This is a genomic window from Rhodobacter sp. Har01 (assembly GCF_020564565.1).
Lineage (GTDB): Bacteria > Pseudomonadota > Alphaproteobacteria > Rhodobacterales > Rhodobacteraceae > Pseudogemmobacter.
The window spans coordinates 55643-501316 of the sequence record NZ_JAJCTD010000001.1 but is presented as its reverse complement, the minus strand read 5'-3'; the positions used below and the strand labels follow the sequence as shown (position 1 = coordinate 501316).

The window sequence follows — 445674 nt, the reverse complement described above, 5'->3', positions numbered from 1 at the left end:
AGGCCAGGATCAGCAGCGCGGATTCGTGCTTGCGCAGCGACAGGCGCGCCGCCGGGAACAGATAGCCCAGCCGCAGATCGGGGAACAGCGACAGGATCTCGCTGCGCTGCGCGTCCTCCATCCCGGCCAGGGTCATCTCGCCCGGCTGATAGCTTTCCGTCCAGGCGCCATTGGCGCGAATGATCTCGTGCCGGTCGAACAGCAGGTGGACGTAGGTCACCGCCTGCGGCGGCAGCGCCTCGACCCCCGGCAGACCGACCAGGTGCTTTGCGGCCACCAGAACCTCATGCTGGCCGAACAGCAGTTCCGAGCGCGAGCCGGACACCAGCATGCGGTGCTGCGGCGACACCACCAGGTCGCGCTCGGGCAGGTCCGGCCCCAGCGCGCCGCGGCTGATGCGGATCGGCGCGAACTCGGGCCGCGCGGTCACTTCGGCCCGGCTCAGCCGGCGCTGGCCGATCCAGCGCACCTCTTGATAGCCGCTGTCGCAGGTCAGCACCCGGTCGCCCTCGGTCAGGTCCTCGACCGCCACTTCGCCGCGGTCGGTCGCGATCAGCGCGCCAGGGGTAAAGCAGGGGATCACCTGCTCGATGTCCGAGAAGGTCAGGCTCCCGATCACGTCGCCGTTGTTGTCAAGGAAGTCGACCGTGCCGTCCTCGGGGTTGAGGCTGTCGCGATTGATCGTGGTGAAGGCCTTGCCCCAGGCGGTCAGGTCCAGCACATCGTTGTCGGCACCCAGGCTGTCCCCAAAGACCTGGTCGCCGATGCCGCCAAAGATGGTGTCCTGGTCGGCCCCGCCGATGAACACATCCGCGCCGTCGCCGCCGATCAGGACGTCGCGCCCCGCCCCGCCAAGAAGCGTGTCGTCGCCAAGGCCGCCCTCGAGGCTGTCATTGCCATCGCCACCGTCCAGGCTGTCGGCGCCGTCGCCGCCCAGAAGCGTGTCGTCGCCCAGATCGCCGAAGAGCTGGTCGTTCTCGGTGCCGCCGTCCAGGCTGTCGTTGCCCGTCCCGCCGCGCAGCGTGTCGATGCCCGCGTCGCCGAACAGCTGGTCGCCCTCGGTGCCGCCCTCAAGGCTGTCGGCCCCGTCGCCGCCGCGCAGCGTGTCGATGCCCGCATCGCCGAACAGCTGGTCGCCCTCGGTGCCACCCTCAAGGCTGTCGGCCCCGCCGCCGCCGCGCAGCGTGTCGATGCCCGCATCGCCGAACAGCTGGTCGTTCTCGGTGCCACCCTCAAGGCTGTCGGCCCCGTCGCCGCCGCGCAGCGTGTCCGCGCCGGCATCGCCGAACAGCTGGTCGTTGTCGGTGCCGCCGTCCAGGCTGTCGTTGCCGTCGCCGCCGCGCAGCGTATCAAGGCCCGCCTCGCCGAAAAGGGTGTCGCTGCCGGTGCCGGTGGTCGCCAGGTTGGTGAAGCCACCGGTCAGGCTGTCGTTGCCGGTGCCGCCATAGGCGATGTCGTTGCCCGCGCCGGCATAGACCGTGTCATTGCCCGCCCCGGCACGCACGTGGTCGTCGTTGCCGGAACTCCCGGTCAGGCCGGCATCGTTGTTGTCGATCCGGTCGGTGCCGTTCAGTTCCGGCTCGACATAGGCGTTGTCGATCAGGTCGCTGCCAGCCGTGCCATCGACATAGCCGTTGTCGAAACCGTTGATTTCGCGCGACCGCGTGAAGGTTCCGGCCAGGTTGGTGTCCCAGCTTCCCAGCGTGATCGACCGGATCGGCTTGGCTTCGAGCTGCGGGATGTCACCGGCCGCCAGTTCGGGCGCCAGAAACAGTGCGCCGTTGGTCGCCTGCACGATGATCGCAGAGAAGGTGGCCGTGGTGCCGTCGACATAGGTGACGGTCGTGTTGTTGTAGCCCGCCACGGCGTCGTGGTTGTAGGTCTGGGTGCCGGCGCCGATGTCGGTGGTGAACTGATCGGTCTGCGAGAAGTCGTTGTTGTTGAAGTTCGCCGAGCCCAGCATCGTGGCCTGGGTGATGCGGCCGAACAGCGGGTCGGCCACGCTGCCAAAGGTCAAGCCATTCAGCGCGTTGGCGTTGTCGAGGTTGTTGTTGCCCTCGTTGACGTCGATGAAGGTCGCCGACGTGCCGAGGTATAACCAGTTGAACGTCGTAGAGGCGACCATGACCTAAAATCCCTCAGACCCGGGAACGTGACAGCGGGGCGACGTGCCAGAGCTCATACGCCCACTGCAAGCGCAGCGGCCATGGTGGCTTCCCCCGTGCACATTCTGGTTCATTCAGGCTCACTAGTCCAATTTTATGATAGTTAAACTAGTTCCTCCACAGGGCGGAATCACGGCAGAAACCAGATGACTTCCGGGTACGAATCAGTGTTTGCAGGCGGAAACCCGCCTGACATGCACGGCAAGGTTGTCGGGAAATGGTTCACGTTGCGTAAAATCCGGGCATTCGGCCCAGACGGACGGCCGTCGGAGACCGTGGTGCCGGTCCGCTGGCAGGCCCTTGCGGCGGGGTGATTCTCGTCATCCAGGCCGCAGGTTTCCCACCGGCCCGGATCGGCCGCCTTTCTAACCCTGGATCCGCTGCGCCTCTCGGCGCGTCAGGACGCGCCGCGCGGCGGTCCAGCTTCCGGCACCAGCGGCCGTGCGCAGGCCCGGAAACAGCTCATAGATCTCGTTGCGCTGCGCGTTGCACAAGCCGTTCAGCGCATCGTCCATCGGCTGGAAGCTTTCGGTCCAGGCGCCGTTCGACAGCACCACCTCGTGCCGGTCGCACAGGAAATGCACATAGGCGATGCCGATCGACGCAACCCCATGGATGCCCGCGCGGTTCACCAGATGCTTGGCCGCCACCAGCACCTCGGGCTCGTCAAAGTGCAACGGGGTGCTGTCGCCGGCGACCAGCACGCGGTGGTTGGGCGACAGCAGCATGTCGCGTTCGGGCAGGCCGTGGCCCAGGGCATGGGCCTTGATCCGGATCGGCTGCAGATGCGGGTGCAGGCGCAGCTCGGTCCCCGGCACCTCGGTCTGGCCGACCCAGCGGATTTCCTGGATGCCGTTGTCGCGGGTGACCACCTTGTCACCGACGCGCAGCGTTTCCACCGGCATTTCACCGCGCGGTGTGGCGATCAGCACGCCCGGCGTGAAGCAGGGCGAGTGCCGGCGCAATGACCGGCCGTCCTGTGCCTCGGCCTCCTGTCCCGGGGCCGCGGCGCCGTCGTCGCAATGGTCCTGTTCAAATGCCGACATCTCTCAACCTTCTGCCAGAGCAACGGCAGCCAGATGCCTGCCGCCCGCCATGGCCCTTTCCGTTCCGGCCAGCCTCAACGACGGAACACCGCCGTCAGCGACCGACCGGCATCCCACCATCCCGCCAGCCCCGCACGCGCGGAACCGGCTGTCCGGCCTTTCAGCTTTCAACACCCAGACAGCACCACCGACCCACAGACCAAACGCCTGCGCACCCAGCCCCCAAGGTCCAAACTACTCCTCCGGCCCGGCCCCGTGAAGCCGAAAAACGTAAACCGGAATGCAATCCCCGATTGCCGCGGGCCGATCACATCGGGCCGGACAAAGCCCCCAGGGCAACACCGCTCCGGCGGGGCGTGACCGTCGATCATGCTGACGAATGCAGGCACTTGCAGCACAAATCCGCGCGGCCGGCGGCGCCCCAGCGGCGCAGTCGTCCGGGGCGCGGCCGGATCGGGGAAGCGGCCAGTGGTGCCCAAGGTCGGACTCGAACCGACATGCCTTGCGGCGACGGATTTTGAATCCGCTGCGTCTACCATTCCGCCACTCGGGCCACCTGAAACCGGGGTCTAAAGGCCCCGGCCGCAGGCGTCAATCACAGATCGGTGGCCGAGAAGGTGTCGCAATCAGCGATCAGGCCGGAATTCAGACCGAGCAGGAACCACTCGGACCGCTGTTCCGAGGTGCCATGGGTAAAGGTGTGCGGCATCGGCCGCTGGCCGGCGTTCGCCTGCAGCGTGTCATCGCCGATCTGGCGGGCGGCGTTCACCGCTTCCTCCAGGTCGCCGCGTTCCACCGTGCCCAGGGTCTGCGCCGCCTCGCGGGCCCAGATGCCCGACAGGCAGTCGGCCTGCAACTCGACCATCACCGAGATCGCGTTCGATTCCTCCTGGCCGACCTGCTGGCGCAGCGTCATCGACTTGCCCAGGATGCCCAACTCGTCCTGCACATGGTGGCCGATCTCGTGCGCCACCACATAGGCCGCGGCAAAGTCGCCATGCGCGCCCAGCTTCCTTTGCAGCGTCACGAAGAAGGCGGTGTCGAGATACACCTTCTTGTCCGCCGGGCAGTAGAACGGCCCGGTCGCCTCGGACGCGCCGCCGCAGGCCGAAGGCGTGTGGTCCTTGAACAGCACCAGCACCGCCGGGGTGTATCTGGCGTTCAGTTGTTCGGCAAAGACCTTGGTCCAGATTTCCTCGGTGTCGGCCAGGGTGACCGAGACGAACTCGCCGGCCTGCACATCGGCCTCGGTCAGTTCGACCGGCTCGCCGCTGCCGGTGCCGATCTCAAGGCCCCCCGGCCCCAGCAGCTTGGATGGGTCCACGCCCAGGAACATGGCGATCAGGAACACGATCACCGCCCCAGCCCCGCCGATGCTGGCCGTCCGCCCGCCCGACGTGCGGCGGCGGTCCTCGATGTTGTCGCTGCCGCGGCGGCCCTTCCACTCCATCGTCCGGTCTCCCTGTAACACCCCGTCACGGCGCCAGCTTAGCGGCAAGCCGGTTCGCCCGAAAGTCCCGTTCCCGGCATCGGCACACCGCGACGTGACTTCCCCCTTGCCGCGCCTGCGCCTATGGTGCGGCCCGCAACGACAGGGGACAGCAATGGGCGTGACCTGGAAACTGCCGGCCACCGTGGCGGGCCTTGGCTCGGCCGCCATGCTGGTCGGCGCGTTCGGCTTTCAGATCCTGGCCCGGATGCCGCCTTGCGAGCTGTGCCTGTGGCAGCGCTGGCCGCATGCCGCGGCCGTGGCGGTTCTGGTGCTGGCCCTGATCACCGGCTGGCGGGCGCTGGCCTGGGCGGGGGCGCTGGCGGCGCTGGCCACCGCCGGCATCGGCCTGTTCCACGCCGGGGTCGAGCAAGGCTGGTGGGACTTCGTGTCCACCTGCACACAGGGCTCGATCGGCGGGCTTTCCGGCGCCGATCTGCTGAACCCCGACGCTGCCCTGCCCGCCCCGGTGCGCTGCGACGAGATCCCCTGGTCGCTGCTGGGCATCTCGATGGCCGGCTGGAATGCCATCACCTCGGCCGGTCTGGCCGCGGTCTGGGTCTTCGCCGCGACCCGCCGCGACTGACACCGCCCGACGGGCCGCCGCCGCACCCTCAGTCGCCCTGCACCCCGGTCGCCGCCTCGTCGCCGCTCTGCGCCGCGCGTTCCGCCTCGATGGCGCGCCAGGCCTCGACGTTGCGGTTGTGCTCTTCCAGCGACTCGGCAAAGGCATGGCCGCCGGTGCCATCGGCGACGAAGAACAGGAAGCTGGTGGTATCGGGGTTCAGCGCCGCCTCGATCGACAGCCGCCCCGGGTTGGCGATCGGCGTCGGCGGCAGGCCGTCGATGACATAGGTGTTGTAGGGCGTCTCGCGCCGCAGCTCGCTTTGCCGCAAGCCGCGGCCCAGCGTGCCTTCGCCCTTGGTGATGCCGTAGATCACCGTCGGGTCGGTCTGCAGCCGCATCCCCTGCTCCAGCCGGTTGACAAAGACGCTGGCCACCCGCTTGCGCTCTTCCGCGACGGCGGTTTCCTTTTCCACGATGCTGGCCATGATCAGCGCCTCCTCCACCGTGTCATAGGGCAGATCGGCCGAGCGTTGCGGCCACAACTCGGCCAGCACCCGGGTCTGCGCCTCGGTCATCCGGGCAAGCAGATCGGCGCGGGCGCTGCCCTTCTCCACATCGTAGGACTCCGGCGCCAGCGTCCCTTCGGGCGGCACCGCATCCACCTCGCCCTCAAGGAAATCGGCCCGCTTCAGCTCTTCCACCACCTGCCAGCTGGTCACGCCCTCGGCCAGGGTGACGCGATAGCGCATGTCGGGGCTGGCGACGGCCTTGGTGTATTGCGCCGGCACCGCGTCCTGCGACGGATCGAAACTGACCACGTCCACGAACTGGTTGCTCGCCGGGTCAAGCTCGCGCAGAATCACGTCGGCGCGGGCGATGCCGATGCGGAAGTTGATCTCCTGCCCGCAGGTCGATTGCCCGCCCGCCGTGATCGCCGCCAGCACCTCGGCCATCGAAGAGCCGGGCAGGACCAGGTAGGAGCCGAACTTCAGCTCCTCGGCCTTGCCGGCAAAATCCGCCCCGATCCGGAAGATGCGCGCATCGCTGACGGCGCCGCGCTTTTCCAGGTTGCGGCTGACCGCCGCCAGCGAGGCGCCGCGCTCGACCTGCAGGCAGATCGCCTCGGCCAGCGGTCCCGGCTTGACGAATTCGTTGCGGCCCCAGGCCACCACCGCCGCCGCCGCCACCAGAAGGACGATGAACAGCGTCAGCGCGTTCGAGGCGACCGACCGCCACATGCCCCTAACGCACCTTGCCCAGCACGAGGCTGGCATTGGTGCCGCCGAAACCAAAGCTGTTCGACAGCGCCACGTCGATCTTGCGGCGGACGGCCTTGTTCGCGGCCAGATCCAGCTTCGGCGCGACCGCCGGATTGTCCAGGTTGATCGTCGGCGGCGCCACCTGGTCGCGAATGGCCAGCACGCAGAAGATCGCCTCGACCGCACCCGCCGCGCCCAGCAGATGCCCGATCGACGACTTGGTCGAAGACATCGTGGCCGTGCCCGCCGCCTCGCCCATCAGCCGCTCGACCGCGCCCAGCTCGATGGTGTCGGCCATCGTGCTGGTGCCATGGGCGTTGATATAGTCGACATCGGCCGGCTGCAGCCCGGCCCGGGCCAGCGCCGCCGCCATGCTGCGATAGCCGCCGTCGCCATCCTCGGCCGGCGCGGTGATGTGGTAGGCGTCGCCCGACAGGCCATAGCCCAGCACCTCGGCATAGATCCTGGCGCCGCGGGCCCTGGCGTGCTCATATTCCTCCAGCACCACCACGCCCGCGCCCTCGCCCATCACGAACCCGTCTCGGTCGGCGTCATAGGGCCGGCTGGCCTTTTCCGGCTCATGCCCGCGCTTGGTGGACAGCGCCTTGCAGGCGTTGAACCCGGCAATCCCGATCTCGCTGATCGGGCTTTCGGCGCCGCCCGCCACCATCACGTCGGCATCGCCCCACTGGATCAGCCGCGCCGCATCGCCGATGGCATGGGCGCCGGTCGAACAGGCCGTCACCACCGCATGGTTCGGCCCCTTGAAGCCGAAGCGGATCGAGACCTGCCCCGAGACCAGGTTGATCAGCGCGCTGGGGATGAAGAAGGGCGACACCCGCTTCGGCCCCTTTTCCTTGATCAGCACCGCGGTGTCGGCAATCGCCGACAGCCCGCCGATGCCGCTGCCGATCATCACCCCGGTGCGCTGGCGGCTGTCCTCGTCCTGCGGCTCCCATCCCGCATCGCGCACGGCCTGGGTGGCGGCGGCGATGCCGTAGAGAATGAAGTCGTCCACCTTGCGGCGGTCCTTCGGCTCCATCCAGTCATCCGGGTTGAAGGTGCCGTCGCTGCCGTCGCCGACCGGGATCTCGCAGGCGTACTGGGTGACCACATTGGCCGCGTCGAAGCGCGTGATCGGGCCGGCGCCCGACTTCCCGGCCAGCAGGCGGCTCCAGGTTTCCTCGACGCCGCAGGCCAGCGGTGTGACCATTCCCAGACCCGTGACGACAACGCGACGCATGGATTTCCCCCAGAAGGATCAAGTCCGTCGGGTGATACACGCGGCCCAAAGCCCGCGCAACCACACCCCGGCCCGGCCCCGCCCGACGGGCGGCCCGCCGCTGGGGCGGGACCGTGCCGGAAGGCCGCGCAAGGCCCCGCCCCTTGTCCGCATCCGGCACTCCTTCAGGCGGCCGGCACCGAGGCAGCGTGCCGAAAGGGCGCACGAGGAGACCCGGTTCAATTACATCCCATTCAGTCGAGACAAAGCAAAGCGGCTGTTGCGTCAGGTCACGGCGGAAGACGCAAGACACCTAGTGGCTATCGCCGAGGTCGGTGGAAGGACGGAGGGGTTCGTTTTCTTGCGTCGGTCGGCGAGTATTTTGTCGGGAGGGATGCGCTAATCGTAACAGTCAACGTCATCTATACCTCGCAAATGATGCGCGGATCGCTGCTTGGAGGGCGGGCCTCGGTCGGACTGTTCCGGGCGGTGGAGAGATGGGCGCGGGGGATCGGGGCGGTGGAGGTGTTGCTTCACGTGACCGGAGGCATCGGGACGGAGAGGGCGGACCGGGCCGTGCAGCGGCTGGGGTTCCGGGGGATCGGCGGGTCATACGTCGCGCGGCTGGGGTCGGCTGTCCACGGTGGACAAACGGGCGATGTGGCGGGAAATCAAAGGGTTGGGCGTGGGCGTTAGGGGAATGTTAGGGATTGGCGGGGGAAGGGGGGGCCGGGTTGGCAACCTCTGGGGGAGGTTGGGCTGGACAGGCCGGACCCCCGCTTGGCTTGATGGCGGGATTGGTCGGGGTATTGGGGAGGGGGTTGGAATGGGGCTTGGGATTGGCCAGGGTGAGGGTGGTGCGTCGAGCGGGCAAGGCTTCGGGGGGGCGCGATGGACGAAGGGCTACGAATGCGGTGGCCGACGGCTCACTGCCTGCCTGGCCGAAGGCTTCCATTCCACATGGTCAACACCAACATCATTGGGTTTAGATAATGCGCGCAGAAGACTGGGTCACAAGACAATTCGTCGTCCAGATCGTAGTTTCAAACCTGCCGTGGATAGCCTTGGGGCTTTTCGGGAAAGCTCTTTCTTTACCGATTGGTCGAATGGAAGTTGCCTTTATTCTCTTCCCGAAGTTGACATCCGAGTATGAGACTCTCGCTTTGATCTACTCCCCGGAGGCGGCGGAGCGATATGCTTTATCCTATGCAAACAGCTTTGTTCTGAACGCAATTTGTTTTCTAATTGGAATGGCCATTTTTATGTCCAAGCGCGTCGATTGGTATCACCTTGAGCACAAAAAGAAAGTCAAAGCCTCTATTATTTTAATCGTTGTAAGTTACCTGATTTTTTTCCAGTCAATTGTATATTTCCCGAGCCCTCACGTTGACCAAGACAGGGTGATACGTGGAGCCTATGCAGGCTTTTCCTTCTTCTTCGCAGTCTTCTTTTTGAGTTTGCAAGTATTGTCCGCTCAAATTTTACTTGGAATTCGAAAAGGCAAATCTTAGACCCACAGGAGACAGGAATGGGATCTCTTGGTGAAGAGCAGGATGGGCTCTCCGGTTTGGACGGGCTCGACAAGGTTAATACTGGCATCGAAAAATGGGGCGGTGCCATTGCGGGCGGCATTGACTACAACCTAAAGGATTACCCAAACGCTCCGAAAGTCGGCACTTTTTTGGGGCGGCGCTCTTACAAAAGGTATGGTTGGAGTTACGGTCGTACTTGAAGCAGGAGAGGTAATTGCTGCAGCGACCGATGATGATCCAACGACATCCGCATCTACACAGGTTGTTGGGGCGGCAGTTTCCGTTGGTGTAACGCCCGCCTGATCGAAAACTTCCTTCCGCCTGGGATTTTCTCATGAAGGGAACTTTCCTTTGACAGTCGATCATTTCGCACTATTGCTGTCTTTTGTTCCAGTAATTTTGCTCGTCGTATCGGACGCGCTCAACTTCAGATATAGAATGCTGACTGCATCAGCCTACTTGGCTACCCTATTTCCATCAGCGCTATACTGGTGGATTGATGGGGGTTTTGGTGGAGTCTTTCTTGCGTTTTCACTGGCGTTCTTGGTATTTCTTCACTTTGTGTTGCGACGATCATAGAGACCAAATGCAGCGAGCCGGTAGAGAGGGTGCCAACCCACCTTTTCTTGCCCCACCCAATTCGCCTCAGCGAGTCGTGGGCTACGTGATTTCACCCACCCGCTTCGACCTATTCGCCCCTTTTCCACTGCCATAAACGCCCACTCCGTCTTTGACTCGGACGGCGGCAGCCAGGCCACTGGCGCGCTGATCCGCCAATATGTCTGGAACGGCTGGGACCCCGTCGCCGTCATCGAGGGCGGGGTGGTGTCGTTCGTGAGAGCCGACCACATCGGCCGCCCGGTCTTCGCGACGAACGCGGCGGGCGTAAAGTTCTGGACCGCCACCTACACCCCCTTCGGCGACGTCCCACCAGAACTGGATGCGCGACTACGACCCGACGACCGGAAGGTACCTCCAGGCCGACCCGCATCGTGCCGCAGGCACTCGCTCGAGCGGCGTCATTGGTCAGTACTCTGGGTCCACCAGATCACGCCGAAAGGGGACGTCTTCCAGACGTTCCTTAAGACTTCGTTAAAATGCGTTCGCAACCCATTGACAGGATTGGGTCGGTGGAGTGTCCCATCATGGGACACCTCCGTTACCCCTGCCGGGCCACGATCCCCATCACCGCCGCCAGAAGCTGCGCCGCCAGCATCGCCCCCAGGCCATCCACGTCCCGGTCGGGCATGAATTCGACCAGGTCGAACCCCGCCACCCGGGCCTTTTCCGCCACTCCCCCGATCAGCTCCAGCACTTGCCAGTAGGACAGCCCCCCCGCTGTCCGCCCGATCACCGCCGGCATCACCGAAGGGTCCAGCGCATCGACGTCCAGGCAGACGATCACATGCGCACCCTCCGGGATCAGGTCCACCGCCGCCCCGACCCCGTCACGCGCCACCTGTCCGGCCGGCACGAAGGCCACCCCCCAGTCGGTGGCGTCCTGCACATCCGAAACCCGGGCCGAGCCGATGCCCCGGCTGCCCACCTGCACGATGCCCTCGATGTGGTCCATCTCCGACGCCCGCCGCATGGTAGACGACAGCCCCAGCCGCTCGCCCCCCACCTCGTCGCGCCAGTCGATGTGGGCGTCGATCTGCAAGATCCAGTAGGTCCGGTTGCGCGCCCCGAAGGCCTCGAGCATCGGGATCGGCAGCGAATCGTCGCCGCCCAGCAGGAACGGCACCCCGCCGCGGTCCAGGATGGTGGAGATCGCGCCGAAGACGCGGGCGCGGTTGCCCTCGGGGTCGGCCTCGTGCTGCGGCAGGTCGCCCGCGTCGACCGCCTCTGCCGCGCCGGGAAACACCGGCCCGCCCAGGTCAAAGTTCATGTGGCCAAGGTTCGCCGCATACACCGCCCCGGCGGCCCGAATGACCGCCGGCCCCCCGGCGCAATAGAACCCCACCGCCGGATAGGGCGTGCAGCCATCCGCCCCGATCAGCGCGATCTTCGCCGACAGCCGGGACAGGTCGCGGCAGCGCGGCAGGCCCATGAAGGTGTCCACCGCCGCCGCCCCGAACATCGCCCCCAAGGCCTTGTTGCCCGCCATCCCCGGCCCTCCTGTCCTGTGCCCGGCAGGATGGCGCCGCAGCGCCCGCTTCGGCAAGCAGCGAAACTGCGCCTTGGCAGCCCGCCGCCGGCCCCCGCGGCAGGAACCCGCCACAAGCACGCGCCAGCCCGCTCCGAACGGCTCCGAACCACCCCGAACCGCCCTATACTGCCGGGGGTTGCCCCACCCGCGAAAGGAACTGGCCATGCCCTCCGCAAAGAACACCGTCTGCCTGTGGTTCGACACCGACGCCGAAGCCGCCGCCCGCTTCTACGCCGGCCTGTTTCCTGACAGCGCCGTCACCGCCGTCTTCCACGCCCCGACCGATTACCCCTCGGGCAAGGCGGGCGACGTGCTGACGGTGGAATTCACCGTCGCCGGCATCCGCTGCCTTGGCCTGAACGGCGGCCCGGCCTTCCGGCAGACCGAGGCCTTCTCGTTCCAGATCATGACCGAGGATCAGGCCGAGACCGACCGCTACTGGAATGCCATCATCGGCACCGGCGGCACGGCCAGCGCCTGCGGCTGGTGCAAGGACCGCTGGGGGGTGTCGTGGCAGATCACCCCGCGCACCCTGACCGAAGCCCTTGCCGCCGGCGGCGCCGAGGCCCGCCGCGCCTTTGCGGCGATGATGCAGATGGGCAAGATCGACATCGCCGCCATCGACGCCGCCCGCCGTGGCTGACGACAGGGCTGACGGCACAAACGAAAAAGGCACCCCGAAAGGTGCCCCTGCCGTCCCCTGCGGGAGGAATGCGCTCAGACGGCCTTCGAGATGAAGCCGACCGCGTCGCCGAAGGTCTGGATGGTTTCGGCGGCGTCGTCCGGGATCTCGATCCCGAATTCTTCCTCGAAGGCCATGACCAGCTCGACGGTATCCAGCGAGTCCGCGCCGAGGTCGTCGATGAACGAGGCGTTCTCGACCACCTTGTCCTCGTCCACGCCCAGGTGCTCGACGACGATCTTCTTCACGCGCTCGGCGATATCGCTCATGTCTTTTCTCTACCTATCTTTCGGGGTCGCCCCCGGCTTGACTGTCCCGGCCCGGACCGGGCCACTCGTGCCCCGCGTATGCCGCGGGGGTTCCGGGCACCGCCCGGGAATCTGGCGCGCGCTATAGCAACAGCGCCCGAACATGGCAAACGCTTTCGGGGCCGGCCCCGGGGTCTGCAAAGCCGCAGCCTGTCACACCATCGCCATTCCGCCGTTCACATGCAGCGTCGCGCCGGTGACATAGCCCGCCTCGGGTGCGGCCAGATACAGCACCGCCGCGGCAATCTCGGCCGGGTTGCCCATCCGGCCCGCCGGCACCGCCGCCAGGATGCCCGCCCGCTGCGCCTCGTTCAGCTTGTCCGTCATCGCCGTCTCGATGAACCCCGGCGCCACGCAATTCACCGTGATGCCGCGGCTCGCCACCTCGGCGGCGAGGGATTTCGACATCCCCACCATCCCGGCCTTGGACGCGGCATAGTTCACCTGCCCGGCATTGCCGGTCTGACCGACAACCGAACTGATGTTCACAATCCGCCCCCAGCGCGCCTTCATCATGCCGCGGATGGCGGCCCGGCACAGCCGGAAGGTCGCGGTCAGATTGACGTCGATCACCGCCTGCCAGTCGTCATCCGACATCCGCATCGCCAAGCCGTCCCGGGTTATCCCGGCGTTGTTGACCAGCACATCGACCGACCCCATCGCCTCGGCGGCCCGCTTCACCAGGCCCTCCACCTCGGCCGGCTCCGACAGGTTGCAGGGCAGCACATGCACGCGCTCCCCCAACTCCGCCGCCAAGGCCTCCAGCGGCGCCACCCGGGTTCCCGACAGCGCCACCACCGCCCCGGCGCCATGCAGCGCCTTCGCGATCTCGGCCCCGATCCCGCCCGAGGCCCCCGTCACCAGCGCACATTTCCCGCTCAGATCGAACATGCCCGAACCTCCTGTCCTGTGAATTCCGCGCGACTCCGATCCTTCGACGAAGGATCGAGGCCCGGTGTCAGCCCTTCGCCGCCGTCACGTCTTCGGGCGTGCCCACGGCGCGCAGGACCACCTCGCCCGAGACGATGCGCTTGATCATCCCCGACAGGGCCTTGCCGGCGCCGATCTCCCAATACTCGGTGACCCCGGCCGTCTCCATCCACAACACCGATTCCCGCCAGCGCACCGAGCCGGTGACCTGCGCCACCAAGAGATCGAAGATCCGGTCCGGCTCCATCACCGCCTCGGCGCGGACGTTCACCACCACCGGCACGATCGGTTTGCCGATCACCACCGCCGACAGCGCCTCGGCCATCCGGTGCGCGGCGGGCTGCATCAGCGCGCAATGGAACGGCGCGCTCACCGGCAGCAGCAGCGCCCGCCTGGCGCCCTTGGCCTTGGCGATCTCGATCGCCCGCTCCACCGCCGCCTTGTGCCCCGACACCACCACCTGCGCGGGATCGTTGTCGTTCGCGGCCTGGCAGACCTCGCCTTGCGCCGCCTCTTCCGCCACCGCCTGCGCCGCGGCGAAGTCCAGCCCCAGCAGCGCCGCCATGGCGCCCACACCCACCGGCACCGCCTCCTGCATCGCCTCGCCCCGCAGCCGCAACAGCCGCGCGGTGTCGCTCAAGGACAGCGACCCGGCCGCGCACAGCGCGGAATACTCGCCCAGCGAATGCCCGGCCACAAAGGCCGCATGGCTGGCGACCGTAATCCCCTCGGCCTCCAGCGCCCGCAGCGCCGCGATCGAGGTCGCCATCAGCGCCGGCTGCGCGTTCTGCGTCAGCGTCAGCTCGGCGATGTCGCCGTCCCAGATCAGCCGCGACAGGCTTTCGCCCAAGGCATGATCGACCTCGTCGAACACCGCCTTCGCCGCAGGATAGGCCTCGGCCAGCGCGCGGCCCATGCCGATGGTCTGCGCCCCCTGGCCGGGGAAAACGAATGCGCGGCTCATGCTTGACCTCCCGTCAGCTCTCCGTTCAGCGCAATAGCGCCGAAGGCGTGCCCCCGCAATCCGCCACGGGCGCGCACAGGCCTTGTGCCCGGGGTGACATGGTGCCGCCGGTCAGGCCTGCTAGTCTGACCCCGACCCGCCCCCCCTGAGGACCCCATGCCCACCGCAAACACCCCCGCCAGCTACGGCAGCGTTGCCCGTGCCTTCCACTGGCTGACCGCCCTCTTGATCCTGGCCAACCTGCCCTTGGGCGTGATCGCCGCCGAGATGCCCTTCGACACCGCAGAGGCGCTGGCCCGCAAGGCGCAACTCTTCTCTGTGCACAAGACATTGGGCGTGGCGATCTTCGCCGTGGCCCTGGCCCGCATCCTCTGGGCCCTCACACAACCCCGTCCGGCGCCGCTGCACCCCGGGCGGCGGCTCGAGACCTTCCTGGCCGAAACCGTCCACTGGGCGCTCTATCTGTCGCTGGTGGTGGTGCCGCTGTCCGGCTGGGTCCACCATGCCGCCGTGGAAGGCTTTGCGCCGATCCTCTGGCCGCTGGGCCAAGGCCTGCCCTTCGTGCCCGTCTCGGACGCCGTGGCGCAGGCGGCCGAAGCGGTGCATTGGGTGTTCACGAAACTCCTGTTCGCTTCCGTCGCGCTGCACGTCCTGGGCGCCCTGAAACACGTTTTCATCGACCGAGACGGCACCCTGGCCCGGATGACCAGGGGCACGCCTTCAGCCGGCACCCCGCACCGCAGCCCGGCCCCGATGCTGGCCGCGCTGGCGCTCTTCGCCGCGGGCTTCGGCCTCGCCTGGTCGCTGTCGGCCCCGGCCCCCACCGAAACCGCGCGCCCCGCTGCCGGCGCCGGGAACTGGCAGGTCGAGACCGGAACCCTGACCTTCGCCGTGAAACAGATGGGCGCCGAGGTGCAAGGCAGCCTGCCCGTCTGGACCGCCGACATCACCTATGACCCGGCCACCGGCACCGGCACGGTCAAGGTCGCCATCGACACCACGCAGGTCACCTTGGGCGCCGTCACCGACCAGGCCAAGGGGGCTGATTTCTTCGCCACCGCCAGCCATCCCACGGCCACCTTCACGGCCGATATCTCTCCTGCCGGCACGGGCCGGCAGGCCAAAGGCACCCTCACCCTGCGCGGGGTGGAAACCCCCGTTACCCTGCCCTTCACCCTGACCCCTGACGGCGACACCGCCACCATGACCGGCACCACGACACTCGACCGCCGCGATTTCGGCATGGGCGCGGCCTACACCGATGAATCCCAGATCGGCTTTGCCGTCACCGTCCAGGTCGCCCTCACGGCCCGGAAGGCGAAGTGAGGGCCGCTCTTCGCGACCCTGCGGTCGCTCATCGCCAGGGCGCCGCACCGCGAAGAGCAAGCGACCCGAAGGGGTGCGCCGCGATGAGCGCCCCGTCAGGCCCAAGGCGCCAAGGCAAAGGGGCCGCCGGATCGCTCCGGCGGCCCCCTTTTCTTCGCTGCGGCAGGATCACTCGGCCTTCATCGCCTCGATGGAAATCTCGATCTGCACCTCGTCGCTGACGTAGGGCGCAAACATCCCCAGCCCGAAGTCCGACCGCAGGACGGTGGTCGTGGCCGAGAAGCCCGCCCACATCTTCTTCTCCATCGGATGTTCGCCCGCCTGGTTCAACACCGCGTCCAGCACGACGGGCTTGGTCACCCCGTTCAGCGTCAGATCGCCGGTGATCTTCGCCGTCTTCTCGCCGGTCACCTCGATCCCGGTCGAGGTGAAGCTGACCGCCTCGTCCTCGGCCGCATCGAAAAAGTCGGGCGACATGAAGTGGTCGAACCGCGCCTCCCAGCCGGTCAGCATGGTCTTGACCGGGAAGGCGACCTTGACCGACGACGCGGCCGGGTCGGCCTGGTCAAAGGCGATCTCGCCCGCAAAGCCCGAGAACATGCCCGTGGTGGTGGAATAGCCAAGGTGGTTGTAGGTGAAGACGATCTGGCTGTGGCTGGGGTCCAGCACATAGGCCTCGGGGGCAGCCAGGGCCGGGCTGGCCCCGATCAGGGCGGCCAGGGCAACGGGCAGGGCGGCGGGCAGAAAGCGGGTCATTCGGGGGAACTCCTTGAAAGGTCAGGCTTGACGGGCAGAACCTGACCATCCCGTCCCACCCGCACAATTCAGCACGCCTGAACAGATTCCGCGCGCAGGCGCACAGATGGCAACGTCAGTGCGCCTGCCACACGTCCGCCATAGGTCAGCCGCACGCCATGCGGACGCCGCTTTCCGCCGCCGGGGCGGCCCGGCTTGCATCCGGGGCCGATCTCTGTATAAGGCCGCATCCTTCCTGCATTCCCATGAACCGGCGATGCCTCTCGTGGACGGGCCGCAGGAAGGTTTGGCCCGTTCGTTGAAGCCGCCCCGAGACGAAGGAAGACCGCATGCCGCTTTACGAGCATGTCTTCATTGCGCGTCAGGACTTGTCCAACACGCAGGCCGAAGGCCTTGTCGAACACTTCTCCACGGTCCTTTCGGACAACGGCGGCAAGGTCGTCGAATCCGAATACTGGGGGGTCAAGACGATGGCCTACAAGATCAACAAGAACCGCAAGGGCCACTACGCCCTCCTGAAATCCGACGCCCCCGCGGCGGCGGTGCAGGAGATGGAGCGCTTGATGCGGCTGCATGACGACGTGATGCGGGTGCTGACGATCAAGGTCGAAAAGCACCCCGAAGGTCCGTCGGTCCAGATGCAGAAGCGCGATGAGCGCGAGGGCCGTGGCGACCGTGACGGCGACCGTGGTGACCGTGGCGGCTTTGGCGGCGAACGCCGCGAGCGCAGCTTCGGCGACCGCCCCGATCGTGGCGAGCGTCCGTCCTTCGGCGCGCCGCGTCGTTGATCACAGCCTGAAGAAAGGTCCATAAACCATGGCGAACAAACCGTTTTTCCGCCGCCGCAAGGTTTGCCCCTTCTCGGGCGACAATGCTCCGGCCATCGACTACAAGGACACCCGTCTGCTGCAGCGCTACATCTCCGAGCGCGGCAAGATCGTGCCCTCCCGCATCACCGCGGTCTCGGCCAAGAAGCAGCGCGAACTGGCCACGGCCATCAAGCGCGCCCGCTTCCTGGCCCTGCTGCCCTATGCCGTGAAATAAGGAGCACCTGAGATGCAAGTGATCCTTCTTCAACGCGTGGCCAAGCTTGGCCAGATGGGCGAAGTCGTCAACGTCAAGGACGGCTACGCCCGCAACTACCTGTTGCCGCAAGGCAAGGCGCTGCGCGCCAACGAGGCCAACGTCAAATCCTTCGAGGCGAAGAAAGCCCAGCTGGAACTGACCAACCTGGAAGGCCGCAAGGAAGCCGAAGCCGTCGGCGCCAAGCTGGACGGCCAGACCTTCGTGCTGATTCGCTCGGCCTCCGAGGCCGGCGCGCTCTACGGCTCGGTCACCGCCCGCGACGTCGCCGATGCGGCCACCGCCGGCGGCTTCACCGTGGCCCGCGGCCAGGTCGAGATGGACAAGCCGATCAAGGACCTGGGCATCCACCCGGTCACCGTCGTCTTGCACCCGGAAGTCTCGGTCAAGGTCAAGCTGAACGTCGCCCGCTCGCCGGAAGAGGCCGAACTGCAGGCCACCGGCAAGTCGATCCGCGATGCCGCAGCCGAAGCCGACGCCCAGGCCGATTTCGAGATCTCGGAGCTGTTCGACGACGTCGGCGGCGCCGCCTCGGACGAATGATCCGCGTCGGGTCTGCCCGACGTTGACCTGACACCAACCGCGCCCGGGCACCCCCGGGCGCGGTTTTCGTTTGCCGGAACGCCCCTAAACGACCTGCCGCCCCGTGTGATACAATCTTTACTTTTGTCGTCCAAAGTCGCATGCTCTACAAAACCTGAAGGTGTAGACCATGGCCTTCGCGCGCCACTCGATGAACGCCCAATCCGCCTACCTCGACCTTCTGCGCAGCCTGAAGGACGACAGCGTGTCCACGCTGCGCGGGTCGCCGGTAAAGGAGATCCGCAACGGTCGCGCCTATTGGTATGACCTCTACCGGGTCGGCACCTCGGTCAAACGCAGCTACATCGGCGAGGATACGGCCGAACTGCGCGACCGCCTTGACCGACACAAGGCGCTGGCGACCGCGGTCGCGGAACGCCGCCAGGCGCGCACCCGGCTGGTTCGCCTGCTGCGGGCCGAAGGCCTGCTGTCGCCCGACGGATCGGTCGGTGCGCTGTTTGCGGCGGCGGAAAGGCTGGGGGTGTTCCGGCTGGGAGGCACGCTGGTCGGCACCCAGGCCTTCCGGCTCTATGAGGGCGAGTTGGGCCTGCGCATCCCCGGCGCCGAGCTTGCCCAAACCGGAGATGTCGATCTGGCCCAATTCGAGCGTCTGTCGCTGGCGCTGGAGGATCAGATCACCGGCGACATCGGCGAAACCTTCAAGGCCCTGGCCTTCGATCCGGTGCCGGGGCTGGACCGCACCGCGGTCTGGAAATGGCGCCAGACCCGGTCGGACGTGCTGGTCGAATTCCTGACCCCGTCGTTCCGCCCCGAGGAAGACGTCCGCGATCTGCCGGCCCTGGGCGTCAAGGCGCAGTCGCTGCATTTCCTGAACTTCCTGATCGCGCAGCCGATCAAGGCGGCTGCCTTGTATCGCTCGGGCGTGCTGGTGCAGATCCCCCGCCCCGAGGCCTTTGCCATCCACAAGCTGATCGTGGCCGACCGCCGCCGCGGCGGGCCGGACCAGATCAAGTCGCGCAAGGACCGCGCGCAGGCGGCGCTGCTGGTCGAGGTGCTGGCCGAGGACCGCCCCGACGAATTGCGCGAGGCCCATGCCGACGCCCTGTCGCGCGGACCGCACTGGCGCGACCACATCGCCCGCAGCCTGGCCCGGATGCCCGAGACGGCGGCGCGGCTTGCCGCGCTCTGACCGGACGCTGTCGGCGGCAGGACAGATTGCGCGCAAGGCCCGGATAGCTTGGCCGTCATGCGCGCGCCCACAACCTCTCGCGGCATCCTGGCGCTGGTTGCCGGGATCGCCATCTTCTCGGTTCAGGACCTGATCCTGAAGACACTCTCGGGCGACTATCCGCTACATCAGGCCATGGTGCTGCGCAGCCTGACCGCCCTGCCCTTCCATGTGCTGATCGTCTGGTGGTTCGACGGGCGGCTTGGCACCATCACCACCCCCGGCTGGTGGAAGATGCTGCTGCGCGGGGCGCTGAACTTCGCCGCCTATACCGCCTACTACCTGGGTCTGGCCACCCTTCCCATGGCCAACACCGTGGCGCTGTTCTTCACCGCGCCGCTGTTCATCACGCTTTCGGCCGCGCTGATCCTGGGCGAACGGGTGGCGGCCTCGTCGGCGGTCGCCGTCGGCCTGGGCTTCGCCGGGGTGCTGCTGATCGTCAAGCCCGGCAGCTCCGGCTTCGAGCTGGCGGCCCTGCTGCCGATCCTCGGCGCACTCGGCTATGCCGTGTCGATGATCGTCGCCCGCCCGATGGGCCGCACCGAGACCGCCGCCGCCATGGCCTTCTGGGGCAACATCTGCTTTCTGATCTTTGCGCTGGCGCTGTCGGCGGTGTTCGGATCGGGCGCGCTGGCCGAAACCTCTCACCCGGCGCTGGCGTTCCTGACGCGGGGCTGGATCGTGCCGACGCCGCGCGACCTCGCGCTGATGGCCTCGTGCGGGGTGATCGCTGCGGTGGGGCTGACGCTGCTGACCCAGGCCTACAGGATTGCGCCGTCCTCAGCGGTCGCACCCTTCGAATACAGCTTCATGTTCTGGGGCGTGCTCTGGGGCTGGCTGGTCTGGGGCGACAATCCCGACGCCTGGGCCTGGGCGGGCATCGCGGTGATCGTCGGGGCCGGGCTTTACCTGATCCGTCAGCCTTCGACGGCAGCGCCAGAGCGAACGGCCGCCCGCGACGCCGCAAGCTGAGCGGCGAAGTCCGCGCGCAGCGGATCGGCTCCGGCGGGCAGCGCGGCCACCACCGAACAGGCCCAGTCGAGATAGTCCAGCTTGCGCGAAAGCGGCCAAGTGGCCGGAGGCGACACCGCCAGCGCGCGGATGTTCGACAGCTTGTCGGCGATCTTGACCAGTGCTGCTTCGGGCGACTTGCGGGGCGCGTTGAGCTGTTGCTGCCGCTTGCGCACGGGCTTGGGCAGGGCCTTGTCGTCGGTCAGTTCCGCCACGACCGCCGCCACCTCGGGGCCGAACAGGTCGGCCAGCGTCGCAGGGGCGATCCGGCAGTCCTCGACCGTGTCGTGCAGCCAGGCCGCCATCACCGCCGTCACGCTGCCGCCGGCTGCTGCAACCAGGGCCGCAACCTCTTGCAGATGCACGCTGTAGGGTTCGCCGGCGGCGCCCTTGCGGGTCTGTCCGGCATGGGCATCCTCGGCGAAGCGCCGGGCCTTCTCGATGGTCATGCGGGTCCTTTCCGTCCGACCGCAGACCGCGCCGACGCGAACAGCCGCGCGGCCGCTGAAGGACATGAGATGCTGGGGAAACGACGGACCCTGTCCGTCATTGCCAAGGTTACGCGCCGTTCCGCGCCGGTCAAGCGAAAAGGCCGCGCCCTGCCGGACGCGGCCCCGAATTTTCGTCGAAAATTCGAACTCCTAGAGTTCGTCCAGCGCCTCGACGGCCTTCTGGAGCTTCTCCTTCGAGACCTCCTTCTCGGTCACCTTGGCCTGGCCGACGATCAGATCGACGACCTTGTCCTCGAAGATCGGCGCGCGCAGCTGCTGCTGGACCTGCGGGTTCTTCTGCACGAACTCGAAATACTGGCGTTCCTGGCCCGGATACTGGCGGGCAGCGGCCAGCACGGCCTGGGTCATCTCGGCGTCGGTCACGCTGACCTCGGCCTTGCGGCCGACCTCGGCCAGCAGCAGGCCCAACCGCACCCGGCGCACCGCCAGCTGGGTGTGTTCCTCGGTCGGCTCGATCTGGCCATGGCCGTGGCCGTGCTCTTCGGGGTGCTCCTCATGCCACAACTGGTGGGCGATCTGCGCCGCCTCGGCCTCGACCAGCTTGGACGGCAGGTCGAACTTGACCATCTCGTCCAGCTTGTCGAGCAGCGCGCGCTTCATCACCGCGCGGGCGGCGCCGGTGTATTCGGCTTCCAGCCGCTGGCTGACCTGGGCCTTCAGTGCGGCCAGGTCCTCGGCGCCGAACTTCTTGGCCATCTCGTCGTCGATCTCGGCCGCCTTCGGTTCCTTCACCGCCTTCACGCTGCAGGCAAAGACCGCCTCTTTCCCGGCCAGGTGCTGGGCGCCGTAGTTGTCAGGGAACGACACCTTGACCGCAACCTCGTCGCCGACCTTGGCGCCGACCAACTGCTCTTCGAAGCCCGGGATGAACGACTTCGAGCCCAGCACCAGCGGGTAGTCCTCGGCGCTGCCGCCCTGGAACTCTTCGCCATCGACCGAGCCCTTGAAGTCGATCACGATCTGGTCGCCGTCCTTGGCCTTGGCGCCCTTCTTGCGGTCGTCATAGGCCTTCACGCTGTCGGCCAGGTTCTTGAGCGCCTCGTCCACCGCCGCGTCGTCGGCCTTCACGATCAGCTTGTCCAGCTTGATCTTGCCGGCGTCGAACTCGGGGATCTCGGGCAGCGCCTCATAGGTCAGCTCGACCACCACATCCTGGCCCTCGGCCCAGGTCTCGCCGCCGACCATCTTGACCTCGGGCTGCAGCGCCGGGCGGTCGCCGGTGGCCTCGAAATGGCCCTTCATGGCGCCGTCGATGGCATCCTGCATCGCGTCGCCCATCAGCCGCGCGCCGAACTGCTTTTTCAGGATGGCGAGGGGCACCTTGCCCTTGCGAAACCCCTTGATCTCGACCGTCGGCTGCGCCTCGACCAGCTTCTGCTGGACCTTGGCATCCAGGTCCGCCGCCGGCACGGTGATGGTGTAGCCGCGCTTCAGGCCGTCTTTCAGCGTCTCGGTGACCTGCATTCGTGTCGTCCTTTTCATCCAATCCTGGTGCGGGTGAAGGGACTTGAACCCCCACGCCTTGCGGCGCCGGAACCTAAATCCGGTGCGTCTGCCAGTTCCGCCACACCCGCAATGTGCTGCCCTTCCGGAACGCGAAAACCGCCTAGCCCCTTCCCTGGAAGGGCAGGTCCCCGCGCGGCCCGGAAAATCCGGCGCCCTTCTAACAAAGCCCCGGCGCGGATGCGAGAGGAAAAGTGCGCCGCAGTTCCGCCACAAGCCTCGCCTTGCGGCCTGAAAAGGCCCGGAAAACGGCCGCGGTCCGGCGCATTGCTGCCACGTTGCCGGATGACACCCTTGGCCAGGACCTATTCCGCAACCGGGCCATCGCCATGGGCAAACGCAGCATCTGCCAGATCGCCGACCGCGCCACCCCCCTGCGCCCCGCCGCGGGCATCGCCGCGGGCACGCCGGTGCTGACGCTGGACGGAGAACTGCCGGTGCAGTTCCTGGTGCCGGGCGACCGCGTCGTCACCCGCTCGGGTGCGCGCGTGCTGTGCGGCATCGGGGTCGCAACCTTCCGCGACGCTGACCTCTTGCGGGTCAACGCGGCTGCCCTGGGTGCCGCCTTCGACAAACCCTCGCATCATCACATCGCCTGCAGCCAGCCACTCCGGCTGCACGACTGGCGCGCTCGCGCGCTGTTCGGCCGCGAGGTAGCGGTCGTCGCCGCCGAACGGCTGGCCGACGGCGAATACATGCACCGCGAACAGGTGTCCGAAGCCTGCCTCTTCACGCTGCATTTCGAACAGCCGGAAATCATCTACGCCGGCGGCCAGGAACTGGCCTGCGCGCCGGCCCCCGCAGCCGCCTGAGCCTCAGGCCGCCCCAGCACTGGCCGCCCCAGCACTGGCCGCCCCAACACTGGCCATGGCGAAGCCCCGTCAGGGCACTTCGCCCGGCAGCAGCACCCGCTCGACCCGATAGCCGGCGTCGCGCAGCATCTCGACCATGCCCAGTTCGCCCGGCAGATGCGCGGCCCCCACCGCCAGCACCGCACCGCCGCTGTCCAGCAGCGGCCGTGCCGCCAGCACGAAGAACCCGTTGCGCTCGACCAGGATGTAGTCTTCGGTCACCCGCAGCACCCGCGCCGCCTCTGCCGGCCCCAGCACCGCGGCCAGCCAGTCGGCCGCCCAAAGGTCCAGTTCGGCCAGCCGGCCCTGCAGATACAGCGCGAAAGCGGTTGCCCGGGCGTCCGGCAGGGCACCCTCCGGGCCCAGGTAGGCCGCATAGAGGATGACCGCCGCCCGCGCCTGCGCGGCGCGCAAGGGGTCGTTCAACTGGCGGCCCAGGTCCTCGGGCTCTTGCAGGCCGGTCACCTCGATGCCGGCCAGCGCGGCCTGCTGCGCGATCAGATAGTCCTGCCCCGGCAACACGCCGGCCAGGTAATCGCCGCAAGGATCGGTCAGCAAGAGCGACAGCAGTCCCGCATCCGACATCTGCGGCAGATAGCCGGCATCCCAGCCGATGTCGGACATCCGCCGGCCGATCCAGTCCAGCACCTCTGGCGGAATCTCCGACCGGTCCTGCGGCGGCGCCCAGTCAGGCTGCCACATCCAGTCCACCGCATAGGCCTCGCGGGCATCGTCGCGGCTGTCGGGGGTCGGATCGAATTCCAGTGCCACGACCCGGGCTTCGGCCAACACCGCGCGAAAGGCCGCCGGCAGGTCCAGCAGCGCCGGGTGCGGTGTGTGGTAGGTGCCCCAAAGGTGCGACACTGCCCCCTCGGCCGAGGTGATCTTCCACAGCCGCCCCACGCCGTTCGGCACCTTGGCCGCCTCAGCCGCAAGCCGCGCCTCCAGGTCGGGGGGATAGGCCTGGGCGCGCACCTCGGCCCGCTCGACCCGGCAGGTCTCGGGCGTGAACCAGTCCTGCGCCCCCGCCGGACCGCCACACAGCGCCAGACCTGTCAGCGCCGCCCGCATCCACATCGCCATCGACACCCCCCCTGCACCCGGAAAATGCACCCCGGAAATGCACCCTGAAAACGAAAAGGCCCCGCGCCAGTCGCACGGGGCCTTGGTCATGTCATCCTGCGCGCCGAGGTCACATCCGGGACGCGACCGCCTCCCAGTTCACCAGCTTGTCCAGGAAGTTGGTCAGATAAGCCGGGCGCTTGTTGCGGAAATCGATGTAGTAGCTGTGCTCCCAGACGTCGCAGCCCAGCAGCGCGGTCTGACCAAAGCAGACCGGGTTCACCCCGTTCTCGGTCTTGGTGACCTTCAGACTGCCATCCTTGTCCTTCACCAGCCAGGCCCAGCCGCTGCCGAACTGGCCGGCGCCGGCGGCGGCAAAGTCCTCCTTGAACTTGGCCACGCTGCCAAAGGCCTCGGTCAGCGCCTTCTCCAGCGCGCCGGGCATCTTCTTGGCCTCGCCCGGCCCCATCACTTCCCAGAACAGGTTGTGGTTCCAGTGTTGGCTGGCGTTGTTGAAGATGCCGTTCTGCGCCACCGCGCCGGCCTGGTAGGTGCCGCGGATGATCTCTTCCAGCGACAGCTTTTCCCAGTCGGTGCCGGCGATCAGCTTGTTGCCGTTGTCGACATAGGCCTTGTGGTGCAGGTCGTGGTGGTATTCCAGCGTTTCCTTCGACATGCCCAGGGGGGCAAGCGCATCGTGCGCATAGGGAAGGTCGGGCAGCGTGAAGGCCATAGCTGAATCTCCTGTTCGCGTTTTCGCTTGCCCTGAATAAGGGGGCTGGGGCCGCGAAGGTCAAGCCCGGCCGCAAGGAAGACCTAGCCGTTGCGCCGTTCGCACTGGCCGCGGGCCAAGTAGCTATTGGTGTAGCCCAGCAGCTTGGCCGACAGCGTCGCGCTCAGGTCGGCCTTCATCACCGTCAGCCGGTAGTTGACGGTGACCGGCTGGTTGGTCGAGCTTTTCGACTTCCGCCGCAGGGTGAAGGTGGTGCGCTTGGCGTTGTCGGTTTCCACCTTCACCTCGTAAGGCCCGCCTTCGGGGCCCTCGATCGACGGATCGCGCGCCTGCGCGGTCGTCTCGCCCGCGGTGTGAGACAGGATCACCGTCGCGGGCAGCCAGCCCATGTGGGCGCCCGACACCTCGAACCTGCAGTCGTAGGTGGTGCCGGTCTGGGCGGCGGCCGGCAGGGCCGCGGCAAGGCCAACGACAAGACCCGCAACGGACAGGCGCAGGGCTTTGGCAGGATTGATCATTACGGCACTCTCAAGGACGGAACCCGGGCAGAGTATTTCTGCGGCAAGGCACGCCGTCAAGCCTGGGCCTCGCCAAGGCGGGCGGCGGGACAGAAGGTTAAGACTTCGTGAATTCGCGACCGCAAGTCATTGGAATCGCTCAGGCTGCAGCATGTCCCATCATGGGACACCCGCGTCAGCCCAGCTCCGACCCCGGCTGCGCCGAATGGCTCAGCAGGCCCATCACATAGCCCGCAACCGAGCGGAAGACGACCAGGGTATACCCGCCCTCGTCGGCCCAGAAGGCCCCCGCGACCTGGGCCACCCGGGTCCGCCGCAACTCGCCCGGCGCCATCCGGTCCAGGTCCGCCGGGGTCAGCTTGCGCAGGACCTGGTCGGCCTTGTCACCCTCGATGCGGAACACCGCCCGGGCGTCGCTGACGTCGGCGGCCAGGACATGCTGCCCCTTCAGCCCCGCCTCCAGCGCGGCAAGGGCAGCTGGAACCTCGCCATAGGGCAGGACCAGCAGGTATTCGTCCGGGCTCATCCAGCCGCAGCCCCGATCCCCGGCCCAGTCCATCCGCCGTGCCGCCGGCAAGCCCGTGCCCACTGCCGCCTTGACCGCCGCCGCCAGCGCCTCGATCTCGGGCCTGGCCCGCAGCGCGATCATCCCCCAGGGCCCGACCTCGCGCACCGTCGCGAACCCCTCGAACGTGGCGCCCCCCAGGGCGGAAACCGGCTCAGACATTCTGCTTCTCCCCGTCCGCATCCAGGAATACCGGGTTCACCACCCGCGCCGCCACCGTGCTGCCGTCGATCCGGTTGAACTCGACCACCTCGCCCATCCGCTGCGGCCCGTGTTTCAGCAGGCCCATCGCGATCCCCCGGCCCAGCGTCGGCGAGAAATAGGTCGAGGTGACCCGCCCCTGCACGTTCCGCTGCCCATTGGCATTGACCCCCTGGTCGATGACATAGGCCCCGTCCGGGATCACCGAGCCGTCCAGCGTCTCGAACCCGACCAGCTTCCAGCGGTCGGGGCTGGCCAGATAGGTCCGCTCCTGCCCGCGCTTGCCCAGGTAGTCGGCCTTCTTCTTCGAGATCGCCCAGTCCAGCCCCAGATCCTGCGGGATAACGGTGCCGTCGGTCTCGTCCCCGATCATGACAAAGCCCTTCTCGGCCCGCATCACATGCATCGCCTCGGTGCCATAGGGCATCATGCCGACCTCGGACCCGGCCTCGGCCAGCTTCTCCCACAACGCGAGGCCATGGCTGGCGGGAACCGCGATCTCATAGGAAAGCTCGCCCGAGAAGCTGATCCGGTAGACCCGCACCGGCAACCCGGCCAGCGTCCCCTCGACGAAGGTCATGTAGGGCAAAGCCTCCTTCGAGACATCGAGGCCACCCAGCCTTTCCATCAGCAGCCGCGCCTTGGGGCCGGCCACGGCGATCTGGGCGAATTGCTCGGTGACGTTGGCGGTATACACCTTCCAGTCCCACCATTCGCACTGCAGCCAGTCCTCCATCCAGCCGTGGATGCGGTCCGCCCCGCCCGATGTGGTGTGGCACAGCCAGGTGTCCTCGTTGAGCCGCACCACCACGCCGTCGTCGGACAGGAAGCCCTGCTCGTTGCACATCAGCCCGTAGCGGCATTTGCCCACCGGCAGGGTGCTCATCATGTTGGTGTAGAGCATGTCGAGGAACCGGCCCGCGTCCGTCCCCTTGACGATCAGCTTGCCCAGGGTCGAGGCATCCAGCAGGCCCACGTTGGCCCGGGTGTTCAGGATTTCGCGGTGCACCGCCTGCTCATGCGTCTCGCCGGGGCGCGGATAGCAATAGGGGCGGCGCCAGAGACCGACCGGTTCCAGGTAGGCGCGGTGCTGTTCGTGCCAGGCGTGCATCGGGGTGCGACGCAGCGGCTGGAAGATCTCGCCTCTCGCCTCGCCGGCCAGGGCACCGATCATGACCGGCGTGTAGGGCGGGCGGAAGGTGGTGGTGCCGACCGCCGAAATCTCTTCATTCAAAACTTCAGCAAGAATTGCCAGTCCATTGATATTGCTTAGTTTGCCCTGATCCGTCGCCATCCCGAGCGTGGTATAGCGCTTGGTGTGTTCGACCGATTCATAGCCTTCGCGTGCCGCCAGTTGCACATCGCTGACCTTGACGTCGTTCTGGAAGTCCAGCCACATCTTCGCCCGCAGGCTGGCCTTGGCAACCTGCGGCATGGTCCAGACCGGCTTGAGTGGCATTTCCTCAGGGGCCTCGGCAACGGCCAAAGCCTGGGACGTTCCGTTCAGGCCCAATAGTCTGCATGCCAATGCCGCTGCCTTGGCGGCGTCGGCCAGCACCTCTGGCGCGGTCAGCGCACCGTTGGCCGCGCCGGCGGCGACGACCAGGGCCGCGCCGTCGTGGCCAAGCGGAGGAAGAGATGCATCGGGACGGAACATGGCGCGAACCTGGTCCCAGGTCAGCTTGCCGCCGCAGTGGCTCCACAGGTGCACCACCGGGGACCAGCCGCCAGACATGGCGACCACGTCGCAGCCGATCTCTTCCAGCACCGAACCCTCGCCGACCATCAGCCCGATGGCGACGCCGGTCACCCGCTTGCCGCCCTTGACCTTGACCACGGCCTTGCCGGCTTCCACCCGAATGCCCAAGGCGCGCGCGCGCTGCGGCAGCGCACCGGTCACCTGGCTGCGGGCGTCGATCACCGCCGGCACCTCAAGCCCCGCCTCCTTCAGCGCGATGGCGGTGCGGTAGGCGTCGTCGTTGTTGGTCACCACCACCGTGCGGTCGCCGGGCAGCACCCCGAAGTTCACCAGATAGTCGCGCACTGCCGCGGCCAGCATCACCCCGGGAACATCGTTGCCGGCAAAGGCAAGCGGTCGTTCCAGCGCGCCTGTCGCCGACAGGATACGGGTGGCCCGAATGCGCCAGAGTCGCTTTTTCGGACGGCCATCCCGGGGCGTATGGTCGGCCACACGCTCTTCGGCCAGCACATAGCCGTGGTCATAGACCCCGGCCACCATGCAGCGACTGCGCAGCGCGACATTCTCCATCTTGCCAAGAGCTTCCAGTGCAGAATTCACCCATTCCGCCGCGGGCTTTCCGTCGATCGAATCGCCATCCACCGGGGCACGGCCGCCCCAGATGACGTTCTGTTCCAGCAGGATCACCCGCGCCCCGGCCGCGCCGGCGATCAGCGCCGCCTGCAGGCCCGCCACGCCGCCCCCGGCGACCAGCAGGTCGCAATGCGCATAGGCATATTCGTAGCGGTCGGCGTCGCGATCCTTGGGCGCCTTGCCCAGGCCGGCCGAGCGGCGGATGATCGGCTCGAAGACATGCTTCCAGGCCGGGCGCGGGTTCATGAAGGTCTTGTAGTAAAAGCCCGCCGGCAGAAACCGCGCGGCCAGGGCGTTCACCGCACCGATGTCGAACTCCAGGCTGGGCCAGTGGTTCTGCGAGGCCGCGACCAGCCCCGCGAACAGTTCGGTCGTGGTGGTGCGCTGGTTCGGCTCGAACCGGCCGCCCTCGCCCAGCCCGACCAGAGCATTCGGCTCTTCCGCGCCCGCTGCGACGATGCCGCGCGGACGATGGTACTTGAAGCTGCGACCGACCAGCATCTGGTCATTGGCCAGCAGCGCAGAGGCCAGCGTGTCGCCCTTGAAGCCGCGCAGACGCTTGCCGTTGAAGGTGAATTCGATTGCGGCAGTCCGGTCGATCAGCCGCCCGCCCGAAGAAAGCCGCGCGCTCATTTCCAGCCCTTCCAGTTCGGCCGCTTGGCCTTGATCTTCTTCACCAGCTCCGGTGGCGGTTCCGGGCATTGCGCCGGGTAGGTGCCAAACACCTCGAGCGTGGCGGTGCAGCGCGCAGCCAGGAACCACTTGCCGCAGCCGTAGGCATGCCGCCAGCGTTCGAAATGCACGCCCTTGGGGTTTTTTCGGGCGAACATGTAGGCCTCGAATTCCTCGGGCGCCGAGCCCGGCCCGAAGCGCTTGAGGTGCGCCTCACCGCCCGGGGTCAGTTCCGTCTCTTCGGCCTTCACGCCGCAGTAGGGGCATTCAAGCAGCAGCATTTGTGCGTTCCCGTTTCCATCCCGCGCCCGAGTTTTCGTCGAAAACTCGAACTCGAACACCACGATTTTTCGACGAAAAATCGGAGTCCCGCATCAATGCGCCACCCCGGCCGCCACCGATTCGTCGATGAACCGGCCTTCCTTGAAGCGCCACATGCTGAACTCGGCCGCCAGCGGGCCCGGTTCGCCCCTGGCCATCAGTTCGGCCATCGCCCAGCCGCTGCCCGGAATGGCCTTGAACCCGCCGGTGCCCCAGCCACAGTTGATGAAGCAGTTGCCCACCGGCGTTTTCGAGATGATGGGCGAGCGGTCTCCGGTCATGTCGACGATCCCCCCCCATTGCCGCAGCATCTTGAGGCGGCTGATCATCGGAAAGGTCTCGACCAGGGCGCGCAGGGTTTCCTCGATGTGGTGGAACGACCCGCGCTGGGTAAAGTTGTTGAACCCGTCGGTGCCGCCGCCGATCACCATCTCGCCCTTGTCGGATTGCGACATGTAGCCGTGCACGGTGTTGGCCATCACCACCACATCCATGCAGGGCTTGATCGGTTCGCTGACAAGAGCCTGCAGGGCGACCGCTTCGATCGGCAGGCGGAAGCCCGCCATGTCGGCCAGCTGGCCGGAATGGCCGGCGACGACCATGCCCAGCTTCTTGCACGCGATGTATCCCTTCGTCGTCTCGACGCCAGCGACCGCGCCGTTTTCCGACCGCACGCCCTTCACTTCACAGGTCTGGATGATGTCCATGCCCATGGCCGAGCAGGCCCGGGCATAGCCCCAGGCCACCGCGTCATGCCGGGCGGTGCCGCCGCGCGCCTGATAGAGCGCCCCCAGCACCGGATAGCGCGGGCCGTCGATGTTGATGATCGGAACCAGCTCCTTCACCCGCTGCGGGCTGATCCATTCCGTTGCCACGCCCTGCAGCAGGTTCGCATGAACCGTGCGCAGGTAGCCCCGCACCTCATGATGCGTTTGCGCCAGCATCAAGAGGCCGCGCGGGCTGAACATGACGTTGTAGTTCAGGTCCTGGCTGAGGCCCTCGTACAGCTGCAGCGCCTTGTCGTAGATCGCGGCCGAGGGGTCCTGCAGGTAGTTCGAGCGGATGATGGTGGTGTTGCGGCCGGTGTTGCCGCCGCCCAGCCAGCCCTTCTCGATCACCGCGACATTGGTGATCCCATGGTTCTTGCCCAGGTAATAGGCCGTGGCCAGGCCATGCCCGCCGGCGCCGACGATGACGACGTCGTAGGCGGCCTTCGGTTCGGGGCTTTTCCAGGCCCGTTCCCACCCGGTGTGGTGGCGTAGCGCCTCGCGGGCAATGGCAAAGACCGAATAGCGCTGCATGCAAGGGTTCTCCGCATCGAGCCTTGGGACGAGCCGTCCTGACCCGTCTTGGAACGCAGGCGCGTTATACCCCCGTCCTGAGGCGGCACAATCGGGAAAAATGCGACATCGAGGTCGACGAGTGCCAGTTGCGGCACCCGGATCGGCGCACCAATCGGGCACTGCGTGGAATGGGGCCTTTTGTCGTCGCGGCCAAAGCACTACATCGGGCGGGCGAGGCCAGAGCGGGATTGGGCGCGACGATGCAAGACTTGGAGTTCTGGGCGAGCGCGGGTGCGCTGACGCTGGGTGTGGCGATCTTGCTGCTGGTCAGCCTGTGGCGCGGCCGCACCACAGCCGCGCCGGCGGCCCTGCAGGACATCCAGGTCTATCGCGACCAGTTGACCGAGGTCGACCGCGACCTTGCCCGGGGAACGCTGGGCGAAACCGAAGCGCAGCGGCTGCGGACCGAGATCGCGCGCCGACTTCTGGCGGCCGACAAGACCTTGACCACCGACAAACCGGCCGCATCCGCCGGCTCGGGCAAGACGTCGCTGGTCGTCTCGACCGTTCTGCTGGTTGCCGCCGGCCTGGCAGCGCTGGCGGTCTATCGCCAGACCGGGACCCCCTGGTATCGCGACATGCCGCTTGAGCGTCGCCTGGCCGAACTGGATGCGAACCTTGCGTCCCGTCCGTCGCAGGCGGACTATCTTGCTTCGGCGGGCCGTCCCATCGACACCGCGGCGGCGGCGAAGATCGCGGCGGACCTGGCAGCCGAATCAGACCCTGCCGCCCTGAAGGCGGCCTCCGAGACCCATTATGCGGCCGGCGACTTCCGCGCGGCGGCCCTGGCAATGCAGCGCTACATCGAGGTCATGGGCGACCAGGCGACTTCGTATGACCACGTCAGCCTGGCCGTTGCCCTGGTGGCCGAAGCCGACGGCTACATCTCGCCCGAGACCGAGGCCGCGTTGCGCGCGGCGCTGAAGCTGGACATGGGCAACGAAGTGGCGCTGTTCCTGGTTGGTGACCTGTTCATGCAGGGCCGACGCTTCGACCGGGCCTTCGAGTTCTGGCGGCCCATCGCCGAATTCGGCAACCCGGAGGCGCCCTGGGTGATGGCCGCGCGCGAAAGGATCGAAACCGTCGCGGAACTGGCCGGCATCCGCTATCGCCTGCCGGACGGCGCTGCCGCCCAGGACCCGGCCGGTCCTGACATGGCGGCTGTGGCCGGGATGAGCCCCGAAGAGCAGCAGGCGATGGTCGAGGGCATGGTTGCCCAGCTGTCCGAGCGTCTGGCCAGCGAAGGCGGCACGGCGGCGGAATGGGCCCGGCTGATCACCTCGCTTGGCGTCCTGGGGCGCGTCGAAGAGGCCCAGGCGATCTATGACGAGGCGAAAGAGCGGTTTGCCGGTCGCACGGAGGATCTGGCCACGCTGACCGAGGCCGCCGGGGTAGCCGGCGTGACGCCGTGATCTGCGCCGACCTCGCGGCTTACGCCGCAACGCTTCCCGGCAGCGGCGCCCTGGCTGGCCTGGACCTGGGCGAAAAGACCATCGGCGTGGCGCTGTCCGATCTGCGCCGGTCGGTCGCGACGCCCGCAACGGTGATCCGCCGGGTCAAGTTCACCGCCGATGCCGAGGCGCTGCTGGCGCTGCTGGCCGCGCGCGGGGTCTGCGGCATCGTGCTGGGCCTGCCCTTGAACATGGATGGCAGCGAGGGGCCGCGCGCGCAATCGACCCGCGCCTTCGCCCGCAACCTGGAGCGGATGACCGACCGGCCGATGGCGTTCTGGGACGAGCGGCTTTCGACAGTTGCGGCCGAACGAGCGCTGTTGGAGGCGGATGCGTCGCGAAAGCGTCGCAAAGAGGTGATCGATGCGGTGGCGGCCGGCTATATCCTGCAAGGCGCGCTGGATCGTCTGGCGCGGATCGGGCAAGAGCGGGGCGGATCGTGAAGGATGACGTCTGGGCACGCGACGAAATCCAGTCGCCCTGCGTGAAGCTCTGCGTCGTGCATCCCGAAGCACGGCTCTGCGTCGGCTGCTACCGCACGATCGAGGAAATCTCGGTCTGGTCGCGGCTGTCGCACGAGGCGCGCGCCGCTTTGATGGCCGAACTGCCCGGCCGCGCCGACCGCCTGCAGAAACGCCGCGGTGGCCGCAACGGACGGCTGGACCGGTCCGACGGATGATCTGATGGCGCGCCCGCGGGCGGGCGCAGGCCTTCTGCCGCGTCGTCGCCTTGCAGGCTCCTCCTCAGGCGGGGGCTCCGCCCCCGTCTTCGCGTGCCGCGAAGACCCCCCCGGGGTATTTGCGCCAAGATGAAGTCCATGCCGTTGCATCCTGGCTTGAATGCCCCCCGCGCGGAGCGCATCGCCCGGCAGGTTGGTGCGCCCGGGTCAGGGCCGCGCGAGCCAGTCCTGAACCGATGGCAGGCAAGGCCGGAAGTAGGCGATGATGCGACCGGGTGCAGGGGCCGTGGCGTCCGGCTCCCAGGGTGCAACGCCATGGATCGTCAGGCGGTGCAGCAGGATCGCCTCGCCCGGAAGGGCCGGCAGCTCGACTCGCCGGCAGCGACGGAACACCTCGGCGCGCGCGGCCTTGTAGGCGTCGGTCAGGTCGACACCGCCCCACAGGTCCGGGTCGTGCCCGGCCAGGGTTGCCTGCAAGGCAGCGCGCAAGATTGCAGGGCTGCCCTCCCAGACCACCAGGGGCGAGGCCGCTGCCCCGCATTCGTTCAGCGGCAGCCCCAGTACCCAGGCATGCGGTTCCTTGATCTGCCGCTGGCGGTCGGGACCTGTGGGCAGCGGGCCGTCAAGATGCGCCGCATCGCGACGCAGGCGAAAGCCGAAGGCGGCCTCGTCCTCGCCCGCCCAGGGGCGCGGATAGCCGGGCCGGACAGTGGAAAGCTGTGCCCGGTGCAGCGGAACGGGCGTCAGCGGCAGGCTGGCCCAGGGAAACGGCGCATCCCCCATACGCCCGTCCGGTCCGTTCGGCAGCGCGTCCACGCCGACGAACCAGGTTTCGCCGCATCGCCAGGGCTCGGGGCTGGCAGCGATGGCCGCTTCGGCCACTGGCAGGGCGGCCGCGGCCCAGGCGGCGATCGCGGGGTCGGGGCCGATCCGCAGCCAGCCGCTTTCAACGGTCACCAGATCACCTTGCGCAGCATGTTCAGCGCCACAAGCGTCAGGAACACCGCAAAGGCGCTTTTCAGGGGCTTGGGGTTCATCTCATGTGCCAGCCGCACACCCCAGGGCGTGGTCAACAGCGTGGTGCCGATGACCACCAGGAAGGCCGGCAGGTTCACCGCCCCCAGCGTCCAGGGCGGGGCCTGCGCGACATTCACCACCAGAAAGCCCAGCACCGCCGGCACCGCGATCAGCACGCCGAAGCCCGAGGCGGTGGCGACCGCACGGTGGATCGGCATGCCGAACAGCGTCATCAGCGGCACCCCGAAGGTGCCGCCGCCAATGCCCATCAGCGCCGAGAAGAACCCCACCGCCGACGCCAGCGCCCCGCGCAGCGGTTGCCCCGGCATCGCATCGCCAAGCCGCGCAGTGTCGCGGCCGAAGGCCATCCACAGGCCCGCCAGCCCGGCCAGCGCGCCGAACACCACTTGCAGCGCCGCCGAAGGCACCCGGGCAGCGACAAACACGCCCAGAGCAGAGGCCCCCACCAGCCAGGGCGCCCAGCTCCGCAGCACCTCCCAGTCGACCGCCCCCTTGCGGTGATGCGACGAGACAGAGCGGATCGAGGTCACCACGATGGTGGCCAGCGAGGTCGCAACGCAGACCTGCATGACCTGGCCGCCGCCATATCCCAGTGCACCAAAGGCGTAGAAGAAGGCCGGCACCAGCACGATGCCGCCCCCGACGCCCAAGAGCCCACCGATCACCCCGGCAAAACCGCCGATCACGATCAGGGCAATCAGCAGCGGGATCAGTGTCGAAAGCTCGGGCAGCGGCATTGGCCTTGGTCCTTTGGCGGCAAGCGTCTTCCCCGTCTATCCCCTTGCACAGGTCGGGCGCCAGCCGGGAAACGACGCCGATCAGGCGGCCCGCGCCGCCCCCGCCACACGGTCAAGCGCGGCGAGCAGCACCTCCGGTCCTGCCCCTTCGCGCGCGCCCTCGACCGAGAGCACCTGCCGCCAGGCCTTGGCCCCGGGCTGGCCGTGAAACAGGCCCAGCATGTGACGGGTGACCTGGTGCAGCCGCCCGCCACCGGCCAGATGTGCCTGAACATAGGGCAGCATGGCCCGAACCACCGCGTCCGGGGCGGGGGCGAAGGGGTCGCCCCACAGCGCATCGGCTCCGATCAGCACCCGGCCCGGATCGTGATAGGCGGCCCGGCCGATCATCACGCCGTCCAGGCCGCGGGCCAGCAGGTCGCGCGCCTGGTCCAGGGTGGTGACCCCGCCGTTGAGGCAGATCGTCAGCTCGGGAAACCGCGTCTTCATGCGCAGGACAAGGCCGTAGTCCAGCGGCGGAATATCGCGGTTCTGCTTCGGCGACAGGCCCTGCAGCCAGGCCTTGCGGGCGTGGATCACGAAGTGGCGTACCCCAGCTTCGGCCACCGTCTCAAGAAACCGCGGCAGCACCGCCTCGGGGTCCTGATCGTCCACCCCGATCCGGCATTTCACCGTCACCGGCACCGGGCTTTCGGCCGCCATCGCCGCCACGCATGCGGCCACCAGACCGGGGCGTTCCATCAGCACCGCCCCGAAGCAGCCCGACTGCACCCGGTCCGAGGGGCAGCCGCAGTTCAGGTTCACCTCGTCATGGCCCCAGTCCCGGGCCAGCCGCACGGCGGCCGCCAGTTCGGCCGGATCAGAGCCGCCCAGTTGCAGCGCCACCGGATGTTCCCTGGCACTGAAGTCCAGCAGGCGGGCCACCGGGCCATGAACGATGGCCGCCGAGGTCACCATCTCGGTATACAGCATCGCCCGCCGCGTCATCAGCCGGTGAAAGAACCGGCATTGGCGGTCGGTCCAGTCCATCATCGGCGCGACGGAGAGGCGGTGCGGTTGCTCTGTCGTCATTCCCTGATCCGCAAGCGGGTCCGGGCGATGACCTGTCGTCCGCGCCCGGCTGTCCCGATTCAGCGCAGTGATACCGCAGGTTCCGGATCGCCACCACCGCGAAGCCAGGCCGCCGCAGGTATGGCCGCAGGTTAACCGGACGGAGCCCTGTCCCAGGCGGGCCGGCGCTTGCCGAAGAAGGCGGCGATGCCTTCGGCGGCCTCAGGCGCCTCCCAGGCATCGGCCAGGGCCGTGATGCTGGCTTCGACAGCGGCCTCGGTGGTGCCGCCCTGGCCGAGTTGCCGGGCCAGCCGCTTGGCGGCGGCCACGGCACCGGGAGCGGTGGCAAGGTAGGGCGAGGCTTCCTCGATGGCCGCCTGGGCCAGGTCGGCCGTGGCAACGATCCGGGCGACGAGGCCCAGGTCGCGGGCCTCGGCCGCGCCGAACAGGCGGGCGGAAAAGAACACGCGGCGCGCGCGGCCCTCGCCCATTCGGGCTATGACGTAGGGCCCGATGGTGGCCGGGATCAGGCCAAGGCGGGTTTCGGTCAGGCCGAACCGGGCGTCTTCGGCGGCGACGACGGTGTCGCAGACCGCAGCCAGGCCGACGCCGCCGCCATAGGCCCCGCCCTGGACAGCGCCGATCAGCGGCTGAGGCAACTCGTTCAGGGCCTTGAGCATGTCGGCCAGTTTCCGGGCCTCGCTCATGCGGGTGGCACGGTCGGCGGCAATCTGGGCGCGCATCCAGTCAAGGTCGCCGCCGGCGCAAAACACGTCGCCAGCGCCGGACAGGATCACCGCCCGCCAGTCACGGCGCGGCGCGGCGGCAGCCGCAAAGGCGGTCAGGTCGGCGATCATCTGTGCCGAGAGGGCGTTGCGCTTGTCGGGGCGGTTGAGGGCGAGATGCACGATGCCGCTGGCGTCGGCCGTGACGGAAAGGGTCTCGTAGGTCATGACGGTCCTCTCAGTCCGCGGGCGAAGGCGGCGGCTTCGGCCAGCCGGTCGCGGTCCAGCCCGGTGTCCAGGCCCCGGGCGGCCAGGTGGGCGGCAACCGCTTCGGTCGCCACGTTGCCGGCCGCGCCGGGGGCATAGGGGCAGCCGCCCAGCCCGCCGACCGAGGCATCGAACACCCGCAGCCCGGCGTCGAGCGCCACGTCGATATTGCGCAACGCCAGGCCGCCGGTGTCATGGAAATGCCCGGCCAGCCGGTCGGCGGGCACCGCCTGGATGACCTCGGCCAGCAGGACGCGCACCCGGTCCGGCTGGCCGCGGCCCAGCGTCTCGCCCAGCGAGATTTCGTGGCACCCCAGCGCGAAAAGATCGGCGGCCACGCGGGCAACGGCAAGCGGGGCGACGGGGCCGTCGAAGGGGCAGTCGGTGACCACCGACACATAGCCGCGCAATGGCAGGCCATCGGCGGCGGCGGCCTCGGCGACAGGGCGGAACCGGTCCAGGCTTTCGGCGATGGAGGCGTTCAGGTTGGCGCGCGAGAACCCTTCCGAGGCGGCGGCGAAGATCGCCACCTCGTCGGCCCCGGCGGTTCGGGCGGCCCGATATCCCTGAAGGTTGGGCGTCAGTACGGCATAGCGCAGGCCGGCGCGGCGCGGGATGCCGGCCATGACCTCGGCCGCGTCGGCCATCTGCGGCACCCATTTCGGGCTGACGAAGCTGGTGGCCTCGATCCGGGCAAAGCCGCAATCGGCCAGCATCCGGATCAGCGCGATCTTGTCGGCGGCCGGGATCAGCCGCTTTTCGTTCTGCAACCCGTCGCGCGGGCCGACCTCGTAGATCTCGACCCGATCAGTCATTCGGCATCTCGTAGAAATCCCGGGAGTAAAGGCTGTCGCCGTCCTGCGTCAGGGCGCGGGCATAGGCCGGGCGGGCGCGCATCCGGTCCCGGTAGGCGGCGAGGGCCGGGTAGGCATCGGCGCGGACGAAGCGGAACAGGGCGTCCAGGTTGAAGCCGAAGGCACAGTCGGCGGCGGAGAATTCGGAGAGGATCGTCTCTCGGCCCGTCAGATGGGCCTCCAGCGCCTGCATGGTCAGGGCCAGGCGCTTCGTCTCCAGCCGGATGAGGGCAGGAGAACGGGCCTCGGGCGGGCGCAGGAAGATGTGCTGGATGTTCAGCGCCTGCACGATGTTGGCCTGCGTCTCGGCAAACGCCAGCCATTGCAGGAAGGCCGCGCGGTCGGCGGCCCCCGGTTGCGGGGCCAGCCGGCGCTCGCGCTCGGTCAGCAGTTGCAGGATGGCGGTGGATTCGAAGATCGTCTCGCCGTCCAGATCCAGGGCTGGAACCCGGCCGGCGGGAGACAGTGCGCGAAACTCGGGCGTGCGCAAAGAGCCGTCGGTCAGCGACCACGGGCGCACCTCATAAGGCAGGCCCAGTTCCTCGAGCAGCCACAGCACCCGGAACGACCGCGATCCGGGAACGTGGTGCAGGCGGATCATGCCTCTTCCTCCAGCCGGATCAGAGGTGCCCCGGCTTCGATCTGAGCCCCGGGGGTGCAAAGAACCTCGGCCACCACGCCGTGGCGGGCGGCGCGCAGGCAATGCTCCATCTTCATCGCCTCCAGCACGCAGAGCGCATCGCCCGCCTTGACGGCCTGACCGGGGGAAACCTCGACCGAACGGACAAGGCCCGGCATCGGGGCCAGGGTCACACCCGAAGCAGCGCCGGCAGAGGCGTCGCGGGCCAGCGGGTCGTGCAGTCGGAAGCTGGCAGCGCGGCCGGGGGCGAAGACATGAATTCCCTCGGCTTCGACCACCGTCAGGGCGAGGCCAAGGTCCCAGCCGCCGGCCGTGCGGCGGGCGGTCAGGGTCTCGCCATGGGTTTCGATCAGGGCGGTGTCGGGGGGGACAAGGGTGACGCGGCCTTCAAGGCCCTCCAACGCCACCCGATGGGTCAGCGGCACCCAAAGGGAGAAACCCGCAAGCCGGTCTTCGGGCAGGCGCGCGGCCCATAGCAGGGCAGCCGCCGCCATCGCGCGGTCGGTGGCGTCGGGCGCGCGCGGGGCGGTCAGGGCAGCCAGATCGCGCTCGATCAGGCCGGTGTCCACCTGTCCGGCGGCAAAGCCGGGATGGCGCGACAGGGCGCCCAGGAAGGCAAGGTTGGTCACCGTGCCCGCCACCTGCGTGTCGTCCAGCGCGCGGGACAGCCGGGAAAGCGCGATGTCGCGGGTGGGTCCTTGGGTGATGATCTTGGCGATCATCGGGTCATACCAGGGGCTGATGCCGTCGCCGCTGCGCACCCCGGTGTCGGCGCGGGCGCCAGGCGGGAAGGCCAGATGCGCCAGCCGGCCGGTCGCGGGCAGAAAGCCCGCCGGCACATCCTCGGCATAGAGGCGGGCCTCGAAGGCGTGGCCGTTGATCGACAGTTGGTCCTGTCGCAGCGGCAGGGGTTCGCCGGCGGCGACGCGCAGTTGCCATTCCACCAGGTCGATGCCAGTGATCGCCTCGGTGACCGGGTGTTCGACCTGCAGGCGGGTGTTCATCTCCATGAACCAGAAGCGGTCCTCGCGCAGGCCATCGCTGCCGTCGACGATGAACTCGACGGTGCCGGCGCCGCGGTAGCCGATGGCCTCGGCGGCGCGCACCGCGGCTGCGCCCATGGCGGCGCGCATCTCGGGCGTCATGCCCGGCGCGGGAGCCTCTTCGATGACCTTCTGGTGGCGGCGTTGCAGGGAACAGTCGCGCTCGAACAGGTGGACGGCGTCCTGCCCGTCACCGAAGACCTGCACCTCGATGTGGCGGGGGGCGAGGATGTATTTCTCGATCAGCACGGCGTCGTTGCCGAAGGCGCCGGCGGCCTCGGCGCGCGCGGATTTCAGGGCGGCTGCGAAGTCCTCGGGCCGGTCCACCCGCCGCATCCCCTTGCCGCCACCGCCAGCGACGGCCTTGATCAGAACCGGATAGCCGATGGCATCGGCGGCGCCGGCCAGATGCTCGGGGTCCTGGTTGCTGCCATGATAGCCGGGAACGACCGGCACACCCGCCTCGGCCATCAACCGCTTGGCAGCGTCCTTCAGGCCCATGGCGCGGATGGCGGCGGCGGAGGGGCCGATGAACACCAGCCCGGCAGCTTCGACCGCCTCGACGAAATCGGGGTTCTCGGACAGAAAGCCGTAGCCGGGGTGAATCGCCTCGGCGCCGGTCGCCAGTGCGGCGGCGATGATCGCGTCACCGCGCAGGTAGCTGTCGGCGGGCCGCGGGCCGCCGATCGGCACCGCGGCATCGGCCATCGCCACATGCCGCGCACCCGCGTCGGCGTCGGAATGGACGGCGACACAGGCAATGCCCATCCGGCGGGCCGTCGCGATGACCCGGCAGGCGATCTCGCCCCGGTTGGCGATCAGGATCTTGCGGAACATCCCCTAGCCTCCAAAATCCTCGACCATCTCGAACCGCTCGCAGATCATTTCCACGCCGGGATCGAAGGCGCCCATGCGGGCGAAGTAGCGGGCATAGCCGCGCTGCCAGTCCTGCAGATCGGCGAATTCTCGCTGCGGCGGCACGCGCGCGGCATCCATGTCGGCATAGCGCAGGCGCTCGACCGCCGTGGTGCGGGTGGCAAGTGCCGGGCGGCCCTGCCAGTCCAGCGCGATGTCGGTGCGGCCAACCTCGGGCGCGGGTTCGGCCTTCGAGAACTCGGCAAGCGCGGCGCAGGTGGCGGTTTTCCTGCCCGCCCGCATGAGGGCCAGGATCTCGGCGTTCAGTGCGGCACTGTCGCCGGGGCGGTCGGTCGCGGCGCCGGGGTGGCGGGCCAGGGCATCGTCCAGGGTCATGGCATCACATCCGGAACACGCCGAAGCGGGTTTCCCCGATGGGCGCGTTCAGGCTGGCCGACAGCGACAGCGCCAGCACCTCGCGCGTCTTCCTGGGATCGACGATGCCGTCGTCCCACAGCCGGGCACTGGCATAAAGCGGGTGCGACTGGCGGTCGAACATCTCCAGCGTCGGACGTTTGAACTCGGCCTCTTCCTCAGGGCTCCACACCCCCCCTGCCCGCTCGATCCCGTCGCGCTTGACCGTCGCCAGCACCCCGGCGGCCTGCTCTCCGCCCATCACCGAGATGCGCGAATTCGGCCAACTCCAGAGGAACCGGGGGCTGTAGGACCGCCCCGCCATGCCATAATTCCCTGCGCCGAAGGACCCACCGACCAGCATCGTGATCTTCGGCACGGCGGTGGTGGCGACCGCGGTCACCATCTTGGCGCCATGCCGGGCGATGCCCTCGTTTTCATATTTCCGGCCGACCATGAAGCCAGTGATGTTCTGCAGGAACACCAGCGGAATGCCGCGCTGACTGCACAGCTCGATGAAATGCGCGCCTTTCTGCGCGCTTTCCGAAAACAGCACGCCGTTGTTGGCCACAATCCCCACCGGCCAGCCCATCACATGGGCAAAGCCGGTCACCAAGGTCTCGCCGAACCGGGCCTTGAATTCGTCGAAGCGGCTGCCGTCCACCACGCGGGCGATCACCTCGCGGATGTCATAGGGCGTGCGCAGGTCGGCCGGCACCACGTCGAGCAGTTCGTCCGGGTCATGGGCCGGCGCTTCAGGCGACTGGCGCGGGGCGGGGTTCACCCCGCCTCCCCCCAGACTCCCCACCGCCCGCCGCGCCAGCGCCAGCGCATGCGCATCGTCCTCGGCCAGATAGTCCGCCACGCCGGACAGCCGGGTATGGACTTCGCCGCCGCCCAGATCCTCGGCGGTGACAACCTCGCCGGTCGCCGCCTTCACCAGCGGCGGACCGGCCAGGAAGATCGTCCCCTGCTCGCGCACGATGATCGAGACATCGGACATCGCCGGCACATAGGCCCCGCCGGCGGTGCAAGACCCCATGACGACGGCGATCTGGGCGATGCCCGCAGCACTCATCTGCGCCTGGTTGTAGAAGATGCGGCCGAAGTGGTCGCGGTCGGGGAAAACCTCGTCCTGGTTGGGCAGGTTGGCGCCGCCGCTGTCCACCAGATAGACGCAAGGCAGGCGGCACTCGGCCGCAATCTCCTGCGCGCGGAGGTGCTTTTTCACCGTCATCGGGTAATAGGTGCCGCCCTTCACGGTGGCGTCGTTGGCCAGCACCATGACCTCACGCCCCATCACCCGGCCGATGCCGGCAATCAGCCCCGCACAGGGTGCCGCGCCGTGATACATGCCATGCGCCGCCGTGGCGCCGATCTCAAGGAAGGCGGACCCCGGGTCCAACAGCCCCGCCACCCGCTCGCGCGGCAACAGCTTGCCGCGCGCCGCATGCCGCGCCCGCGCCTGCTCACCGCCGCCCGCCGCGGCATGCTCGGCCGCCGTGCGCACCTGATCCAGCAGCGCCAGATGCGCCGCCCGATTGACCCGGGCGGCTTCGGTTCCCGCAATGTGCCGCGATGCCAGTTTCATGCGCCCATCGCCGCCATGAGTTCGCGCCCGATCAGCATGCGCCTGATCTCGCTGGTGCCCGCGCCGATCTCCATCAGCTTGGCGTCGCGGAACAGCCGGCTGACCACCGAATCCGCCAGGAACCCCGCCCCGCCCAAAGCCTGCACCGCCTGGTGCGCCTGCACCATCGCCTGTTCGCTGGCGTAAAGCACCGCACCGGCGGCATCGGCCCGGGTGACCTGGCCGCGGTCGCAGGCGCGCGCCACCTCATAAACATAGGCCCGCGCGGTGTTCATCGCCACATACATGTCGGCGATCTTGCCTTGCATCAGCTGGAAGTTCCCCACCGGCTGACCGAACTGCTGGCGGGTGGCGACATAGGGCATCACCTCGTCCAGGCAGGCCGCCATGATGCCCAGCCCGATCCCGGCCAGCACCACGCGCTCATAGTCGAGCCCCGACATCAGCACCCGCACGCCCTTGCCCTCAAGGCCCAGCACGTTTTCGAACGGCACCTCGACGTTGTCGAACACCAGTTCGGCCGTGTTCGAGCCGCGCATCCCCAGCTTGTCGAAATGCGGGCTGGTCGAGAAGCCCTTCATCGTCCGCTCGACGATGAAGGCGGTGATGCCCTTCGCCCCCGCGTCGGGGTCGGTCTTGGCATAGACCACCAGCGTGTCGGCATCGGGGCCGTTGGTGATCCAGTACTTGTTGCCCTTCAGCACATAGAAACCGTCGCGCCGCTCGGCCCGCAACTTCATCGACACCACGTCCGACCCCGCGCCGGGCTCCGACATCGCCAGCGCGCCCACCGCCCGGCCCGCCATCAGCGGCGGCAGATACTTCTGCTTCTGCGCCTCGGTGCCGTTCAGCTTGATCTGGTTGACGCACAGGTTGGAATGCGCGCCGTAGGACAGGCTGACGCTGGCCGAGGCCCGCGCCAGTTCCTCGACCACCACGGTATGCGCCAGATAGCTCATTCCGGCGCCGCCGTATTGCTCGGGCACGGTGATGCCCAGCAGGCCCAGGTCGCCCATCTCGGCCCAAAGCTCGTTCGGAAAGACGTTGCTGCGGTCCACCTCGGCGGCCATCGGCTTCACCCGCTCCTGCGCCCATTTGTGGACCATGTCACGAAGCGCGGCGACGTCCTCGCCCAGGTCGAAGTTCAGCGTGGCGTGGAACATCTCGTCACCTCACTTGGGGGCCATGCGAAGGGCGCCGTCCAGACGGATCACCTCGCCGTTCAGCATCGGGTTTTCCAGGATATGGCGCACCAGCGCCGCATATTCCGCCGGCTCGCCCAGGCGCGAGGGGAAGGGGACCGAGGCGCCCAGGCTGTCCTGCACCTCGGGCGGCAGCCCGGCCATCATCGGGGTGCGGAAGATGCCCGGCGCCACGGTCATCACCCTTATGCCGTGCCGCGCCAGTTCCCGCGCCATCGGCAGGGTCATCGCCACCACGCCGCCCTTGGACGCCGCATAGCCCGCCTGGCCGATCTGCCCGTCATAGGCCGCGATCGAGGCGGTCATCACGATCATCCCCCGCTCGCCGCCTGCGTCGGGCGCATTGCCGGCCATCGCGGTGGCGGCAAGGCGGGCCATGTTGAAGGTGCCGATCAGGTTTACCGTGACCGCCCGCGTGAACAGGTCCAGCCGGTGCGGCCCGTCGCGGCCCACCACCCGCTCGCCCGGGGCGATCCCGGCGCAGCAGACCAGTCCGCGCAGGCTGCCCAGAGATTGCGCCAGCGCCACCGCCGCCTGCCCGTCCGCCTCCGACGCCACGTCGCAGCGCAGGAACCCTGCGCCCAAGGCCTGTGCCGCCGCCTCGCCCGCCTCGGGGTTCAGGTCGGCCAGCACCACCCGAGCGCCGGAGGCGACCAGCATCTCGGCCGTCGCAAGGCCAAGGCCCGAGGCGCCGCCGGTGACGATGAAAACGCCGTCGATCTTCATTGCCTCACCTGTTCCGGAACGCCGGCTTGCGCTTTTCGGCAAAGGCGGCCATGCCCTCGGCGCGGTCGTCGAGCGCGAAGGTCGAATGGAAGATCCTCCGTTCCACCACCAGCCCCTCGGCCAAGGTGGTCTCGAAGGCCCGGTTCACCGCGTCCTTGGCCATGGCCACCACCGGCGCCGACAGACCGGCGATCCCCTCGGCCACCCGCAGCGCCTCGGCCACCAGGGTGTCGGCCGGCACCACCCGGCTGACAAGACCGCATTGCGCCGCCTCGGTCGCATCCATCAGCCGGCCGGTCAGCACCATCTCCATGGTCTTGGACTTGCCAACGAACCGCGCCAGGCGTTGCGAGCCGCCCATGCCCGGGATGGTGCCCAGCTTGATCTCGGGCTGGCCGAACTTCGCCGTGTCGGCGGCCAGGATGAAATCGCACATCATCGCCAGTTCGCAGCCGCCGCCCAGGGCATAGCCGGCCACCGCCGCGATGATCGGCTTGCGGCGCCCCGTCAGCAGACCCCATTCCGCGAACATGTCGCTGGCCGCCACGTCCTGGAAGGTCAGCGTCAGCATCTCCTTGATGTCCGCCCCGGCGGCAAAGGCCCGGTCCGAGCCGGTCAGCACCACACAACCGATGTCCTCGTCGGCGTCCGCCTCGGCCGTCACCGCGATCAGATCGCGCGCCACCTGGGCGTTCAGCGCATTCAGCGACTCGGGCCGGTTCAGCCGCACCAGCAGCACCCGGCCATGGCGTTCGGTCAGCAGGGTTTCATGGGTCATGCCATGGCGCTCCCCTTCACCCCGGTCAGCACCTCGAAGATGGCCGAGAAGTCGCGGTTGCCCTGCCCGGCCTTGTCCATCGCCTCGTAAAGCTGTGTCGCCGCGGCGCCGAGCGGCGTGTTCGCCCCGGCGCCCGTGGCCGCGGCCTGCGAAAGCCGCAGGTCCTTGAGCATCAGCGCCGCCGCGAAGCCGGGCTTGTAGCTGTTGTTCGCGGGCGAGGTCGGCACCGGGCCGGGAACCGGGCAATAGGTTGTCAGGCTCCAGCATTGCCCCGAGGATTTCGAGGCCACATCGAACATCGCCTGCCGCGACAGGCCCAGCCGGTCGGCCAGACCGAAGGCCTCGCTGACGGCGATCATCGAAATCCCCAGGATCATGTTGTTGCAGATCTTGGCCGCCTGCCCCGCCCCCGCCTCGCCGCAATGGGTGCGGGCCTTGCCCATCGCCGCCAGCAGCGGTTCGGCTCGGGCATAGGCTTCCCCCGATCCGCCGGCCATGAAGGTCAGCGTCGCCGCCGTGGCCCCGCCGACCCCGCCGGACACCGGGCAGTCCAGCGACACCAGCCCCGCCGCCGCCGCCATCGCATGCGCCTTGTGGCAGCTGTCAATGTCCACCGTCGAGCAATCGACGATCAGCGCGCCGGCAGTCATCGCCGGAACAACCTCGACCCAGACCAGCTGCATGATCGGCCCCGAGGGCAGCATGGTGACCACCGCCTCGGCGCCCCTTGCGGCTTCGGCCGCGGTTGCGGCCAGCGTCACGCCGCCCGCCTGGGCCGCCGTGCGCGCGGCCAGCGTGGTGTCAAATCCCTGCACGCGGAACCCCGCCTTGACCAAGTTCAGGGCCATCGGAAGCCCCATGTTGCCCAGACCGATGAAACCCACGGTCATGCTCATGTCGTCCCTCCTTGCGCCGGGAACACCCGGTCTGCCGTCACCTGCAATGCCTGATCCACCCAGCCGTCCGAGACCTCGGCCAGCCTGTCCGGCGCCCATTTTGGCGCCCGGTCCTTGTCGATGATCGCCGCGCGGATGCCTTCATAGAAGTCATGCCCAACCACCAGCGCCCGTGCCGCAGCGTATTCCAGTTCCAGCGCGTTCTCCAGCCGCAGGGCCGCGCGCCCCAGCCGGTTCAGCCGCAGCGCCAGCTTCAGCGCGGTCGGCGATTTCGCCTGCAGGTCGGCCAGGGTGGCGGCGGCAAACTCGCCCGGCTCGGCCTGCAGCGCGGCGATGATCTCTTCGACGCGATCAAAGCGGAAGCAGCGGTCGATCAGGGCCTTGTGGGGTGCAAGCGAGGCCGGGCCGACAGGCTTGGCCAGGCCCAGAAGGCAGGAGGCGACGCCGGCGCGCCCCGCATCGGCCGGCAGCCCGGCCAGCGCGCGGACCAGCAGGCCCAGGTTGGCGGCCGGAAGGAAATGGTCGGCAAAGCCCAGCAGGATTGCGTCCGAAGCCCCCAGGATGCGCCCGGTCAGGCCCATCCAGGCGCCCAGTTGCCCCGGCGCCCGCGGCAAGAGCCAGGTCGCGCCCACATCGGGCACGAAACCGATGCCACATTCCGGCAGCGCGATTTTCGACCGCTCGGTCACCACCCGGAATGCCGCATGCGCCGAGATGCCGATGCCGCCGCCCATCACCAGGCCATCCATGACCGCCACGAAGGGCTTGGCGCAACGGGCGATGCGGGCATCCAGCCGGTATTCGTCGCGCCAGAAGGCCATCGACAGGCCGTCGGTGACCCGCGGCGCCTCGTAAAGGCTGCGAATGTCGCCGCCGGCGCAAAGCCCGCGGTCGCCCTCGCCGGTCAGCAGGATCGCCGCCACGTCGGGATCGGCCTCCAGCGCGGTCAGGGCGGCGTCCATCCCCCGCACCATGCCATGCGTCAACGCGTTGATCGCGGCGGGGCGGTTCAGCCGCAGCCGCGCCAGCGATCCGACCCGTTCGACGATCAGCTCTTCCATTTCAGGCCCCACCCTCAGGCCTCCGTCAGGATCGACCGAGCGATGATCAGCCGCATGATCTCGTTGGTGCCTTCCAGGATCTGATGCACCCGCAGGTCGCGGACGATCTTCTCGACGCCATAGTCGGCCAGATATCCATAGCCACCATGCATCTGCAGCGCGCGGTTGGCCACGTCGAAACCGGCATCGGTGACATGCCGCTTGGCCATGGCACAGAGCCGGGTCGCGTCGGGCGCCTTGGCATCCAGCGCCGAGGCCGCGCGCCACAGGAAGGTGCGGCAGACCTCGAGGTCGGTCGCCATTTCCGCCAGCGCGAATTGCAGCGCCTGGAAGTCAGAGAGCCTGTGCCCGAAGGCGCGGCGGTCCTGCATGTAGGCCAGGGCCTTGTCGAAGGCCGCCTGCGCGCCGCCCAGCGAGCAGGCCGCAATCGAGGTGCGGCCGCCGTCCAGCGCCTCCATCGCCAGTCGGAAGCCGGCCCCCTCCGGGCCCAGCATCGCCTCGGCCGGGACCTTCACCCGGTCCAGGCTGACGGTCCGGGTCGGCTGGGCATTCCAGCCCATCTTCCTTTCATTCGCGCCGAACGACAGGCCTTCCGCCCCCTTTTCCACCAGGAAGGCGGAAATTCCCTTCGGCCCCGGCCCGCCGGTCCGCGCCATCACGACGTAAAGGTCGGTCTCGCCGGCGCCCGAGATGAACATTTTCTGCCCGGTCAGCACGAACCCCGCGCCGTCGCGGTCGGCCCGCGTGGTCAGCGCCGCCGCATCCGAGCCGCAGCCGGGTTCGGTCAGGCAATAGCTGGCCAGCCGCTCTCCCGCGCAGAGCGCCGGCAGCAGCTGCGCCTTCTGCGCGGCGCTGCCGTGGCGGTCGATCATCGTCGCCACCATGTTGTGGATCGACAGATAGGCCGAGATCGCCGGGCAGCCCAAGGCCAGCGCCTCGTAGATCAGCACGCTTTCCAGCCGCCCCAGCCCGCTGCCGCCATGGGCTTCGTTGACCATGATCCCCCCCAGGCCCAGCGCCGCAGCCTGCCGGATCACCGGCACCGGAAAGTGCCGGTCGCGATCCCAGTCCAGCGCCCGGGGCGCGATGGCCTCCGCGGCAAAGCCGGTCGCCATTTCGCGGATCGCCGCCTGTTCGTTTGTCAACGAGAAATCCATTGCCTATCCCATCATTTCCACGGCAACCGCCGTGGCTTCGCCGCCGCCGATGCACAGGCTGGCAACCCCGCGACGCAGCCCACGCGCCCTGAGCGCAGCCAGAAGTGTCACCATGATCCGCGCGCCCGAGGCACCGATGGGGTGGCCCAACGCGCAGGCTCCGCCGTTGACGTTCACCGTCTCGGGCGGCAGGCCCAGATCGCGCATCGCCGCCATGGCGACCACGGCGAAGGCCTCGTTGATCTCGAACAGATCGACGTCCGCCGCGGTCCAGCCGGTCTTGTCGAAAAGGCTTTTCATAGCGCCGATGGGCGCGGTGGGGAACAGCCCCGGCCGGTCGGCAAAGCCGGCGTGGCCGACGATGCGGGCCAGCGGCGCAAGGCCGCGCGCCTGCGCTTCGACCTCGGTCATCAGCACCAGGGCGGCGGCGCCATCGCTGATCGAAGAGGAGTTTGCCGCGGTCACCGTGCCGCCGGGGCGGAAGGCCGGTTTCAGGTGCGGAATCTTCTCGGGGCGGGCCTGGCCGGGCTGTTCGTCCACCGTCACCACGGCGTCGCCTGCCTTGGCCTTGACCGTCACGCCCGCGATTTCCCCGGCAAAGGCGCCCGAGGCAATGGCCGCCCTGGCGCGGGCCAGCGACTGCAGCGCATAGGCATCCTGCGCCTCGCGGGTGAAGCCATAGGCCTCGGCGCAGTCCTCGGCGAAGGTGCCCATCAGGCGGCCCTTTTCGTAGGCATCCTCAAGGCCATCGAGAAACATGTGGTCCAGCACCCGGCCATGCCCCATGCGATAGCCCGCCCGCGCCCGGTCCAGGAGGTAGGGCGCATTCGACATGCTTTCCATGCCGCCCGCCAGCATCACCCGGGCCGACCCGGCCCGCAGCGCGTCATGCGCCAGCATCACCGTCTTCATCCCCGAGCCGCACATCTTGTTCACCGTGGTCGCGGGCACAGAGACCGGCACCCCCGCCGCCAGCGCTGCCTGCCGGGCCGGGGCCTGGCCCAGACCGGCGGGCAGGACGCAGCCCATCAGCACCTCGTCCAGATCGGCGCCGGCCACCCCCGCACGCTCCAGCGCGGCGCGGATCGCCACGGCGCCAAGCTCCGGTGCGGTCAGGCCGCAAAGCCCGCCCTGAAACCCGCCCATGGGCGTGCGCGCCGCCCCGACGATGACAATCGACCCCATGCCTTGCCTCATTCGTAACTGCGGCGATCCTCGATCACCTTGCCGTCATTGGGCAGCGCCCCCGGCGGCACCAGTTCCACCTGGCCGCGCATCTTCAGCGTCGCCACGATGCTGTCCTCGTAAAGCGCGGGGTTGTTCGCCCGCGTCTCGATCTGCACCGTCATCACGTCCATCTCGCCTTCGCGGCTGGCCACCACCCGGGCGCGGGCGATCTCGACATGGCGCGACACCAGCGCCTCGACCTGTTCGGGGCGGACGAACAGACCCTTGATCTTGGTGGTCTGGTCGGCGCGGCCCATCCAGCCCTTGATGCGCCGGTTGGTGCGTCCGCAGGGGCTGCTGCCCGGCAGGATGGCCGAAAGGTCGCCGGTGGCGAAGCGGATCAGCGGATAGTCGGGGTTCAGCGTGGTCACCACAACCTCGCCCACCTCGCCGTCCGGCACCGGGCGGTCCGAGCCGGGGCGGACGATTTCCACGATCACGCCCTCGTCGAGGATCAGCCCCTCCAGCGCGGGCGATTCATAGGCGACATTGCCCAGGTCGGCGGTGGCATAGGCCTGCAGGCAGGTGACCCCCCGGTCGGCGTACCATTGCCGAAGCGACGGGAACAGCGCCCCGCCCGAGACGGCAGCGCGGGTGATCGCCATCCGCTCTCCCATCTCCTGGGCCTTTTCCAGGATCACCTTCAGGTAATCGGGCGTGCCGGCATAGACGGTGGTGCCGACGTCCACTCCGGCGCGGACCTGCAACTCGGTCTGGCCGGTGCCGGCGGGCAGCACGCGCGCGCCCACCGCCCGCGCGCCGTTCTCGAAGATCATCCCGGCGGGTGTCAGATGGTAGCCAAAGCAGTTCTGCACGATGTCGGCCGTCCCGACCCCCAGCGCATGCAGGAACCGCCCCATCCGCCACCAGTCATGGCTGACGCCGCCAGGTTCGTAGATCGGCCCGGGCGACTGGAAATAGTGCACGATGTCGCCCACCGGCAGGCCGCCAAAGGGAGGCTGGGCCTTTTGCCGGGCGGACAGTTCTGCCTTGCGCAAGACCGGCAGCGTGGCGATGGCCGCAACGTCGGCCAACCGCGACAGGCCCTGGCGGGCAAGAATCGCGTTCAGCGCGGCCAACTGCGCCACCTCGCGGGCGTCTTGCGACCGGGTTTCCAGATCGTCGAAATGGGTCATCTCAAGGCCCTCCCCCTTCACGACAGCCACCGCTTGCGGCGGCGATAGCTGCGCACGTTGCGGAAGGAATTGCGGCCCTGGTCCGAAACGCCCAGGTAGAATTCCTTGACGTCGGGGTTTTCCCGAAGTTCGGCAGCGGGGCCATCCATCACCACCCGGCCGCTTTCCAGGATATAGCCGTAATGCGCATAGCGCAGGGCCACGTTGGTGTTCTGCTCGGCCAGCAGGAAGGTCACGCCTTCGGTTTCGTTCACCGCCTTCACGATCTGGAAAATCTGCTCCACCAGTTGCGGCGCAAGGCCCATCGAGGGCTCGTCCAGAAGGATGGTCTCGGGGCGCGACATCAGCGCGCGGCCGATGGCCACCATCTGCTGCTCGCCGCCCGACGTATACCCGGCCTGGCTCTTGCGCCGTTCCTTGAGCCGGGGGAAATGGCTGTAGACCATGTCAAGATCACGGGCGATCGCGGCCCGGCCATCCTTGCGGATATAGGCGCCGGTCAGCAGGTTTTCCTCGACCGTCAGGTGGCCGAAACAGTGGCGCCCCTCCATCACCTGGATCACGCCCTTCGCCACCAGATCGGCGGGCGACAGGTCCTGCACCCGCTCGCCGCGATAGGTGATGCGGCCCTTGGTGACCTCGCCGCGTTCCGAATGCAGCAGGTTGGAAATGGCTTTCAGCGTGGTCGTCTTGCCCGCGCCGTTGCCGCCCAGAAGCGCGGTGATGCCGCCCTTGGGGACCGACAGGCTGACACCTTTCAGGACGAGGATCACATGGTTGTAGATCACCTCGATGTTGTTGACCTCAAGCAGGGTCTCGGTCTTGCCGGCGTCGAGCATGGGATGCCCCAGTCAGGAAAAGTGCGGGGAACCCCGGCCCTGAACGGGCCGGGGAAGCGGTCGCGTGCGCTCAGTTGCAGCGCTCGGTGATGGCGTTTTCCGCCGCGAAGGCAGCCGAGTCGGCGGCAACCAGCGGGTCGATCACCTCGGTATCGGCGCCCAGCCAATCGGAGACGGCGTTCCACTTCTTGGTCGCCGCGTCCCATTGGAAGATCATCGCCGTGCCGGGACCGCCATGGTCGTCACAGGTGGCCTTGATCGGCTGGGCAAAGCCCGGCAGGCCCAGTTCGGCAAGCCGCGCTTCGGTCAGGTCCAGCGCCTCGAAGCCATCGCGCACCTCGGCCGGCGTCACCGCGGCATGGCCCGCGATCTCTTGCGACTTGCGGATCGCTTCCGAGATGACCATCGCCGCATACATGCCGCGGGAATACAGCACGTTGCCCGGGTTCGACCCGTCGCCTGCCGCCTTGCCGGCGTCATAGACGTACTTCTTCAGGTCGGTATAGACCGGATAGTCGGCGCCGGTGCCGTGGAAGCTGATCATCTTGTAGCCGTTGGCGGCATCGCCCGCGGGCACCACGTCGTTTTCCGAACCCGACCACCAGATGCCGTAGAAATGGTCCATCGGATACTGGATCGCCACGGCCTCCTGGATGGCCACCGCGTTCATCACGCCCCAGCCATACATGATGACATAGTCGGGCTTGTCGCGGCGGATCTGCAGCCACTGCGACTTCTGCTCCTGGCCGGGCGAATCGACGGGGATTTCCACCAGTTCGAAGCTGTGCTTAGCGGCCAGCGCCTGCAACGTGGCGATCGGCTCCTTGCCGTAGGCCGAGTTGTGGTAGATCAGCGCGATCTTCTTGCCCTCAAGGCTGTCGCCTTCCTGTTCGAGCATGTTCTTGATGATGATCGAGGCCCCGTCCCAGTAGTTGGCCGGGTAGTTGAAGACATTGGCAAAGACCTTGCCGTTGGCCGAGGAGGTGCGGCCGTAGCCCGGGGTGTACAGCGTGATGCCGTCGGCGGTGACCTTGGGGATCAGCTGATAGGTGATGCCGGTCGAGAGCGGGTTGTAGACCACCGCGCCGGTGCCCTTGGTCGCCTCGTAGCACTCGACGCCCTTTTCGGTGTTGTAGGCGGTCTCGCATTCCGGGACCTGGATCTTCTCGCCGCCGATGCCGCCATCACGCTCGTTCAGCAGGGTGAAGTAGTCGGCAAAGCCGTCGGCATAGGGGATGCCGTTGGCGGCAAAGGGGCCGGTGCGGTAGCTGAGGTTCGGCACCACGATGTCGGCCAGCGCCGGCACGGCACCCGCCATCACCAGGGCCAGGGCAGTCAGGGTCTTTCTCATCTGGGTCTCCTCCCGAGGGGTTGAACTTGAGGCGTGCCGGCTGGTCTGCCGGTCTTGTGGTTGGGCGGCCCGCCCTAGTGCGGGAAGGGCCAGAGCCGGAGCTTTTCCTTTGCCAGCTTCCACAGCTGGGCGATGCCGTGCGGCTCATAGATCAGGAAGGCCACGATCAGCCCGCCGACGATCATCAGTTCGACATGGGCCGCAAGATCGGTGGCCCAGCCCAGCTGACCGACAAGGACGTTCTTCAACAGCACCGGCAGCAGCACCAGGAAGGCTGCACCGGCAAAGCTGCCGAAGATCGAGCCAAGACCACCGATGATGATCATGAACAGCACGACAAAGGATTTCTGGATGCCGAAGGCCTCGCCCACCTCGACCGCGCCCAGGTAGACGGCGAAGAACAAGGCGCCGGCGATGCCGATGTAGAACGACGACACCGCGAAGGCCGACAGCTTGGTGGTCAGCGGGTTCACCCCGATGATCTCGGCCGCGATGTCCATGTCGCGGATCGCCATCCACTTGCGGCCGACCGAGCCACGGGTCAGGTTGCGTGCCACCCAGGCCAGCACGAACAGCAGCACCAGGCAGAACAGGTATTTCGCCCAGGCCGGGGTGTTGGCCCCGGTGACGGCGACGCCCAGGATGGTGCGCTCGGGCACGGTGATCTGGCCGGAAGCCGAGTAGTTGTAGAACCACGGCACCTTGTTGAACAGCCAGACCAGGAAGAACTGCGCGGCCAGGGTGGCAACGGCCAGGTAGAAACCCTTGATCCGCAGCGATGGCAGGCCGAACAGCACGCCGACCAAGGCCGTGACGCCCCCCGCCAGCAGGACGTGGATCAGCACCGAAACCTCGGGGAAGGCCGTCATCAGCTTGTAGCAGGCATAGGCCCCCACGGCCATGAAGCCCCCCGTCCCCAGACTGACCTGACCGCAGTAGCCGGTCAGGATGTTCAGCCCGATGGCGGCAATGGCATAGATCAGGAAGGGCACGGCCACGGCATTGGCCCAGTAGTCGTCGATCACGAAGGGGATCACCCCGAAGGCCACCGCCACCACGGCCCAGTAGCGCCAGCGGTCGAAGCGGATCGGGAAGGTCTGGCTGTCGCTGGCGTAGCTTGTCTTGAAATCGCCGGCTTCGCGGTAAAGCATCTGTCAGACCCTCTCGATGATGCGTTCGCCGAACAGGCCCTGCGGCCGGAAGACCAGGAAGACCAGCGCCAGCACATAGGCGAACCAGTTCTCGGTGGCGCCACCGACCAGCGGGCCTATGAAGAACTCGAACAGCTTTTCCCCCATGCCGATGATCAGCCCGCCGACGATGGCACCGGGGATCGAGGTGAAGCCGCCCAGCATCAAGACCGGCAGCGCCTTGAGCGCGATCAGCGACAGGCTGAACTGCACCCCGGATTTCGAGCCCCACATGATGCCCGCCACCAGCGCCACGATGCCGGCGATCGACCAGACCAGAACCCAGATGTAGTTCAGCGAAATGCCCACCGACAGCGCGGCCTGATGGTCGTCGGCCACCGCCCGCAGCGCCCGGCCCTGGCGGGAATACTGGCTGTAAAGCGTCAGCGTGACCACCAGGATGGCCGCGACAATGGCCGCGACGATGTCCAGGTTGTCGATGAAGAAGCCGTAGCCGAACGCCTCGTTGGTCACCCGTTCCAGTGTCTCGTTGATGCCCTTGGGCAGGCCGACGTCCAGTGCCTTGATGTCGGACCCCCACATCAGGTCGCCGAAGCCCTCCAGGAAATAGGCCAGCCCGATGGTGGCCATGAACAGGATGATCGGCGCCTGGCCGACCAGGTGGCGAAACACCAGCTTCTGCACCGCCCAGGCCAGGACGACCATGACGGCGGCGGTCAGCAGGACCGGGATCAGGATGCCCAGGATGCGGCCCAGCATCGCGGTGAACCCCGACGCGCCCTCGCCGGCCGCAAACAGATCTCGCAGGCCGCTGGGGAAGTGGTGGACGTCGGTGCCGAAAATGGCATTGATCAGGTGCGAGAACGGGACCTGCCCGTCCAGCAGGCCCACCAGCGTCAGCGCCGCGAACAGCGCCATCACGCCCTGGGCATAGTTGAAGATGCCGCTGGCCTTGTAGATCAGCACGAAGCCCAGCGCGACCAGCGCATACATCACCCCGGCCATCAGGCCGTTCAGCATCACTTCCAGCGCGAAGAAGACGGTGTCAGGCATGGGCGCGGCCCTCCGTGGCGTCGGTCATGGCGGCGTCAGTCATGGGGGCGTCGGTCATTGGGGCGTCAGTCATGGGCCACCCCCAGATAGGCGTCGATCACTGCCTGGTTGCCGCGCACCTCGTCCGGGGTGCCGTCGCCGATCTTCTTGCCGTAATCCATCACGACCACCCGATCGGAGAGGTCCATCACCACGCCCATGTCGTGCTCGATCAGGCAGATGGTGGTGCCGAACTCGTCGTTCACGTCCAGGATGAAGCGGCACATGTCCTCTTTCTCCTCGACGTTCATCCCGGCCATCGGCTCGTCCAGCAGCAGAAGCATCGGTTCCGCCGCCAACGCGCGGGCCAGTTCCACCCGCTTCTTCAGGCCATAGGGCAGCCGGCCCACCGGGGTTTTCCGGATCGCCTGGATTTCCAGGAAGTCGATGATCTTCTCGACCTTTTCGCGGTGCTCGGTCTCTTCCCGCTGCGCCTTGCCCCACCACAGGGACTGGGCGGCAAGCCCGGTCTTCATCAGCGTCAGCCGGCCGGTCATAATGTTGTCCAACACGCTCATGCCGTCGAACAGCGCGATGTTCTGAAAGGTGCGGGCGATGCCCTGGCGGGCCACCTGATAGGGCTTCATCTGCGGCCGCCTGGCGCCGCGGAACCAGACCTCGCCCTCTTGCGGCACGTAGAACCCGCTGATCACGTTCAGCATCGACGACTTGCCGGCGCCATTCGGCCCGATGATCGAGCGGATTTCGCCCTCGCGGATGTCGAAGGAAATGTCGGTGATCGCCTTCACCCCGCCAAAGCGCAGGGTGATGTGCTTCATCTCCATCAGCACCGGGCCGATCTTGCGGTCGTCGGCGGTGGGGATGGCTTCGACCGGGGTTTCCGCGTTCATGCCGCCGCCCTCCGCTCTGCGACCGGCACCACTTCGGCATCCGCCAAGGTCAGCGTCGCGCGGATGTGGCCCTTGCGGCCATCCTCGTAGGTGACCTCGGTTTCGGTGGCGATGGTTTTCGCCCCGCCATATAGCGCGGCCACCAGATCGGCGTATTTCTCGGCAATGATGTTGCGGCGAACCTTGCGGGTGCGGGTCAACTCGCCATCGTCGGCGTCCAGTTCCTTGTGCAGGATCAGGAAGCGGTGGACCTGGCAGGACGACAGGATCGGGTCGGCTGCCAGCGAGCGGTTCACCTCCTCGACATGGGCGCGGATCATCGCATAGACCTTCGGATGCCCGGCCAGCTCCTGATAGCTGGAATAGGCGATGGCGTTGCGTTCCGCCCAGTTGCCGACGGCGTTCAGGTCGATGTTGATGAAGGCGCAGCAGCGGTCGCGGCCGGCACCGAAGACCACGGCCTCCAGGATGTCGGGGAAGAATTTCAGCTTGTTTTCCACGTATTTCGGGGCAAACAGCGCGCCGTCGGCCATCTTGCCCACATCCTTGGCCCGGTCGATGATGCGCAGATGCCCGGTGCCCGGCTCGAAGAAGCCCGCATCGCCGGTGGCGACCCAGCCCTCGCTGTCCTTGGTGGATGCGGTGCTGTCGGCGTTCTTGTAGTATTCCACGAAGGTGCCGGGGCTGCGGTAGAACACCTCGCCGTTGTCGGCGATCTTCACCTCGACGCCCGGCGAGGGCACGCCCACGGTGTCCGACCGCACCTGCCCGTCGGGCTGCTGGGTGATGAAGACCGAGGCCTCGGTCTGGCCGTAGAGCTGCTTCAGGTTGATGCCGATCGAGCGGTAGAATTCGAAGATCTCGGGGCCGATCGCCTCGCCGGCGGTATAGGCGACGCGGATGCGGCTGAGGCCCAGGGTGTTCTTCAGCGGCCCATAGACCAGCACCTCGCCGGTGCGGTAGCTGAAGTAATCGCGCCAAGGCTGGGGATAGAGGTTCAAGAGCGGCCCGCGCGCCTTGAAGTACTTGCGGGCCTCGATCGGGTGGCGCAGGCGCACGAAGAAGCCGCGGACGGCGTTCTCCAGGATGGTCTCGACCGCAAAGCCGATGCCCATGGCAAAGCGGTAGGCCCAGCGCAGGCGGCGGCGCAGCGTGGGCTTGGACTGCTGCTTGCGATAGCGCGGCATGCCGTAGGTCTCGCCCGTGCCCTTGGCGAATTCCATGAAATGCTTGAACAGGGCGTGCTTCAGGTCGCCCGCGTCCTCCATCCGGATCATCACGCTGGTGAGCATGGATTCGAAGATGCGCGGCGGGGCGAACAGGTAGGTCGGCCCGATCTCGCGCAGGTCGGTCAGCATGGTGGCCGGGCTTTCCGGGCAGTTCACGCAGAACCCCGCGACCATGGCCTGCCCGATGGAAAAGATGAAGTCGCCCACCCAGGCCATCGGCAGATAGGCCAGCACTTCCTCGTCCTGCCCGAGGTGATCGAAGGCGACCGAGGCCTTGGCGGTTTCGATGATGTTGCGGTTCGACAGCACCACGCCCTTGGGCTTGCCGGTGGTGCCGCTGGTGTAGAGCATCACGCAGGTGCTGTCGTAGGTCAGTTCGGCGATGCGGGCGTCCAGTTCCGATTCGAACCGGAAATGCGCCGCGCGGCCTTCGGCCAGTACGTCGGCCAGCGCGTTCATGCGGCTGTGGTCGTATTTCCGCATGCCGCGCTTGTCGACATAGACCACCTGCTCGATGTGGTGGATGCGGTCCTGCACCTCGATGACCTTGTCCACCTGCTCCTGATCGCCGCAGATCACGAAACGGGCGCCGCAATGGTCCAGCACATAGGCCATCTCTTCGGCCACGGCGTCCTGATACAGCGGCACCGGCACCGCGCCGCACATCTGCGCAGCCACCATCGACCAATACATCGACGGCCGGTTGCGGCCCACGATGGCGACGAAATCCCCCCGGTTCAGCCCCAGTGCCAAAAGACCCATGGCCAGCGCGCGCACCTCCTGATGCGCCTGCTGCCAGGTCCAGCACTGCCAGATGCCGAATTCCTTTTCCCGATAGGCCGGCCGGTCCATCCGCTCTCGCGCGTTCCGCGCCAGAAGCGCTGGAATGGACACCAGGCCCTCGGCGGGCTGCGTCTCCGTCATGCGTATCCTCCCTTTCGCCCTCTCCTCAAAGGGCGCGTCCCTGCCCGGTCTTGCTGCCGGGTCGGGTCCTGCGGTTCAACCTTGCGGCGAACCTTTGCGCCACTATGTCCGGATTCCAACGAAATGTAACAGCGGCGGCTTGCCCCTTCCCCGGGCCACGCGCCGGGTGATAGCCATGGTGCCGGGGAGGCCGCGGATGCCGATTTCCGATGACGAACGCAACAGCCTGACGCGCACCGGGTTGAACCTGATCCAGCAGGCGCTGTCGATCTTCGACCGCGACCTGCGGCTGGCGGTCTGCAACCGGCGCTACCAGGAAATGTTCAGCCTGCCCGATCGCTTTGTCACCCCCGGCGCAGCGTTCGAGGAAACCATCCGCTACCTGGTCCAGCGCGGCGAATACGGCCCCGTCGCCGATGCTGAAGAAGCGGTGAAGGCGCGGGTCGAGGCGGCCCGGGCCTTCGTGCCGCACTATCTGGAACGGATGCGGCCAAGCGGCCGCTGGGTCTCGGTCGAAGGCGTGCCGCTGCCGCAGGGCGGCTGGGTCACCGTCTATACCGACATCACCGAGGTGCGCATCCAGCAGCAGATGTTGCGGGCACGGTCGGCCGAACTGTCCGAGGAACTGCTGTCCAACGCCGAGCGGCTGTCGGAAACCAACCGGGCACTGTCGGCCGCCAATTCGGCGCTGGAGATCGTCACCGCGCAATTGACCGAAATGGAGGCGCGCACCCGGCTGACCACCGAGATGATGCCGGCCCACATTGCCCACGTCGGCCGCGACCTGCGCTACACCTATACCAACCGGCGGCTCAACTCGGTCATTCCGGACCGTCCTTCGGACATCATCGGCCTGACCGGCGCCGAGGCGCTTGGCCCGCTGACCTTTGCCAAGATCGAACCCGCCCTGCGCCGAGCGCTAGCGGGCGAACCTTCGGTGTTCGAATTCACCGACGAGGACTCGGGCCGCCGCATCCGCGCCGCTTTCACGCCGGACCGGATGGGAGAGGGGCCGATCAACGGCGTCTACATCCTGTCGATGGACATCACCGAGGAAACCCAGGCCCGCAATGCGCTGCTGCAGACCCGGCGCCGCGAGCTGGCCGCGCAACTGACCTCTGGTCTCGCGCATGATTTCGCCAACCTGCTGACCATCATCCTGGGCCTGCAATCGCGGCTGGACCGGCTGGGGCTGCCCCCCGGCGCCCGCGATCTGGTGACCTCGACCCTGGCCGCCACCCGCCGCGGCGGCACGCTGCTGGACCGCATCGCCTCGATCTCGGGCCACCGGACGCTGCGCCCCGTGGCGGTGGACCTGCCGGCCTTCCTGTCCGACCTCGGGCTGCTGGCCGGGCCTGCGCTGCCCGACGGCATCCGGCTTGAGATCGACGTCCGGGACCTGGCCCGTCCCGTCCTGCTGGACGCCGACGCCTTGCAGGATTCGCTCTTGAACCTGATCCTCAATGCCAAGGACGCCATCGGCCGCGGCCCCGGCTGCATCGCCCTCAGCGCCCACCCGGTGCACGACACCTGGATCGAGTTCACCGTCACCGACACCGGAACCGGCTTTTCCCCCCAGGCACTGGAGCGGGCGACCGATCCCTTCTTCACCACCAAAGGCGGCGAAGGCTCGGGCCTTGGTCTTTCCATGGTCTATGACCAGACGACCCTCTCCGGCGGCACGCTGCGGCTGTCCAACCGCCCCGAAGGCGGTGCGCGAATTGACCTGCGCCTGCCCTACCGCCCCGCCCCCGCCCTGGCCCCGCCGCGGATGGTGCTGCTGGTGGAAGACAGCGACGACATCCGCGAGACCGTGCGCGAGATGCTGCGCGCCCTGGGCCACAGCGTCATCGAGGCCGCCAGTGCCGATGAGGCCGAAGCCTTGGCCGACCTGCCGGGCCTCGATCTGGTGCTGACCGACATCCATCTGCGCGGCCCCCGCACCGGCCTGGACCTGGCCACGGCCCTTCAGGGCAAGGGCCCGCGTCTGGCCCTGATGACCTCGCTGCCCCCCGCGGACCCCACCCGCGCCGCGGCGGCGGCGCGTTTTGCGCTCTTGCCCAAGCCCTTTGACGCGGCCACGCTGGCGCAATTCCTGCCCACGGTGCCCGGATGAGCCAAGCCCACGTCGCCATCCTGGACGACGAACCCGAGATCCGCCGGATGCTCTCGGACGCGCTGACCGAGGCCGGTTTCCGCTGCACCACCTACGCCCGCGCGACCGAGTTCGAGGCCGCGCTGAAACGCATCACTCCGGACGTCTGCCTGGTGGACCTGGGCCTGCCCGACCGCGACGGGCTGGTGCTGGTTCACCGGCTGGCACTGGAGTCCGGCGCCGCGATCATCATCATTTCCGGCCGCAGCCAGGTGCAGGACCGCGTCGTCGGGCTGGAACTGGGGGCCGACGACTACATCATCAAGCCGTTCGATCCGGCCGAGATCGTCGCCCGCGTCCGCGCCCGCCTGCGCAAGTCCCGCGCCGCCAGCGACCGCACGGCCCAGATCGCCCGCTTTGCCGGCTGGACGGCGCTGTTCGACAGCTACACGCTGGTGTCCGGGACGGGTGAGCAGATTCCGTTCTCCAATGCCGAAGGCCAGGTGCTGCGGATGTTTCTGGAAAGCCCCCGCCGGCTGATCAGCCGTGCCCAGATGCAGGAAGCCCTGGGCGGCGTGGCCGGCGACAGTTTCGACCGCGCGATGGACGTCCGCATCTCGCGGCTGCGCACCAAGCTGGGCGAAGACCCCAAGAACCCCGGCCTGATCAAGACGATCTATGGCGCCGGCTACATCTTCCTCAGCGACGTCGCCTGGGATTGACACCGGCCGGCGCCCGGCCTTTGTCCCGGCGCGACAGGCCATCGGCCCAAACGCTGCCCGCGGTCAGGCCGGAACGCTCCGCAACACTGCCGGCAGAACCGGCGGTGCGGTCACCCCGCGACGCGACCCTCCGCGGCAAGGGCCAGAGGTCGCCCGAGCGTCACCCCGCCCGTGCCAGACGGCGTTCCTCCCGGTTCCCCGGATGGGCCATCGAAGCGGCGGAGAGCCGGGCCAGGCCCATCGCATGCGACCGCCGCTCTTTCTGCACCCGCGCAACGGCCCGCGCGACCCAGGCATCGTCCTGCGCCCACAGCCGGAACGCAGCCTCCAGTCGGCCCGGATCGACCAGGACCGCCGCTGCCGCCTGCCCCGACGCGATTCGCCGCGACCCCGCCAGGGCAGCGGAACCGCCGTCCTGGCGCCGCAGGCGGTCGTCCTGCCCCGGCTGCGGCGACCTGACCTCTGCCATGGGCCAATGGCCCTCTTCGGGCTTGTCGGTCTGGGGCGGGCGCTGCCGTTTTGCCCCCTCCCGCAGCAGTCCGGCAAAGACAAGATGCTCCCAATAGCCCAGCAAGGCGTCACGCCAGGCTGACCGGTCACGGAAATGCCAGTAGAACGACCCTTTCGACACGCCCAACCGCCGCGCCGTCGCTTCGACCCGCAGCGCGGCATGGCCTTGCGAACACAGCACTGCAAGCCCGGCTTCGATCCAGTCTTCGCGCCCCAACTGGTGAATGATCCGCATGACGCCGCCTTTGCTGCTGCCGGTTCGATGCCGTGCAGTCTTGCGGCGCGAGTTGAAGGAACGGTTAACGCCGGTCCGGTCGATACCGTCGTCGCCTCCCTACGGCCGTATGGACCGGTCGCAGGCCGGGTCCGTACGGCAAGGACCGGTCTGGTGCCGCGGCCCGGCGGCGCGCTGGACCACCGCCGCCAGGCTTTGCAGGCGGCATTCGTTCTGGGGCGGCAAGGCCCTGGCAGGTCCGGTCGCCGACCCGGCCTTCGGTCTGCCGCATCGGCCGCCCCCGCCGCCCGGTTGCATCCTGCGGCGGCGGCTGCAGCCGGGCGCTTGTAGGGGCATCGCCTGTCGTCTAATCAGGGGCGCAAGCCGCGGGGGAAAGATGCGCATCCTGATCACCAACGACGACGGCATCAACGCGCCCGGACTTGAAGTCCTGACCGAGATCGCCACCCTTCTTGCCGGCCCCGCGGGCGAGGTCTGGACCGTCGCCCCCGCCTTCGAGCAATCGGGCGTCGGCCATTGCATCAGCTACACCCACCCGATGATGATCGCCAAGCTTGGCCCGCGCCGCTTTGCTGCCGAAGGCAGCCCGGCCGATTGCGTGCTGGCGGCGATCTATGACGTGCTGCAGGGCGCCCGGCCCGATCTGGTTCTGTCCGGCGTCAACCGCGGCAACAACGCGGCCGAGAACGTGCTCTACTCGGGCACCGTCGGCGGCGCGATGGAGGCGGCCCTGCAGGGCATTCCCGCGATCGCCCTGTCGCAGTTCATGGGGCCGGAAACCGACGGCCTGGCCGACCCCTTCGAAGCCGCCCGCAGCCATGGGGCCGGCGTGATCCGCGCGCTTCTGGACCGCGGCCTGTGGACCGGCGACGACTACCGCACCTTCTACAACGTCAACTTCCCGCCGGTCCCGGCCGCCGCCGTCAAGGGCACCAGGGTCGCCCCCCAGGGCTTCCGCCGCGACACCTCGTTCGGGGTCGAACCCCACATCTCGCCCTCGGGCCGCAAGTTCCTGTGGATCAAGGGCGGCCCGCAGCATACCCCCACCCTGCCCGGCAGCGATGCCGCGGTGAACCTCGAAGGCTTCATCTCCGTCACGCCGATGCGCGCCGACCTGACCGCGCACGACCTGCTGGCCGAGTTGCAGGCGCGGCTGGCATGACCGGCGCGGGCGGGGACGAAGACGCCCACCTGGCCGAGCGCAAGATGCGGTTCCTGTTCGCGCTGCGCTCGCATGGCGTGACCGACCCCCGCGTGCTGACCGCGATGGAAAAGGTGGACCGCGGCCGCTTTGTCCGCGGCATCTTCGCCGAGCGCGCCTATGAGGACATGCCGCTGCCCATCGCCTGCGGCCAGACCATCAGCCAGCCCTCGGTGGTGGGGCTGATGACCCAGGCGTTGAATGTCGGCCCGCGCGATACCGTGCTCGAGGTCGGCACCGGGTCGGGCTACCAGGCGGCGGTGCTGGCGCAACTGGCGCGGCGGGTCTATACGGTGGACCGCTGGCGGCGGCTGGTGCGCGAGGCCTCGACGCTGTTTCGCGACCTCGGCCTGGTCAACGTCACCTGCATGACGGCCGACGGCTCGTTCGGCCTGCCCGACCAGGCGCCGTTCGACCGCATCCTGGTGACCGCCGCCGCCGAAGACCCACCCGGCCCGCTGCTGCAGCAGCTGAAACCGGGCGGGATCATGGTCTTGCCGGTGGGTCAGTCCGATGCCGTGCAGCACCTGATCAAGGTCACCCGCGGCGACCGCGGCTACGACTATGAAGAACTTCGCCCAGTGCGCTTCGTCCCTCTGGTCGAAGGCCTTGGAAACGAGTAATCTTTCGGCCCAAGAGCCGGGGCCAACCCGGACGATGTGGCAAGAGGCGGCACAGCATGACAGTTACGACCCGCAGTCCCGGACGGCCCCGCAGCGCGGCGCCGCGGCTTTTGCTTGCCGGCAGCGCACTGGCTCTGCTGGCGGCCTGTTCGGATGCCCCGATGGGCGATTTCGACTGGGACCTGCGGGCGGGACCGGGCAACACCTCGGCCGAAGCCCGGCAGGCCACGGCGTCCAGGCCGGTGCCGGATGCCAATGGCGTGCTGTCCTACCCGGGCTACCAACTGGCCGAGGCGCGGCGCGGCGACACCGTCGCCGCCCTGGCCTCGCGGTTGGGCATCACGCCGGCCGAACTGGCCCGCGCCAATGCCCTGCAACCGAACGATCCCTTGCGGGCGGGCGAGTTGCTGCTGTTGCCGTCGCGCGTGTCGGCCGCCCCGCAGCCGCTGGCGCCCACCGCCGGGGCCGGCAGCCGGCCGGTCGACATCACCTCGATCGCCACCACCGCTCTGGACGAGGTCGGGCCCAGCCCCGCCGCCGCAGCCCCGGGCGGCGGCCAGGAACCGCTGCGCCACAAGGTCGCCCGCGGCGAAACCGCCTTCACCATCGCGCGCGCCTACAACGTGTCGGCCAAGGCGCTGGCAGACTGGAACGGGCTTGGCCCCGACATGGCGGTGCGCGAAGGCCAGACGCTGATCATCCCGGTTGCCACCGCCGCCGCGCCAGAGCTTGAGCCGGTGCCCGTGCCGCCCGGCGCCGGCACCCCGACGCCGTTGCCGCCTTCGGCCTCGACCCCCTTGCCGGATGAAGAGACCACGCCCGCCGCCACAAAGCCCAAGGAGACACCGCCCTCACCCGATCTTGGCGAGGACCGCACCGCGGCCTCGGCGTCGAAACTCGCCATGCCGGTCGCGGGAAAGATCATTCGCGGCTACGACAAGAAGCGGAACCAGGGCATCGACATCTCGGCCCCGGCCGGAACCGCCGTCAAGTCGGCCGACAGCGGCACCGTCGCTGCCATCACCAAGGACACCGAGCAGGTGCAGATCGTGGTGATCCGCCACGCCGACAACCTGCTGACGGTCTATGCCGGGGTCGATGCGCTGAAGGTCAAGAAGGGCGACAAGGTCAGCCGCGGCCAGGCCATCGGCGTGGTGCGGGCGGCCGATCCGGCCTTCCTGCACTTCGAGGTGCGCAAGGGCGTGGACAGCCTGGACCCGATGAGCTTCCTGCAGTAGCGGCTTCGCGCGAAGCCTTAGAAACGCCAGGCAACCTCTTGGAAAGATACAGGATCAGCCGGTGATGCGGCTGACCATGATCTTGTCGATCCGCAACCCGTCCATGTCCAGCACCTCGAAGCGGTAGCCCTCGGCCTGGAACACCTCGCCCAAGCTGGGCATGTGGCCCAGTTGATGCAGCACCATGCCGGCGACGGTGTCGTAGGCCCCCGCCAGGCCGCGCGACAGGCCCATGCGGTCGCAGAATTCGTCCGCCGGCATCCAGCCGGCCACCAGCAGGCTGCCATCGGCGCGGGTCGCCACCGCCGGTTCGTCCGCGTCGGACGAGGCTTCGGCGCCGGTGATCGCCTCCAACAGGTCGGAGGTGGTGATCAGCCCCTCGAAATGGCCGTATTCGTCATACACCAGCGCCAGCTGGTGGTCCGACCTCTGCAGCACCTCGACCACGTCCAGCGCCTCCATCCGGTCCGACACCACCGGCACTTCGCGCACCAGCGCCTTGAGGTCCACCGCCTCGCGCCGCGACACCGCCTGGAAGACATCGGCCAAGAGAACGATCCCCACCACATCGCCCGAGGCATCGGCGACCGGCATCCGCGGCCGGGCGATCTTGCGGATGGCCGCCACCGCCTCCGACGACGAGGCATCCAGCGACAGCATCTCGACATCCTGCCGCGGCGTCATCAGCGCGCTGGCGGTGCGGTCCGACAGGCGCATCACGCCGGCCATCATTTCGCGTTCCTCGGCCTCAAGCACGCCGCCCTCATGCGCCTCGGTCAGCAGCACATGCACCTCTTCCTCGGTCACCCGGTTGGCACTTTCGCCGCGCTGGCCCAACAGCCACAGCACCGCCCGGCCTGACCGTTCCAGAAACCACACCACCGGGCTGGACACCACCGACAGCACCTGCATCGCCGGGGCCATGCGGATGGCCACCGCCTCGGGGTTGCGCAGCGCCAGCTGCTTGGGGACCAGTTCGCCCACGATCAGCGAGAAATAGGTGATCACCACGACGACGAAGCCGACGCCCAGCCGGGCGGCCCATTCGGCGTCCATCCCCTGCGCCTCCAGCCAACCCGAAAAGCGCAGCCCCAGCGTCGCGCCTGACAAGGCACCGGACAGCACGCCGACGGCGGTGATGCCGATCTGCACGGTGGACAGGAACTTGCCCGGGTTTTCCCCCAGCGCCAGCGCCATGGCCGCGCCGCGGCTGCGCTCGGCCTGCGGCTTCAGCCGGCCGGGCCGGGCCGAGACGATGGCCAGTTCCGACATGGCCAGCACGCCGTTCAGGACGATGAGGCCCAGAATGACTAGGATTTCGGTGATCATGGTCGCAGGCAGATACGGCCTCGCCCCCCTTCGCGCAAGGGCACAGCTGCAATCAGGACGAAACTGCCACACCTTCGCGGGCGGCAAGGTCGCAGAAGAACTGCCAGGCCACCCGGCCCGACCGCGCGCCGCGCGTCGCTTGCCATTCCACCGCTTCCGCGTGCAGCCGGTCTTCCGGCACGGCCACCCCATGCGCCGCGCAATAGCCGCGGATCATTTCCAGATAGTCGTCCTGGCTGCAGGGATGGAACCCCAGCCACAGCCCGAAGCGATCCGACAGCGAGACCTTTTCCTCGACCGCCTCGCTGGGGTTGATCGCGGTCGAGCGTTCGTTCTCGATCATGTCGCGCGGCATCAGGTGGCGGCGGTTGCTGGTCGCATAGAACAGCACGTTCTCTGGCCGCCCCTCGATGCCGCCGTCCAGCACCGCCTTCAGGCTCTTGTAGTGCTGGTCGTCGTGGGAAAACGACAGGTCATCGCAGAACAGCACGAACCGGCACGGCGCCGCCCGCAGGTGCGCCAGCAGCCGGTGCACCGATGGCAAGTCCTCGCGCGACAATTCGACGATCTTCAGGTCATGCCCCTCGGCCCGCACGGCCGCATGCACCGCCTTGACCAGAGACGATTTCCCCATCCCGCGCGCGCCCCACAGCAGCGCGTTGTTCGCCGGCAACCCGGCCGCAAAGTGGCGGGTGTTCTGCAACAGCGTATCGCGCGACCGGTCCACCCCCACCAAAAGCCCCAGGTCCACCCGGGAAACCCGCACCACCGGCTCCAGCCGGTCGGGGGCGGTGTGCCAGACAAAGGCCTCGGCGGCGGCGAAATCGGGGGCCGGCATCGGCGCCGGCGCCAGCCGCTCCAAGGCGGCGGCAATGCGCGGCAGGTCGTCGGTCATGCCTTGCCTTCGTCCTCGGGCTCTTCGTCCTGCCACAGGCCCTCGGCCCGCAGTTCCGCCTCGCGCCGCTTCTCGATCCGGCTGATCAGGAAGATCGACACTTCGTACAGCGGGTAGACGGCGAAGAACAGGATCAGCTGGCTCATCACGTCGGGCGGGGTGACCAGGGCGGCCACGATCAGGATGATGACGATGGCATAGCGCCGCATCCCCTTCAGGCCCTTCGAGGTGACCAGCCCCGCCTTGCCCATCAGCGTCAACAGCACCGGCAACTGGAAGCACAGGCCAAAGGCGATGATCAGCTTGAGGCTGATGCTCAGCGTCTCGTTCACCTTGCCCTGAAAGACGATGTCGATGCCGGTGTCCGCCGTGGGCTGGGCAATCTCGGTCACCGGCGCGTCGGTCAGGCCGGGAATCATCGCGGTCAGCAGCGAATAGGAATCGGCAAAGCCCAGGAAGAACGACATCGCGATGGGCGTGACAACGTAATGCGCAAAGCCCGCGCCCACCAGGAACAGCACCGGCGAGGCGATCAGGAACGGCAGGAACGCCTGCTTTTCGGTGCGGTACAGCCCCGGCGCCACAAACCGCCACAGCTGATAGGCAATCACCGGAAAGCTGACCGCCAGGCCCGCCACGACCGAGATCTGCACCAGGGTAAAGAAATACTCTTGCGGCGCGGTGTACTGCATCACCGGGTTCGGGTCGCCCAGACCGCGCATGGCGCGCTCGATCGGGCCCAGCAGGAAATCCAGCAGCGGCTCGGCCACCACGAAACAGCCGATCATCGCCACCAGAAAGGCGGTGACCGACCAGATCAGCCGGTTGCGCAACTCGGCCAGATGCTCGACCAGCGGGGCCGAGCTGTCGTCGATATCGTCCTTCGCGCTCATGCCTTGGCTCCGGTGTCGGCGGCAGGCTTGCGCACCCGCCCGCCGCGTTTCGGCGCGGCTGCGGTCGGCGCGGGCGCCGCCTCAGCCGGGGGTGCGGCCTTCGCGGCCCGGATCGCGGCGGTCTTCTCGGAGGCAGCGGCTTTCCTGGCGGCCACCTTTTCCGCCAGCGCGGCGGTTTCCGGGCCGACAGCAGTGGCGGCGGCGGCGGGCGCCGCGGGTGCCGGGGTCGGAGGCATCGGCGGCGGGGTCAGGTCGCGCTTGGGCAGCGGGGTCGTCGGCTTGGCGGCGTTCTTCAGCGGGTCCCACTTCTCGAACTTGTCGGCCGCGGATTTCACCGCATCCAGGCCCATTGCCTTGGGATTGGCGACCTTCTTCAGGTCATCCGCCACGTCCTGGACGCCCGATTCCTTGGCCGCCTGTTCCATCGCGCGGCTGAATTCGCGCCCCATGGCGCGCAGCTTGGCCGTTATGCGGCCCAGCTCGCGGAACATGCCCGGCAGGTCTTTCGGCCCGATGACGATCAGCGCCACGATGCCGACGACCAGCAACTCGGACCAGCCGATATCCATTGCATTCCCTCCAGGATCAGGTCAGCCGCGGGGTGCCGCTCAGACCTTGTCCTTCTCGGGGGTCACGTCCTTGGCGGTTTCGGCCTTGGCCGCGTCGATCTCGGCGGTGCCGTCGTTGACGCCCTTCTTGAAGGCGGTGATGCCTTTGCCGACCTCGCCCATCAGCGACGAAACCTTGCCCCGGCCGAAAAGCACCAGGACGATGACCGCAATCAGCAGCAGGCCCGGCAAACCGATGTTGTTAAGCATGGAGACCTCCATTCCCGGCCCCGGTGGCGGGGCGCATGACTTGACTGTTCCCGTCATACGGCCAGGCTTTGCCCGGTTCCAAGGCCCATCTGGCTTGCGCGCCCACCTCAACTGACAGTATTTTGTCAGTAGCTCTGAGGAGACCATGGCCCGCGACGCCCGCCTTTATGACCTGGTGCAGATCCTGCGCGACGGGCGGCTGCACACCGCGGCCGAACTGGCCGAGGCCTGCGGCGTGTCGGTCCGCACGATCTGGCGCGACATGGCGATGATGGCGGCGACCGGCCTGCCGGTGACGGGCGAGCGGGGGCTCGGCTATATCCTGCGCTCGCCCCTGATGCTGCCGCCCACCATGTTCACCGCCGACGAGATCGACGCGCTGGCCACCGGCCTGCGCCATGTCGAGGCGACCGACCCCAGCCGCGCCCGCGCCGCCCGGGCGCTGCTTTACAAGATCGCCACCATCCTGCCGCAGGCCGGCATCGACCCGCCGGGCGAAGGCTGAAGGCCGCGGGCGGACGCCTAGGCCCGCCCTGCCTCGCGCTGCCGCGCCGTCCGGCCGCCGCGCCTTCCGGTGGCCGAGGGCGCGTCCAGCCCCTGCAACAGGGTGGCCGTCATCGGATGGTCGGCCGCATCCGGCCCGTATTCCGCGATCAGGCAGCGCAGCGCATCGGTGACCGAGCGGTCCTGCGGCAGGCTCAGCGCCCAGTCGACAAAGATCGACCGGCATTCGCCCAGGGTGATGCCTTCGATCCGGTAGCTCTCCCGCACCAGGCCCTTCGGGTCCGCCTCTTCCAGTCGCACCGCGCGTCTCCCCATCCCTGCCTATCCTTCAAACTGGCGCGCAATCGCGGCCCCGGCAAGGGCGACCGACGCGGCCAGCCGCTCGGCCAGCGCGGCGACCGTCGCCTCGCCGGTTTCGTGCAACAGGAAGGCCCGCCCGCCCTCGCCCAGCGCCTGCATGTCCAGCGGCGCCTCGGTCAACAGCTTGCCCGCGGCATGCAGCCGCCACAACAGCCGATAGGACGACAGCAGGGCGTCCTGGTCGGCGGGCGCGACGCCGCCCGCTGGCGTGGCGATCTGGCGTTCAAGCTGACGCGCCGGGCTGCCGGCCAGCAGCGCGGCCATCTGCGCGCAAAGCTCGATGTCCATGATCCGCCCGGGACCGTTCTTGGCGTCCCAGGCCCCCAGCGCAGGCTTTGCCGCCTGCACCCGCGCCCGCATCTCGGCCACGTCGGCGCGCACCCTGGCCGCGTCCCTGCCCTTGGCCGCGATGATCTCTCGCCGCAGGGCTTCGACGTCGTCGGCAAGCGTGGCCTCTCCCGCCATCACCCGGGCGCGGGTCAGCGCCAGATGCTCCCAGGTCCAGGCTTCGGTCAGCTGGTAGTCGCGCCAGCTGGCCAGCGAGGTCGCCACCGCGCCGGCCCGGCCACTGGGGCGCAGCCGCACGTCCACCTCGTAAAGCCGCCCCGCCGCGGTCTGCGCCGACAATGCGGTGACCATGGCCTGCGTCAGCCGGGCGTAATAGGTCCGCACCGGCAGCGGGCGGCGGCCGTCCGACTGCTCGACCCCCTCGGCGTCATAGATCAGGATCAGGTCCAGGTCCGACCCGGCATTCAGCCGCGCCGCGCCCAGCGACCCCAGGCCCAGCAGCACCGCGCCGCGCCCCGGCAGCGCGCCGTGCCGGACCTCGAACTCGGCCACCACCTCGGGCCAAAGGCCCAAGGTCACCGCCTCGGCCAGATCGGCATAAAGCTTGGCCGCCTCGAAGGCGTCGATCAGCCCGCGCAGGTGGTGGACGCCGACGCGGAAGTGCCACTCCTTGGCCCAGTTGCGCGCCGCATCCAGCTTGCGCTCATAATCCCCCGCCTCGGCCAACCGCCTGGCCAGGTCCGGCACCAGCCCCGCCACCCCCGGCCAGGGCGCCCAGAAGCTGCCGCCGATCACCGCATCCAGCACGCCGGCATTGCGCGACAGATACAGCGCCAGCCCCGGCGCCGTGGCCGCAATGTCGATGATCAGGTCCACCAACGACGGGTTGGCCTCGAACAGCGAGAACATCTGCACGCCCGAGGGCAGCCCGCGCAGGAACCCGTCCAGCGCCACCAGCGCCTCGTCCGGGTGCGCCGCCCGCATCAGCCGTTTCAGCAACTGCGGCCGCAGCCGGCGAAAGATCGCCTGCGCCCGGTCCGACCGCAGGCAGGGATAGTGCTGCCAGCCCGCGACGATGGCCTGGGCGTGGTCCGACAACTCCGGCCCGTCCTCGGCCTCGGCCGGGGCAAAGAACCCCTCGGTCAGCCGGTCGGTGCGCGCCAGCCGGTCCAGCAGGCCGGCGCGGAAGCTGGCCTCGTCCTGGCCGCAGAAGGCAGCGATGCGGGCCACGCCCTCGGCTGTGGCCGGCAGCGAATGCGTCTGGGCATCGTTCACCATCTGCAGCCGGTGCTCGACCTCGCGGTGAAGGCGGTATAGCTCGGTCAGGTCCTCTGCGACCTCGGGCGGAATCCAGCCTTGCCAGGCCAGCGCCGCCAGCCCGCCAACCGTGGTCCTGTCGCGCAGGCTCGGGTCACGTCCCCCGGCGATCAGCTGCCGGGTCTGGGTAAAGAACTCGATCTCGCGGATGCCGCCCTGCCCCAGCTTGATGTTGTGGCCTTCCACCATCACCCGCCCGTGCAGCCCCCGGTGGTCGCGGATGCGCAGGCGCATGTCGTGGGCATCCTGGATCGCCGCATAGTCCAGGTGCTTGCGCCAGACGAACGGGGCAAGCGAGCGCAGAAACCGCTCGCCCGCGGCCAGATCGCCGCCGCAAGGCCGCGCCTTGATATAGGCCGCGCGCTCCCACGTCCGGCCTTCGGCTTCGTAGTAGCCATAGGCCGCCGCCATCGACAGGCAGACCGGGGTCACGCTGGCATCGGGCCGCAGCCGCAGATCGCTGCGAAAGACATACCCCTCGGCAGTGACGTCGCTGAGCAGGGCCGTCATCTTGCGGGTGACGCGGATGAAGGCGGCGCGGGCCTCGCCGGCGTCGTTGCCATAGCGGGTTTCGTCGAACAGGCAGATCAGGTCGATGTCGGACGAATAGTTCAGCTCGTGGGCGCCCATCTTGCCCATGGCCAGTGCCACCATGCCGCCGGCGGTCTCGGCATCGGCCTCGCTCTGCCCGGGCAGCTTGCCGCGACGAATCTCCTCGGCCACAAGCCGCCGCATCGACAGGTCCACCGCCAGATCGGCCAGCCGGGTCAGCGCCCCGGTCACCTGCTCCAGCGCCCAGACCCCGCCCAGGTCGCACAGCGCCGACAACAGCGCCACCCGCCGCTTGGCCTGCCGCAGCGCCGCACCCAGGCCGTCGAGCGGTACGTCGGCCACAGCCGACAGCACCGCCTCAAGCGCCGCCTCGGGCACGCCGGAAAGGGCCGCGCGCAGCCAGTCCGGGTCACGCAACGCCAGGTCGCGCAGGTAGGGCGAACAGCCCGCGGTGGCGGCGATCAGGTCGCGAACCCCGGCCGGCAGGTCGGCAAAGGCGGCGGCGGTGTCGCGGGCCGCCTCGGGATCGAAGGCGATGGGCTGGCGCGACAGGCGGGCGGCAAAGGCGTCGGTCATGGCCGGCACAATGTGGCGCGCTGCGGCCGGGGTCAATGCGGCGCCGGCGGCACGCTTCGGCCTTGCCCGGCGGGGCCGGTCCGGCCAAGCTGCCGCCGAACCCGGAGACATCCCATGTCGAAAAGCCTTGCCCGCGTCCGCGCCGCCTTGCAGGCCTCGGGCCTGGCGGCCGAACCGCTGGAGATGCCGGCCGAGACCCGCACCGCCGTTCAGGCCGCCGCCGCCGCCGGCTGCGCGCTGGACCAGATCGTCAAGTCGATCCTGTTCCAGGGCCTGCGCAGCGGCCGCCTCTATCTGTTCCTGACCGCCGGCGGCAACCGGGTGGACGAGGCCCGCGCCGCTGCGCTGACGGGTGAACCGCTGGGCCGCGCCGATGGCCAGACCGTGCGCGATGTCACCGGCTTCGCCATCGGCGGCGTCGCACCGCTGGGCCATCTCAGCCCCCTGCCCGCCTGGATCGACCCCAGGCTGCTGGACTTCCCGCAGGTCTGGGCCGCCGCCGGCACCCCGCGTCACATCTTTCCCGCAGCCCCTGGCGAGTTGGCCCGCGCCGCCGGGGCCATCCGCGCGGACTTCTGCCGTGCAATGTAAACTCTCTTCACATCCCTCTTGAACGACTCGGCGACAGGGTCCATCTTGCCTGATGTGAAAGCCATTCACATACCGCAACCGGGGAGACACCGCCGATGAACACCACTGCCACCGCCCAGCAAGGCTGGGTCCGCCGGGCCGAAACCTGGCTCGATGCCCGGGGCAAGGGGGCCTGGATTGCCGCCATGGTGGCGGGGTTCGTGGTCTTCTGGCCCGTCGGGCTTGCCCTTCTCGCCTACATGATCTGGGGAAAACGCATGTTCGCAAAGAACTGTCACGGCTACGGCCGCAACCACGACCAGTCGCGCGCCTGGGGCCGCGATTGGGGCCGCTCTGACCGGGCCGCCTTCCGTCCCTCGGGCAACGCCGCCTTTGACGCCTACAAGGCCGATACCCTGCGGCGCCTGGAAGACGAGCAGGAGGCCTTCGAGACCTTCCTGCAACGCCTGCGCGAGTCGAAGGACAAGAAGGAATTCGACAGCTTCATGGAAGACCGTGCCCGCATTGCCCGCGAAACCGGCCCCGCGGCCGAAACCGAAGCCGGCCCGGCCGAGGACACCAGCCGGCGCGGCGAATACTGATCCTTCGCGCACCCTTCTGCCCCGCCCGGGTCGCCCGGGCGGGGTTTTCGTTTGCATGATTCAGACAAAACTGTGACCTTGGCGGAAACCTCGCGGCTTGCTAGGCTCTGCCCCGACAGTCACCGGAACCGACCCGATCCGCGCCCATGCGCCACACGCTTCCCATCGCGCCCCAGTTCTATGTGACGGCGCCGCAGTCCTGCCCCTATCTCGAGGGCCGGATGGAGCGGAAGCTGTTCACTGCCTTGCAGGGCGAACATGCGCAGCGGCTGAATGACACGCTGTCCAAGCAGGGCTTCCGGCGCAGCCAGAACGTGCTGTACCGCCCGTCCTGCGCGGAATGCTCGGCCTGCCTTTCCGCCCGCATCCGGGTGGCGGATTTCGCACCCTCCCGCACCCAGAAGCGCATCCTGAAGAAAAGCGCCGATCTGCGGCGCAACGCCACCTCGCCCTGGGCCACCGAGGACCAGTTCCAACTGTTCCGCCGCTATCTGGACAGCCGCCACGCCGATGGCGGCATGGCCGACATGGACATCTTCGAATTCGCCGCGATGATCGAGGAAACCCCGATCAAGAGCCGGGTGATCGAATACACCCGTCCCTCTGGCCGCGGCGAACGCGGCCGACCGCTGGCCGCAGTCTGCCTGACGGACGTCTTCGACGACGGCCTCTCCATGGTCTACAGCTTCTACGATCCCGACCTCGCCGACAGTTCGCTGGGCACCTACGTGATCCTCGACCACATCGCCATCGCGCGCGAAGCGGGCCTGCCTTTCGTCTATCTCGGCTATTGGGTGCCCGGCAGCCGCAAGATGGGCTACAAGGCGGGCTTCTCGGCCCTTGAGATCTACAAGACCGGCCAGTGGCAACCGATCGGCGAGGTCTCGGCTCACGGCGCCGAACTGCACCCGCTGTCGGTCGATCCCATCGCCGAGCAGGTCGCCCGCATCGCGCTGCCCGAGGCGCGGTTGACCCGCGACTGACCCTGACCGGAACGCCGCAGCAAGGCGCAACCGCCGCGCCGTCCGCCCGCAGAGCCGACCGCGGCCCCGACCCGACTGCGACCTAGGGCCGCGACTGCTTCGCCCTCCCGCAAGGTCGAGATTGACGCTCCCCGATTTGGCTGACTATGTGGCACAAACCGGCCCGAAGGCGGCGGCAGTCCGCCGGGTCCGCGCGTGAACGAACGCAAGGGGGGAGCCCGATGCAACCACTTCTGGCGCTGGCGCGCCTGATCGACCGCATGACGGCCCTGGTCGGCCGGGGCGTGATGTGGCTGATCTTCATCGCCGTCCTGGTCAGCGCCGGCAATGCCATCATGCGCAAGGCGATCAACTGGTCCTCGAACTCGCTTCTCGAACTGCAATGGTATCTGTTCGGTGCCGCCTTCATGGGCGCCGCCGCCTACACGCTGCAACAGAACGAGCACATCCGCATCGACATCTTCTACGGCACCCGCACCCGCCGCACCCAGCACTGGATCGACCTGTTCGGCCACGTGTTCTTTCTGCTGCCCTTCGTGGTGCTGATGAGCTGGATGTTTGTTCCCTACGCCTACCAGGCCTGGAAGATCGGCCAGATCTCGACCAATGCCGGGGGCCTGATCATCTGGCCTGCACGCGCCCTTCTGGCGGCTGGCTTCATTCTGCTGATCGCCCAGGCGATTTCGGAAATCATCAAGAAGATCGCGGTGATGCGAGGCGTCATGGAGGACCCGCACCCGTTCGTCTCGGCGCATGAGGCGGCCGAACTGGAAGGCGCCGAGCTGGCTGCCGAAGTGGCGCGGCTGGCGGAAGCCGCCCGCCGCACCGAGGAGGCCCGCAAATGATCGAATTCATCGCCATCAGCATGGCGCCGATCATGTTCGCCTCACTGGTGATCTTTCTGCTGCTGGGCTATCCGGTCGCGTTTTCACTGGCCGCCAACGGCCTGGTGTTCTTTGCCATCGGCGTCTGGCTGGCGCCCTATTCCGAAGGCACCATCACGCTTGACTGGCCACTTCTGTTCAGCATGCCGCAGCGCATCTGGGGGGTGATGTCGAACGAGACGTTACTGGCCATTCCATTCTTCACCTTCATGGGCATCGTGCTTGAACGATCCGGCATGGCCGAAGACCTGCTCGACACCGTCGGCCAGCTGTTCGGCCCGATCCGCGGTGGCCTGGCCTATGCCGTCATCATCGTCGGCGCGCTGCTGGCGGCCACCACCGGAGTCGTGGCGGCCTCGGTGATCGCGATGGGGCTGATCTCGCTGCCGATCATGCTGCGCTACGGCTATGACCGGCGGGTGGCCTCGGGGGTGATCGCCGCATCAGGCACGCTGGCGCAGATCATCCCGCCCTCGCTGGTGCTGATCGTGCTGGCCGACCAACTGGGCAAGTCGGTCGGCGACATGTATGCCGGCGCGCTGGTGCCGGGCCTGGTGCTGACCGGGCTTTACATGGCCTACGTCTTCCTGGTGTCGATCATCCGGCCGGCCTGGATGCCTGCCCTGCCGTCCGAGGCGCGCACGCTGGGCCATGGCATCACCTCGCTGCTGGTCGCGCTGGCCGCCTGCATGGCGATCGGCTATGCGGCGCATGTGACGCTGTATCCGACCCTTGGCGCCGACGCCGACCTTTACGGCGCCGCCATCGGCATCGTCGTGATCTATGTCTATGCCCTGATTGACGGGGCGCTGGGACTGAACCTGCTGTCCCGGCTGGCCAGCCAGGTGATCCGCGTGCTGATCCCGCCGCTGGCGCTGATCTTCCTGGTGCTGGGAACCATCTTCCTTGGCATCGCCACCCCCACCGAGGGCGGTGCCATGGGCGCCATGGGTGCCATGGTCCTGGCGGCGATGAAGAACCGGCTGAACTATGGCGTGATCTCGCAGGCGCTGGCCTCGACCACGCGGCTGTCGGCCTTCGTGATCTTCATCCTGATCGGCGCGCGGGTATTCTCGCTGACCTTCTACGGCGTGAACGGCCATGTCTGGGTGGAACACCTGCTGGTCGGCCTGCCGGGCGGCCAGACCGGGTTCCTGATCATCGTCTCGATCCTGGTGTTCCTGCTGGCCTTCTTCCTGGATTTCTTCGAACTCGCGTTCATCATCGTGCCGCTGCTGGTCGCCCCGGCCGAGGCGCTGGGGATCGACCTGATCTGGTTCGGGGTGATCCTGGCGGTGAACATGCAGACCTCGTTCATGCACCCGCCGTTCGGGTTCTCGCTGTTCTACCTGCGCTCGGTGGCGCCCAAGTCGCCCTATACCGACAAGGTGACGGGCGAGCGGCTGGCCGGCGTCTCGACCGGGCAGATCTACTGGGGCGCAATTCCCTTCGTGGTGATCCAGGTGGTGATGATCGGGGTGACCATTGGCTTCCCGGGCATGGTGATGCACTACAAGGCCCCCACGGTGGACCCGACCTCGGTCGAGATCAAGATGCCCGGCCTTGTCCCGCTGGCCCCCGGCGGCAGCACCGCCCCGGCCCCCGGAACGCCCAGCCTGGGCGCACCCGGCCTTGGAGCACCCGGCCTCGGCGTGCCGAACTTCGGCACCGGCGGCGGCACGGCGCCGCCCGCCCTTGGCGCCCCCAGCTTCGGAACCGAAGGCACGGCCCCCGCGCCCGCGCCCGCGCCCGCGCCCGCACCTGCCCTGCCCGGCGCACCGGCGCTTGGCGCGCCCAGCTTCGGCACCGCCGAGCCGCCCGCCCCCGCACCCGCCCCCGAACCGGCCGCACCGGCGATCCCCGTGCCGAACCTGGGCGGCCCGCAACTGAACCCGCCGGTCGTCAATCCCTGACCGCCGGCGGGCCTGCAACGGGCCAGCGGCCGGGGTCAGCCCTCGGCCAGGGCGTGGGCGATGTCCCGGGTCTGGCGGTACAGCGCCTTCCACAGCGGATACTGCCGCCCGTAGGCCGCCACCGCCTGCGGCTCGACCGTGCGCATCACCCGGTTCCATCGTCCGATCTCGTCCGGCATGACCGCGCCCGTCGCCACCGCCGCCAGAAAGGCGTTGCCATAGCTTGCGCCCATGGTCTTCTCGCAAACCAGTTGCGGCACCCCCGCCAGGTCCGAGGTCGCCTGCATCCAGACCGCGTTGTTCGTCCCGCCACCGACGGCCAGCACGCGGGCGGGCGTCGCGCCCACTTCGCGGCAGGTGTCAAGGACATGCGCCGTGCCGGCCGCGATCCCTTCCAGCACCGCCCGATACAGGTCTCCGCGGGTGTGGGTCAGGTCCAGTCCGAAGAAACAGCCCTTTGCCTTCGGGTCATGGATCGGGGTTCGCTCGCCCGAGAAATAGGGCAGGCAGAGCAACCCCTTGGCCCCCTTGGGACTGGCCGCCGCCTCGGCCGTCAGATCGGCGAAGTCCAGCCCCGGCGCAAGGCAATCGCGGAACCAGTGGGTCAGCGTGCCGCTGGTGGCCAGCCCCGCCATCGAGGCATGCATGCCCGGAAACAGCCAGGGCGCATACCACAGCCGCGCATCGCGCACCGGCCGGTCGGTGACCTGGATGATGAAGATGGTCGAGCCATACATCAGCATCATCTCGCCGGGATGCTGCACGCCGACGCTGACCGCCTCGGCCGCCGCGTCGATGGTGCCGCAGGTGACCGGCGTGCCCTCGGCCAGCCCGGTTTCGGCCGCCGCCGCTGCGGTGACCGCCCCGGCAATGTCGGTGGACCACATCAGCCGCGGCAACCGGTCCGGGCCGATGAAATCGGCCAGTTCGGCCGTCCAGCGCAGCCGGTTGACGTCATAGAACGGCGAGAAGTTCGCCGCCGTGTAGTGGTCGATGACGTGCTCCCCGGTCAGCTTCCAGGTGATGTAGCTGGTCGAGGTCAGCACCTTCGCCGTCCGGGCGAACAGCTCGGGGTGGGTCTCTTTCAGCCACAGGATTTTCGGCCCCACCGCCTGCGAGGTCAGCGCATTGCCGCAATGCTCCAGAATGCGGTCTTCGCCGATGGCCGCATTCAGCCGGGCGATCTGGGCCGTCGCGCGGGTATCGACGCCGTAAAGCACGCCGTTCATCAACGGCTTGCCGGTCGCATCCACCGGCAGCATGCAAGGGCCGATGGCGCTGGCCGCAACGCCCCGGATGGTCGAAGGCGCCACGCCCGAGGTTGCGACCAGGTCCCTGGTGATCGCCACGAAGTCGCCCCACCAGTCCTCGTCTGCGCGATGCTCGGCCCAGCCGGGACGCGGCACCAGCATCCGGTGCGGTCTGCTGGCCTGGGCTGCGATCCGCCCGTCGCCATCGACAAGGACGCCCTTCGACTCGAAGGTCCCGATGTCGATGCCCAGGGTGTAGGTCATGGGTCGCGCCTTTCCTGACGGCCCGACGCTAGCGCGAAAGCGCAGGGCCGGAAAGGCCCGGCGCAAGCCGATCAGCCGGCATCCTTGCCGGGGTTGAACAGCTCGGGGTGGTCGCGTTCCAGCGGTTCGAGAAACCGCACAAGCTGGCTCAGGTGCAGCTTGACCGCCATCCGGGCCGCCCGCGGATCGTGCGCCTCAAGGGCCGCCAGAATTGCCTGGTGCTCGGCGAGGGTCTGTTCCATCCGCCCCGACACCGGCAGCACCAGTTGGCGCGCACGGTTCACATGCAGCCAGGCGGTCTGGCTGACCTGGGCCAGGTGGCGAAACCCGGTGAACGACAGGATCAGCTCGTGCATCTCGGCATCGGCCAGGTAGAAACCGGCGACGTCGCCCTCGGCCACCAGGGCTGCCTGCAGCCTCAGATTGCGGCGCAGCAGGCCAAGCTGGGCTTCGGTGACACTGCCCGAAACGCGCTCGATCGCCGCCAGTTCGATCGCCTCGCGCAGGAACGCGCCCTCGCGGATCTCTGCCATCGAAAAGCGGGCGACATAGCTGCCGGCCTGGGGCACCACGTCAACCAGGCCTTCCGCCGAAAGCCGCGCCACGGCATCCGCGACCGGACTGCGACTGACCCCCAGCGTCTTGCAGATTTCCGGCTTGCGCAGGGCATCGCCGGGCCTGAAGCTCAGCCGCAGAATCGCCTCGCGCAACGACTGATAGACCCGCTGCCCCAGCGAGCCGGAAAAGTTGCCCAGCGGCCGAAGCCGCTGATCGACGGGTTCCACTTGTGGCCGGCCTTCGCGTTCATGTAGCATACTAACATGTTAGGCCGAGGGGGCAGCCTGTCAAGGAATCCGGGGACGACATGGCCAAGGGCACCAGCCGCCTGCAGCCGCGCGACAAGGCAGTGATCGTGCCTGGCAACCTGCCCGCCGGACACCCGGTGCAGGGCCTCTCCCCGGGACTGCGCAGCCTGCCCCGGATGCGCTCTTGCGCCCAAGTGCCGCCCCGAATGTCCGGAGCAGTGACGTGACCCGCCCGCCCTATGCCTGGCCCGACCCGGACCGCGACTATGCCAACGGCGCCTTCATTGCCGGGGGCGAGGCCTATCCGGCCCGCTGGGCCGCAGAAGCCGCAGCCTTCCGCGCTGCCGTTGCGACCCGCGCGCGGCTGGGCCTGCCACATGGCCCGGATGATCGGCAGCGGTTCGACCTGTTCCTGCCCGAGGGTGCCCCGCAGGGCTGCGTGGTGTTTGTCCATGGCGGCTACTGGATGGCCTTCGGCCGCGAAGTCTGGTCGCATCTGGCGGCCGGGCCGCTGGCGCGGGGCTGGGCGGTGGCGCTGCCGTCTTACACGCTGGCGCCCCAGGCCCGGATTTCCGCGATCACGCTGGAAATCGCCGCGGCCTGCCGGGCGGTTGCGGCTCTGGTGCCAGGGCCACTGGTGGTGGCCGGGCATTCCGCCGGCGGGCATCTGGCCGCCCGCATGGGCTGCGCCGATATCGCCGCGCCGGTGGCGCGGGTGGTGCCGATCTCGCCACTGGCAGAGCTTGGCCCGCTGATGGCCACCCGGATGAACGCAACGCTGCGGATCGATCCGGCCGAGGCGGCCGCGGAAAGCCCGGCGCGGCTGGCCCTGCGGCCCGGAACCTCGGCCCATGTCTGGGTCGGCGCGGCCGAGCGGCCCGCCTTCCTGTGGCAGGCGCGGGTGCTGGCCGAGGAATGGGCCTGCCCCTGGACCGTCGCGCCGGACCGGCACCATTTCGACGTCATCGACGCGCTGGCCGATCCCGGCTCGGACCTGGTCGCGACCCTGATCGGGCGGTAACCCAAAGACGCCGCCCCGAAACGGCGCCGCGCGGTCCCTGCGCCTTCCGGAGCCAGGCTCACGCCAAGCTCAGGCCACACTCAGGCCAGACCGGTGACTTCCGCCATCTCTTCGGCCCGTCGCGCCTCGGCCTGCCGGGTGGCCTCGATCCGGGCCAGCCGGCGCCGGTTGATCTCGTAGGCCGCGGCCAGCAACAGCGTGAAACAGATCAGCAGGAAGGCCAGGGCATTGATCGTGGGGGTGATCCCGGATCGCACTTTCGAGAACACATAGACCGTCAGCGTATCGGCACCGCCGCGGGTAAACTGGGTGACGTTGAAGTTCTCGATCGACTGGAAGAAGGCCACCGCCGCGCCCGCCCCGATGGCCGGATACAGATGCGGCAGCAAGATGCGCCGCATCACCTGGCCGTGGCTTGCACCCAGGTCCAGCGCCGCCTCCTCCAACCCGGCATCAAAGCTTTGCAGCCGCGCCAGCACCAGAAGCATCACCATCGCGGCGATGTAGCTGACCTGGCCCAGAACGCTGAGATGCAGGCCGGGGATGAACGGGAACGGCTTGTCCACGCCGAACAGGACGCCGCCCAGCTTGGTCCACATGATCATCGTCGAGATGCCGATCACCACGCCGGGGATCAGGATCGTCGCGATCATCATGCCGTAAAGCACGGTGCGCACCCGGCCCGAGATCGAGTTGATCAGGATTGCCGCCGCCGTGCCGACGACGACCGAGATCACCGCCACCGCCGCCGCAACCCACAGCGTGTTGGCAAAGGCCAGAAGCATCCGCTCGTCGTGCCAGAGATCGACGAACCAGCGCCCGGTCCAACCCTTCCAGGGCACGATCGACGGCAGCTTGTTGTCGTTGAAGGCCGCCCCCGACATCACCACCAGCGGTGCGATCAGATAGACCAGGAACAGCAGCGCGTAGAGGTGGGAAAGGTTCAGCCGCAGCTTGTGCATCGGTCCGCCCCCTACTTCGCGATGTCGGACAGCTTGACCTTGAACACCCACAGCGCCAGGCTGACAAAGACGGTGCACAGGAAAAGCAGGATGAAGGCGTAGGCGCTGGCGGTGTTCCAGTCCAGCGCGTCCTTGAACCACTGGTCGATGGTCTGGGTGAACCATTGCGAGGTGGTCGAGCCCAGGATGGACGGCACCAGAAGCGAGCCCGCCGACAGCATGAAGACCATGACCGACCCGCTGGCGATGCCGGGCTTGGCATGCGGCAGCACGATGCGCCAGTGCGTCTTCCACCACGGCGCGCCCAGGTCCTCGGCCGCCTCGATCTGGTTGGTGTCCAGCGACTGGATCGCGTTGTAGATCGGGAACAGCATGAACAGGACGTAGGTGTAGATCAGCCCGATCACCACGCCGGTATAGCCCATGTTGGTCCAGCGGATCGGGTCCTCGATCAGGCCGATGCCCTGCAGCAGCGCGTTCAGCGGGCCCTTGAAGGCCAGGATGATCCACCAGGCAAAGGCGCGCAGCACCTCGCTGACCCAAAGCGGAATGAACAGCATCAGCAAGAGCGTCGGCAGCGTCGTCGGATTGACGATCTTGGCCATGTAATAGGCCAGCGGGTAGGCCATCGCAAAGCAGACCAGCGTGACCAGCATGGAATAGAGGATGGTCAGGAAGAAGGTGTAGACATGCACCGGAATCTCGAAGGACATGCCGAACAGGGATTTCTCGACGTTGCCGTCGAACACCTTCATGTAGTTGTCGAACGAGTAGAAATCCTTCGGCCCGCCCACTTCGACCACCGGCAGGTAGGGGCGGAAGCTCTGCTCGAACAGCGTGATGTTCGGCACGATCACCAGCATCAGCAGCCAGAACGCCACCAGAAGGCAGATCAGCAGCGTCAACCCCGGGCCATAGCGGCGCATCATGTCATGCATGGCGTCAGCTCCGCACGTCGGCGTCGGGCAGGATAGAGGCGCGCGCGGCGTCAAAGCTCATGTGCATCTTCGCGCCCATCTCCGGCACCGTCGCGGCGCCGTCGTTGCGGATCTCGGCCGTCAGCCGGGCGCCGCTGTCCGACAGCGCCAGGACCGAGATGAAGTTGCCCTCGAAGGACACCTCGGTGATGGTCACGGGGATCGAGTTCTCGGGACCCGGCGCCTTGGTCAGCGCGGTGTGCTCGGGCCGGACGTAAAGCTTGACGTTGGTCTGGCCGGCGATGTCGCCCAGCCGGGCGCGAAACGTGCCATGCGGCGTGGCAAAGCTGGCCATGCCTTGCGACGGGTTCTGAACATCGCCGGTGAAGACGTTGTTTTCCCCCACGAAAGCGGCGACGAATCCGTTCACCGGATTGTTGTAGATGTCGCGCGGGTCGGCGATCTGCTGGATACGGCCCTGGGACATGACGCCCACCCGGTCCGACATCGCCAGAGCCTCGCCCTGGTCGTGGGTGATGTAGATGAAGGTGACGCCGGTGCGCTTCTGGATCGCCCGCAGTTCCGCCCGCATGTGCTGGCGCAGCTTGAGGTCCAGCGCCGAAAGCGGCTCGTCCAGCAGCATCACCTGCGGCTCGACCGCCAGCGCGCGGGCGATGGCGACGCGCTGCTTCTGGCCGCCCGAAAGCTGGCTGACCATCTTGTCGGCGGCGCCCGGCAGGTCCACCAGCCTCAACAACTCGTCGGCCTTGGCCCGCCGGGTGGTCTTGTCCACCCCGCGCACCTCAAGCCCGAAGGTGATGTTCTCCCAGATCGGCATCAGCGGGAACAGCGCCAGGTTCTGGAAGATCAGCGCCGTCGGGCGCTGGTTCGGGCGCTGGCCGCGCACGTCCTTGCCGCCGATCCGGATCACGCCCCGCGACGGCTCGATGAAGCCCGAGACCATGCGCAGGATGGTGGTCTTGCCGCAGCCCGAAGGGCCGAGGAACGAGAAGAATTCGCCCGGGCGCACCGAGACATTCGCATGATCCACCGCGCGGAAGCTTCCGAAGTCGCAGCAGACGTTTTCCAGATCGATTCCGGCGCTCATCGCGCGTGGTCCCCCTGTCGTGTTTTCTTTGTTTGGCGCAAGGCTAAGCAGGCCGCGCCGCGCGCGCAATGGGTATCGCCGGACGGCGATGCGGGCTTGCGCCCAAAGCGACCGTCCCGCGCCGAAAACAGGCACGCCGGGCCCCAAGAAGGGCCCGGCGCGTCGTCTCGGGTCGGCGCCGGATCAGGACGCCTTGTACTTGTCGGCGTATTCGGTGCGCTTGGCGATGAATTCGGCCGACTGGTCGGGCCACCACCACAGCTTGGACAGCGCCTCGTCGTTGAAGGTGCCGTTGTAGTAGGTCGACACATCGGGGTTCATCAGTTCGGCCGCACCCTTGCCGACCGGGTTCGACGAGAAGGCCGAGGCCCATCCCGAAGCGCCTTCGGCCGTCGAGACGTATTTGACGAACTCATGCGCCTGTTCGATGTTGGCGGCGTTCTTCATCAGCACAAAGCCCTGATGCCAGGCGAAGGCGCCCTCGACCGGGGCCACATACTTGTAGCCGTCGTTGCGCAGGTTGAAGCCGGTCGAATCCCAGCACAGGCCGATGGTGGCACCATTGGCGGTGAAGCCGGCGTTGGCCTCGTTCTCGCCCGACCACCATTGCACGACGTTGCCCTTCAGCTTGGTCGCCTCGGCCAGCGCGATGTCCCACAGCTCGACCATGGCGGCCATGTCGGTGTAGCCGTCCATCCACGGCCGCGGCAGCTTGCCCTGCGCGTCCAGCCAGCGGCCCATCGCGGCCAGCGTCGAATGCGGGCGCAGCACCGCCGAGTTCGCCGGGTTGAACAGGTCGCCCAGGCTGGGCGGAGAGCTGAGCTTGGCCTCGGCTTCGTTCACCACCAGCGACTCGGTGCCCCAGTTCGACGGCACGTAAAACAGCTTGCCGTCGGCCCGGCTGCGTTCGCCGGCCGAACCGTCGGCCAGGCCCGGCAGATAGTTGTCCATCGCCAGCTTCGCCTCGTCGAAGGGCTGCAGCAGGCCGTTCGAGTTCCAGCCGCCCCAGCGGTCGATGGTCGGTTCGATGATGTCGATGCCGCCGGCTTCCAGTGCCACCTTGGCTTCGGCGAACATGGTGTCCTGGTCGGGCAGTTCCTTGAAGTTCACCTTGATGCCGGTGGCCTTCTCGAAGGCCGGGAACACCGTTTCGGTCAGCGCGGGATAGCCCGCCCAGCCGACAAAGTTGATGACGCCCGAAGAAGAGGTCGTCTGCGCCGAGATGATCGAGGGCGCGGCCAGAAGGCCCGCGCCAGCCGCCGAGGCCTTCAGGAACCGGCGGCGGTTCAGAGTGGATTTCATGGTCAAGGTCGTACTCCCTGGTTGACGTCTTTCAGTTGCGCGGCGGGTGGTCCCGCCGTCGTTGGGTCGGGTTCCGCCGGCGACCGCCTTCTTGCACCTTCCGGTAACAATCAGATTGTGGCCTGGCCTGACGGAACCCTGCGCGTCGCAGCATAGGCCAGCCGCCCCCCTGGCTGTCAACGCACCTCGCACGCCGGGCACGGCCCGCAGCCGGAATTTTGTCGGGCGGAAGGGGTTTCTCAACCCAGGCGGGCAAGTGGCCCCGGCGCCGCGCTTGCCGGCCGCCGTGCGGATGAAAAAGGGGGCCGAAGCCCCCTTTGCCGGTCGTCGATTGCAGACCCGGGATCAGTCGATCATCGGGATCAGCGCATCCAGGCTTTTCTTGGCGTCGCCGTAGAACATCCGCGTGTTGTCCTTGTAGAACAGCGGGTTCTCGATGCCGGAATAGCCGGTGCCCTGGCCGCGCTTGGAGACGAACACCTGCTTGGCCTTCCAGACCTCCAGCACCGGCATGCCGGCGATCGGGCTGTTGGGGTCTTCCTGCGCCGCCGGGTTCACGATGTCGTTCGACCCGATGACGATGGCGACGTCGGTCGAGGGGAAATCGTCGTTGATCTCGTCCATCTCCAGCACGATGTCATAGGGCACCTTCGCCTCGGCCAGAAGCACGTTCATGTGGCCCGGCAGACGGCCCGCCACCGGGTGGATGGCAAAGCGCACGGTCTTGCCGCGCGCGCGCAGCTTGCGGGTCAATTCGCTGACCGACTGCTGCGCCTGCGCCACCGCCATGCCGTAGCCCGGCACGATGATCACGCTGTCAGCGTCGTTCAGCGCCGCCGCCACGCCGTCGGCGTCGATGGCGATCTGCTCGCCGGCGATCTCCATCGCCGGGCCGGTGGTGTTGCCGAAGCCCCCGAGGATCACGCTGATGAAGCTGCGGTTCATCGCCTTGCACATGATGTAGCTCAGGATCGCCCCCGAGGAGCCCACCAGCGCGCCGGTCACGATCAGCAGGTCGTTGCCCAGGGTAAAGCCGATCGCCGCCGCGGCCCAGCCCGAGTAGCTGTTCAGCATCGACACCACCACCGGCATGTCGGCGCCGCCGATGCCCATGATCAGGTGATAGCCGATGAAGAAGGCCAGCGCCGTCATCAGGAACAGCGGGAAGATCGAGGCGGATTGCAGGTAGAACACCAGCATCAGCACCGACAGCAGCGCCGCGCCAGCGTTCAACAGGTGCCCGCCCTGCAATTGCTTGGCCTTGCCGTCGATCTTGCCGGCCAGCTTGCCGAAGGCCACCACCGAGCCGGTGAAGGTCACCGCGCCGATGAAGATGCCCAGGAACACCTCAACCCGCAGGATGTTGAACTCGACCGGCGTCTTGTGCGCCAGAACGGCGCCGAACCCGGCGAGGGCCTGCCGCGCCGCTTCGTCCATGCCCAGCACCCGGGCGGCCTCGATATGCGCGTTCAGGCCGATGAACACCGCCGCCAGGCCGACGAAGCTGTGCAGCGCCGCCACCATCTGCGGCATCTCGGTCATCTGCACCATGGTCGCGGCCTTCCAGCCGAGGAACGCGCCCCCAGCCAGCGCGGCGATCAGGAACAGGCCGCTGAAGAAGCCAAGCGACACTTCCGGCCCGAAGATCGTGGCGACAACCGCGATGCCCATGCCGACGATGCCGTACCAGACGGCCCGCTTGGCGCTTTCCTGGCCCGAAAGCCCCCCCAGCGCGAGGATGAACAGAACAGCAGCCGCGATATAGGCGCCCTGGGTCAATCCGATGCTCATGGCGCGGCCCTCACGACTTCTGGAACATGGCCAACATCCGGCGCGTGACCAGGAAGCCGCCGACGATGTTGATGGTTGCGATCAGCACCGAGACGGTGGCGAAGATCAGCACGAAGAAGTTGCCCGAGCCGATCTGCAACAGGGCCCCCAGCACGATGATGCCGGAAATCGCGTTGGTGATCGCCATCAAGGGCGTGTGCAGCGAATGCGAGACGTTCCAGATCACCTGGAAGCCCACGAAGCAGGCCAGGGCAAAGACGATGAAGTGGCTCATGAAACTGGCGGGCGCGTAAAGCCCGACCAGTGCCAGCAGCAACCCGCCGCCCGCCAGCATGCCCACCTGGGTCTGGGTCTGCTTCTTGAACGCAGCCAGTTCCTTGGCCTTGCGTTCCTCGGGGGTCAGTTCCTTGGCCTTTTCCTTGGGTTTCGCGGCGGCAATGGCCTGCACCTTGGGCGGCGGCGGCGGATAGGTGACCGCACCGTCATGCGCCACGGTGGCGCCGCGGATCACGTCATCCTCCATGTTGTGGTGGATGACGCCATCCTTCTTGGGCGTCAGGTCGGTCAGCATGTGGCGGATATTGTTGGAATAAAGGCTGCTGGCCTGGGCCGCCATCCGGCTGGGGAAGTCGGAGTAGCCGACGATGGTCACGCCATTGTCGGTGACGATCTTTTCATCCGGCACCGTCAGGTCGCAGTTGCCGCCCCGCTCGGCCGCCAGATCGACGATCACGCTGCCGCGCTTCATCGCGCGGACCATGTCCTCGGTCCACAGCTTGGGCGCCGGGCGGCCGGGGATCAGCGCCGTGGTGATGACGATGTCCATCTCGGGCGCCAGTTCGCGGAACTTGGCCAGCTGCTTTTCGCGGAATTCAGGGGACGAGGGGGCCGCATAGCCGCCCGTCGCCGCGCCGTCCTGCTTTTCCTCGAAGTCGAGGAAAACGAACTCGGCCCCCATCGATTCGATCTGCTCGGCCACTTCGGGGCGCACGTCGAAGGCATAGGTCACGGCGCCCAGGCTGACGCTGGCGCCGATCGCCGCCAGACCGGCCACGCCCGCCCCCACCACCAGCACCTTGGCCGGGGGGATCTTGCCGGCGGCCGTCACCTGCCCGGTGAAGAAGCGGCCGAAGTTGTTCGCCGCCTCGATCACCGCGCGGTAGCCGGCGAGGTTGGCCATCGACGACAGCGCATCCATCTTCTGCGCCCGGCTGATGCGGGGCACCATGTCCATGGCGACAACGGTGGCGCCGCGGTCCTTGACGGTTTCCAGCAATTCCGGGTTCTGCGCCGGCCAGAAGAAGCTGATCAGCGTCTGGCCCTTGCCCAGGGCCTTGGCCTCATCCGCATCCGGCCCGCGCACCTTGACCACCACCTCGGCGGCCTTCAGCACCGCCGCGGCATCCGCCAGCACCTCGACCCCGGCCGCGGCATAGGCCGCGTCGGTGAAGCCCGCCTTTTCGCCCGCGCCCGCCTGGATGCAGCAGCTGTGCCCCAGCTTCTGGATGGCCAGCGCCGATTCGGGCGTCATCGCCACCCGGTTCTCGCCTGCGAACACTTCCGTCAAAGCACCGATCTTCACCGCCCTCACCTCCCGTGCCGGCCGATTTCACCACCGCGTCCCTACGCGGCGCGCAACTTTCTTTCAATCCCGAATTGCGCGTGCTGCAGATGCATCATCGCCGCAGGCCGTTGCCGAAGGGCAGCCAGTTGATCCAGCGCTGCGTGCGCTGCGACCAGGCGTCGAACTCGGCCGGGAAGGCGGCCCGCAACCGCGCTTCCTCGCTCAGGATGAACCGGGTCTCGATGATCCAGACGAACGGCACCAGCAGCGGCAGCGCCCAGAGCGCCCCGAAATACACCAGCGCGCCGGCAAAGATCAGCAGATCGCCCAGATAGATCGGGTTGCGGGTGACGGCGTAAAGCCCGCTTCGCACGATCGTGGTCGGGGTCTTGTGCGGAATGACCGTGGTGCGGGCCAGGAACATCTGCCCCGACGCGAAGACCATCAGAATCGCGCCGAAGATCGCCAGCGCCAGGCCCAGAAACGACCCGACCACTCCCAGAAAACCCCAGGGCCACAGCCGCCCCAGTTGCCAGGCGACCAGCACCGCCATCGCCGTCCAGACCGGCGGATAGTCAAGTTCCTTGAGTTCGCGCATCCTGCATCCCCTTCTTGTGGCACCAGCTTCGGGGTCCTGCCGCGGAATGGCAAGCCGCCAGCATGCCGCGCCAAGGGAACTTGGACCTTGGCATTCCGCCGGCCCTGAGGCATGACCGGACCAGCAGAAAAAGGGTCCTCGCATGTCCACCGATTTCGCCGCCACCAAGCGCCAGTTCCTGTTGCCCCAAGGGGTGATCTACCTTGACGGCAACTCGCTGGGTCCGCTGCCGCGCGGGGTGGAACAGCGCCTGCAGACCACAGTCACCGCCGAATGGGGCCGGATGCTGATCCGCGGCTGGAACGCGGCCGGCTGGATGGAGATGCCGGCCCGCGTCGGCAACCGCATCGCCCGACTGGTTGGCGCGGAACCCGGCAGCGTGGTGATGGGCGACACGCTGTCGATCAAGGTCTACCAGGCGCTGGCCTCGGCGGTGGAAATGAACCCCGGCCGCCGGGTGATCCTGTCCGACACCGGCAACTTCCCGTCCGACCTGTATATGGCCGACGGGCTGGTGCGCACCCTGGGCCAGGGCTATGCCCTGCGCACCGTCGCCCCCGAGGCGGTGGAAGAGGCCATCGACGGCACCGTCGCCGTCCTGATGCTGACCGAGGTCGACTACCGCACCGGACGCCGCCACGACATGGCGCGACTGATCCGGAAGGCGCATGCGCACGGCGCGCTGGTGGTCTGGGACCTGGCGCATTCCGCTGGCGCCTTTCCGGTGCACCTGGCCCGCGACGGCGCCGACTTTGCCGTGGGCTGCAGCTACAAGTACCTGAACTCCGGCCCCGGCGGCCCGGCCTTCATCTACGTCGCGCCGCGCCATCAGGACGCCGCCCGCCCCGCGCTTTCGGGCTGGCTGGGGCATGCGGCGCCCTTCGCCTTCGACCTGGACTATCGCCCCGGCCAGGGCATCGAGCGGATGCGCGTCGGCACGCCCCCCATCCTGCAACTTGCCGCCCTCGATGCCGCGCTGGACGTCTGGGACGCCGTGGACCTGAACGACCTGCGCGCCCGCGCGCTGGCGCTGCAGGACCGCTTCATCGCCGCGGTCGAAGCCGCCTGCCCCGCCCTGACCCTGGCCACCCCCCGCGACCACGAAAGCCGCGGCAGCCAGGTCAGCTTCCGCCACCCCGAAGGCTATGCCATCATGCAGGCCCTGATCGCCGAAGGCGTGATCGGCGACTTCCGTGCCCCCGACATCCTGCGCTTCGGTGTGACGCCGCTCTACATCGACGAGGCCGACATCGACCGCGCGGCCGCGATCCTTGCAGCCATCATGGCCAAGGGCACCTGGGACCGTCCGGAATTCAAGACCCGCGCCGGCGTGACCTGAGCTGCGACGCCGGCAAGACCGACGGATTCTCACAACACCGACGGATTTTCACAATCCTGTCATCATCGGGATCGATGCGCGGTTTGACGCTGAGGCAGGCATCCTCTAGGGTCGCGGCAACCGTTTCCGGGAACCTCCGTTCCCGGGACATAAACAGATGAGCCAAGCGATGCGATTGTCCGGTGTGCCCGCCCTGCTGAAAACCCCCGTCGTGGCCATTCTGGCCGCAAGCCTTCTTGCCGCCTGCGTCGATCCGATGACCGGCCAGCCGGTTGGCAGCACCTCGAACGCGCCCGCGCTGCCCAAGGCCGACGACAACGTCTATGTCGCCAAATCGGACGGCGTCTATACGGTCCCGGCCCTGCCGGTCGAGCAGATCCCCGCCGCCTTCCGCCGCCAGGTCGTCGAATACACCAGCAACGAAGCCCCGGGGACGATCATCATCGACCCGCGGCAAAAGGTGCTTTACTACATCATGGGCCGCAACAAGGCCCTGCGCTACGGCATCGCCGTCGGCAAGGCCGGCTTCCAGTGGTCGGGCACGGCCATCGTGGCCGAAAAGAAGCACTGGCCGACCTGGACGCCGCCGAAAGAGATGATCGCCCGCAAGCCGGAACTGTCGAAGTGGGAAAACGGCCAGCCCGGCGGTCCGACCAACCCCTTGGGCGCGCGTGCCATCTACCTGACCTCGGGCGGGGTGGATTACGGCTACCGCATCCACGGCACCCCGGAATGGCAGTCGATCGGCCGGAATGCCTCGTCCGGCTGCATCCGGATGATCAACCAGGACGTGATGGACCTGTTCGAGCGGGTCAAGGGCGGCGAAAAGGTGATCGTGCTCACCGCCTCGGGCGAGATGCCGAAGGGCCTGTCGATCCCGAAACCGCCGGCGGTGTCGAAAAAGCCCGCCGCAGCGGTCGTGGCCGCCCCGGCGATGCCGACGCTGAATGTCCTGCCGCCGCCCTCGATCGTGACCGGCGCTGCGCCGGCCCCCGCTGCCCCGGTGGTGCCCGCCGCCGCTCCGGCCGCTCCGGCGGCCCCGGCTCCGGCGGCCCCGGCTCCGGCGGTCGCGCCGGCCCCGGCCTGCGCGGTGCCTCTGGTCAACGGCGCCTGCCCGTCGAACTGATCCGGCGCATCGCAACCCTGTCCTGGCAAGGGCCGCCCATCGGGCGGCCCTTGCTGCAGTCAGGCGGCTGCCGCAGCCGCCCAGGCCGCATCCTGCTCGGCCGCCCAGCGCAGCGCCGGGCGGTCGACGCAGCGGTCCACCCAGTCACGGATGCGCGCATCCTGCGGCATCGTCTCGCGGAACCAGGCATAGGCCGAATGCACCAGCAGGTCCGCCGCCGAGAACCGCTGGCCCAACAGCCAGGGCCCCCGTTCCAGCGCGGCCGAGATGCGCGCCGCGACCTCGGCCGGGCCGCGGAAGGTGGCGTCGAGGAAGGGGTGCGACAGGTCCGCGGCTTCATGGATCAGCACCGGCTCCATCACGTTGCCATACCAGAACAGCCAGCCCAGACAGGCGCCATGGGCCGGATCGCCCGGCACCGGCGCCAGTCCCCGGTCGGGAAACAGCGTGGTCAGATACAGCATCACCGCGGCAGTCTCGGTGACCAGGGTCCCGTCATGCAGCAGCGCCGGCACCTTGCCTTCGGGGTGCGGATTGCCGGGGTCGCGGTGGCCGGTGCCGTCCCGCCGCGGGATGTCGGTCAGGCGGATGTCCACCGCGTCGGTCGCGTCCATCTCGCGCAGCAGCGCCAGGACGCGGGTCGAGCGGCTGTTCGGGGCATGAAAGAAGGTCAGCATGGGCGGTCTCCTCTTGGCCTGGCCCGGTCGTTGCGATCCGGCCCTGCCCCGGTATACTGCCGGTCTCCTGTCAGAATCTGTCAGCAGCCATGGCCCGTGCCGACCGCCTGTTCCGCCTTCTCGATGTGCTGCGTCGCCTGCCGCAGCCGGTGACGGCCGCGCGCCTGGCCGCAGAAACCTCGGTCAGCCTGCGGACCCTCTATCGCGACATCGACGCGCTGCGCGCCGGAGGGGCGCGGATCGAAGGGGCGGCGGGTCTGGGCTATACCCTGGCCGAAGACCCGGCCCTGCCGCCGCAGATGTTCACACGGCTCGAGGTCGAGGCGCTGGTGATGGGCCTTGCCGAAGTGCGGCTGGCCGGCGATGCCGAGCTGGCCCGGGCAGCCGATCTGGCGCTGGCCAAGATCGTCGCCACCCTGCCCGAGCGCGTCCAGCGGCAGGCGATCCACGCCACCCACCAGGTCTATCGCGGCGAGACCCGGCCGCCGGCACCGCCACACATGGCCCTGGTGCGCCAAGCCGCCTGGGACGAGCGCGCTCTGGACATCGCCTACCGCGACCGGGACGGCAGCCTGACCCGCCGCCGGATCTGGCCCCTGGCGCTGGTCTATCTGGACAGCGCGCTGATGTGCCTGGCCTGGTGCTGCCTGCGCCAGGATTTCCGGCGGTTTCACCTGTCGGAAATGTCCGAAGTCCGGCTTGCCGAAGACAGCTTCCGCCCCCGCCGCGTGGCGCTTCTGCGCCGCTTCATCGACCAGTTGCGCGCCGGAGTCAGGCCAGCCAGCGGTCGTAGTCGCTGACCAGAAGATGGGTCGGCGGCTCGTCCTCCTCGACGTCGGCAAAGCGGCCGATAGGCTCGCGGAAGATGTTGTCGGTCAGGTCGTCGTTGACGGTCGAGACCTCGCCGATCAGCACGTCGCCGCCTTCGCCCCAGAAGGCATGCCAGTCGCCGGGCATCAGGGTGACGCTTTCTCCGGGGGCAAGGCGCAGCTTCTCGCCCGGGCCATAGGCGCGGTCGATGCCGTCGCAGCGCACCCGACCGCCGCGGTCTTCGGCAAAGCGGCCGGCGTCGTCACTGCCGTATAGCTGCACCACAAGGGTGGCGCCGCCCCGGTTGATGATGTCCTCGGCCTTCAGGATATGGGTGTGCATGGGGGAAAGCTGGTCCTGCCGGCTGATCAGCAGCTTTTCGGCATAGCACATGCCGCCACCGCGCTGCAGGTCGGCCAAGCTGCCGTTGCGCAGGGTGAACAGGAACAACCCCATCTCGTCGAACCGGCCCTGGCCGTAGTCGGTGATGTCCCAACCGCAGCGGGCCTCGATCACCCGTCGGGCGGTGTCGCGACGGGCGCGGAACTGGTCCGGAGACCAGAAGGCGAAGGGCGGCAGAACGAAGCCGTGCCGGCGGATCATCTCGTCCGCGGCTGACATGATCGCGTTGATGCGGGACCGTTTCATGCGCCGCCCTCCCTGACTGGCGCGACCATTTGACGGCATTTCCCGCCAGATGTCACCGGGCGCCGGAATTCGAAGTCGAATTCCGTCCACGATTTCCGACTTCGGAAATCGGGTCACGCCAGGCGGCGAATGGGATCTCGGTTGCAGAAGATCACATACTGACCGGCATTCTCGACGACCGCGTAGCCGCGCCGCTGCATCTCTTGAAGAAATGCTTCGCGACCGACAATGCGCTCAACATCCCGAATCTTGCGGCGAATGACCTCGCCGTTGCGCGCAGCGCGCGATCCGAAAAGCTCGGAATAGAACTGCTGTGGCGTGGCGTGCAGGGCTGAGGTCATGCCGCCAGCCTGCCGCAGCATCGTTAACGAAACGTTATGCCTATTCGGCGACCATCGCCCGCGCGCGCTGGCCTGCCGCCCAGTCGGCACAGGCCGCACCAAAGGCCTGAAACAGCGGCCGCGACACCGGGTCCTCGCCCGCGCGCCACTCGGGGTGCCACTGCACCGACAGCGTGAACCCTGGCGCGTCCCGGACATAGATCGCCTCGGGCGTGCCATCCTCGGCCACCCCGTCAACCACGATCCGCGCCCCCGCCCGGGCGATCCCCTGGCCGTGCAAGGTGTTGGTCATCACCTCATCCGCCCCCATCAGCCGGTGGAACACCCCCCCGGGCGTGAACCGCACCGGATGGCGAAGGGCGAACTGTTCCTCCAGACTGGCCTCGGGCGGCATCCGGTGGTTCATCCGCCCCGGCAACTCGCGGATTTCAGGGTGCAGACTGCCGCCCATGGCCACGTTCAGTTCCTGGAACCCGCGGCAGATGCCGAAGAACGGCTGGCCACGCTCGACGCAGGCCCGGATCAAGGGCAGCGTGATCGCATCGCGGCTGCGGTCAAAAGCGCCATGCGCGGGCGTTTCCTGCTCGCCATAGGCGCTGGGATGCACGTTCGGCCGCCCTCCGGTCAGCAGGAACCCGTCACACAGCGCCAACAGTTCCTCGACCGAGACGTAGCGCGGGTCGGATGGAATGATCAGCGGCAGGCAGCCCGCCACATCGGCCACGGCTTCCGAATTCATCGTGCCCCCGGCATGCACCGGATAGCGGTCGTTCAACGCATAAGCGTTGCCGATGATCCCGACGACTGGACGGCGGCAGGTGAGACAGGACATGCCCGCATTTCCGGAAAGCCCGATTTGGTCGAAGGATACGCCCCTTGACCGCGCCGGTGAAGAGCCAAGCCGCGCACAGCCTGTCTCTTGCCTTGCGAAAGTGCGGACGCTCACCCAACCGTGACTTTCCTTCCAGTTACCGGAGAGTGCGATCCTGTCCGGGCAGACTGGAAGGTAAACCCGGAAGGTAACCCCGATGATCCCGAAGCCCCGCCTCGCCCTTGCCGCCGCCGTCCTTGGCCTGGCCGCCCTGCCGCTTCTGGCCGAAGGCACGATGGACCACAGCGGCCACATGATGACCGGCGCCGAATCCGCCTCGACCCTGGCCTACATGGAGGCCAACATGAAGATGCACACCGGCATGGACATCGCCTTCACCGGCGACGCCGATGTCGATTTCGTGCGCGGGATGATCCCGCATCACCAGGGCGCCATCGACATGGCCCGGGTGGTGCTGGACCACGGCGCCGATCCCGAAGTGCGCAAGCTGGCCGAAGGCGTGATTGCCGCGCAAGAGGCCGAGATTGCCTGGATGACCGAATGGCTGGCAACTCACGGCAACTGAGGGTTCAGCTGCGGGCCTTCAGCCAGGCCTCGGCCACCGCGACCATCCGCGCCCGGCCCATCGGCGGCCCGTGCCCGCCGATGACCAGCCGGCAGTCCAGGCGGCGCAGCCGCTCCATCGTGGCGAAATAGTCCTCAATCGAGGCCCCGGGCAGATCGTCCAAGATCACGTCGTCATAGATCGCGTCGCCCGACAGCAACAGCCCGTCGGCCGGGTCCAGAAGCCCGATGCCGCCGGGCGAATGGCCGGGCAGATGCAGCACGGTGAAGACCCGGTCACCCAGGTCGATCCGGTCGCCCTCAGCGAGGGTCGCCGTCAGGGCGGCGGGCCGCAGGGTCCAGCCTTCCACCGAGACCGCCTCAGCCGGCCCGCCCGGCCAGGTGCGGAACTCCTCTGCGAAGGTCGGACAGCCGGGCAGGCCGGCGAAGCCCACCGCCTCGGAGGCATGGCCGCGGCGATCGGCGAATTCGTGAAAGCCGCCGATGTGGTCGACATGGGCGTGACTGGCGACCGCGATCACCGGCCCGCCCGACAGCGGCAGCGCGGGGCGCAAGGGCACCAGCCCGCAGCCGAAGTCGTACTGCAGGTCGGCGTCGCGGCCTGTCACCGAAACGAAAGCAGCGCGGAACATCGGGTCCACCGCCGGCTCTTCGCCACGCCAGACGCCGGGGGCCACCGCATTCCAGCGAAACCACATCCTGCCCCCCCATTGCGTCGCTTTCAGACTGGCATGGCCCGGCCGGCCCGCCTAGGGTCCGGCCGCATGAGCGAACCCCGCCCCCTGATCGGCATCGGCCTGATGCTTGCCGCCATGGCCATCCTGCCCTTCATCGACGTCCTGGCCAAGGTCCTTGGCCAGGCGGGACTGCCCATTGTCATCGTGGTCTGGGCGCGGGCGGTGTTCGGCTCGCTTGCCACCCTGCCCTTTGCCCTGCGCGCCGCCGGCCCGGCGGTCTTCCGCCCGCAGGCGCCGCTGCACCACCTGGGCCGCGCGCTCTTGCTGTTCGGCGCCACCTTCTGCTTTTTCGAGGCGCTGAAATACCTGCCCATCGCCGATGCGCTGGCGATCTTCTTCGTCAACCCACTGGTGGTGACGCTGCTGTCCGCGCTGGTGCTGGGCGAAAAGGTCGGACCGCGCCGCTGGGCCGCCGTCGCCACGGGCTTTCTTGGCACGCTGGTCATCATCCGCCCCGGCCTCGTCGAGGTGAACCCGGGCACGCTGCTGGCGCTGGCCGCGGGTTTCATGCTGGGCAGCTATTTCGTGATGACCCGCGCCATTGCCGGCAAGGCCGAGGCCTCGGTGCTGACCTTCCAGACCAATGCGCTTGGCGCCCTGCTGCTGACCCTCATCCTGCCGCTGGCCTGGCAGAGGCCGGATTCCGGCCAATGGCTGATGCTGGCCGCGATCGGCATCATCGCCACGGTCGGGCACCTGTTGATCACCCGCGCCTATGAACACGCCGAGGCCTCGCTGCTGGCACCGCTGGCCTTTGCCGAGATCGTCATGGCCACCGCCCTGGGATGGTGGTTCTTCGACGACTGGCCCGATGCCTGGACCTTTGCCGGGGTCGTCATCCTGATCGCTTCGGCGGTCAGCATTTCCTGGCGTGAAAGACGCGCCACGAAGCCCTATGTAGACGGGACCGGACCGGCGGCAGGACTGCCGCATCCCTGAACGGCCACGGCGCAGGACCAAGATGCAAGACCCGAAGGACCAAGACACCGCCGGCGAACCGGTCGCTCCGCCCGGACAGCCGGTGATTCCGGATGCGCTGTGGTCCACGCCCGACGGCCACGCGGCCGAAGACGCCGGCACCCCGCGCCCGCGCCCGCCGCGGCTGACCGAGATCCTGACCGCCTTGGCCGAGGAGCCGGGCCGCGAGCGGGTGGCCATCGCCGACATGCTCGAGACGATGCGCTCGCGTGCCTTCGGGGCGCTGCTGCTGATCTTCGCCTTTCCCAACATCCTGCCGTCGCCGCCGGGGCTTGCCGGCGTGCTGGGCCTGCCGCTGATCTTTCTGTCCACCCAGATGATGCTGGGCAAGTCGCCCTGGCTGCCCGACTTCATCGCCCGACGATCCATGCCGCGGGCAACCTTCGCGGGCATGGTGCAGCGGATCAACCCCTGGCTCGAGCGGGCCGAACGGTTGTTGAAAGCCCGGCTCCAGCCGCTGGCCTGGCCGGCGTCGCAGCGGCTGATCGGCGCCTTGTGCCTGGTGCTGTCCATCGCCCTGGCGCTGCCGATCCCCTTCGCGAACATGGCGCCTTCGGTGGCGATCTGCCTGATCGGGCTGGGCGTGCTGGAACGCGACGGGCTCTGGATCATCCTGGGCATGCTGGCCGCGGCAGGGGCGCTGATCTATGTCGGCGGTCTGGGCTACGCGCTGCTGAAATCGGCGATCTTCGTCATCACCGGGGCGTTCTGACCAGAACGATTTTCGAAGTCGAAAATCGTGGACGGAAATCGACTTCGATTTCCGGCGCCCTGGCGTCAGGCACGGTCCGCAACCACCTGGGCCGCCGCCTCCAGCGCGCCATCGCCATGCGCTATCCCCAAAGCTTTCAGCCCGGCCTCCATCACCGCCAGCACGCCCAGCGTCATATGCGCGTTCACATGTCCCATATGCGCCACCCGCAGCGCCCCCTCGGCCTTCGGGTCCTCGGGCGTGGCCGCGCCGAGGCCGATGCCCAGCGTCACCCCGGCGTGGCGTTCGCACCAGGCGCGCAGCCGCGCCGCATCCGGCGCACCCAGCCGGGCCGCGGTGACCGACCGCCCGCGCCACTCGGGCCGCGGGACGTTCATCGCAATCGCCGGATTGCCTGTGCCCCAGGCCTCGAAGGCCGCCCAGACCACCCGCGCCAGCGCCTCGTGCCGCGCCCAGGCCTGTGCCAGGCCTTCCTCGTGCACCAGCATCGTCAGCGCCTCGCGCAGGCCGTAAAGGTGATGCGTCGGCGCGGTGCCGTCCCAGTATTGCCAGAACTCGGCGGGCTCGGCCCGCGGCCCCCAACGCCAATAGGGCGTCGCCAGGTCGCCCTCGCCGCAGCGCAGCCGCGCCGCCTCGCTGAACCAGACGAAGGCCAGGCCCGGTGGCGTCATCAGCCCTTTCTGGCTGGCCGCCACGGTGACATCCGCGCCCCAGTCGTCCATCCGGTATTCGTCACAGGCCAGCGAGGCGATGCAATCCACCGCCAGCAGCGCCGGGTGCCCCGCGGCATCCATCGCCGCGCGCAGCGCCGGAATGTCGTTGCGCACGGTCGTCGCGGTATCGACATGTGTCGTCAGCACCGCCTTGATCCGGCCTTCCCGGTCGGCCCGCAGCGCCGTTTCCAGCCGGCCCGGGTCCGCCGGCGCCGCGCGGCCGAAGTCCAGAACCTCGACCTCGATCCCCATCTGCCGGGCATGGTTGGCCCAGGACAGCCCGAACTGGCCGGTTGCCAGCACCAGCGCCCGCTCGCCGCGCGAGAACAGGTTGGCATTCGCCGCCTCCCATCCGGCATGGCCGTTGCCGATATAGGCCGCCACATGCGCCGTGGTGCCCGCCACCGCCCGCAGGTCGGGCCACAGGCCCGCCACCATCTCGACCAGAGGCCCTTCGTAGATGTTCGGGCTGCCCCGATGCATGGCGCGCAGCACCCGCTCGGGCATGACCGAAGGGCCGGGGATCGCCAGGTAGGGGTGGCCGTGGGCAAGTGACATGCGATGGGCTCCGTCGTCGCAAAGGCCTGCCATGGCTAGCCCCCCGGTCCCCCCCCGTCAACGTCCGGTGTCAGCGTCCCCCTTTGTCAGCGCCCCCTCAACACCCCCGTCAACGCCCCCCCTTTCAAGCCCCCCAAGCCCCCTCCCTATCAAGCCCCCACATCAAGCCCCCCGCATCAATGCCCCCACATCAAAGCCACCGCATAAAAGCCCCCCTCGTAACCGCCTCCCCCCTGTCAACACCGTCCCGTCAACGCCCTCCCTGCGAAAGCCCCAGCGAACACCCACCCGCGGACGCCTGGCCGCGTGGACGCCCCATGCTTGAGCCGAGGCTCTGCATGGGCTACACCCCCCCGAACCCCAGCCGGACACCCGCCTTGGCCACACTCGACCCATCGCCGCCGCACCTCTTTCGCCGCTACTGGCGCGAATTCCTGCGGCCGCGGTCCGGGATGCTGGTGCTGGCGATGCTGGTCTCGGTCGTCGAAGGCTCGACGCTGGGGGCTTTGTCCTGGCTTCTGGAACCGCTGTTCGATCAGGTCTTCACGCAGCGGTCGGGCGGGCTTCTGCTCTGGGTGGGCCTGGGCATCCTGATGCTGTTCGCGGTCCGCGGCCTGACCTCGATCCTGGGGCGCTGGCTGTTGGCGCGGGTGAACCTGTCCACCGCGGCGGCCATGCAGTCGGCGATGCTGCGCCACCTGCTGACCCTGGACGGCGCCTTCTTCCAGCTGAACCCGCCCGGCACGCTGATCGAGCGGGTGCAGGGCGATACCGTCGCTGCCCAGGGCGGCGCCCAGGTGGTGATCACCGGTGTCGCCCGCGACCTCGTGGCGCTTGTCGGCCTGTTCGCGGTGGCACTGTCGATCGACCCGCGCTGGACGCTCGCCGCGCTGGTGGGCGCACCGCTGCTGATCCTGCCGGCCGCGGCCCTGCGGCGCTACATCCGCCGCAAGACGCTGCAGACGCGCGAACAGGCCGGCCTGCGGGCCACCCGGCTGGACGAGATCTTTCACGGCATCCAGCAGGTCAAGCTGAACCAGATGGAGGATTACCAGGCCGGCCGCTACGACCGCATCGTCGAGCGCATCGTGCGGGCCGAGGTGAAGTCGGCCACCGGCCGCGCCGCCATCCCGGCGCTGGTCGACATCGTCACCGGCATCGGCTTTTTCGCCGTGCTGATGCTGGGCGGCGCACAGGTCGTGGCCGGCGAGCGCACGACCGGCGAATTCATGTCCTTCTTCACCGCCATGGCGCTGACCTTCCAGCCGATCCGTCGGCTGTCGGACATGGCCGGCGTCTGGCAGATCGCCCGCGCCTCGCTCGAGCGGCTCTACGAGCTTTTCGACATCCGGCCGGTGACCCAGCGCCCCGACACCAGCCGCGCCAAGCCCGACCGCCTGCCCCCCGAGATCGTCTTCCAGGATGTCCGCTTCGGCTATGACGACGGCTCGCCGGTCCTGCGCGGGCTGTCGTTCCGGGCCGAGGCGGGCAAGGTCACCGCGCTGGTCGGTGCCTCCGGGGCGGGCAAGTCCACGGTGTTCCACCTGCTTGCCGGCCTGGCGGACCCGGCCGAAGGGCGCATCCTGATTGGTGGCGTGCCGGCCACCGATCTTGCGCTGGCCGACCAGCGCCGGCTGTTTGCCGCCGTCACCCAGGATTCGGCCCTGTTCGACGAGACCCTGCGCGAAAACCTGATCTTCGGCCGCCGCGGCATCGACCCGGTCCGGCTGGACCGCGCGCTGGCCGATGCCAACGCGGTCGAATTCCTGGTCCGCCTGCCGGCCGGACTGGACACTCCCGCCGGCCCGCGCGGCTCGGCGCTGTCGGGCGGGCAGCGCCAGCGCATCGCCATCGCCCGCGCGCTGCTGGCCGAGGCGCCGGTGCTGTTGCTGGACGAGGCGACCTCGGCGCTGGACGCGGCTTCGGAAACCGCGGTCACCAATGCGCTGGACCACGCCCGCGCCGGTCGCACCACCCTGGTCATCGCCCACCGCCTGGCCACCGTGCGCGACGCCGACCGGATCGTCGTGCTGGACGCCGGCCGGGTGGCCGAGGAGGGCACCCACGACGAGCTGCTGGCCCGGGGCGGCCTTTACGCCCGCCTGCACGCCCTGCAATTCCGCGACTGACCCTTTCCTTCCGCGAAGCGCAAGCCCACTATCGGGGCCAAAGGAGTGCCGCATGACCGCCGAGGAAACCCCGGGCCGGATGATCTGGCAGCTGACCGGCAAGGACGTGCTGCCCTTCCTGCAGGGCCTGGTCTCGAACGACGTCCTGCCGCTGGGTCGCGGCCCCGGCCTGGTCTGGGCCGCGCTGCTGACGCCGCAAGGCAAGTATCTGGCCGATTTCTTCCTGGCCCGCCGCGCCGAGGACCCCGAGGGGCACTACCTTCTCGACCTGCCTGCCGCCCTGGCGGAACCGACGCTCCGGCGCCTGATGCTGTATCGTCTGCGCGCCGAGGTACAGATCGCGCCGGCCCCCCTGTGCGTCACCCGCGGCCTGGCCGCTCCCCCTGCCGGGGCCTTTCCCGACCCGCGCCATCCCGCACTGGGCTGGCGCCTCTACGGCGCCCGGGCAGGTGGCCCGGTGCAGACCGACTGGGATGCGCTGCGCGTCGAACATCTGGTGCCGGAATTTCCCGCCGACCTGGTGCCCGACGACAGCTACATCCTTGAAATGGGGTTCGAACGCCTGCACGGCGTCGATTTCCGCAAGGGCTGCTATGTCGGCCAGGAAGTCACCGCCCGGATGAAGCACAAGACCGAGTTGAAGAAGGGCCTGGTGCGGCTGGCCCTGGACGGAACCGCCCTGCCCGGAACGCCGATCACGCTTGAGGACGGGCGCGAGGCCGGGCGGCTGGGCACCGTGTCCGGCAGCCGGGCGCTGGCGCATCTGCGCTTCGACCGGATCGACGCACCGCTTGTCGCCGGAACCGCGCGGCTCCGCAGGACCTGACGCGCGCAGCCCCCCGCGCCGGTGCCACCTGCAAAAACGCGGAAATCGTTTCCAAATGGTTGACAGGTGGGGCCCCAGCCCCATATGTGGCATTTCCTGCCTTCCCGTAACGACTAGATACTGTGGTGACCCGGGACTGCCATGCTTGGATTGCATGGCTGTTATTCCAAACCGGAAACCCCGAATCGTGACCAAAACGTTACAAGCGCAGGGCGCGGGGAAAAACAAGACCAAGACCGGAATTCAAGGAACCTGTGATGCTGGATTCGATCGACAGCACGGCCTTCAACTTCGAACAGGGGACGCGCACCCGCAAGCTTTTTGCGGCGGTGGTGCTTGCGGCCCTGGACGATGCGATCGCCGACGACAAGAAATATGGCAACGGACCGGAACAGATTGCCCGCTGGGCGCGCTCGCGCGACGGGCGCGAAGTCTTGTCCTGCGCCGGGATCGACCCCAACGAACGTGTCGTGAAGGGGCTGATGGATTTCGTCTCCAAGGGCGTGCGCACCTCTGTCGCGCTCAGCCGCGAGGAATCCGAGCGCCGCGCCGCGCTGGAAGCCGAGCAAGCCGAAGCGGCCTGAAGCTCAGGTCAGGCCACAAGGTCAAGGCGCGCCCGCGGGCGCGCCTTTTTCTTTTCCGGAATCGCGGAGGCGCGCATCGGGGCGGCATCGGCCTGTTTCACCCGGGGGCGCGCATTGGCCGTTTCACCCGGGGACGGGCATCGGGCCGTTTCATCCCGGGGCGGGCTGCGGCCAGTCTCACCCGGGCGCAGGCATCGGGGCCGTTTCACCCGGGGGCAGGCTGCGGCCTGTCTCACCCGGGGGCGGGCATCGGGCTATTTCGTCCGGCCAGGTCGCCTATTCGAATTCGCGAGACGCCAGCGCGCGGTTCACTTCGATCCGCACCAGCTTGCGGACATTTCGGGTGATCCGTTCCCCCAGGGTGCCCGCCAGTTCCGCGCGGATGATCTGACGCACCATGTCGCGCAGCTGATCCTCATCCACCTGCACCGGCGCAGCCGCCGAGGCCGGCTCTGCCGTGACGCCCGCAACCTCATCGTTGCGGGTGTCCGCTTCGACGGCGGCGCCAGAGGCGGCAATCGACTCGACCACACTCGCCGCGATGGCCGCTTCCACGATCTGACCGAGGCCCGCCTCGGACAGGGCGTCGGCGGCATCAGGGAACGGCTCGGCCACCGGCTCGGCCAACGGCTCGGCGACTGGTTCGGCCACCGGCTCGGCGACCATTTTGACGACCGGTTCGGGCGCGGCCAGCGCCGTCTCTGCAAGCGCGGAAGACCGCGACAGGTGATCGGGTTCGGGTTCGGGTTCGGGCGCCGGCACGGCTGCCGGCCCTGCAACCTCAGGCGCGGGCGCGGGCGCGGTCGCGGCGGCCTCGGGCATGGCGGCGGGTGCGGGCGCGACCGAATGCCGGCGATGGGCGACGAACGGAACCGGCGCTTCCGGCGCCCAATCCTCTTCCGTCTCCAGCCAGGCGACCTCGGGCATCGTCTGGGCGGTCCAGTGGCCGCGCACCGCTGCCGGCGGCGGCGACGCGGGTGCGGTTTCCAGGTCCTCGACATAGGCGGGGTCCGGCGCGCCGGGGGCCGACCATTCGGCCTCATCCGCCGCGGCAAAGACTTCGTCCCAGGCGGTTGGCTCGGCCTCGGGCGGGGCGACCACTTCGCCCGTCAGCGCGGCATCGGGCAAGCCGGACGGGGCCGACCCGGCGTCGTCCTCAGCCTCGGGGACACGCTGAGACGGGGTCAGGATCAGCTTTTCCGCAGGGTCAGGCTCCGGTCGCTTTGCCGGGCGCGCCGGGGCGGCGGCGGCGCGCGGGGTGATGCGGAAATCCTCGGACACCAGCCGACGGATAGAGGACAGCACGTCCTCGATCTCGTGCGAAGTCAGGGAACCCGCCATGTTCTGCTGCCCGTTCATGCTGCTCTGCGACTTTCCGGGCAGTTTAGTCTTAACCAGATGCCCATACAAGAAATTGGCGCAACAGCCGTTAAGAAATAGTGAATTTCGCTCCGGGCGACGCCGGAATTGCGGGCCGGGTCAGTTGCCGATCTTCTTCAGGATTTCGTCCAGCTTGCGGCCCTGGGCCGAGGTCGCCGGCGCGTTTCTCACCGCGTCGTAATAGGCCTCGGGGTCATAGGTCGGAATGCCCAGCTTCAGGTGATCGACGGTCAGCAGGCCCATGGCCGACAACACCCGGTAAACCGCCACGTAGCGGCCGGCCTCGGCCTCCAGCCGGGCGGCGCGGGCGTCCAGCAGTTCCTGCTCGGCGTCCAGCACGTCCAGTGTGGTACGGGCGCCCAGGTTGGCCTCTTCGCGGATGCCGTCAAAGGCCGATTGCGCAGCCCGGATCTGTCGGTCCGAGGCCTCGATCGAGGCGCCGAAGACCGCCAGGTTGGCCCAGGCGATGCCCAGGTTCTGCTCGATCAGGACAACGCTCTGGCGCAGCCCCGCGCGCGCGGCTTCGTGCTGCGCCAGCGCCTTGCGATACAGCGCGGACAGCTTGCCGCCGGCGTAGATCGTCTGTTTCAGCGACAGGCCCACCTGGCCGCTCAGCCGCTCTTGCGAAAAGGAATTGCCCAGGCTGACGCCAAGGCCCAGCGTCGGCTTCATCGCCGCCTCGGCCAGCTTGACGGCAAGATCGGCCACCGTGACCTGATGCTGCGCCTGGCGGATCGCGGGGTGGGTCTTCATCGCCACCGCGCGCGCCTCGTCGATCGTCTTGCCGATCTTCGGGCTGGGAGGCAGCGCGGCCAGACGGCCCGGATAGGCGCCCGTCGCGGCCTTGTAGGCCTCGCGCGCGATCATCAGATCGCCCTCCGCCGCGGCCAGCGACGACCGGGCGGCCGCCAGCCGCGCCTCGGCGATGGACACGTCGGTCCGGGTGATCTCGCCGACGTCGAACCGGTCCTGCGCGGCGCCCAGCTCCTGCGAGATCAGCCGCGTGTTCGACTGCCGCAGCGCGACGATCTCTGCGGCCAGCTTGACATCGACATAGGCCTGCACCGCGGCCAGCAGCACGTCCTGCTCGATGCCGACCAGGGCCTGCCGGGTGGCCTTGACCGACTCTTCGGCGATGTCGATCTGCAAACCGGTGCGACCGAAGTCGATCAGCATCAGCTCGGCCGAAAGCGAAATCGAGGTGTCCAGCGTGTCGGTCTTGACCCGCACCGCGCCGGAATTGTCCTGCGCGAAGCTGCGGCCCCAGTTGACCACGAAGCCGATCACCGGTCGCAAGGCCGAAACGGCGACGGCCACATCCTCGTCCGCGGCTCGCAACAGCGCCTCGTTCTGGTCCAGGAGATGCGAGTTGCGGTAGGCCGCGATCAGCGCGTCGGTCAGGGTTTCGGCCCTTGCCGGCACCGCCGCCGAGACTGCCGCCGTGACCGCCGCCGCGCCCAGGATCATCGCCTTCAGCCACATCCGCATTCCGACCGTCCTTCTGCCGTGCCGCCCCCTGAGGGACGTCTTACAAAACGAATTCCCGCCGCGCGGCAAAACCGGACAGGACCGGCGCCGTCGCATTGAAGGCATCGCGCCAGACCAGGTGGCCGTCGCGCTTGTGACCGATCCGCACGGTGCCCAGGGCGCCCTCGACGAAGACCGCCGCGATGCGGCCGCCGTCCTTGAGCTGCCCGGCCACCGCCGCAGGCAAGGCCTCGACCCCGCCCTGCAGCGTGATCACGTCATAGGGGCCGTGTTTCGCCGCGCCCTGCGCCAGCGGCGCCGTCACCACCACCGCGTTGTCCACGCCTTCCTCGGACAAAAGCCGCTGCGCCTCGGCCGCCAGCGCCTCGTCGTCTTCGACCGCGACCACCGTCTCGGCCAGCCGGGCAATGACCGCCGCCGAATAGCCCAGGCCGCAGCCCAGGTCCAAGACCAGCTCGTCAGGCTGGATGTCCAGCGCATCCAGCATCTTGGCCAGCGTCCGCGGGTCCAGCACCACGCGGCCGGGGGCGATCTCGACATTGGTGCCGGCATAGGCCGCCTCGCGCCGGTCGCCCGGCACATAGACCTCGCGCGGGACCGCAAGCATCGCCTCGATGATCGGGAACTTGGTCACATCCGACGGCCGGACCTGAGTATCCACCATCAGCACGCGCCGGTTCTCGTAATCGGTCATTCTGAACCCTTCGGTTTAGATTGTGCCTGTTGAATGTATTGCCATATCCCCGCCCGCGGGGCAACAGCGATCCTGGGCCTTTCTGACGCAGACCGCAGGGATATGCCAGCCCCCAAGGCCGTTTCACACAGAATCCCCGGCCCCCGTGCCGCAGGGACCGGGCCGCCGGTGCATCCGGTTCCGTCGCCGCGGCCGTTACACCAGCCGCGGCCGCGCCGGCATCCGCGCCACCTTGCCCTTGGTCAGAGCGCCGCGCACGGCTTCGGCAATGTCGGCCGCCGTCAGGCCCGCCCAAGCATACATCTGCGCCGGGCTGGCCTGGTCGATGAACCGGTCCGGCAGCATCAGCGTGCGCACGACGCGGCCGCGGTCCAGCCCGCCGGTCGCGGCCAGGTGATGCAGAACCTGCGCCCCGAAGCCGCCGGAAGATCCCTGCTCCAGCGTGAACAGCGCGGCGTGGTGCTCCATCAACTGCTCGATCAGCGCCTGGTCCAGCGGCTTGGCAAAGCGCGCATCGGCCACCGTGACCGAGATGCCCTCGGCCGCCAGCACCTCGGCGGCGGCCAGCGCCTCGCCAAGATGCGCGCCGAAGGACAGGATCGCCGCATCGGTGCCTTCGCGCACCACCCGCCCCTTGCCGATCTCAAGCGGCACGCCGCGGGCCGGCATCTCGACACCCGCGCCCTCGCCCCGCGGATAGCGAAAGGCGATCGGGCCGGCGTCGAACTCGACCGCGGTGGCCACCATGTGGACCAGTTCCGCCTCGTCGCCGCAGGCCATCACCACCATGTTCGGCAGGTTCGCCAGCATCGCGGTATCGAAGGCGCCGGCATGGGTGGCGCCGTCCTGGCCCACCAGCCCGGCCCGGTCGATGGCAAAGCGCACCGGCAGGTTCTGCAAGGCCACATCATGCACGATCTGGTCATAGCCGCGCTGCAGGAAACTGGAATAGATCGCGCAGAACGGCCGCATCCCGGCGGCCGCCAGCCCGGCGGCGAAGGTCACGCCGTGCTGCTCGGCGATGCCCACATCGAACACCCGGGCCGGAAACCGGCTGGCCATGATGTCCAGGCCGGTGCCGCCCGGCATGGCGGCGGTGATCGCCACGATGCGCGGGTCGCGCGCGGCCTCTTCGGTCAGGGTGTTGCCGAACACCGTGGTATAGGACGGTGCGTTCGACTTCGACTTCACCTGCGCGCCGGTGACGATGTCGAACTTGCCCACGCCATGATACTTGTCGTCGGCGCCTTCAGCCGGGGCATAGCCCTTGCCCTTGGTGGTAACGGCATGAATCAGCACCGGCCCGCGCGCCCGCGCCCGGGCGGCGCGCAGGGTGGTCAGCAACTGGCCCATGTCGTGGCCATCGACCGGGCCGACGTATTCGAAGCCGAATTCCTCGAACAGGGTGCCGCCGCCGGGCATCCCGGTCACCATCTGGCGGGCGCGGCGCGCCCCTTCGCGCACCGGCCCCGGCAGATGCGCCTCGAACCCCTCGGCCGCGGCCTTGAGCATGGCAAACGGCCCCTTGGCCGCGATGTCGTTCAGATAGCGCGACAGCGCGCCCACCGGCGGGGCGATCGACATGTCGTTGTCGTTCAGGATCACGAACATCCGGGTCTTCAGGTGGCCGGCGTGGTTCAGCGCCTCATAGGCCATGCCGGCGGTGATCGAGCCGTCGCCGATGACTGCGATGGTGTCGCCCACCGGCATTCCCAGCTCGCGGCCCACGGCAAAGCCCAGCGCTGCGCTGATCGAGGTCGAGGAATGCGCCGCGCCGAAGGGATCGTATTCCGATTCCGACCGCTTCGTGAAACCGGACAGCCCCCCCGCCTGCCGCAAGGTCAGCATGCGGTCGCGGCGGCCGGTCAGAATCTTGTGCGGATAGCACTGGTGGCCGACATCCCAGATCAGCTTGTCGCGCGGGGTGTCGAAGACGGCGTGGATCGCCACGGTCAGTTCGACCACGCCCAGCGACGATCCAAGGTGGCCTCCGGTCTGGCTGACCACCTCGACGGTCTCGCGCCGCAGTTCGTCGGCCAGGCGGGCAAGCTCGCCGTCGGTCATTGATTTCAGATCGCCGGGGCTGCCGACCCGGTCAAGGATCGGCTTCGATGATACTGCCTCGCTCATGGCTGCGTCCTCCGATGAGCCGCCCCGTCTGCGGGGCCGGAATGAAAAAAAGTGCCGTGTGGAAGGCTCCACACGGCACCAGTCCCTGTCGCCAACAGGAAGGGAACCGGGCTGTGGTTGCGCCCCGGATCCGGGCCGGCGAAATGGCCCGAACGGCGATTGCAAAGGGCGGCGTCCCGAAGGTTTGCGCCGCCCTCCGCGGATTTCGTCAGGCGACGTCGATGGTCTGGACGACCTCAAGCGCGCCGTAGGGCGAAGGTGCCAGCTTGCTTTCTGGGGGCAGAAGCGCGCCGATCACCCAGGTCACGCCCAGCCAGCAGGCCACCAGGATCACCCAGAACATGGCCACGAAGGCTCCCCGGCTCATTTGCCCAAGAACCCAAGAGCGCAGGTGGGTCACCGACTTCGGGTCGTGAGAGTAGTTGTACTCAGCCATGGCTTTGTCCTCTCACTGCACCGGCGCGTAGCCGTGCTGTTGCGCCCAGACGTACCAGTTGTCGACCACGGTGCCGCTCAGCAGGATGCCGATACCGCCGGTGATCGTCACCAGGCACGCGAACCACCACGCCCAACGGTGGATGCCTTCGAACGTGGCGTTGAAGCCCATCGTCCAGCGCCAGAACAGCGCCGCACGTTCGGCCGCAGTGCCGCGGTCCACGATCTGCTCCAACTCGCGGTCGCCGCCGAAGCGGGTCACCGCAAGGATGGTCGCCCCGTGCATGGCGAACAGCAGGGCCGACCCGTAAAGGAAGGCGATGCTCAGGCCGTGGAAGGGGTTGTAGAACAGGTTGCCGTGAACAAGGCTGAAGTTGTTGGTCCAGTCGAGGTGGGTGAAGATGCCGTAGGGCACCGCTTCCGACCAGCTGCCCATCAGGATCGGGCGGAAGAAGCCCAGCACCATCCAGAGCCACATGGCCGCAAGGAACGCCCAGGCGGTGTGCTTGCCCATTCCCAGGGCCGCAGCCCGGTTGTAGGTGCGGAACCACCAGGCCCAGACCGCAACCAGCATGAAGAACGAGGCGATCATGTACATGATGCCCTCGGCGTCCTGCGGCAGGCCAAGGCCGTATTCCGGCGCCGGCGGGTCCAGCGACAGCCAGAACAGGTCGCGCAGGAAGACCGCCGGGTTGAAGCCCGCTTCGTACCAGAACCAGGCACCGATGGTGAAGAGCCACATGGCGCCTGCGAACAGCGAAAGCGTACCCCAGCCGCCCAGATAGACCGGGCCGATCTGGGCGTTGCCGAACCAGCCAAGGATGGACCAGTTGGTCGTCCCCTTGGTTCGGCTTCCCAGGTCCACGCCCTCGGCCAGGCCCAGTTCGGGCGCGCCGCTGACTTGGACTTGAGTGAAGATGTTCTGATACTCAGCCATTGACGCCTCCCGGAATGTCGGACCACCAGGGCAGCTCAAGCCACCAGTCCCACCAGGTAACCCACTGGTCGAACCAGATGGTGCCGGTGATAATCATGCAGACGATCGAGAAGGACACGGCTGCCAGAGCCAGGAAAAGGCCCAGACGGTGGATGCCCAGCGTGCCGATCGAATAGCCGACGAGATCACGGAAGAAGGTGTCTTCGTGGTCCGCCGTCTTCATCTCCTGACCCCTTTCGGGGTTCGCCGCCGACAGGACAAGGGCGCCATGCAGCGCCAGCGCCAGGGCGGTGGTGAAGAAGAAGGTGATCCCCAACATGTGCGCCGGGTTGTAGTGGAAGTTGCCGTAGGTGTAGCCCGTGTTGGACACCCAATCGAGGTGCGTCCAGATCCCGTAGGGGAAGCCGTAGCCCCACGAACCCATCAGGATCGGCCGGAACACGACAAGCGTCGCATAGGCGATGATCGCGAAACTGAAGGCCACCGGGATGTGGAACCCGATGCCAAGCTTGCGGCAGATCTCGACCTCGCGCAGGGCCCAGCTGATGAAGGCACCCAAAGCGCAGATCGTGATCAGTTGCCAAAGTCCCCCTTGCGCCAGCGGCGCAAAGGCCAGCCCGTTCTCGATCGGCGGCGGTTCGATCGAAATCAGCTGCGGGTTCCAGACCCCCTCCATGGACGTTCCATAGAGGATCAGGAGTGTGCCAAGCGCCGCGAAAAAGAATGTCGTGACGCCGAAGAAGCCGACGTAGAAAGGGCCGACCCAGAAGTCGAACAGATTCCCGCCGACCAGCGTGCCTCCCGGCACGCGGTATTTTCGTTCGAAGCTGAGCAGTGCCATGCTTCCCTCTCCGCTTTTGCCGGATTCGGCTGCCTCCTGGCGCTGGAAGCAGTCTCTCCGAGTGAAATCCCGCGTATCGTCGCGGGCGGCAGGCCGAAAGCGCTGCCGCCCGCAACAGGGGCCGTTCCCTTACGGGGCAGCGGCCGCGGCCGGCGCGCGCTTCGCCGCCGTCGCGATGTCAAGCCAGTTGTAGTCAGGCTTGCTGAGCAGCACGAGATGGATCATCACCGCCAGCAGGAAGAGGAAGACGCCCTGCGCCACGAAGACGCGACGGGGATCGAAGATTTGCCAGATTTTGTAGAATTTGGACATTGCTAGGTTCTCCTCAGAGCCACGGACGCCAGATGTACACGGCGATATGGGCGATGACGGCGACGGTCACAAAGAGCCAGAGCCCGCTCATATACACGGAGTGCAGTTCTTGCGCCTGCTCGTCGGAAAGACCTGTGAAGCTCAGGTCGGATTTATCAGCCATTCTATCCTCCGGATGGTCAGACTGACACCGCATGCCCTGCGGCTGGGTTCACGGTTCGGCAGGATGCTTCCCCGAGTTTCCCCGCACCCCGGGTTGCCCCGGGATACGGCGAGAGATTGACCCCGGCCTTGGGCGCAATGGCCGGGGAAGGTCACGCTTCCGTCCCGGCCTCCGGGCCGGGGACAGAAGACATCCGGCTCAGGGCCGGAAGATCGCCGGGGTGATCGAACCGGCTTCGCGCCAGGCCCGGGCAAGCGGCCCGTGCACCGGCAGGCGGCGGTCGACGATCAGCCGGAACACCCAGTTCACCATCGCAATCGGAATCGCGACGACGAAGATCAGGGCGAAGTAGATGTAGAACTCGGTTTTCGGCGTGCGTTGCGCATGCTGGACGGCGGTTTCGCTGGCGGTCTGGTCACTCATGCCGGGTCCCCCTTGCTCTGTTTGTTCTTGCTGCCTTGGCCCGCGGCACCGCCGCGAAGGGCCTCGACGACTTCTAACACCACCCGCTCGGCGCCCTGGTCCAGCGCGGCCTTCTCGGCCGCATCGCGCAGGGACTTGGCCGCCGAAATGCGGGTCAAGACCGGATGCTCAGCGACGATGCGGTCAAGCGCGGCCTGGGCATCGACGTCCCAGGGCATGTCGCGGCGCAGCGTCGTGGGCGTCGCCGCAGCGCTGTCCATTTCGGAAGCGAGCGGCAGGATATGGAACAAGGCATCGAACAAGCCATTGCAAACTTCCTGCAACAGGTAGACGGCGCCAGCATATCCCATGAAGGGCGTCCCCGTCGCGCGCCGGATCGCCGCACCGGGAAAGCTGGCCGGAATGAAACTGGGCGCAGGTCCATGCCCGGCCTTCATTTCGGCAAGATACATCTTCTCGTTGATCGACCCCATCACCACCAGCGGCCGGTGCTGCTGCAACAGCGCCCGAACTTCCTGGTTGTTGGTCTTTTGCCCGGCCTTTCGGGCCACCGCGAAGGCACAGGGAAAGCCCAGATCGCCCTCAAGATAGTTCCGGATGCCGCGGGCATAGGTCTCGTTCGCCACGATGCCGAAGCTTGCCGTTGCGTAGAAGTCCTGGGTGACCGAACGCCAAAGGTCCCACAGAGGCTTCAGCGTCGAATGCTTTTCGCGGGCGATGAACGGCTCCGGGTCCAGCCCCAGCATCTCGCCCAGCTTGCGCAGGAACAGCGTGGTCGACTCAAGCCCGATCGGCGCCTGCAGGTAGGGCTTGCCCAAGACCTCGGCCAGGCCGCGGCCGAACTCGCGGTACATCACCACATTGGCGTCGGCATTCACCAGATTTCGCATCTCGGCCAGATGGGCGCCCAGCGGCATCACCATGTTGACCTCGGCGCCGATGCCTTCGACCAAGCGGCGGATCTCGTGCAGGTCGCTCGCCATGTTGAAGGTGCCGTACATCGGCCCCAGGATGTTCACCCGCGGGCGCGCGCCTTCGGGGCGGTCGGCCTCGGGGGGCATCCGGCCCTTGGTCATGCCGAATTCGGTGAAGATCCAGGTCATTGCCCGGTCGGCCGCTTGCCACTGGTCTTCGTCGATGGTGCGCGGCAGGAAGCGCTGGATGTTGGTGCCTTGCGGGGTGACGCCGCCGCCGATCATCTCGGCGATCGAGCCGGTGACCACCACCGCCGGCAGCGCCGGGTCCAGGGTCTTCCAGGCCCGCTTCATCGCGCCTTCGGTGCCTTCGCGGCCCAGCTCTTCCTCGCCCAGGCCGGTGACGACGATGGGCAGTTCATGCGGCGGCAGCGCGTCGGTGTAGTGCAGGATGCTGGTGACCGGCAGGTTCTCGCAGCCCACCGGGCCGTCGATCACCACCTGCAGGCCCTTGACGGCGCAGAACGCGTAGACCGCGCCCCAGTAGCCCCCTGCCCGATCGTGGTCCAGCACCAGCATCAGATCATCTCCTCGGACTTGGCCGCGCGGGCGGCCTTGTCGAGTTTCTTCTGATGCAGCGCGCGATAGTCCGGCCGCAGGTTCGGCGCGCCTTCCCAGATGCCGGCGGTGTCGCCGGTTCCCACGCCTTCGAAGAAGGTGCGCATCTGGTCCATCCGGGCCTTGCCCGCCATCGCGGCGGTGACAACCTGCGCCAGGCTTCCCGCCCCGGCCGGGCCCATCAGCGGGCGGGCCGAGATCAGGTTGGTGAAGTAAAGGGCCGGAACGCCCAGTTCCTTGGCCTTCTGCACCACCGGCGTGGTGCCGATGGCGAGATCGGGCTTGAACGCTTCCATCGCCGCCAGGTCGTCTTCCAGCGAGGCGCGGTATTTCACCACCACGTCGCGGGCTTCCAGCCAGGCGCGGTCGGCCGCACTCCATTCGGTCTTGCCGCAGGCGGTGCCGACGTAAGGCACATCCGCGCCGCTTTCGATCAGCAGGCGGGCCACCAGCAGCTCGCTGCCCTCATAGCCCGACAGCGTGATGCGGCCCTTGATGGGCGCCTTGGCCAGCGCGGCCTTGATGGCCGGGCCAAAGGCATTCTGCGCGGCGGCGATCTTGTCGGCGGCCACACCGTAAGCCTCGCCGATGGCAGCCAGCCAGTCCATCGTGCCGTCATGGCCCACCGGAGCGCTGCCGACGACGGCGCGGCCGGCGGCCTGGAACTCGCGGATCGAGGCGGAATAGAACGGGTGGATCGCGGCGACCACCTTGCTGTCCAGCGCGGCGTAAAGCTCGCGCCATTCGCGGCAGGGAACGGTGGGGCCGACGGCCAGACCCATCGGGGCCAGCATCGCGCCGATCATCATCGGGTCGGCCGGGAACATCTCGCCCAGCAGGGTCACGGTCGGCCGGTCGCCGCGGCCCGAGACGGGGGCCGGCACCGGGCCGGCCATGATCTCGTGGCGGGCGTATTTCAGCATCGCGCCGGCCAGCACGTCCTTGGCCTCGGCATGGGTCGGCACGCCGAACCCCGGCACGTCGATGCCGACGATGCGGACGCCGTTGATCTCGCTGGGCAGCAGCCGCAGCGGCACGCCGCTGGCGGTGGGCACGCAAAGGTTGGTCACCACGATCGCGTCATAGCGGTCGGGATCGGCCAGTTCGTGCACCGCATCGCGGATGTCCTCGAACAGCTTGCCGGTGACCAGCGTCTCGCTGGAGAACGGCACATAGCCGACCGAGCGGCGGGCGCCGTAGAAATGCGAGATGAAGCTCAGCCCGTACACGCAGCAGGCGCTGCCCGACAGCACCGTCGCCACCCGGCGCATCCGCAACCCGACGCGCAAGCTGCCAAAGGCCGGGCACATGCTTTGCGGCTTTTCGTGCGGGCCCTTCGGGTAATCCGCGGCAAACTGCTCCAGCAGTCCGGCGTTCCCTGCGGCCTTGGCGGCGGCGGCCATCTCCGCACCGGCATGGCAGCCAAGGCCGTCCCCGGACAGGGAAGCGCTTGCCTCCCCGTTCAGGTCGGGCGCATCGGCCACCAATTGGGTGCGCAGTTCGGTCACTTCCGCACTCCCCGCGATCCCAGCATCTTCAGGGCTTCTTCCAGACGGCTCAGGGCCTCGAGATCAAGCATTGTCGTACACCACTTCAAGCGAGACCTTCTGGCCCGCATACTTGCCGCGCATGTCTTCGTCGGTGGCCGGGTCCAGCACGAAGCCGGCCCCCGTGGTCTCGGCCGAGAACAGCGCCAGAAGGCCATCCTGGCTCAAGGGCTTGGGACGCAGCGGCGGTGCCACATCCACGTTGATCGCCAGTTCCTCGAACAGCGCGCCCCATTGCGTGGCATGGCTGCCGACGATCAGGTAATTCGCCGATTTCCGCCGCAGATCCTCATCCGCCGGGATGCTGGCCAGGATCGGAATGCCCACCGCCTCGGCAAAGGCGGCAGCCTCTCCGGTGCCGTCATCCTTGTTGATCACAAGGCCCGCCACGCCGACATTGCCGCCCAGCTTGCGGAAATACTCCACCGCCGAGCAGACGTTGTTGGCCACATACAGCGACTGCAGGTCGTTCGAGCCGACCACGATCACCTTCTGCGCCATGTCGCGGGCGATCGGCAGGCCGAAGCCGCCGCAGACCACGTCGCCCAGGAAGTCCAAGAGCACGTAGTCGAAATCCCAGTCGTGGAAGCCCAGCTTCTCCAGCGTCTCGAAGCCGTGGATGATACCGCGACCGCCGCAGCCGCGGCCGACTTCCGGCCCGCCCAGCTCCATCGCATAGACACCGCCGCGCTTGAAGCAGACGTCGCCGACCTTCACCTCTTCGCCCGCCAGCTTCTTCTTGGTCGAGGTCTCGATGATGGTCGGACAGGCCTTGCCGCCGAACAGCAGGCTGGTGGTATCCGACTTCGGATCGCAGCCGATCAGCAGCACCCGCTTGCCCATCTCGGCCATCATGTGGCTGAGGTTGGCCAGGGTGAACGATTTCCCGATGCCGCCCTTGCCGTAGATCGCGATGATCTGCGTCTTCTTGGTCGGCTCCGATTGCGGGATTTCCAGCGTCGGCTCTTCTGCCGCCTCGGCGCGCAGACCGGCGTCGTAGTCCTTGATGTTGGGGACGTCCAGGGTCATGCGGTGCCACTCCAGTCGAGGATCATCTTCAGGCAGGCCGGGTCGCCAAAGGCGGTCTCATAGGCCTCGGCCGCCTGGGCGGCAGGACGGGTGTGCGTGATCAGCCCCTTCAGGCTCAGCGCACCGGATTCGATCAGCGCCCGCGTGGCGACCAGATCGTCCGGCTGCCATTCGCTGGCAATCCGGAAGCGGGCTTCCTTCATGAAGGCCGGCGGAAAGGCAAAGGCCACCGGCTCGGTGTAGAACCCGACCAGCACCACCTCGCCGCCCTTGGCGATGCGCATCACCAACTGGTCCAGCATCCCCTTGGCGCCCGACGCATCATAGACCGAGCGGTAGTCGCGGCGCGGATCATCCTCGGGGGCGATGACCGAATAACCTTCGGCGCCGTCGCGGCGGGCGGGATTGATGTCCCAGACCGTCGGCGCCGGGGCGCCCGCGGCAATCGTCAGCCGCGCCAGCAGCCGGCCCAGCGTGCCATGACCCACGATCAGGTCGGGCAGCGCGGTGTTGAACCCGGCCAGCGCATGCCGCGCGGTCGCGGCCAGCGCCAGCAGCGCACCCTCGGCGCCCAGCGCCGGATCGATTCTCGAGACGCGCGACGCCTTGGTGACCAGCCGGCGGCTGGCGCCCCCGAACAGGCCCTTCACGTCGCCGGTGAAACAGTTTGCGCCGGGCACGAAGACCCGTTCGCCGATCCGGAACCCGGTGTCGGGGCCGGCCTCGACCACCTCGCCCGCCGATTCATAGCCGGGAACCAGCGGATACCCCATGCCGGGGAAGGGCGGCATGGTGCCGGTATAGAACAGCTTTTCGGTGCCGGTGGAGATTCCGGAATGAGAAACCTCGACCACCAGGTCCGCCGGCCCGGGCGTCACCAGGCCAAGGCTTTCAAGCCCCAGCTTGCGCGGTCCCTCAAGGATGACGGCAGTGGTTCTCACAACGGTTCCCTCTCTGCCCGGCTCAGCCCCGACAGAGTCGGGGGCGGGTCGGATTCTGCTTAGGTGTAAGTCTAAACTTACATTCGGCGGTGTCAAACGGAATGGACAAGTATCTTTGTCGCAGGATCAGGGCCGGCGCGCCTCGACAACCGAGGTTACGAAGGTCCTGAATCCCTTGCGGATTTTCACATCGACGAATCCGGCCGCAGAACACAGCCCGGCGATCTCTTCCGGGGCGCGGGAACGCCCCGTCTGCATGGCCAGAGTGTAAACCCCATAGTACACGTCGGTATGCCGATCTGGCGAGGCTCCACCGCCCATCGGTTCCGACACGATCAGCCGCCCGCCGGGGGGCAGCGCCGCATGGACCGACGTCAGCAGCGCGGCCACGGTGGCGTCGGCATGGTCGAACAGCACCCGGACCAGACTGATCGCATCGGCGCCCCTGGGCAGCGGGTCGTCGCGGAACGAACCGGGCAGGATGCGGACCCGGCCCGCCATGCCGGGGTCGCGGAACCGCGCTTCGGCGGCGGGCACCACGGCGGGCAGATCGAACAGCACCATCTTCAGGGCCGGATAGGCCGCGCCCACCGCCGCCAGGAAGGCGCCAGAGCCGCCGCCGACGTCCATCAGTTCGGTGATGCCCTTGAAATCCACCAGCTTCAGTGTGTCTTCCGCGACCAGACCCTGGCTGTCGGCCATCAGTTCGGAATAGCGCTCGGCCAGGCCCGGGTCCTTTGCGGCCCCCGCGCCGAAGACATAGGGCCAGAACCCGGCCAGTTCCGGCGTGGTCTCGCCGCGGAAAAAGGCCACCGGGTCGGCCAGGTCGCGATACAGGACGCCGTGGTGGCGGACCATCGCCTCAAGGCCCGGAACCGCCTGCAGCGCGGCGCCCCGGGTGGACAGATGCCAGCGCCCGGCGCGGCGGTGAATCAGCTTCAGCCCGGCGCCGGCCTTCAGCAGCACTTCGGCCCGCTCCAGCGGCAGGCCTCCCAGCCGGGCCAGCCGCGGCGCATCCGCCGGAGACTCGGCCAGGGCGCGCAACAGCCCGGTTTCAACCAGCGCGACCAGCACCTGACTGGCGACGAAGCCCTGCACGATGTCGAACAGCGCCCGGCCTTCGGCACGGGCGATCTGCCTGAGGCCAGGCACGCGCCCGGCCAGCCGATGAAACTCGGCCGACAGCCCCAGCCGGGTGCTTAGCGCCAGCGGCGCCTTCTCGCTGTGGTCCTGCGCCGCGGACAGGTCCGCGGGCCCGTCGGTCGGCACGGCGGTGCGGCTCACAGGGCGCTCACTGGGCGGCCGTCGCGTGGTGAACGGGCGTCATGCGCTCGGCATAGGCGCGCACCATGCGGGCAAGCATCGCTTCGCCCGGGCAGGCCGGGATCGACGAGATGGCGCCGGCAAGGATGTCCTTCAGATGTACGATGGCCCCCGGCACGCCCATTTCGGTAACCGCGTTGGGGCGGCCGTGGGCAACGTCCTGGCCGGCCGGCTTGCCGATGGTCTCGGGGCTGTCCAGCGCGTCCTTCAGATCGTCGGCCACCTGGAAGGCGGCACCGATTCGGTCGCCCAGCTCTTCCCAGGCGTCGGGGTCCTGGCCGCTGGCGATCGCGCCCATGCGCGTGGCCGCGATGAACAGCGCACCGGTCTTGGCGCGGTGATAGGCGGCCAGATCGACCTTGGGTTCGGATTCCCAGCCCTGCCCGGCGCAGATGCCGCCCGGCATGCCGGTGCGCTGCGCCAGTTCGGTCACCAGCCGCAGCGCGCGGTCGGGTCGGTCGCCCGCCGCGCGGGCCAGCACTTCGAAGCCCAGCGTGATCAGGCTGTCGCCCGCCAGAACCGCCAGCGGCTCGCTGTAGGCGCGGTGCAGCGTCGCTTTGCCGCGGCGGATGTCGGCGTCGTCAAAGCAGGGCAAGTCGTCGTGCACCAGGCTGCCGCAATGGATCAGTTCCAGGCTCGCCGCGGCCGCGTCGGACAGCGCCGGGCGGTCGTCGCCACAGGCCAACGCGACCGACAGGCACAGCGTCGGGCGGATCCGCGCGCCGCCAGGAGTCACAGCATATTCCAAGGCTTGCGCAAGCCGGACAGGGGCTTCGGAGCCGCCCTGCCCCAGCCTTACGGCGGCCGTCACCGCCGCCTCGATCCGCGCGGAAAGATCCATCGTGCTCACCCCTTCAGACGCATCGGCCGAATGCCGCGCAGTTTGCACGCATGGCGCTGAAGTGTAAATCAAAACTTACACAAACATGTAATTCGCTATGGACAACGCCGAGGCCTTGCCTAGACTCGCGCCCATGGAAAACACTCCTCGCGTCATCATCATCGGCGCCGGTTTCGGGGGCCTCTCCGCCGCCCTTTCCGCGCGCGCTTCGGGATGGAACGTGACCGTCGTCGAGGCGGCCGATTCCCCCGGCGGCAAAGCCCGCACCCTGCGCACCGTGGCAGGCCCGGTCGATACCGGACCCACCGTCCTGACCTTCCGCTCCGAGTTCGATTCGCTCTTCGAGCGATTCGGCGAGAAGCTCGACAACCATGTGCGGCTTGTCCCGCAATCCATCCTGGCGCGTCACTTCTGGCCTGACGGCTCGTCGCTGGACATCTTCGCCGACCCGCGGCTGACCGAGAAGGCGATCATGAAGTTCGCCGGCGAGGACGAGGCCTCGGGGTTCCGCAAGTTCTATGACCTGACCTCGGGCCTCTACAAGACCTTCCGCGCTCCGGTCATGCAGTCCTCCAGCCCCGAGATCCCCTCGGTCGCCAAGGCCGCGATGAAATCGCCCAAGCTCTGGCCCGCGCTGCTGCCCGGCCGCTCGCTGCCCTCGCTCTTGAAGGCGCATTTCAAGGACCCGCGGCTGATCCAGCTGTTCGGCCGCTATGCCACTTACGTCGGCGGCCGGCCCTCGAAGACCCCGGCCGTGATGGCGCTGATCTGGCAGGCCGAAGCGGCGGGCGTCTGGGGCATCGACGGCGGCATGTCGGCGCTGGCCAAGGCGCTGGCGACACTGGCTGTCCGCAACGGCGTGACCTTCCACTACGGCGTCAAGGCCCGCAACATCGGCCGCGCGACGGATGGCACCATGTCGGTGTCGCTGGAAGACGGCCGGGTGCTGGAAGGCAAGGCGGTGATCTTCAACGGCGACCCGGCGGCCCTGTCGCAGGGCTACCTTGGCCCGACCGCCAAGAACGCCGTCTCGCCGCAGGCCGTCGGCCCGCGCAGCCTGTCGGCCCAGGTCTGGGCCTTCGCGGCCACGCCGAAGGGCCCGTTGGCCGCCAAGCTGGGCCACCACAACCTGTTCTTCTCCAGGCGCCCCGAGGCCGAGTTCGACCCGCTGCTGTCCGGCAAGCCGCAGGACGACCCGACGCTTTACGTCTGCGCCGAAGACCGGGCGATCGGCAAGCCGCCAAGGGCGCTGGAACGGTTCGAGATCATTGTCAACGCCCCGGCAGGGCACGTCGAACCCGATGAGGCCAAGGCATGCGCGCTGAGAACCTTCCCGAAACTGGCGGCGATGGGCCTGACCTTCGATCCGCCACCGGGACCGAACATGCTGACCACGCCGACGACGCTGGAAGAGCTGTTCCCGGCGTCGCAGGGGGCAATCTACGGCCGCAGCCCGGAAGGAACGCTGGCAGCCTTCGCCAAGCCGCAGGCGCGCAGCCAGTTGCGGGGACTCTACCTCTGCGGGGGCGGGGCGCATCCGGGGGCGGGGGTGCCGATGGCAACCCGCTCCGGGAAGTTCGCGGCCGAAGCGATGGTGCGGGACCTTGGTTCTCGGTCTACGTCCAACCGGACGGCTACGCCTGGTGGTACCTCGACGGGATCTCCGACGACGGGAACCGATCGGTCTCGGTAATCGCCTTCATCGGCTCTGTGTTCTCGCCCTGGTACGCCTGGGCGGGACGCGCCTCGCCGCAGAACCACGTCTGCATCAACGTCGCCACCTATGGCCCGGACGGTCGCTTCACCATGACCGACCGCGGCCGCGCGGCGCTGCGGCAGACCCATGACCGGCTGACCGTCGGCCCCTCGTCCGTCACCTGGACCGGCACCGAACTGGTGGTCGAGGTGAACGAAATGGGCGCCCTGCCCCGGCTTGGCCCGGTGCGAGGCACCATCACACTCATCCCCGAGGCGGTGACTTCGACCGAAGTCCTGCTGACGCCAGACGGCCGCCACACCTGGCGCCCCTTTGCCCCCACCGCGCGGATCAAGGTCGACATCTCGCCCGGCCACCGCTGGGAAGGCCACGGCTATTTCGACGCCAACTTCGGCGCGGCGGCGCTGGAGGCCGATTTCAACTTCTGGACCTGGGGCCGCTTCCCGATGAAGGATCGCGCCCTGTGTTTCTACGACGCCACCCGACGCGACGGCACCACGCTGGAACTGGGGGTCGAGGTGCTGCCCGATGGCCGTGTCAACCAGATCGACCCGCCGCCGCTCACCCGGTTCAAACCCTCGGCCTGGCGGGTGCGGCGGGAAACCCGTTCGGACGACGGCCATATGCCCCGCCAGGCTGCGCCGATGCTGGATGCGCCGTTCTACTGCCGATCGCAGGTGACGACGCGACTGTTCGGCGAAGAGACGACCGGCGTGCATGAGGCGCTGGACCTGGACCGCTTCCGCTCACCCTGGATCAAGCCGATGATCGCGGTGCGGGTGCCGCGACGGTCGGGCTGGACGCACCCCGGCTGACGGCAGGGAACCGGAATTCGAAGTCGAATTCCGTGCGCGATTTCCGACTTCGGAAATCGCCTTCCCCTACCCCGCCAGCGCCTCGGCCATCGCCGCCCACAGCACCTCGACCGGCTCGATCCCGACCGACAGCCGCACGAACCCCTCGGAAACCGAATCGCCCCAGCGCGCCCGCCGCTCGCCCGAAGTATGGGTGGCGCCAAAGCTGGTGGTCTGCTCGATCAACGGGCAGCGCGCCAGAAATCCCTCCGCCGCACCTGCATCGGCCAGCTCGAAGCCGATCAGGAACCCCGACGCTGCCATCTGCGCCCGCGCAACCGCAAAGGACTCATCCCCCGGCAGACCGGGGAACCGCACCCCGCGCACCGCCGGATGCGCCGCCAGCCGCTCGGCAATCCTCTGGGCGCTGGCGCACATCCGCTCCAGCCGCAGCTCCAGAGTCTCCAGCCCCCGGTGCACCAGAAAGGCCTCGAACGGCCCCGGAATCGCCCCGGCCATCCGCCGCCAGTCGCGCACCCGCGCCATCCGCGCCGCATCCCGCCCGGCGACATGGCCGAAGAGCACGTCCGAATGCCCCGAGGGCGCCTTGGTGTCGGCCGCCACCACCAGATCGGCGCCCAGGTCCAGCGGCCTTTGCAGGAGCGGCGTCATCGTGGTGTTGTCGGCAATGACCACCGCCCCCGCGGCCCTGGCCCGCGCTGCGACCGCCGCGATGTCCACCACGTCAAGGCCCGGATTGGATGGCGTCTCCAGATAGACCACCGCAGCCCCGGCGAAATCCGAGCTGTCATAGGCCCGCGTCGGCAGGCCAATCACCTCGACCCCAAGCGGCTTCAGGAACCCCTGCGACAGCACTCGGGTGACGTAGTAGCCGTCCGAGGGGATCACCAGCCGGTCCCCGGCCCGCAGCGTGGCGAACAGCGCTGCCGCGATGGCCGCCATGCCGCTGGGAAAACCGACCGTCTCGGCGTCTTCCAGGATCGCCAGTTGCGCCTCGACCGCTTCCCAGCTGGGGTTGCCGTTGCGACCATAGACCTGCCCGCCCGCCTGCACATGCGGCAGGTGGAAGGTGGCCGATGCCGTGATCGGCGGCACCACCGGATCGCCCTGCTGCAACGCCGCCTTGCGGTGATGCAGCATCCGCGCGACGCGGGCCTCGGGCGAATCGGTCATGGCGGCACCTTTGGCAAAGCCCTTGCGGCCCGAGTCTTCCCCGCCCCGCAAACCGGCGCAACCCTTAACAGATCGTTAAGTTGGCTCGCCAACCCTTTGATTTCGCTTGCGCCGAATCCTGTCCCATCATGGGACACTCATTCCAGCCGGGCCGGAAACCCCGCCGCCCGCAGGTCGGTTCCCAGGGCATCCTCCAGCAGCTTGACGATCTGGGTCGACTGCGCCTCGCCGCCATAGACCGCCTTGCCCTTGAGGAAGGTCTGCGCCGTCATCGAAGCCAGATCCAGCGGCACCCCGAACTCGCGCCCGAAGCCCATGGCAAAGCCCAGGTCCTTCAGCGCCAGGTCCATGGTGAAGGCGATGTCATAGGACCCGTTCAGGATCAGCTGCCCCTCGGTCTCATGCACGAAACTGGTCCCCGATGAGGCCGCAATCGCCTCCCACGCCGTCTTCAGGTCCAGCCCGCCCCGCTTGGCCAGCATCAAGGCCTCGCCATCCGCGACCAGGTGGATGAAGGCCAGCATGTTGGTGATGACCTTGATCACCGCGGCACTGCCCAAGGGCCCCATGTGGAAGATCTTCTTCCCCATCGCCTCCAGCGTCGGGCGGTGCAGGTCGAACAATTCCTGCTCGCCCCCCGCCAGCACCGTGATCTCGCCCCGCGCCGCCAGATGCACGCCGCCGGTGACCGGCGCCTCCAGCATCCGTACGCCGCCCACCCGCGCCAGCCCGGCCAGCCGCAGCACGTCATCGCGGCCCAGGGTCGAGTTCTCGATCCAGGTCGCACCCGGCTTCAACCCGGTCATCAGTTCGGCCAGCACCGCCTCGGACGCTGCCGGCTTCGGCAGGCAGGTGAAGACATGGTCCACCGCCGCCGCCAACTCGCTGACCGACCGGGCCACCGCCGCCCCCATGTCGCGATGGCGGGCGGCCAGCGCAGGGTTGCGGTCATAGACCGTGACCTGGTGGCCCGCGCGGATCAGGCTGGCCGCAAGATGCCCGCCCAGGTTGCCAAGGCCGATGTAGCCATAGTTCATCGCGTTCCTCCCCTGCCGATTGCCAACCTGGAAATCGCGCCATCCCTGCGGATTTCGCCTAGGCCCCCCAGCCGACGATGCCCTTGACCTCGCAGAAGTCATGGATGCCCCAGTCGGCATACTCGCGACCGTTGCCCGACTGCTTGTAGCCGCCGAAGGGCGCAAAGGTATCCCAGGCCGGGTAGTTCAGGTTCACCGTCCCTGCCCGCAGCCGCCGCGCCAGCGGCCGTGCCTCCTCGACCGGGCCGGCGATATAGGCGGCCAGGCCATAGGGCGTGTCATTGGCCATCGCCACCGCCTCATCCAGCGAGTCATACGGAAGGATCGCCAGCACCGGCCCGAAGATTTCCTCACGCGAGACGGTCATCTCGTTGGTGACGTTGCCAAAGATCGTCGGCCGCACGAACCAGCCGCGGTTCATCCCCGCCGGACGCCCGATCCCGCCGCAGACCAGCGTCGCGCCCTCGTCGATCCCCGCCTGGATCAGCCGCTGCACCTTGTCGAACTGCAGCTTCGAGACCAGCGGCCCCATGGTGGTTGCGGTGTCGCGCGGGTCGCCCACGACCACAGCCTCGGCCGCCGCCCTGGCATGGACCAGGGCCTGATCGTGCTGGCTGCGATGCACGAACATCCGGGTTGGCGCATCGCAGCTTTGTCCGGTATTGCCGAAGCAGCCCTCGACGCCCCCCTTCACCGCCGCCAGAAGGTCGGCCGAGGCCAGGATGATGTTGGGCGACTTGCCGCCCAGTTCCTGTGCCACCCGCTTGACCGTCGGCGCCGCCGCCGCCGCGACCGCCGTCCCGGCCCGGGTCGAGCCGGTGAAGCTGACCATGTCCACCTCGGGGTGTGCCGACAGACGGGTCCCAACCTCAGGCCCGGTGCCGTTCACCAGGTTGAAAACGCCAGCCGGAACACCCGCGTCATGGCAGATTTCCGCGAAAAGAACCCCCGACAAGGGCGCGATTTCCGAAGGTTTCAGCACTACGGTGCAGCCCGCGATCAGGGCCGGAGCAACCTTGCACGCGATCTGGTTCATCGGCCAGTTCCAGGGCGTGATCAGGGCGCAGACGCCGATGCCTTCGTGCACGATGCGGGTGTCGCCGCGCATGTATTCCCAGGTCATCTGCTCGGCGGCCTTGATGGTGCTTTCGATATGCACCTGCCCGGCCCAGGCCTGCGCCTCGCGCGCCCAGGTGATCGGCGCGCCCATCTCGGTCGACATGACCTGGGCGAGTTCCTCGTACTTCGCGTTGTAGACCTCAAGGATACGCTTCACCAGGGCGATGCGGTCGGCAAGCGGCGTTACCGTCCAGGCATCAAAGGCGGCGCGGGCCGCGGCGATGGCGCGGTCGGCATCGGCCGCGTTGCCCATCGCCACTTCGCAGACGATTTCCTCGGTCGCCGGGTTCTCCACATCCATCCGGGCATCCGACAGCGGCTCGACCCAGGCCCCTCCAATATAGAATTTTGTCATGTTTTTCGGGGTCATCGGAGCCTCACTTGAAGTAGATATTGAACTTTTCACGGATGGCGCGGTCGATTTCAGCGTCCACCATGCACCCCGCCTTGGCAAGGATTTCGTTCTTGCGCGCGATGGCACGGTCCAACAGTTGCGGCTTGCCGGCCTCGACCCATTCCTTCGGGCTCATCCGGTTGCCAAGCGTGGGGTAGATGTATTCCGTCTGCATCAGCCGCAGGGTCTGGTCGCTGCCCAGATAATGCCCCGGCCCGCCCAGGCAAACCTGCTTCATCGCCTCGATGCTGGTGGAATCCTCGGTCACGTCGATGCCGCGCACCAACCGCATCACCTGGCCCAGGATATCGTCGCCCAGCACAAGGCTTTCCAGGGAAAAGCCCAGCAGCGAGGCATGCATCCCCACCGCCTCATAGCACATGTTCAGCCCCGACAGGCCGGCAAGGGTGTTGGTGATCGCCTGCTCCCAGCCCGCCTGCATGTCGGGCAGCTTGCTGTCGGAAATGCCGCTCGCCGCCCCCCCCGGCAGGTCATAGAACCGGTGCATCTGCGCACAGCCCACGGTCAGCAGCGCTTGCTCGGCCGATCCGCCCGACATGGCCCCGGTCCGCAGGTCGCTGACAAATGGCCAGGTGCCGAAGATCGCCGGAGCGCCGGGCCGGATGGCGTTGACGTAGACCACGCCCGCGAGGCATTCCGCCACCGCCTGCACGATGGCCAGCGCGATCGGCGCCGGCGCGGTGGCCCCGGCCTGCCCCGCCGACAACAGCAGCATCGGCATGCCGCGGCGGATGCAATCCTCCATCACCTTGCAGGATTCCTCGGCGAACTTCATCGGCGGCACGACAAAGCAGTTCGAGTTGCTGACGAAGGGCCGATCGCGCCAGGCCGCCTCGCCCCCCGCCACCATGTGCAGCATCTCGAAGCAATCGGCCACATGGTCGGGGTCGAAGATGCTGGTGCCGACGTGCTTGGTGGTGCCGGCAAGGCAGGCATAAAGCGTGTTGAGGTCCATCTCCTTGTTGTCCACCACATCCCGGCAGACCATGGTCCGCTGGTAGAAGTGAACGTTGTCAAGGTTCTGCACGATCCGTGCCGCGTCATGCAGGTCTTGCGCGGTGCTGTCGCGGTATTCGTTCCGCTCCAGGTCCACCACATGCACCGCCGCCCCTGCGGTGCCGAAATGCACGTTGGTCCCCGACAGCTGCAGGTCGAACTTCGGATCGCGCGCGTGCAGCGTGATGTTGCGCCCCGCCACCGCCAGCATGTCCTCGACAAGTGCGCGCGGAAACCTTATCCGCCCGTCGTCGCCCTGGATGGCCCCCGCCCCGGTCAGAATCTCCACCCCGCTTGCCGGAGCGTTGGAAAGCCCGATCTCCTCCAGTGCCTGCAGCGCCGATTGGTGAATCCGCTCCACCCCGGCCGGGTCCAGCGGCCGATACCGCCCGCCCGGCATCCCCGGCCGCACCGGCCGCACGTCGTCAGCCAGTGGCGCCGCCCGCAGCGCCACCCGCGCCGACCGCCCCCCCGACCGCCGCGCTCGTGCCGGTTCGCAAGCCTCGCCCAGATCGTTCATCTGCGGTTTCCCTTCGCTCATTGTCCGGCCCCCTGCCGCAGCAGCGCGTCGATTTCGTCTCCGGACGCCGCCGCCGCCAGCGGCGCGAACGACCCCGCCCCCAGCATCGCCACCACCGAGTCGCGGATCACCGCATGCGTGGCCCGCGCGATCTGGCTGCCGGTCGAGATGCGTCGCACCCCCATTGCCGCCAGGTCCGCAACCGTCAGCGCCTTCAGCGGCCCGGCCGCCAGCGCGTTCACCGGCCTGGTGACCGAGGCCAGCACCTGCGCCAGTTCGGCCCGCCCCGGCGGCACCGGCAGGTACAGCAGGTCCGCCCCCGCCGCCTCGAAGGCCTGCAACCGGCGGATGCCCTCGGCTAGGTCGTAAAGCCCGTTCATCACCCCGTCCGCCCGGGCGCAAAAGACGAAGGGCCGCCCCAGCGCCCGCGCCGCCGCCGCCCCGGCACGTACCCGCTCGACGGCCTGCTCGAAGCCATAGGCCGAAAACCCGTCCCGGTTCGTGGTATCCTCGATGGAACAGCCCGACAGTCCCACCTCGCCGGCCAGCCGCACCGTCGCGGCCACGTCCTCCGGCGCCTCGCCGAACCCGTCCTCGAAGTCGCCCGACACCGGCAGCGGCGTCGCCGCCAGCAGGTCGGCCGCATGGGCCAGCGCTTCGTCCCGCGTGACACCCCCGTCCGCGCGCCCCAGCGTGAAGGCATGTGCCGCGGAAGACGTCGCCAGAGCACGCGCGCCAAGTGCCGCCATCATCCGGGCCGAGCCGGCATCCCATGGGTTCGGAATGACGAAACACCCGCTTTGGTGCAAGTCGTGAAAGGCCTGGTGGCGCGCTGCCAGGGTCATGCCTTCACCCGTTCCGATTTCGGATCGTACATCGGCGCCAGGCTCGCCTCGGCCGCATGCCGCACCCCGGCCACCTCGATCTCGTAGACCGATCCCAGCACCTCGGCCTCGCTCTCGCCGGCACAGGGCACATAGCCCATCCCGATCGCCCCCCCAAGGAAATGCCCGTAGTTGCCAGAGGTCACCGGCCCAACGATGCGCCCATCCCGCACCAGGGCCTCGTTGTGGAACAACAGCGGCTCCGGGTCGGTCAGCCGGAACTGCAGCAGCCGCCGCGACAACCCCGCCTCGGCCTTCCGCAGCACCGCCTCGCGGCCCAGGAAGCCGGTCTTCTTCCGGCTGACCGTGAACCCCAGGCCCGCCTCCAGCACATGGTCCTCGTCGGTGATGTCATGGCCCCAGTGCCGGTAGGCCTTCTCGATCCGGCAGGAATCCAGCGCGTGCAGCCCGCACAGCTTCAGCCCCAGCCCCTCGCCCGCCGCCATCAGCGTCTCGAACACATGCGCCGCCTGGTCGGCCGAGGGGTAGATTTCCCAGCCCAGCTCGCCCACGTAGGTCACCCGATGCGCCCGGGCCAGCCCCATGCCGATCTCGATTTCCCGCGCCGTCCCAAAGGGATGCGCCGCGTTCGAGAATTCGTCGGGCGACACCGCCTGCATCACCTCGCGCGACTTCGGCCCCATCACGCACAGCACCGCCTCCCCGGCGGTGACATCGGTCACCACGGCGAAATCCTCGGCCAGATGCCCGCGCAGCCAGGCCAGGTTGCGCTGCAGGGTCGCCCCCGGCACCACCAGCAGATAGGCCCGCTCGCTCAGTCGCGTCACCGTCAGGTCGGCCTCGATGCCGCCGCGGCCGTTCAGCATCATGGTGTAGACGATGCGCCCCGGGGCCACGTCCATCTCGGCCGAACAGACCCGGTTGAGGAAGGCGCAGGCATCGCGCCCCTCGACCCGGATCTTGCCGAAGCTGGTCATGTCGAACAGGCCCACGCCCGTCCGCACCGCCATGTGCTCGGCCTTCTGGTTGGCAAACCAGTTCTGCCGGCCCCAGGCATAGCGATACGCCCGCTCCTGCCCCGGCTCGGCGAACCAGTTCGCCCGCTCCCAGCCCGCCACCTCGCCGAACACCGCGCCGCGCGCCTTCAGCGCCTCGTGCAGCGGCGTCCGCCGCACCCCGCGCGAGGTTTCCACCTGCCGATAGGGGTAGTGGTCGGCGTAGAGCAGGCCCAGCGTCTCGCTCACCCGCTCCTGCAGGTACTTCCGGTTCCTCTGGAACGGCTGCGCCCGGCGGATGTCCACGTCCCAGAGGTCGAACGGCGGCTCGCCCTCGGTGATCCACTCGGCCAGCGCCATCCCCGCCCCGCCGGACGAGATGATCCCGATCGAGTTGTAGCCCGCCGCCACCCAGTACCCGCCCAATTCCGGCGCCGGGCCAAGGTAATAGCGGTCGTCGGGGGTGAAACTTTCCGGGCCATTGAAGAAGGTGTGAATGCCGGTGGTCTGGAACAGCGGCATCCGGTTCATCGCCATTTCCAGAATGGGCGAGAAGTGGTCCCAGTCCTCGGGCAGCGTGTCGAACTCGAAATCCTCGCGGATGCCGCCCATGCCCCAGGGCTTGGCCTTCGGCTCGAAGGCCCCGATCATCATCTTGCCGGCGTCCGACTTGTAATAGGCGCATTCGTCCACCAGCCGCAGCACAGGCATGTCGCCCAGACCCGGCACCGGCTCGGTCACCAGGTAGAAATGCTCGGCGGCGTGCAAGGGCACCGTCACGCCGCTCGCGGCCGCCAGGTCGCGCCCCCACATGCCGCCGCAGTTCACCACCACAACGGCCTCGATCCGCCCCGGCCCGTCCGGCCCGACATAGTTCACCCCGGTCACCCGCCGCTGCCCGCCCGGCGCGGCGCCTTCCGTCACCCCGGTCACCTTGACGCCCTCGATGACCCGCGCGCCCGCCATCCGCGCGCCCTTGGCCAGCGCCATGGTGATGTTGGCCGGATCGCATTGCCCGTCATTGGGAATATGCACCCCGCCGACCACGCCGTCGGTGTTCAGCAGCGGATACAAGGCCTTCACCTCGGCCGGCGACAACCGGTTCACCTCGATGCCGAAGATCTTGGCCACCGTGGCCTGCCGCAGGATCTCCTGCATCCGGTCCTCGGTCAGCGCCACGGTCATCGAGCCGACGCGCTTCATGCCCGTCGCAACCCCGGTCTCGGCCTCCAGCCGGTAATACAACTCGGCCGAATACTTCGCCAACCGCGTCATGTTCTGGTTCGCCCGCAACTGCCCGATCAGCCCCGCCGCATGCCAGGTGGTGCCACACGTCAGCCGCTTGCGCTCCAGCAGCACCACCTCCCAGCCCGCCCGGGCCAGGTGATAGGCCACCGAACAGCCCGAGACCCCGCCCCCGATCACCACCGCCTGCGCCTTCGTCGGAATCTCAGCCATCTCTTCCGTCTTTCATCTGTCTGAAAATATCCTCGGGGGGTCCGGGGGGCAGAAAGCCCCCCGGCGGCCGGTCACGCGCGCAAGCGCTCGTTCTTCGCGTCCCACAGCGGCGCATCCGCCTGCACCACGGCAGGCACCCGCACACCGAAGATTTCCACCTCGACCGCGGTCCCGGGCACGTTGACCTCGGCCCGCAGCATCCCCAGGCCAATGCAGGCCCCCACCCGGTGCCCCCAGTCCCCGCTGGTCACCTCGCCCACCACCCGGCCGTCCTTCCAGATCGTCGACATATAGGGCGGGTCGTGCTCGCCCGCCTCGATCAGCAGCGTGCAGAACCGCTTCTCCACCCCGCGCTGCTTCTCCGCCGCCAAGGCCGCCCGCCCCCGGAACGCCGGCTTCGCCCAGTCGACAAACCGCTCAAGGCCCCCCTGCAGCACCGAGTAATCGGTGGACAGATCCCCCTTCCAGGCCCGGTAGCCCTTTTCCACCCGCAAGGCATTCAGCGCGAACATGCCGAAGGGCCGCAGCCCCAGGGGCGCCCCCGCCGCCATCACCGCATCCCAGACCGCCCCGGTATCCGCCAGCCCGCTGTGCAGTTCCCAGCCCAGCTCGCCCGCAAAGGACACCCGCGCCAGCCAGACCGGCCGCCCGGCGATCCGCCCCCACTGGTGCGACAGCCATGGCGCCGACAGGTCCGCCTCCGCTCCCGCCGCCTGCAACACCGCGCGCGCCTTTGGCCCGGTCAGGATCTGGCACGACCAGGCGGCGCTTTCATCCACCAGCCGCAGCCCCGGCGCCAGATGCGTCTCCAGCCAGGCCCGGTCATGCACTTGCGCCGTGGCGGCGGTGATCAGCAGCAGCTCCTCCGGCCCGATCCGGGCCACCGACATCTCGGTGACGATCCGGCCCTTGTCGTCGGCGAAATAGGCCAGCCCCAGCCGCCCCACCCCCGGCACCTTGCCAGTGATCTGCTCGGCCAACCACTCCGCTGCCCCCGGCCCGGTCAGCCGGAAGCGCGAGAACCCCGGCAGGTCCAGCATGCCGCAGGCATCGCGCACCGCCGCGCATTCCGCCGCCACCGCGCCGAACCACGGCCCCTCGCGGCGCCAGGTCTTCTGCGCCGCCTCCGACACATCATCCCCCGGCCGCGCATACCACAGCGCCCGCTCATAGCCGTTGTAAGGACCGAACTGCGCCCCCAGCGCCGCGGTCCGGTCATGCACCGCCGACAGCCGCTGCATCCGCCCCTCGGGCCAGGCAAACCGCGGGAACTGCACGGCATATTCGTGGCCGTAAACCTCCTTGCCCTTGGCCACGCAGTAGGCGTGATCCTCCCAGCCGGTGAACCGCCGCGGGTCGCAAGACCACATGTCCCACTCGGTCGCGCCCTCGGTCACCCATTCCGCCAGCACCTTGCCGGCGCCGCCGGCCTGACAGATGCCGAAGGTGAAGACGCAGGCCTCGAAGGCATTCGGCACCCCCGGCATCGGCCCCAGCAAGGGGTTGCCGTCCGGCGTATAGGGGATCGGGCCGTTGATCACCTTGCTGAGCTTCGCCTGCTCCAGAAGCGGCACCCGGGCCATGGCATCGTTGATGTGCCACTCCAGCCGCTCCAGATCGTCGGGGAACAGCTGGAAACTGAAATCCTCGGGCATCGGGTCGTCGGGGGTGGCCCAATGCGCCCGGCAGGGGTTCTCGTAAGGCCCCAGGTTGAAGCCATGCTTCTCCTGGCGCAGGTAATAGCTGGAATCCACATCCCGCAGCAGCGGCAGCTTGTGACCCACCTCGCGCGACCAGACCTCCAGCTCGGGAATGGTGTCGAACAGCAGATACTGATGGCTCATCACCATCATCGGCACCCGGCGGCCGAACATCGCCCCCACCTGCGCCGCGTAATACCCGCCCGCGTTCACCACGAACTCCGCCCGCACCTCGCCCTTGGGCGTCGACAGCACCCACTCGGCCCCGGTCCAGCGGGCCGAGGTCACCGGGCAGAACCGCTCGACCCGCGCCCCCAAGCCCCGCGCCCCCGTCGCCAGCGCCTGCGTCAGCTGCGCGGGGTCGATGTCGCCGTCATAGGGGTCATACAGCGCCCCGCTCAGGTCGTGGGTTTCCACGAAGGGATACTTCGACCGGATCTCGCCCGGCGCCAGCACCTCAAGGTCCATCCCCTGATAGCGCCCCATCCCGACCACCCGCTTGAACTCCAGCAAGCGCTCGGCCGTATGCCCCAGCCGGACGCTGCCGGTGACATGGTAGTTCATCGGATAGCCGACCGCCTCGCCCAACCCCCGATACAGCTCGGCCGAATAGCGCTGCATGTTCATGATCGACCAGCTCGACGAGAACGTCGGCACGTTGCCCGCCGCATGCCAGGTCGACCCGGCGGTCAATTCGTTCTTTTCCAGAAGGATGCAGTCGGTCCACCCGGCCTTGGCCAGATGATACAAGGCCGAGACCCCGACCGCGCCGCCGCCGATGATCGCCACCCGCGCGCTTGCGAATTCCGCCATCCCCGCCTCCCCTGGTTCCGGCGACAGGTTAGCGGGGAACCTCCGGTGCTTTCAATTCGCAGCTGCCCGGACTATTGATCGGATATTCCGATCAGGGAGGCGCCATGCAGATCGAGTTGATCGACACGTTTCTGGACCTGGTCGAGACCAAGAGCTTCAACCGGACGGCCGACCGGACCGGCGTCACGCAGTCCACCGTCTCGGCGCGGGTCAAGTCGCTGGAACAGATGCTGGGCGCGCGGCTGTTTCGCCGGTCGCGGGCGGGGACCGACCTTACCACCGAGGGCCTGAGGTTCGAGACCCATGCCCGGCTGCTGCGCCAGGAATGGACGGCCGCGCGCCGTGCGGTCGCGGCATCAGGCGAGGCGGCAATGACCCTTCGCCTGGGGATACAGAACGACCTGACCACCGCCTATCTGGGGCCGCTGGTGGCCGAAATCCGCCGGGTGCTGCCACAGACGGCCCTGTACGTCGAGCCGGACTATTCGACGCAGATGTGCGCCGATCTGGTCACCGGTGCGCTGGACTTCGCCGTCCTGTTCTCGCCAAAGCCGCATCCGGACCTGCACTTCCAGTCGGTCGGCGAACTGACCTATCGCCTGATCAGTTCCGACTCTGCGCGGATCGACCAGATCGCGGTTGCACGGATGATCTTCGCGCATGTCTCTCCGGCCTTCGAGCGCGCGCATCGCGAAGCCTTGCCCAACCTCTCCGAAGCACCGCTGTCGGTCGGCCAGACCGCGGCGGTGGTTTCGCTTCTGGAAGCAATGGGAGGGGCGGGCTATGTCCTGGATACCACGGCCCAGGCCATGACCCAGACCGGGCGCTTCCGGATGGTCGATGACGCGCCCGTGCTCAGCCAGCCGGTCTATGCCACCATGCACCTGAGAAACCGGACCGCCCGGCTGCACAGACGGCTGACGCGCATCCTTGTCCGCCAGCTTTCGGGTCGCACAGGGTGACCACAGGGTGAACACGGGATGATCCAGTGTAACGGCCCGCGCGAACGCCTTCGTGTGGCTGGCCCCGGTCAAAGCGGCAGGACGGTGGTGGACTTGATCTCTTCCATGCTCAGCAGCGCGGTGACGTTGTAGATGCGCACTTCCGAGATCAGAGCCTGGTAGAACTGGTCGTAGGCGCGGGCGTTCCTGACCCGCACCTTCAGGATATAGTCGATGTCACCCGCCAGCCGATGCGCCTCCAGAACCTCGGGGCGCTCTTTCAGCGCCTTCAGGAACCGGCGCTGCCAGTCGGCCTCATGCTCGCTGGTGCGGATCAGCACGAAGAAACAGGCCTCAAGCCCCAGCGCCTCGGCATCCAGGATCGCTGTTGTCCGGGTGATCACACCCTGGTCCTTCATCCGTCGGATGCGGTTCCAGACCGGGGTCTTCGATGAGCCCACCTTGCGGGCGATTTCGTCCAGGCTCTGCTCGGCGTCGGTCTGCAGTTCGGACAGGATTTTCCGGTCCAGATCGTCCAGTGGGGCGGCCATTCCTGAATTCCCTTGAACGGCGGAACAGGGGTTCCGCGCCGGGGCAGTATCGGAACAGGTGTCCTTATCTGCAAGGGCATCTGGCGGGAATCCGGGAAAATCTTCTATATTGAGCGCAGTACCAAAGGGCCCGCCATGACCAACACCCGCCTTTCCCTTCCGCCCCCCTCGCCCGTCGTCTTTGTCGGCGCCGGCCCCGGTGCGGCCGAGCATCTGACACTGGGCGCGCTCCAGGCCCTGCAAGCCGCCGAGGTGGTGATCCACGACCGGCTGGTCGGCGACGAGGTGCTGGCGCTGATTCCGGCCGGGGTCGAGCGGCTGGACGTCGGCAAGGAAGGGTTCGGCCCCTCGACCGCGCAGGCCGCGATCAATGCAGCCCTGGTGGCGCAGGCACTGGCCGGGCGGCGGGTGGTGCGGCTCAAGGGCGGCGATCCGGGCATCTTCGGCCGGCTGGACGAAGAAATCGAGGCGCTGCAAGCGGCGGGCCTGGCCTTCCGCATCCTGCCCGGCGTGACCACGGCCAGCGCCGCCGCCGCGGCCCTTGGCCAGTCGCTGACCAAGCGCGGCCGCAACGGCAGCCTGCGCATCGTCACCGGCCATGACATGGAAGGCTTTGCCGAGCAGGACTGGCGCGGTCTGGCCCGCGCGGGCGAGGTCGCAGCGGTCTACATGGGCAAGAAATCCGCCCGCTTCATCCAGGGTCGACTGATCATGCACGGCGCCTTGCCCGATACGCCCGTGACCGTGGTGGAAAGCGTCAGCCGCCCCGACCAGCGCATCCTGGCCGCGACCCTTGCCACTTTGCCCGCCACCGTGGCCCGGGCTGCCGGCCCCGCCCTTCTGCTCTACGGTCTTGCCCCGCGCGAAGCCGCCCTTTCCCTTCCGCTCTTGAACGAGGCCCGCAGATGACCCGCCGCTTTACCCCCAAGGTCGTCACCGCCAACCGCCTGCGCGAAGGCGATGTGGTCTATCTGGCCGCCGACGACCGCTGGTCGCTGCTGCACCATGAGGCCGAGTTGATCGAGGACGAGGCCCACGCGCAGATGCGCCTGCTTTTTGCTGCATCGCAGAAAAATCTTGTGGTCGGCGCCTATCTCGCCGATGCAAAGGCTGGCCCGAACGGACCCGAGCCGGTGCATTTCCGCGAGGAATTCCGCACCCGCGGGCCGTCGAACTATGACCATGGCAAGCAGGCGGACCTGGCCCATGTATGACTACAGCGACTTCGACGAGGCCTTCGTCCGCGCCCGTGTCGCGCAGTTCACCGATCAGGTGAACCGCCGGCTGGACGGCAGCCTGACCGAGGACGAATTCCGCCCACTGCGGCTGATGAACGGGCTGTACCTGCAATTGCATGCCTACATGCTGCGGGTCGCGATTCCCTACGGCACGCTGTCGCCCCGGCAACTGCGGCAGTTGGCGATGATCGCCGACACCTATGACAAGGGCTACGGCCACTTCACCACCCGGCAGAACATCCAGTTCAACTGGCCGAAGCTGCCGGATGTTCCGGCGATTCTGACCGCGCTGGCCGATGTGGGGATGCACGCCATCCAGACCAGCGGCAACTGCGTGAGGAACGTCACCGCCGACCACTTCGCCGGCGCCGCGGCAGACGAAGTCGCCGACCCCCGTCCCTATGCCGAACTCTTGCGGCAGTGGTCCACCGATCACCCGGAGTTCCAGTTCCTGCCGCGCAAGCTCAAGATCGCCATCACCGGCGCCACCGCCGACCGGGCGGTGACGGCGGCACATGACATCGGGCTGCGGATCGTGCGCAACGACGCCGGCGAGATCGGCTTCAAGGTGTTGGTCGGCGGAGGCCTGGGCCGCACGCCGATGGTCGCCATGGTGGTGCGCGACTTCCTTCCCGAAGCGGACCTGCTGCCCTATGTCGAGGCGGTGCTCAGCGTCTACAACACGCTGGGGCGGCGCGACAACAAGTACAAGGCGCGCATCAAGATCACCCTGCATGAGACGGGAAAGACTGAGATTTCCCGGATGATCGAAGAGCGTTTCGCCGAGTTGCGCCCGCTGTTCGGCGGCGCCGACCAGGCGCTGTTCCGCGACATCGACGCGGCCTTCGCGGGACCGGAGTATCTCGATGCGCCCATCACGGCTTTCGACCAGTTCTACCAGGCTGACGCGGCGTTCCGGTCCTTTGTCGACACCAACGTCGCGCCGCACCGCAACCCGCACTACGCCATCGTCACCCTCAGCCTGAAGGCCCATGGTGCGACCCCGGGCGATGCGACAAGCGACCAGATGCGCCTGATCGCCGATCTGGCCGAGAAGTTCGGCCATGGTGACATCCGCGTCAGCCACGAGCAGAACCTGATCCTGCCGCATGTCCACAAGGCGGATCTGCCCACCATCCACGCGGCCCTGATGACCGCCGGCCTGGCCACCGCCAACGTCGGGCTGGCCAGCGACATCATCGCCTGCCCGGGCATGGATTATTGCAGCCTGGCCACCGCCCGCGCGATCCCGGTCGCGCAGGAAATCGCGCTGCGCTTCCAGGCGCTGGACCTGGAACACGAAGTCGGGCCGCTGAAGATCAAGATCTCCGGCTGCATCAACGCCTGCGGGCACCACCATGTCGGCCACATCGGCATTCTGGGCCTCGACCGGGCGGGGGTGGAGAACTACCAGATCACGCTGGGTGGCGACGGCACCGAGGACATGGTGGTGGGTGACAAGACCGGCCCCGGCTTCGCCTATGACCAGGTCACCGACGCGGTCGAGCGGATCGTGCGGGCCTATCTGGACCTGCGGACCGGGCCGGGAGAGACCTTCTTGCAGGCCTTCCGCCGCGTCGGGATCGAACCCTTCAAGGTGGCGCTTTACGGTGAGGCCGAGCGCGATGCCGCGTGACCTGCATCCCGGCACGGTGGCGGACCGGGTGGCGGCACTGAATGCGCGCTACAAGCACCATTCGGCGACCGACGTGATGGAACTGGCGCTGCGCGACCACGATCTGGGCCGCGTCGCGCTGGTCAGTTCATTCGGGGCGGAATCGGTGGTTTTGCTGCACATGGTCAGCGTGATCGCGCCGGAAACGCCGGTGATCTTTGTCGACACCAGGATGCTGTTTGCCGAGACGCTGGACTACCAGCGCGCGTTGGCCGACAGCCTGACGCTGTGCGACATCCGCACCATCCGGGCGCATCCGTCCCGCGTCGGCGCGGAAGACCCCGACGGCACGCTGCACCAGTTCAACACCGATGCCTGCTGCGACCTGCGCAAGATCGAGCCCCTGGAACGCGCGCTCAGGGGCTTTGACGGCTGGATCACCGGCCGCAAGCGGTTTCAGAACAGCGACCGGGGCAGCATCGACTTCTTCGAGAATGAGGGCGATTTCCGCATCAAGGTGAACCCCCTGGCCCATTGGGGCCGTGAGGATCTTGAGGAATACATCGTCGAAAACCGCCTTCCCCGGCATCCGCTGGTGTCCAGAGGCTATCCGTCCATCGGCTGCGCGCCCTGCACCAGCCCGGTGAGGCCCGGCGAAGACCCGCGCGCCGGGCGCTGGCGGGGCAGCGCGAAAACCGAATGCGGCATCCATTTCGTCGACGGCAAGGCCGTGCGCGCCCCCAAGGAGACCGCGGCATGAGCGTGATCGTCACCGACCAGGGCTTTGCCCCTGCCCCTGCGCGCGACATCGTGCCGCTGGCGCGGCTGACGCCCGAGACGACCGCCGTCGATCTGGCCAACACCGACGATCCGGCGGCGCTGGAGGGTCATCTTGACCACCTGCGGCTGATCCGCGTGGCCTTTCCCGCCTTCAACGACGGCCGCGCCTTCACCATTGCGCGGCGGCTGCGGATGCTGGGATACACCGGCCAGCTTCTGGCGCATGGTCCGGTGATTGCTGACCAATACGCCATGTGCCGACGGGTGGGGTTCGACGGGGTGGAAATCCCCGACGAGATCGCCGCCCGTCAGCCCGAGGCGCAGTGGCGCGCCCGGGCCGACTGGCAGGCGCATGACTATCAGGCCCGGCTGAAGGCCTGATCCGCTGGACCTTGCCGCCGGAAAGTTGTAAGTACACATACGAAATTCGCCGCACCCCCGCAGGCTTTTCTGTAGTCCTGCATTCCACTAAGAGGGGGCGTTCGATGACGGAGATGGTCCAGATGAACTCGCCCGACCCTTCGCTGCGCGTGAAACCGCACCTGCCCGACGCCCAGACCGTGACCTTTGTCCGGCACTGGACCGAGCGGCTGTTCTCGTTCCGGGTGACGCGGCCGCAATCCCTGCGCTTCCGCTCGGGCGAATTCGTGATGATCGGGCTGATGGACGATGCCGGCAAACCGCTGCTGCGGGCCTATTCCATCGCCTCGCCGTCTTGGGACGAGGAACTGGAGTTCTACTCGATCAAGGTGCCGGACGGCCCGCTGACCAGCCGGCTGCAGCACATCCAGGTCGGCGACGAGATCATCCTGCGCCCGAAACCCGTGGGCACACTGGTGCTGGACGCGCTCTTGCCGGGCAACCGGCTGTGGTTCCTGGCCACCGGCACCGGGATCGCGCCCTTCGCCAGCCTGATGCGCGACCCCGAGACCTATGAGAAGTTCGACCAAGTCATCATGATGCACACCTGCCGCGAGGTGGCCGAGCTGGAATATGGCCGCCAGCTGGTGGAAAGCCTGAAGGACGATCCGCTGATTGGCGAGTTGGTCGGCGACAAGCTGCTCTATTACCCCACCACCACGCGCGAACCCTTCCATCACATGGGCCGGGTGACCGACAACCTGTCGTCCGGCAAGGTCTTCGCCGACCTTGGCTTGCCGCCGATGGATGCGGAACATGATCGAGCCATGATCTGCGGCAGCCTGGCCTTCAACATCGACGTGAAGGCGATCCTCGAGGGTTTCGGCCTGCGCGAGGGCGCGAATTCCGAGCCGATGGAATTCGTGGTGGAAAAGGCCTTCGTCGGCGACGGCATCTAGGCGGCTTTCGGGCCGCTCATCCGGCCAGGCAATAGGAAAGGCCGCAAGGGATTTCCCTTGCGGCCTTTGCCTTGGTCCCGAAGGACGCTCAGCTTACATGCCGAGCGCGGCCTTGACCTGGGCGACCGTGTCCGCCACCAGGGCCGGGTTGGCCTTGGCCGCCTCGACCGCGGTCTTGAGCGTGGTCTTGGTGGCATCGTCCAATGCCGAACCGTCGATCAGCGCGATCACGCTGTCGGCGTTGAAGTTGGCCGGGTCCAGCGCGGCGGCGGCGTCCGCAGCCATGCCTTCCATGCCTTCCATGCCTTCCATGCCGGCCATGCCTTCCATGCCCGACATGCCCTCCATGCCTTCCATGCCAGACATGCCTTCCATGCCTTCCATGCCAGACATGCCTTCCATGCCAGACATGCCTTCCATGCCTTCCATGCCTTCCATGCCAGACATGCCTTCCATGCCCGACATGCCGGCAGCAGCGTCAGCAGCGGCCTTTTCGGCAGCTTCTTGCGCCGGCTTGTAGCTGAATTGGTAATAGCCACCCGCCGCCAGCAGGACGACGATGGCGCCGATGATCACGCTCTTGTTCATGTGAGGTACTCCCGTTTCCGGCTCACTGTCCGGATGCACGCGATATGGCAGTTCGCGAGGGGATTGAAAAGTCCGGACCGCCGCATCCCGGTCGCAGCGCGAGGAATTCCGCGCAGGGCTGGGTTGAAAGGTCGCAAAAGGGCAGATAAATTCGCGCACGCAGCCATAACCGCAAAAGGAATACCGCCATAGGACGCCGTCCCCACAACGCCCCGCCGCAACGCGACACCGGTCCGCGGATCAATGACCGAATCCGTTCGCCGGAAATACGGCTTATCGGCGCCGATGGCGAGAATGTCGGCGTTGTGACTCCGGCGCGCGCCATGGTGCTGGCCGAGGAGGCCGGGCTGGATCTGGTCGAGATTTCTCCGAACGCGGAACCGCCGGTCTGCAAGATCATGGACTTCGGCAAGTTCAAGTACGAGACGCAGAAGCGCGAGGCCGAGGCGCGGAAAAAGCAGAAGATCATCGAGATCAAGGAAATCAAGTTCCGCCCGGGCACGGATGACCACGATTACGATGTCAAGATGCGCTCGGTGCTGAAGTTCCTGGACGAAGGCGACAAGGTGAAGGTCACCCTGCGCTTTCGCGGCCGCGAGATGGCGCACCAGGAGCTGGGGCTTGAGTTGCTGAACCGCGTTGCCGCGGATGTGGCCGAGAAGGGCAAGATCGAAAGCATGCCCCGGCTGGAAGGCCGCCAGATGGTGATGATGGTCGCGCCGAAGTAACCGGCCGGCAGGAGGGATTGCGCGGGGGCCGTTGCGGCCCCCGTTGTCATTCGGCGCGGGCCTCGCGCGGGCGACCGCGGGCCGGGCTTTCCTTGAGCAGCCCGCCCACACCCATGGCGGCGATGTCCTGGGCGGTGACGGCAAGGCCGCAGATCACCCGCTGCATCACCCAGTCGGCACCGTTCAGCGCGGGGCTTTTCGCGCAGCCCGGCAGGCCGATGACCGGGGTGGCGCCAAGGTGGCCCAGGAACAGCAGGTTCCCCGGATCGACCGGCATGCCGAAGCGGTCCACCGTGCCCCCCGCCTGGCGCAGCGCCTGCGGCGCCACGTCGCGCGGGTCCGAGGTGGCCGAGGCGGTGAGAATAAGGATCAGATCGCTGTCCTGTGCGGCGATGGCATTTGTCAGGGCGTCCAGCCGGTGCGGCACCCGCACGGGCGCAGCCAGTGACACGCCCAGGGCCCGCAGCCGGGTCTCGATGGCCTGTCGTCCTTTGTCCGGCGTTGGGTCCGGGCCGACGCAGGTTTCGATCAGCACCGCCCGGCCCAGCCGGGGCCGCCGCAGCCGCAAGGCGCCCTGCCCCTCAGCACAGGCCTCTTGCAGGGCGGCCCGGTCCACGCCGTAGGAAATGACCTTCACCGTCGCGACCATCTCGCCCGCCGCCACCCGCTGCCAGGGCGGCAGAGTGGCCAGCGTCAGCATCGGGTCGACCGCGTTCAGCGCGGCGACCCGGGCGGCGTCGACCTCGGCCAGACCGGCGGCTTCGGCGTGGATGTTGACGCGCCCCGTGCCGACGGCGCGCAGCGACAGCCCCGCCGCCGCCGGATCTGGCACCAGCGCCTGCGCCAGGGTCAGCGCGGCGGCATCCTCGTGCAGATCGTCCGGGCCCAGCCGGGCGACCGTGACCTCGGTCAGCCCAGCCGCGGCAAGCTGCGCCAGAGCATCGGCGTCCAGCACAAGCCCCTTGCGCAGCCGCCCCTGTTCCAAGGGCACGGAATGGGCCAGAATAGCACCCCTCGCCTGTGCCAGCGGGACCGGGCCGAACTGCATCAGCCCTGCCTCAGGGCCGCGGTGACCTGGGCCATGACGGAAACCGCGATCTCGGCCGGGGATTTGGCGCCGATGTCCAGGCCGACCGGGGCGTGGATGCGGGCGATGTCGTCTGGCGTGAAGCCTGCTGCCGCCAGCCGCTCGACCCGTTTCGCATGGGTCTTCTTCGACCCCAGGCAGCCGAGGTAGAATACCGGCGCGCGTAGCGCGATGCGGATCGCGGGGTCGTCCAGCTTGGGGTCGTGGGTCAGGGTGACAATGGCGGTGCGGGCGTCGGGCTTGAGGCTGGCCAGGGCCTCGTCGGGCCAGTCCTCAAGGATCGTCTCGCCGGGAAACCGGGCGGCGCTGCCAAAGGCGCCGCGCGGGTCGATCAGGGTGGGGGCGTAGCCGCAAAGCCGCGCGATCGACAGCAGCGGCTGCGCGATATGCACGGCGCCGACGACGATCAGCCGCAAGGGCGGGTTGTGGATGGCCAGGAAGCGGCCGTCCTCTTCGCTGCCGGACCGGTCGCTGCGGAACCGCGCATCCGCCGCGGCATCCTGGCCCGGCGCCAGCAGCTGGCGCGCCCAAGCGTCGGGCCGCACCTCATAGGCCACGGCACGCGACGCGGCGCGGGCGGCGACCAGGTCCGCCAGCAAGGCTTCGGGCAGGGCTTGCGGCGCCTCGCCCACCGGTTCCACCATCACCCGGATGGTGCCACCGCAGGCCAGGCCCACGGCAAAGGCCGTCTCGTCACTGACGCCAAAGGTCAAGAGCCGCGGGGTGCCATCCTGCAGGGCCTCCAGCGCCTCGGTCACCACAGCGCCCTCGACGCAGCCGCCCGAGACCGAACCCATGATCTCGCCCGCGCCCGAGATCGCCAGCTGGCTGCCGGCCTGCCGCGGCGCCGAACCCCAGGTGTCGACCACCGTCGCCAGCGCCGCGCCCTTGCCGGCACGGTGCCAGTCCAGCGCGATTTCGGGAATCCGGTCATGGAATGCCTCGGGCGCGGCGTCGGTCATGGGTCTGTCCTCCAGCGCCCAGAGTAGGACGGGCCGCAAGGATCACAAGTCCCTTGCGGCCCGCCCAATGGTCGACCTTCGTCCCGACCGGGAAACGGAATTCGAAGTCGAATTCCGTCCACGATTTCCGACTTCGGAAATCGTTTCCCCGGGTGGCCTCAGCGCAGCGCGGCGGTGCGCATCAGCGGCGTGATCAGCCGCACCAGCACGCGGCGGTTCGCCCGCTCATCGCTTTGGCTGGCCACCTTCAGCTCGCTTTCACCATAGCCCTGGATGACCATGTTTTCCGGCGGGATCTCGAAGTATTCGGTCAGCGCCAACGCCAGCGATTCCGCCCGGCGGTCCGACAGCAGCAGGTTCGACGCGGCCGAGCCGACGGCATCGGTGTGGCCCTCGATCAGGAACACATGGCCCGGGTTGTCTTCCAGCAACTGGCCCATCAGCCGGCCCAGGTCAGCCAGCTTGCGCGCCTCGGTGGCGTCGATGACCGCCGACCCGCTGTTGAAGGTGATCGAATCGACCTCGATCGTCGCCGCCAGCGCCCGCACCTCGGGGATGTCGCGGATCTGGCGCAGGCTGAACTTGCGGCCGATGTCCTCGGCCTCAAGGGCGGCCAGTTCGGCCTTCAGCGCGGCATCGTTGTCCGAAGTCGAGATCGTCACCCGGCCGGGCTTGGGCCGGGGCAGTTCGGAAATGATGATCGGCTCTTCGGCATAAAGGTCGTCGATCAGCACCGTCTCGATGCCCGACCGGTCATAGACCGACCGCCGCAGCACGCGGCCCGAGGCATCGCGCACCGTCACCACCTGGGTGCCGTCGGGGCGCTGCACGATGGTCCGGGTCGAGCCGTCGCGGTAGGTCTCGGTCCGCGTGGTCACGCCGGGGCGGCGCAGCACGGCGTCGTCGTCCTTGTAGACGTCATAGGTGCCATCGGGGTTCAGCACCACCACGCGGTCGCCGGTCGCCTCGACCACTTCGCGCTGGTCCTTCTTGCCTTCGTTGATGATGGCGCCCACCACCAGCGCGCCCAGGGCCAGCAGGCCCACCTTCTCAAGGTCCGACAGGCCCGACTTCTTGCCGCTGGACGCCGCCACCGGTGCGGCGGCGAATTCCTCGGACGAGGCGCGGGTGGTCAGTTCCGAAATCACCTCGGTCGCGACCGAGACCGGCTCGGTCGGCGTCGGTGCCGTGTCGGTGCCGTCGGTGGCGGCGTCCGTGCTGCCCTCGGTCGGCACGATCGGCAGCAGAGTCTCGGGGTCGATCACCGCGGCGGCCGCAGCCGCGGCGGCCGAGGCGGCAAGGCCCTCTTCCTCGGCGACACCTTCTGCGGCGGGCGGAATGGCCAGAATGTCGGCCAGGCTGTCCGAGGCCTCGGTCGTGACCTCGGGAATGTCGACCGGCCCGGTGACGGCCTCGGCAACGGGCGTCGGCAGCGGTTCGGGAACCGGCTCAAGCACCGGCTCGACCACGGCGGCATCGGCCGGCGCTTCGGCGGGCGCTTCGGTCACGGCGTCGGGCGCCGGCTCGACCACGGGCTCGGGCGTCGGTTCGACAGCAGCCTCGGGGGCGGTTTCGGGGGTGGGTTCGACGGCAACCTCGGGGGCCGGTTCCACGGTCGGCTCGACCGCGGGTTCTTCCGTGGCCGGCTCGACGGCAGGCTCCTCGACGGCGGGCGCTTCCGGCGCAGGCTCTGCCACGGGTTCGCCGGCGGGCTCGGCCGCAGGCTCTTCGGCAACCGGTTCGGCGATCGGCTCGGCGGCGGGTTCCTCGACCGCCTGGGTCGCGGCCTCGGCGGCGGCGTCCGCCTCGACCGAGGTGTCTGCGGCGGCCTGCGAATCGGCTTCGGCCTGGGCAGCCGCTGCGGCGGCGGCCTCTTCGGCGGCGCGGGCGGCGGCTTCGGCTTCGGCCTGGGCAGCGGCCTCTGCATCGGCCGCTGCGGATGCCGCTGCAGCGGCCTGGGCTTCGGCTTCGGCAATGGCGGCGGCGTCGGCGGCGGCCTTGGCGGCGGCGTCCGCCTCAGCCTGGGCAGCGGCTTCGGCTTCGGCCTGGGCGGCGGCGGCCGCCTGCGCGGCGGCTTCGGCTTGGGCGGCAGCTTCCGCAGCGGCGGCTTCAGCCGCGGCACGGGCGGCGGCTTCCGCCTCGGCAGCGGCGGCGGCCTGCGCGGCGGCTTCGGCTTCCGCAGCGGCCTGGGCCGCGGCGGCGGCCTCGGCCTGCGCCGCGGCTTCCGCCTCTGCAGCCGCCTGGGCTGCCGCGGCAGCTTCCGCCTCGGCGGTCAGTTGCGCGCGGATCGCATCCACATCACAGGCCACACCATCCGAGGGCGTGCACAGGATACTGCCGTCCGGTCCAAGGACCGAGCCGTCGTCGGCCAGGGTCTGGGCGCGGGCGGGCATGCCGGAAAGCGGGCTGAGGGCCAGCGAAAGGGCCGTCGTGCAGGTCAGAAGCTTGCGCATTCTTCATCCTCATGGGCCGGTGGGGCAGACACGGGCCGATTCCCGCGCCGAGGCCTGACCGGCAGTGTCGGACCCGAAATAAGGGCCTTGGGCTCTGTTATGCCATAACAACGGCTAAACCCAAGGCGGGTTCCCAATCGGCGTGCCGGTCTTTGCCGATTTCAGGGCGCCATCAGCCGCAACAGGCGCTGCTTCTCGCCGCTGTCGCCGGCGGTCGAGACGGCGCGACCCAGCGCCTCGAGCGAGGCGATGGAGTGGCCGGCGCGAAAGCAATCGACATGCGGCAGCATCGCGCGGATGCCGGTCGCCCTGGGTGCAAAGCCGGTCCAGCGCAACAGCGGGTTGATCCAGATGAGGCGGCGGCACGACAGGTGCAGCCGCTCGATTTCCCGCGCAAGCTGGCCGGTATCGTCGCGGTCCAGCCCGTCGGTGATGAGGAGGACAACCGCCCCCTGCCCCAGCACGCGGCGGCTCCAGTCGCGGTTGAAGGCGTGCAGGCTGCTGCCGATGCGGGTGCCGCCCGACCAGTCCTGCGCCTGGGCGCCGGCGGCTTGCAGGGCGGCGTCCACGTCACGGGCGCGCAGGTGGCGGGTGATGTTGGTCAGCCTTGTGCCGAAGGTAAAGGCATGGACACGCGCCCAGCCCTGGCCCTTGCGGTTGGCGACGGCGTGGACGAAGTGCAGCACCATGCGGCTGTAGTCGGCCATCGAGCCGGAGATGTCGCACAGCACGATCAGGTTCGGCCAGCGCTCGCGCGGCTCTTTGCGGGCAAGGGTGGCGATCTCGCCGCCGCGGCGCAGGCTGGCCCGCAAGGTGCGGCGCAGGTCGATGCGGGCGCCGGTGCTGGCGGCCTGGCTGCGGCGGGTGGGCAGCGGTTTGACCGGCAGCGACAGGGTGGCCAACATCCGTTTGGCGGCGGCGATTTCGGCGGTGGACATCTGTTCGAAGTCGAGGGTCTTCAGCCGTTCCTCGGCCGAGAAGGTGGAAGAGGCGTCGACCTCGACCGTTTCGGGGCCGTCGTCGGGCGGGCCCTCCGGCGGTTCGGGGCGGGGGGCGTCACCCAGCAGGGCCTCGGCCGCGCGCTTCTCGGCGGCTTGCGCGGCGCGGTCTTCCTGCACGCCGCGGACCTGCGGCAGCATCAGGCTCATCATGTGTTCCAGATAACGCGGGTCGCGCCAGAACAGCCGGAAGATCTGGGCGAAGACGATGCGTTCCTCGGGGCGGCTGACGAAGACCGCCTGCAGGGTGTGGAAGAAATCCTCGCGCCGGGTGAAGCCGGCGGCTTCCACCGCGCGGATCGCGTCGATCACCCGGCCGGGGCCGACGGGCAGGCCGGATTTGCGCAAGGCGCGGGCGAAATGGGCGATGTTCTCGGCCAGCTTGCCGTCTTCGGGAAGGGGAAGGTCGGGGTAAGTGGCCATGCGGCACCCCCGGGGGGCTTCACGCCCCCCGGCCCCCCCGTGGAGTATTTGCCAAAGGGCAAATCATGCAGGGGTCAGGTCGCGCCGGACCTCGTCCAGCAGGCGCTTGGCTTCCGAGCCTTGCAGTTTCTGGATGTCATCCTGGTATTTCAGGATGGCGGCGAGGGTGTCGGAGATCACCTCGGGGCTGAGCGAGATGACGTCGAGGGCGAGCAGGCATTTCGCCCAGTCGATGGTTTCGGCGACGCCGGGTTTCTTGAACAGGTCCTCGGTGCGCAGTTTCTGCACGAAGGCGACGATCTCGCGGCTGAGGGTGTCCTTCGCTTCGGGGGCGCGGGCGTGCAGGATTTGCAGCTCGCGGTCGAAGGTGGGGTAGTCGACCCAATGGTAGAGGCAGCGGCGTTTCAGCGCGTCATGCACCTCGCGTGTGCGGTTCGAGGTCAGGATGACGATGGGCGGTTCCGGGGCCTTGATGGTGCCGAGTTCGGGGATGGTGACCTGGAAGTCGGAGAGGGCTTCGAGGAGGAAGGCCTCGAACGGCTCATCGGTGCGGTCGAGTTCGTCGATCAGCAGGACCGGAGCACCGCCGGGCTGCGGGCGCATGGCTTCCAGCAGGGGGCGGGCGATCAGGTAATCTTCGGTGAAAAGCTCGGTCTTCAGCGCGTCGCGGTCGGCGCCGCCCTGCGCCTCGGCGGTGCGGATGGCGATCATCTGGGCGGCGAAGTTCCATTCCGCCACGGCCGAGGCCGCGTCGAGGCCTTCGTAGCACTGCAGCCGGATCAGCCGGCGGCCCAGGGCGGCGGCAAGGGTCTTGGCGATTTCGGTCTTGCCGACTCCGGCCTCGCCTTCCAGGAACAGCGGTTTGCCCAGTTTCAGGGCCAGGAAGACCACGGTCGCCAGCGCGAGCGAGGCGACATAGCCCTGCGTGTCGAGCAGCGCCTGGGTGGCGTCGATGGTGTCGGGCAGCCGGGTCATGCAGTTCTCCCTCAGGGGCGGATGCTGGGGCGGCGGGGCCGGGCGGTCAAGGGGCGTCGGCGGGGATGCGACCAAGGTGGGGCCCGGTCTCATCCGCCAGCCAGCGGCGGAAGCTGGCCAGCGGCTGGCGTTCGGGGCGGCTGGCGGGCCAGACCAGGTAATAGGCGCCAAGCGCGCGCACCGGGGGGCCGAAGGCGGGGATCAGGCGTCCGGCGGCCAGGTCGGCCTCGATCAGGAAGGTGGGCAGGAGGGCCAGGCCCAGGCCGTGCATGGCGGCCTGGGCAACGGTTCCGAACTGGTCGAACAGCATCGCGGGCGGGCGCTGACCGGCCACGCCATGGTGCGCCAGCCAGCGGCCCCAGTCGCCGGTGCGGCTTTCCAGTTGCAGGAGCGGCAGGGTAAGGACCTGTTCGGCGGTCGCCAAAGGGGTGGGCAGAAGGCCCGGCGACGCGACGGCGAGAAGCTCTTCGTCCATGAGTTTATGGAATGAAACACCCGGCCAATCCTGCCGACCGTAGTGGATGGCGGCGTCAAAGGCGGTGGCGGCAAAGTCGAACGGGCGCAGGCGGGTGGAGAGGTTCACCGTGACCTCGGGGTGGGCGGTGGCAAAACGGGCGAGGCGCGGCGCCAGCCAGTGCATGCCAAAAGCCGGCAGGATGGCCAGATTGAGCGCCCCGCCGGAAGGGTTGGCGCGCAACGTAAGCGAAGCATCTGCCATGATCTTCAGGGCCTTGCGAACCTCGGCCACATAGTCTTGCGCGGCCGGGGTCAACCGGAGGCGGTGTTTTTCGCGGCTGATCAGCGCCACGCCGAGTTGGCCTTCCAGCACCTGCAACTGGCGCGAGATGGCGCCTTGGGTCAACGACAACTCGGTCGCGGCGGCGGCGGCGGTGCAGTGGCGGTCCAGCGCTTCAAGGGCCAGGAGAGAGGCGACCGAGGGCAGGTAGCGGCGGGGAAGCATATGAGGTTTCCTCAATATCTTCGGACTTCGTTTCGATAGCTTTCCAGTGCCGCACATGCAAGGATTGCCGAAATCTCCATCATCGACAGGACGCCCCGCGCATGACCGCCAAGCCCAAGCTCAAGCCCAAGGACGCCCCCGACCTGGGCCAGTTCCATTGGGAAGACCCCTTCCGCCTGGACGACCAGCTGACCGAGGAAGAGCGGATGCTGCGCGACGGCGCGCGGGCCTATGCGCAGGAAAAGCTGCAGCCGCGCGTCATCGCCGCCTTCCGCGAGGAAAAGACCGACCCAGGCATCTTCCGCGAGATGGGCGAGATGGGCCTTCTGGGCGTGACGGTGCCCGAGGAATACGGCGGGCTGGGGTCATCCTACGTGGCCTATGGACTGATCGCGCGCGAGGTCGAGCGGGTCGACAGCGGCTACCGCAGCATGATGTCTGTGCAGTCGTCGTTGGTGATGTATCCGATCTATGCCTACGGCACCGAAGAGCAGCGGAAGAAGTATCTGCCCAAGCTGGCCAGCGGCGAATGGATCGGCTGTTTCGGGCTGACCGAGCCGGACGCGGGGTCTGATCCGGCCGGCATGAAGACCACGGCGAAGAAGACGGCGGGCGGCTACGTCCTGAACGGGTCCAAGATGTGGATCTCGAACGCGCCGATCGCGGATGTCTTCGTGGTCTGGGCCAAATCCGAGGCGCATGGCGGCAAGATCAAGGGCTTTGTGCTCGACAAGGGCACCAAGGGGCTGACCGCGCCGAAGGTCGGCGGCAAGATTTCCTTGCGCGCATCGATCACCGGCGAGATCGTCATGGACAATGTCGAGGTGGGCGAGGACGCGCTGCTGCCCAACGTGGAAGGGCTGAAGGGGCCGTTCGGCTGCCTGAACCGTGCCCGCTACGGCATTGCCTGGGGGGTGATGGGGGCGGCCGAGTTCTGCATGACGGCGGCGCGGAACTACGGGCTGGACCGCAAGCAGTTCGGCAAGCCGATCGCGCAGACCCAACTGTTCCAGCTGAAACTGGCCAACATGATGACCGAAATCAGCCTCGGCCTGCAGGGCTGCCTGCGGGTCGGCCGGCTGCTGGACGAGGCCAACGCGGCGCCCGAGATGATTTCCATCATCAAGCGCAACAACTGCGGCAAGGCGCTGGATATTGCCCGCTGGTCGCGCGACATGCACGGCGGCAACGGCATTCAGGAAGACTTCCAGGTGATCCGCCACATGGTCAACCTTGAGACGGTGAATACCTACGAGGGCACGCATGACGTCCATGCGCTGATCCTGGGCAGGGCGATCACCGGGTTGCAGGCGTTTTTCTGAGGCGGCTGACCGCTCCCACCTGCCGGCTTCGGACGACGGGGCGCGTCCATTCGTCGAACGGGCGCGCCCGGCTATCGTCTTGGCGGCCCGCGTGCTAATCGGGTCCCATGGACAGCACGCCCCCCACTGTGCAGCCCCGCCCCGGTCGTGCCGGGCAGCGCATCCTTGCGGTGACGACACTGCGCAACGAGGCGTCGTTCCTGCTGGAATGGCTGGCCCATCACCGCGCCTGCGGATTTACCGATTTCCTGGTGTTCTCGAACGACTGCACCGACGGCACCGATGCGATGCTGGACCGGCTGGCGGAAATGGGCTGGCTGACCCATGTGCCGAACGACGGGCCGCATGACGAAGGGCCGCAATGGGCGGCGCTCAAATCGGCCTCGCGGCACCCGCTGGTGGCGGCGGCCGACTGGATTCTGGTGCTGGACATCGACGAATTCGTCAACGTCCATGTCGGCGACCGCACCGTGCCGGCCCTGCTGGACGCGCTGCCGCAGGCGACGGCAATTCCACTGACCTGGCGGCTGTTCGGCAATGCCGGGGTGGTGGCCTGCGACGGCCGTGCGGTGACCGAAACCTTCACGCGCGCCGCACCTGCCGTGCTGCATTGGCCCTGGCGGGCAATGCTGTTCAAGACGCTGTTTCGCAATGACGGCAGCTATGGCCGGCTTGGCGTTCACCGCCCCCGCGCGCCCGACCCCGAGCGGCTGCCGCAGGCGCGCTGGTTCGACGGATCGGGCGAGGAACTGCCCGAAGCCTTCCGAACCGCGCGCATCTTTTCGGATCTGGGCCGCGACCACTATCGCCTGGTGCAGCTGAACCACTACGCGCTGGGGTCCATGGAGAGCTTCCTGGTCAAGGCCGACCGCGGCCGCGCCAACCGCGACAGTTCGGTGGCCGATGTCGGCTATTGGGTCGAGCGCAATTTCAGCGCCGCAGCGGACGATTCGATCCTGGCGCTGGACAGCCGGGCGCTTCGGGCCGACCTTCGGGCCGACGCCAGGCTGGGGCGGCTGCACCAAGCCGGTCTGGACTGGCGCCGCAACCGGTTTCGCACGCTGATGGCGCAGGAACCCTGGCGCGCGCTGTTCGGGCGGCTCTTGATGTGCCCGCCAACCCGCGTCTTGCCACCCGAGGTTGCACGGCTGGTCTGGGGGTCGGCGCCTGCGCCACCTCCCCCCGGGCGCGGCTGAAACAATCGCAACTGACTGTTTGCCGTTGCGTCCCATCGGCCGCTGTCGCAACCGATTGACCGCGCGGGCCGGAACGTGACAATGGCCGCAGTCGGTGCCGTTCGAGTTGCTGCTTGCCTTTCACCTCTGCCCTGGGGAACAGGACCGATGTCCGAACTTGCCGAACCGATGGCCCGGTCCGATCAGGACTGGATGTCTGCCATGGACCTGGTGGCAGAGGACGACGGCTATCTCGAACGGCTGGGCAAGCGGCACTGGGCCTTCTTCGCCGAACAGGGCACGACGCTTCTGGTCACCTTCGAGCGGGCCGAGGCGGTCCGCGCGCGAGACAGCCGGATGCCGGCGCAATATGACTTGGCGCGGGCGCAGCGCTGGTCGATCCTGACCGTCCTGGCCGAAGGTGAGACCTTCTGGCGCGACCCGGCGGTCTGGGGCTATTTCGACCGCTTGGTGGATGACGCCTTTTTCGACGATTTCGATCGGGTGGTGTTCTATGGCGCCGGGCCGGCAGGCTATGCCGCGGCGGCCTACATGGTGGCTGCACCGGGGGCGCGTGCGCTTCTGATCGCGCCGCGGGCGACGATGGACCCTGCCATTGCCGGCTGGGACCGCCGCCACCGCGCGGCGCGGCGCCTCGATTTCACCCGCCGCTATGGCTATGCTCCGGACATGACCGGCGGGGCTGACCGGGTCTGGCTGGTGCATGATCCGCTGCACGGCCCCGACGCCGCCCATGCCGCGCTGTTCCGCCGGCCCTGGCTGACGGTGCTGAACGCCCGGCGCACCGGCGAGGCGACCGAAGCCGTCCTGGCCGCGACCGGCGTGCTGGATCGGGCGCTTGTTGCCGCGACCGAAGGCCGTCTGACGCCAGCGGGCTTTGCCCGGCTGTGGCGCACGCGGCGGTCGAACCCGGCCTACCTGCGGGCAATCCTGACCGAAGCCGTGGCGCGCAAGCGGCCCTGGATGGAAACTCTGATCTGCCGCTCTGTCACCCGCCGGATGAACGCCCCGCGGCTGCAGGCGCGGCTGGCCGGACTGACCGGCGGCAAGGGCTGACGCGGGCGCAGACCGCCTAGAGGTCGGCGTAGCTGTCTACCAGCGCGCGCAGTTGCGCGGCCCGATCTTCCGTCAGCCCTGCCATGCAGCCATAGACCAGCAGAGGCTCGGCGCTGCCGCCGCGCATGGCAAAGCCCTCGGCCTCGCAGGCCTTGTCGCGGAAGGTGATCCAGGCGCGCTGTGCCTCGCGCAGCGCCTGCGCCCCGCCGCGCTCGGCCTCGGGCAGATCGGCGTCCCACCGCTGCAACAGCGCCAGTGCCGCCTTGTAGGCCGCATTCAACGCGGCATCGGCGCGTTGCCAGTCCTGCTCGGCGCACCAGTTCAGCTCTTGCTGGGCCATGGCATTGGCGCAGTCGATGTCCTGCGCGGCGGCGGGCAGGGCGAAAAGGGCAAGGCACAGCAGCAGCGGACGCATGGAGGACTCCTTGGGCTTGCCGCCAGTCTGGCCGGTTGCGCGACCCCGGCCAAGAGGGGAAAACCGCCCCTTTGGCGCATCGGCGGCGACACGCGGCATCTGGCCTTGCGCGTCGGAATAAGCTACCGGAACCCCATGCAAGAGATCGTGATCCGCCGCCCCGACGACTGGCACCTGCACCTGCGCGACGGCGCGGTGCTGAAGGGCGTGCTGCCTGAAACCGCGCGGCATTTCGCCCGCGCCATCGTGATGCCGAACCTGGTGCCGCCGGTGGTGACTGCGGCGCAGGCCGGCGCCTACCGTGACCGTATCCTGGCCGCCCTGCCCGAGGGCGCGACCTTCGAACCCCTGATGACGCTTTATCTGACCGAAGGCACCGAGCCGGCCGATGTGGCGGCCGCCGCGGCTTCGGGTCTGGTCAAGGCGGTGAAGCTCTATCCCGCGGGGGCAACGACGAATTCCCAGTCCGGCGTGCGCGACCTGGACCGCGTGATGCCGGTGCTGGAAACCATGGCCGAGATCGGCCTGCCGCTCTGCACCCATGGCGAGGTCACCACGCCCGAGGTTGACATCTTCGACCGCGAGGCGGTGTTCATCGACACGGTTCTCGACCCGCTGCGCCGCCGCCTGCCGTCCTTGCGCGTGGTGATGGAGCACATCACGACCGAGCAAGGCGTGGCCTATGCCGCCGAGGCCGGCGAGGGCCTGGCCGCCACGATCACCACCCACCACCTGATCCTGAACCGCAACAACATCCTCGTGGGCGGGATCAAGCCGCATTACTACTGCCTGCCGGTGGCCAAGCGCGAACATCACCGCCTGGCCCTGCGCCGCGCCGCAACCTCGGGCAACCCGCGGTATTTCCTGGGCACCGACAGCGCCCCGCATGTGGACGCCTTGAAGGAACACGCCTGCGGCTGCGCCGGTTGCTTCACCGCCACGAACACGATGGCCCTTCTGGCCCATGTCTTCGAGGAAGACGGCGCGCTGGACCGGCTGGAGGGCTTTGCCAGCCTGCATGGCCCCGCATTCTACGGGCTGCCGTTGAACGACGGAACGCTGCGCCTGGTGAAGCGCGATCAGCCCCACGCCTTTCCGGAAAAGATCTTCACCGAGGCCGGCCCGATCACCGTCTTCAACCCCGGCTTCCCCGTGCACTGGCATGTCGAGGCCTGACCCGCTGCCCATCGGCCCTGACGGGCCTCCTTGCTTGCGCCGGCGAGACGCCCGGAAAGGATGCCCATGATCTCTGCCAGCTTCCCCCCGAAACCGGAAATCGCCCGTCTGACCGCGCGGGCATTCCTGGAAATCGGCGCCGTGCATTTCAACGCGCGCGAGCCCTTTACCCTGGCCTCGGGCCTGCCCTCGCCCACCTACATCGACTGCCGCAAGCTGATCAGCTACCCGCGCATCCGTTCGATGCTGATGGATTTCCTTGCCCTGACGGTGGTCCGCGAGGCCGGCTTCGAAGCCTTCGACAACATCGCCGGCGGCGAGACCGCCGGCATCCCCTTCGCCGCGCTGGTGGCCGAGCGGCTGGCGCTGCCGATGACCTATGTACGGAAGAAGCCCAAGGGCTATGGCCGCAACGCCCGCATCGAGGGCGCGATGACCGAAGGCCAGCGGGTGCTTTTGGTCGAGGACCTGACCACCGACGGCGGCTCGAAGCTGTCGTTCGTGGATGCCATCCGCGACACCGGCGCCACCTGCGGCCACACGGCGGTTATCTTTCATTACGGGATCTTCCCGGAGACCGAAGCCCGGCTCGCCGACCACGGCGTGAAACTGATTCACCTCTGCACCTGGTGGGACATGCTGGCCGAGGCCCGCGCCAGCGGCACCTTCGACGCCGAGACCCTCGCCGGGGTGGAAGAGTTCCTGAGCGCGCCGCGCGCCTGGCAAGATGCGCGAAAAGGCGCGTGACCCAAGGTCACCCGATTCGGATTCCGGGGGGCGGCGCTGGGGGTGGAATCTGGATAACTGCCGATTCCCCGTCGCCCGTTAGCGATTGCCCAGGAACCAACCGCCAGATGTGGTAGAAGACACGGATGGCGAGTCGACGGATCGACGTGGTCCACAGGTTTGTCCACCGACATGTGCAGACTTGCCGAGCATGGCCTGAAGCGCGCATCAGACGCGCGGGATGAGGGGTTAGAGCATGAGTGAGATCGCCACGCTGCGCGCCGCAGTTCCGGCCCGCGCCGGAGAGGCCGGAACCGAGGCCCTTCCGCACAACATCGAAGCCGAACAGCAATTGCTGGGCGCGATCCTGGTCAATAACGACATCTACGACCGCATCGCCAGCCTGATCCGGTCCGAGCATTTCTTCGATCCCGTCCATGCCCGCATCTTCGAGATCGCCTCGGCGCGCATCCAGAAGAACGCGCTGGCCTCGCCGGTCACGCTCAAGGCCTTTCTCGAAGACGATTCCGGTCTCAAGGAACTGGGCGGCCCGGCCTACCTTGTTCGGATGGCCGGTGCGGCGATCAGCGCCTTCGCCGCGCGTGACTACGCGCAGATGATCTATGACCTCGCGGTGCGGCGGGAACTGATCCAGCTCGGTCGCGACATCTCGGACCGCGCCGCCAAGGTCGAAGTCGACAGCGAGCCGCGCGAGCAGATCACCGAGGCCGAGCAGCGCCTCTACAAGCTGGCCGAACAAGGCGCGACCGAGCGGGGATTCCAGAGCTTTCTCAAGGCGGTGACCGACGCAGTGAACGTTGCGAACGCAGCCTACCAGCGCGGCGGCGGGCTGGCCGGCATCTCGACCGGGCTGGTGGACCTGGACAAGAAGCTGGGGGGCCTGCACGAAAGCGACCTGATCATCCTGGCCGGGCGGCCGTCGATGGGCAAGACCTCGCTGGCCACCAACATCGCCTTCAACATCGCCCGCGCCTTTCGTCGCGGCCGCAAGCCGGACGGCAGCGAGGGCGCGGTGGACGGCGGCGTGGTCGGCTTCTTCAGCCTGGAAATGAGTGCCGAACAGCTGGCGGCGCGCATCCTGTCCGAGGCCTCGGAGGTTCCCTCCGACCAGATCCGCCGCGGCGACATGACCGAGGGCGAGTTCCGCCGCTTCGTCGATGCGGCCAAGGACCTGGAAGCCTGCCCTCTCTACATCGACGACACCCCGGCGCTGCCGATTTCCCAGCTTGCGGCCCGAGCCCGCCGGCTGAAGCGGACGCACGGACTGGACGTGCTGATCATCGACTACCTGCAATTGGTCAAGGGGTCGTCCCGCACCGGCGACAACCGGGTGCAGGAGGTAAGCGAGATCACCCAGGGGCTGAAGGCCATTGCCAAGGAACTGAACGTGCCGGTGATCGCGCTGAGCCAGCTCAGCCGCCAGGTCGAGAACCGCGAAGACAAGCGGCCGCAACTCAGCGACCTGCGGGAATCGGGGTCGATCGAACAGGATGCCGACGTGGTGATGTTCGTGTTCCGCGAGGAATACTACCGCGAGCGGGAGAAGCCGGCCGACCACGAGCTGGACAAGATGGCGGCCTGGCAGCAGATCATGGAACAGGTCCATGGCAAGGCCGAAGTGATCATCGGCAAGCAGCGCCACGGCCCCATCGGCACGGTGGAGCTGTCGTTCGAGGGCCGCTTCACCCGTTTCGGCAACCTGGCGCGGGCCTGGCAAGGCGACGGCGGGCCGGACGTGGGGTTCTGACACCCCTGCCCCCGGATCCGGGGGCCAGCACCCGGACGTCCCCGGCCTGTCGGAGTATTGGCAAAGGGCAAGCGCAAGCAGGCCCTGTGAAGCTTGCCCTTTGCCAAATACTCCCGCCGGAGGCACCCGCGACGCCGCCAAGGGCTGTGGCCCCCGGCTCTTCCGCGGCAGCGCCGCCGAGCGGGGGCTCGATGCCCCCCGAGGCGGCCCCCGGTTGCCGGTTGCGGGCTTGAGGCAGGCGCAGAGACGTTTCGAGCCTCGCCAGACCGGCAACGGCCGCACTTTCTGCACGCTGGCGCATCTGCTGGCCGAAGAGCTCAAGGCCGCGACAGGCGCCCCTGAAGACACAGGTCCGGGAACGCGCTGACCGGGCAGGCTCGCATCTCGGCCTGTGTAGCCGCAAGGCCGGCGCTGCGAGGGTTGACGCCGGACCGGGCGGCGCCGGGGGCATCCAGGGTCCGCGTGACTGCGGTGATCCCGGCCAGGAGGATGGCGCCGGGGCATGAACCGGGCTGGACAGCATCCCCCGGGGCCAGCGGACGCCCGCCGGCCCAGGAGCTCGCCCCTGCGCGGTGTTCCCGCTGAGGAAGACGTCCGCCATAGCTCCGACGGGTGGCTGTTCGTGGCGGGCGGCCCGGTCCTTCACGACCGGGCATCGTGTCCCGTAGAGTGGGTGGTTTCCGCGGCCGCGAGGCCACGGTTCACCCACCGCCCCTAACCCTTGCGGATCGGATCGGCCAGAAGGCGCAGACCGTTCAGCACCACCAGAAGGGTGCCACCCTCATGCCCGATCACCGCCAGAGGCAGCGGCAGTTCGAAGAACAGCCCGCCGGTCACCAGCACCAGCATCGCGCCCAGCGCGAAGGCCAGGTTCTGCTTGATGATCGCCGCCGCCTTGCGCGACAGCCGGTGGGCGTCGGCCAACTGGCCCATGTCCTCGGCCATCAGCGCCACGTCCGCCGCCTGCAATGCCACTTCTGAGCCCGCCGCGCCCATGGCGATGCCCACGTCGGCCCGCGCCAGCGCCGCGGCATCGTTCACACCGTCGCCGACAAAGGCCACCGCGCCCTCGGCCGACAGCTTCTCGACCAGCTTCACCTTGTCGGCCGCCATCAGGTCCGAGGCGATGTCGTCATCGGCAAACCCCAGATCGCGGCCGATCCGCAGCGCCACGGCGCGGCGGTCGCCGGTCATCATCACGATCTGCCGGACCCCCCCCTTGCGCAGCGAGGCCAGCGCCTGGGCCGAGGTCTCACGCGCCGCATCGGCCACCCGCACGGCGCCCAGCACCTGCGCGCCGCGCCCCAGCCAGACCATCGTATCCTCGCCGTGGTCCGCGGCCAGCGCCTGTGCGGCCTCGGTGGCCCCCATCCGCTGCACCAGCCGGTCGTTGCCGGCCCAGACCTCTCCCAGGGCATCGCTGCCGACGATGCCTTCCGAGGGCAGCGCCCGCACGCCCGTCACCAGCACCGGGACCAGATCGCGCGCCAGCGCGGCGCGGCGGATCGCGTCGGCGATGGGGTGTTCGGAATGCGCCTCAAGCCCCGCCAGCAGGGCGATAAAGCCGTGCTCGTCGCCATCCGCCACCTGCAGGCCCGTCACCTCGGCCCGGCCGGTGGTCAGCGTGCCGGTCTTGTCGAAGGCAAAGGACTTGACCGCCGCCAGCCGTTCCAGCGCCGCCCCGCCCTTGAACAGCACGCCGCCGCGCGCCGCCGCCGACAGGGCCGACAGAATCGCCGCCGGCACCGAGATCACCACCGCGCAGGGGCTGGCCGCGACCAGCAGCGTCGCGGCGTGATACAAGGCATGTTCCGGCTCATAATCGAACAGGCGGAAGCCGAAGTAGGCCAGGATCGCGCCGACCAGCACCGCCACGGTATAGGTCTGGCCGAACCAGTCCGAAAACCGCTCGGACGGCGCCTTGGCGGCCTGCGCTTCGGTCACCAGTCGGATCATCCGGGCGACCGTGCTGTCGTTTAGCCCGCGCGTCACCTCGATGGTCAGCACGCTGTCCAGGTTCACGCAGGCCTCGAACACCGCAGCCCCCGGGCCCTTTTTCATCGGATGCGATTCGCCGGTAACGGTGGCTTCGTCCAGCCGGCCCTCGCCATCAACCACCTTGCCATCGACCGGCACCCGCGCGCCGGGGCGCAGGACGACCCGGTCGCCGGGCACCAGGTTGGCCACCGCGACCTCGGTCACTGCACCATCCGGCCCCAGCCGCAGCGCGGTGTCGGGGCGCAGCTGCATCAGCGCCTCGACGGCATGGCGGGCGCGGCCCATGGCGCGATGCTCCAGCGTGCCGGCGATCGAGAACAGCGCCAGCAGCACCGCCCCTTCCATCGCCGCCCCCACCACCGCGGCCGCCACCGCGGCCACAACCATCAGCAGGTCGATGTCCAGCACGCCCTTGCCGAACAGCTCTTTGAGCGCGTTGGCCAGGGGCGGCAGACCGCCGGCCAGATAGGCCACGGCCAGCGCTGCCAGCACTGCCGCCGGTGGCAGCGGCATCGCGAAGGCGTCGAAGATGGCAACAGCCAATCCGGCGACCGTCAGGCCGGTCAGGATCACGTCCGCATTCGCCTCGGACCCGTGCTCTTGCGGCAATTGCGACTGGCTGTGGACGACGGTTGTGGACATGCCCTTCAGTGGCGCTGCCGGCAGCCTGACACAAGTGACATTTTCGCGCGCCCCCCCCTTTCTAAGCGAACGCTGACAGCCCTTTCCGCTTGACCGCGGGCCTTGGGCTGACAACAAAGGCCCCCATGGCCACCGCGACCCTGACCATCGACCTTGACGCCATCGCCGCAAACTGGCGCGCGCTTGACCGCTTGTCCGGGCCCGAGGTGCAGACGGCAGCCGTGGTCAAGGCAGATGCCTATGGCCTGGGCGTGGCGCGGGTTGCCCGCGCGCTGGCGCAGGCCGGGGCGCGGCGGTTCTTCGTGGCGCTGGCCGAGGAAGGCGCGGCCCTGCGTCAGGCGCTGGGGCCGGGGCCGCAGATCAACGTGCTGTCGGGCCACATGCCCGGCGACACCGAGATGATCAGCGACCTCGACCTGACGCCGATGCTGAACAGTCTCGAGCAGATCACCCGGCATCTCGAGGCCCTGCCCGGGCTGCCCTTCGGCGTGCAGCTGGACACCGGCATGAACCGGCTGGGGCTGGAGATGCCGGAATGGCAGGCGGTGGCGCCGATCCTGGTCGAAGCCGGTCCGGTGATGCTGATGAGCCATCTGGCCTGCGCCGATGAGCCGGACCACCCGCTGAACCTGCGCCAGCTGGACGCCTTTCACGAAATGACCGACGGCACCGGCATTCCGCGCAGCTTTGCCGCGACCGGAGGCATCCTGCTGGGCCCGCAATACCACTTCGACCTGACGCGCCCCGGCATCGGCCTATACGGCGGCCGGCCCTTCGATACCGCCCACCGCAGCGTCACCCTGTCCTTGCCGGTGATCCAGACTCGCGAAGTCGCCCCGGGCGAGCCGGTCGGCTATGCCTGCAGCTGGGAGGCAGAGGCCCCCGCCCTGATCGCCACCGTCGCCGCGGGCTACGCCGACGGCTTGCCGCGAACGCTGTCGAACAACGCCGTGCTCTGGGACGGAGACACCCCCTGCCCGCTGGTCGGGCGCGTCTCGATGGACCTGATCACCGTCGATGTGACTCACCTGTCCGAAATGCCAAGGTCGCTGGACATTCTGGGGCCGCACCAGACCGTTGACGATCTGGCGGACGCCGCCGGCACCATCGGCTACGAAATCCTCACCTCGCTTGGCCCCCGCTACGCCCGCCGCTACCAGGAGCGGCGCGGATGACCTTGTCGCCGCCGGGCGCCCTGGCGGCGCTGGGACGCCCGGTGCTGGCTGCGCTGGCCGCGGTGGGCCGGGTGGTGCTTTACGCGGCCCTGGCCCTGGGCCACCTGCTGCGGCCGCCGTTCTATACCCGTGAATTCCTGCATTCGGTGATGCAGATCGGCTGGAACTCGCTGCCCGTGGTCGGCATGACCGCGATCTTCACCGGCGGCGCCCTGGCGCTGCAGATCTATGCCGGCGGAAGCCGCTTCAATGCCGAGGCGGTGGTGCCCCAGATCGTCGCCATCGGCATGGCGCGGGAACTTGGCCCCGTCCTGGGCGGTCTCATGGTCGCCGCCCGGGTGGCCTCCAGCATCGCCGCCGAGATCGGCACGATGAAGGTGACCGAACAGATCGACGCCCTTGTCACCCTGTCGACCAACCCGATGAAATACCTGGTCGTTCCGCGCCTGCTGGCGGCCACCCTGACGGTGCCCGCGCTGGTCGCCACCGGAGATGCCATCGGCATCATGGGTGGCTGGCTGGTCGGCATCACGCGGCTGGACTTCAACTCGGCCACCTACCTGAAGAACACCGTCGAATTCCTCGAGTTCTGGGATATCGGCTCGGGCCTGGTCAAGGGCGCGGTGTTCGGCTTTCTGGTCGCGCTGATGGGCTGCTACCACGGCATGAACTCGGCCCGCGGCGCACAAGGCGTGGGCGCCGCCACCAAGGCCGCGGTGGTCGCGGCCTCGGTGCTGATCCTTGGCTTCAACTACGTGCTGACCGAACTGTTCTTCTCGGCATGATCGAACTCATCGGCGTCCACAAGGCTTTCGGCAGGAACCGCGTGTTGCAGGGCGTGGACCTGACGATTCCGGGCGGCCAGAGCATGGTCATCATCGGCGGCTCGGGTACCGGCAAGTCGGTGCTGCTGAAATGCATCCTGGGCCTTGTGCGGCACGACACCGGCAAGATCCTGCTGAACGGGCAAGATGTCACCAAGGCCGATCGCGACCCCTTCCTTGCCCGCTTCGGCATGCTGTTCCAGGGCGGCGCGCTGTTCGACAGCCTGCGGGTCTGGGAAAATGTCGCCTTCCGGCTGATGCACGGGGCGCTGAAGCGTCCCAAGACCGAGGCGCGCGAAATCGCCATCGAGAAGCTGCGCCGCGTCGGCCTGGCGCCCGAGGTGGCCGACCTCTACCCCGCCGAACTGTCGGGGGGCATGCAAAAGCGCGTGGGCCTGGCCCGCGCCATCGCCGCCAGCCCCGAGATCATCTTCTTCGATGAGCCGACCACCGGCCTTGACCCGATCATGGCCGGGGTGATCAACGAGTTGATCCGCGAGATCGTCACCGAGATGGGCGCCACCGCGATGACCATCACCCATGACATGACCTCGGTCCGGGCCATTGCCGACCGGGTGGCCATGCTGCACGGCGGGCTGATCCGCTGGACCGGGACGGTCGCGGAAATGGACACCACGCCAGACCCTTACGTGCAGCAATTCATCCACGGCCGGGCGGAAGGACCGATCCCTTCGGTGCGCTGATGGAGGGCGATTTCCTGATCCGACTCACCACCCCGTCGCCGGTCATGCACTGGCTGCTTGTGCTGTTGCCGGTCACGGTCGCGGTGCCGGGCCTTTTCGGCGCGGCCGAGGGCGGGGCGGGAAACCGCCGCCTGTCGCTTTGGGCCATCGGCCTGGCGCTCTGGCTGTTCGTCGCGCCTCGCTTTGCCGATCCGGTCGCCGCCGGGGTCTCGTCCCTGGCTACGGTCCTGGCCTGGGCCGGCATGGTCGGCTTTTGGGCGCGGCATGTCTGGACCTATTGGCCCAGCCCGGTCTGGGCGCATGCCGCGGTGGTTTTCCATCTGTCTGCCATCGCCATCGCGTCCGTCGTGGCCCTGGTCCGGGCGATGACCTGAACCGGCGGATCGACTGCGGAAGGGGGGCCTGCGACGATGGAAACGGCGTTTCGTATCCGGAAACAATTGCTCTGCTTCATACGAATCCTGCTCCGAAATGCACGGGACCTCGCAATAATCCTTGCCGAATCCCCGGCGCGGGTCTTGGCTGTCTGGCAAGGGTGGAGTGTTTGCATGTTGGCAGGTGGAAACGGCGGACCGCGGCGGTTTTCGGACCTTCTCCGGGCCTTCGCCGTTGCCGTGTTCGGCCTGTTCACGCTGGGGCTGCTGGTCGCGACGGGACTGGCCCTGATCGGCACCCTGCCCTGGCTGATGCTGACCCCGCAGACGGCGGCTGGCCCCGAGGCAAGTGCCGGCATGTGGCTGCAGCTTGGCCTGACGCTGATGGCGGTGGCGCTGGCCTACGGGCTTTCGGCACACCTGCGGATGGCGCGGCTGGAAACCGGCCAGCGCAGCTTTGCCGTGGCGATCGAGGACGTGATCCGGGCGCGCCGGATGCGCCCTGATGGCGAGCGCGCGGCACTTTTCGCCCATGCGCCCGGACCGGACGCCGATCCCCGGGGCGATCATCGGATCGATCCTAGAACAGTGCGGGCGCGTGTATTCCTGCAGCGTCAGCAGGCCGCGGTCGAATCGCTGGCCGAGGAACTGGATCAGGCACAGCGCACCTGCGACGACCTGCGGCAAAGGCTGGACGAGATCGAGGCAGGGGAACGGGACCTGCGCCACCGCCTGCGACTGCTTGCCGAAGGCCGCAGGGACGACGGGCTGCCGGTCGGCGAGACCGCTGACGACGGCACGGCGGACAATGTCATCCGCCTGGCCGACCGGGCGCTGACGGCACGCCATCGGGCGCCGGTCCGCCCCGAACGGCCCCTGCCCCGACGCTGACCGGCGATGGCGGCACTTGACCGCGCGGCACGGCACTGGCAGGCCGGGATCATGCGCTGGCTGAACCTCTGCCTTCTGGTCCTTTTCCCCATCGCCTGGTTCGCGCCGCTGATGCGGGCGGCCCTGCTGCCGATCTTTGGCATGGACGAGATCAGCGTGATCACCGGGCTGCAATCGCTGTGGCAAAGCGATGCGGTGCTGGCGCTGCTGGTCACCTTCCTGGCGGTCTTTGCGCCCTATGCCAAGGTGATCGGGCTGGCGCTGGTGCAGTTCGGCCTGCTGGCGCCGCGGGTGATGCCGGCGCTGCATGTGCTGGGCAAGCTGGCGATGGCCGATGTCTTTCTGGTCGCGCTGTATATCGTGCTGGCCAAGGGGTTCGGCATGGTCACGGTGGAAACCGCCTGGGGGCTGTATCTGTTCTCGGCCTGCATCCTGACCTCGCTGTTCCTGGGCTGGCGGCAGCCGCATTGAGTGGCGGCCCGGAACCGGCTAGGCAGAGGGCATGAGCAAGGCCGCGCCCACCTTCACCTGCACCGCCTGCGGCGCTGCCACCCACAAATGGGCCGGCCGCTGCGAATCCTGCGGGGCGTGGAATTCCATCGTCGAAGAGGCGCCGCTGTCCGCCGGTCCGAAAGGCGCCACCCCGCGCGGCCGTGTGGTGCCGCTTTCGGACCTTGCCACCGAAGAAGCGCCGCCGCCCCGTGCCGCCAGCGGCATCGCCGAGTTCGACCGGGTTCTGGGCGGCGGGCTGGTGCCGGCCTCAGCCATCCTGGTGGGCGGTGATCCGGGCATCGGCAAATCGACCCTGCTCTTGCAGGCCGCTGCAAGTTTCGCCCGCAACGGTCTGAAGGTCATCTACATTTCCGGCGAAGAGGCCGCCGCCCAGGTGCGCATGCGCGCGCAGCGCCTTGGCCTGACCGAGGCCCCGGTGAAGCTGGGTGCCGAGACCGCGCTGCGCGACATCCTGACCACCCTGGATACCGAGCGCCCCGGCCTGGCCATCATCGATTCGATCCAGACCTTGTGGCTGGACAGCGTCGAGGCAGCCCCCGGCAGCGTCAGCCAGGTTCGCGCCTCGGTGCACGAACTGGTGACCTTCGCCAAGCGCCGCGGCACTGCTGTCATCCTGGTCGGCCATGTCACCAAGGACGGCCAGATCGCCGGGCCGCGGGTGGTCGAGCACATGGTCGACACCGTGCTTTACTTCGAGGGCGAGCGCGGCCACCAGTTCCGCATCCTGCGCGCGGTGAAGAACCGCTTCGGCCCGGCCGATGAGATCGGGGTTTTCGAGATGACAGGCGCCGGGCTGGCCGAGGTGCTGAATCCCTCGGCGCTGTTCCTGTCGGCGCGCGACGCCCCTGCCTCCGGATCGGCGGTTTTCGCGGGCATCGAGGGCACAAGGCCGGTGCTGACCGAGATCCAGGCGCTGGTGGCGCCCTCGACGCTGGGCACGCCGCGCCGCACCGTGGTGGGCCTTGATGCCGGCCGGTTGTCGACCATCCTTGCGGTGCTGGACAGCCGCGTCGGCATTCCGTTCACCGGGTTGGACGTGTTCCTCAACGTCGCCGGCGGCCTGCGGGTCAGCGAGCCGGCCGCCGACCTGGCCGTCGCCGCCGCGCTGCTTTCCGCCCGCGAAGACGTGGCGATCCCCCCTGACATGGTGCTTTTTGGCGAAATCAGCCTGTCGGGCGCGCTGCGCCCCGTCAGCCAGACGGAAAACAGGTTGAAAGAAGCGGCGAAACTTGGTTTCACACAGGCGGCCCTGCCGGCCCGCTCCAAGCACGGGGCGGATGCCGGGATGCGGCTGCGGGAACTGGCCGATCTGACGGCCTTCACCGGGGAAATGTTCGGAGCGGGCTGACGCGACAGGCCCTAAGGGTGAACGATGGACAACTTTACCTGGGTCGACGGTGGTGCCGCGATCATCATCCTGCTCTCGGCCATCCTGGCCTATTCCCGCGGCCTAGTGCGCGAACTGATGGCCATCCTTGGCTGGGTGGGCGCGGCGATCCTCGCCTTCCTGTTTGCCCCGACCGCAACGCCGCTGGTCAAGGAAATTCCCGGCGTCGGCGGCTTCCTGGCCGACAGCTGCGAATTGTCGGTGGTCGCCGCATTCGCCGGTGTCTTCGCCATCGGCCTGATCCTTGCGGCGCTGTTCACGCCGCTGTTTTCGTCGGTCGTCCAGCGCTCGTCGCTGGGTGGCATCGACCAGGGCCTCGGCTTCCTGTTCGGCGTCCTGCGCGGCGTGCTGCTGATCGCGGTGGCCTTCATCGTCTACGACCGCGCGCTGTCGAGTGCCTCGATTCCGGTCATCGACAACTCGCGCACCGCCAAGGTCTTTGCCAACTTCCAATCGGCCATCGACGCCTCGATCCCCACCGACGCGCCGGGCTGGATCGTCGCCCGCTACAACGACCTGACCACGGTCTGCACCCCCGAAGCCGCCACCGTCCCCGCGGCCGAACCGGCCCCCGTCGCGCCCTGATCACGCCCAGGGCCTGCGCTGCGGTGCAGAGCGCGGGCCGTGGACAGCCGGTCGTGTAACGACTAGATGAAGCCCATCCCATCCCCGGATTCGGTAGGCCCCATGCGCCCGTTCCTTTCCCATCCCTTCGATGACGACAAGCTCAAGGAGGAGTGCGGGATCTACGGCGTGATCGGGCTGGCCGATGCGGCAAACTTCGTGGCCCTGGGCCTGCACGCACTGCAGCACCGCGGCCAGGAAGCCGGCGGCATCGTCAGCTACGATCCGACCGATGGCTTCAACTCGGCCCGCCGTTTCGGCTATGTCCGCGACAATTTCACCAAGCCCGACGTGATGGCCACCCTGCCGGGCGATCTGGCCATCGGCCATGTCCGCTATTCCACCGCCGGGTCGAAAGGCCATACCGCCATCCGCGACGTGCAGCCGTTCTTCGGCGAATTCGCCATCGGCGGCTGCGCCATCGCCCACAACGGCAACCTGACCAACGCCACCCAGCTGCGCCGCCAGCTGATCGAACGCGGGGCGATCTTCCAGTCGTCGTCGGACAGCGAATGCATCATCCATCTGATGGCGCGGTCGATGCAGAAGACCCTGGCCGAGCGCATCAAGGACGCGCTGCGCGCCGTGGAAGGCGCCTTCAGCGTCATCGCCATGACGCGAACCAAGCTGATCGGCGTGCGCGATCCCTTGGGCGTTCGGCCGCTGGTCATCGGCCGCCTCGCCGAAGGCTGGGTGCTGTCGTCGGAAACCTGCGCGCTGGACATCATCGGGGCGGAATACGTCCGCGATGTCGAACCCGGCGAGATGGTCGTGATCGAAGCAGGCGCCCTCACCTCGTCGCGGCCCTTCGTCCAGGCGGCGTCCCGCTTCTGCATCTTCGAGCAGGTCTATTTCTCGCGCCCCGACAGCATCATCGGCGGCCGCTCGGTCTATGAGACCCGGCGCCAGATCGGCGTGGAACTGGCGCGCGAGGCGCCGGTCGAGGCCGACCTGGTCTGCCCGGTGCCCGACAGCGGCACCCCGGCCGCCATCGGCTATGCCTTCGAGTCCGGCATTCCCTACGGCATGGGGATCATCCGCAACCAGTACATGGGCCGCACCTTCATCGAGCCGACCGAGCACATCCGCAACATGGGCGTGCGGCTCAAGCTGAACGTCAACCGCGCGCTGATCCGCGGCAAGCGGGTGATCCTGGTCGACGATTCGGTCGTCCGCGGCACCACCAGCCGCAAGATCAAGGACATGATCCTCGACGCCGGCGCCGCCGAGGTGCACTTCCGCATCGCCTCGCCCCCCACCGCCTGGCCCTGCTTCTACGGCGTCGACACGCCGGAACGCTCCAAGCTGCTGGCCGCCACCATGAGCGAGGACGAGATGCGCGACTGGATCGGCGTCGACAGCCTGAAATTCGTCTCGCTCGACGGCCTCTACCGCGCCGCCGGCGTGCCCAGCGGACGCGACCCGCGCAGCCCCCGCTTCTGCGACGCCTGCTTCTCGGGCGATTATCCCGTCGCGCCTTCGGACAAGATTGCCGAAGGCTTCCAGATGAAGGCCGCCGAATAGGCCCGCACCCCCTGGCCGCCGCGCGTGCCTCGACAGCCCGGCGGCGATCGGACAGGATGCCGATGATCCCGGCCGCGCAGGTTCCGCCCATGTCCGACGTCGTCGAAACCTACCTCGCTGCCCTGCCGGCCGACCAGCAGGCCGCCCTGCGTGGGCTGCGGGCCACTCTGGTCCGCCTGCTGCCCGGCCACCTGGAAGTCATGTCCTATGCCATGCCCGGCTTTCGCCAGCCCGGGCCGAAGGGCCGCATGGTCGCCGGTTTCGCCGCCTTCGCCCGCCACCTGGGCCTTTACCCGCATTCCGGCAACGTCATCCCGCAGATCGACTGCCGGCCCTTCAAGACCTCGAAATCCGGCATCCTGTTCACCCCGGCCCAGCCGCTGCCCGAGGCTCTGATCGAGGCCATCCTCCGCGCCCGCCAGGCCGAGATCGCGGCAAATGGGCGCTGACTCTCCTCTTGCCCCTTCATCTTGGCTGAAATACCCCGCGGGGGTCCGGGGGCGCGAAGCCCCCGGTTCCCCGGCCCAAGGACAAGACCCGCCATGACCCAGAAGATCGCCCTCGTCACCGGAGCCTCGCGCGGCCTCGGTCTTGCCTTGGCCGAACAGCTGGCCCTGCGCGGCTGGCACGTCGTCGCCGTCGCCCGCACCGTGGGCGGGCTTGAAGCGCTGGACGACAGGGTCAAGGCGGCGGCCATGCCCGGGGCCGGCGGGCTGACCCTGGCACCGATGGACGTGACCGACGACGACGCCATGCGCCATCTGTGCCGGTCCATCCACGATCGCTGGGGCGGGCTGCAACTCTGGGCGCATACCGCGATCCGGGCCGAGTCGCTGGCGCCAGCACCGTCGGTCGACATGAAGGATCTCGACACGTCGCTGGCCGTCAACCTGCGGGCCGCTGCTTTCCTGATCACCGCAGTGGACCCGCTGCTGCGGCTGGGCCAGGGCACAGCGCTGTTCTTCGATGATCCGATGCCCGGCAGCGCCTTCTCGGCCAGCTATGGCGCCTCGAAGGCGGGGCAGATGGCACTGGTCCGCGCCTGGGCGACCGAGACGCAGAAAACCGCCCCCCGCGTCGTCATCGCCACACCTGCGCCGATGCCGACCGCGTTGCGCGCCCGATTCCACCCCGGCGAGGACCGCGCCCGGCTGGCCGATCCGCGCGCCGAGGCCAGCCGCATCCTGGACCAGATCTCAGCCTGATTCCCCGGGGTTCAGTCGCACCACCGACAGGTTCAGCGCCCCGGCGGCCGAGACCCAGATCACATAGGGCACCAGCATCAGCCCCGACCAGATGTCCAACGGGAAGGCCCAGAGCGTCAGCAGCACCACCGACAGCCACAGCCCGGCCATCGGCACCAGCGCCGCCTTGATCTTGCGCAGGCCGAAGAACACCGGCGACCACAGCGTGTTGAAAGCGATCTGTGCAGCCCAGAAGGCCATCACCTGGGCATTGCCCTCGACCGCCGACAGCCGCGCCGCGGCCACCGCGCTCAGCAGGTAAAGCGTGGTCCAAGCGGTGGGGAACACCCATCGCGGCGGCGTCCAATCCGGTTTCTTCAGCCCGTCATACCATTCGCCGGGCGAGAACATCGCCCCCGTCGCCGCCGCCGCGCCACAGGCGGCGAGGTAAGTCAGAAAGATCGACAGGTCCATCGGTTCCCTCCGGACGGGTTACACCCCAACGCCTGCACGCCGCGTCTGGTTCCCGGCGGCCCGGCGGCGGCGGTCGTTTGCCTCCAGTTGTGCCAGAACCGAGATCAGCGCCTCGCTGCGGCCGCGCGCCGGCTTTGAGCGCGCGGCGGCCTCGACCAGGAAGGCCACCTCCGCCTCGGGCCGGGCATGCAGCATCGCGGGCTGCGGCATCACCGAACAAATCACCGACCGCAGCGCCGATTCCCCCAGCCACAGCGCCTTGCGCCTGCCCGAGGTATGCGCCCGCGTCCGCATGCTGTCACAGCCGTTGCGTTCCACCTGGCCGCCGATCCCATCATAGATCAGCCGTGCCGCCCAGATGCCGGGCCGGCTGGCGAAGGGCAATGCCGAAATCCCCGATTCCGACCGCCAATACAGCCGCCGCGCCTGCGCCAAGAGCCGCCGCACCACCCGCCGCAGCCCCTGCGACGCCCCCTCGGCGGCAAACAGCGCCTCGGGCGTGATGCCCTCTTCGGCCAGCCAGTCCAGCGGCAGATAGACCCGGCCGGCGCGGGCATCCTCGCCCACGTCGCGGGCGATGTTGGTCAATTGCATTGCCAGGCCCAGGTCGCAGGCCCGCGCCAGCGCGTCGGCGTCGCGCACCCGCATCAGCACGCACATCATGGCGCCCACCGCCGCCGCCACCCGCGCGGAATAGTCCATCACGCCCGAGAAGGTGTTGTAGCGCCGCCCGACCGCGTCCCAGGCCATGCCCTCAAGCAAGGCATCGGGCAGCGCGCGAGGCATCTCGTAGTCCTCGACCACCGCCGCAAAGGCCCGGTCCGCCGGTGCATCGAAGGGGCGGCCGGCATAGACCCGGTCCAGCCGGTCGCGCAGGTGCAGGACGGCGGCGGTCTTGTCGGAGCCTTCGTCCACGGCATCGTCGGACAACCGGCAGAAGGCATACAGCGCCAGCGCCGGATCGCGCACCGATTTCGGCAACAACCTTGACGCTGCGTGAAACGACAGCGACCCGGTCCGGATTGCTGCCGTGCAGGCTTCGAGATCGGCTTGTGCGATCATTCCGCGGCCATCCTTTGCTTGGCCGTCTGCGCCATCGCCTTCGGGGCATCCGGCACAAGCTGTGCCAGCACCTCGGCGGTGCCCAGCACCCCCGGCACGCCCGCGCCCGGGTGCGTGCCCGCGCCCGCCAGATACAGGCCCGGCAGTTCCTCAGACACGTTGTGCGGCCGGAACCAGGCCGATTGCAGGATGCGCGGCTCGATCGAGAAGCCCGAGCCATAGGGCGACAGATAGCGGTCGCGGAAGGTTTCCGGCGTGAAGACCACGCTTTCGGTCAGCTTCTCGCGGAAACCGGGGATCAGCCGCTGCTCCAGCACTTCGGCCACCCGGTCGCGGTAGCGGTCGGCCTCGACCGACCAGTCCACGCCCTCATGCCCCAGGTGGGGCACCGGCGACAGCGCGTAGAAGGTGTCATCGCCGCGCGGCGCGACCGAAGGGTCGGTGACGCTGGGGCGGTGGACATACAGGCTCATGTCCTTGGCCAGGTGGCCGCGCATGAAGATGTCGTGCACATGGCCCTTGTAGCGCGGGCCGACGACGACCGTATGGTGGCCGACGTCCTGCCACATCTTGGCGGTGCCCTTGGTGCCGAAATGCCAGACGAAAAGGCCCATCGACCAGCGCCGGCGCTTCAGCGCCTCGGGTGTCCAGCGCCACTTGAAGCGGTTGCGCAGAAGTCGGTCGTAAGTGTGGCCCGCATCGGCGTTCGACACCACCACAGCCGCCGGCAGCACCTCGCCGCTGGCCAGCCGCACCCCGCTGACACGGTTGTTCTCGGCCAGGATCTCGTCGACCTCCTCGCGCAGACGGACCTTGCCTCCCTGTTCCTCGATCACCTTGACCATGGCACTGGCGATGGCCTGGATGCCGCCCATCGCGTAATGAACGCCGAAGGCTTTCTCCAGATGGCTGACCAGGATGTACATCGAGGTCACATGGAACGGGTCGCCGCCGATGAACAGCGGATGGAACGACAGGGCAAAGCGCAGGTGGTCATCCTTCACCCGGCTCGCGGCATGGGCATAGACCGACTTGTCGGCGCGCAGAACGGCAAAACGGGGCAGGACCTTGATCAGCTCCCACAGCTTGTTCATCGGGCGGCGGCCCAGGTCCTCATAGCCGAAATCATAGCGTTTCTCGGCATCGTTCAGGAACTTCTCGTAGCCCCCCAAGTCGCCGGGCGAGATGCGGGCGACCTCGTCCCGCATCGCGGCCTCGCTCTGCCGCATGGTGAATGTCTCGCCGTCCTTGAAGCGGATCTCGTAGAAAGGATCCATCGGCACCAGCTTGACGTCGCGGTCGAAGCTGCGGCCGCAGACGGCCCAGAGATCGCGCAGACCTTGCGGCACGGTGACGATGGTCGGGCCCAGATCGAAGCGGTGGCCGCCCTTGCTGATCGAAGAGGCACGGCCGCCAGGCTTGTCCAACTTGTCGATGACGGTGACGCGATAGCCCTTGGCACCCAGCCGCATGGCGGCGGCAAGACCGCCCAGACCGGCGCCGACAACGATGGCGGCGACCGGGTCAGGCTTGGGAAGAGGGTTTCTGGACGGGACGAAGGCGGGGCCGGAGCGAGGGGATTGGGTCATGCGCGCCATGATAGACTGTCAATGCAGATTGACAATATGTCGCCCTGCCGCACTGACGTATGTCATTTAACCTTCCGCTCACCTGGAGTAGCTGTCACACTCATCTGACAATCTAGGAAACGCCCCGATGCCCGTTGCAAGCCTTTCCCTTTTCCGCATCAAGGGGGCGCAGAATCGCCTCTGGATGATCGGCCAGATGGCGATGGCCCGCTTTGCCCTTCGCAAGGAAGACGACCTGCAGTTCTTCAAGCTCTGCGGCTCCGGTACCGGCGAGGGGTTCACCCCGCGGCCGAACTGGGATGTCTGGGGCATCTGGGCCGTCTGGCCGGACGAGGCCACCGCCCGCGCCCGCACCGAGAAGGGCACCGTCTGGCGCCGCTGGCGCAGCCGCACGATCGAGTCGGGCGATCTCTTCCTCAGCCCGATCGCCTCGCGCGGGAGCTGGGGCCGGGTGAACCCGTTCACGCCGATGCCCGACACCGGCAAGGGCCCGATGGTCGCGCTGACCCGCGCCCAGATCAAGCTCAAGCATTTCAACTCGTTCTGGTCGCGTGAGCCCGAGATCTCGCGCCGGATCGGCGCCGATCCGAACGTGATGTTCAAGATCGGCCTCGGCGAGATGCCGCTGCTGTTCCAGTCCACCTTCTCGGTCTGGCCCGACACCACCACCATGTCCAATTTCGCCCGCGGCAACACCGTGCACGGCCAGGCCATCAAGTCGGTGCGCGACGAGAGGTGGTTCGTCGAAGAGCTTTACGCCCGCTTCCGCCTGCTGGGCGCGACCGGCAGCTGGGGCGGCAAGTCGCTTGCCAGCCTGCTGACCCCGGCGAAGCCGGGCGTTTCTCCCAAGGCCGCGGCGCTGTCGGCCGAGCGGGCCAGCGTCGGCGCCCGCGAACGCGCGAAAGCGCGCTCGCACTACTGAAATCAGGAGACCGAAGGATGCGCCAGCCCTTCCCCTTCTCGGCGATCGTCGGCCAGGATGCCATGAAGACGGCCATGGTCCTGACCGCCATCGACCCCGGCATCGGCGGCGTGCTGGTGTTCGGCGACCGCGGCACCGGCAAATCGACCGCCGTCCGCGCGCTGGCCGCCCTGCTGCCGCCGATCGAGGCGGTGGAAGGCTGCCCGGTGAACTCGGCCCGGCGCGAGCTGTGCCCAGAATGGGCGCAGATCGGATCGGACAGGATCGTCACCAAGCCGACACCGGTGGTCGACCTGCCGCTGGGGGTGACCGAAGACCGCGTGGTGGGCGCGCTGGACATCGAGCGCGCGCTGACGCGGGGCGAAAAGGCGTTCGAGCCGGGCCTCTTGGCGCGGGCCAACCGCGGCTATCTCTATATCGACGAAGTGAACCTGCTGGAGGACCACATCGTCGATCTCTTGCTGGACGTCGCCCAGTCGGGCGAGAACGTGGTGGAACGCGAGGGCCTGTCGATCCGCCACCCGGCGCGGTTCGTGCTGGTCGGCTCGGGCAACCCGGAAGAGGGCGAGCTCAGGCCGCAACTCCTCGACCGCTTCGGCCTGTCGGTCGAAGTCACTTCGCCGCGCGACATCGAAACCCGGATCGAGGTGATCAAGCGCCGCGATGCCTATGAGAACGACTACGAGACGTTCATGTCGCTCTGGCGCCCCATGGACGCGGGCTTGCGCAACCAGATCCTCGCCGCGCGCGAGGCGCTGCCCAAGCTGGAAACCCCGAACACCACCCTGCACGATTGCGCCGCGCTCTGCATCGCGCTGGGGTCCGACGGGCTGCGGGGCGAGTTAACGCTGCTGCGTGCCGGCCGGGCGCTGGCCGCCTTCGAGGCCTCGCCGGCGGTCACCCGGGCGCATCTGCGCGCCGTGGCGCCGATGGCGCTGTCGCACCGCCTGCGCCGCGATCCGCTGGACGAGGCCGGCTCGGGCGCCCGCGTGGCGCGGTCCTTGACCGAGGTCCTACCCTGATTCCGCCCCTGCAACGGGCGGAAACCGCCCTCTCCCTGCTGGCCATCGATCCGGCCGGGTTGAAGGGGCTGTGGTTGCGTGCCCGCGCGGGTGCGCTGCGCGACCGGGTGACCGAGGCCCTCCAGGCCATACCGCTGCCGTTGCGCCGATTGCACCCGACGGTGGCGGACGATGCGCTGTATGGCGGGCTTGACCTGTCGTCCACGCTGGCCGCGGGCCGTCCGGTGATGACGCGCGGCCTTCTGGCCGACCCCACCGCGCTGGTGCTGACCATGGCCGAGCGCACGCCGCCCGGTCTGGCCGCCCGGCTGGCCACCGCGCTGGACGAGCCGCGGCACTGCCTCATCGCGCTGGACGAAGCGGCTGATCCCGACGAGACCCTGCCGTCGGCGCTGGCCGACCGGCTGGGGTTCTTCGTCTCGCTGGAGGGCATCGTCTGGTCGGACACCGATCCGCTGGCGCTGGACCCGACGACGCTGGCCGAAGCCCGCGCCCGCCTGCCAGCCGTGCGCGTGACCGAGGACGCTGCCACACTGCTGACACGCGCTGCGGCACAGTTGGGCATCCAGTCGATGCGCGCGCCGCTGCTGGCGATCGCCGCCGCCCGCGCCCATGCCGCGCTGATGGGCCGCCCGGTGGTGACCGAGGACGATCTGAAGGTCGCGGCCGACCTGACCTATGCCCACCGCGCCCTGCCGATGCCCGAACAATCGCAGGACCCCGACCAGCCGCCGCCCCCACCGCCGCCCGAGGACCAGCACGACCAGGGCCCGTCCGAGAACCAGCAGGACGACACCTCGATCCCCGAGGAGATGCTGGTCGAGGCGGTGCGCGCCGCCCTGCCCGAGGGCCTGCTGGAACACCTGGCCGCCGGCCGCGCTGCGCGGGTGGCCAAGGGCGCCTCGGGCACCGGCGACGAAAAGCAGGGCAACCGGCGCGGCCGGCCGCTGCCGTCGCGGCCCGGCCGGCTGGTGCCCGGCGCGCATATCGACCTGGTGGCGACCTTGCGGGCCGCCGCCCCCTGGCAACCGCTGCGCCGGCGCGAGGCGAACCGCCCCGAAGCGGTGCTGCTGGTGCGCGGGTCGGACCTGCGGCTCAAGCGGTTCAAGGAGATGTCGGACCGCGTGTTGATCTTTGCCGTCGATGCCTCCGGCTCATCGGCCTTTGCCCGGCTGGCCGAAGCCAAGGGCGCGATCGAGTTGCTGCTGGGCCAGGCCTATGCCCGCCGCGACCATGTCGCGCTGCTGGCGTTCCGCGGGGTGACGGCCGAACTGATCCTGCCGCCCACCCGCAGCCTGGTGCAGACCAAGCGGCGGCTCTGCGCGCTGCCCGGCGGCGGCGGCACGCCCTTGGCCTCGGGGCTGACGCTGGCGATGCACACCGCCGACCACGCCCGCAAGCGCGGGCTGACGCCGACCATCGCCATCCTGACCGACGGCCGCGGCAACATTGCGCTGGACGGCACCGCCGACCGCCCCAAGGCCGAAGCCGATGCGCTGAAGGCGGCGCAGGCGATCCGGGCGACGCTGGTGCCGACGCTGATCATCGACACCGCGAACCGGCCGCAGCCATCGCTGCAACTGCTGTCAAAGGCGATGCTCGGCACCTACCTTGCGCTGCCCCGCGCCGATGCGCACCGGCTGTCGAACGTTCTCGAAGCCGCCCTCGGGGGGTAGTCGTCCGATGGAGCTTGCCCGCCTGCCCCGCGACTGGCCGTACCGCGACCGGATCCGGCGCATCGCCTGCGCGCCGAACGACTGGGCTGTGTTGGACATCGGCGAAGGCCCTGACCTGTTGCTGCTGCACGGCGCCGGCGGCTCGGCGCACAGTTACCGGGCGCTGATCCCGCTGCTTGCCGGCTATCGCGTGCTGGCCGTCGATCACCCCGGACAGGGCTGCACCCGGGCGGGCAATCGCGCGCGGCTGGGCATCGATGCCGAGGCCGAGGATCTGGCCCGGCTGATCGCCCAGGCCGGCTGGCGCCCGCAGGCCGTGATCGGGCATTCCGCCGGGGCGGCGCTGGCGCTGCGGCTGTCCGAGATCGTGCCGCTTCGGGCCGTGGTAGGGCTGAACGCGGCGCTTGGCACCTTCGAGGGCGCGGCCGGGGTGCTGTTCCCGGTCTTCGCCCGGGTGCTGGCGGCCACTCCCTTCGTGCCCGACATCGTCACCCGCCTGTGGGGCAACCCGGCCACGGTCGAGCGGTTGATCTCCTCGACCGGATCGCGGCTGGATGCCGAGGGCCTGGGGCAATACCTGCGGCTGGTGCGGGACCGGGCACATGTGGACGGGACGCTTGGCATGATGGCCGCCTGGAAACTGGAACCGCTGCTGTCGCGGCTGTCGCAGATCGCGGTGCCGACGCTGCTGATCGCGACGACCGGCGACCGCACCGTGCCGGCGCGAATCTCGCGCGCCTGTGCCGGCCGGATGCCGGCCGCGCAGTACGTCGAACTCCTGCGGCTGGGGCACCTGGCGCATGAAGAGGCCGCGCCCGAGATGGCGACTGTTCTGCTGCCCTGGCTGAAGGCAAGGCTGTCCTGAACCGCCGCCAGACGGTGCCCGACGGCAAGCCCCGGCACATCTCGGACAGCGCCCTGAAGAAGTCCGGCGTCCTTGCGGCGTCAGCCAGCCCCGACCGCGCCTGACCCGAAGATCCGGTCGATATGCTCGGTCATGTAGATCCGCATCCAGGGCGTGAACCGCTCCGGGCTGCGCTGCACCTCGGCCGCAAGGTCGTAAAGATCGATCCAGCGCACCTCGGCCACCTCGTCCGGGTTCGGCTCGACCTTCATGCCCGGCGTCGCCGCAGCCACGAAGATATCGACCACCTCATGCTCGGTCAGACCGCTGCCGACATCGGCCCGGTATTCCACCTGGTCGGCAAAGGTCGGGAAGACGCCGACGATGCCCAACTCCTCGCGCAATCGCCGCACGGCGCAGGCGGCGGGGTCTTCATCCCAGCGCGGGTGGGTGCAGCAGGTGTTGGCCCACAGAAGCGGCGTGTGATACTTGCCCGCCGCCCGGCGCTGGATCAGCACGCGGCCGCCATCCACCACGAAGACCGACACCGCCTTGTGGCGCAGGCCCTTCTGGTGAACCTCAAGCTTGCCGACCGGCACCAGCCTGCCGTCCACCCAGGCCGGGATCATCTCTTCCAGCGATGCCGCCGCGTTGGTCTTCATGTCCATTCCGGTCGAACCAGCCCCATCAGATGCGCAACATTCTTAAGCCCGATCTTCAGATGCGCCAGCGGCCGTTTCGAGACCAGCTTCTTGTTCATATAGGCCTCGAAGGTCAGCGACTGCACGTCCTTGTCGTGGCACAGGCTGACAAAGCGTTCGCGGCGCATGTCGCTCTTGTAATAGGCGTCCTGCATGGACCGCAGGGCACGGAAGACGCCCTTGTGGTCGGCCATGAATAGCTTGCGCGCCATCCCAAGGTCGGCCGCGCTGCGGCTTTTCAGGAAGGCCTGCGCCGCCTTGGCCGCCACCTCGCCGCCGACCATCGCGTAATAGATGCCCTCGCCCGACGAGGGCGCAACCACCCCGGCGGCATCGCCGGCCAGCACCACATCGCGGCCATTGTCCCAGCGGTCCAGCGGCTGCAGCGGAATCGGTGCGCCTTCCTTGCGGATCGTCTCGCAGCCCTCCAGCCCCGAGGCTTTGCGCAGTGCCGCCGTCGCGTCCTTGAGGTCAAAGTCGCTGTGCCCGGTGCCCATGCCCACCGAGGCATGCGCCCCGTGCGGAAAGACCCAGCCGTAGAAGTCGGGCGAGATGCGGCCGTCGTAGATCACGTCGCAGCGGGTGGGGTCATAGTCGATGCCGGACTTCCCTTCCGGTGCCTTGATGATCTCGTGATAGGCGATGACGTAGGGAATGGTGTCGCCGCCCGGCACGTTCTCGCGCGCGACCTGACTGCGGGCGCCATCGGCGCCGATCACCAGTTTCGCGGTGGTGCGCATCTCTTCGCCGCTGGCCTTGTCGCGCCAGACGACATGGGTGCCCGCGTCGTCACGCTCAAGGCGGACATAGGTGCCGGTCAGCCGCACCGCGCCCGATTTCGCCGCCCGTTCGCGCAGGAATTCGTCGAACCTGTCGCGGTCGACCATGCCGACGAAACCGCCGTTGATGTGCATGTCCACCTTGCGACCGGTCGGAGAGATCATTCTTGCACAGGTGATCTTCGCCACGACCTGGCTGTCGGGGATGTCGAAGTCGCGGATCATCCGGGGCGGCACCGCGCCACCGCAGGGCTTGATCCGCCCCGCGCGGTCCAGAAGCGCGACCTTCACGCCGTTGCGGGCCAGATCATTTGCCGCGGTCGAGCCGGAAGGCCCGCCCCCCACCACGAACACGTCGAAGGCTTGCGTCTGGGTCATCTCACTCTCCGGGAACGTAGTTTGGTTTGGTGCGGCGGCGCGCTTCGGGCCCCTCCACCACCGATGCGGCCACGACCGCCGAAATCACGAACAGCCCGGCCTCGGCCAGGAAGACCACGCCGAAGGCGGCGGGGTCGGACAGGACCGTGCGCATCACGTCCGCCGCGCCGGCGCCCAGCAGCCCGCCGAAACCCGCGGCGACAGCCTGCGCCGCGCCCCACAGGCCCATCCGGGTGCCCTCGCGCGCCTCGCGGCCGGCGCCGGCAAGGGCCATCATCGAACCGATGGCGGCCACCGCGAAGACGCCGTTGAAAAACCCCATCGCCACCACCGCCGGCACCAGCCCGCCCGCGCCGGCCATGCCCAGCCCGGCGATCACCGCCAGCGCCGCGGCCGAGCCGAGGCAGCCGACAATCACCCAGGTCCGCAGGCTGCCGATGCGCAGACCGGTGGAAGCGACGCCCACCGCCAGCATGCCGGCAAAGACGCCGCCGTTCTGCGCGCCCGAAAGCTGGGTCGACTGGCCGGGGTTGAAGCCGAAGACCAGGCCGGCAAAGGGCTCAAGGATCAGCTCCTGCAGGAAATAGGCGGTCATCGACAGGAAGATGAAGGCGGTGAAGGCGCGCGCGCGCGGCTCTGCCCAGATTTCCGCCAGGCCTTCGCGGAAAGGGGCGGGCTGGGGCTCGCGGTCGGCAATGACGCGGCGCTCGATGCCCCAGATCGCGGCGCTGGTCAGCAGCACGGCGCCCGCGGTGACCGCGCCGACGATCTTCAGCAGCAGCGCCGGCGAATAGGGTTGCAGCAGGGTGCCCACCGTGCCTGCGGTCGCGGCGATGCCGAAGATCATCATCAGCCAGGTGATGGTGGCGGCGGCGGCGCGGCGGCGCGGGTCGGTGGCGGTGGCCAGCAGGGCCAGCAGCGAGGTGCCCGAGGCCCCGGCGCCAAGGCCGATCAGGGCATAGGCGAAGACACTGAGGAGCAGGCCCCCGGTCTGCGACTCGGGCATGATCACCACGCCGACGGCGGCGAGGAACGCCCCCAGCGCCAATGCGACGATGCCGCCGATGACAAAGGCGGTGCGGTTGCCCTTGGTGTCAGAGCGAAAGCCCCAGGACGGCCGGGTGATCTGGATGCCATAGTGCAGCGCCACCAGCGCGCCCGGCACCAGCGCCGGCAGTGCCAGTTCCACCACCATCAACCGGTTCAGCGTCGAGGTCGTCAGCACCACCACGGCGCCGATGCACATCTGCACCAGGCCAAGGCGGAAGATCTGGACCCAGCTCAGCCGCATGCCATCAAAGCCCCCGCAGGGCAAAGGCCGAAATCATCATCCCCGAGACATACAGCACCACGCCGGTCCCGTTGTACCAGGGCGCCTTGCCCTTGGGGTCGCGGAAAAGCACCCGCATCGCGGCGAACTGCGCCAGCAGCAGCACGGTCACCGCCAGCGCGTGCCAGGGCTTGGACCAGACCAGCAGAAGCGCGATCACCAGCATCTGCGCCAGCGCCATCACCGTGCAGGCCACCTTGGCGGCGACTTCAGGCCCCAGCACCACCGGCAGAGACCGCACACCGTGCAGGCGGTCGCCCTCCAGGGCCTTGAAATCGTTCAGTGTCATGATGCCATGCGCGCCGAAGGCATAAAGGAAGGCCACCGTCACGATCTCGAACGACGGCGCGGTGCCCAGCAGCACGGCCGCCCCGGTAAACCAGGGCAGGCCCTCGTACGACAGGCCCACCAGCCCCGGCCCCCACCAGCCCGAACGTTTCAGCCGCACCGGCTCGGCCGAATAGGCCCAGGCGGCCAGCACGCCGACCACGGTGGCGCCAAAACCCCAGGGGCCCAGGAACCAGCCCACCCCCAGCGCCAGCGCCGACATCGCCAGCGCGATCCACAACCCCCAGCGGCCGGGGATGCGGCCCGAGGGGATGGGGCGGTCGGGTTCGTTCACCGCATCGACATGGCGGTCGCACCAGTCGTTGGCGGCCTGGCTCATGCCACAGACGATCGGGCCAGCCAGGATCATGCCCAGCGCCACCATGGTCCAGTTCTGCCCCAGCGGCACGCCGGAACTGACGGCGCCACAGAGATAGGCCCAGATCGGCGGGAACCAGGTCACAGGCTTGATCAGCCGCAGCATGGCGGCCGGTTCGGGCAGGCGCCGGGGCGCATAGGAAACACTGGTGTTCATGGGCCGAGTATTCAGGACGAAGCAGGGTCAGGCAAGCACAGAGTGTCAATCCATCCTGACACCGCTTGCGCAAAATGGACGCAGCCCCGGGATACCTTTGCCGGGGCCGGGGCAGCGGATCAGTCGCCGGCGGCGCGGCCGCGGCGGCTCATGCCATAGGGGTGCAGCACGAACCGGCAGACCCTGGCACCCATCGCCGCGCAATCGGCTTCCTCGACCACGACCGAGGGCCAGACCAGCCGGGCGAACAGCCGCTCGAACACCGCGACATGCCAGGTGCAGGCCGGATGGTCCGAGAAGACCGGGGCGAGGGGGTTGTTTTCCAACTCGAACACCACCGGCAGGTGGCTTGCGATACGGAACTTGCCCGAACCGGCGAAGGTCCAGGAATGCTTGGCAATGGCCTTGGCCAGAACCCAGGCCCCGATGTATCCGGGCAGCACCCGGATCAGTGCCCGGGCCGGCGCCGGGATTCGGTTTTGCAGGATGTAATCGCCGGTGGCCAGACCGGCCAGCCTGAGCAGGCCCTCTGCCCGGTCGCCGGTCACGCTGCGCACGGCCTCGTGCACGGCGCGACAGTCGGCTTCCGGCAGCATCCCCGCATCCGGCGGCGGCACCGCGACATCCGCCACCGCCATCACCCGGTCACGGATGGCGCGGCCCTCGCAATGGTCGAGGACCGCGATGGTTTGCAGAATGGCATTCGGGCCGATCCGGGCTGATCCATCCCGCGGTTCGAAAACCCGACTGCCATCCATGTCCGTCATTCCTCACACGCAAGCGCACCCTACTCGGCAGCGTCCACCATCTGCTCCTTGCCGCCGCCGCAGGCCATCGGACCCTCGGCCCTTGGCGCAACTGTGCTGTGTTCGGCGCTGCGGGCCTCGTGCGCCTCGGCGGAAAGGTCGAACTCGTCTTCGGCATCGGCCGGCATCACGAAGTTGGCGGCCGAGCGTTCGGCGGCGCGGTCCTTCATCTGGGCCTTGATCGCCGCCTGGCGTTCCTTGTGCTTGCGCGAGCGGTCGGCGGCGGCTTCCCAGTCGGCGACCTGCGCCTCGGCGATCTTGCGCGTCTCGTCGAAGTGGAAATCGACCGTGCCCTTGGTCTGCGGGCCCCAATAGCCGGCCTTGCCAAGGTCATAGAAGGTGCGCCCCACCCCGGCCTTGAGGAAGGCCTTGAGACAGCCCAGCAGATACTTGCGCCGGAACCCGGTGCCGCGCCACGGATAGTGGAACAGCGCCTTGCGCATGTAGAAGCGGCGGTAGTTCTTCATCACGCCGTCCAGCAATTCGCCGCGGGTCAGCGCCGCCGGCTTCATGATCGGCGTCACGAAGTTGTATTTCGAGAAGTCGAAGACCTCGACCTGGTCCTTGATTTCCTGGAACAAGGGCGTGAACGGCCAGGGCGTGTACATCGACCAGTTGGCCAGGTCGGGCTGCCAGTCCCAAGCCATCTGGAAGGTCTCTTCCAGCGTTTCCTTGGTCTCGTTGTCGAGGCCGACGATGAACTGCGCCTCGGTGAAGATGTCGGCCTCGCGCAGGAGGCGGATCGCCTCCTTGTTCTCGGCGACGGTGGTTTCCTTGTTGAAGAGGTCCAGCTTCAACTGCGCCGCGGCTTCGGTGCCCAGCGAGATGTGCACAAGGCCCGCCTCGCGGTAGAACTTCAAGAGGTCGCGGTCGCGGTAGATGTCGGTGACGCGGGTGTTGATGCCCCACTTGATCTTGTGGTTCAGGCCGCGGTCGATCATTTCCTGGCAGAATTCGACGAACTTCTTCTTGTTGATCGTCGGTTCCTCGTCGGCCAGGATGAAGAAGCCGACGCCGTGGTTCTCGACCAGATCCTGGATCTCGTCCACCACCGCCTTGGGATCGCGGACGCGGTAGTCGCGCCAGAACTTCCATTGCGAGCAGAACGAGCAGGTGAACGGGCAGCCGCGCGCCATGTTCGGGATCGCGACCTTCACCCCCAGCGGGATGTAGATGTACTTGTCCCACTGGATCAGCGTCCAGTCGGGCTTGATCGCGTCCAGGTCCTTGACCGTGGGCGCGGCCTGGGTGGCGACGATCTCGTCGCCGTCGATGAAGGCCAGACCCTTGATCGCCTTGCGGTCCTCGGGCCAGCGGCCGTCGCGCACGGCTTCGGCCAGCGCGGTCATGATCTCTTCGCCTTCGCCGCGAACGATCACGTCGATCCATGGCGCCTCGGTCAGCACCTGGCGGAACATGAAGGTCGCATGCACCCCGCCCAGGACGCGCACCGCGTTCGGCACCACTTCCTTGGCGATCTTCAGCGTCTCTTCGGCCTCGTAGATCGACGGCGTGATCGAGGTGACGCCGATCAGGTCGGGCTGCAGCTCCTTGAGCCGGGCGCGCAACTCGTCATGCCCGACGTGCATCGTCATCGCATCGATGAAATGGATGTCGTCGAATCCCGCCGTTTTCAGCGAGCCGGCCAGATAGGCAACCCAGGCCGGTGGCCAGTTGCCCGCGATTTCGGCTCCGCCGGAGTGATAGTTGGGATGAACGAAGACGATTCTCATCGGATGCCTCCTGAAGTGTCAACCGAAGTTGACAATATATGTGACATATTGATTTGACAGAGATCAAGCGCGACGAACTATCGCAGGGATTTCGGCCGGACTCTGCGGTTGGCCGAAAAGTACAGCAGAAGCGCGGCCTTGGCCCGCCCCTTCTGCAGTGTGCGGCTGCGACCGAAGCGCACGGAGGGCTATTCGCCGTCCTTGTTGATCAGTCCGTATTTCCGCAGCTTCACGTAAAGCGACTGCCGCGACAGGCTCAGCATGTCGGCCGCAGCGACGCGGTTGTTGCGGGTCAGCTCAAGCGCCGTCTCGATGCACATCCGCTCGATCACATCGGTGGTCTCGGCGACGATTTCCTTCAAGGTCGAGGCGCCGACCAGTTCCATCACGTTGCGGGACCCGTCCTCGCCGGTCATGCCGGTGGGCGGGCGGCGCATCGATTCCACCCGGCTGGCATCGCGGATCACCAGGGCCAGCACCGGGTTGGGGCGGTCGTTCAGCCAGCTGGCCGAGATTTCCGCTGCGATCTGGCCCGAGAAATCGGTGGCCAGGCGGGTGGAATACATCCGCAGATGCCCGGTGCGCTTGACAGTGTCCAGAAGCACCCGCAGATCAACCGAGCCGCGCACCAGATAGTCGGCCACCGAACGGCCGCGCACCGTGGCGATGTTGGCCGCGTCGATCAGGTTCAGGAAGGCCTCGTTGGCAGACCGGATGACGCCCTCGCCATCGGTGAAGACGATGCCATCCACCCCCTCGTGATACAGCCGGCCCATCGAATCGCTCAGATCGTCGGTCAACGCGGCCTTGTCGCCGACGTCCAGCTGGCACACCACGATCCGCTCGCCCGCGGCGCGGAACACGGTCGGTATCAGGATCAGCCGGCGCTGCGACCGGCGGGCCATCAACTCGATCGGCGCGGCGCGTTCCGAGACCGCCAGGCTGCTCAGCGCCTCAAGAAACTCTCCGCGACGGCGGCCCTCGAATTCCTGCGCAATGGCCGCGCCCAGCAACTCGGCGCGCGGCGCGCCCAACACCAGCGCTGCGGCCGGGTTCAGGTCCGCGATCCGGCCGGTGGACATGCTGACCATCACCACCGGGTCGCGGCTGATCTCCATCAGCACGCGATAGCGCGTGTCCATTTCGCGCTGCGATTCATAGTCCCGCTCCAGCGCCAGCTGGGCCGCGACAAGCTGCTGCTGCACTTCGGCCACCGGGCGCAGGTCGTGCCCCAGCATCAGCACCGAATCGTCGTGCGAGACGCGGTGCAGCGTGTAGCGCACCGGGTAGGGCCAGTTTTCGCGGTCGCGATGGTTCAACTCCATTGCCACCGGCTGGTGCAGGACATTGCCCACGTCCGGCAGCCGCGCCTCGTACTTGGCAAGGCTTTCCGACGCCAGCACTTCGGCCAGCGGCAGGCCCTCCCAGTCGGCCAACTGGCCGAAGGCGCGATGCATGGGGTTGACCAGAACCGACAGAATCCGGCGTTGCGGAGACACCAGCAAAGCAACGTCCGAGGCCGTGGCAAGAATATCCGTCAGCAGATCCGGCGCGATCAGCGGGATCTTTCCTGCGTTCATCAGATGGCGACCGTCCGTGGTCACATCAACTCCATCCCGCTACCCCATCCGCCTCATGTGGTCAGGGTCGGGCTTCATTCAAACACCCGACGATGCCAGCCCGGCATCGCCGTCCAGTCCAAGGGCCGCAAGCGCAGATGCGGCATCATTGGTTGCGATGTCCGCGCCCAGCCTGGCGGCCAGATCCCGCTCTCTTTCCAGGATCGCGCCGCCGATGGCGATGCGGACCCCCTCTCCCACACCTTCCCGGATCGTCTTGACCAGATTGTGGCAGACATCGAGATTGTCCTGCGACCCCAGCGACAGCATCACACCGTCGAAGCGGCGGCGCCGAACCAGGTTGCGCAGGTCGCCCACGGTCGGCCCCAGGCAGACGCAGACCGAAATCCCGCGGCGCCGCAACTGCCCGGCCAGCACGCAGGCGCCCAGTGTGTGCTGCTCGCCCTCGGGCAATACCAGAAGCACCGTCCCCGCCGCCGGCCCGCGCACCGAGTCGGCATGCCAGCGGTCGCCGATTTCACGCAGCAGCGCCTGCAGCCGCGCGGTTCCGACACTGACTTCGGTGAAGGACATGCGGTCCTGGTGCCAGGCCTCGCCCAGATGGCGCGCGACGGCCGGGATCAGATCGTCGGCAAGCATTTCCGGGGTGATCCGGGCGCGCTTCAGGTCAACCTTCAGCGAGTCGAACGACACAGGATCGCAGCTTGTCACTGCCGCCACGAAGGTGTCGAAGAATCTCCGCCTGACGTCCGCGCCCACTTCCGCTTCTTTCGCAACCAGACGCGCGACCACATCGGCCGCAAACCGTTTGACCTCGCCCACGGCAGGATCGGCGCATTGAGCCAGGCTCTTATGACGGCTCGCGTCCACGGGTGCCACTCCCAGAGATGCGACCGCGCCACGACTGAGAAGACTCCGTCAAGGCGGTAGCGGTCCCCATGCCGTCCTGCTCCGGAACATCTCCCGTCAATAGTGTTTCCGAACGCGCCGCAGTTGTCAAAGAAAATTGACAGATGCGCGCAGAAATGCCGGTCGCTCCCCGGCCCGCAGCTAAAGATATGTGCCATTTTCACTGGTTTGGGGCATTTTCGCCCGGCCGGGGCGGCGACAGCGGGAAAAAGCCGCACCCTTTGTCAATCACAGCGATGTAAGTTTTGATTGACACTCCCGACCACGGGCTTACCCTTTGCATCAAGACCAACAAAGGGGACAGCTGCTGTGGACTCGGCTCTGCCGAAAAAACCATCCCGCAAGCGCCTTTACACGGAAGAACAGCGGGCGCGCCGCGATGCCACGAGGTGGACACTCGTGCAGGGGATTCTGGCCCCCCTGCAGTTCCTTGCCTTTGGCATTTCGCTGGCGCTGGTGCTGCGATTCCTGTGGACGGGCGACGGCTACACGGCGGCGACCGTGTCGATCCTGGTCAAGACCGGGTTTCTCTATGTCATCATGGTCACCGGCGCGATCTGGGAAAAGGTCGTGTTCGGCCAGTACCTGTTCGCCCCCGCCTTCTTCTGGGAAGACGTGTTCAGCTTTGGCGTGATCGCGCTGCACACCGCCTATCTCTGGGCGCTGTTCACCGGCCAGCCGGCCAATGTGCAGATGTTCGTCGCGCTGGCGGCCTACACCACCTATGTCATCAATGCCGGCCAGTTCCTGTGGAAGCTGCGCATGGCCCGCAAGGACGCCGAGGCCGAGATCCGCAGCGGCACCTCCGGGGGGGTGCCGGCATGAGCCTCGACCTTCCCGCCAAGGGCTGCCGCGAGACGCCGGTCCTCAAGGAACGCGGCCAGCGCGAGGTGTTCTGCGGCCTGACCAGCATCGTCTGGCTGCACCGCAAGATGCAGGACGCCTTCTTCCTGGTCGTCGGCAGCCGCACCTGCGCGCACCTCCTGCAGGCCGCCGCCGGCGTGATGATCTTCGCCGAACCCCGCTTCGGCACCGCGATCCTTGAGGAAAAAGATCTCGCCGGTCTGGCCGACGCCAACACCGAGCTTGACCGCGAAGTCGCCCGCCTGCTGGAACGCCGCCCCGACATCCGGCAGCTGTTCCTGGTCGGCTCCTGCCCGTCCGAGGTGATCAAGCTGGACCTGCACCGCGCTGCGGAACGCCTGTCGGCGATCCATGCGCCGCATGTGCGGGTGCTGAACTTCACCGGCTCGGGCATCGAGACCACCTTCACGCAAGGGGAAGACGCCTGCCTTGCGGCCATGGTTCCCGCCCTGCCGGCAACCCAGGCGCGCGAGTTGCTGCTGGTCGGCGCCCTGCCGGACGTGGTCGAGGACCAGATGGTCGACCTCTTGACCAAGCTGGGAATCGGCCCGCTGCGCATCCTGCCCGCGCATCGCTTTGCCGAGACGCCGGCGGTGGGGCCGAACACCGTCTTTGCCCTGCTGCAACCCTTCCTGGGTGACACCCATGCCGCGCTGATCCGCCGCGGCGCGCGCGCCATTCCGGCGCCGTTTCCGTTCGGCGAGGAAGGCACCACCGCCTGGCTGCGCGCCATCGCCGAGGAATTCGGCGTCGACCGCGCGCATTTCGAAGCCGTCACCGCCGCCCCGCGCGCCCGCGCGCAAAAGGCGGTGGCCGTGCATGCCGAAACCCTGCGCGGCAAGTCGGTGTTCTTCTTCCCCGACAGCCAGCTGGAAATTCCGCTCGCCCGGTTCCTGGCCCGCGAATGCGGCATGCGGCCGATCGAGGTGGGCACGCCCTATCTGCACAAGGATCTGGTCGGCCCCGACCTGGACCTGCTGCCCGAAGGCCCCGTCATCAGCGAAGGCCAGGACGTCGAGTTGCAGCTTGACCGCCAGAACGCCGCCGCGCCGGACCTGACCGTGTGTGGCCTGGGCCTGGCCAACCCGCTGGAAGCCAAAGGCTTTACCACCAAGTGGGCGATCGAGCTGGTGTTCACTCCGGTGCATTTCTATGAACAGGCGGGCGATCTGGCCGGCCTGTTCAGCCGCCCCGTCCGCCGCAAGGCCATTCTCCGGGCCGGCGGGCAGATCGGGGGCGCGGCATGAAGCTGACGCTCTGGACCTATGAGGGCCCGCCGCATGTGGGCGCGATGCGCGTCGCCACCGGCATGAAGGGGCTGCACTACGTGCTGCACGCGCCGCAGGGCGACACCTACGCCGACCTTCTGTTCACCATGATCGAGCGGCGCAATCACCGCCCGCCGGTCAGCTATACCAGCTTTCAGGCCCGCGACCTGGGTGCCGATACGGCCGATCTGTTCAAGGCCACCGCGCGCGAGGCGCATGAGCGGTTCAAGCCGCAGGCGATGCTGGTGGGGTCGTCCTGCACGGCCGAACTGATCCAGGACGATCCCGGCGGCCTGGCCGAGGCGCTGGACCTGCCCTGCCCGGTCATTCCGCTGGAACTGCCGTCCTACAGCCGCAAGGAAAACTTCGGCGCGGACGAGACCTTTCATCAACTGGTGCGGGCGCTGACCAAGCCGATGCCGCGCACCGCCGAGGTGACGGCGAACCTCCTGGGCGCCACCGGCCTTGGCTTCCGGCACCGCGACGACGTGACCGAGGTGACGCGGCTTCTGGCGCTGATGGGCATCAAGGTGAACGTGGCGGCGCCGCTGGGCGCCTCGCCCGCCGACATCGCCCGCATGGGGCAGGCGCATTTCAACGTGCTGCTCTACCCCGAAACCGGCGAAGGCGCGGCGCGCTATCTGGAAAAGCACTGCGGCCAGCCCTGGACCAAGGTGGTCCCCATCGGGGTGGGCGCCACGCGCGATTTCATCCATGAAGTCGCGGGTTTGGCAGGCGTTTCTCCGAAGGTCGATGAAACCGGGCTGCGGCTGCCGTGGTGGTCGGCCAGCGTGGACAGCACCTATCTGACCGGCAAGCGCGTGTTCATCTTCGGCGATGCCACCCACGCCATCGCCGCCGCCCGCATCGCCGCCACCGAGATCGGCTTCGAGGTGGTGGGTCTGGGCTGCTTCAACCGCGAATTCGCCCGGCCGATGCGCGCCGCCGCCAAGGCCTACGGGCTAGAGGCGCTGATCACCGACGATTACCTCGAGGTCGAGCACGCCATCGCCGCCGCCGCGCCGGAGATGATCCTTGGCACCCAGATGGAACGCCACATCGGCAAGCGTCTGGGCATCCCCTGCGCCGTGATCTCCGCGCCGGTGCATGTGCAGGACTTCCCCGCCCGCTACAGCCCCCAGATGGGCTTTGAAGGCGCCAACGTCATCTTCGACAGCTGGATTCATCCGCTGGTCATGGGCCTGGAAGAACACCTTCTGACCATGTTCCGCGAGGATTTCGAGTTTCACGACGAGGCCGGCGCCAGCCATCACGGCGGCAAGGCCGATCTGCGCGAGATCAATGTGCCCCCTGCCGAAACGGTGGTATCTGCGGCGCACGTCGACACGGCGGCCCCCTCGGCCCCCGCCCAGCCCGGAGAGCCGGTCTGGACCGCGGATGCCGAGCGCGAGTTGAAGAAGATCCCCTTCTTCGTCCGCGGCAAGGCCAAGCGCAACACCGAGAAGTACGCCGCGGAACGGGGCGTGACCAATATCAGCATCGACACCCTCTATGAGGCCAAGGCCCATTATGCGCGATGAAGTCTACCCATCGCCCGGCATGACCCCGCCGCGATCCGGCGACGGGGCCTATCGCTTTGTGATCGTCACCCTTGACGCCCATGCCGCCGGCCCCGCCGTGCGCATCGCGCCGCGTCTGGCGCAGGATTTCCCCGGCATCGAGATCTCGGTCCACGCTGCGGCGGAATGGTCCGAGAACCCCGCCGCCCTGGCCGCCGCCAAGCAGGCGGTGAACGCGGCCGACCTGGTGGTGGCGAACCTGCTGTTCATCGAAGAACACATCACCGCCATCCTGCCCGAACTGCAGGCCGCCCGCGAGCGCGCCGATGCCTTTGTCGGCATCGTGGCCGATCCGTCCGTCGTCAAGCTGACCAAGCTGGGCGACCTGGACATGTCGAAGCCGGCCTCGCCGCTGATGCAGCTGCTGAAGAAGATTCGCGGCAACAAGGAACCCTCGGCCTCGTCGGGCGAAAAGCAGATGGCGATGCTGCGGCGGCTGCCGAAGATGCTGCGCTTCCTGCCCGGCAAGGCGCAGGACCTGCGGTCCTGGTTCCTGTCGATGCAATACTGGCTTGGCGGGTCCGACGACAACCTCGAAGCGATGATCCGCTACCTGGTCAGCCGCTATTCCGGCAACCGCGACTGGTCGAAGGTCAAGGCCGCGGCGCCGATCGACTATCCGGATGTCGGCCTCTACCACCCTGACCTGCCCGGCCGCATCACCACCGACGCGGGCGCCCTGCCCCGGCCGGCCGAGGTCAAGGCGACCGTCGGCCTGCTGATGCTGCGCAGCTACATCCTGGCCTCGGACACCGCGCATTATGACGGGGTGATCCGCGCCTTCGAGTCGCGCGGCATCGCCGTCCTGCCGGCCTTTGCCGGCGGTCTGGACGGGCGGCCCGCCATCGACGCCTATTTCCGCGGCAAGATCGACGCCATGGTCTCGCTGACCGGCTTTTCGCTGGTCGGCGGCCCGGCCTACAACGACAGTTCCGCCGCAGTCGAGGTGCTGAAGGCGCTGGACGTGCCCTATGTCGCTGCCCACCCGCTGGAATTCCAGACCTTGGGCCAATGGGGCACCAGTGGCGGCGGGCTTGGCCCGGTGGAAACCACCATGCTGATCGCGCTGCCGGAAATCGACGGCGCGACAAATCCCACCGTGTTTGCCGGCCGGCATGACGCCAACGGCTGCCAGGGCTGCCCGCGCGGCTGCCCCGCGCCTTGCGCCGAGGCGCTGTCCACCCGCGCCATGGCCCCTTGCACCGAACGGATTGCGGCGCTGGCCGACAAGACCCGGCGGCTGGCCCTTCTGCGCCGCAGCGAAGTGGCCAGGCGCAAGGTCGGCATCGTGCTCTACGGCTTCCCGCCGAATGCGGGGGCGGCGGGCACGGCGGCCTATCTGTCGGTGTTCGAAAGCCTGTTCAACGTGCTGCACGCGATGAAGGCCGAAGGCTACACCGTCGATCCGCCCGAGACGGTGGCCGAACTGCGTGACGCCGTGCTGGGCGGCAACGCGGCCGCCTATGGCCAGCCCGCCAACGTGGCGGCGATGATCCCGGCGGCCGAGGTTGTCTCGCGCACGCCCTGGCTGAAGGACGTGGAATCTGCCTGGGGCCCCGCCCCCGGCCGGATGCAGACCGACGGCCGCGCCGTCTTTGTGCTGGGCCGGCAGATGGGCCGCATCTTCATCGGGTTGCAGCCGGTCTTCGGCTATGAAGGCGACCCGATGCGGTTGCTGTTCGAGAAGGGCTTTGCCCCGACCCATGCCTTCACCACCTTCTACCGCTGGCTGCGCGAGGATTTCGGCGCCGATGTGCTGCTGCACTTCGGCATGCATGGCGCGCTGGAATTCATGCCCGGCAAGCAGGCCGGCGTAGGCGAGGGCTGCTGGCCCGACCGGCTGATCGGCAACCTGCCGAATGTCTATCTCTACGCCGCAAACAACCCCTCCGAGGCGACGCTGGCCAAGCGCCGGTCGAACGCGGTGATCGTCACCCACCTGACGCCGCCGCTGGCGCAGTCGGGGCTTTACAAGGGCCTGGCCGACCTGAAGGACAGCCTGTCGCGCTATCGCACGCTGGCGCCCGATGCGCCCGACCGGGACGATCTGGCCGAACTGATCCGCGAACAGGCGAAGTCGGTGGACCTCGACGCCTCGGACATGGCCACGCTCTGGGTCAAACTGCTGGAGACCGAGGGCGCGCTGATCACCGATGGCTTCCACGTCGTCGGTCGCAAGATGACCGATGTGAACCGGCAGGCGATGCTGGACCTGATGCCGGCCACCGCCGACAAGGGCCTGGCCGACCGGCTGATGCAGGAAGACCATGAAATTCCGGCCCTGCTGCGGGCCCTTTCGGGCCGCTTCATTGCGCCGGTGCCGGGGGGCGACCTGATCCGCAGCCCGGAAATCCTGCCCACGGGTCGCAACATCCATGCCTTCGACCCGTTCCGCATGCCCACCGCCTTTGCCTTGCAGGACGGCGCCAAGCAGGCGGCGCGGCTGCTGGCCGCCCACCCGCGCCTGCCGCGCACGGTGGCGCTGGTGCTCTGGGGCAGCGACAACATCAAGTCCGACGGCGGCCCGATCGCCCAGGCGCTGGCGCTGATCGGCGCCAAGCCCCGGTTCGACCATTATGGCCGCCTCGCCGGCGCCGACCTGATCCCGCTGTCGGACCTGGGCCGGCCGCGGATCGACGTGGTGATGACGCTGTCGGGCATCTTCCGCGATCTTCTGCCCCTGCAGACCCGGATGCTGGCCGAGGCCGCCTGGAAGGCCGCCACCGCGGACGAACCGGAGTCGCAGAACTTCATCCGCGCCCATTCGCTGGCCTTCGCCCGTCAGATGAATGTCGGCATGGAAACCGCCGCACTGCGGGTGTTCTCGAACGCCGAGGGCGCCTATGGCTCGAACGTCAACAACCTGGTCGGCAACTCGGCCTTCGGCGACGAGGACGAGCTGGCCGATGCCTATCAGGCCCGCAAGTCCTTTGCCTATGGCGTGAACGGCAAGCCCACTCAGAACTGCGACCTTCTGAAACAAGCCCTTTCGACCGTCGATCTGGCATACCAGAACCTTGAGTCGGTCGAACTGGGTGTGACCACGGTGGACCATTACTTCGACACGCTGGGCGGCATCGCCCGGGCGGTCAAACGCGCACGCGGCGGCGAAGAGACGCCGGTCTATATCGGCGACCAGACCCGCGGCGGCGGAACCGTCCGCACGCTCAAGGACCAGATCGCGCTGGAAACCCGCTCGCGCAGCCTGAACCCCAAGTATTTCGAGGGCCTGCTGAAGCACGGCGCCGAAGGCGTGCGGCAGATCGAGGCCCAGGTGACCAACACCTTCGGCTGGTCGGCCACCACCGGCCATGTCGAGCCTTGGGTCTATCAGCGCCTGTCGGAAACCTTCGTGCTGGACGAGGCGATGCGCCGCCGGCTGGCCAACCTGAACCCCGAAGCCTCGTCGCGGATGGCGCAGAAACTGCTTGAGGCCTCGGACCGCAACTACTGGCAGCCCGATGCCGACACGCTTGCCGCCCTGCAGAAGGCCGCGGATGAGCTGGAAGACCGCCTTGAAGGGATTGCTGCCGAATGAAACGCAAACCGAAAGGGCCCCAAGCATGAGCCCACGCGATGAAATCCCCGACCTGAACGGCCTTGATGGTGAAGGCTCGGTGCAGGTGCAACAGGACCCCAGCGTCAAGATCGAGGGCGCCAAGGTCTTTTCCGTCTATGGCAAGGGCGGCATCGGCAAGTCGACGACCTCGTCGAACCTGTCGGCCGCGTTTTCCATGCTGGGCAAGCGCGTGCTGCAGATCGGCTGCGATCCCAAGCACGACAGCACCTTCACCCTGACCGGGCGGCTGCAGGAAACCGTGATCGACATCCTCAAGTCGGTCGATTTCCACGCCGAGGAACTGCGCCCCGAGGACTTTGTCACCACCGGCTTCAACGGCGTGATGTGCGTCGAGGCGGGCGGCCCCCCGGCGGGCACCGGCTGCGGCGGCTATGTCGTGGGCCAGACGGTCAAGCTGTTGAAACAGCACCACCTGCTGGAAGACACCGACGTGGTGATCTTCGACGTGCTGGGCGACGTGGTCTGCGGCGGCTTTGCGGCCCCGCTGCAACACGCCGACCGCGCAGTGATCGTCACCGCCAACGACTTCGATTCGATCTATGCGATGAACCGCATCATCGCGGCCGTGCAGGCCAAGTCGAACAACTACAAGGTGCGGCTGGCCGGCTGCGTGGCGAACCGTTCGCGCGAGACCAACGAGGTCGACCGCTACTGCGACCGCGTCGGCTTCAAGCGGCTGGCGCACATGCCCGACGTGGACGCGATCCGCCGCAGCCGCCTGAAGAAGAAGACCCTCTTCGAGATGCCGGACGAGGAAGACATCGTCCTGGCGCGTGCCGAATACATCCGCCTGGCCGAAACGCTGTGGCGGTCCGTGAACGAACCGCCGATGCTGCCCGCCTCGCTGCCCGACCGTGAAATCTTCGAACTCCTGGGTTTTGACTGAGCGATGACCGACTACTCCACCACACGGCAAAGGGTTGAAGAATACTTCGACCGTTCCGCCACCAAGGTGTGGGAGCGGCTGACCTCGGACGCCAAGGTCAGCCGGATCCGCCAGACCGTTCGCGAAGGCCGCGACCGGATGCGCGCGATCATGCTGGCGCGACTGCCCGAAGACCTGACCGGCGCGCGGGTGCTGGATGCCGGCTGCGGCACCGGGCTGATGACGCAGGAACTGGCGGCGCGTGGCGCCGATGTGGTGGCGGTGGACATCTCGCCGCAACTGATTGCCATTGCCGAGGACCGGCTCTCCGGCGCGCATCGCCCGCAGGTGACCTTCCACGCCGGCGACATGACCGACGACCGGCTGGGCCGTTTCGACTATGTCGTGGCGATGGACAGCCTGATCTACTATCGCGCCCCCGACATCGGCCAGATCCTGACCCGCCTTGGCCGCCGCACCGGCCAGGCCATCGTCTTCACCGTCGCCCCGCGCACACCGTTCCTGATGGCGTTCTGGACGCTGGGCAAGGCCTTCCCGCGCACCGACCGCTCGCCGGTGATGATCCCGCATTCCTTCCCGACGCTGGCGCGCCACGCCGGCGACAGCCTGACACGGGTGGAGCGGGTCAGCCGCGGCTTCTACATCAGCGAATGCCTGGAGTATCGGCCATGATCCTGGGCCGGAAACAGATCCAGACGCTGGGCGCAGGTTGGATGCCCTTTGCGGATGCGGCGTCCGAAGGGCTGCCGGCCAGCCAGCTCGTGCGGCTGGGCCTGTTCCAGGTTTCCGTCGGCATGGCACAGGTTCTGATGCTGGGCACGCTGAACCGGGTGATGATCGTCGAACTCAGCATCCCGGCCATGCTGGTGGCCGCGATGATCGCCATCCCGGTGCTGGTGGCGCCGTTCCGCGCCCTTCTGGGCCACCGCTCGGACACCCACCGCTCGGCGATCGGCTGGAAGCGCATTCCCTATCTGTGGTTCGGCTCGCTGTGGCAGATGGGCGGCCTTGCGATCATGCCCTTCGCGCTGATCGTGCTGTCCGGCGACCAGACCCTCGGCCCGCTCTGGGCGGGCGAAGTCCTTGCCGCGCTGGCGTTCCTGATGACCGGCCTGGGCATGCACATGACCCAGACTGCCGGTCTGGCGCTGGCCTCGGACCGCGCGGATGATGCGACACGACCCCGCGTGGTCGCTCTGTTGTACATCATGTATCTTCTGGGCATGGGCATCTCGGCCATCATCGTCGGCTGGCTGCTGCGCGACTATGACCCGCTCACCCTGGTCAAGGTGGTGCAGGGCTGTGGTGCGGCAACCCTGGTGCTGAACGTCATCGCGCTGTGGAAGCAGGAAAAGGTCCGGCCGATGACCAAGGCCGAGCGGGCCGAGCCGCGGCCGCGCTTCGCCGACGCCTGGGCCGACCTGATGGCGGGCGGCACTGCGGGCCGGCTTCTGGCCGTGGTGGTGCTGGGCACCCTGGGCTTCAACATGCAGGACGTCCTGCTGGAACCCTATGGCGGCGAGATCCTTGGCCTTTCGGTCAGCCAGACCACGCTCTTGACCGCTGCCTGGGCGTCGGGTGCGCTGGTCGGCTTCATTCTCTCGGCACGCTCGCTGATGCGCGGGCTTGATCCGTTCCGGCTGGCCGCGCGCGGCGTGCTGATCGGCATCGCAGCCTTCTCGGCGGTGGTCTTCGCCGCCCCCACCCACAGCGCGGCGCTGTTCTACACCGGCGCCGTCGGCATCGGCTTCGGCGGCGGCCTCTTCGGCATCGCCACCCTGACCGCAGCCATGGCGCTGCACAGCCAATCCGTCAGCTCGGGCATCGCTCTTGGTGCCTGGGGCGCGGCCCAGGCCTCCGCGGCAGGCCTTGCGATCTTCATCGGCGGCACCCTGCGTGACGTCGTCTCCCACTTTGCCATGGCCGGCGGCTTTGGCACTGGCCTTGAAGACCCCTCCCTCGGCTATTCCTTCGTCTATCATGCCGAGATCGGTCTTCTCTTCATCACCCTCGCCATTCTCGGACCGCTGGTCCGGCTGGCACCCCTTCCCACCACCAAACCGGTATCCGACGCAGGCACGCTTCGCCTCGCCGAATTCCCAACCTGAAACCCGGAGGACGAAATGGTTGGCGTAAACTTCTTTGGCGACTTCGATCTGGCGGCACTGGCCATCTGGTCGTTCTGGGGCTTCTTCGCCCTTCTGGTCTACTATCTGCAGACCGAGAACATGCGCGAAGGCTACCCGCTGGAAATGGAGGACGGCACCGTCGCTCCGAACCAGGGCATGTTCCCGGTGCCCTCGCCGAAAACCTTCAAGCTGCCGAACGGCCGCGGCAACCTGACCGTGCCGTCGGAAGAGAACGAGGCTGCCCACCGCCGCACCGATCTGGCGCTGGCGCGCACCGCGGTCTCGGAGGGCTTCCCGCATGCCCCGACCGGCAATCCGCTGGTTGATGGCGTCGGCCCCGCGTCCTGGGTTCCGCGCCGGGATGAGCCGGAACTGGACGCGCACGGCCACAACAAGATCGTGCCGATGGCGCTGGCCAAGGGCTTCAACGTCACCGCCGGGCGTGACCCGCGCGGGCTGCCGGTGCAGGCCGCCGACATGGAAGTCGTGGGCCGCGTGACCGAGCTTTGGGTGGACGTGCCGGAACAGATGGTGCGCTACCTGGAAATCGAACTGAACTCGGGCAAGAAGAAGATCGTGCCGCTCACGCTGGCCCGGATCTGGGCCGACCGCGTGCGCGTCATGGGCATCGCCTCGGACAGCTTCGAGAACATCCCGGCGCTGAAATCCTCGACCGAGATCACCAAGCTGGAAGAAGACAAGGTCTCGGCCTATGTGGCCGGCGGCTGGCTCTACGACGCCGAAAAGCGCAAGGGTCCGTTCTGACGGCCTGAATACCCTGACGGACGCGGCCCAGCGCCCGGGGCCGCGCCTTTCACCCCAAGTAAACAGGAGGTCTGCATGTCAGACCACGACGACTTTGCTGTCGAGCCTATCAGGGGGTTGCCGGAACGGCCCCCGGTCGGCGAAGAAATCCTCTGGCAGGGTCACCCTGCGACCTATGCCTTGTTGCGAGACGCCTACAAACTGCACTGGATCGCCTTCTACTTCGTGATCGTGGTCTTGTGGCGCGGCACCGTGGCCTGGGGCGACGGCGGCGCCATGAAGGCGCTGGCGATCGGAATTCCCTATGCCGTGCTCGGCGTCTGCTCGCTGGGCCTGCTCTGGCTTGTGGCCTTTGCCCAGGCCCGCACGGCCGTCTACACGCTGACCACCGCCCGCGTGGTGATGCGCATCGGCGCGGCCTTGCCGGTGACCTTCAACTTCCCCTTCGCGCAGGTGACGGCCGCGCATCTGGCCCAGCGCCGCGACGGCACCGGCACCATCGCGCTGGAACTGACCAGCCAGCGGCGCATGGGCTACCTGACGCTTTGGCCGCATGTCCGGCCCGGCTACCTGCGGTCGCCGCAACCGGCGATGCGCTGCATCCCCGAGGCCGCCGCGGTGGCCAGGATGCTGGCCGAGGCGGCGGAAACCCGCATGGCGCGGCCGGTGATCTCGCGTCGCGAGGACGTCTCCGCTGCGTCGGCCACTGCCGAAGTCGCGGCGGGATAAGGGGGCACCGTCATGGAAACCAAAGCTGACTTTTCCCGTCCTGTCGTGGCCCCTGCCAAGCAGCCCGCCAAGAACAAGGAGATGATTCCCACCTTCCTGGTGCGCCTGATGTTCGGGATGGTCCTGTTCACGCTGGTGATCGTCTCCTGGGCCGTGTTCACCGGTCGCGAGCCTGTTGGCCAACCCGAAGCCGCCGCCGTGCTGCAGGAAAAATGGATCGTGCTGGAAGGCAAGGATGCCCAGCATGTCGTCGTGCGCGACGCCGATGGGACCCTGCTTCAGGACCTGCCCGACGGGGGTTTCGTCACCGTCATCCAGGCCGGGCTGAACACCGAGCGCCGCAAGCACGGCATCGACCCGCTGAAACCTGTCCGCATCGTCGAATATGCCAACCACCGGCTGGTCGCCGAAGACCCGGAAACCGGCTGGAGCGTCGAGCTCTACGCCTTCGGCATCGACAACGAGGCCGCCTTTCGCAAACTTCTGGGCATGTAGGGGGCACCGGGTCATGGGTCTGTTCACCAGGGAAATCGAACGGGTGCCCTGCACCGTCGAAGTCTCGCACCGCTTCGAAAGTCTGCACGCGCACGTCCGCTTCAACAATGGCGCGGTCGTGCATCCGGGGGACGAGGTTCTTGTCCATGGCGCGCCGGTTGTGGCCGCCTATGGTCAACTCGTCGTCGAAGACCGCATCGCCACGATCACCCGCGCCTCGACCATCGGGCGCTGGTGGACCAGGGCGACCGGAGATCTGGAATTCATGGAACTCTGCGAATTCTCCTTCTCGGATGAGGTGACGGTATGAGAGACACGTCCCACGACACATCGCACGGAGAACTGCACGCCGAGCTTTCGGGCAACTTCGACACCACTGCGATGGCGACCGAAACCACGTTGCTGAACCCGCGGTTCTATACCACCGATTTCGACGAGATGGACCGCATCGACGTGACCCCGGTCCGCAAGGACTGGGACGCGCTGATCGCGCAGATGAAGTCGGACCCGAACCGGGGCCACTTCAAGAAGACGGCCGACTGGGACCAGGTCGATTGGGACGGGATGGACCCGCACCTGCGGGCGGAATTCATCGACTTCCTGGTCAGCTCCTGCACCGCCGAATTCTCGGGCTGCGTGCTCTACAAGGAAATGAAGCGGCGCGGCAACAACCCCGACATCTGCGAGCTGTTCAGCTACATGAGCCGGGACGAGGCGCGCCACGCCGGTTTCATCAACGACGCGCTGCGCGAGGCAGGCGTGGCGGTGAACCTGGGCTTCCTGACCAAGGCCAAGAAATACACCTACTTCCGGCCGAAGTTCATCTACTACGCCACCTACCTGAGCGAAAAGATCGGCTACGCCCGCTATATCACCATCTTCCGCCACCTGGAGGCCAACCCGCAGCACCGCTTCCACCCGATCTTCAAGTGGTTCAAGGAATGGTGCAACGACGAGTTCAGCCATGGCGAGGCCTTTGCCCTGCTGATGCGCACCGATCCCAAGATCACCGAGACCTGGGCGGCGCGGATGTGGATCCGCTTCTTCCTGGTGGCCGTCTATTCCACCATGTGGGTGCGCGACCATGCCCGCAAGGACTTCCATCGCGCCCTTGGCGTCGACATCGACTGGTATGACCAGGAGGTCTACCGCAAGACCAGCGCCATCGCGCGGCAGGTCTTCCCGGTCGAGATCGACATCGACCATCCGCGCTGGATTCCCAACCTGCGGCGGATGAACGAGGCCTTCATCGCCATGGATCAAGGCCGCAAGCAAGGCGGCTTCGGCGGCTGGGTCGTCGGCAAGCTTGCCGCGATCAAGGCGGCGCGCGCCTTCGCGGCGCTCTACTTCATCCCGGTCATTCGCACCACTCCGCCGGCTTCGGTCCGGCTGGAGCCGTCGTATTGACCCGGTGTCCTGATACCGCTGTTCCGGCAGCGGGTGGTCGTGCGGGATGGGCGCGTCCCGTCGGCCAGTGCGGCCCCTCCTTCCGGGGGGGCCGCACATGACCAATCCAACGATCGTGGTCCTGACCACCATCTTCGTCTGGTGGTTCTCGACCGGCGCGATCCTGTGGCGCGTGCGCCATGCCGACCGGCTGGGCCATGAGGCCCATCTGCTTTCGGTGTTCTTTGCCCTGCCGCTGCTGATCGCCGGCTTCTACGGCCTGCATGTGTCGCTCGACGACACCTCGGTCACCGGCGCTTACGTCGCCTTCCTGTCGGCGCTGTCGGTCTGGGGCTGGTTCGAGGTGGCCTTCCTGTCGGGCGTGATCACCGGCCCGAACACCCAGCCCTGTCCGCCCTTCACCGCGATGTGGGAGCGGTTCCTGCGCGCCACCGGCACCATCCTGTGGCACGAACTGGCACTGATCCTGACGCTGGTGGCGATCAGCCTCGTCGCCTGGGGCGCCGTCAACGAATACGGGCTCTGGACCTTTGTCATCCTGTTCTTCGCCCGCATCTCGGCCAAGCTGAACCTGTTCTTCGGCGTGCCGCGCATCCATACCGAGTTCCTGCCGCGGCCGCTGTCGCATCTTGCCAGCCACTTCCGCCATGCCACGATGAACTGGGTCTTCCCGGTCTCGATCACCGCGCTCAGCTTCGCCATTGCCTGCTGGCTGGAACGCGCGATCTCGGCCGAAACCGAGGCCGGCGTGGTTGGCTACATGCTGCTGTCCACCCTGACGGCGCTGGCGCTGCTCGAGCACTGGTTCATGGTGGTGCCGCTGCCCGACCAGAAGCTGTGGCGCTGGATGCTGCCCGAGGCGGTGCCCAAGGCCCGCAAGAGCCGGTCGTCGCCCGCCACCGCGGGCAAGACAGCCGATGCCGTTCCCACCGCAAGGAACTGACCAGATGCCTGTCGGTGCCTGTCTCTCGGCCCGCCCAGGGCGACGATACCGTCCTCGGGCCGTCCCCGGGACGTGTTCGGGCCTTCGGTGGGCGCTTTCGCACAGCGCGGTCCCGACCAGGGATCGGATCAGCCCTGGAATCGGCGAAAAATGACCAATCCGCGCCATTCTGACCCCTTGCCTTTTTCCGGGCAAAGGTCATTGCTTCATTCGTCAAGAACCTGGAGGACCCCATGAGACTGACCGTTACCGCCCTTGCCCTTGGCTTCGCCTTCGCCGCCGGCCCTTCGCTGGCCCAGGATGTTGAAGCTGGCGCCAAGGTCTTCAACAAATGCCAGACATGCCACATGGTCGTGGCGCCCGATGGCACCGTGCTGGCTGGCAAGGCCGGCAAGACCGGCCCGAATCTCTATGGCATCAATGGCCGGGCAGTCGCCACCTATCCGGACTTCGCCTATGGCGACGGCATCCTGGCCGTCGGCGCCACCGGTCTGGTCTGGACCGAAGCCGATTTCATCGTCTACACCGCCGACCCGGCCAAGTTCCTGAAGGAAAAGTCGGGCGACACCAAGGCCAAGACCAAGATGACCTTCAAGCTGCCGAAGGAACAGGAAGCCAAGGACGTCTGGGCCTTCCTGACCTCGCTCGCCCCGGCCCCCGCGCCGGCCGCCGACGCCGCCGCCGCACCGTCGAACTGATCGACCGGTCTTCCGCGACGGCCTGCACCATCAATCGCCGCCCCGGGCTTGGCTCTGGGGCGGCGTTTGCATTTTCCTGCGGCACCGCACGGTAACCGCCCGTTAAGCGACTTCGGCCAGTCTCCTCGCAGCCTGTTCCCTGCCCTGGAGGAAACCGATGCGCCCCCTGACCTTCGTCGCGGCCCCCGCCGATGAGCTTGCCGATGTTCGCGCCCAGATCGCCCGCCTTCGCTCGCGCGAGGTGGCGCTTTCGGCGCAGCTTCTGCTGACGCCGCTGGCGCCGCTGCGCAGCCCCCGGCCCGGCTGGCCGATCCAGCGCCAGATGCCGGCCGAAACCCCGCACACCCGGCACTGACCGCGCCTCAGCGCCGTCCGTAGTACAGGCCGACGACATGCTCGGCCTCGGCGAAGAACAGCCAACGCGCGGCGAAGGCGCCCGCCAGGTGCACGGCCGTGGCCAGAACCGCAGCCACCGGCGCGGGCAGCGCCGCCAGAATCGCCGCCGGCAACAGGCAGGCCAGCACCACCGCAAGAACCCGCAACTTGGCGGCATGGCGGCGGCCGACAACGAAGATCATTTCCCGCGTCAGGTAGTTCGGCCCGCTGTGCGGCAGTTCAAAGACCGCGGGCGCTCCCAGCCGGTCCAACCCCGTGGCGCTGCCCAGCGTCGCACCGCGCGCCGCAAAGGCCCCGTCGCCGCGCTGGAACGCCGCAACCAGCAGCCCGGCCAGAATGGCGCACAGGCCCAGGGCCCAGGGCAGCCGCACCGTCACGATCGCGCCGCCCAGGGCCGCAAAGGCCAGAAACAGCGCCGGCGTGATCCAGTGGTTCCAGCGCGGCACCGTCCTCAACTGGGCATAGATCATGCCGGTGCACAGCACCGCCAGCGCGGCCAGCGCAGCCCCCAGGCCGCCGAGGATCCTGGGCAGGCCCCAGCCGAAGACATCCGACATCGCCGTCGGCGCCAGCACCAGCAGCGCCGCAACCGAGGCCCAGGCCTCGCGGCTCAGCCAGCTGGTGCGCCATTGGCTGAAGGCCCGCCAGGCCCGCTGCGGATTGCCCAGGTGGAAGGTCGATGCGCCAAGACCGCCCACCGCCAGCGCATAGCCCAGGCCCCAGGCGAAGGCGGCCGCCCAGCCGGCCAGCGGCAGCGCACCCAGCCCCAGCACTGCCAGCACCCCGAAGCCCAACCCCGACAGCACCGTGAACAGGATGACCGAGGGCGCAGGGTGCATCAGATCTTCCCCAGCATCCGGTCCAGCCAGCCGGCCAGGCCGGTGGCCTGCACATCGACCAGCGGCACCAGCGGCGCGACTCCGGCCGCCCCTTTCCGGCGCGGCGGCAGGTAGCGGTTGACCGGTTTCGTCTCCATCTCGGGCATCAGCGCATAGCCCTCGCGCTCGGCCACCAGCCGCGACACCGCACTGCCGGGGTCGGAGAGGTCGCCGAAATGCCGCGCACCGGTCGGGCAGGTGCGCACACAGGCGGGCAACCGGTCCTCGGGCGCCAGGTTGTCATTGTAGATCCGGTCGACGCAAAGGGTGCATTTCTTCATCACCCCTGCCGCCGCATCCATCTCGCGCGCGCCATAGGGGCAGGCCCAGGCGCACAGCCCGCAGCCGATGCAGGCGTCTTCGTTCACCAGCACGATCCCGTCTTCGGCCCGCTTGAAGCTGGCGCCGGTCGGGCAGACGGTGACGCAAGGCGCCACCTCGCAATGCAGGCAGGACCGGGGGAAGTTCACCACCACCGACGCCCCCTCGGGCGGCTGCATCTGATAGGCATGCACCCGGTTCAGGAAGACCCCCGAAGGGTCCGCCCCATAGGGGTCCTGGTCCGACAAGGGCACGCCGTAGCCCTGGTCGTTCCAGCCCTTGCAGGCGGTCACACAGGCCTGACAGCCGACGCATGTGTCCAGGTCGATGACCAGGCCCAGCTTTCTTGCGGTGGTTTCCGGCAAGGCGGTCACGCTGCCCCCCCGCGCCCGAATTTTCGTCGAAAATTCGCCCCCCGCCCCGCACCCGCGCGCGGCGGGTCGGGCAGCACCGGGAACTGCGGCTCGGCCAGGGCGCGTGGCCCCACCCGTTCGATCCGCACCTTCTGGTCGAACCAGGCCGCCTGACCTGTCACCGGATCGGAATTCGAAATCCGGTGCGCGCCCGGCAGCACCTCGGAAATCAGGTGGTTCAGCAAGAACCCCTCGACGGCCTCTGGGGCCTCCGGATCCAGCGCCCAGGCGCCGCGCCGCTTGCCGATGGCGTTCCAGGTCCAGACCGTGTGCGGATTCAGCGCCGCCATATGCGCCACTGGCACCACGATCTCGCCGGTCGGGCTGGTCACCCGGGCATAGTCGCCCTCGGCGAATCCCTGAGCTTCCCAGATCGCCGTCGGCAGATAGAGGGCGTTCTTGCCGCGGATCTGCCGCAGCCAGGCGTTCTGGCTGCCCCAGCTGTGATACATGTCCATCGGCCGCTGGGTCAGGGCGTGGACCGGGTATCCCTCGGCCTCGCCCATCGGCGGATACCACACCGGCAGCGGCGCCATCGCGACCCTCAGCCTTTCGCGCAGGTGGTCCGGCGGCTGGCGCGGCCCGTGGCCTTCGGCGGCCAATTGGAACCGCCGCAACGTCTCGGACCAGATGTTGAACAGATAGGGCTGCGGCGTATCATACAGCCCCAGGTCCACGGCCCAGTCCTGGTAGGCCGCGTTCCATGGCTTCATGTAGGCCGCCTCGGACGGCAGGTGGGCCTGATGGAAGCCGCCCGCCGCGATGTAGCGGTCCAGTTGATCCGGGTTCGGCGCCCCCCGCCCCGTCGCCGAGCCATCGGCCCCGCGGAACCCCATCAGCGGCCCCACCCCGGGCCGGCGCTGATGGTTCGCCATGTAATCGGCGTAGTCGCGGAATTTCGGGCGGCCCGCGTCATCGACCATCCCCGGCAGCCCCAGCCGGGCGCCCAGGTCCAGCAGCACCGACTGGAAGCCGCGCACGTCCCGGTCCGGCTCCACCACCGGCCAGCGGATCGAATCCCCCGCCGCGTCGGGTTCGGAAATCGGCCGGTCCAGCAGGCTGATGCAGTCGTGCCGCTCCAGATAGGTCGTGTCGGGCAGGATCAGGTCGGCATAGGCCACCGTCTCGCTGGCATAGGCGTCGGAATAGATGATGCGCGGGATGACGTAGGCGTCGCCCTCTTTCGCGGTCAGCATCTCGATGACCTGGGCGGTGTTCATCGACGAGTTCCAGGCCATGTTGGCCATGTAGAGAAACAGCGTGTCGATCCGGTAGGGGTCGCCCGCCACCGCGTTCGGGATGACCATGTGCATCAGCCCGTGCGCCGACAGCGGCGCGTCCCACGAAAACGCCTTGTCGATGCGGGCGGGGCTGCCATCCTGTCGCAGCGCCAGGTCGGCCGGGCTGCGGACATAGCCCAGGTGCGGGCCGGTCAGCGGCTTGCCGGGGGTGGCGACGAAATGCGGCGTCGGGTGGGCTTCGACCGGCTTCGGGTAGGGCGGCTTCAGCCGATAGCCGCCGGGGGCCTCGACGCTGCCCAGCAGGATTTGCAGCAGGTGCAGCGCGCGGGCGGTCTGGAAGCCGTTGGAATGCGCCGAAATCCCCCGCATGGCATGGAATGATACCGGCCGGCCCTGCATCGTCTCGTGCCGGTTGCCGCGGAAATCGGTCCAGGGCTGCGGGTGCAGAAAGGCCTTGTCAAAGGCCGCCTGCGCCAGTTCGGCGGCCAGGCCGCGGATGCGCGCGGCAGGGATGCCGCACCGTTCGGCCACGGCCTCGGGGGCGTGGTCCGGCCTGAGGTATTCTTCGGCCATCAGCTGAAAGACGGTGCGCTGGCCGTCCCACACCGCGCCAAGATCGGGTTCGGTGTCGCGCCCGTCCCAGGGTGCCGGCTGCCCGTTGCGGCGGTCGATCACGAAGGGCTGGCTTTCGGCGTTCTTCACGAACAGACCCTTCTCCGGGCCTTCGGTGCCGTTCACCAGAAAGCCCGCGTTGGTCCAGCGGGCCAGATAGTCCAGGTCCACCTTGCCCGCCTCCAGCAGGCAATGGATCAGGCTCAGGATCAAGAGTCCGTCGGTGCCCGGGGTGATGCCATACCAGTCGTCGGCCACGGCGGAGTAGCCGGTGCGCACCGGGTTGACGGAAATGACCCGCACGCCGCGTGCCTTGAGCTTGCCGATGCCGATCTTGATCGGGTTGCTGTCGTGATCCTCGGCGACGCCGAACAGCACGAACAACTCGGTCCGCGCCCAGTCGGGCTGGCCGAATTCCCAGAAGGCGCCGCCCATGGTGTAGATGCCGGCGGCGGCCATGTTCACCGAACAAAAGCCGCCGTGCGCGGCATAGTTCGGCGTGCCGAAGGCCTGCGCCCACCAGCCGGTCAGCGACTGGCTCTGGTCGCGACCGGTAAAGAAGGCCAGCCTTTCGGGGGCCGTCTCGCGCAGCGGCCTCAGCCAGGAAACCGCCGTCTCCAGCGCCTCCTCCCAGGTGATCTCCTCGAACGCGCCTGACCCGCGCGGCCCGACGCGGCGCAACGGCGCCCGCAGCCGCGACGGCGCAGTGACCTGCATGATCCCGCTGGCCCCCTTGGCACAAAGCACGCCCTTGTTGATGGGATGGTCGCGGTTGCCGTCGATATAGCTGACCCTGCCGTCCTTGAGGTGGACGTTGATCCCGCAGCGGCAGGCGCACATGTAGCAGGTGGTCTTGCGCACCTCATCCGAGACGGGCGGCGACCTCTCGATCCGCGGCTCTGCCGTCACGCCTCGCTCTCCCTCACCGCGCGCGCCTCAAGGGCAATCTGCCGTTCCTCGTCGGCCGGCACAATGCATATCATGACATGCGAATGTGTTTCATGCAGCATCCGCGCGTTGTGCCGGTTCGCCTCGGGCCGGCAGACCGCTCCGGTCCAGGACAGCCCGTCCAGGATGCGAGCGCGGATCGTGGCGTCGTTCTCGCCGATGCCGCCGGTAAAGACGATGGCATCCAGGCCCTCCATGGCGGCGATCAGACTGCCGGCGTGGCGGATGGCCCAATGGCAGAAGTGGTCCACCGCAAAGGCCGCCTCGCGGGTGCCGGCCGCCTGCAGCGCCCGCATGTCGCTGTGCCCGCCCAGGCCCAGAAGCCCGCTTTCCCGGTTCAGGATGCGCCGCGCGCCATCGATGCCGTGGCGTTCGGCCAGGTCCAGCACTGCCATCGGGTCGATGCTGCCAGAGCGGGTGCCCATGGTCAGCCCGTCGGTCGGCGACCAGCCCATGGTGGTGGCGACCGAGCGTCCGGAACGGATGGCGCAGGCCGAAACCCCATTGCCCAAATGGAACACAAGCAGCCTTTCGAACTGACTATTATCGAACATTCCTTGCATAATTCGAACTATTGCCGCGTAGGACAGGCCGTGAAAGCCATAGCGCCGCAGGCCGCGCGCCCGTTCGGCGGCCGGCAGGGAGTAGGTCACCGCCTCCGGGGCCTGGCTGGCATGGAACGCGGTATCGAAGGACGCATATTGCGGCAGGTCCGGCACCAGGGCCGACACCGCGCGGATGCCGGTCAGGTTGCCGGGGTTGTGCAGCGGCGCCAGCGGCACGCAGGCCTCGATCCCCGCCAGCACCTCGGCGGTCACCCGTTGCGGCGCGGTATAGCGCGCGCCGCCATGCACCACCCGATGCGCCGCCGCCACCAGCGACCCGGCCGACAGCCCCATCCGGCCCAGCCCCTCGGCCATCGCCGCGGCATGGTCCGCCGGCCCGCCGGTGCCGATCCGGTCGATCATCACCCTCGCGGCTTCGGCCAGGTCGGCGTCAAAGGCGACCAGCTTGACCGAGGAAGACCCGGTGTTGACCACCAGCCACATCAGAGCAGCGCCTTGCCCAGGCCCAAGGCCGCCAGCCCGGCCAGCAGCAGGATGGCAAAGCGGCGGAACTCTTGCGGGTCGGTGCCAAAGAAATGCCGCCCGCCCAGCCAGTTGCCCAACACCGTCAGCGGCAGCGCCACCGCTGCGGCCTTCAGCGTGTCCCAGCTGACCAGGCCGTAGATCCAGTAAAGCGGCGCGGAATACAGGTCCAGGATCGGGAAATAGGCAATCAGCGTGGCGCGGAACACCGCCGGCTGCATCGGCTGGGCGGCGAAGAAGGCCACCACCGGCAGGCCGGCCATGCCCGGTGCATTCGCCACGCCCGAGATCACGCCCATCGCGCCATTCACCGGCCCCCGCACCTCGGACCGCATCCGCCAGCCGGCCATCAGCACGCCGCACATCACCAGCACGTAAGCAGCGATCACCGCCCGCGCCGCGTCTTCGGAAATCGCCGTCAGCGCCCAAAGGCCCAAGGGCAGGCCGATCACGGCGCCTGCCATCAGCCAGCCCACCCGGTGCCAGTCCACCGCGTGCCCCGCCCCCTTCCAGGCCTGGGCCGACATGACCATTTCCAGCACCACCACCACGGCGACCAGGTTCAGCGGGTTGGTCACCAGACCCGAAGCCGAGATCACCAGCGCCGAATAGCCAAAGCCGGAATAGCCCCGGATGAAGGCGGCGACCAGAACCGCGACCCCCATCCACAGCGAAGCCCCCAGCCCCAGGTCGAAGGGCATCAGACGACCTGCGGCCGCATGTCCTCGGCGCGAATACCCGCCACCTCGACCGGCTTCTTCATCGCGTCGCGGCGGAAGGGCTCACCCAGTTCCTGGTTGATCAGCGCCTCGATCAGGGTGGTCTTGCCCGCCTTCTGGTCGGCCAGCGCCTGGGTCAGCGCCGCGCGCAGATCGTCCATCGTGCGGGCGACCACGCCCTGCAAGCCGCAGGCCCGGGCGATGCCGGCATAGCTGACCTCGGTGTCCAGTTCGGTGCCGACGAAGTTGTCATCGAACCACAGCGTCGAGTTGCGCTTTTCCGCCCCCCACTGGTAGTTGCGGAAGACGACCATGGTCACGGCAGGCCATTCCGGCCGGCCGATGGCGGTCAGTTCCGTCACCGCGATGCCAAAGGCGCCGTCGCCGGAAAAACCCACGACGGGCGTCTCCGGGCAGGCGATCTTGGCCCCCACGATCGAGGGCAGGCCATAGCCGCAAGGCCCGAACAGCCCCGGCGCCAGGTATTTGCGACCCGCCTCGAAGGTGGGATAGGCGTTGCCGATGGCGCAGTTGTTGCCGATGTCGGACGAGATGATCGCGTCCTTCGGCAGCGCGCTTGAAATCGCGCGCCAGGCCATCCGCGGGCTCATCCAGTCCGGCTTGGCCGCGCGGGCGCGCTGGTTCCAGGTGGTGCCGGGATCGTCCTCTTCGTGGTCCATGCTGGCCAGTTCCTGCGCCCAGCGGCTTTTCGTGGTGGCGATCAGCGCCCGGCGCGCCGCGCGCCCGTCGTCGCCCGCGTCGACCGACAGCCGCGCCAATATCCCCTCGGCCACCTTCCGGGCATCGCCCACGATGCCGACGCTGACCTTCTTGGTCAGCCCGATCCGCGACGGGTTGATGTCGACCTGAATGAGGGTGGCCTCTTTCGGCCAGTAGTCGATGCCATAGCCCGGCAGGGTGGAGAACGGGTTCAGCCTTGAGCCCAGCGCCAGCACCACGTCGGCCTTGCCGATCAGCTCCATCGCCGCCTTGCTGCCGTTATAGCCCAGCGGCCCCGCGAACAGCGGGTGGCTGCCGGGAAAGGCGTCGTTGTGCTGGTAGCCGACGCAGACCGGGGCATCCAGCCGCTCGGCCAGTTTCATGCTGGCCGGGATCGCGCCGCCCAGCACCACGCCGGCGCCGTTCAGGATGACCGGGAAGCGGGCCTTGGACAGCAACTCCGCCGCCTCCTCGACGGCATCCGCACCGCCCGCGGGGCGCTCGAATTCCACGATCCGCGGCAGCTCGATGTCGATCACCTGGGTGAACATGTCGCGCGGCAGGTTGATCTGCGCCGGCGCCCCGGCACGACGGGCGTTGATGATGACGCGGTTCAGCACTTCGGCGATGCGGCTGGGGTCGCGCACCTCTTCCTGATAGGCGACCATGTCCTTGAACAGCGCCATCTGTTCCACTTCCTGGAACCCGCCCTGCCCGATGGTCTTGTTCGCCGCCTGTGGCGTGACCAGAAGCAGCGGCGTATGATTCCAGTAGGCGGTCTTGACCGCGGTGACGAAGTTGGTGATGCCCGGCCCGTTCTGCGCGATCATCATGCACATCTTGCCGGAGGCCCGCGTATAGCCATCGGCCATCATCCCGCCCGACCCTTCATGCGCACAGTCCCAGAAGGTGATGCCGGCGCGGGGGAACAGGTCGGAAATCGGCATGAAGGCCGATCCGATGATGCCAAAGGCATGCGCGATGCCGTGCATCTGCAGCACTTTGACGAAGGCTTCTTCGGTCGTCATCTTCATGGCGCGGGTCTCCAGGGGGTCAGTCGCTCGGCGCCCATGCTACACAAGGCGCGATAGGTCCAAGTAGGGCCAGCACCGCCGCCATGGCAAGGCCAGATCGGCGCCGGATCGGCGGGTCAGCCGCCCCGCGCCAGCGCCTTCGCGATGCGGGCGATGCCGTCGGGAATGCGGGCCGGGGCGATCGAGGAATAGGCCAGCCGATAGAACCGCCGGTCTTCCCGCGCCGGGTCGAAAAAGCCGCGGCCGGGCTCGATCAGCACGCCATCCTCGCGCAGCGCACGCGCCAGGGGGTCGGTGTCCACGCCCGCGGGCGCGGCCATCCAGAAGCTGGAGCCGCCAAAGCCGCCCTGCCCCGCCACGGTCAGCCCGTGTTCGGCGATGGCATCCTCCATCACCTGCCGACGGCGGCGAAAGGCGGTGCGCATCCGGTTGATCAGCGCGTCATAGTGCCCTTCGGCCAGGAAGTAGGCCACGGTGCGCTGAATGTGCCCGGGGGGGTGCTTCAGCACCATCGACCGCAGCGCGCGGGCCTCGGCGATGAACGCCGGCGGGCCGACCAGATAGCCCAGCCGCATGCCCGGAAAGATGGATTTCGAGAAGCTGCCCGCGTAGATCACCCGCCCCGCCTTGTCGAGCGACTTGAGCGCCGGCGAGACCGGCTTGAGGAAGCTCATCTCGAATTCGTAGTCGTCCTCGACCACCACGAAATCGTTGCGGCTGGCGGCGTCCAGCAGTTGCAGCCTGCGGTCCAGCGGCATGGTGGCGTTGGTCGGGCACTGGTGGCTGGCGGTGGTGAACACCACGTCGGCCGGCGGCAGGCGGGGCGGCAGGCCGGCCTCGTCGACGTCCACGCTGGCCACGCCCGCGCCGCTGGTCTGCAGGATGCGGCGCAGGCCCGGGTAGCAGGGGTTTTCCACCACCGCCTGCCGCCCCGGCCCCAGCAGCACCGTCGCCGCCAGCCACAGCGCGTTCTGCGCGCCCAGGGTCAGCAGCACCTCGTCGCCGCGGGCGGCGATGCCCCGGCGCGGCAGGATGACCCGCAGGATCTGCTCGATCAGAAGTGGGTCGTCGCGTTCGTAGAAATCGCTGGTGAGCGAGGCAAAGTCCCGCCGGCCCAAAGCCCGCAGGGCGCAGGCGCGCCAGTTCTGGTGGTCGAACAGCGTCGGGTCGGCCTGCCCGTAGATGAAGGGATAGGGGTATTTCTCCCAGTCCTCGGGCCGGTCCACCCCGGCCATGGCACGGGTATAACGCCGCGCCGAAAGGGTGCCGTAGTCCACCTCCTCCTGCGGCCGCGAGGCGGCGGGAAACTCGGGCGCCCGGGGAGCGTTGTCGCTGACGAAGTAGCCAGACCGGCCGCGGGCGGTCAGGTAATCCGACGAGACCAGGTCGGCATAGGCCAGCGTCACGGTGATCCGGCTGACGCCCAGGTGCGAGGCCAGCCCGCGCGAGGACGGCATCTTCTGCCCGGGCCGGAAGCGCCCGGCCAGAATGCCGTCGGTCACCATGGCGCGGATGCGGCTCTGCAGGGTGCCGGCGCCGCCGCTGGCCAGGAAGAAGGCTTCGACAGGGATCGCCATTCTGGCCTCATCACGCGCTCAATCTGGATGCATGAAGCGGCCAGCACCGGCGGTTGTCAAGCAGCGCGGCATGCGCTGCAAGCCTTTTGCCTCGGCGTCGCGCGGACGCGCTCTTCTTCTGGCGATGGGGTTCAGGCGATGGGGGCATCCTGCCCCCAAACCCCCTGGGGGTATTTTTGCCAAGATGAAGCCCGTGCAGCTTCATCTTGGTTTCAAATACCCCCGCCGGAGGCCTGCGCGGCCGAGGCCGGGAGGCAGGGCGCAAGGCAAGCGTCGCGCCGGGGCCGGGCGGCCGAGCCGGTTGCGCGCCTGCGCGCAGAGGCGAGAGGAAAGGCGTGCGGCCGCGCCCTTGGGCGCGGCCGCTCCGTCAGATCACGCCGCGAAAGGTTCAGCCGAAGACCTTGGTCAGCGCCTTGTCGATGGCGCCGGTGATCTCGTCGATGTCGTCGGCGGTGGCGATCAGGGCGGGCGACAGGCAGAGCGTGTTGTTCAGCCCCGGCAGCGAGCGGTTGGTCATGCCGATGATCACGCCTTGGGCGTTGCAGTCGGCCACCACGGCGGCGACCTTCTTTTCGTCCATCGGTTCCTTGGTCTTGCGGTCGGCCACCAGTTCGGCGCCGCAGAACAGCCCCGCCCCGCGCACGTCGCCGATCACTTTGTGCTTTTCCATCAAGGCCCAAAGGTTGTCGGTGGTCCGTTTGCCCATGCGCAGCGTGTTGTCGAGCAACCCTTCGTCCTCGATGATGCGCATGTTTTCCAGCGCCGCCGCCGGGCCGCTGGTGCAGCCGCCGAAGGTCGAGATGTCGCGGAAATAGCTCAGCGGGTCGGCGGCGTCGTTCTTGAACATGTCGAAGACGGCCTCGGTCGTCACCGTGCAGGAAATCGCCGCGTAGCCCGAGGCGACGCCCTTGGCCATGGTGACGAAATCGGGCTTGATGCCGTAGTTCTGGTAGCCGAACCACAGCCCGGTCCGCCCCACGCCGCAGACGACCTCGTCGATGTGCAAGAGGATGTTGTATTTGGTGCAGATTTCCTGCACCCGCTCCCAATACCCTTTCGGCGGCACGATCACGCCGCCGCCCGCCGTCACCGGCTCCAGCACGATGGCACCCACCGAATCCGGGCCTTCGCGCAGGATCACCTCTTCGATGGCATCCGCCGCCCGTTCACCGTAGTTTTCCACGTCCCACTGCTTGCGGTATTCCAGGCAGTGCGGGACCATGACGAAACCGTCGGGATAGGGGCCGTACTGCATCGCCCGTTCGGCCTGGCCCGAGGTGGCCAGCGCGCCGATGGTGGTGCCGTGATAGTCGCGCTCGCGGTACAGGATCTTCCATTTCTTGCCGCCGTGCACCCGGTGTGACAGCTGGCGCACCATCTTGTAGACCTTCTCGTTCGCTTCCGACCCCGAGTTGGAATAATAGACCCGGCTCATCCCCGGCATCTTCGAGATCAGCTTTTCGGCGAACAGCGCGCCGGGGACGGACCCACCGACGCCGGCGAAGTAGTTCATCTTGATCAGCTGGTCGCGGACGACGTTGGCGATGCTTTCGCGGCCATAGCCCACGTTCACCGTCCAGACCGCGCCGGACACCGCGTCGATGTATTCGCGGCCCTTGGCATCCCAGACCCGCATCCCCTTGCCTTCCACGATCACGCGGGGGTCGATGGTCTCGAACTGCTTGTGGTTGATCAGATGGTGCCAGACATGGGCGCGGTCGGCCTCGACCACGCGGCTCATGTCGTTCATGCCGGAGATGCCTTGCATGGCGGTTCCCTTCCTGCCGGAATTTCCTTGATGCCCCATCATCGCGGAAAACGCGGCCCGGCATTATCGCCAGACCGCACGCCCGCCTAAGGCCAGATCACGTGCCGTAATAGTCGCGATACCAGGCCACGAAGTCCCGCATCCCGTCGCGCAGGTCGGTCTTCGGGGCATAGCCGGTCAGCCGTTTCAGCAGGCTGGCATCGGCCCAGGTGGCGGGCACGTCGCCCTTCTGCATCGGCAGGTAGGTGCGGATGGCCTTGCGGCCCAGCACCTCCTCGATCGCCGCGACGAAATCGAGAAGCTTGACCTTGTCGGAATTGCCGATGTTGACGATGCGGAACGGCGCGTCCTTCGACAGGCTGTCGCCCTCGGGGATCGCCTCGCCCGGGGCGGGCCGCACCGGCGCCGCGTCGATCAGCAGGCGAATCGCCTCGACCAGATCATCGACGCAGGTGAAGTCGCGCCACATCTCGCCGTGGTTGTAGATGTCGATGGGCCGGTCGTTCAGGATCGCGTCGACGAACTTGAAATAGGCAAGGTCGGGGCGGCCCCAGGTGCCGTAGACGGTGAAGAACCGAAACATCGTCGTCGGCAGGTTCCACAGATGGGCATAGGCGTGGCCCATCGATTCCGTCGCCTTCTTGGTGGCGGCATAGATCGTCAGCTGGCCATCGGCCTTGTCCGTCTCGCGGAACGGCATGTCCTCGTTGGCGCCGTAGATGCTGCTGGTGGACGCCATCAGCAGGTGGCCGACCGCCAGCCGCCGCGCCGCCTCCATCACGTTGAAGGTGCCCACCACATTGGCGCTGACATAGGAGCGCGGGTTTTCCAGCGAATAGCGCACGCCCGCCTGGGCCGCGAGGTGGATGATGACGTCCGGCCGGAAGGCGTCCACCGCCGCATCCAGCGCCGCCACATCCTCCAGCATTGCCTCGGTCGCGGCAAACCCCGGCGTCTGCAGCAGGATCGCGTGGCGTTTCCGCTTCAGCGCGACGTCGTAGTAGTCGGTCATCCCGTCATAGCCCGCCACCTGCCAGCCATGGGCCAGCAGGTGCCGCGCCAGGTGAAAGCCGATGAACCCCGCGGTTCCGGTGATGAAGGCCTTGCGCATTCCGGCTCCCCGCCTGTCGTCGCGGCGACCTTGGGCCGGCCTCCGGGGCACGTCAAGCCCGCGACCGATTGCGACAGGTTGAGGAAATTCGCTGCCGCCGGGCCAGCGCGGACAACGATTCCTTAAACCTCAGCGGCCTATTCCTGAAACCGGATTGCGGCGCGACACGGGCTCGGCCGGCCAGACACGAGGTTTGCCAAGGCATGACCAGCATGATCGACTTCGACCTTCCCGAGCGTGTTTCCGTGGCCGGAGACAACGCCCTTGTGCCCTTCCTGCGGCAGCATCCGGACGCGCCCTTGCGCATCCATGCCAACCGTTTGCGCCGGCTGGACACGCCGCTGGTGCAGACCCTGCTGGCCGCCGCCGCCGACCGCCGCCGCCGCGGCATCGACTTCGTCCTGACGGGCCTTTCCTCGGCGCAGGCCGACCAGCTGGCCGCGTTGGGGGTAACCACCGCCGTGCTGCCGATGGAGCTGGCCGAATGACCATCCGCGTCCTCGCCATCGACGACAGCCGGACGATCCGCAACCTCGTGCGCCGCGCGATGGAGGAGGCAGGGTTCACCGTCACCACCGCCGACGACGGCATCGACGGAGTCGAACGCTTTGCCGAGGTCGATCCCGACGTGGTGATCACCGACATCAACATGCCGCGGATGGACGGTTTCGGCGTGATCGACGCGATCCGTGGCCAAAGCCACAACCGCACCGTGCCGATCCTCGTGCTCACCACCGAATCGGCAGAAGAGCTGAAGGCCCGCGCCCGCCGGGCCGGCGCCACCGGCTGGATCGTCAAGCCGTTCGAGGACACCGCCATCGTCTCGGTCGTGCGCCGGGTAACGGGCGCAAGAGGCTGAGGGGGGGCAGGCAGATGGCAACGATGAATTCGATCCGCGATACGTTCTACGAGGAATGCGAAGAGCTGCTCGAAGCCCTGGCCGAGGGACTGTCCAGCATGGACGCCGGCGCCCAGGACAGCGAAACGCTGAACGCCGTGTTTCGCGCGGTGCATTCGATCAAGGGCGGTGCCGGGGCCTTTGCGCTGAATGCGCTGGTGGCCTTCGCCCACCGGTTCGAGACGGTGCTCGACGGCATCCGCTCGGACCGGATCGAGTTGACACCCGAGGTGATGCACACCCTGCTGCGCTCGGCCGACCATCTGGCCGACCAGGTCGAGGCGGCGCGCGAAGAGCGTGTGATCGACCCCGAGACGACCGATGGCTTCCTGGCCAACCTCAATGCCGTTCTGGGCGAGGATGCGCCCGCCAGCCCCGGTCCCGGGGACGATGACCCCTGCTTCGGTTTCGCCGCCGTCACGCTGGATTTCGGCGATCTCGGGGATGACGCCGCGCCGATCGACCTGCCGGACCTGACCGGCCTGCCCGACCTCGCGGCGCCTTCGCCTGCGACCGATGCCGCAGCCGCGACGACCGGCTACCTGATCCGCTTCCGCCCGCTGCCGGCGCTTTATGCCAACGGCCATGACCCGGCGCTGCTGTTCTCGGCGCTGGCCGATCTGGGCACGCTGGAGGTGCGGCTCGACACGTCGGCCCTGCCCGACTGGGCGGCCTTCGACCCGGCCGATGCCTATCTGTCCTGGACCATCCGGCTGGCCACCGCCGAGCCCGAGACCCTGCTGCATGAGGCCTTCGAATTCGTCGAGGGGCTCTGTGTGCTGGACATCGGCCCCGAAGCCGCCGAACCGGCAGAGCCGCACCTTCCGGCAGCCGCTGCCGGCGAAGCCGTGCCGGCCTCGGCCGGCCCGCTGCCGGCCGAGGTGCCGGTTGCAGCGCCGCCCACGCCCGCCGCGGAAGCTCTGGCCGAACCGGTTCCTTCGCCGGCCCCCGCTGCTGCGCCCCGCGCCAAGCGCGAGGCGCGGCCGGCCGACGAAGACGGCGGCAATGGCGGCCCGAAACCCACGCTGCGCGTCGATCTCGACCGGGTGGACCGGCTGATCAACGCGGTGGGCGAACTCATCATCAACCAGGCGATGATCGAGCAAAGCGTGCTCGACCTGTCGCTGAACTCGGATGCCGAGATCATCACCCATGTCGAGGACTATCGCCTGCTCGCCCGCGACCTGCAGGAAGCGGTGATGGCGATCCGCGCGCAGCCGGTGAAACCGCTGTTCCAGCGGATGAGCCGGATCGTGCGCGAGGCGGCCGAGGCCACCGGCAAGGCGGCCCGGCTGGTGACCAGCGGTGAAGGGACCGAAGTCGACAAGACGGTGATCGAACGCCTGGCCGACCCGCTGACCCACATGATCCGCAACGCGGTGGACCACGGGCTGGAACCCCAGGCCGCCCGGATCGCCGCCGGCAAGGACCCGGAGGGCACGATCCGGCTGTTGGCCGCGCACCGCTCGGGCAGCGTCATCATCACCGTCCGCGACGATGGTGCCGGGCTGAACCGGGCCAAGATCCGCGACAAGGCGGTGGCCAAGGGCCTGATCACGGCCGAAGCCGACCTGACCGACAGCGAAGTCGACAACCTGCTGTTCCTGCCCGGCTTTTCCACCGCCGACAAGGTCTCGAACCTGTCCGGGCGGGGGGTCGGGCTGGACGTGGTGAAGAATGCCGTCGCCGCGCTGGGCGGTCGGGTATCGATCGCTTCGGTTCCGGGCGAGGGCACCGAGTTCACCATCTCGCTGCCGCTGACGCTGGCGGTGATGGACGGCATGGTGATCTCGGTCGCCGGCCAGACCATGGTGATCCCGGTCGCCTCGGTGATCGAGACCATCCGCCCCGGTCCGGGCGACCTGCATGTGCTGGGCACCCAGGAAAAGGTGCTGTCGATCCGCGGCCGCTTCCTGCCGATGATCGACGTCGCCCAGTGCCTGGGCCTGCCGGCCCGCGCCACCGGCGAGGCGCCGCTGCTCTTGCTGGTGGAAACCGAAAACCAGTCGCAATGCGCCCTGGTCGTCGACGCCGTGCTGGACCAGCGCCAGGTCGTGATCAAGGGCCTTGAATCGAACTACGGCGCGATCCCCGGCGTTTCGGCCGCCACCGTTCTGGGCGACGGCCAGATCGCGCTGATCCTCGATGCCGAGGCGCTGACCTCGAACCGCGGCCTGGGCGACATGCCGCTCAGCCGCCCGGTCCCCCACCCTGCAGGAGCCAGCCATGCAAGCCTCTGAAACCAATCGCTCGGACGTCGAATTCGTCACCTTCTTTGCGGGCGGGCAAAGCTTTTCGCTCGACATCACCCATGTCCGCGAAATCCGCCGCTGGACGGCCGTGACGCCGCTGCCGCACGCCCCGAAAGAGGTGCTGGGGGTGATGAACCTGCGCGGCTCGGTGATCCCGATCTACGACCTCTCCGCGCGCTTCGGCCTTGGGCCGACGCCGGAAAACCCGCGCAATGTGGTGGTGGTCGCGATGATCGAGAACCAGACCGTCGGCCTTCTGGTCGAGGCGGTGTCGGAAATCCTCTCGGTCCAGCGGGCGCAGATCCAGGACACGCCCGACATCCGCTCCGACACCACGCGGCAAAGCATCACCGGCGTCATCCCGATCGACGAGGGCATGACCCGCGTCATCGACCTGGCCGCGGTGATCCAGGCCAAGGGGCGGCAGGCGGCATGACAGCCCTGCCCCTTCCTTCGGCACCTCCCCGAGCGGGCGGCAGCCTTCCGGCGGCAGCCGAGCGCGCGACCGGCCCCTCCCCCGGCCCTGCTCCCGGCCCCGCTCCCGGCTCCGACCTGGTGCTGCACGACCGCGATTTCGCGCGCATCGCCGAGATCGCCTATCGCGAATTCGGGCTGCACCTGCAGTCCAGCAAGAAGGAACTGGTGCAGTCGCGGCTGATGCGCCGGCTGCGGGCGATCCGCTGCCCCGACTTCAGCCTCTATTGCGACATGATCAGCGGCCCGGACGGTGCGGCCGAACGGGCGGAACTGGTGTCGGCACTGACCACCAACGTCACCCATTTCTTCCGCGAAGAACACCATTTCCGGCTGCTCGAAGAGGTCTGCCTGACGCCGGTCCTGCCGGCGCTGCGGGCCGGCCGGCGGCTGCGGATCTGGTCGGCCGGCTGCTCGGCCGGGCCAGAGCCCTATTCGATGGCGATGACCGTCCTCAACCTCCTGCCCGAGGCGCCGCGCCTTGACGTCCGCATCCTGGCCACCGACATCGACCCGGCGATCCTGACCCGCGCCCGGGCGGCCGTCTACTCCGACGACGAGGTCCGCTCGATCCCCGAACCGCTGCGCCGCGGCCATCTGGAACCGGCCGGCCCGGGCCAGCACCGGATCGCCGCGCGCACCTCCGGCCTAGTGCATTTCGCGGCCCTGAACCTGATGGCCGACTGGCCGGTGCGTGGCCCGTTCGACGCGATCTTCTGCCGCAACGTGGCAATCTACTTCGACAAGCCGACGCAAGAGCGGCTCTGGCAGCGCCTGGCAAGCCTTCTTTCCCCCGGCGGCCTGCTCTGCATCGGCCATTCCGAACGGCTGCACGGCCCGGCAGCCGACCTTCTATCCAGTGCCGGAATCACCGCCTACCGGCGCGCCGGCGACATCTTGCAGCGCAGCGAAAGGACGAAAAGATGAGTCTCAGGGAATCCCTGCGCGTCATGGTCGTGGACGACATGTCGGTCAGCCGCGCCCTGATCTCGCAATCTCTGGAAGAGATCGGGATCAAGCACTTCGCCACCGAATCCGACAGCCGCACCGCCCTGGGCAAGCTGGCGGCGAACCCGGTGCACCTGGTGATTTCCGACATGAACATGCCCGGCCTCTCCGGGCTGGACCTGCTGGGTGCGCTGCGTCAAAGCAAGACCACCCAGCGCATCGGCTTCATCCTGATCACTGGCACGCCGACGCCCGAAATCATGCAGCGCGGCCAGCAACTCGGGTTGAACAACCTGATCCGCAAGCCGTTCACCACGGCCACCGTCAAGGCCAGCATCGAACGTGTGGTGGGGCCGCTGTGATCCTCGACACCGAGACCGGGCTTTCCCCCTTGCTGTCGCGCACCGCGCAAGAGTTGCGGCGCTGTCGCGACATCGTGCTGCGGATCGAGGTCGCGGTGCATGGCCTGGTGGACGATGGCGCGATCCGCGACACCCGGCTTGGCGCCGACCTGCAGGCGATCGACCTCCTGGACCAGCGCCTGGCCGACCTGTCGGACTGGGTCGCCGCGCTGGCGCGGTCGGCCGAAGCGCTGTACCTGCCCGCGGCGGCGCTGCCCCGGCTTGACGACTTGCGCCTGGCAGATCTGCGCCATGCGCTGGCGGGGCGCGACGGGGCCGGCGCCGCCGACCCGCGGACCGAACTGTTCTGACCGGGGGGCGCGGGCGATGGCGACACCAGGCACTCCGGGTTGGCAAGGCGGGCGGGCCATTCGCCCGGCCCGCGCTGCCCCGCCGCGCCGTCCGGGCCTTGCGGCTCCGCCGCCCAAACCGGGCCTTGCGGCCCCGCCGCCCAGACCGGGCCATGCGGCTCCGCCGACCATGCCGGACCTTGCAGCGCAGCGGTCCGGACCGCCGCTTCGCTGCGAACAGAGGAAGACACCGGCATGACCCGCATCCTGCTCGCCTGTCCGGACCCTGTCCTGGCCGCCCGGCTGGCCCGCGAAGCGGCGACGCATCCCGGCATCTCCGTCGTCGGCCGCAGCAGCGACCCCTCCTCGACCTATATCCTGGCCGAACGCGAAGCGCCCGACGTGGTGCTGGTCGCGCGCGACCTGGCGGATCACCCCGATTTCGAGGGGCTTGTCTCGCTGTTCCGCGTCGTCGGCATCGCCTGGGTCGAGGTTCCGCTCCCCTCCGGCCCCCAGGTCGAAGAGACCGACCTCTGGTCTCGCGTCGCGGCGCTGCGGCCCCAGCGCCCGGCTTTCCCGGCCCGCTCTGCCGCCCCGGTTGAGGCCGGCGGCAGCCGGTTCCGGCAAGATCGGCTGATCCTGATCGGCGCCTCGACCGGGGGCATTGACGCCCTGCTGACCATCCTCTCGGCCTTTCCGGCCGACTGCCCGCCGACCGCGATCGTCCAGCACACCGGCGCGGCCTTTTCCGACAGCCTGATCCGGCTGTTTTCGCGCTGCTCGGCGGCGCGCGTCGTTGCGGCGGAAGGCGGCATCGCGATGCTCCCCGGCACCGTCGTGGTGGCCGCCGGCTGTCCCGGCCATTTGCGGCTCACCGGCGACACCCCGCCGCGAACCGAGGTCACGCCCGGTCCGGCGATCTCGGGGCACCTGCCTTCGGTCGATGCGCTGTTCGAAAGCGCCACCGGTCTTGGCCGCAAGGTGGTTGCCGCCTTGCTGACCGGCATGGGCCGCGACGGCGCGCGCGGGTTGCTGGCGCTGCGCCGGGCTGGCGCCCACACCATCGCGCAGGATGCCGAAACATCGGTCATCTACGGCATGCCGCGCGCCGCGGTCGAATCCGGGGCCGCCGCCGCGGTGCTGCCCCTGCCCAGGATCGCCGCCGACCTTCTGGCCCGCTGCAGCGAACGCGGGATCGAGGCCCTGCGCAGATGACCCCGATCCCGGCCCCGCAACAGGCAATCCAGGTCGTTCAGGGCGAGTTCATGGTTTCGGACCGGCCCGGCACCGTGCTGTCCACTGTCCTCGGCTCTTGCGTCGCGGCCTGCCTTTGGGACGCCGAGCGGGGCATCGGCGGGATGAACCACTTCCTGCTCGCCCAGGCCCAGGGCCACTCCGGGGCGGGCGACATCCGCTATGGCGTGCATGCGATGGAGGTGCTGATCAACGCGCTTCTGCGGGCCGGCGCCCGGCGTGACCGGTTGCGCGCCAAGCTGTTCGGCGGGGCGAAGATCGCCGCGAACCTGCGCGACATCGGCGCCTCGAACGCCGACTTCGCCCGCCAGTTCCTGCAGACCGAAACCATCCCCTGTCTGGCCGAAAGCCTGGGCGGCACCCAGGCCCGCCGGGTGACGTTCGAGCCGGTCACCGGCCGCGCCCGCCAGCTCCTGATCCCGAACACCGTCGTGGACGAAACGCCCCGGCAGCCGCCCGCGCCGCCGCGGCCCGTCGCACCGGATATCGTGCTGTTCTAGCCGGGTTGTTCCAGATCAGGCCGGCGCCAGACGGCAGGACAGGATGTCGGCAAGGCCGGTGTTTTCGCGCACCAGATCGGCCAGCGACACCGTCTCCAGTTCGGCAAAGAAGGCATCCAGGGCCCGGCAGAGCGCGCCCTTCAGCCGGCAGACCGCCGACAGCGGGCAGGTGTTCTGGTCGCCGTCCATGCATTCGGCGAAGGGCACTTCGCGCTCGATCAGCCGCAGGACCTGGCCGACCGGAATGTCCTCTGCCGGGCGGCCCAGCGCGATGCCGCCTCCGCGCCCGCGCAGGGTGCGCAGATAGCCCGCTGCCGCCAGCTGGCTGACCACCTGGGCCACGTGATTGGCCGACGCATTGCAGGCCCCCGCCACATCCGAGGCCCGGATCACGCCGGGATGGTTCACCGCGCATTGCATCAGCACGCGCATCGCCAGGTTCGCCCGCATGGTCAGCCGCATGTTGCCTCCTGACGCCCAGAGCCCGCTTCGGCAAGGCTTAAACCGGCATCTGCCTTGCGCCTTTGATCTGGATCAGCCGCCAGGGCCACATCGGGCATTGCGGGGGCTTTGTGGTCCGCGCCGCCACGATGCGGCTGATCCACCCCCGGCCTGGCGCCGGCGAACCGACCGCATTCACCAAAGCCAGCACCATTTGCCCTTGCATCCCGGCGCAGCCCCCCCGGCAACCCCGGCGGCTCCAGCCGGACCGGGGGGTTGCCACGGCGGGGGCGCAGACCTAGCATCCCGCCCCGCGCTCTGAACCGCCGGATGACGACATGCGGACCGTCTATCTTCACATCGGCCTTCACAAGACCGGATCGACCGCCATTCAGTCCGCCTTCAACGGGTTCGATGACGGCCGCTTCGCCTATGCCGATCTGGGGGCGGAAAACCATTCCATCCCGTTCTACACGGCGTTTTCCGGCCAGCATCAGTCCTACCACATCTGGAAGGCGGCGGGCCTGACGCCACAACAGATCGAAAACCGGAAGACCGCGGCGACAGATCGCATCCTGGCCGCCTTCGCCACCCGGCCCGAGCGCGACCTGGTCTTTTCCGGCGAAGACATCTCGATACTTCCCGAAACCGCCGTGGTCGCCATCCAGCAGGCCTTGGCGCTTCATGGCAATGCCACGAAGATCATCGTCTATGTGCGCGATCCGCTGTCTTTCCTGTCCAGCGATCTGCAGGAAACGATCAAGTCCGACATCGCCGCGGACACCCCGTCCGGGCCGCAATACCGGATGCGGATCGAGAAATTCATCCGCGCCTTCGGCCGTGAGAACGTCGTCGTCCGGGACTACCGCCGCCAGAGCCTCAAGGATGGCGACATCATCGCCGATATCGTCTCGGTGATCGGCTGCACGCCGCCGGGCGCCCCGACCCGTTCCAACGAATCCCTCTCGACCCGCGCGGTCCAGGCGATTCACCTGCTCAACACGGTCATCTCGGCCTTCGGCGAGACACGCATGATCGCCCTGGCGCGGCGGGCCTTCGTGTCGCGCATGGCGGCGGTTTTCCCGGGGCGTTTCGAAGCGCCGGCCGAGCTGATCGCCGGCCTGATCGAGCCTGCGGATGTCGACTGGCTGCACGCGACCTGCGGCATCGACTACCGCGCGCTGGTTCCGCAAGCCGCACCCAGGTTCGACCCCGAGGCGCTGGACCGGTTCCTCAGCACGCCCGACCAGACCTTCGTCTCGACGCTGCAAGACCGGCTTGCCACCGAGTTCAACGCCGCCCGTCTGCCGTCCGACCCCGGCCTGCTGGTCGCGCGCTATTTCATCTCGCTCATCGACCCGCAAACCTCGATCGGCAACCGGTTCAACCCGGAGGCCTATCTGGCGCTGAACCCGGATGTCGCCAAGGCAAAGGCAGAGCCCTACCAGCACTACCTGCAATTCGGCCTGTCCGAGGGGCGCATCTTCGAATAACCGCCGCAGCGCCAGCGGCGTTCGTGCTCCTCCACACCACCCCCATTCCGGCCCCCTTGCGGCCTCCAACCCTTTCCGCTATCCCCGATGCACCCTCGGCGGCGGGTTGGCGGAGAGGTTACGCAGCGGATTGCAAATCCGTGAAGACCGGTTCGATTCCGGTACCCGCCTCCAGATTCCCGCGACATGTTCAGCCGGGCGGCGGCTTTTCGCACCGGCACAGCCTGGCCTGCCTTCCGCACCGGGCCGAAGGCCCCGGCCGTGCCGGACGATGCGGCCGCCCCCTTGCCCGTCCCGGCCAAAATGCCGCCCCCCTTGCTGGCTTCGGGGTTGCGCTGGATCATTGCCGGGCGCGCCCCGACTTGCGACCTTGGCCGTTGCCCCGGGCCTGGCATCCGCTGCCGATGCCCGCGGTCTCTGCCTGCAAGGAGCCAAGCCAGCATGACACAAGTCGCCTACGGGGTCTGGGACGGGGTCGTCTATGACACGCGGCCGGGTTCGACCCATGCGCAAACGCCGGAATACGCGCTGCGCAACTTCGAGGATTTCGACGACGGCAACCCGATCCGCGCCTTCTTCGGCGACCGCGGTTTCTTCGTCCTGGATGACACCGTCAGCCTGGTGGACGCCCTGTATCACTACATGAAGAAGTCGGCCGCGCAGTCCTGCGGGGCCTGCACGCCCTGCCGGATGGGCACCGTCCTGGTGCGCGACGCGCTTGACAGGTTGCGCCGCGGCCTCGACCAGACCCTGGGCCTGGACGAGATCACCATCCTGGGCGAGCAGATGCGGCAGACCTCGCTGTGCAACCTCGGCCAGACCTGCGCCGTGGCTCTCTTGGGCGCGCTGGACCACTTCCGCGACCGCATCGAAGAGGAACTGGCGCCGAAAAAGCCGATCAAGGCGCAGCATGGCATGGCCCATGTCACCGCGCCCTGCATCGAGGCCTGCCCGTCCAAGGTGAACGTGCCGCGCTACATCGACTACATCCGCGATGGCAAGCCCGAGAACTCCTTGGGCGTGCTGCTGCAGCAATATCCGATGGCGGCGACCTGCGGCCGGGTCTGCGTGCGCTATTGCGAACAGGCCTGCCGGCGCAAGTTCGTGGACGAGGCGGTGGGGATCAAGACCCTCAAGCGCTATGTCGCCGACCAGCAAAGCGGCCCGAACGCGCTGAAATTCACCCGCGACATGAACCGCAAGCCGCTGGCCGAAGGCATGAAGGTGGCGGTGGTCGGGGCCGGCCCCGCGGGCATTGCCTGCGCCTACCACCTGCTCTTGAACGGCTATCACGTCGACGTCTTCGAGAAATCGAACCAGGCCGGCGGCATGGCACAGATCGGCATTCCGTCCTACCGGCTGCCGAAGGACACCCTGGCGATGGAGACCGACATCATCGTCGATCTCGGCGGGCGGTTCCTGTTCGGCCAGCAGCTTGGCCACGATTTCACCATCGAGGATCTGTTCGAGCAGGGCTACAAGGCGGTTTTCCTGGGCCTTGGCTGCCAGGAAGGCACCAAGCTGGGCGTCACCGGCGAAGACGGTGCGCGCGACGGCTATTTCCGCGGCATCGACTTCCTGCTCAAGGTGCATGACCACGTCGACGGCATCGCCCCCCTGGCGCTGCGCGGCGAGGTGGTGGTGGTCGGCGGCGGCAACGTCGCGATGGACTGCGTCCGCTCGGCGTTGCGGCTGGGCGCCAGCAAGGTGCATGTCGTCTATCGCCGGGCGCTGGGCGACATGCCGGCCGACCATGAAGAGGTCGCCGCCGCCGAGGCCGAAGGCATCCAGTTCCACACCCTGTGCAACCCGACCCGCATCCTGACCGAAAACGGCAAGGTAACCGGGGTCGAACTGGTGCGGATGGAGCAGACCGAACCCGACGAAAGCGGTCGCCGCAAGGTGCGCCCGATTGCGGGCAGCGAATTCACCCTGCCCTGCGATTCGATGATTGCGGCGATCGGCCAGCAGGTCGAAGACGGCGCGCTGGTCGAAGGCGACGGCGTCGCGCTCAACCGCTGGCAATGCGTGGCGACCGACGACACCCTCGCCACCTCGCGCCCCGGCGTCTTTGCCGGCGGCGACTGCGTGACCGGTCCCTCGACGCTGATCTATGCCATGGCCGCCGGGCAGAACGCGGCGCGAAACATCGACGACTGGGTGCAGCGCGGCTCGGTCCGGTTCTTCAAGCGGGCGCGGATGCGCAAGCTGATCTCGGACAACCGCTTCCTGGCCAATGACGTGGTGGAAACCCCGGTGCGCAACGCCTATCGCGTGCACAACCCCGAACTTGACCCCGACCTGCGCAAGCACATGTTCGAAGAGGTGGAACAGACCATCAGCGCCCAGGCTGCCTATGCCGAGGCGCAGCGCTGCATGCGCTGCTACCGAGTCTACACCGTCATCACCCGCCACCCCATCCCGGAAGGAGCGGTCTGAGCCATGTGCACGCCCGATCTCGCCAGCCTTGCCGCCCGCGACCCGGCCCAGGCCACCGTCACGCTTTCGCTCAACGGCAAGCCCTGCACCGCCTTTCCGAACGAGACCATCCTGTCCTGCGCGCGCCGGCATGATGTCTATGTCCCAACGCTGTGCGAGATGGACGACATCGACCACGCGCCCGGCACCTGCCGGGTCTGCGTGGTCGAAATCCAGCAGGCGGGCAAGGACAAGCCGCAGATCGTCACCTCCTGCAACACCCCGGTGCGCGACGGCATGGAGGTGCAGACCCGCTCGAAAAAGGCCCGCGACATGCAGCGGCTGCAGGTCGAGTTGCTGATGGCCGACCACCTGCAGGATTGCGCCACCTGCATCCGCCACGGCAATTGCGAATTGCAGGATCTGGCGCAGTTCGTCGGCCTGAAGGAGAACCGCTTCTTCGACCGCGCCCAGACCGAGGCGCGGCCGATCGACCTGACCTCGCCGGCGATGGTGCGCGACATGACGCGCTGCGTGCGCTGCCAGCGCTGCGTGGCGATCTGCCGCTACCACCAGCAGGTCGATGCGCTGGTGATGGAAGGCAGCGGGCTGAACCGCCGCGTGGCGCTGCGCCACGCCGAGGATTACCCCAACTCGCTGTGCGTCTCTTGCGGGCAATGCGTGCTGGTCTGCCCCACCGGCGCTTTGGGTGAGCTGGACGAAACCGACCGGGCGCTGGAATTCATCTGCGACCCCGATCTGGTGACCGTGGTGCAGTTCGCCCCTGCCGTCCGGGTGGCCTTCGGCGAGGAATTCGGCATGCCGGCGGGGACCAACGTCGAAGGCCACATCGTCGCCGCCTGCCGCAAGATCGGCATCGACGTGGTGCTGGACACCAACTTCGGTGCCGACGTGGTGATCATGGAAGAGGGCGCCGAGCTTCTGTCGCGGCTGGGCCAGGGCAAGCGGCCCACCTTCACCTCATGCTGCCCGGCCTGGATCAACTTCGCGGAAATCCACTACCCCGAGATCCTGCCGTTCCTGTCCTCGACCCGCTCGCCGCAGCAGGTGCTGTCGCGCGTGGCCAAGACCTACCTGCCCGAGAAGATGGGCATTTCGCCTGATCGCGTAAGGGTGATCTCGATCATGCCCTGCGTGGCCAAGAAGGACGAGGCGGTGCGGCCGCAACTGACGCAGGACGGCCGCCCCGACACCGACGTGGTGCTGACCACCCGCGAATTCGCCCGCCTGCTGCGGCGCGAAGGGATCGACCTCAAGACCCTGGAACCCTCAACCTTCGACAACCCGCACATGAGCGCGTCCTCGGGCGCCGGCGCCATCTTCGGCACCACCGGCGGGGTGATGGAGGCGGCCGTGCGCACCATCTACGCCGTGGTCAACGGGCATGAAATGGACCGGATCGAGTTGCACCAGTTGCGCGGCTTCGAAGGCATCCGCGAGGCGACGGTCGATCTGGGCGGCAAGGTCGGCACGGTCAAGGTCGCCATGGTGCACGGCCTGGGCGACACCCGCGCGCTGGTCGAGAAGGTGCTGCGCGGCGAGACCGACTACGACTTCATCGAGGTCATGGCCTGCCCCGGCGGCTGCGTCGACGGCGGCGGCTCGCTGCGGTCGAAGAAATCCTACCTGCCGCTGGCGCAGAAACGGCGCGAGACGATCTACAACGTCGACCGCGCCGCCAAGGTGCGCCAGTCGCACAACAACCCGCAGGTCCAAGCGCTGTATCGCGATTTCCTGGGCGCGCCGAACTCGGACAAGGCGCATCACCTGCTGCACACCTATTACGAAGACCGCCGGCGCGACCTGCAGCACACCGTCAAGGAAATCTGGGACGACATCACCGCCAGCACCATGCTCTACTGAGCGGACCCGCGCCCGCCCCGATCCGATCCGCCCCGATCCGTTTCGAAGGACTGCCCCATGACCCCGACCCAAGGCCCCCTCCTTGACCGGCGCAGCCTGCTTGGCGGGCTGGCCGCGGCGGCGCTCCTGCCCGGCGCGCGCCCGGCCGCCGCGGCCGAACCGCTGACGCTCTGGGGCATTCCGGCGACACCCTCGGCGGTGTTTGCCCGCGCCGCCGCCGCGCCGGGCCTGCAGGCCGTCGCCCCCGGCACCCGCTTCGCGATCTGGAAAAGCACCGACCAGATGCGTGCCGGCGTCGCCTCGGGCGATTTCCAGCTGTTCGCCAGCTCGACCTATGCCGCCGCCAACTTCTTCAACCGTGGCGCCGGGACGCGGATGGTCAATGTCGTCACCTGGGGCGTGCTTTACGTCATGGCGCGCGACGAAACCGTCACCCGGATCGAGGACCTGGCCGGCAAGACCGTGCTCTTGTCCAACAAGAACGAGGCGCCGGACCTGCTGTTCCGCATGGTCCTGCGCTGGGCCGGCCTGGACCCCGACCGCGACGTCACGCTGGAATATGTCGGCACTCCGGGCGAGGCGGTGCCGCTGTTCCTGTCGGGGCGCGCCGACATCGCGGTGCTGCACGAACCCGCCGCCACCGTCGCCCTGATCAAGGCCGCGACCGAGGGCCTGCCGCTGTTCCGGGCGCTGGACGTGACCCAGGCCTATGGCCAGCACACTGGCCGCGGCGCCCGCATCCCGCAAGTCGGCCTTGCCGTCAGCGCCGAACTCCTGGACAGCCGGCCCGAGGTGGTTGCCGCCGCCCATGCCGCCTGCATCGAGGCCGCGGCCTGGGCACTGGCCCAGCCAGAGGCCGCCGGGGCGCTGGCCGGCCCGCTGCTGGACCTGCCGGCGCCGGTCATCGCCCGCTCGCTGCCGCATGTGCATCTCGACGTGGTCTCGGCGCGGGCGGCACAGGACGACATCGAGGCCTATTTCCAGAACCTCATGCAGCTGGACCCCGGCATCGTCGGCGGCAAGCTGCCCGAGGCCGGCTTCTACTGGGGCTAGACGGGCCGGTGGCACGCAAAACCCCTCGGGTCTCGCGGGCCTATGGCCTGGTCGGCATCGCCCTGCTGCTGGCGCTGTGGCAGGCGGGGCATCGCGCCTATGGCCCTCTGGTCCTGCCCGGACTGGACGAAACGGCGGCCACCCTGCTGCGGATGATCGGCGATGGCACCGTCGGTCCGGCGCTGGCCCGGACCGCCACGAATGCCGGGCTGGGCTGGCTGGCCGGGGCGCTGGTCGGGGTCGCCGCCGGAACCCTGGCCGGCTTGCGCCTTGAGGTGCAGCGCGCCCTGCAACCGGTCGCCATCATCTTCCTGGGCATTCCGGCGATCGCCTGGGTCGTGCTGGCGCTGTTGTGGTTCGGCGGGCACTGGGCGGTGGTCTTTACCGTCGCCGTCGCCACCGGCCCGCTGGTCTATGCCGCCGCCGCCGAGGGCGCGCGCAGTCTGGACGGCGCGCTGATCCGCATGGCGCGGGTGTTTCGCGTGCCGCTGGCGGCGCGGCTGGTCAACATGCACGGGCCGCACATGCTCAGCCATCTGTTCCCCGCCCTGGCCACCGCGCTGGCGATGTCGTGGAAGGTTGCCGTCATGGCCGAGCTCTTGGCCGGCGCCGGCGGCATCGGCGACGGCCTGGCCAAGTCCCGCGCGCAGGTCGATACCGCCGCGACCATGGCCTGGGTCGTGGTCGTCGTCACCGTGCTGATCGCGGTTGATGTCGCAATCCTGCAGCCTCTGCACCGGCGCCTGATGCTCTGGCGCGACGACGGGCGGGGCAGCGCGCCATGACCCAACCGATGACCCAACCCGCGACCCAGCCCATGCTGTGCCTGCAGGGGGTGGATTTCGCCCATGACGGCGGGCCGGTGCTGACCGGGATCGACCTGCACTTGCCGGCCGGAACCGTCACCGCGCTGATGGGTCCCTCGGGCAGCGGCAAAAGCACGCTGCTGGCGCTTGCCGCCGGCCTTCTTGAACCGGATGCCGGGCGGGTGCAGCGGCGCTGCCGCAGACTTGCCGTGGTGTTCCAGGACGCAGCACTGCTGCCGTGGAAGACCGCCCTCGACAACGTCGCCTTCGCGCTGATCGCCCAGGGCCTGCCGCGCGCCCGGCGCCGCGCCTGCGCGCGCGCCATGCTGGCCACCGTCGGCCTGGCGCCGGGCGATGCCGACAAGCTGCCGCGGCAGTTGTCCGGCGGCATGCGGCAGCGGGTGGCGCTGGCCCGGGCGCTGGTGGTCGAGCCGGACCTTCTGCTTTGCGATGAACCCTTCAGCGCGCTGGACGCCCAGGTGCGCGCCGAGCTTTGGCAGGTGCTGCGCGCGGTTCACCAGCGCTCCGGCCTGACCACTCTGGTCGTCACCCATGACCGCGACGAGGCGCTGACGCTGGCCGACCGGGTGGTCGTTCTGGACAACCACCGGATCGCCTGGACCGGCTCTGTGGCCGAATTCGGTCCCACCTCCTTCGGACAGGCCGGCTGATCGCAGCCGGGTCTGGCGGGGCAAGCAGGCGGGCGGGGCAGCCTCAGCGGAGGCGGCCGGTCGCGGCCTGCGGCAACCGGCTGCCGTCCAGTCCGGCCAGTGCCGAGACCGGCACCGCCAGCACCAGTCCCAGCCCCAGCGGCAAGGCCCAGAGGCTGAGGACGCCAAAGCCCATCGCCGCCAGCAGCGCCACGCCCAGCGCGGTCTCTGCGGCGTGAAAGCGGGCCAGCTCGCGCAGCGGGATCCGGCCGTGCCCGTGCTGCGGCCAGCCGGTATCGACGCCGGCCAGCGCGCGGCCGATGATCTTCAGGTGCTGCACCATCATCACCGGGGCGACCAGGGTTGAAACCGCCGTCTCGGCCAGCACCATGCCGGCAAATCCCAGCCGGCGGCCGCGCGGCACGCCGACGCGGGCGATGTGGTCGGCAATGCCCATCAGCTTGGGGGCGAACAGCAGCGTCAGGACGGTGGCCATCAGCCAGCCGGCGCCGCTGTCGCCGCCCAGCACGAACCAGACCTCCTGGCTGCCCGCCACGGCCCAAAGCGTCAGGATGCTGGCCCAGACCACGGCGCCCAGATAGGCCATCGCGCCCGAGAACAGGTGAAACCGCGACACCGCGGTCAGCCCGGGGGTGCGGATCAGGCGCAGGTGCTGCAGGTTGCCCTGGCACCAGCGCGCATCGCGGCGGATATGGCCGACCAGCGAGCCGGGGGCGTCCTCGTGGCTGTCGGCGGCCTCGGGCAGGATGCGCACACCCCAGCCGGCACGGCGCAGCAGCGCGGCCTCGACAAAGTCGTGGCTCAGGATCACCCCGCCCAGCGGGCGCGGGCCGCTCAGATGCGGCAGGCCGGTGCAGGTGGCAAAGGCGCGGATGCGCACAATGGCGTTGTGGCCCATGAAGTTGCCGTCCGAGCCGGTCCAGGCGGCATAGCCGCGGCCCAGCGGCCCGCCATAGACCCGGCTGGCAAAGGATTGCAGGCGTTGCCAGACGGTGTCGCCCGGCGCGACCATGGCCAGCGTCTGCACCAGCGCGCAGCCCGGATCGGCGACCAGCGCGTCGGCCAGCGTCAGCACGGTGCGGCGGCCCATCTTGCTGTCGGCATCCAGGATCAGCGCGGCGTCATAGGCCGAGCCCTGGCGCATGATCCAGTCGCGGATGTTGCCCTGCTTGTAGTCGCGGTTCTTCAGCCGGTGGCGGTAGCGGATGAACAGGCCCGGGTGGGCCTCGCTCAGCGCGGCCACCGTCGCGGCCTCGGCCAGCACGGCGGCGCTGTCGCGGGTGTCCGACAGGACATGCAGCGAGAAGCGGTGGGCGTGGCCCGGCCCCTTCAGCGCGGCCAGAAGGTCGGTGGCGCGGCTGATGGTGTCACCCGGGTCCTCGCCATACATCGGCAGCAGGATGGCGATGCGCAGGCCGGGGGCGGCGGCATGGGCCTGCGGGCGCGGCCGGCGGAACAGGCCGATCGCGGCGGTGACGGTCGACAGCGCCAGCCAGTAGATCGCAAAGCCCGACAGCGCCGCCAGCGCCACATCGGTCACGGCCAGCCGGCCGTCAAAGGCCAGCACATGCGCCGTGGCCAGCCCGAAGGCCAGCGCCACCAGCGGCGGCAGGCCCAGCACGGCCACCCGCACCCGGCGCGCATGCGTCCGGCGCGGCCCGGTCGCCGGGGCGGCCGGATCGTGGAACGGCAGGTCCAGCCGCTGGTCCGGCATGGCCAGGCTTGCCGGTTGGCCGACAGGCTGGAACCCCGTCAGCGGACGAAGGATCTGAGTCATCTGCCAAACCACCTGTAAAGCCACACCTCGCCGACCCGCACGTCGTCGCGCCACAATTCGGCGCGCAACTCGGCCGGGCTGCCCTCGGGCAACAGCACCGTCGCCGCGACCCGGACGCCTCCCGTCGCCGGGTTCGGCTTCACCTGCACGCTTCTCACCTCGCCGGCGGTGGTCGTCACCCGCGCCTCCAGCGCACCGACGTCCTCGCCCAGCGCCGGATGCGGCGCGTAGTCGATGGTGAAGATGCGGCCGTCCTCGAACACCCGCTCGCCGGTCCGCGTCGCCTGGACCTGCGCCACCAGCCCGTCCACCGGGGCCTCCTCGCCCCAGTACAGCCGGTAGCCGAAGCGCTGCTCGCTGCCCGCGGGCATTGGCGCCTCGGGCTGCCAGAAGGCAACGATGTTGTCGTAGATTTCCTTGTCCGCGGGGATTTCCATCAGCGCCACGCGGCCCTTGCCCCAGTCGCCCAGCGGTTCCACCCACAGGCTGGGGCGGCGCTCGTATTTCGCTTCGAAATCCAGATATGCGCCGGGGTCGCGCGCCCGCTGCATCAGCCCGAAGCCGCGCAATCCGCTGTCGTAGAACCCGCTGATCTCGACCCGGTCCGGGTTGCGCAACGGCCGCCACAGGATTTCCCCCGCGCCATTGGCGATCTGCAGCCCGTCGCTGTCATGCACGCCTTCGCGGAAATCATCGAACCGGATGCGGTTCAGATCGTTGAACAGGAACATCGAGGTTTCCGGCGCGATCCCCACATCCTTCAGCTCGATCCGCGGAAACACCGAGGCCTCGACCTCGATCACCGTCGGCAGGCCCTTGCGGATGCGGAAGGTATAGGCGCCCGAAGCCGAAGGCCCGTCCATCAGCGCATGCACCACCGCCTCTTCGGCGCCGGGGGTTGCGGCCTCGACCCAATAGGCGCGGAACAGCGGAAACTCCTCGGGGCCTTCCGCCCCTGTGGTCCGCAACGCCAGGCCCCGCGCCGACAGGCCATAGGACTGGCCCTTGCCGATGGCGCGGAAATAGGTCGCGCCCTGGAACACCGCATATTCCTGAAACACCGTCGGCTTTTCCATCTCGCCCAAGAGGCGCAGGCCGGAAAAGCCGGTGCCGGCCGGGTCCAGCTTTGGAAAGCGGTCGGTGGTGTCGAACAGCCGCAACTCGAAGGCCACCGGCCGGGCCATGCCGCCCTCGACCGCATGCACCTCGACCGGATGGGTCTGGTAAAGGCCCGCCACGAACAGGTCGGCCACCACGGCGCCCTCGGTGCCGCGATACAGCGCATGCCGGGTGTCGAACCAGATCTCGCGGAACTGGTCATAGGTCAGGTCGCGCCATTCCTCGGCGATCTCGGGCGGCGCCACATAGTCGGCAGCCGCCAGCGCCTTGGCCCGCGCGACCAGCGCCTCGCGGTTGAACGGCACCGGATCGCCCAGCGTCACGCCAAAAACCTCGGTCGCCGGCGCGGCAGCATCGGCGCCAGGCCCAACGCCTGCCCCGACGCCTGCCCCGACCCCAGCCCCGGCCTCGCCTTCGGCCCAGGCGGCCTGCGGCAGCAGCCCCAGCGCCGCCAGCGCGGCCAGCAGCCCTCGCCTGGTCATGTCCGGCCCAGCTTTGTTCGGAACCGTCATCCCCACACCTCCGGTTTGGTCACTGGCCCGACTGACGCCGCGGCCTCTGGCCGGACCTTCGCCCGCGGCGCCGCCGTCGCCCCCGACACAGGCTTTGCCGTCGCGGCCCAGGGGCCGGACTTGATCCAGCCCACCAGCCAGGCCGTGGCATAAAGAATCGCCAGGCCAAGCAGATTGACCGCCAGCGTCGGCAGGAAGTCCCGCCCCGACAGGTCAAGCAGCGCGCCCAGCCCGCGCGCGATCACCATCGACACCGCAAAGACCGCCAGCGACTGCCGCCCGATCAGCGCCACCGCCTGCACCAGCGGCACCCGCCGCTGGCCTTGTGTCAGCCGCTGGCCCCTGGGCCCCACGGCGACCCAGGCCAGATAGGCCAGCGCCAGGAAATGCACATAGCGCAGCGCGCCCAGGTGGGTCTTGTCGTGCAGCACCAGCCAGTCGCGGCGCCACTCGCGCAGGGCTTCCGATGCGCCCAGCGTCACGTGCCAGGCGAAGGGCACCGTCAGCACCACCACCGCCAGCGCCAGCCAGACCAGGTCGCGCCGCACCGGCGGCGCCGGCACCCAGCCCGCCATCAGGGCAAAACCCGAGACAAAGACCAATTGCCAGGCGAAGGGGTTGAAGAACCATTCCCGGGTCGAGCCGTTCTCGAACCACGCTTCCGCCGGCAGGCCAAGCCCGCCCATCGTGGCATAGGCCCACAGCGCCAGGCTTGCCGCCATCGCCAGCCGCCGGTCGATCCGCGCCAGCGCCATGAAACCGGGCAGCAGCGCCAGGATCACGATATACATCGGCAGGATGTCGAAATAGTTCGGCACATAGGTCAGCGTCAGCAGGCCCAGAAGATTCGGCCCGGTCTCGTTCAGGAACGGCTTGAGGTTCAGCCCCGAGACCACGTCGCGCGGAAACAGACCGGTGGCCTGCAGGCTCAGCATCAGCGCCAGCGTCACAAGGAAGACGCCGATATGCACCCAGTAGACCTGCCAGACGCGGTAGAACACGCGCGCCGCGCCGATCGCCCAGCCGCTGCGCAGGAAGACCGGCCCGAAGGCCAGGGCCGAGGCCATGCCCGAGCAGAAGACGAAGATCTCGGCGGAATCCGAAAAGCCGAAGCGACCGGGAATCCACAAGGCAAAGGGATTGTCGGTGATATGGGCGACAAGGATGACGATCATCGCCACGCCGCGAAAGAAATCCAGTCGCAGGTCGCGCGGTTTCTTCGCCGTGTCCGTCGCCGTCGCCATCGCCGCGGGGCTTGCGCTCACGTCCGCCACCGTCATTCCTGTCTGGTGCCGGTCCCGGGCCTGCAGGGCGCTGGCCGGGACAGGCCGCCGTCACACTCGTTTGTTGAACCGCAGATACTGCAATCGCAGCATGATTCCTGGGCGCCCGGATAGCCCCGCGCGGTCAAAGCTTCAATGCGGTTTGGTCTGAAAAGAACGTGATTTGGCAGGCTTACGAGACGATTCCAGCAAGTTCCCGCCGATCTGCCCGATTTTCGACCACTTGACGCCGAAACCGCACACTGCATGCGCAGCATGTGGCGGTGGGCGAGTCGCGTGCGGCGGCGCCCGTCGGTTCCGGAACTCGCGCGACGTCCGGCCGCGATTTCCGCGCGGAAATCGTCTGTCGCCGCTGACTCCCATGCCCGGGTCTTGCCCCTGAAAACCGGCACTCTCGCGACATCCGGCCAGCTTTCGGCGACCTGTCTGCAAGCTTTCGGCGGGCTTTCGGCGGGCTTTCGGCCGCCCCGCACACAGACCCCACCCAAGGCAACCCTTAAGAAAGTCTTAAAGTCGCCTCATAACCCATTGGAATCCCTTGCGGCAAGACGTGTCCCATCATGGGACGCCTCAAGTCCAGTCCAGCACCACCTTGCCGCTGAGGCCCGACCGCATGGCCGCGAACCCGTCTTCGAACCGGGCGGCCGGGAAGCGGTGGGTGATGACCCCCCGGATCTCCAGCCCGTTCTCCAGCATGGCGATCATCTTGTACCAGGTCTCGAAGATTTCCCGCCCGTAAACCCCCTTGATGGTCAGCGCCTTGAACACGATCCGCGACCAGTCCACCGCCGTCCTGCCCGGCGGGATGCCCAGCATCGCGATCCGCCCGCCCATCACCATCGCCTCGACCATCTGGTCCAGGGCGGCGGGACTGCCCGACATCTCCATCCCCACGTCAAAGCCCTGCACCAGCCGCAGCCGCCCCATCACCTCGCGCAGGTCCTCGCGGGCGACGTTCACCGGCACCACGTCGGCCACCCGCGCCGCCAGCGCCAGCCGGTCCGGGTTCACGTCGGTGATCACCACATGCCGCGCGCCCACATGCCGCGCCACCGCCCCCGCCATGATCCCGATCGGCCCCGCGCCGGTGATCAGCACGTCCTCGCCCACCAGATCGAAGCTCAAGGCCGTATGCACCGCGTTGCCCAAGGGATCGAGGATCGCCCCCACCTCGTCGTCGATGCCCTCTGGCAGGGGCACCACATTGAACGCGGGCAGCCGCAGGAACTCGGCAAAGGCCCCCGGCTCGTTCACCCCGATGCCGCGCGTCTCCGGGTCCAGGTGAAACCGCCCCGACCGCGACTGGCGCGAGTGCGTCCCGATCAGATGCCCTTCGCCGCTGCACCGCTGCCCGACCTTGAGGTCGGTCACGTCGCGCCCCAGCGCCACGATCTCGCCGGCGAACTCATGACCCGTCACCAGCCCCACCGGCACCGTCTTCTGCGCCCAGGCGTCCCAGTTCCAGATGTGCACATCGGTGCCGCAGATGCCGGTCTTGCGAACCTTGATCAGCACGTCATCCGGCCCGATCTGCGGCACCGGCCGTTCCTCAAGCCACAGCCCTTCCTCGGCCTTCGCCTTCACCAGACAGCGCATCAGATCACCCCCAGTTCCTTTCCTGCCCCGGCAAAGGCGGCAAGCGCGAAATCCAGATCGCCCCGGGTCAGCCGGGCATTCATCTGCGTGCGGATGCGCGCCTGCCCCTTCGGCACCACCGGGAAGAAGAACCCCGCCACATGCACGCCCCGCTCGCCCAGGGCCGCCGCCATCCGCTGCGCCAGACCGGCATCGCCCAGCATCACCGGCACGATGGGATGCTCGCCCGGCGACAGCCGGAATCCCAGGCCCTCCAACCCCGCCCGCCAATGCCTCGCATTCTCGAACAGCCGCGCCCGCAGGTCGTCGGCGCCCTCGACGATGTCCAGCGCCGCCAGCCCCGCCGCCACCACCGCCGGCGGCAGGGCGTTGGAAAACAGATAGGGCCGCCCGCGCTGCCGCAGCAGATCGACCACCACGCGCGGCCCGGCGACATAGCCGCCCAAGGCGCCCCCCAGGGCCTTGCCCAGGGTGCCGGTCAGGATGTCCACCCGCACCCCGGCGCGCGACGGCGTCCCGGCGCCCCGCTCGCCCACGAAGCCAGTGGCATGGCAGTCGTCCACCAGCACCAGCGCGCCATGGGCATCCGCCAGCCGCCGGATGTCCGCCAAAGGCGCGAAATGGCCGTCCATGGAAAACACGCCATCGGTGGCCACCAGCACATGCCGCGCCCCCTCGGCCCGCGCGGCCCGCAACTGCGCCTCAAGATCGGCCATGTCGCCGTTCGCATAGCGATACCGCCGCGCCTTCGAAAGCCTTATGCCGTCGATCAGGCTGGCATGGTTCAGACTGTCCGAGACCACCGCATCCTCGGCCCCCAGCAGCGGCTCGAACACCGCCCCGTTGGCATCGAAACAGGCCGCGAAGAGGATCGCGTCCTCCATCCCCAGGAACCCCGCCAGCCGCGCCTCCAACTGCCGGTGCAGCACATGCGTGCCGCAGATGAAGCGGACCGAGGCCATGCCATAGCCCGCCTCGGCCATCGCTGCCCCCGCCGCTGCGACCAGTCGAGGATCGTCGGCCAAGCCAATGTAATTGTTGGCACAAAGGTTCAGCATCCGCCGCCCGGCCAGGGTGACCCAAGTCCCCTGCGGCCCCTCGATCGCGTGCTCGGTCTTCCACAGCCCCTCGGCCCGGATGCCCGCAAGCACCTCGCCCAGATGCCCCAGAAACGCCGCGCCCGCAGAATCCGTCATCACAGATGCCCTTCTTTTTGGCGGATCATGCCAGAACTCCGCGCGATGTCAACATGACGGATACTTATCCGTCAAAGCGGAATTCCTGCCTTCATCTTGGCCCAAATACCCTCCGGGGGTCCGGGGGTGGAAAACCCCCGGCGCCCGGCCTCAACTGCCCTGCACGATCAGAATGACGCGCGCCGCCCCGACGCCTGTCGCGGCAATCTCATGCCCGCGGTCGGCCGCATAGCGCGCCACGTCGCCCGGCCCCAGCCGCTCGACCTCATCCCCCGACTGCACTGACACCTGACCGTCGATCACCGTCAGATGCTCGCGGCAGCCCGGCGAATGCGGGTCCGAGACCAGCCGCGCGCCGGGGTCGAAGTCCAGCTCGTAAACCTCGTTCTCGCCCACCGCCTCGGCCGGCGACAGGATGCGGATGCGCACGCCGCCGCGGTCGATCACCGGGGCGGCGCCCGCCCGGGTCACCTCGATCCCGGGCCGCGGCTTGCCCTCAAGCAACCCTGCGAAGTCCACCTGCAGGGCCTGGGTCAGGTTCCACAGCGTGGCGACCGTGGGCGAGGATTCGGCCCGTTCGATCTGGCTGACCATGCTGCGCGACACGCCCGACAGCTTGGCCACCGCATCCAGGCTGAGGCCGCGCGCCTTGCGCGCCTCGCGCAGCGATTGCGCCAGCCGGTCGTGAATGTCGGAACGCGCGCTCATGCCGCCAACCTGCCCGCCCCGGCGCGCGAAATCAACCAGGGTGATCCTGCGCCCCTGCCCCCGACGCAACGCCCCGCCTTGCCCCGGCACGCCGATGCGTCGTGCCGGGGCAAGGCGGGGTCAGGTGCCGCAGAAGGTGACATAGGGGCCAAACCCCGAGGGCGCGGGCAGCATGTAGGGCTCGCGCTCGACAAACGGCTCTCGCACGGCCTGCAGCAGGGCCTCGAAGGGCGCCAGGTCGCCCGCCGTCGCGGCCTCCAGGGCCTCTTCGACCCGGTGGTTGCGCGGGATCACCGCCGGGTTTGCGGCCCGGATGCGCGCGGCCGCCCCAGGGGACAGCCGGGCCTGCCAGCGCGGCAGCCAGGCCTCCATCGCGGCGAAACTGTCGAACAAGGGGCGCAGGGCCGACAGGTCGCCCTCGGCGGCCCCGGCCAGGCGGCGGAAGGTCAGCGTCCAGTCCGCCCCCTCGATCGCGGCCAGCAGGTCATCGACCAGTGCCGCATCTTCAGCCGCCTCGCCCAACAGCCCCAGCTTGCCCCGCATCACGGCCAGCCATTCGGCCCGGTAGAGTGCCGCGATGCCACCCAGCCGGTCATTCGCCACCGCGACGGCGCGTTCGCCGTCGGGGTCGATCAGCGGCACCAGCGCCTCGGCCAGCCGGGCCAGGTTCCAGCCCAGGATCGCGGGCTGGTTCGCCCAGGCATAGCGCCCCTGCCGGTCGATCGAGGAAAACACCGTGCCCGGCGCAAAGCCTTCCATGAAGGCGCAGGGGCCATAGTCCAGCGTCTCGCCCGAGATCGCCATGTTGTCGGTGTTCATCACGCCGTGGATGAAGCCCAGGCCCATCCACTGTGCGATCAGGCGGCACTGGCGGGCGGTGACGGCATCGAACAGGGCCAGCGCGGGGGTCGCGGCGCCGGCGGCTTCGGGAAAGTGGCGGGCCAGCGCATGGGCGGTCAGGGCCGCCAGTTTCTCGGTCTCGCCGCGGGCGGCGAAGAACTGGAACGTGCCGACCCGGAGGTGGCTGGCCGCCACCCGGGCCAGCACCGCGCCGGGCTGGCGGCCCTCGCGCCAGACCGCCTCGCCGGTGGTGGCCACCGCCAGGGCGCGGGTGGTGGGCACGCCAAGGGCGGCCATGGCCTCGGACACCAGCACCTCGCGCAGCATCGGGCCCAGCACCGCCTTGCCGTCGCCGCCGCGCGAAAAGGGCGTGCGCCCCGAGCCCTTCAGTTGCAGGTCCCAGCGGCGCCCGTCAGGCCCGATCACCTCGCCCAGAAGATGCGCCCGGCCATCGCCCAAGCTGGGAGAGAAACCGCCGAACTGGTGGCCGGCATAGGCCAGGGCGATGGGCTCGGCCCCCGGCGGCACCTCGGCGCCAGAGAACCAGCCGGCGCCCTTGTCCGCCAGCAGGTCCGGGTCCAGGCCCAACCCGACCGCCAGCGGCCGGTTGAGAAAGACCAGCGCCGGCGACGGTGCGGGATCAGGGTCGAGCCGCAGAAAGGTGCCCGGCAGGTCACGGACCCAGGAATTGTCAAATCTGAGAATCATGGATCAGAGATAGGGGGTCAGGGTGCCCCGCGACAAGCGCCGCGCGCGCATTACCCGGCCGGAAGGGCCAGGTCCCGGCCAGTTCCCGGGGCGCTGTGCGGGATGGGCGCTGTGCAGGATGGTCGGGGCGACAGGATTCGAACCTGCGACCTACGGTTCCCAAAACCGTCGCGCTACCAGCCTGCGCTACGCCCCGTTCCGCGCGACCAGATAGCGCGGATCGCCGTCAAGGGGAAGCGGATTGCCGAACCGGTCGCCGCGGTTCACTTGCAAGGCCAGGCGGCCGCGTCGCCAATGGCGGGGTGCCGCAGGACGGCCCCCGGGACGATGCCCAGCCGTTCGGCCAGGCCGCCGTTGACCTCAAGCACGAACTGCACGTCCGACCCGCCGTCGATCGGCGTCAGGTCCAGCGGCACGGCGTTGCCATGCACCCGCGTCACCACGCCGGCCGCATCGGCGAAGATCATGTCCAGCGGGATCAACGTGTCCTTCATCCAGAACTGCGCCGCCCGCGGCGCTTCGTAGACGAACAGCATGCCGGCATCGGGTGAAAGCGTCTCGCGCGCCATCAGCCCCAGCGCCCGTTCGGCCGTGTCGTCGGCGACTTCGACGACAAAGCTCTGCCTGCCGCCCGGCCAGCGCAGATCGACGCGGCCCGGCGAACAGGCCGCCTCGGCCCGCAGCTCGGCGGCTGGCAGGATCGCCGCAAGACCCGCAAGCCCGCCCACCGTCGCGAGGACGGCACGCAGCGATCGGTACCTGCCCGGCCCCGCGGTCATTCCTGCCCGTCGCCTGCATCGCGCATGGCGGTTTCCCAGCTGAGAACCTGCACCGCCATCCGGCCGCGGCGGCCTTCGGCCACGCGCAGCACCACCGCTTCGCCCGAGGCCAGGTCGGCAAAGCCCGAGACCCGCAGCACCTCGACATGGATGAACACATCCTCGGGCCGCCCGAACACGTTGGCGAAGCCGAACCCCTTGGTCTTGTCGAACCACTTCACCCGGGCAGGCTCCAGCGGTAGCGCCAGCAGCTCCTCGGGAGAATGCACACCGGCATCCTCGCCAAGGGGGATGATGCCCCCCTCGGGCGGTTCGATCTTGAGAACCTCGATGGCCTGAACGCCGCGCTGGGTGGTCTGGATCCGGACCGAGATACCCGCCCCGTCGGCCACCGAACTTTGCCCGAAGTTGCGAAGCACGTTGGCGTGAAGAAGGATATCGGCGTCGGTGCTGTCAGAGACGATGAAGCCAAAGCCCTTAGCCGGATCAAACCACTTCACCCGGCCCTGCACCACCTGCACGGCCTTGTCTTCTTCAGTCATTCCTAGAGCCATCTCCCCAGAATATGCCCTGCGCCACAAATGCGGCCTAAGCGGGCTAAGGTTCAAGAGAAATCGTTACTGTCGCCACCGAACATTAACACATTCGCGCCCCGTCAGGGGCTTAGGCGATCACAGGTCCACCCTGACCTAAGGGAAGTTCGCGTAAAGCGAAAGCGGTCATGCAACCGGAAAGCGCCGTCTGCCCAGAATTCGATCTCGACCGGCCGCAGCCTGATTCCCCCCCAGAACGGCGGGCGCTTCGGAAGCGGTCCCTGGGTCAGCGTGACCTTGGCCACTTCGGCCATGAGCGCCTCTCGGGAGGACAGCGGTTCGGACTGCCGGCTCGCCCAGGCGCCCAGCCGCGACTTGAGGCTGCGGGACGCGAAATAGGCATCGGCCTGCGGCCCGTCCTCGCGTTCGGTCAGGCCGCGGACGCGGATCTGCCGGCGCAACGATTTCCAGTGCAGCACGAAGGCCGCCTTGCCAGAGCCGTCGATCTCGCGCCCCTTGGCCGAGCCATAGTTGGTGTAGAAGACGAAGGCCCCGTCCGGGACCCCGTCGATCAGCCCGAAGGACTCGATTTCCTTCAGCAGGACCATGCGCACGTTCGGCAGGCCGTCCGGATCGACGGTGGCCAGCGCGATGGCATTGGGATCGTTCGGCTCGACCGGCTCGGCCTCGGCCAGCCAGCGTTGAGCGATCACGAAGGGATCGTCGCCCGCAAAGATGCCGGTCCGGTCCGCCGTCCTGTCCATGGCCTTCTTCCTGCCCCGCCCGCTTGTTCTGTCCGCTTGCCCGCCTGCCTGAGCTGCCGGCTTGGCCTGCCCTTGCGGCAATGTTGCTTTCCGCCTACACGTCTTCGGCAACGAACCGCAAGGGTGGGCGAGGAGCGGCGGATGTCAACCGGACTGATGGCAGGGAAGCGCGGCCTTATCATGGGCCTCGCCAACGACAAGTCGATTGCCTGGGGGATTGCCCAGGCGGTGGCCGCGCAGGGCGCTGAACTGGCATTTTCCTATCAGGGCGAGGCCTTGAAGAAACGGGTCGAGCCGCTGGCCGCCGAATTGGGCAAGCCGATCCTGTTCGAATGCGACGTCGCCAGCGAGGAAAGCCTGGACGCGCTGTTCGCCGCGCTGAAGGCCGAGTGGGGGCATCTGGATTTCGTCGTCCATGCCATCGGCTTCTCCGACAAGTCCGAACTGCGCGGCCGCTACGTTGACACCACGCGGCCTAACTTCCTGATGTCGATGGATATTTCGGTCTACAGCTTCACCGCCGTCTGCCAGCGGGCCGCGGCGATCATGGGGCCCGGCGGCAGCCTTCTGACGCTGACCTACTACGGCGCCGAAAAGGTGATGCCACACTACAATGTGATGGGCCTGTGCAAGGCCGCGCTGGAGGCATCGGTGAAATACATCGCCGAAGACCTGGGCAAGGACGGCATCCGCGTCAACGCCATCTCGGCCGGGCCGATCAAGACCCTTGCCGCCAGCGGCATCGGCGATTTCCGCTACATCATGCGCTGGAACGAGTTGAACAGCCCGCTGCGCCGCAATGTCACGCAGGACGAGGTGGGCAAGGCCGCGCTGTTCCTGCTGTCCGACCTGGGGTCCGGCACCACCGGCGAGAACCTGCACGTCGATGCCGGCTATCATGTCGTCGGCATGAAGGCGATCGACGCCCCCGACATCGACCTTGTGACCGGCAGGAAAGAGAACGGCCAGTGAGCCTTGCGGCTTTCCTGGCCTTTGCCGGGCTGGTGATCTTTGCCGCAATCTCGCCCGGCCCCGCCGTGCTGATGAGCGCGCGCACCGGGCTGACCGAGGGCTTTCGCACCGGTGTCATGCTGGCGATGGGCATCGGCACCGGCGCGGTGATCTGGGCGCTGGCGGCGATGTTCGGGCTGGGCCTGGTCTTCGCCGCCGCCCCCGCGGCCCTGTGGGCGCTCAAGCTGGGTGGCGCGGCCTATCTGCTGTGGATGGCCTGGCACCTGTGGCGCGATGCCGCCACCCCCTTTGTCACCGAGGACAGCCGGCCCGTTCCCCGCTCGCCCTTCGCGGCGTTCCGGCTGGGGCTGTGGACCAACCTGGCCAACCCGAAGGCGGCGGTGATGTTCTCGTCGATCTTCCTGGGCACGCTGCAGCCGGGCACCCCGATCTGGATGCTGGCCGCCCTTCTGGCGGTGATCTTCACCGCCGAGACGCTGTGGAACAGCCTGGTTGCCCGCATCTTCTCGCTTGACCGGACGCGCGCGAGATATATCAGCCTGAAGACCGTCATCGACCGCACTTTCGGGGGCGCGCTGGCGCTTCTGGGGGTGAAGATCGCCGCCACCTGAAAGGGGAACCCATGTCCGCCGATCGCCTGCCGCATGAAAAGGGCTTTCACGTCAGTTGGGACCAGATCCATCGCGACGCGCGCGCGCTGGCCTGGCGGCTGGACGGCAAGGGGCCGGGCGAAGGCGGGGCGTGGCGCGCGGTGGTCGCCATCACCCGCGGTGGCCTGGTGCCGGCGATGATCGTCGCGCGCGAGCTGGACATCCGGGTGATCGACACCATCAGCGTGCGCTCCTACAGCCACCAGTCGCAAACCGAGGCCCGCGTCATCAAGGCGCCGCAAGCCGACCTGATGGGCGACGGCACCGGCATCCTGGTGGTCGACGACCTGGTCGACAGCGGCAAGACGCTGGAACTGGTGCGCCGGCTGTATCCGGCGGCGCAGTTCGCCACGGTCTATGCCAAGCCGCTGGGCAAGCCGCAGGTCGATACCTACGTGACCGAGGTCAGCCAGGACACCTGGATCTTCTTTCCCTGGGACATGGCGCTGCAATACGTGCAACCCTACCGCGGCGCCGATTGACACCCAAGGCAGGGGGCCTGCCGCCCCCTCTTGCGCGTGCCGCGCAATTCACCCCCGCGGGTATTTTTGCCAAGATGAAGACCTGAGACCTTTGTCTTCATCTTGGCAAAAATACCCTCCGGGGGTGCGGGGGCGGAAAGCCCCCGCCGACGGGTCCACCTGCACACCCACCGCACGCCAACCGCTCGACGGAGTCGACGATGCCCCAGCCCCCGATCACGCCGCTCAATCCCGCCTTCGCCGCCACCGAGCCACCGCCGGTGATGGAAGCCCGCCGCTGGATCGCCGGCAAGAGCTTTTCCGCCGACCGGCCGCTGATCAACGTCAGCCAGGCGGCGCCGGTGGACAGCCCGCCGCTGGCGCTGCGGCAGGCGATTGCCGAGGCCGCGCTGAACGACCCGGCCGCGCATCTGTACGGCCCGGTGCTGGGCCTGCCTGCCCTGCGGGCGGAAATCGCGACGCAATGGTCGGCCGCCTATGGTGGCACCATCCGGGCCGAACAGGTGGCCATCACCCAGGGCTGCAACCAGGCCTTCACCGCCGTCATGGCCACCCTTGCCGGGCCGGGGGATGAGGTGATCCTGCCCACCCCGTGGTATTTCAATCACAAGATGTGGCTGGACATGGCCTCGGTCTCCACGGTGCCGCTGGACAGCGGCGAGACGCTGATCCCCGACGCCAGGGCCGCCGAGGCGCTGATCACGCCCCGCACCCGCGCCATCGTGCTGGTCAGCCCCAACAACCCGGGCGGGGTGGAATATCCGGCCGAAACCCTGGCCGCCTTCCGCGACCTCGCCCGCGCCCATGGCCTGGCGCTGATCGTGGACGAGACTTATCGTGATTTCGACAGCCGGTCGGGGCGGCCGCACGAGTTGTTCGTCGACGAAGGCTGGGACCGCAGCTTCGTCCAGCTTTACAGCTTTTCCAAGGCCTACCGGCTGACCGGGCACCGGGTCGGCGCCATCGTCGCCAGCGAGGCGCGGCTGGCCGAGGTCGAGAAATTCCTCGACACCGTGGCGATCTGCCCCAGCCAGCTGGGCCAGATCGCGGCCCTTTGGGGCATGCGCAACCTGGCCCAATGGGTGGCGGGCGAGCGCGACGAGATCCTGGCCCGCCGCCGCGCGATGACGGACGGATTCCACGCCCTGCCGGGCTGGAAGCTCTTGGGCTGCGGCGCCTATTTCGCCTATGTCGAGCACCCGTTCGACATGGCCAGTGACGCGCTCTGCAAGCGGCTGGTGGAGGACTGCGCGATCCTGATGCTGCCCGGCACCATGTTCCAGCCCGAGGGCAGCGCGGTGGGCCGCCGGCAGATCCGCATCGCCTTTGCCAATGTCGACGCGGCCGGCATCGCCGAGATGTTCCGCCGGCTTGCGGCCTTCCGGCCCTGAGACCCCTGCCCGGCCATCTTGCCCCGCGTCCCCCTTCCCTCTAGACAGGCGGGCAAAGCGGATGCCACAGGCGGACCTCATGGCCAAGACCCCCGACGACGACGCAAAGAAACCCGTCAGCCGCGGCCAGAAAACCGCGGCCTGGGTGTTGACCGGTCTGCTGATCCTGGGCCTGGGCGGCTTTGGCGTCACCAACTTCGGCGGCACCACCACCTCGATCGGCAGCGTTGGCGACGTGACCCTGACCATCGACGATTACGCCCGTGCCGTGCAGCAGGAGACTGCCGCCTTCTCGGCACAGGTCGGCGCCCAGATCGGCATCGCCGAAGCGCTGTCCTTCGGGCTTGACCGCCAGGCCCTGCAGGGACTGGTCACCCGCGCCGCCCTGGACGATGCGGCCGGCAAGCTGGGGCTTTCGGTCGGCGACCAGACCGTCGCGGCGGAGGTCATGAAGATCAAGGCCTTCCAGGGCACCTCGGGGTTTGACCGCGAAGCCTACCGTCAAATCCTGCAACGTGAGGGTCTGACCGAAATCGAATATGAGAACAGCATTCGTGCCGAAACCGCCCGCACGCTGCTGCAAGGCGCCGTTTCTGGCGGCTTCGTCGCCCCGGCAGCGGTCACCGACGCCTTCTACAAATGGGTCGCCGAACGCCGCGGCTTTGCGATGATCCGGCTGAGCGAGGCCAGCCTCGCCACCCCGATCCCGGCCCCGACCGACGACGAGCTGAAAGCGCATTACGATACCAACATCGCTGAGTTCACCAAGGCCGAGGCCAAGCGCATCGCCTATGCCGCGCTGCTGCCCGAGATGATCGCCAAGGACCAGCCGGTGGACGAAGCCGCCGTGCGTCAGCTTTACGACGAGCGCATCACCGAATTCGTGGTGCCCGAACGCCGGCTGGTCGAGCGGCTGGTGTTTCCGGACCAGGCCACCGCAGACGCCGCCAAGGCCCGGGCCGAGGCCGGCACGCCATTCGACACGCTGGTCATCGAACGTGGCCTGACACTGGACGCCGTCGATCTGGGAGACGTCTCCAAGGCCGATCTCGGGGCGGCCGGCGAAGCGGTGTTCGCCGCCGCCGAAGGCAGCATAGTGGCCGCGGACAGCGATCTTGGGCCGGCGCTGTTCCGCGTCAACGGCATCCTCGCCGGCGAGGAGACCAGTTTCGAGGCGGCCAGGGAGGGCCTGTCGGAAGAGCTGCGCATGGACGCCGCGCGGCGAGCGATCTCGGACCGGATCGAGGCGATCGACGATCTTCTCGCGGGCGGCGCCTCGCTGGAGGACCTCGCCCGCGAGATGGGCATGGAGTTTTCCACCCTGGACCATGTCATCGGCCAGCAGGGTGCTGCGCCGCTGGAGGGGTATCAGGCCTTCCGCAACGCAGCCGATGCGGTGAAGCAAGGCGATTTCTCCGAGGCGGTGGTGCTGGAAGACGGCGGCGTGGTGGCAATGGAATTCGTCGAGACGGTGCCGGCGGCACCGATCCCCTTCGATGAGGCGAAAGAGAAAGTCGCCGAAAGCTGGCACACGGCGGCGTTGAAAGCCGCGCTGGCCACGCAGGCGGCGGCCTTCAAGGCCGCGGTCGAGGGCGGCGCCGACATCGGCAGCCTTGGTCTGGTGGACCGCACGCCCGAGATCGCCCGCGACGGCTTTGTCGAAGCGGCGCCGCAGAGCTTGCTGCCGGCCATCTTCACGATGGCCGAGGGTGAGGTCCGGGTGATCGAGGAGGGCGATTTCGTCGCCCTCGTCCAGCTGGAAAAGGTGATGCCCGCCGCGACCGAGGGCGACGAGGCCAAGGCCCTTCGCGCGGCTCTGGAGGCCCAGATCCAGCAGGCGATCTCGGACGACGCCTTCAACGCCTTTGCCACCGCGGTCTTGGCCGAGGCCGGCATCCGGCTGGACCAGGCCGCCATCAACGCCGTGAACGCGAGACTGCAATGACCATGCTCCCCGCCTTCGAGGCCTTCGAAAAGGGTTGGGCCGAAGGCAGGAACCAGCTGGTCTGGACCCGGCTTGCCGCCGACCTGGACACCCCGGTCAGCCTGATGCTGAAACTCGGGGACGCCCGGGCTGACACCTTCATGCTGGAATCGGTCACCGGCGGCGAGGTGCGCGGCCGCTATTCGATCGTCGGCATGAAGCCGGACCTGATCTGGCGCTGCCGCGGCGCGGTCAGCGAGATCAACCGCGAGGCCCGCTTCGACCCGGCGGCCTTCCGGCCGCTGGAGGGCGCACCGCTGGACACGCTGCGCGCGTTGATCGCGGAAAGCCGGATCGAGATGCCAGAGGGGCTGCCGGCGGTCTCGGCCGGCCTGTTCGGGTATCTCGGCTATGACATGATCCGGCTGGTGGAACACCTGCCGGACGTGAACCCCGATCCCATCGGCCTGCCCGATGCGGTGCTGATGCGGCCTTCGGTCATTGCGGTGCTGGACGGGGTCAAGGGCGACGTGACGCTGGTGGCACCTGCCTGGGCGGGATCGGGGCTTTCGGCGCGGGCGGCCTATGCCCAGGCGGCCGAGCGGGTGATGGACGCGCTGCGCGACCTCGACCGCGCGCCGGCCGGCGCGATGCGCGACCTGGGCGAGGCGGCCAAGGTCGGAAACCTGCGGTCGAACTTCAGCCATGACGGCTACAAGGCCGCGGTCGAGAAGGCCAAGGACTACATCCGCGCCGGCGACATCTTCCAGGTGGTGCCCAGCCAGCGCTGGGCGATGGATTTCGCGCTGCCGCCCTTTGCGCTGTATCGCAGCCTGCGACGCACCAACCCCTCGCCCTTCATGTTCTTCTTCAATTTCGGCGGCTTCCAGGTGGTGGGCGCCAGCCCGGAAATCCTGGTGCGGCTGCGCGACGGGCAGGTGACGATCCGCCCCATCGCCGGCACCCGCAAGCGCGGCGCAACCGAGGACGAGGATCGCGCGCTCGAGGCCGACCTGCTGGCCGACCAGAAGGAACGGGCCGAACACCTGATGCTGTTGGACCTCGGTCGCAACGACGTGGGCCGGGTCGCCAGGGTAGGCACGGTGCGGCCGACCGAGAAGTTCATCATCGAGCGCTACAGCCACGTCATGCACATCGTGTCGAACGTGGTGGGCGAGATCCGCGACGGCGAGGACGCGCTGTCGGCGCTGCTGGCGGGGCTGCCGGCGGGCACCGTGTCAGGGGCGCCCAAGGTGCGGGCGATGCAGATCATCGACGAGCTGGAGCCGGAAAAGCGTGGCGTCTATGGCGGCGGCGTGGGCTATTTCGCGGCCAATGGCGAGATGGATTTCTGCATCGCGCTGCGCACCGCGGTGCTGAAGGACGAGACGCTGTATATCCAGGCCGGGGGCGGCGTGGTCTATGACAGCGACCCGGAAGCCGAGTACCAGGAATCCGTCAACAAATCCAACGCCCTGCGCCGCGCGGCAGAAGACGCGGGACGGTTCGCGCAGCGCAGCAACGGCTGACAGCGGGAATCCGGCGGAGCGGCCGCAAGAGGCGGCCGCAAGCTTGCATCTCGCCTCTGCGCGCAAGCGCGCAACCGGCTCGGAGCCCCGGCCCCGGCGCGACGCTTGTTCTGCGGCGGCGCTTCCGGCATTGGCCGCGGATGCCTCCGGCGGGGGTATTTCAGCCAAGATGAAATCCATGCCCTTCATCTTGGCACAAATACCCCGGGGGTGCGGGGGCTGGCCCCCGCCGTCGAGGAGGAGCGGGAACCGCAACGACGAGGCAAATGACTTGCGGCGCATGCCGCGCCTTTGGATCCCCGGTGGCGGTCAGGCTTCGGCCAGGCTGTGGGCGGTGCGGATCACCCGTTCGCAGTAGGCCGCCAGTTCCTTGCGGCCGGGGAAGGCATCGACCGGAACCGGCGGGTGGTAGATCACCTCGACCCGGCCGTGCCGGGGGGCCGCAAGCGCCGCCAGCAGGTGCGGGGCAAAGCCCATGTCGCCCCACCAGCCATAGTGACGCGGGTCCTCGCCCGGCGGGGCATGGTAGATCACCGTCACCGGCTGGATGTGCATCACCCGATCCAGCCCGTGGGTGTAGAAGGCCTGGAACAGCGTCGACTTGAAGGGCAGCACTCGGATCGCATCGGTGCTGGTTCCTTCGGGAAAGAACAACAGCTGGTGGCCCGCCCGCAGACGGTCTTCGAACACCTGCTGCTGCTGCTTGGCCTCGGCCCCCTTGCGCGCGATGAACACCGTCCCGGTTGCCCGCGCCAGCCAGCCGATCGCCGGCCAGTCCGCCACCTCGGCCTTGGCGACGAAGTAGATGCGCTGGCTGGCGTTCAGGGTAAAGATGTCCAGCCAGGACGAGTGGTTGGCCACCACCGCCCCTTTCTCGTGCATCGGCTCGCCGCGCACGTCGCGACGCAGCCCGAGGATGACAAAGGCCGACCGGCAGACGAACTGGGTGATCCAGGGCGTCCAGGGCCGGGCCGGGCCGAACAGCGGCGCCTCGACCAGCCGCACCAGCAGCAGCAGCCCGAGACAGCCGAAGGTGACCAGACCCAGCACCGCACCTTTCCAGACCACCCGCAGCCAACCCGCCGGTCCGATTCGTAGCGGCGGGACCGGGGCGTTCATCCAGTCGGTGTTCACGCCGGACCCTTCTTGCGGATGTAGAAGTCGCGGTGCTTGGCCGACATCCGGCCGGTGTCCATGACCAGGCAGACATCGGTGGTGTTGAACGGAAGGTCGAGGAAGGCGCCGTCGCCGACGAAGCCGCCAAGCCGCAGGTAGGCCTTGATCAGCGCCGGCATCGCCGCCATGGCCGCCTTGCGGTCCAGCTGGTCGGCCGGCACAAGGTCCATCGCGACCCGCCCCGGTGGCCGCGCGACGACGCGCATATCGGGCGGCGCCAGATGGTGGTGGTAAAGCCAGGCCAGTTGCGGGGCAAGCGCCGCGACGTCGGTGCCGTGGAACGAGGCCACGCCGAACAGCACCTCGATGCCGCGTTCCAGCACGTATTCGGCCAGCCCGTTCCACAGGTGGAACATCCCGGTTCCGCCGCGGTGGTCGGGGTGAACGCAGGACCGGCCCAGTTCGACCAGCCGCCGGCCAGAGGCCCGCAGCGGCCCAAGATCATATTCGGCCTCGGAATAGTAGCGCCCCCCTGCCCCGACCCGATCCGACGGCAGCAGCCGGTAGGCCCCGACCACGTGGTCGCCGCTGGCCGGGTCCACCCGGCGGTCGATCAGCAAGAGATGGTCGAACAGCGGGTCGAATTCGTCGCGCTCAAGGCCCTGGTCGTGGTCCACCAGCGGCCCGTCCGCCCCCAACTCCTGCACGAAGACCCGGTAGCGCAGGCGCTGCGCCGCGCGCAGGTCTGCCGCGTCGGTTGCAAGGCGCTGAAGATAGATCGGGTCGTCGGAGAGCATTGGTGTTCCGCAGGACGGCCGCTCAGGACTTAGACAGGCCGGGGCCGCAATGCAACCGTCGCCCTGGTCTTGCCTGCAGCCGACTGGAGCCAGACTGCAGCCAGTTTGGGGGCGTTGCAGGCGTGCGCCCATCTAAGGTTGCATTCGCGAACGGAATGCCCACTATGCGTGTCCGGCGTCGAAATCAAGGCGAAGCTCCACATGCCTGCTGTCGATCACAATCTTCCCGGCATGTTCGAAATTCACCGTCACGCGCCCGCCGATGTTCGACTGAACCTGACCAAGGCCCCAATCGGGCCGGTTGGGGTGGCGCACGAACATGCCTGGCTGCAAAAGCGAGTTCATCGAATCGTTCCCTGACAGAGGCCTCCAAGACATGCAGGACAAACCCGACCTGGCCGCGCTGATCGGCTCGCGCATCTGCCATGACCTTATCAGCCCGATCGGGGCCATCGGCAACGGCGTAGAGCTTCTGATGATGGACCGCAGTGCCGCGGCCAGCCCGGAACTTGCGCTGATCGCCGAAAGCGTGGCCAATGCCAACGCCCGGATCCGGTATTTCCGCGTCGCCTTCGGGTCGGCCGCCGGCGACCAGCGCATCGCCCGGGGCGAGGTGGTGTCGATCCTGAACGACATGACCCGGGGCGGCCGGCTGACGGTGGACTGGCAAAGCCCCAGCGAGTTGTCACGGCGCGAGGTCAAGCTGGCGTTCCTGCTGCTGCAATGTCTGGAATCGGCGATGGCCTATGGCGGCAAGGTGCGGATCGAGCGCGGCGACACCGGATGGCTGATGCAGGCCGAGGCGGCGCGGCTGAAGATCGACCCGGCGCTGTGGGAGATTCTGACCGAGCGCCATCCCCCGGCCGAGATCGGCGCGGCGCAGGTGCATTTCGCCCTGGTGCCGGAAGAGCTGCACAGCCAAAGCCGCCGGCTGGTGGCCGAACTGAAGGAAACCGCCATCCGCCTCAGCTTCTAGCGCCGCCGGCAGGCGGCTGCACTCGGCGCGTCCGGACCATCTGGCCGGTCGCGCCGGGCACCTGCCCTTGCCAGGTTTCTCGCCCGATCAGACATCTCATGCAGATTCCGTCTTTACACCTGACAATTTCTGTCGGAATAAAGACCGCAAGAGCCAGCCCGGCGGTTCGTTGCGTGTCTGGGCAAGCCAGCCTGTCAAAGCGATCCCAAGGGAAAGACGGATGACATGCCGGAACGAAGCCTGCCCGCTGCGGGGCCAGGGGGCACCGCGATGACCACCCCCGCTACCCTTGGCACCGACCTGGCGCCAGCGCCGGGCACTCCGCCCTGCCACGATGCCCAGGACCTGACCCGGGGCGGCGCCACGGCGATGATCGTGCTGAACCGGCAGCACTACACCCTGCGGATCACCCGGCAGGGCAAGCTGATCCTCACCAAATGACCGGAGCGACCATGCGCCTGACCGCCCTTCTTCTGTCTTCCGCGCTGGCAAGCCCCGCGCTGGCCGCCGACCCCGCCGCCGTGCTGGACACCTATGCCGACATCGCCGAGGCCGCCTATGGCGACAGCCTGACGACCGCGCAGGCGCTGCAGGCGGCCGTCGCGGCGCTGGTCGCGGCGCCGTCGGACGCAACCCTGCAGGCCGCCCGCGCCGCCTGGGTCGCCGCCCGCGTGCCCTACCAGCAGACCGAGGTCTTCCGCTTCGGCAACCCGATCGTGGACGATTGGGAGGGCCGGGTGAACGCCTGGCCGCTGGACGAGGGCCTGATCGACTATGTCGCCGCAGGCACCGCAACCAACGAGGAAAACCCGCAGGCCGGGCTGAACGTCATCGCCCATCCGACCTTCACCCTCTCGGGCCGGCAGATCGACGCCACCGTCCTCACCCCGGCGCTGATCGCAAAGACCCTGCACGAGGCCGACGGGATCGAGGCCAATGTCGCCAGCGGCTACCATGCCATCGAGTTCCTGCTCTGGGGCCAGGATCTGAACGGCACCGGGCCGGGGGCGGGCGCGCGGCCCCATACGGATTTCCTGCAGGGCGCGGATTGCACCGGCGGCAGTTGCGACCGCCGGGCGACCTATCTGGTGGCGGCGACCGATCTGCTGGTGGCCGATCTGGACTACATGGCAGGGCAATGGGCCGAGGGCGGGGCCGCGCGGGCGGCGGTGGCGGCGGACCCCGAGGCCGGTCTGATGGCGATCCTGACCGGGATGGGCAGCCTGTCCTATGGCGAGCAGGCGGGCGAGCGGATGAAGCTGGGGCTGATGCTGAACGACCCCGAGGAAGAGCATGACTGCTTTTCCGACAACACCCACATGAGCCATTTCTATGATGGCCTGGGCATCCGCAACGTCTATCTCGGGGCTTACAACCGGGTGGACGGGTCGGTTGTCGCGGGACCGTCGCTGTCGAACCTGGTGGCTGCAAGCGACGCCGGGGTTGATGCGCAGCTCAGGACGGAACTGGATGCCTCGGTCGGGGCCTTGCAGGCCATCGTGACGGCGGCCGAGGGCGGTATGGCCTATGACCAGATGCTGGCGCCGGGCAATGCCACGGGCGAAGCGCTGATCCTGGCGGCCGTCGATGCGCTGGTGACCCAGACCAGGTCGATCGAGCGGGCCGTGACCGCGCTGGGCCTGTCGAAGCTCAAGTTCGAAGGCTCGGACAGCCTGGACAACCCCAACGCCGTCTTCCAGTGAGGCTGGTGGCATGAGGTTTCACCCGGTTCTGCCGCTGCTCTTGCTGATCGCCGGCCCGGTGCTGGCGCAGGCGCTGGACGACCCGCATCTGGCGGTGCTGCCGCGCACCAAGGCCGAGGCGGCGAAGGTGGCCGCCGTGCTGGCCGCGCCAACCGGTTTCGCCGCACCCGAGGCCTTCGAGGCAAAGTCCGCCGGGGCGGCGACGGTGCGCGACACCGGCACGGCGGATGCCTTCAGCCAGTTCTCGGCCAACATGCCGTTCGAAGACGAGATGCGCTTCAAGCTGGGCAATGCGCTGTTTCGCAAGACCTGGGTGGCGGCGCCGGCTTCGACCAAGGCCTCCGACGGGCTGGGTCCGCTGTACAACGCGCGGGCCTGCCAGGATTGCCACCTCAAGGACGGCCGGGGGCATGTGCCCGAGGGGCCGGACGACAGCCGGGTGTCGATGTTCCTGCGCCTGTCGGTGCCCGGCGGGCCTGTGCCAGATGGCATTGTCGAATGGCGGACGACCCGACCCGAGCCGACCTATGGCGGCCAGTTGCAGGACCTGGCGGCGCCGGGCCATGCGGCCGAGGGCCGGATGGAGATTTCCTACGACGAAGTGCCGGTGAGGCTGGCTGACGGAACCGTCGTTCCCTTGCGTGCGCCGTCCTATGCAGTGGGCGACCCGGCCTTCGGCGCTCTGGCGGCGGGGGCGATGCTGTCGCCGCGGGTGGCGCCGCAGATGATCGGGCTGGGGCTGCTGGAGGCGATCCCCGCGGGCGACATCCTGACGCTGGCCGACCCGGAGGATGCCAACGCCGACGGCATCTCGGGCCGGGCGCAGATCGTGCCCTCGGTGGAATTCGGCGCGCCGATGCTGGGGCGGTTCGGCTGGAAGGCCGGCGCGCCGACGGTCAAGGAACAATCGGCGGGGGCGTTCGCAGGCGACATGGGGCTATCCAGCCCGCTGCACCCCGACCCCTGGGGCGATTGCTCGACGGTGCAGGCCGGTTGCCGCGCCGCCCCGCATGGGCAAGAGGCAGGGCAGCGCGACGGGCTGGAGGTGGATGGCGAAAGCCTTGAGCTTGTCACCTTCTACAGCCGCAATCTGGGCGTGCCGGAGCGGCGCGGCGTGGACGACCCGGCAGTGCTGCGCGGCAAGGCGGTGTTCCATGATCTGGGCTGCGCCGGCTGCCATGTGCCGAAGTTCGTCACCCATCGGCTGGACGGCCAGCCCGAGCAAAGCTTCCAGCTGATCTGGCCCTACACCGACCTGCTCTTGCACGACATGGGGCCGGGGCTGGCCGATGGCCGCCCCGAAGGCCGCGCCTCGGGAACCGAATGGAAGACGCCGCCGCTCTGGGGCATCGGCTTGACGGCGCAGGTCAGCGGCCATACCCAGTTCCTGCACGACGGCCGCGCCCGCAGCCTGACCGAGGCCATCCTCTGGCATGGCGGCGAAGCCCAGGACGCGCGGGACGGCTTTGTCGGGCTCTCCGCCCAGGACCGCGCCGCGATCCTGGCTTTCCTGGAAAGTCTGTAGGCCATGCCCCGCCCCCCCGTCCTGCTTGCGCTGATGGCCGCCCTGGCCCTGGCCGCCCCGGCCCGTGCCGACTACCCCGAAGCGATCCGCGACGTGATCCTGCCCGGATACGCCGCCTTCGCCGAGGCCGCTGCCGCGCTGGACACGGCCGCCCAGGCGTCCTGCGAGGCGCAGGCGCTGGAACCGGCCTTCCACACCGCGTTCGATGCCTGGATGGCGGTGGCACCCCTGCGCATCGGCCCGGCCGAGGAAGACGGCCGCGCGCTGGCGATCCTGTTCTGGCCCGATCCGAAGGGGTTGGGGGCCAAGGCCCAGGCGGCCCTGCTGGCGGGCGAACCGGCGGCGCTGACGCCCGAGGGGCTGGCACAGGCCTCGGTCGCGGCGCGCGGTCTGTTGGGGCTGGAACGGCTGCTGTGGCCCGCCGAGCCGCTGCCCGCCGACCCCTGCCCGCTGGTCCGTGCCACGGCGGCCGACCTGGCGCGGATGGCGGCGGACTTGCGCGACGGCTGGCAAGGCGACACCGGCTTTGCTCAGGCGATGCTGAGCGCGGGCACCGAAGGGAACGCGGAATTCCTCAGCGGCCCCGAGGTGCGTCAGGCGATCTTCACCCTGATCCACGCAGGGCTGGAGCAGATCGCCGACCAGCAGTTGGGCCGCCCGCTGGGCAGCTTCGACAAGCCGCGCCCCGAACTGGCGCAGGCCCGCGCCTCGGGCCGGTCTTTGAGCAACGTGGTGCTGGAGTTGCAGGGCCTGCGGGCGCTGACCGAAAGCCTGACGCCCGACGCGCCGCTGACGCTGGCCGCTTTCGACCATGCGCTTGGTCTGGCCGAGGCCTTGGCGGACCCGGTCTTCGCCGGGGTGGCCACGCCGGGCGGGCGGTTGAAGGTGGAAATCCTGCAGCAGGCGGTGCGCGCGCTGCGCGACACGGCGGCGGTGGAACTGGCGCGCGAGTTGGACGTGGACCTGGGCTTCAACGCGGCGGACGGAGACTGACCGCATGACCAGCCGCCGCGCCTTTCTGGCCGGCCTTGCCGCCGCGGCCGTGCCGAAACCGGGGTGGGCGGCAGCCGGCAGCCCGGCCTTCCTGGCCGCCGGCAAGCGCGGCGAAGCGCATGAGTTGTGCGGGCTTTCCGCTACGGGCGGGATCGTCTTCCGCCAGCCGCTGCCCGCCCGCGGCCACGCCGCGGCGGCACATCCGCTGCGGGCCGAAGCCGTGGCCTTTGCCCGCCGCCCGGGGGTGTTCGCGCTGGTGCTGGACTGCGCCACGGGTGCGGTGCGCCACCGGATGACCCCGCCCGAGGGCCGCCAGTTCAACGGCCACGGCGTGTTTTCCGCCGATGGCGCGGTGCTGATGACCTCGGAAGTGGTGGCCGAAGGGTCGGCGGGGCGGATCGGGCTGTGGGATGGCGCGACCTATGCCCGGATCGGCGAATGGGACAGCGGCGGGATCGGGCCGCATGACATGAAGCGGCTGGCCGATGGCAGGTTGATTGTGGCCAATGGCGGCATCAAGACCGATCCGGGCGACCGGACCAAGCTCAATCTGAAGGCAATGCGACCGAACCTGACGCTGTTGTCGCAGGAGGGCGCGGTGCTGGACCGGGAGGAACTGGCGCCGGAGATGCACCGGAACTCGATCCGCCATCTGGCGCTGGTCGGTGAGGGCGTGGCCTTCGCGATGCAATGGGAAGGCGACCCGGCCGAGCCGGTGCCGCAACTGGGGCTGTGGACGCCCGGCAGCGCGCCGCGCCTGTGCCCGCCGCTCGAGGCGGAGATGTTCGCGATGCAGGGCTATGCCGGGTCGATTGCGGCCACGCAGGATGCCCTTGCGATCACCTCGCCCAGGGGCGGCGTGGTGATGCTGTTCGGACTGGACGGCACGCCGCTGGCAACGCACCGCCGCGCCGATGTCTGCGGAATTGCGTCGGCGGGCGACGGCTTTCTCGCCAGCGATGGCGCCGGGGCTTTGCTGCGGGTGACGGTCGAAGGGATCGCGCCGCTGGCCCAGGGCGGGCCGCAGTGGGACAACCACCTGGTGGCGCTGGGGTCGTAAGGCGATTTCCGAAGTCGGAAATCGTGCACGGAATTCGACTTCGAATTCCGGTCCCGGGGCTTCAGCGTTCGCCTCTTCGATAGGGCTGCATCAGCGCCTCGGGCACGCGGGCGCGGCGGGCGACCAGCACCAGCGCCAGGATCGACAGCACATAGGGCGCCATCAGGAACAGCTGGTAGGGCACGCCCTCGACGGTGGTCTGTAGCCGCAGCTGGAAAGCGTCGAACAGGGCGAAGAGAAGCGCGCCCAGAAGCGCCTTGCCGGGCCGCCACGAGGCGAAGACCACCAGCGCGATGCAGATCCAGCCGCGGCCCTGCACCATGGTCGGGAAGAAGCTGTTGAAGGCCGCCAGCGTGAGGAAAGCCCCGCCCAGCGCCATCAGCGCCGAGCCCGCCATCACCGCGCCGATGCGGATGGCCACCGGGTTCAGACCCTGCGCCTCGACCGCATGCGGGTTCTCGCCGGTCATCCGCAGCGCCAGTCCCAGCGGCGTGCGGGCCAGCACCCAGGCGGTGACGGCGACCAGCAGCAGGGCAAGGTAGGTGGGGGCGGTCTGGCTGAAGACGGCCTCGCCCAGGAAGGGCAGGTCCGACAGGCCGGGGATGTGCAGCGGCTGGAACGGCTCGATCGTGGGCGGCAGGTCGCCGACCTGCACCCAGAGGCGATAGAGGTAATAGGACAGCGAGGCGCCGAAGAGCGTGATCCCGAGGCCCGAGACGTGCTGCGACAGGCCCAGGACCACGGTCAGGACGGCGTGCAGAAGGCCCAGCAGCAGCCCGGCCAGCGCCGCCACCAGAAGGCCGGTCCAGAGGTCGCCGCCCCAGTAGACGGTCAGCCAGCCTGCCATGGCGCCCATGGTCATGATCCCCTCGATCCCGAGGTTCAGCACGCCCGCGCGTTCGCAGACCAGCGCGCCGAGGACGCCGAAGATCAGCGGCGTGGCGATGCGCAGGACGGCGGCCCAGAGGCTGGCGTTCAAGAGGATGTCGAAGGCCTCGGTCATCGGCGCAGCCTGTATGTGGTGAAGAGAAGGGCCGTCAGCATGGCCAGCAGCGAGACCGACATGATGACGTCGGCAATGAACGAGGGCACGCCGGTGGCACGGCTCATCGCATCGGCGCCGACGAAGACGGTGGCGACAAAGACCGCCGCCGCGACGACCCCCATCGGGTGCAGCGCGGCCAGCATGGCGACGACGATGCCGGCATAGCCGAAGCCAGGGGACATCGTGGTGGTGACCTTGCCGGCGGGGCCCAGCACTTCCACGGCGCCGGCCAGACCGGCCAGGCCGCCCGACAGGAGGGCGACCTTGACCAGCGTGGCGGTCAGCGGCACCCCGGCGAAGGCGGCGGCGCGGGGGTTCAGGCCGGCGGCGCGGGTCTCGGCGCCGAAGACGGTGCGCGACTGCACCAGCCAGACCAGCGCCGCGACCGCCAGCGCCAGGATCAGGCCGATGTGCAGGCGCGACCGCGGCACCAGGTCGGGCAGCCGCAGGTCGGCCGCGACCGGCACCGATTGCGGCCAGCCGAAGGCCATCGGGTCCCTGAGCGGGCCTTCCACCATCAGTCCGACGAACAGGATCACGATGAAGTTCAAAAGCAGAGTCGTCACCACCTCGTCGACGCCGAAGCGCAGCCGCATCAGCGCCGGGCCGACCAGCAGGGCGGCACCCCCGGCCATGCTGGCCAGCATCACCAGCGCGATGGCCAGCGGCGCGGGCAGGCCCGACAGCAGGCTGTGGCCCAGGCCCGCCGCGACCAGCGCGCCGATGTAGAACTGCCCTTCGGCGCCGATGTTCCACAGCCGGGCGCGAAAGGCCACGGCAGCAGCGAGGCCGGTGAAGATCAGCGGGACCGCGCGGGTCAGCGTCTCGGTGACGGCGAGGCGCGAGCCGAAGGCGCCGCGCAGCATCTCGGCATAGGCGGCGGCGGGGTTGACGCCGGCCATGGCGATCAGCCCGGCGCAAAGCGCCAGCGCCACGGCGATGGCCGCAAAGGGGGCGATCAGCAGGGCGGTCAGCGAGATGTCCTCGCGCCGTTCAACCCGCATGGCGCGTCTCCCAGATTCCGGCCATCATCAGGCCCAGCGTGCGGGCATCGGCCGCTTCGGCGGTGACCGGGGCGGAAAGCCGGCCCTTGACGATGGCCTGGATGCGGTCGGACAGGCCGACGGCCTCCTCAAGGTCTTCCGAGACCAGCAGGATCGCCGCGCCCTCGGCCCTTGCGGCCAGAAGTTCGGCATGGACGGCGGCGATGGCGCCTTCGTCCAGGCCGCGGGTGGGCTGGTTGGCCAAGAGGAAGCGCGGGCGGGCGGCAATGTTGCGGCCCAGGATCAGCTTTTGCATGTTGCCCCCCGACAGCAGGCGGGTGCGGGTGTCCGGCCCCGCGCCGCGGATGTCGAAACGGCGGATCAACTCGGCGGCAAAGCTGCGGGCGGCGGCGCGGCGCACGAAGCCGCGGGTCGAGAAGGCGGGCTCGCGCAGGCGTTCCAGCACGGCGTTTTCCCAGACCGTCAGGTCGCCCACCGTGCCCTCGGCATGGCGGTCTTCGGGGATGCGCCCAAGGCCCAGTTGCACCGCCTGCCTCGGGGTCAGGCGGGTGATGTCGCGGCCGTCAAAGGTGAGCGTGCCGGCTAAGGGTCTGGCTAGGCCCGAAAGGACACGGCCCAGGGTGGCCTGGCCGTTGCCGGAGACGCCGACGATGCCCAGGATCTCGCCCTGGGCGACGTCGAAGTCGATGGCGTCGAGGGGCGTGCCGTGGCCTTCGCGAACGGTCAGGCCACGGGCGACCAGCACCGGCGCGCCGACGGGATGGGCGGCGCGCCGGGGCCGGGTGACGCTGCGGCCGACCATCAGTTCGGCCAGTTCGGCCGGGCTGGTGTCAGCGGTGCGCCGTTCGGCCACGACGCGGCCGCCACGCAGCACGGTGACGCGGTCCGAGGCCGCCATCACCTCGTGCAGCTTGTGGCTGATGAAGATGATCGACAGGCCGGTCGCGGTCATCCCGCGCAGGATGCGGAACAGTTGTTCGGCTTCGGGCGCGGCAAGGACGGCGGTGGGTTCGTCCAGGATCAGGATGCGGGCGTTGCGATACAGCGCCTTGAGGATTTCCACCCTTTGCCGTTCGCCCACCGACAGGTCGGCCACCCGCGCGTCGGGGTCGACCGGCAGGCCGAAGGTCTCGGACAAGTTGCGGATGCGGGCCTTGGCCTCGGCGCGGCGGCTGTCGAGCCGCAAGAGCGGTTCGGTGCCGAGGGTGATGTTTTCCGTCACCGTCAGGTTGCCGGCCAGGGTGAAGTGCTGGTGCACCATGCCGACGCCGGCGGCGATGGCGGCGCGGGGCTGACCGGGCGGCAGCGGGCGGCCATGCACCCGCACCTCGCCGGCGTCGGCGGCGTAGTGGCCGAAGAGGATGTTCATCAGCGTGGTCTTGCCGGCGCCGTTCTCGCCCAGGAGGGCGAGGATTTCGCCCTGGCGCAGGCGCAGCGAAATGGCGTCGTTGGCGGTCAGCGCCCCGAACCGCTTGGTGATGCCGTCAAGTTCCAGGATCGGCTCGGTCATGGGTGGCCTGCGATGGGGTATGGGTAGCCGACGGGGGGTTGGCTGGCCCGCAGGCGGGCGCCGAGGTCCAGAAGCGCGCGGTCGCTGCCGATGGGGGCCATGAGCTGGATGCCAAGGGGGCGGCCTGCGGTGTCGGTGCCGAACGGCAGGGCGAGGGCCGGGCAGCCCGAGACGTTGGCCAGGGCGGCGTTGGGGGCGGCGGCGTACATCGCGGTGAAATGAGCGTCGGGATCGCGGGCGGTGAAATCGAAGGCGTCGGGGGCCGGCGGGGGGCCGGAGAGGACGGGCATCAAGAGCGCGTCGGTGTCTGAAAAGACTTTCCAGGTATCGTGGGCGATCCGGGCGAGGTCGCGGCTGGCGGCAAACAGTGCGGGAGCGGGCATCGCGGCGCCTTCGGCAGCGATGGCGGCGACAAGGGGCGAAAGGTCGGGCTCGGCGAGGCCGAGGGCGGCGGTCCACTCGGCCAGCGAGGCGGTGAGGATGCAGCGCGCCACGGCGCCGGCGCGCAGGCCGAGGATGTCGGGCGCGGGGATCTCGGTGACGATGCAGCCGAGATCGGCCAGTGCTAGGGCGGCGGTGCGGGCGGCAGCGGCCTGTTCGGGGCCGGTGCGGGAGGGGATGGCGATCGATATGCGAACGGAGGTTCGGAAATGCAGGTCGGCGGGGTCGGCGGTGGGGCCATGGGCCGTGCCGGAGGCGGCGTCGAAGGCGGTGGCGACGTCGCGGACGGAGCGGGCGAGGACCAGTTCCGAGGCGAGGCCCATCAGGTGATTGCCGAAGTCGGGGCCTTGCGGGATGGCGCCTCGGGACGGTTTCAGCCCGACCAGCCCGCAGGCGGCGGCAGGCACGCGGATGGACCCGGCGGCGTCGGTGGCGTGGGCGATGGCGACGATACCGGCGGCAACGGCTGCTGCGGCGCCGCCGGAGGAGCCGCCGGGCGACAGGGCCGGGTCGAAGGGGTTGCGGGCGGGGCCGGAGGTGAGGGCAAGGCCGAATTCCGGCACCGTGGTCAGGCCGAAGGGCACAAGGCCCGCGCGGCGGAAGCGGTTGAAAAGCGTGCTGTCTTCGCCGGGGACGGCGCGGCGGCGCAGGGCGGCGTTGCCGGCCGCGACGGGCAGGCCGGCGGCGGCCGAGCCGAGGTCCTTGCCGAGGAACGGCACGCCGGCGAAAGGCCCCTGCCCCGGCCGCGCGGCGGCAGCGCCGGCGCGGCCAAGGTCGGGGTCCAGCAGGCAGACCGCGCCCAGGCTGGCGCGGTCTTCTGCGGCCCTGAGCGCGGCCTCCATCACCTGCGCCGGGCTGACCCGGCCTGCAGCGATGGCCTCCGCAAGCGAGGTGGCGTCCTGCACCGTCAGGCGGGCTCGTTCGCGTCGATCGGCACCTCGAAGGTGCCGGCGGCGATGGCGGCCTTCTTCTCCTCCATCGCCGGGACGGCATCGGCCGGAACCTCTTCGGCGACGAAGATCAGCTCGTTGCCGCCGTATTTCATGAACGAGTATTCAGTATAGTCCCGGCCAACCGGCTTGCCCGCCGCGATGTCGGCGACGATGGCCTCGACGGTGGGGCGGTAGTTCCAGATCGCGTTGGCGAAGACGGTGCCGGGGTAGCGCGGGGTGTAGTCGATCAGCGAGCCGATGGCCTTGACGCCGCGTTCCTGCGCGCCATCGGCGGTGCCGATGCGTTCGCCGAAGAGGATGTCGGCGCCGCCGTCGATCTGGGCCACCGCCGCCTCTTTCGCCTTGGCCGGGTCGAACCAGGCGCCGATGAAGCCGTTGAGGAATTTCGCGTCCGGGTTCACCTCTTTCACGCCCATCCGGTAGGCGTTGATCAGCAGGTTCACCTCGGGGATCGGGTAGCCGCCGACCGAGCCGAAGGTGCCGGTCTTCGACATCTTGCCGGCCAGCATGCCGGCCAGATAGGCGGCCTCGTGGTTGCGGGTGCCGAAGACGCCGAAGTTGTCGCCGGACGGCCCGCCGGACGAGCCCATCAGGAAGGCGGTGTCCGGGTAGTCGGCGGCGACGGCGCGGGCCTCGTCTTCCACGGCGTAGGATTCACCCCAGACAAGCTGGGCCCCGCCTTCGGCGTATTCGCGCATGGCGCGGGCATAGTCGGTGGCGGCGACGCCTTCGGAGAAGTCGTAGGTGATCAGCCCGTCGGCGGCGGCGGCCTGCATGGCGGAATGGATGCGCGAGTTCCAGGCGTTCTCCACCGGCGAGGCGTGCACGCCGGCGACCTTGATCGCGGTCTGCGCCTGGGCGCGGCGCAGGTAGGCGGGCAGCGCCAAGGTGGCGGCGGTGCCGATCAGAAGCTGGCGGCGGGTCGGGGTCAGGGTCATGGCAGCGGTCCTTTGCTCAAGGGGTTCAGTCTTCGGCAATCGGCGCATAGGCGGCGGGGTCCAGCGTTTCGGGCCGGCCGGGCAGCGACAGGCGGGCCTGGCGCGGGGCGGTTTCCGCAAGGATGCGGCCCTCGCGCAGGACGTAGAGGCGGGTGGCGCGCAGGCGGATGGCCTCGATCGGGTCGCGCGCCTGCAGGATAACCAGGCTGGCCGGGCCGCCGACGCGCAGGGTTGGGTCGGGCAGGCCCATGGCCGCGGCGCCGCCTTGAGTGACCGAGCGGAAGGCCCAGGCCATCGCCTCGCGCGAGGTCATGGGAACGGCGTGGATGCCCATGTGGGCGACCTCGAGCATGTCGGCGGAGCCGAGCGGATACCAGGGGTCCATGGTGCAATCCTGGCCGAGGGCGACGTTCACCCCGGCGGCGCGCAGTTCGGCGATGCGGGTCAGGCCTCGGCGGCGGGGGTAGGTGTCGGAGCGGCCCTGAAGGGTGATGTTGATCAAGGGGTTGGGGATGATGTGCAGCCCGGCCTCGGCGATCAGCGGGATCAGCTTCGAGGCATAGTAGTTGTCCATCGAATGCATCGAGGTGCAGTGCGAGCCGGTGGCGCGGCCCTGCAGGCCCAGGCGGAGGGTCTCGGCCGCGAGGGTCTCGATATGGCGCGACAGCGGGTCGTCGGATTCGTCGCAATGCAGGTCGACCGGCAGGCCCCGGTCGGCGGCGATCTCGCACAGCCGGCGGACCGAGTCGGTGCCGGCCTGCATGGTGCGTTCGAAATGCGGGATGCCGCCGACCACGTCGACGCCCATGTCCAAGGCGCGCAGCAGGTTCTTCTCGGCGTTCGGGCTGCGGTAAAGGCCGTCCTGCGGGAAGGCGACCAGTTGCAGGTCGATGTACGGCGCGACGCGGCGGCGGACTTCGAGCAGGGCTTCGGTCGCGGTCAGGCGGTCGTCGCAGACATCGACATGGCTACGGATGGCCAAGAGGCCCTGCGACACGGCCAGATCGCAGTAGCGCAGCGCGCGTTCCATCACCGCCTCGGGGGTCAGGAGCGGTTTCAGTTCGCCCCAGAGCGCGATGCCTTCCAGCAGAGTGCCCGAGCGGTTGAGCCGCGGCAGGCCCAGGCTGAGCGTGGCGTCCATGTGGAAATGCGGGTCGACGAAGGGCGGCGCGACAAGCTGGCCGGCGGCGTCGATCACGCGGGCAGCTTGCGCCTCGATCCGGGGGGCGATCTCGACGATGCGGCCGTCGCGGATGGCGATGTCCGCGGGCAGCTTTGCATCGGGCAGCCGCGCCGCCCGCACCAGGATATCCAGCATGTCACCCCCCTGCCCTTGCGACCCGTGGAATCAGGCCCGGCAGTTTTTACCTGTTGGTAAGGAACCCCAGCCGGGCCGGTCGATCAAGCGGAGTCGCGACAATTGGCCGGGAATCGATTTCCGAAGCCGGAAATCGTGCACGGAATTCGACTTCGAATTCCGTCCTCGGGGCGGTCAGAGCGCGATTGGCCAGATGCGCCGGGCGTCGCTCTGGCAGATGGCGGCGCGCTCACCTTGGGAGCAGTCACCGACAGGTCGGCCAGGGGTCAAGGGGCGGGCGCCGAACATATGCTGCTCGCCCGCGCTCTGGCGCCCTGACCGAAGGCTCTCTCGCCGCCCACTCCGGGCGCCTGCGGCAGCGGCGTCACGCCTCGGCGCGCCAGGGCAGGCGGCTGGCGAATAGCCGCTGCCAGGTCGCTTCGGCCTCGGCCAGGGCCTCGGTCTGGTCCGGCGGCAGGCGGTCGGGGCGCTTGCGCTTGTCCAGCGCAAGCAGCACGGCGTAATCGTTCAACACACCCAGCGCATCCTGGATGCGGCGAAAGTCGCTGCGGAACGGCTCGGCGTCCAGACCGGGGTAAAGGTCGGCGAAGAATTCGGCCAGGTAGCGCAGGCTTTTCATGTCCTTGCGGAACTCGTGGCGGTCGCGCTCGGGGATCGCCGCGACCGAGGCGCCATAGCGGAGACAGCGCTGCCAGGCGCGGTCCAGCGCCTGTGCCGCGACGGCAAGAACCGGCCCTTGCCGCGCCGCGACGGCAACCTTGCCGCGCCGGAACAGCGCGCCGCCGGGCTGCACCTGGGCCTGCAGCCGAGGCGGGAAGGCCACCGCCTTGTCCCGGCGCAGCCGCTTGCGCATCGCGTCGCGCAGTCGGGCGTTGCGGCGGCGGCGGTCTTCTTCGCCGGCTTCGCCCTTGCGCCCTGTGACATAGACGTCGCTGTCACGCACCTGGCCCAGGTCGCGGAAGATGGTCTTGGCCACCTTGCGCAGCCGCGCGGCCTGCTTTCGGCGCAGGATCGGGGCAAAGGCGTCCAGGCAGGTGGTCAGGCGCCGCAATGCGACGCGGGCCTTGTGCGGCCCGGTTTCGTCGTCGCTGCCAAGAAAGATGGCCAGAGCGGCGTCGATGGCAATGGCACAATCCCCCACGATGCCGCGAAACGTCGCTTCACAGCCAAGGTCGGAAGGCGAGGCCGGGGTCGTGTCGGTCAAGGTCGTCCTGCAGGTTGTCGGCGGGCCGTCCGGCTGCGACCTGACCGGCAGCATAGCAGCGGATTGTAAGACCTGTGTGACTGTTCTGGCGCCAGCGGCTCTGACGCGGCAACGGCTTGTCAGGCATGGCCGCTTCGTGGCTTGATATGGCCCGGGGGTTTGCCGGCGTTCGGCCCGCGGCCCCCCCGCGCACAAAGGGCAGATCGATGACCTCGGCTGAAGCGGATGCGCCGGCCGTTCTGCGGACTGAGGCGATCACCAAGGTTTACCGGACCGGGGCGGTGGCCGTACAAGCGCTGCGCGGGGTCAGCCTGGCGCTGGCCGAGGGCGATCTGGTGGTGCTTCTGGGGGCTTCGGGGTCGGGGAAATCGACGCTTCTGAACATCCTGGGCGGGTTGGACCGGCCGACCGAGGGGCAGGTCTGGTTTCGCGAGCAGAACCTGACCACGCTGTCGGATTCGGAATTGACCCTCTACCGGCGGGCGCATGTGGGCTTCGTCTTCCAGTTCTACAACCTCGTTCCTTCGCTGACCGCGCGCGAAAACGTGGCGCTGGTGACCGAGATCGCCACGGCGCCGATGCGCCCCGAAGAGGCATTGGATCGGGTGGGCCTGGGCGCGCGGCTGAACCACTTTCCGGCGGAACTGTCGGGGGGCGAGCAGCAGCGCGTCGCCATCGCCCGGGCCATCGCCAAGCGGCCTGGGCTGCTGTTGTGCGACGAACCCACCGGGGCGCTGGACAGCGCGACCGGCATCACCGTGCTTGAGGCACTGGTCGAGGTGAACCGCGATCTGGGGGCGGCGACGGTGCTGATCACCCACAATGCCGCGATCCAGGCCATCGCCGACCGGGTCATCACCATGGCAGACGGCCGCATCGCCGGCGACAGCCGCAACGCCGTGCCGCTGCGCCCGGCGCAGGTCAGCTGGTGATGCGCGCGCTGGACCGCAAGCTCTTGCGCGACCTGCGCCGGATCTGGGCGCAAAGCCTGGCCATCGCGCTGGTGCTGGCCTGCGGGATCATGGTGCTGGTGATGGCCGACGGCACGTTGCGGTCGCTGTCGGAAACCCGCGCCGCCTATTACGACCGGCACCGCTTTGCCGATGTCTTCGCCGGGGTGACCCGCGCGCCCCGCAGCCTGCTGGATCAGGTCGCCGCCATCGACGGCGTGGCCCAGGCCGAGGCGCGGATCGTGCTGCCGGCCGTGCTGGACCTGGACGGCATGGCCGAACCCGCCACCGCGCGGGTGCTGTCGCTGCCCGCGTCCGGCACGCCGGCGCTGAACCTGCCCTTGCTGCGTGCGGGCCGGATGCCCGACCCGCTGCGCGAAGCCGAGGTGCTGGTCAACGAGCCCTTTGCCGAGAAGAACGCCCTGCACCCCGGCGACCGCTTCCGCATCACGCTCAAGGGCCAGCGGCGCGACCTGGTGGTGGCGGGGGTGATCCTGTCGCCCGAGTTCATCTACACCATCGGCCCCGGCACGATCATGCCCGACGACCGCCACTTCGGCCTGATCTGGATGAACGAGGCCCCGCTCGCCGCCGCCGCCGACCTGGACGGCGCCTTCAACGATCTGACGCTGGGTCTGGCCCGCGGCGCCAGCGAGGCGGCGGTGATCGCCGCGCTGGACCGGCTGCTGGCGCCCTATGGCGGCACCGGCGCCCAAGGCCGCGACCGGCAGGTCAGCCACGTCTTCCTGAACAGCGAATTCCAGCAGCTGACGACGATCTCGGTCACCATTCCGCCGGTGTTCCTGATCGTCTCGGCCTTCCTGGTGAACATGGTGCTGGGCCGGCTGATCGCGCTCGAGCGCAGCCAGATCGGCCTTCTGAAGGCGCTGGGCTACGGCACCGGCCAGATCGCCGGGCACTACCTGAAGATGAGCGTCGGCATCGGCATCGGCGGCGTGGCGATGGGCCTGGCGGCCGGCTGGCGCGCGGGGCAGTGGATGACCGGGCTCTACGCCGAATACTTCCGCTTTCCCTGGCTGATCTACGACCCCGGCCCGCGCGCGCTGACCCTGTCGGCGGCGCTGGGGATGGCGGCGGTGGTGCTGGGGGCCTTGCGGGCAGTCTGGTCCTCGGCCCGGCTGGCGCCTGCCGTCGCCATGTCGCCGCCGGCTCCGCCCACGTTTCACCGCGGCTGGGTGGACGGCGTCGGCCGCCTTCTCGCGCTGCGGCAATCCAGCATGATGATCCTGCGCTCGGTCACCCGCTGGCCGGGCCGCGCCGCCGTCACCTTTTTCGGTGTCGCTGCCTCGGTCGCGGTTCTGGTCGGCTGCTTTTTCATGTTCGACGCCATGGACCTGATGATGGACGAGCTGTTCGTGCAGGCGAACCGCCAGGACGTGACACTGATCCTGGCCGATGCCCGCAACGACATCGCCGTCACCGACGCGCAGGGGTTGCCCGGGGTGCGGCTGGCCGAGGGCGGCTTTGCCCTGCCCGTCCGGCTGTCCTTCGGCGCGACCAGCCGGCTGACCACCTTGCAGGCCCGCGCGGACGGCGCCGAACTGACCCGGCTTCTGGACCCCGAGGGCCACGCCATCGCCCTGCCCGGCGACGGGCTGGTGCTGCCCGAACGGCTGGCCGGGCGGCTGGGCGTGCAGCCCGGCGACCGGGTGCAGGTGGAGCTGCTGGTTCCCCCGCGCGAAACCTGGCAGGTCGAGGTGACCGGTCTGATCCGGCAAAGCCTGGGCGAAGAGGTTCACATGGCGCGCGCGGCGGTGTTCCGCCGGATGCGCCAGCCGCCGCAGGTGAACATGATCCATCTCAGTGTCGATCCGGCCGCCCTGCCGGCGCTGAACGCCCGCGTCAAGGCGACACCGGCCATCGCCGGGCTGACCTCCTGGACCGACGTCGAGGCCGAGGTCGAGGCCTCGACCGACCGATCCATGAAGTCGGTGACGCTGATCTTCTCGGCCCTGGGCGTGCTGATCGCGTTGGGGGTGGTCTACAACGCCGCCCGCATCCAGCTGGCCGAACGGGCGCATGAACTGGCCTCGCTGCGGGTGCTGGGGTTTTCCCGCGCCGAGGTCGGCTTTGTGCTGGTGGGCGAGATGATGCTCCTGGCGCTGCTGGCCATTCCGGCCGGCTGGGGCCTGGGCTACGGTTTCGCCGCTCTGGTGCACCAGGGGTTTTCCACCGATGTCGTCAGCCTGCCGTTCCAGATCACCCGCCGCACCTACGGGCTGGCGGCGCTGATGGTCGGCGTGGCGGCACTGGTGGCGGCGCTGTGGGTGCGGCGCGGGCTGGATCGGGTCGATCTGGTCCAGGCCCTGAAGCAAAGGGAATAGCGCGATGCAGGGGATCAAGCTGGTGATGTCGGGAATGGCGGGGCTGGCACTGGTGGCGGCCGCGGTCTGGTCGCTGCGCCCCGACCCGCTGCTGGTGGACCTGGTGGCGGTGACACGCGGGCCGATGGAGGTGACGGTCGAGGCCGAAGGCGTGACCCGGGTGCGCGAGACCTGGTCGGTGACCGCGCCGATCGCCGGCACCGTCGCCCGCTCGCCCGTGCGCGAGGGCGATGCCGTGGTGCGCGACGAAACCGAGGTGGCGCTGATCCGTCCGGCCGACCCGCCCTTGCTGGACGCCCGCGCGCGCGCCCAGGCCGAGGCCGCCGTGACCGAGGCACAGGCGGCCGTCCGGCAGGCCGAGGTGGTGCTGGCGCAGGCCCAGACTGACGAGGCGCTGGCCCGCGCCCAGCTGGACCGCAACGTCGAACTGGCGCGGCGCGGCATCATTCCGCAGCGCGCGCTGGAAGATGCCGAACAGAAGGCCAGCGCCGCCGCCGCCGCGTTGGATTCGGCGCGCGCCGAACTGGACCTGCACCGCGCCACCCTGGCGCGAATGCAAGCCCAGCTTTCCGGCCCCGAAACCGCCAAGACCGGCATTGCCGACGGCGAATGCTGCCTGCGCCTGCGCGCGCCGCAATCCGGCACCGTGCTTCTGGTCACCGACCTGAATGCCCGCCCGGTGCAGCAGGGCGACCTGCTTGTCACCATCGCCGACCTGCAGGACCTGCAGATCGAGGCCGACCTCTTGTCGTCGGACGCCGTGCGGGTGACCCCTGGCGCGCCGGTGCATGTCGAACGCTGGGGCGGGGCCGGCACGCTGGAGGCGCGGGTCGAACGGATCGACCCGACCGGCTTCACCAAGGTCTCGGCGCTGGGAATCGAAGAGCAGCGAGTGCTGGTCCACATGGACTTCGTCACCCCGCCCGCGGCCCGGGCGGGCCTGGGCGATGGCTACCGGGTGTTCGTCCGTGTCGCGGTCTGGCAGGCCGATGCCATCCTGCAGGTGCCGCAAAGCGCGCTGTTCCGGCAGGGCACCGACTGGGCGGTGTTCAAGGCCGTCGCAGGCCGGGCCGTCCTGGCCCCGGTCAGCATCGGGCAATCGCAGGGCGGCATGGCCGAGGTGCTGTCCGGTCTGGCCGAAGGCGATCTGGTCATCGCCTATCCCGGCAACCGGATCAGCGAGGGCGCCCGGATCGAGGCCCGCGCCGCGCCCTGAACGGCGATCGGCGGGCCCGGCCCGCCCCCGCCCCGCGGCATCAGGCCCCCGGCGCGCCGCCCTTGGCCCGGTCCGCCTCGGCGCGCAGGGCCGAGGTCAGCTTGCGCCGTTCGCGCCGGGTCAGACCGTCGGGCTCAGGCCCCGCGGCGACGGTCTCGCCGGCGCCGGCCACCTCTGCACTCGTCGCGTGGCGCCGGGCGAAGGACCGGCTGGGAAGCGGGCTGAACGTCAGCTTGCCACGCTTGAGACGGGCTTCGGCCTCGCGGATCGCCGCCCTGGCTTCGGCCTCGGTCAGGCTGGCCCAGGCGGTGCCCTGCGGGACGAATCCGGCCGCGGCCAGCGCCTGGCCCAGGGCCGCGAAATCCAGTTCCCCGATCGAGAAGCGGTCGGCGCGCTTGCGGTCCGAGCGGACCCAGTCCTGCCGGATCACGTCGATGACCTGCGGCCGGTTGCCCAGGAACGAGGTCAGGTGCTGGATGATGCTGTCCGAAGCATGGCTGTCGCGGCGCTTGATGACGGCGACCTGCTGGTCGCGCGCGCCCGCCATCGCCAGCAGGTGCAGCGCCGATCCGTCCAGCGCCACGATCTGCCGCCCCGCCTTGTAGCGGGCGATCTGCTCGGTCAGCGAATGCTTCTGCGGGTGGTAGATCTCATAGCCCTCGGCCGCCAGAAGCTGCTCCAGACGCGCCTCTTCCAGAATGCCGCCGCGCGCGGCGCTGAGGCCGGACCGCGAGATGTATAGCCTTGCGCCGCCCTGGGGGGCGACCGACCTGGCAAAGCGGCGCAGCATGAAGTCGCGGAATGCCGGGGTTCCGCCGCCCAGCGGGCCGATGCCAAAGCCCTGGCCGGGCACCTCGAGAAGGTCGACGCGGGTGGGGCGGGTGACGATCCGGATCGGCAGGTCCAGCCCGAGCAGATCGAAGAACAGGCGCTGGAAGGCATGCAGTTCAAGCGGGCCGTTGGCCTCGTCGCCGCTGCGCTTGGACACGAAGACGATGCCGTCCACCGGCCCCTGCACCGCATCCAGCGCCCACAGCCGGCCGGTGGTCTCGGTCAGGAAATGGCCGAAATGATTCAGCAGCACCCCGCCCCAAAGCCAGCGTCCGGGCAGGCAGTCCTGCGGCGCGACATAGTCGGGCTCTACCATCAGCGGCCCGCCACGCCACAGCACCGCTTCGTGCACGTAGCCGCGCCCGGCATCGAAAACGCCAATCGGCTGGACGGTCTCTTGCGACAGCGTGGTGGCGATGACGGCATCCGGCACCGGCCTGATGCGGCACGACCAGCCGCCCAGGGGGCTGGGGGCCAGGCTCGGGTCGTCAAGATCGGTCGGGTGCATGCCGCAACTCCTTGCACCATCCCCTGCCTGCCAGACCGCCGAAACCGCTTGTCCGCCGCGGCCGCAGGCGCAGATGCCCGGGCACATTGCGGTCGGATCGGTCAGAGTGTCAACCAGAGCCGGGGCCGGTGAAACACCCCGGCGCGGCCGTCAATAAACGCTTCCGGACCGCCCGTTCCGGCCCTAGACTGGCGAAAACGACCAAGGCAGCAGCAGCAGGCATGTGATGGACCCTTCGGCAACGCGCGTGCAGATGTCCAACCGCCGGATCGGCGTATTGGGCGGTGACCCGCAGCTTTCGGTCGCCGCGGCGCTGCGCCGGGCCGGTCTGGACGTCGCCGATGCCGAACCGCCGCCGAAGCAGATGAACGATGCGCAACTGGCCCGGTTCGGGTTTGCCGCCGCCTCGGTGCGGGCCGGCCGCTTGGGCGATGTCCGGCACCTGCTGCAACTGGTGCAGGAGGCGACCGGCGAACGCCAGCCCCGGCACTGGGTCTGGAAAGACGCGGCCGGTCGGTTCTTCGACGGCCTCAGACCGGGTCTGGACCCCGCCAGCGCCGACCGGGCCGAGGTGGAAAGCTGCCGCCGGGCCCATCTTGCTGCCCTGGGCGGGCTGCTGGCGCAGCTTGACGACCTGGTGCTTCCGCTCTGCCGCACCGCCGGCGTCTTCGACGCGGCGGATGGCACCGTCTATCCGGGGCCGGTGCCCGGCGCCCGCCTGCCGCGCGGCTGCAAGCTTGTGCTGGCGGCCCATTCGCTGGCCGACCTCGAGGCGGATTTCCAGGCCTTGCATGCCTGCCTGACGGCGCTGCGGCCCGGACTTCGGCTGCATCTGGTCGTGCTGGCCCCGCCGCAGCCCGCCCCCGAGGCGCTGGCGGCGCGGATCACCCTGCAGACGCTGGCTGCGGACTGGGCCGGCCGCCTGCACGGCGTGCGCCATGACACCATCCTCGACGCCCTGATCGGGCGACTGGCCGCGCCGGACGCCGACCCGCGCCTTGGCCCGTTGCTGGCGCGCCTGTTCGCGGCCGAGGATGTGGCCGCCGCCCTGGTGGACGCCGCCGCCCCACCCAGGACCGACCCGACCGAAGCGCCGGCGACCACGCCGGCCGACCGCCGCGCACGGCGCGAGGCGCGGGCCAAGCGCAAGAAGCGCGCCGGTCCGGACGCCCGCGTCGTCTGCGAGGACGAATTGCTGGAGGCGTTCTCCTGATGCGCCTGTGCGTGATCGGCAATTCGCATCTGGCCGCACTCAAGCTGGGCTGGGACGCGCTGTCGCGGGCCGGCGATCCGGCCTGGGCCAAGGTCACTCCGGTGTTCTTCGGCGCCCCGCGCGACGGGATGCGCCAGGTCCGTCTGGACGACGGCTGCATCGTTCCGGCGCGCAAGGACATCGGCGAGCAATTCGCACTGATGTCGGGCGGCCAGACCCGCATCCGCCTCGGCGACTATGACGGCTTCGTGCTGGTCGGGCTGAACGTCTCGATCAAGCGCATCCTGCGGCTGTACCGGACCCACCTCTGGTATGGCCTGGCCGACGACCCGCGCAAGACCCTGCTGCACAGCGGCGTCGCCACCGACTTCCTGACCGAGCGCTATGGCTCGACCCTGCTGGTGCAGACCGCGGCCCTGCTGCGCGGCGCCGTCAGCGCCCCCATCGTCGCCCTGGCCGAACCGTTCTGGGCGTCCTGGGTCCGCGCCGAGCGTGACGCCAAGCCCGACTATGGCTGGGACAAGGCAATCAGCGCGGGCGATGCCGCAGCCCTGGCCGGGATGTTCCGCAGCACGGTGACCGCGGCCCTGGCGCCCCATGCGAGCTTCGTGCCGCAGCCGCCACAGACCGTCGAAGACGGCATCCTGACGGCCGCGCCATACAACAAGGATGCCTCGCGGCTGATCAGCGGCGATGGCGGCGGCACCGACGCGGCCCATATGAACGGCGCCTTCGGGGCCGCGCTCTGGCCACTGCTGCGCCAGGCGCTGCAATCCGAAACCAGCGTTGCGGCGGCCTGACCACGCCCCCCGGCGGATCGGCCGAACCGACGCACCGGCGCACCCGGGGGGTTGAATCCGCCCCGACCATGGCGCAACGTCGCAGCCAGAGGCCGTCGGGTTGGGTCCGGCCCCGGCAAGGATGGCGGAATGCAGGGTAACTCACCGTATCAGGGCCTGGCCGCGCGGGCCTACTGGCGCACCGGCCTGGCCGAAACGCCCTATCCCCCGGCCGGGATCTACCAGCCGAAATGGCGCCTGGCAAAGACCGACCGGATCGTCACGGCCGGCTCCTGTTTCGCCCAGCACGTCGGGCGCGCCCTGCGGCGCAACGGCTTCAACGTGCTGGACGGCGAACCGGCGCCCGACCGGATTCCGGCCGATCAGGTCAGCCGCTATGGCTATGGCCTGTATTCGGCGCGCTATGGCAACATCTACACCGCCCGCCAGTTGCGCCAGCTTCTGGAAGAAGCCTGGGACATCGCGCCCGACTTCGACGCGATCTGGCACAAGGACGGCCGCTGCTACGACGCCCTGCGCCCCAACATCGAACCCGATGGCTTCCCCGACGAAGCCACGCTGCGGCAGGCGCGGCTGCTGCACCTGGCCAAGGTGCGCGAGGTGTTCTCGCAGGCCGATGTCTTCGTCTTCACCCTGGGCCTGACCGAGGCCTGGATGCACAAGCCGACGGGCCAGGTCTATCCCACGGCACCGGGGACCATTGCCGGCAGCTTCGACGAAGCGCTGCACGGCTTTGTCAACTTCCGGCTGGCCGAGGTGCGGGCCGACCTGCTGGCCGCCCTTGCCCGCCTCAAGGCGCTGAACCCGGGCCTGCGTGTCCTGCTGACAGTGTCGCCGGTGCCCCTGACTGCCACCGCGTCGGGCGACCATGTGCTGCCGGCCACGAGCTATTCCAAATCGGTGCTGCGGGCCTGCGCCGGCGAGCTTGCCGCCGATTTCCCCGAGATCGACTATTTCCCGTCCTACGAGATCGTGACCTCGACCAAGGCCGGGGCGTCTTATTTCGAACCGAACCTGCGCAGCGTCACCGATGAAGGCGTGGCGCGCGTCATGGCGGTGTTCACCCGGGCGCATCTCGAAGACGGCTCGTCCGACGCGGGGCCAGCGCCGGAACCGGAATCGGAATCGGAATCGGAATCGGAAGCCGGGGACCAGAACCGCGAAGACCGCAAGGACCGCCGGGCGCAGCGGCAGGAACGCAGGGAACGCCGGCGTGCGGGGAAAGAGGCCTGAGCCATTGGGCGACACAGCCGAAGACGCCCTGCCGGCCAGCCGTCGCAGGAAACCGGCGGGCAAGGCCGGTGCCGTGGCCGCGGTGCGGGCCACCGTCCTGCGCCGCCTGTTGCCGGGCCGGGACATCGGCGCGCCGGGCCTCAGCCGGCTGATTGCCTGCATCGAGACCGAGGATGAGCGCCGCCGCTTCGTCTTCGGGTCCGGCACCCGCGCCACCGCCTTCGAAGCGGCGCCATCGCTGGGCCATGCCGTCGTCGAAAGCCTGGTCGAAGTGGCCGGCTCGACCCTCGTCACCGCGCGCGGCCCGGGACCGCTGGCCCTGGCCGACGGCGGTCGCCTCGATGCCCCGGCGCTGCGGGCCGAACCCGGGCTTCTGGCCGACCGCAACACCCTGCTGGGCTGCCGGATCGGCGAGACCGCGGCGCAGGTTGCCGACCACCTGATCTATCATGCCCGCAGCTTCGGCGCTTCGGGCGCGCTCATCATCGACCGCGCGCCCGACGCCGACCCCGATTTCGACGCCGCGCTGCGTCTTGCCCTGGCCGGCATCGACATGACCGTCGTGCTCTTGGGCTGCACCCTGCCGCTGGGCAAGCCGGACACGCCGGCGCAGACCCATGTCACCCAGGCGCCCGGGGCACCGGGTCTGGCGCGGATCGAAAGGCCGGCGCCGGATCGCTGGCGTGCCGCGCTGGGCGAGCCGCTGCTCTATGAGGCCGCCAAATGGGCCTTTCTGTCTCAGGCGCGGGCGGTGCTGGCGCTTGACGTCACCGACGTGCTTGCACCCGACGCACCCAACCCGTTCGAGCTTTGCCGGCAGGCGGCGGGCGGCTGCATCGCGCTGACCGGGACGCCGGCCTATCCCTGGCGCGTCAAGCCCGGCCAGCCGGCGCGCTTCGGCGACCACATCTGCCGGCCCTTCGCGCCGGTGTCCCGGCTGACGCGCTGGGGGGTGTCGCCCCGGCGGGCGGGCCTTGGCCGAATCTGGCGGCTGGTCCGCATCGCCGAGACCGCGCCGCAGACGCTGCCGGCGGTTCCGTTCTTTCGCGCGATGGCCATCCGCATCCCGGACGAACCGACCGCCCGGCTGGTGCCCAAGACGTCGATCATCGAAGACCCGATGCTCCTGGCCCTGGCGACAGATCATTTCGGCCACAACCCGGCGCGCCCGCCGAAGACGGCCATCCGTCCGGCGGCGGCCAAGGATGTGGGGCAGCTTGACACCGTGATCGTGACCACGATGAAGAACGAAGGCCCCTTCCTGCTGGAATGGATCGCCTATCATCGCGTCCTCGGGGTCACCGGCTTTCTGGTCTATACCAACGACTGCACCGACGGCACCGACAGCTTTCTTGCGCTGCTGCAAGCCAAGGGCCTGTGCCAGCACCGCGAGAACCCCTGGCGGCCCGGCGGCAGCGCCAGCCCGCAGTATGCCGCCCTGCAAGCCGCCGAGGCCGAGCCGGTCATGCAGGCCGCCGACTGGCTGATCTGCATGGACGTGGACGAATACATCAACGTCAAGATCGGCGACGGCACCCTGCCCGGGCTGTTTACCGCGATGGGCGAGGCCAACATGATCAGCCTGACCTGGCGGCTGTTCGGCCATTCCGATGTGGTCCGCTACGAGGATCGCCCGGTCCTGGCGCAGTTCGACCGCTGCGCCCCGGAAATCGTGCGCAAGCCGCACCAAGCCTGGGGCTTCAAGACGCTGTTTCGCAACATCGAGATCTTCCGCAAGTTCGGCGTGCATCGCCCCAAGGGCCTCAAGCCCGACCACTGGGACCGCATCCACTGGCTGAACGGCTCGGGCCGGCCGATGCCGAACGAGATGCTGCGCAACGGCTGGCGCTCGACGCTGGCGACCTATGGCTATGACTGGGTGCAGCTCAATCATTACGCGGTGCGATCGGTGGAAAGCTTCCTGGTCAAGCGCGACCGCGGCCGGGTGAACCACATCGACCGCGACCAGGGCCGCAACTACTGGTTCAGGATGAGCCACAACGCCGAAGCGGACCACTCGGTCCAGCGCATGCTGGCGCCGCTGCAGGCCGAGATGGACCGCCTGCTGGCCGATCCCGAGATTCGCGCCGCGCATGACCTCAGCGTCGCCAGACATCGCGAGAAGATCGCCGAACTGATGGCGCGCGCGGATTCCCAGGCGCTGTTCGCCGAACTGACCGGCGCGCGGATGAACCGGCTGTGCCGCATGCAGCAGCACTTCGGCTCGGCCGTGTTCAGCGCCGGGCCGCAGGTGATTCCCGACGAGATCGCCCTGAACCCGGACCTTCCGCCCGACTTCTTCTTCACCGTGCCGCAGCCGGGGGAGGCAAGCCATTGACCCCACCGTCCGCCCCCCCGGGGCGACCCCAGGCCCGGCCCGGCGCATCCCGCGCCGCCGCCGACCCGATGGACGCGACCCAGGCCCCCGATCCGCTTGGCGGCTGGTCGACGACGATCCGGTCGGTGCCGGACGCCGTCGTCAACCATGTCCAGGCAGGCTATCTGGTTCATCCCTCAGGGGTTTTCGACGCCAGCGGTCGCTATGTCCACGAGGCGGTGCTGTGGCGCGGGCGGCCGCTGATGGTGCCGCCGCCGCTGCCCGAGACGCCGGCCTATCAGCCCGGCCGCTGGATGTGGGCCGGCCCCCTGCACGCCCATTTCGGCCACTTCCTGACCGAAAGCACCGGCCGCCTCTGGGCGCTTGAGCGGTTGGAGAAGGACATCGACGGCATCGTGTTCCTGCCCGGCGCACCCCTTGACCCGGCCGCCGGCGCACCGGAACTCACCGGCTTTCAGCGCGCCTTCCTCGATCTGCTCGACCTGCGGGTGCCGGTCCGGGTGCTGGACCGGCCGACCCGGTTCGAGCATCTCGAGGTGCCGGGCCAGGGCTTCGGCATCGGCCCTCTGGCCGGCGGCACGGCCCCCTTCCGCGCCTTCATCCGCAACCGGTTTGCCCGTTCGGTCGCGCCGGACGGTCCCCAGCGTCTGTATATTTCGCGCGCGAAGCTTGGCGCCGATTTCGGCGGCATCCTGGGCGAAAAGCGGCTGCAGACCTACCTTGAGCAGGCCGGCTACGCCATCTTCCACCCCCAGTTGCAGAGCCTGACCGAGCAGATTGCGTGCTACAAGGCGGCGCGGCTGGTCGTGGCCCCGGACGGCTCGGCGCTGCACCTTCTGGCGATGGTCGCACGGCCCGACCTGCGGGTCGCGGTCATCCGGCGCAGGCTTGGCCCCGGCGCCAACGGCATCCTGCAGCAGCTTGCCGATTTCACCGGAACCAAGCCTCTCGTCATCGACGCCATCCTCGGCAACTGGATCCGGTCAGACCGCAAGCGGGTGGACAACTTCTCGTTTGGCGAAGTCGATTTCGCGGCGGTCGGCCAGCGCCTGGCAGAGACGGGCTTCGTGGCCCAGGCGGCGGACTGGACCGCCCTGCCCGCCGCAAGACCGGCGAAGCTGATCCGCAACATCGAGGCCACCCTGAGCCGCCGGAAACTGACCTTCCGCCTGGACCGCTAGGCCGGCGCCGCCGGTCCGGGTGCCTTGCGGCACGGTCGCCGGCGTTGCATCATCGCCGGCATGACGCCGGTCCCTCTGTCCGCCCCCCCGCCCACGATCCTGTCAAGCTCCGGCCATGGCTGACGACTGGCCCGGCGTGATCCTGGCCGGCGGGCAGTCGCGGCGCATGGGCGGCGGCGACAAGGGGCTGCTTCTGCTGGCCGGGCGGCCCGTGCTGGCGCATGTGCGCGACCGGCTGGCGGGGCAATGCCGGCGGCTGGCGCTGAACGCGAACGGCGATCCGGCGCGGTTTGCGGGGCTTGGCCTGCCGGTGCTGCCGGACGTACTGCCGGCGGGGGTGGAAGACAGCCCCGGTCCGCTGGGGGGCGTGCTGGCGGCGATGGACTGGGCCGCGGGGCTGGGGGCGACCGAGGTGGTGACAGTGGCCTCGGACACACCGTTCCTGCCGCTGGACCTGGTGGCCCGGCTGGCCGCGGCAGGGCCTTTCGCGGTGGCGGCGGGGGCCACCGAGGCGGGACCGCGCCTGCACCCGGTCTGCGGGCTGTGGCCGGTGGCGCTGCGGCCTGCGCTGGCGGCGGCGCTGGCGGCGGGCGAGCGGCGGATCGGCCAGTGGGCGCAGGCCCGGGGGGCGGCGGTGGCAGTATTTCCGGCGGCGGTGCCGGACCCGTTCCTGAACCTCAACACGCCGCAGGACCTGACGGCGGCCGAAGCGCTGTTGCGGGGATGAGCTTCGACAGCATCCTTGTGGTGGACTGGTCAGGCGGCGCCGACCGCGGGCCGCGGCCGGTGAAGGATGCGATCTGGGCCGCACTGGCGCGCGCCGAAAGGCCGGCCTTTCCGCCCGTCTACCTTCGCAACAGGATTGCGGCCGAGGACTGGCTGGCCCGGACCCTGACCGCCGAGCGTGCCAATGGCCGACGGGTCCTCGCCGCCTTCGACTTTCCCTTCGGCTACCCGGCGGGCTTTGCCGCGCGGGTGGTGGGGCGGCCCGATCCGCTGGCGCTGTGGGATTTCTTTGCCGCCGAACTGCCGCCGGGGCGCGGGGCGGCTGGCGAGCCGTGCCGCTTTGCGCTGGCGGGGCGGTTGAACGGGCTGTTTCCCGGCATCGGGCCGTTCTGGTTCAACGGCCGGCGGGACGAGGCGCCGGGTCTGCCGCGCAAGGGACGGGCGCGGCAGGGGCACGCGATGGAAGAAAGACGGCTGGCCGAACACCAGGCGAAGGGCGCTTTCACCTGCTGGCAGATGGGGGGTGCGGGCGCGGTCGGCTCGCAGGCGATGACGGGCCAGGCGGCGCTGGCGCGGCTGCGGGCACGGTTCGGGGCCGATCTGGCGGTCTGGCCGTTCCAGCCTTGGGCCGGGGCGGGGATCGTGCTGGCCGAGGTCTGGCCGTCGCTGCTGGCGCGCGAGATCGCGGCGGGTATGGGGCGGGACGAGGTCAAGGACGCCGCACAGGTGCGCCTGCTGGCGGCGGCCCTGGCCGGGTTGCAGGCCGAGGGCGGGCTGGGCGCGGCGCTGGACAGCGTGCCGCCCGCAGCGGCCGAGGAAGGCTGGATTCTGGGCCTTGGCCACGAAGTGGCCTTTGCCCGCGCCCTTCTGTCCCCTTCAGGCCGGGCGGCAGTGGGGCTAGGTTATTGCAGCGCAATCCAATGCGAAGGCCCCGCCGCATGATCGACACCCCCCCTGCCCCTTTGCGCGTGGTCCTGCTGGGCGCCACGGGCACCATCGGCCGCGCCACCGCCGCGGCGCTGGTGGCGCGCGGGCATCAGGTGGTGTGCCTTGTCCGCCCAAAGCCCGGTGTCGACCCCCGCCGCGGCCTGCCTGCGGGGGCGGAGGTCCGCGCCTGTGAGGTGACCGATCCGGCCGCACTGGCGTCGGAGGGCTTTCGCGGCGAGCGGTTCGATGCGCTGGTGACCTGCCTTGCCTCGCGCACGGGCGCGCCGCAGGATGCCTGGGCGATTGACCATGCGGCCAGCCTTGCGGCGCTGAAGGCGGCGCAGGCGGCGGGGGCGTCCCGGGTGGTGGTGCTGTCGGCGATCTGCGTGCAACGGCCGCTGCTGGCCTTCCAGCAGGCGAAGCTGGCCTTCGAGGCCGAGGTCATTGCCTCGGGGCTGACCTATTCCATCGTGCGGCCGACGGCGTTCTTCAAGTCGCTGTCGGGACAGGTGGCGCGGGTGCAGGCGGGCAAGCCGTTCCTGCTGTTCGGCGACGGGCGGCTGACCGCCTGCAAGCCGATCAGCGATGCCGATCTGGGCGCCTATCTGGCCGAGTGCCTGACCGACCTTTTGCTGCAGAACCGCATCCTGCCGATCGGCGGGCCGGGGCCGGCGATCACCCCGCGCGAACAGGGCGAGTGGCTGTTCCAAAGGCTGGGGATTGAGCCGAAGTTCCGCCAGGTGCCGGTGGCGATGATGGACGCCATCATCGCGGGGCTGAGCCTGGCCGGGAAGCTGGTGCCGAAGCTGGCGGCGAAGGCCGAGTTTGCGAAGATCGGGCGCTATTACGCGACCGAGTCGATGCTGGTGTGGAACCCGAAGACCGGCCGCTATGACGCGGATGCGACGCCGGAAACCGGCACAGAGACACTGTTCGATTTCTATGAGCGCCTGATCCGCGGCGAGGCTTCGGTCGACCTCGGCGAGCACGCGGCGTTCTAGCGGCGTGGGGCTAATCCGTCAGCGGCAGCGCGCGGTCCGGTGTCCAGCTGGCCCAGACCTCCTGCCCCTCGGCAAGGTCGGCGAAGGTGTCGTCCGGGCCGGTGGCCTTGAGCCTTTGGCCCTGCCAATCCAGCACCGCCGTGCCCGAGGCGCCGCCGAAGATGCGCTGCACAAGGCGCAGGCGCAGGCGGTGCGAGGTTGCGGGTTCGGCGGCGGTGAGGCGCAGGTGTTCGGGGCGGACGGCCATGCAGGCGGTGGCACGCCCGGGCAGCAGCGTGCCGTCGGCCAGCCGCAGGCCGGCGGGTTCGACGCTGCCGCGCAGGATGTTCGCCTCGCCCAGGAAGCGGGCAGTGAAGGCGTCGCCGGGGGCGCTGTAGACCTCGCGCGGGGTGCCGGTGCGGATCAGCCTTCCGTCGCGCAGGATGCCGATGCGGTCGGACAGCGACAGCGCCTCTTCCTGGTCATGGGTGACGAAGATGGTGGTGATGCCGACCTCGCGCTGGATGCGCTTCAATTCGATCTGCATGTCCACCCGCAGGGCCTTGTCCAGCGCCGACAGCGGTTCGTCCAGCAACAGCACGCGCGGGCGGGTGACAATGGCGCGGGCCATGGCGACCCGCTGGCGCTGGCCGCCGGACAGTTGCTGCGGCTTGCGGGCGCCATAGGGGCCAAGCTGGACCAGCTCCAGCACCTCGGCCACGCGGCGGGCACGCTCCGCCCCGGAGATCTTTCGCACCGCCAACCCGAAGCCGACGTTCTCGGCCACCGTCATGTTGGGGAACAGGGCGTAGCTCTGGAACACCATGCCGATCTCGCGCGCCTCGACCGGCACGTCTTCCACCGGCCGGCCGGCGATGAAGACATGGCCGGCATCGGGGGCAACGAAGCCGGCGATGGCGCGCAAAAGCGTGGTCTTGCCGCTGCCCGATGGCCCGAGCAGGCCGAAAAAGCCGCCATCGGGGAAATCCAGCGTCACCTCGTCCAGCGCGCGGGCGGCGCCGTAGGATTTTACCAGCCGTTCGACGCGGACCTCGGCCATCAGTCCTCGCCTCCGAACCGGACGCGGCGGGCGGCAAGCAGCATCAGCGCCATGGAGACCGCGATGATGAGGGTCGAGACGGCGTTGATCTCGGGGGTGAATCCCTTGCGGATCGAGGTGTAGATCAGCACCGGCAGCGTGCTGTCGCCGGGTTCGGACAGGAAGTAGGACACCACGAACTGATCGAAGCTGACGGCAAAGGCGAACAGCGCGCCGGCGATGATGCCGGGCAGGATCCAGGGGATGGTCACGGCGCGGGTCACCGTCCAGGGCCGCGCGCCCAAGGAACGGGCGGCCTCCTCCAGAGCGGGGTCCAAGGTGGCCAGGCGTGACGAGACCACGACGATGACGTAAGGCAGCGCCAGCGCGACGTGACCGATGATCACGGCAGGCGTGCCGCGGTCCAGCCCGATGCCGAAGAAGAACACCAGCATCGCCGTGCCGGTGATCAGCCAGGGAATGGCGATGGGCGGGAACAAGAGCGCCCGCAGCAGCGCCTTGCCGGGAAAGCTGTGCCGGTAAAGCGCGATCGAGGCGGCGGTGCCCAGCACGGTGGCAATCGCCGTGACGGTGCCGGCGATCCAGACCGAGCGGCCGGCGGCCGCCAGGATTTCGCCGTTGTGCCAAAGCTTTGCATACCAGTCGGTGGTGAAGTCGAAGGGCAGCTGGTAGAACTCGGACCGGTTGAAGGACATCGCGGCCATCACCAGGATCGGCGCGTAGAGAAAGACCAGGATCAGCCCGAGGTAGAGGTGCCCCAGCCGGGCCAGCAGGCGGTTGGTCATGTCGGCGCCTTTCGCAAGGCCGGTGTGGCCAGCGCCAGGATCACCAGCACCACCGCCAGCAGGATGAACGACAGCGCCGCCCCGAGGGGCCAGTTGAAGACGGCAACGAACTGATCCTCGATGGCGGTGCCGTAATAGGTGCCGACGCGGCCGCCCAGCAGGCGCGGCTCCATAAAGCTGCCGACGACGGGGACGAAGATCAGCACCGCCCCGGCGATCAGGCCGGGGGCGGACAGCGGCAGAAGGATGCGCAAGAGGATGGTCCGGCGCGGGGCGCCCAAGCTGCGAGCGGCCTCGATCAGGCTGTCGTCGATGGCCTGCAGGGCAAGGTAGGCGGTGAGAATGACATAAGGCAGGTAGGAATGCACCAGCCCGATCACGATGGCGCTTTGGCTGAACATCAGGTTCACCCGCACCTCCCAAGGCAGGATGGCGTTGACGGCGGCATCCAGCACGCCGTTGCCGCGCAGCACGATGGCCCAGGAAAAGATGCGGACCAGCGAGTTTGACCAGAACGGCAGGATCACCAGCAGGAACAGCGCCTCGCGCGCACGGCCCTTGATCGCCTTGGCCAGCACCAGCGCGAAGGGAAAGCCGATCAGCACGCACAGCGCGGTGACGATCAGGCCCAGCTTCAGCGACTTCCACAACAGCAGCGCATAGGTGCCCGTCTCGAAGAAGTCGCGATAGTTCTGCAGCGTGAAGGCCCAGTCGCGCCCGCCGAAGGGCACGTCGGTCAGAAGGCTGAAAAAGGCCATGGCTGACAGCGGCAGGAACACCGCCGCTGTCAGCCACAGATAGGCCGGCGACAGCATCAATGCCGCACGCCGCCGGTCTGCCCGTTCCAGGCTGCCCGCCATGGCCCTGTCCCGTTGCGCGGCCCTATTGCGCGGCCTTGAGGTCTTGCCAGAGCTTCAGATAGGCCTCGCGGTTTTCGTCCGACACCGGGCGCATGAACTGCACCCGCGCCACCACCGCCGGATCGCCCAGGATCGAGCGGTTGAAGCTGGTTTCCGGCAGCGCCGCCGCGGCCTTGCTGTTCGAGGTGGCCGGCGCGCCCTCGGCATCCCATTTCACGTAGAAATCGGGATCGACCATCCAGTCGATGAAGGCATGGGCGGCATCGGGGTGGGTCGAGGTGGCCGGGATCGACAGCCCGTCAAGCCAGCCGATGGCGCCTTCGTCGGGCACGACAAAGGCAATGGGCAGGCCCTTGCCGATGGACCGCGCGGCCGAGCCGGACCAGTAGGTGGCGACGGCGAAATCGCCGGCGGCCATGAACTGGTTCCAGTCGTTTTCAGACCCCCAGAAGGTGGTGATCTGCGGCAGCAGCTCCACAAGCTTGGCCTTGACCGCGTCCATATCCTTGATGTCGTTGATGTTCTGGCCGGTGGCCAGGGCTGCAAGCTGGACCGCCTCAAGCCCGTCGTCGCGCACCGAGACGCGGCCTTTCCAGGCCGGGTCCCACAGCACGGCGATCGAGGTGGGCGGCGCGGGGAAGTCGGTGGTGTTGACCGCAAGCGCGGTCAGGCCCCAGGTCCAGGGCACGCCATGCAGGGCGCCGGCGGGGTTGAGGTCGGCGTTGGCGGTCAGGCCCGGGTCAAGGTCGGCGAAGTTGGCGATCTTGGCCGGGTCGATGGGCGCGATCAGCCCTTCGGCCTGGGCCTGGGCGGTATAGGCCGAGTTGATCAGCACCACGTCATAGGCGCCCGGATTGGTGCGCAGCTTGGTCAGCATCTCCTGTTCCGAGGTGAAGTATTCATGCACCACGGTATGGCCGGTGGCCGCGGTGAAATCGGCGATGGCCCAGTCCAGGTCGGTGCCATAGCCCTGCCAGTTGAGCACGCGGATCTCGTCCGCGGTGGCGGCGCCGGCGGTGGCCAGCGCCAGGGCGGAAGTCAGCAGGATCGTTCTCATCGGGTCCTCCGTGTCAGTGGGATTGCGGTCGGGGGGATGGCGTTCTGGGGGATGGCGTTCGGGCAGCGGGGGCTTCGGCCAGCGCGGCCAGGACGGTCTTCAGGTCCGGGGCCGTGGCCGGCCCTTCTTGTGTGGTGGAAAGGGCGGCGGCGACATTGGCAAGGGCCGCCGCGCGCAGCGGCGGCGCGCCTTGCGCCAACAGGGCGAGGAAGGCACCGACATGGGCATCGCCCGCGCCATTGGTGTCGATGGCCCGGACCGGATGGCCGGGCAGGCAGGTGACGCTGCCGTCGGGGCGGGCCAGGTGGCAACCCTCGGCGCCGACGCGCACCAGCGCGCCGCCGCCGGCCGGGCGGGTGGCGGCCAGCGCCCGCGCAGCGGTGGTGGGGTCCGAGCGCCCGGTCAGGGCCTCGGCCTCGGCGGCATTGGCGCTGATCCAGCGCGCGCACCGCAGCGCGGCCGCCAGCGCCCGGGTCGGGATGGCGGCCACCTGCGGGCAAGGGTCGAACAGCAGCGGCAGACCCTGCGGACGGGCCTCCAGCCAGGCGGTCAGGGCCTCCTGGCTGCCGGCATAGCTCAGCGCATAGCCCGAGAGCAGGAACCAGTCCTCCGGCGCCGGGGTCAGCGCGGCAAGGTCGGCCTCGGCGATCTGGCCGTCGGCACCCTCGGCGGCGATGAAGGTGCGCTCGCCGCTGTCATCCACCAGGACGGTGCAGCAGCCCTGGTCCTGGCCGGCCAGGCGCGGGCGCAGGATGTCGATGCCCTCCGCGGCCAGCGCCGCCGATACCACGTCGGCCAGCGGACCGGTGCCCAGGCTGCCGGCATAGCCGACCCGCACCCCGAAACGCCGGGCCGCGACCATGGCGTTGAAGCCGCCGCCGGCGGTCATCCGGCAGCCGCCCCGCACCTGCGCCTCGGTGCCCGGCGCCGGCACGGCTTCGACGCGGTAAAGCAGGTCCACGATCACGCCGGACAACTGGATCAGCCGCGACCGGGTCATCGCGCGGCCCCCCGCAAGGCCAGCAATCCCTGCGCCAGCGGCGCAAGCTCCAGCCGGTTCACCGCGACCACCAGCGCCACCTTGTCGGCCGGCAGGGCCGAGGCGCCCGAGCAGGCCCCCGCCATGGCCCCGGCGATGGCGCCGATGGTATCGGTGTCGTCGCCGATGTTGGCCGCGATCTGGGCCGCGCGCCAGGCGTCGCCGCCGGCCAGCCGCACCACGCCGAAGGCCGCCGCGACCGAGCAGCGGCTGGCGACCGAGGTGCCGATCTCGCACGCCAGCCGGGCCTCGTCGCCGCCGCGCGCGATGTCCAGCGCCAGGGCGATGCGGCCGGCCATGTCCGGCTCACCCACCGCCGCGCCCAGCGCGGCGCCCAGGCGGGCGGCCTCCAGCGCGGCGGGCAGCGCCGCGTCGAAGGTGGCGCCGTCGATGCCCTGGCTGACCACCGCCGCCACCGCGGCGGCGGCGGCGATGGCCTCGCGCGTCGCGTGGGTGACGCGGCAGGCGGCCGCGACGCGGGTGACCAGCCGCGGCAGGTCGTTGGCCGAGGTGGCGATGCCGACCGGCGCAATCCGCATGGCGGCGCCATTGGTGGTGCCGGTGCGGCCGGTTTCCCCGACCGGCGTGCCGGCCAGCAGCGCGTCCAGCGCGCGCCGGGTCGACGGGCCCAGCAGATCGCGCAGCCCGCGGGCGCGCACGCCCGCCTCCCAGCCGATCAGCGCCTGTGCCCAGGCGCAGTCGTCCAGCACGCCGCCGCCGTCGATCAGCAGGCGGGCCAGCAGCAGCGTCTGCTCGGTGTCGTCGGTGACCGCCCCTGCCGGCAACCCGTGCGACACCGGGTGACCGGGAAACGGCGCCAGAAAACCGGCGATCCGGCCATAGCGGGCAGCAATGGCGGCGCGGTCCAGCGTCTGCGAGGGCATCCCCAGCGCATCGCCCAGCGCCCCGCCCAAGAGCGCGCCCAGGGCGCGGTCAAGGCTGCCCTGCCCCGGCATCAGAAGGCAATCCGCAGGCCGAACCGGCCCGGATCAAGGATGCTGTCGACATATTCCAGCACCTCGCCCGAAGCGATTCGGGTCACCCGTTCCAGCCGCAGCATCGGCGCACCGGCCGCGCGCTGCATGATCCCGGCATCGACCGGCGACAGCGCCGGCACGACCCCCACCACCTCTTCGCCCGCCGCCACGGCCAGACCGTGCTCGGCCAGGGTGGCGTTCAGCGAGCCGTCCTTCAGCCCGGCCTCCAGCACCGGCGCAAAGCCGTCGCGCCAGGGCAGCCGGCTGCGCTCCAGCGAGATGCCCTGCCCGCTGCGCAGGCAGAACCGCAACCGGTCGATGCGCAGATAGATCCGCGACCCGCCCAGCCGGGCGTCGGCGCGGCGGCTGGACCCGGCGCTGATGGCCAGAAGCCGCGTCTCGACCGCGCCGTCGCCCTGCGACAGGGCCACCGTCCAGCCCAGGCTGCTGTCGATGGCAATGCCGTCATAGGTGACGAACGATCCGATGCCCGTGCGGGTGGTGATCAGCCCCTGCCGGGCCAGGATTTCCAGCCCGCGGCGCACCGTGTTGCGGCTGACCTCGAAACGCCGCATCAGCCCGACTTCACTTTGCAACAGCGCGCCGTTGCCCAGCCGGCCCTCGCGGATGTCGCGTTCCAGCGTCCGGGCCACCTGTTCCGACTTTGCAAGGCCGACCGGCGCCGACATCTGCAGCCCCCCAGGGAACCTGTCCCTACCTGTACTATGCACGCGCCCGGGGCTCGGTCAAATGCCCAGTCGCGGGCCGGCCCGCGCGGTCTGCCAGGGTGCCGGACGGCAGCGCGCGTTCTCCCATTGACAGCGGCGCCGGGGATTTGTCCAATTGATCAATGAACCGGCCCGCATCCGGGACCGGAAAAACAATCACAGGGAGTTCAGAATGAAGCTGACGCATGGATTCGGCCGTGCCACGGCCGTCGCCATCCTGATGGCAGGCACGGCGCCGGTGGCGCTGTTCGCCGAAACCCCGGCCGACACCCTGGTCGTGGCCGATGCCATCGACGACATCGTCTCGATCGACCCGGGTGAGGCCTTCGAATTCTCGGGCGTGGACCTGAACAACAACACCTACGACACGCTGATCGAAACGGATTCCGCCAAGCCGGGCGAACTGGTTCCGGGCCTGGCGGAAAGCTGGGCCGTGGCCGAGGACGGCATGACCTATACCTTCAAGATGAAGGCGGGCATCACCTTCAGCAGCGGCAACCCGGTCACCGCCGAGGACGCGGCCTATTCGCTGCGCCGGGTGGTCAAGATGAACAAGACCCCGGCCTTCATCCTGACCCAGTTCGGCCTGACCGCCGAAAACGTGGACCAGATGGTCAGCTTCGAAGGCGACACCGTCACGCTCAAGACCGACAAGGTCTATGCGCCGTCCTTCGTCTACAACTGCCTGACCGCCGGCGTGGCCAACATCGTCGACATGAAGACGGTGATGGAGCATGAGGTCGAGGGAGACATGGGCAACGCCTGGCTCAAGGAGAACAGCGCCGGCACCGGGGCCTATGTGCTGAAAAGCTACAAGCCGAACGAAGGCTATGTGCTTGAGGCCCGCGCCGGCCACTGGCGCGGCGATGCCAAGCTGAAGAACGTGTTCATGCAGCACATCCCGGAAGGCGCGACGCAGCGCCTGCTGTTGGAAAAGGGCGATATCGACATTGCCCGCGAGCTGACGCCCACCGACGTGGACGGCCTTGCCGGCAACGCCGACGTCAAGATCCAGAACGACGTGGGCGGGCAGGTCTACTATCTGGCGCTGAACCAGAAAAAGGCCGAACTGGCCAACCCGAAGGTGCAAGAAGCGATGCGCTGGGCCATCGACTATACCGGCATGACCGAGACCATCCTCAAGGGCCAGTGGGTGGTGCACCAGAACTTCCTGCCCAAGGGCTTCCTGGGCGCGCTGGACGAAAATCCCTACAGCCTGGATGTCGAGAAGGCCAAGGCGCTGATGGCGGAATCCGGCCTGACCCTGCCGCTGGAGGTGGGCTTCACCGTCCGCAACAACCAGGAACGGATGGACATCGCGCAATCGGTGCAGAACACCTTTGCGCAGATCGGCATCAACCTGGTGCTGGACGTGGGCGACGGCGCGCAGGTGCTGGAGAAATATCGCGGCCGCCAGCATGACATCACCGTGCAGACCTGGGGCCCGGACTATCCCGATCCGCACACCAACGCCTCGACCTTCGCGATGAACCCCGACAACAGCGATGAGGTCAAGGCCACCGGCTACCTGGCCTGGCGCACCGCCTGGGATCCGGGTGAGTTGAACGCCGAGACGGCGGCGGCGGTCGAAGAGATGGACACCGCCAAGCGTGAGGCGATGTATGCCGATATCCAGCGCAAGGTGCGCGACAGCTCGGCCTTCATCCTGATGTTCCAGCAGGCCCGTCAGGACGGCATGCACGCCAATGTGACCGGGTTCTATGCCGGCGGCGCCACCGACTCGGCCGCCTACTGGACGGTGACCAAGTAAGAGACAGGGCCGCCGCGTCCGCGGGCGCGGCGGCCCGCTTTCCCGATGACCGATCTTTCCCCCTCGCCGCAGGACCGGCGCCTTGTCCGCCTGCTGGTGCAGGTCGGCACGGGGCTGTTCACGCTGGCCATTACCCTGCTGGGCCTCTTGCTGATCACCTTCATCATCGGCCGGGTGGTGCCGATCGACCCGGTGCTGTCGATCGTGGGCGAGCGCGCGACTCAGGCGCAGATGCAGGCCGTGCGCGATGCGCTGGGGCTGGACCTGCCGCTGTGGCAGCAGTTTGCGATCTATGTCGGCGATGCGCTGCAGGGCGACCTGGGCCGGTCGATCCGCACCGGCGACGCCATCGTGTCCGAGATCGCCCGCTATTTCCCCGCCACGCTGGAACTGGCCACCCTGGGCACGCTGATCGGCACCCTTGTGGGCGTGCCGGCAGGCGTGCTGGCGGCCACCCGGCCCGGCAGCCTGGCCGACCAGGTGGTGCGGCTGGTCGGGCTGATGGGCTATTCGATGCCGGTGTTCTGGCTGGGGCTGATCGGCCTTCTGGTGTTCTACGGCAAGCTCGACTGGGTCGCCGGTCCGGGCCGGCTGGACCCCAGCTATGACATGATGATGCAATTCACCCTCACCACCTATACCGGCATGATCCTGATCGATTCCGCGCTGAACGGCGCCTGGGACGTGTTCCGCAACGCGATCAGCCACATCATCCTGCCGGCGGGATTGCTGGGCTATGTCTCGATGGCCTACATCAGCCGGATGACCCGCAGCTTCATGATGAACGAACTGGGGCAGGAATACATCACCACGGCCCGGGTCAAGGGCATGCCCGAGTGGCGGGTGATCTGGGTGCATGCCATGCGCAACGTCATGGTGCCGCTGATCACCGTGATCGCGCTGTCTTACGCCTACCTGCTGGAAGGCTCGGTGCTGACCGAGACGATCTTCGCCTGGCCGGGCCTTGGCAGCTACATCACCGATGCCCTCTTCGCCGCCGACATGCCGGCCGTGCTGGGCGGGACGGTGGTGGTGGGCGTGGTCTTCGTGACGCTGAACATGGTCAGCGACATCGTCTACCGGCTGGTCGACCCGAGGGCGCGGGCATGACCGCCCTGCGTGCCTGGCTGACCGACCCCAGCCCCTCGTCGCGCCGGCAGGCCCGGCTGGGGCAATTGTGGCTGGCCTGGCTGCGCATCCGCCGCAACAGCCTGGCCATGGCGGGGCTGGCAATCGTCTCGATCCTGGTGCTGGTCGCGGCCTTCGCGCCCTTGATCGCCCCGCACGATCCGCTGGTGCAGGACCTGTCGCGCCGTCTGCTGCCACCCGGCACGCCGGGCAACTGGCTGGGCACCGACGATTTCGGCCGCGACATCCTGAGCCGGATCATCCATGGCGCCCGCATCACGCTGTACATCATCGGCCTGGTGGCGCTGACGGCGCCGGTGCTGGGCCTGCTGATCGGCACCGTGGCGGGCTATTTCGGCGGCTGGGTCGATGCCGTGCTGATGCGCCTGACCGATATCTTCCTGGCCTTCCCGCGGCTGATCCTGGCCCTCGCCCTGGTCGCCGTGCTGGGGCCCGGCATCGAGAACGCCGTGCTGGCCATCGCGCTGACCGCCTGGCCGCCCTATGCCCGGGTGGCGCGGGCCGAAACCCTCACCGTGCGCAACTCCGACTACATCGCCGCCGTTCGCCTGCAAGGCGCCGGCTCTGCCCGCATCATCGCCGGGCATATCGTGCCGATGTGCCTGTCCTCGGTCATCATCCGGGTCACCCTGGACATGGCCGGGGTGATCCTGATCGCCGCCGGCCTGGGTTTCCTGGGCCTGGGCGTGCAGCCGCCGCTGCCGGAATGGGGGCTGATGATCAGCTCCGGCCGCAAGTTCCTGTTCGAACAGTGGTGGGTGGCCACCATGCCGGGCCTGGCCATCTTCATCGTCTCGCTGGGCTTCAACCTCTTGGGCGACGGCTTGCGCGATGTGCTGGACCCGCGGAGTGCGCCGAAATGAGCCCGCTTCTCGAGGTGCAGAACCTGCGCGTGACCTTCGACACCGAGACCGGGCCGGTCGAGGCGGTGCGGGGCGTGTCCTTCAGCCTGGGGCGCGAACGGCTGGGGATCGTCGGCGAAAGCGGCAGCGGCAAGACCATGACCGGCCGTGCGGTGCTGCGCCTGATCCGCCCGCCGGGGCGGGTCGAGGCCGACCGGATGGTGTTCGACGGCCAGGACCTGATCGCCGCCTCCGAACGCGAGATGCGCGCCTTGCGCGGCCAGCGCATCGGCATGGTGATGCAGGACCCGAAATACAGCCTGAACCCGGTGATGAACGTCGGCGCGCAACTGACCGAGGGCCTGCGCCTGCGCGACGGCTTTGGCCGGGCAGATGCCCGCGCCAAGGCCATCGCGGCGCTGGAGGCGGTGCAGATCCGCGACCCCGAGCGGGTGATGGAGGCCTATCCGCACGAACTTTCGGGCGGCATGGGCCAGCGGGTGATGATCGCGATGATGCTGATCCCGGAACCTGACCTCTTGATCGCGGATGAACCCACATCGGCGCTGGATGTCACCGTGCAGGCCGAGGTGCTGTCGATTCTGGATGCGCTGGTGCGCGACCGCGGCATGGGGCTGATCTTCATCAGCCACGACCTGCGTCTGGTGGCGCGGTTCTGCGACCGGGTTCTGGTGATGTACAAGGGCCGCGTGGTGGAAGAGGTCGAGGCGAAGAACCTGCTGGCGGCAAGGCACCCCTATACGCAAGGTCTGCTCAACTGCCTGCCGCGCATCGGCGGGTCGCGGGCGCCCTTGCCGGGCCTTGACCGCACGGGGGCCTGGACGCAGGAGGGCACCCCGTGACCGTCCTGGGCCCTTTCCCGAACCCGGCCGGGGCTTCGCCCCGGACCCCAGGGTATTTGGGCCAAGATGAAGTCCGTGCTGCTTCATCTTGGTCCAAATACCCCCGCCGGAGGCCCCGGGTTCCGCCGGGCCGGCGGCATGGGAAAGCGGCGCCATGAGCCTGATCGAGATCGACAACCTGTCTGTCACCTTCCGCGCCAAGGGCCGCGAGGTGCGCGCGGTGGAAGCCGTGAGTCTGACCGTGGCGGCAAGGGAAAGCTACGGGCTGGTGGGCGAAAGCGGATCGGGCAAGTCCACCATCCTGCGGGCGATCTGCGGGCTGGCGCCGATCAGCGGTGGCAGCATCCGCATCGGCGGGGTGCCGGTCGCCACGCCACGCGGGCGGGCCTTTGCGGCCCGGGTGCAGATGGTGTTCCAGGACCCCTACGCCAGTCTGCATCCGCGCCACACCATCGACCGCACGTTGTCGGAACCCTTGGCGATCCACGGCCTTTCCGGCTCGGACGCCAGGGTGGTCAAGGCGCTGGAAGACGTCGGCCTGCCGGCCGCCTTCCGCTTTCGCTTTCCGCACCAGTTGTCGGGCGGTCAGCGCCAGCGCGTCGCCATCGCCCGCGCGTTGATGCTGGAACCGGAAATCCTGCTGCTGGATGAACCCACCTCCGCGCTGGATGCCTCGGTCCAGGCCGAGGTGCTGAACCTGCTGGACCGGCTGCGCGACGAGCGTGGCCTGACCTTCCTGATGGTCAGCCACGACCTGGCGGTGATCGACCACATGACCGACCGGGTGCTGGTGATGCAGAACGGCCGTGCGGTCGAGGAACTGACCCGCGCCGCCCTGGCCGGCGCGCGCATGACAACCGACTATGCCCGCAGCCTGTTCGACGCCAGCGCCGACCGGATGCTCGACCCCGCCAAGGAGGCCCCATGATCCCTGTGTTTGATGGTCACAACGACCTGCTCCTGCGGCTTCTGGACGACCCGGCCCGGCGCGCCGAGATCTTCCTGACCGGCGAGGGCAAGGGCCACCTCGACCTGCCGCGGATGCAGGCGGGCGGCTTTGCCGGCGGCTTCTTCGCCATCTACCTGCCCTCGCCCGCCGCGCATGACGATCCCGAGATCGAGGCGCAGATGGAAAAGCCGCCCTATGCGCTGCCGCTTTCCGATCTGATCGGCTTCGACGCGGCGATCCTGCCGGCGGTGCAGGCCGCCGGGCATCTTCTGTGGATGGAACGCGCCAGCGCCGGCGCGTTGAAGCTTTGCCGGACCGCTGCCGAGGTGGCCGAGTGCCTGAAGACCGGCACCATCGCCGCGATCATGCACATGGAGGGTGCCGAGGCGATCGACGAAAGCCTGGACGCGCTGCATCTGTTCCATGCTGCCGGGCTGCGGTCCATCGGGCCGGTCTGGAGCCGGCCGACGATCTTCGGTCACGGCGTGCCCTTCGCCTTTCCCTCCAGCCCCGACACCGGGCCGGGGCTGACCGAGGCCGGCAAACGGCTGGTGGCCGAATGCAACCGGCTGAAGATCATGATCGACCTTTCCCACATCAACGAGAAGGGCTTCGATGATGTGGCGCGGCTGTCCGATGCGCCGCTGGTGGCGACGCATTCCAACGCGCATGCGCTCTGCGCCTCGTCGCGCAACCTGACCGACCGGCAGCTGGCGATGATCCGCGAGACCGGCGGCATGGTGGGGCTGAACTTCGCAGTGGGCTTCCTGCGGCCCGACGGCCGCAAGGACGACGGCTGCGGCTGGGACCCGGTGCTGCGCCACATGGATCACCTGCTCAAGGCGCTGGGCGAAGACCATCTGGGCTTCGGTTCCGACTACGACGGCGCCACCACGCCGGCGGTGATCGGCGACGTCACCGGACTGCCACGTCTGCTGCAGGCGCTGGCCGACCATGGCTACGACCGGCCGCTGCTGGAGAAGATCGCGCACGGCAACTGGCTCGCGCTGTTGCGCCGCACCTTCGGGACCTAGCCGGGGGTCTGACCGGCCAGAGTCTTAACAAATCCCTAAGACAGATTCGCAAGCCCTTGGAATCGCTTGCTGTCCGACGTGTCCCATGATGGGACGCCCGCTCAGGCCGCGCTGGCGCCGCTGAGACTTCTGCCCACCTCGCCGCGCAGGAAGCCGTCGCAGAACTCGGCCCCCGGCATCAGCCGCTTGAGTTCGGCCACCAGCGCCTCACCCTGCCCGGCCGATGACCCCAGGCTCTCGGCATAGGCCGCCGCCACAGCCGCGAAATTGCCGGTGTGGGGCGACAGGCGCAGAGCGGCGACCCCGGCCTCGCGCAGGGCGGCGATCTGATGGGCGGCGGTGGTGACCGCCCGCGCCAGGGTCTGCACGCCGTTCACACTCAGGAAGGCGCGGCCGTCCAGCGTGTCGACGTCGCGGCCGTCGGGATCGTCGGCGCAGACGAACTGGCAGCTGTCCTTGGCGCGGTCGGTCAGGCGGGCATGGTAGCAGCGGCCCGAAATCGCCAGCGGCGCGCGGCCATGCGCCCAGACCTCGACGGCCACCCCGGCCTCGGACCCCGCCTTGGCCAGCGCGGCGATGGCGGACAGCGGCAGTTCGGGCGGCAGGCAGACCCGCGTCGCGCCGCGGCGGGCCAGCCACATCAGCGTGCCCTCGTTATAGACGTTCACCATCGGCCCGACCCAGAACGGCGTGCCTTCCGGGATGTGGCGCAAGGCGGACAGGTCGTTCACCTCGACCGGCAGGCCCATGGCGACCAGATCGTCGGTCTGCTTGCGTTCACGCTTCAGGGTGATCAGCGCCAGCGAGGTGACGGCCACCTCCTTGCCGGCCGCCTGCAGCGCCGCAACGGCGCCGGGGATTTCGTCCTGCCAGAACGGCAGGCGCTTCGAGCAGACCCATTCGCCGATCACCACGCGGGCGACGGGTGTCTCGGCCAGTCCGGCGTAAAAGGCGCGCAGGTTGTCCGGGGTCCAGAAAAAGGCGTTCGGTCCGACGGTCAGGTCCATCGCCTTACCTCCAGATCTTGGCATAGGCGCCGGTGGTCGAGGCCTGGCCTTCGGTCAGCTTGGCCAGCAGGCTTTCGGGCATCGGCAGACCGCGATCCGCTGCCTCGACCGCCGCGCGGAAGGCGCGCACGACCTGCGCCACATAGGCCCGGCTGCGCTGCCGGCCCTCGATCTTCAGCGCCGAGACGCCGGCCTTCTGCAGGGCCGGGATCAGATGGGTCGCATCCAGGCTGGCCGGATCCTCGAAGATGTGGCCGACCTGATCATTGCCCTTGGCATCGGGCGAAGAGAAGCAGCCCTTGCACAGCGTCGGGTAAGGCGCGGTCGCACCCTTCGGCGTGCGGTGGATCAGGAATTCGCCCAGCCGCGCCTCTTGCGCACCGTTCACCTCGGCATAGGCGACGTGGCTGGCAGGCGAGCAGACCCCGTTCATGTTGGGCGACTTGCCGGTGGCATAGGACGACAGCGCGCAGCGCCCCTCGGCCATCACACAGAGGCCGCCGAAGACGAAGACTTCGGTCTCGACGTCGATCTCGCGGTTGATGGCGGCGATCTCGTCCACCGTCAGCACGCGCGGCAGGACCACACGCTTCACACCGAAGCTTTCGGCATAGAGATTGATCGCGTCGGGATTCGCTGCGGCCGCCTGCACCGACAGGTGCAGCCGCAGGCCCGGGTGTTTCTCGGCAGCATGGGCCAGCAGGCCGATGTCGGCCAGGATCACCGCATCCGCCCCGGCGGCACCGGCATCAGCCACGGCGCGGTGCCACAGGCCCTGGTCACCCGCGCGGGGGAAGGTGTTGATCGCGACCAGCACCTTGGCGCCGCGGGCGTGGGCATGCGCCACGCCTTCGGCCATTTCCTCGCGGTTGAAGTTCAGGCCCGGAAAGTTGCGGGCGTTGGTCTCGTCGTTGAAGCCGCAATAGACGGCATGAGCCCCGGCCTCGACCGCGGCGCGCAGGGCGGCGGGGGTGCCGGCGGGACAGACAAGTTCCATCATCGGGAGTGATCCTCGGGGTCTTCGCCCAGCCGGCGCCGCGACAGCGACAGGCCGGTGCGGCGTTCCAGAAGCGCCGACATCCGGCGCAGGGCGGGGCCGGCCGGACCGGCCAGCGAGGCGATCTCTTCGGTCAGGTCAATCTCGGCATCATCCAGCGCATTGCGCAGAGCAACCACTGAAGAGGTGTCGCCCGAAATTTCAAGCTGGCCGGAGAAGAACAGCGCGTCGCCGTCTTCCTCGGCATGAAGCATGGCCAGGAAGGCCTTGAGACTGCCGCGGATTTCCGTGTCATGCGCCGGCTTGGCACGGCGCGGGACTACGGTCAGCCGCCGCAGCGACGGTTCAAGCAGGATCGGGAACGGCATGTCCGTGACCTGGATCAGGAAGCGCGAACCGGCCGTGGCCCCCATCCGGCGCAGGATCGACGGGTGACGCGACAGCACATGCCGCATCAGCCGCGAGAACAGCATCGACAGCGGAGTCAGCGGCGGGGTCGGAAGCGGGATGGATCGGCCAAGCAGCTTGACCGACGGATCGGAGAGAATGCGCATCATGGAGGGCTTATACGCATCCCCCTGTCAGGTTTGATTGACACAAATCAATCTCGCTTCGCCGGCGCGCTGCTAGACGGGGTGGACAGCCGGAAAGCCCCCCATGCGAAGTCTGCCCGTCTTTGCCGATCTGCGCGCGTTCCTGGCTTGGGCCGAAGGCGCGGGCGATCTGGCGCGCCTCGCGCAACCGGTGTCGATCCGGCACGAAATGACCGCGGTCGAACTGGCCTGCCTGCAGAAATCCGGGCCGATCCTGCGGTTTGACCACGCCACCGGGGCTGACGGCGCGCGGGCGGCGATGCCGGTGGTGGCGAACCTGTTCGGCACCAGGGACCGGGTGGCGGCAGGCCTGGGCCTGGCGTTGGACGAGGTTCCGGCCTTGGGCGAATTCCTTGCGGCCCTGCGCAGCCCGCCGCCGGTGGACGGCATGCGCGACGCCTTGTCGCGCTGGCCGATGCTGAAGGCGGCGCTTTCGACCCGGCCGAAACCCGTCCGCCGGGCGGTGTGCCAGGAAACCACCCTGCCCGACCTTGGCGCGATTCCCGTGCAGACCCCCTGGCCGGGCGACGCCGGACCGCTGATCACCTGGCCGGTGGTAGTGACCCGGCCGCATGGCGGCGATGTGGACGACGTGGCCCGCTACAACCTGGGAGTCTACCGCGCGCAGGTCATCGGCCCCGACCGGCTGATCCTGCGCTGGCTGGCCCACCGCGGCGGTGCGGCGCACCACCGGACCTGGGACCGCGCCGGCGCGCCGATGCCGGTGGCCATTGCGCTGGGCTGCGATCCGGCGATGCTGCTGTCGGCCGCGCTGCCGCTGCCGGAAACCGTGTCGGAGATGACCTTCTCGGGCGTGCTGCGCGGCGCGCGGACGGAAATCGTCAAGGCGCAGACGGTGCCGCTGATGGTGCCCGCCAATGCCGAGATCATCATCGAAGGCTGGGTCCACCCCGGCGAGACCGCGCCCGAGGGCCCGTTCGGCGACCACACCGGATATTACAACGCGGCCGAACCCTTTCCGGTGATGCGGGTCAGCCGGATCACCTGCCGCCGCGATCCGCTCTACCTGACCACCGTCACCGGCCGCCCGCCGGACGAACCCTCGGTCATCGCCGAGGTGTTCAACGACCTGGCGCTGCCGGTGATCCGCCAGCAGATCCCCGAGGTGCAGGACCTGTACCTGCCCCCCGCCGCCTGTTCCTACCGCATGGCGGTGGTCAAGATCGCCAAGCGCTATCCCGGGCAGGCCCGGCGGGTGATGATGGCGCTGTGGGGGATGCTGCCGCAGTTCAGCTATACCAAGATCATCGTGGTGGTGGACAGCGACATCGACGCCCGCAACTGGGATGACGTGCTGTGGGCGCTGGCCACAAGGATGGACCCGGGCCGCGACCTGATGGTGCTGGAGGGGACGCCGATGGACTATCTGGACTTCGCCTCACCCATCGAGGGGCTGGCGGGCAAGCTGGGCATCGACGCCACCACCAAGATCGGCACCGAGACCACGCGCGACTGGGGCACGGTGATGCACCTTGACCCGGCTCATGAGGCGCGGGCGGCCGAGTTGCTGAAAGGCATCCTGAAATGACCGCCCCCAAGACTTCTGCGCGCGTGGTGCTTGGCGTCTCGGGCGCGTCGGGCGCGGCGCTGGCGGTAGATTGCGCCGCCATCCTGCACGGGCTGGGGGTCGAGATCGACCTGGTGCTGTCGCCCATGGCCGAGAAGACGCTGGCGCTGGAATGCGGGGCCGCCGCGCAGGACGCGCTGCGCGCCCTGGCGACGCGCGTCCACGCCATCGGCAACCTCGGCGCGGCCATCGCATCGGGGTCCTGTCCGGTGGCGGGGATGATCGTCGTGCCCTGTTCGATGCGCAGCCTTGCGGCCATTGCGGCGGGCCTGGACGACAACCTGCTGACGCGCGCCGCCGGGGTGCAACTGAAGGAACGCCGCCCGCTGGTCCTGCTGGCGCGCGAGGCGCCGTTGACGCTGGCGCACCTGCGCAACATGACAAGCGTCACCGAGATGGGGGCGATCGTGCTGCCGCCGGTGCCGGCCTTCTACCTGAAGCCCGCCACCACCGCCGAGATCACCGCGCAGATCGCCGCCCGTGCCGTCGATCTGTTGCGCCTGGCGCCTCCGGTGGCCAAGGCCTGGGGCACGACTTCGGGAACCGGGGGGGAATAGACGGAAGCGCTTTGCTGCGACCGTCGCTGCCTTCTTGTGATTTCAGGGTGTATTTCCGGCGCAATTCGCGTCTTGATTCCGGTAGGCTGCCGAATTGTTTGCGGCCCGCCCCTGCCCATTCAATCAGACGTTCAAGACCGGAATATGCGCCCGCCTTTCGGCGAGCGCATCACGCTTCACGTTCTTGACCGGTCGGCCCGTCACTTCAGATTTGCGACCACCTGGTCAGCAAAGGTGTCGACCAGCGCGACATAGGCGCGTTTGGCGTCTTCGGCGCTGGCGGCCGGATCGAACCCCTCGCCCAGCAGCGGCGCAGCCAGCTTGTAGTCCACCGTCAGCTCATAGCTTTCGTACTTGCTGTTGTCGGTGTCCGGCTGCTGGTGAACCATGCCTTTCAGGACCGAATCCTCAAGGCCCGCTGCCTCGGTGAAGCCGTTCGCCAGTTCGACCTCGCTGAGATCGACCAGGATGGTCGAGCCGTCTTCGGCCATGCGGTCAGTCACGCGCGACAGGATCGCGGCCTCGAGATCGGTCTCGACCGCCTTCCAGTAGTCCGCCGCCTTGGCGTTGGTGATCGCCGTCATGTCGATGGTCACGTCGATTTCCTTCACCATCGGCATGTCCTGCGCGAAAGCCGCGCCGGAAAGGGCGGAGGTGGCGAAAAGAGCGATCAAGAGCTTGTTCATTTTGCGTTTCCTGCATGATTTGGGCCGATGCGAATTCTGCCTCGGACTGCGGGAACAACGCAGCGTCGGACAATTCGGTTCCCGAAATCATTTCCGCCCATGCTGATTGCGGTTCGAATGGAGGCAAAACGGCCAATTCTGCCGGGCCGGTTCAGAGCGCGGATTCCCGGCAGGCGGCTGGGCGTTCGATGCCCTGGTCTTCACACAGCAACCGCTCAGGACCGCCTGGCCCCGCTCGACCCGATCGCGCGCCCGGATGGCCCGGCGGGCACCAGGGGGACAACGCGGACCACGGCGCCCCGGCCATGCCACCGCGGCCGGCCGGTCCGCAATCCGCGGCATGGCCTGACGCTCCATCGCGCCATCCTTGCGCCCGGTCTATGCCTCAGCTCCGTCGCTGCGCCGCTCAGGGCAGGAACAGAGCCTCGGGCAGGCCGTAGCTGTCGGTCCAGCCGTACCAGGCCACGTCGGTCGGGCCGACGATGGTGTCCAGCGCCACCCAGCCGCTGCCGTCGTTGGTCAGCAGAACCATGATGACGTCACTCATCATGTCGTTGGCCCAGTCCTGTGCATAGGGCGTGCGCGACCAGTCGAACGGTCCGCCGCCGGGCGCCAGCGGCGTCGCCTGCAGATAGGCCCAGGCGCCATCGGTCCGCAGCACCGAAATCTGGAACAGCACCTTCCGACCCAGCAGGGATTCGACCGGCACCCGGGCTGCGTCCAGAATGGCCGAACGGTCGGCGGTGCCGCGCGGCGGGGTGAAGAGCTCACCCAAGGTCACGCCGCCGGACACGCTGCCGGCGGCACCGTCGTCCATCGGGCTGCCGGGGCTGGTTCCGGGGCCGAAGCTTTGCGACATGTAGGTGACAGTGGCATCGAATTCGGCGGCACGGGCCTGCGGGTAGCTGATCTCGAACACCCGGACCAGGCCGTCGGGCCATTCCACCAGCACCCGGCGATAGAAGATGTCCGCCCCCTTCAGGCCCGACAGCACATACCAGCCCGGCCCGGCGCGTTCATAGGTGATCTGCGCATCGGGCATCAGCTTCTTGTCCTCGGCGATCAGCCCGGCCTCGTCCAGCGCCAGCACGTTCCATTGCGCAAAGACGTAGAACCGGGCCTGGCCGTCGACCGAGGCAAAGCTGCGCCCGTCGCCATTGGTCGGCAGGGCGTCGGGGGTGAAATAGCTGGAAGGATACTCGATGAAGGTGCCGTAGCGGCCGTTCTGATACAAAGACCAGCCCTCGGACGAGGCGGTGATGCTGTCTTCGGCCCAGGCCGGTTCGCCCTGGTCCGGTGGCGGCGGAGGCGGCGTGCCCAGCGCCGGAGCGGGTGCTTCCGCAACCGGCTGCGGTTCGGCCGCTGGCTCGGGGGCCAGTTCGGGGGCAGGTTCGGGGGCGGGCTCGGCCACCGCTGCGGGTTTGGCAGCGGCCGTCTTCGGCGCCGCTGCGGCAGCCGGACAGGCCGCCGACCCCGAAGGCAGCGTCAGCGTCAGGCCGGCCAGGACGGCTTTCAACTCGGTGCCATTGTGGAACGCTTCGACCCCGCCGACCAGCACCGCCAGCGGCTCGTCGCCCGGCAGGCAGGTCGCCAGCTGGTACAGCCGGTAGCTGCCGGGGCGGAAGGTCACCCCATCGCTGAATTCGGCCAGGCTGCCGTCCCAGCTTGTCACCCGGGCCTTCTGGCCCAGGAGTTCGCCGTCGAAAGCGGTGGCGCCGGCGGGGGCCTCGGTCGCCAGAGCCTGCGCCGCTTGCCCGCGCGCCAGCGTAACCGTGCCCTGCGCCGAGACCGGCATCAGCACGAGCTGCTCGGCCACATCGTCGCCCAGCCGGTACCAGCCTTCAGGCAGGCTGACCGCCAGCACCCCGCCCAGCGCAGCGCCTGCCTCGGTCGCCGTCGCCGGCGCCGGATCGGCTGCACCCGTCTCTGGCGCGGGTTCCGCGCGGCCGGCTTCCGGCAGGTCCAGCGTGGCCAGAATCGCGGCGTAGTCGGTGGCCCCCTCGGCAAAGGGCGTGTTCAGCGCCGACAGCAGCAGCACCAGCCGGTCGCCGTCGTCCAGCGGGTCGGTCGAGACATAGACCTCGCCCTCACCCTTCATCCCGTCGCTGTCGGCGGTAAAGGTCCAACGGTCGAAAGCCACCCCGTCCAGCGTGACGACCGCGGCCGGGGTCGCGGTGACCTCGTCCAGATACTCCTGTCCGTCGTCGTCCAGCCCGATGCCGAAGCCCAGACCCGAGGGCACCGAGGGATCGCCCTTCATGAACCCGTCCAGCCGGTCACCGTCTTCGACCTGCGCCCAGTCGGGCGGCAGGGCGTAGACCACGCCGGCCATGTCAAAGCTGATCCAGCCTTCGGGCACCTCGGCCAGCGCGCCCGTGGCGCAGACCGCCGCACCAAGCCCGGAAAGGATCGCCTGCCTGATCCGCATCGCCCACGGCTCCTTCACTTGTCGCCCGCCCCGCTTTCGGCCAGCTTTAGGGCCGTGCCGCGTTTGGTAAGCCAATCCAGCACCGCGCCGCGCTCGGTCTCCTGAAGATAGCGGCCGAACAGCGCCTTCTGCGTCTTGGCGTCCAGCGTGCATTTCCCCGGCAACGCGGCGTTCATCGCCCGAACGAAGTCATACCAGCGACTTGCGTCGCCCTCTTCCAGCTTCTTCTTGCCGTACATGTCGGCGATCTTCTGATCCGCCGCAGCTGCCTTCAGCTTGGCCTCGGCCTTGTTCCGCAGATCGTCGATCTTCAGCTTGCCGCCTTCGGCCAGGGCATAGGTCATCTGGTACATGTCCAGATCGGTCATCCGGCTGCCATCATGAACGATGGGCCAGAGATAGGCCGCCTCGGCCAGAAGCTTGTAGTTGCCGCCGTTCAGATAGATCGGCGGCCCCTCGGCCTTGGGCAGCAGCACAAATTCATGGCCCTTGTCCGCGCGGTCCATCTTGTAGACCGACAGCCCCGCCTGGCGGAACAGATAGTCGTCGCGGTCCAGGCTGACGTTGCCGTGGTCGTTCAGATAAGCCTTCATCGCCGGAGTATTGGCCTGGTCGCCCTTGATTTCGGCATTGGTGTCGGCGCGGTTGGCGATGTCGCGGATCAGCGCGTCGAACTTGGCCGGGGTCTCCATCGCGTCGGCATAATAGCCCATCATGTCGGAGATGCCGGGCGGCAGATAGTCCTTGCCGGCCTTGGTGACCTCGCTCATGGCGTTGAAGCCCGTCAGCATCCAGCGCTGCGCCTCGGTATAGCGGCCCGAGGCGGCCAGCTTTTCGACCATCCCCATGTGGGTTTCGAACTTCTTGTAGCCGTCATAGGCGGCGACGCCCCATTTGCCGAACTTCACCGTCTCGTTCATCGCGTCGTTCACTGCGTCCAGCGCCTCGCCGCGCTGGACCAGCTTCTCGTACATCTCCATGCGCTTGGGCGAGAGGCCAACGGTCTTCGACGCCGGGCGCCACTTTTCCATCAGCTCCTCGACCGCCTCGGCCTTCATGTCGCGGTATTTGCCGAAGTACTTGGTCATCGTCTCGGTGACGTCGGTGACGATCTCGACCTTGTCGCGCATCTCGGCCGACGAGAACTTGTTGTAGTTCTCGCCCATCTTGTAGATGTCGCCGCCCACCTCGGCCCAGGCCTTGTAGCGGTCCAGACCCTTCTGGTGCAGGTCGTTCTGGCGGCGCCGCTCGGCCACCTCGGCCTCTTTGGTACGGAACCGCTCGTGCGCCGCGCGCTGCTTGTCCAGCGGCAGATCCATGCGGCGGACGGCCTCCCACTCCTTGGCCACCACGCCCAGGTCTTCCTCCATCACCGCCAGTTCGGCCTTCATCAGCTCTTCGGCGAAGGTGGCGGCGGCGATGTAGGTGTCGGGGTTCTTCATCACCTTGTCGAAATAGGTCTTGGCGAGGAACTTCTTCCAGTCGTCCTCGGCTTCCTTCTGGGCCTTCTTCATCTTCTCGGCCAGACGGCCGCGCTCGTCCTCAATGGCCTTCTTCATCTTGGCCGCCATCGCCGGCGGCGGCGCCAGCACCGGCACGCCGTTCTGCGCCAGATACTTGTAGCCCTGCTGCGCCTCAAGCGCCGGGTTGCCCAGGATGCCGGCGTTCCAGTTGGCGCGGCATTGCGCCAGTTCGCGCCGGTAATCCACCGCCGACTTGTCGCCGCGCCCCTTCAGGCTCTTGATCAGCGCGTCCAGCGGCGACAGGCCTTTGGCACAGCTGTCCCAGATCTTCGGATCGGTCGGCAGCGGGTGGCGAGTGCAGCCGAACCCCGAGACGACGCAGGGTTCTCCCGGCTGGCTGCAGGAATACATCTTGTTGAATTCGCCGATGGTGTCGGGGTGGTAGAATTGCGCAGTGGTGCTGCTGCCATAGCCGGCGCTTTGGCAGACGCAGTCGAAATAGCCGTCCTCGGGCTTGATCCCCAGTTCCTTCATCAGGTCAAGATGGCGCTTGTGGCCCATCGCCAGCATCGCCGCGATGGCCTTCTGCTCGCGGTCCGAACGCGCCTTGTCCTGGGCCGTCGAAGCGCTGCCCAGGGCCAGCGCCAGAGCCGCCGCCAGAGTGACAGCCGAACGCAGGGTCATGGCAGGTCCTCCGAAAGGTCGGCGCCCAGCAGGTCGAGAAAGGCGGCGGGGTCGAAATCGGCGTCGTCCAGAAGCTGCATGCGCTGGATCGGGTCCATCAGCCGGGGCGTGACCCAGCCGCCGGTCAGCCGCGCCACCGCCATCCGGGCGCCGTCATAGTCGCCGGCGGCAACCGACTGCATCAGAACGTGAAACTCGCCGAAGACGTAGATCGGGGCCGTGCCGCGGATCGACACCGCTCCGGGCAGCACCGCCCGCGCCCATCCGTCGCCGAACTCCACCTCCAGCCGGCCATCCCAATGCGCCGCCATCCAGGCCGGGCTGAAATAGCGCGTCCAGTCGCCATTGCTGCTGTTCACCGTCAGCTTCCACTGCCCGGCGCGCGGGCCGCGGATCATCCGGGTCAGGTCGATATGCAGGTTGCGCTGGCCCCACATGTCCTCGGCCCGGACGGTCGAGACCAGGGTGGCAAAGCCGTCGGTGCGGTCGGGGTCGAGCGTATAGCGCAGCCGGTAGGGCGTGATCTGCAGCCGGCGGTCGAAGGTCATCAGCGGCTTGTCGGACAACAGGCCGGTGCGGCCCCAGCCGCCGATCGCCGGCACCTCGGCCACCAGCCAGCCGTCGCGATATTCGGTCAGGTCGTCGAAGGTCTTGTCATAGACCAGCGAGAACGGCACCCAGGCCGGGTCTGGCTTGCCGTCGAACAGGGTGATCTCGGGCAAGGGCTCGGCGCCGACGCCGGGGATCGGCTCGCCCGGATCGCGGCCGGGGGTGCGGGTCAGTTCGATGCGCTTCAGCACCATCGACACCGGCAGGTTCTCCGCCGCGGGGTGGGAATAGATGCTCAGCCGCAGGCCGCGGCCTTCGGCCAGCAGCGGCCAGGGCAGCACCTCGTCTGGAAAGCCGGGGGCCTGCACCTGGATGCCCATCGGCGTCAGCACCAGTTCCACGCGGGCGGGCATGCCTTGCGGCACCTCGACCTCAAGCAGGTCCTGGTCATAGTCCAGGTGGCGCAGCGCGCGGACAATTCCGTCGGCCCCCTTGCGCCAGGCCAGGATGAAGCGTGGCAGCGAGGGGTCGTTGCCGTTCATCGTTGTGGTGCCGGACAGCGCGATCATGAATCCGGTGGTTTCGGCCGCGTCAAAGTCGAAGGCCAGCCGCGCCTCGGCCCCATCGGTGAACCGGTCCAGCCAGACCAGCGGTTCGGGCGAGTAGAAACCCGCCTTGCCCCAGGCGTTCCCCTCGGCCACGGCAACGCGCAGCGCGCCGTCCATGATGCGGGCATCGCGGGCAAAGTCGCCGCCATGCGCCCAGATCCGGGCGAAATGCGGGGCGGAAAGCGTGCCGTCGAACAGCACCGCCGTCTCGGGCGCATCGCCAAGGGCCGCGGCGGGATCTGGGCCGGTGTCCAGATCCACCACCTCCAGCCGCAGGCCGGTCAGCCGCAGCGCCACCGCCTCTTCGGGATTGGGCGCCGAGGCCAGGGCGTAAAGGTGCAGCAGGCTGCCCGCCGTCAGATGGGTCATTGGCGCCTGGATCAACACCGCGCCCGAGGCATCGGAGACCGTAAGGGAACCGTCCGGCCGCAGCCACAGCGACAGGTCCTTGAGCACCGCCTTGTCGGTGACAGTGAAGCGGCCCAGCTCCTGCTGCCGCTCCCACAGAACCAGCTCGTTCGCGGCACCTTCCGGTTCGACATAGCCCAGCCGCAGGACATGCGCGCCCCACTCCTCCTGGCCCGCCCGTTCGGCCGGGATCAGCGCGAAGATGGCGCCGGTGGTGGCTGCGGGGTCCATCTGCAGCCGCAGACGCACGGCCTTGCCCTGGCCGAAGTCGGGCACCGGCACCACGGGAGCGGCGGAATAGATACCGGTATTGCCCCAGCCGTGACCGGTCGGCACATCGGCCAGGAAGGCATCGCTGTCATAGCGGGCGAATTCCTCGAAGCTGCCGCCGGCATAGGCGATGGGCAGCCAGTCGGCGCTTTCCTGTCCCGAAAACAGCAGCCCCGGCAGCTTGGCGGGATCGGGCAGCGGCGCGCGGTCGATCGCAAGTGCCCCGCCCTGCCCCGCGGCGACCGAGATCAACACCTGCCCGGTCAGGTCAGCCAAGCTGACCGGCCGTCCGTCGTTGGTCAGCAGAAGCTGCATCGCCAGCGTGTCCAGCCAGCGCCCCGCGGCCGCTTCGGCCGGCAGGGCGGCGGCAAAGACCGCCCGCCCCTCGGCCGGGCACAGCGCGCCCCAGGCGGCAGGGGCGCCCATCATCGCCAACACCTCGGCCCCCTTCGGCGGCGGATCGGCCAGCGCGCAATCGCCGCCCAGGGCGGGCGACAGCGCGGCCAGCAGGGCCTGGGGATCGACGGTTTCGGAATGGGCCTTGGCCGCAAAGGCAGCGGCCGCGACGACGATCAGGGCTTTGACAAGCCGCACCGATCCTTGGGCTGGCATGATCTGTCCCAGCAAATGTGTCTGGCCTCCGCGGCAGGAATTTCCGCGGCGCCTGGCGCAAGTCTTCCCCGCGCCGGCGCGAAGTCAATGTGCCGTCCGGTCGCAAGGCCGCAAGCGAAGGGCCCGGTCACGCCGACCAGGCCCCGCCTGTGCTGCCTGAGGCTGCCTGCCGTTCAGTCCGGTCGGTCGTCCTTGAAGGTGCGATGGCCCGAAAGCATGGTCGAGACCGTGGATTGCCGGGACATGATGTCTTCGCGGATCGCCGCATAGACGTGGATCAGCACGAAGATCACCATCGACCACATGCCAAAGCGGTGCAGCATGTGCAGGATCTGGCTGTTGCCGATCAGGCCCAGCAGCCAGCCCATGAAGGTGTCCGGCAGGCTGCCCTGCCCGGCGCCTTCGGCGTAAAGCGCCCAGCCGGTCAACATCATGAAGGTGATGCCCAGGGTCATGAAGAAGAACATGGCGGCATGCGCCAGTGGGTTGTGGCCGACATACTTCTTCGGCTCGGGCACCAGGAACATGTACCAGCGCAATTCGTAGAACACCTCATACCACCAGCGCCGGTTGGTGATCGGCAGAATGAACATCTGCCGGGCGTGACTGTTGCCCATGAAGGCCCAGTAGATGCGGCCGAAGAAGCCGACGGTCAGGATCATCCCGGCGGCGAAATGGGCAAAGCGGATGTAGCCCATGACAAACTGGTGCGTCGCCTCGCTGATCTGCATGCTGGGCAGAGGTTTCCCGATCAGGTAGCCGGTCACCGCCAGAACGGTGATCGCCAGCGCGTTCACCCAGTGCCATAGCCGCACCGGGGATTCGTAGACATAGACCGAGCTGCGCTTGCGCAGGGTTTCCAGGTCCTCGGGCGTGGCATCGCCGGTCAGGACCGAGGCCTCGAAACTGCGCAGATGCGGGGGGGTGAGATCGGTCATGGCCTCACCCCGCCAGCATCAGCAGGCCCGAGGCGGTGACGCCCAAGCCCAGTGCCCGCTGCACGATCGCGCGACGCGCCACCGCGCGGGCGATGCCGATGCCCGCCAGGTGCAGCGTGGCGGTCGCGATCAGGAAGCCGGCCAGGTAGGGCACGGCTTCGCCGGTCGCCTCGGAGGCATGGGCATGGCCGTGGCACAGCGCGAACAGTGCGATGGCCAGCAGCGAGGCCTGGGTCAACCCCGCGGCCTGGTCGCGACGGCCGACCAGGGTCAGGACGCCGAACACCGCCACCGAAAGCGTGATCCAGGTTTCCACCATCGGAATCCCGAGCCCGGCCCAGCTGAGGCCGGCCCCGGCGGCCATGGCGGCCAGGAAGGCGACCGCCCCCGCCCAGAACCGGGTGGGCAGGACGAAGCCGGACCACAGGCCCACCGTCAGCATGGCCAGAAGGTGGTCCATCCCGAAGACGGGGTGCTGCAGTCCGTGGAGGAGGCCCGACGCGTCACCGTGGCCGGTATGGGCCATTGCGGGCGCGGCGGTCATGGCAGCAAGGGCGGCAATCGAAAGCTTCTTCATCGTATTGTCTCCTTCAGCGGACCTTGACCGAGGTCAGTTCCTGACCTTCGGGCGACATCACATGCGTCGAACATGCCAGGCAGGGATCGAAGCTGTGCAGGGTGCGCAGGATTTCGACCGGCTCTTCGGGGCGTTCCATCTTGGTGTCCATCAGGCTGGCCTCGAAGGCGCCGATGTTGCCGGCGCTGTCGCGCGGGCTGCCGTTCCAGGTGGTCGGCACGACGCATTGGTAGTTGTCGATGCGGCCGTCCTTGATCTTGACCCAGTGCCCCAGCGCGCCGCGCGGGGCCTCGGTCATGCCCACGCCCTTGGCTTCCTTCGGCCAGGTCGACGGGTCCCATTTCGCAACGTTTGCCGTGCTTTGATCGCCGGCCTTGATGTTGGCCACCAGCTTGTCGAAGAAGTGCTTCTGCAGCCGACCGCAGTATTCCGCCTCCAGTGCCCGCGCCGCGGTGCGGCCCAGGGTCGAGAACAGCGCGCTGACCGGCAGGTTCATCGTCCGCAACAGGCCCTCGACCTGGTTCTTGATGTCCTCGTGCCCCTTGGCGTAGCCGACGACATAGCGGGCCAGCGGCCCCACCTCCATCGCGTGGCCCTTCCAGCGCGGCGCCTTGATCCAGCTGTATTTCGCCGCCTCGTCCAGCTGTTCGATGTTGGTCTTGCTGCCCTTGGTCGCCGCGCCCAGTTCGAACTTGGGCTGGGTCACGCCGTCCCAGGGGTGCAGGCCCTTGCCCGGCTCGCCGTACTCGTACCAGGAGTGATCGACGAATTCCTGGATCTGCTCGGGGTCGCGGACATCGACATCCTGCACCTCGTTCAGGTTGCCGTTGATGATCGCGCCGCGCGGAAGATGCAGTTGCTCGGCGCTGAAATCATTGGCGTTTTCCGGAATATCACCATAGGCCAGCACCGACTTGCCCGACAGCCCGCCGCCATAGAGCCAGGACTTGTAGAAGCCGCCGATGGCCACCAGGTCGGGCAGGTAGACGTTCTTGATGAAGGTCTGGCACATGTCGATGATCGACGAGACCTGGTTCAGAAGCGTCATGTTGATCGCGCCGACGGCGCCGGTGGAATGCAGGTTGATCGGGCAAGGCACGCCGCCCACCAGCCAGTTCGGATGCGGGTTCTTGCCGCCGAAGATGGTGTGGATCTTCACGATGTCCTTTTGCAGATCCAAGGCCTCGAGATAGTGCGTGGTGGCCATCAGGTCGGCTTCGGGCGGCAACAGATAGGCCGGGTTGTCCCAGTAGCCGTTCTTGAAGATGCCCAGCTGGCCGCTTTCGACAAAGGCCTTCAGCCGATTCTGCACGTCGCGGAAATAGCCCGGGCTGGACATCGGATGCGACGGGCTGACCGTCTGCTGCAGTTCCGACGTGGCCTTCGGATCGGCCCGCAAGGCATTGACAGGATTGACCCAATCCAGCGCGTGCAGGTGGTAGAAGTGGACGATGTGATCATGCACCTGGAGGTTCAGTTGCATGATGTTGCGGATCGAGTTGGCGTTGTCGGGGATGGTGATCCCCAGCGCATCCTCGACCGCGCGCACCGAGGTCAGCGCATGTGTGCCGGTGCAGACCCCACAGATGCGCTCGGTAAAGGCCCAGGCGTCGCGCGGGTCGCGGCCCTTGAGGATCACCTCAAGCCCGCGCCACATGGTGCCGGTGGACACAGCGTTGCGGATGAAGCCATCCGCGTCCACGTTCACCTCGCAGCGCATGTGGCCCTCGATCCGGCTGACCGGATCGACGACCACCCGCTGGCCCGCTGTATCCAGGGTGAAGCCGTTCGGCGTTGTCACTCCCATGGCTTATCCCTCCGCCTTTTCTTGCTTCTTCTGCGCCCGTTTCAGCGCCGAGACCGCCGCATGGACGGCAATCGACCCGCCCACCACGCCGGCGGCCGTCATCCCCACCTTGTCGGCATTCGCTTCCACCCCGAAGGCCTTGAGGTTGGTCACCCGGTCGTAGAAACCGCCCTGGTCCCAGAACCCGTCTTCCGAGCAGCCGATGCAGCCGTGGCCGGACTGGATGGGGAAGCTGGTGCCCTCGTTCCAGCGGATCGTGGAACAGGCGTTGTAGGTGGTCGGGCCCTTGCAGCCCATCTTGTAGAGGCAATAGCCCTTGCGGGCGTTGTCGTCGTCCCAGGCCTCGACGAACTGGCCGGCATCGAAATGCGGCCGGCGATAGCACTTGTCATGGATACGCTGGCCGTAGAACATCGCCGGCCGCCCCTGACGGTCCAGCTCAGGGAGACGGTCGAAGGTCAGCATGTAGGTGATGACGCCGGTCATCACCTCGGCGATCGGCGGGCAGCCCGGCACCTTGATGATCGGCTTGTCGGTGATGACCTTGTGGACGGGTGTCGCGCGGGTGGGGTTCGGCGCGGCGGCCTGGACGCAGCCGTAAGAGGCGCAGGCGCCCCAGGAGATGATCGCTTTGGCGTCCTTGGCGACGTGGCGCAGCTGTTTCACGAAGGGCTTGCCGCCGACGATGCAGAACATCCCGTCCTCGTTCAGCGGCGGGTTGCCTTCGACGGCCAGGATGTAGTTGCCCTTGTATTTCTGGATGGTGTCTTCCAGCGCCGCCTCGGCGGCATGGCCCGCGCTGGCCATCAGGGTGTGGGAGTAGTCCAGCGAGATCATCGACAGGACCACGTCCTTGGCCAGGGGATGCGCGCCCCGGATGAAGCTTTCCGAGCAGCAGGTGCATTCCAGCCCGTTGACCCAGATCACCGGCGTGCGCGGCTTGGTTTCCATCGCATGCGCGATCTTCGGCACGAAGGCCGGCCCCAGGCCCAGCGCCGATGCCGTCAGCGAGCAGTATTTCATGAAGCTGCGCCGGGTGATCCCCTGGCGGCGCATGACCTCATAGAAGGTTTCGATCTGCGTCATGTGTCCTCCCTCGGGCCGGCAGACGGACTTCGGCCATTGTGTGCCAGTGTGTGCCAGGAGCAGGGTGCCGGTCGCGACCAAAGACCGCACGGCGCCCATTCTGGAAAAGGCATGTTTTTCAGGTGGATGAGTGGGACGCCCGGGCGTATTGCCGGTCTTGGCATGACCAGTTTCCGGCAGCGGTGGTCAGCACGTTTCCAGGCCTCGCGGCGCGGCTTCGGCCGATTCGCGGGCCAGCGCCACCAGCGCCTGACCCAGCGCCAGCCCGCCGTCATTGGCCGGCACCTGCCGGTGCAGCAACACCGGGACCCCGTCCAGCGCCGCGACCAGCGCCCGGTGCAGCCGGGCGTTTTGCAGGCAGCCTCCCGACAGCGCCACGGCCTTGGCCCGGCCCTGCCCGACCAGCCCGAGCGCGACGTCCGCGAAGGCCTGCGCCAGCCCGTCGTGGAAGCGGGCCGAGATCACCGCGGCCGGCACGCCGGCCGCAAGGTCCGCGCTCAGCGCGCAAAACATCGGTGCCGGGTCCAGCCCGGGTCCGAAGGCGTAGCCCGGCCCCTCGGGTCCCGCCAGGGCCTCGAGCCGCATCGCCGCCTCGCCTTCATAGCTTTGCGCCCCCGTCACCAGCCCCAGGCAGGCCGCCACCGCATCGAACAGCCGCCCGGCCGAACTGGACAAGGGCGCGTTCACCCCCTTTGCCGCCGCCGCCCGCAAGGGTGCCAGGGGATGCCCGGCAAACAGCCGGTCGGCCAGCGCCGGCAGCCCCGCCTGGTCCAGCCGCATGACCGCATTGCGCCAAGGCTGGCGGCTGGCGGCATCGCCTCCCGGCAGCGGCGCCGGGGCCAGATGCGCCACCCGCTCGGCCCCGCGATAGTCGCCCAGCAGCACCTCGCCGCCCCATATCGTGCCGTCCGACCCCAGCCCCAGCCCGTCCAGCACGATCGCCGCCACCGGCCCTCCGTCCAGCGGCCAGAGGTTGTCGCCCAGGCAGGCAGCGAGATGGGCATGGTGGTGCTGCACCCGCATGACCGGCAACCCCATCGCCTCGGCCGCCCGGGTGGCGGCATAGCCGGGGTGCAGGTCGCAGGCCACCACCGCAGGCCGGTGGTCGAACAGCGCCGCGTAATCGGCCAGGGCTCTGTGGAACTCTTCCACCGACAGCGCATCGGTCAGGTCGCCCAGATGATGCCCCAGCAGCGCCTGGCCCTGCTTCACCAGGCAGACCGCCCCCTTCATCTGGCCGCCCACCGCCAGCACCGGCCGCGCCGGAAAGCCCGGCGGCAGCGGCAGCACCCCCGGCACCCGGCCGCGCGCGCGGCGCAGAACCATGCGCGGCACCGCCCGCTCCACGCTGTCGTCCAGCCGCCGGGCGATGTCGCGGTCATGCATCAGGAAGCCGTCGGCAAAGCCGGCCAGCTTGTCGCGCGCCTCGGCATTGTCCACCACCTGCGGCTCGCCGGAAAGGTTGCCCGAGGTCATCACCAGGACGCTGCCAAAGGCCTCCAGTAGCAAGTGGTGCAAGGGCGTATAGGGCAGCATCACCCCGAGGCTGGCCATCCCTGGCGCCACCCCTTCGGGCAACACGCCCCGAGACGCCACCAGTACCACCGGCGCCGCCGGATCGCGCAGCAGCACAAGGTCGGCCTCGACCAGCACCGCCACCCGCGCCAGATCTGCCTCGCACCCCATCAGGGCAAAGGGCTTGGAGGGCCGCCGCTTCCGCCCCCGCAGCAGCGCCAGTGCCGCCGGATTCGCCGCATCGCAAGCCAGGTGAACCCCGCCCAAGCCCTTGACCGCCACCACCCCGCCGCGCCGCAATTCGGCCACCGCCAGCGCGATCGGGTCGCCTTCAACCTCTGCTTCCCCCACTTCGTACCACAGCCGAGGCCCGCAGGTCGGGCAGGCAATCGGCTGGGCATGGAAGCGCCGGTCGCCCGGATCGGCATATTCCGCCGCACAATCGGCGCAGATCGCAAACGCCGACATGGTGGTCTGCGCCCGGTCGTAGGGCAGCCCGCGCAGGATGCTGAACCGCGGCCCGCAATGCGTGCAGTTGGTGAACGCGTACCCCGCACGCCGCCCCTGCCCCCGCACCTCGGCCGCGCAGTCCGGGCAGGTCGCCGCATCCGGCGTGACCCGCGTCTCGGCCCCCCGCCCCCGGGTTTCGACGATCTCGAACCCGGCCGGAGCCTCCCCCGCCAAGGCCGACACCTCCACCGCATCCACCCGCGCCAACAGCGGCGCCCGCGACCGCAGCGCCACGGCAAACCGGTCCAGCCCCTCTCCCCAGGCCTCGATCGCCACCCCTTCCGCGTCGTTCCAGACCCGCCCCCGCAGCCCCATCTCGCGCGCCAACTGCCAGACAAAGGGCCGGAACCCGACCCCCTGCACCTGCCCCCGCACCCGAATGAACCCCTGCGCCTCTTTCATCTGTCCAAAAAATATCCCGGGGGTCCGGGGGCTGGCCCCCGGTCCGCCCTGTCCCCCTAGTGCACCGTGCAGACCATGCAAGGGTCGAAGCTGCGCACCACATGCTGCACCGACAGCCCCGATGCCCCCACCTCTACTCCCTCCAGCGCCGCCTCCAGCGGCCCGGGCACCCCCGCCGCATCGCGGGGCGAGAAGTTCCAGGTCGTCGGCGCGATGATCTGGTAGCCGGCAATTCGGCCATTCTCGATCCGCAGCCAGTGCCCCAGGGCGCCCCGCGCCGCCTCGACCAGCCCGCCCCCCGCGCCCTGCCGCGGCAACCGCCCGCGCGCCATGAAACCGGCACCCGGCACGATCCCGGCCACCAGCGCCTCCATCACCGCTTGCGTCCGTGCCAGTTCCAGGAGTCGCCCGGCCACCCGCGCCAGCACCCCGCCGCCGGCCAAGGCCCGCGCCAGCGGATGCCCGTCCACCACTTGCCGCGCCAGCGCGCCCACCTCGTAGCCCAGGCCCGCCAGCCGCGGCGCCTTGCACCAGGAATAGCCGGGCGCGGCCATGCCCTCGTCCGGCTCGGTCATCCCCTCGAAGGGATGCGCCACCTCGCCCCGCATCCAGGCATGGCTCAGATCCTCGCGGATCTGCGCGGGGTCAAACACCCCCGGCCCGCCGTTCCAGACCCCGCGCGCGAAGACCGGCCCCGTGTCCAGCGCATAGGCCCCATAGGACAGATACCGCCCGCTGCCCCGACCCAGGTCGTCAAGCCCCAGGTCGGCGGCGATTTCCAGGAAAAGTCCCACGTCGCCGCGGCCCCAAGCCATCAGCCCCACGACCGTCTCCAGCGCCGCAAAGTCCTCCAGCGCCCCGCCGAACACAACGTTTTCCAGATAGCGGCGAAAGGCCCGCAAGGTGGCCTGCAACCGCGCCTTTTCGCGCAGACCGGGCGCGCGGGTCACGCCGCCGGGCTGAATCGCCAGGGTGTGCGGCCATTTCCCGGCCAGAAGACCCATGACGTGCAGCAACTCGGCCCGCGCCGCGACCGCCGCCCGCTGTGCGCTGCCCTCCATCGCGGTGAATCGTTCTACCGCCCGGCCATGCCAGGGCCGCCCGGCATAGTCGGGCCGAGCGAAATCGGGCAGGAAGAACAGGTGGAAATGCGTCAGGTGGTCGGCCACGTTCTCGGCGGCATGGATCAGCGCCGCCATCGCCGCACCCTGTGGCGTGGGGGAAAGCCCCATCGCATCGCCCAGCGCGCGCGCCGCCGCCGCCGACTGGCTGATCGAGCAGATGCCGCAGATCCGCGGCGTGATCACCAGCGCGTCGCGCGGATCGCGGCCCTCCAGCATCCGCTCGAATCCGCGATAAAGGGGCGCATTCACCTGCGCCCGCGCGACGCGGCCGTCGACGACGTCCAGGGTCACCTCCAGGTCGCCCTCGACCCGGTTGAACGGCCCCAGAACCAGCCGCGTCATCGCGGTTTCCGCAGCGTCGGCGGCACCACCACCCGGTCGGCATGGGCGTTTGCATCGATCCGCACCGGCGTCGCCGCCTTCGACAGCGACGCAAGCGCCATGAACCAGGCCTTCGGCATGTCGGTCGGCAGCCCGACCGGAATGCCGGCGATCTTGGGCGTGTCGACGAAGGCATGCGCCGGGTCTTCGAACTGCGGCGCGGTGCAGTTGATGCACGGATAGCCGCCGCGGGTGCAACTGCCTTCGCCATTCCAGGGCCGGATGTTGCAGTCGCCCACGGCTTGCGTGCCGATGCACCCGAGGTTTTCCATCATGCAGCCGATTTCCGACAGCTCGCGCGCAGAAGCCTTGTATTCGTAGAACTCGTTCTTCGGGCAGCCGTGATGCACCAGATGGTCGGCAAAGAACCGCGGCCGGGCGTAGCCGTCCAGCGCCGGCACCTCGCCCGCCGCCAGCAGCATCAGGGTTTCCGTCACCCAACCCGGATGCGTCGGGCAGCCCGCCACGTTGATGACCGGGGCTCCTGAGCCTGATCTCCAGTCCGCCGGCAACAGCCCGCCCGCATGCGCGCCATCATTCTGCAACCCCACCGCATCGGTCGGGTTGCCGCCCGCCGCGGTGACCCCGCCATAGGCCGCACAGGACCCCACCGCCACCACATGCCGCGCCCGCGCCGCCAGCCGGCCAGCCCAGTGCATCAGGCTTTGCCCGGTGCCCGACAGCATCTGGAACCGCCCCGTCCCCGCCGGCCCTCGCGCAATCGCGCCCTCGACACACAGGATGTCCAGGCACTTCCGACCGGTCGCCACATCCTCAAGGATCGCCCGCGCTTCGGCCCCGGTCTCGACCGACAGCGCCGGATGCCACAGCAGCCGGATGCCGGCATCGGCCAGCATCTCCAGCGCGCCGGGGCTTTCGGCGCAGAGCAGCGACATGGTGCAGCCGCCGCAGCCCGAGGCCTGCAGCCAGAGCAGCGTGGTCATCCTGCCCCCTCCGCCAAAGGCAGCTCCAGCCGGAACGTTGCCCCCGGCCCGCCTTCGGCGAGCGACAGACTGCCGCCATGTTCCTGCGCGATCTTGTGGCTGATCGACAGGCCCAGCCCGGTGCCACGTCCCACCGGCTTGGTGGTGAAGAAGGGATCGAAGACCGAGGTCCGCATCTCGTCGGGCACGCCCGGGCCGTTGTCGGCCACCGTCAGCACCACCTGCTGGCCTTCGGTCTGGATGGAGATCCGGATTTCCCCGCTCTCGCGCCCCTCCAGCGCATCGACCGAGTTCTGCACCAGGTTCATCACCACCTGCTGGACATGCCCCATCCGGCCCAGCACCTTGGCGGGCACCAGCGGCTCCATCACCAGCGCGACCGGTTGCTTCATGCCCCGCATCACCCAGCTTGCCGCGATCCGCACGGTCTCGGCCAGGTCAAAGACGGTTTTCTCGCCCGAGCCGTCCGAGGACAGGCGGCGCAGATCTTCCACAATGTCGCGCACCCGTTCGGCGCCGTCGCGGGCGCCCTGGATCGCCTCGCGCAGGTTGGCCATTTCGCGGTCCAGCCGCAGGCTTTGCCGCAGGGCGATCAGCTCTTCGCGACCGGCACCTTCCTGCACTCGGGCGAAGTAGGTCTCGAACTTGCCGGCATAGCGTTCCAGCGCATGGGCATTGGCGTAGACGAAGCTGATCGGGTTGTTCAACTCATGCGCCACGCCGGCCAGAAGGCGGCCCAGCGAGGCCAGCTTCTCGTTGCGCACCAGTTGCGCCTGCGCCGTCTTCAGCGCGTCGTGGCTGTCGGTCAGCTCGGCATAAGCCTTGCGCAGTGCGCCCATCGGCCGGCCGGTCAGCACGAAGCCATCGACCCGGCCGCGGTCGTCGAGCCGCGGTGCGATCGAGACGTCCAGCGGTTCGACCCCGGTCGCCGTCAGCAGGTTCGCCTCAAGCCCGGTACTGCGGCGACGGTCGCGTACCATCTGCAGCAGGCCGCCCAGCACCGCACGCTCACCGGTCTCGAACATCTCGGCCAGCGGGCGGCCCAGCGCAGTGGCCTCGGTGCAGCCGGTCAGGGCCATGACCGACCGGCTGATCCGGGCGACGCGGCCGGCGCGGTCGGCAACGATCAGCACGTCCGAGACCGAGGACAGGATCGCCGTCAGGAAGGTGCGCATCTCTTCCAGTTCGGCGTTCTGGCGTTCCAACTGTTCCTGATAGACCACCAGATCGGCATAGGTCCGGTCCACCGCCGACAGGACCTCGATCCAGGCGTCGTCGGTGAAATGCGGGGGCCGCTCGGGGCCTGTCAGGCCGGTCTGGGATGCCATAGGGGAATGCTAGAAGCGGCCCGGCGGTTGGGGAAGAGAAATCCGCAGCGCCCCCAGGCGGTCGGGCCTGATCCGTGACTGGAAACCCATCTTCCAGATCGACGCCAGAACTGTCAGACTTCCTTCCAGAATTAGCGCCGCCCAGAAGCCACTGATCGCCGAATTTGCAGCGTATCTTCAAAGTTCTATGCGATTTTTCCTTGCTTTGACATTTCGCTTTCTGCCTGCCCTGCAAACCATGCTTTCACTTGATGACCAAGGTGAAAGCCGTTCGACCAGCCACGAGGGAGGAGCCGGTGTCGAAGCGAGTGCTGATTCTTGGCATCGGCAACGTGCTCTGGGCCGACGAAGGCTTTGGGGTGCGCTGTGTCGAGGCCATGGCCGAATGCCACGCCCTGCCGGGCAACGTGCGCCTGATGGATGGCGGCACCCAGGGGCTGTACCTGCTGCCGTTCCTGGAAGAGGCCGACGCGCTCTTGGTGTTCGATGCCATCGACTACGGCCTGCCCTCCGGCACGCTGAAGCGGATCGAGGGCGACGAGGTGCCGGCCTTCCTGGGCGCCAAGAAGATGAGCCTGCACCAGACCGGGTTCCAGGACGTGATCGCCACCGCCCGACTGCTGGGCCGCTGCCCGCCGGACCTGGCGCTGATCGGCTGCCAGCCGGTCGAGTTGGAAGACTACGGCGGCGGGTTGCGCCCCGAGGTCGCCGCCCGCATCCCCGAGGCCCTGCGCATCGCCCGCGACATCCTGGCCGGCTGGGGCGTGCCCGTCGCCCAGGGCCGCACCGAGGCGCCGCTGCTGGCCGACCCGTCCATCCGACGCGACGCCTACGAAGCCGGCCGCCCCTCGGAAGCCGAAGCCTGCCGCATCGGCGACGCCCGTTTCTTTCCCGAGGCCGTGTGATGTGCGTCGGTATCCCGCTGCGCATCACTGCAATCGACGGCATCGCGGCCTGCGCAACCGACGGCGACCGCACCGAGACGTTGGACCTGTCGCTGGTGCCCGAAGCCCGCCCCGGCGACTGGGTGCTGGGCTTCCTGGGCACCGCCCGGGCGATCCTGGCCGAAGCCGAGGCGCAAAAGATTCGCGCCGCGCTGGCTGGCCTGTCCTCTCTGATGCAGGGCGGCGGCCTGGGCGAGGCTTTCGCCGACCTCGACCGTCCGCCGCAGCTGCCGCCGCATCTTCAATCCGCGCTGGACGCGGGCCAGACCCAAGGGTGACCCGATGCACGACCATGCCCCCGATGACCCCGGCCCTGCCGCGATCCACCCGCTGATCGCCCGGCTGGAGACCGACTTCGGCTATCCCCGCCTGCACAGCGCGCATGACCTGGCCGAAATCCTGTCCCGTCCCGGCGCGCATTGCCTGTTCGTGCCCGGCGACCCGCGCCGCAACCTGGAAACCGTCGATGCCGCGGTGATCCTGCCGGAACTTCGCCAGGCCTTCCAGGGCGCCTTCGACTGCGCCGTCGTCGATGACGCCATCGAAGCCAGCCTGCGCGAACAGACCCGCGCGCTGAAGACGCCGGGCTTCCTGTTCTTCCGCGACGGCGCCTTCCTGGGCGCCATCGAGAAGGTGCGCGACTGGTCGGACTATCTGGCCCGCGTCACCCACATCCTGTCGCTGCAACCCGCCTGAGGCCCGCCATGGTATCGCCCTTCACCCTGCCCCCCGCCGGCTTCGGCCCCGGCTCGCAGCCCGACCCGGAGGGCGGGCTGCAATACCTGGCGCTGCCTTCGGGGATGCGGACCTATGCCCCGCACATCCCCGACCCGGTGGACCCCGCCGGCACCGCCGAGGCGCTGGCGCTGCTGGCGGAAATGGCGGCGGCCTGCGAGATCGCCGCGCAGGGCGGGCCGGGGGCGGTGTTCGACCTTGGCCGCCTGTCCCCCGGCGCGCGGAAGGTTCTGGCCGATGCCCTGGGCCAGGGCGAGGTGTCGATGAAGCTGCGCGGCCGGCCCGCCATTGCGGTGCAGGAAAGCGTCTTCGCCGGCGTCTGGATGCTGCTGGCCGAGGGCCTGGACCGCGTCGAGATCGGTGCCGTCCCGGCGCCGGCGCTGTCGCGCGCCCATGTTCCCCACCGCCCCGCGCTGGGGAAACCGCCCCGCCCCGTCCCGGGCCTTGCCAACGCCCCCGCCGTGCTGACCGAGCTTCTGGACCGGTCGCAAGACTATCGCCCCGGCGAGATGGCGCATGTGGTCAACCTGACGCTGCTGCCGCACACGCCGGAAGACCTGGACTGGCTGGATCAGGCCCTGGGCGAAGGCGCCGTGACCATCCTGTCGCGCGGCTACGGCAATTGCCGGATCACCGCCACCGCCCAGGCCGCGGTCTGGCGGGTGCAGTTCTTCAACTCGATGGACACGCTGATCCTGGATACCTTCGAGGTCTCGGAGATGCCCGAGGTGGCGCTGGCCGCCGCCGAGGATCTGGCCGACAGCGCCTTTCGCATCCGCGACGTGATCGAGGCGATCCGATGAGTTCCTCGGGCTTCGAGGGCAGCTATCTGGGCGCGGCCGACCGGATCAGCCCCCTGGCGATCATGGAATGCAAGATCTGCTGGACGCCCTATGACCCGGCCGAGGGCGACGACACCCGCCAGGTGCTGCCCGGCACCGCCTTCCGCGACCTGCCGGACGACTGGGCCTGCCCCGGTTGCCAGGCCCCCAAGGCGCAGTTCCTGGTGCGCGAGGACCCCGGCGCGCCGGATGCCTCGGTGCTGGCCGAGCGCGACCGCCGCACCGAAGCGCTGGTGGCGGACTTCCGCGAGGTCTTCCATGCCAAGATGCGCGACGTGCCGATGGTGAACCATGCCCTGCATGTGCAGGCGGTGGACTTCCAGCCCTGGGAGGGCGGCTTTCTCGGCGTTCTGGTCGCGCCCTGGTTCATGAACCTGGTCTTCCTGCCGCCGAACGTCTGGCCCTTGCTGCCCGCCGGCGCCAAGGAGACCATCGCCTTCGCCTCGGGCGACTATGAATTCCTGCACAACAGCCGGCCGATGGTCGGCCCCTATCTGGCCTGCTCGCTGTTCTCGCCGATGGGCGATTTCACCTCGCAGCTTCAGGCGGTGGACGTGGCCCGCGCGATCATGCAGGAACTGTTCCGTCCGGAGAACCGCGCCGAGACCGACCGCGCCGGCGAAATCCGCGCCCGGCGCGAGGCCGAGCTTGCGCCGCCGCCCCAACCCGACCCCGAACCGTCGCGCCGCAGCCTGCTGACCGGAGGCCTTGGCGGATGACCCTTTCGGCGGCCTCAGTCACGCTTGGCCCCCAGGGCCCGCGCCTCGCGGCAGCCCCTCCCCTGCCGCTTGAAGCGCTGCTTCTGGGCAAGCCGGTGACCGAGGCCGCCGATCTGTTGCCGCGGCTGTTCAATCTGTGCCGGCACGCGCAGGGGCTGGCGGCGCGGCTGTCTCTGGGCCTGCCCGCGGGCGACACCGACACCGCGGCCGAGGTGATCCGCGACCATGTGGCCCGCCTTTGCGTCACCCTGCGCCGCGCCTTCGACATGGCCCCGCTGCCGCTGCCCGCGGACCCCGCCGCCTTGCTGGGCCGCCTGCCGCAGGACGGCGCCGGTCTGGCCGACTGGCTGGCCGGCCCCGCCCCCGTCGCCGGGCTGGCCCGCCGCATCGTCGCCCTGTTCCCGCCCGGCGCGGCCTGCTGCCCGCCGCTGCCGCGGCCCGCAGACCCGCTGGCCGCCGGGGCCTTCGAGAATTCGGCCGCCGGGCGGCAGGCGGACCACCCACTGCTGCGCCAGGTCGAGGCCGCGTTCGGTCGCGGCCCGCTGTGGCGCTATCTGGGCCTGCTGGCCGATCTCGAGGCCGCGCTGGCCCGCCGGCTGCCGCCGCCGACCTGCCGGGACGGCATCGCTACCGTTCCGGCCGCGCGCGGCGCCTATGCGCTGCGGCTGTCCCATGCGGGCGGCCTGATCACCGGCATCACCCGCCGCACCCCCACCGACCACCTGCTGGCCCCCGGCGGCGCGCTGCTGCAATCGCTTGCCAGCCTGCCCGCCGCCCTTCACCCCCTTGCCCCGCAGGTCATCGCCCTGCACGATCCCTGCATCCCGGTTACCCTTTGCGAGGCGCAGCATGCATGAGATGAGCCTTGCCGAAGGCATCCGCAGCATCGTCCAGGACCAGGCGGCGAAGCACGGCTTTTCCCGTGTCACCGTGCTGCGGCTGGAAATCGGCCGCTTCGCCGGGGTGGAAAAGCCGGCGCTGGACTTCGCCTTCGACGTGGTGATGCGCGGCAGCCCGGCCGAAGGTGCGCGGCTGGAGATGATCGACCTGGCCGGCCAGGCGCTGTGCTTCGACTGCATGAAGACGGTCGAGATCGCCGACCGGCTGGCGCCCTGCCCGCTGTGCGGCGGCGGCAAGCTGATCCCCAACGGCGGCGACGAGATGCGGATCAAGGACATGGAGGTGGCATAGGATGTGCACGGTCTGCGGATGTTCCGACACGGTCACGGCCGACGGCCGGGTGATCAGCCATGACGAGGCGCACCGGCTGGGCCTGCCGCACAGCCACGCGCCGGCGTTCCAGCCCGCGCCGCTGCCGTTCCCGCATGTCCAGGCCGGGCACGACCACCACCACTACGGCCAGGGCGCCGCAGGGGTCTCGGTCCCTGGCCTGACGCAGGCCCGGCTGATCGAAGTGGAAACCTCGATCCTGGCCAAGAACGACGCGCTGGCGCAGGGCAACCGCCGGGTGCTGGATGCGCTGGGCGTGCTGGCGCTGAACCTGGTCTCCTCGCCCGGCTCGGGCAAGACCACGCTCTTGTGCAAGACCATCGAAGCCTTGGGCGATGCCCCCCTGGCGGTGATCGAGGGCGACCAGCAGACCTCGGCCGATGCCGACCGCATCCGTGCGACGGGCGCCCGCGCGATCCAGATCAACACCGGCAAGGGCTGCCATCTGGATGCGCAGATGGTGGGCGCCGCCATTGACGACCTGCGGCCCCGCCCGCAGTCGTTCCTGTTCATCGAGAACGTCGGCAATCTGGTCTGCCCGGCCGGGTTCGATCTGGGCGAGGATGCCAAGGTGGCGATCCTGTCGGTCACCGAGGGCGAGGACAAGCCGCTGAAATACCCCGACATGTTCACCGCATCGCGGCTGGCGATCCTGACCAAGACCGACCTCGCGCCGCATTGCGACGTGGACCTTGAGCTTTACGAAGCCAACCTGCGCCGGGTGAACCCGGGCATCGAGATCCTGCGGCTGTCCACCCGCACCGGCGACGGCATGGCGGCCTGGCTGGACTGGCTGCGCGCCCGGCTGGCGGAAAAGGCATGACCGCGCCGCGCCCCACCGTGCTGCTGGTCGATGACGAGCCGCATTCGATCTCAGCCATGCGGATGGCGCTGGAGGACGAATTCGACTGCGTCACCGCGCCCGACGCCGACGCCGCCCTGATCCGAATGGAACAGGAATGGGTGCAAGTGGTGATCTGCGACCAGCGCATGCCGGGGCGGACCGGGGTCGAGCTTCTGACCGATATCCGCGAACGCTGGCCCGATGCGGTGCGCATCGTCATCACCGGCTATACCGACCCTGCCGCCATGGCCCAGGCGATCAACGACGCCGGCATCCACCAGTTCCTGACCAAGCCCTGGCATCCCGACCAGCTGCTGATGGCCGCCCGCAACGGCGCCAAGCTCTTCGCGCTCGCGCGCGAGAACGAACGCATGGCGTTGGAGATGCGCTTCCTTGCCTCGACCGCGCAGACCAAGCTGGAAAAGCGCCGTTCGGCCCTGCGCGATGGGATGGGGTTCGAAACCTTGCTGCGGTCACCTACCAGCCCGATGAATGCGCTGATCGACACCGCCCGCCACTATGCCAGTTTCGACGTGCCGGTGCTGCTGGTGGGCGAAGCCGGCACCGGCCGGGCGCGGCTGGCGCGCGCCATCCATTTCGGCAGCCTGCGGTCGGACAAGCCGTTCCACGCAATCAACCTGGCCGGCCTGCCGGAAGATCTGGCGCTGGTGGAACTCTTCGGCGCCAAGCGCGGCGTGCTGCCGGGGGGCGTGAACAAGATCGGCCTGGCGCAGAAGGCCGACCGCGGCACACTGTTCGTGGAAGGCATAGAACACGCCAGCCCGGCGCTGCAACTGGCGCTTTGGCGATTGGTGGATGAGGGCAGCTTCACCCCCCAGGGCGGGCAGGAGGTGCTGACCTCCAACCTGCGCTTCATCGCGGGAGCGGGCGTCGACCTGGCGGCCCGCGTCGCCGACGGGGCCTTTCGGCCGGACCTCTACTTCGCCCTTTCGGTGGCCGAACTGGCCATCCCGCCGCTGCGCGCCCGGCGGGGCGACGTGGCGATCCTGGCGCAGGACTTCCTGGCCGATCTGTCGGCCCGGCACGGCAAGCCGACCCACGGTTTCACCCCGGCCGCGCTGGAGTTCCTTGAAAATTACGACTGGCCCGGCAACCTTCGCGACCTGAGGAACGAAGTGACGCGGATGCTGATCTTCGCACAGTCCCCCGTGCTGGGCGCCGAACTGATCAGCCGCGCCATCCTGCAGGCCCCGCCCTCAGACGCCGGCGCCGACCGCACGGCGGATGGCGTGCTGACCGCCGCCGGCACGCTGAAGGACCGGGTCGAGCTGATCGAGATGCGCATCCTGCGCGAAACGCTGACCCGCCACCGCTGGAACAAGTCCCGCGCTGCGGTGGAACTGGGCCTGTCGCGGGTGGGCCTGCGTGCCAAGCTTGACCGCTACGGCATCGCCGACCCCTCGGGCCGGGTGCATGAAGACGAGGAGGATTAGGCGATGTGTTTGGGAATTCCCGGCCGGATCACCGCCATCACCGACGCCGCCCGCCTGATGGCCATGGCCGAGGTGTCGGGCGTGCGGCGCGAGGTCAACGTCGCCTGTGTGGCGGGGGCGGACCTTGACGCGCTGGTCGGGCAATGGGTCCTGATCCACGTCGGTTTTGCCATGAGCCTGATCGACGAAGACGAGGCGGCGAAAACGCTGGACGCCCTGCGCGACCTGGGCGAGGCACAGGAGACGCTGGAGCAGATGGCACGGTCGGACGAGGCCTTGGCCGTGGAGGTTGGGGCATGAAGTTCGCCTCGGAATTCCGCGACCCCGTCGCCGCCCGCGCCCTGCTGTCCGCCATCGCCCGCAAGGTGGACGAGATCGGAGCGACGCGCGCGCGCCCCGTCCACATCATGGAGATCTGCGGCGGCCACACCCATTCGATCTTTCGCTACGGGCTGGACAAGCTGATCCACGAGGGGATCGAGTTCATCCATGGCCCCGGCTGCCCGGTCTGCGTGCTGCCGATGGCCCGCGTCGATGAATGCGTCGAGATCGCCGAACGTCCGGGCGTGATCTTCACCACCTTCGGCGACGCCATGCGCGTGCCGGGCCACCGCAAGAGCCTCTTGCAGGCGAAATCCACCGGCGCCGACATCCGCATGGTCTATTCGCCGCTGGACGCGCTGGAACTGGCCCGCCGCAACCCCGGCCGCGAAGTGGTGTTCTTCGGGCTGGGGTTCGAGACGACCACGCCCTCGACAGCGCTGTCCATTCAGCAGGCTGCCCGCGAAGGACTCACCAACTTCTCGGTGTTCTGCAACCACATCACCGTGCCCGAGCCGATCAAGGCCCTGCTCGACGATCCCGACATGTGCCTCGACGGCTTCATCGGCCCCGGCCATGTATCGATGGTGATCGGCATCCACCCCTACGACTTCATTGCCCGCGACTATGGCAAACCCATCGTTGTGGCCGGGTTCGAGCCGACCGACCTTCTGCAATCCGTTCTCATGGTCGTGACCCAGATCGCCGAGGGCCGGGCGGCCATCGAAAACCAGTATGCCCGCGTGGTGCCGGAACACGGCAACCCGGTCTCGCTGGCCGCCATCGCCGACGTCTACGAACGCCGCGCCAGCTTCGAATGGCGGGGACTTGGGGAAATCGACGCCTCGGGGCTGCGCATCCGCTCCAGATATGCCGCCTTCGATGCCGAAGAGAAATTCGGCATTGGCTATGCCGCCGGCAGCCGCAACGTGCCCGAAGTCGAGGGCTGCGCCTGCGGTGCGGTGATGACCGGCAAGCTGAAACCCACCGGCTGCCCGCAATTCGGCAAGGGCTGCACGCCGGACTTGCCGCTGGGCGCGCTGATGGTGTCGTCGGAAGGGGCCTGCGCCGCCTATTGGCAATACGCCGGCGCGCGGGTGGCAGCGGAGTGACCGAATTTTCGACGAAAATTCGAATCCCGGGAAAGGATCGGCGATGGCGCTCCGTGACACCCATGTAACGCTCGCCCATGGCGGCGGCGGCCGTGCCATGCGCGACCTGATCGAAGAGGTATTCACCGGCGTCTTCCACCCCCCGGGCAGCGAAGACCAGGCGCGGCTGATGGACGAGGCCCTGCGCCAGCCCGGTGCCCGGCTGGCCTTCACCACCGACAGCTTCGTGGTGACGCCGCTGGAATTCCCCGGCGGCGACATCGGCAAGCTGGCGGTCTGCGGCACTGTCAACGACCTGGCGGTCGGTGGGGCGCGTCCCTTGTGGCTGTCGGCCGCCTTCATCATCGAGGAAGGCTGCGAGATCGCCTTGCTGCGCCGCATCGTCGCCACCATGGCGGCCGAGGCCGCAAGGGCCGGCGTCCGCATCGTCACCGGCGACACCAAGGTGGTTGACCGCGGCAAGGCCGATGGCATCTTCATCACCACCGCCGGGATCGGTGTCATCCCGCCCGGCGTGGACATCGGCGCCGCCCGCATCCGCCCCGGCGATGCGGTGATTGTCAACGGCGTGCTGGGCGACCATGGTGCCGCCATTCTGGCCGCGCGCGGCGACCTGGCGCTTTCGAGCGACCTCGACAGCGACTGCGCCAGCCTGGGCCACCTGATGCAGGCGGCACTGGCGGCCGCGCCCGGGATCACCGCCGCCCGCGACTGCACCCGGGGCGGGCTGGCCAGCGCCTTGAACGAGATGGCGGCCGAGGCCAGCATCGCCGTGGAACTGGACGAAACCCGCTTGCCGCTGCGCCCCGAGGTCGTGGGGGTCTGTGAAATCCTGGGCCTCGACCCGCTCTATCTGGCCAATGAGGGCCGCCTTGTCCTGTTCTGCCCGCCCGAACAGGCCGCGACCGCGTTGGCTGCCCTGCGCAGCCTGCCCGAAGGCGTGGGTGCGGTGCAGATCGGGCAGGCCCTTTCCGGCCCACCGGGCCGCGTCAGCCTGCGCACGGCCTTTGGTGGCGCCCGCATCGTTGACATGCTGGTGGGCGAACAACTGCCCCGCATCTGCTGAGCCGCCCGATTCCGTACACGATGGTATGCGGATTGCGGCCGTGATCGGCCTGCGCCCGGACCAGGGCTGGCAGCGCCCCAGACTGCCCGGGATTGGCCCGACACAGCGGCTCGAGACCTTTATGCGACGGCGGTTTGCGCCTTCACGCCGCCCCGCAGCGCAGAGTGACAGAAGGACGCAGCAGCGGCGGTACGGTGCGGGCAGGTCGGAAACCGGAATTGCAACATGTTGTTTATTATAGCTTTTATTCGCAAGACTCCAGCCCTGCCGTGGCCGGGAGGTGAGCCTGGAGGACTCTCGGCCTGGGTTTCGGCCCGAAAACAAACATGCGTCTGATGTAAGCATTTAGTGACAGTTGAATGTGTCAACAAAACATGACATGGTCTTTCTACGGACTCAGGGTCTCGGCCCGAAGGCACCGTCGAGAGTTCGGCAATCACTCTCGTTAAACATCAGACGGCCAAGCAAAAGGAGAGTAATCACATGGCTGACGATCCCGATAAGGTCTGGCCGACTGGGCTGACCCTGAAAGAAGCCGAAGAAGTGCATGAGCAACTGATCCTCGGCACTCGTATGTTTGGCGGCCTGGCCGTCGTCGCGCACGCGCTGGCCGCCGTTGCCACGCCGTGGCTTGGTTGAGGGAGGGCTGAATCATGATCTTCCCGAAAGTCTGGCTCGTTGTCAAACCGTCGACCGGTATTCCGGTGATGCTGGCCGCTGTTGCCGTGACCGCCCTCGTGGTGCATCTCGGCGTCCTGTCGCAGACCACCTGGTTCGGTGAGTACTGGAATGGCATGCCGCTCACCAATGGTGCCGGCGTAGCGGTCGGAAGCTGACCGGCGGCCTTGCCGCCAACAGTCTCTGACGTTTAGGTTCTGAAACGGATCCTTGCGCGCTGCGCCCTTCGGTGCAGCGCGCTCCTCTTTAGGGCAGGAGCCCCGGTCCTCCGGCACGCTTTACGTTCGGGCGACGCTGGTGCCGCGCCAGTCAGCGTGTGCCCCCAGAAATGATCGGGTGATCAGGGTCAATGGGCAATCTCAAGCAGCGTGTGGTGAACAAACTCGCGACGGTCAGCCTGAGCTGGATGCCGTTCGCCGAAGTCGCATCCGCAGAGATTCCCCTTTCCCGCCTGCTGCGCCTGTCCCTGTTCCAGGTCACCGTCGGCATGGCCATGGTGCTGCTGGCTGGCACGCTGAACCGAGTGATGATTGTCGAACTGGACGTGCCCGCGTCGCTGGTCGGCGGGATGCTGGCCCTGCCGCTTCTCTTTGCCCCCTTCCGCGCCTTGATCGGGTTCCGGTCCGATGTTCTTCAGACCGCCCTTGGCTGGCGCCGCGTGCCCTATATCTGGAAGGGCACGATGCTGCAGTTCGGCGGCTTTGCCATCATGCCCTGGGCGCTGCTGGTGCTGTCACGCCAGGGCTACGCGGCCGAAGCGCCGATCTGGCTGGGCCTCGGTTCGGCTGCGCTGGCCTTTCTGCTGGTCGGTGCGGGCATGCACATCGTGCAGACCGTGGGCCTGGCGCTGGCAACCGACCTGGTGCCCGAGAGGGACCAGCCCAAGGTTGTTGGCCTGATGTATGTCATGCTGCTGCTGGGCATGATCTTCAGTGCCTGGATTTATGGCGTGCTGCTGGAGAACTATTCGCCCGGGCGGCTGGTTCAGGTCATCCAGGGTTCGGCCGTGGTCACCATGATCCTGAATGTCGTCGCCATGTGGAAGCAAGAAGCGCGCGACCGCGCCCGCGGACTGGCCAAGGTGGCGGCAGCCAATGCCGATTTCTCGGGTTCGCTGGCCAGCTTTGTCGCCGTGCGCGGCGTTCGCTGGCTTCTGGTCATGATCGCGCTCGGCACCGCCGGCTTCGGCATGGCCGATGTGCTGATGGAGCCGTTCGGCGGTCAGGTCCTGCTGATGTCGATCGCTCAGACCACCAAACTGACCGTGGTGCTGGCGCTTGGCACGCTGGTCGGCTTTGTCGGTGCGTCGCGCTGGCTGGCGAACGGGCGGGCGCCGTTGGGCGTGGCCTTCGCGGGTGCGCTGGTCGGGGCGCCAGCCTTTGTCGCGGTGATCGTCTCTGCCTCGGCCCTGAGTGTGTGGATGTTCACCGCCGCCACCTTTGCCGCCGGCCTTGGGGCGGGTCTGTTCGGGCATGGAACGCTGACCATGACCATCCGCCTTGCGCCGAAGCAGCAGATCGGTCTGGCGCTGGGGGTCTGGGGCGCGGTGCAGACCACTTCGGCCGGCTTGGCCATCGCGGCGGGTGGCGTGCTGCGCGATGCGATGCTGTCCTCCGGCAGCCGCGGTGCCGACGCCGCTTCGCCCTATGTCGCGGTCTTCACGGTTGAGGCCGTGCTTCTGGTCGCGGCATTGCTGGTCGCCGTGCCGCTCTGGCGCTCGGGCCGCAAGGCAGCGGCGCAGCCGGTCAATGCCGCCGTCGGCTGACCGGCGCATACCAGGGCAACCTGTTCGCCGTCCTCGACTCCCCTCGCCTGGGGCCGCCCGGCCACCGCCTGTGCGGCCTTTCCGGCGGACGCGGATCGTGGCATCGCTGAGGTGTTTGGCAGCGCAGCGGGGGAATCGCGATGAAACTGGTACGCTATGGCACGCGGGGCGCGGAGAAGCCCGGCCTGATCGACGCGGACGGCGCCCTGCGCGACCTTTCGGCCCATGTGTCCGACCTCGCCGGCGAGGTGCTGGCGAACCTTGATGCGCTGAAGGGAATCGACCCCGCCACCTTGCCCCTGGTGCCGGGCAGTCCGCGTCTGGGCGCCTGCGTCGGCGGCATCGGCAAGTTCATCTGCATCGGCCTGAACTATTCCGACCACGCCGCCGAGAGCGGCATGGCGGTGCCGTCAGAGCCGGCGATCTTTGCCAAATACACGTCGGCCGTCTGCGGCCCGGACGACCCGATCCTGATCCCCCGCGGCAGCGAAAGGACCGACTGGGAAGTGGAACTGGCCTTCGTCATCGGCAAGCCCGGCAAGTACATCCCCGAGACACAGGCGATGGATCACATCGCCGGCTACTTCGTCTGCAACGACGTGTCAGAGCGCGCCTATCAGATGGAGCGCGCCGGACAGTGGTCGAAGGGCAAGTCCTCGGACAACTTCGGCCCCATCGGCCCCTGGCTGGTGACAAGGGACGAAGTGCCCGATCCGCAAGCGCTGCAGATGTGGCTGACGGTGAACGGCGAGACGATGCAGCAGGGGTCTACCGCGACCATGGTCTACCCGGTGGCCCATCTGGTCAGCTACCTGTCGCAGTTCTTTACCCTGCATCCGGGCGATGTGGTTTCGACCGGCACGCCGCCGGGGGTGGGCATGGGCAAGAAGCCGCCGCGCTATCTGCGGGCCGGCGACGTGGTGGATCTGGGGATTGATGGCCTGGGCCGCCAGCGCCAGGTCTGCATCGCCGACGCCTGAATCCGGGCCTCTGGGTGGGCGGGAGGCGAAATCTGCCCGCCGCCCGAGATGGAGAGAGATCGGTCCTGCGGCAGCTTGCAGCCGCCTTGCAGGATCGGCCCGGTCACAACCCGCCTTCGGCCAGGGCCTGGCGGACATGGTCCACGCCTTGCTGGATGTCGCGCGCGATGGCCGCCGAAAGGCCGGCCGCATCGCCCGCGCGCATTGCCGCCAGCGCCTCATGGTGACGGTCGGGCAGGGCCGAGCGGCCGTAACGGCCGATCACCGCCCGCAGCGAAGGCCCCGCCCGCAGCCACAGCGACTGGGCCAGGTCCAGCAGAACCGGCGCCCCGGCCACCTCATACAGCGCGAAGTGGAAGGCGTGGTTCGCGGTCAGATAGTCGGGCAGGCTGCCGGCCTCGATGGCCCGCGTCACCACCGCGTCGATCGCGGCCAGGCGGTCGATCAGCACCGGCGTGAGGTGGGCGGCGGCACGGCGGGCAAGATCAGGCTCGATTGCCAGCCGGGCAAAGGCCACTTCGTCCAGCATCGCCGCCGTCATCCGCGGCACCGCAACCCGGCGGTTGCCCTGCGGCAAAAGCGCGCCCTCTGCCGTCAGCCGTCGGATCGCCTCGCGCACCGGGGTCATGCCGGCGCCCAGGTCGGCGATCAGGCCCTGGATCGTCACCGGCTGCCCCGGGGCGAGATGGCCATAGAGGATCAGGTCGCGCAGGCGGGCGTAGGTCACCTCGTGGGTCGGAATCTTGCGGCCGTCGGCGTCCATGACCACCCCTCACTCTGGCGCGCCCTTTATGGCGTGACGGGCGGCACAATCAAGATGTGATCAAATCCCTGCGGCAGGAAGCTGCGCCCGCCGGCCCGCCAGCCAGTATAGCGACAGGATCAGCGGCGCATTGGCGATCTCGCCACTGGCGATCAGGGCCAGGGCCTGCTCGAAGCCGATCAGGTGGCCCCGGATATCTTCGGCTTCGTCAGCGATGCCGTGGACGCCGGCGCTGCCGTCGGGCAGATCGACCGGGGCCACGAAGGACCAGATGTATTCCGAGACCGCTCCGGTTGTCGGATAATAGGCCGCGACCGGGATCAGCCGGTCCAGCACCAGGCCCGCCTCTTCCTTTGCCTCGCGCCGTGCGGCCTGTTCCGGCGTCTCGTCAGCGTCAATTCGGCCGGCCACCGCCTCAAGCTGCCAGGGGTTCGCGTCGCCGCGCGCCAGCGGGCCGGCGCGCAGCTGTTCGACCAGCAGAACCCGGTCGCGCAACGGATCCCAGGGCAGCACGGTGACGGCATCGCAGGCAACCAGAACCTCGCGGCGGACCGCATCCATGGTGCCACCGTCGAAACGACGATGGGCAAGGCTCAGCGTCTCCAGCGCGAAAAAGCCGGCATGGTCGGTTCGCCGGCCGGTGATGGTCAGGTCGCCCTCCCGCGGAGCGTGCCGAAGCGAAGCCGGCGCCGCGGTCGCCGCGGCCCGAACCGCCGAGGCCGCGCGAACCAGCATCGACCCGCGCCGGGCCAGCAGACGCTCGGCCGGCACCTGGTCCATGCATGCCAGGATGTCTTCGGCCAGGCGCAGTTCGGTTTCGGGATCGGGCGCCCGCAGCCCGTCGGTCGCCGCGCGCCATAAGGACAATCGCGCTGCGCCCGCGCCGCCCGCGCCCGCAATCAGATCGCCAAGCCGCGCATCATCCAGCCGCGCATCCGCTGGCAGCCCGACCTCGCGCGTCAACGCCAGCGCGCCCGCGCCCATTCGGCGGCCGCCCCTCCCAGCATGCCGCCCAGGATCAGCACGCCCAGCACACCGACCGTCAGCATCTTGCGGCCCTGTTCCATCATCAGCTCGAACACCCCCAGCACCGCGTCCATCGGGCCGTCATAGGGTTGCGAGGTCAGCGACCGGTCGATCATCAGATAGCCCGAGAACAGAAGGAGTGCGAAGAACACCAGCAGCATCGAGGTCAAGAGACCCGAGCCGACCGCCTCGGCCATGCCCTTGCCGACCCGGTTTCCCATCACGCGCCAGCCGATCAACAGCCCGATCAGCGCCGTCATCTCGCGAAACGCGCCCACCGAGGCGTTTGAACCCAGGGCCGGCACATGGGCATTCGCGGCCAGCCACCCCACGGCTGCGAAACACAGGGCGGCGACAAGCTTGGCGGCGGTGGGCATGATGTCTACGGGTCCGGTCGCAAGAGCGTGATCTGGGTCACGTCGCAGTTTCCACCGCGAAAGGCGCCGGCGCAAGAGGTCAGGTAAAAGTCCCACATCCGCTTGAACCTGTCGTCGAAGCCCAGACGCTTTACCTCGGACCAGCGGGCATTGAAGGTCTCGTGCCAGCGCCGCAGGGTCTGGCTGTAGCTGTCGCCGAACTCGATTGAGCCGGTGGTGTGCAGCCCGGCCCGGGCGGCCTCGGCCCGCAGGACTCCGGGCGACGGCAGCATGCCGCCGGGGAAGATGTACTTCTGGATGAAGTCGACGCCGCGGCGATAGGCCGGCCAGCGCTCTTCGGCCACGGTGATCACCTGCAACGTGGCCTTTCTGCCGGGCTTCAGCCGGTCAAAGACGTTGCGGAAATAGACCGGCCAGTATCTCTCGCCCACCGCCTCGAACATCTCGATCGAGGCGATGCCGTCGTAGGCTCCGCGCTCGTCGCGGTAGTCCTGCAGCTTGATCTCGACCCGGTCGCTGAGGCCGGCCTTGCGGATGCGTTCCACGGCATAGTCGTGCTGGGCCTGGCTGATGGTCAGCCCGGTGACGCGCAGGCCCCGCTTGGCGGCGGCATATTCCGCAAAGCCGCCCCAGCCGCAGCCGATCTCCAGCACATGGTCGCCCGGCTGCGCCCCGATGCAATCCACCATGCTTTCGTACTTCGCCTCCTGCGCGCGCTCCAGGCTTTCCTGCCCGGTGCGAAACAGCGCGCTGGAATAGGTCATGCTCTCGTCCAGCCAGAGCCGGTAGAAATCGTTGCCCAGGTCGTAATGCGCTGCGATGTTCTTCTTGGCCTGCTTGCGGCTGTTCGACTGCAGCCAGAACCGCAACCGTTCAAAGGCGCGCACCAGGCCCATGCCGGGAAAGGCGTCGTTGACGTGGTTGTTCGCCGGCAACTGGATCAGGTCCAGGAACGCCTGCAGGTCCGGCGTCGTCCAGTCGCCTTCCAGGTAGGCGTCGCAGAACCCCAGTTCCCCCTCGCGGATCATCCGGGCGAACAAGTCGTCCGAGTGGATGTCCATCTCGGCCACCGGCCCGGGCCTGGCGCCTTCGATGCGGAACCGCCGCCCGTCGGACAAGGCGAAATCCAGCCGGCCCTCGGCCAGCCGTGCCGCCAGGTGAAACACCTGCCGGAAGTATCGCGGCAGGCCGGTCTGGCCCTCCGTGCTGGTCAGAATTTCCATTCACCCCCCCAAGGGTCTTGTCGTCATTTCAGGATTTCAGATGTGGTGTTCTGGCTCAAGTCTCTCGTGCCCCGTATGCCGCAAGGGCAACCGAGCGGCCCTCCGCCAGATCGACCACCGGCGCCGGATAAGGCGCCTGCGGATCAAGTCCCCAGGACCGCGGAACCGCCTCGAAGTAGGCCCGCGCTTGAGCGGGGGCCCGGGCGCCCTGCCCTTCGGCGATGAAGCGGCGGCGATAGGCGCCGTCGGCGTCGAACTTCGCGGCCTGGCCCGCCGGGTTGAACACCCGGAAATAGGGCGCGGCATCCGGCCCGCTGCCGGCCACCCACTGCCAGCCCATCGCATTCGCGGCCGGGTCCCAGTCGGTCAGGCAGTCGGCAAACCATGCCTGGCCCAGCATCCAATGCGTCATCAGATGCTTGGTCAGGTAGCTGGCCGCAATCATCCGGGCGCGGTTGTGCATCGTGCCGGTGACATACATCTCGCGCATGGCGGCATCGACAAAGGGCTCGCCCGTCATGCCCCGGCGCCACCGCTCGGCCGCGGGGCTGTCGCCGGCCCAGGGGAAATCGTCCCACTCGGGCTTCCAGTTGGCCTGGGTGATCTGCGGCGTGTGGTGCATCAGGTGATAGCTGAACTCGCGCCAGGCCAGTTCGCGCAGGAAACTGCCCGCCCCCGCCGCGCCTTCCTGCATCGCGCGATGGCCCGCATGCCAGACCTCGCGAATGCCGATCTCGCCATAGGTCAGCGGCTCGGACAGCCGCGAGGTGCCATCCACCCCCGGCAGATCCCGCGTCTCGGCATAGCGCGGAGCGATCCGGTCCAGGAATTCGACCAGCCGCGCCCGCGCCTTGTCCTCGCCCACCCGGACATGCGCCGCCACCACCGCAGCGCCGCGGTTCATCGCCGCCCCCAGCCGCCAATCCGCCAGCCGGTCCGATGCGGGCCAGGAAGTCGGCCCCCGCAGAGCCACCGGCGCCGCGGCGGGCACCGGCACCGGCCGCCCGCGCAACGCGTTCCAGAACGGCGTGAACACGCGATAGGCGCCGCCCTGCCCGGTCTCCACCTCCCAGGGCTCATGCAGAAGATGCCCCGCGAAGGACCGCGCCTCGACCCCCGCCGCCTTCAGCGCCGCCTTCACGCCCGCGTCGCGCGCGACCGAGGCCGGATCATACAGCCGCGACCACCAGACCCCGCCCGCCCCGGTTTCCCCGATCAGGCGCTGCAAAGCGTCCAGTGCCGGCCCGCGCCGCAGCGTCAGCCGCGACCTCATGGCGCCCAGGCGCGCCGCGAAATGCTCCACCCCCAGCCCCAGCCGCCACTTCGGCGCCGCTCCCTGGCCTTCGGTCTCGGGGTCCAGCAGGAAAACCGGAATCAACGGCCGGCCCGAAGCCACTGCCGCCGCCAGCATCGGATGGTCCGCCAGCCGCAAGTCGCGGCGGAACCACAGGATCAACGGCGTATCGGTCATCGGGAATCCATCTTCTCTTGCCGTCTGATACGCGGCAGCGGCGGCCCCGGATCACCGGCCCCCCGCCTTCCCCTATGCAAAAGCAACCCGGGCAGCCGCGACAGCGGGGGGCAGCGCCTCCCAAGCTCGGCAAGGGACTAAAGCACCGCGTCCAGCGCGGCGATCAGGCGGGCCACATCCTCGGCGCTGGTGTAATGCACCGCCGACATCCGCAACACACCCTTGTCGCGGTCGATCCCCAGCGCCTCCAGCGGCCGGACGGCGTAGAAATCGCCGGCCCAGCAGGCGATCCCGCGCCGGCCCAGCTCTTCCGACATCGGCTCGGCCGGCCCGGCCAGTTCCACAGCCACCGTCGGCGCCCGCAAGGCGGCGTCCCTCGGCCCGATCAGCCGCAGGTCGTTGCGGCCGCCAAGGTAGTCCAGCAGAGGCTGGATGGCGGCAACTTCCTGCGCCCGCATCAGGTCATGCACGCCACGGTTCCGCGCCGCCGCATTGCCGGTGATGCCGTGCCGCGCCGCCAGCGCATCGACGTAATCCGCCATGCCGGCACAGGCCGCGATCTGGGCGTGGTCCGGCCCCGCCGGCGTGTGGCGCTTGTAAAGCGTGCCCTGGTTGAAGAAATGCGCCTGCCCCGGCAGTTCGAACCCGAAGGCCTCGCGCAGCACCATGATGCCCTGATGCGGGCCAAAGGTCTTGTAGGCCGAGAACAGATAGACGTCACAGCCCAGCGCCGGAACATCCGGAAACCCGTGCGGCGCATAGCTCACGCCATCGACCACCGTCCGCGCGCCAGCGGCCCGGCAAATGGCTGAAATAGAAGCAACATCATTGATTTCCGCAATGACGTTCGAGCAGTGCGGAAAACATACCAACCGGACCTTTCCGTCCTGCAACAGCGCCGACAGCCCGCCCGGGCCCAGTGACCCCGTACCCGGATCGACCCGCCACTCGCGCACCTCGATGCCCTCGTCCGCCAGCCGCCGCCAGACCCCCGAATTCGCTTCGTGGTCCTGGTTCGTCACCATCACCGCGCCGTCCGTGCCGCACAGCCACTGCCGCACCGCCTGCGCCAGAACATAGGTATTGGCGCTGGTCGAAGGCCCGAAAGAAACCTCCTCGCGCGCCACGCCCATCATCGCGGCCAGCCGGTCACGCGCCTCGTCCATCTCGGCCCCGCCAGCCTGCGCGCCGGGATAGGGCGCGTAAGGCTGCACCTTGCGGTCGGTGTAGAACCGGGTCAGCCGGTCCACCACCTGCCGGCACGGATAGCTGCCGCCCGCGTTTTCAAAGAAGGCATGCGACGACAACACCGGCGAGGAAAACGCCGGAAACTGCGAACGGACGAAATCAAGGTCAAGCGCCAAGGGCGGCTCCTCTCGGTCAGGCCGCGCGGCCGGTCCACCCGCAGAGGCGGGAAATCCCGGTCCGTGGGCGTGGTCTTCCAGCCAGACCCAAGGGATATCTCTCCCGGGCCAGACCCCGGTCAGGCCCCGGCGTCGCCAGAAGCAGTATCGCCCCCAAAAACCCCGCGCAACCCCCGAACAGACCCGCGCTTGCCTGCCCTTCATCTGTCCGAAAATATCCCGGGGGTGCGGGGGCTGGCCCCCGCGTCTTGCGCGCCGCCGATCAGGCGTTCACGTCCACCACAACGCGCCCCTGCACCGCCCCCTTCAGGATTGCCGCGCCAAGGGCTGGCACCTCGTCCAGCCGCGCCGGGCGGATCATCCCCTCCAGCAACCGCAGGTCCAGGTCGCGGGCGATGCGGTCCCAGATCGCGACCCGCTTCGCCTGTGGCACGGTTACCGAGTTGATGCCCAGGAGGTTCACCCCGCGCAGCAGGAAGGGAATGATGCTCGCCGGCAGCGCCAGCCCGCCGGCATTGCCCACCGCCGCCGCGCTGGCGCCTGCCTTCAACTGCCCCAGCACGCGGGCCAGCATCGCGCCCCCCACGGCATCGATGCAGCCCGCCCAGGTCTCGGCCTCGAGCGGCCGCTTCACCGTCTCGGCGATCTCTTCCCGCGGCACGATCCGCGCCGCCCCCAGACCGCGGAGATAGCTTTCGGTCTCGGGCCGCCCGGTCACCGCCGCCACCTGAAACCCCGCCCGCGCCAGCAGCGCCACCGCGATCGAGCCGACACCGCCGGCCGCGCCAGTGACCAGCACCTCGCCCTGCCCGGGCGCCAGCCCGTGGTCCTCGAGCGCCATCAGCGCCTGCATCGCGGTGAACCCCGCCGTGCCCACCGCCATCGCCGTCCGCGTGGTCAGGCCCGCCGGCACCGCGACCAGCCAGTCGCCCCGCACCCGGGCCTTTTGCGCAAAGCCGCCCCACTGCGCCTCGCCCACCCGCCAGCCGGTCAGGATCACCCGGTCGCCGGGGTTCCAGCGCGGGTCATCCGATGTCTCGACCCGACCGGCGAAATCAATCCCAGGCACATGCGGCCAGACCCGCACCAGCCCACCACCACTGGCCGACAGGCACAGCCCGTCCTTGTAGTTGACGGTCGAATACTCGACCGCAACCGTCACCTCGCCCGGCGGCAGCGCCGCTTCGTCGAGATCTGCCAACCGCGCCTCCGCCGCGCCGTCCTCGGCCTTCTCCATCAGCACTGCCCGAAACATCGCCGCCCCTCCCGAATCCCTTTCCCCAACCCTGCCTGCTGCCCGCTTCACAGGCAATTGCATGCCCCGCGTCCTTGCCGCACGGTACCGGACCTCCCACATTCAAAAATGCGCTTGTGACAGCTGAAACCCTGTCATAGCGTCGCTCCGCCACCCATGGACGGCCGCTTGGGGAAGAGCGCCGGCCGCCGACAGAGGAGTCCCGATGACCCGATCCTTCCGTCTCCTGACCACCGCCGCCTCGGTGCTGGTCCTTGCCACCGCCGCCCGCGCCGCCGACCCCGAATTCACCGTGCTCGACTGGGCCGGGTGGGAGATCGACGGCATGCTGCAGCCCTATGTCGACAAGCACGGCCAGAAGCCCAGCTACGTCTTCTACGCCGACGATGACGAGGCCTTCCAGAAGGTGTCGTCCGGCTTCAAGGCCGATGTCGTCCACCCTTGCTCGGCCGCTGTGCCGCGCTACAAGGACGCCGGGCTGATCGAGCCCTGGGACCCCGCCAAGATCCCCGAGTTCGCCAATATCCCGGCCCGCATGACCGAGGCCTTCAAGGATGACGCGGGCCAGTGGTTCATCCCCACCGACTATGCCTACACCGCCATCGCCTACAACAAGGAGACGGTGCCCGAGGCCGATGTCGGCACCCTTCAGGTCTTTGCCGACCCGAAATACGCCGGCCGCATCTCGCTGCCCGACAACACCGACGACATCTGGTCGCTGGCCTTCCTCGCCACCGGCCTGACCAACTGGGACAGCGTCACCGACGAGCAGTTCCAGGCCGCCGCCGACTGGCTGCGCAAGGTGCATCCGAATGTCCGCAGCTACTGGGCCGACCCGTCGGAACTGTCGCAGCTGATGGCCTCGGGCGAGGTGCAGATCGCCTGGTCGTGGAACGACCCGGTGGCGATCCTGCTGTCCGAGAACTTCCCGGTCGGCTTCAACCGCGCGCCCGCCGAGGGTGCGGCCACCTGGTTCTGCGGCTTCGTCAACATGAAGGACGCGCCCGGCAGCGAAGACAAGGCCTACGACTTCATCAACTCGCTGCTGGCCCACAGTTCGGCCCAGCCGCTGCTGGATGCCATCGGCTATGCGCTGTCGAATGACGCCGCGATGGCCGAGATCCCGGCCGAGACGCTGAAGGCCAGCTACATCGACCCGGTGACGACCACGCTGTTCGCCCAGACGCCCACCAGCCAGGAATTCCGCGACAAGATGATCGAGGAATTCGAACTGATCAAATCGGGCTTCTGACCGCCTGACGTCTGACCAGAACCAGGGCCCGGGCCGGTATTCGCCGGCCCGGGCCTTTGTCATTTTCCTGTTTCGCAAGACTCGCACAATTCGGCGCATGAACGTGCTGCGCCCTGCCCGTCCCTCAGACCTGGGGTTCCTTGAGGATCTCGAACGCGAGGTCATGGAAGAGCACGCCGTCAGCCTCTGGGGCCGATTTCTCCCTTCGGAGCCAAGCGCCTTCGACCTTTGCAACACCCGCATCTACGAGATCGGCGGGCTTGCAGCGGGCTATCTGGTGGTTGAACCGGGCGCCGACCACCTGCGTCTGCGGAAGCTTTACCTTGTCCCCGACTGGCAGGGCCGGGGACATGGGCGCCGCCTGCTTGCCCTGGCCAGATCGCAGGCCGGGGCTGCCGGGCTGGCCTTGCGTCTTTCCGTGCTCCGCAGCAACAGCCGGGCGCTTGCCTTCTACCAACGCGAAGGCATGCAGCCGCTGTTCGAGACCGCAGAGCGCATCTTCCTGGAATACCCGGCGCCCGCGAATGTGGCCTGATCCCATCTTGTGGCGCATGCGCGATGCGCCTATATTCTTCCTGTCCGGGGCAACCCGGACTATGGCGATAAACGCACCTGTAATAATCGGCTCGGACCCGGGGGCGGTACCCGGCGGCTCCACCAATCCTCCCGTTCATTGCGGGCGTGTGGGGCCGAAATAGGATCGACGAACGACCAAAGAGGCCAGCTTTCGCTCGGTGAGGTACCACCGTTATCGGTCCAAGATCACAGTTGCCAATGACAACCGTGCTCCGATGGCGCTGGCCGCGTAAGCGGCTCGCAACATCAAACTTAAGCCCCTGCGCTTAGCCGCGTAGGGCGGGGTTCGCAGGTACCTGGCAACAGAAACCTGCACCTTAACCCCTTCCATTTGGTATGGCCCGCGTCGGCACGACGCATGGCAAACGTCATGACGTGGCGCAGCCGCTTGACCGCCCGGGCATCCCGGCCTAACCCTTTTGCGCATGGGGTCCGCGAACACCCCGTGAGGCCCCGGCCCAAGCGTCGCATCCCTGACCCCTTGCCAAGGATGCCCCCCATGCCCGGATTCGGACTGATCCTTCCCGCCCAGGCCTTTCGCCTGATCGGCACGCCCGACGCGCCGACGGTGTTCGACGTGCGCCTGCCCGAAGACATCGCCGCCCTGCCCCGCACCCTGCCCACCGCCCGGCGCGTCGCGCACGACGCCATCGCCACGCTGGCCGGGCCGCCGGGCCGCGCCATCGTCGCCTGCACCCGCGGCCGCAAGCTTTCGGAAGGCGCGGCGGCGCTGCTGCGCACGATGGGCTGGCAGGCCGAGGTGCTGCACGGCGGCACCCTGGCCTGGGCCGAGGCCGGGCTGCCGATGCTGCCCATTGCCGCCCTGCCCGCCCCCGGCACGCCTTGGGTCACCCGCCACCGGCCGAAGATCGACCGCATCGCTTGCCCCTGGCTGATCCGCCGCTTCATCAACCCCGCCGCCCGCTTCCTGTTCGTCACCCCGGCCGAAGTTCCGGCGGTGGCCGAACACTTCGGCGCGATCCCGTTCGATATCGAGGACGTGCCCTTCAGCCACCGCGGCGCGCACTGCACGTTCGATGCGTTGCTCGACGATTTCGACCTGCATACCGAGGCGCTGGACCGGATGGCGCTGGTCATCCGCGGCGCCGACACCGACCGGCACGAGCTTGCGCCGCAGGCGGCGGGGCTGCTGGCGTTGTCGGTCGGGCTGTCGCGGATGTATCGCGACGACCTGGCCCAGTTGGACGCCGGCATCGCCCTCTACGACGCGCTCTACCGCTGGGCCCGCGACGGCCACGAGGAAGGCCATGACTGGCCGGCGGGGCGCCGCGAATGACGGTCGCACTGGCCGAGCTGACCCGGACCTTCGCCCGCATCGGCTGCCTGTCGTTCGGCGGTCCGGCGGCGCAGATCGCGTTGATGCACCGCATCATCCTGGACGAGAAGAAATGGGTGGCGGAAGGTGACTACCTGCGCGCGCTGTCCTTCTGCATGCTGCTGCCCGGCCCCGAGGCGATGCAGCTGGCCACCTGGATCGGCTGGCGGCTGCACGGCGTGCCCGGCGGGCTGATCTCGGGCGGGCTGTTCGTGCTGCCCGGCGCGCTGGTCGTGCTGGCGCTGAGCATGGTCTATGCCGCTTTCGGCCAGCTGCCGCTGGTCGCCGCCCTGTTCGCCGGCGTGCAGGCCGCGGTCATCGCCATTGTAATCGAGGCGCTGATCCGCGTCTCGAAACGTGCGTTGAAGACTCGCGGGGCGCTGCTGATCGCGGTCGCCGCCTTCCTGGGGCTGTTCGCGCTGAACCTGCCCTTCCCGGTGATCCTGATCGCCGCCGGCCTGTGGGGGTTCTTCACCACCCGCCCCGGCCCTGCACCCGACGCGCCGCCGCCAGCCGCCCTGGCGCGGTCCCTGCGCGCCGCTGCGGTCGGCCTGATGGCCTGGCTTGGCCCGCTGGCGTTGCTGGTGGCCTTTGCCCCCGCGCGGCTGGCAGAGATCGGCCTGTTCTTTTCCAAGCTTGCCATCCTGACCTTCGGTGGCGCCTATGCGGTGCTGGCCTGGATGGCGCAGGAGGTGGTGGAAACCCGCGGCTGGCTCAGCCTGACGCAGATGATGGATGGGCTGGGCCTGGCCGAAACCACGCCCGGCCCGCTGATCCTGGTCAACGAATTCGTCGGTTACCTGGCTGCCCACGCCGCCGGCGGCTGGCTGATGGGTCTGGCCGGGGCCGCCATCGCGGTCTGGATGACCTTCGTCCCCTCGTTCCTGTTCATCTTCGCCGGCGCCCCCTTCATCGAGCGGCTGACCCGGACCCCCCGGCTGTCCGGAGCGCTGGCGGCCATCACCGCCGCCGTGGTCGGCGTCATCGCCAATCTGTCGCTGTGGTTCGCCCTGCACGTCCTGTTCGCCGAGGTCTCGACGCTGACCCTTGGGCCGCTTCGGCTCTTGTGGCCCGACCCGTCCTCGCTGCGCCCGCTTGCGGCCGGTCTGGCCGGCCTGGCGGCGGTTCTGCTGTTGGTCCGGCACTGGCCGCTGGTCGCCGTTCTGGCGGTTTCGGCGGCGCTGTCGGCTGCCGTCCGGGTGCTTTAGGCGCAGGTTGCATCCAGCCGCCTCGGCCCCCTTTCCTTGGGCAACGAATCCCCTATGCTGGCCGCAACGGACGAAGGGGCATCGCATGGTGCGCAGCATCGACTATGGCAATCTCATGCACCGGGCGATGCGCGGGCTGATCCAGAGCGTCCTGCAGGACGTCGCCGAAAACGGCTTGCCTGGCGCGCACCACTTCTTCATCACCTTCGACACCACTCACCCCGACGTCGCCATCGCCGATTGGCTGAAGGCGCGCTATCCGTCTGAAATGACCGTGGTGATCCAGCACTGGTATGAGAACCTCGAGGTGACCGACGACGGCTTCTCTGTCACGCTGAACTTCGGCAACCAGCCCGAGCCGCTGGTGATTCCCTTCGATGCCGTGCGCACCTTCGTCGACCCGTCAGTCGAATTCGGCCTGCGCTTCGAAAGCCATGATGAGGATGAGGGCGAAGAGGACAGCGCCGAGGACAGCGACGATGGCGATGACGACCCGCCGCCGCATGATGCCGAGATCGTCCGTCTCGACCGTTTTCGCAAGCAGTAGCCCTTTGGCAGACGACCTGGACCTGTTCCGCCGCCGCCTGTTGCAGAATCCGCGGCAGGTGTCGGCCATTGCGCCGTCGTCGCGCACCCTGGCGCGGGCGATGACCATGGGGCTTGGCCCGGCCTCGGGTCGGGTGGTCGAGTTCGGCCCCGGCACCGGGCGGTTCACCGAGGCGATCCTGGCGCGCGGCGTGCCGCCCGCGAACCTGACGCTGTTCGAGCTGGACGAAGAATTCATCCAGCATCTTCGCGCCCGTTTCCCCGGGGTAACGGTGCTGCAGGCGGGGGCCGAGGCGGCGCATGAATATCTGTGGCCCGGGGTGCAGACCGTGGTTTCGGGCCTGCCGCTGCTGTCGATGCCGGAACCGCTGCGCCGGGCCATCGTCGCCGCCGCCTTCCGCATCCTTGCCCCGCGCGGGACCTATGTGCAGTTCACCTACGGGCCGCGCCCGCCACTGCCGCCGGACATCATTGCCGCGCTGGGGTTGCGGGTGAACAAGGGCCACCAGATCTGGGCCAACCTGCCCCCGGCCCGGGTCTACCGCTTCCGCCGGGCCTGAAGGGCGGCCTTCGGCATACCATCGCATACCGATTGATTTCGCGCTGCGGCGCAGCTATGCGGGCGGTGAGAGCTTGCAGGAGACTCCGATGACCGTGACCCGAACCGAGACCGACAGCTTTGGCCCGCTGGAGGTTCCCGCCGACAAGTACTGGGGCGCGCAGACGCAGCGCTCGATCATCAACTTCCCGATCGGCTGGGAGCGCCAGCCGGTGCCTATCATCCGCGCCCTGGGGGTGATCAAGAAGGCCTGCGCCCTGGTGAACATCGCCCAGGGGGATATTTCGGCCGAGTTGGGTCAGGCCATCGCGGCCGCCGCGACCGAGGTGATCGCGGGCCGCTTCGACGACAACTTCCCGCTGGTGGTCTGGCAGACCGGCTCGGGCACCCAGTCGAACATGAACGCCAACGAGGTGATCAGCAACCGCGCCATCGAGATGCTGGGCGGGGTGAAGGGGTCGAAGAAGCCCGTCCACCCGAACGACCATGTGAACATGGGCCAGTCGTCGAACGACACCTTCCCCACCGCGATGCACGTCGCCATCGGCATGCACACCCGCGACGTGCTGCTGCCGGGGCTGGAAAAGCTGGCGTCGGCGCTTTGGGCCAAGTCGGCCGAGTTCAAGGACATCATCAAGATCGGCCGGACCCACACCCAGGACGCCACGCCCCTGACGCTGGGGCAGGAGTTCTCCGGTTACGCCACCCAGGTCGACAAGGGGCTGGCCCGGGTCAAGGCCTGCCTGCCCGACATCTATGAACTGGCGCAGGGCGGCACCGCCGTCGGCACCGGGCTGAACACGCGGGTCGGCTGGGATGTGCGGGTCGCGGCGGCGATTGCCGAGATCACCGGCCTGCCCTTCGTCACCGCCCCGAACAAGTTCGAGGCCCTCGCGGCGCATGACGCCATGGTGATGTTCTCGGGCGCGTTGAAAACGGTGGCGGCGAGCCTGTTCAAGATCGCCAACGACCTGCGGCTTCTGGGCTCCGGCCCCCGCTCGGGTCTGGGCGAGCTGATCCTGCCGGAAAACGAACCCGGCAGCAGCATCATGCCGGGCAAGGTGAACCCGACCCAGGCCGAGGCGCTGACCATGGTCTGCGCGCATGTCATGGGCAACGACGCGGCGGTCGGCTTTGCCGGCAGCCAGGGGCATTTCGAGTTGAACGTCTACAACCCGATGATGGCCTACAACGTGCTGCAATCGATCCAGCTTCTGGGCGACGCGGCCGGCAGCTTCACCGACAACATGGTGGTCGGCACCAAAGCCAACGTCGCGCGGATCGACAAGCTGATGAAGGAATCGCTGATGCTGGTCACTGCGCTGGCGCCCACCATCGGCTATGACGCCGCGACCAAGGTGGCCAAGACCGCACACAAGAACGGCACCACCCTGCGCGAAGAGGCCATCGCCCTGGGCTATGTCGATGCCGAGACCTTCGACCGCGTGGTGCGCCCCGAAGACATGATCAGCCCGAAAGGCTGACATGGCCAAGATCGTCAACCTGCGCACGGCCAAGAAGCAGGCGGCCCGCAAGGCCGCCCGCGCGACCGCAGACGCCAATGCCGCCAAGTTCGGCCGCAGCACGGCCGAGCGCGCGCTTGAAACGGCGCGGGCCGCCAAGGCGGCCCGGGATCTGGATGGTCATCTGCGCGACAGCGCGGAGAAGGATCAGGAGTAGATCGCGGCGCGGATGCGGGCGGCATGCGCCTGCTCTTCGCGCTCGCGTGCGGTCCAGAGCGACTCGCGGCTCAGCACGTCGGTGAAGACGGCGGTGACTTCCTCGCGTGAAAGCGGACCCTTCGGCACCTGGCGCACCGCCTTCGGCTCGGGCATCCGGAACGCCGGAACGGCAATGCGAAACGGAGCCTTGGCCTTTCGGCCTTGCCATTTACCCAGACCCAGAAAGTCCAAGCTCATCATCGGTGAAGTCCCCCAGGACCGGGAAGGGCGGCAGCATCCCGGACCGGGCGAATATGGCCAGATGACAGTGCGAAAGATAGGGGGAACCAAGACCGTGTGTTCCCCCTGAAGGCGATCTGACGCAACGTCAGGCTGTACCCGCGCCGGCTTTCCCCGCCGCCCCGGTCCGGCTACCATCGCGTCATGACCCTGCCCCCTTCGCTTCGCCCGCAGAAGCACTCGCTGACCCTGCACGGCCACCGCACCAGCGTGTCGCTGGAACCCGAATTCTGGGACGCCTTGCGCAGCATCGCCGCCGCGCGCGGGGTCGCCGTCAACCTGTTGGCCTCGGACATCGACGCCGCACGGCAGGGCGACGTGGGCCTGGCCTCGGCGATCCGGGTGTTCGTGTTGCGGGAAGTCCGCAGCGCGGATTCTTCTTTGCGGCAGGGTTGATTGCACGAACAAGCTGATCCACGCTTCCTGCACGAAGAGCGAGGAGCAATTTCGTCATGACCTCAAAGATTCATCTCGGTGTGCTTGCCGTCTTTCTGGCATCGGGCACCGCAGCGCAAGCTCAGGATGCCAGCGCCTGGGCCGGCCCCTATGTCGGTCTTCAGGCCGGCATCGGCAACGGATCGCAGGACTACGGCGGCGGCACCACCTACGACATCGAAGGCAACGGCTATGGGGTGTTCGGCGGCTACATGATGGCGACCGGCGCCTGGGCCTATGGCGTGGAACTTTCCTACGCCAAGACCGACTACAGCGAAGTCGATGGCACGGACGAGTTTCCCGACTACAATTTCAACCACACGTTCGATGTGAAGATGCGTGGCGGCTATGCGGTGAACCAGGCGCTGATCTATGGCGTGCTGGGCTATGGCTGGTCGGAATGGGAAGAGGGCGACCCGACGGACACCTATGACGTCGATGGTCTGCTGGTCGGCCTGGGTGCGGACATGATCGTCTCGGATTCGGTTTTCCTTGGCGCCGAGATCCTGCAGCGCGGCATGGACGGAGACTATCCTTTTGAAGCGGATGTCACGACCTTCGGCCTTCGTCTGGGCATGACGTTCTGACGGCGCAGGGCTGCTTCAGCCCGGATCGGCCGCCACGCGCCCCAGCGTGGCGGCAAGATCGCCATAGCCGGTGAAGCGGCGTTCATAGGCCAGGCCCAGTCTTGCGGCGCAGTCGCGGGCCTTGGCGTCCAGTGCCGGGTCGTCGGTCTGGGCCTGATAGACCAGCTTTTCGTAATTGCCGAACATCATGTCCCGCAGGCCGGGGTGGCGGTCCAGTCCCATCGGCCGCCAGACAAAGGCATCAAACTGGCGGACCAGGAAATCGGTCAGGTAGAAGGCTGTGATTTCGGTCTCGGAATGGGCCGCGAAGGCCGCGTTTCCTTCGAAAAACGAATAGCAATGCGGGCCCTCGACCATCTCGACGCCCAATTCCTTGCACTTTTCAAACAATTGACCACCGGTCCCGCAGTCAGCATAGACAACGAAGATCTGTTCGTAGTCGCCGCGCCGCGCCCGCACGGTTTCTTCAACCACCGCAACGATCCGATCGGGCCAGAGGTGCAGGTTCGCAGGCAGGCATTGCAGGTCAAGGTGGGTCCAGCGATTGGCAGCGCGCAGGTCTAGGATTTCGCGCGCCAAGGCCCCACAGGCGACCAGCAGAACCCGCCCCTGCCGGGTTTCGGCCAGTCCTTCTTCGGTCAGCACATCATCAGACGGCGTCACCGCCACTGACGGACCCCAAGGATCAGACTGCCAACCAGCGCCGCGAAAGCCACCGCCGCCAGCGGCGCCTCGGTCCAGACCAGAAGCAGCACCGTCAGACCCGCGGCCAGGATCACCAGTGCCAGAAGTCCCAGAAAATGCGTGAGCGGCATGGTCTTGCCCTCCATGTCTCCAATCTGGGCCTTCCCGCGACAAATTCCAAGTCACGAATGAAAGAGGCCCCGGAGAGTCTCCGGAGCCTGCCGCAACGTCACAGCCGAAACTCAGGCGCTCAGTTGGTTGTGCTTGCGGCTGACCAGCGTCTTGGCGGTTTCCACCGCAACTGCGGCATCGCGGCAATAGGCGTCGGCACCGATGGCGCGGCCGAACTCCTCGTTCAGGGGCGCACCGCCGACCAGCACGATGTAATCCTCGCGCATGCCCTTTTCCTTGAGCGTGTCGATCACGACCTTCATGTAGGGCATGGTCGTGGTCAGCAACGCCGACATGCCCAGAATGTCGGGCTTCTCGCTGTCCAGCGCGGCCAGGTATTTCTCGACGGCGTTGTTGATGCCAAGGTCCACCACCTCGAAGCCGGCACCTTCCATCATCATCGCGACCAGGTTCTTGCCGATGTCGTGGATGTCGCCCTTGACGGTGCCGATCACCATCTTGCCCATCCGCGGCGCGCCGGTTTCGGCCAGCAGCGGCTTGAGGATGAACATGCCGGATTTCATCGCGTTGGCTGACAGCAGCACTTCGGGCACGAACAGGATGCCGTCGCGGAAATCGTCGCCGACGATCTTCATGCCGGCGACCAGCGCCTTGGTCAGCACGTCATAGGGCGTCCAGCCGCGGCCGAGCAGGATGTTGGTGCCTTCCTCGATCTCGTCCTTCAGTCCGTCGTAAAGGTCGTCGTGCATCTGCAGGACAAGCTCATCGTCGGAAAGCTCGGAGAGGATGATTTCTTCGTCGTCGGCCATGGGGCGCTCCGGGGATGGCGTGTTCAGCTTCGTGCATGGGGCGAAAGTGTCGCACGCACTTCTCAGTTAGCGACATGCCCCGGGTGAAAGCCGACAGCAAGGGGAAACCGTTGCGGTGGGGGTTGGCAAACGTTCACTTTTCGTTCTAGTCTGATGCAATGCCCGCGACCCACCCTTCCCTTCTGCCCGGACAACGCGCCCGCGCCCGCGGGGCGACATCGAATGCGGCCGGCCGCTACGAGGGGGCAAGCCGCGAGGCGGTGGACGACGGCTGGGACCTGGCCGAGGAGGATCGGCTGGTCGCCACCGAGGTGCGGCTGGAGCGACCGCGTTCGGCGCTGAGCTGGAACCGCTCGCCCGACCTGCCGTTCGACCGCAGCGTGAATCCTTACCGAGGGTGTGAGCACGGCTGCATCTACTGCTTTGCCCGGCCGACCCACGCCTGGCTGAACCTGTCGCCGGGGCTGGACTTCGAGACCCGGCTGATCGCCCGGCCGGGCATCGGCGCGGTGCTGGAGACGGAACTGCGCGCCCGCGGCTACAAGGTGGCGCCGGTGGCGCTGGGAACCAACACCGACCCCTATCAGCCGATCGAGGCAAAGTGGCGGGTGATGCGCGAGGTGCTGGAGGTCCTGGCCGCGTTTCGCCATCCGCTGGCGATCACCACCAAGGGCACGCTGATCGAGCGCGACCTCGACCTGCTGGCGCCGATGGCGGCGCAGGGGCTGCTGCGGGTGGGGGTGTCGATCACCACTCTGGACGCCGGCCTGGCGCGGCGGCTGGAGCCGCGGGCGGCGGTGCCCGCGCGGCGGCTGGAGGTGATCCGGCGGCTGACCGCGGCGGGCGTGCCGGTGCGGGTGATGCTGGCGCCGGTGATCCCGGGGCTGACCGACCATGAACTGGAGCCGATCCTGCGCGCCGCGCGCGACGCCGGCGCCGTGGGGGCCAGCTGGATCATGCTGCGCCTGCCGCAGGAGGTCTCGGCCCTGTTCTGCGACTGGCTGGCCGAACACGCACCGGCGCGGGCCGCCAAGGTGATGGCCCGGGTACGCGAGGCGCATGGCGGCAAGGACTATGACGCCACATGGGGACGCCGGATGCGGGGAGAGGGGCTCTGGGCGCGGCTGATCGCCCAGCGTTTCGACAAGGCCTGCGCGCGGCTGGGGCTGGCCAAGGACCTGCCGCCGTTGCGCTGCGACCTGTTCGAGGCGCCGCTGGCGCGCGGCAATCAGCCCAGCCTGTTCTGACCGAGGGCCTCGAATTTTCGACGAAAATTCGGACGCCCTTCGATCAGCCGCGGCGCCCGCGGCGTTCGCGTTTCGGGCCGGCATCGTCGCCGGTGCCGTCCGAGGCCGAGGAGAAGGCGCCGAGTTTGGCCGCAATGTCGTCCAGCGTCGGGCGCGGGCCTATCGGGCGGGTTTCCAGCGCGTCGCGCATGGCCCGCAGGTGGTCGGGCATGGTGCCGCAGCAGCCGCCGATGATCCGAACTCCGGCGTCGCGCGCCAGCACGGCGTATTCCGCCATCAGCTCGGGTGTGCCGTCATAGTGGATGTGGCCGTCGTGATACTTCGGAATGCCGGCGTTGCCCTTGGCGATGATCGGCCGATGCGTCCCGGTTGCCAGGAACCCCATAACGGTGCGCATCAGGTCGCTGGCCCCCACGCCGCAGTTGGCGCCGAAGGCAAGCGGCGGATTCGCCAGCGCTTCTACCATCTCGGCCATGGCGGCCGAGGTCACGCCCATCATCGTCCGCCCGGCGGTGTCAAAGCTCATGGTGCCGCACCACGGCATGCCGGCCATCGCCGCCGCCTCGGCTGCGGCCTTGTATTCCTCGGGGGCGCTGATGGTTTCCACCCAAAGCACGTCGGCGCCGCCGTCTTTCAGCCCCTCGGCCTGTTCGTGAAAGATCTCCACCGCCAGGGCATGGGTCATGGTTCCCATCGGCTGAAATATCTCGCCGGTGGGGCCGACCGAGCCGGCGACCACGACCTTTCGCCCCGCCGTGTCGGCGATCTCGCGGCCAAGCTCGGCGCCGACGCGGTTCAATTCGCGCACCCGGCCTTGGGCGTTGTGCAGCTTCAGCCGCGCTGCATTGCCGCCGAAGGTATTGGTGAGAAAGATGTCCGACCCGGCCTCGACGGCGCCCCGATAGAGTCTGCGGATGTTCGCGGGTTGCTCGACGTTCCACAGTTCCGGCGGCTCGCCCGAGGCGAGGCCCATGTTGAAGAGGTTGGTCCCGGTGGCCCCGTCGGCCATCAGCCAGTCGCGGGTGGCAAGCAGCGTGCTCAGCGTGTCGGTCGCCATGGGGGAGTGCCTTTCAAAACATCGGGTCTCAGCCCGCCTTCCTCTGCCATGCGTCCCCTGGCGATGCAAATCCATTCTCCGGACCCTCGGCCGGGGGCGGCGACGGGGCGGCCAGCGGCACCGGCCGCAGCACCGCGCGGCGGATGTCCAGGGCGGCAAGGCCCAGCGCCAGCCAGCCCGGCGCGACGAGATAGAGCCGCTGCCACCGCGGGGCGAAGGCGGCCTTGAACTGCAACAGGCCGGTGCCGCTGTCCTTGATCCGGCGCCCCAGACGGGCGGCGATGCCCTGGCCATCGGCAAAGGCGGCCTCGGGCACCGCGGCCAGCGACAGACGCGGCACGCCGGCCCGCTGCGCATCGGCCAGGGCGGCGGCCACCAGCGCATGAGCCACGCCATCCGGTGCGGCGGGATGCGGGCGCAGCAGGTCCAGCGCCCATTCGCCGTCGCTGACGTGAAAGCTGGCGAAGCCCACCGCCTGCGCGCCGATGCGGGCGACATAAAGACGTTGCCCGGCCAGATAGCCTGGCTCGAACCGGCCCATGGAAAAGCCGCGCTCGGCGCCATGTGTGGCCACCCAGTCGACGTTGATCCGGGCCAGTTCGGCAGCCACCGGCGCCTCGGCCTGCGCCATCACCTCGGCCTTCGCCGCATGCCGCAGCTTGCGGCGCAGGCCGGCGCAGGCGGGCCGTTCGATGCGGAAGCAGCCCGGGTCGAGCCAGGCCTCGCGCGCCACGACGACCGCCCGCCAGCCGGCGCGGCGGGCGGCAGCAGCGACCGCCGGATCGGCCTTGTAAATCGCCGCGCCGCGCCCTGCCGCGCGCGCGTCGGACGCCAGTGCCTGGAACGGCTCCTGGCCCCGCAGCCGCCGGGCCAGCGGCGCACGCAGATGCACCCGGGTCTGCCCCAGGTCGGCAACGGCCCAGACCAGCCCGCCGGTCCGGAGCGGGCGAAAGCCCCCCTGCCGCATCAGCCCGGCCTCGGCGAAGGCAGGCTCGGCCGGGGCCATGGGCACCGCGGTCAGCGTTGCGCCCGCCTGCGGCCCGCGCAGCGCCAGCGCCGCCGCGGCCAGCGCTGGCAGGGCGAAATAGACCGCCCGCCAGGCCAGGACCGCCGCGAGCACCGGCGCCTCGGGCACGCCCGGCAGGGCCGCCAGCAGCGTCAGTTCAAAGGCACCCAGGCCCCCGGGCGCGCCCGAGATCAAGCCGGCCCCGATGGCCAGAACGATGGCCGGCAGCGCCTGGTCCAGCGCAAGCGGCACCGGCAGCAGCACCCAGAAGGCCAGCGCCGCGGCCAGCACGTCGACGGCCGCCAGCACGACCACCCGGCACAGCGTCCGAAGGCTGGGCCGCGCCGGAGACCGGCCGAACAGCGAATGCGCCACAATCGCAGTCATCGCCGCCAGGCCGGCCCAGGCCCAGGGCCGCAGGGCGACAGGCCCCAGCGTCAGCATAAGGCCTGCGGCTACCACGCCCCAGCCGGCCAGAAAGGCCAGCGAGACCAGCAGCGTCAGCCGACCGGCCTGTGCCAGGCTTTGGCCCGGCAGCATCCGCCAGCGCACCAGCGCGCCGGTGACCAGACCGAAGCCGGCCATCTGCGACAGGGCGATGGCTGCCACGCCGGCCCGCCGCGCCGTGGCCGCGCCAACGCCGGTTCCCAGGTGGCGATGCAAGGTCTCGTCATGGCCGCCCACCGCCGCAAAGCTGATCGCCGTCAGGGCCAGGGCCGCCAGCCAGGCACCCGGAGCGATGGCGGCGAAGGCCTGGCGCAGCGCCAGCGTGTCCAGCGCGGACAGGCGGGCCGACAGCAGCCCGGCCAAGCCCAGCGCAACGGCGAGGCCGATCCAGGGGCGCAGGCCCTGCCCCAGTGCGGGTTCCGCCCTCAGCGCCCGGGCCAATGCCCTGATCCGATCTGCCATCTTCACCCTTGCGGTCCCAAGCCCCTGTTGACACCGGGCTACAGGTCAGGCCTCGCCAACTGGTTAAGGGCGGCGGCGTTGGCAGGCGGAAGTCGTGAAAAAGCCGCGCGTCGGGGTCCGGCCCGGCGCACGGCTTTGAGCTTTCGCGAAGAAGGATTCAGAATTCTTCCATCATCTGGGCTTTGGCGACTGACAACAACTCGCCAAGTTTGGCGCGCACTTCTTCGGCACTGACCTTGCCGGCCAGGTCGCCGACGACCTTGCGCACCACGTCCTCGCTGCCCGACTCCTGGAAGTCGGCGCTGACGACTTCCAGCGCATAGGCGCTGGCCGCCTCGCCGGTCTTGCCCATCAGCCCCGCGGCCCAGAGCCCCAAGAGCTTGTTGCGGCGCGCCTCGGTGCGGAACTGCATCTCGCTGTCATGGGCGAATTTGGCCTCGAAAGCGTGTTCGCGGTCTTCGAAGGTGGTCATGGCTCTCCCCGGCTGCACGATCTTTTGCTGTCATATGCCCACCCCGGCCGCCTCCTGCAAGACCAAAGGCGCCCGCCTTGCGATGGACGGGGCCTTGCCGTATAGGCCAAGGGCAAGCAGGGGTGGCTGGGCCGCCCCTTTCGTCATTGGGTTCCGGAGCAAGCATGGCACGGCGCAAGAAGGTCTACGAAGGCAAGGCGAAGATCCTGTTCGAGGGCCCCGAGCCTGGGACGCTGGTGCAGTACTTCAAGGACGACGAGACCTCGGGCGCGGTGGCCCAGATCAGCGCGGCGGTCGAAGGCAAGGGCGTGCTGAACAACCGGTTGTCGGAATTCTTCATGACCGGGCTGAACGCCATCGGCGTGCCGACCCACTTCATCCGCCGGCTCAACATGCGCGAGCAACTGGTCCGCATGGTCGAGATCATCCCGCTGGAAGTGGTGGTCCGCAACTTCGCGGCCGGCGACATCAGCAGCCGGCTGGGCATCCCCGAGGGCACGCCGCTGCCGCGGCCGATCGTGGAATACTACTTCAAGGACGACAAGCTGGGTTCTCCGCTGGTGTCCGAAGAGCACATCGTCGCCTTCGGCTGGGCCAACCAGCAGGACCTCGACGACATCATCGCGCTGGCGCTGCGGGTGAACGACTTCCTGTCCGGCGTCATGCTGGGGGTGGGCGTGCGCCTTGCCGACTTTCGCATCGAGGTGGGCCGGGTCTGGGAGGGCGACTTCATGCGGCTGATCCTGGCCGACGAGATCAGCCCCGATTCGATGCGGCTGTGGGACCTGCGGGTGATCGAGCGGGCCGACGGCACCCAGGCCGACCCCGGCCCCATGGCCGACGTTCACAGCGAACTGGCGCGCCGGCTGGGCGTGCTGCCGTCGAACGTGACCCACCCGGTCAAGGCCTCGCTGATCAACTGAAACCGGATGTCCCATGATGGGACAGACATCGGCGCAAGTCTTTTCAATGACTTGCGAGACAGATTTCACACTTTCTTAACTTGTCGCTGTCCCGACGCAAGGCGCCGGCCCGGCCCCGGCGCGCCGGGGTGGGCGGGCGGGAGGCGTGCCGGGGCCGGGCCGGCGGTGGCCCGCCATCACGTGACAGCGCGAGCGCGGCCGTGAACCCAGGCATCGGCGCATCGGCGGCAAGACGGCAGAACTGCGGCCCCGGCCTGCCACGATCGGGGACGGCCATCCCCGCACGAAACACCCGCCTGCGACGCCGCCATCGCCGCAAAGAACCGACGTCGGGCGCGTCGGGATGTCAAACCTGGTCCCGGTTGCCGTCGACCGCCCGCCTTGCCCCGACCACGGCGGTCAGAGCGTCAGCGCCAGCGCGCCCAGCTGCGCGGTAGCGGTGCCCCAGCCGTCGTGGAAACCCATCTTCTCATGTTCGTCGCGCTGGCCCCGGCTGCGGTGCAGCGCCACGGCGCGGTAAAGCGTGCCGTCGCCTTCGGGTTCCAGCAGGATGAAGGCGGTGAAGCCGAAGCTTTCGGCGTTCGGGCGCCAGCCGCCCTGCATGAGGTCGGTCCAGACCAACCGCCGCTGCGGCACCACCTCAAGAATGCAGCCGTGGCCCGGCATCTCGCCCTGGCCCGGCACGTCCATCACGGTCTTGAAACTGCCGCCCGGCACCAACTCGATCACCACATCGCGCGTCACCACCGGCTTTGGCGCGAACCATTGTTCTAGCAGCTTCGGCTCGGTCCAGCAGCGCCAGACCTTGGCCGGGGGGGCATCCAGGTGACGGATCAGGTCCAGATCGGTCTCGGGGTCGATCAGCATCAGTCGTCCCTCAGCTTGCGCAGGAATGCCGACAGACGGTCGGCCCGGTCTTCCCATTCGTTGCGCACCTGGGACAGCCAGGATTCCGCCGAGAGCATCGCCTCGGGGCGCGCGCGGCACACCCGGGTGCGGCCTTCCTTTCTGGTTTCCACCAGGCCGGCGGTTTCCAGGACGGAAAGGTGGCGCAGGATGGTGGGCAGCCGCAAACCGGAGGGTTGCGCCAATTCCGTCACCGGCGCCGGGCCCAGGGTCAGCCGCTGGATCATGCCCCGCCGGGTCGGATCGGAGAGCGCCTGGAAGATCGCGGTAAGGTCGGGATCATGCTTAGTCATAAAGCTAAGTAACACGCCGGCGGCAATTCCTCAAGACCTTTGCGCCGATGGCGCGCCGGCGGCCGGGAGACGATTTCCGCGCGGAAATCGCGGCCGAAATTCGGACGAATTTCGGCCCCGCCGGACCGGGCCAGGCGCCACGCTCTTGTCTTGCCCCCGGCGCCCCTGCGGGTAATCTGCCGTGCAGTCTCCCCGCTTCCATCGCAAGGCCCCCCGATGACCGACCGTGTCCAGAAGTCCGGCCTGAGCGTCGCCGCCGCCTTGGCCCGTTTCCTGGACGACGAGGCGCTGCCAGGCACCGGCCTTGCCCCTGCGGCGTTCTGGGACGGGTTGGCCGGGCTGGTGCGCGATTTCGCGCCGCAGAACCGGGCGCTGCTGGCCCGGCGCGAGGCGGTGCAGGCGCAGATCGACGCCTGGCACGTCGCCCGGCGCGGCCAGCCGCATGATCATGCGGCCTACAAGGCGTTTCTCGCTGAAATCGGCTATCTGTTGCCGGAAGGCCCGGATTTCACCATTCAGACAACCGGCGTCGACCCCGAAGTCGCCCGGGTGGCCGGGCCGCAACTGGTGGTGCCGGTGACCAACGCCCGCTATGCGCTGAATGCGGCCAACGCGCGCTGGGGCAGCCTGTATGATTGCCTTTACGGCACCGACGCGATGGGGTCGCCGCCGCCCGCGGGGGGCTATGAGCGCGGCCGCGGCGCCCGCGTGATCGCCCGGGCGCGGGTGTTCCTGGACGAGGCGTTTCCGATCGCCGGCACCAGCCACGCCGACGCGCGGCGCTATCACGTCAGGGACGGCGCGCTGCTGGTGGACGACCTGCCGCTGGTGCAGCCCGAAAAGTTCGCCGGCTACCGGGGCAACCCGCGCGCGCCCGACGCAGTGCTGTTGCGCAATCACGGCCTGCATGTGGACCTGGTCTTCGACCGGGCGCATGTCATCGGCGCCCGCGATCAGGCCGGTCTGGCCGATGTGCAGATGGAAAGCGCGCTGACGGCGATCATGGATTGCGAGGATTCGGTCGCCTGCGTGGATGCCGAGGACAAGGTCGGCGCCTATCGCAACTGGCTGGGCCTGATGAAGGGCACCCTGAGCGAAAGTTTCGACAAGGCCGGGCGCCGGGTCGACCGGCGGCTGGCGCCGGACCGCGAATACCTTGATCCCTCGGGCAGCCCCTTCACCCTGAAGGGCCGGGCGCTGATGTGGGTGCGAAACGTCGGCCACCTGATGACCAACCCGGGCGTCCTGCTGCCGGATGGCAGCGAGATCCCCGAGGGGCTGATGGATGCCATGGTCACGGTGACCCTGGCGCTGCATGACCTGAAGAAGACCGAAGGCTTGCGCAACTCGGTCCAGGGCTCGGTCTATGTGGTCAAGCCCAAGATGCACGGGCCGGAGGAGGTGGCCTTCGCCGATGCCGTGATGGGCCGGGTCGAGGCGGTGCTGGGGCTGGCGCCGAACACCGTCAAGCTGGGGATCATGGACGAGGAACGGCGGACATCGGTGAACCTGAAGGAATGCATCCGGGCGGCAAAGGCGCGGGTGGCCTTCATCAACACCGGCTTTCTGGACCGCACCGGGGACGAGATCCACACCAGCATGGAAGCCGGGCCGTTCAGCCGCAAGGACTTCATCAAGCGCAAGGCCTGGATCACCGCCTATGAGGCGCTGAACGTGGACATCGGGCTGGAATGCGGGTTCTCCGGGCGGGCGCAGATCGGCAAGGGGATGTGGGCGATGCCCGACCTGATGGCGGCGATGCTGGACGAAAAGATCGCCCATCCGCGGGCCGGGGCGAGCACGGCCTGGGTGCCCTCGCCCACCGCCGCCACGCTGCACGCGCTGCATTACCACAAGGTGGACGTGGCGGCGGTGCAGGCGCGGCTGGCAAAGGGCGGCCGCAGGGCGCATGTCGATGGCATCCTGGAGATCCCGCTGGCCAGCTTCCGCGCCTGGACCCCGGCCCAGGTGGCGCGCGAGGTCGAGAACAACGCGCAGGGCATCCTGGGCTATGTGGTGCGCTGGATCGACCAGGGGGTGGGCTGTTCCAAGGTGCCGGACGTGAACGATGTCGGCCTGATGGAGGACCGCGCGACCTGCCGCATCTCGGCCCAGCACATCGCCAACTGGCTGCATCACGGGGTGGTCAGCGCGGACGAGGTGATGGCGGCGCTGCGGAAGATGGCCGCCGTGGTCGACCGCCAGAACCAGGACGACCCCCGCTACCGGCCGATGGCCCCGACCTTCCAGGGCATCGCCTTCCAGGCCGCCTGCGATCTGGTCTTCCAGGGCCGCACGCAGCCCTCGGGCTATACCGAACCGCTGCTGCACGCCTGGCGGCTGAAGGCCAAGGCGGCGGGCTGACCGATACCTCCAGACAGGATGCGCTCCGCGCGGGGGGTATTTGAACCGAGATGAAGCGGCATGATCTTCATCTTGGCAGAAATACCCCGGGGGTGCGGGGGCAGCGCCCCCGACGTCTGGAGAGGGGCGCATGTGACGACGAGGCAAGAACCGCCCGTCCGCTTGCTGACGCTCCGCCGCATCATCCGATGTCGAGGGCCAGCGCATGGATGCGGGGGACAAGGTCGCCCAGCGCCCGGGTCACGGCGCGGTGGCGGTCCACCCGGCTCATCGCGGCCAGTTCCGCCGCCCTGATGCGCACCCGGAAGTGGCTTTCGCCCGTGCCATCATCGCCCGCATGCCCGGCGTGCCGGTGGCTTTCGTTCTCCACCTCCAGCTCTTCCGGCCGGAACGCCGCGTGCAACCGTGCCTCAATCTGATCCTTCACGTTCATTTTTTTCACCTGCCCCTTCAATCCGCTGCCGAAACCCCTAAACTTGGCCGCCCGAGTCGGAAAGGCTCTCAAAGGCCCCTGCCCCATGGTCACCAAGCCGCCCTTCGAATTCGACATCCGCGTCAGCGCCGACAAAAAGCGCAAGGCCGCGGGACGCCGCGGCGCTGCGGCGGCCTCTGCCGAGGCTGCGGGGCGGGCTTGCGACTATCCCGGCTGCACCGGCACGGGCGCCTTCCGGGCGCCGAAATCCCCCGATCTGCTGGACGAGTTCTTCTGGTTCTGCAAGGACCACATCCGCGACTACAACCTGAAGTGGAACTTCTTCCACGGCGCCACCGACGAGGAATTCCAGAAATTCGTCGAGAAGGACCGCCTCTGGGGCCGCGAGACCAAGCCCTTTTCGCGCCAGGGCGACGGCAATGCCTGGGCGCGCATGGGCGTTGACGACCCGATGCAGATCCTGGGCGAGAAGGCCACGCTGAACCGCGGCCCCACCCCCGCCTCGGGCGCCACCCGCAAGCTGCCGCCGACCGAGCGCAAGGCGCTGGAGATCCTGGACGCCCGCGACACCTGGACCAAGACCGACATCCGCAAGCAATACAAGAGCCTGGTCAAGGACCTGCACCCCGACATGAACGGCGGCGACCGGCGCGACGAGGAACGCCTGCAAGAGGTGGTCTGGGCCTGGGACCAGCTCAAGGACAGCCGCTACTTCCGGGAATAGGCGGCGCCGCCCCGGAAAATTGACGAAAGCCGTTTTCCGTGCTTTCCTGACTGCGATTTGCATGAATTGCGTTTGCCATGGGGATGCCGATGTCGCAGGTTTTCGCCCTTGAAGGTTCATCCCCCAATCGCCGCAGGCTTCGACCGGCCGCACCGCTTGTTCTTGGCCTGTTTCTGGCCTTCGGGCCTGCCGCCATGGCACAGGAAGCCGCCAATCCCAAGCGCGCGACCGGCGTCCTCGACGAAGCCATCGGCTCGCTTGAGATCGACGGCGCGACCATCACCGAACTAACCCAGTCCGAGTGCACGGGCTTGGGAGGGACGGTGTTCGAAGAGGGCCTTGGCCTCTGCAAGTCTGGCAAGTTGTGCGGGACCACCGACGAAAACGGCCAGCGCCATCGGGTTTGTCTGGAAGCCGAGGTCAAGCCCGAGGACGGCGGCGGCACGAAGCGCAAGGCAGCAGGGGCCGGACTGGCCGTCGATGCGGTGACCGGTTCGGGCGGCGGACTTGCGGCAGATGCGACAACCTTCGAGGAACTGACCACGCAGGAATGCGCAGGCCTTGGCGGCGTGGCCATACCGCTGGCGCCCGGCAATCCGGAAAAGTGCACCGGGACTGAGCTCTGTGCCACCACGGACAAGAACGGCGTGATCCGCGTGGCCTGCATCGACGAGAAATCGGCGGACTGAGCGGTCGGCCTTTCCGCCACGGTCACGCCGGTTTGAACACCAGCGCCAGACCGTTCATGCAGTAGCGCAACCCGGTCGGCGGCGGCCCGTCCGGAAAGACATGGCCGAAATGCCCGCCGCAGCGGCGGCAATGCACCTCGGTCCTTGTGCCCAGGAACAGCGAGGTGTCCTCGCGGGTGCGGATCGCATCGGGCAGCGGGTCCCAGAACGACGGCCAGCCGGTGCCGCTGTCGAACTTGGTGTCGGAGGAAAACACCGGCAGGTCGCAGCCGGCGCAGTGGTAGGTGCCCGCGCCATATTCCTTGTCCAGCGGGCTGGAACCGGCGCGCTCGGTGTCTTCCTGGCGCAGCACGGCGTATTGCGCCGGGCTGAGCCGGGCGCGCCAATCCGCCTCGGACAGGGTGACCTCGAAGCTGTCTTCGGCCCGGGCGGGACGGGTCAGCCCCAGGGCGGCGGCGGTGGCCAGGAACAGGCGGCGGTGCATCGGCGGTTCTCCTCTTGCGGTCGGCCTGTCCTTCAATACGCGCAACCGGGCGCTCTGGTTACCGCCTTCACGCAGATGCGATCCGGCGTGTGCGCGAGGATCGCCCCCGGACTTCCCCAATGCTTCGCCCCAATGCTTACTCCGGACTTCCCCCGGGCTTCCCCTTGCGGCCCCTTGCGTTATGTTCCATGAACCTTTCGACAGCCCTCACCGGAACGCGACGATGCCCAATACGCCGATCAAACCCACCGAGGAAATCTCGGTCCGCGATGTCTTCGGGATCGACACCGAGATGAAGGTGAAGGCCTTCGAGGAGCGCGGCGAGCGCGTGCCCGAGATCGACCCGACCTACAAGTTCGACCCCGACACCACGCTGGCCATCCTGGCGGGCTTTGCCTACAACCGCCGGGTGATGATCCAGGGCTATCACGGCACCGGCAAGTCGACCCATATCGAGCAGGTGGCGGCACGGCTGAACTGGCAATGCGTGCGGGTGAACCTGGACAGCCACATCAGCCGGATCGACCTGATCGGCAAGGATGCGATCAAGCTGGAAGACGGCAAGCAGGTCACGCGCTTTCACGAGGGCATCCTGCCCTGGGCGCTGCGCAACCCGGTGGCCATCGTCTTCGACGAGTATGATGCGGGCCGCGCCGACGTGATGTTCGTGATCCAGCGGGTGCTGGAGCATGACGGCAAGCTGACCCTTCTGGACCAGAACGAGATCATCACCCCGCATCCCAGCTTCCGGCTGTTCGCCACGGCCAACACCGTGGGCCTGGGCGACACAACGGGGCTTTATCATGGCGTGCAGCAGATCAACCAGGCGCAGATGGACCGCTGGAGCCTGGTGGCGACGCTGAACTACCTCAGCCACGACGCCGAAACCGCGATCGTGCTGGCCAAGAACCCGCATTACAACACCGACAAGGGCCGCAAGACCATTTCGCAGATGGTCACCGTGGCGGACCTGACCCGCACCGCTTTCATGAACGGCGACCTGTCGACGGTGATGAGCCCGCGCACGGTGCTGAACTGGGCGCAGAATGCGGAGATTTTCCGCAACCTGGGCTATGCCTTCCGGCTGACCTTCCTGAACAAGTGCGACGAGCTGGAGCGGCAGACCGTGGCCGAATTCTACCAGCGCTGCTTCAACGAGGAACTGCCGGAAAGCGCGGCGAGCCAGGCGATGAAGTGATCCGGGCGGCGGGGCGAACCCCGCCCCACCGAAGGATGATGCGGGCGTGAGATGACCAAACCCACCGACAACCCCGCGGACCCGTTCAAGAAGGCGCTGGCCGAGGCCACGCGCACCATGGCGGATGACCCGGAGATGACCGTCTCCTACTCGGTCGATCCGCCGGGGATGAACAAGGAAGGCATCCGCCTGCCGCAAGTGTCTCGGCGGATGACGCGGGACGAGGTGCTCTTGGCGCGCGGCACGGCGGATGCCTTTGCCTTGCGGCGCAAGTTCCACGATGACGGGGTTTCCAACCGCTATTCGCCCACCGGGCAACTGGCGCGCGACATCTATGACGCGATGGAAGTGGCCCGCTGCGAGGCGATGGGCGCGCGCGAGATGCCGGGCACGGCCACCAACATCGACGCCAAGATCGGCCATGAGGCCGACCGCAAGGGCTATGGCCAGATCACCAACCAGCAGGATGCCTCGCTGTCCGTCGCGGCGGGCTATCTGGTGCGCAGCCTGGCCACGGGCCGCGACCTGCCGGCGGGTGCGCAGAACGTGATGAACCTCTGGCGCGGTTTCATCGAGGAGCAGGCCGGCGGCACGCTGGAGAACCTTGACCACGTGCTGGCCGACCAGGCGGCCTTTGCGCGCCTCGCGCGCAAGGTGATTTCCGACCTTGGCTATGGCGACCAGTTGGGCGACGACCCGGACCGCCCCGAAGACGAGGACATGGGCGACGAGGCCGAGGAAGACCAGGACAACCCGGATTCGTCCGGCGAGGAGCAGCAGGAGGGCGAGGACAGCGAGGCCAGCCCCGAGCGGAGCCAGGACGAGCAGCAGGACCAGTCCCAGGCGCAGGTCAGCATGGAGGACAGCGCCGAGGCCGAGATGGGCGACGAGGCGGAACTGCCCGAAGGCGAGGCGCCGCTGGAGCCTCCGCCGCCCGCGCCGCATTCCGACGCGGACCCGAACTACACCGTCTATACCACCGATTTCGATGAGGAAATCAAGGCGGAAGAGCTGGCCGAGCCGGCCGAGCTGGAGCGGCTGCGGGCCTATCTGGACCAGCAGCTTGACCCCTTGAAGGGCGCCGTGGGGCGCTTGGCGAACAAGTTGCAGCGCCGCTTGCAGGCGCAGCAGAACCGCAGCTGGCTGTTCGATCTTGAGGAAGGCATCCTGGATGCCGGGCGGCTGGCGCGGGTGGTGGCGAACCCGACCACGCCCCTCAGCTTCAAGTGGGAAAAGGACACCGAATTCCGCGACACGGTGGTGACGCTGCTGCTGGACAACTCGGGGTCGATGCGGGGCCGGCCGATTTCCATTGCGGCGATCTGCGCCGACGTGCTGGCGCGGACGCTGGAGCGGTGCAGCGTCAAGGTCGAAATCCTCGGCTTCACCACCCGGGCCTGGAAGGGCGGGCAGGCGCGCGAGCGGTGGCTGGCGCAGGGGCGACCGCAGGCGCCGGGCCGGCTGAACGATTTGCGCCACATCATCTACAAGTCGGCCGATGCGCCCTGGCGGCGGGCGCGGGCCAACCTGGGGCTGATGATGAAGGAAGGTCTCTTGAAGGAGAACATCGACGGCGAAGCGCTGGAATGGGCGCATCGGCGGATGCTGGCGCGGCCCGAGGCGCGCAAGATCATGATGGTGATCAGCGACGGCGCGCCGGTGGATGATTCGACCCTGAGCGTGAACCCGGCCAGCTTCCTGGAAAAGCACCTGCGCGATGTCATCGCGCTGGTCGAACGGCGCAAGGCGGTGGAGTTGATCGCCATCGGCATCGGCCATGACGTGACGCGCTATTACCAGCGCGCGGTGACCATCACCGATGTCGAGCAACTGGCCGGCGCGATGACCGAGCAACTGGCGGGGCTGTTCGACAAGGACCCGCGCAAGCGGGCCCGGGTGGGGATGCGCAAGGCCGGCTGAAGGCCGGGGGCCAGCCCCCGGACCCCCGGGGTATTTTCACCAAGATGAAGAGGCGGCGGATGTTCCAGAGTTTCGAGAGCCATGCTTCGCCGGAACAGGGGCCGTCACGCTTGGCGGACCTGCGGGCAGCGCTGGCGGTTGAGGGGCTGGCGGGGTTCATCGTGCCGCGGGCCGATGTGCATCAGGGCGAATATGTCGCGGCGCGCGACGAGCGGTTGCAGTGGCTGACCGGGTTCACCGGCTCGGCCGGGTTCTGCGTGGTCTTGCCGGCGGTGGCGGGCGTTTTCATCGACGGGCGCTACCGGACGCAGGTGAAGGCGCAGGTGGATCTGGCAGCCTATAGCCCGGTGCCCTGGCCCGAGGTGAAGCCGGGGCCCTGGATGCTGGAGAATCTGGCGGCGGGCGTGGTCGGTTTCGACCCCTGGCTGCACACCGCCGACGAGATTTCCAAGCTTGAGGCGGCGCTTGAAGGGTCGGGCGTATCCCTTCGCCCAGAAAAGAATTTCGTCGATCTGATCTGGCCGGATCAGCCGGCGCCACCGCTGGGACTGGCCTTCGCGCACCCCGACGCGCTGGCGGGCGAGTCGAGCACCGACAAGCGGGCGCGGCTGGCCGAGGGGCTGCGGGCGGCGGGGCAGCGGGCGGCGGTGATCACCTTGCCGGACTCCGTTTGCTGGTTGTTGAACGTCCGCGGCGCAGATGTGCCGCGCAACCCGATCCTGCATGGTCATGCCATTCTGCACGACGACGCGCGGGTGACGCTGTTCGCCGAAGCGGCCAAGTTCGACGCAGCGACCCGCGCCCACCTGGGGCCGCAGGTGACGCTGCGGCCGCCTTCGGCCTTTGTGCCGGCGCTGCATACCCTGCAGGGGCCGGTGCGGGTGGACAGGATGACCGCGCCGCTGGCGGTGTCGCAGGAACTGGCCGAGGCGGGCGTCGAGGTCGCCTGGGGCGACGATCCCTGCCGCTTGCCCAAGGCGCGCAAGACGGCGGCCGAGGTGCAGGGGATGCGCGAGGCACATCTGCGCGACGGGGCTGCAATGGTGGAATTCCTGTGCTGGCTGGACGCGCAGGACCCGGAAAGCCTGACGGAAATCTCGGTCGTGCGGGCCTTGGAGGGGTACCGCCGGGCGACCAATGCGCTGCATGACATCAGTTTCGACACCATCTGCGGGGCCGGGCCGCATGGCGCGATCATGCACTATCGGGTGACCGAGGAGACCAGCCGCCGGGTCGGCCGGGACGATCTGCTGCTGGTCGATTCGGGCGCGCAGTATCTGGACGGCACCACCGACATCACCCGCACCGTGGCGATGGGCACCCCGGGGGACGAGGCGCGCGACTGCTACACCCGGGTGCTGCAGGGGCTGATCGCGATTTCCCGGGTGCGCTGGCCGGTCGGGCTGGCCGGGCGCGACCTCGACCCCCTGGCGCGCTATCCGCTGTGGGTCTCGGGCCGGGATTTCGACCATGGCACGGGGCATGGCGTGGGCGCGTTCCTCAGCGTCCACGAAGGCCCGCAGCGGCTGAGCCGAATCTCGGAGGTGACGTTGGAGCCGGGGATGATCCTGTCGAACGAGCCGGGGTATTACCGCGAGGGCGCGTTCGGCATCCGGCTGGAGAACCTGATCGTGGTGCAGGAGGCCACCCCGGGCGCGGATGCACAGCGCAAGCAGTTGTGCTTCGAAACCCTGACCTGGGTGCCGTTCGACCGCCGGCTGGTGGTGGCGGCGATGCTGTCGCCGGAGGAGCGGGCCTGGCTGGACGGCTATCAGGCCGAGGTCCGGGCGAAGCTTGGCCAAAGGGTCTCGGCCCCGGCGCGGGCCTGGCTTGAGGCCGCCTGCGCGCCGCTTTAGGCGGCCTCGGCGGCGACCTTGCGGATGCGTTCGATCATGGCGCGCAGCCCGTTCGAGCGTTGCGCCGAAAGATGGTCGTTCAGGCCCAGCCGGCCAAGTTCGGCAGCGGCGTCGATGCCCGGCACCTGGGCGACCGGCAGGCCGGAGTAAAGCGCATGCAGGATGGCGATCAGGCCGCGCACGATCAGCGCGTCGCTGTCGCCCTGAAAGTCGAAGCGACCCTCGGCCAGGACGGGGCGCAGCCAGACCTGGCTGGCGCAGCCATCGACCTTGTAGGCGGGAACGTGGAAGCTGGGGTCCATCGGCGGCATGGCGCGGCCCAGTTCGATGACGTGACGGTATCGGTCCTCCCAGTCGTCGAGGAATTCCAGCGTCTCGGCGATGTCTTCGAAGGCGGCGGTGGCCATGGGCGTCTCCTTGCTGCTTTCAGGTAGCGTTGCGGGCGGGCAAGGTCCAGCCCCGGTAAAAAGGGGCGCTTTTCAAGCCGCGCGGCATGCGCTAGCCAGAGGGAGAAGATGGAGACGTTCATGAACCGCCGCACCGTCGTGCTGTCGTCGCTTGCGCTGGGCCTGGCCGGCTGCGCGAGGGTCCGGGACAGCAAGCTCAACCCGTTCAACTGGTTCGGCCGGTCGCGCGAGCGCGAGACGGTGGCGCTGCCGGTACGGCCGAAGGACACCCGCGACCTGGTGGCCGAGGTGGTGTCGATGACGGTGGAGCAGATCCCCACCGGGGCGATCGTGCGGGCGACCGGGCGGACGCCGACGCAGGGCTGGTGGCAGGCCGAGCTGGTCGAGCAGCCGCTGACCGAGGACGGCGTGCTGGTGCTGGAGTTCCGCATCTTTCCGCCGATCGAGCGGACCGACATCAACACCCCGCAATCGCGCGAGGTGACCGCGGCGATCCACCTGTCGAACATCGTCCTCGATCCGGTGCGCGAGATCGTCGTGCAAGGCGCCGCCAACGCCCGCGCCGCCCGCCGCTGATCCAGCGGACCGGCGCGGAGGGCGCCGCGGGCCTCTTGTCTTGTCGTCGTCTTCGCACCTTCTTGGGCAGATGGGGGGCCAGCCCCCCAAACCCCCCGGGGTATTTATGCCAAGATGAAGGCATGCCGTTTCATCTTGGCTCAAATACCCCCCGCGCGGAGCGCAAGGGCCGCACCGGGTGACGCGCGCCATCGCGCGGCAGAGGCGAGATGGGGGCGAGATGGGGGCGAGACGAAAGATCTGCCGCCGGTCGGTCTGAAACCCGTCGGTCAGAGCGCGACGACGCGGACCTCGGTGCCCTTGGCCGAGAGCGCGATTTCGCCCTTGCACAGGCGCAGGGCATCTTCGCCGAAGGCTTCGCGGCGCCAGCCGTGCAAGGCGTCGACCTCGCGCCCGCCGGCGGCGATGCTGTCGAGGTCGGCAGAGGAGGCGATCAGCCGGGGGGCCACGCCCAGCATCTCGGCCTTGGCCTTGAGGAGCACGCGCAGAAGGTCGGCCAGCGCGCCGTTCACCTGCGGCGCGTCGCCGTTCGCTTCGACCTTGGGCATGTCCTCGGGGCGCATCTCGAGGCCGCGCTTCACCGCGGCCAGGATGCCCTCGGCGATCTCGGGCTTGCGGCCTTCGCGCAAGAGGAGCCGCGAGCGGCCGAGTTCCTCCATGCTTTGCGGCCGGGTCGAGGCCAGTTCCAGAAGCGCATCGTCCTTCATCACGCGCGAACGCGGCACGTTCTGGCCTTGGGCATAGCTTTCGCGGAAGCGCGCCAGTTCCTTGACGATGGCCAGGAACCGCCCCGAGGAGGTGCGGGTCTTGATGCGCTGCCAGGCCTCTTCGGGGTGGACGGTGTAGGTGGCCGGGTCGGTGAGGATGGAAAGCTCCTCTTCGACCCAGGGACCGCGGCCGTTCTTCTTGAGCTGGCCCGCCAGCCATTCGTAGATCACCCGCAGGTGCGTCACGTCGGCGATGGCATAGTCCTTCTGCGCCTCGGACAGCGGCCGGCGCGACCAGTCGGTGAAGCGCGAGGTCTTGTCGAGGCCGGCCTTGGCGATTTTCTTCACCAGGGTCTCATAGCCGACCTGTTCGCCGAAGCCGCAGACCATGGCGGCGATCTGGGTGTCGAACAGGGGCCTGGGGAAGACCCCGCCCTCGACGAAGAAGATTTCCAGGTCCTGCCGGGCGGCATGGAAGACCTTCACGGTCGCCTCGTGGCGGAAGAGGTCGTAGAGCGGCTCAAGGCTCATCGCGTCGCCGTCGATCGGATCGACCAGCACCGCGTCGCCGTCCTTGCCGGGCAGCGCCATCTGCAGAAGGCACAGCTTCGACCAGTAGGTGCGTTCGCGCAGGAATTCGGTGTCGATGGTGACGTAGGGTTCGGCCTTTGCGGCCTCGCAGAAGGTGGCGAGGTCCTCGGTCGTGGTGATCGTGCGCATGGGCCGTCCTTGTCGCAGGTCGCGGGGGCATCCCGCAGGTCAGGACCCGCTATAGGACGGGTCGCGGTGAAAGAAAAGCGGCGTTTCCGGGCGGAAGCGCGCCGGCCGGGCGGCGAGCCGATTTCCGAAGCCGGAAATCGGGGACGGAATTCGACTTCGGATTCCGGCTCCCGGCGGATGGCTCAGGGCAGAGAGACGGGGGTGCGGTCCCCGGCCGCAAAGCGGCGCAGGACGGCGGGGTAAAGCCGGTGTTCCATCGCCAGCACCCGGGCGGACAGGCTGTCGGCGGAGTCGCCGGGCAGCACGGGCACGCGGGCCTGGCCCAAGGCCGGGCCGGCATCCAGGTCGGCGGTCACCTCATGCACGGTGCAGCCCGCTTCCGCGTCGCCGGCGTCCAGCGCGCGCTGGTGGGTGTGCAGGCCGGGGTATTTCGGCAAGAGCGAGGGGTGGATGTTCAGCATGCGGCCCGCAAAGCGCGCCACGAAATCGGGCGTCAGCACCCGCATGAAGCCGGCAAGGCAGACGATATCGGGGCGCGCGGCCAGAAGCGGTTGCAGCAGTGCCGCCTCGAACGCCGCGCGGTCGCCGGCGAAGGGACGGTGGTCGACGGCGGCGGTCGGCACGCCCAGGGCGCGCGCCTTCTCAAGGCCCGTCGCCGCGGGGTCGTTCGACAGCACCAGCACTGGCCGGGCCGGGTGGTCGCCCACCATGCTTTCCACCAGGCGCAGCATGTTCGACCCGCCGCCCGAGATCAGGATCGCGACGCGCCGGGGCGCTGCGGTCACAGCAGGCGGCCCTTGTAGACGACCCCCTGCCCCGACACGACGCGGCCGATGGGGGTGACGGTCTCGCCCACCGAGCGCAGGGTTTCCGCCAGCGCCTCGGCGCGGTCCTCGGCAACCACCAGGATCAGGCCGATGCCGCAGTTGAAGGTCTTGAGCAACTCTGCCTCGGCCATGTTCGCGGTACTCGCCAGCCAGCGGAACACCGGCGGCAAGGCCCAGGACGACAGGTCGATCTCGCAGGCCAACCCTTCGGGCAGCACGCGGGGCGGGTTCTCGGTCAGGCCGCCGCCGGTGATGTGGGCCAGGCCATGCACGCCGCCGGCGCGGACCGCCGCCAGCGCCTGTTTCACATAGAGGCGCGTCGGCGCCAGCAGCGCCTCGCCCAAGGTGCCTTCGCAGAAGGGCGAGGGCGCGTCCCAGTCCAAGCCCGAAAGCTCCACCACCTTGCGCACGAAGCTGTAGCCGTTGGAATGCACGCCGCTGGAAGCCAGGCCGAGAAGCACGTCGCCGGCCCCCACCTCGCGCGGCAGGTCGCAGCCGCGCTCCATCGCGCCCACGGCAAAGCCGGCCAGGTCGAAATCGCCCTTGTGGTACATGCCCGGCATCTCGGCCGTCTCGCCGCCGATCAGGGCGCAGCCGCTTTCGGCACAGCCTTTCGCGATGCCTTCGATGATGCGGGCCGCCTGGTCCACCTCAAGCTTGCCGGTTGCGAAATAGTCCAGAAAGAACAAAGGCTCGGCGCCCTGGCAGACCAGATCGTTGACGCACATCGCCACCAGGTCGATGCCGATGGTATCGACATTGCCGGTGTCGATGGCGATGCGCAGCTTGGTGCCGACGCCGTCGGTCGCCGCCACCAGCACCGGGTCCTGATAGCCCGCCGCCTTGAGGTCGAAGAGCGCGCCAAACCCGCCCAGCCCGCCCATGGTGCCGGGCCGGTTGGTGGCCTTGGCGGCAGGCTTGATGCGGTCGACCAGGCGGTTTCCGGCATCGATGTCCACGCCGGCGTCGGCGTAGGTCAGCCCGTTGTGCCCCTTGCTCATTCCGCCCGCTCCTCTGGCCTTGCCGTTCGACGCCCCCTTACGCGGTTTGACGCCAAGGCGCAACAAAGCGGGAAACCGGAACCGGCCTTCGCGCGTATCGTTTGTGCGGCAACATGCGGGGGATGTGATGCAGGGTCCGGTCTGCCTTTTGGCCAATGCGGGATCGGGCAAGCAGGAGGGCGGGGTCGAGCGGCTGGTGGCGCCTTTGCTGGCAGCCGGGATCGCGCCAGAGCTGCGCATCCTGCCCAAGGGCGCCGACGTGGTCGCCGCCGCCCGAGGCGCGCGCGACGGCTTTGCCACGGTGATCGCGGCCGGCGGCGACGGCACGGTCTGCGGCGTGGCCGAGGCGCTGGCAGGAAGCGAAACCGTAATGGGCATCCTGCCGCTGGGCACCTTCAACTTCTTTGCCCGCAGCCTGGGGCTGTCGAACGACCCGGCCCAGGCGGCGCGGCAATTGGCTGCGGGCCGGGTCCAGCGGGTGGCGGCGGCCGAGGTGAACGGGCGGCTGTTCCTGAACAACGCCAGCCTGGGGCTGTATCCGGCGCTGCTGGAGCGGCGCGAGGCGGCCTATGCGCGCTGGGGCCGGTCGCGGCTGGCGGCCTATTGGTCGGCGGTGCGGACGCTGGTCAGCTACGACCGGCCCAGCCGGCTGCGGATCACGGTGGACGGCCGCACCGACCATTGGCGCAGCCCGATGGTCTTTATCGCGCAGAATGCCTACCAGCTGGAGCAATACGGGTTGCTGGAAGGGGTGGACCTGATTCGCCAGGGCAAGCTGGCGATCTACGTCGCGCCCGAGGTGCGGCGCTGGCAGGTGCTGGGCTTTGCCCTGAAGATGGCGCTGCGGACCGCCCGGCCCTATCGCGACTTCACCCTGGAGGCCGGCGAGGAAATGGTGATCGAGACCCGCGCCCCGCGCCGCACCATCGCCCGCGACGGCGAGCGGGCGAAGATGCAGGCGCCGTTTCGCTTCAGGGTTCTGCCGGGGGCGCTGAAGGTGATCGTCCCGGTCGGGGGGGCGTGACGGATGGGCCGGATCGTTCACCTGTCGGATCTGCATTTCGGCCGCGACCGGCCGGGTCTGGCCTCGGCGCTGGCGGCGCAGGTGCGCGATCTGGCGCCGCAGGTCACGGTGATCTCGGGCGACCTCACGCAGCGGGCGCTGCGCGGCCAGTATGCCGCCGCCGCGCGGCTGATCGCGGCCCTGCCGGGGGCGGTCGTCGGCATTCCGGGCAACCACGACCTGCCGCTGTGGAACCCCCTCGCCCGGCTGGCCTGGCCGTTTGCCGCCTTCCGGCGCTGGATCGGGCCGGAGCTGGAGCCGATGGTCGAGACCGCCGATCTGCAGGTGATCGGGATGAACACCGCCGATCCCTTCGTCTGGCAGGCGGGAAGGGTGCGCCGGGCCTCGCTGGTGCGGGCTTGTGCCCGGCTGAAGGCGGCGCGGCCGGGGCAGTTGCAGGTGGTGGCGATGCACCATCCGCTGGACCAGCCGCCGCAATCCGGCAAGGCCGCGATGACCGGCGCGCGGGCGGCCACCGTCGCGCTGGCCGCGGCGGGGGCCGATGTCGTGCTGTGCGGTCACCTGCACCAGTGGGCGGCCGCACCCTATGCCATCGAAGAGAATGGCCGGCGGATGCTCTGCGTGCAGGCGGGCACAACGCTGTCGACCCGGCTGCGGGGCGAGGAGAACGATTTCAACGTGATCGACTGGCAGGCAGGCACCGTCACCGTCACCCGCTGGGCGGCCCCGGGCAATGCGCAGCACTTTGCCCCGGCACAGCGCTTCGTGTTCCACCAGCCCGAAGTGGCAGCGGGCTGGCAGGCGCAGTGAGGCGCCGCGCAGCTTGACCCTTCGGCCGCATCTGCTACCCGTTGCGCAGCGTGGGCCTGTAGCTCAATGGTCAGAGCTGGGCGCTCATAACGCCTTGGTTGGGGGTTCGAGTCCCTCCGGGCCCACCAGAACCGCTTCGATGATGTCGGCGGGCTGGAAACGCCTGACGCCAGGGATAGCCGGGGCGGCGGCGATCCGGGGCGGGCCACCCAGGGTCCGTGGCGCGCGGCAACCCCGCATGGCAGGCGGCGCCGAGGATCGGCGGGATGGCGGATCGCAAGCCCGTGTCGCTGGCCCGGCACGTCCGGATCTGCGCGCAATGCCCGCTTGAGCCGGGCGAGGAAATGGTCCTGTATGCCGCTGTGCAATCGCGAGGCGGGCAATGAAACAGATGTGGACGTTCTGGCGCGGGCGCTGGCACGAGGGCGACCTGCGCATCCTGGGTGCGGCCTCGCACGGCACCTGGCTGGGCAGCCTGGTGTTCGACGGGGCGCGGCTGTTCGAAGGCGTGGCGCCCGACCTGGACCGGCATTCGGCGCGGGTGAACGCCTCGGCCAGGGCCTTGCTGCTGGAGCCGACGCTGACCGCCGAGGCCATCGAGGCGCTGACGCGCGAGGGGCTGGCGAAGTTCGCCCCCGGCACCGACGCCTATATCCGCCCGATGTACTGGGCCGAAGAGGGCGGCCCCGGCATGCTGCCCCCCGACCCCGCCTCGACCGACTTTGCACTGTGCCTCGAGGCCATGCCGATGACCGAGCCGAAGGGCTTTAGCCTGACCACCAGCCGGTTCCGCCGCCCGACCATGGAGGTGATGCCGGTCAACGCCAAGGCGGCCGCGCTTTACGCCAACAACGCCCGCATGGTGCGCGAGGCGCAGGCCAGGGGCTACATGAATGCGCTGGTCTGCGACGCCAACGGCAACGTGGCGGAACTGGCCACCGCCAATGTCTTTCTGGTCCGCGGCGGCGAGGTCTTCACCCCCATCCCGAACGGCACCTTCCTGGACGGCATCACCCGGCAGCGGGTGATCGGCCTGTTGCGCGCCGCCGGCGTGGCGGTGCATGAGATCACCCTGACGGTCGAGGACTTCCATCAGGCCGACGAGATCTTTTCCACCGGCAACATCTCGAAGGTGGTGCCCTGCATCGGATTCGAGGGCCGCGACCTGCCCTATGGCCCGATCACCCGCAAGGCCCGCGCCCTGTATTGGGACTGGGCGCATTCCTGAGGAGCATGCCATGGCGACCGTGAAGATCTGGACCGACGAAGAGGCCGCCGCGCATCCGGTGGTTGCGCGCGTCTTCGCTGACATCCGCAGCACCCGGAAATCGGATTTCGTCAACAACTTCTGGCGCGCGCTGGCGAACCACCCCGAGCAGCTTGAGCGGGTCTGGACCCAGCTCAAGGCTGTGATGGCGGCGCCCACCGCGCTGGGACCGGCGATGCAGGAGATGATCTACATCGCCGTTTCGACCGCCAATTCCTGCACCTACTGCGTCCATTCCCACACCGCCGCCGCCCGCGCCAAGGGCATGACCGACGCGCAGCACGCCGAATTGCTGGCGATCATCGGCCTGGCCGCGCAGACCAACCACCTGGCCAATGCGCTGCAGGTGCCGGTCGATCCCGAGTTCCAGATCTAGCCCATCGCCCGCGGGCTTCGGCGCCCCGGGCATCGGGCCGGGCACGCCTGCCCCTGCCGGCATGGCCGCGCCGAATCCGGCTGCAGCAGCGTTCCCAATCCCACGATTTCCAGAACAGATTTCTGTGCCGTCCGGCGGGGCGCTGGCCTTCAGGCAGGGTTTCCGACGCTGCAGGACGGGCAAGACAGATGACCGAAGGCATGCTGCACGTCATGGAATGGCGCAACGGCGACAAGGCGCTCTCGCCGTTCTCGGAGGCCGAGATGAAGCGGCGGCAGGACGACCTGCGCGGCTGGATGGCCGCGAACGAGGTCGATGCCGGGCTGCTCACCTCGTTCCACGGCATCACCTATCATTCGGGCTGGCTCTTCTGCTGTTTCGGCCGGAACTACGGCATGGTGATCCCGCAGGGGAACGGCACCCCCATTTCCGCCGGGATCGACGGCGGCCAGCCCTGGCGGCGCAGCTTTGGCGGTAACATCACCTACACCGACTGGCGGCGCGACAATTTCCACCGCGCGGTGCGGCAACTGACGCCGGGGGTCAAGCGGCTGCGGATCGAGTTCGACCGCGTGAGCCTCGACGACCGCAAGGCGCTTGAGGCGGCGCTGCCCGGCGTGGAAGTCGTCGATATCGCTATAGCTTCGATGTGATGCGGTCGATCAAGTCGGCCGAAGAGCACAAGCTGATCCGCACCGGCGCCCGCGTCTGCCATGGGGCGGCTGGGCGGCTGGGCGGCGGTGATGCCCTGGGTGCAGACCCCAAGCAGGATGTGGCCCTTTTCGACCGAGGCCTCCCGGGGCGAGGACAGGGTGCCCGAGCAGGGCGTCCATCCCGGCTTGACCGGGTCGACGCCATAGGGCGGAAAGCTGGCCGGGGCCAGGTCCAGCGCGCGGTCCAGATGCACGAGGTGCGGATGCGGCGCCAGCATCCGCGAGGTTTCCAGCACCCCACCATGCTCGATTTCCCGGCCCGGGAAACCGTTCGGGCAAAGCTGGGCGATCGCCTCCTTGTGGACGAAGCCCCAGCAGGACGCCCCACGGTCTTGACCTCGGTCACGCCGTCCCAGCGCAATGCGCGCAAGGCCAGGTCGATGCCTTCGATGATGAACCAGGAATTCTCGAAATGCCCGTTCACCGGGCAGATCCTGCGCGCGCCGTGGCGGGCGAATTCGGTGGGCAGCCGCACATCGACCTGCAGCGGCGTGTGGTGGCCATGCTGCTTGATCGAGCACGGGATCAGGATCGGCGTTCGCCCGTTCCGCTTCGCCCCGTCACGGTCGGGCCAGGTCAATTCGCAAGCAAAGGCAGTGTGCAGCGACATCAGGGGTCTGCGATTTGGGGGTGCCGCTTCATCAGGGGGGCAAATGCATGGCGCCGATCACCAACCTGCCGACCTGTTGCGCACCTTCATTGCGGTGGTGGAACTGGGCGGGCATTCCAAGGCCGGCGCCTTGCTGGGCCGCAGCCAGCCGGCGATTTCGCTGCAGCTCGGGCGGCTGGAGGACCTGATCCGCGCGCCGCTGCTGACCCAGGACGGCCGCAAGATCCAGCCCGCCCCGGCCGGCGAGGCGCTGCTCAGCTTTGCGCGGGAAATGGTGCGCATCAACGACGAGGCGGTGGCCCATTTCCACCGCGCCGACATGTCCGGCGTGCTGCGGATCGGCCTATACACCGGCGATGCCGTCAGCGTCCTGCAAGGCACGCTGACCGGCTTCATCCAGCGCCACCCCGAGGTTGAACTGGAGAATCACCGCGACCTGAGCCGCGCGTTACAGCGCCCGGCACCTTCGATCTGATCCTGTCGGATGCCGAATACGTCCAGCAGCGGAACGCCGCCGGCCACATCGAGGAGCTGGACCCGGCGGACTGTGCCTTGGCCGACTTCTTCCCCGAGTTCCAGCAGTTCCCCGGCCACGGGGCCGATGGCAATCTGTATTCGGTCATCACCCGCTTCGGCTTTCTCGGCGTCGCCTACAACCCCGACGCCGTGACCGAGGCGCGCAGCTACAACCTGTTCCGGCCCCCCAGGCTGACCGGCAAGGTCGGCCCTTGCGACTGGCATCTGCCGAACCTGGGCCAGATCAGCCAGCTGAACGGCAATGCCATTCCCCATGACATCGACGAGGCCGCCTGGGAGGCGGTGAAGGAAAAGACCCTGTCGCTGCGCCCGCAGGTGGGCGGGTTCTTCGACCGTTGCGGCACCTTCTCTTCGCTGAACGACGGCCAGATGCTGGCCTTAGCGGGCATCGGCGACTGGGTCACCGGCATGCTGGAAAAGACCGGCGCCAAGGTGCGTTCGGTCATCCCCGACGAGGGCGGGCTGCAATGGACGGAAAGCTTTTCCATCGGCAAGGGCGCGGCCAAGGCGGACCTGGCGGAGAAATGGATCCAGTTTGTCGCCTCGGCCAAGGCCAGGCGAAATCGGCCAATATGGCGGCCTATCCGGCGCTGATCCCCAACCAGAAGGGCGCGGAGGTGCTGGACTCTGACAACCCCGCCGAGGCCGCGCGCCAGGGCATGGTGACCGGCCAGTCGAACGGGATGGACATGATCCGGTCGGGCAAGATCCAGGTTCGCCAGCCGCCGATCCAGCAGGACCTTGAGACCGGGAACGACGTCTGGTCGGACTGCAAGGGCGCCTGACCGCCCCCGCGCCGGCGGGTGCCATGCATGCCCGCCGGCCCCTTTCCCCCAAGCCGGAGCGCTGCGGCCATGCGACGCCGCGCTGTCGTTCTGGACGGTGAAGAACCTTGCCATGCGGCCGGACTTCGACAGCGTGAACTGGGTGACGATGTTCAGCCGCATGGTGTTCTGGCAGGCCTATGGCACCACCCTGGCCCTGGCCGCCGCCATCGCAGCGCTGACCATGATCGGCACGCTGCTGTGGGTGGCCTTTGCCGCCGTCCGTTTCGCCTGCAAGGGGCGCACCAAATGAGGGGACGCACCAGATGAGCGGCACCGGCGCAGAGGACATCAACCGCAGCCGGGCCGTGGACTGGGCGCAGAGGGCCTTTGTCGTGGCCGCCTATGGCTTTGTCTTTGCCCCGATCGCGGCCAGCTTCTTCTTTTCGTTCAACGCGGACCGCTTTCCATCCCTCCCGCTGGGCGGGTTCTCGCTGGAATGGTACCGGGCGGTGGCCTCCGACCCGCTGGTCTGGGAGGGGTTTCGCAACACGTTGCCGGTGGGCGTGGGGGCGGCGGTGATCTCGACCGCGCTGGGCTTTGGCGCGGCCTATACCGACAATCGCTACAAGCCCTTCGGCAAGCAGGTCTGCCTGGCGCTGGCGCTGCTGCCGCCGACGATTCCGGTCATCATCCTGGGCCTGGCGATGCTGGCCTGTCGCAGCCGCATCAACCTGTCGGGCACTGCGCTGTCGGTGTTCATCAGCCACGTCGTGGTCTGCGCGCCCTTCGCCGTAGCAATCATCCGGCTGCGGATCAGCCATATCGACCCGGCACTGGAACCCGCCGCCTGGAACCCGGGCGCGTCGGAATGGGCGACCATGCGGCATGTCATCGCGCCCTTGACCAAGCCCGCGATCCTGGGCGCGCTGTTCATCACCATGGCGGTGTCCCCTTCGACGCATTCGCCGTGGCCTGGTTCGTCTCGGGCCTGAATGAGACCCTGCCGGTCAAGGTTCTGGGCTTTTTGCAGGGCCAGGTCAGCCCGCGCATCAATGCCATCGGCAGCTTTGTCTTTGTCACATCCATGGGGGCGTCGGGCTGCGGAAAGACCACGACGTTGCGCATGCTGGCGGGGCTTGAGGCCCCCAGCGAAGGCGTGATCCGCCTGTCGGGCAAGCCGATCAACGACCTGCCGACCTGGGCCCGCGACACCGCGATGGTCTGGCAGTGCCGGGCGCCGTTTCCGTTCCTGAACCTGCGCGGGAATGTGGAATCTGCGCTGAAGATGCGCGGCCTGGGCCGCGCCGAGCGCCGCAAGCGGGCCGAGCAATGGCCGGACCGGCTGCACATCACCGAAGTCGCCCAGTGCAACGTCGCCCGGCTTTCGGGCGGCCAGCGGCAGCGGGTGGCGCTGGCGCGGTCGCTGGTGGTCGAGCCGGAATTCCTGCTTCCGGACAAGCCGCTGTCGGCGCCGGATGCGGCCTTGAAGGTGCGGATGCGGTCGGTGCGGAAGAACCTTCAGCGCGAGACCGGCATCACCTTCGTCTACGTCACCCACAGCCAGTCCGAGGCGTTTTCGATGGCCGACCGGGTGGGGATCATGAGCCGAGGCGTGATCGAGCAGATCGCCACCCCGCAACAGGTCTGCCGCACCCCGCGCACCCGCTTCTTGGCCGATTTCCAGCGCTCGTCCGACATCTTCAGCGGCAGGGTGCGGGCGGCTGCGGCCGGGTGGACGCGGTGCCGGTGCGCGTGATCGGCGAGGAATTCGTCGGCGCCATGGCGACGCTGGATCTGGAAACGGCGCAAGGCCGGGAAATCCGGGTGCAGAAGGGCCACGAGGATCTGGCCGACCTGCCGCGGGAGATCGGACAGCACCTGTTCGCCTGGTGGGCGCCGGAGGATGGCCACCTTGTCGCCAAAGCCTGACGCCGCCGCCGCAACGGACCGGTTTCGCGCCCTTGCGATGCCCGCCGCCGCCAATCCCTGTGGCGGGCGGCTGACCCTGCTTGCCGTTGATCTGGCCGCCGAAAGGCTGGCGATGCCGCAGGTCGCGATCCGCCCTGACCCGGCCGAGCAGCGGCAAGCGACCCGGACCGGAGGCCCGGCCGCGCCGGCCGCCGCCCCGCGGCTTGACCGCACCCCGCGAGAGGCCCATGCATGACCGACGGACAGGGGGGCGTTCCGCGCCTTGGGGACCAGGTGGAAACCGACGTGACACGGCATGATTCACTGGTGCCGAAAGGGGCGGCCTTCTGTGCCGTCAGCTCGGCCGGGCCGACGCGGACCTATGCTTTCATCCTGGTGCCCGGCTTCACCCTGCTGGCCTTTGCCTCGGCGGTCGAGCCGCTGCGGATTGCCAACCAGTTGTCGCAGCAACCCCTTTACCGCTGGCGCGTGCTGTCCGAAACCGGCGGCCCGGTGGCCAGTTCCTCGGGCATTGCCGTCGGCGCGGACGGCCCGATCGAGACCTTCGACCGCGACGCCCGGGTCTTTGTCTGCGCCGGCAACCCGCAGTCGGCCGCCGCCGCCCCTGCCGTGGTGGCCGCGGTGGCCCGGCATCACCGCTTTGGCGGCGTGGTGGGCGGCATCTGCACCGGCGCGGTGGCGCTGGCCAAGGCGGGGCTGGTCGCCGGCCGCCGCTTTACCCTGCATTGGGAAAACCAGCCCGGCTTTGTGGAGACCTTTCCCGACCAGACCCCCACCGCCAGCCGGTTCGAGACCGACGGCCGGCTGATGACCTGCGGCGGCGGGGCCGCCTCGACCGACATGATGCTGTCGGTGATCGCCGACGAGCACGGCGCCGACTTCGCCGCGATGGTGTCCGAGATGTGCCTGCGCACGGTGATGCCGGGCGTCGATCCCGAACAGCGCAGTTCGCTGGCGGCGCTGATGTCGTCGCGCAATCCGGTGCTGATCGCCAGCGTCACCCTGATGAACCGCCACATCGAAGAGCCGCTGTCGATGGACGACCTGGCCGAGGCCGCCGGCTATTCCCGCCGCCATCTGGAACGGCTGTTCCGCGAGGCGACGGGCAAGTCGCCGGGCGAGTTCTATCGCGGCCTGCGGCTGGACCGCGGCCGCAACCTGCTGAGCACCACCGAGTTGACGTTGTAGGAGGTCGCCACCGCCTGCGGCTTTGCCTCGGTGTCGCATTTCTCGAAAAGCTTCCGCGGGCGCTTTGGCACCGCCCCGACCAAGCTGAAACTGGGCATCGGCACGCTGCGCACAAGACGCCGCTGAGCTGGCGCAATCCGGGGGGCTGTCCCCGCGCCTTCGGCAAGGGACGACGGGGCGGGCCGGCGGGGCGGGCAGCCGGGATGGCTGCCCGCTTCGGCGCGGCGGCGCTAGGCCGTGGGGGCGAAGGCCCAGCCCGCGTGATCGAACGGATCGTTGTCGGTGTTGGACGACAAGGCCACCGCCGCGGCGGGCCGGATGGTCCTGCCCTTGGTGGTTTTCTCAAGGCTGACCCAGAGATACTGCTGGTCGATCCCGGTCGAGGTCGACGGGCTGATCCGGTTGTTCAGCGCCACCATGGCCATCGACACGGCCGAGCGGAAGTGCGGTTCCTCCGCCCCGACCGAAGCCACGATCCGTGAGATCGCCGAACAGTCGAGGTGGATGGTCAGGCCGGCGCTGTTGACGCCATAGCCCGCGACACGCCCGCGCGTCGTCTCGTAAAGCAGGGACTGCGCACCGCCGTCCGGCGCGGTGAGGTCGTCGAGGTCGGGCCCGGCGCCGCCTTCGGTCGGGGTGGCCAGCCGGCGCGCGCCCTGCCCGCCGTTGGAGGATTTGCCCCCGCCGCCCTTTTTCCGGCGGTCGAGTTCTGCGGTGGGATGTTGTGCCATGAATACACTCCTTTCAAGGTTCAGTTGCCAAGGTCGGCGGCGATCCTGAGAACGGTCCGGTCGAATGGCGGCGGTTCGCAGGCAGTGGGCGACGGAATGTCGTAGGGGCCTTGCCGGGCGCGGCGCACGGCGGATTCGGACTTGGCGCTTGCGCCCTGGCCGTCCCAGACCAGGCTTGCGGACCAACCGTCCGGGCCGACCGCATCGGCGGCGGCGAACTGCAGCAGGCTGAGCCCGATGAAGACCGACGCCCAGCCCGCGTCGCGGTGCGAGGCGATGGCCTGGCTGAGATCGTCCAGCGGCTCGATCGGTTCGAAGACGTCGATCTGGGCATCGAGAAAGCTGGACGGCTGTGCCTGCCAGTTGCGGAAGAACAGTTCAAGGTCGGCCGTGCAGCGGCGGCCATCCGACGAGACCGGCCGCACCGCCATGTCCCATTCCAGAAGATGCATCGCGGTGTCGGGGCGCAGTATCCCGCGGTTGCGCGTCACCTCCAGCGACAGCTGGGTGATTGCCGGGATGCAAAGGCACCAGTGCGGGGCGTCGTCGCCGGTCATCTGGAAGTCGCGGATCGTGCCTTCGTTCCGCCGCGTGATGACCCGGCGGGTGTCCCAGCCATAAAGCCGCTGCGCGGAATGGCCGGTGACGCAGAGGGTCTCGGCGCGGCCGGCGATCAGGGCGCAGCGGACCTGAAGCGTGTAGTCGGTGGTGATGTCCAGCTTGGTGAACAGGGCGCCGAACACCGCCCCCGCGACCAGCCCCGGAAGCCCCAGGTTCGACCCCGCCGCCGCGCCGGCCAGCACCGCGGCGATCATGCCGCCGGTGCTGTCATGCGCGTCGCATTCGGCGCTGTCGCAATCGACGTTCAGGGCGCCGACGATCTGGAACACGACCTCGCCGGTCGTGGCGTCGCGCCGCGGCTGGCTGGTCGCCAGGTGGAAGCTGGCCAGCTTGTCGGCATCCGTGGCCGAGCAGAGGTCGAAGCCGGACAGGATCGCGGCGAAGCGGTCGCAGTCGTCGGGCACCTCGTCGGGCGCCAGCCGGATCTCGCGGACGAAGGCGCGGCTGGCGGCCTCGGTCGCGGTGATCTCGATGCTGCGCCAGAGCTCGCGGTAACTGATGCCGGCGGCGCGGGCGATGGTGCGGAAGCCCTGGAACGTCGCTTGGTCCCGTCCGGTGCCCGAGGCCGCCGCATGCGCAACCTCGACCACCAGCCGGTCACCCGCGCGGTCCGTCGTGGCCAGCCAGTCGCCCAGCCGGTTCAGGCGGTGGTTGTAGGTCCAGCTGTGCCGGAAGCCCTGCCAGACCGGGAAAGGAGGTTCTGCTGTCGTGTCCATGGCGATCCCCGCCGGTGTCTAGATGATGTGATCGGCGGCGATGCGCAGCGTGGTGGTGTCGCCGTGCAGGCCGGTGGCGCCGCCAAGCAGTTCGGCGATGGTCGCCGAGGCGATCGGCCTGAGCACCGAGGTCGCCCCGTCCAGGGCATTCTCCCACAGCGTCCGTACCGCGACATTGCCCACCGGGGGCCGGTCCTCGCGGTGCCACGAGACCAGGAACGGCTCGCCGTCGATCAGTTCGATGCCCCAGATCAGGTTCTGGAACCGGCCGGCCGAGGCGCAGTTCAGGTAGCTGTCCACCGTGCGGTGCGGCTGGCCGGGCAGGCTTTTGCCGGGCCGGAAGCGCGGCTCGTGCGAATGGCCCAGGATCAGGCGCGTCGGCCTGCCGGCAAACAGCGAGTCGAGTTCCGCGACGATGCGGAATTCGTTCATGTGGCGGAACTTGAACCAGCGCTTGCCGGTCTTGACCTCGTCGCGGATCGCCAGCTCGGGCGAATTGGCGTTGTCGAAGTATTCCCAGGCGATGTTCTTGCCATAGATCGTTTCCCAGCCGCGTTCGCTGTCCAGGCTGCCCAGCGCCACGCCCAGCGCATCGACCAGGAATTGCGCCGCGTCGCCGATCAGTTCGCCGGTCACCGGATCGACCGCGCCGATCAGGGCTTCCAGCGTGGTCTGGTAGTCGGTCGGCTGGTCGGTGACGAGTTCGTTCTGCACCGGCCGGCCGCCGCGGCGCCAGTCGGCGATCGGGTCCTTCGATTCGCGCCAGACGCGGTCGGGCCCCTGATAGGCCCAGGCCCCGCCCTGGGTGAGGGTCTCGCCCAGCTTGGCCGCGTGTTTCGGCGTGCAGGAGCTGTCGAACTGGTGGCCGTGGCAGATGATGTAATCGACATCGCCGGCCCCGCGCAGCAACAGCACGTCGCTGGCCAGCGGCAGGGCGGTGGCGGTCGCGTCACGGACCACGTCCACGAAAGCCTGGCTGCGCATGTCGCGGTCATGGTTGCCGGTGATGCGGAAGTATTTCTTGCGATCGGTGAAATGGGTCTGGATGGTTTGGTAATAGCTGCGGTTGTCGCGCGCGATCCTGGCCAGCTGCGACAGCTTCTTGCTGTTGCGGTAGGCAAGGATCTCGCCCCAGGTCCAGCTTGCGGCATCCTTGATCTCGGCCAGCACCGGCTCGTAGATCAGCAGTTCCTCGATGTCGCCGTTCTCGACCAGGGTGTAATCGGCCACGCCGTAGTATTTGCCGAGGATTTCCAGGTAGAGGTCATAGTTGCTGTCGGCCTCGCCGGACTGGTTCTGGGCCTGGTAGCCGTGCTTGAAGAAGTTCTGCCGGGCGCCGTGATACAGCATGTGGTGATCCGAGAAGACCACGTAGCGGCCCGCGGTCGCCGCGACCTGGGTGGTCAGGAACCCGTCGTCCACGACGACCGTGATCGGCTTGCCAAAGCCGGTGGCCGTCGCCGGAGCGGTGTCGGCCAGCGTCCGGAGCAGGCCGAGCGCGCGGCCGACCTCGGCCTGGGCGTCGGCATGCAGGCCCAACTCGGCCAGGGTGGCCTTGGTGGTCAGCGCCCAGAGGATGCGGAACGCCTCGTCGTCGCCGTCCAGGTGATAGGCTTCCGCCATGTTCAGCGCGCCGCCGCGGGCGGCCAGCATCTTGCCGGAGTTGACGACTTCGTTCCAAAGGTCCTCGGCCAGGTCGGCAAGCCAGATGAACGGATCGAATCCCATGGTGACTGTCCCTGTTCAGGCCGCGGCGATGCCGGACGACGGATCGTCCGATGGCCGGCGGCGAAATGATGCGGGCGCGTGCGGCAGAGACTGCGCGCCGGGCACCCCGGTTTCGGTGAAATGTCTTTTCAGGCCTTGGCGGGCCGGCGGCGGACCGCCCGCTTGGCAAGCCTGCACCAATCGGCGGTTGTAGAGCGTGAACGGGTGTGGGAAAAAAACGTGAATGTAGCCCTCATGGAAACAATTCTGCGGAGAGCACGATGCCCGACGCAAAGGCGGGCGAGCGGTTCAGTCTCAGCGTGCTTGGCCCGCTGGAGATCCGGAAGGGCGACCGGCTGCTGCCGATTCCGGCGCGAAAGGACCGCGCGCTGCTTGGCGTGCTGGCGCTGTCACGGGGGCGCACGGCGTCGCGGGTGCGGCTGGCGGGTCTGTTGTGGGGCGACAGCAGTCAGGCCCGCGCGCGCGACAGCCTGAAGCAGGCGCTGCGGCGGCTGCGGCGGCTGGGCGGCGAGCCTGCCGAGGGGCTGATCGTGACGGACCGGGAATCGGTCGGCCTTGCCCCCATGGTTCAGGTCGATGCCGAGGCGCTGTTTCGCCCGGTCGATGATGCGGCGGCCGCGGCGGTGCTGGCGCTGCGCCGCGGCCCGTTTCTGGACGGCCTTGAGGTTGGCGATGCGGGGTTCCGCGACTGGCTGCTGGCCGAACGCGCGGGTCTGGACCGGGCCTATGCCGAAATCGCCCGCCACCTGATGGGCCGGGCCGAAGCCGCCGGACGCAGCGCCGCCCTGGTGACGCTGGCCCGCCAGCAGCTTTCGGCCGATCCGTGGAACGAAGAGGCCGTCCGCAGCCTGATGCGGGCGCATGTGGCGCGCGGCCAGCGCCGGCTTGCGCTGCAGGTCTTTGAAGAGGCCCGCACCCGCATCGCCAGCGGTCTGGACCTTGAGCCGGAGCCGGAAACCGTCGAACTTGCCCGGCAGATCCGGGACCTGCGTGCCGGCCGGGAAAGCGTCGCCGAGGTCCCGGACGCCGACCTTCGCTCGATCGCCGTGCTGCCCTTTGCGACCATCGGCGGCGACCCGGCCAATGCCTATTTCGCCGACGGGCTGACCGAGGACATCATCACCGATCTCGGCAAGGTCGAGGGCATCCGCGTGGTCGCCCGCAGTGCCGCCTTCGCGCTGAAGGGGCGAAGCCTTGGCGCCGCCGATGCGGCGCGCATCCTGGGCGTCAGCCACGTCTTGCAGGGCAGCGTCCGGCCCGAGGCCGGAGCGGTCCGGGTCACCGCGCGGCTGGTCGCGGCAGAGGCGAGCCAGCAAATCTGGGCCAGCCGGTTCGACCGGCCGATGACCGACATCTTCCTGCTGCAGGACGACCTTGCGCGCAACGTCGTCGCCGCGCTGCGGGGGGCGCTGGCGACGCCGGACTACCTTCCCTCTGGCCGCGGCACGCAGAATGTCGAAGCCTACCGGCTGTACCTCAAGGCGCGGTCCTTCTACCTGCGCGGGCTGGACCGGCACAGCCTGGTCACCGCGCGCCTGCTGCTGATGCAGGCCATCGACCGGGACCCGCGGTATGCCGCGGCCTATGCCCTTCTGGCGACCTGCGAGTTCTACACCTCGATGCGTCTGACGGCCGTGACGCGGGCCGACCCGAGAGCCTGCGCCGAGCTTGCCCGCAAGGCAATCAGCCTTGATCCCGACCTTGCCGAGGCGCGGGCGGCGCTTGGGCTGGCCCATTACGCCGAGGGCCGCTATGCCGAGGCCGAGCGCGAGCTTGCCAGTGCCGGACGGCTGGACGCCGATCTGTTCGAACCGCCGTTCTTTCTGGCCCGCAGTCACCGGCTGCGGGGCGAACGTGCCGAGGCGGCGCGGCTTTACGCCAGGGCGGCGCAGCTTCGCCCCGAGGATTATCGGGCCTGCGGACTGCTGGCCGAGGAGTTGCAGGCGTTGGGGCGGAGCGAAGAGATGCGGGCGGCCCTGGAACAGGCGGCGGCACGGCTGGATGCCGCCGTCGAGCGGCATCCCGACAACACCGATGCCCTGGCCTTCGGTGCCGCCGTGCATGCCGAGTTGGGCAACCTTGACCGGGCCCGCGAATGGTGCCGTTGGGCGCTGGTCATCGGCGACGACGAGAACCTGGTGCAGTTCAACTACAACCTTGCGCGCACCTACGCGCTGCTGGGCGAGGCGGCGGCGGCGCTGGCCCGGCTGGCGCGGTTGGTTGAGGCACCCAGGACCGTGCGCATCCGCCTGGATGCGTGGCTGGCATCGGACCTTGCCTTTGACGCGCTGCGGCGCCAGCCCGGCTTTGCCGCCCTGCTGGACCGGCTTCGCGACACCGGCGGGTAGGGGCGCGGCGGCGACCGATCAGCCCGGCTGGCCGGGCGGGAACGCGGCTTCGGCGGCAAAACCGCGCGTTTGGCCAGGCAAGGGCGAGGTCAGCACAAGCGTGCCGCCGGCACGATCCAGGATGGCGCGGGCAATGGCCAGGCCAAGACCTGCGCCGTCGCAGACCGTGCCGGGCGCGCGTTCGAAGCGGCCTGCAAGGCGGGACAGGACCTCGGGGGGGACCGGCGCGCAGTCGTTTTCCACCCGCAGCAGCCCCGAACCGCGCAGGGCAACCCGCACCGGCGCCTGGCCGCTGCCGTGATGCAGCGCATTGGCGATCAGGTTGCGGGCAAGGATGCCGAACAGGTCGGGATCGAGGTCCGAAAGCAACGGCGCCTCGGGCAGGTCGAGATCGACCCCTGCCCCGCCCGCCCCGCCGGCCAGCCGGGCCGCATCCTGCGCCACAAGGCGCAGCACCGGGCGCAGGTCCTGTGCGGCGTCGCGGCGCAATTTGCCACCCTCGGCGCGGGCCAGGCTCATCAGCCCCTCGGACAGCCGGGTGAGGCGCTTCAGCACGGTTTCGATCTCGGTCGCACGGGCGGCGATGGCCGGCTCTGTGGTCTCGACCCGCAACCGTTGCACCTGGGCGATGGCGCCGGCCAGCGGCGTGCGCAATTCGTGCGCGGCATTGGCGGCAAAGCTGCGTTCGGCCTGGAAGGCGGCATCGAGGCGGTCGAGCAGGGCGTTCAGCGTCTGGGCCAGCGGCTGCACCTCGGCGGGCAGGTCGCCGGTGGCGACCGGCGCCAGGTCGGCCGCCCCGCGTTTCGCCAGCCGCGCCCGGAACCGGCGCAGCGGCGCAAAGCCAAGCCGCATCAGCCCGGCGATGCCCAAGAGCGACAGCGGCAGCACCAGGGCCAGCGGGGCCAGCAGCCCCATCTGCACCTCGAACGCCATGCGCTTGCGATGCACCAGCGGCTCGGCCACCGAAATGGTCACGCTGCCGCGCAGCGCCTCGTCATTGTAAAGCCGCAGGTCGGCGGTGGTGTGGAAACCGGGGCCGTCGTAGGCCGGAAAGTCCGCCGGGTCGGCCTGGTGCGACAGCATCAGCACCTGGCCCTTGGCGTCGCGCACCACGTAGATCAGCACCTCGTCATGGGCACGCACGGCGGGCACGGTCTGGGTGCCGGTGACCATGTCATCGCGATCGAGGATCTCGCTGACCGCGAAAGGCAGGATGCGCTGCGCCGTCTCTTGCAGCGAGGCATCGAAGACCTGGTCCATCTTGTGGCGCAGCCGGTCGGCGGTCAGCACCGCCCCGGCGGCCCAGAGCACCGTCACCAGTGCCCCGACCGCGACCCCAAGCCGCCATTGCAGCGACCACGGCGGCTTTGGGCGCGGCCCGCTCATCCGCGCACCAGCCGGTAGCCAAGGCCGCGCTCGGTCTCGATCACCGCGGCCCCCAGCTTCTTGCGCAGGCGGCTGACGTGAACCTCAAGCGTGTTCGACCCGATCTCGTCGTCAAACGAATAGAGCCGCTCTTCGAGGTCGCGTTTGGGGAACAGCTGGCCGGGCCGGCTGAGCAGCAGTTCGAACAGCGCCCATTCGCGCGCCGTCAGCGGCACTGTCCGGCCCGCCCGCCGCAGCAGCCGCGCGGCAAGGTCGATCTCGAGTTCGCCCAGCGTCACCATCGGGTTGGGGTTGCCGGTGTAGCGCCGCGCGACCGAGCCGATGCGGGCGGTCAGCTCGGCCAGATCGAAGGGCTTGACCAGGTAATCGTCGGCGCCGGCGTTCAGCCCTTCGATCCGGTCGGACACCTGGTCCAGCGCGGTCAGGATGATGACCGGCGTCACGCTGCCGCGCGCGCGCAGGGCCCGCAGGAAGGTGAGGCCGCGGCCGTCGGGCAGCATCAGGTCCAGCAGCACCAGGTCATGCACGGTGCCCGCGATCGCCTCGGTCGCGAGGTCGAGCCGGGTCACCCAGTCGGCCGAATGGCCATCGGCCACGACCTGGTCGCGCACCGCGGCGCCCAGCACGGCGTCGTCTTCCACGATCAGGATGCGCATTCGGTTCTCCGCAGGTCACCGCCACACCGTATCGCGCCCGAAGCTGACGGCAAGCTGAAGCAGGTTTGCAGGCTGCTTCAGGTTGACGTCAGATTCAGGGTGCAGAGAGAGGTCAACCGGATCGGAGGACACCATGACGGATTCGTTCCGACTGCCGTTCGTGCTGGCCGCGCTGGTGGCGCTGGCCCAGGCGCCGGCGGCGCAGGCCCATGAGGCGCATTGCACCGTGCCGATGGCCGAGTGGCAGCCGCGCGAGGCGGTGCAGGCGCTGGCCGACCAGAAGGGCCTGACGGTGCGGCGCATCAAGATCGACGATGGCTGCTACGAGGTCGATGCCGTCGATGCCTCCGGCCAGCGGGTGCGGCTGCGGCTGGACCCCGCAACGCTTGCGGTGCTGCGGTCGGGCCACGGTCGCCATGGGGATGACGACGACGACGAGGACGACGAGGGGTCCGAGGACCAGGACGACTGACAGAAGGCCTTCCGGTCAAGGGCGCAGCGACGACGCCCGGGACACACCGCGCCTGTTTCACCCCTGCAACCGCCCATCCCGAAGGCTTGCTGCAAGCGCCGGGACCGGGAACCGATTGGCCAACCCACAGAAAAGGGAAACGAGATGAAACCTGCCTTTCCGCTTGTTGCGCTTGCCGCCGCGCTGTCGACCTCGGTTTTCGGCGTGTTGACCGCCGCACCCATCGACGCGCCGCTGCAGGCCAGGGCCGCCGCGGCGGCCGAAGCGGCGCAATCCGCGCCGTTCATCCTGCTGGCCGATGGTCACGATGATGATGATGACGACGAGTCCTGGGGCTTTGGCGGCTGGGGCCATCGCGGCGGCCACGATGATGACGACGACGATGACGATGACGACGATGATGATGACGACGACGACGACGGCCGCGCGGGTGCCACCGTCTGCCCGGCCGGCCAGACCGGCTGCGGTCGGGCTGCAAGCCCTGCCCCCGCCGGCACGGTCGAGCCGCCCGCGAACGGGCTGTTCACGCCGGGCGCCAAGCCCCAAGTGCAACTGAACTGAACCGGAGATTCCGATGAAACTGCTCAACGCGACGCTGGCCCTGACCACCGCCCTGACCGCGCCGGGACTGGCGCTGGCCACGCCGGTCACCTTCACCACCCAGATGAATTCCTATGGCGGAGACGGCGCCTACCTGGCCTTCTACGTCACCGATGCCGCCGGCGCCTATGCCGGCAGCCTGTGGATGGCGGGGGGCAAGGCCAAGTATTACAAGCACCTTCCCGGCTGGTATGCCGCGACCGGCGGCGATGTCGGCCAGGTGGACGGCATCACCGGCGCCTCGGTCGGTGCGGGCCGGTCGCTGTCGATCACACTGGACCTGCAGGACGCCTTGTTCGACGCGGGCTATGTGCTGCACGTCGATGCCTCGGTCGAGGACATGTCCGACAGCGCCGACGACGTGGTCATCCCGCTCACCTCGGCCACGATTGGCCAGGCGGTCGTCGGGCGGCGCTACGTCCAGAGCGTGACCGTTTCCAAGTAAACCGGAGGGCCTTGCCCGTGCTGCGATCGATTCACCGCTGGCCCGGCCTTGCCGCCGCGCTGCTTGTTCTGGTGCTGGCCCTGGGCGGTGCGGCGCTGTCGGTCTATCCCGCGCTGGAACGGCTGGGCACGCCGCAGGCCGAGGGCACGCTGTCGGTGGCAGAGCTTGCATCACGGGTGGCGGCGGCACATCCCGGGCTGGAACAGATCCGCCGCGCGCCTTCGGGGCGCGTGGTGGCCTGGTGGTTCGACGCCGGCAAGCCCGGCGCTGCGGTGATCGACCCGGCGACCGGCGCCGATCTGGGCAGCCCCGACCCGCTGCCCGGCCTGCGCTGGCTGACCGATCTGCACCGGACCCTGTTTCTGGGCGACAGCGGCCGGCTGGTCACCGCGGCAGGCGCGGCCGCGATGCTGGTGCTGGCGCTGTCGGGCGCCGTGCTGGTGGCCCGCCGCATGGGGGGCTGGCGGCGCTGGTTCGACCGCACGCGCGGGCCTTTCGCGGGGCGGCTGCACGTGGATCTTGCGCGCTATGCGGTCGGCGGGCTGGTGCTGTCATCGGCCACCGCACTGTGGCTGACGGCTTCGGTCTTCTCGCTGTTGCCCGACGAGCCGCCGGAACCGGCCCCCGCCACGGCCACCGCCGGCCTGCCGCGGATGGAGCTGGCGCAGATCGAGCTTCTGTCTGGCACCCCGGCGAGCGCGCTGAAGGAGTTGTCCTTCCCCTCGCCGGACGATCCGGCGGACACCTATACCCTGACCACCGACGGCGGCACGGCGCTGATCGACCCGGGCACCGGCGAGATGCTGTCCTTTGTGACCCCGGGCGGCTGGGAACGCGCCACCGAGATCGTGATGATGCTGCACACCGGGCAGGGTGCGGCGGCGCTGGGCCTGTTGCTGGGCCTGATGTCGCTGTCGGTTCCGGCGCTGGGCATCACCGGACTGGTGCAATGGCTGGCCGCGCGCCGTCAGGGCCTGCGCATCCGCGGCAATGCCGCCCCGGGGCAGGCGGAAACGGTGGTCCTGGTCGCCTCGGAGGGGGGCACGACCTGGGGCTTCGCGCGCACCCTGCACCAGGGCCTGACCGCGGCGGGGCACAGCGTGCATGTCGGCGCGCTGACCGCCTTCGATCCGGCCCGCTATGGCCAGGCCCGTCGTTTTCTGATCCTGGCCGCGACCTATGGCGACGGTGAGGCGCCGATCGCCGCGCGCGGCGTGCTGGACGGGCTGCGCCGGCTGCCGGCGCCGCCCTTGGCCCCGGTGGCCGTGCTGGGTTTCGGGGACCGCTCTTTCCCGGACTTCTGCGGGTTTTCCCGCGCGCTGGCCGATACCGCACGCGCCATCGGCTGGGCGGACCTGATGCCGATGGCGACGGTCGATCGCCAGTCGGTGCAGGATTTCGCCCGCTGGAGCCGCGACCTGGGCACGGTTCTGGGGGTCGCGCTTGAGTTGTCGCATCTGCCCGAGCGCCCGCAGACCCAGGGCCTGCGGCTGATCTCGCGCCGCGACTACGGGGCCGAGGTGCAGGCGCCGACCGCCATCCTGCGCTTTGCCCTGCCCCGACAGGGCCTTTGGCAGCGCCTGACCGGACAGGGCTTTGCCCGGTTCGAGGCGGGCGACCTGTTGGGCATCCTGCCCGAAGGGTCGGACGTGCCGCGGTTCTACTCGCTGGCCTCGGCCGCGGGCGACGGTTTTGTCGAGATCTGCGTGCGGCATCATCCGGGCGGGCTGTGCTCTGGGATGCTGACCGGGCTTGCGGTGGGCGGCGTCGTGCAGGCCTTCCTGCGCCGCAATCCCGATTTCCGCCCTGCGCGGGGCAGCGCGCCGGTGATCCTGATCGGCGCGGGCACCGGGGTCGGGCCGCTGGCGGGCTTTATCCGCGCCAATCGGCGCGGCCGGCCGATGCACCTGTATTTCGGCGCCCGCAGCCCGCAAAGCGACCTGCTGTACGGGGCCGACCTTGCGCATTGGCAGCGCGACGGGCGGCTGTCCCGGCTGACCACCGCCTTCTCGCGCCACGGCGCCCGGCACTATGTGCAGGACGAGTTGCGCGCCGATGCCGCGCAGTTGGCCCGGCTGATCGCGGCCGGCGCGCAGGTGATGGTCTGCGGCGGGCGCGAGATGGCGGCCTCGGTCCGCGAGGCGCTGGCCGAAATCCTCTCTGGCGTCGGGCAAAGCCCGGCCAGTCTGAAGGCCGAGGGACGCTATGCCGAAGACGTCTACTGAGCTTTTCCGCCACAGCCTGAACGGCCCGACGATGGGCACGCGCTGGTCGGTGGTGGTTTACACGCCGCGGGGTTTCGACCTTGCGGCGCTGCGCGCCGCGCTGCAGTCCGCCGTGGACGAGGTCGATGCGCAGATGTCGACCTGGAAGCCGGACAGCGACCTGATGCGGTTGAACGCAGCGCCGGTGGCGGAATGGGTGGCGCTGCCCGAACCTCTGATGACGGTGCTGGCGACGGCGCTGGACCTGGGGCGCGCCAGCGGTGGGGCCTTCGAGATTGCCATGGGCGATGCGGTGCGGGCCTGGGGCTTCGGTCCGCTGCCCGCCGACGCCCGGGCGATTGCCGCCGCGATGGCGCGGCAGCGGCAGCCCAGCCACCTGACGCTGGAGCTTGACCAGGCCGGCGGCCGCGCCCGCAAGCATGTCGAGATGACGCTGGACCTGTGCGGCATTGCCAAGGGCCATGGCGTGGACCGGCTGATCGAGGTGGTGCAGGCCCGCGGCCTGGCGCATGCGCTGGCATCCATCGACGGTGAGGTGCGCGCGCTGGGTGGCCAGCCGGACGGTCGGGGCTGGTCGGTCGCGCTGGAACGCCCCGACCCCGCGGCCCGCGCGATCCATTCGATGTTCGAGGTGCGCGACATCGCGATCGCCACCTCGGGCGACTACCGGCACTGGGTCAACCTCGGCGGGCGGCGGCTGTCGCACACCATGGACCCGGCCCGCGGCGCACCGCTGATCGGGGGACCGGCCTCGGTCACGGTGCTGGCCGGGCGCTGCATCGAGGCCGATGCGCTGGCCAGCGCCTGCATGGTTCTGGGCGAGGCGCAGGGCCGTGCCCTGGCGGCCCGGCGCGGAGCCGAGGTCGTGTATCTGACCGAGGACGATCGCCGCGGCCCGCCCGCCTGACCCGAGCCATGCCGCGGCGCCGTCAGCGCGTGAGGCTGGCGTAAAGCTGCGGCAGGCGTTCGGGCAGGCGGTCCACCCGGTCCAGCACCTGCACGTTGCGCGGGCCGAAGATGCGTTGCGCATAGGCATCGGCGCCGGGGTCCAGCGTCAGGCAGAACGGGATGACGCCCTGCCGCCGGGCGGCGTCCACCGCGGCGCGGGCATCGGCGCGCAGGTAGAACGGATCGCGCACGTCGATGTCGGCGGGGGCGCCATCGGTGAGGACCAGGAGCAGCTTGCGCGCCGCCTTGATGCGCGCCAGGTGCGCCGTGGCGTGGCGAAGGGCTGTGCCCATGCGGGTGGACAGCTTGCCCTCGGCCCCCATGATGCGGGCCTTGGCGGCCGGCCCCCAGGGCTGGTCGAAATCCTTGATCCGGCTGTAGAACACGTTGGACCGGCCGTCCGAGCAGAAGCCGTGCAGGGCAAAGCGGTCGCCGACGCGGTGGATCGCGTCCGCCAGCATCAGGCAGGCGGTCTGGGTCAGGGACAGCACCGTCTGGCCGCCCGCCGCGGGGTCGTTGGTGGATTCCGACAGGTCCAGCAGGACCAGCACGGCGGTGTCGCGGGTCTTGCGCAGGACGCGCATCATCACGCGGGGATCGGGCTGTCGGCGCAGGCGGGTGTCGATGGCGGCCGAGACGGCGGCGTTCAGGTCCAGCTCGTCGCCGTCCTCCAGCTTGCGGATGCGGATGGCGCCTTGCGGGCGCATGGCATCCAGAAGGTGGCGCAGTCGGTCGGTCACCTTGCGGTTGGCGGCGAGGATGGCGTCGGCCTGCGCGGGGTCTCCGGCGCGGGCGCGAACCTCGCGCAGGGTCGCCCAGGCGGGGCGCAGCATCTGGATGGTGTGGTCGAATTCCTCGTACAGCACCGGCGGGCTGACCGGGGGCTTGCCCTCGCGCGCATTGAAACTGTGGCCGTCGTCGTCGAAGAGTTCCGCCGCCTGCACCCAGATTTCCTGCGCGTCGTCGCCGGCGGTTTCCACCTCGACCTCGTTCACCATGTCGAGGACCGAGACATACTTGCGGACCTGCGCCGGGGCGGCGGCCGAGGACTGCGACCAGTCGATTTCCTCGTACTCCCACAGCACGCGGTTGTCGCAGTGGTAGGGGCAGGAGGGCACGTCGCGGTGCGGCGAATACGGCAGGTCGCGCAGGCGGGCGGCCAGGGCCAGGCCAAGGGCGCGGGCTTCGGCCGGGTTGGACAGGTTCAGCGCCGCAAAGGAGTGCAGCGTCCAGCGGGAAAGGTCTTCCTCGGCGGTGCCGGTCAGCAGGGCGCGGGCGATGCGGTCGAAGGCGCCGGCGGTGCCGGGGACAGTTTCGGTATGGAAGCGCGCCCAGAGCTGGCGCAGGTTGGGGAAGCGGGCGATGGCCAGGGCCTCGGCCCGGGCGTCCTCGATCAGGCCGATGGCCTGCATCTGCAGGGCGTTGAGGCCCTCGGCCAGGATCGGCGCCTGCAGCGCGGCAAGGTGGGCGGCCAGATGCGCGGCCTGCGCGCGGTAGAGGTCCAGCCCCGGCGCGCCCTGCCAGTCGTCCAGTGCATCGGGCAGGTGCAGCAGGAAGCCTTCGACATAAGGCCGCAGCCCGGCGCGGGATTCGAAATCGCCGGCGGTGGGGACCAGCATGAAATCGCGGCCCCAGAGCGCGCGCAGATACATCGCCAGCCGGCGCTGGACATCGACCAGCAGCGTGCCCTTGCGTTCGGCCTGCAGGACGGACCGCGATGCCTCGGAGGTCAGCGAGAAATAGGCGTCCAGCGAAGGGTAGTCGGTGCGGTGCGCCTCGATCCCCCAGTCGGCCCAGCGGCGCAACCCGCCCAGGGTAAGGACGTCCAGCAGGTCGGACAGATGGTCGAGCATCGGCCGCAGCGCGCGGGGCGCGCGCGACAGGACGTGTTCCAGGAACCGCAGGTAGGAGAGATACACGGCCGGGTCGCCCAGGCGGCGGGCGGCCAGGGGGGCGGTGTCGAGGATGCGCTCGATCACCGCGCCGGAGGTGCGCGAGGCGAAGCCCAGGCAGGCGGTGGCGGTCTCGGCCAGCACGTCCTCGCCCAGGTCGCGGGCGACGGGGGGCATGGCGGCGATCCAGGCCCGCAGCACGCCTTCGCCGCGGCCCATCTGGTGCAGCGCATCGACGCCGCGCAGCCAGGTGTCCAGACCGCGCGGCGACAGCTTGCGCCGCGCGTCGGGCAGTTCGGCGGCCAGCGCCGCGCGGGCAGCGGGGGGCAGACGGTTCAGCCCCTCGTGCTCGGGCGGCAGGCCGTCCAGCGGGTCAGAAGAAGGTGGCGACGGCGGCATCGAGGGCATCGCGCATGTCCGCGTCATCGGTGATGGGCCGGGTGATCGCCATGGTGCAGGCGGGAACGGGGGCCACGCCCTGGGCGATCAGCTTGCCGGCGTGGATCAGCATCCGGGTGGAGACGCCTTCATCCAGCCCGTGGCCTTTCAGGTTGCGGGCACGGGCGCCGATCTCGACCAGCTTTGCGGCGGTGGCGGGGTCCACGCCGGCCTCATGCGCGACGATCTCGGTTTCCACCGTCGCTTCGGGCCAGGTGAAATCCAGCGCGCCGAAGCGCTGCTTGGTGGATTGCTTGAGGTCCTTCATCAGCGACTGGTAGCCGGGGTTGTAGCTGATGACGAGGTGGAAATCCGGGTGCGCGCGCAAGAGCTCGCCCTTCTTTTCCAGCGGCAGCACGCGGCGGTTGTCGGTGAGGGGGTGGATCACCACGGTGGTGTCCTGCCGGGCCTCGACGACTTCGTCGAGATAGCAGATCGCGCCGTGGCGGGCGGCGAAGGTCAGGGGGCCGTCCTGCCAGCGGGTGCCGTCGGCATCCAGAAGGAAGCGGCCGACGAGGTCGGAGGCGGTCATGTCCTCGTTGCAGGCCACGGTGACGAGGGGGCGGCCGAGGCGCCAGGCCATGTGTTCGACGAAGCGGGTCTTGCCGCAGCCGGTGGGGCCTTTCAGCATCACCGGCATGCGGGCGGCATAGGCGGCCTGGTAAAGGGCAATCTCGTCGGCGACCGGACGATACCAGGGCTCGGCGGCGATGCGGTGGTCTTCGATGGTGTCCTTCATGCCTTGCTCCTTCGGAAGGCCCGCCCTGTGCGGGCGGGCCGGTGCGGTTCAGACCGGCTTGCCGCGGAAGATCACCATGTTGGCGCCCTGGCTCTGGGTGAAGTTGTCGTAGCCCAGGAGGCGGACGTGGTGGTCGGGGTTGGCCTCGTGGCAGGCCTTCAGCTCGGCCAGGATGGCGTCGACGTCGGTCTCGCCGAACATCGGCAGCTTCCACATGTACCAGTAGTTCGACTTGGCGAATTTCGGCTCGGTGTGTTCGATGGCCGGGTTCCAGCCGTGCTTGACGATCCATTCCACCTGCTTGCGGATCTGGGCGTCATCCATCGGCGGCAGGTAGGAGAAGGTGCCCATCTTGCGGCTGGCGGGGTCGGAAAGGCGCGAGGCGTAGTCCTGGACGGTGCTCATGGCGTTGTTCCTTTGTGGCTGGCCGGGGCCGGGGGCGCTGCCCCCGGACCCCCGGGGTATTTGGGCCAAGATGAAGGGGAAGGATCAGCGGTGCTGCACGTCGAGCTTGTCGACGGTGTCGAATTCGAACTTGATTTCCTTCCAGGTCTCCATGGCGACCTTGAGTTCGGGGCTGTGGGCGGCGGCCTTGGTCAGGATGTCCTTGCCTTCCTTTTCCAGCTCGCGGCCTTCGTTGCGGGCCTGGACGCAGGCCTCGAGTGCCACGCGGTTGGCGGCGGCACCGGCGGCGTTGCCCCAGGGGTGGCCGAGCGTGCCGCCGCCGAATTGCAGCACCGAGTCGTTGCCGAAGATCGCCACCAGCGCCGGCATGTGCCAGACATGGATGCCGCCCGAGGCGACCGGGAAGACGCCGGGCATGCTGCCCCAGTCCTGGTCGAAGAAGATGCCGCGGGCGCGGTCTTCCTTGATGTAACGGTCGCGCATCAGGTCGATCCAGCCGAGCGTGGCGGCGCGGTCGCCTTCCAGCTTGCCGACCACGGTGCCGGAGTGCAGGTGGTCGCCGCCCAGGAGGCGCAGCAGTTTCGCCAGCACGCGGAAGTTGATGCCGTGGTTGGGGTTGCGGTCCATCACCGCGTGCATGGCGCGGTGGACGTGCAGGAGCATGCCGTTGTCCCGGCACCACTTGGACAGCGAGTTGTGCGCGGCCCAGCCCAGGGTGAGATAGTCCGACATGATGATCGGGGTCTTCAGTTCCTTGGCGAATTCGGCGCGCTTGTACATTTCCTCGATCGTCGGCGCGGTCACGTTCATGTAGTGACCCTTGCGCTCACCCGTCTCGGCCTCGGATTTCTCGATGGCCTCCTGGCAGAACAGGAAGCGGTCGCGCCAGCGCATGAAGGGCTGGCTGTTGACGTTCTCGTCGTCCTTGGTGAAATCAAGCCCGCCGCGCAGGCATTCATAGACGGCGCGGCCGTAGTTCTTGGCGGAAAGGCCCAGCTTCGGCTTGATGGTGCAGCCCAGCAGGGGGCGGCCATACTTGTCCATCTTGTCGCGTTCGACCTGGATGCCGTGCGGGGGGCCGAAGCAGGTCTTCACGAACCAGATCGGGAAGCGCACGTCTTCCAGCCGCAGCGAACGCACGGCCTTGAAGCCGAACACGTTGCCGACCAGCGAGGTGAAGACGTTGACGACCGAGCCTTCCTCGAACAGGTCGGCCGGGTAGGCGATGAAGGCGTAGAAGGCATCGTCGGCGCCGGGCACGTCTTCCACCCGGTAGGCGCGGCCCTTGTAGTGATCAAGGTCGGTCAGAAGGTCGGTCCAGACCGTGGTCCAGGTCCCGGTCGAGCTTTCGGCGGCGACCGCGGCGGCGGCCTCTTCACGGCTCACGCCGGCCTGCGGGATGACCTTGAACACCGCCAGGATGTCGGTCTCTTTCACCGCATAGTCCGGCTCCCAATAGGTCGAGCGGTATTCCTTGACCCCGGCGTCGTATTTCTTTTTCGGCTGCACAGTCATGCGCGGGTCTCCCTTTCCGGTTCGAGCGCCTCTGGCGCGGCTTTCGTTGCCCGGAAGATACGCGCTTGCAGGACTATCAAAAAATGAATAGTTTTTAGATACAGAATAGAGAAAAGGTTATTCTGATGTCCGCCAGCCTGCGACAATTGCAGATCTTTCAGGCGGTGGCGCGGGCGTTGTCCTACACCCGCGCGGCCGAGGCGCTGCACCTGACGCAGCCGGCCGTCTTTGCCCAGGTGCGCACGCTGGAGGACCAGTTGGGCCAACCGCTGATCGAGCGCATCGGCAAGCGGCTGTTCCTGACCGCGGCGGGCGAAGTGGTGCAGGCCAGCGCGCGCGAGGTGCTGGGCGAGATCGAGCGGATGCAGATGCGGCTGGCCGAGTTGCAGGGCCTGGCGCGGGGGCGGCTGCGGCTGGCGGTGATTTCGACCGCGAAATACGACGCGCCGGCGCGGCTGGGCGAGTTCTGCCGCCGCCATCCGGGCATCGACGTCGACATGAAGGTGGGCAATCGGCGCGAGTTGCTCGAGCGTTTTGCGGCCAACGAGGACGACCTGTACATCCTGGGCACCCCGCCCGAGGAGGTGGAGGCCGAGCATTTCGCCTTTGCCGAGAACCCGCTGGTGCTGGTGGCCCCGCCCGACCACCCGCTGGCAGGCCGGCAGAGGTTGGTGCCGGCGGACCTGGGCGCGGCGCTGTTCGTCATGCGCGAGCGGGGGTCCGGCACGCGGATGGCGGCAGAGCGTTTCTTTGCCACCCATGACCTGACCCCGACGGTGCGGATGGAACTGGGGGCGAACGAGGCAATCAAGCAGGCGGTGATCGCGGGGCTTGGGATCGCGGTGCTGTCCCGATCGACGGCGCTTCTGGAACTGGCGCAGGGTCACCTGGTCGAACTGGACGTCACCGGCTTTCCGCTGCGCCGCCATTGGCACGTCACCTGGCCGCGCGGCAAGCGGCTGTCCATCGCGGCGCGCAGCTTTCTGGACCAGTTGCGCGAAACCGCGGCCGACGGCGGCGGTTGAACCAGCTCGTCGCCGCAGGCCAGCACCGGCCCGTCGCGGGATGCCTGTTCGCAGTCCGGAGGGCCGGACCGTCAACCGACGGGCGCCGGCGTCCCGCAGCAGGCGCTGCCGGGTGGACCGCCGGGCCGCGCGGTGTCCGGCGGCCTGCCCCGGCGGATCAGCCGGAGTGGCGGATGGTGAAGTAATACGTGCCGCCGTCGATGTGATGTTCCACCATCTCGTTGCCGGTGGCGCGGCAGAAGGCCTCGAAATCCTTGACCGAACCGGGATCGGTGGCCTGGATTTCCAGGGTCTTGCCGGTGGGCAGATCTTTCAGCGCCTTCTTCGCGCGCAGGATCGGCAGCGGGCAGCTCAGCCCCTTGGCGTCAAGAACCATGTCGGCCATGATCCGTCCTTTCAGATGTAGAGGTTGATCTGGCAGCGGGTGGCCGCGTCGACCCAGGTTGCGGCCCCGCCGAGGCTGATGCCGTCGATCATGTCCTCTCGCTTGTATTCGAACAGGTCCATGGTCATCTGGCAGGCGATCATGTTGACGTCCGCCTCTTGCGCCATCTCGCGCAATTCGGGGATCGAGGCGACGCCCTTCTTGTGCAGCATGTTCTTCATCATGGCCGAGGTCAGCGCGGTGGCCCCCGGCATTGCCGCCAGGATATTGGGCATCGACATGTGGCCGCCGCCCATCGGCATTTCCATCGCCGCATTGCCCAAGGGGTTGATCTTGAGGTTGAGGTCCTTCTTCAGCAGGGTCAGCCCGTAGAAGGTGAAGAACATCGTCACCTCCAGCCCCATTGCCGCCGCCGTGGTGGCCAGGATGAAGGGCGGATAGGCCCAATCAAGCGTGCCCTTGGTCACGATGATCGACATCGCCTTGGCGTTGGTCTCGTCCGGCATCCGTCCCTCCCTCAAGGTCCCCTGGCCGCTGCGTGGCCCGCCTCAGGCCACGCAGCCGGCGAAATTGTCGGCATTCATCTTGGCCTCGTAAGGCCCGGCCACCGCCGAGCCGGGCACCAGCACGCCCGCCGCTGCTGCGCCATCGACCGGCCTGACCCGCACCATCCAGCCCTGGCCATAGGTGTCGCTGTTGGCCAGCTTGGGGGTCTCGCTCAGGATGTCGTTCACCGCGACGATCTCGACATCGAAGCCGATCTTCGCCGGACCCACCCATTTGCCGCTTTCCACCGTGGCGACCGATTTGCCAGCCTCGATGGTCTTGCCCACCTTCTTGGGCGTGAAGGCGACCAGCGCGCCGGCCATGCCGGTGGCGATCATCGTCATGCCCACCGTGTAGGTGCCGTCGGCCTCGGGGCGATACCAAAGGTTGTTGCCCACGTCGTAGAACAGATCGTCAGGAAGATTGCAGCCCTTGACCACCGGCATCTTCGGTTCTCCTTCAGTCTTGACCGCCCGCCGCACCCGGCCGGCCTTCGGTTTCCTGGGCGCGCAGCGGCCGGGACGCGCAGCAGAACTCGCCCAGCCGGGCGTTTTCCAGCTTGCCCCCGACGAACAGCGCGAGGTGCCGGAGCACCATCGCCTGCAGCCGCAGGACGCGGCCCGCTTCGGTGGCGTCGTCCCGCCGCTGCGCGACGACATTGCGAAGATACACCAGTTCGCGGCAGGTTTCGCGGCAGGCGTTGAAGGACGGATCGCCGCGGGCCCCCTGCCGGTGCAGGGCAAGCAGCCGGAAACCTTCGACCGCCGCGCGGGTGGGCCGCTTGCCATGGGCGCGCAGCCAGGTTGCCAGCACCGTCTCGGCCTCGGCCAGCAGCGCGTCGGCCTGCGCCAGCGGCCTGTCGGCCCGGGGCGCGCGGTCAAGCCGCGCCAGAAGTGCCGGAAAGGGCATGGCCGCGGTCATCCCAGCCCCTTGGCCTGCAGCACATCCGAGGGGTCGGACATGTTCTCGGGCACGCCCACCTTGCGGGCCGACAGGCCCAGCGCCATGCCGATCAGCTGGGTGAAATACAGGATGCGCACCCGGGTCTTGCGGCCCAGAACCTTGTCGGCCCGCACCTGGTGCATCTCAAGCCCGGTGTGGCAGGTCGGGCAGTTGGTGGCGATCACCTCGGCGCCGCAGGCCTCGGCGGTTTCCAGCAGGTTGAGGACCAGCGTGGTCGAGGTGTCGCAGTCCGACAGCGCATGCGCCCCGCCGCAACAGGCGGTCTTCAGCGGGTATTCCACGTTTTCTGCCCCCGCGGCGGCGAGGAGGTCATCCATGAAATGCGGGCGCAGGGTGGATTCGCTGCCCGGCCCCTTGTCCTTTTCGGGGAAGATGTGCCGCGGCCGGGTGTACATGCAGCCGTAATAATTGGCGACCTTCAGCCCCTTGAGGCTGTTGGTCACCCGCCGCGCCAGTTCCTCTTCGCCCACGGCGCGCTTCAGCCAGTCGATGGCGTGGATGGTTTCCACCTTGCCCGCCCGATAGGCCGGGTGGCCCGCCTTGGTGCTGACCCGCTCATTCATCTCGACCGAGGCGGGATCGTTCTTCAGGTCGTATTCGGCCTTCTTCAGGTTGTGGTAGCAGCCGTTGCAGGGCGCCATCACGGTGTCGAAACCCATGCCTTGGGCGATGGACAGGTTGCGGGCCGAAAGATAGGTCTGCAGCTTGGGGTCGGTGTTCTTGACCTCCATCGCGCCGCAGCAGTTCCAGTTCTTCACCTCGACCAGGTCCAGCCCCAGAACCTTGCCGACCTCTTTGGTCGAACGGTTGTAGGCGTGGCCGGTGCCTTCCAGCACGCAGCCGGGGTAATAGGCCACTTTCTTCAGGTCGCCCGCCATGTCAGTGGCCCTCCTTGGAGTCGAGTCCCAGCGCCGCGGCGTTGCGGGCCCGGCGCTGGCTGACAAAGTCGCGCAGCACGCCTTCGGTCCGCGCCCAGCCCCGGGTGCGGGGGCGGAACACCACGGCCAGCCCCATGCGGATCATGAAGAACAGCGGGAACCGCTTGGCCATGCCGGTGACCAGGGCCACCAGCCAGGGCTGGTTCAGCGGCTGCCCGGTGCGCTTGAAGAAGCTGCGCAGGGTGTGGCTTTCCTCCATCCGGCCGGTCGCGAGGATCTGCTCGGTGAAGGTGGCGTCGAAGTGGGTGGCGGGGCTGGCCGCGGTGTGGCCCTTCAGTTCCAGCCAGTGCGCGGTGGCCTTCATCACGCCTTCGGGGAAGACGTCGCGCGGGCAGGCGTAGGTGCATTTGTTGCAACTGACGCATTGCCAGATGATGTCCTTGTCGCGCAGCAACTCCTCCTCCATCCCGGTGCGGATCAGGTAGATCCAGTAGCGCGGGTTGAAGTCGGGGTTCACCGCGTTCACGGTGCAGGCGTTGGTGCAGGACCCGCATTGCCAGCAGCGGTGGATGTATTCGCCCCCCGGAAGGGCGGCGATCTCGTCCTGCATCGCCTCGTTGTAGTCGGTGATCGTGCGCGACTTGATGAAGGTGGACCAATGGCCCGAGACATCGGTCCCGTCGATCACCAAGCTGTCATGGGTGATCAGGTTTTCCGGCCGGATCAGCGATTTCTCATGGATGGGCATGGCGGTCCTCGGTCGAAGGGTCCGTCGTCGAAGGGTCCGACGCGGTAGGGTCCGGCGTCGAAGGGTCTGACAGGGCCAGCCGAAGCGCCGCGCCGCCACCGAATTCGTGGGCACGCCCGTCGATCAGGCGCAGGCGGGTGCGGCCGGTCCGGGTGTTTACCGCGTCAAGGCCCAGCATGCGGCGGGTGTGCAGCATCGGGTCGCCCTCGACCGTGAAGTCGCTGCGCAGATACTGGCTGCCGCGGTCGTTGATATAGGCGGCATAGACATGCGCCAGCAGCAGGTCGGCAACCCAGGTCCGGTCGCGGAACACGCCTTCGCCGGCAAGGAAACCATCCAGCTCCGCGCGCAGGCTGGCAAAGGTCGCAAGGCCGTCGGGCACCGCGATCCTGGCCTGGTCCACGTCCTCGGCATGCCAGATCTCGCGCAAGGCGCCGGTTCCGACCTGGGCGTCCCAGATCCAGCGCGTCATCAGCGGCACCTCATCAGGCGCCGTGAAGTGCAGCAGTTCCGAGCCAAGATCGCGGACCCAGCGCATCTGGGCGCCCGGCGGAAAGGCAGCGGCAAAGGCGGTGAGGCGGCTGTCGATGCCGTCCGCGGCGGTCAGCAGCCGGTGGATCGGCCCGCGCAGGCCGTCGATCCCGCGGCTGGCCAGCACCGGGGCGATGCGGCGGCGCACCGGGGCCATGAAGGCGGCGAGGTCCAGGAATTCCGGTTCCGAAAGCGCATTGGCCCCCTGCCCCAGCAGTTCGGCGAATAGGGCGGATTTCAGTTGCAGGGCGGTGACATAGCGCTCGATCCCGCCGGTGGGGCGGGCGGACTCGGCCAGGTCGGCAAGGGCCCGGCGCAGCCGGTCGCCAGACAGCTCCAGCACCGGGCCTGCCGGCGGGCTTTCGACCGCAGGGCGGCGGAAGCCGAACATCACTCGGCCGCCCGCGCCAGGCCGACACCGGCCCGCGTCATCGCCGCCAGCGCGGCGGCCTGGCCCTGGGCGATGGCATCGTCGATCGTTTCGGGCCCGGTGGCCGCACCGGCGACATAGACGCCGGGCCGCGAGGTCTGCGCCATCTGCGCATAGGGGGTGGCCTTGTCGATATAGCCATAGCGGTTGAGGGTCACGCCGAAGACTGCCGACAGGGTCATGTTGTCGACATTCGGGTCCATGCCGATGGCATGCACCACCAGATCGAAGGGAATGGTGATCGGCCGCTTGACCAGCGTGTCCTCGCCCTTGACCACCAGCCGCTTGCCGTCCGAGGTCACCTCGGCGATGCGGGCCTTGATATACTTGACCTTCGCCTCTTCCTGGCTTTTCCAGTAGAACTCGCCCTCGTAAAGGCCGAAGGTGCGGATATCCATGTAGTAGATGTAGACGTTGGTCTGTGGGCTGAGTTCGCGGATTTCCATCGCCATGTTGGCCGAGACGGTGCAGCAGACCTTCGAGCACCATTCGCGGCCGATCTGCCGGTCACGGCTGCCGACGCACAGCAGGATTGCCACCCGGTCGGGCACCCGGCCGTCCGACGGGCAGCGGATGCCCTTGCCAGACGAGATCATCTGTTCCACCTGCACCGTGGTCACCACGTCCGGGTAGGTGCCAAAGCCCCATTCCGGCTTGTTCAGGCTGTCGAAATGGGTGAAGCCGGTGGCCAGGATCGCCGCCTCGGCCTCGATCCTCTTGCCGTCCTTCAGGGTGGCGACGAACCTGCCCGGCTCGCCCGCGAAGGCCTGCACCTGCGCGTCGGTCAGCACTGTCACATTGGCGTTCTGCTGCACCCGGGCGACCATGCCACCGATGGCGTCGCGGGCCCATTCATGGCTGGGCACCAGCTTGGCATAGCCCTGCAGGATCGGCGCGCCGCCCAAGGCCGCGGCCTTTTCGACCAGCACCGCCTTGCGGCCCGAGGTGCCGACGGCCTGCGCCGCCGCAAGCCCCGCCGGGCCGCCGCCCACGATCAGGATGGGTCTTTCGGTCATCGCCTCACGCTCCCTGCAGCGTCTTTGGGGGTTTCACGTAGCCGGGACCCGAGGTGATGGCCCGCCTGGGGTCATACAGCGTCTCGATCCGGCCGGCCTTCACCTCGTCCAGGTAGGCGACGAACTCGGCCTTGGCCTGTTCCCAGTCGATGCCCATCTTTTCCAGCAGCTCCTCGAAGGGCGAGGCGTGCCAGTGCAGTTGCGCCAGCTTGTAGGGATGCGCGCCCATGGTCAGGGCGGCGAACTGGCAATCGGCCATCACCGGCAGGGCATAGACCTTGCCGACCGCGCGGCCGATCCACTGGTTCTTGTCCAGCGTGGTGATGCAGCCGGTGTCATGGCCGATCATCACGTCGGACCGGGCCTCTTCTACCGCCACCTTGATCTTGCGGTCGATGGCGAAGCTGCGGGTGAACTCACGCTCGCCGATGATGTGGCGGAAGCCGAAGCCGCAGCAGTCATACCAGGTGGAATAGTCGATGACCTGCGCACCCAGCGTCTGCAACAGCCCCGTCGTCACCGCCACCCGGTCGCCGTTCAGCACCGTATCGTCATAGATCACGTCCTCGGGCACCATCTTGTAGACGTGGCAGGCCGGGTGAACGGTGGCCCGGACCGCCGAGACGTCGATGGTCTGCCGCGCGGCGATCCGGTGGCGCATCATGTGCAGCCATTCCGAGTAGTGCACGATCTCTTCGGGGATCAGCAGCTTGCCGTCGACCAACCGCCCCAGCTTGCCGAGGATCTTCTTCACCTCGGCCCTGAGTTCCGCCGAATGCAGCAGGAAGCCGCGGATTTCCTTGTAGTTTCCGAACGAGGTTCCGCAGTGGATGAGGGGGTAGTAGGTGCCCACAGGCAGGCCATGGGCCTTGGCGCTGACATAGGCCTGGTGCATGTTGCGCAGGAACACGGCGGCCAGCGAGACCACGTTGCCGATGCCCGAGCCGTGGTAGTTCCAGGCGGTGCAGGAGGTCTGGTCGGTCTCGTCCAGGTAGTCCAACCCGAGCTGGTTCATGATCCACAGGACCGAAGACGGATAGCCCGGGATATTGCCGCACTGACCGCAGGACTTGTGGTGCCACAGGTTGGTGGTGGGAATCTTCTTGTCCCAGCCGTAAAGGGTTTTCGCCAGTTCCGGCGCGTGGTGGTCGGCCACGCGATGGACGACGATCTCGCCGTCCTTTTCCAGCTGCCACATGATGTCGCGCACGTCTTCCTTGCGATCCTTGCCGGTCAGCAGAAAGCGCTTGTCGATCCTGGCCTCGACCCAGCCGGTGGCGCGCTTCGCCTCGGTCTCGGTCAGGTTCGTCGGCGTCCAGTCTGCGCCGAAGCCATTGTAGGCACCGCCGGCGCCATCGCCCTTCGTCTGCATCGCGCGCTCCTCCCTCAGGCGGCGACGACCCGTCAGTCGTCGGTGTCGCCGTCCTCGTCCTGGTTGTCTTCCAGCCACTCTTCCCATTCGTCGCGCTTCTCATCCATCACGTCCGAGACCACGTCGAACAGGTTCGCATCGACCGTGGCGAGCTGCTTCAGCACGCCGGTCGCCTCCCAGATGGTGTAAAGCTCGACCGAGGTGCGCAGGTTCACCTCCCAGGCGGTGTCGAGCGTGTGCATCGTCGGCATCGGAATGGCCTTGCGCAGCACCATCAGCGGCGCGTCCACCTTGGTGACGTTCGGCCCCCAGTCGGGAAAGGCGTCGCGGGTGATCATGTTCGGCGCCAGCTGATTGCCGGTCGTGACCACCTTCAGAAGCACCCGGCTGAACGGTCGCAACACCTCTTTCACCGAGGGCAGTTCATGCTTGATCGCGACTTCGCGCAGGATCATCACCAGCCCGCCGGGCGAGTTCTCGAACGGGCAGCGGGCGGCGCAGGTGTAGCACTGGGCGCAGGCCCAGATCTTTTCCTGCATCGCATCGTAGATGCCTTCCAGGTTTTCGGTCCACAGAAGCTGGACGATCTCGCGCGGGGAATAGTCGTAGTACTGCGCCGAGGGGCAGGTGGCGGTGCAGATGCCGCAGTTCAGGCAGCCGTGGATTTCGTGATCGTAAAGCGGGTGCTTGCGGATGTCGTCGAAGATCGCTTCAAGCGCCTCTTGCGGCACCGGCGCCCGGTCCGAGACCGGGTCGGCGATCGGTGGCGTCGGCAGCTTGGCATGCGCGGTCATGGCTTGCCCCTCCTCCAGGGTTCGCGTGACGAGGCCGGAGTCAGTAGGTCAGCACGCGGGCGTCGTCGTTCTCCATGATTTCCTCGATCAGCTTGGCGCCGCCCACGATGCCCTCGCATTCGGGGATCAGGTCGTCGGTCGTCATGTCGAAGAGGTCGAGGTTGGGCGAGCAGCAGTAGAACTTTGCCCCCGCCTCGTGGGCATCCTTGATGAAATCGTAGATCGTCTTGGGGCTGCCGGGCTTGACCACCAGCGCCTCGGCCACGCCCTTTTTCATCAGCCGGCCGGCGGTGGCGGTGCAGATCACCTCGACCTCATAGTCCATCGCCGCCGCGACGGTGGCCTGGAAGAACGGGGCGCCCAGTTCCTCGCCGTTGCGCGGATCGGTGTTCACCATGACGATGATCAGCTTGCTGGCCAAGTTCGCTCTCCCTGCCGGCGGATCTGGTGCAAAGCCCGCCACATCTTGAAACCATTATATTCCGATCTTCGTATGTCAAAAGGAATCGTCGCCGCGGCGCGGCGCATTACATCCATCCGGTGTGCCGCATCAGCGCAACCATGAAGGGCTGAAGCCGGTCGGCGATTTCAACCTGCGCATCTCCCAGCGCCTCAAGCCCGGCCAGCGTGTCCTCGGGCGTTTCGGCAAATTCCATGATCAGATCCTCGGCCATGCCGCGTTTCATGCCGACATGTCCAAGCATCCCAAGGCCATTTGCCCCGACGGTGAACCCCAGCACCTCGCCCTTGGCGCTGGTGGCGACGGGCCGCATTCCGGGCCCCAGGACTGGGCGGTCGCGAAGATAGAGGGCAAGCGGCATCTGCTGCGGCACAGCATCATCCCAAGCGGAGAACCGCGCGGTGTGCACGCCGAACCGAAGCGCGGCCTCTTCGGCGCCGCCGCCGCCTGCCACCGCAAGAATCAATGCGCCAAGGCCGAAGCCCACCACCGGAAGCCCGGCCTGAAGAAAGCCGCGGGCAAGCCGCAGTTCGGGGCCAAGCGACGGCAGGATGGGGCCCGAGACAATGCCGTATGGCCCGCCGCCCAGCAGGATCAGCCCGTCGCTTTCCGGGGTTGCCGGCAGCGTTCCGCCCGCTGCGAAGGGGCGGAAGTAGCGGAAGCGCAGGTTGCGGCCTTCCAGGTGGTCCTCGATCAGCCCAAGGTATTCGGCTTCGGTGTGCTGGATGACCCAGATCGTCTTCATGGCGCCGGCGTGACCGCGGCCAGGATGGTGGCCGAAAGGTCCGCCGCCGAGACGCCGGGCAGGTCCAGCCCAAGCCGGGCGATGGCGGCGGCGGCCGCGGCGGTCAGCGCGGTGTCGGCCAGATCGGTGCCGACCATCGCCGCGGCCAGCCGGTCCAGGCCGTCCGGCGGCAGGCAGGTGAAGTCGCCCTGGATCACCAGATCGGCCACCCGCCCGTCGCGCGACAGCAGGTTGACCCGCACCAGCCCGCCCGGCGCCTTGTGCGCCGCCTCGGTCAGGTGGGTGTCGGCGGCGATCTTCACGCCCAGGGCCACCAGCTTGCGATGCTGGGTGTCCGTCCAGTCCGGGTCGGCCAGTGCCGCCTCGGCCGCCTCGATGGCGGCCCATTCGGCGGGGGTGGGCGCGGAGTCGTGGACCTCGACCCCCAGCACCTCGGCGCAATGGCGCAGGAACCTGGCCTTGATGTCGTCCCGGTCGGGCATGCGGCCAAGTTCGCGCAGCATGGTGGTCATGTAGTCGTCCAGCGTCTGGCGCAGCTTGTCGCGGAATTTTTCGGACGGCACCTTCAGGCATTTCGCCATGGTCGCGGTGTCGAAATCCAGCATGAAGCTGCCGACCAGGACGGTGGCCCCGCCGATCGAGGCCGCGCCGGTGCCGCCGATCTTGCGGCCATCGACCTGGATGTCGTTCATCGGGCGGTATTGCGCGTTCACCCCCAGTTCGCGGTAGGTCCGCACCACCGGTTCGATGAACAGCGGATACAGCCGGTCGGCCCGATCCGGGGCCTTGCCGGCGGGAAAGACGAAATGCGTGAACAACTGGTTGCGGTCCAGATAGACCGCCCCGCCGCCGACATGCCGCCGCCAGATCGGCAAGCCGCGTGCGGCACAGAAGTCGGTGTCCACCTCCTTGCCGATGTCCTGGTGCATGCCCACGCAGACATAGGGCGTCTCGGGCGAGGCGAGCGACAGGATCGCATCGCTGTCCGGCCCCATCGTCTCGGCCAGCCCGTGGTAGACGGCCTGGCTGCGCAAGGCCGGCACGAAGCCGAAGTCGATCACTCGCAAGCGCATGGTGCTCTCCGTTTTTTCCCCTGCATCACATCCGGTTTTGCGAATGAGTCAATGCAGCTTCCCGGAGCTGCGACCCGGGCGTCCGTTCTGACGGAACCGGCACTGGCCTGGGCCGGGATCGCCTGATAGGCTCGTGCCGTCTTGGCCGTGACGGTGTCGAAGTGCTGTGGCTTCGATCCAACGCGATGACACGAAAGAACTTCTGGCGGGCTGCGGGTCAACCAGATGCGGCGCGGGAGGGGTCGATGCAGCCGGACCATTTGGGCGACGTTTCATTCTGGTATGCCGACATCGGACTGCCGAAGCCCCGCGCCGCCCTGCCGGGCGACGCCGAGGCCGATGTCTGCATCATCGGCGCGGGATATACCGGGTTGTGGTCCGCCTGGTATCTGAAGCAGGCCCAGCCTTCGTTGCGCGTCGTGGTGGTCGAGAAGGAATTCGCCGGGTTCGGCGCCTCGGGCCGCAATGGCGGCTGGTTGACCGGGGGCTTTGCCTGGAACCACGGCCGCTATGCCGAAACGGCGGGCACCGACGGCGTGCGCGCCATGGTCCGGGCGATGAACGGCACCGTGGACGAGGTGATCGGGGTGGCCGAGACGCAGGGCATCGACGCCGACATCCGCCGCACCGAGGAACTGATGGTGGCGGTGAACCCCGCCCAGGCGATCCGGCTGAGCGAAGAGGTCGCCCACCGCCGCCGCTGGGGCGAGGAGGAGCGGGTATTCGAGATCGGCGCCGATGAGTTGCGGCCCCGGCTGCGCATTCCGGGGGCGGTCAGCGCGATGGTGGTGACGAACGTGGCGCGGGTGCAGCCGGCGAAGCTGGTGCGCGGCCTTGCCGCCGCCGTCGAGCGCACGGGTGTTTCCATCTACGAGGGCACCGCCGTCACGTCGCTGGAGGCCGGGCGCGTGGCGACACCGCGCGGCGTGGTGCGGGCGAAGGTGATCCTGCGCTGCACCGAGGGCTTTTCCGCCGGGCTGCCGGGGCTGCGGCGGGACTGGTTGCCGTTGAACTCGGCCCAGATCGCGACCGAGCCGCTGCCGGCGCAGGTCTGGGACGAGATCGGCTGGGACGGGCACCAGATCGTCGGCGATTTCGCCAATGCCTACTGCTATTGCCAGCGCACCCGCGAAGGGCGGATCACGGTCGGCGCGCGCGGCGTGCCCTATCGGTTCGGCTCGTCGCTGGACAGCAACGGCGCGCCGGACCCCGAGACGGTGCGGCGGCTGGTGGCGATCCTGCACCGGCATTTCCCGGCGACGAAGCCCTATCGCGTGGCGCATGCCTGGTGCGGCGTTCTGGGCGTGCCGCGCGACTGGTGCGCGACGGTGGGGTTCGATCCGGCCACGGGGACCGGCTGGGCTGGGGGGTATGTGGGCGTGGGCGTCTCGACGTCGAACCTGGCCGGACGGACGCTGACCGACCTTGTGCTGGGTCGGACGACCGATCTGACCCGGCTGCCCTGGGTCAATCGCCGCACCAGGCCCTGGGAGCCCGAGCCGCTGCGCTGGCTGGGGGTGCACGCGATGTATGCCCTGCTGAATGCCGCCGACCGGGCCGAGGCGCGGCCAGGGGTGACGCGGCCGTCCTGGCTGGGCGGCCTGGGGAACCGGCTGACCGGGCGGGGGTAGTGCTGCGAGCGGCCCAGAGGCGAGTTCCTCGCGGAAATCGTGGCCGGAATTCGTGCGAGTTCCGACATCTCTTGCGGCGGGCTGCCGGCCTTTGGCATAACGGCCGAAGGGGCGGGTCGGGGGCCTGCTCGGGGAGGGTGACCATGCGGGTTCTGAAGGCCGTCGTTGCGGCCCTGTGGCTGGGGCTTTGCACCCTGCCCGCTGACGCGGCAGCGCGCGAGGACGCGGAGAACGCCGTCCTGCTGGGTTGGTACGACCTGGTGCTGGAACTGGTGCGCCATACCGCGACCTACTCTCCGCCGGTCGCCAGCCGGGCCTTTGCCTATGTCGGCGTGGTCGCACATGAGGTGCAGGCGGGCGGCGACCCGGCGCTGGTCAGCCTGGCCGGGCAGTTGAACGGGCTGGCCGCCCTGCCCGCGCGCGACCCTGCCCTGCCCTATGACGACGCGGTGGCGCTTGAGGCGGCCTTGGCCCGCGCAATGGGCGATTTCTTCGGCAACACCGGCCCCAGCGGCCAGCGCGCCATGGCGGCGGTGCACAAGGGCCTGGCCACTGCCGCCGCCGAGGGGCTGGATGCGGCGATGGCCGAGCGCAGCCGGGCCTGGGGCGAGGCGGTGGCGGACCATGTCTACCAATGGTCGCTGACCGATGGCGGCGCGGTGATCGAGAACATGGGCTTTCCGCTGACCTACACGCCGGGGTCCGGGCCGGATGACTGGGTGCCCACCAACACTCAGGCCTTGCAGCAGGCGCCGCTGTTGCCCGGCTGGGGCGAGAACCGGCCCTTTGCCATGCCGGTGGGCGTGCCCTGCAAGGCGCCGCCCTACCCCGCGTTCGCAACCGGGCCGGGGACGGGTTTCTATGAGGCCGCGCAGGAGGTCTATGAGACCTCGAAGGTGCTGACCGACGAGCAGAAGGCGATCGCCCGGTTCTGGTCGGACGATCCGATGCTGTCGCCCACGCCGCCCGGCCACTGGGTGGCGATCGTCCTGCAGATCGCCCGGCGCGACGGGCTGAGCGCGGATCGCACCGCCGAGGCGCTGGCGGTGGTGGGCGTGGCCGTGGCGGATGCCTTCATCGGCTGCTGGTCGGAAAAGTTCCGCCACAACCTGATCCGGCCCGTCACCTATATCCGCCGCCACATCGATCCGAAGTGGGAGCCGCTCTTGATCACGCCGCCCTTCCCGGAATACCCGTCGGGGCATTCGGTGCAGTCGGGGGCGGCCGAAGTGGCGCTGACGCGGCTGTTCGGCGAGGGGTTCGCCTTCGACGATGCCACGCATGAAGATGACGGCCTGCCGGTGCGCCACTTCGGCAGCTTCCGCGAGGCGGCGGAAGAGGCGGCGGTGTCGCGGCTGTTCGGCGGCATCCATTTCCCCTTCGGCAACCGGGGCGGGCTGGTGCAGGGCCGCTGCATCGGCGATTGGGCGGCCCGGCTGAAGACCCGGTCATGAAGGCGCTGGCGGCCCTTCTGATGCTGCCTTCGGCGGCGCTGGCCGAACCGGGGGTGCCGGTCTATGTGCCGGAAGACGTTGGCATTTCCACCGCCTATGCGGGCGAGTATTACTACATGGTCGGCGGCGGCGTGGCGGCTTTCGATTGCTCGGGCGACCGCTTTCCCGATCTGGTCTTTGCCGGCGGCGAGGGGCCGGTGGGGGTCTATGTCAACCGCAGCGAAGTGGGCGGGGCCTTGGCGTTTGACAAGGTGCAGAGCGGGGCCGAGATCGACCGGGTGCAGGGGGTCTGGCCCATCGACATCGACAGCGACGGGGGGCTGGACCTGGTGCTGCTGCGGCTGGGCGAGGACGTGGTGCTGCGGGGCCTGGGCGACTGTCGCTTTGAACGCGCGAACGAGGCCTGGGGGTTTCAGGGCGGCGCCGAGTGGTCCACCGCGCTGGCCGCGATCTGGGAACGCGGGCAGGGCTGGCCGACGCTGGCGGTGGGCGCCTACATCGACCAGACAGCCGAGGCGTTTCCCTGGGGCAGTTGCACCGAGAACCGGCTGTACCGGCCCGCAGGTCAGGGCTTTGCGCCCCCCCTGCCGCTGACCCCCAGCTTCTGCGCGCTGTCGATGCTGTTCACCGACTGGGACCGCTCCGGCACGCCGTCGCTGCGCATTGCCAACGACCGCGAGTATTACAAGGGCGGGCAGGAACAGTTGTGGCACCTGCCCCCCGATGGCTCGCCGCGCCTGTTCACCGAGGCCGAGGGCTGGAAGCGGCTGCGCATCTGGGGGATGGGCATCGCCTCGGCCGACCTCGACTGGGACGGCTACCCGGAATATTTCCTGACCTCGATGGCCGACAACAAGCTGCAGGCGCTGCGCGAGGTGCCTGACGGGGCGGCGCCGGTGCCGGTCTATGACGACATTGCGCTGAAGCGGGGGGTGACGGCGCACCGGCCCTATGCCGGCGGCGACATCCGCCCCTCGACCGCCTGGCATGCCGAATTCGGCGATGTGAACAACGATGGCCGGCTGGACCTGTTCGTGGTCAAGGGCAACGTGGCCAAGATGCCGGATTTCGCCGAGGATGACCCCAACAACCTGCTGTTGCAGGGCGCGGACGGGGTGTTCGTGGAAGCCGGCGACCGGGCCGGGGTGGCGTCGATGGGGGTGGGTCGCGGCGGGGCGGTGGTGGACCTGAACCTGGACGGCGCGCTGGACCTGGTGGCGACGCGCCGCTGGGAGGTGCCCGAGGTCTGGCGGCAGGCGGGCTGCGGCGGCGGGCATTGGGTGCAGGTGGCGCTGCATCTGCCCGGGGCGAACCGCAACGCGCTGGGGGCGGTGCTGGAGATTCGCCACGGCGACGCGGTGGAACGGCGCGAGGTCACCTTGGGCGGCGGCCAGGGCGGCGGCAAGGCGGGGTGGCTGCACATCGGGCTGGGCGACGCCGAGGCGGCAGACCTGCGGGTGATCTGGCCGGATGGCTCGGTGGGCGACTGGCTGCGGCTGGCGGCGGGCGGGTTCTTTGACCTGTCGCCGGGGGCTGCGCCGGTGTCCTGGTCGCCGGGCGGGTCGGCGGCCGATTGTGCGGCGGGTGCGCCGTAAGGATTTCCGGGACCGGAGGCAGGGTGATGGACTGGCAGGGCTATCTTGACCGCGAACAGCCGCGCTTCGTGGCCGAATTGCTGGACTTTGTCCGCATCCCCTCGGTCTCGGCCAAGCCCGAGAACATCGGCGACGTGCGCCGCGCGGCCGATTGGGTCGCGGCGCGGCTGACCGCCGCCGGGGCGGAGCATGCCGAGGTGCTGCCGACCGCCGGGCATCCGGTGGTCTGTGCCGACTGGCTGCATGCCGGGGCCGACAGGCCGACGATCCTGATCTACGGCCATTTCGACGTGCAGCCGGCCGAGCCGTTCGATCTGTGGTCCTCGCCGCCGTTCGAGCCGCAGGTGCGCGACGGGCGGGTCTGGGGCCGGGGGGCCTCGGACGACAAGGGCGGGATGCTGATCCCGATCCTGGCGGTCGAGGCGATGCTGCGCACGGCCGGGCGGCTGCCGGTGAACGTGCGGTTCTTTTTCGAGGGGCAAGAGGAGATCGGCTCGCCCGACCTGCCGCCGTTCGTGTCGGCCAACACCGACCGACTGAAGGCCGACATGATCTTTTCCGCCGACGGGCTGCAGTGGGCGCCCGACCAGCCGCAGATCGTGGAGGGGCTGAAGGGGCTGGTGTCGCTGGAAATCCGCGTGCAGGGGCCGCGGTCGGACCAGCATTCGGGCCTGCACGGCGGCGGCATCGCCAATCCGGCGATGGCGCTGGCGCAGGTGCTGGCGGGGCTGAAGGCGGCGGACGGGCGGATCACGGTCGCAGGCTTCTACGACGATGTGCTGCCGCTGAGCGAGGCCGACCGCGCGGCGATTGCCCGGGTGCCCTATGACGAGGCCGCCTATCTGGCCGAGACCGGCGCCCCGGCGGCGGTCGGAGAGCCGGGGTATTCCACCCGCGAGCGGCTGTGGGCGCGGCCGACGCTTGAGGTGAACGGGCTGACCTCGGGCTGGCAGGGGGCGGGCACCAAGACCGTGCTGCCGGCCGAGGCGCGGGCCAAGATCACCTGCCGGCTGGTGGCCGCGCAGACGCCCGAACGGGTGTTCGACGCGATCCGCGCGCATGTGCTGGCGCATCTGCCGCCCGGTGTCACGGCCGAGGTGGTACAGAACCCCGGGCGGGCCGACCCGTTCCTGCTGCCCGCGGGCCACAACGCCACCGCGGCGGCGGCCGAGGTTCTGGCGCAGGTCTATGGCCGCGCGCCGTATCGCACCCGGCTGGGCGGGTCGATCCCGGTAATGACGACGCTGCTGGAACACCTTGGCGTGCATGCCGTGATGTTCGGCTTCAGCCACGACGACGAGAACCTGCACGCCCCCGACGAATTCTTTCGGCTGGATGCCTTCCGGCTGGGCCAGACCGCCTATGGCCGGCTGCTGGAGAGGCTGGGCGCCTGAGCCTCGGCCACCAGATGGCCATCGCCGCAATCGACCAGCCGCACCCTTGCGGGGCCGCTGCCGGCGGGGTGGACGGGGCTGGGCACTTCGCTGGCCAGCCGGGGGCGCGGGGGCGGCACATGCAGCGGGTCGGGCACCGGGACGGCGGCGATCAGGCGCTGGGTATAGGGGTGGCGCGGGTTGCCGAAGACCTGCGCGCGGGTGCCCATCTCGACGATCTGGCCCAGATACATGACGCCCACCCGGTCCGAGATGTTCTCGACCACCGCCATGTCGTGGCTGATGAACAGGAAGGCGACGCCGAATTCCTGTTGCAAGGCGCGCAGCAGGTCCAGCACGCGGGCCTGCACGCTGACATCCAGCGCGCTGACGCTTTCGTCGGCGATGATCAGGTCGGGTTGCAGGGCCAGGGCGCGGGCGATGCAGATGCGTTGGCGCTGGCCGCCGGAGAATTCGTGCGGGTAGCGGTCGGCCTGATCGGCCGACAGGCCGACGCGGGCCATCAGGTCCTGCGCGCGGGCGCGGCGTTCGGGCGCGCTGCCAAGGCCGTGGATCAGCAAGGGTTCCGAGATGAGATCGCCCACACGGCAACGCGGGTCAAGCGCGGCCATCGGGTCCTGGAACACCATCTGGACGCGGCGGCACAGCGCCTTGCGCCCCGCGGCGTCAAGGCTGTCGGTGGGCTGGCCGGCGATCTCGATCCCGCCGGCATGGGGGACAAGGCCGACCAGCGCCTTGGCGATGGTGGACTTGCCGCAGCCGGATTCGCCGACCAGGGCGAAGGTCTCGCCGCGGCGGATGTCGAAGCTGACGTGTTCGACGGCGTGGACGTTGTGGGTGACCTGCCCCAACAGGCCGCCGCGGATGGGGAAGCGGACGACGACATCGGACAGCCGCGCCACCGGGGCGGCGGTGACGGGGGGGCGGTGCGCCCCCTGCCCCATGCGCGGCACGGCGGCCAGAAGGTCGCGGGTATAGTCGGCCTGGGGTCGGGCAAAGAGGTCGGGCGTGGTCGCCTCTTCCACCCGGGCCCCGTGGCGCATGACGATCACGCGGTCGGCCATTTCGGCCACCACGCCCATGTCATGGGTGATCAGGATGATGGCGGTGCCCATCTCGCGCTGCAGATCGCGCAGAAGGTCCAGCACCTCGCGCTGGACGGTCACATCCAGCGCGGTGGTGGGTTCATCGGCGATCAGCACCTCGGGGCGGAGCGCGAGCGCCATGGCGATCATCACCCGCTGGCGCATGCCGCCCGACAGTTCGTGCGGGTATTGCGTCAGGCGGCGGTCGGGTTGTGACAGGCGGACGGCCCTCAGCGCGTCCAGCGCGCGGGTGCGGGCTTCGCTGCGGCTGACGGGGGTGTGCGCGCGGATCGCCTCGACCAACTGGGTGCCCACGGTCATCACCGGGTTCAGGCTGGTCATCGGCTCCTGGAAGATCATCGCGATGCGGTCGCCGCGGATGGCGCGCAGGCGGGATTCTGGCAGCGCGGTCAGCTCGGTGTCGCCCAACGCGACCCTGCCAGCGGTGACGGAGACGTTGGGCGGCAAGAGGCCCAGGATCGCCAGCGAGGTGATCGACTTGCCCGAGCCGCTTTCGCCGGCGATGGCAAGGGTTTCGCCCCGGTTCAGGGTGAAGGACAGGTCCTGCACCAGAGGCCGCAGCCGGCCTTCGCTGCGGACCGAAACGGTCAGTCCCTCGACGGTCAGGACCGGGGCCGTGACGGCCCCGGCAGCAGGTTTCAGGGCCGAAGCCAGCGTCATTCCAGCACGCTGCGCGGGACATAGAAGCTGACCACCCAGTTCGGCATGTCGACGATCTCCGAGATGCGCAGGTCGCCGCAGGTGGAAACCAGCATGTAGGCGTCGACCGCCGACATGCCGTGGCGGGCGCAAAGGAGGTCGACCATCGCCGCCACCGCATCACGGGCGCCGGTCATCAGGTCGGGGCCGATGCCGGTGGTGGCCTCATAGCCCATGGCGTCGATGTGCCGGGTCACCGGGCCGGGGGTGGTGAAGCGCGGGGTCTTCAGGTTCGCGCCCTTTACCAGGTCCAGCGTCAGCACCACGTCCATCGGCGATTCGATGGCGGTGCCGCAGACCTCTCCGTCGCCCTGCGCGGCGTGGGTGTCGCCCACGCTGAACAGGCCGCCCGCCACCTCGACCGGCAGGTAAAGGGTGGTGCCGGCCGACAGGTCGCGGATGTCGAGGTTGCCGCCGACCCGCCGGGGCGGGACGACCGAGTGCAGGCCGGGGTCGGCCGGGGCGCAGCCGATGGTACCGGCGAAGGGTTTCAGCGGCACCCGTCCCATGCTGCCCCAAAGCGCAGGTTCCATCGTCCGGGGGTCGAACTTCCAGACGTGCAGCGCGGGGTCGGGGAACTGGTCGGCCAGAAGGCCGAAGCCGGGGATGTTCGCCGTCCAGCCGAAGCCCGCGCCGTCAAAGGCCTGCGGCGCGAAGCTTTCGATGGTGACCTTGAGCGCGTCGCCGGGGGCCGCGCCTTCGACGAAGATCGGCCCGGAAACCGGGTTGATGCGGCCGAAATCCAGTGCGGTCACGTCGGCGACGGTGGACGACGGGCCAAGCTGGCCCGCCGAGGAATCATGGCAGTGGAACAGGATCGTCGATCCGGGTTCGGCGCGCAGCGCCGGGGCATTGGCATTGTCCCAGCCGAAATGGTGCTGCGCGCCGTGGATGGTGTAGTTGCAGGCCTTGCACATTTATTCTTTCACCCAGACGTAGTCATAGTTGACCGGGATCGACACCGGATCGACATACAGCGCATCCTCGCCGCCCATCCGGGGCGACTTCATGGTGTAGCGTTCCTCGTTGAAGACCGGCACCCAGGGCGCGTCTTCCATCACGCCCATGTAGACGTCGGACCACATCTTCATGCGGTCTGCCGCCAATGCCGGGTCATAGGTGCTGTCGGCCTCGACCGCCTTGGCGTCCAGCCCTTCGTTGCAGTACTTCGACCAGTTCCAGCCGCCCTCGCCCGCCCCGGCGCAGCCGAGGATCGGGCCGTAGAAGTTGGACGGATCGGGGAAGTCGGCGATCCAGGCCATGCCGCCCGACCAGATCATCGGCGCGGTGCCGGCACCGCCGGCCTCGATCACGTTGGCCTGCGCGAGGCTTTGGATGCTGGCGGTGATGCCGATGGCGGCCAGGTCCTGCTGGATCGCCTGGGCGATGCGCGGGTTGGGGTCGGTGTTCATCACGTAAAGCTCGGTCTCGAAGCCATCGGCAAGGCCGGCGTCGGCGAGCAGTTTCTTGGCGCCGTCCACGTCATAGGCGTAACCGGCGTAGCCTTCGGTATAGCCGGGCATCGAGGGCGGCAGCGGCTGGGTCGCCGGCACCGCGCGGCCGTTGATGATCTGGACGATGCGGTCCTTGTTGATGGCCATGTTCACGGCGCGTCGCACCTCGACCTTGTCGAAGGGCGGGGTGGTCACGTTGAGGGTGATGTAGCCGGTGTGAAGCTGGCCCCCGACCACCACGCGCTCGGCCTGGGCCGGGTCGCCCATGACTTCGGTGAACTTGGCGGGGGGGATGCCGTCGCCGGGCACGTCGACCTCGCCGTTCTGCAGGCGCAAGAGGGCGACGACGGGTTCCTGGCCGACCTCGAAGATGATCTGGTCCAGATAGGGCACGCCGGCGCGCCAGTAGTCGGCGTTCTTGGCGAAGACCAGCCGCTGGCCCAGCGTCCATTCGGCCAGCTTGTAAGCGCCGGTTCCGACCGGCGTCTTGCCGAAGTCGGCGCCGGACTCATCCACCGCTTCCTTGGGCACCACGCTGGCGAAGTTCAGCGCCATGACGTGCAGGAAGGTGGCGTCGGGGCGGGAGAGCGTGATCTTCACGGTCAGCGGATCGACCACTTCGACGCCCGACAGCCCGCCGTCGCCGGCCGCATCGAACCCGGCGATCGAGCCGAAGAAGCCCGCGCCCGGGGATTGCGTGGCGGGGTTCGTCACGCGGTCGAGCGAGTATTTCACATCCTCCGCCGTCATCTCGCGGCCGTTGTGGAACTTGACCCCGGCGCGCAGCTTGAAGGTGTAGGTCAGGCCGTCGGCCGAGATCTCATAGCTTTCCGCCAGGCCGGGCCGCAGGGTGGTGGTGCCGGGGACATAGTCCATCAGCCCGTCGAACAGCGACTTGATCATCGACCAGTTCTGCCAGTCATAGCCGATGGCAGGGTCAAGCGTGGCCACGTCGTCCTTGTAGGTGATGACGATCGAGCCGCCGGCCTTGGCGTTCGGATCGGGGGTGTAGTCCTGCGCCAGCGCGGGCAGGCCCAGCGCCAGGGTCAGGGCGGTCGAGACGAGCAGTTTCTTCATGTTCTCTCTCCTGTTGGTCACTTCAGCTTGATTCTGGGGTCGATGAAGGGGGCAACCAGGTCGGCCAGCAGGTTGCCCAGCACGATGGCCACGGCGGAAACCAGCGTGACGCCCATGATGATGGGGATGTCGACGCGCTGGATCGCCTGCCAGGCCAGTTGCCCGATGCCGGGCCAGCCGAAGACGGATTCGACGACGACGATGCCGCCCATGAAGATGCCGATGTCGATGCCGATCATGGCGATCACCGGCAGGATGGCGTTGGGCAGCGCGTGGCCCAGCACGACGCGGGCGCGGGTCAGGCCCTTGGCGCGGGCGGTGCGGATGAAGTCGGCGCGCAGGACGTCGATCATCGAGGATCGCATCATGCGGGAATACCAGCCCGAGCCGAGGATGCCGAGCGTCAGCGCCGGCAGCACCAGATGCGCGGGCGTGCCGTAGCCGCCGATGGGGAACCAGCCCAGCTTGACCGCGAAGACGTAAAGCAAGAGCAGGCTGACCACGAATTGCGGCGCCGAGACGGTGACGAAGCTGGTCATCATCAGGGTCTGGTCCAGGATCGTGCCCCGCTTCAGCGCCGCGACGATGCCGAAGGTCAGGCCGATCAGCAACTCGGCAGAGATGGCGCCCAGCATCAGCAGAAGCGTGGCCGGCAGGCGCGAGGCGATCAGTTCGGCGACTTGGGTCTTTTGCAGGTAGCTGCGGCCCAGGTCGCCCTGCACGAGGCCGGCAAGGTAATGGCCGTATTGCACGATGAAGGGCCGGTCGAGGCCCAGTTCGCGGCGGATGTTCTCGACCGTCTCGGCGGTGGCGGAGCGGCCGGCGATCTGGCGCACCGGGTCGGCGGGCAGGACGTACAAGAGGAAGAAGGTGATGAAGCTGACGCCCAGAAGGATCAGGGCCGAGACCATGAGGCGGCGCAGAAGGTAGGCGGCCATCAGTCGCGCCCTCTTTGCGTTGGGTCCAGCACGTCGCGCAGGGCGTCTCCGACCAGGTTGAAGGCCAAGGCCAGCAGGATGATCGCGGCGCCGGGGATGAACACCAGCCAGGGCGCCGACTGGAAGTAGGTCTGGTTTTCAAAGATGATGTTGCCCCAGCTGGGCGTGGGCGGCTGCACGCCGACGCCGAGGAAGCTGAGGGTGGCCTCCAGCAGGACGGTGGTGGAAATCCCCAGCGTGCCCCAGACGATGATGGTGGGCACCAGATGCGGCAGGATGTGGCGGAAAAGGATGCGGCCGGTGCCGGCGCCCAGGGTCCGGCAGGCGGCGATGAAGTCGCGGGTGGCCAGCGAGGTGGTCTCGGTATAGATCACCCGCGCCGTCTGCACCCAGTTCACCAGCGCGATCACCATGGCGACGATCCACAGCGAGGGCTGGAAGATCGCGGCCAGGCAGATCGCCAGCAGAAGGGCCGGGAAGGCCATCATCAGGTCGGTGAAGCGCATCAGGGCGGCACCGATCCAGCCGCGGAAATAGCCGGCGGTGATGCCGACCAGGGTGCCGATCAAGAGCGCAAGGCCGTTCGCCACCACGCCGATGATCAGCGAGGTCTGCGCGCCGTAAAGGATGCGGGAGAACAGGTCGCGGCCCAGAAGGTCGGTGCCGAAGAGGAACCGCCCGTCAGGCGGCAGGGGCGCGCCTTCCAGCGTCAGCCCGTCGAACATCTGCTCGTCGGGCGCAAAGGGCGCGATCAGCGGTGCGGCCAGCGCGCCGGCCACGACCAGCACGATCAGCGCAAGGCCGAACAGCGCCATCTTGCGGCGCATCAGCCGGGCCAGCGCGCCGCGCGGGCGCAAGGCGGGGTCAGCCCCGGTCGCGTCGGTCATCGCCGTCCTTTCCACCGTCGCGGCTGGCCACGATGCGGGCGGCGGCGTCCTCAAGGCTGATCCGCCAGGCCATCGCCATCTGGCGCAACTGGGCATAGGCCTCGGTTTCGGACTTGCCGCGGGCGGCCAGCAGGGTGACCGCGCGCACCAGGGTCTGGCGTTCGTCCAGCCGCCGGCGCAGGTCAGAGATTTCGGCCGACAGCGCGTGCTGGGCGTCAAAGGCATCGCGGGCGACCAGCAGCGCGGAATAGGCGCCGTTGTCGCCCACGGGTTTCAGCAACTGGGCATGGGCGCCGGCGCGCAGCGACCATTCGATGCGGCCCGGCGCTTCCGACCCGATCAGGGCGATCATCGGAACGGGGGGCGCGCCGGGGGGCCAGGGGAACATGCCGTCGTGGCCCATGTCGGCGTCGAAGAAGACGTAATCGGCGGCCAGCCCTTCCGGCCCCAGTTCGGGCCAGGCGGTGGCAACCTCAAGCCCGATGGCGGTCAGCTGGCGGCTGAGGGCCTGCACGGTGGGGTGCGGCCGGTGCAGGATCAGCGCCCGCGCGCCGCCAAGATTGGGAATGCGGATCGGGCGCCTGATCATGACACCACCCTCAGCAGGGGCGCCTGCGGCTGGTTGCGGCTACGGGTCAGGTAGGGGTCGCCCGCCATGGGCGCGATCTGGCGCAAGGGGCGGAAGGCGCCGCCTTCGACCCGGGCGATGATCGCGGGCAGCACGGTGTGGTGGGTGTCGCGGTCGACGATTCCGCCGCCGGGGCCGCCCGGCCGCGTGTCCTCGGCCAGCAGGCGGCGCAGCGGCAGGTCTTCGGCCCCCGGCCGCTGCGCCAGCAGCCGCGCCAGTTCGCGCACCGCGGCAAAGGCCGCCGCTTCGTGCGACGAGCCGAAGTTGCCCGGCCCCGGCCAGCCGGCGGTGCCGCGGAAATAGGGGCCGGCGGAGACCAGCCCCTCGGCCGCCTCGCCCAGCGCCGGCAGTTCGCATTCGGTCAGGTTGCACGACAGCACCGGGCAGCGGTCGGGGGCGAACTGCGGGTCGTCCTGCCCCAGCCGGCGGAAGGCGGCGAGGAATTCATAGGACGACGGCCCGATCAGGTTGTTCAGGATGAAATCGGGCCGCGCGAAGCGGATCTCCTCGATCATCCGCCCCACTTCGCGAGAGCCGATGGGAAGGTAGCGCTCGCCCAGCACCTGCCCGCCGGCGGCGGTGATCCGCTCGCGCGCAAGGCGGTTCATCTCCCATCCCCAGATGTAGTTCGAACCGGTCAGCCAGGCCCGCTGGCCATGCGCGGGCATCGCCCAGTCCAAGAGCGGCAAGAGGTGCTGGTTGGGGCAGGCATGGGTGTAGACGACGTGATCCGAGGCCTCGAAGCCCTCGTAGGGCACGGCATACCAGAGCGTTCCGCCGAATTTCTCGACCGTGGGGATCACTTCCTTGCGGCTCCAGGAGGTGACGCAGCCGACCACATGGCGGGCGGCGGTGTCGCGCAGGATCTCCTCGCAGAGCGGGCCGTAGAGATCGACGTTGCCGCCGGGATCGCGCTCGACCGGGACAAAGGTCAATCCCAGCGCGGGGTCGGCGTTGACCATGGCGATGGCCGCCAGCGCACCGGACCGGCAGGCCTCGGAGATCAGGCTATAGCTGCCCGAGCGCGAGTAGAGCAGGCCGAGTTCGATTCTGCGTGTCATCCGCCCCCCGTGCGCATGCGGGCCCGCCAAACCAAAAGGGCCTTGATGCAGACCGGGATGGTCTGCATGCAAGGCCCGAGTGCCATCCGACGATCTGTCGATCTGGGGCATAGACTAGACCCGGCGCGGCGCGGGTCAAGCCTTGGCGTTCGGCGTTCGCCTTATGCGGTCGCAGATGCCCATTTCCTGGGCAAATGCCGGGGCGATCAGGCCCCCAGGGTTTCGGTCGAGGCGAAGAACAGCGCCTGGCTGACGGCCGAGCGGACCTGTTCTTCGGAATAGGGCTTGTTGATCAGGAAGGCCGGTTCGGGGCGCAACCCGGTCAGCAGCCGTTCGGGGAAGGCGGTGATGAAGACCACCGGCACGGTGTCGAAGCGGGCGAGGATCTCGTTCACCGCCTCGACGCCCGAGGAATTGTCGGCCAGCTGGATGTCGGCCAGAATCAGATCGGGCAGGTCGGCGGAGGCCAGTTTCACCGCCTCGCGGTGGGTGCGGGCGATGCCGGTCACGGCGTGGCCCATGCCTTCGATGATGGCGGCCAGTTCCATCGAGATGATCGCCTCGTCCTCGATCACCATCACCCGGCCGCGGACCGAGGTTTCCATCTCGCGCAGCGCAAGGTCGCGCAGGGCGGCGGCCTCGGTCGCGTCGGTGCCGATGATGCGGCCCACCTCGGCGGGGCTGAACTCCTCAACCGTGGACAGCAAAAGCGCCTCACGCGAGAACGGGGTGAGGCGGGCCATGTGGCCCTGCGCGCGGGCCGAAAGTGCGGTGTCGGCATCGCCCACCGGCGCGCCGGCGCTGGCCCAGACCCGGTGGAAGACCGCGAACAGCGCCACCTTCGCCTCGGCCGGCGTGGGGATCAGCGAGGGCTCGGCGAGGATGGCTTCCAGCGTGGCGACGGCGAAGTTGTCGCCACCCGACTGGCTGCCGGTCAAGGCGCGGGCGTAGCGGCGAAGATAGGGCAGATGGCGCGCCACGGCGGACGAGGTGTCGGCGATTTCGGCGGTTCCCATTCACGTCTCCCCGAACCAGGATTCTTGGGAACCAAACGCCGATCTGCGCGTTTGGTTCCCAAAGACAGGCAGGAATTCGGGCCATGGCAGCAGAAAAGACGCAAGCAACGGCCGGAAAGGCGGCGATCCGCAACCAGATCGAGGAAAATCTGAAGCGTGTCTATGAGACCGTGCTGCAGGAGCCGGTGCCGGGCCGCTTTGCCGAACTGCTGGCGCAGCTTCGTGCGCAAGAGCAGGAGGCGGGCAGGTGACCGCCCGCACGGCCCCCGCCCGGACCGCCGATCCGCGCGACCAGTTGGCAGGACACCTGCCCAAGCTGCGCGCCTTCGCGATCAGCCTGTGCCGCAACGTGGCGCAGGCCGACGACCTGGTGCAGGAGACCATTCTCAAGGCCTGGGGCAACATCGACAAGTTCGACCCGGCAACCAACCTTGAGGCCTGGCTGTTCACCATCCTGCGCAACACCTATTATTCGACCCTGCGCAAGACCCGGCGCGAGGTGCCTGACATCGACGGCGCCCACGCGGCCCAGCAGTCCGAAAAGCCCGCGCATGATGGCGTGCTGGCCTTTGCCGAGTTCCAGCGTGCCTTTGACCAGCTGTCGCCCGAGCATCGCGAGGTGCTGATCCTGGTCGGCGCCTCGGGCTATTCCTGCGATGAGGCGGCGGGGATGATGGGCGTGGCGGTGGGCACGGTGAAAAGCCGCGCCAGCCGGGCCCGCAAGCGGCTGGCCGAACTGATGCATCTGGACGAGAACGAGCCGCTGTTCGCCGGCACCGATGGCGCCACCCATGCCGTCATCAGCCGGTCTGTTGTCGCCGCGGCATGACCGGGCAAGCCGGCAAGCAGCGGCCGGGCAGCATTCCGCTGCGGTTGTCTGCCATGCTGGTGCTGGCGCTGCTGCCGCTGGCCGTGCTGGCAATCCTGCAGACCTCTGACATGGCACGCCAGGCTGAAAAGGGTCTGTACACCTCGGCGCTGAGCCAGACGGTCGAGGCGGCGGCGCCCGAGACCCGTGCCATCCGCGATGCCCAGACCGCCGCCGCAACCCTGGCCTCGGCGATTGCACCCTATGTCGACGATCCGGCGGCCTGCCGGCAGATGGTCGAAGGTCTGGCGCGGCAGATGCCCGATGTGTCACTGGTGGCCTATACGCCGATGTCAGGCCGGATGACCTGCGCGTCGGGCGGGCACAGCTACGATTTCGCCGGCAGCCCGCTGTTTCAGGACCTGACCTCCGCGGCCGAGCCGCGGATGGTGGTGAACCCGCACGGGCCGGTCAGCGGCACCTCGGTGCTGGGCATCAGCCATCCGGTGCTGGCCAACGACGGCACGCAGATCGGCATCGTGTCTCTGTCGATCCCGCAGCAGGCGCTGGTCCCGGCCAAGGTGGCGGCGGATGCCGCGGGCCTGGGCCAGCCCGATGCGTTGATCACCTTCGACGGTCAGGGCAGGGTGCTGACCGCCTCGACCGGTCTGGTCGGCGTTGACGGCGTCCTGCCCGCGTCACGCCCGCTGGGCGGGCTGATCGCGCAGGGCTTCCAGACCTTTGCCGACCTGTCGGCCGACGGCGGGCGGCGGGTCTATGCCGCCGTTCCCATCGCCGGCAACCTGGGCGTTCTGGGCGTCTGGACCGCGCATGACGACGGCGCGCTGTTCCACAACGACCTGGTGCCCTATCTCTATCCGCTGCTGATGTGCCTGGCCGGGCTGACCGTTGCCACCCTGGGCGTCGAGCGGCTGGTGACGCGCCACATCCGCAGCCTGGCGCGGTCGATGCGGGCCTATGCCCGCGGCAGCCGGGCGATGCCCGCGGTGGCACTGGACCACCCGCCGGCAGAGATTGCCGCCCTGGCCGACACCTATCGGCGGATGACCGACACCCTTCGCCAGGATGAGGCGGAACTGGAGAACCTGCTGCGGCAAAAGCAGGACCTCTTGCGCGAGGTGCACCACCGCACCGGCAACAGCCTGCAGCTGATCGCCTCGATCCTGCGCCTGCACCTGCGCGAGGACCCCGACGAAGGCGTGCGCCGGGTGCTCGAGGGGGTGCTGGAGCGCGTGCTGGGCCTGTCGACGGTGCATCTGGGCCTTTACCGGCTGGCCGGACAGTCCGACATCGCCATGGATGCGCTGATCGGCGAGGTGGTCGGCAAGGTGCGCCCGATCCTGGAACGGCCGGGCCGTGTGGGCCGGATCAAGACCGACCTGCACCCGCTGACGTTGCCGTCGCAACAGGCGGTGCCGCTGGCGCTGTTGCTGGCCGAAGTGCTGTCGCTGTTTCAGGGCAGCCTGGCCGAGGACGAAGCGCCGGTGATCCATGTCGGCCTGGACAGCCCCGAGCCGCTGACGGCCCGGCTGACGCTGTGCGGACCCGCCGGGGCGCATGGGGCCCTGTCGGGCCAGGCAGAAGGCGGGCCTGCGATCATTGCGGCGCGGCTGATCCGCAGCTTCGTGCAGCAACTGGACGGCGACCTGCAGGTCAGCCGCGGCCCGGCGGTCACGCAAGCTGTGCTGACCTTCGCCATTCGCCATGTCGAGCAAGCGACCGAGCGCGGCGCCGAGGAAGGGGCACCGCGCGGGCCGGGCTGACGACCGGATCGAAGACTGGGCAAGACGAAACCGGCACCCGCGGGTTGCGGATGCCGGTTCGGTCGGGCGCCAAAGGCGCAAGGCCTCAGCCTTGCCGGCGGGTGTCTTCGATCAGGGCCGAAAGTTCGCCCCGCAGTCGCGCCAGCGCCTGTCCGCGTGCGCCGGTCGCCGCGGCGATGGCCGCGTCATAGGCGTCGAAGACATGCTCTTCGCCGCTGCGGATCTGGCCCAGCGTGTCGGCGTCGATCTCGTCGAAGAACGACCGCAGGCTGACCACGGTGCGATTCACCGTTGCCATCAGGCTTTCGCCGCCGGCGGCATCAGGTCCGTGGCCGATCAGCTCGGCCACGGCGGCGGCCTGGCCGCGGTGCAGCGCCACGAAGCGTTCGACCACCGGACGAAAGCCGGGTTCGGCCTTGTCCAGCATGGTTTCAAACCCCGCGCCGATGTCGACGATGCGGGTGTGCAGGGTGCCCAGAGCGTCCAGCTCGGCCTCGCCGGGCGGGAGGGCATCGGTCGGGCGACGGGCAGCGTAGATCGACATGACATGGTCTCCTTTCATCGGGAAGGACCGCGTGTCGCGGCCCTGCACTGGCAACGCCGACATCGCCCGGGCGTTCCCTGGAACGGCGACAAGAAAGTTTCCGTCGCCGGTCCGGAACCGAAAGGGCCAGGGCCGCGTTGACTTTTCACATCGCACCAGCGCGCCAGCCCGGCGCCCCACAGCAAGGAGAGATCGTCATGCTTGGATGGGCCCTGACCTTCCTGATCGTCGCCCTGATCGCCGCCGCGCTTGGGTTCGGCGGCATCGCCGGCACCTCGGCCGGCATCGCCAAGATCCTGTTCTTCGTCTTCATCGCCCTGTTCGTGATCTCGCTGATCATGCGCGCGATGCGCGGTCGCCCGCCGATCTGATCCCGGCTGCAGGCCGCGGCGTTGTCCCTCGCCGGCCCCGTTCGTTCCCTCGGGGCCGTTCTGGCCGCAGGCTCTTGCCTGCGGCCTTTTTCCATGTCTGCCGGGCCAGGTCACCGCCCGGCCGCCGTGGCGATGTCCGCAGGCTTAACATGTGAATTAGATTCATGTATGGCTTCGGCAGGGCTTGCCGAAGCGCAAGCCGCACGCCCGGGCCGGGCCGGCCCTTTCCGGACATCAAGAGGGGGTAGGAGTGCCAGAAAGAGCCCGTGCGCGCGAGGCGTTGGGCGCGGCTCATGGCCTGACGGCGGTGGTCCTGCGGGCGCTGGCGGGAATCGTTCTGATACAGCGCTCTGCCGCGTTCCAGATCGCGCTTGGCGCGGCGGCCCTGGCGCTGGCCACCGGCCTGCGGCTTGGGCTTGACGGTGTCCTGCCACCCGGCTTTCCCTTTCTAACCTATTTTCCCGCGGTGCTGATTGCCCTGCTGTTTGCCGGCGTATGGACCGGCATCGTGGTTTCGGTGATCGGCGGGCTGGTCGCCTGGTATCTGTTCATCCCGCCCTCCGGCGCCTTCGACACCGGGTCCGGCGCGCTGCTGGCGGTGAGCTTCTACGCCCTGATCACCGGCACCGAAGTGCTGTTCGTCGCCGCCATCCAGGCGGCCCTGCACGTGCTGTCGGACGAGCACCAGCGCTCGGCCGACCTGGCGCGGTCGCGCGAACTGATGTTTTCCGAACTGCAGCATCGGGTGTCGAACAACCTGGCCACGGTGGCCGCGCTGTTGCGGATGCAGGCGGGCCGGTCCAGCGACGACGAGGTGCGCGCCGCGCTGACCGCGGCGCAGCAGCGGATCAACACCGTGGCGCGGCTGCAGCGCCGGCTGCACGCGCCCGATCAGCAAGAAGTGGACGTGCCCGATTTCCTGAAGGCCCTGGCCGAGGACACGGTGGATGCCGCGCAGACCGGCCGCAAGGTCGGCGTTTCCTTGCGGACCGAACCGCTGATGCTGGCGCAGGACCACGCCATCCCGCTGGGCCTGATCGCCAGTGAACTGCTGATGAACGCCATCGAGCATGGCGAGCGCAGCGGCACGGCGCCGGAGGTGCTGATCCGCCTGACCGCGCGCAAGCAGGACGATGGCGATGCGACAAAGGTCACGCTGGATCTGCTGGACAACGGACCCGGCCTGCCCGAGGGGTTCAGTCTGGCCGGGTCGAAAAGCCTGGGCCTGTCGATCGCGCGCGAGTTCGCCCGGCAACTGGGCGGCGAGCTGACCCTGTCGGACGGCCCCGAGGGCGGCACGCTGTCCCGGCTGAGCTTTCTGGCCTGAGCCGAGGCGCGGCCAAGGGTCGCCGCGATCAGTCGGCCAGGGTCAGCGAGACGCGGCGGTTCATCCGGCCCTTCTTCTCGATCTTGTCGATCTCGACCCGGCCGATTTCGGCGGTGCGGGCGACGTGGGTGCCGCCGCAAGGTTGCAGGTCCACCTGATCCTCGCCTGCGCCGATGCGGATCAGGCGGACGCGGCCCTGGCCCACGGGCGGCATCACCGACAGGGTCTTGACCAGGCCCGGGTTGGCGGCAAGCTCGGCATCGGTGATCCAGCTTTCGGTCACCTTGAGGTCGCGCTCGATCAGCGCGTTCAGCGCGGCCTCCAGCGCCGGCACGTCATCGGGCGGCTCGGGCATGTCGAAATCCAGCCGGCCACGGTCGGCGCCGACCTGGCCACCGGTCACCGGCAAGGGGATCACCACCGACAGGAGGTGCAGCGCGGTATGCACCCGCATGTGGCGGTAGCGCCGGGTCCAGTCCAGCCGCTGGCGGACCTCGGCGCCCACCGGGGGCAGCGGCAGCGGCTCGGCCGGGACAAGGGCCACGCCGCCCTCGGCCTTGACCGTGGTGGCGATGGCCAGGCGGCCGCCGTCCCAGACCAGCCAGCCGCTGTCACCGGGCTGGCCGCCGCCGGTGGGGTAGAACAGGCTGCGGTCCAGCACGATGCCGCCTTCCGGCGTGTGGCCGGTGACACGGGCGGGCGCTTCCTGAAGGTAGGGGTCGGCGCGGTAAAGCAGGTCGGTCATGTCGGGTCGGCAGCGCGCTTGCGCCCTCCTTTCGGGTTGGTCTCGGGGTCGGCGACCACCTCAGGCGCAGAGGACCGCGGCCCGGACAGGGCGGCAACGATCTCTTCGGCATTGCGGATGGTGATTTCCGATTGCGCGAAGGGGATCTCGATGCCTTCTTCCTGAAAGCGTCGCACGATCTGGTGGTTGATGTCGCTTTTCACCTGCAGCGAAAAGTTGACGTCGCGCAGGATGACGCGAATCTCGAACATCATCGCATCGGCACCGAACCCCTGCAGAACGATGATCGGCGGCGGGTTCAGCACCACCAGCGGCTGCGCCTCGGCGATTTCGCGCAGCACCGCCTCGACCTTGCGGGTGTCTGACCCGAAGGCCACGCCGACCGGCACGATCAGCCGACCCGCAAGGCCGAAGCGCGTCCAGTTCTTCACTTGCTGGCTGACCAGATCGGCGTTCGGCACCACCACCATGGTGCGGTCGAAGGTCTGCACCCGGGTCGAGCGTACCGAGATCGACTTGACGATGCCCTGCACGCCGCCGACCTCGATCCAGTCGCCCTCGCTGACCGGCCGCTCGATCAGCAGGATGATGCCGGCAACGAAGTTCGACACGATGTTCTGCAGGCCGAAACCGATGCCGACCGACAGCGCGCCGGCGACGATGGCCAGGCCGCTGAGGTCGATCCCGGTGGCGTTGATCGCGGCCAGCGCGGCCAGGAAGATGCCGACATAGCCGGTGCCCGACACCAGCGCGGTGCGGCCGCCCAGGTCCATCCGGGTCCGCGGCAGGATCGAGGTGCGCAAGGCCCCCTGGAACGCCCGCGTCAGCATGTAGCCGATGGCGAAGATCACCGCGAACAGCAGGAAATCGGTCGGCGAGATGCGGGTCTCGCCCATCTGGAAGCCTTCGCGGAAGCGGGTCCACATCTCGGTCATGTCGGCCAGGCGCGCGCCCCAGATCAGCGCGAAGACCGGCACCGCCAACAGCGTCAGGCCAAAGCCGATCAGCACCGGCACCAGGCCCTCGCGGTCGGCTGCATCGTCCCCGGGCGAGACCATGGCCCAGAGATCGGCAAGCAGGCGTTGCACCACCAGGACCAGGGTGATCAGCGCCAGCGTCACGATGGCCGGGAAGATCAGCGCCCGGCCGGCGGCGACATAGCCGAAGGTGGCAAGCGCCGGGGCCACAAGGCCGATTGCGCCCACGGCGCGGGCCAGGATCGACAACAGCGTCAGCACATAGCTTTGCGTGCCCGCCTCGCGGGCAAGCCGCAGGATGCGGCCCATGCGGATCAGCACCAGCCCGCCGGCGACCAGGATCGGGAAGGTGGCAACCGCGGTGACCGCGTCGGAATAGGCCTGCTCATCCATCGCGATGCCGCGCAGGGCATCGACGGCGACGACCAGCCCCATCATCCGGGCCAGGAACCGGCCCTCGGTGCGGCGCTCGGGCGGCAGCGGCAGCACGGCGTCTTCGCCCTGGGTGCGCGGGAAGGCGCGACCGCCCAGCCAGACCGCGACGAACAGCGTGAAGCCCAGGTAGGGCAGCGCCAGCGCGATCCGCTTCGTCACCTCGCCCAGAAGGCCGCTGTAGACCAGCGCCGTCGTCAGCGCCACCATGCCGGCGGTTGGAACCACCACCTGCCCCAGCGAAGCCAGCAGCGACAGGACCCGCCGCCGCGCCTCGGAACCGCCGGCCTGCACCCGGTCGACAAACCGCTCGATCCAGCCTCGGGCATAGATGGTAAGGCCGGCCCAGATCGCGATCAGCATCAGGATCAAGGGCAGGTTGTTCAGGAATTCGCTGCGGGCAGACTTGTCCAGCCAGCCGTCGCGCGCCTCTTCCCAGGTGCGCAACAGCGTGTCCGAAATGCCGATGGCAGCCTCGGGCCAGTTCGCCGGGTTCACCGGCGCGGGCCACAGTTGCAGCAGCTCATCGGCCTGGCGTTCGCGCTGGATGCGGTCGATCTCGCGGATCAGGCCGTCGGCGCGGCGGTAGGCCTCTTCGGCGGCGATGCCGGGCGATTGCAGCTTGACCAGCAGGTCGGCCAGTTCCGTCCGCCGTGCGGCGATTTCCGGGGCCTCGGTGGCGCCCTCTTCCGGCGGCGAACCCAGCGCGGCGATCTGTTCCTTGACCGTGGCGATGCGGGCCGAATTGGCGTTCTGCGCCGTCAGCAGCGCCGCGCGCCACTTTGCCAGCTGGCCGCGCAATTCGTCCAGCCGTTCGTCGCCGATGTTGCGGTTCTCGATCTCGCCTTCGGCGCGGGTGGCGGTCTTTTCCCAGTCGCCGTAGTCCACCGCCTCGGCGGCCGCGCCGGTGTCTTGCGCCAGCGCCGGGGCAACCGGTGCCAGCGCCAGCAGCAGCGCAAGGACCAGCGCCAGGACGGCGCGCAAGGGCGCGATGAGGTCAGACGTCTTCATAGACCGAAGGCAGTGCGCGGGCGCCGCGGGCCAGCCAGTCCGGCACCGGCAGACCCTTTTCGCGCAGGAAGACCGGGTTGTAGATCTTGGACTGATAGCGGCTGCCATAGTCGCACAGGATGGTGACGATGGTGTGCCCCGGCCCCATTTCGCGCGCCATGCGGATGGCGCCGGCAATGTTGATCCCGGTCGAGCCGCCCATGCACAGGCCCTCGTCGGTGAGCAGATCGAAGATCACCGGCAGCGCCTCGGCATCGGGGATGCGCCAGCTGAAATCCGGGCGCAGGCCTTCAAGGTTCGCCGTGATGCGGCCCTGGCCGATGCCCTCGGTGATGGAACTGCCGGGCGCGTCCAGGTGTCCGGTGGTATAGAACGCATGCAGCGCCGCCCCTTCCGGGTCGGCCAGGCCGATCTTCACGCCTTTCGGCTGCAGCGCCGCGGCGACACCTGCCAGCGTGCCCCCCGACCCTACCGCGCAGACGAAGCCATCGACGCGGCCTTGCGTCTGCTGCCAGATTTCCGGCCCGGTGGTTTCCAGATGGGACTGGCGGTTGGCCACGTTGTCGAACTGGTTGGCCCAGATCGCGCCCATCGGCTCGGTCCGCGCCAGGGCCTCGGCCAGCCGGCCCGAGTAGCGGACATAGTTGTTGGGGTTGCGGTAGGGCGCCGCCGGCACCTGCACCAGTTCGGCCCCCGCCAGGCGGATCATGTCCTTCTTTTCCTGGCTCTGGGTTTCGGGGATCACGATGACGGTGCGGAACCCCATGCTGGCGCCCACCAGCGCCAGCCCGATGCCGGTATTGCCCGCGGTCCCCTCGACGATGGTGCCGCCGGGGCGCAACTCGCCCCTGGCGATGGCGTCACGGATGATGAACAGCGCGGCGCGGTCCTTGACCGACTGGCCGGGGTTCATGAACTCGCACTTGCCCAGGATGGTGCAGCCGGTCAGCTCGCTGGCGCGACGCAGCTTCAGAAGCGGCGTGTTGCCAATGGTTTCGGCCAGGTCGCTGTGGATCGGCATGCGTCGTCCCTTCCTTTTGCCAAGGTGTAGGGAAGCCGGCCTGCAAACTCAAGCGGCGGCGGGTTTGCGCGCCCCGAACAACGTCCGCGCACCCGGCACCAGCACCACCGTGGCGATGAAGATCGACGTCAGGCACCACACCGCCGGCGCCTCGTTCGGGTTGCGGGTCAAGAGGTTGGCCGCGACCGGGCCGATCAGGGCGTGGAACAGCGTGAACCGCCAGGCGCCGTAGAACAGCGGCATGACGAAGACCGCCAGCACATAGGCCGGAAAGCCGAAGTTGGTGCCCAGCACCCGGTCGGCGGCCTCGAACAAGTCGCTGTAGGGCACGGTCCAGCCCAGGTGCCAGGTGCCGGTGACGGTGCAGAGCGGCGTGCCGCACAAGGGCCGGCCCAGTTCGCATGCCCCGGTCCAGGGCCAGGGCACCAGTTGCAGCAGCATCAGCCCCGAGGCAATGGTGGCCCAGCGCATCACCCGGCGGCGCAGTTGCGGGCTGGCTTCGGGGCGCAGGAAGGCCAGCAGGAAGGCATTGATGAAGATCGGCTGGATCACGATATGCAGCATCGACAGCGCGGTGGCGGCCTGGTTGGACGGGGTGCCGCATTGGTCGATCACCAGATAGCCCCAGAGCTGCAGCGCCTCCATCGCGGCGAAGAACAGGATGGTCAGCGGGATCGCCGACGCATCGCGCCGCCACCAGCTGACGACCGCTCCGGCCACGCCGAGGGCGACCATTCCGCCCGTGGCCTCGATGCTCCAGCACATGATGCGCGGCCTCCTGCTTGCAGCGCCACCATGGGCCTCGACGCAGCGCGGCGCAATTGCGGCCTCCAGCCGCAGCCGGCGGCAGCGGGTCCCGGCGGGGACCGGAGTGACTTGACTTTGCGCCTGACGGCGCGGGGCCTTTCTCTTCGTCGGCGGCTGCGCGCCTGCTCAGCCGGATGGGGGGCTAGCCCCCCAAACCCCCCAGGGTATTTCGGCCAAGATGAAGACCATGCCGCTTCATCCCGGCAAGAAATACCCCCGCCGGAGGCATCCGGCGCGGCACGTCAGGTCGAGGTCAGCGCCACAAGCCCGTTCGCCACCCCGTCGCGGCGGGTCTCAAGGCCCAGGCCCAATTGCGGAAAGTAGACCCAGCGCCGGCTGTGCGCGCCAGCCTTGCCGGTGAACGTCGCCTCGACCGGAACCGTTTCATAGCTGCAGCCCGACAGCCTGACCGGCTTGCCCGGCAGAAAGCTGAAGACGGCGTCCCAGGAGGTGCGACTGCGGCTGACGATCTCTTTCATGAAGTCGCCGTAGCCCACATCCTTGCGAACCTCCTTCACCTTGCCCGACCAGCCGGTGCTGGCCTGCGGCGCAACGGTCTTGCGGCCATAGGTCCAGGTGAACTCGGGCGGGGCGCTGCCGACGACGGGCAGCTCGCTTTCGCTCAGCACACGCGAGGTCTCGAAGACGCCATTCTCGACCCGCCGGCGGTCGATCCGATCGCCCCGGTTGGTGACATAGTCGATGACGACCATGCCATCGCTTTCGCGGCGGGCCAGGCCGCGGCTGCCGTCCTTCCGGGTGAACAGGATGCCGCGGTCAAGGTCGGGAAGCGCGCAGGATGCGGCCCCGGCGGGGCGGACAAAGGCGGGTGCGGCCAGCGCCGAAAGGCCCAAGCCCAGCGCGGCACGTCGGTTCAGGATCATTCTGGAACGCTCCGGGATCAAACGGTTTTCGACGCGAAACCTATCCAGTTCCAGGCCGCCTGTCAGATGAATTCCGCCGTCATCTGCACGCCCCGCCCCCTTCGAGCGGCGGGGTGGGTGGGTGGGCGCCGCTCGAAGGGGGCCGGCCCCGGAACGGGGCCGATCCTTACCTCGGCGCAAGCCTCAGTCGCGCGCGACCAGCAGCCCGTCGGCCTTGAGGCCGGCATAGCATTCGTCCAGCGACTTGCGCGCCCGGTCGACCAGCACGTCGATCTCGGCCGGGGTGATCACCAGCGGCGGGGCGATGATCATCCGGTCGCCCACGGCCCGCATGATCAGGTCATTGGCAAAGCAGCGCTCGCGGCAACGGTAGCCGACCGCCCCCTCCTCGCCGGCGAACCTCGCCCGGCGCGCCTTGTCCGGCGTCAGCGCGATGGACCCCATCAGCCCCACCAGCTTGGCCTCGCCCACCAGCGGATGCTCGGCCAGCGCGTCCCAGCGCTGCTTGAGGTGGGGGTGCGCCACGTCGCGGACATGCTCGACGATATGCTCGTCCTGCATGATCCGCAGGTTCTCCAGCGCCACCGCACAGGCGACCGGGTGGCCGCTGTAGGTGTAGCCGTGGAAGAACTCGCCCGCGCCGCCCACGACCTCGGCCACCTCGTCGCAGATGATCGAACCGCCGATCGGCTGGTAGCCCGAGCTGAGGCCCTTGGCGATGGTCATGATGTGCGGCTTGATGCCGAAGGTCTGGCTGCCGAACCATTGCCCGGTGCGGCCGAACCCGGTGATCACCTCATCCGCGATCAACAGGATGCCGTATTTGTCGCAGATGCGCTGGATTTCCGGCCAGTAGGTCTTGGGCGGCACGATGACGCCGCCAGCGCCCTGGATCGGCTCGCCGATGAAGGCGGCCACGTTGTCGGGGCCGATCTCCATGATCTTCGCTTCCAGTTCCTGCGCGCGCATCAGGCCGAAGTCGTCCTCGGACATGTCGCCGCCCTCGCCCCACCAGTAAGGCTGGCCGATATGCTCGATTCCCTCGATCATGCCGCCATGGGCGTGGATCGGCTTCATGCCGCCAAGGCTGCCGCCCCCCATGGTCGAACCATGGTAGCCGTTCCAGCGCGCAATGATGGTGCGGCGCCAGGGCTTGCCCTTGACGTCCCAGTAACGGCGGACGAGGCGGATGTTGGTATCGTTGGCCTCGGACCCGGACGAGGCGAAGAAGACGTGGTTCAGATCGCCCGGCGCCAGTCTGGCGATTTCCGCCGCCAGCGCGATGGCGGGCACGTGGGTGGTCTGGAAGAAGGTGTTGTAATAGGGCAGCTCTTGCATCTGCCGCGCCGCGACCTGGGCCAGTTCCTTGCGGCCATAGCCGATGTTCACGCACCACAGGCCCGCCATGCCGTCGATGATCCGGTGGCCCTCGCTGTCGGTCAGCCAGACGCCTTCGCCGCGCAGGATGACGCGGGCGCCCTTGGCGGCCAGGCCCGCCTTGTCGGTGAACGGATGGAAGTGATGCGCAGCGTCCAGCTTCTGCAGCTCGGCCGTCGGCAGATGGTTGGTGATCATGTTCATGGCAGCGCCTCCAGACGGAATCGGCCGGGGCCGGACGCCCCGTTGCCCGCAGCTTATGATCAAATTCCCCCCGCTTCAACAAATTTGATCAAATTTGATCCGCCCACCGCCGCCAGCCTCGGGGGCGCTGCCCCCCGAACCCCCGCCTGGGGCATCCCCGGCCGATGCCGGGATCCCCGCCGGACGCGGAGCGTCGCGTCGATGCCGGGCGGCCGAGCCGGTTGCGCGATTGCGCGCAGAGGCGAGAGGAAAGGCGTGTGGCCGCCCTTTGCGGCCACTCCGCTGGATCACGCCGGCCTTGCGAACACCCGCAGGTGAATGCCGGCGCGGGCGCGGACGGTCAGATGGGCGACTGGAATCGGCTCGCGGCCGGCAATCGGTTCGAAGCGGAAGGCGCGGGCCAGCAGCGCCAGCATCAGCGGACCCTCGACCATGGCGAAGCCGGCGCCGCTGCAGACCCTTGGGCCGGCCGAGAACGGCAGGAAAGCCTCGCGCGATGACAGCCGGCCGGCCTCGGTCTGCCAGCGGTCGGGGTCGAAGCTGTCGGGGTTGGCCCAGAGCCGTTCGTGCCGGTGCAGGTGCCAGGGCGACAGCACGATCTGCGCGCCGGGCGCGACCTTGCGACCGCGGAAATCCTCGGGGCAGCGGTTTTCGCGCACCATCATCGGCACCGGCGGGTAAAGCCGCAGCGCCTCGCGGAACACGTCGCGGGCGCGCCGCAGCCGGGCCACCGCGGCGAAATCGGGCGCCTCGCTCAAGGCGCGGGCCTCTTCGGCCACCTCTTCCTGCACCTCGGGGTGCAGGGCCAGCAGATACAGCGTCCAGGCCAGGGCCGAGGCGCTGGTCTCGTGCCCGGCCAGGAAGAAGATCGCCACCTGGTCCACCATCTCGGCCGCCGCGAAGCGTTCGCCGGTCAGCGGGTCGGCGGTGGTCATGATCTTGGTCGCCAGGTCGTCCGGCGCCGTTCCCGCCGCGATCTCGGCCGCGCGCGCTTCGGTCAGTTGCGTGATCAGCCCGCGGATCAGCGCGGCCGAGCGTTTCGTCGCCCGCCGGTGCAGCCGCGGCATCCAGGACGGCAGCGGCAGGAAGGCCGCCAGGTTCAGCAAGGGCTGGGTGCGCTGGTAGGCACGGAATTCGTGGAACACCTGCGCAGCGATCTGGTTCTCGATCGGGATCGAGAACAGCGTGCGGAAGATCACGTCGGCGGCGGCATGGCTCATCGCCTCTTCCACCTCGACCTCGCCTTCCGGCATCCGCGCCACCGCGGCCTGCGCTGCGGCCAGCATCGCCGGATAGGTGTCCTTCAGCCGGCCGCCTTCGAACGCCGGGTCGATGATCCGGCGCTGCCGCTTCCATTCCTCGCCGTTGGTGACAAAGACCGACCGGCCCAAGAGCGGCGCCAGCCCTTCGCGGATGCGGTTCGACTTGGGGAAATCGTCGGGCCGTTCGTTCAGCACCCGGGTCACCAGGGCGGGGTCGTTGCACAGGTAGCTGCGGAAGAACGGGGTGCGAAACTCGGCCATCCAGGCGCGGTAGAGCCGTGCCGGCTGGGCCGAGAGAATGTCGCGCCGGAACAGCCGCAGGTAGGCAAGCAGCGAAACCTTGTCCGGCCGCGGCGCGGGTTTGGGCGGCTGCGGGCGGCGGATCGGGCAGTCTTTCATGGCGCAAGGCCCGTATGAGGGTTCACCGCCTTGGTGATGCGGCTGGCCGAGGCTGCACGGCCGCGGAACCGCTCGGCCAAGGTCAGCGGACCGGCGGTGATGCGGAAGTAGTCGAACTCGCCCGGCCGCCCGCGAAGGCCGTCGAAGGCACAGAGATACTGGAAGTGCAGCCGGAAGAAGCGCCAGCGCAGCGCCTTCCAGCGCTGGGGCGACAGGGTTTGGGTGAAGGCGGCGGACACGATCAGCGGCCAGCGCTGGTTCGGCGGGGCGACGCCGGACACCGCGACCGGGTCACACAGCGCAAAGGCGCAGCCGTCGCCGGGGGCGGTGACGTCGACCCAGGTGATCTCTTCCCGGGCGGACAGGTAGCGCAGGTCGGCGCGCAGGCGGTGCGCCCCGGGCAGGAACGACACCATGGGCACGACCTGGCCCAGCGTCAGGAAGGCCAGCGCCGGGCGATGCAACGGCAGGCCGCCGCGGATCAGGTCGGCCAGGATCGAGATGCCGACATGGGCGCCCGAGGAATGGCCGACCACCAGCACCTCGTCGAAGTCCTGCTCCAGCGCGGCGCGGATGGCGGCGCGGAACTCGGCCATGCGGGTTTCCAGGGCCGGCGGATTGGCCCCGCCCGACAGCGCCGAGAAGGCGTAATCGTGCATCAGGTAGTAGGCATAGACCTTGTGATCGACCGAGCGGAACCAGCGCAGCCCGGCCGTGACCACGGCGGCAAAGGCGATCAGGCCCAGCGTCCAATGGGTGAAGGCCGCGACCAGCGCCGCAACCGCCCCGCCGGCCAGCACCGCGGCCAGGAGTTGCAGCGTCAGGAAGGTGATCGGATACAGCGCAGCAATGGTCGGCCCCTTGCGCAGCTTGATCAGCCCGATTAACGCCCCTGACCCGATGTAGGCCCAGGCGGTGCGGACCAGTTGCGTATAGGTCGCGAGGATCGAGTTCGACATGCTGTCGCGCACGATGTCGGACCAGACCAGCACCTCGACATCCGCCTCGACCCGACCACCCTCGATTTGTCCGGTGACGTGCCAGCCGAACGGGCCTTTGGTAGTTTTCGCTGTCTGATCAATGGAATAGCCGCCCAGGCGCGCCTGTTCGGTGCCTTCCTTGCGGTACAGTTCGCGGTAGCGGCGGGGATGAATCGGGTCGTAGCCAGGAATATAGAAGACACGCCGGCGAAACGTCCGGGCCGCGGCTTCGACTGGGGTCGGTTCAAGCAGGTCCTGATCCATTCAACCTGTCCTTGCATCGATGATGCCCGGATTTCGCGCCGCGCCTAGGGGGAATAACAGGGGTGCGACATCATCCCAGCAGGGGGATGCCCAGCGCGTCGAAGCCTTCCAGCAGCCACCAACTGAAATCGGTGAAGGCGCCGGTGACCAGCGCAAGGCCGACCAGCAGCAACAGCCCGCCCATCGCGCGCTCGATCCATTTCATGTGCCGTTTCAGCCGGTTCATCAGGCCCATCGCGCGGCTGATGAACAGCGCTGCCAGCAGGAACGGCAGGCCCAGGCCCAGCGCATAGACCGCCAGCAGCACGGTGCCTCGGGCCAGGCTGCCCTCTTGCGCGGCCAGGCTGAGGATGGTGCCCAGTTGCGGGCCGATGCAGGGCGTCCAGCCGGCGGCGAAGGCCAGACCCAGCACGAAGGCGCCCAGCGCCGAGCCGCCGCGGTCGCCGGCGTCCAGCCGCGCCTCACGGTCAAGGATCGGGATGCGGAACACGCCCAGGAAATGCAGCCCGAAGACAATGACCACCCCGCCGGCGACCCGGGCGAAGACCTGCTGATTCGTCAGGAAGAACGCCCCGAAGGCCGAGGCGGCAAAGCCCAGCAGCAGAAAGACGGTGGAAAGGCCCAGCACGAAGAACAGGGCCGGCAGGATCACCCGGCGACGGGCGGCGCCGGTACCCGTCATCTCGCCCATCGAGATGCCGCCCATGTAGGCCAGGTAGGGCGGCACCACCGGCAGCACGCAGGGGCTGAGGAACGACAGCACGCCGGCCACCAGGGCAACGGCCATGGCAGGCAACAGGCTGGCGTCGAAGAGGTCGATCCCGAACATGCCGCCCTTCCTAGCGTGGCGCCGAGCCGCCGTCACGGGGGCGGGCGTCACTTTGCCGGGATGGCGCTGTCACAATCCGCCGCAAGCGGTTATCACGCCGGCATGTCCGACGTGCCACCCTGGGATGCCGAGATCGACTGCGAAGGGCTGTTGTGCCCGCTGCCCGTGTTGCGTGCGCGCAAGCGGCTGATCTTGCTGGCGCCGGGCATGGTGCTGTGCGTGCGGGCGACCGATGCCATGGCGGCGGTGGACCTGCCGCATTTCTGTACCCAGGCGGGGCACGCCTACCTGGGCGCGCAGACCGAGGGCGCCGTCACCCTGCACCTGATCCGGGCGAAAGGATAAGGGGGGCCGCAAAGGCCCCCCCGGTTCGGATCAGCGGCCCAGCGACCACCAGCCCTTTTTTCGCGCCTTCGGCGGGCCGTCATCGTCTGCCGGCTCGGGCTCAGGCTTGGACTTGGGCGCCGGAGCGACGGGCGCAGCCTCTTGCGGATCGGCGCGCAGGCCTTCGGCTGCAAGACTGTCCTCGCCCGGATCGGCCTGCAGGTTCGGCAGGTCCGGCGCCTCGGCCGCCTTGGCGCGCGGTTTGCGGGTGCTGGTGCGCTTTTTCGGCGGCTCTTCGGCCGCTGCGGTGGCAGGATCGGCCACCGGCTCGGCCGTCACCTCGGCCTCGGGTTCCGGGGCCGCGGCCGCGGTCGCCGCCTCTGCAGACGCCTCGGCGGGCGCCTCTGGGGACGCCTCTGCGGGCGCATCGTCCCGTGCCGCGGCAGACTTGCCGCGCGGTTTGCGCGTGCGCTTGGGCTTGGCCGGCGCGTCCTCGGCCGGGGGCGCGGCATCGACGGCAACCGCCTCATCCGAACCGTCGGCCTCGTCCGAGTCGTCCTCGTCAGCCTCGGCGCCTCCGCCCTGCCCGTCGGCCGACTGGCCATCGCGGCCGCCCCGACGACGCCGACGGCGGCGGCGCTTCTTCTTGCCGCCACCCGCCGCATCGCCCGCCGCTTCGGCGCGGCCACTGCCGCGGGTCTCGGTCTCTTCCGCGTCGACATCCTCGTCTTCGTCGACCAGATCATCGACGAGGTCGTCGTCGTCCTCTTCGACCGGCGCGCCCATCAGCCCGGCATGGCCCGACACCACCGGCAGCGGTTCGGGCACGACGCGGGTGGCGGTCTTGAACTTCTCGATGGCGTAGTCCGGGCTGACCAGGGCCGGATCGGCCTCAAGCCGCACCGCCATGCCGTAGCGCGCCTCGATCAGCGCGATGTGCTCGCGCTTCTGGTTGAAGAGATAGTTGATGATGCCGACCGGCGCCTTGAGCAGCACCTCCTTGCTGCGCTTGCGGGTGCCTTCCTCTTCCAGCGCGCGCAGGATGGTCAGCGCCATGCTGTCGTCGCTGCGAATGAGGCCGGTGCCGTGGCAATGCGGACAGGGCTGGGTGGTCGATTCCAGCATGCCGGGGCGCAGCCGCTGCCGGCTCATCTCCATCAGGCCGAAACCGCTGATGCGGCCGACCTGGATGCGGGCGCGGTCGGTCTTCAGCTTGTCCTTCAGGCGCTTTTCGACCGAGAGGTTGTTCTTGCGCTCTTCCATGTCGATGAAGTCGATGACGATCAGGCCGGCCAGGTCGCGCAGGCGCAACTGACGGGCGATCTCTTCGGCAGCCTCGAGGTTGGTCTTGAGCGCGGTTTCCTCGATCGAGCCTTCCTTGGTGGCGCGGCCCGAGTTCACGTCGATGGCGACCAGCGCCTCGGTCACGCCGATGACGATGTAGCCACCGGATTTCAGCTGCACCACCGGGTTGAACATGGCGGCCAGGTAGCTTTCCACCTGGTGGCGGGCGAACAGCGGCATCGGCTCTTCGTAGCGTTTCACCTGCCGGGCGTGGCTGGGCATGATCATCTTCATGAAGTCCTTGGCGGTGCGGTAGCCCGCCTCGCCCTCGACCAGGACTTCGTCGATCTCGCGGCTGTAGAGGTCGCGGATCGTGCGCTTGATCAGGTTGCCTTCCTCATAGATCGTCGCTGGCGCGATCGAGCGCAGCGTCAGGTCGCGGACCTCTTCCCAGAGCCGCATCAGGTATTCGTAGTCGCGCTTGATCTCGGCCTTGGTGCGCTTGGCGCCCGCGGTGCGGATGATCAGGCCCGCGCCTTCGGGCACTTCCATCTCGCCGGCGATTTCCTTCAGCTTCTTGCGGTCCACCGCATTGGTGATCTTGCGGCTGATGCCGCCGCCCCGGGCGGTGTTCGGCATCAACACGCAGTAGCGCCCCGCAAGCGACAGGTAGGTGGTTAGCGCGGCGCCCTTGTTGCCGCGCTCTTCCTTGACGACCTGGACCAGCATGATCTGCCGGACCTTGACCACTTCCTGGATCTTGTAGCGGCGCGAGCGGTTGCGCTTGGGCGCGCTGATTTCTTCGGCCACGTCCTCTTCGGCGATCGACTCGATCTCGTCGTCGGTCTCCGAGGCATGGTCCACGGCCCGGTAGGCCGTTTCGCCGTTGCCGTTGCCGTTGCCGTCACCGTTCGTCTCGGCCGCAGGCGCGGCTTCGACGGCGGGGTCCAGGGCGGCCGGGGTCTCGACAGCCTCGGCCGCCGGCTCTGCGGTTTCCTCATCAAGGTCGACCACGTCCATTCCCGACGGGCCGGATCTCACCGCATCGCCGCGGCTGCCTTCGGCCTTGGGGCGCGGCGCGCGGCGGCGGTGACGGCGGTTGTCTTCCTCTTCCTCGGCTCGGGCAAGCTGGCGTTCCTCTTCCAGCAGCGCCTTCCGGTCGGCCATCGGGATCTGGTAGTAATCCGGGTGGATTTCGGCAAAGGCCAGGAAGCCATGGCGATTGCCGCCATAGTCCACAAAGGCCGCCTGCAGCGAGGGTTCGACCCGCGTCACCTTGGCCAGGTAGATGTTCCCGGCCAGCTGGCGCTTGTTTACCGTCTCAAAGTCGAACTCTTCGACCTTGGAGCCGTCCACCACGACAACGCGGGTCTCTTCCGCGTGGGTGGCGTCGATGAGCATTTTCTTGGGCATGTTGTTCCATCGCGCCCCGCGCGCAAGCGCGCCCCCGGCGGACCGGAGGCGAATTCACGAGAAACGGAGCGGCTTGTCTGGGCGCGGGCGGCGGTCATGCGCGTGCGGCCGCTGCCCGGTGGGCAGACCTCGCCAGTCGCTGCAATGCTCGCGCGCCTCATCGCGGTTCACGTCAAGGGGGCCTTGCGGACCCCCCGCCTTGGTCAGCCTTCCAGGGCACGCAAAGCACCCCTTGGGCAATGTGCACGGCCTTGCGGCCGATCCGGCTCCCCCGTCCGGCGCCGCGGCGCATCTCGGCGCAGCAAGCGATCTTCAGACAAGGGAGAGAATTCCTCGGGCAGGAGATGCCTGCCTTGGCTCAACCCTAGCGGCAAAGCAGGACGAATGACAATGGGCGATTTCCGACCGACGCGACAGCTTCGCCCGGCCCGCCCCTGTCCGTCACGCGATCATTGACTCGAATCGAGTTTGGCGAGGAAATGAAGGGCATTGCTGCAAAGGGGTTCTGACATTGAATTCATATGGTCTTGCGTCCTTGGGGCGGCTTTCCCTTGTTGGATTTCTGGCGGCGGCCTGGCTTGCGCCCGGCACTGCCTTGGCGGCGTCGGTTGCCCTTGAGGAATTCTCGACGCCACTGATCTACGGCTTTGACGACGGACCGGAGTTGCGGGTCCTGGGTGACCGGGTGATTGCGCCGGGAACCGATACCACGACCCCCGGATACCCGACCTCGCCGGGGCCGGTGTTTGCGCTGGGGTCGCTGTCCGTCACCTTCGAGGCTGATTCCGGCGCCTACGCCGCCGAGGGCAACTGGCCGTATTTCCGCACCTATGACAGCCGGACCTTCGACTACGGAACATGGGGCCCGGACCGCAACGGCTATGCCTTTCTGCACGGTGGCACCGGGTATCTAAGGTTCGGGTTTTCCGAACCGGTGACCAAGGTCGGGGCCTTTCTGAACACCAGCGCGCCTTTGGGGCCGCAACATGACATGCTGATCGTCGCGCTGGGGCAGGATGGCGCCGAGCTTGAAATTCTGAACATTACCGCAGACTTGCCGTTTCACCCGGTGCTTGAGCGCGAGGGCGGCTTCCGCGGCATCGCCAGACCGACCGCCGATATCTGGAGCTTCGAGGTCCGCAACCGCTTTGCCGCGGTCGACAATCTGACCGTGGAAGGGCTGGGGCTGGGCGGCCCGATTCCCGCTCCGGTTCCGCTGCCCGCAACGGCGGCCCTGCTGCTGGCGGGACTTGCCGCTCTTGGTCTGCGGCGCCTGCGGTTCAGCTAGCACTGCATCTGCCAAGCGTGGCCCGTCCAGACCGCGGGGCCGGGCTTCTGGACCGGACCCCGCGCATCCGACGTGCCGGCCGTCACACGTAGTCTGACCGCGTCAGACTGTATTTCGCCATCTTCTCGTTCAGCGTCCGCCGCGGCAGGCACAATTCTTCCATCACCGCGACGATGCTGCCCTTGTGGCGGCGCATGGTGTTGTCGATCAGCATTCGCTCGAAGGCCTCGACGTATTCCTTCAGCGGCTTGCCTTCGGTGGTCATCGCCGGACCCGAGGCCTCGTTGTCGGCCATCAGCAGGCTGGCGATCGAGCCAGAGCCGCGGCGGTTCTGCAAGACCGCGCGTTCGGCGATGTTCACCAGTTGCCGCACATTGCCCGGCCAGGGCGCCTGCAACAGCTGGGCCGCCTCTTGCGCGGTGACCTGGGGCGCGTCGCAGCCGTATTCCTCGGCGAACTGCTCGGAAAGGCGGGTGAACAGCTGCAGGATGTCCTCGCCGCGCGTCCGCAGCGGCGGCAGCAGGATGGTCATCGCGCCGAGGCGGTAATAGAGGTCGGGCCGCAGCGTCTGTTCCAGTGTCATGTCGGGCGCGTGCTGGTTGCAGATCGCGATGATCCGGGTTTCCGGCGGCAGGCCCTGGTCGTTGATGAAGGTCAGCAGCCGGGCCTGCAGCGGGTTCGGCAGGGCCTCGATGTCTTCCAGGCACAGCGTGCCGCCGCGCGCCTCTTCCACCAGCGGGATCACCCCGTCCTCGCCCGGCCCGAACAGCTTGGCCGCCAGCTGGTCCTCGGACCAGGCGGCACAGGAAATGGTGACGAACTTCTTCGACCCCCGCGGCCCCACCGCATGCAGGGCGTGCGCGACCAGGGTCTTGCCGGTGCCGGTCTCGCCGTCGATCAGCACATGGCTGTCGGCCTGGCCCAGGTCGAGGATGTCCTCGCGCAGCCGTTCCATCGCCGGAGACGACCCCACCAGCTTCTTCATGATGGTGGTCCCGTCCGACAGCTCCTTACGCAGCGCGCGGTTGTCCAGCGTCATCCGCCGGGCCTGGGTGGCCTTCTTGGCCAGTTCGGTCATCCGGTCGGGGTTGAACGGCTTTTCCAGGAAATCGAAGGCGCCGACCCGCATCGCCTCGACCGCCATGGGCACATCGCCGTGGCCGGTGATCATGATCACCGGCAGGCCGCTGTCCTGGCTCATCAGGCGACGCAGGAAGGTCATCCCGTCCATCCCCGGCATCTTGATGTCGCTGACCACGACGCCTTGAAAATCCGCCCCGATCGCCTTCAGCGCATCCTCGGCGCTGGCATAGGTCTCGGTGTCGAACCCGCTCAGCGCCAGCCATTGGCTGATCGAGGCCCGCATGTCCGCCTCGTCATCGACGATCGCCACTTTCATCGCCCGTACCATGCCCGCCCTACTCCGCTGCTTCTTGTTCCTTGCCGAGGATCGGCAGCTGCACCTCGAAGACGGCGCCGCCGTCCTCGCTGTTGCGGGCCGTCAGCCGCCCGCCCAGATCGCTGACAATGCCCGACGAGATGGCAAGGCCAAGCCCCACCCCCTCGCCCGGCTTCTTGGTGGTGTAAAACGGCTCAAACAGATTGTCCAAATCGGCAATCCCGTGCCCGTTGTCGCGCACCGTCAAGGTCGCGGTCTCGCCTTCCGCCAGCAGCAGGTCGATCTGCGGCGCCTTCACGCCCTTGATCGCATCCAGCGCGTTGCGCAGAAGGTTGATGATCACCTGCTCAAGCCGGATGCGGTCGGCCATCACCATGACCGGCTGCCGCGGCAGGGTGCGGGTGATCTTGACCACGCGGGCCTTCAGCTGCGGCTCCATCATCGACAAGGCCGAAGAGATGCAGGCGCGAAGATCAACCGGTTCAAAGGCTTCGCCGCCCTTCCTGGCATAGGACTTGAGCTGCCGGGTGATCGCGCCCATCCGCTCGATCAGGTCGTCGATGCGCTGGAAGCTGGACAGGGCCTCTTCCGGCCGCTTGCGCTGCAACAACAGCCGCGCCCCGGCGAGATAGGTCTTCATCGCGGCGAGGGGCTGGTTCAACTCGTGGCTCACCGCCGCCGACATCTCGCCCAGGGCGGCCAGCTTGGACGATTGCGCCAGGGTCTGTTCGGCCACCTCAAGGTCCTTCTGCACCTTCTCGCGTTCGGCGATTTCGCGTTGCAGGCGGGCGTTCAGCATCCGCAGTTCCGCCGACTCTCGCTGCAGCGAGGCCGAGCGCGACCAGGCCCGGCGGCTGAGCATGTAGAAGGTCAGCGCCATCAGGATGGCAAAGCCCATGATTTCCAGCGCCAGGATGCCGTTGACCTTTTCGCGCACCGAATCGTAGGCGGTGAAGGTGTAGATGCGCCAGCCGCGGAACGGCACCTTGGTTTCGGTGCGCATCACCGCCTCGCCCCGGACATAGGCGTCGGGCGGCGACTGCGCCCAGTCGGTGGTGGCCTGGAAGGCCCGCGCCAGGGCCGAGGGCGGATCGCGCGCCTGCAAGGCCTCTGCCATCGGCTTGCCGCGCCAGGCCGGCTCGGTGGCCAGGATCACCGTGTTCTCGCTGTCGGTCACCAGCACGGCGTCCTGCAACCCCGACCAGGCGCGTTCGTATTTGACCAGGTCGACCGAGACGACGATCACCCCAAGCGTCTTGCCATCGGCAATGACTGCCCGGGAATAGGAAAAGTCGAAGCCCCCGGTTTCACGCCGGGCGGCGGTGAACAGCGTGCCCTTGGCGCGTTGGGCATCGACGAAATAGGGATCGTTGCGGTGGCTGATGCCCAGCAGGTTGCGGTTGGTCGCCCCCACGACGCGGCCGTCCATGTCCAGCAGCCGGATCGAGGCCACGCCGATCTCGGCCTGCAGGGCGATCAGCTTGGCCGAGGTGGCCGAGAAGTTGCCCTCGCGCAGGGCGGTGATCAGTTCGGGGTCGCGCGCCAGCAGAAGCGGCACCACCGAGGTGCGCTGCAGTTCCGACATCAGGTTGCCGGTGTACAGCGCCAGCCGGACCTCGGCCCGATTGCGGGTGGAATCGACGAAACGGTCGGACAGCCAGCGGTTCGACACCACCACGACGCCCAGCGCCAGCAGGATCAGCGCGGCCACAACCAGCTTGACCCGCCAGGGCAGGCCCGCAGAGGTATCGGCCACAGGAAGATCGCTGTCGGAGGTCATGGCCCGAAGTCTAGGGGCCGCGGCGGTCTGTCTCAAGGCAAGGGCAGTCAGGCCAGCGCCATCCCGCCCATCAGCCCGGCGAACAGCGCCGCCCCGTCGGTCGACCCGTGCAGCGCCTCGGCGGCGCGCTCGGGGTGCGGCATCATCCCCAGCACACGGCGGTTTTCCGACAGGATGCCGGCGATGTCGGCCATGCTGCCGTTGGGGTTCTGGGCATAGGTGAAGGCGATCCGGTCCTGGTCCTGCAGCCGCTTCAGCCCGGCCTCGTCAATGGTGAAATTTCCGTCGTGATGGGCGACGGGGACGCGGATCAGCTGTCCCTTGGCATAGCCTGAGGTGAAGGCGGATGCGGTGCTGGCGACCTTCAGCGTCACCGTCCGGCAGACAAAGCGCAGCGTGGCGTTGCGCATCAGCGCGCCGGGCAGCAGACCCATCTCGGTGATGACCTGGAACCCGTTGCAGATGCCCAGCACATAGCCGCCCCGGTCGGCATGGGCCCGGATCGCAGCACCGACGGGCGATTGCGCGGCGATGGCGCCGCAGCGCAGGTAGTCGCCGTAGGAAAAGCCGCCCGGCACGCCGACCACGTCGACGCCGGCGGGCAGCACGGCGTCCTTGTGCCAGACCCGGGCAACCTGGAAGCCCGCCTGCTCGAAGGCCACCGCCAGGTCGCGGTCGCAGTTCGATCCGGGGAAGGTGATGACGGCGGCTTTCATGGCGGGACTCGTCGCTGCGAAGGGGTGCCTTGGTCCTAGCGCAAAGGTCGCAGGCTTTCCACCCCCGCCAGGTCTTGCGCGCGGGGCCGTGATGAAGAACCCTGCGGTCATGCTGACCGATGCCGCCCTTGCCGATCTGCGCGCTGCCTTCGGGCCACGCCTCTCCGTCGGCCACGCCGTGCGGGACGCCCATGCCCAGAGCGAAAGCCTGGTCAGCGGCCCCCCGCCCGAGGCCGTGGTCTTTCCCGAAACCACCGCCGAAGTGGCCGAACTGGCGCGGCTGTCGGACCGGCACGGATTTGCGCTGGTGGGCTGGGGTGCGGGGACGTCCCTGGAAGGCCACGCGCTGGCGGTTCTCGGCGGGGTGACGGTGGATTTCGCCCGGATGGACCGGGTGCTTGAGGTGCGCCCCGAGGACATGGTCGCCGTGGTGCAGCCCGGCATCACCCGCGAGCGCCTGAACGAGGAGTTGCGGGCCACCGGCCTGTTCTTTCCGGTCGATCCCGGTGCCAACGCCAGCCTGGGCGGCATAGCGGCCACGCGCGCCTCGGGCACGGCGGCGGTGCGCTACGGCACCATGCGCGGCAACGTCCTGGGGCTGGAGGTGGTGCTGGCGGGCGGCGAGGTGATCCGCACCGGAACGGCGGCGCCGAAGTCCTCGGCCGGCTATGACCTGACGGCACTGATGGTCGGGTCCGAGGGCACGCTGGGCCTGATCACCGAACTGACCCTGCGCCTGCATGGCCAGCCCGAGGCGGTCTCGGCCGCCGCCTGCGCCTTTCCGGCCATGGTCGCGGCGGTGGATTGCGTGATCGCCACCATCCAGACCGGCCTTCCGATGGCACGGATCGAGTTCCTCGATGCCGCCACGGTGGCGGCGGTCAACGCCTTTTCTGGGCTGTCACTGCCCCCTGCCCCGCAGTTGCTGGTCGAATTCCACGGCTCGCCCGAAGGCGTGGCCGAGCAGGCCGCCCGTTTCGGCGAGATCGCCGAGGGCTTCGGGGCGACCGGCTTTCAATGGGCCAAGGCGCCGGAGGACCGCAAGCGGCTCTGGGCCGCCCGCCACGCCGCCTATCGGGCGATCCTCGCCTCGCGCCCCGGCTCGCGCGCCATCGTGACCGATGCCTGCGTGCCGATCTCGGCGCTGGCCGCGGCGGTCGAGGAGACGGCGGCCGACATCGCGGCCTCGGGGCTGCCGGGGCCGATCCTGGGGCATGTGGGCGACGGCAACTTCCACGCCATCCTGATGGTCCGCGACGGCGACGCGGGCGAGGCCGCCACGGCCAAGGCACTGGCCCACCGGATGGCCGAGCGGGCGCTGCGGCTGGGGGGGACGATCACCGGCGAGCACGGCATCGGCCTGGGCAAGCGCGGGCTGATGGCGGCCGAGCATGGCGCGGGGGGATGGGCCGCGATGGGGCGGATCAAGGCGGCGCTGGATCCGAAGGGGCTGATGAACCCCGGCAAACTGGTGCCCTGAGGCCCAGCCCGGGAGAAGTGTCCCATGATGGGACATCATCCGGGCCCAAGGAATTCAAGCCCTTGCACGCGCGTTTTCAGGTCTTGTTAACTTCTGGCCCGACATGGTGGCAGGCAAACCTTCGGCTCGGCGGCAGCCACTGGAACGGCGGAGGATGCCGCCGTCGATCTTGCGCTGGCGGCGGTCGGGGTCGGTGCGGCACCCATGGCCCTTTGGGCCGTGCCGATCCAGCTTGCCGGTCGAGGGAGAATTGCCGGTCTTGCCGGCGCCTGGGCTTGCCGCTTCACCGGCGGAGGTCCGCGCCGCCGGGCAACCCCTGGCCCGGCACGGGTCAGGCCAAGGGTATCAGTAGTAGCGGCTGGAGCGGCGGAACATCCCGCCATCAATCTCGCGCTGGCGGCGTTCCAGATCGACGCGCGAAACAGAGCCTTCGAGGTAGCGCAATTCCATCTCTTCGACAGACGGCACGTGCAAGGTCTTCAGGGCGTTTCTCAGACGGTCGAACATCGCGGACCCTCTCTCTTTTCATCGGTCTTTCGGTTCACGACAGGCATATAAAACGCTGCACTGCAGCAGAGTAGGCATGCGTTCACCAAGGCCGCCATGCAAGGATTGCATGGTTCCCATTTACCCATGAAAAGAAAGAGAAAAACCGATTTCCGCACGGAAATCGTGCACGGAATTCGCGCGAATTCCGGTTTCTTTCAGGCCACCAGCAGGGCGCGGGCAGCGGCGCGGGCGGCATCGGTGACGGTATCGCCGGCCAGCATGCGGGCGATTTCCTCGACCCGGGCGGTGGCGTCCAGCGCGGTGACGCTGGAGCGGGTCACCTCACCGGTCACGGTCTTTTCGACCCGCCAGTGATGCGCGCCCAGGGCCGCCACCTGCGGCGAATGCGTCACCACCAGAATCTGCGCGCCCGCCGCAAGGGCCTGCAGCCGACGGCCCACGGCATCGGCGGTGGCCCCGCCGACGCCGCGGTCGATTTCGTCGAAGATCAGCGTCAGCCCACGCGACTGGCCGGTGAGGCAGACCTTCAACGCCAGCAGAAAGCGGCTGAGTTCGCCGCCGCTGGCGATGCGGTTCAACGCCCCCGGCGGCGCGCCGGGGTTGGTGGTCACCGTGAAGGTCACGGCATCCATGCCGTCAGGGCCGGGCTCGGCCTCCTCCATCCGGGTGGCGAAAAGCGCCCGCTCCATCTTGAGGGGCGCCAGTTCTCCGGCCATGGCGGCATCCAGCCGGGCCGCCGCCGCCCGCCGCAAGGCGCGCAGGCGGCGCGCTTCATCGGCATAGGCCGCCTCGGCGGCAGTCACCGCACGGGACAACCGGGACAACCCCGCCTCGCCCGCGTCCAGCGCCGCAAGCCGCGCTGCCAGCGTTGCGGCATGGTCGGCCAGCGCATCGGGGGCGACCGAGTGCTTGCGGGCCAGCGCCCGGATGGCGAACAGGCGCTCTTCGGTGGTTTCCAGGTCTGACGGGTTGAAGTCCAGCGCCTCAAGGCAGGATTCGACCCCGGCCTGCGCCTCGGCCAGTTCGATGCTGGCGCGCGACAGCGCGGCAAGCGGTTCGTCCAGCCGGCCCTCGGCGCGGTCGGCCACGCCGTCCAGCCAGCGCTGGGCGTCGCGCATGCGGCCTTCGGCTCCGTCGTCGGACAGGGCGGCCAGCGCGCGGGCGACGTCGTCGCGGATGCGGGCGGCGCCCTGCATCAGGCGGCGGCGGGCGTCAAGGTCGGCCTCCTCGCCGGGCTGCGGGTTGAGCTTGGCCAGTTCG

At 68.6% G+C, this 445674-nt stretch carries 425 protein-coding genes, 5 tRNA genes, 1 other RNA gene and 2 pseudogenes (2 of these 433 only partly in view); 199 read left to right on the top strand and 234 right to left on the bottom strand.

Features of this window, described 5'->3' with window-relative positions; all coding sequences use genetic code 11:
* From LHP98_RS02415 to LHP98_RS02400, 4 genes are all read right to left on the bottom strand, one after another.
* A protein-coding gene (locus LHP98_RS02415; RefSeq protein ID WP_227250894.1) for a Hint domain-containing protein crosses the window boundary here: on the bottom strand, positions 1-2125 show its 5' portion. 2 nt of this gene lie to the left of the window's left edge; the window shows 2125 of its 2127 coding nt (coding positions 1-2125); it begins with the start codon at positions 2123-2125; its stop codon straddles the left edge of the window (only 1 of its three bases is visible, at position 1).
* A 405-nt stretch (positions 2126-2530) separates the two neighbouring features.
* Positions 2531-3211: a Hint domain-containing protein gene (locus LHP98_RS02410; protein ID WP_227250893.1), complete on the bottom strand. Its 681-nt coding sequence runs from the start codon at positions 3209-3211 to the stop codon at positions 2531-2533.
* Between the two features lie 469 nt (positions 3212-3680).
* A tRNA-Leu gene (locus LHP98_RS02405) sits at positions 3681-3764 on the bottom strand.
* 42 nt (positions 3765-3806) lie between these two features.
* Positions 3807-4661, bottom strand: a complete 855-nt coding sequence (locus tag LHP98_RS02400; RefSeq protein WP_227250892.1) for a neutral zinc metallopeptidase — start codon at positions 4659-4661, stop codon at positions 3807-3809.
* 154 nt (positions 4662-4815) lie between these two features.
* Between LHP98_RS02400 and LHP98_RS02395 the strand changes: the two genes are divergently transcribed.
* The gene (locus LHP98_RS02395; RefSeq protein ID WP_227250891.1) at positions 4816-5286 is read left to right on the top strand and encodes a disulfide bond formation protein B; all 471 of its coding nucleotides are present in this window, start codon (positions 4816-4818) and stop codon (positions 5284-5286) included.
* A gap of 28 nt (positions 5287-5314) precedes the next feature.
* Here LHP98_RS02395 and mltG read toward each other — a convergent pair whose 3' ends face one another.
* Positions 5315-6505 carry an endolytic transglycosylase MltG gene (gene mltG / locus LHP98_RS02390; RefSeq protein WP_227250890.1) on the bottom strand — a complete coding sequence of 397 codons (1191 nt, stop codon included), beginning with the start codon at positions 6503-6505 and terminating at the stop codon, positions 5315-5317.
* A 4-nt stretch (positions 6506-6509) separates the two neighbouring features.
* Positions 6510-7769, bottom strand: coding sequence for a beta-ketoacyl-ACP synthase II (gene fabF, locus LHP98_RS02385; protein ID WP_227250889.1), 1260 nt, complete (start codon positions 7767-7769; stop codon positions 6510-6512).
* 971 nt (positions 7770-8740) lie between these two features.
* Between fabF and LHP98_RS02380 the strand changes: the two genes are divergently transcribed.
* Complete coding sequence (locus tag LHP98_RS02380; protein WP_227250888.1) at positions 8741-9259, top strand: hypothetical protein; 519 nt, start codon at positions 8741-8743, stop codon at positions 9257-9259.
* A 17-nt stretch (positions 9260-9276) separates the two neighbouring features.
* Positions 9277-9480 (top strand): hypothetical protein, encoded by a 204-nt coding sequence (locus LHP98_RS02375; RefSeq protein ID WP_227250887.1) that lies wholly within the window; start codon positions 9277-9279, stop codon positions 9478-9480.
* Between the two features lie 959 nt (positions 9481-10439).
* Here the strand turns inward: LHP98_RS02375 and LHP98_RS02370 are convergent.
* On the bottom strand, positions 10440-11387 hold the full coding sequence (locus LHP98_RS02370; protein ID WP_227250886.1) for an arginase family protein: 948 nt from the start codon (positions 11385-11387) through the stop codon (positions 10440-10442).
* 205 nt (positions 11388-11592) lie between these two features.
* Between LHP98_RS02370 and LHP98_RS02365 the strand changes: the two genes are divergently transcribed.
* Positions 11593-12072, top strand: coding sequence for a VOC family protein (locus LHP98_RS02365; RefSeq protein ID WP_227250885.1), 480 nt, complete (start codon positions 11593-11595; stop codon positions 12070-12072).
* Between the two features lie 74 nt (positions 12073-12146).
* Here the strand turns inward: LHP98_RS02365 and LHP98_RS02360 are convergent, their stop codons facing one another.
* The 3 genes from LHP98_RS02360 to fabD all read right to left on the bottom strand — a co-directional run bounded on the left by LHP98_RS02360 (position 12147) and on the right by fabD (position 14313).
* Entirely contained in the window at positions 12147-12380 is a 234-nt protein-coding gene (locus LHP98_RS02360) for an acyl carrier protein (RefSeq protein WP_227250884.1), read from the bottom strand.
* 192 nt (positions 12381-12572) lie between these two features.
* Complete coding sequence (gene fabG / locus LHP98_RS02355; RefSeq protein WP_227250883.1) at positions 12573-13310, bottom strand: 3-oxoacyl-[acyl-carrier-protein] reductase; 738 nt, start codon at positions 13308-13310, stop codon at positions 12573-12575.
* Positions 13311-13377: 67 nt separating this feature from the next.
* Positions 13378-14313 (bottom strand): ACP S-malonyltransferase, encoded by a 936-nt coding sequence (gene fabD, locus LHP98_RS02350; protein ID WP_227250882.1) that lies wholly within the window; start codon positions 14311-14313, stop codon positions 13378-13380.
* Between the two features lie 156 nt (positions 14314-14469).
* Between fabD and LHP98_RS02345 the strand changes: the two genes are divergently transcribed.
* On the top strand, positions 14470-15639 hold the full coding sequence (locus LHP98_RS02345; protein ID WP_227250881.1) for a cytochrome b/b6 domain-containing protein: 1170 nt from the start codon (positions 14470-14472) through the stop codon (positions 15637-15639).
* Positions 15640-15807: 168 nt separating this feature from the next.
* Here the strand turns inward: LHP98_RS02345 and LHP98_RS02340 are convergent, their stop codons facing one another.
* Positions 15808-16395 carry a YceI family protein gene (locus tag LHP98_RS02340; protein WP_227250880.1) on the bottom strand — a complete coding sequence of 196 codons (588 nt, stop codon included), beginning with the start codon at positions 16393-16395 and terminating at the stop codon, positions 15808-15810.
* Between the two features lie 329 nt (positions 16396-16724).
* Here LHP98_RS02340 and rpsF point away from each other — a divergent pair, with 329 nt between their 5' ends.
* The 5 genes from rpsF to LHP98_RS02315 all read left to right on the top strand — a co-directional run bounded on the left by rpsF (position 16725) and on the right by LHP98_RS02315 (position 20221).
* Positions 16725-17183, top strand: coding sequence for a 30S ribosomal protein S6 (gene rpsF, locus LHP98_RS02335; protein ID WP_227250879.1), 459 nt, complete (start codon positions 16725-16727; stop codon positions 17181-17183).
* Between the two features lie 28 nt (positions 17184-17211).
* Positions 17212-17439: a 30S ribosomal protein S18 gene (gene rpsR, locus LHP98_RS02330; protein WP_125327012.1), complete on the top strand. Its 228-nt coding sequence runs from the start codon at positions 17212-17214 to the stop codon at positions 17437-17439.
* Between the two features lie 12 nt (positions 17440-17451).
* Positions 17452-18021 carry a 50S ribosomal protein L9 gene (gene rplI, locus LHP98_RS02325; protein ID WP_227250878.1) on the top strand — a complete coding sequence of 190 codons (570 nt, stop codon included), beginning with the start codon at positions 17452-17454 and terminating at the stop codon, positions 18019-18021.
* Positions 18022-18190: 169 nt separating this feature from the next.
* The gene (locus LHP98_RS02320; RefSeq protein ID WP_227250877.1) at positions 18191-19210 is read left to right on the top strand and encodes a GSU2403 family nucleotidyltransferase fold protein; all 1020 of its coding nucleotides are present in this window, start codon (positions 18191-18193) and stop codon (positions 19208-19210) included.
* Positions 19211-19267: 57 nt separating this feature from the next.
* Positions 19268-20221, top strand: a complete 954-nt coding sequence (locus LHP98_RS02315) for a DMT family transporter (RefSeq protein ID WP_227250876.1) — start codon at positions 19268-19270, stop codon at positions 20219-20221.
* On the opposite strand, the gene LHP98_RS02310 is transcribed toward LHP98_RS02315, so the two are convergent.
* From LHP98_RS02310 to LHP98_RS02300, 3 genes are all read right to left on the bottom strand, one after another.
* Entirely contained in the window at positions 20167-20709 is a 543-nt protein-coding gene (locus tag LHP98_RS02310) for an HD domain-containing protein (protein WP_227250875.1), read from the bottom strand. The two genes, LHP98_RS02315 and LHP98_RS02310, sit on opposite strands and share 55 nt — an antisense overlap.
* Positions 20710-20901: 192 nt before the next feature.
* Complete coding sequence (tig, locus tag LHP98_RS02305) at positions 20902-22236, bottom strand: trigger factor (protein WP_227250874.1); 1335 nt, start codon at positions 22234-22236, stop codon at positions 20902-20904.
* 25 nt (positions 22237-22261) lie between these two features.
* Positions 22262-22346, bottom strand: a tRNA-Leu gene (locus LHP98_RS02300).
* A 258-nt stretch (positions 22347-22604) separates the two neighbouring features.
* Between LHP98_RS02300 and LHP98_RS02295 the strand changes: the two genes are divergently transcribed.
* Entirely contained in the window at positions 22605-23087 is a 483-nt protein-coding gene (locus LHP98_RS02295) for a Hint domain-containing protein (protein ID WP_227250873.1), read from the top strand.
* A gap of 69 nt (positions 23088-23156) precedes the next feature.
* Here LHP98_RS02295 and LHP98_RS02290 read toward each other — a convergent pair whose 3' ends face one another.
* The 7 genes from LHP98_RS02290 to LHP98_RS02260 all read right to left on the bottom strand — a co-directional run bounded on the left by LHP98_RS02290 (position 23157) and on the right by LHP98_RS02260 (position 30831).
* Positions 23157-24209 (bottom strand): TraB/GumN family protein, encoded by a 1053-nt coding sequence (locus LHP98_RS02290; RefSeq protein WP_227250872.1) that lies wholly within the window; start codon positions 24207-24209, stop codon positions 23157-23159.
* A 109-nt stretch (positions 24210-24318) separates the two neighbouring features.
* The gene (locus LHP98_RS02285; RefSeq protein WP_227250871.1) at positions 24319-24921 is read right to left on the bottom strand and encodes a superoxide dismutase; all 603 of its coding nucleotides are present in this window, start codon (positions 24919-24921) and stop codon (positions 24319-24321) included.
* 83 nt (positions 24922-25004) lie between these two features.
* On the bottom strand, positions 25005-25439 hold the full coding sequence (locus LHP98_RS02280) for a hypothetical protein (RefSeq protein ID WP_227250870.1): 435 nt from the start codon (positions 25437-25439) through the stop codon (positions 25005-25007).
* Between the two features lie 175 nt (positions 25440-25614).
* Complete coding sequence (locus tag LHP98_RS02275) at positions 25615-26166, bottom strand: sarcosine oxidase subunit gamma (protein ID WP_227250869.1); 552 nt, start codon at positions 26164-26166, stop codon at positions 25615-25617.
* Positions 26159-29170 carry a sarcosine oxidase subunit alpha family protein gene (locus tag LHP98_RS02270; RefSeq protein WP_227250868.1) on the bottom strand — a complete coding sequence of 1004 codons (3012 nt, stop codon included), beginning with the start codon at positions 29168-29170 and terminating at the stop codon, positions 26159-26161. Before LHP98_RS02270 ends, LHP98_RS02275 begins: the two co-directional genes overlap by 8 nt.
* Positions 29167-29490 carry a sarcosine oxidase subunit delta gene (locus tag LHP98_RS02265; RefSeq protein ID WP_227250867.1) on the bottom strand — a complete coding sequence of 108 codons (324 nt, stop codon included), beginning with the start codon at positions 29488-29490 and terminating at the stop codon, positions 29167-29169. The genes LHP98_RS02270 and LHP98_RS02265 overlap by 4 nt, the downstream gene beginning before the upstream one ends.
* A 93-nt stretch (positions 29491-29583) precedes the next feature.
* On the bottom strand, positions 29584-30831 hold the full coding sequence (locus LHP98_RS02260; protein WP_227250866.1) for a sarcosine oxidase subunit beta family protein: 1248 nt from the start codon (positions 30829-30831) through the stop codon (positions 29584-29586).
* A gap of 242 nt (positions 30832-31073) precedes the next feature.
* Here LHP98_RS02260 and ccmI point away from each other — a divergent pair, with 242 nt between their 5' ends.
* From ccmI to LHP98_RS02245, 3 genes are read left to right on the top strand one after another with little or no spacing between them, the layout of a single operon-like run.
* The gene (gene ccmI / locus LHP98_RS02255) at positions 31074-32285 is read left to right on the top strand and encodes a c-type cytochrome biogenesis protein CcmI (protein ID WP_227250865.1); all 1212 of its coding nucleotides are present in this window, start codon (positions 31074-31076) and stop codon (positions 32283-32285) included.
* Positions 32282-32767, top strand: coding sequence for a Holliday junction resolvase RuvX (gene ruvX / locus LHP98_RS02250; protein WP_227250864.1), 486 nt, complete (start codon positions 32282-32284; stop codon positions 32765-32767). The genes ccmI and ruvX overlap by 4 nt, the downstream gene beginning before the upstream one ends.
* The gene (locus tag LHP98_RS02245) at positions 32764-33003 is read left to right on the top strand and encodes a DUF1289 domain-containing protein (protein ID WP_227250863.1); all 240 of its coding nucleotides are present in this window, start codon (positions 32764-32766) and stop codon (positions 33001-33003) included. Before ruvX ends, LHP98_RS02245 begins: the two co-directional genes overlap by 4 nt.
* A 207-nt stretch (positions 33004-33210) precedes the next feature.
* Here LHP98_RS02245 and LHP98_RS02240 read toward each other — a convergent pair whose 3' ends face one another.
* From LHP98_RS02240 to LHP98_RS02130, 23 genes are all read right to left on the bottom strand, one after another.
* Complete coding sequence (locus LHP98_RS02240) at positions 33211-33960, bottom strand: hypothetical protein (protein ID WP_319638905.1); 750 nt, start codon at positions 33958-33960, stop codon at positions 33211-33213.
* Positions 33957-34772: a sulfite exporter TauE/SafE family protein gene (locus LHP98_RS02235; RefSeq protein WP_227251533.1), complete on the bottom strand. Its 816-nt coding sequence runs from the start codon at positions 34770-34772 to the stop codon at positions 33957-33959. Before LHP98_RS02235 ends, LHP98_RS02240 begins: the two co-directional genes overlap by 4 nt.
* Positions 34773-34859: 87 nt before the next feature.
* On the bottom strand, positions 34860-35849 hold the full coding sequence (dusA, locus tag LHP98_RS02230) for a tRNA dihydrouridine(20/20a) synthase DusA (RefSeq protein WP_227250862.1): 990 nt from the start codon (positions 35847-35849) through the stop codon (positions 34860-34862).
* A gap of 131 nt (positions 35850-35980) precedes the next feature.
* Entirely contained in the window at positions 35981-36781 is an 801-nt protein-coding gene (locus LHP98_RS02225) for a crotonase/enoyl-CoA hydratase family protein (protein WP_227250861.1), read from the bottom strand.
* Positions 36778-37635 (bottom strand): hydroxymethylglutaryl-CoA lyase, encoded by an 858-nt coding sequence (locus tag LHP98_RS02220; protein WP_227250860.1) that lies wholly within the window; start codon positions 37633-37635, stop codon positions 36778-36780. Before LHP98_RS02220 ends, LHP98_RS02225 begins: the two co-directional genes overlap by 4 nt.
* A complete protein-coding gene (locus LHP98_RS02215) occupies positions 37628-38275 on the bottom strand; it encodes a glutathione S-transferase family protein (RefSeq protein WP_227250859.1) in 648 nt (215 codons plus the stop codon). The genes LHP98_RS02220 and LHP98_RS02215 overlap by 8 nt, the downstream gene beginning before the upstream one ends.
* Positions 38272-40194 (bottom strand): acetyl/propionyl/methylcrotonyl-CoA carboxylase subunit alpha, encoded by a 1923-nt coding sequence (locus LHP98_RS02210; protein WP_227250858.1) that lies wholly within the window; start codon positions 40192-40194, stop codon positions 38272-38274. The genes LHP98_RS02215 and LHP98_RS02210 overlap by 4 nt, the downstream gene beginning before the upstream one ends.
* A gap of 3 nt (positions 40195-40197) precedes the next feature.
* Positions 40198-40608 (bottom strand): ASCH domain-containing protein, encoded by a 411-nt coding sequence (locus LHP98_RS02205; RefSeq protein ID WP_227250857.1) that lies wholly within the window; start codon positions 40606-40608, stop codon positions 40198-40200.
* 4 nt (positions 40609-40612) lie between these two features.
* A complete protein-coding gene (locus tag LHP98_RS02200) occupies positions 40613-42217 on the bottom strand; it encodes a carboxyl transferase domain-containing protein (RefSeq protein WP_227250856.1) in 1605 nt (534 codons plus the stop codon).
* Complete coding sequence (locus tag LHP98_RS02195) at positions 42214-43380, bottom strand: acyl-CoA dehydrogenase family protein (RefSeq protein ID WP_227250855.1); 1167 nt, start codon at positions 43378-43380, stop codon at positions 42214-42216. The genes LHP98_RS02200 and LHP98_RS02195 overlap by 4 nt, the downstream gene beginning before the upstream one ends.
* A 9-nt stretch (positions 43381-43389) precedes the next feature.
* Positions 43390-44145, bottom strand: coding sequence for a 3-hydroxyacyl-CoA dehydrogenase (locus LHP98_RS02190; RefSeq protein ID WP_227250854.1), 756 nt, complete (start codon positions 44143-44145; stop codon positions 43390-43392).
* Between the two features lie 4 nt (positions 44146-44149).
* A complete protein-coding gene (locus LHP98_RS02185; protein ID WP_227250853.1) occupies positions 44150-44923 on the bottom strand; it encodes an enoyl-CoA hydratase in 774 nt (257 codons plus the stop codon).
* The gene (mmsB, locus tag LHP98_RS02180; RefSeq protein ID WP_227251532.1) at positions 44920-45813 is read right to left on the bottom strand and encodes a 3-hydroxyisobutyrate dehydrogenase; all 894 of its coding nucleotides are present in this window, start codon (positions 45811-45813) and stop codon (positions 44920-44922) included. Before mmsB ends, LHP98_RS02185 begins: the two co-directional genes overlap by 4 nt.
* 2 nt (positions 45814-45815) lie before the next feature.
* Complete coding sequence (locus LHP98_RS02175; protein ID WP_227250852.1) at positions 45816-46880, bottom strand: enoyl-CoA hydratase/isomerase family protein; 1065 nt, start codon at positions 46878-46880, stop codon at positions 45816-45818.
* Positions 46881-46894: 14 nt separating this feature from the next.
* Positions 46895-48037 carry an acyl-CoA dehydrogenase family protein gene (locus tag LHP98_RS02170; RefSeq protein WP_227250851.1) on the bottom strand — a complete coding sequence of 381 codons (1143 nt, stop codon included), beginning with the start codon at positions 48035-48037 and terminating at the stop codon, positions 46895-46897.
* A 3-nt stretch (positions 48038-48040) separates the two neighbouring features.
* Positions 48041-49222, bottom strand: a complete 1182-nt coding sequence (locus LHP98_RS02165; RefSeq protein ID WP_227250850.1) for an acetyl-CoA C-acyltransferase — start codon at positions 49220-49222, stop codon at positions 48041-48043.
* Positions 49223-49230: 8 nt separating this feature from the next.
* Entirely contained in the window at positions 49231-50400 is a 1170-nt protein-coding gene (locus tag LHP98_RS02160) for a phenylacetate--CoA ligase family protein (protein ID WP_227250849.1), read from the bottom strand.
* A 17-nt stretch (positions 50401-50417) separates the two neighbouring features.
* Entirely contained in the window at positions 50418-51239 is an 822-nt protein-coding gene (locus LHP98_RS02155; protein WP_227250848.1) for an ABC transporter ATP-binding protein, read from the bottom strand.
* Positions 51240-51309: 70 nt separating this feature from the next.
* On the bottom strand, positions 51310-52590 hold the full coding sequence (locus LHP98_RS02150) for an ABC transporter substrate-binding protein (protein ID WP_227250847.1): 1281 nt from the start codon (positions 52588-52590) through the stop codon (positions 51310-51312).
* 74 nt (positions 52591-52664) lie between these two features.
* A complete protein-coding gene (locus LHP98_RS02145) occupies positions 52665-53741 on the bottom strand; it encodes a branched-chain amino acid ABC transporter permease (RefSeq protein ID WP_227250846.1) in 1077 nt (358 codons plus the stop codon).
* 3 nt (positions 53742-53744) lie between these two features.
* Positions 53745-54794: a branched-chain amino acid ABC transporter permease gene (locus LHP98_RS02140; protein WP_227250845.1), complete on the bottom strand. Its 1050-nt coding sequence runs from the start codon at positions 54792-54794 to the stop codon at positions 53745-53747.
* A gap of 65 nt (positions 54795-54859) precedes the next feature.
* On the bottom strand, positions 54860-55684 hold the full coding sequence (locus tag LHP98_RS02135) for an ABC transporter ATP-binding protein (protein ID WP_227250844.1): 825 nt from the start codon (positions 55682-55684) through the stop codon (positions 54860-54862).
* Positions 55681-57837, bottom strand: a complete 2157-nt coding sequence (locus LHP98_RS02130) for an AMP-binding protein (protein WP_227250843.1) — start codon at positions 57835-57837, stop codon at positions 55681-55683. The genes LHP98_RS02135 and LHP98_RS02130 overlap by 4 nt, the downstream gene beginning before the upstream one ends.
* Positions 57838-58033: 196 nt before the next feature.
* Here LHP98_RS02130 and LHP98_RS02125 point away from each other — a divergent pair, with 196 nt between their 5' ends.
* Both LHP98_RS02125 and LHP98_RS02120 read left to right on the top strand, forming a co-directional pair.
* Positions 58034-59953 (top strand): PAS-domain containing protein, encoded by a 1920-nt coding sequence (locus tag LHP98_RS02125; protein ID WP_227250842.1) that lies wholly within the window; start codon positions 58034-58036, stop codon positions 59951-59953.
* Complete coding sequence (locus LHP98_RS02120) at positions 59950-60654, top strand: response regulator transcription factor (protein ID WP_227250841.1); 705 nt, start codon at positions 59950-59952, stop codon at positions 60652-60654. The genes LHP98_RS02125 and LHP98_RS02120 overlap by 4 nt, the downstream gene beginning before the upstream one ends.
* 160 nt (positions 60655-60814) lie before the next feature.
* On the opposite strand, the gene LHP98_RS02115 is transcribed toward LHP98_RS02120, so the two are convergent.
* Positions 60815-61399, bottom strand: a complete 585-nt coding sequence (locus LHP98_RS02115) for a helix-turn-helix domain-containing protein (RefSeq protein ID WP_227250840.1) — start codon at positions 61397-61399, stop codon at positions 60815-60817.
* 376 nt (positions 61400-61775) lie between these two features.
* Between LHP98_RS02115 and surE the strand changes: the two genes are divergently transcribed.
* The 3 genes from surE to LHP98_RS02100 are packed head-to-tail and all read left to right on the top strand — an operon-like array spanning position 61776 to position 64461.
* Entirely contained in the window at positions 61776-62561 is a 786-nt protein-coding gene (gene surE, locus LHP98_RS02110) for a 5'/3'-nucleotidase SurE (RefSeq protein WP_227250839.1), read from the top strand.
* Positions 62558-63223, top strand: coding sequence for a protein-L-isoaspartate(D-aspartate) O-methyltransferase (locus LHP98_RS02105; protein WP_227250838.1), 666 nt, complete (start codon positions 62558-62560; stop codon positions 63221-63223). The genes surE and LHP98_RS02105 overlap by 4 nt, the downstream gene beginning before the upstream one ends.
* A gap of 56 nt (positions 63224-63279) precedes the next feature.
* Entirely contained in the window at positions 63280-64461 is a 1182-nt protein-coding gene (locus LHP98_RS02100; RefSeq protein WP_413687377.1) for a LysM peptidoglycan-binding domain-containing protein, read from the top strand.
* A 54-nt stretch (positions 64462-64515) separates the two neighbouring features.
* On the opposite strand, the gene LHP98_RS02095 is transcribed toward LHP98_RS02100, so the two are convergent.
* From LHP98_RS02095 to LHP98_RS02075, 5 genes are read right to left on the bottom strand one after another with little or no spacing between them, the layout of a single operon-like run.
* Positions 64516-65790, bottom strand: coding sequence for a hemolysin family protein (locus LHP98_RS02095; RefSeq protein ID WP_227250837.1), 1275 nt, complete (start codon positions 65788-65790; stop codon positions 64516-64518).
* A 52-nt stretch (positions 65791-65842) separates the two neighbouring features.
* Complete coding sequence (locus tag LHP98_RS02090) at positions 65843-66685, bottom strand: ATP-binding protein (RefSeq protein WP_227250836.1); 843 nt, start codon at positions 66683-66685, stop codon at positions 65843-65845.
* Complete coding sequence (tatC, locus tag LHP98_RS02085; RefSeq protein WP_227250835.1) at positions 66682-67578, bottom strand: twin-arginine translocase subunit TatC; 897 nt, start codon at positions 67576-67578, stop codon at positions 66682-66684. Before tatC ends, LHP98_RS02090 begins: the two co-directional genes overlap by 4 nt.
* Entirely contained in the window at positions 67575-68147 is a 573-nt protein-coding gene (gene tatB, locus LHP98_RS02080) for a Sec-independent protein translocase protein TatB (RefSeq protein ID WP_227250834.1), read from the bottom strand. Before tatB ends, tatC begins: the two co-directional genes overlap by 4 nt.
* Before the next feature lie 39 nt (positions 68148-68186).
* Complete coding sequence (locus tag LHP98_RS02075; RefSeq protein ID WP_227250833.1) at positions 68187-68396, bottom strand: twin-arginine translocase TatA/TatE family subunit; 210 nt, start codon at positions 68394-68396, stop codon at positions 68187-68189.
* Positions 68397-68541: 145 nt separating this feature from the next.
* Here LHP98_RS02075 and LHP98_RS02070 point away from each other — a divergent pair, with 145 nt between their 5' ends.
* A complete protein-coding gene (locus LHP98_RS02070; RefSeq protein ID WP_227250832.1) occupies positions 68542-68901 on the top strand; it encodes a helix-turn-helix transcriptional regulator in 360 nt (119 codons plus the stop codon).
* A gap of 17 nt (positions 68902-68918) precedes the next feature.
* On the opposite strand, the gene LHP98_RS02065 is transcribed toward LHP98_RS02070, so the two are convergent.
* Positions 68919-69200 (bottom strand): hypothetical protein, encoded by a 282-nt coding sequence (locus tag LHP98_RS02065; RefSeq protein WP_227251530.1) that lies wholly within the window; start codon positions 69198-69200, stop codon positions 68919-68921.
* Between the two features lie 21 nt (positions 69201-69221).
* Complete coding sequence (locus LHP98_RS02060) at positions 69222-71993, bottom strand: glutamine-synthetase adenylyltransferase (RefSeq protein WP_227250831.1); 2772 nt, start codon at positions 71991-71993, stop codon at positions 69222-69224.
* 114 nt (positions 71994-72107) lie between these two features.
* On the opposite strand from LHP98_RS02060, the gene LHP98_RS02055 reads away from it, so the two are divergent.
* The 5 genes from LHP98_RS02055 (at position 72108) to LHP98_RS02035 (ending at position 76945) form a co-directional block, all read left to right on the top strand.
* Positions 72108-72584 (top strand): YbaK/EbsC family protein, encoded by a 477-nt coding sequence (locus tag LHP98_RS02055; RefSeq protein WP_227250830.1) that lies wholly within the window; start codon positions 72108-72110, stop codon positions 72582-72584.
* 95 nt (positions 72585-72679) lie between these two features.
* Entirely contained in the window at positions 72680-73165 is a 486-nt protein-coding gene (locus tag LHP98_RS02050; protein ID WP_227250829.1) for a DUF2852 domain-containing protein, read from the top strand.
* 146 nt (positions 73166-73311) lie between these two features.
* On the top strand, positions 73312-74148 hold the full coding sequence (locus tag LHP98_RS02045; RefSeq protein ID WP_227250828.1) for an arginyltransferase: 837 nt from the start codon (positions 73312-73314) through the stop codon (positions 74146-74148).
* Between the two features lie 221 nt (positions 74149-74369).
* Complete coding sequence (locus LHP98_RS02040; protein WP_227250827.1) at positions 74370-74993, top strand: TRAP transporter small permease subunit; 624 nt, start codon at positions 74370-74372, stop codon at positions 74991-74993.
* Complete coding sequence (locus tag LHP98_RS02035) at positions 74990-76945, top strand: TRAP transporter large permease (protein WP_227250826.1); 1956 nt, start codon at positions 74990-74992, stop codon at positions 76943-76945. The genes LHP98_RS02040 and LHP98_RS02035 overlap by 4 nt, the downstream gene beginning before the upstream one ends.
* A 35-nt stretch (positions 76946-76980) precedes the next feature.
* Here the strand turns inward: LHP98_RS02035 and LHP98_RS02030 are convergent, their stop codons facing one another.
* Both LHP98_RS02030 and LHP98_RS02025 read right to left on the bottom strand, forming a co-directional pair.
* Positions 76981-78459: an FGGY-family carbohydrate kinase gene (locus LHP98_RS02030; protein WP_227250825.1), complete on the bottom strand. Its 1479-nt coding sequence runs from the start codon at positions 78457-78459 to the stop codon at positions 76981-76983.
* A gap of 71 nt (positions 78460-78530) precedes the next feature.
* Positions 78531-79244, bottom strand: a complete 714-nt coding sequence (locus LHP98_RS02025) for a GntR family transcriptional regulator (protein ID WP_227250824.1) — start codon at positions 79242-79244, stop codon at positions 78531-78533.
* A 244-nt stretch (positions 79245-79488) separates the two neighbouring features.
* Here LHP98_RS02025 and LHP98_RS02020 point away from each other — a divergent pair, with 244 nt between their 5' ends.
* Positions 79489-80286, top strand: a complete 798-nt coding sequence (locus LHP98_RS02020; protein ID WP_227250823.1) for an alpha/beta hydrolase — start codon at positions 79489-79491, stop codon at positions 80284-80286.
* An 80-nt stretch (positions 80287-80366) separates the two neighbouring features.
* On the opposite strand, the gene LHP98_RS02015 is transcribed toward LHP98_RS02020, so the two are convergent.
* From LHP98_RS02015 to LHP98_RS01985, 7 genes are all read right to left on the bottom strand, one after another.
* Positions 80367-81248 (bottom strand): ABC transporter permease, encoded by an 882-nt coding sequence (locus tag LHP98_RS02015; RefSeq protein WP_227250822.1) that lies wholly within the window; start codon positions 81246-81248, stop codon positions 80367-80369.
* 11 nt (positions 81249-81259) lie between these two features.
* Positions 81260-82186, bottom strand: a complete 927-nt coding sequence (locus LHP98_RS02010) for an ABC transporter permease (RefSeq protein WP_227250821.1) — start codon at positions 82184-82186, stop codon at positions 81260-81262.
* A 4-nt stretch (positions 82187-82190) separates the two neighbouring features.
* Complete coding sequence (locus tag LHP98_RS02005) at positions 82191-83273, bottom strand: ABC transporter ATP-binding protein (RefSeq protein WP_227250820.1); 1083 nt, start codon at positions 83271-83273, stop codon at positions 82191-82193.
* A gap of 183 nt (positions 83274-83456) precedes the next feature.
* Positions 83457-84575, bottom strand: a complete 1119-nt coding sequence (locus LHP98_RS02000; protein ID WP_227251529.1) for an extracellular solute-binding protein — start codon at positions 84573-84575, stop codon at positions 83457-83459.
* 345 nt (positions 84576-84920) lie between these two features.
* Complete coding sequence (locus LHP98_RS01995) at positions 84921-86366, bottom strand: NAD(P)(+) transhydrogenase (Re/Si-specific) subunit beta (protein WP_227250819.1); 1446 nt, start codon at positions 86364-86366, stop codon at positions 84921-84923.
* 10 nt (positions 86367-86376) lie between these two features.
* Positions 86377-87948 (bottom strand): Re/Si-specific NAD(P)(+) transhydrogenase subunit alpha, encoded by a 1572-nt coding sequence (locus tag LHP98_RS01990; protein ID WP_227250818.1) that lies wholly within the window; start codon positions 87946-87948, stop codon positions 86377-86379.
* A gap of 94 nt (positions 87949-88042) precedes the next feature.
* The gene (locus LHP98_RS01985) at positions 88043-88528 is read right to left on the bottom strand and encodes a methyltransferase family protein (RefSeq protein ID WP_227250817.1); all 486 of its coding nucleotides are present in this window, start codon (positions 88526-88528) and stop codon (positions 88043-88045) included.
* 142 nt (positions 88529-88670) lie between these two features.
* Between LHP98_RS01985 and kynU the strand changes: the two genes are divergently transcribed.
* Together kynU and LHP98_RS01975 are read left to right on the top strand one after the other, a co-directional pair.
* On the top strand, positions 88671-89867 hold the full coding sequence (gene kynU, locus LHP98_RS01980; RefSeq protein WP_227250816.1) for a kynureninase: 1197 nt from the start codon (positions 88671-88673) through the stop codon (positions 89865-89867).
* 157 nt (positions 89868-90024) lie between these two features.
* On the top strand, positions 90025-90993 hold the full coding sequence (locus LHP98_RS01975; protein WP_227250815.1) for a L,D-transpeptidase: 969 nt from the start codon (positions 90025-90027) through the stop codon (positions 90991-90993).
* Positions 90994-91052: 59 nt separating this feature from the next.
* Here LHP98_RS01975 and LHP98_RS01970 read toward each other — a convergent pair whose 3' ends face one another.
* Positions 91053-91670 (bottom strand): glutathione S-transferase family protein, encoded by a 618-nt coding sequence (locus LHP98_RS01970; RefSeq protein WP_227250814.1) that lies wholly within the window; start codon positions 91668-91670, stop codon positions 91053-91055.
* A gap of 89 nt (positions 91671-91759) precedes the next feature.
* Here LHP98_RS01970 and LHP98_RS01965 point away from each other — a divergent pair, with 89 nt between their 5' ends.
* Positions 91760-92470, top strand: a complete 711-nt coding sequence (locus LHP98_RS01965; RefSeq protein ID WP_227250813.1) for a helix-turn-helix transcriptional regulator — start codon at positions 91760-91762, stop codon at positions 92468-92470.
* Here the strand turns inward: LHP98_RS01965 and LHP98_RS01960 are convergent.
* From LHP98_RS01960 to LHP98_RS01950, 3 genes are all read right to left on the bottom strand, one after another.
* Positions 92442-93128 (bottom strand): D-lyxose/D-mannose family sugar isomerase, encoded by a 687-nt coding sequence (locus LHP98_RS01960; protein WP_227250812.1) that lies wholly within the window; start codon positions 93126-93128, stop codon positions 92442-92444. The genes LHP98_RS01965 and LHP98_RS01960 overlap by 29 nt on opposite strands.
* 113 nt (positions 93129-93241) lie before the next feature.
* Positions 93242-93469 carry an N-(5'-phosphoribosyl)anthranilate isomerase gene (locus LHP98_RS01955; protein WP_227250811.1) on the bottom strand — a complete coding sequence of 76 codons (228 nt, stop codon included), beginning with the start codon at positions 93467-93469 and terminating at the stop codon, positions 93242-93244.
* 40 nt (positions 93470-93509) lie between these two features.
* Positions 93510-94301: a gamma-glutamyl-gamma-aminobutyrate hydrolase family protein gene (locus LHP98_RS01950; RefSeq protein WP_227250810.1), complete on the bottom strand. Its 792-nt coding sequence runs from the start codon at positions 94299-94301 to the stop codon at positions 93510-93512.
* A 196-nt stretch (positions 94302-94497) separates the two neighbouring features.
* On the opposite strand from LHP98_RS01950, the gene LHP98_RS01945 reads away from it, so the two are divergent.
* Positions 94498-94866 (top strand): DUF305 domain-containing protein, encoded by a 369-nt coding sequence (locus LHP98_RS01945; protein ID WP_227250809.1) that lies wholly within the window; start codon positions 94498-94500, stop codon positions 94864-94866.
* Positions 94867-94870: 4 nt separating this feature from the next.
* Here the strand turns inward: LHP98_RS01945 and LHP98_RS01940 are convergent, their stop codons facing one another.
* Positions 94871-95563, bottom strand: coding sequence for an MBL fold metallo-hydrolase (locus tag LHP98_RS01940; RefSeq protein ID WP_227250808.1), 693 nt, complete (start codon positions 95561-95563; stop codon positions 94871-94873).
* Positions 95564-95629: 66 nt separating this feature from the next.
* Here LHP98_RS01940 and LHP98_RS01935 point away from each other — a divergent pair, with 66 nt between their 5' ends.
* Positions 95630-96541, top strand: a complete 912-nt coding sequence (locus LHP98_RS01935; RefSeq protein WP_227250807.1) for a DMT family transporter — start codon at positions 95630-95632, stop codon at positions 96539-96541.
* A 22-nt stretch (positions 96542-96563) separates the two neighbouring features.
* Positions 96564-97292 carry an exopolysaccharide biosynthesis protein gene (locus tag LHP98_RS01930; protein WP_227250806.1) on the top strand — a complete coding sequence of 243 codons (729 nt, stop codon included), beginning with the start codon at positions 96564-96566 and terminating at the stop codon, positions 97290-97292.
* A gap of 65 nt (positions 97293-97357) precedes the next feature.
* Here LHP98_RS01930 and LHP98_RS01925 read toward each other — a convergent pair whose 3' ends face one another.
* Positions 97358-98563 carry a pyridoxal-phosphate-dependent aminotransferase family protein gene (locus LHP98_RS01925; RefSeq protein ID WP_227250805.1) on the bottom strand — a complete coding sequence of 402 codons (1206 nt, stop codon included), beginning with the start codon at positions 98561-98563 and terminating at the stop codon, positions 97358-97360.
* Positions 98564-98901: 338 nt separating this feature from the next.
* Here LHP98_RS01925 and LHP98_RS01920 point away from each other — a divergent pair, with 338 nt between their 5' ends.
* From LHP98_RS01920 to LHP98_RS01910, 3 genes are all read left to right on the top strand, one after another.
* Positions 98902-100692 (top strand): ABC transporter ATP-binding protein, encoded by a 1791-nt coding sequence (locus LHP98_RS01920; protein WP_413687372.1) that lies wholly within the window; start codon positions 98902-98904, stop codon positions 100690-100692.
* A 52-nt stretch (positions 100693-100744) separates the two neighbouring features.
* On the top strand, positions 100745-101518 hold the full coding sequence (locus LHP98_RS01915) for a YgfZ/GcvT domain-containing protein (protein ID WP_227250804.1): 774 nt from the start codon (positions 100745-100747) through the stop codon (positions 101516-101518).
* A 257-nt stretch (positions 101519-101775) separates the two neighbouring features.
* Entirely contained in the window at positions 101776-102102 is a 327-nt protein-coding gene (locus tag LHP98_RS01910; RefSeq protein WP_227250803.1) for a DUF6280 family protein, read from the top strand.
* A 276-nt stretch (positions 102103-102378) separates the two neighbouring features.
* Here the strand turns inward: LHP98_RS01910 and LHP98_RS01905 are convergent, their stop codons facing one another.
* From LHP98_RS01905 to LHP98_RS01830, 16 genes are all read right to left on the bottom strand, one after another.
* Positions 102379-103443, bottom strand: coding sequence for a hypothetical protein (locus LHP98_RS01905; RefSeq protein ID WP_227250802.1), 1065 nt, complete (start codon positions 103441-103443; stop codon positions 102379-102381).
* Between the two features lie 138 nt (positions 103444-103581).
* Positions 103582-104964 (bottom strand): TolC family outer membrane protein, encoded by a 1383-nt coding sequence (locus LHP98_RS01900; protein WP_413687475.1) that lies wholly within the window; start codon positions 104962-104964, stop codon positions 103582-103584.
* 46 nt (positions 104965-105010) lie between these two features.
* Positions 105011-105664 carry a protein-L-isoaspartate O-methyltransferase family protein gene (locus LHP98_RS01895; RefSeq protein WP_227250800.1) on the bottom strand — a complete coding sequence of 218 codons (654 nt, stop codon included), beginning with the start codon at positions 105662-105664 and terminating at the stop codon, positions 105011-105013.
* Between the two features lie 195 nt (positions 105665-105859).
* Positions 105860-107794: a 1-deoxy-D-xylulose-5-phosphate synthase gene (gene dxs / locus LHP98_RS01890; RefSeq protein WP_227250799.1), complete on the bottom strand. Its 1935-nt coding sequence runs from the start codon at positions 107792-107794 to the stop codon at positions 105860-105862.
* 208 nt (positions 107795-108002) lie between these two features.
* Positions 108003-108230 carry an RC-LH1 core complex protein PufX gene (gene pufX / locus LHP98_RS01885; RefSeq protein WP_227250798.1) on the bottom strand — a complete coding sequence of 76 codons (228 nt, stop codon included), beginning with the start codon at positions 108228-108230 and terminating at the stop codon, positions 108003-108005.
* A 12-nt stretch (positions 108231-108242) separates the two neighbouring features.
* A complete protein-coding gene (gene pufM / locus LHP98_RS01880; RefSeq protein WP_227250797.1) occupies positions 108243-109166 on the bottom strand; it encodes a photosynthetic reaction center subunit M in 924 nt (307 codons plus the stop codon).
* The gene (gene pufL / locus LHP98_RS01875) at positions 109159-110007 is read right to left on the bottom strand and encodes a photosynthetic reaction center subunit L (protein WP_227250796.1); all 849 of its coding nucleotides are present in this window, start codon (positions 110005-110007) and stop codon (positions 109159-109161) included. The genes pufM and pufL overlap by 8 nt, the downstream gene beginning before the upstream one ends.
* Before the next feature lie 129 nt (positions 110008-110136).
* Positions 110137-110319 carry a light-harvesting antenna LH1, alpha subunit gene (pufA, locus tag LHP98_RS01870; protein WP_227250795.1) on the bottom strand — a complete coding sequence of 61 codons (183 nt, stop codon included), beginning with the start codon at positions 110317-110319 and terminating at the stop codon, positions 110137-110139.
* Positions 110320-110332: 13 nt separating this feature from the next.
* Positions 110333-110482: a light-harvesting antenna LH1, beta subunit gene (gene pufB / locus LHP98_RS01865; RefSeq protein WP_227250794.1), complete on the bottom strand. Its 150-nt coding sequence runs from the start codon at positions 110480-110482 to the stop codon at positions 110333-110335.
* 198 nt (positions 110483-110680) lie between these two features.
* Positions 110681-110905 carry a cytochrome PufQ gene (gene pufQ / locus LHP98_RS01860; RefSeq protein ID WP_227250793.1) on the bottom strand — a complete coding sequence of 75 codons (225 nt, stop codon included), beginning with the start codon at positions 110903-110905 and terminating at the stop codon, positions 110681-110683.
* Positions 110902-112398 carry a chlorophyllide a reductase subunit Z gene (gene bchZ, locus LHP98_RS01855; protein ID WP_227250792.1) on the bottom strand — a complete coding sequence of 499 codons (1497 nt, stop codon included), beginning with the start codon at positions 112396-112398 and terminating at the stop codon, positions 110902-110904. The genes pufQ and bchZ overlap by 4 nt, the downstream gene beginning before the upstream one ends.
* A complete protein-coding gene (gene bchY, locus LHP98_RS01850; RefSeq protein WP_227251527.1) occupies positions 112398-113840 on the bottom strand; it encodes a chlorophyllide a reductase subunit Y in 1443 nt (480 codons plus the stop codon). The genes bchZ and bchY overlap by 1 nt, the downstream gene beginning before the upstream one ends.
* 168 nt (positions 113841-114008) lie before the next feature.
* Complete coding sequence (locus LHP98_RS01845; protein ID WP_227250791.1) at positions 114009-115013, bottom strand: chlorophyllide a reductase iron protein subunit X; 1005 nt, start codon at positions 115011-115013, stop codon at positions 114009-114011.
* Positions 115010-115954 (bottom strand): chlorophyll synthesis pathway protein BchC, encoded by a 945-nt coding sequence (bchC, locus tag LHP98_RS01840; RefSeq protein WP_227250790.1) that lies wholly within the window; start codon positions 115952-115954, stop codon positions 115010-115012. The genes LHP98_RS01845 and bchC overlap by 4 nt, the downstream gene beginning before the upstream one ends.
* 126 nt (positions 115955-116080) lie before the next feature.
* Positions 116081-117199 (bottom strand): methyltransferase, encoded by a 1119-nt coding sequence (locus LHP98_RS01835; RefSeq protein WP_413687473.1) that lies wholly within the window; start codon positions 117197-117199, stop codon positions 116081-116083.
* A gap of 46 nt (positions 117200-117245) precedes the next feature.
* Positions 117246-118118 (bottom strand): polyprenyl synthetase family protein, encoded by an 873-nt coding sequence (locus LHP98_RS01830; RefSeq protein WP_227250789.1) that lies wholly within the window; start codon positions 118116-118118, stop codon positions 117246-117248.
* A 133-nt stretch (positions 118119-118251) separates the two neighbouring features.
* Between LHP98_RS01830 and crtD the strand changes: the two genes are divergently transcribed.
* Positions 118252-119811 (top strand): 1-hydroxycarotenoid 3,4-desaturase CrtD, encoded by a 1560-nt coding sequence (crtD, locus tag LHP98_RS01825; RefSeq protein WP_227250788.1) that lies wholly within the window; start codon positions 118252-118254, stop codon positions 119809-119811.
* The gene (gene crtC / locus LHP98_RS01820) at positions 119778-120650 is read left to right on the top strand and encodes a carotenoid 1,2-hydratase (RefSeq protein WP_227251525.1); all 873 of its coding nucleotides are present in this window, start codon (positions 119778-119780) and stop codon (positions 120648-120650) included. The genes crtD and crtC overlap by 34 nt, the downstream gene beginning before the upstream one ends.
* A gap of 66 nt (positions 120651-120716) precedes the next feature.
* On the opposite strand, the gene LHP98_RS01815 is transcribed toward crtC, so the two are convergent.
* The 7 genes from LHP98_RS01815 to LHP98_RS01785 all read right to left on the bottom strand — a co-directional run bounded on the left by LHP98_RS01815 (position 120717) and on the right by LHP98_RS01785 (position 131721).
* Positions 120717-121823 (bottom strand): cystathionine gamma-lyase, encoded by a 1107-nt coding sequence (locus LHP98_RS01815; protein ID WP_227250787.1) that lies wholly within the window; start codon positions 121821-121823, stop codon positions 120717-120719.
* A gap of 137 nt (positions 121824-121960) precedes the next feature.
* Entirely contained in the window at positions 121961-122860 is a 900-nt protein-coding gene (locus LHP98_RS01810; RefSeq protein ID WP_227250786.1) for an NAD(P)-dependent oxidoreductase, read from the bottom strand.
* Positions 122861-122918: 58 nt separating this feature from the next.
* Positions 122919-124349 (bottom strand): aldehyde dehydrogenase family protein, encoded by a 1431-nt coding sequence (locus tag LHP98_RS01805; RefSeq protein ID WP_227250785.1) that lies wholly within the window; start codon positions 124347-124349, stop codon positions 122919-122921.
* Positions 124350-124356: 7 nt separating this feature from the next.
* On the bottom strand, positions 124357-125910 hold the full coding sequence (locus tag LHP98_RS01800; RefSeq protein WP_227251524.1) for a trimethylamine methyltransferase family protein: 1554 nt from the start codon (positions 125908-125910) through the stop codon (positions 124357-124359).
* A 17-nt stretch (positions 125911-125927) separates the two neighbouring features.
* Positions 125928-126755 carry an isocitrate lyase/PEP mutase family protein gene (locus tag LHP98_RS01795; RefSeq protein WP_227250784.1) on the bottom strand — a complete coding sequence of 276 codons (828 nt, stop codon included), beginning with the start codon at positions 126753-126755 and terminating at the stop codon, positions 125928-125930.
* Complete coding sequence (locus tag LHP98_RS01790) at positions 126752-129208, bottom strand: GcvT family protein (RefSeq protein WP_227250783.1); 2457 nt, start codon at positions 129206-129208, stop codon at positions 126752-126754. The genes LHP98_RS01795 and LHP98_RS01790 overlap by 4 nt, the downstream gene beginning before the upstream one ends.
* A gap of 71 nt (positions 129209-129279) precedes the next feature.
* Positions 129280-131721, bottom strand: coding sequence for a GcvT family protein (locus tag LHP98_RS01785; protein ID WP_227250782.1), 2442 nt, complete (start codon positions 131719-131721; stop codon positions 129280-129282).
* A 104-nt stretch (positions 131722-131825) separates the two neighbouring features.
* Between LHP98_RS01785 and LHP98_RS01780 the strand changes: the two genes are divergently transcribed.
* Positions 131826-132683 carry a LysR family transcriptional regulator gene (locus LHP98_RS01780; RefSeq protein WP_227250781.1) on the top strand — a complete coding sequence of 286 codons (858 nt, stop codon included), beginning with the start codon at positions 131826-131828 and terminating at the stop codon, positions 132681-132683.
* Between the two features lie 68 nt (positions 132684-132751).
* Here the strand turns inward: LHP98_RS01780 and LHP98_RS01775 are convergent, their stop codons facing one another.
* The gene (locus tag LHP98_RS01775) at positions 132752-133213 is read right to left on the bottom strand and encodes an Lrp/AsnC family transcriptional regulator (RefSeq protein WP_227250780.1); all 462 of its coding nucleotides are present in this window, start codon (positions 133211-133213) and stop codon (positions 132752-132754) included.
* 135 nt (positions 133214-133348) lie between these two features.
* Between LHP98_RS01775 and cobA the strand changes: the two genes are divergently transcribed.
* The 6 genes from cobA (at position 133349) to LHP98_RS01745 (ending at position 138165) form a co-directional block, all read left to right on the top strand.
* Positions 133349-134122 (top strand): uroporphyrinogen-III C-methyltransferase, encoded by a 774-nt coding sequence (gene cobA, locus LHP98_RS01770; protein ID WP_227250779.1) that lies wholly within the window; start codon positions 133349-133351, stop codon positions 134120-134122.
* Positions 134119-134427 (top strand): DUF2849 domain-containing protein, encoded by a 309-nt coding sequence (locus LHP98_RS01765; protein WP_227250778.1) that lies wholly within the window; start codon positions 134119-134121, stop codon positions 134425-134427. The genes cobA and LHP98_RS01765 overlap by 4 nt, the downstream gene beginning before the upstream one ends.
* A complete protein-coding gene (locus tag LHP98_RS01760) occupies positions 134420-136087 on the top strand; it encodes a nitrite/sulfite reductase (RefSeq protein WP_227250777.1) in 1668 nt (555 codons plus the stop codon). Before LHP98_RS01765 ends, LHP98_RS01760 begins: the two co-directional genes overlap by 8 nt.
* Positions 136077-136826: a phosphoadenylyl-sulfate reductase gene (locus tag LHP98_RS01755; RefSeq protein WP_227250776.1), complete on the top strand. Its 750-nt coding sequence runs from the start codon at positions 136077-136079 to the stop codon at positions 136824-136826. Before LHP98_RS01760 ends, LHP98_RS01755 begins: the two co-directional genes overlap by 11 nt.
* Positions 136823-137227 carry a DUF934 domain-containing protein gene (locus LHP98_RS01750; protein ID WP_227250775.1) on the top strand — a complete coding sequence of 135 codons (405 nt, stop codon included), beginning with the start codon at positions 136823-136825 and terminating at the stop codon, positions 137225-137227. The genes LHP98_RS01755 and LHP98_RS01750 overlap by 4 nt, the downstream gene beginning before the upstream one ends.
* 113 nt (positions 137228-137340) lie before the next feature.
* Positions 137341-138165, top strand: a complete 825-nt coding sequence (locus LHP98_RS01745; protein WP_413687470.1) for a ferredoxin--NADP reductase — start codon at positions 137341-137343, stop codon at positions 138163-138165.
* Positions 138166-138258: 93 nt separating this feature from the next.
* Here the strand turns inward: LHP98_RS01745 and LHP98_RS01740 are convergent, their stop codons facing one another.
* Positions 138259-138753, bottom strand: a complete 495-nt coding sequence (locus LHP98_RS01740) for a hypothetical protein (protein ID WP_227250773.1) — start codon at positions 138751-138753, stop codon at positions 138259-138261.
* A gap of 188 nt (positions 138754-138941) precedes the next feature.
* Between LHP98_RS01740 and infC the strand changes: the two genes are divergently transcribed.
* Positions 138942-139481: a translation initiation factor IF-3 gene (gene infC / locus LHP98_RS01735; RefSeq protein ID WP_227251523.1), complete on the top strand. Its 540-nt coding sequence runs from the start codon at positions 138942-138944 to the stop codon at positions 139479-139481.
* Positions 139482-139527: 46 nt separating this feature from the next.
* On the opposite strand, the gene LHP98_RS01730 is transcribed toward infC, so the two are convergent.
* The 6 genes from LHP98_RS01730 to LHP98_RS01705 form a co-directional block, all read right to left on the bottom strand.
* Complete coding sequence (locus LHP98_RS01730) at positions 139528-140529, bottom strand: molybdopterin-binding protein (RefSeq protein ID WP_227250772.1); 1002 nt, start codon at positions 140527-140529, stop codon at positions 139528-139530.
* Positions 140529-141530 (bottom strand): XdhC family protein, encoded by a 1002-nt coding sequence (locus LHP98_RS01725; protein WP_227250771.1) that lies wholly within the window; start codon positions 141528-141530, stop codon positions 140529-140531. The genes LHP98_RS01730 and LHP98_RS01725 overlap by 1 nt, the downstream gene beginning before the upstream one ends.
* Before the next feature lie 158 nt (positions 141531-141688).
* Positions 141689-143983, bottom strand: coding sequence for an OmpA family protein (locus LHP98_RS01720; RefSeq protein WP_227250770.1), 2295 nt, complete (start codon positions 143981-143983; stop codon positions 141689-141691).
* A 161-nt stretch (positions 143984-144144) separates the two neighbouring features.
* A complete protein-coding gene (locus LHP98_RS01715) occupies positions 144145-145404 on the bottom strand; it encodes a vWA domain-containing protein (protein ID WP_227250769.1) in 1260 nt (419 codons plus the stop codon).
* 63 nt (positions 145405-145467) lie between these two features.
* Complete coding sequence (locus LHP98_RS01710; RefSeq protein ID WP_227250768.1) at positions 145468-146379, bottom strand: AAA family ATPase; 912 nt, start codon at positions 146377-146379, stop codon at positions 145468-145470.
* 46 nt (positions 146380-146425) lie between these two features.
* Positions 146426-147340, bottom strand: coding sequence for a LysR substrate-binding domain-containing protein (locus LHP98_RS01705; protein WP_227250767.1), 915 nt, complete (start codon positions 147338-147340; stop codon positions 146426-146428).
* A gap of 101 nt (positions 147341-147441) precedes the next feature.
* On the opposite strand from LHP98_RS01705, the gene LHP98_RS01700 reads away from it, so the two are divergent.
* From LHP98_RS01700 to LHP98_RS01690, 3 genes are all read left to right on the top strand, one after another.
* Positions 147442-148662, top strand: coding sequence for an acyl-CoA dehydrogenase (locus LHP98_RS01700; RefSeq protein WP_227250766.1), 1221 nt, complete (start codon positions 147442-147444; stop codon positions 148660-148662).
* Positions 148663-148769: 107 nt separating this feature from the next.
* A complete protein-coding gene (locus LHP98_RS01695) occupies positions 148770-149858 on the top strand; it encodes a glycosyltransferase family 2 protein (protein ID WP_227250765.1) in 1089 nt (362 codons plus the stop codon).
* 147 nt (positions 149859-150005) lie between these two features.
* On the top strand, positions 150006-150914 hold the full coding sequence (locus LHP98_RS01690; RefSeq protein WP_227250764.1) for a phosphoadenosine phosphosulfate reductase: 909 nt from the start codon (positions 150006-150008) through the stop codon (positions 150912-150914).
* A gap of 16 nt (positions 150915-150930) precedes the next feature.
* Here the strand turns inward: LHP98_RS01690 and LHP98_RS01685 are convergent, their stop codons facing one another.
* A complete protein-coding gene (locus tag LHP98_RS01685; RefSeq protein ID WP_227250763.1) occupies positions 150931-151329 on the bottom strand; it encodes a lysozyme inhibitor LprI family protein in 399 nt (132 codons plus the stop codon).
* Positions 151330-151464: 135 nt separating this feature from the next.
* Here LHP98_RS01685 and pyrC point away from each other — a divergent pair, with 135 nt between their 5' ends.
* The 3 genes from pyrC to LHP98_RS01670 all read left to right on the top strand — a co-directional run bounded on the left by pyrC (position 151465) and on the right by LHP98_RS01670 (position 154999).
* Positions 151465-152505, top strand: a complete 1041-nt coding sequence (gene pyrC, locus LHP98_RS01680; protein ID WP_227250762.1) for a dihydroorotase — start codon at positions 151465-151467, stop codon at positions 152503-152505.
* 66 nt (positions 152506-152571) lie between these two features.
* Positions 152572-153252 (top strand): orotate phosphoribosyltransferase, encoded by a 681-nt coding sequence (locus LHP98_RS01675; RefSeq protein ID WP_227250761.1) that lies wholly within the window; start codon positions 152572-152574, stop codon positions 153250-153252.
* 235 nt (positions 153253-153487) lie between these two features.
* Positions 153488-154999 carry a replicative DNA helicase gene (locus LHP98_RS01670; RefSeq protein WP_227250760.1) on the top strand — a complete coding sequence of 504 codons (1512 nt, stop codon included), beginning with the start codon at positions 153488-153490 and terminating at the stop codon, positions 154997-154999.
* Positions 155000-155713: 714 nt separating this feature from the next.
* On the opposite strand, the gene LHP98_RS01665 is transcribed toward LHP98_RS01670, so the two are convergent.
* Complete coding sequence (locus LHP98_RS01665) at positions 155714-157639, bottom strand: heavy metal translocating P-type ATPase (RefSeq protein WP_227250759.1); 1926 nt, start codon at positions 157637-157639, stop codon at positions 155714-155716.
* 125 nt (positions 157640-157764) lie between these two features.
* On the opposite strand from LHP98_RS01665, the gene alr reads away from it, so the two are divergent.
* From alr to LHP98_RS01610, 11 genes are all read left to right on the top strand, one after another.
* Positions 157765-158814 (top strand): alanine racemase, encoded by a 1050-nt coding sequence (gene alr / locus LHP98_RS01660; RefSeq protein WP_227250758.1) that lies wholly within the window; start codon positions 157765-157767, stop codon positions 158812-158814.
* Entirely contained in the window at positions 158811-159599 is a 789-nt protein-coding gene (locus LHP98_RS01655) for an MlaE family ABC transporter permease (RefSeq protein ID WP_227250757.1), read from the top strand. The genes alr and LHP98_RS01655 overlap by 4 nt, the downstream gene beginning before the upstream one ends.
* The gene (locus LHP98_RS01650; RefSeq protein WP_227250756.1) at positions 159596-160342 is read left to right on the top strand and encodes an ABC transporter ATP-binding protein; all 747 of its coding nucleotides are present in this window, start codon (positions 159596-159598) and stop codon (positions 160340-160342) included. Before LHP98_RS01655 ends, LHP98_RS01650 begins: the two co-directional genes overlap by 4 nt.
* Positions 160342-160716, top strand: a complete 375-nt coding sequence (locus LHP98_RS01645) for a hypothetical protein (protein WP_227250755.1) — start codon at positions 160342-160344, stop codon at positions 160714-160716. Before LHP98_RS01650 ends, LHP98_RS01645 begins: the two co-directional genes overlap by 1 nt.
* A gap of 174 nt (positions 160717-160890) precedes the next feature.
* Positions 160891-161607: a hypothetical protein gene (locus LHP98_RS01640; protein WP_227250754.1), complete on the top strand. Its 717-nt coding sequence runs from the start codon at positions 160891-160893 to the stop codon at positions 161605-161607.
* A 6-nt stretch (positions 161608-161613) separates the two neighbouring features.
* Positions 161614-162078 carry a paraquat-inducible protein A gene (locus tag LHP98_RS01635; RefSeq protein WP_227250753.1) on the top strand — a complete coding sequence of 155 codons (465 nt, stop codon included), beginning with the start codon at positions 161614-161616 and terminating at the stop codon, positions 162076-162078.
* Between the two features lie 31 nt (positions 162079-162109).
* Complete coding sequence (radA, locus tag LHP98_RS01630) at positions 162110-163468, top strand: DNA repair protein RadA (RefSeq protein WP_227250752.1); 1359 nt, start codon at positions 162110-162112, stop codon at positions 163466-163468.
* 24 nt (positions 163469-163492) lie between these two features.
* Positions 163493-164092 carry a CvpA family protein gene (locus LHP98_RS01625; RefSeq protein ID WP_227250751.1) on the top strand — a complete coding sequence of 200 codons (600 nt, stop codon included), beginning with the start codon at positions 163493-163495 and terminating at the stop codon, positions 164090-164092.
* A 102-nt stretch (positions 164093-164194) separates the two neighbouring features.
* Complete coding sequence (purF, locus tag LHP98_RS01620) at positions 164195-165655, top strand: amidophosphoribosyltransferase (RefSeq protein WP_227250750.1); 1461 nt, start codon at positions 164195-164197, stop codon at positions 165653-165655.
* An 89-nt stretch (positions 165656-165744) separates the two neighbouring features.
* Positions 165745-166104, top strand: a complete 360-nt coding sequence (locus LHP98_RS01615; RefSeq protein WP_227250749.1) for an iron chaperone — start codon at positions 165745-165747, stop codon at positions 166102-166104.
* 93 nt (positions 166105-166197) lie between these two features.
* Positions 166198-166860, top strand: a complete 663-nt coding sequence (locus LHP98_RS01610; RefSeq protein WP_227250748.1) for an SDR family NAD(P)-dependent oxidoreductase — start codon at positions 166198-166200, stop codon at positions 166858-166860.
* Here the strand turns inward: LHP98_RS01610 and tspO are convergent.
* From tspO to LHP98_RS01595, 3 genes are read right to left on the bottom strand one after another with little or no spacing between them, the layout of a single operon-like run.
* Entirely contained in the window at positions 166852-167313 is a 462-nt protein-coding gene (tspO, locus tag LHP98_RS01605; protein WP_227250747.1) for a tryptophan-rich sensory protein TspO, read from the bottom strand. The two genes, LHP98_RS01610 and tspO, sit on opposite strands and share 9 nt — an antisense overlap.
* A gap of 18 nt (positions 167314-167331) precedes the next feature.
* A complete protein-coding gene (gene crtB, locus LHP98_RS01600) occupies positions 167332-168375 on the bottom strand; it encodes a 15-cis-phytoene synthase (protein WP_227250746.1) in 1044 nt (347 codons plus the stop codon).
* Positions 168372-169964 carry a phytoene desaturase gene (locus tag LHP98_RS01595; RefSeq protein ID WP_413687468.1) on the bottom strand — a complete coding sequence of 531 codons (1593 nt, stop codon included), beginning with the start codon at positions 169962-169964 and terminating at the stop codon, positions 168372-168374. Before LHP98_RS01595 ends, crtB begins: the two co-directional genes overlap by 4 nt.
* 127 nt (positions 169965-170091) lie before the next feature.
* Between LHP98_RS01595 and crtA the strand changes: the two genes are divergently transcribed.
* From crtA to bchO, 4 genes are read left to right on the top strand one after another with little or no spacing between them, the layout of a single operon-like run.
* Positions 170092-170886, top strand: a complete 795-nt coding sequence (gene crtA, locus LHP98_RS01590) for a spheroidene monooxygenase (protein ID WP_319638904.1) — start codon at positions 170092-170094, stop codon at positions 170884-170886.
* 17 nt (positions 170887-170903) lie between these two features.
* A complete protein-coding gene (bchI, locus tag LHP98_RS01585) occupies positions 170904-171908 on the top strand; it encodes a magnesium chelatase ATPase subunit I (RefSeq protein WP_227250744.1) in 1005 nt (334 codons plus the stop codon).
* Positions 171905-173584, top strand: a complete 1680-nt coding sequence (locus LHP98_RS01580; RefSeq protein WP_227251522.1) for a magnesium chelatase subunit D — start codon at positions 171905-171907, stop codon at positions 173582-173584. The genes bchI and LHP98_RS01580 overlap by 4 nt, the downstream gene beginning before the upstream one ends.
* Positions 173585-173591: 7 nt before the next feature.
* Positions 173592-174449: an alpha/beta fold hydrolase BchO gene (bchO, locus tag LHP98_RS01575; RefSeq protein ID WP_227250743.1), complete on the top strand. Its 858-nt coding sequence runs from the start codon at positions 173592-173594 to the stop codon at positions 174447-174449.
* Positions 174450-174529: 80 nt separating this feature from the next.
* Here bchO and idi read toward each other — a convergent pair whose 3' ends face one another.
* From idi to LHP98_RS19595, 8 genes are all read right to left on the bottom strand, one after another.
* A complete protein-coding gene (idi, locus tag LHP98_RS01570; protein WP_227251521.1) occupies positions 174530-175066 on the bottom strand; it encodes an isopentenyl-diphosphate Delta-isomerase in 537 nt (178 codons plus the stop codon).
* A 20-nt stretch (positions 175067-175086) separates the two neighbouring features.
* Positions 175087-176286, bottom strand: a complete 1200-nt coding sequence (locus LHP98_RS01565) for a geranylgeranyl diphosphate reductase (RefSeq protein ID WP_227250742.1) — start codon at positions 176284-176286, stop codon at positions 175087-175089.
* Between the two features lies 1 nt (position 176287).
* A complete protein-coding gene (locus LHP98_RS01560) occupies positions 176288-177577 on the bottom strand; it encodes a BCD family MFS transporter (RefSeq protein WP_227250741.1) in 1290 nt (429 codons plus the stop codon).
* 4 nt (positions 177578-177581) lie between these two features.
* Positions 177582-178478, bottom strand: coding sequence for a chlorophyll synthase ChlG (chlG, locus tag LHP98_RS01555; protein ID WP_227250740.1), 897 nt, complete (start codon positions 178476-178478; stop codon positions 177582-177584).
* Between the two features lie 119 nt (positions 178479-178597).
* Entirely contained in the window at positions 178598-179236 is a 639-nt protein-coding gene (bchJ, locus tag LHP98_RS01550) for a bacteriochlorophyll 4-vinyl reductase (protein WP_227250739.1), read from the bottom strand.
* Positions 179237-179265: 29 nt separating this feature from the next.
* Complete coding sequence (gene bchE / locus LHP98_RS01545) at positions 179266-181017, bottom strand: magnesium-protoporphyrin IX monomethyl ester anaerobic oxidative cyclase (protein ID WP_227250738.1); 1752 nt, start codon at positions 181015-181017, stop codon at positions 179266-179268.
* 188 nt (positions 181018-181205) lie between these two features.
* Positions 181206-182597 carry a transcriptional regulator PpsR gene (gene ppsR / locus LHP98_RS01540; RefSeq protein WP_413687369.1) on the bottom strand — a complete coding sequence of 464 codons (1392 nt, stop codon included), beginning with the start codon at positions 182595-182597 and terminating at the stop codon, positions 181206-181208.
* A gap of 78 nt (positions 182598-182675) precedes the next feature.
* Positions 182676-183467, bottom strand: a complete 792-nt coding sequence (locus LHP98_RS19595; RefSeq protein ID WP_227250737.1) for a B12-binding domain-containing protein — start codon at positions 183465-183467, stop codon at positions 182676-182678.
* A gap of 348 nt (positions 183468-183815) precedes the next feature.
* Here LHP98_RS19595 and bchF point away from each other — a divergent pair, with 348 nt between their 5' ends.
* The 15 genes from bchF (at position 183816) to LHP98_RS01460 (ending at position 199205) form a co-directional block, all read left to right on the top strand.
* Positions 183816-184331 carry a 2-vinyl bacteriochlorophyllide hydratase gene (gene bchF / locus LHP98_RS01530; protein WP_227250736.1) on the top strand — a complete coding sequence of 172 codons (516 nt, stop codon included), beginning with the start codon at positions 183816-183818 and terminating at the stop codon, positions 184329-184331.
* Entirely contained in the window at positions 184328-185617 is a 1290-nt protein-coding gene (locus tag LHP98_RS01525) for a ferredoxin:protochlorophyllide reductase (ATP-dependent) subunit N (RefSeq protein WP_227250735.1), read from the top strand. Before bchF ends, LHP98_RS01525 begins: the two co-directional genes overlap by 4 nt.
* A complete protein-coding gene (bchB, locus tag LHP98_RS01520) occupies positions 185614-187179 on the top strand; it encodes a ferredoxin:protochlorophyllide reductase (ATP-dependent) subunit B (RefSeq protein ID WP_227250734.1) in 1566 nt (521 codons plus the stop codon). Before LHP98_RS01525 ends, bchB begins: the two co-directional genes overlap by 4 nt.
* Positions 187169-190756, top strand: coding sequence for a magnesium chelatase subunit H (locus tag LHP98_RS01515; RefSeq protein WP_413687368.1), 3588 nt, complete (start codon positions 187169-187171; stop codon positions 190754-190756). The genes bchB and LHP98_RS01515 overlap by 11 nt, the downstream gene beginning before the upstream one ends.
* A 25-nt stretch (positions 190757-190781) precedes the next feature.
* Positions 190782-191684 (top strand): ferredoxin:protochlorophyllide reductase (ATP-dependent) iron-sulfur ATP-binding protein, encoded by a 903-nt coding sequence (gene bchL / locus LHP98_RS01510; RefSeq protein WP_227250733.1) that lies wholly within the window; start codon positions 190782-190784, stop codon positions 191682-191684.
* 3 nt (positions 191685-191687) lie between these two features.
* Positions 191688-192356, top strand: a complete 669-nt coding sequence (gene bchM / locus LHP98_RS01505) for a magnesium protoporphyrin IX methyltransferase (RefSeq protein WP_227250732.1) — start codon at positions 191688-191690, stop codon at positions 192354-192356.
* Positions 192353-193792, top strand: a complete 1440-nt coding sequence (locus tag LHP98_RS01500) for a PucC family protein (RefSeq protein WP_227250731.1) — start codon at positions 192353-192355, stop codon at positions 193790-193792. Before bchM ends, LHP98_RS01500 begins: the two co-directional genes overlap by 4 nt.
* Positions 193793-193807: 15 nt before the next feature.
* On the top strand, positions 193808-194578 hold the full coding sequence (puhA, locus tag LHP98_RS01495; protein ID WP_227250730.1) for a photosynthetic reaction center subunit H: 771 nt from the start codon (positions 193808-193810) through the stop codon (positions 194576-194578).
* A gap of 75 nt (positions 194579-194653) precedes the next feature.
* The gene (gene puhB, locus LHP98_RS01490; protein ID WP_227250729.1) at positions 194654-195307 is read left to right on the top strand and encodes a photosynthetic complex putative assembly protein PuhB; all 654 of its coding nucleotides are present in this window, start codon (positions 194654-194656) and stop codon (positions 195305-195307) included.
* A 12-nt stretch (positions 195308-195319) separates the two neighbouring features.
* Entirely contained in the window at positions 195320-195802 is a 483-nt protein-coding gene (puhC, locus tag LHP98_RS01485) for a photosynthetic complex assembly protein PuhC (RefSeq protein WP_227250728.1), read from the top strand.
* A gap of 13 nt (positions 195803-195815) precedes the next feature.
* Entirely contained in the window at positions 195816-196112 is a 297-nt protein-coding gene (locus tag LHP98_RS01480; protein ID WP_227250727.1) for a hypothetical protein, read from the top strand.
* On the top strand, positions 196109-197209 hold the full coding sequence (gene acsF / locus LHP98_RS01475; RefSeq protein WP_227250726.1) for a magnesium-protoporphyrin IX monomethyl ester (oxidative) cyclase: 1101 nt from the start codon (positions 196109-196111) through the stop codon (positions 197207-197209). Before LHP98_RS01480 ends, acsF begins: the two co-directional genes overlap by 4 nt.
* Before the next feature lie 97 nt (positions 197210-197306).
* A complete protein-coding gene (puhE, locus tag LHP98_RS01470) occupies positions 197307-198152 on the top strand; it encodes a putative photosynthetic complex assembly protein PuhE (protein WP_227250725.1) in 846 nt (281 codons plus the stop codon).
* 233 nt (positions 198153-198385) lie between these two features.
* Positions 198386-198850, top strand: coding sequence for a c-type cytochrome (locus LHP98_RS01465; RefSeq protein ID WP_227250724.1), 465 nt, complete (start codon positions 198386-198388; stop codon positions 198848-198850).
* Positions 198851-199007: 157 nt separating this feature from the next.
* Positions 199008-199205 (top strand): hypothetical protein, encoded by a 198-nt coding sequence (locus LHP98_RS01460; RefSeq protein ID WP_227250723.1) that lies wholly within the window; start codon positions 199008-199010, stop codon positions 199203-199205.
* Between the two features lie 7 nt (positions 199206-199212).
* On the opposite strand, the gene LHP98_RS01455 is transcribed toward LHP98_RS01460, so the two are convergent.
* The 9 genes from LHP98_RS01455 to LHP98_RS01415 all read right to left on the bottom strand — a co-directional run bounded on the left by LHP98_RS01455 (position 199213) and on the right by LHP98_RS01415 (position 211676).
* On the bottom strand, positions 199213-200085 hold the full coding sequence (locus LHP98_RS01455; protein ID WP_227250722.1) for a dimethyl sulfoxide reductase anchor subunit family protein: 873 nt from the start codon (positions 200083-200085) through the stop codon (positions 199213-199215).
* The gene (locus LHP98_RS01450) at positions 200085-200819 is read right to left on the bottom strand and encodes a 4Fe-4S dicluster domain-containing protein (protein ID WP_227250721.1); all 735 of its coding nucleotides are present in this window, start codon (positions 200817-200819) and stop codon (positions 200085-200087) included. The genes LHP98_RS01455 and LHP98_RS01450 overlap by 1 nt, the downstream gene beginning before the upstream one ends.
* Positions 200816-203620, bottom strand: a complete 2805-nt coding sequence (locus LHP98_RS01445; RefSeq protein ID WP_227250720.1) for a molybdopterin-dependent oxidoreductase — start codon at positions 203618-203620, stop codon at positions 200816-200818. Before LHP98_RS01445 ends, LHP98_RS01450 begins: the two co-directional genes overlap by 4 nt.
* Positions 203617-204708: an acetate/propionate family kinase gene (locus LHP98_RS01440; RefSeq protein ID WP_227250719.1), complete on the bottom strand. Its 1092-nt coding sequence runs from the start codon at positions 204706-204708 to the stop codon at positions 203617-203619. The genes LHP98_RS01445 and LHP98_RS01440 overlap by 4 nt, the downstream gene beginning before the upstream one ends.
* Positions 204708-205448 carry a sulfite exporter TauE/SafE family protein gene (locus LHP98_RS01435; protein ID WP_227250718.1) on the bottom strand — a complete coding sequence of 247 codons (741 nt, stop codon included), beginning with the start codon at positions 205446-205448 and terminating at the stop codon, positions 204708-204710. The genes LHP98_RS01440 and LHP98_RS01435 overlap by 1 nt, the downstream gene beginning before the upstream one ends.
* Entirely contained in the window at positions 205448-207220 is a 1773-nt protein-coding gene (gene xsc, locus LHP98_RS01430) for a sulfoacetaldehyde acetyltransferase (RefSeq protein WP_227250717.1), read from the bottom strand. Before xsc ends, LHP98_RS01435 begins: the two co-directional genes overlap by 1 nt.
* Before the next feature lie 116 nt (positions 207221-207336).
* Positions 207337-208797, bottom strand: coding sequence for a PLP-dependent aminotransferase family protein (locus LHP98_RS01425; RefSeq protein WP_227250716.1), 1461 nt, complete (start codon positions 208795-208797; stop codon positions 207337-207339).
* 388 nt (positions 208798-209185) lie between these two features.
* Positions 209186-210565, bottom strand: a complete 1380-nt coding sequence (gene tpa / locus LHP98_RS01420; protein ID WP_227250715.1) for a hypotaurine--pyruvate aminotransferase Tpa — start codon at positions 210563-210565, stop codon at positions 209186-209188.
* A 97-nt stretch (positions 210566-210662) separates the two neighbouring features.
* Positions 210663-211676 (bottom strand): NAD-dependent epimerase/dehydratase family protein, encoded by a 1014-nt coding sequence (locus LHP98_RS01415; RefSeq protein WP_227250714.1) that lies wholly within the window; start codon positions 211674-211676, stop codon positions 210663-210665.
* A gap of 212 nt (positions 211677-211888) precedes the next feature.
* Here LHP98_RS01415 and LHP98_RS01410 point away from each other — a divergent pair, with 212 nt between their 5' ends.
* From LHP98_RS01410 to LHP98_RS01370, 9 genes are all read left to right on the top strand, one after another.
* Entirely contained in the window at positions 211889-212164 is a 276-nt protein-coding gene (locus LHP98_RS01410; RefSeq protein ID WP_227250713.1) for an STAS domain-containing protein, read from the top strand.
* Entirely contained in the window at positions 212161-212535 is a 375-nt protein-coding gene (locus LHP98_RS01405; RefSeq protein ID WP_227250712.1) for a response regulator, read from the top strand. The genes LHP98_RS01410 and LHP98_RS01405 overlap by 4 nt, the downstream gene beginning before the upstream one ends.
* Before the next feature lie 14 nt (positions 212536-212549).
* Entirely contained in the window at positions 212550-214814 is a 2265-nt protein-coding gene (locus tag LHP98_RS01400; protein WP_227250711.1) for a chemotaxis protein CheA, read from the top strand.
* Positions 214801-215262: a chemotaxis protein CheW gene (locus LHP98_RS01395; protein ID WP_227250710.1), complete on the top strand. Its 462-nt coding sequence runs from the start codon at positions 214801-214803 to the stop codon at positions 215260-215262. Before LHP98_RS01400 ends, LHP98_RS01395 begins: the two co-directional genes overlap by 14 nt.
* Positions 215263-215381: 119 nt before the next feature.
* The gene (locus tag LHP98_RS01390) at positions 215382-216227 is read left to right on the top strand and encodes a CheR family methyltransferase (RefSeq protein WP_227250709.1); all 846 of its coding nucleotides are present in this window, start codon (positions 215382-215384) and stop codon (positions 216225-216227) included.
* Positions 216224-216610: a response regulator gene (locus LHP98_RS01385; RefSeq protein ID WP_227250708.1), complete on the top strand. Its 387-nt coding sequence runs from the start codon at positions 216224-216226 to the stop codon at positions 216608-216610. The genes LHP98_RS01390 and LHP98_RS01385 overlap by 4 nt, the downstream gene beginning before the upstream one ends.
* Positions 216607-216960, top strand: a complete 354-nt coding sequence (locus tag LHP98_RS01380; RefSeq protein ID WP_227250707.1) for a hypothetical protein — start codon at positions 216607-216609, stop codon at positions 216958-216960. Before LHP98_RS01385 ends, LHP98_RS01380 begins: the two co-directional genes overlap by 4 nt.
* A 234-nt stretch (positions 216961-217194) precedes the next feature.
* Positions 217195-218154, top strand: coding sequence for a CheB methylesterase domain-containing protein (locus LHP98_RS01375; protein ID WP_227250706.1), 960 nt, complete (start codon positions 217195-217197; stop codon positions 218152-218154).
* Complete coding sequence (locus tag LHP98_RS01370; protein ID WP_227250705.1) at positions 218151-218693, top strand: chemotaxis protein CheD; 543 nt, start codon at positions 218151-218153, stop codon at positions 218691-218693. The genes LHP98_RS01375 and LHP98_RS01370 overlap by 4 nt, the downstream gene beginning before the upstream one ends.
* A 15-nt stretch (positions 218694-218708) precedes the next feature.
* On the opposite strand, the gene LHP98_RS01365 is transcribed toward LHP98_RS01370, so the two are convergent.
* Complete coding sequence (locus tag LHP98_RS01365; protein WP_227250704.1) at positions 218709-219155, bottom strand: RrF2 family transcriptional regulator; 447 nt, start codon at positions 219153-219155, stop codon at positions 218709-218711.
* Between the two features lie 317 nt (positions 219156-219472).
* Here LHP98_RS01365 and LHP98_RS01360 point away from each other — a divergent pair, with 317 nt between their 5' ends.
* From LHP98_RS01360 to LHP98_RS01330, 7 genes are all read left to right on the top strand, one after another.
* Positions 219473-220627: a hypothetical protein gene (locus LHP98_RS01360; RefSeq protein WP_227250703.1), complete on the top strand. Its 1155-nt coding sequence runs from the start codon at positions 219473-219475 to the stop codon at positions 220625-220627.
* Between the two features lie 100 nt (positions 220628-220727).
* Positions 220728-220801, top strand: a tRNA-Cys gene (locus tag LHP98_RS01355).
* 267 nt (positions 220802-221068) lie between these two features.
* Positions 221069-223066 carry an FAD-dependent oxidoreductase gene (locus LHP98_RS01350; protein WP_227250702.1) on the top strand — a complete coding sequence of 666 codons (1998 nt, stop codon included), beginning with the start codon at positions 221069-221071 and terminating at the stop codon, positions 223064-223066.
* Between the two features lie 3 nt (positions 223067-223069).
* Positions 223070-224929 (top strand): [FeFe] hydrogenase, group A, encoded by a 1860-nt coding sequence (locus LHP98_RS01345; protein ID WP_227250701.1) that lies wholly within the window; start codon positions 223070-223072, stop codon positions 224927-224929.
* Positions 224930-224986: 57 nt separating this feature from the next.
* Positions 224987-225982, top strand: coding sequence for an ABC transporter substrate-binding protein (locus LHP98_RS01340; RefSeq protein WP_227250700.1), 996 nt, complete (start codon positions 224987-224989; stop codon positions 225980-225982).
* 8 nt (positions 225983-225990) lie between these two features.
* A complete protein-coding gene (locus LHP98_RS01335) occupies positions 225991-226767 on the top strand; it encodes an ABC transporter permease (RefSeq protein ID WP_227250699.1) in 777 nt (258 codons plus the stop codon).
* Positions 226768-226775: 8 nt separating this feature from the next.
* Complete coding sequence (locus LHP98_RS01330) at positions 226776-227459, top strand: ABC transporter ATP-binding protein (RefSeq protein WP_227250698.1); 684 nt, start codon at positions 226776-226778, stop codon at positions 227457-227459.
* 43 nt (positions 227460-227502) lie between these two features.
* Here the strand turns inward: LHP98_RS01330 and mdoH are convergent, their stop codons facing one another.
* The 11 genes from mdoH to pdxH form a co-directional block, all read right to left on the bottom strand.
* A complete protein-coding gene (gene mdoH / locus LHP98_RS01325; protein WP_227250697.1) occupies positions 227503-229236 on the bottom strand; it encodes a glucans biosynthesis glucosyltransferase MdoH in 1734 nt (577 codons plus the stop codon).
* The gene (locus LHP98_RS01320; protein ID WP_227250696.1) at positions 229233-230837 is read right to left on the bottom strand and encodes a glucan biosynthesis protein; all 1605 of its coding nucleotides are present in this window, start codon (positions 230835-230837) and stop codon (positions 229233-229235) included. Before LHP98_RS01320 ends, mdoH begins: the two co-directional genes overlap by 4 nt.
* 26 nt (positions 230838-230863) lie before the next feature.
* Positions 230864-232132, bottom strand: a complete 1269-nt coding sequence (locus LHP98_RS01315; RefSeq protein WP_227250695.1) for an OpgC family protein — start codon at positions 232130-232132, stop codon at positions 230864-230866.
* 588 nt (positions 232133-232720) lie between these two features.
* Positions 232721-233746 carry an L-threonine 3-dehydrogenase gene (gene tdh, locus LHP98_RS01310; protein WP_227250694.1) on the bottom strand — a complete coding sequence of 342 codons (1026 nt, stop codon included), beginning with the start codon at positions 233744-233746 and terminating at the stop codon, positions 232721-232723.
* Positions 233746-234942: a glycine C-acetyltransferase gene (locus LHP98_RS01305; RefSeq protein ID WP_227250693.1), complete on the bottom strand. Its 1197-nt coding sequence runs from the start codon at positions 234940-234942 to the stop codon at positions 233746-233748. The genes tdh and LHP98_RS01305 overlap by 1 nt, the downstream gene beginning before the upstream one ends.
* Before the next feature lie 150 nt (positions 234943-235092).
* Complete coding sequence (locus LHP98_RS01300; RefSeq protein ID WP_227250692.1) at positions 235093-235650, bottom strand: helix-turn-helix domain-containing protein; 558 nt, start codon at positions 235648-235650, stop codon at positions 235093-235095.
* A gap of 120 nt (positions 235651-235770) precedes the next feature.
* On the bottom strand, positions 235771-237198 hold the full coding sequence (locus tag LHP98_RS01295; protein WP_227250691.1) for a protein adenylyltransferase SelO: 1428 nt from the start codon (positions 237196-237198) through the stop codon (positions 235771-235773).
* A gap of 119 nt (positions 237199-237317) precedes the next feature.
* A tRNA-Pro gene (locus tag LHP98_RS01290) sits at positions 237318-237394 on the bottom strand.
* A 67-nt stretch (positions 237395-237461) separates the two neighbouring features.
* Positions 237462-237977: a DUF192 domain-containing protein gene (locus tag LHP98_RS01285; RefSeq protein WP_227250690.1), complete on the bottom strand. Its 516-nt coding sequence runs from the start codon at positions 237975-237977 to the stop codon at positions 237462-237464.
* Positions 237974-238519, bottom strand: coding sequence for a cold-shock protein (locus tag LHP98_RS01280; protein ID WP_227250689.1), 546 nt, complete (start codon positions 238517-238519; stop codon positions 237974-237976). The genes LHP98_RS01285 and LHP98_RS01280 overlap by 4 nt, the downstream gene beginning before the upstream one ends.
* Positions 238520-238632: 113 nt before the next feature.
* A complete protein-coding gene (pdxH, locus tag LHP98_RS01275; protein ID WP_227250688.1) occupies positions 238633-239274 on the bottom strand; it encodes a pyridoxamine 5'-phosphate oxidase in 642 nt (213 codons plus the stop codon).
* A 141-nt stretch (positions 239275-239415) separates the two neighbouring features.
* Here pdxH and fabI point away from each other — a divergent pair, with 141 nt between their 5' ends.
* The 6 genes from fabI to trpE all read left to right on the top strand — a co-directional run bounded on the left by fabI (position 239416) and on the right by trpE (position 246222).
* A complete protein-coding gene (gene fabI / locus LHP98_RS01270) occupies positions 239416-240246 on the top strand; it encodes an enoyl-ACP reductase FabI (RefSeq protein ID WP_227250687.1) in 831 nt (276 codons plus the stop codon).
* The gene (locus LHP98_RS01265) at positions 240243-240857 is read left to right on the top strand and encodes a LysE family translocator (RefSeq protein ID WP_227250686.1); all 615 of its coding nucleotides are present in this window, start codon (positions 240243-240245) and stop codon (positions 240855-240857) included. Before fabI ends, LHP98_RS01265 begins: the two co-directional genes overlap by 4 nt.
* 11 nt (positions 240858-240868) lie before the next feature.
* Positions 240869-241378 (top strand): xanthine phosphoribosyltransferase, encoded by a 510-nt coding sequence (gpt, locus tag LHP98_RS01260; RefSeq protein WP_227250685.1) that lies wholly within the window; start codon positions 240869-240871, stop codon positions 241376-241378.
* A gap of 200 nt (positions 241379-241578) precedes the next feature.
* Positions 241579-242769 carry an aminotransferase gene (locus LHP98_RS01255; protein WP_227250684.1) on the top strand — a complete coding sequence of 397 codons (1191 nt, stop codon included), beginning with the start codon at positions 241579-241581 and terminating at the stop codon, positions 242767-242769.
* A 79-nt stretch (positions 242770-242848) separates the two neighbouring features.
* Positions 242849-244714: a peptidyl-prolyl cis-trans isomerase gene (locus LHP98_RS01250; protein WP_227250683.1), complete on the top strand. Its 1866-nt coding sequence runs from the start codon at positions 242849-242851 to the stop codon at positions 244712-244714.
* Positions 244711-246222, top strand: a complete 1512-nt coding sequence (gene trpE, locus LHP98_RS01245) for an anthranilate synthase component I (protein WP_227250682.1) — start codon at positions 244711-244713, stop codon at positions 246220-246222. The genes LHP98_RS01250 and trpE overlap by 4 nt, the downstream gene beginning before the upstream one ends.
* Before the next feature lie 309 nt (positions 246223-246531).
* On the opposite strand, the gene LHP98_RS01240 is transcribed toward trpE, so the two are convergent.
* The 3 genes from LHP98_RS01240 to LHP98_RS01230 all read right to left on the bottom strand — a co-directional run bounded on the left by LHP98_RS01240 (position 246532) and on the right by LHP98_RS01230 (position 248480).
* Positions 246532-247341 (bottom strand): lysophospholipid acyltransferase family protein, encoded by an 810-nt coding sequence (locus tag LHP98_RS01240; protein ID WP_227251518.1) that lies wholly within the window; start codon positions 247339-247341, stop codon positions 246532-246534.
* Positions 247342-247352: 11 nt separating this feature from the next.
* Positions 247353-248135, bottom strand: a complete 783-nt coding sequence (locus LHP98_RS01235) for a GNAT family N-acetyltransferase (protein ID WP_227250681.1) — start codon at positions 248133-248135, stop codon at positions 247353-247355.
* A gap of 162 nt (positions 248136-248297) precedes the next feature.
* Positions 248298-248480, bottom strand: coding sequence for a DUF3553 domain-containing protein (locus tag LHP98_RS01230; protein WP_227250680.1), 183 nt, complete (start codon positions 248478-248480; stop codon positions 248298-248300).
* Between the two features lie 31 nt (positions 248481-248511).
* Here LHP98_RS01230 and LHP98_RS01225 point away from each other — a divergent pair, with 31 nt between their 5' ends.
* The 6 genes from LHP98_RS01225 to LHP98_RS01200 all read left to right on the top strand — a co-directional run bounded on the left by LHP98_RS01225 (position 248512) and on the right by LHP98_RS01200 (position 254392).
* Positions 248512-249111 carry a histidine phosphotransferase family protein gene (locus LHP98_RS01225; protein ID WP_227250679.1) on the top strand — a complete coding sequence of 200 codons (600 nt, stop codon included), beginning with the start codon at positions 248512-248514 and terminating at the stop codon, positions 249109-249111.
* 270 nt (positions 249112-249381) lie between these two features.
* Entirely contained in the window at positions 249382-249552 is a 171-nt protein-coding gene (gene hemP / locus LHP98_RS01220; protein ID WP_227250678.1) for a hemin uptake protein HemP, read from the top strand.
* Positions 249553-249563: 11 nt separating this feature from the next.
* Positions 249564-250814 carry an imelysin family protein gene (locus LHP98_RS01215; protein ID WP_227250677.1) on the top strand — a complete coding sequence of 417 codons (1251 nt, stop codon included), beginning with the start codon at positions 249564-249566 and terminating at the stop codon, positions 250812-250814.
* Positions 250815-250824: 10 nt separating this feature from the next.
* Positions 250825-252339 carry a di-heme oxidoredictase family protein gene (locus LHP98_RS01210; RefSeq protein ID WP_227250676.1) on the top strand — a complete coding sequence of 505 codons (1515 nt, stop codon included), beginning with the start codon at positions 250825-250827 and terminating at the stop codon, positions 252337-252339.
* Positions 252340-252342: 3 nt separating this feature from the next.
* Positions 252343-253332 (top strand): imelysin family protein, encoded by a 990-nt coding sequence (locus tag LHP98_RS01205; RefSeq protein ID WP_227250675.1) that lies wholly within the window; start codon positions 252343-252345, stop codon positions 253330-253332.
* Between the two features lie 4 nt (positions 253333-253336).
* Entirely contained in the window at positions 253337-254392 is a 1056-nt protein-coding gene (locus tag LHP98_RS01200; protein WP_227250674.1) for a DUF1513 domain-containing protein, read from the top strand.
* Between the two features lie 61 nt (positions 254393-254453).
* Here LHP98_RS01200 and LHP98_RS01195 read toward each other — a convergent pair whose 3' ends face one another.
* From LHP98_RS01195 to LHP98_RS01165, 7 genes are all read right to left on the bottom strand, one after another.
* A complete protein-coding gene (locus tag LHP98_RS01195) occupies positions 254454-255395 on the bottom strand; it encodes an ABC transporter permease (protein ID WP_227250673.1) in 942 nt (313 codons plus the stop codon).
* Entirely contained in the window at positions 255392-256441 is a 1050-nt protein-coding gene (locus LHP98_RS01190) for an ABC transporter permease (protein WP_227250672.1), read from the bottom strand. Before LHP98_RS01190 ends, LHP98_RS01195 begins: the two co-directional genes overlap by 4 nt.
* Positions 256431-257951, bottom strand: a complete 1521-nt coding sequence (locus LHP98_RS01185) for an ABC transporter ATP-binding protein (RefSeq protein WP_227250671.1) — start codon at positions 257949-257951, stop codon at positions 256431-256433. The genes LHP98_RS01190 and LHP98_RS01185 overlap by 11 nt, the downstream gene beginning before the upstream one ends.
* Positions 257948-259297, bottom strand: a complete 1350-nt coding sequence (locus LHP98_RS01180) for an amidase (RefSeq protein WP_227250670.1) — start codon at positions 259295-259297, stop codon at positions 257948-257950. Before LHP98_RS01180 ends, LHP98_RS01185 begins: the two co-directional genes overlap by 4 nt.
* Positions 259298-259299: 2 nt before the next feature.
* Entirely contained in the window at positions 259300-260283 is a 984-nt protein-coding gene (locus tag LHP98_RS01175) for a BMP family protein (protein ID WP_227250669.1), read from the bottom strand.
* 25 nt (positions 260284-260308) lie between these two features.
* Entirely contained in the window at positions 260309-261601 is a 1293-nt protein-coding gene (locus LHP98_RS01170; protein ID WP_227250668.1) for an amidohydrolase family protein, read from the bottom strand.
* A gap of 364 nt (positions 261602-261965) precedes the next feature.
* Positions 261966-262805 carry a CHAD domain-containing protein gene (locus tag LHP98_RS01165; protein WP_227250667.1) on the bottom strand — a complete coding sequence of 280 codons (840 nt, stop codon included), beginning with the start codon at positions 262803-262805 and terminating at the stop codon, positions 261966-261968.
* Positions 262806-263011: 206 nt separating this feature from the next.
* Here LHP98_RS01165 and LHP98_RS01160 point away from each other — a divergent pair, with 206 nt between their 5' ends.
* Genes LHP98_RS01160 through LHP98_RS01150 form a run of 3 tightly spaced genes read left to right on the top strand, consistent with a single transcriptional unit; the run spans position 263012 to position 267316 of the window.
* Complete coding sequence (locus LHP98_RS01160; RefSeq protein ID WP_227250666.1) at positions 263012-263737, top strand: ABC transporter ATP-binding protein; 726 nt, start codon at positions 263012-263014, stop codon at positions 263735-263737.
* Positions 263737-266100, top strand: coding sequence for an ABC transporter permease (locus LHP98_RS01155; RefSeq protein WP_227250665.1), 2364 nt, complete (start codon positions 263737-263739; stop codon positions 266098-266100). Before LHP98_RS01160 ends, LHP98_RS01155 begins: the two co-directional genes overlap by 1 nt.
* Positions 266101-266104: 4 nt before the next feature.
* Complete coding sequence (locus tag LHP98_RS01150; protein WP_227250664.1) at positions 266105-267316, top strand: efflux RND transporter periplasmic adaptor subunit; 1212 nt, start codon at positions 266105-266107, stop codon at positions 267314-267316.
* A gap of 40 nt (positions 267317-267356) precedes the next feature.
* Here the strand turns inward: LHP98_RS01150 and LHP98_RS01145 are convergent, their stop codons facing one another.
* A complete protein-coding gene (locus LHP98_RS01145; RefSeq protein ID WP_227250663.1) occupies positions 267357-268655 on the bottom strand; it encodes a glycosyltransferase family 61 protein in 1299 nt (432 codons plus the stop codon).
* A 226-nt stretch (positions 268656-268881) separates the two neighbouring features.
* On the opposite strand from LHP98_RS01145, the gene LHP98_RS01140 reads away from it, so the two are divergent.
* From LHP98_RS01140 to LHP98_RS01105, 8 genes are all read left to right on the top strand, one after another.
* The gene (locus LHP98_RS01140) at positions 268882-269868 is read left to right on the top strand and encodes a hypothetical protein (RefSeq protein ID WP_227250662.1); all 987 of its coding nucleotides are present in this window, start codon (positions 268882-268884) and stop codon (positions 269866-269868) included.
* Positions 269868-270668, top strand: a complete 801-nt coding sequence (locus LHP98_RS01135; RefSeq protein WP_227250661.1) for a hypothetical protein — start codon at positions 269868-269870, stop codon at positions 270666-270668. The genes LHP98_RS01140 and LHP98_RS01135 overlap by 1 nt, the downstream gene beginning before the upstream one ends.
* A 129-nt stretch (positions 270669-270797) precedes the next feature.
* Positions 270798-271901 carry a GSCFA domain-containing protein gene (locus tag LHP98_RS01130; protein WP_227250660.1) on the top strand — a complete coding sequence of 368 codons (1104 nt, stop codon included), beginning with the start codon at positions 270798-270800 and terminating at the stop codon, positions 271899-271901.
* A 4-nt stretch (positions 271902-271905) separates the two neighbouring features.
* The gene (locus LHP98_RS01125) at positions 271906-274239 is read left to right on the top strand and encodes a glycosyltransferase family 2 protein (RefSeq protein WP_227250659.1); all 2334 of its coding nucleotides are present in this window, start codon (positions 271906-271908) and stop codon (positions 274237-274239) included.
* A 68-nt stretch (positions 274240-274307) separates the two neighbouring features.
* Entirely contained in the window at positions 274308-275420 is a 1113-nt protein-coding gene (locus LHP98_RS01120; protein ID WP_227250658.1) for a glycosyltransferase family 61 protein, read from the top strand.
* Between the two features lie 115 nt (positions 275421-275535).
* Entirely contained in the window at positions 275536-276147 is a 612-nt protein-coding gene (mobA, locus tag LHP98_RS01115; RefSeq protein ID WP_227250657.1) for a molybdenum cofactor guanylyltransferase MobA, read from the top strand.
* Positions 276144-277088, top strand: a complete 945-nt coding sequence (locus LHP98_RS01110; RefSeq protein ID WP_227250656.1) for a molybdopterin guanine dinucleotide synthesis — start codon at positions 276144-276146, stop codon at positions 277086-277088. The genes mobA and LHP98_RS01110 overlap by 4 nt, the downstream gene beginning before the upstream one ends.
* Positions 277085-278074: an NAD(P)H-binding protein gene (locus LHP98_RS01105; protein WP_227250655.1), complete on the top strand. Its 990-nt coding sequence runs from the start codon at positions 277085-277087 to the stop codon at positions 278072-278074. Before LHP98_RS01110 ends, LHP98_RS01105 begins: the two co-directional genes overlap by 4 nt.
* A gap of 10 nt (positions 278075-278084) precedes the next feature.
* Here the strand turns inward: LHP98_RS01105 and LHP98_RS01100 are convergent, their stop codons facing one another.
* Genes LHP98_RS01100 through LHP98_RS01070 form a run of 7 tightly spaced genes read right to left on the bottom strand, consistent with a single transcriptional unit; the run spans position 278085 to position 284520 of the window.
* The gene (locus LHP98_RS01100) at positions 278085-279113 is read right to left on the bottom strand and encodes an ABC transporter ATP-binding protein (protein ID WP_227250654.1); all 1029 of its coding nucleotides are present in this window, start codon (positions 279111-279113) and stop codon (positions 278085-278087) included.
* Positions 279113-279898, bottom strand: coding sequence for an ABC transporter permease (locus LHP98_RS01095; RefSeq protein ID WP_227250653.1), 786 nt, complete (start codon positions 279896-279898; stop codon positions 279113-279115). Before LHP98_RS01095 ends, LHP98_RS01100 begins: the two co-directional genes overlap by 1 nt.
* Positions 279895-280758, bottom strand: coding sequence for an ABC transporter permease (locus tag LHP98_RS01090; RefSeq protein ID WP_227250652.1), 864 nt, complete (start codon positions 280756-280758; stop codon positions 279895-279897). The genes LHP98_RS01095 and LHP98_RS01090 overlap by 4 nt, the downstream gene beginning before the upstream one ends.
* Positions 280759-280780: 22 nt before the next feature.
* Positions 280781-281815, bottom strand: a complete 1035-nt coding sequence (locus LHP98_RS01085) for an ABC transporter substrate-binding protein (RefSeq protein WP_227250651.1) — start codon at positions 281813-281815, stop codon at positions 280781-280783.
* 13 nt (positions 281816-281828) lie between these two features.
* Positions 281829-282815 carry a PfkB family carbohydrate kinase gene (locus tag LHP98_RS01080; RefSeq protein ID WP_227250650.1) on the bottom strand — a complete coding sequence of 329 codons (987 nt, stop codon included), beginning with the start codon at positions 282813-282815 and terminating at the stop codon, positions 281829-281831.
* The gene (locus LHP98_RS01075; protein WP_227250649.1) at positions 282812-283810 is read right to left on the bottom strand and encodes an ADP-ribosylglycohydrolase family protein; all 999 of its coding nucleotides are present in this window, start codon (positions 283808-283810) and stop codon (positions 282812-282814) included. Before LHP98_RS01075 ends, LHP98_RS01080 begins: the two co-directional genes overlap by 4 nt.
* A complete protein-coding gene (locus LHP98_RS01070; protein WP_227250648.1) occupies positions 283810-284520 on the bottom strand; it encodes a GntR family transcriptional regulator in 711 nt (236 codons plus the stop codon). The genes LHP98_RS01075 and LHP98_RS01070 overlap by 1 nt, the downstream gene beginning before the upstream one ends.
* A 211-nt stretch (positions 284521-284731) precedes the next feature.
* Here LHP98_RS01070 and LHP98_RS01065 point away from each other — a divergent pair, with 211 nt between their 5' ends.
* The 6 genes from LHP98_RS01065 to LHP98_RS01040 all read left to right on the top strand — a co-directional run bounded on the left by LHP98_RS01065 (position 284732) and on the right by LHP98_RS01040 (position 291167).
* Positions 284732-286330 carry an ABC transporter substrate-binding protein gene (locus LHP98_RS01065; RefSeq protein ID WP_227250647.1) on the top strand — a complete coding sequence of 533 codons (1599 nt, stop codon included), beginning with the start codon at positions 284732-284734 and terminating at the stop codon, positions 286328-286330.
* Positions 286331-286375: 45 nt separating this feature from the next.
* A complete protein-coding gene (locus tag LHP98_RS01060; protein WP_227250646.1) occupies positions 286376-287440 on the top strand; it encodes an ABC transporter permease in 1065 nt (354 codons plus the stop codon).
* On the top strand, positions 287437-288342 hold the full coding sequence (locus LHP98_RS01055) for an ABC transporter permease (RefSeq protein ID WP_227250645.1): 906 nt from the start codon (positions 287437-287439) through the stop codon (positions 288340-288342). Before LHP98_RS01060 ends, LHP98_RS01055 begins: the two co-directional genes overlap by 4 nt.
* The gene (locus tag LHP98_RS01050; RefSeq protein WP_227250644.1) at positions 288339-289184 is read left to right on the top strand and encodes an ABC transporter ATP-binding protein; all 846 of its coding nucleotides are present in this window, start codon (positions 288339-288341) and stop codon (positions 289182-289184) included. Before LHP98_RS01055 ends, LHP98_RS01050 begins: the two co-directional genes overlap by 4 nt.
* A gap of 154 nt (positions 289185-289338) precedes the next feature.
* Positions 289339-290112, top strand: coding sequence for an ABC transporter ATP-binding protein (locus tag LHP98_RS01045; protein WP_227250643.1), 774 nt, complete (start codon positions 289339-289341; stop codon positions 290110-290112).
* Positions 290109-291167, top strand: a complete 1059-nt coding sequence (locus LHP98_RS01040) for a dipeptidase (RefSeq protein WP_227250642.1) — start codon at positions 290109-290111, stop codon at positions 291165-291167. Before LHP98_RS01045 ends, LHP98_RS01040 begins: the two co-directional genes overlap by 4 nt.
* Positions 291168-291268: 101 nt before the next feature.
* On the opposite strand, the gene ubiV is transcribed toward LHP98_RS01040, so the two are convergent.
* The 3 genes from ubiV to ubiT are packed head-to-tail and all read right to left on the bottom strand — an operon-like array spanning position 291269 to position 293728.
* Positions 291269-292174, bottom strand: a complete 906-nt coding sequence (ubiV, locus tag LHP98_RS01035; protein ID WP_227250641.1) for a ubiquinone anaerobic biosynthesis protein UbiV — start codon at positions 292172-292174, stop codon at positions 291269-291271.
* Positions 292175-292178: 4 nt separating this feature from the next.
* Positions 292179-293171 (bottom strand): ubiquinone anaerobic biosynthesis protein UbiU, encoded by a 993-nt coding sequence (ubiU, locus tag LHP98_RS01030; RefSeq protein ID WP_227251517.1) that lies wholly within the window; start codon positions 293169-293171, stop codon positions 292179-292181.
* Positions 293171-293728 carry a ubiquinone anaerobic biosynthesis accessory factor UbiT gene (gene ubiT, locus LHP98_RS01025; protein WP_227250640.1) on the bottom strand — a complete coding sequence of 186 codons (558 nt, stop codon included), beginning with the start codon at positions 293726-293728 and terminating at the stop codon, positions 293171-293173. The genes ubiU and ubiT overlap by 1 nt, the downstream gene beginning before the upstream one ends.
* A gap of 100 nt (positions 293729-293828) precedes the next feature.
* Here ubiT and LHP98_RS01020 point away from each other — a divergent pair, with 100 nt between their 5' ends.
* Together LHP98_RS01020 and LHP98_RS01015 are read left to right on the top strand one after the other, a co-directional pair.
* Positions 293829-295313, top strand: a complete 1485-nt coding sequence (locus LHP98_RS01020) for a UbiD family decarboxylase (protein ID WP_227250639.1) — start codon at positions 293829-293831, stop codon at positions 295311-295313.
* The gene (locus tag LHP98_RS01015) at positions 295310-295909 is read left to right on the top strand and encodes a UbiX family flavin prenyltransferase (protein WP_227250638.1); all 600 of its coding nucleotides are present in this window, start codon (positions 295310-295312) and stop codon (positions 295907-295909) included. Before LHP98_RS01020 ends, LHP98_RS01015 begins: the two co-directional genes overlap by 4 nt.
* A gap of 200 nt (positions 295910-296109) precedes the next feature.
* On the opposite strand, the gene LHP98_RS01010 is transcribed toward LHP98_RS01015, so the two are convergent.
* The 12 genes from LHP98_RS01010 to LHP98_RS00955 form a co-directional block, all read right to left on the bottom strand.
* Positions 296110-296595, bottom strand: a complete 486-nt coding sequence (locus LHP98_RS01010) for a hypothetical protein (RefSeq protein WP_227250637.1) — start codon at positions 296593-296595, stop codon at positions 296110-296112.
* Between the two features lie 406 nt (positions 296596-297001).
* Positions 297002-299023 carry a hypothetical protein gene (locus LHP98_RS01005; protein WP_227250636.1) on the bottom strand — a complete coding sequence of 674 codons (2022 nt, stop codon included), beginning with the start codon at positions 299021-299023 and terminating at the stop codon, positions 297002-297004.
* A 14-nt stretch (positions 299024-299037) separates the two neighbouring features.
* On the bottom strand, positions 299038-301170 hold the full coding sequence (locus LHP98_RS01000) for a hypothetical protein (RefSeq protein ID WP_227250635.1): 2133 nt from the start codon (positions 301168-301170) through the stop codon (positions 299038-299040).
* Complete coding sequence (locus LHP98_RS00995) at positions 301167-303599, bottom strand: hypothetical protein (protein WP_227250634.1); 2433 nt, start codon at positions 303597-303599, stop codon at positions 301167-301169. The genes LHP98_RS01000 and LHP98_RS00995 overlap by 4 nt, the downstream gene beginning before the upstream one ends.
* A gap of 191 nt (positions 303600-303790) precedes the next feature.
* Entirely contained in the window at positions 303791-304555 is a 765-nt protein-coding gene (gene cybH / locus LHP98_RS00990) for a Ni/Fe-hydrogenase, b-type cytochrome subunit (protein ID WP_227250633.1), read from the bottom strand.
* 4 nt (positions 304556-304559) lie between these two features.
* Entirely contained in the window at positions 304560-305132 is a 573-nt protein-coding gene (locus LHP98_RS00985) for a HupE/UreJ family protein (protein WP_227250632.1), read from the bottom strand.
* Between the two features lie 13 nt (positions 305133-305145).
* Positions 305146-306939: a nickel-dependent hydrogenase large subunit gene (locus tag LHP98_RS00980; protein ID WP_227250631.1), complete on the bottom strand. Its 1794-nt coding sequence runs from the start codon at positions 306937-306939 to the stop codon at positions 305146-305148.
* 3 nt (positions 306940-306942) lie between these two features.
* Positions 306943-308025: a hydrogenase small subunit gene (locus tag LHP98_RS00975; RefSeq protein ID WP_227250630.1), complete on the bottom strand. Its 1083-nt coding sequence runs from the start codon at positions 308023-308025 to the stop codon at positions 306943-306945.
* A gap of 186 nt (positions 308026-308211) precedes the next feature.
* Positions 308212-310452: a carbamoyltransferase HypF gene (hypF, locus tag LHP98_RS00970; RefSeq protein WP_227250629.1), complete on the bottom strand. Its 2241-nt coding sequence runs from the start codon at positions 310450-310452 to the stop codon at positions 308212-308214.
* A gap of 56 nt (positions 310453-310508) precedes the next feature.
* A complete protein-coding gene (locus LHP98_RS00965; protein ID WP_227250628.1) occupies positions 310509-311918 on the bottom strand; it encodes a nickel-dependent hydrogenase large subunit in 1410 nt (469 codons plus the stop codon).
* Positions 311915-312901: a HupU protein gene (locus LHP98_RS00960; protein ID WP_227250627.1), complete on the bottom strand. Its 987-nt coding sequence runs from the start codon at positions 312899-312901 to the stop codon at positions 311915-311917. Before LHP98_RS00960 ends, LHP98_RS00965 begins: the two co-directional genes overlap by 4 nt.
* Positions 312898-314229, bottom strand: a complete 1332-nt coding sequence (locus LHP98_RS00955) for a sensor histidine kinase (RefSeq protein ID WP_227250626.1) — start codon at positions 314227-314229, stop codon at positions 312898-312900. Before LHP98_RS00955 ends, LHP98_RS00960 begins: the two co-directional genes overlap by 4 nt.
* A gap of 296 nt (positions 314230-314525) precedes the next feature.
* On the opposite strand from LHP98_RS00955, the gene LHP98_RS00950 reads away from it, so the two are divergent.
* The 16 genes from LHP98_RS00950 to LHP98_RS00875 all read left to right on the top strand — a co-directional run bounded on the left by LHP98_RS00950 (position 314526) and on the right by LHP98_RS00875 (position 326919).
* Positions 314526-315134 carry a HyaD/HybD family hydrogenase maturation endopeptidase gene (locus LHP98_RS00950; protein ID WP_227250625.1) on the top strand — a complete coding sequence of 203 codons (609 nt, stop codon included), beginning with the start codon at positions 314526-314528 and terminating at the stop codon, positions 315132-315134.
* On the top strand, positions 315134-315451 hold the full coding sequence (locus LHP98_RS00945) for a HypC/HybG/HupF family hydrogenase formation chaperone (RefSeq protein ID WP_227250624.1): 318 nt from the start codon (positions 315134-315136) through the stop codon (positions 315449-315451). Before LHP98_RS00950 ends, LHP98_RS00945 begins: the two co-directional genes overlap by 1 nt.
* A gap of 4 nt (positions 315452-315455) precedes the next feature.
* Positions 315456-315869 (top strand): hydrogenase accessory protein, encoded by a 414-nt coding sequence (locus tag LHP98_RS00940; RefSeq protein WP_227250623.1) that lies wholly within the window; start codon positions 315456-315458, stop codon positions 315867-315869.
* Positions 315870-315877: 8 nt separating this feature from the next.
* A complete protein-coding gene (locus LHP98_RS00935; protein WP_227250622.1) occupies positions 315878-316711 on the top strand; it encodes a hydrogenase expression/formation protein in 834 nt (277 codons plus the stop codon).
* Positions 316708-317469: a [NiFe]-hydrogenase assembly chaperone HybE gene (hybE, locus tag LHP98_RS00930; protein ID WP_227250621.1), complete on the top strand. Its 762-nt coding sequence runs from the start codon at positions 316708-316710 to the stop codon at positions 317467-317469. Before LHP98_RS00935 ends, hybE begins: the two co-directional genes overlap by 4 nt.
* Positions 317466-318326 carry a HupK protein gene (locus LHP98_RS00925; protein ID WP_227250620.1) on the top strand — a complete coding sequence of 287 codons (861 nt, stop codon included), beginning with the start codon at positions 317466-317468 and terminating at the stop codon, positions 318324-318326. The genes hybE and LHP98_RS00925 overlap by 4 nt, the downstream gene beginning before the upstream one ends.
* Positions 318319-318660, top strand: coding sequence for a hydrogenase maturation nickel metallochaperone HypA (gene hypA / locus LHP98_RS00920; RefSeq protein WP_227250619.1), 342 nt, complete (start codon positions 318319-318321; stop codon positions 318658-318660). Before LHP98_RS00925 ends, hypA begins: the two co-directional genes overlap by 8 nt.
* Position 318661: 1 nt before the next feature.
* Entirely contained in the window at positions 318662-319522 is an 861-nt protein-coding gene (hypB, locus tag LHP98_RS00915; RefSeq protein ID WP_227250618.1) for a hydrogenase nickel incorporation protein HypB, read from the top strand.
* The gene (locus tag LHP98_RS00910; protein WP_227250617.1) at positions 319519-320997 is read left to right on the top strand and encodes a sigma-54-dependent transcriptional regulator; all 1479 of its coding nucleotides are present in this window, start codon (positions 319519-319521) and stop codon (positions 320995-320997) included. Before hypB ends, LHP98_RS00910 begins: the two co-directional genes overlap by 4 nt.
* A 3-nt stretch (positions 320998-321000) precedes the next feature.
* A complete protein-coding gene (locus tag LHP98_RS00905; RefSeq protein ID WP_227250616.1) occupies positions 321001-321297 on the top strand; it encodes a HypC/HybG/HupF family hydrogenase formation chaperone in 297 nt (98 codons plus the stop codon).
* Complete coding sequence (hypD, locus tag LHP98_RS00900; RefSeq protein WP_227250615.1) at positions 321294-322430, top strand: hydrogenase formation protein HypD; 1137 nt, start codon at positions 321294-321296, stop codon at positions 322428-322430. Before LHP98_RS00905 ends, hypD begins: the two co-directional genes overlap by 4 nt.
* A gap of 43 nt (positions 322431-322473) precedes the next feature.
* Positions 322474-323496 (top strand): hydrogenase expression/formation protein HypE, encoded by a 1023-nt coding sequence (gene hypE, locus LHP98_RS00895; RefSeq protein ID WP_227250614.1) that lies wholly within the window; start codon positions 322474-322476, stop codon positions 323494-323496.
* A gap of 483 nt (positions 323497-323979) precedes the next feature.
* A complete protein-coding gene (locus tag LHP98_RS00890) occupies positions 323980-324135 on the top strand; it encodes a light-harvesting protein (RefSeq protein WP_227250613.1) in 156 nt (51 codons plus the stop codon).
* Between the two features lie 14 nt (positions 324136-324149).
* Positions 324150-324332, top strand: coding sequence for a light-harvesting protein (locus tag LHP98_RS00885; protein ID WP_227250612.1), 183 nt, complete (start codon positions 324150-324152; stop codon positions 324330-324332).
* 215 nt (positions 324333-324547) lie between these two features.
* Positions 324548-325939, top strand: a complete 1392-nt coding sequence (locus tag LHP98_RS00880; protein WP_319638903.1) for a PucC family protein — start codon at positions 324548-324550, stop codon at positions 325937-325939.
* A gap of 140 nt (positions 325940-326079) precedes the next feature.
* The gene (locus LHP98_RS00875; RefSeq protein WP_227250610.1) at positions 326080-326919 is read left to right on the top strand and encodes a fumarylacetoacetate hydrolase family protein; all 840 of its coding nucleotides are present in this window, start codon (positions 326080-326082) and stop codon (positions 326917-326919) included.
* Positions 326920-327022: 103 nt separating this feature from the next.
* Here LHP98_RS00875 and LHP98_RS00870 read toward each other — a convergent pair whose 3' ends face one another.
* The 7 genes from LHP98_RS00870 to LHP98_RS00840 all read right to left on the bottom strand — a co-directional run bounded on the left by LHP98_RS00870 (position 327023) and on the right by LHP98_RS00840 (position 334398).
* Positions 327023-327682 (bottom strand): GntR family transcriptional regulator, encoded by a 660-nt coding sequence (locus LHP98_RS00870; RefSeq protein WP_227250609.1) that lies wholly within the window; start codon positions 327680-327682, stop codon positions 327023-327025.
* Between the two features lie 60 nt (positions 327683-327742).
* The gene (locus LHP98_RS00865) at positions 327743-328666 is read right to left on the bottom strand and encodes an NUDIX domain-containing protein (protein ID WP_227250608.1); all 924 of its coding nucleotides are present in this window, start codon (positions 328664-328666) and stop codon (positions 327743-327745) included.
* Positions 328642-329085, bottom strand: a complete 444-nt coding sequence (locus tag LHP98_RS00860; RefSeq protein ID WP_227250607.1) for a TrgA family protein — start codon at positions 329083-329085, stop codon at positions 328642-328644. The genes LHP98_RS00865 and LHP98_RS00860 overlap by 25 nt, the downstream gene beginning before the upstream one ends.
* Before the next feature lie 5 nt (positions 329086-329090).
* Positions 329091-330308 (bottom strand): SAM-dependent methyltransferase, encoded by a 1218-nt coding sequence (locus LHP98_RS00855; protein ID WP_227250606.1) that lies wholly within the window; start codon positions 330306-330308, stop codon positions 329091-329093.
* Positions 330309-330363: 55 nt separating this feature from the next.
* Positions 330364-331779 (bottom strand): cryptochrome/photolyase family protein, encoded by a 1416-nt coding sequence (locus LHP98_RS00850; protein ID WP_227250605.1) that lies wholly within the window; start codon positions 331777-331779, stop codon positions 330364-330366.
* 137 nt (positions 331780-331916) lie between these two features.
* Positions 331917-333143 (bottom strand): aminotransferase class V-fold PLP-dependent enzyme, encoded by a 1227-nt coding sequence (locus LHP98_RS00845; RefSeq protein WP_227250604.1) that lies wholly within the window; start codon positions 333141-333143, stop codon positions 331917-331919.
* 262 nt (positions 333144-333405) lie between these two features.
* Entirely contained in the window at positions 333406-334398 is a 993-nt protein-coding gene (locus tag LHP98_RS00840) for an MDR family oxidoreductase (RefSeq protein WP_227250603.1), read from the bottom strand.
* 205 nt (positions 334399-334603) lie between these two features.
* Between LHP98_RS00840 and LHP98_RS00835 the strand changes: the two genes are divergently transcribed.
* From LHP98_RS00835 to LHP98_RS00795, 9 genes are all read left to right on the top strand, one after another.
* Positions 334604-335650, top strand: coding sequence for an ABC transporter substrate-binding protein (locus tag LHP98_RS00835; RefSeq protein ID WP_227250602.1), 1047 nt, complete (start codon positions 334604-334606; stop codon positions 335648-335650).
* A gap of 97 nt (positions 335651-335747) precedes the next feature.
* Positions 335748-336185 carry a GNAT family N-acetyltransferase gene (locus LHP98_RS00830; RefSeq protein ID WP_227250601.1) on the top strand — a complete coding sequence of 146 codons (438 nt, stop codon included), beginning with the start codon at positions 335748-335750 and terminating at the stop codon, positions 336183-336185.
* 3 nt (positions 336186-336188) lie between these two features.
* Positions 336189-336543, top strand: a transfer-messenger RNA (tmRNA) gene (gene ssrA / locus LHP98_RS00825).
* 182 nt (positions 336544-336725) lie between these two features.
* Positions 336726-337523, top strand: a complete 798-nt coding sequence (locus LHP98_RS00820; RefSeq protein ID WP_227250600.1) for a chromate resistance protein ChrB domain-containing protein — start codon at positions 336726-336728, stop codon at positions 337521-337523.
* Entirely contained in the window at positions 337520-338770 is a 1251-nt protein-coding gene (chrA, locus tag LHP98_RS00815; RefSeq protein WP_227250599.1) for a chromate efflux transporter, read from the top strand. The genes LHP98_RS00820 and chrA overlap by 4 nt, the downstream gene beginning before the upstream one ends.
* Positions 338771-338855: 85 nt before the next feature.
* Positions 338856-339317, top strand: a complete 462-nt coding sequence (locus tag LHP98_RS00810; RefSeq protein ID WP_227250598.1) for an SspB family protein — start codon at positions 338856-338858, stop codon at positions 339315-339317.
* 4 nt (positions 339318-339321) lie between these two features.
* Entirely contained in the window at positions 339322-339876 is a 555-nt protein-coding gene (locus LHP98_RS00805; RefSeq protein ID WP_227250597.1) for a class I SAM-dependent methyltransferase, read from the top strand.
* Between the two features lie 88 nt (positions 339877-339964).
* Entirely contained in the window at positions 339965-341359 is a 1395-nt protein-coding gene (gene fumC / locus LHP98_RS00800) for a class II fumarate hydratase (protein WP_227250596.1), read from the top strand.
* Between the two features lies 1 nt (position 341360).
* The gene (locus tag LHP98_RS00795) at positions 341361-341555 is read left to right on the top strand and encodes a DUF4169 family protein (RefSeq protein ID WP_227250595.1); all 195 of its coding nucleotides are present in this window, start codon (positions 341361-341363) and stop codon (positions 341553-341555) included.
* Here LHP98_RS00795 and LHP98_RS00790 read toward each other — a convergent pair.
* On the bottom strand, positions 341546-341797 hold the full coding sequence (locus tag LHP98_RS00790) for a hypothetical protein (RefSeq protein WP_227250594.1): 252 nt from the start codon (positions 341795-341797) through the stop codon (positions 341546-341548). The two genes, LHP98_RS00795 and LHP98_RS00790, sit on opposite strands and share 10 nt — an antisense overlap.
* 183 nt (positions 341798-341980) lie before the next feature.
* Between LHP98_RS00790 and LHP98_RS00785 the strand changes: the two genes are divergently transcribed.
* Positions 341981-342232, top strand: coding sequence for a ribbon-helix-helix domain-containing protein (locus tag LHP98_RS00785; RefSeq protein ID WP_227250593.1), 252 nt, complete (start codon positions 341981-341983; stop codon positions 342230-342232).
* Between the two features lie 56 nt (positions 342233-342288).
* On the top strand, positions 342289-342858 hold the full coding sequence (locus tag LHP98_RS00780) for a porin family protein (protein WP_227250592.1): 570 nt from the start codon (positions 342289-342291) through the stop codon (positions 342856-342858).
* A 15-nt stretch (positions 342859-342873) separates the two neighbouring features.
* Here the strand turns inward: LHP98_RS00780 and LHP98_RS00775 are convergent, their stop codons facing one another.
* From LHP98_RS00775 to LHP98_RS00765, 3 genes are all read right to left on the bottom strand, one after another.
* A complete protein-coding gene (locus LHP98_RS00775) occupies positions 342874-343521 on the bottom strand; it encodes a DUF1638 domain-containing protein (protein WP_227251516.1) in 648 nt (215 codons plus the stop codon).
* Positions 343518-343673 carry a hypothetical protein gene (locus LHP98_RS00770; protein WP_227250591.1) on the bottom strand — a complete coding sequence of 52 codons (156 nt, stop codon included), beginning with the start codon at positions 343671-343673 and terminating at the stop codon, positions 343518-343520. The genes LHP98_RS00775 and LHP98_RS00770 overlap by 4 nt, the downstream gene beginning before the upstream one ends.
* A gap of 111 nt (positions 343674-343784) precedes the next feature.
* The gene (locus tag LHP98_RS00765; protein WP_227250590.1) at positions 343785-344483 is read right to left on the bottom strand and encodes a corrinoid protein; all 699 of its coding nucleotides are present in this window, start codon (positions 344481-344483) and stop codon (positions 343785-343787) included.
* A gap of 158 nt (positions 344484-344641) precedes the next feature.
* Here LHP98_RS00765 and LHP98_RS00760 point away from each other — a divergent pair, with 158 nt between their 5' ends.
* Positions 344642-345730 carry a PA0069 family radical SAM protein gene (locus tag LHP98_RS00760; RefSeq protein WP_227250589.1) on the top strand — a complete coding sequence of 363 codons (1089 nt, stop codon included), beginning with the start codon at positions 344642-344644 and terminating at the stop codon, positions 345728-345730.
* A 43-nt stretch (positions 345731-345773) separates the two neighbouring features.
* Here LHP98_RS00760 and bmt read toward each other — a convergent pair whose 3' ends face one another.
* The 3 genes from bmt to LHP98_RS00745 form a co-directional block, all read right to left on the bottom strand.
* On the bottom strand, positions 345774-346787 hold the full coding sequence (gene bmt / locus LHP98_RS00755; RefSeq protein ID WP_227250588.1) for a betaine--homocysteine S-methyltransferase: 1014 nt from the start codon (positions 346785-346787) through the stop codon (positions 345774-345776).
* 28 nt (positions 346788-346815) lie between these two features.
* Positions 346816-348702, bottom strand: a complete 1887-nt coding sequence (locus LHP98_RS00750; RefSeq protein WP_227250587.1) for a phosphatidylglycerol lysyltransferase domain-containing protein — start codon at positions 348700-348702, stop codon at positions 346816-346818.
* 157 nt (positions 348703-348859) lie between these two features.
* The gene (locus LHP98_RS00745; RefSeq protein WP_227250586.1) at positions 348860-349174 is read right to left on the bottom strand and encodes a DUF1476 domain-containing protein; all 315 of its coding nucleotides are present in this window, start codon (positions 349172-349174) and stop codon (positions 348860-348862) included.
* A 164-nt stretch (positions 349175-349338) separates the two neighbouring features.
* Between LHP98_RS00745 and LHP98_RS00740 the strand changes: the two genes are divergently transcribed.
* Positions 349339-350097 (top strand): phosphoribosylaminoimidazolesuccinocarboxamide synthase, encoded by a 759-nt coding sequence (locus tag LHP98_RS00740; protein WP_227250585.1) that lies wholly within the window; start codon positions 349339-349341, stop codon positions 350095-350097.
* 399 nt (positions 350098-350496) lie between these two features.
* Here LHP98_RS00740 and LHP98_RS00735 read toward each other — a convergent pair whose 3' ends face one another.
* A complete protein-coding gene (locus LHP98_RS00735; protein ID WP_227250584.1) occupies positions 350497-350964 on the bottom strand; it encodes an SRPBCC family protein in 468 nt (155 codons plus the stop codon).
* Positions 350964-351296: an ArsR/SmtB family transcription factor gene (locus tag LHP98_RS00730; protein WP_227250583.1), complete on the bottom strand. Its 333-nt coding sequence runs from the start codon at positions 351294-351296 to the stop codon at positions 350964-350966. The genes LHP98_RS00735 and LHP98_RS00730 overlap by 1 nt, the downstream gene beginning before the upstream one ends.
* Before the next feature lie 216 nt (positions 351297-351512).
* On the opposite strand from LHP98_RS00730, the gene LHP98_RS00725 reads away from it, so the two are divergent.
* Positions 351513-353660, top strand: a complete 2148-nt coding sequence (locus LHP98_RS00725; protein ID WP_227250582.1) for a malate synthase G — start codon at positions 351513-351515, stop codon at positions 353658-353660.
* Between the two features lie 181 nt (positions 353661-353841).
* On the opposite strand, the gene LHP98_RS00720 is transcribed toward LHP98_RS00725, so the two are convergent.
* Positions 353842-354093: a BolA family protein gene (locus LHP98_RS00720; protein ID WP_227250581.1), complete on the bottom strand. Its 252-nt coding sequence runs from the start codon at positions 354091-354093 to the stop codon at positions 353842-353844.
* Positions 354094-354178: 85 nt separating this feature from the next.
* Here LHP98_RS00720 and LHP98_RS00715 point away from each other — a divergent pair, with 85 nt between their 5' ends.
* Together LHP98_RS00715 and LHP98_RS00710 are read left to right on the top strand one after the other, a co-directional pair.
* Positions 354179-354817 carry a J domain-containing protein gene (locus LHP98_RS00715; RefSeq protein WP_227250580.1) on the top strand — a complete coding sequence of 213 codons (639 nt, stop codon included), beginning with the start codon at positions 354179-354181 and terminating at the stop codon, positions 354815-354817.
* 77 nt (positions 354818-354894) lie between these two features.
* Positions 354895-355506 (top strand): hypothetical protein, encoded by a 612-nt coding sequence (locus LHP98_RS00710; protein ID WP_227250579.1) that lies wholly within the window; start codon positions 354895-354897, stop codon positions 355504-355506.
* Between the two features lie 22 nt (positions 355507-355528).
* Here LHP98_RS00710 and msrB read toward each other — a convergent pair whose 3' ends face one another.
* The gene (gene msrB / locus LHP98_RS00705; RefSeq protein WP_227250578.1) at positions 355529-355990 is read right to left on the bottom strand and encodes a peptide-methionine (R)-S-oxide reductase MsrB; all 462 of its coding nucleotides are present in this window, start codon (positions 355988-355990) and stop codon (positions 355529-355531) included.
* Between the two features lie 223 nt (positions 355991-356213).
* Here msrB and cobS point away from each other — a divergent pair, with 223 nt between their 5' ends.
* The 3 genes from cobS to LHP98_RS00690 are packed head-to-tail and all read left to right on the top strand — an operon-like array spanning position 356214 to position 360964.
* Complete coding sequence (gene cobS, locus LHP98_RS00700) at positions 356214-357188, top strand: cobaltochelatase subunit CobS (RefSeq protein WP_227250577.1); 975 nt, start codon at positions 356214-356216, stop codon at positions 357186-357188.
* Positions 357189-357239: 51 nt separating this feature from the next.
* Positions 357240-359108 (top strand): cobaltochelatase subunit CobT, encoded by a 1869-nt coding sequence (gene cobT, locus LHP98_RS00695; RefSeq protein WP_227250576.1) that lies wholly within the window; start codon positions 357240-357242, stop codon positions 359106-359108.
* A gap of 59 nt (positions 359109-359167) precedes the next feature.
* Positions 359168-360964: an aminopeptidase P family protein gene (locus LHP98_RS00690; RefSeq protein ID WP_227250575.1), complete on the top strand. Its 1797-nt coding sequence runs from the start codon at positions 359168-359170 to the stop codon at positions 360962-360964.
* Here LHP98_RS00690 and LHP98_RS00685 read toward each other — a convergent pair.
* A complete protein-coding gene (locus LHP98_RS00685) occupies positions 360961-361371 on the bottom strand; it encodes a SufE family protein (RefSeq protein WP_227250574.1) in 411 nt (136 codons plus the stop codon). The genes LHP98_RS00690 and LHP98_RS00685 overlap by 4 nt on opposite strands.
* Before the next feature lie 120 nt (positions 361372-361491).
* On the opposite strand from LHP98_RS00685, the gene LHP98_RS00680 reads away from it, so the two are divergent.
* Entirely contained in the window at positions 361492-361947 is a 456-nt protein-coding gene (locus tag LHP98_RS00680) for a hypothetical protein (RefSeq protein ID WP_227250573.1), read from the top strand.
* Between the two features lie 269 nt (positions 361948-362216).
* Here LHP98_RS00680 and rnd read toward each other — a convergent pair whose 3' ends face one another.
* From rnd to purM, 3 genes are all read right to left on the bottom strand, one after another.
* Positions 362217-363374, bottom strand: coding sequence for a ribonuclease D (gene rnd / locus LHP98_RS00675; protein ID WP_227250572.1), 1158 nt, complete (start codon positions 363372-363374; stop codon positions 362217-362219).
* Positions 363375-363556: 182 nt separating this feature from the next.
* A complete protein-coding gene (purN, locus tag LHP98_RS00670) occupies positions 363557-364159 on the bottom strand; it encodes a phosphoribosylglycinamide formyltransferase (RefSeq protein WP_227250571.1) in 603 nt (200 codons plus the stop codon).
* A complete protein-coding gene (gene purM / locus LHP98_RS00665) occupies positions 364156-365202 on the bottom strand; it encodes a phosphoribosylformylglycinamidine cyclo-ligase (protein ID WP_227250570.1) in 1047 nt (348 codons plus the stop codon). Before purM ends, purN begins: the two co-directional genes overlap by 4 nt.
* A 127-nt stretch (positions 365203-365329) precedes the next feature.
* On the opposite strand from purM, the gene LHP98_RS00660 reads away from it, so the two are divergent.
* From LHP98_RS00660 to LHP98_RS00635, 6 genes are all read left to right on the top strand, one after another.
* Positions 365330-366226, top strand: coding sequence for a diacylglycerol/lipid kinase family protein (locus tag LHP98_RS00660; protein ID WP_227250569.1), 897 nt, complete (start codon positions 365330-365332; stop codon positions 366224-366226).
* A gap of 3 nt (positions 366227-366229) precedes the next feature.
* Complete coding sequence (locus tag LHP98_RS00655) at positions 366230-367036, top strand: metallophosphoesterase family protein (protein ID WP_227250568.1); 807 nt, start codon at positions 366230-366232, stop codon at positions 367034-367036.
* 52 nt (positions 367037-367088) lie between these two features.
* A tRNA-Ile gene (locus LHP98_RS00650) sits at positions 367089-367164 on the top strand.
* A gap of 263 nt (positions 367165-367427) precedes the next feature.
* On the top strand, positions 367428-368264 hold the full coding sequence (locus LHP98_RS00645; protein ID WP_227250567.1) for a branched-chain amino acid aminotransferase: 837 nt from the start codon (positions 367428-367430) through the stop codon (positions 368262-368264).
* A gap of 10 nt (positions 368265-368274) precedes the next feature.
* Positions 368275-368679, top strand: coding sequence for a carboxymuconolactone decarboxylase family protein (locus LHP98_RS00640; protein ID WP_227250566.1), 405 nt, complete (start codon positions 368275-368277; stop codon positions 368677-368679).
* 188 nt (positions 368680-368867) lie between these two features.
* Positions 368868-369332, top strand: coding sequence for an aminopeptidase P family N-terminal domain-containing protein (locus LHP98_RS00635; RefSeq protein ID WP_413687356.1), 465 nt, complete (start codon positions 368868-368870; stop codon positions 369330-369332).
* A 143-nt stretch (positions 369333-369475) separates the two neighbouring features.
* On the opposite strand, the pseudogene LHP98_RS19435 reads toward LHP98_RS00635, so the two are convergent.
* Positions 369476-369610, bottom strand: a pseudogene (locus LHP98_RS19435) (creatininase); the annotation flags it as partial.
* Between LHP98_RS19435 and LHP98_RS19590 the strand changes: the two are divergent.
* From LHP98_RS19590 to LHP98_RS19680, 10 genes and pseudogenes are all read left to right on the top strand, one after another.
* Positions 369581-370477 (top strand): LysR family transcriptional regulator, encoded by an 897-nt coding sequence (locus LHP98_RS19590; RefSeq protein ID WP_319638915.1) that lies wholly within the window; start codon positions 369581-369583, stop codon positions 370475-370477. The pseudogene LHP98_RS19435 and the gene LHP98_RS19590 sit on opposite strands and share 30 nt — an antisense overlap.
* Entirely contained in the window at positions 370474-371133 is a 660-nt protein-coding gene (locus tag LHP98_RS00620; protein ID WP_227251514.1) for an extracellular solute-binding protein, read from the top strand. The genes LHP98_RS19590 and LHP98_RS00620 overlap by 4 nt, the downstream gene beginning before the upstream one ends.
* On the top strand, positions 371112-371324 hold the full coding sequence (locus LHP98_RS00615; RefSeq protein ID WP_227250565.1) for a hypothetical protein: 213 nt from the start codon (positions 371112-371114) through the stop codon (positions 371322-371324). Before LHP98_RS00620 ends, LHP98_RS00615 begins: the two co-directional genes overlap by 22 nt.
* 112 nt (positions 371325-371436) lie before the next feature.
* Positions 371437-371616: a hypothetical protein gene (locus LHP98_RS00610; RefSeq protein ID WP_227250564.1), complete on the top strand. Its 180-nt coding sequence runs from the start codon at positions 371437-371439 to the stop codon at positions 371614-371616.
* A 13-nt stretch (positions 371617-371629) separates the two neighbouring features.
* Entirely contained in the window at positions 371630-372298 is a 669-nt protein-coding gene (locus LHP98_RS19430; RefSeq protein ID WP_319638902.1) for an ABC transporter permease, read from the top strand.
* Positions 372274-373062, top strand: a complete 789-nt coding sequence (locus LHP98_RS19425; protein ID WP_319638901.1) for an ABC transporter ATP-binding protein — start codon at positions 372274-372276, stop codon at positions 373060-373062. The genes LHP98_RS19430 and LHP98_RS19425 overlap by 25 nt, the downstream gene beginning before the upstream one ends.
* Positions 373047-373235, top strand: coding sequence for a TOBE domain-containing protein (locus tag LHP98_RS00600; protein WP_319638900.1), 189 nt, complete (start codon positions 373047-373049; stop codon positions 373233-373235). The genes LHP98_RS19425 and LHP98_RS00600 overlap by 16 nt, the downstream gene beginning before the upstream one ends.
* On the top strand, positions 373210-373470 hold the full coding sequence (locus LHP98_RS00595; protein ID WP_227251567.1) for a hypothetical protein: 261 nt from the start codon (positions 373210-373212) through the stop codon (positions 373468-373470). Before LHP98_RS00600 ends, LHP98_RS00595 begins: the two co-directional genes overlap by 26 nt.
* Positions 373467-374423: a GlxA family transcriptional regulator gene (locus tag LHP98_RS00590; protein ID WP_227250562.1), complete on the top strand. Its 957-nt coding sequence runs from the start codon at positions 373467-373469 to the stop codon at positions 374421-374423. The genes LHP98_RS00595 and LHP98_RS00590 overlap by 4 nt, the downstream gene beginning before the upstream one ends.
* A 12-nt stretch (positions 374424-374435) precedes the next feature.
* Positions 374436-374549: pseudogene (locus LHP98_RS19680) on the top strand (hypothetical protein); the annotation flags it as partial.
* Between the two features lie 104 nt (positions 374550-374653).
* On the opposite strand, the gene LHP98_RS00585 reads toward LHP98_RS19680, so the two are convergent.
* Genes LHP98_RS00585 through LHP98_RS00575 form a run of 3 tightly spaced genes read right to left on the bottom strand, consistent with a single transcriptional unit; the run spans position 374654 to position 378219 of the window.
* Positions 374654-375154 carry a hypothetical protein gene (locus tag LHP98_RS00585; RefSeq protein ID WP_227250561.1) on the bottom strand — a complete coding sequence of 167 codons (501 nt, stop codon included), beginning with the start codon at positions 375152-375154 and terminating at the stop codon, positions 374654-374656.
* Positions 375155-375174: 20 nt separating this feature from the next.
* Positions 375175-376491 carry a hypothetical protein gene (locus tag LHP98_RS00580; RefSeq protein WP_227250560.1) on the bottom strand — a complete coding sequence of 439 codons (1317 nt, stop codon included), beginning with the start codon at positions 376489-376491 and terminating at the stop codon, positions 375175-375177.
* Positions 376492-376509: 18 nt separating this feature from the next.
* Positions 376510-378219, bottom strand: a complete 1710-nt coding sequence (locus LHP98_RS00575; RefSeq protein ID WP_227250559.1) for a hypothetical protein — start codon at positions 378217-378219, stop codon at positions 376510-376512.
* 260 nt (positions 378220-378479) lie between these two features.
* Between LHP98_RS00575 and LHP98_RS00570 the strand changes: the two genes are divergently transcribed.
* Positions 378480-380567: a BTAD domain-containing putative transcriptional regulator gene (locus LHP98_RS00570; protein WP_227250558.1), complete on the top strand. Its 2088-nt coding sequence runs from the start codon at positions 378480-378482 to the stop codon at positions 380565-380567.
* An 18-nt stretch (positions 380568-380585) separates the two neighbouring features.
* On the opposite strand, the gene LHP98_RS00565 is transcribed toward LHP98_RS00570, so the two are convergent.
* Complete coding sequence (locus LHP98_RS00565) at positions 380586-381953, bottom strand: ATP-binding protein (protein ID WP_227250557.1); 1368 nt, start codon at positions 381951-381953, stop codon at positions 380586-380588.
* The gene (locus LHP98_RS00560) at positions 381950-382609 is read right to left on the bottom strand and encodes a response regulator transcription factor (RefSeq protein ID WP_227250556.1); all 660 of its coding nucleotides are present in this window, start codon (positions 382607-382609) and stop codon (positions 381950-381952) included. Before LHP98_RS00560 ends, LHP98_RS00565 begins: the two co-directional genes overlap by 4 nt.
* A gap of 133 nt (positions 382610-382742) precedes the next feature.
* Between LHP98_RS00560 and LHP98_RS00555 the strand changes: the two genes are divergently transcribed.
* The 5 genes from LHP98_RS00555 (at position 382743) to LHP98_RS00535 (ending at position 387258) form a co-directional block, all read left to right on the top strand.
* Positions 382743-383081 carry a PepSY domain-containing protein gene (locus LHP98_RS00555; RefSeq protein WP_227250555.1) on the top strand — a complete coding sequence of 113 codons (339 nt, stop codon included), beginning with the start codon at positions 382743-382745 and terminating at the stop codon, positions 383079-383081.
* A 144-nt stretch (positions 383082-383225) separates the two neighbouring features.
* Positions 383226-383642, top strand: a complete 417-nt coding sequence (locus tag LHP98_RS00550) for a hypothetical protein (protein ID WP_227250554.1) — start codon at positions 383226-383228, stop codon at positions 383640-383642.
* A gap of 13 nt (positions 383643-383655) precedes the next feature.
* On the top strand, positions 383656-384126 hold the full coding sequence (locus tag LHP98_RS00545) for a DUF2271 domain-containing protein (protein WP_227250553.1): 471 nt from the start codon (positions 383656-383658) through the stop codon (positions 384124-384126).
* A gap of 17 nt (positions 384127-384143) precedes the next feature.
* Positions 384144-386351, top strand: coding sequence for a PepSY domain-containing protein (locus LHP98_RS00540; protein ID WP_227250552.1), 2208 nt, complete (start codon positions 384144-384146; stop codon positions 386349-386351).
* Positions 386332-387258, top strand: a complete 927-nt coding sequence (locus LHP98_RS00535; protein ID WP_227250551.1) for an FAD:protein FMN transferase — start codon at positions 386332-386334, stop codon at positions 387256-387258. The genes LHP98_RS00540 and LHP98_RS00535 overlap by 20 nt, the downstream gene beginning before the upstream one ends.
* Before the next feature lie 22 nt (positions 387259-387280).
* On the opposite strand, the gene LHP98_RS00530 is transcribed toward LHP98_RS00535, so the two are convergent.
* From LHP98_RS00530 to LHP98_RS00515, 4 genes are all read right to left on the bottom strand, one after another.
* Positions 387281-389599, bottom strand: coding sequence for a nitric oxide reductase activation protein NorD (locus tag LHP98_RS00530; RefSeq protein ID WP_227250550.1), 2319 nt, complete (start codon positions 389597-389599; stop codon positions 387281-387283).
* A complete protein-coding gene (locus LHP98_RS00525; RefSeq protein ID WP_227250549.1) occupies positions 389565-390368 on the bottom strand; it encodes a CbbQ/NirQ/NorQ/GpvN family protein in 804 nt (267 codons plus the stop codon). The genes LHP98_RS00530 and LHP98_RS00525 overlap by 35 nt, the downstream gene beginning before the upstream one ends.
* Positions 390369-390416: 48 nt before the next feature.
* Positions 390417-390773 (bottom strand): ribulose bisphosphate carboxylase small subunit, encoded by a 357-nt coding sequence (locus tag LHP98_RS00520; RefSeq protein WP_227250548.1) that lies wholly within the window; start codon positions 390771-390773, stop codon positions 390417-390419.
* A gap of 84 nt (positions 390774-390857) precedes the next feature.
* Positions 390858-392288, bottom strand: coding sequence for a form I ribulose bisphosphate carboxylase large subunit (locus LHP98_RS00515; protein ID WP_227250547.1), 1431 nt, complete (start codon positions 392286-392288; stop codon positions 390858-390860).
* A 125-nt stretch (positions 392289-392413) separates the two neighbouring features.
* Between LHP98_RS00515 and LHP98_RS00510 the strand changes: the two genes are divergently transcribed.
* The gene (locus tag LHP98_RS00510) at positions 392414-393313 is read left to right on the top strand and encodes a LysR family transcriptional regulator (protein WP_227250546.1); all 900 of its coding nucleotides are present in this window, start codon (positions 392414-392416) and stop codon (positions 393311-393313) included.
* Between the two features lie 157 nt (positions 393314-393470).
* On the opposite strand, the gene LHP98_RS00505 is transcribed toward LHP98_RS00510, so the two are convergent.
* From LHP98_RS00505 to LHP98_RS00445, 13 genes are all read right to left on the bottom strand, one after another.
* Complete coding sequence (locus LHP98_RS00505; protein WP_227250545.1) at positions 393471-393698, bottom strand: sulfurtransferase TusA family protein; 228 nt, start codon at positions 393696-393698, stop codon at positions 393471-393473.
* A gap of 11 nt (positions 393699-393709) precedes the next feature.
* Positions 393710-394204: a sulfur carrier protein DsrE2 gene (gene dsrE2, locus LHP98_RS00500; protein ID WP_227250544.1), complete on the bottom strand. Its 495-nt coding sequence runs from the start codon at positions 394202-394204 to the stop codon at positions 393710-393712.
* A gap of 42 nt (positions 394205-394246) precedes the next feature.
* Positions 394247-394690 carry a glycine cleavage system protein H gene (locus LHP98_RS00495; protein WP_227250543.1) on the bottom strand — a complete coding sequence of 148 codons (444 nt, stop codon included), beginning with the start codon at positions 394688-394690 and terminating at the stop codon, positions 394247-394249.
* Between the two features lie 13 nt (positions 394691-394703).
* Complete coding sequence (locus LHP98_RS00490; protein ID WP_227250542.1) at positions 394704-395165, bottom strand: hypothetical protein; 462 nt, start codon at positions 395163-395165, stop codon at positions 394704-394706.
* Complete coding sequence (locus tag LHP98_RS00485) at positions 395162-396085, bottom strand: CoB--CoM heterodisulfide reductase iron-sulfur subunit B family protein (protein ID WP_227250541.1); 924 nt, start codon at positions 396083-396085, stop codon at positions 395162-395164. Before LHP98_RS00485 ends, LHP98_RS00490 begins: the two co-directional genes overlap by 4 nt.
* A gap of 1 nt (position 396086) precedes the next feature.
* The gene (locus LHP98_RS00480; protein ID WP_227250540.1) at positions 396087-396833 is read right to left on the bottom strand and encodes a 4Fe-4S dicluster domain-containing protein; all 747 of its coding nucleotides are present in this window, start codon (positions 396831-396833) and stop codon (positions 396087-396089) included.
* The gene (locus LHP98_RS00475) at positions 396820-397755 is read right to left on the bottom strand and encodes a hypothetical protein (RefSeq protein ID WP_227250539.1); all 936 of its coding nucleotides are present in this window, start codon (positions 397753-397755) and stop codon (positions 396820-396822) included. The genes LHP98_RS00480 and LHP98_RS00475 overlap by 14 nt, the downstream gene beginning before the upstream one ends.
* Complete coding sequence (locus LHP98_RS00470; protein ID WP_227250538.1) at positions 397755-398810, bottom strand: FAD-dependent oxidoreductase; 1056 nt, start codon at positions 398808-398810, stop codon at positions 397755-397757. Before LHP98_RS00470 ends, LHP98_RS00475 begins: the two co-directional genes overlap by 1 nt.
* 4 nt (positions 398811-398814) lie before the next feature.
* Complete coding sequence (locus LHP98_RS00465; RefSeq protein WP_227250537.1) at positions 398815-400182, bottom strand: heterodisulfide reductase-related iron-sulfur binding cluster; 1368 nt, start codon at positions 400180-400182, stop codon at positions 398815-398817.
* 32 nt (positions 400183-400214) lie between these two features.
* Positions 400215-400976, bottom strand: a complete 762-nt coding sequence (locus LHP98_RS00460; RefSeq protein WP_227250536.1) for a 4Fe-4S dicluster domain-containing protein — start codon at positions 400974-400976, stop codon at positions 400215-400217.
* Between the two features lie 40 nt (positions 400977-401016).
* Positions 401017-401397, bottom strand: a complete 381-nt coding sequence (locus LHP98_RS00455; RefSeq protein ID WP_227250535.1) for a DsrE/DsrF/DrsH-like family protein — start codon at positions 401395-401397, stop codon at positions 401017-401019.
* 106 nt (positions 401398-401503) lie between these two features.
* Positions 401504-402181, bottom strand: coding sequence for a hypothetical protein (locus LHP98_RS00450; protein WP_227250534.1), 678 nt, complete (start codon positions 402179-402181; stop codon positions 401504-401506).
* Positions 402178-403254: a biotin/lipoate A/B protein ligase family protein gene (locus LHP98_RS00445; protein WP_227250533.1), complete on the bottom strand. Its 1077-nt coding sequence runs from the start codon at positions 403252-403254 to the stop codon at positions 402178-402180. Before LHP98_RS00445 ends, LHP98_RS00450 begins: the two co-directional genes overlap by 4 nt.
* Positions 403255-403499: 245 nt before the next feature.
* Between LHP98_RS00445 and LHP98_RS00440 the strand changes: the two genes are divergently transcribed.
* The 4 genes from LHP98_RS00440 (at position 403500) to LHP98_RS00425 (ending at position 409328) form a co-directional block, all read left to right on the top strand.
* Entirely contained in the window at positions 403500-404885 is a 1386-nt protein-coding gene (locus LHP98_RS00440; RefSeq protein ID WP_227250532.1) for an NAD(P)/FAD-dependent oxidoreductase, read from the top strand.
* A 143-nt stretch (positions 404886-405028) separates the two neighbouring features.
* On the top strand, positions 405029-406339 hold the full coding sequence (locus tag LHP98_RS00435) for a vanadium-dependent haloperoxidase (protein WP_227250531.1): 1311 nt from the start codon (positions 405029-405031) through the stop codon (positions 406337-406339).
* On the top strand, positions 406336-407934 hold the full coding sequence (locus tag LHP98_RS00430) for a CRTAC1 family protein (protein ID WP_227250530.1): 1599 nt from the start codon (positions 406336-406338) through the stop codon (positions 407932-407934). Before LHP98_RS00435 ends, LHP98_RS00430 begins: the two co-directional genes overlap by 4 nt.
* A 26-nt stretch (positions 407935-407960) precedes the next feature.
* Positions 407961-409328 carry a dipeptidase gene (locus LHP98_RS00425; protein ID WP_227250529.1) on the top strand — a complete coding sequence of 456 codons (1368 nt, stop codon included), beginning with the start codon at positions 407961-407963 and terminating at the stop codon, positions 409326-409328.
* Here LHP98_RS00425 and LHP98_RS00420 read toward each other — a convergent pair.
* From LHP98_RS00420 to LHP98_RS00385, 8 genes are all read right to left on the bottom strand, one after another.
* Complete coding sequence (locus tag LHP98_RS00420) at positions 409295-411094, bottom strand: ABC transporter ATP-binding protein (protein WP_227250528.1); 1800 nt, start codon at positions 411092-411094, stop codon at positions 409295-409297. The genes LHP98_RS00425 and LHP98_RS00420 overlap by 34 nt on opposite strands.
* Complete coding sequence (locus LHP98_RS00415) at positions 411091-412050, bottom strand: acetamidase/formamidase family protein (protein WP_227250527.1); 960 nt, start codon at positions 412048-412050, stop codon at positions 411091-411093. Before LHP98_RS00415 ends, LHP98_RS00420 begins: the two co-directional genes overlap by 4 nt.
* Positions 412051-413664, bottom strand: coding sequence for an ABC transporter substrate-binding protein (locus LHP98_RS00410; RefSeq protein WP_227250526.1), 1614 nt, complete (start codon positions 413662-413664; stop codon positions 412051-412053).
* Positions 413665-413681: 17 nt separating this feature from the next.
* Positions 413682-414602, bottom strand: a complete 921-nt coding sequence (locus LHP98_RS00405) for an ABC transporter permease (protein ID WP_227250525.1) — start codon at positions 414600-414602, stop codon at positions 413682-413684.
* On the bottom strand, positions 414602-415489 hold the full coding sequence (locus LHP98_RS00400) for an ABC transporter permease (RefSeq protein WP_264473532.1): 888 nt from the start codon (positions 415487-415489) through the stop codon (positions 414602-414604). Before LHP98_RS00400 ends, LHP98_RS00405 begins: the two co-directional genes overlap by 1 nt.
* A complete protein-coding gene (locus tag LHP98_RS00395; RefSeq protein ID WP_227250524.1) occupies positions 415467-416078 on the bottom strand; it encodes an ANTAR domain-containing protein in 612 nt (203 codons plus the stop codon). Before LHP98_RS00395 ends, LHP98_RS00400 begins: the two co-directional genes overlap by 23 nt.
* Positions 416075-417178 (bottom strand): transporter substrate-binding protein, encoded by a 1104-nt coding sequence (locus tag LHP98_RS00390; RefSeq protein WP_227250523.1) that lies wholly within the window; start codon positions 417176-417178, stop codon positions 416075-416077. The genes LHP98_RS00395 and LHP98_RS00390 overlap by 4 nt, the downstream gene beginning before the upstream one ends.
* Before the next feature lie 206 nt (positions 417179-417384).
* On the bottom strand, positions 417385-418194 hold the full coding sequence (locus LHP98_RS00385; RefSeq protein ID WP_227250522.1) for a response regulator: 810 nt from the start codon (positions 418192-418194) through the stop codon (positions 417385-417387).
* Positions 418195-418277: 83 nt separating this feature from the next.
* Here LHP98_RS00385 and LHP98_RS00380 point away from each other — a divergent pair, with 83 nt between their 5' ends.
* From LHP98_RS00380 to LHP98_RS00370, 3 genes are read left to right on the top strand one after another with little or no spacing between them, the layout of a single operon-like run.
* Complete coding sequence (locus tag LHP98_RS00380) at positions 418278-418445, top strand: NepR family anti-sigma factor (protein ID WP_227250521.1); 168 nt, start codon at positions 418278-418280, stop codon at positions 418443-418445.
* Positions 418442-419023, top strand: a complete 582-nt coding sequence (locus tag LHP98_RS00375; protein WP_227250520.1) for an RNA polymerase sigma factor — start codon at positions 418442-418444, stop codon at positions 419021-419023. The genes LHP98_RS00380 and LHP98_RS00375 overlap by 4 nt, the downstream gene beginning before the upstream one ends.
* The gene (locus LHP98_RS00370) at positions 419020-420786 is read left to right on the top strand and encodes a sensor histidine kinase (protein WP_227250519.1); all 1767 of its coding nucleotides are present in this window, start codon (positions 419020-419022) and stop codon (positions 420784-420786) included. Before LHP98_RS00375 ends, LHP98_RS00370 begins: the two co-directional genes overlap by 4 nt.
* Before the next feature lie 85 nt (positions 420787-420871).
* On the opposite strand, the gene LHP98_RS00365 is transcribed toward LHP98_RS00370, so the two are convergent.
* A complete protein-coding gene (locus tag LHP98_RS00365) occupies positions 420872-421330 on the bottom strand; it encodes a DUF2383 domain-containing protein (protein ID WP_227250518.1) in 459 nt (152 codons plus the stop codon).
* A 197-nt stretch (positions 421331-421527) separates the two neighbouring features.
* On the opposite strand from LHP98_RS00365, the gene LHP98_RS00360 reads away from it, so the two are divergent.
* Both LHP98_RS00360 and LHP98_RS00355 read left to right on the top strand, forming a co-directional pair.
* Positions 421528-421701: a DUF1328 domain-containing protein gene (locus LHP98_RS00360; protein ID WP_227250517.1), complete on the top strand. Its 174-nt coding sequence runs from the start codon at positions 421528-421530 to the stop codon at positions 421699-421701.
* 250 nt (positions 421702-421951) lie between these two features.
* A complete protein-coding gene (locus LHP98_RS00355; protein ID WP_227250516.1) occupies positions 421952-423028 on the top strand; it encodes a sensor histidine kinase in 1077 nt (358 codons plus the stop codon).
* Positions 423029-423056: 28 nt separating this feature from the next.
* Here the strand turns inward: LHP98_RS00355 and LHP98_RS00350 are convergent, their stop codons facing one another.
* The 9 genes from LHP98_RS00350 to LHP98_RS00310 form a co-directional block, all read right to left on the bottom strand.
* Positions 423057-423773, bottom strand: coding sequence for an alanyl-tRNA editing protein (locus LHP98_RS00350; protein ID WP_227250515.1), 717 nt, complete (start codon positions 423771-423773; stop codon positions 423057-423059).
* Positions 423770-426193: a DUF3772 domain-containing protein gene (locus LHP98_RS00345; protein ID WP_227250514.1), complete on the bottom strand. Its 2424-nt coding sequence runs from the start codon at positions 426191-426193 to the stop codon at positions 423770-423772. The genes LHP98_RS00350 and LHP98_RS00345 overlap by 4 nt, the downstream gene beginning before the upstream one ends.
* Positions 426180-427214: a cysteine synthase A gene (locus tag LHP98_RS00340; protein ID WP_227250513.1), complete on the bottom strand. Its 1035-nt coding sequence runs from the start codon at positions 427212-427214 to the stop codon at positions 426180-426182. Before LHP98_RS00340 ends, LHP98_RS00345 begins: the two co-directional genes overlap by 14 nt.
* 48 nt (positions 427215-427262) lie before the next feature.
* Positions 427263-427979 carry a DUF5765 domain-containing protein gene (locus tag LHP98_RS00335; protein WP_227250512.1) on the bottom strand — a complete coding sequence of 239 codons (717 nt, stop codon included), beginning with the start codon at positions 427977-427979 and terminating at the stop codon, positions 427263-427265.
* 284 nt (positions 427980-428263) lie between these two features.
* A complete protein-coding gene (locus LHP98_RS00330; RefSeq protein WP_227250511.1) occupies positions 428264-428905 on the bottom strand; it encodes a hypothetical protein in 642 nt (213 codons plus the stop codon).
* Positions 428906-429088: 183 nt separating this feature from the next.
* Positions 429089-430486 carry an aspartate aminotransferase family protein gene (locus LHP98_RS00325; RefSeq protein ID WP_227250510.1) on the bottom strand — a complete coding sequence of 466 codons (1398 nt, stop codon included), beginning with the start codon at positions 430484-430486 and terminating at the stop codon, positions 429089-429091.
* 287 nt (positions 430487-430773) lie between these two features.
* The gene (locus tag LHP98_RS00320) at positions 430774-432147 is read right to left on the bottom strand and encodes a cytochrome P450 (protein ID WP_227250509.1); all 1374 of its coding nucleotides are present in this window, start codon (positions 432145-432147) and stop codon (positions 430774-430776) included.
* Positions 432144-433391: a hypothetical protein gene (locus LHP98_RS00315; RefSeq protein ID WP_227250508.1), complete on the bottom strand. Its 1248-nt coding sequence runs from the start codon at positions 433389-433391 to the stop codon at positions 432144-432146. Before LHP98_RS00315 ends, LHP98_RS00320 begins: the two co-directional genes overlap by 4 nt.
* A 70-nt stretch (positions 433392-433461) precedes the next feature.
* Positions 433462-434220 carry a cytochrome c biogenesis CcdA family protein gene (locus tag LHP98_RS00310; RefSeq protein ID WP_227250507.1) on the bottom strand — a complete coding sequence of 253 codons (759 nt, stop codon included), beginning with the start codon at positions 434218-434220 and terminating at the stop codon, positions 433462-433464.
* Between the two features lie 102 nt (positions 434221-434322).
* Between LHP98_RS00310 and LHP98_RS00305 the strand changes: the two genes are divergently transcribed.
* Positions 434323-434565 carry a sulfurtransferase TusA family protein gene (locus LHP98_RS00305; protein WP_227250506.1) on the top strand — a complete coding sequence of 81 codons (243 nt, stop codon included), beginning with the start codon at positions 434323-434325 and terminating at the stop codon, positions 434563-434565.
* 30 nt (positions 434566-434595) lie between these two features.
* On the opposite strand, the gene LHP98_RS00300 is transcribed toward LHP98_RS00305, so the two are convergent.
* On the bottom strand, positions 434596-437241 hold the full coding sequence (locus tag LHP98_RS00300; protein ID WP_227250505.1) for an Rne/Rng family ribonuclease: 2646 nt from the start codon (positions 437239-437241) through the stop codon (positions 434596-434598).
* A 511-nt stretch (positions 437242-437752) separates the two neighbouring features.
* On the opposite strand from LHP98_RS00300, the gene LHP98_RS00295 reads away from it, so the two are divergent.
* On the top strand, positions 437753-438529 hold the full coding sequence (locus LHP98_RS00295) for a hypothetical protein (RefSeq protein ID WP_227250504.1): 777 nt from the start codon (positions 437753-437755) through the stop codon (positions 438527-438529).
* An 82-nt stretch (positions 438530-438611) separates the two neighbouring features.
* Here LHP98_RS00295 and LHP98_RS00290 read toward each other — a convergent pair whose 3' ends face one another.
* From LHP98_RS00290 to purQ, 3 genes are read right to left on the bottom strand one after another with little or no spacing between them, the layout of a single operon-like run.
* Positions 438612-439940 carry a sigma-54-dependent transcriptional regulator gene (locus LHP98_RS00290; protein ID WP_227250503.1) on the bottom strand — a complete coding sequence of 443 codons (1329 nt, stop codon included), beginning with the start codon at positions 439938-439940 and terminating at the stop codon, positions 438612-438614.
* A gap of 7 nt (positions 439941-439947) precedes the next feature.
* Complete coding sequence (locus tag LHP98_RS00285) at positions 439948-441708, bottom strand: ATP-binding protein (protein ID WP_227250502.1); 1761 nt, start codon at positions 441706-441708, stop codon at positions 439948-439950.
* Positions 441709-441755: 47 nt separating this feature from the next.
* Complete coding sequence (purQ, locus tag LHP98_RS00280) at positions 441756-442424, bottom strand: phosphoribosylformylglycinamidine synthase subunit PurQ (protein ID WP_227250501.1); 669 nt, start codon at positions 442422-442424, stop codon at positions 441756-441758.
* 109 nt (positions 442425-442533) lie between these two features.
* On the opposite strand from purQ, the gene LHP98_RS00275 reads away from it, so the two are divergent.
* Positions 442534-443904: an FAD-binding oxidoreductase gene (locus LHP98_RS00275; RefSeq protein WP_227251512.1), complete on the top strand. Its 1371-nt coding sequence runs from the start codon at positions 442534-442536 to the stop codon at positions 443902-443904.
* A gap of 345 nt (positions 443905-444249) precedes the next feature.
* On the opposite strand, the gene LHP98_RS00270 is transcribed toward LHP98_RS00275, so the two are convergent.
* Positions 444250-444411, bottom strand: a complete 162-nt coding sequence (locus LHP98_RS00270; RefSeq protein ID WP_227250500.1) for a hypothetical protein — start codon at positions 444409-444411, stop codon at positions 444250-444252.
* Positions 444412-444608: 197 nt separating this feature from the next.
* Positions 444609-445674, bottom strand: partial view of a DNA repair protein RecN gene (gene recN / locus LHP98_RS00265; protein WP_227250499.1) — the 3' portion only. The gene runs 578 nt beyond the window's last position; only the last 1066 of its 1644 coding nucleotides appear in the window; its start codon lies beyond the right edge, outside the window; it ends in the stop codon at positions 444609-444611.

What these genes read in the sequence shown, in the direction of transcription:
- LHP98_RS00960 (WP_227250627.1), bottom strand. Translation starts at nt 312,901, where the DNA reads ATGACCACGCTGCTCTGGCTGCAGGCCTCGGGCTGCGGCGGCTGCACC.
- LHP98_RS01755 (WP_227250776.1), top strand. Translation starts at nt 136,077, where the DNA reads ATGCCGCGTGACCTGCATCCCGGCACGGTGGCGGACCGGGTGGCGGCA.
- LHP98_RS00910 (WP_227250617.1), top strand. Translation starts at nt 319,519, where the DNA reads ATGACCGCGCCGCGCCCCACCGTGCTGCTGGTCGATGACGAGCCGCAT.
- tatB (WP_227250834.1), bottom strand. Translation starts at nt 68,147, where the DNA reads ATGGATATCGGCTGGTCCGAGTTGCTGGTCGTCGGCATCGTGGCGCTG.
- hypD (WP_227250615.1), top strand. Translation starts at nt 321,294, where the DNA reads ATGAAGTTCGCCTCGGAATTCCGCGACCCCGTCGCCGCCCGCGCCCTG.
- LHP98_RS00940 (WP_227250623.1), top strand. Translation starts at nt 315,456, where the DNA reads ATGCACGACCATGCCCCCGATGACCCCGGCCCTGCCGCGATCCACCCG.
- LHP98_RS00370 (WP_227250519.1), top strand. Translation starts at nt 419,020, where the DNA reads ATGACCGGGCAAGCCGGCAAGCAGCGGCCGGGCAGCATTCCGCTGCGG.
- tig (WP_227250874.1), bottom strand. Translation starts at nt 22,236, where the DNA reads ATGCAGGTCACCGAGACGCTGAAAGACGGCCTGAAGCGCGGCTACACC.
- LHP98_RS01320 (WP_227250696.1), bottom strand. Translation starts at nt 230,837, where the DNA reads ATGACCAGGCGAGGGCTGCTGGCCGCGCTGGCGGCGCTGGGGCTGCTG.
- LHP98_RS02070 (WP_227250832.1), top strand. Translation starts at nt 68,542, where the DNA reads ATGGCCCGCGACGCCCGCCTTTATGACCTGGTGCAGATCCTGCGCGAC.
- LHP98_RS00795 (WP_227250595.1), top strand. Translation starts at nt 341,361, where the DNA reads ATGGCCAAGATCGTCAACCTGCGCACGGCCAAGAAGCAGGCGGCCCGC.
- LHP98_RS00340 (WP_227250513.1), bottom strand. Translation starts at nt 427,214, where the DNA reads ATGCCGATCCACAGCGACCTGGCCGAAACCATTGGCAACACGCCGCTT.
- fabD (WP_227250882.1), bottom strand. Translation starts at nt 14,313, where the DNA reads ATGAGCCGCGCATTCGTTTTCCCCGGCCAGGGGGCGCAGACCATCGGC.
- dxs (WP_227250799.1), bottom strand. Translation starts at nt 107,794, where the DNA reads ATGAGCGAGGCAGTATCATCGAAGCCGATCCTTGACCGGGTCGGCAGC.
- LHP98_RS00615 (WP_227250565.1), top strand. Translation starts at nt 371,112, where the DNA reads ATGGCGGCCTATCCGGCGCTGATCCCCAACCAGAAGGGCGCGGAGGTG.
- LHP98_RS00965 (WP_227250628.1), bottom strand. Translation starts at nt 311,918, where the DNA reads ATGACGCGGCTGGTTCTGGGGCCGTTCAACCGGGTCGAGGGCGACCTG.
- LHP98_RS02155 (WP_227250848.1), bottom strand. Translation starts at nt 51,239, where the DNA reads ATGCTCGACGCCGGCAAGACCGAGACCCTGCTTGAGGTCAACAACATC.
- LHP98_RS02145 (WP_227250846.1), bottom strand. Translation starts at nt 53,741, where the DNA reads ATGCTTTACCGCGAAGCCGGCGATTTCAAGACAAGCTACGCCAGCGAC.
- fabI (WP_227250687.1), top strand. Translation starts at nt 239,416, where the DNA reads ATGTCAACCGGACTGATGGCAGGGAAGCGCGGCCTTATCATGGGCCTC.
- LHP98_RS00955 (WP_227250626.1), bottom strand. Translation starts at nt 314,229, where the DNA reads ATGGCATCCCAGACCGGCCTGACAGGCCCCGAGCGGCCCCCGCATTTC.
- LHP98_RS01120 (WP_227250658.1), top strand. Translation starts at nt 274,308, where the DNA reads ATGGACGCGACCCAGGCCCCCGATCCGCTTGGCGGCTGGTCGACGACG.
- LHP98_RS01010 (WP_227250637.1), bottom strand. Translation starts at nt 296,595, where the DNA reads ATGAACAAGCTCTTGATCGCTCTTTTCGCCACCTCCGCCCTTTCCGGC.
- LHP98_RS01765 (WP_227250778.1), top strand. Translation starts at nt 134,119, where the DNA reads ATGACCCGCCGCTTTACCCCCAAGGTCGTCACCGCCAACCGCCTGCGC.
- LHP98_RS01975 (WP_227250815.1), top strand. Translation starts at nt 90,025, where the DNA reads ATGAGCCAAGCGATGCGATTGTCCGGTGTGCCCGCCCTGCTGAAAACC.
- LHP98_RS01360 (WP_227250703.1), top strand. Translation starts at nt 219,473, where the DNA reads ATGCGGACCGTCTATCTTCACATCGGCCTTCACAAGACCGGATCGACC.
- LHP98_RS00550 (WP_227250554.1), top strand. Translation starts at nt 383,226, where the DNA reads ATGAAACCTGCCTTTCCGCTTGTTGCGCTTGCCGCCGCGCTGTCGACC.
- LHP98_RS01085 (WP_227250651.1), bottom strand. Translation starts at nt 281,815, where the DNA reads ATGAGAACGATCCTGCTGACTTCCGCCCTGGCGCTGGCCACCGCCGGC.
- LHP98_RS00530 (WP_227250550.1), bottom strand. Translation starts at nt 389,599, where the DNA reads ATGCCCTCGATGCCGCCGTCGCCACCTTCTTCTGACCCGCTGGACGGC.
- LHP98_RS02400 (WP_227250892.1), bottom strand. Translation starts at nt 4,661, where the DNA reads ATGGAGTGGAAGGGCCGCCGCGGCAGCGACAACATCGAGGACCGCCGC.
- LHP98_RS02195 (WP_227250855.1), bottom strand. Translation starts at nt 43,380, where the DNA reads ATGTTCCACGCCACGCTGAACTTCGACCTGGGCGAGGACGTCGCCGCG.
- LHP98_RS00465 (WP_227250537.1), bottom strand. Translation starts at nt 400,182, where the DNA reads ATGCAGACGAAGGGCGATGGCGCCGGCGGTGCCTACAATGGCTTCGGC.
- LHP98_RS00575 (WP_227250559.1), bottom strand. Translation starts at nt 378,219, where the DNA reads ATGGGATTCGATCCGTTCATCTGGCTTGCCGACCTGGCCGAGGACCTT.
- LHP98_RS01400 (WP_227250711.1), top strand. Translation starts at nt 212,550, where the DNA reads ATGGCAACGATGAATTCGATCCGCGATACGTTCTACGAGGAATGCGAA.
- LHP98_RS00660 (WP_227250569.1), top strand. Translation starts at nt 365,330, where the DNA reads ATGCAGGGTCCGGTCTGCCTTTTGGCCAATGCGGGATCGGGCAAGCAG.
- LHP98_RS00745 (WP_227250586.1), bottom strand. Translation starts at nt 349,174, where the DNA reads ATGACCACCTTCGAAGACCGCGAACACGCTTTCGAGGCCAAATTCGCC.
- LHP98_RS01140 (WP_227250662.1), top strand. Translation starts at nt 268,882, where the DNA reads ATGGACCCTTCGGCAACGCGCGTGCAGATGTCCAACCGCCGGATCGGC.
- LHP98_RS02125 (WP_227250842.1), top strand. Translation starts at nt 58,034, where the DNA reads ATGCCGATTTCCGATGACGAACGCAACAGCCTGACGCGCACCGGGTTG.
- LHP98_RS02365 (WP_227250885.1), top strand. Translation starts at nt 11,593, where the DNA reads ATGCCCTCCGCAAAGAACACCGTCTGCCTGTGGTTCGACACCGACGCC.
- LHP98_RS00595 (WP_227251567.1), top strand. Translation starts at nt 373,210, where the DNA reads ATGGCCACCTTGTCGCCAAAGCCTGACGCCGCCGCCGCAACGGACCGG.
- LHP98_RS01230 (WP_227250680.1), bottom strand. Translation starts at nt 248,480, where the DNA reads ATGAACTCGCTTTTGCAGCCAGGCATGTTCGTGCGCCACCCCAACCGG.
- pufB (WP_227250794.1), bottom strand. Translation starts at nt 110,482, where the DNA reads ATGGCTGATAAATCCGACCTGAGCTTCACAGGTCTTTCCGACGAGCAG.
- LHP98_RS02075 (WP_227250833.1), bottom strand. Translation starts at nt 68,396, where the DNA reads ATGCTTAACAACATCGGTTTGCCGGGCCTGCTGCTGATTGCGGTCATC.
- LHP98_RS02005 (WP_227250820.1), bottom strand. Translation starts at nt 83,273, where the DNA reads ATGAGCGCCGGAATCGATCTGGAAAACGTCTGCTGCGACTTCGGAAGC.
- LHP98_RS00535 (WP_227250551.1), top strand. Translation starts at nt 386,332, where the DNA reads ATGCCGAAGACGTCTACTGAGCTTTTCCGCCACAGCCTGAACGGCCCG.
- LHP98_RS01705 (WP_227250767.1), bottom strand. Translation starts at nt 147,340, where the DNA reads ATGCTTCCCCGCCGCTACCTGCCCTCGGTCGCCTCTCTCCTGGCCCTT.
- rpsF (WP_227250879.1), top strand. Translation starts at nt 16,725, where the DNA reads ATGCCGCTTTACGAGCATGTCTTCATTGCGCGTCAGGACTTGTCCAAC.
- LHP98_RS02000 (WP_227251529.1), bottom strand. Translation starts at nt 84,575, where the DNA reads ATGAAATCCACTCTGAACCGCCGCCGGTTCCTGAAGGCCTCGGCGGCT.
- LHP98_RS01020 (WP_227250639.1), top strand. Translation starts at nt 293,829, where the DNA reads ATGCGAAGTCTGCCCGTCTTTGCCGATCTGCGCGCGTTCCTGGCTTGG.
- LHP98_RS01465 (WP_227250724.1), top strand. Translation starts at nt 198,386, where the DNA reads ATGAGACTGACCGTTACCGCCCTTGCCCTTGGCTTCGCCTTCGCCGCC.
- LHP98_RS00300 (WP_227250505.1), bottom strand. Translation starts at nt 437,241, where the DNA reads ATGCCCAAGAAAATGCTCATCGACGCCACCCACGCGGAAGAGACCCGC.
- bchJ (WP_227250739.1), bottom strand. Translation starts at nt 179,236, where the DNA reads ATGGATGGCAGTCGGGTTTTCGAACCGCGGGATGGATCAGCCCGGATC.
- LHP98_RS00320 (WP_227250509.1), bottom strand. Translation starts at nt 432,147, where the DNA reads ATGAAAGACTGCCCGATCCGCCGCCCGCAGCCGCCCAAACCCGCGCCG.
- LHP98_RS00810 (WP_227250598.1), top strand. Translation starts at nt 338,856, where the DNA reads ATGGTGCGCAGCATCGACTATGGCAATCTCATGCACCGGGCGATGCGC.
- LHP98_RS00400 (WP_264473532.1), bottom strand. Translation starts at nt 415,489, where the DNA reads ATGACCGACGCGACCGGGGCTGACCCCGCCTTGCGCCCGCGCGGCGCG.
- LHP98_RS02210 (WP_227250858.1), bottom strand. Translation starts at nt 40,194, where the DNA reads ATGTTCCGCAAGATCCTGATCGCCAACCGGGGCGAGATCGCCTGCCGG.
- LHP98_RS00410 (WP_227250526.1), bottom strand. Translation starts at nt 413,664, where the DNA reads ATGAAGAAACTGCTCGTCTCGACCGCCCTGACCCTGGCGCTGGGCCTG.
- LHP98_RS01695 (WP_227250765.1), top strand. Translation starts at nt 148,770, where the DNA reads ATGGACAGCACGCCCCCCACTGTGCAGCCCCGCCCCGGTCGTGCCGGG.
- LHP98_RS01790 (WP_227250783.1), bottom strand. Translation starts at nt 129,208, where the DNA reads ATGGCTGAGATTCCGACGAAGGCGCAGGCGGTGGTGATCGGGGGCGGG.
- mltG (WP_227250890.1), bottom strand. Translation starts at nt 6,505, where the DNA reads ATGTGGCGGTCGGTCGCCTCGAACGCGCTGACGCTGTTCATCGTCCTT.
- pufM (WP_227250797.1), bottom strand. Translation starts at nt 109,166, where the DNA reads ATGGCTGAGTATCAGAACATCTTCACTCAAGTCCAAGTCAGCGGCGCG.
- xsc (WP_227250717.1), bottom strand. Translation starts at nt 207,220, where the DNA reads ATGAAGATGACGACCGAAGAAGCCTTCGTCAAAGTGCTGCAGATGCAC.
- LHP98_RS00885 (WP_227250612.1), top strand. Translation starts at nt 324,150, where the DNA reads ATGATCTTCCCGAAAGTCTGGCTCGTTGTCAAACCGTCGACCGGTATT.
- hypE (WP_227250614.1), top strand. Translation starts at nt 322,474, where the DNA reads ATGGCGCTCCGTGACACCCATGTAACGCTCGCCCATGGCGGCGGCGGC.
- LHP98_RS00835 (WP_227250602.1), top strand. Translation starts at nt 334,604, where the DNA reads ATGACCCGATCCTTCCGTCTCCTGACCACCGCCGCCTCGGTGCTGGTC.
- LHP98_RS00330 (WP_227250511.1), bottom strand. Translation starts at nt 428,905, where the DNA reads ATGATCCTGAACCGACGTGCCGCGCTGGGCTTGGGCCTTTCGGCGCTG.
- LHP98_RS00765 (WP_227250590.1), bottom strand. Translation starts at nt 344,483, where the DNA reads ATGGCCGACGACGAAGAAATCATCCTCTCCGAGCTTTCCGACGATGAG.
- LHP98_RS01925 (WP_227250805.1), bottom strand. Translation starts at nt 98,563, where the DNA reads ATGTCACTTGCCCACGGCCACCCCTACCTGGCGATCCCCGGCCCTTCG.
- LHP98_RS02060 (WP_227250831.1), bottom strand. Translation starts at nt 71,993, where the DNA reads ATGACCGACGCCTTTGCCGCCCGCCTGTCGCGCCAGCCCATCGCCTTC.
- LHP98_RS01665 (WP_227250759.1), bottom strand. Translation starts at nt 157,639, where the DNA reads ATGTCCACAACCGTCGTCCACAGCCAGTCGCAATTGCCGCAAGAGCAC.
- bchM (WP_227250732.1), top strand. Translation starts at nt 191,688, where the DNA reads ATGACCGACTACTCCACCACACGGCAAAGGGTTGAAGAATACTTCGAC.
- LHP98_RS01920 (WP_413687372.1), top strand. Translation starts at nt 98,902, where the DNA reads ATGGGCTACACCCCCCCGAACCCCAGCCGGACACCCGCCTTGGCCACA.
- LHP98_RS01635 (WP_227250753.1), top strand. Translation starts at nt 161,614, where the DNA reads ATGGCGGCACTTGACCGCGCGGCACGGCACTGGCAGGCCGGGATCATG.
- LHP98_RS00365 (WP_227250518.1), bottom strand. Translation starts at nt 421,330, where the DNA reads ATGTCGATCTACGCTGCCCGTCGCCCGACCGATGCCCTCCCGCCCGGC.
- crtA (WP_319638904.1), top strand. Translation starts at nt 170,092, where the DNA reads ATGCCCGTTGCAAGCCTTTCCCTTTTCCGCATCAAGGGGGCGCAGAAT.
- LHP98_RS01965 (WP_227250813.1), top strand. Translation starts at nt 91,760, where the DNA reads ATGGCCCGTGCCGACCGCCTGTTCCGCCTTCTCGATGTGCTGCGTCGC.
- chrA (WP_227250599.1), top strand. Translation starts at nt 337,520, where the DNA reads ATGACGGTCGCACTGGCCGAGCTGACCCGGACCTTCGCCCGCATCGGC.
- LHP98_RS02170 (WP_227250851.1), bottom strand. Translation starts at nt 48,037, where the DNA reads ATGGATTTCTCGTTGACAAACGAACAGGCGGCGATCCGCGAAATGGCG.
- LHP98_RS00945 (WP_227250624.1), top strand. Translation starts at nt 315,134, where the DNA reads ATGTGCGTCGGTATCCCGCTGCGCATCACTGCAATCGACGGCATCGCG.
- LHP98_RS02220 (WP_227250860.1), bottom strand. Translation starts at nt 37,635, where the DNA reads ATGACTGATCGGGTCGAGATCTACGAGGTCGGCCCGCGCGACGGGTTG.
- LHP98_RS00425 (WP_227250529.1), top strand. Translation starts at nt 407,961, where the DNA reads ATGGACTGGCAGGGCTATCTTGACCGCGAACAGCCGCGCTTCGTGGCC.
- LHP98_RS01170 (WP_227250668.1), bottom strand. Translation starts at nt 261,601, where the DNA reads ATGCTGGATATCCTGGTGCGGGCGGCGCGGCTGCCCGATGCAAAGCTG.
- bchI (WP_227250744.1), top strand. Translation starts at nt 170,904, where the DNA reads ATGCGCCAGCCCTTCCCCTTCTCGGCGATCGTCGGCCAGGATGCCATG.
- LHP98_RS00830 (WP_227250601.1), top strand. Translation starts at nt 335,748, where the DNA reads ATGAACGTGCTGCGCCCTGCCCGTCCCTCAGACCTGGGGTTCCTTGAG.
- LHP98_RS00555 (WP_227250555.1), top strand. Translation starts at nt 382,743, where the DNA reads ATGACGGATTCGTTCCGACTGCCGTTCGTGCTGGCCGCGCTGGTGGCG.
- LHP98_RS01185 (WP_227250671.1), bottom strand. Translation starts at nt 257,951, where the DNA reads ATGACCGAGCCGATCCTGGAACTTGACGGCATCACCAAGCGGTTCGGG.
- LHP98_RS00405 (WP_227250525.1), bottom strand. Translation starts at nt 414,602, where the DNA reads ATGGCCGCCTACCTTCTGCGCCGCCTCATGGTCTCGGCCCTGATCCTT.
- LHP98_RS01970 (WP_227250814.1), bottom strand. Translation starts at nt 91,670, where the DNA reads ATGCTGACCTTCTTTCATGCCCCGAACAGCCGCTCGACCCGCGTCCTG.
- LHP98_RS19590 (WP_319638915.1), top strand. Translation starts at nt 369,581, where the DNA reads ATGCACGAGGTGCGGATGCGGCGCCAGCATCCGCGAGGTTTCCAGCAC.
- LHP98_RS00470 (WP_227250538.1), bottom strand. Translation starts at nt 398,810, where the DNA reads ATGACCGAAAGACCCATCCTGATCGTGGGCGGCGGCCCGGCGGGGCTT.
- LHP98_RS00780 (WP_227250592.1), top strand. Translation starts at nt 342,289, where the DNA reads ATGACCTCAAAGATTCATCTCGGTGTGCTTGCCGTCTTTCTGGCATCG.
- LHP98_RS01760 (WP_227250777.1), top strand. Translation starts at nt 134,420, where the DNA reads ATGTATGACTACAGCGACTTCGACGAGGCCTTCGTCCGCGCCCGTGTC.
- LHP98_RS00390 (WP_227250523.1), bottom strand. Translation starts at nt 417,178, where the DNA reads ATGACACGCAGAATCGAACTCGGCCTGCTCTACTCGCGCTCGGGCAGC.
- LHP98_RS02280 (WP_227250870.1), bottom strand. Translation starts at nt 25,439, where the DNA reads ATGATCAATCCTGCCAAAGCCCTGCGCCTGTCCGTTGCGGGTCTTGTC.
- LHP98_RS01340 (WP_227250700.1), top strand. Translation starts at nt 224,987, where the DNA reads ATGACCCCGACCCAAGGCCCCCTCCTTGACCGGCGCAGCCTGCTTGGC.
- LHP98_RS02050 (WP_227250829.1), top strand. Translation starts at nt 72,680, where the DNA reads ATGAACACCACTGCCACCGCCCAGCAAGGCTGGGTCCGCCGGGCCGAA.
- LHP98_RS01070 (WP_227250648.1), bottom strand. Translation starts at nt 284,520, where the DNA reads ATGTCGGCGCCGGTCGGCCTTGCAAAGTCGGAACAGGTGGCCCGGACG.
- crtB (WP_227250746.1), bottom strand. Translation starts at nt 168,375, where the DNA reads ATGATCGCACAAGCCGATCTCGAAGCCTGCACGGCAGCAATCCGGACC.
- LHP98_RS00270 (WP_227250500.1), bottom strand. Translation starts at nt 444,411, where the DNA reads ATGTTCGACCGTCTGAGAAACGCCCTGAAGACCTTGCACGTGCCGTCT.
- LHP98_RS01950 (WP_227250810.1), bottom strand. Translation starts at nt 94,301, where the DNA reads ATGTCCTGTCTCACCTGCCGCCGTCCAGTCGTCGGGATCATCGGCAAC.
- LHP98_RS00435 (WP_227250531.1), top strand. Translation starts at nt 405,029, where the DNA reads ATGCGGGTTCTGAAGGCCGTCGTTGCGGCCCTGTGGCTGGGGCTTTGC.
- LHP98_RS01190 (WP_227250672.1), bottom strand. Translation starts at nt 256,441, where the DNA reads ATGCGGGTTGAACGGCGCGAGGACATCTCGCTGACCGCCCTGCTGATC.
- LHP98_RS02120 (WP_227250841.1), top strand. Translation starts at nt 59,950, where the DNA reads ATGAGCCAAGCCCACGTCGCCATCCTGGACGACGAACCCGAGATCCGC.
- LHP98_RS02040 (WP_227250827.1), top strand. Translation starts at nt 74,370, where the DNA reads ATGCAACCACTTCTGGCGCTGGCGCGCCTGATCGACCGCATGACGGCC.
- LHP98_RS01460 (WP_227250723.1), top strand. Translation starts at nt 199,008, where the DNA reads ATGCGCCCCCTGACCTTCGTCGCGGCCCCCGCCGATGAGCTTGCCGAT.
- LHP98_RS00860 (WP_227250607.1), bottom strand. Translation starts at nt 329,085, where the DNA reads ATGCCCACCGCCGCCAAGCTTGTCGCCGCCCTGTGTTTCGCAGCCGTG.
- LHP98_RS01440 (WP_227250719.1), bottom strand. Translation starts at nt 204,708, where the DNA reads ATGTGGCTGGTGGTCAACACCGGGTCTTCCTCGGTCAAGCTGGTCGCC.
- LHP98_RS02395 (WP_227250891.1), top strand. Translation starts at nt 4,816, where the DNA reads ATGGGCGTGACCTGGAAACTGCCGGCCACCGTGGCGGGCCTTGGCTCG.
- LHP98_RS01525 (WP_227250735.1), top strand. Translation starts at nt 184,328, where the DNA reads ATGAGCCTCGACCTTCCCGCCAAGGGCTGCCGCGAGACGCCGGTCCTC.
- LHP98_RS00720 (WP_227250581.1), bottom strand. Translation starts at nt 354,093, where the DNA reads ATGAACGTGAAGGATCAGATTGAGGCACGGTTGCACGCGGCGTTCCGG.
- LHP98_RS02320 (WP_227250877.1), top strand. Translation starts at nt 18,191, where the DNA reads ATGGCCTTCGCGCGCCACTCGATGAACGCCCAATCCGCCTACCTCGAC.
- trpE (WP_227250682.1), top strand. Translation starts at nt 244,711, where the DNA reads ATGACCATGCTCCCCGCCTTCGAGGCCTTCGAAAAGGGTTGGGCCGAA.
- LHP98_RS00350 (WP_227250515.1), bottom strand. Translation starts at nt 423,773, where the DNA reads ATGACCGACCTGCTTTACCGCGCCGACCCCTACCTTCAGGAAGCGCCC.
- LHP98_RS02045 (WP_227250828.1), top strand. Translation starts at nt 73,312, where the DNA reads ATGCGCCACACGCTTCCCATCGCGCCCCAGTTCTATGTGACGGCGCCG.
- LHP98_RS01285 (WP_227250690.1), bottom strand. Translation starts at nt 237,977, where the DNA reads ATGACCGCGGGGCCGGGCAGGTACCGATCGCTGCGTGCCGTCCTCGCG.
- LHP98_RS01255 (WP_227250684.1), top strand. Translation starts at nt 241,579, where the DNA reads ATGCCCCAGCCCCCGATCACGCCGCTCAATCCCGCCTTCGCCGCCACC.
- LHP98_RS00840 (WP_227250603.1), bottom strand. Translation starts at nt 334,398, where the DNA reads ATGTTTCGGGCAGTGCTGATGGAGAAGGCCGAGGACGGCGCGGCGGAG.
- LHP98_RS02185 (WP_227250853.1), bottom strand. Translation starts at nt 44,923, where the DNA reads ATGACCCATGAAACCCTGCTGACCGAACGCCATGGCCGGGTGCTGCTG.
- LHP98_RS01815 (WP_227250787.1), bottom strand. Translation starts at nt 121,823, where the DNA reads ATGACCGATTCGCCCGAGGCCCGCGTCGCGCGGATGCTGCATCACCGC.
- LHP98_RS01830 (WP_227250789.1), bottom strand. Translation starts at nt 118,118, where the DNA reads ATGGATCTTTCCGCGCGGATCGAGGCGGCGGTGACGGCCGCCGTAAGG.
- LHP98_RS02360 (WP_227250884.1), bottom strand. Translation starts at nt 12,380, where the DNA reads ATGAGCGATATCGCCGAGCGCGTGAAGAAGATCGTCGTCGAGCACCTG.
- LHP98_RS01750 (WP_227250775.1), top strand. Translation starts at nt 136,823, where the DNA reads ATGAGCGTGATCGTCACCGACCAGGGCTTTGCCCCTGCCCCTGCGCGC.
- LHP98_RS02200 (WP_227250856.1), bottom strand. Translation starts at nt 42,217, where the DNA reads ATGAAACTGGCATCGCGGCACATTGCGGGAACCGAAGCCGCCCGGGTC.
- LHP98_RS01405 (WP_227250712.1), top strand. Translation starts at nt 212,161, where the DNA reads ATGACCATCCGCGTCCTCGCCATCGACGACAGCCGGACGATCCGCAAC.
- ccmI (WP_227250865.1), top strand. Translation starts at nt 31,074, where the DNA reads ATGCAAGACTTGGAGTTCTGGGCGAGCGCGGGTGCGCTGACGCTGGGT.
- hypB (WP_227250618.1), top strand. Translation starts at nt 318,662, where the DNA reads ATGTGCACGGTCTGCGGATGTTCCGACACGGTCACGGCCGACGGCCGG.
- LHP98_RS00380 (WP_227250521.1), top strand. Translation starts at nt 418,278, where the DNA reads ATGGCAGCAGAAAAGACGCAAGCAACGGCCGGAAAGGCGGCGATCCGC.
- LHP98_RS00325 (WP_227250510.1), bottom strand. Translation starts at nt 430,486, where the DNA reads ATGAACATGATCACCAACCATCTGCCGACGGCCGAGCTGCAGAAGCTG.
- ubiV (WP_227250641.1), bottom strand. Translation starts at nt 292,174, where the DNA reads ATGGACCTGACCGTCGGACCGAACGCCTTTTTCTGGACCCCGGACAAC.
- LHP98_RS01200 (WP_227250674.1), top strand. Translation starts at nt 253,337, where the DNA reads ATGACCAGCCGCCGCGCCTTTCTGGCCGGCCTTGCCGCCGCGGCCGTG.
- LHP98_RS01740 (WP_227250773.1), bottom strand. Translation starts at nt 138,753, where the DNA reads ATGAACAAGAGCGTGATCATCGGCGCCATCGTCGTCCTGCTGGCGGCG.
- LHP98_RS02380 (WP_227250888.1), top strand. Translation starts at nt 8,741, where the DNA reads ATGCGCGCAGAAGACTGGGTCACAAGACAATTCGTCGTCCAGATCGTA.
- LHP98_RS01240 (WP_227251518.1), bottom strand. Translation starts at nt 247,341, where the DNA reads ATGAACGCCCCGGTCCCGCCGCTACGAATCGGACCGGCGGGTTGGCTG.
- surE (WP_227250839.1), top strand. Translation starts at nt 61,776, where the DNA reads ATGCGCATCCTGATCACCAACGACGACGGCATCAACGCGCCCGGACTT.
- LHP98_RS02130 (WP_227250843.1), bottom strand. Translation starts at nt 57,837, where the DNA reads ATGACGGAGACGCAGCCCGCCGAGGGCCTGGTGTCCATTCCAGCGCTT.
- rplI (WP_227250878.1), top strand. Translation starts at nt 17,452, where the DNA reads ATGCAAGTGATCCTTCTTCAACGCGTGGCCAAGCTTGGCCAGATGGGC.
- pyrC (WP_227250762.1), top strand. Translation starts at nt 151,465, where the DNA reads ATGCAAGAGATCGTGATCCGCCGCCCCGACGACTGGCACCTGCACCTG.
- fabG (WP_227250883.1), bottom strand. Translation starts at nt 13,310, where the DNA reads ATGTTCGATCTGAGCGGGAAATGTGCGCTGGTGACGGGGGCCTCGGGC.
- LHP98_RS00515 (WP_227250547.1), bottom strand. Translation starts at nt 392,288, where the DNA reads ATGACTGTGCAGCCGAAAAAGAAATACGACGCCGGGGTCAAGGAATAC.
- LHP98_RS01910 (WP_227250803.1), top strand. Translation starts at nt 101,776, where the DNA reads ATGCTGGATTCGATCGACAGCACGGCCTTCAACTTCGAACAGGGGACG.
- LHP98_RS01955 (WP_227250811.1), bottom strand. Translation starts at nt 93,469, where the DNA reads ATGACCTCAGCCCTGCACGCCACGCCACAGCAGTTCTATTCCGAGCTT.
- LHP98_RS02115 (WP_227250840.1), bottom strand. Translation starts at nt 61,399, where the DNA reads ATGCGGATCATTCACCAGTTGGGGCGCGAAGACTGGATCGAAGCCGGG.
- LHP98_RS01845 (WP_227250791.1), bottom strand. Translation starts at nt 115,013, where the DNA reads ATGACCCTGGACGTCCCCAACATCAAGGACTACGACGCCGGTCTGCGC.
- LHP98_RS00850 (WP_227250605.1), bottom strand. Translation starts at nt 331,779, where the DNA reads ATGACCGATACGCCGTTGATCCTGTGGTTCCGCCGCGACTTGCGGCTG.
- LHP98_RS00310 (WP_227250507.1), bottom strand. Translation starts at nt 434,220, where the DNA reads ATGTTCGGGATCGACCTCTTCGACGCCAGCCTGTTGCCTGCCATGGCC.
- LHP98_RS02375 (WP_227250887.1), top strand. Translation starts at nt 9,277, where the DNA reads ATGGGATCTCTTGGTGAAGAGCAGGATGGGCTCTCCGGTTTGGACGGG.
- LHP98_RS00865 (WP_227250608.1), bottom strand. Translation starts at nt 328,666, where the DNA reads ATGGGCGCGGGCGCGCTGGCGTTGACGCGCGAGGTCGGGCTGCCAGCG.
- LHP98_RS01350 (WP_227250702.1), top strand. Translation starts at nt 221,069, where the DNA reads ATGACACAAGTCGCCTACGGGGTCTGGGACGGGGTCGTCTATGACACG.
- LHP98_RS00760 (WP_227250589.1), top strand. Translation starts at nt 344,642, where the DNA reads ATGCCCGCGACCCACCCTTCCCTTCTGCCCGGACAACGCGCCCGCGCC.
- LHP98_RS02265 (WP_227250867.1), bottom strand. Translation starts at nt 29,490, where the DNA reads ATGCTGCTGCTTGAATGCCCCTACTGCGGCGTGAAGGCCGAAGAGACG.
- LHP98_RS02175 (WP_227250852.1), bottom strand. Translation starts at nt 46,880, where the DNA reads ATGGAAGAGCTGATCGTCGAACGGGTCGGATCGCTGGCGCGGCTGCGG.
- LHP98_RS00730 (WP_227250583.1), bottom strand. Translation starts at nt 351,296, where the DNA reads ATGACTAAGCATGATCCCGACCTTACCGCGATCTTCCAGGCGCTCTCC.
- LHP98_RS01945 (WP_227250809.1), top strand. Translation starts at nt 94,498, where the DNA reads ATGATCCCGAAGCCCCGCCTCGCCCTTGCCGCCGCCGTCCTTGGCCTG.
- LHP98_RS00495 (WP_227250543.1), bottom strand. Translation starts at nt 394,690, where the DNA reads ATGCCGGTGGTCAAGGGCTGCAATCTTCCTGACGATCTGTTCTACGAC.
- hypF (WP_227250629.1), bottom strand. Translation starts at nt 310,452, where the DNA reads ATGAAAGAGGCGCAGGGGTTCATTCGGGTGCGGGGGCAGGTGCAGGGG.
- LHP98_RS01800 (WP_227251524.1), bottom strand. Translation starts at nt 125,910, where the DNA reads ATGAACGATCTGGGCGAGGCTTGCGAACCGGCACGAGCGCGGCGGTCG.
- LHP98_RS02345 (WP_227250881.1), top strand. Translation starts at nt 14,470, where the DNA reads ATGCCCACCGCAAACACCCCCGCCAGCTACGGCAGCGTTGCCCGTGCC.
- LHP98_RS02165 (WP_227250850.1), bottom strand. Translation starts at nt 49,222, where the DNA reads ATGGGGTCGATTGTCATCGTCGGGGCGGCGCGCACGCCCATGGGCGGG.
- dusA (WP_227250862.1), bottom strand. Translation starts at nt 35,849, where the DNA reads ATGACGACAGAGCAACCGCACCGCCTCTCCGTCGCGCCGATGATGGAC.
- LHP98_RS02295 (WP_227250873.1), top strand. Translation starts at nt 22,605, where the DNA reads ATGGGCAAACGCAGCATCTGCCAGATCGCCGACCGCGCCACCCCCCTG.
- LHP98_RS00415 (WP_227250527.1), bottom strand. Translation starts at nt 412,050, where the DNA reads ATGTGCAAGGCCTGCAACTACACCATCCACGGCGCGCAGCACCATTTC.
- LHP98_RS02215 (WP_227250859.1), bottom strand. Translation starts at nt 38,275, where the DNA reads ATGATCCGCCTGCACCACGTTCCCGGATCGCGGTCGTTCCGGGTGCTG.
- LHP98_RS00545 (WP_227250553.1), top strand. Translation starts at nt 383,656, where the DNA reads ATGAAACTGCTCAACGCGACGCTGGCCCTGACCACCGCCCTGACCGCG.
- LHP98_RS00870 (WP_227250609.1), bottom strand. Translation starts at nt 327,682, where the DNA reads ATGGACGCCGACGGCCGCAAGATTCCGACCCACGAGGTGACCTACGCC.
- ppsR (WP_413687369.1), bottom strand. Translation starts at nt 182,597, where the DNA reads ATGAACGCAGGAAAGATCCCGCTGATCGCGCCGGATCTGCTGACGGAT.
- tatC (WP_227250835.1), bottom strand. Translation starts at nt 67,578, where the DNA reads ATGAGCGCGAAGGACGATATCGACGACAGCTCGGCCCCGCTGGTCGAG.
- LHP98_RS01280 (WP_227250689.1), bottom strand. Translation starts at nt 238,519, where the DNA reads ATGACTGAAGAAGACAAGGCCGTGCAGGTGGTGCAGGGCCGGGTGAAG.
- LHP98_RS01060 (WP_227250646.1), top strand. Translation starts at nt 286,376, where the DNA reads ATGACCGATCTTTCCCCCTCGCCGCAGGACCGGCGCCTTGTCCGCCTG.
- LHP98_RS01210 (WP_227250676.1), top strand. Translation starts at nt 250,825, where the DNA reads ATGAGGTTTCACCCGGTTCTGCCGCTGCTCTTGCTGATCGCCGGCCCG.
- mdoH (WP_227250697.1), bottom strand. Translation starts at nt 229,236, where the DNA reads ATGACTCAGATCCTTCGTCCGCTGACGGGGTTCCAGCCTGTCGGCCAA.
- bchO (WP_227250743.1), top strand. Translation starts at nt 173,592, where the DNA reads ATGGAGCTTGCCCGCCTGCCCCGCGACTGGCCGTACCGCGACCGGATC.
- LHP98_RS00505 (WP_227250545.1), bottom strand. Translation starts at nt 393,698, where the DNA reads ATGGCCGACATGGTTCTTGACGCCAAGGGGCTGAGCTGCCCGCTGCCG.
- rpsR (WP_125327012.1), top strand. Translation starts at nt 17,212, where the DNA reads ATGGCGAACAAACCGTTTTTCCGCCGCCGCAAGGTTTGCCCCTTCTCG.
- LHP98_RS00715 (WP_227250580.1), top strand. Translation starts at nt 354,179, where the DNA reads ATGGTCACCAAGCCGCCCTTCGAATTCGACATCCGCGTCAGCGCCGAC.
- LHP98_RS01810 (WP_227250786.1), bottom strand. Translation starts at nt 122,860, where the DNA reads ATGAACTATGGCTACATCGGCCTTGGCAACCTGGGCGGGCATCTTGCG.
- LHP98_RS01160 (WP_227250666.1), top strand. Translation starts at nt 263,012, where the DNA reads ATGACCTCGGCTGAAGCGGATGCGCCGGCCGTTCTGCGGACTGAGGCG.
- LHP98_RS00740 (WP_227250585.1), top strand. Translation starts at nt 349,339, where the DNA reads ATGGCACGGCGCAAGAAGGTCTACGAAGGCAAGGCGAAGATCCTGTTC.
- LHP98_RS00785 (WP_227250593.1), top strand. Translation starts at nt 341,981, where the DNA reads ATGACCCTGCCCCCTTCGCTTCGCCCGCAGAAGCACTCGCTGACCCTG.
- LHP98_RS01080 (WP_227250650.1), bottom strand. Translation starts at nt 282,815, where the DNA reads ATGACCCGGTCGCGGCTGATCCAGTTGTCCGGCGTGATCGTGGACCTG.
- LHP98_RS00580 (WP_227250560.1), bottom strand. Translation starts at nt 376,491, where the DNA reads ATGGACACGACAGCAGAACCTCCTTTCCCGGTCTGGCAGGGCTTCCGG.
- cybH (WP_227250633.1), bottom strand. Translation starts at nt 304,555, where the DNA reads ATGACCGATCTCACCCCCCCGCATCTGCGCAGTTTCGAGGCCTCGGTC.
- LHP98_RS01900 (WP_413687475.1), bottom strand. Translation starts at nt 104,964, where the DNA reads ATGTGGCTGAAGGCGATGATCCTGGGCGCGGCGGCGGTCACGGCGGCA.
- LHP98_RS02140 (WP_227250845.1), bottom strand. Translation starts at nt 54,794, where the DNA reads ATGCCTGACACCGTCTTCTTCGCGCTGGAAGTGATGCTGAACGGCCTG.
- LHP98_RS01565 (WP_227250742.1), bottom strand. Translation starts at nt 176,286, where the DNA reads ATGACCCAGACGCAAGCCTTCGACGTGTTCGTGGTGGGGGGCGGGCCT.
- LHP98_RS01995 (WP_227250819.1), bottom strand. Translation starts at nt 86,366, where the DNA reads ATGAGCATCGGATTGACCCAGGGCGCCTATATCGCGGCTGCTGTTCTG.
- LHP98_RS01300 (WP_227250692.1), bottom strand. Translation starts at nt 235,650, where the DNA reads ATGAGCGCGCGTTCCGACATTCACGACCGGCTGGCGCAATCGCTGCGC.
- LHP98_RS01155 (WP_227250665.1), top strand. Translation starts at nt 263,737, where the DNA reads ATGCGCGCGCTGGACCGCAAGCTCTTGCGCGACCTGCGCCGGATCTGG.
- LHP98_RS01985 (WP_227250817.1), bottom strand. Translation starts at nt 88,528, where the DNA reads ATGCGCGAACTCAAGGAACTTGACTATCCGCCGGTCTGGACGGCGATG.
- LHP98_RS01650 (WP_227250756.1), top strand. Translation starts at nt 159,596, where the DNA reads ATGATCGAACTCATCGGCGTCCACAAGGCTTTCGGCAGGAACCGCGTG.
- LHP98_RS00395 (WP_227250524.1), bottom strand. Translation starts at nt 416,078, where the DNA reads ATGATCAGGCGCCCGATCCGCATTCCCAATCTTGGCGGCGCGCGGGCG.
- hypA (WP_227250619.1), top strand. Translation starts at nt 318,319, where the DNA reads ATGCATGAGATGAGCCTTGCCGAAGGCATCCGCAGCATCGTCCAGGAC.
- LHP98_RS00335 (WP_227250512.1), bottom strand. Translation starts at nt 427,979, where the DNA reads ATGTGCTGGAGCATCGAGGCCACGGGCGGAATGGTCGCCCTCGGCGTG.
- LHP98_RS01370 (WP_227250705.1), top strand. Translation starts at nt 218,151, where the DNA reads ATGACCCCGATCCCGGCCCCGCAACAGGCAATCCAGGTCGTTCAGGGC.
- LHP98_RS00275 (WP_227251512.1), top strand. Translation starts at nt 442,534, where the DNA reads ATGCTGACCGATGCCGCCCTTGCCGATCTGCGCGCTGCCTTCGGGCCA.
- LHP98_RS00485 (WP_227250541.1), bottom strand. Translation starts at nt 396,085, where the DNA reads ATGGCGGGCGACCTGAAGAAAGTGGCCTATTACCCCGGCTGCGTGCTG.
- msrB (WP_227250578.1), bottom strand. Translation starts at nt 355,990, where the DNA reads ATGCACCGCCGCCTGTTCCTGGCCACCGCCGCCGCCCTGGGGCTGACC.
- alr (WP_227250758.1), top strand. Translation starts at nt 157,765, where the DNA reads ATGGCCACCGCGACCCTGACCATCGACCTTGACGCCATCGCCGCAAAC.
- LHP98_RS02100 (WP_413687377.1), top strand. Translation starts at nt 63,280, where the DNA reads ATGACAGTTACGACCCGCAGTCCCGGACGGCCCCGCAGCGCGGCGCCG.
- LHP98_RS02310 (WP_227250875.1), bottom strand. Translation starts at nt 20,709, where the DNA reads ATGACCATCGAGAAGGCCCGGCGCTTCGCCGAGGATGCCCATGCCGGA.
- LHP98_RS00590 (WP_227250562.1), top strand. Translation starts at nt 373,467, where the DNA reads ATGACCGACGGACAGGGGGGCGTTCCGCGCCTTGGGGACCAGGTGGAA.
- LHP98_RS00475 (WP_227250539.1), bottom strand. Translation starts at nt 397,755, where the DNA reads ATGTTCGGCTTCCGCCGCCCTGCGGTCGAAAGCCCGCCGGCAGGCCCG.
- LHP98_RS01710 (WP_227250768.1), bottom strand. Translation starts at nt 146,379, where the DNA reads ATGACCCGGCTGCCCGACACCATCGACGCCACCCAGGCGCTGCTCGAC.
- LHP98_RS01720 (WP_227250770.1), bottom strand. Translation starts at nt 143,983, where the DNA reads ATGCGCAAGCTTCTGACCTGCACGACGGCCCTTTCGCTGGCCCTCAGC.
- LHP98_RS00510 (WP_227250546.1), top strand. Translation starts at nt 392,414, where the DNA reads ATGTCCGCCAGCCTGCGACAATTGCAGATCTTTCAGGCGGTGGCGCGG.
- LHP98_RS00855 (WP_227250606.1), bottom strand. Translation starts at nt 330,308, where the DNA reads ATGGAAATTCTGACCAGCACGGAGGGCCAGACCGGCCTGCCGCGATAC.
- LHP98_RS00565 (WP_227250557.1), bottom strand. Translation starts at nt 381,953, where the DNA reads ATGAGCGGGCCGCGCCCAAAGCCGCCGTGGTCGCTGCAATGGCGGCTT.
- LHP98_RS00685 (WP_227250574.1), bottom strand. Translation starts at nt 361,371, where the DNA reads ATGGCCACCGCCGCCTTCGAAGACATCGCCGAGACGCTGGAATTCCTC.
- LHP98_RS02095 (WP_227250837.1), bottom strand. Translation starts at nt 65,790, where the DNA reads ATGATCACCGAAATCCTAGTCATTCTGGGCCTCATCGTCCTGAACGGC.
- LHP98_RS01655 (WP_227250757.1), top strand. Translation starts at nt 158,811, where the DNA reads ATGACCTTGTCGCCGCCGGGCGCCCTGGCGGCGCTGGGACGCCCGGTG.
- LHP98_RS00640 (WP_227250566.1), top strand. Translation starts at nt 368,275, where the DNA reads ATGGCGACCGTGAAGATCTGGACCGACGAAGAGGCCGCCGCGCATCCG.
- LHP98_RS01050 (WP_227250644.1), top strand. Translation starts at nt 288,339, where the DNA reads ATGAGCCCGCTTCTCGAGGTGCAGAACCTGCGCGTGACCTTCGACACC.
- puhA (WP_227250730.1), top strand. Translation starts at nt 193,808, where the DNA reads ATGGTTGGCGTAAACTTCTTTGGCGACTTCGATCTGGCGGCACTGGCC.
- pufL (WP_227250796.1), bottom strand. Translation starts at nt 110,007, where the DNA reads ATGGCACTGCTCAGCTTCGAACGAAAATACCGCGTGCCGGGAGGCACG.
- LHP98_RS01435 (WP_227250718.1), bottom strand. Translation starts at nt 205,448, where the DNA reads ATGCCCTTCGACCTGGGGCTGGGGGCTTCGCTGTGGATGGGGGTCGCG.
- LHP98_RS00490 (WP_227250542.1), bottom strand. Translation starts at nt 395,165, where the DNA reads ATGACCGCGGCCATGCCCTTTCCGGCACTTCTGGCGCGGCTTGACCGC.
- LHP98_RS00975 (WP_227250630.1), bottom strand. Translation starts at nt 308,025, where the DNA reads ATGACGCAGATCGAAACCTTCTATGAGGTCATGCGCCGCCAGGGGATC.
- LHP98_RS01775 (WP_227250780.1), bottom strand. Translation starts at nt 133,213, where the DNA reads ATGGCCGCCCCACTGGACGATCTGGACCGGAAAATCCTGTCCGAACTG.
- cobS (WP_227250577.1), top strand. Translation starts at nt 356,214, where the DNA reads ATGCCCAATACGCCGATCAAACCCACCGAGGAAATCTCGGTCCGCGAT.
- LHP98_RS00725 (WP_227250582.1), top strand. Translation starts at nt 351,513, where the DNA reads ATGACCGACCGTGTCCAGAAGTCCGGCCTGAGCGTCGCCGCCGCCTTG.
- radA (WP_227250752.1), top strand. Translation starts at nt 162,110, where the DNA reads ATGAGCAAGGCCGCGCCCACCTTCACCTGCACCGCCTGCGGCGCTGCC.
- LHP98_RS01725 (WP_227250771.1), bottom strand. Translation starts at nt 141,530, where the DNA reads ATGACCGACGCCGCGCCCGAGGCATTCCATGACCGGATTCCCGAAATC.
- puhC (WP_227250728.1), top strand. Translation starts at nt 195,320, where the DNA reads ATGGAAACCAAAGCTGACTTTTCCCGTCCTGTCGTGGCCCCTGCCAAG.
- LHP98_RS02105 (WP_227250838.1), top strand. Translation starts at nt 62,558, where the DNA reads ATGACCGGCGCGGGCGGGGACGAAGACGCCCACCTGGCCGAGCGCAAG.
- LHP98_RS01930 (WP_227250806.1), top strand. Translation starts at nt 96,564, where the DNA reads ATGCAAGACCCGAAGGACCAAGACACCGCCGGCGAACCGGTCGCTCCG.
- LHP98_RS02370 (WP_227250886.1), bottom strand. Translation starts at nt 11,387, where the DNA reads ATGGCGGGCAACAAGGCCTTGGGGGCGATGTTCGGGGCGGCGGCGGTG.
- LHP98_RS02015 (WP_227250822.1), bottom strand. Translation starts at nt 81,248, where the DNA reads ATGCACAAGCTGCGGCTGAACCTTTCCCACCTCTACGCGCTGCTGTTC.
- LHP98_RS00440 (WP_227250532.1), top strand. Translation starts at nt 403,500, where the DNA reads ATGCAGCCGGACCATTTGGGCGACGTTTCATTCTGGTATGCCGACATC.
- LHP98_RS01150 (WP_227250664.1), top strand. Translation starts at nt 266,105, where the DNA reads ATGCAGGGGATCAAGCTGGTGATGTCGGGAATGGCGGGGCTGGCACTG.
- LHP98_RS02290 (WP_227250872.1), bottom strand. Translation starts at nt 24,209, where the DNA reads ATGGCGATGTGGATGCGGGCGGCGCTGACAGGTCTGGCGCTGTGTGGC.
- LHP98_RS01690 (WP_227250764.1), top strand. Translation starts at nt 150,006, where the DNA reads ATGTCCGAACTTGCCGAACCGATGGCCCGGTCCGATCAGGACTGGATG.
- tpa (WP_227250715.1), bottom strand. Translation starts at nt 210,565, where the DNA reads ATGCAAGGCATCTCCGGCATGAACGACATGAGCCGCGTGGTCGAGGCC.
- LHP98_RS00655 (WP_227250568.1), top strand. Translation starts at nt 366,230, where the DNA reads ATGGGCCGGATCGTTCACCTGTCGGATCTGCATTTCGGCCGCGACCGG.
- LHP98_RS01295 (WP_227250691.1), bottom strand. Translation starts at nt 237,198, where the DNA reads ATGATTCTCAGATTTGACAATTCCTGGGTCCGTGACCTGCCGGGCACC.
- purF (WP_227250750.1), top strand. Translation starts at nt 164,195, where the DNA reads ATGCGCCCGTTCCTTTCCCATCCCTTCGATGACGACAAGCTCAAGGAG.
- LHP98_RS00890 (WP_227250613.1), top strand. Translation starts at nt 323,980, where the DNA reads ATGGCTGACGATCCCGATAAGGTCTGGCCGACTGGGCTGACCCTGAAA.
- LHP98_RS02190 (WP_227250854.1), bottom strand. Translation starts at nt 44,145, where the DNA reads ATGAAGATCGACGGCGTTTTCATCGTCACCGGCGGCGCCTCGGGCCTT.
- gpt (WP_227250685.1), top strand. Translation starts at nt 240,869, where the DNA reads ATGTCCGCCGATCGCCTGCCGCATGAAAAGGGCTTTCACGTCAGTTGG.
- LHP98_RS01425 (WP_227250716.1), bottom strand. Translation starts at nt 208,797, where the DNA reads ATGGCGATCCCTGTCGAAGCCTTCTTCCTGGCCAGCGGCGGCGCCGGC.
- hybE (WP_227250621.1), top strand. Translation starts at nt 316,708, where the DNA reads ATGAGTTCCTCGGGCTTCGAGGGCAGCTATCTGGGCGCGGCCGACCGG.
- LHP98_RS00560 (WP_227250556.1), bottom strand. Translation starts at nt 382,609, where the DNA reads ATGCGCATCCTGATCGTGGAAGACGACGCCGTGCTGGGCGCCGCGGTG.
- LHP98_RS02225 (WP_227250861.1), bottom strand. Translation starts at nt 36,781, where the DNA reads ATGACCTACGAGACCCTTTCCGTCACGGCCGACGCCAGCGGCATCGTG.
- LHP98_RS01700 (WP_227250766.1), top strand. Translation starts at nt 147,442, where the DNA reads ATGACCGCCAAGCCCAAGCTCAAGCCCAAGGACGCCCCCGACCTGGGC.
- purM (WP_227250570.1), bottom strand. Translation starts at nt 365,202, where the DNA reads ATGAGCAAGGGGCACAACGGGCTGACCTACGCCGACGCCGGCGTGGAC.
- puhB (WP_227250729.1), top strand. Translation starts at nt 194,654, where the DNA reads ATGTCAGACCACGACGACTTTGCTGTCGAGCCTATCAGGGGGTTGCCG.
- LHP98_RS00985 (WP_227250632.1), bottom strand. Translation starts at nt 305,132, where the DNA reads ATGAAGAAGCTTTCGATTGCCGCCCTTGCTGCCATGACCGCCGCGCCC.
- LHP98_RS00875 (WP_227250610.1), top strand. Translation starts at nt 326,080, where the DNA reads ATGAAACTGGTACGCTATGGCACGCGGGGCGCGGAGAAGCCCGGCCTG.
- LHP98_RS01005 (WP_227250636.1), bottom strand. Translation starts at nt 299,023, where the DNA reads ATGCGGATCAGGCAGGCGATCCTTTCCGGGCTTGGTGCGGCGGTCTGC.
- LHP98_RS00980 (WP_227250631.1), bottom strand. Translation starts at nt 306,939, where the DNA reads ATGGGAGTGACAACGCCGAACGGCTTCACCCTGGATACAGCGGGCCAG.
- LHP98_RS01135 (WP_227250661.1), top strand. Translation starts at nt 269,868, where the DNA reads ATGCGCCTGTGCGTGATCGGCAATTCGCATCTGGCCGCACTCAAGCTG.
- LHP98_RS00315 (WP_227250508.1), bottom strand. Translation starts at nt 433,391, where the DNA reads ATGGATCAGGACCTGCTTGAACCGACCCCAGTCGAAGCCGCGGCCCGG.
- LHP98_RS01040 (WP_227250642.1), top strand. Translation starts at nt 290,109, where the DNA reads ATGATCCCTGTGTTTGATGGTCACAACGACCTGCTCCTGCGGCTTCTG.
- mobA (WP_227250657.1), top strand. Translation starts at nt 275,536, where the DNA reads ATGGCTGACGACTGGCCCGGCGTGATCCTGGCCGGCGGGCAGTCGCGG.
- LHP98_RS00690 (WP_227250575.1), top strand. Translation starts at nt 359,168, where the DNA reads ATGTTCCAGAGTTTCGAGAGCCATGCTTCGCCGGAACAGGGGCCGTCA.
- LHP98_RS00645 (WP_227250567.1), top strand. Translation starts at nt 367,428, where the DNA reads ATGTGGACGTTCTGGCGCGGGCGCTGGCACGAGGGCGACCTGCGCATC.
- LHP98_RS02160 (WP_227250849.1), bottom strand. Translation starts at nt 50,400, where the DNA reads ATGACCCATTTCGACGATCTGGAAACCCGGTCGCAAGACGCCCGCGAG.
- mmsB (WP_227251532.1), bottom strand. Translation starts at nt 45,813, where the DNA reads ATGACCGTGGGTTTCATCGGTCTGGGCAACATGGGGCTTCCGATGGCC.
- LHP98_RS01375 (WP_227250706.1), top strand. Translation starts at nt 217,195, where the DNA reads ATGACCCGCATCCTGCTCGCCTGTCCGGACCCTGTCCTGGCCGCCCGG.
- LHP98_RS00285 (WP_227250502.1), bottom strand. Translation starts at nt 441,708, where the DNA reads ATGACCTCCGACAGCGATCTTCCTGTGGCCGATACCTCTGCGGGCCTG.
- LHP98_RS02340 (WP_227250880.1), bottom strand. Translation starts at nt 16,395, where the DNA reads ATGACCCGCTTTCTGCCCGCCGCCCTGCCCGTTGCCCTGGCCGCCCTG.
- LHP98_RS00680 (WP_227250573.1), top strand. Translation starts at nt 361,492, where the DNA reads ATGAACCGCCGCACCGTCGTGCTGTCGTCGCTTGCGCTGGGCCTGGCC.
- LHP98_RS00935 (WP_227250622.1), top strand. Translation starts at nt 315,878, where the DNA reads ATGGTATCGCCCTTCACCCTGCCCCCCGCCGGCTTCGGCCCCGGCTCG.
- LHP98_RS02275 (WP_227250869.1), bottom strand. Translation starts at nt 26,166, where the DNA reads ATGTCTGAGCCGGTTTCCGCCCTGGGGGGCGCCACGTTCGAGGGGTTC.
- LHP98_RS01675 (WP_227250761.1), top strand. Translation starts at nt 152,572, where the DNA reads ATGATCTCTGCCAGCTTCCCCCCGAAACCGGAAATCGCCCGTCTGACC.
- LHP98_RS00585 (WP_227250561.1), bottom strand. Translation starts at nt 375,154, where the DNA reads ATGGCACAACATCCCACCGCAGAACTCGACCGCCGGAAAAAGGGCGGC.
- LHP98_RS00345 (WP_227250514.1), bottom strand. Translation starts at nt 426,193, where the DNA reads ATGAAGACGTCTGACCTCATCGCGCCCTTGCGCGCCGTCCTGGCGCTG.
- bchB (WP_227250734.1), top strand. Translation starts at nt 185,614, where the DNA reads ATGAAGCTGACGCTCTGGACCTATGAGGGCCCGCCGCATGTGGGCGCG.
- LHP98_RS01640 (WP_227250754.1), top strand. Translation starts at nt 160,891, where the DNA reads ATGTTGGCAGGTGGAAACGGCGGACCGCGGCGGTTTTCGGACCTTCTC.
- LHP98_RS01560 (WP_227250741.1), bottom strand. Translation starts at nt 177,577, where the DNA reads ATGCGGCTGAGCTGGGTCCAGATCTTCCGCCTTGGCCTGGTGCAGATG.
- LHP98_RS02150 (WP_227250847.1), bottom strand. Translation starts at nt 52,590, where the DNA reads ATGAGAAAGACCCTGACTGCCCTGGCCCTGGTGATGGCGGGTGCCGTG.
- LHP98_RS01365 (WP_227250704.1), bottom strand. Translation starts at nt 219,155, where the DNA reads ATGCGGCTGACCATGCGGGCGAACCTGGCGATGCGCGTGCTGATGCAA.
- ubiT (WP_227250640.1), bottom strand. Translation starts at nt 293,728, where the DNA reads ATGATGCGCATTCTCTCCGATCCGTCGGTCAAGCTGCTTGGCCGATCC.
- LHP98_RS02030 (WP_227250825.1), bottom strand. Translation starts at nt 78,459, where the DNA reads ATGACCTACACCCTGGGCATCGACATCGGGACCTTCGAGTCGAAGGGC.
- dsrE2 (WP_227250544.1), bottom strand. Translation starts at nt 394,204, where the DNA reads ATGCCGGACGAGACCAACGCCAAGGCGATGTCGATCATCGTGACCAAG.
- LHP98_RS02090 (WP_227250836.1), bottom strand. Translation starts at nt 66,685, where the DNA reads ATGACCGACGACCTGCCGCGCATTGCCGCCGCCTTGGAGCGGCTGGCG.
- LHP98_RS01105 (WP_227250655.1), top strand. Translation starts at nt 277,085, where the DNA reads ATGATCGACACCCCCCCTGCCCCTTTGCGCGTGGTCCTGCTGGGCGCC.
- LHP98_RS01250 (WP_227250683.1), top strand. Translation starts at nt 242,849, where the DNA reads ATGGCCAAGACCCCCGACGACGACGCAAAGAAACCCGTCAGCCGCGGC.
- LHP98_RS01730 (WP_227250772.1), bottom strand. Translation starts at nt 140,529, where the DNA reads ATGCAGTTCGGCCCGGTCCCGCTGGCACAGGCGAGGGGTGCTATTCTG.
- LHP98_RS00635 (WP_413687356.1), top strand. Translation starts at nt 368,868, where the DNA reads ATGACCGAAGGCATGCTGCACGTCATGGAATGGCGCAACGGCGACAAG.
- bchY (WP_227251527.1), bottom strand. Translation starts at nt 113,840, where the DNA reads ATGGCCGCCGCCGCCAAGGCCGCAGGGAACGCCGGACTGCTGGAGCAG.
- kynU (WP_227250816.1), top strand. Translation starts at nt 88,671, where the DNA reads ATGTCCACCGATTTCGCCGCCACCAAGCGCCAGTTCCTGTTGCCCCAA.
- LHP98_RS01095 (WP_227250653.1), bottom strand. Translation starts at nt 279,898, where the DNA reads ATGACCAACCGCCTGCTGGCCCGGCTGGGGCACCTCTACCTCGGGCTG.
- LHP98_RS01110 (WP_227250656.1), top strand. Translation starts at nt 276,144, where the DNA reads ATGAGCTTCGACAGCATCCTTGTGGTGGACTGGTCAGGCGGCGCCGAC.
- LHP98_RS01685 (WP_227250763.1), bottom strand. Translation starts at nt 151,329, where the DNA reads ATGCGTCCGCTGCTGCTGTGCCTTGCCCTTTTCGCCCTGCCCGCCGCC.
- hemP (WP_227250678.1), top strand. Translation starts at nt 249,382, where the DNA reads ATGACCACCCCCGCTACCCTTGGCACCGACCTGGCGCCAGCGCCGGGC.
- LHP98_RS01500 (WP_227250731.1), top strand. Translation starts at nt 192,353, where the DNA reads ATGATCCTGGGCCGGAAACAGATCCAGACGCTGGGCGCAGGTTGGATG.
- LHP98_RS00790 (WP_227250594.1), bottom strand. Translation starts at nt 341,797, where the DNA reads ATGATGAGCTTGGACTTTCTGGGTCTGGGTAAATGGCAAGGCCGAAAG.
- LHP98_RS02010 (WP_227250821.1), bottom strand. Translation starts at nt 82,186, where the DNA reads ATGCATGACATGATGCGCCGCTATGGCCCGGGGTTGACGCTGCTGATC.
- LHP98_RS01305 (WP_227250693.1), bottom strand. Translation starts at nt 234,942, where the DNA reads ATGACGGATTCTGCGGGCGCGGCGTTTCTGGGGCATCTGGGCGAGGTG.
- LHP98_RS00430 (WP_227250530.1), top strand. Translation starts at nt 406,336, where the DNA reads ATGAAGGCGCTGGCGGCCCTTCTGATGCTGCCTTCGGCGGCGCTGGCC.
- LHP98_RS00770 (WP_227250591.1), bottom strand. Translation starts at nt 343,673, where the DNA reads ATGCCGCTCACGCATTTTCTGGGACTTCTGGCACTGGTGATCCTGGCC.
- LHP98_RS01515 (WP_413687368.1), top strand. Translation starts at nt 187,169, where the DNA reads ATGCGCGATGAAGTCTACCCATCGCCCGGCATGACCCCGCCGCGATCC.
- LHP98_RS01625 (WP_227250751.1), top strand. Translation starts at nt 163,493, where the DNA reads ATGGACAACTTTACCTGGGTCGACGGTGGTGCCGCGATCATCATCCTG.
- LHP98_RS01915 (WP_227250804.1), top strand. Translation starts at nt 100,745, where the DNA reads ATGACCGCCGAGGAAACCCCGGGCCGGATGATCTGGCAGCTGACCGGC.
- LHP98_RS01195 (WP_227250673.1), bottom strand. Translation starts at nt 255,395, where the DNA reads ATGACCGAGGCCTTCGACATCCTCTTGAACGCCAGCCTCTGGGCCGCC.
- LHP98_RS01595 (WP_413687468.1), bottom strand. Translation starts at nt 169,964, where the DNA reads ATGACCCAATCCCCTCGCTCCGGCCCCGCCTTCGTCCCGTCCAGAAAC.
- LHP98_RS00710 (WP_227250579.1), top strand. Translation starts at nt 354,895, where the DNA reads ATGGGGATGCCGATGTCGCAGGTTTTCGCCCTTGAAGGTTCATCCCCC.
- tspO (WP_227250747.1), bottom strand. Translation starts at nt 167,313, where the DNA reads ATGGACCTGTCGATCTTTCTGACTTACCTCGCCGCCTGTGGCGCGGCG.
- LHP98_RS00305 (WP_227250506.1), top strand. Translation starts at nt 434,323, where the DNA reads ATGTCCGACGTGCCACCCTGGGATGCCGAGATCGACTGCGAAGGGCTG.
- LHP98_RS01225 (WP_227250679.1), top strand. Translation starts at nt 248,512, where the DNA reads ATGCAGGACAAACCCGACCTGGCCGCGCTGATCGGCTCGCGCATCTGC.
- LHP98_RS01015 (WP_227250638.1), top strand. Translation starts at nt 295,310, where the DNA reads ATGACCGCCCCCAAGACTTCTGCGCGCGTGGTGCTTGGCGTCTCGGGC.
- LHP98_RS00480 (WP_227250540.1), bottom strand. Translation starts at nt 396,833, where the DNA reads ATGCCCATCCATGAGAAATCGCTGATCCGGCCGGAAAACCTGATCACC.
- LHP98_RS02260 (WP_227250866.1), bottom strand. Translation starts at nt 30,831, where the DNA reads ATGCAGCGCTATTCGGTCTTTGCCATTGCCCGCGAGGCGCTACGCCAC.
- LHP98_RS01935 (WP_227250807.1), top strand. Translation starts at nt 95,630, where the DNA reads ATGAGCGAACCCCGCCCCCTGATCGGCATCGGCCTGATGCTTGCCGCC.
- LHP98_RS00905 (WP_227250616.1), top strand. Translation starts at nt 321,001, where the DNA reads ATGTGTTTGGGAATTCCCGGCCGGATCACCGCCATCACCGACGCCGCC.
- LHP98_RS00445 (WP_227250533.1), bottom strand. Translation starts at nt 403,254, where the DNA reads ATGCGCTTGCGAGTGATCGACTTCGGCTTCGTGCCGGCCTTGCGCAGC.
- pdxH (WP_227250688.1), bottom strand. Translation starts at nt 239,274, where the DNA reads ATGGACAGGACGGCGGACCGGACCGGCATCTTTGCGGGCGACGATCCC.
- LHP98_RS01065 (WP_227250647.1), top strand. Translation starts at nt 284,732, where the DNA reads ATGAAGCTGACGCATGGATTCGGCCGTGCCACGGCCGTCGCCATCCTG.
- LHP98_RS01145 (WP_227250663.1), bottom strand. Translation starts at nt 268,655, where the DNA reads ATGCACCCGACCGATCTTGACGACCCGAGCCTGGCCCCCAGCCCCCTG.
- crtD (WP_227250788.1), top strand. Translation starts at nt 118,252, where the DNA reads ATGGAAAACACTCCTCGCGTCATCATCATCGGCGCCGGTTTCGGGGGC.
- LHP98_RS02270 (WP_227250868.1), bottom strand. Translation starts at nt 29,170, where the DNA reads ATGAGCGCGCGGCTTTCTTCGGGCGGGCGGCTGATCGACCGGACTGCC.
- puhE (WP_227250725.1), top strand. Translation starts at nt 197,307, where the DNA reads ATGACCAATCCAACGATCGTGGTCCTGACCACCATCTTCGTCTGGTGG.
- LHP98_RS02205 (WP_227250857.1), bottom strand. Translation starts at nt 40,608, where the DNA reads ATGACCCTGGACGATGCCCTGGCCCGCCACCCCGGCGCCGCGACCGAC.
- LHP98_RS00570 (WP_227250558.1), top strand. Translation starts at nt 378,480, where the DNA reads ATGCCCGACGCAAAGGCGGGCGAGCGGTTCAGTCTCAGCGTGCTTGGC.
- LHP98_RS00360 (WP_227250517.1), top strand. Translation starts at nt 421,528, where the DNA reads ATGCTTGGATGGGCCCTGACCTTCCTGATCGTCGCCCTGATCGCCGCC.
- acsF (WP_227250726.1), top strand. Translation starts at nt 196,109, where the DNA reads ATGAGAGACACGTCCCACGACACATCGCACGGAGAACTGCACGCCGAG.
- bchL (WP_227250733.1), top strand. Translation starts at nt 190,782, where the DNA reads ATGAGCCCACGCGATGAAATCCCCGACCTGAACGGCCTTGATGGTGAA.
- fumC (WP_227250596.1), top strand. Translation starts at nt 339,965, where the DNA reads ATGACCGTGACCCGAACCGAGACCGACAGCTTTGGCCCGCTGGAGGTT.
- LHP98_RS01045 (WP_227250643.1), top strand. Translation starts at nt 289,339, where the DNA reads ATGAGCCTGATCGAGATCGACAACCTGTCTGTCACCTTCCGCGCCAAG.
- LHP98_RS01090 (WP_227250652.1), bottom strand. Translation starts at nt 280,758, where the DNA reads ATGGCGGGCAGCCTGGAACGGGCAGACCGGCGGCGTGCGGCATTGATG.
- cobA (WP_227250779.1), top strand. Translation starts at nt 133,349, where the DNA reads ATGACCAACACCCGCCTTTCCCTTCCGCCCCCCTCGCCCGTCGTCTTT.
- LHP98_RS00925 (WP_227250620.1), top strand. Translation starts at nt 317,466, where the DNA reads ATGACCCTTTCGGCGGCCTCAGTCACGCTTGGCCCCCAGGGCCCGCGC.
- LHP98_RS00385 (WP_227250522.1), bottom strand. Translation starts at nt 418,194, where the DNA reads ATGGGAACCGCCGAAATCGCCGACACCTCGTCCGCCGTGGCGCGCCAT.
- LHP98_RS00735 (WP_227250584.1), bottom strand. Translation starts at nt 350,964, where the DNA reads ATGCTGATCGACCCCGAGACCGATCTGGACCTGATCCGTCACCTGGAT.
- cobT (WP_227250576.1), top strand. Translation starts at nt 357,240, where the DNA reads ATGACCAAACCCACCGACAACCCCGCGGACCCGTTCAAGAAGGCGCTG.
- LHP98_RS01345 (WP_227250701.1), top strand. Translation starts at nt 223,070, where the DNA reads ATGTGCACGCCCGATCTCGCCAGCCTTGCCGCCCGCGACCCGGCCCAG.
- LHP98_RS01205 (WP_227250675.1), top strand. Translation starts at nt 252,343, where the DNA reads ATGCCCCGCCCCCCCGTCCTGCTTGCGCTGATGGCCGCCCTGGCCCTG.
- bmt (WP_227250588.1), bottom strand. Translation starts at nt 346,787, where the DNA reads ATGGCGACCGACACGCTGAGCACGCTGCTTGCCACCCGCGACTGGCTG.
- LHP98_RS01415 (WP_227250714.1), bottom strand. Translation starts at nt 211,676, where the DNA reads ATGCGCAAGGCCTTCATCACCGGAACCGCGGGGTTCATCGGCTTTCAC.
- LHP98_RS01905 (WP_227250802.1), bottom strand. Translation starts at nt 103,443, where the DNA reads ATGGCGGGTTCCCTGACTTCGCACGAGATCGAGGACGTGCTGTCCTCT.
- LHP98_RS01395 (WP_227250710.1), top strand. Translation starts at nt 214,801, where the DNA reads ATGCAAGCCTCTGAAACCAATCGCTCGGACGTCGAATTCGTCACCTTC.
- LHP98_RS00290 (WP_227250503.1), bottom strand. Translation starts at nt 439,940, where the DNA reads ATGGTACGGGCGATGAAAGTGGCGATCGTCGATGACGAGGCGGACATG.
- fabF (WP_227250889.1), bottom strand. Translation starts at nt 7,769, where the DNA reads ATGCGTCGCGTTGTCGTCACGGGTCTGGGAATGGTCACACCGCTGGCC.
- LHP98_RS01785 (WP_227250782.1), bottom strand. Translation starts at nt 131,721, where the DNA reads ATGGCGGAATTCGCAAGCGCGCGGGTGGCGATCATCGGCGGCGGCGCG.
- LHP98_RS02035 (WP_227250826.1), top strand. Translation starts at nt 74,990, where the DNA reads ATGATCGAATTCATCGCCATCAGCATGGCGCCGATCATGTTCGCCTCA.
- LHP98_RS19430 (WP_319638902.1), top strand. Translation starts at nt 371,630, where the DNA reads ATGAGCGGCACCGGCGCAGAGGACATCAACCGCAGCCGGGCCGTGGAC.
- ubiU (WP_227251517.1), bottom strand. Translation starts at nt 293,171, where the DNA reads ATGGAACTTGTCTGTCCCGCCGGCACCCCCGCCGCCCTGCGCGCCGCG.
- tdh (WP_227250694.1), bottom strand. Translation starts at nt 233,746, where the DNA reads ATGCGCTGTCTGGTGAAGGCGAAGGCCGAGGAAGGGCTGTGGCTTGAG.
- LHP98_RS01715 (WP_227250769.1), bottom strand. Translation starts at nt 145,404, where the DNA reads ATGGCCACTTACCCCGACCTTCCCCTTCCCGAAGACGGCAAGCTGGCC.
- LHP98_RS02135 (WP_227250844.1), bottom strand. Translation starts at nt 55,684, where the DNA reads ATGAACGCGGAAACCCCGGTCGAAGCCATCCCCACCGCCGACGACCGC.
- LHP98_RS01055 (WP_227250645.1), top strand. Translation starts at nt 287,437, where the DNA reads ATGACCGCCCTGCGTGCCTGGCTGACCGACCCCAGCCCCTCGTCGCGC.
- bchZ (WP_227250792.1), bottom strand. Translation starts at nt 112,398, where the DNA reads ATGCTGGTGCTGGACCACGATCGGGCAGGGGGCTACTGGGGCGCGGTC.
- LHP98_RS01130 (WP_227250660.1), top strand. Translation starts at nt 270,798, where the DNA reads ATGCAGGGTAACTCACCGTATCAGGGCCTGGCCGCGCGGGCCTACTGG.
- LHP98_RS01805 (WP_227250785.1), bottom strand. Translation starts at nt 124,349, where the DNA reads ATGACCCCGAAAAACATGACAAAATTCTATATTGGAGGGGCCTGGGTC.
- LHP98_RS02315 (WP_227250876.1), top strand. Translation starts at nt 19,268, where the DNA reads ATGCGCGCGCCCACAACCTCTCGCGGCATCCTGGCGCTGGTTGCCGGG.
- LHP98_RS01940 (WP_227250808.1), bottom strand. Translation starts at nt 95,563, where the DNA reads ATGTGGTTTCGCTGGAATGCGGTGGCCCCCGGCGTCTGGCGTGGCGAA.
- LHP98_RS01100 (WP_227250654.1), bottom strand. Translation starts at nt 279,113, where the DNA reads ATGGCCGAGGTCCGCGTCGAACGGCTGGTAAAATCCTACGGCGCCGCC.
- LHP98_RS01175 (WP_227250669.1), bottom strand. Translation starts at nt 260,283, where the DNA reads ATGACCCTGACCCCGACCCGCCGCCAGCTTCTGATCGGCACCGCCGCC.
- LHP98_RS02055 (WP_227250830.1), top strand. Translation starts at nt 72,108, where the DNA reads ATGTCGAAAAGCCTTGCCCGCGTCCGCGCCGCCTTGCAGGCCTCGGGC.
- LHP98_RS01410 (WP_227250713.1), top strand. Translation starts at nt 211,889, where the DNA reads ATGATCGACTTCGACCTTCCCGAGCGTGTTTCCGTGGCCGGAGACAAC.
- LHP98_RS01670 (WP_227250760.1), top strand. Translation starts at nt 153,488, where the DNA reads ATGAGTGAGATCGCCACGCTGCGCGCCGCAGTTCCGGCCCGCGCCGGA.
- LHP98_RS00450 (WP_227250534.1), bottom strand. Translation starts at nt 402,181, where the DNA reads ATGAAGACGATCTGGGTCATCCAGCACACCGAAGCCGAATACCTTGGG.
- LHP98_RS01330 (WP_227250698.1), top strand. Translation starts at nt 226,776, where the DNA reads ATGACCCAACCCGCGACCCAGCCCATGCTGTGCCTGCAGGGGGTGGAT.
- LHP98_RS00525 (WP_227250549.1), bottom strand. Translation starts at nt 390,368, where the DNA reads ATGAAGGACACCATCGAAGACCACCGCATCGCCGCCGAGCCCTGGTAT.
- pufQ (WP_227250793.1), bottom strand. Translation starts at nt 110,905, where the DNA reads ATGAGTGACCAGACCGCCAGCGAAACCGCCGTCCAGCATGCGCAACGC.
- LHP98_RS01385 (WP_227250708.1), top strand. Translation starts at nt 216,224, where the DNA reads ATGAGTCTCAGGGAATCCCTGCGCGTCATGGTCGTGGACGACATGTCG.
- LHP98_RS01615 (WP_227250749.1), top strand. Translation starts at nt 165,745, where the DNA reads ATGTCCGACGTCGTCGAAACCTACCTCGCTGCCCTGCCGGCCGACCAG.
- LHP98_RS01895 (WP_227250800.1), bottom strand. Translation starts at nt 105,664, where the DNA reads ATGACCGATTACGAGAACCGGCGCGTGCTGATGGTGGATACTCAGGTC.
- LHP98_RS02410 (WP_227250893.1), bottom strand. Translation starts at nt 3,211, where the DNA reads ATGTCGGCATTTGAACAGGACCATTGCGACGACGGCGCCGCGGCCCCG.
- bchE (WP_227250738.1), bottom strand. Translation starts at nt 181,017, where the DNA reads ATGAGAATCGTCTTCGTTCATCCCAACTATCACTCCGGCGGAGCCGAA.
- LHP98_RS00520 (WP_227250548.1), bottom strand. Translation starts at nt 390,773, where the DNA reads ATGAGCACCGTCCAGGACTACGCCTCGCGCCTTTCCGACCCCGCCAGC.
- LHP98_RS00420 (WP_227250528.1), bottom strand. Translation starts at nt 411,094, where the DNA reads ATGACGCTGGCTTCGGCCCTGAAACCTGCTGCCGGGGCCGTCACGGCC.
- LHP98_RS01455 (WP_227250722.1), bottom strand. Translation starts at nt 200,085, where the DNA reads ATGCACCCTGCGCCCTCGGTCATCCTGTTCACGGTGCTGTCGGGGTTG.
- LHP98_RS00610 (WP_227250564.1), top strand. Translation starts at nt 371,437, where the DNA reads ATGCGGCCGGACTTCGACAGCGTGAACTGGGTGACGATGTTCAGCCGC.
- pufX (WP_227250798.1), bottom strand. Translation starts at nt 108,230, where the DNA reads ATGGCTGAGTACAACTACTCTCACGACCCGAAGTCGGTGACCCACCTG.
- pufA (WP_227250795.1), bottom strand. Translation starts at nt 110,319, where the DNA reads ATGTCCAAATTCTACAAAATCTGGCAAATCTTCGATCCCCGTCGCGTC.
- purQ (WP_227250501.1), bottom strand. Translation starts at nt 442,424, where the DNA reads ATGAAAGCCGCCGTCATCACCTTCCCCGGATCGAACTGCGACCGCGAC.
- rnd (WP_227250572.1), bottom strand. Translation starts at nt 363,374, where the DNA reads ATGCGCACGATCACCACGACCGAGGACCTCGCCACCTTCTGCGAGGCC.
- LHP98_RS01960 (WP_227250812.1), bottom strand. Translation starts at nt 93,128, where the DNA reads ATGAAACGGTCCCGCATCAACGCGATCATGTCAGCCGCGGACGAGATG.
- LHP98_RS01795 (WP_227250784.1), bottom strand. Translation starts at nt 126,755, where the DNA reads ATGACCCTGGCAGCGCGCCACCAGGCCTTTCACGACTTGCACCAAAGC.
- LHP98_RS01075 (WP_227250649.1), bottom strand. Translation starts at nt 283,810, where the DNA reads ATGCCGGGGCAGGGCAGCCTTGACCGCGCCCTGGGCGCGCTCTTGGGC.
- LHP98_RS01780 (WP_227250781.1), top strand. Translation starts at nt 131,826, where the DNA reads ATGCAGATCGAGTTGATCGACACGTTTCTGGACCTGGTCGAGACCAAG.
- LHP98_RS01000 (WP_227250635.1), bottom strand. Translation starts at nt 301,170, where the DNA reads ATGACCCTGCGTTCGGCTGTCACTCTGGCGGCGGCTCTGGCGCTGGCC.
- LHP98_RS01215 (WP_227250677.1), top strand. Translation starts at nt 249,564, where the DNA reads ATGCGCCTGACCGCCCTTCTTCTGTCTTCCGCGCTGGCAAGCCCCGCG.
- LHP98_RS01480 (WP_227250727.1), top strand. Translation starts at nt 195,816, where the DNA reads ATGGGTCTGTTCACCAGGGAAATCGAACGGGTGCCCTGCACCGTCGAA.
- LHP98_RS01745 (WP_413687470.1), top strand. Translation starts at nt 137,341, where the DNA reads ATGGTCCAGATGAACTCGCCCGACCCTTCGCTGCGCGTGAAACCGCAC.
- LHP98_RS00820 (WP_227250600.1), top strand. Translation starts at nt 336,726, where the DNA reads ATGCCCGGATTCGGACTGATCCTTCCCGCCCAGGCCTTTCGCCTGATC.
- LHP98_RS01610 (WP_227250748.1), top strand. Translation starts at nt 166,198, where the DNA reads ATGACCCAGAAGATCGCCCTCGTCACCGGAGCCTCGCGCGGCCTCGGT.
- LHP98_RS01645 (WP_227250755.1), top strand. Translation starts at nt 160,342, where the DNA reads ATGGAGGGCGATTTCCTGATCCGACTCACCACCCCGTCGCCGGTCATG.
- chlG (WP_227250740.1), bottom strand. Translation starts at nt 178,478, where the DNA reads ATGAACACCAGTGTTTCCTATGCGCCCCGGCGCCTGCCCGAACCGGCC.
- LHP98_RS01235 (WP_227250681.1), bottom strand. Translation starts at nt 248,135, where the DNA reads ATGCTCTCCGACGACCCGATCTATCTTCAGCGCCTTGCAACCGACGCG.
- LHP98_RS00750 (WP_227250587.1), bottom strand. Translation starts at nt 348,702, where the DNA reads ATGGCAGATCGGATCAGGGCATTGGCCCGGGCGCTGAGGGCGGAACCC.
- LHP98_RS02285 (WP_227250871.1), bottom strand. Translation starts at nt 24,921, where the DNA reads ATGGCCTTCACGCTGCCCGACCTTCCCTATGCGCACGATGCGCTTGCC.
- LHP98_RS00460 (WP_227250536.1), bottom strand. Translation starts at nt 400,976, where the DNA reads ATGACCGCGCATGCCAAGCTGCCGACGCCACCGATCGCCGACCCGGTC.